At 52.6% G+C, this 461,373-nt stretch carries 382 protein-coding genes, 2 tRNA genes, 5 pseudogenes and 6 riboswitches (2 of these 395 running past the window's edge); of the genes and pseudogenes, 131 read left to right on the forward strand and 258 right to left on the reverse strand.

The features are described from left to right. A protein-coding gene (locus tag MKY96_RS25930) for an MGMT family protein (protein ID WP_340944891.1) crosses the window boundary here: on the forward strand, positions 1–163 show its final stretch. The gene continues 197 nt to the left of window position 1, outside the view; only the last 163 of its 360 coding nucleotides appear in the window; its start codon lies beyond the left edge, outside the window; its stop codon occupies positions 161–163. Here the strand turns inward: MKY96_RS25930 and MKY96_RS25935 are convergent. The 8 genes from MKY96_RS25935 to MKY96_RS25970 all read right to left on the reverse strand — a co-directional run bounded on the left by MKY96_RS25935 (position 160) and on the right by MKY96_RS25970 (position 7,301). Beyond that, a complete protein-coding gene (locus MKY96_RS25935) occupies positions 160–867 on the reverse strand; it encodes a DUF1361 domain-containing protein (protein ID WP_340944893.1) in 708 nt (235 codons plus the stop codon). The genes MKY96_RS25930 and MKY96_RS25935 overlap by 4 nt on opposite strands. Before the next feature lie 398 nt (positions 868–1,265). After that, positions 1,266–3,044 carry a SulP family inorganic anion transporter gene (locus MKY96_RS25940; protein ID WP_340944895.1) on the reverse strand — a complete coding sequence of 593 codons (1,779 nt, stop codon included), beginning with the start codon at positions 3,042–3,044 and terminating at the stop codon, positions 1,266–1,268. 106 nt (positions 3,045–3,150) lie between these two features. Continuing rightward, the gene (locus tag MKY96_RS25945) at positions 3,151–3,477 is read right to left on the reverse strand and encodes an ArsR/SmtB family transcription factor (protein ID WP_036700195.1); all 327 of its coding nucleotides are present in this window, start codon (positions 3,475–3,477) and stop codon (positions 3,151–3,153) included. Between the two features lie 116 nt (positions 3,478–3,593). Then, positions 3,594–3,974 carry a hypothetical protein gene (locus MKY96_RS25950; RefSeq protein WP_340944898.1) on the reverse strand — a complete coding sequence of 127 codons (381 nt, stop codon included), beginning with the start codon at positions 3,972–3,974 and terminating at the stop codon, positions 3,594–3,596. Between the two features lie 67 nt (positions 3,975–4,041). After that, positions 4,042–5,670 (reverse strand): phospholipase D-like domain-containing protein, encoded by a 1,629-nt coding sequence (locus MKY96_RS25955; RefSeq protein ID WP_340944899.1) that lies wholly within the window; start codon positions 5,668–5,670, stop codon positions 4,042–4,044. 200 nt (positions 5,671–5,870) lie between these two features. After that, the gene (locus MKY96_RS25960; RefSeq protein WP_209993686.1) at positions 5,871–6,167 is read right to left on the reverse strand and encodes a putative quinol monooxygenase; all 297 of its coding nucleotides are present in this window, start codon (positions 6,165–6,167) and stop codon (positions 5,871–5,873) included. A gap of 30 nt (positions 6,168–6,197) precedes the next feature. Beyond that, on the reverse strand, positions 6,198–6,833 hold the full coding sequence (locus MKY96_RS25965) for a nitroreductase family protein (protein ID WP_340944900.1): 636 nt from the start codon (positions 6,831–6,833) through the stop codon (positions 6,198–6,200). A gap of 39 nt (positions 6,834–6,872) precedes the next feature. Beyond that, positions 6,873–7,301, reverse strand: a complete 429-nt coding sequence (locus MKY96_RS25970) for a MarR family winged helix-turn-helix transcriptional regulator (protein ID WP_340944901.1) — start codon at positions 7,299–7,301, stop codon at positions 6,873–6,875. 108 nt (positions 7,302–7,409) lie between these two features. On the opposite strand from MKY96_RS25970, the gene MKY96_RS25975 reads away from it, so the two are divergent. Then, a complete protein-coding gene (locus MKY96_RS25975) occupies positions 7,410–8,192 on the forward strand; it encodes a carbon-nitrogen family hydrolase (protein ID WP_340944903.1) in 783 nt (260 codons plus the stop codon). A 180-nt stretch (positions 8,193–8,372) separates the two neighbouring features. Here MKY96_RS25975 and MKY96_RS25980 read toward each other — a convergent pair whose 3' ends face one another. Then, complete coding sequence (locus MKY96_RS25980; protein ID WP_340944905.1) at positions 8,373–9,278, reverse strand: lipoate--protein ligase family protein; 906 nt, start codon at positions 9,276–9,278, stop codon at positions 8,373–8,375. A gap of 222 nt (positions 9,279–9,500) precedes the next feature. Here MKY96_RS25980 and MKY96_RS25985 point away from each other — a divergent pair, with 222 nt between their 5' ends. Then, the gene (locus MKY96_RS25985; protein ID WP_340944907.1) at positions 9,501–10,400 is read left to right on the forward strand and encodes a CHAD domain-containing protein; all 900 of its coding nucleotides are present in this window, start codon (positions 9,501–9,503) and stop codon (positions 10,398–10,400) included. 93 nt (positions 10,401–10,493) lie between these two features. Here the strand turns inward: MKY96_RS25985 and MKY96_RS25990 are convergent, their stop codons facing one another. Both MKY96_RS25990 and MKY96_RS25995 read right to left on the reverse strand, forming a co-directional pair. Then, a complete protein-coding gene (locus tag MKY96_RS25990; protein WP_340944908.1) occupies positions 10,494–11,129 on the reverse strand; it encodes a ThuA domain-containing protein in 636 nt (211 codons plus the stop codon). A gap of 51 nt (positions 11,130–11,180) precedes the next feature. Continuing rightward, a complete protein-coding gene (locus MKY96_RS25995; RefSeq protein ID WP_340944909.1) occupies positions 11,181–11,903 on the reverse strand; it encodes an SDR family NAD(P)-dependent oxidoreductase in 723 nt (240 codons plus the stop codon). Positions 11,904–12,130: 227 nt separating this feature from the next. Here MKY96_RS25995 and ytxJ point away from each other — a divergent pair, with 227 nt between their 5' ends. From ytxJ to MKY96_RS26015, 4 genes are all read left to right on the forward strand, one after another. Further along, positions 12,131–12,457 (forward strand): bacillithiol system redox-active protein YtxJ, encoded by a 327-nt coding sequence (ytxJ, locus tag MKY96_RS26000; protein WP_340944912.1) that lies wholly within the window; start codon positions 12,131–12,133, stop codon positions 12,455–12,457. Further along, positions 12,454–12,696: a glutaredoxin family protein gene (locus MKY96_RS26005; protein WP_036722203.1), complete on the forward strand. Its 243-nt coding sequence runs from the start codon at positions 12,454–12,456 to the stop codon at positions 12,694–12,696. Before ytxJ ends, MKY96_RS26005 begins: the two co-directional genes overlap by 4 nt. Positions 12,697–12,803: 107 nt before the next feature. Further along, positions 12,804–14,135 (forward strand): WD40 repeat domain-containing protein, encoded by a 1,332-nt coding sequence (locus MKY96_RS26010; RefSeq protein ID WP_340944914.1) that lies wholly within the window; start codon positions 12,804–12,806, stop codon positions 14,133–14,135. 240 nt (positions 14,136–14,375) lie between these two features. Beyond that, positions 14,376–14,545, forward strand: a riboswitch (cyclic di-AMP (ydaO/yuaA leader). A gap of 133 nt (positions 14,546–14,678) precedes the next feature. After that, positions 14,679–15,134 carry a hypothetical protein gene (locus tag MKY96_RS26015; protein ID WP_340944915.1) on the forward strand — a complete coding sequence of 152 codons (456 nt, stop codon included), beginning with the start codon at positions 14,679–14,681 and terminating at the stop codon, positions 15,132–15,134. Positions 15,135–15,640: 506 nt separating this feature from the next. On the opposite strand, the gene MKY96_RS26020 is transcribed toward MKY96_RS26015, so the two are convergent. Beyond that, entirely contained in the window at positions 15,641–15,838 is a 198-nt protein-coding gene (locus tag MKY96_RS26020) for a hypothetical protein (RefSeq protein WP_143803861.1), read from the reverse strand. A 450-nt stretch (positions 15,839–16,288) separates the two neighbouring features. Beyond that, positions 16,289–17,947, reverse strand: a complete 1,659-nt coding sequence (locus MKY96_RS26025; protein ID WP_340944916.1) for a family 43 glycosylhydrolase — start codon at positions 17,945–17,947, stop codon at positions 16,289–16,291. A 148-nt stretch (positions 17,948–18,095) separates the two neighbouring features. Here MKY96_RS26025 and MKY96_RS26030 point away from each other — a divergent pair, with 148 nt between their 5' ends. Both MKY96_RS26030 and MKY96_RS26035 read left to right on the forward strand, forming a co-directional pair. Beyond that, entirely contained in the window at positions 18,096–18,980 is an 885-nt protein-coding gene (locus MKY96_RS26030) for a helix-turn-helix domain-containing protein (protein WP_340946757.1), read from the forward strand. Between the two features lie 423 nt (positions 18,981–19,403). After that, positions 19,404–19,622: a hypothetical protein gene (locus tag MKY96_RS26035; protein WP_340944917.1), complete on the forward strand. Its 219-nt coding sequence runs from the start codon at positions 19,404–19,406 to the stop codon at positions 19,620–19,622. Between the two features lie 174 nt (positions 19,623–19,796). Here the strand turns inward: MKY96_RS26035 and MKY96_RS26040 are convergent, their stop codons facing one another. Further along, positions 19,797–21,047: an SEFIR domain-containing protein gene (locus MKY96_RS26040; RefSeq protein WP_340944919.1), complete on the reverse strand. Its 1,251-nt coding sequence runs from the start codon at positions 21,045–21,047 to the stop codon at positions 19,797–19,799. Between the two features lie 645 nt (positions 21,048–21,692). Here MKY96_RS26040 and MKY96_RS26045 point away from each other — a divergent pair. Further along, positions 21,693–22,493, forward strand: coding sequence for a DUF5677 domain-containing protein (locus tag MKY96_RS26045; protein ID WP_340944920.1), 801 nt, complete (start codon positions 21,693–21,695; stop codon positions 22,491–22,493). 465 nt (positions 22,494–22,958) lie between these two features. Here the strand turns inward: MKY96_RS26045 and MKY96_RS26050 are convergent, their stop codons facing one another. From MKY96_RS26050 to MKY96_RS26075, 6 genes and pseudogenes are all read right to left on the reverse strand, one after another. Then, on the reverse strand, positions 22,959–23,612 hold the full coding sequence (locus MKY96_RS26050; RefSeq protein WP_340944922.1) for a 3'-5' exonuclease: 654 nt from the start codon (positions 23,610–23,612) through the stop codon (positions 22,959–22,961). A 71-nt stretch (positions 23,613–23,683) separates the two neighbouring features. Continuing rightward, on the reverse strand, positions 23,684–24,754 hold the full coding sequence (locus MKY96_RS26055; RefSeq protein ID WP_340944924.1) for an ATP-dependent helicase: 1,071 nt from the start codon (positions 24,752–24,754) through the stop codon (positions 23,684–23,686). Further along, a complete protein-coding gene (locus MKY96_RS26060) occupies positions 24,739–26,793 on the reverse strand; it encodes an AAA family ATPase (protein ID WP_340944925.1) in 2,055 nt (684 codons plus the stop codon). The genes MKY96_RS26055 and MKY96_RS26060 overlap by 16 nt, the downstream gene beginning before the upstream one ends. Before the next feature lie 266 nt (positions 26,794–27,059). Then, positions 27,060–27,533, reverse strand: a pseudogene (tnpA, locus tag MKY96_RS26065) (IS200/IS605 family transposase). A gap of 244 nt (positions 27,534–27,777) precedes the next feature. Next, on the reverse strand, positions 27,778–28,041 hold the full coding sequence (locus MKY96_RS26070) for a hypothetical protein (protein ID WP_340944926.1): 264 nt from the start codon (positions 28,039–28,041) through the stop codon (positions 27,778–27,780). Positions 28,042–28,170: 129 nt separating this feature from the next. Further along, positions 28,171–28,455, reverse strand: coding sequence for a hypothetical protein (locus tag MKY96_RS26075; RefSeq protein ID WP_340944927.1), 285 nt, complete (start codon positions 28,453–28,455; stop codon positions 28,171–28,173). A 589-nt stretch (positions 28,456–29,044) separates the two neighbouring features. On the opposite strand from MKY96_RS26075, the gene MKY96_RS26080 reads away from it, so the two are divergent. From MKY96_RS26080 to MKY96_RS26090, 3 genes are all read left to right on the forward strand, one after another. After that, complete coding sequence (locus MKY96_RS26080; protein WP_340944929.1) at positions 29,045–29,614, forward strand: hypothetical protein; 570 nt, start codon at positions 29,045–29,047, stop codon at positions 29,612–29,614. A 543-nt stretch (positions 29,615–30,157) separates the two neighbouring features. Then, complete coding sequence (locus MKY96_RS26085; protein WP_340944931.1) at positions 30,158–32,266, forward strand: hypothetical protein; 2,109 nt, start codon at positions 30,158–30,160, stop codon at positions 32,264–32,266. A 400-nt stretch (positions 32,267–32,666) separates the two neighbouring features. Further along, positions 32,667–33,706 (forward strand): IS630 family transposase gene (locus tag MKY96_RS26090; protein ID WP_340944932.1). Its coding sequence is split into 2 segments (ribosomal slippage): positions 32,667–33,164 and positions 33,167–33,706, totalling 1,038 coding nucleotides; the frame shifts between segments, so codons are not numbered across the junction. A gap of 238 nt (positions 33,707–33,944) precedes the next feature. On the opposite strand, the gene MKY96_RS26095 is transcribed toward MKY96_RS26090, so the two are convergent. The 6 genes from MKY96_RS26095 to MKY96_RS26120 form a co-directional block, all read right to left on the reverse strand. Then, positions 33,945–34,289 (reverse strand): helix-turn-helix domain-containing protein, encoded by a 345-nt coding sequence (locus tag MKY96_RS26095; protein WP_340944933.1) that lies wholly within the window; start codon positions 34,287–34,289, stop codon positions 33,945–33,947. 103 nt (positions 34,290–34,392) lie between these two features. Beyond that, positions 34,393–36,195, reverse strand: a complete 1,803-nt coding sequence (locus MKY96_RS26100) for a TniQ family protein (RefSeq protein WP_340944935.1) — start codon at positions 36,193–36,195, stop codon at positions 34,393–34,395. Between the two features lie 6 nt (positions 36,196–36,201). Beyond that, positions 36,202–38,277 carry a TniQ family protein gene (locus MKY96_RS26105; protein WP_340944937.1) on the reverse strand — a complete coding sequence of 692 codons (2,076 nt, stop codon included), beginning with the start codon at positions 38,275–38,277 and terminating at the stop codon, positions 36,202–36,204. A gap of 10 nt (positions 38,278–38,287) precedes the next feature. Then, positions 38,288–39,190: a TniB family NTP-binding protein gene (locus MKY96_RS26110; protein WP_340944938.1), complete on the reverse strand. Its 903-nt coding sequence runs from the start codon at positions 39,188–39,190 to the stop codon at positions 38,288–38,290. 140 nt (positions 39,191–39,330) lie between these two features. After that, complete coding sequence (locus MKY96_RS26115) at positions 39,331–41,397, reverse strand: hypothetical protein (RefSeq protein ID WP_340944939.1); 2,067 nt, start codon at positions 41,395–41,397, stop codon at positions 39,331–39,333. Between the two features lie 12 nt (positions 41,398–41,409). Beyond that, the gene (locus MKY96_RS26120) at positions 41,410–42,141 is read right to left on the reverse strand and encodes a TnsA endonuclease N-terminal domain-containing protein (protein WP_340944941.1); all 732 of its coding nucleotides are present in this window, start codon (positions 42,139–42,141) and stop codon (positions 41,410–41,412) included. 223 nt (positions 42,142–42,364) lie between these two features. On the opposite strand from MKY96_RS26120, the gene MKY96_RS26125 reads away from it, so the two are divergent. Then, positions 42,365–42,859 carry a helix-turn-helix domain-containing protein gene (locus tag MKY96_RS26125; protein ID WP_340944943.1) on the forward strand — a complete coding sequence of 165 codons (495 nt, stop codon included), beginning with the start codon at positions 42,365–42,367 and terminating at the stop codon, positions 42,857–42,859. 74 nt (positions 42,860–42,933) lie between these two features. Here the strand turns inward: MKY96_RS26125 and MKY96_RS26130 are convergent, their stop codons facing one another. The 4 genes from MKY96_RS26130 to MKY96_RS26145 all read right to left on the reverse strand — a co-directional run bounded on the left by MKY96_RS26130 (position 42,934) and on the right by MKY96_RS26145 (position 45,183). Then, positions 42,934–43,287 carry a hypothetical protein gene (locus MKY96_RS26130; RefSeq protein WP_340944945.1) on the reverse strand — a complete coding sequence of 118 codons (354 nt, stop codon included), beginning with the start codon at positions 43,285–43,287 and terminating at the stop codon, positions 42,934–42,936. Positions 43,288–43,314: 27 nt separating this feature from the next. Beyond that, a complete protein-coding gene (locus MKY96_RS26135; RefSeq protein WP_340944946.1) occupies positions 43,315–43,779 on the reverse strand; it encodes a DUF2971 domain-containing protein in 465 nt (154 codons plus the stop codon). A 74-nt stretch (positions 43,780–43,853) separates the two neighbouring features. Continuing rightward, positions 43,854–44,486 carry a hypothetical protein gene (locus MKY96_RS26140; RefSeq protein ID WP_340944947.1) on the reverse strand — a complete coding sequence of 211 codons (633 nt, stop codon included), beginning with the start codon at positions 44,484–44,486 and terminating at the stop codon, positions 43,854–43,856. A 52-nt stretch (positions 44,487–44,538) separates the two neighbouring features. Then, complete coding sequence (locus MKY96_RS26145) at positions 44,539–45,183, reverse strand: hypothetical protein (RefSeq protein ID WP_340944949.1); 645 nt, start codon at positions 45,181–45,183, stop codon at positions 44,539–44,541. A gap of 1,419 nt (positions 45,184–46,602) precedes the next feature. On the opposite strand from MKY96_RS26145, the gene MKY96_RS26150 reads away from it, so the two are divergent. Together MKY96_RS26150 and MKY96_RS26155 are read left to right on the forward strand one after the other, a co-directional pair. Continuing rightward, on the forward strand, positions 46,603–47,415 hold the full coding sequence (locus MKY96_RS26150) for a hypothetical protein (RefSeq protein WP_340944950.1): 813 nt from the start codon (positions 46,603–46,605) through the stop codon (positions 47,413–47,415). Between the two features lie 46 nt (positions 47,416–47,461). Continuing rightward, positions 47,462–47,932 carry a hypothetical protein gene (locus tag MKY96_RS26155; RefSeq protein WP_340944951.1) on the forward strand — a complete coding sequence of 157 codons (471 nt, stop codon included), beginning with the start codon at positions 47,462–47,464 and terminating at the stop codon, positions 47,930–47,932. Between the two features lie 509 nt (positions 47,933–48,441). Here MKY96_RS26155 and MKY96_RS26160 read toward each other — a convergent pair. The 8 genes from MKY96_RS26160 to MKY96_RS26195 form a co-directional block, all read right to left on the reverse strand. Further along, positions 48,442–49,713: a hypothetical protein gene (locus MKY96_RS26160; RefSeq protein WP_340944953.1), complete on the reverse strand. Its 1,272-nt coding sequence runs from the start codon at positions 49,711–49,713 to the stop codon at positions 48,442–48,444. A 218-nt stretch (positions 49,714–49,931) separates the two neighbouring features. Then, positions 49,932–51,266, reverse strand: a complete 1,335-nt coding sequence (locus MKY96_RS26165; RefSeq protein WP_340944955.1) for a hypothetical protein — start codon at positions 51,264–51,266, stop codon at positions 49,932–49,934. A 782-nt stretch (positions 51,267–52,048) separates the two neighbouring features. After that, complete coding sequence (locus MKY96_RS26170; protein WP_340944958.1) at positions 52,049–53,338, reverse strand: ABC transporter permease; 1,290 nt, start codon at positions 53,336–53,338, stop codon at positions 52,049–52,051. Next, a complete protein-coding gene (locus MKY96_RS26175) occupies positions 53,331–54,233 on the reverse strand; it encodes an ABC transporter ATP-binding protein (RefSeq protein ID WP_340944959.1) in 903 nt (300 codons plus the stop codon). Before MKY96_RS26175 ends, MKY96_RS26170 begins: the two co-directional genes overlap by 8 nt. 2 nt (positions 54,234–54,235) lie before the next feature. Further along, positions 54,236–55,165, reverse strand: coding sequence for an ABC transporter ATP-binding protein (locus MKY96_RS26180; protein ID WP_340944960.1), 930 nt, complete (start codon positions 55,163–55,165; stop codon positions 54,236–54,238). Then, positions 55,165–55,575 carry a GntR family transcriptional regulator gene (locus MKY96_RS26185; protein WP_340944963.1) on the reverse strand — a complete coding sequence of 137 codons (411 nt, stop codon included), beginning with the start codon at positions 55,573–55,575 and terminating at the stop codon, positions 55,165–55,167. Before MKY96_RS26185 ends, MKY96_RS26180 begins: the two co-directional genes overlap by 1 nt. 52 nt (positions 55,576–55,627) lie before the next feature. Beyond that, positions 55,628–56,356, reverse strand: coding sequence for a hypothetical protein (locus MKY96_RS26190; RefSeq protein ID WP_340944965.1), 729 nt, complete (start codon positions 56,354–56,356; stop codon positions 55,628–55,630). 497 nt (positions 56,357–56,853) lie between these two features. After that, positions 56,854–57,813 carry a tyrosine-type recombinase/integrase gene (locus MKY96_RS26195; RefSeq protein ID WP_340944968.1) on the reverse strand — a complete coding sequence of 320 codons (960 nt, stop codon included), beginning with the start codon at positions 57,811–57,813 and terminating at the stop codon, positions 56,854–56,856. 210 nt (positions 57,814–58,023) lie between these two features. Here MKY96_RS26195 and MKY96_RS26200 point away from each other — a divergent pair, with 210 nt between their 5' ends. From MKY96_RS26200 to MKY96_RS26210, 3 genes are read left to right on the forward strand one after another with little or no spacing between them, the layout of a single operon-like run. After that, positions 58,024–58,452, forward strand: a complete 429-nt coding sequence (locus MKY96_RS26200; RefSeq protein ID WP_340944970.1) for a chemotaxis protein CheW — start codon at positions 58,024–58,026, stop codon at positions 58,450–58,452. A 29-nt stretch (positions 58,453–58,481) separates the two neighbouring features. Then, entirely contained in the window at positions 58,482–60,482 is a 2,001-nt protein-coding gene (locus MKY96_RS26205; protein ID WP_340944973.1) for a chemotaxis protein CheA, read from the forward strand. A 29-nt stretch (positions 60,483–60,511) separates the two neighbouring features. Then, a complete protein-coding gene (locus MKY96_RS26210) occupies positions 60,512–62,101 on the forward strand; it encodes a methyl-accepting chemotaxis protein (protein WP_340944974.1) in 1,590 nt (529 codons plus the stop codon). A 12-nt stretch (positions 62,102–62,113) separates the two neighbouring features. Here the strand turns inward: MKY96_RS26210 and MKY96_RS26215 are convergent, their stop codons facing one another. The 8 genes from MKY96_RS26215 to MKY96_RS26250 all read right to left on the reverse strand — a co-directional run bounded on the left by MKY96_RS26215 (position 62,114) and on the right by MKY96_RS26250 (position 68,568). Continuing rightward, entirely contained in the window at positions 62,114–62,443 is a 330-nt protein-coding gene (locus tag MKY96_RS26215; protein WP_340944975.1) for a hypothetical protein, read from the reverse strand. Between the two features lie 92 nt (positions 62,444–62,535). Further along, positions 62,536–63,000, reverse strand: a complete 465-nt coding sequence (locus MKY96_RS26220) for a DUF420 domain-containing protein (RefSeq protein ID WP_340944979.1) — start codon at positions 62,998–63,000, stop codon at positions 62,536–62,538. Between the two features lie 36 nt (positions 63,001–63,036). After that, a complete protein-coding gene (ctaG, locus tag MKY96_RS26225) occupies positions 63,037–63,945 on the reverse strand; it encodes a cytochrome c oxidase assembly factor CtaG (protein WP_340946759.1) in 909 nt (302 codons plus the stop codon). 28 nt (positions 63,946–63,973) lie between these two features. Further along, on the reverse strand, positions 63,974–64,297 hold the full coding sequence (locus tag MKY96_RS26230) for a cytochrome C oxidase subunit IV family protein (protein WP_036722158.1): 324 nt from the start codon (positions 64,295–64,297) through the stop codon (positions 63,974–63,976). A 4-nt stretch (positions 64,298–64,301) separates the two neighbouring features. Then, a complete protein-coding gene (locus tag MKY96_RS26235) occupies positions 64,302–64,928 on the reverse strand; it encodes a cytochrome (ubi)quinol oxidase subunit III (RefSeq protein WP_036722156.1) in 627 nt (208 codons plus the stop codon). A gap of 6 nt (positions 64,929–64,934) precedes the next feature. Beyond that, positions 64,935–66,773, reverse strand: a complete 1,839-nt coding sequence (gene ctaD, locus MKY96_RS26240; RefSeq protein ID WP_340946761.1) for a cytochrome c oxidase subunit I — start codon at positions 66,771–66,773, stop codon at positions 64,935–64,937. A gap of 128 nt (positions 66,774–66,901) precedes the next feature. After that, positions 66,902–67,951, reverse strand: a complete 1,050-nt coding sequence (gene coxB, locus MKY96_RS26245; protein WP_340944983.1) for a cytochrome c oxidase subunit II — start codon at positions 67,949–67,951, stop codon at positions 66,902–66,904. A gap of 428 nt (positions 67,952–68,379) precedes the next feature. Next, the gene (locus MKY96_RS26250) at positions 68,380–68,568 is read right to left on the reverse strand and encodes a hypothetical protein (protein WP_019913840.1); all 189 of its coding nucleotides are present in this window, start codon (positions 68,566–68,568) and stop codon (positions 68,380–68,382) included. A 526-nt stretch (positions 68,569–69,094) separates the two neighbouring features. Here MKY96_RS26250 and MKY96_RS26255 point away from each other — a divergent pair. Then, positions 69,095–69,433: a DUF4870 domain-containing protein gene (locus MKY96_RS26255; protein ID WP_340944984.1), complete on the forward strand. Its 339-nt coding sequence runs from the start codon at positions 69,095–69,097 to the stop codon at positions 69,431–69,433. A 92-nt stretch (positions 69,434–69,525) separates the two neighbouring features. Further along, positions 69,526–70,479: a diacylglycerol/lipid kinase family protein gene (locus tag MKY96_RS26260; protein WP_340944986.1), complete on the forward strand. Its 954-nt coding sequence runs from the start codon at positions 69,526–69,528 to the stop codon at positions 70,477–70,479. 447 nt (positions 70,480–70,926) lie between these two features. Here the strand turns inward: MKY96_RS26260 and MKY96_RS26265 are convergent, their stop codons facing one another. Genes MKY96_RS26265 through MKY96_RS26275 form a run of 3 tightly spaced genes read right to left on the reverse strand, consistent with a single transcriptional unit; the run spans position 70,927 to position 72,967 of the window. Beyond that, complete coding sequence (locus MKY96_RS26265; protein WP_340944987.1) at positions 70,927–71,232, reverse strand: hypothetical protein; 306 nt, start codon at positions 71,230–71,232, stop codon at positions 70,927–70,929. Between the two features lie 49 nt (positions 71,233–71,281). Continuing rightward, positions 71,282–72,100: a TrmB family transcriptional regulator gene (locus MKY96_RS26270; RefSeq protein WP_340944989.1), complete on the reverse strand. Its 819-nt coding sequence runs from the start codon at positions 72,098–72,100 to the stop codon at positions 71,282–71,284. Between the two features lie 36 nt (positions 72,101–72,136). Then, positions 72,137–72,967, reverse strand: a complete 831-nt coding sequence (locus tag MKY96_RS26275) for a zinc ribbon domain-containing protein (protein WP_340944990.1) — start codon at positions 72,965–72,967, stop codon at positions 72,137–72,139. Positions 72,968–73,245: 278 nt separating this feature from the next. Here MKY96_RS26275 and MKY96_RS26280 point away from each other — a divergent pair, with 278 nt between their 5' ends. Both MKY96_RS26280 and MKY96_RS26285 read left to right on the forward strand, forming a co-directional pair. Continuing rightward, entirely contained in the window at positions 73,246–73,620 is a 375-nt protein-coding gene (locus MKY96_RS26280; RefSeq protein WP_340944992.1) for a hypothetical protein, read from the forward strand. 284 nt (positions 73,621–73,904) lie between these two features. Next, positions 73,905–74,570 carry a GTP pyrophosphokinase gene (locus MKY96_RS26285; protein ID WP_340946764.1) on the forward strand — a complete coding sequence of 222 codons (666 nt, stop codon included), beginning with the start codon at positions 73,905–73,907 and terminating at the stop codon, positions 74,568–74,570. A 740-nt stretch (positions 74,571–75,310) separates the two neighbouring features. On the opposite strand, the gene MKY96_RS26290 is transcribed toward MKY96_RS26285, so the two are convergent. The 3 genes from MKY96_RS26290 to MKY96_RS26300 all read right to left on the reverse strand — a co-directional run bounded on the left by MKY96_RS26290 (position 75,311) and on the right by MKY96_RS26300 (position 82,329). After that, positions 75,311–76,105 (reverse strand): hypothetical protein, encoded by a 795-nt coding sequence (locus tag MKY96_RS26290; RefSeq protein ID WP_340944997.1) that lies wholly within the window; start codon positions 76,103–76,105, stop codon positions 75,311–75,313. A gap of 39 nt (positions 76,106–76,144) precedes the next feature. Continuing rightward, positions 76,145–79,237, reverse strand: a complete 3,093-nt coding sequence (locus tag MKY96_RS26295; protein ID WP_340945000.1) for a DEAD/DEAH box helicase — start codon at positions 79,235–79,237, stop codon at positions 76,145–76,147. A gap of 641 nt (positions 79,238–79,878) precedes the next feature. Beyond that, positions 79,879–82,329 carry a glycoside hydrolase family 31 protein gene (locus MKY96_RS26300; RefSeq protein ID WP_340945002.1) on the reverse strand — a complete coding sequence of 817 codons (2,451 nt, stop codon included), beginning with the start codon at positions 82,327–82,329 and terminating at the stop codon, positions 79,879–79,881. A 198-nt stretch (positions 82,330–82,527) separates the two neighbouring features. Here MKY96_RS26300 and MKY96_RS26305 point away from each other — a divergent pair, with 198 nt between their 5' ends. After that, entirely contained in the window at positions 82,528–83,292 is a 765-nt protein-coding gene (locus tag MKY96_RS26305) for a tryptophan-rich sensory protein (RefSeq protein ID WP_076085387.1), read from the forward strand. A 98-nt stretch (positions 83,293–83,390) separates the two neighbouring features. Here the strand turns inward: MKY96_RS26305 and MKY96_RS26310 are convergent, their stop codons facing one another. The 5 genes from MKY96_RS26310 to MKY96_RS26330 all read right to left on the reverse strand — a co-directional run bounded on the left by MKY96_RS26310 (position 83,391) and on the right by MKY96_RS26330 (position 87,765). Then, positions 83,391–83,771, reverse strand: coding sequence for a RidA family protein (locus MKY96_RS26310; RefSeq protein ID WP_339221932.1), 381 nt, complete (start codon positions 83,769–83,771; stop codon positions 83,391–83,393). 109 nt (positions 83,772–83,880) lie between these two features. Then, the gene (locus MKY96_RS26315; protein WP_340945004.1) at positions 83,881–84,543 is read right to left on the reverse strand and encodes an oxidoreductase; all 663 of its coding nucleotides are present in this window, start codon (positions 84,541–84,543) and stop codon (positions 83,881–83,883) included. A gap of 25 nt (positions 84,544–84,568) precedes the next feature. Continuing rightward, complete coding sequence (locus MKY96_RS26320) at positions 84,569–85,843, reverse strand: MFS transporter (protein ID WP_340757401.1); 1,275 nt, start codon at positions 85,841–85,843, stop codon at positions 84,569–84,571. A gap of 101 nt (positions 85,844–85,944) precedes the next feature. Beyond that, complete coding sequence (locus MKY96_RS26325; protein WP_340945005.1) at positions 85,945–87,360, reverse strand: ATP-binding protein; 1,416 nt, start codon at positions 87,358–87,360, stop codon at positions 85,945–85,947. 201 nt (positions 87,361–87,561) lie between these two features. Beyond that, positions 87,562–87,765, reverse strand: a complete 204-nt coding sequence (locus MKY96_RS26330; protein ID WP_036695255.1) for a CsbD family protein — start codon at positions 87,763–87,765, stop codon at positions 87,562–87,564. Positions 87,766–88,247: 482 nt separating this feature from the next. Between MKY96_RS26330 and MKY96_RS26335 the strand changes: the two genes are divergently transcribed. The 4 genes from MKY96_RS26335 to MKY96_RS26350 all read left to right on the forward strand — a co-directional run bounded on the left by MKY96_RS26335 (position 88,248) and on the right by MKY96_RS26350 (position 92,767). Then, positions 88,248–89,153 (forward strand): hypothetical protein, encoded by a 906-nt coding sequence (locus MKY96_RS26335; RefSeq protein ID WP_036722123.1) that lies wholly within the window; start codon positions 88,248–88,250, stop codon positions 89,151–89,153. 49 nt (positions 89,154–89,202) lie between these two features. Beyond that, positions 89,203–91,080: an FAD-dependent oxidoreductase gene (locus MKY96_RS26340; RefSeq protein WP_036722120.1), complete on the forward strand. Its 1,878-nt coding sequence runs from the start codon at positions 89,203–89,205 to the stop codon at positions 91,078–91,080. 238 nt (positions 91,081–91,318) lie between these two features. Then, complete coding sequence (locus tag MKY96_RS26345; RefSeq protein WP_340945007.1) at positions 91,319–91,768, forward strand: hypothetical protein; 450 nt, start codon at positions 91,319–91,321, stop codon at positions 91,766–91,768. An 18-nt stretch (positions 91,769–91,786) separates the two neighbouring features. Further along, positions 91,787–92,767, forward strand: a complete 981-nt coding sequence (locus MKY96_RS26350; protein WP_340945008.1) for a polyprenyl synthetase family protein — start codon at positions 91,787–91,789, stop codon at positions 92,765–92,767. Between the two features lie 188 nt (positions 92,768–92,955). On the opposite strand, the gene MKY96_RS26355 is transcribed toward MKY96_RS26350, so the two are convergent. The 12 genes from MKY96_RS26355 to MKY96_RS26410 all read right to left on the reverse strand — a co-directional run bounded on the left by MKY96_RS26355 (position 92,956) and on the right by MKY96_RS26410 (position 108,985). Next, a complete protein-coding gene (locus tag MKY96_RS26355; protein ID WP_340945010.1) occupies positions 92,956–93,918 on the reverse strand; it encodes a PT domain-containing protein in 963 nt (320 codons plus the stop codon). Between the two features lie 568 nt (positions 93,919–94,486). Beyond that, positions 94,487–95,371 (reverse strand): UbiA-like polyprenyltransferase, encoded by an 885-nt coding sequence (locus MKY96_RS26360; RefSeq protein ID WP_340945012.1) that lies wholly within the window; start codon positions 95,369–95,371, stop codon positions 94,487–94,489. 17 nt (positions 95,372–95,388) lie between these two features. Beyond that, positions 95,389–96,678 (reverse strand): aspartate aminotransferase family protein, encoded by a 1,290-nt coding sequence (locus MKY96_RS26365; protein WP_340945015.1) that lies wholly within the window; start codon positions 96,676–96,678, stop codon positions 95,389–95,391. Positions 96,679–96,804: 126 nt separating this feature from the next. Further along, entirely contained in the window at positions 96,805–98,730 is a 1,926-nt protein-coding gene (locus MKY96_RS26370; protein ID WP_340945017.1) for a peptidase U32 family protein, read from the reverse strand. Positions 98,731–98,751: 21 nt separating this feature from the next. Beyond that, complete coding sequence (locus tag MKY96_RS26375) at positions 98,752–99,549, reverse strand: energy-coupling factor transporter transmembrane component T family protein (protein ID WP_340945019.1); 798 nt, start codon at positions 99,547–99,549, stop codon at positions 98,752–98,754. Further along, complete coding sequence (locus MKY96_RS26380) at positions 99,536–100,438, reverse strand: energy-coupling factor transporter ATPase (RefSeq protein WP_340945020.1); 903 nt, start codon at positions 100,436–100,438, stop codon at positions 99,536–99,538. The genes MKY96_RS26375 and MKY96_RS26380 overlap by 14 nt, the downstream gene beginning before the upstream one ends. After that, positions 100,414–101,280, reverse strand: coding sequence for an ATP-binding cassette domain-containing protein (locus MKY96_RS26385; RefSeq protein ID WP_340945023.1), 867 nt, complete (start codon positions 101,278–101,280; stop codon positions 100,414–100,416). Before MKY96_RS26385 ends, MKY96_RS26380 begins: the two co-directional genes overlap by 25 nt. Before the next feature lie 19 nt (positions 101,281–101,299). Beyond that, positions 101,300–101,863: a Gx transporter family protein gene (locus MKY96_RS26390; RefSeq protein ID WP_036700635.1), complete on the reverse strand. Its 564-nt coding sequence runs from the start codon at positions 101,861–101,863 to the stop codon at positions 101,300–101,302. Continuing rightward, positions 101,847–102,236 (reverse strand): NusG domain II-containing protein, encoded by a 390-nt coding sequence (locus MKY96_RS26395; RefSeq protein WP_036700638.1) that lies wholly within the window; start codon positions 102,234–102,236, stop codon positions 101,847–101,849. Before MKY96_RS26395 ends, MKY96_RS26390 begins: the two co-directional genes overlap by 17 nt. 204 nt (positions 102,237–102,440) lie before the next feature. After that, positions 102,441–103,955: an HD-GYP domain-containing protein gene (locus MKY96_RS26400; protein ID WP_340945025.1), complete on the reverse strand. Its 1,515-nt coding sequence runs from the start codon at positions 103,953–103,955 to the stop codon at positions 102,441–102,443. A gap of 516 nt (positions 103,956–104,471) precedes the next feature. Then, complete coding sequence (locus MKY96_RS26405; protein ID WP_340946765.1) at positions 104,472–105,437, reverse strand: alpha/beta hydrolase; 966 nt, start codon at positions 105,435–105,437, stop codon at positions 104,472–104,474. 524 nt (positions 105,438–105,961) lie between these two features. After that, entirely contained in the window at positions 105,962–108,985 is a 3,024-nt protein-coding gene (locus tag MKY96_RS26410; RefSeq protein ID WP_340945026.1) for a choice-of-anchor A family protein, read from the reverse strand. Between the two features lie 81 nt (positions 108,986–109,066). After that, positions 109,067–109,159: riboswitch (cyclic di-GMP riboswitch) on the reverse strand. Positions 109,160–109,916: 757 nt separating this feature from the next. Between MKY96_RS26410 and MKY96_RS26415 the strand changes: the two genes are divergently transcribed. Next, positions 109,917–110,282: a hypothetical protein gene (locus tag MKY96_RS26415; protein WP_340945028.1), complete on the forward strand. Its 366-nt coding sequence runs from the start codon at positions 109,917–109,919 to the stop codon at positions 110,280–110,282. Positions 110,283–110,645: 363 nt separating this feature from the next. Here MKY96_RS26415 and MKY96_RS26420 read toward each other — a convergent pair whose 3' ends face one another. Continuing rightward, positions 110,646–111,068 carry an ASCH domain-containing protein gene (locus tag MKY96_RS26420; protein WP_340945030.1) on the reverse strand — a complete coding sequence of 141 codons (423 nt, stop codon included), beginning with the start codon at positions 111,066–111,068 and terminating at the stop codon, positions 110,646–110,648. A gap of 97 nt (positions 111,069–111,165) precedes the next feature. Between MKY96_RS26420 and MKY96_RS26425 the strand changes: the two genes are divergently transcribed. After that, positions 111,166–111,918 carry a YukJ family protein gene (locus MKY96_RS26425; RefSeq protein ID WP_340945031.1) on the forward strand — a complete coding sequence of 251 codons (753 nt, stop codon included), beginning with the start codon at positions 111,166–111,168 and terminating at the stop codon, positions 111,916–111,918. Here MKY96_RS26425 and MKY96_RS26430 read toward each other — a convergent pair. The 4 genes and pseudogenes from MKY96_RS26430 to MKY96_RS26445 form a co-directional block, all read right to left on the reverse strand. Beyond that, complete coding sequence (locus MKY96_RS26430; protein ID WP_340945033.1) at positions 111,897–113,000, reverse strand: hypothetical protein; 1,104 nt, start codon at positions 112,998–113,000, stop codon at positions 111,897–111,899. The genes MKY96_RS26425 and MKY96_RS26430 overlap by 22 nt on opposite strands. 193 nt (positions 113,001–113,193) lie before the next feature. Continuing rightward, positions 113,194–113,265 (reverse strand) — tRNA-Thr (locus MKY96_RS26435). An 87-nt stretch (positions 113,266–113,352) separates the two neighbouring features. After that, the gene (locus MKY96_RS26440) at positions 113,353–114,132 is read right to left on the reverse strand and encodes a sugar phosphate isomerase/epimerase family protein (protein WP_340945034.1); all 780 of its coding nucleotides are present in this window, start codon (positions 114,130–114,132) and stop codon (positions 113,353–113,355) included. A 48-nt stretch (positions 114,133–114,180) separates the two neighbouring features. Continuing rightward, positions 114,181–114,488, reverse strand: a pseudogene (locus MKY96_RS26445) (MTH1187 family thiamine-binding protein). A 340-nt stretch (positions 114,489–114,828) separates the two neighbouring features. Further along, positions 114,829–115,059: riboswitch (cobalamin riboswitch) on the forward strand. Positions 115,060–115,368: 309 nt separating this feature from the next. Here MKY96_RS26445 and MKY96_RS26450 point away from each other — a divergent pair. Next, complete coding sequence (locus MKY96_RS26450) at positions 115,369–117,354, forward strand: anaerobic ribonucleoside triphosphate reductase (protein WP_340945035.1); 1,986 nt, start codon at positions 115,369–115,371, stop codon at positions 117,352–117,354. Beyond that, positions 117,351–117,878 (forward strand): anaerobic ribonucleoside-triphosphate reductase activating protein, encoded by a 528-nt coding sequence (gene nrdG / locus MKY96_RS26455; protein WP_340945037.1) that lies wholly within the window; start codon positions 117,351–117,353, stop codon positions 117,876–117,878. Before MKY96_RS26450 ends, nrdG begins: the two co-directional genes overlap by 4 nt. 71 nt (positions 117,879–117,949) lie before the next feature. Here nrdG and ssuE read toward each other — a convergent pair whose 3' ends face one another. Then, positions 117,950–118,504, reverse strand: coding sequence for an NADPH-dependent FMN reductase (ssuE, locus tag MKY96_RS26460; RefSeq protein WP_340945038.1), 555 nt, complete (start codon positions 118,502–118,504; stop codon positions 117,950–117,952). 410 nt (positions 118,505–118,914) lie between these two features. Between ssuE and serS the strand changes: the two genes are divergently transcribed. Together serS and MKY96_RS26470 are read left to right on the forward strand one after the other, a co-directional pair. After that, the gene (gene serS / locus MKY96_RS26465; RefSeq protein WP_340945039.1) at positions 118,915–120,195 is read left to right on the forward strand and encodes a serine--tRNA ligase; all 1,281 of its coding nucleotides are present in this window, start codon (positions 118,915–118,917) and stop codon (positions 120,193–120,195) included. A gap of 704 nt (positions 120,196–120,899) precedes the next feature. Continuing rightward, the gene (locus MKY96_RS26470) at positions 120,900–126,023 is read left to right on the forward strand and encodes an S-layer homology domain-containing protein (protein WP_340945040.1); all 5,124 of its coding nucleotides are present in this window, start codon (positions 120,900–120,902) and stop codon (positions 126,021–126,023) included. A gap of 187 nt (positions 126,024–126,210) precedes the next feature. Here MKY96_RS26470 and MKY96_RS26475 read toward each other — a convergent pair whose 3' ends face one another. Continuing rightward, positions 126,211–127,386: a DUF4179 domain-containing protein gene (locus MKY96_RS26475; RefSeq protein WP_340945043.1), complete on the reverse strand. Its 1,176-nt coding sequence runs from the start codon at positions 127,384–127,386 to the stop codon at positions 126,211–126,213. Then, positions 127,373–127,978, reverse strand: coding sequence for an RNA polymerase sigma factor (locus tag MKY96_RS26480; RefSeq protein WP_340945045.1), 606 nt, complete (start codon positions 127,976–127,978; stop codon positions 127,373–127,375). The genes MKY96_RS26475 and MKY96_RS26480 overlap by 14 nt, the downstream gene beginning before the upstream one ends. Before the next feature lie 169 nt (positions 127,979–128,147). On the opposite strand from MKY96_RS26480, the gene MKY96_RS26485 reads away from it, so the two are divergent. Genes MKY96_RS26485 through MKY96_RS26495 form a run of 3 tightly spaced genes read left to right on the forward strand, consistent with a single transcriptional unit; the run spans position 128,148 to position 130,483 of the window. Next, complete coding sequence (locus MKY96_RS26485) at positions 128,148–129,053, forward strand: ArsR/SmtB family transcription factor (RefSeq protein ID WP_340945046.1); 906 nt, start codon at positions 128,148–128,150, stop codon at positions 129,051–129,053. Continuing rightward, positions 129,050–130,330 (forward strand): MFS transporter, encoded by a 1,281-nt coding sequence (locus MKY96_RS26490; RefSeq protein WP_340945048.1) that lies wholly within the window; start codon positions 129,050–129,052, stop codon positions 130,328–130,330. Before MKY96_RS26485 ends, MKY96_RS26490 begins: the two co-directional genes overlap by 4 nt. Beyond that, positions 130,331–130,483, forward strand: coding sequence for a hypothetical protein (locus tag MKY96_RS26495; protein ID WP_340945051.1), 153 nt, complete (start codon positions 130,331–130,333; stop codon positions 130,481–130,483). It abuts the gene before it with no gap. A gap of 955 nt (positions 130,484–131,438) precedes the next feature. Here the strand turns inward: MKY96_RS26495 and MKY96_RS26500 are convergent. The 13 genes from MKY96_RS26500 to MKY96_RS26560 form a co-directional block, all read right to left on the reverse strand. Next, positions 131,439–132,074, reverse strand: a complete 636-nt coding sequence (locus MKY96_RS26500; RefSeq protein WP_340945053.1) for a histidine phosphatase family protein — start codon at positions 132,072–132,074, stop codon at positions 131,439–131,441. Positions 132,075–132,112: 38 nt separating this feature from the next. Then, positions 132,113–132,916, reverse strand: a complete 804-nt coding sequence (locus tag MKY96_RS26505) for an aminoglycoside N(3)-acetyltransferase (RefSeq protein ID WP_340945054.1) — start codon at positions 132,914–132,916, stop codon at positions 132,113–132,115. A 152-nt stretch (positions 132,917–133,068) separates the two neighbouring features. Further along, entirely contained in the window at positions 133,069–134,652 is a 1,584-nt protein-coding gene (locus MKY96_RS26510) for a response regulator transcription factor (protein ID WP_340945057.1), read from the reverse strand. Further along, the gene (locus MKY96_RS26515) at positions 134,649–136,544 is read right to left on the reverse strand and encodes a cache domain-containing sensor histidine kinase (RefSeq protein WP_340945059.1); all 1,896 of its coding nucleotides are present in this window, start codon (positions 136,542–136,544) and stop codon (positions 134,649–134,651) included. Before MKY96_RS26515 ends, MKY96_RS26510 begins: the two co-directional genes overlap by 4 nt. A 66-nt stretch (positions 136,545–136,610) precedes the next feature. After that, positions 136,611–138,311 carry an extracellular solute-binding protein gene (locus MKY96_RS26520; protein ID WP_340945061.1) on the reverse strand — a complete coding sequence of 567 codons (1,701 nt, stop codon included), beginning with the start codon at positions 138,309–138,311 and terminating at the stop codon, positions 136,611–136,613. Positions 138,312–138,409: 98 nt separating this feature from the next. Beyond that, positions 138,410–139,300, reverse strand: a complete 891-nt coding sequence (locus tag MKY96_RS26525) for a carbohydrate ABC transporter permease (RefSeq protein WP_340945063.1) — start codon at positions 139,298–139,300, stop codon at positions 138,410–138,412. 18 nt (positions 139,301–139,318) lie between these two features. Then, positions 139,319–140,308 carry an ABC transporter permease gene (locus MKY96_RS26530; protein WP_340945064.1) on the reverse strand — a complete coding sequence of 330 codons (990 nt, stop codon included), beginning with the start codon at positions 140,306–140,308 and terminating at the stop codon, positions 139,319–139,321. A gap of 160 nt (positions 140,309–140,468) precedes the next feature. Then, entirely contained in the window at positions 140,469–141,134 is a 666-nt protein-coding gene (locus tag MKY96_RS26535; RefSeq protein WP_340945067.1) for a hypothetical protein, read from the reverse strand. A 137-nt stretch (positions 141,135–141,271) separates the two neighbouring features. Beyond that, complete coding sequence (locus tag MKY96_RS26540) at positions 141,272–141,592, reverse strand: hypothetical protein (protein ID WP_340945069.1); 321 nt, start codon at positions 141,590–141,592, stop codon at positions 141,272–141,274. 133 nt (positions 141,593–141,725) lie between these two features. After that, a complete protein-coding gene (locus tag MKY96_RS26545; RefSeq protein WP_340945072.1) occupies positions 141,726–144,953 on the reverse strand; it encodes a cellobiose phosphorylase in 3,228 nt (1,075 codons plus the stop codon). 483 nt (positions 144,954–145,436) lie between these two features. Then, positions 145,437–146,780: a glycoside hydrolase family 30 protein gene (locus tag MKY96_RS26550; protein ID WP_340945074.1), complete on the reverse strand. Its 1,344-nt coding sequence runs from the start codon at positions 146,778–146,780 to the stop codon at positions 145,437–145,439. Positions 146,781–146,888: 108 nt separating this feature from the next. Then, a complete protein-coding gene (locus MKY96_RS26555; protein WP_340945076.1) occupies positions 146,889–147,902 on the reverse strand; it encodes a LacI family DNA-binding transcriptional regulator in 1,014 nt (337 codons plus the stop codon). 52 nt (positions 147,903–147,954) lie between these two features. Then, positions 147,955–148,437 (reverse strand): hypothetical protein, encoded by a 483-nt coding sequence (locus MKY96_RS26560; RefSeq protein WP_340945078.1) that lies wholly within the window; start codon positions 148,435–148,437, stop codon positions 147,955–147,957. Between the two features lie 300 nt (positions 148,438–148,737). Here MKY96_RS26560 and MKY96_RS26565 point away from each other — a divergent pair, with 300 nt between their 5' ends. Next, positions 148,738–149,553, forward strand: a complete 816-nt coding sequence (locus MKY96_RS26565) for an HNH endonuclease (RefSeq protein WP_340945079.1) — start codon at positions 148,738–148,740, stop codon at positions 149,551–149,553. Here MKY96_RS26565 and MKY96_RS26570 read toward each other — a convergent pair. Then, complete coding sequence (locus tag MKY96_RS26570; RefSeq protein ID WP_340945082.1) at positions 149,540–149,737, reverse strand: YwbE family protein; 198 nt, start codon at positions 149,735–149,737, stop codon at positions 149,540–149,542. The two genes, MKY96_RS26565 and MKY96_RS26570, sit on opposite strands and share 14 nt — an antisense overlap. A 72-nt stretch (positions 149,738–149,809) precedes the next feature. Between MKY96_RS26570 and MKY96_RS26575 the strand changes: the two genes are divergently transcribed. Then, positions 149,810–150,112, forward strand: coding sequence for a hypothetical protein (locus MKY96_RS26575; RefSeq protein WP_209877347.1), 303 nt, complete (start codon positions 149,810–149,812; stop codon positions 150,110–150,112). A gap of 37 nt (positions 150,113–150,149) precedes the next feature. Here MKY96_RS26575 and sdaAA read toward each other — a convergent pair whose 3' ends face one another. The 3 genes from sdaAA to MKY96_RS26590 form a co-directional block, all read right to left on the reverse strand. Beyond that, the gene (gene sdaAA / locus MKY96_RS26580; protein WP_036732726.1) at positions 150,150–151,028 is read right to left on the reverse strand and encodes an L-serine ammonia-lyase, iron-sulfur-dependent, subunit alpha; all 879 of its coding nucleotides are present in this window, start codon (positions 151,026–151,028) and stop codon (positions 150,150–150,152) included. Next, positions 151,025–151,741 carry an L-serine ammonia-lyase, iron-sulfur-dependent subunit beta gene (gene sdaAB / locus MKY96_RS26585; protein WP_340945084.1) on the reverse strand — a complete coding sequence of 239 codons (717 nt, stop codon included), beginning with the start codon at positions 151,739–151,741 and terminating at the stop codon, positions 151,025–151,027. The genes sdaAA and sdaAB overlap by 4 nt, the downstream gene beginning before the upstream one ends. Before the next feature lie 173 nt (positions 151,742–151,914). Further along, positions 151,915–152,325 carry a GNAT family N-acetyltransferase gene (locus tag MKY96_RS26590; RefSeq protein WP_340945086.1) on the reverse strand — a complete coding sequence of 137 codons (411 nt, stop codon included), beginning with the start codon at positions 152,323–152,325 and terminating at the stop codon, positions 151,915–151,917. 102 nt (positions 152,326–152,427) lie between these two features. Between MKY96_RS26590 and MKY96_RS26595 the strand changes: the two are divergent. Continuing rightward, positions 152,428–152,631 (forward strand): annotated as a pseudogene (locus tag MKY96_RS26595) (SDR family oxidoreductase); the annotation flags it as partial. A gap of 66 nt (positions 152,632–152,697) precedes the next feature. Then, entirely contained in the window at positions 152,698–153,153 is a 456-nt protein-coding gene (locus MKY96_RS26600) for a hypothetical protein (RefSeq protein WP_340945088.1), read from the forward strand. Between the two features lie 10 nt (positions 153,154–153,163). Here MKY96_RS26600 and MKY96_RS26605 read toward each other — a convergent pair whose 3' ends face one another. From MKY96_RS26605 to MKY96_RS26620, 4 genes are all read right to left on the reverse strand, one after another. Continuing rightward, complete coding sequence (locus tag MKY96_RS26605; protein WP_340945090.1) at positions 153,164–153,472, reverse strand: hypothetical protein; 309 nt, start codon at positions 153,470–153,472, stop codon at positions 153,164–153,166. A gap of 365 nt (positions 153,473–153,837) precedes the next feature. Next, a complete protein-coding gene (locus MKY96_RS26610) occupies positions 153,838–155,778 on the reverse strand; it encodes an NAD(P)H-hydrate dehydratase (RefSeq protein WP_340945091.1) in 1,941 nt (646 codons plus the stop codon). A gap of 450 nt (positions 155,779–156,228) precedes the next feature. Further along, complete coding sequence (locus MKY96_RS26615) at positions 156,229–156,861, reverse strand: NAD(P)-dependent oxidoreductase (protein WP_340945093.1); 633 nt, start codon at positions 156,859–156,861, stop codon at positions 156,229–156,231. A 60-nt stretch (positions 156,862–156,921) separates the two neighbouring features. Continuing rightward, on the reverse strand, positions 156,922–157,335 hold the full coding sequence (locus MKY96_RS26620) for a GNAT family N-acetyltransferase (RefSeq protein WP_340945095.1): 414 nt from the start codon (positions 157,333–157,335) through the stop codon (positions 156,922–156,924). A gap of 228 nt (positions 157,336–157,563) precedes the next feature. Here MKY96_RS26620 and MKY96_RS26625 point away from each other — a divergent pair, with 228 nt between their 5' ends. Both MKY96_RS26625 and MKY96_RS26630 read left to right on the forward strand, forming a co-directional pair. Then, positions 157,564–157,872: a hypothetical protein gene (locus MKY96_RS26625; protein ID WP_036732747.1), complete on the forward strand. Its 309-nt coding sequence runs from the start codon at positions 157,564–157,566 to the stop codon at positions 157,870–157,872. Positions 157,873–157,915: 43 nt separating this feature from the next. Next, on the forward strand, positions 157,916–158,383 hold the full coding sequence (locus tag MKY96_RS26630; RefSeq protein WP_340945097.1) for a VOC family protein: 468 nt from the start codon (positions 157,916–157,918) through the stop codon (positions 158,381–158,383). Between the two features lie 327 nt (positions 158,384–158,710). Here the strand turns inward: MKY96_RS26630 and MKY96_RS26635 are convergent, their stop codons facing one another. The 4 genes from MKY96_RS26635 to MKY96_RS26650 form a co-directional block, all read right to left on the reverse strand. Further along, a complete protein-coding gene (locus MKY96_RS26635) occupies positions 158,711–158,932 on the reverse strand; it encodes a YezD family protein (RefSeq protein WP_036732753.1) in 222 nt (73 codons plus the stop codon). 100 nt (positions 158,933–159,032) lie between these two features. Then, positions 159,033–159,896, reverse strand: coding sequence for a sulfate ABC transporter permease subunit CysW (cysW, locus tag MKY96_RS26640; protein WP_076083413.1), 864 nt, complete (start codon positions 159,894–159,896; stop codon positions 159,033–159,035). A gap of 238 nt (positions 159,897–160,134) precedes the next feature. Then, entirely contained in the window at positions 160,135–160,998 is an 864-nt protein-coding gene (gene cysT, locus MKY96_RS26645; protein ID WP_340945099.1) for a sulfate ABC transporter permease subunit CysT, read from the reverse strand. 99 nt (positions 160,999–161,097) lie between these two features. After that, positions 161,098–162,219 carry a sulfate ABC transporter substrate-binding protein gene (locus MKY96_RS26650; RefSeq protein ID WP_340945101.1) on the reverse strand — a complete coding sequence of 374 codons (1,122 nt, stop codon included), beginning with the start codon at positions 162,217–162,219 and terminating at the stop codon, positions 161,098–161,100. A gap of 408 nt (positions 162,220–162,627) precedes the next feature. Between MKY96_RS26650 and MKY96_RS26655 the strand changes: the two genes are divergently transcribed. Next, the gene (locus MKY96_RS26655) at positions 162,628–164,955 is read left to right on the forward strand and encodes a poly(ethylene terephthalate) hydrolase family protein (protein ID WP_340945102.1); all 2,328 of its coding nucleotides are present in this window, start codon (positions 162,628–162,630) and stop codon (positions 164,953–164,955) included. Between the two features lie 114 nt (positions 164,956–165,069). Here the strand turns inward: MKY96_RS26655 and MKY96_RS26660 are convergent, their stop codons facing one another. Further along, positions 165,070–166,122: a lactonase family protein gene (locus tag MKY96_RS26660; protein ID WP_340945103.1), complete on the reverse strand. Its 1,053-nt coding sequence runs from the start codon at positions 166,120–166,122 to the stop codon at positions 165,070–165,072. Positions 166,123–166,377: 255 nt separating this feature from the next. Between MKY96_RS26660 and MKY96_RS26665 the strand changes: the two genes are divergently transcribed. From MKY96_RS26665 to MKY96_RS26675, 3 genes are all read left to right on the forward strand, one after another. Beyond that, a complete protein-coding gene (locus MKY96_RS26665) occupies positions 166,378–166,638 on the forward strand; it encodes a GlsB/YeaQ/YmgE family stress response membrane protein (RefSeq protein WP_036732764.1) in 261 nt (86 codons plus the stop codon). 202 nt (positions 166,639–166,840) lie between these two features. Next, positions 166,841–167,347, forward strand: coding sequence for a CcdC family protein (locus tag MKY96_RS26670; RefSeq protein WP_340945105.1), 507 nt, complete (start codon positions 166,841–166,843; stop codon positions 167,345–167,347). Positions 167,348–167,618: 271 nt separating this feature from the next. Continuing rightward, positions 167,619–168,581: an L-lactate dehydrogenase gene (locus MKY96_RS26675; RefSeq protein ID WP_340945108.1), complete on the forward strand. Its 963-nt coding sequence runs from the start codon at positions 167,619–167,621 to the stop codon at positions 168,579–168,581. A gap of 91 nt (positions 168,582–168,672) precedes the next feature. Here the strand turns inward: MKY96_RS26675 and MKY96_RS26680 are convergent, their stop codons facing one another. After that, the gene (locus tag MKY96_RS26680) at positions 168,673–170,667 is read right to left on the reverse strand and encodes a methyl-accepting chemotaxis protein (RefSeq protein WP_340945110.1); all 1,995 of its coding nucleotides are present in this window, start codon (positions 170,665–170,667) and stop codon (positions 168,673–168,675) included. Between the two features lie 217 nt (positions 170,668–170,884). Next, complete coding sequence (locus tag MKY96_RS26685) at positions 170,885–173,212, reverse strand: heavy metal translocating P-type ATPase (protein WP_340945111.1); 2,328 nt, start codon at positions 173,210–173,212, stop codon at positions 170,885–170,887. Positions 173,213–173,427: 215 nt separating this feature from the next. On the opposite strand from MKY96_RS26685, the gene MKY96_RS26690 reads away from it, so the two are divergent. After that, positions 173,428–174,477, forward strand: coding sequence for a cation diffusion facilitator family transporter (locus MKY96_RS26690; RefSeq protein ID WP_340945114.1), 1,050 nt, complete (start codon positions 173,428–173,430; stop codon positions 174,475–174,477). Positions 174,478–174,858: 381 nt separating this feature from the next. On the opposite strand, the gene MKY96_RS26695 is transcribed toward MKY96_RS26690, so the two are convergent. From MKY96_RS26695 to MKY96_RS26730, 8 genes are all read right to left on the reverse strand, one after another. Continuing rightward, complete coding sequence (locus MKY96_RS26695) at positions 174,859–175,224, reverse strand: ArsR/SmtB family transcription factor (protein ID WP_036732785.1); 366 nt, start codon at positions 175,222–175,224, stop codon at positions 174,859–174,861. A 107-nt stretch (positions 175,225–175,331) separates the two neighbouring features. After that, positions 175,332–176,069, reverse strand: coding sequence for an ABC transporter permease (locus MKY96_RS26700; RefSeq protein ID WP_340945116.1), 738 nt, complete (start codon positions 176,067–176,069; stop codon positions 175,332–175,334). A gap of 2 nt (positions 176,070–176,071) precedes the next feature. After that, positions 176,072–176,788 carry an ABC transporter permease gene (locus tag MKY96_RS26705; protein WP_340945119.1) on the reverse strand — a complete coding sequence of 239 codons (717 nt, stop codon included), beginning with the start codon at positions 176,786–176,788 and terminating at the stop codon, positions 176,072–176,074. Then, the gene (locus MKY96_RS26710) at positions 176,785–177,696 is read right to left on the reverse strand and encodes an ABC transporter ATP-binding protein (RefSeq protein WP_340945121.1); all 912 of its coding nucleotides are present in this window, start codon (positions 177,694–177,696) and stop codon (positions 176,785–176,787) included. Before MKY96_RS26710 ends, MKY96_RS26705 begins: the two co-directional genes overlap by 4 nt. Positions 177,697–177,774: 78 nt before the next feature. Further along, a complete protein-coding gene (locus MKY96_RS26715; RefSeq protein ID WP_340945124.1) occupies positions 177,775–179,193 on the reverse strand; it encodes a sensor histidine kinase in 1,419 nt (472 codons plus the stop codon). After that, complete coding sequence (locus MKY96_RS26720) at positions 179,190–179,864, reverse strand: response regulator transcription factor (RefSeq protein WP_340946767.1); 675 nt, start codon at positions 179,862–179,864, stop codon at positions 179,190–179,192. Before MKY96_RS26720 ends, MKY96_RS26715 begins: the two co-directional genes overlap by 4 nt. A gap of 99 nt (positions 179,865–179,963) precedes the next feature. Further along, complete coding sequence (locus MKY96_RS26725) at positions 179,964–180,998, reverse strand: EAL domain-containing protein (protein ID WP_340945126.1); 1,035 nt, start codon at positions 180,996–180,998, stop codon at positions 179,964–179,966. Positions 180,999–181,208: 210 nt separating this feature from the next. Then, positions 181,209–181,628, reverse strand: coding sequence for a pyridoxamine 5'-phosphate oxidase family protein (locus MKY96_RS26730; RefSeq protein ID WP_340945129.1), 420 nt, complete (start codon positions 181,626–181,628; stop codon positions 181,209–181,211). Positions 181,629–181,788: 160 nt separating this feature from the next. Here MKY96_RS26730 and MKY96_RS26735 point away from each other — a divergent pair, with 160 nt between their 5' ends. The 6 genes from MKY96_RS26735 (at position 181,789) to MKY96_RS26760 (ending at position 187,881) form a co-directional block, all read left to right on the forward strand. Beyond that, positions 181,789–182,967, forward strand: a complete 1,179-nt coding sequence (locus MKY96_RS26735) for an MFS transporter (protein WP_340945133.1) — start codon at positions 181,789–181,791, stop codon at positions 182,965–182,967. A 48-nt stretch (positions 182,968–183,015) separates the two neighbouring features. After that, on the forward strand, positions 183,016–184,467 hold the full coding sequence (locus MKY96_RS26740; protein WP_340945136.1) for a hypothetical protein: 1,452 nt from the start codon (positions 183,016–183,018) through the stop codon (positions 184,465–184,467). A gap of 72 nt (positions 184,468–184,539) precedes the next feature. Continuing rightward, positions 184,540–184,650: riboswitch (TPP riboswitch) on the forward strand. A gap of 149 nt (positions 184,651–184,799) precedes the next feature. Continuing rightward, the gene (locus MKY96_RS26745) at positions 184,800–185,873 is read left to right on the forward strand and encodes an ABC transporter substrate-binding protein (protein WP_340945139.1); all 1,074 of its coding nucleotides are present in this window, start codon (positions 184,800–184,802) and stop codon (positions 185,871–185,873) included. 51 nt (positions 185,874–185,924) lie between these two features. Continuing rightward, positions 185,925–186,218 carry a thiamine-binding protein gene (locus MKY96_RS26750; protein ID WP_209994420.1) on the forward strand — a complete coding sequence of 98 codons (294 nt, stop codon included), beginning with the start codon at positions 185,925–185,927 and terminating at the stop codon, positions 186,216–186,218. Further along, a complete protein-coding gene (locus tag MKY96_RS26755; protein ID WP_340945142.1) occupies positions 186,215–186,976 on the forward strand; it encodes an ABC transporter permease in 762 nt (253 codons plus the stop codon). The genes MKY96_RS26750 and MKY96_RS26755 overlap by 4 nt, the downstream gene beginning before the upstream one ends. 80 nt (positions 186,977–187,056) lie before the next feature. Beyond that, the gene (locus MKY96_RS26760) at positions 187,057–187,881 is read left to right on the forward strand and encodes an ABC transporter ATP-binding protein (RefSeq protein WP_340946769.1); all 825 of its coding nucleotides are present in this window, start codon (positions 187,057–187,059) and stop codon (positions 187,879–187,881) included. 308 nt (positions 187,882–188,189) lie between these two features. Here MKY96_RS26760 and MKY96_RS26765 read toward each other — a convergent pair whose 3' ends face one another. The 11 genes from MKY96_RS26765 to MKY96_RS26815 all read right to left on the reverse strand — a co-directional run bounded on the left by MKY96_RS26765 (position 188,190) and on the right by MKY96_RS26815 (position 200,531). Next, positions 188,190–189,596 carry a transposase gene (locus MKY96_RS26765; protein ID WP_340938816.1) on the reverse strand — a complete coding sequence of 469 codons (1,407 nt, stop codon included), beginning with the start codon at positions 189,594–189,596 and terminating at the stop codon, positions 188,190–188,192. Between the two features lie 687 nt (positions 189,597–190,283). Beyond that, positions 190,284–190,886 carry a response regulator transcription factor gene (locus MKY96_RS26770; RefSeq protein ID WP_340945144.1) on the reverse strand — a complete coding sequence of 201 codons (603 nt, stop codon included), beginning with the start codon at positions 190,884–190,886 and terminating at the stop codon, positions 190,284–190,286. Continuing rightward, entirely contained in the window at positions 190,883–192,034 is a 1,152-nt protein-coding gene (locus MKY96_RS26775; RefSeq protein ID WP_340945146.1) for a sensor histidine kinase, read from the reverse strand. The genes MKY96_RS26770 and MKY96_RS26775 overlap by 4 nt, the downstream gene beginning before the upstream one ends. A 6-nt stretch (positions 192,035–192,040) precedes the next feature. Next, a complete protein-coding gene (locus MKY96_RS26780) occupies positions 192,041–192,778 on the reverse strand; it encodes an ABC transporter permease (RefSeq protein WP_340946770.1) in 738 nt (245 codons plus the stop codon). After that, complete coding sequence (locus tag MKY96_RS26785) at positions 192,778–193,704, reverse strand: ABC transporter ATP-binding protein (RefSeq protein WP_340945147.1); 927 nt, start codon at positions 193,702–193,704, stop codon at positions 192,778–192,780. The genes MKY96_RS26780 and MKY96_RS26785 overlap by 1 nt, the downstream gene beginning before the upstream one ends. 273 nt (positions 193,705–193,977) lie before the next feature. Beyond that, positions 193,978–194,565 carry a TetR/AcrR family transcriptional regulator gene (locus MKY96_RS26790; RefSeq protein ID WP_340945148.1) on the reverse strand — a complete coding sequence of 196 codons (588 nt, stop codon included), beginning with the start codon at positions 194,563–194,565 and terminating at the stop codon, positions 193,978–193,980. 93 nt (positions 194,566–194,658) lie between these two features. After that, complete coding sequence (locus tag MKY96_RS26795) at positions 194,659–195,921, reverse strand: alpha/beta hydrolase family protein (RefSeq protein WP_340945150.1); 1,263 nt, start codon at positions 195,919–195,921, stop codon at positions 194,659–194,661. 763 nt (positions 195,922–196,684) lie between these two features. Next, entirely contained in the window at positions 196,685–197,617 is a 933-nt protein-coding gene (locus tag MKY96_RS26800) for an IS3 family transposase (protein ID WP_340940700.1), read from the reverse strand. A 5-nt stretch (positions 197,618–197,622) separates the two neighbouring features. After that, a complete protein-coding gene (locus MKY96_RS26805; RefSeq protein WP_340940699.1) occupies positions 197,623–197,937 on the reverse strand; it encodes a helix-turn-helix domain-containing protein in 315 nt (104 codons plus the stop codon). 369 nt (positions 197,938–198,306) lie between these two features. Further along, positions 198,307–199,059 (reverse strand): oxygen-insensitive NADPH nitroreductase, encoded by a 753-nt coding sequence (gene nfsA / locus MKY96_RS26810; RefSeq protein WP_340945152.1) that lies wholly within the window; start codon positions 199,057–199,059, stop codon positions 198,307–198,309. A gap of 128 nt (positions 199,060–199,187) precedes the next feature. Beyond that, complete coding sequence (locus MKY96_RS26815) at positions 199,188–200,531, reverse strand: aminotransferase-like domain-containing protein (protein WP_340945154.1); 1,344 nt, start codon at positions 200,529–200,531, stop codon at positions 199,188–199,190. Between the two features lie 208 nt (positions 200,532–200,739). On the opposite strand from MKY96_RS26815, the gene MKY96_RS26820 reads away from it, so the two are divergent. Next, positions 200,740–201,678 (forward strand): DMT family transporter, encoded by a 939-nt coding sequence (locus MKY96_RS26820; RefSeq protein WP_340945156.1) that lies wholly within the window; start codon positions 200,740–200,742, stop codon positions 201,676–201,678. A 145-nt stretch (positions 201,679–201,823) separates the two neighbouring features. On the opposite strand, the gene MKY96_RS26825 is transcribed toward MKY96_RS26820, so the two are convergent. From MKY96_RS26825 to MKY96_RS26835, 3 genes are all read right to left on the reverse strand, one after another. Next, positions 201,824–204,277 carry a heavy metal translocating P-type ATPase gene (locus MKY96_RS26825; RefSeq protein WP_340945157.1) on the reverse strand — a complete coding sequence of 818 codons (2,454 nt, stop codon included), beginning with the start codon at positions 204,275–204,277 and terminating at the stop codon, positions 201,824–201,826. A gap of 118 nt (positions 204,278–204,395) precedes the next feature. Continuing rightward, entirely contained in the window at positions 204,396–204,596 is a 201-nt protein-coding gene (locus tag MKY96_RS26830) for a copper ion binding protein (protein WP_036732845.1), read from the reverse strand. Positions 204,597–204,891: 295 nt separating this feature from the next. Next, positions 204,892–205,239, reverse strand: coding sequence for a metal-sensitive transcriptional regulator (locus tag MKY96_RS26835; RefSeq protein ID WP_340945159.1), 348 nt, complete (start codon positions 205,237–205,239; stop codon positions 204,892–204,894). Positions 205,240–205,507: 268 nt separating this feature from the next. On the opposite strand from MKY96_RS26835, the gene MKY96_RS26840 reads away from it, so the two are divergent. The 9 genes from MKY96_RS26840 (at position 205,508) to MKY96_RS26880 (ending at position 213,584) form a co-directional block, all read left to right on the forward strand. Beyond that, positions 205,508–207,028: an MDR family MFS transporter gene (locus MKY96_RS26840; protein WP_340945161.1), complete on the forward strand. Its 1,521-nt coding sequence runs from the start codon at positions 205,508–205,510 to the stop codon at positions 207,026–207,028. Then, on the forward strand, positions 207,006–207,599 hold the full coding sequence (locus MKY96_RS26845; RefSeq protein WP_445671499.1) for a PadR family transcriptional regulator: 594 nt from the start codon (positions 207,006–207,008) through the stop codon (positions 207,597–207,599). The genes MKY96_RS26840 and MKY96_RS26845 overlap by 23 nt, the downstream gene beginning before the upstream one ends. 259 nt (positions 207,600–207,858) lie before the next feature. Beyond that, a complete protein-coding gene (locus tag MKY96_RS26850; protein WP_036699028.1) occupies positions 207,859–208,071 on the forward strand; it encodes a hypothetical protein in 213 nt (70 codons plus the stop codon). Between the two features lie 65 nt (positions 208,072–208,136). Next, positions 208,137–209,114 (forward strand): aldo/keto reductase, encoded by a 978-nt coding sequence (locus MKY96_RS26855; RefSeq protein WP_340945168.1) that lies wholly within the window; start codon positions 208,137–208,139, stop codon positions 209,112–209,114. A gap of 573 nt (positions 209,115–209,687) precedes the next feature. Beyond that, on the forward strand, positions 209,688–211,004 hold the full coding sequence (locus MKY96_RS26860) for a hypothetical protein (protein ID WP_340945171.1): 1,317 nt from the start codon (positions 209,688–209,690) through the stop codon (positions 211,002–211,004). A 1-nt stretch (position 211,005) separates the two neighbouring features. After that, entirely contained in the window at positions 211,006–211,608 is a 603-nt protein-coding gene (gene sipW / locus MKY96_RS26865; RefSeq protein WP_340945173.1) for a signal peptidase I SipW, read from the forward strand. A 99-nt stretch (positions 211,609–211,707) separates the two neighbouring features. Next, entirely contained in the window at positions 211,708–212,304 is a 597-nt protein-coding gene (locus MKY96_RS26870) for a TasA family protein (RefSeq protein WP_340945174.1), read from the forward strand. A gap of 39 nt (positions 212,305–212,343) precedes the next feature. Next, positions 212,344–212,934 (forward strand): TasA family protein, encoded by a 591-nt coding sequence (locus tag MKY96_RS26875; RefSeq protein ID WP_036732873.1) that lies wholly within the window; start codon positions 212,344–212,346, stop codon positions 212,932–212,934. A gap of 317 nt (positions 212,935–213,251) precedes the next feature. Further along, positions 213,252–213,584: a helix-turn-helix domain-containing protein gene (locus tag MKY96_RS26880; RefSeq protein WP_036732876.1), complete on the forward strand. Its 333-nt coding sequence runs from the start codon at positions 213,252–213,254 to the stop codon at positions 213,582–213,584. Between the two features lie 145 nt (positions 213,585–213,729). Here MKY96_RS26880 and MKY96_RS26885 read toward each other — a convergent pair whose 3' ends face one another. After that, positions 213,730–213,873 carry an anti-repressor SinI family protein gene (locus MKY96_RS26885; protein WP_143803895.1) on the reverse strand — a complete coding sequence of 48 codons (144 nt, stop codon included), beginning with the start codon at positions 213,871–213,873 and terminating at the stop codon, positions 213,730–213,732. A gap of 34 nt (positions 213,874–213,907) precedes the next feature. Next, a riboswitch (cyclic di-GMP riboswitch) is annotated at positions 213,908–214,011 on the reverse strand. A 427-nt stretch (positions 214,012–214,438) separates the two neighbouring features. On the opposite strand from MKY96_RS26885, the gene MKY96_RS26890 reads away from it, so the two are divergent. Further along, the gene (locus MKY96_RS26890) at positions 214,439–217,306 is read left to right on the forward strand and encodes a 2-oxoglutarate dehydrogenase E1 component (protein ID WP_340945176.1); all 2,868 of its coding nucleotides are present in this window, start codon (positions 214,439–214,441) and stop codon (positions 217,304–217,306) included. Positions 217,307–217,366: 60 nt separating this feature from the next. Then, positions 217,367–218,680, forward strand: coding sequence for a 2-oxoglutarate dehydrogenase complex dihydrolipoyllysine-residue succinyltransferase (odhB, locus tag MKY96_RS26895; RefSeq protein WP_340945178.1), 1,314 nt, complete (start codon positions 217,367–217,369; stop codon positions 218,678–218,680). 483 nt (positions 218,681–219,163) lie between these two features. On the opposite strand, the gene MKY96_RS26900 is transcribed toward odhB, so the two are convergent. The 3 genes from MKY96_RS26900 to MKY96_RS26910 all read right to left on the reverse strand — a co-directional run bounded on the left by MKY96_RS26900 (position 219,164) and on the right by MKY96_RS26910 (position 222,887). Then, entirely contained in the window at positions 219,164–220,420 is a 1,257-nt protein-coding gene (locus MKY96_RS26900) for an L-lactate MFS transporter (RefSeq protein ID WP_445671506.1), read from the reverse strand. Between the two features lie 134 nt (positions 220,421–220,554). Further along, positions 220,555–221,286, reverse strand: a complete 732-nt coding sequence (locus tag MKY96_RS26905) for a LytR/AlgR family response regulator transcription factor (RefSeq protein ID WP_340945181.1) — start codon at positions 221,284–221,286, stop codon at positions 220,555–220,557. Beyond that, complete coding sequence (locus MKY96_RS26910; RefSeq protein ID WP_445671507.1) at positions 221,283–222,887, reverse strand: LytS/YhcK type 5TM receptor domain-containing protein; 1,605 nt, start codon at positions 222,885–222,887, stop codon at positions 221,283–221,285. Before MKY96_RS26910 ends, MKY96_RS26905 begins: the two co-directional genes overlap by 4 nt. A 506-nt stretch (positions 222,888–223,393) precedes the next feature. On the opposite strand from MKY96_RS26910, the gene MKY96_RS26915 reads away from it, so the two are divergent. Then, entirely contained in the window at positions 223,394–223,882 is a 489-nt protein-coding gene (locus MKY96_RS26915) for a GNAT family N-acetyltransferase (RefSeq protein ID WP_340945186.1), read from the forward strand. 163 nt (positions 223,883–224,045) lie between these two features. Here MKY96_RS26915 and MKY96_RS26920 read toward each other — a convergent pair whose 3' ends face one another. Continuing rightward, positions 224,046–225,563: a methyl-accepting chemotaxis protein gene (locus MKY96_RS26920; protein WP_340945188.1), complete on the reverse strand. Its 1,518-nt coding sequence runs from the start codon at positions 225,561–225,563 to the stop codon at positions 224,046–224,048. Positions 225,564–226,200: 637 nt separating this feature from the next. Beyond that, entirely contained in the window at positions 226,201–227,664 is a 1,464-nt protein-coding gene (locus tag MKY96_RS26925; RefSeq protein ID WP_340945190.1) for an NAD(P)/FAD-dependent oxidoreductase, read from the reverse strand. 137 nt (positions 227,665–227,801) lie between these two features. Further along, a riboswitch (purine riboswitch) is annotated at positions 227,802–227,901 on the reverse strand. A gap of 256 nt (positions 227,902–228,157) precedes the next feature. On the opposite strand from MKY96_RS26925, the gene MKY96_RS26930 reads away from it, so the two are divergent. Continuing rightward, a complete protein-coding gene (locus tag MKY96_RS26930; protein ID WP_340945193.1) occupies positions 228,158–229,222 on the forward strand; it encodes a GGDEF domain-containing protein in 1,065 nt (354 codons plus the stop codon). A 92-nt stretch (positions 229,223–229,314) separates the two neighbouring features. Here MKY96_RS26930 and MKY96_RS26935 read toward each other — a convergent pair whose 3' ends face one another. Then, positions 229,315–232,413 carry an EAL domain-containing protein gene (locus MKY96_RS26935; protein WP_340945196.1) on the reverse strand — a complete coding sequence of 1,033 codons (3,099 nt, stop codon included), beginning with the start codon at positions 232,411–232,413 and terminating at the stop codon, positions 229,315–229,317. Between the two features lie 340 nt (positions 232,414–232,753). On the opposite strand from MKY96_RS26935, the gene MKY96_RS26940 reads away from it, so the two are divergent. Together MKY96_RS26940 and MKY96_RS26945 are read left to right on the forward strand one after the other, a co-directional pair. Beyond that, complete coding sequence (locus MKY96_RS26940) at positions 232,754–232,897, forward strand: hypothetical protein (protein WP_200869518.1); 144 nt, start codon at positions 232,754–232,756, stop codon at positions 232,895–232,897. A gap of 193 nt (positions 232,898–233,090) precedes the next feature. Beyond that, complete coding sequence (locus MKY96_RS26945; protein ID WP_340945200.1) at positions 233,091–235,403, forward strand: TPM domain-containing protein; 2,313 nt, start codon at positions 233,091–233,093, stop codon at positions 235,401–235,403. A gap of 198 nt (positions 235,404–235,601) precedes the next feature. Here the strand turns inward: MKY96_RS26945 and MKY96_RS26950 are convergent, their stop codons facing one another. After that, positions 235,602–236,480: a LysR family transcriptional regulator gene (locus tag MKY96_RS26950; protein WP_340945203.1), complete on the reverse strand. Its 879-nt coding sequence runs from the start codon at positions 236,478–236,480 to the stop codon at positions 235,602–235,604. A gap of 115 nt (positions 236,481–236,595) precedes the next feature. On the opposite strand from MKY96_RS26950, the gene MKY96_RS26955 reads away from it, so the two are divergent. Then, positions 236,596–237,048, forward strand: coding sequence for a rhodanese-like domain-containing protein (locus tag MKY96_RS26955; RefSeq protein ID WP_340945204.1), 453 nt, complete (start codon positions 236,596–236,598; stop codon positions 237,046–237,048). A 94-nt stretch (positions 237,049–237,142) separates the two neighbouring features. Here the strand turns inward: MKY96_RS26955 and MKY96_RS26960 are convergent, their stop codons facing one another. The 23 genes from MKY96_RS26960 to MKY96_RS27070 form a co-directional block, all read right to left on the reverse strand. Next, the gene (locus tag MKY96_RS26960; protein ID WP_036723535.1) at positions 237,143–237,931 is read right to left on the reverse strand and encodes a formate/nitrite transporter family protein; all 789 of its coding nucleotides are present in this window, start codon (positions 237,929–237,931) and stop codon (positions 237,143–237,145) included. A gap of 405 nt (positions 237,932–238,336) precedes the next feature. Continuing rightward, on the reverse strand, positions 238,337–239,431 hold the full coding sequence (locus tag MKY96_RS26965; protein WP_036695607.1) for a toxic anion resistance protein: 1,095 nt from the start codon (positions 239,429–239,431) through the stop codon (positions 238,337–238,339). A 13-nt stretch (positions 239,432–239,444) separates the two neighbouring features. After that, positions 239,445–240,164, reverse strand: coding sequence for a hypothetical protein (locus MKY96_RS26970; protein WP_340945206.1), 720 nt, complete (start codon positions 240,162–240,164; stop codon positions 239,445–239,447). Positions 240,165–240,200: 36 nt separating this feature from the next. Further along, a complete protein-coding gene (locus MKY96_RS26975; RefSeq protein ID WP_340945208.1) occupies positions 240,201–241,256 on the reverse strand; it encodes an ATP-grasp domain-containing protein in 1,056 nt (351 codons plus the stop codon). Then, positions 241,253–242,089 (reverse strand): HAD family hydrolase, encoded by an 837-nt coding sequence (locus MKY96_RS26980; RefSeq protein WP_340945211.1) that lies wholly within the window; start codon positions 242,087–242,089, stop codon positions 241,253–241,255. Before MKY96_RS26980 ends, MKY96_RS26975 begins: the two co-directional genes overlap by 4 nt. Further along, on the reverse strand, positions 242,086–243,240 hold the full coding sequence (locus MKY96_RS26985; protein ID WP_340945213.1) for a cysteine protease StiP family protein: 1,155 nt from the start codon (positions 243,238–243,240) through the stop codon (positions 242,086–242,088). Before MKY96_RS26985 ends, MKY96_RS26980 begins: the two co-directional genes overlap by 4 nt. After that, complete coding sequence (locus MKY96_RS26990; protein WP_340946772.1) at positions 243,237–244,529, reverse strand: phosphoribosyltransferase family protein; 1,293 nt, start codon at positions 244,527–244,529, stop codon at positions 243,237–243,239. The genes MKY96_RS26985 and MKY96_RS26990 overlap by 4 nt, the downstream gene beginning before the upstream one ends. Positions 244,530–244,605: 76 nt before the next feature. After that, positions 244,606–245,814, reverse strand: a complete 1,209-nt coding sequence (locus MKY96_RS26995; protein WP_340945215.1) for an HpcH/HpaI aldolase/citrate lyase family protein — start codon at positions 245,812–245,814, stop codon at positions 244,606–244,608. A 233-nt stretch (positions 245,815–246,047) separates the two neighbouring features. Beyond that, entirely contained in the window at positions 246,048–246,791 is a 744-nt protein-coding gene (locus tag MKY96_RS27000) for a TerC family protein (protein WP_036723548.1), read from the reverse strand. A 27-nt stretch (positions 246,792–246,818) separates the two neighbouring features. After that, positions 246,819–248,144 (reverse strand): TerD family protein, encoded by a 1,326-nt coding sequence (locus tag MKY96_RS27005; protein WP_340945218.1) that lies wholly within the window; start codon positions 248,142–248,144, stop codon positions 246,819–246,821. Positions 248,145–248,238: 94 nt separating this feature from the next. Next, complete coding sequence (locus MKY96_RS27010; RefSeq protein ID WP_036723550.1) at positions 248,239–248,820, reverse strand: TerD family protein; 582 nt, start codon at positions 248,818–248,820, stop codon at positions 248,239–248,241. A 50-nt stretch (positions 248,821–248,870) separates the two neighbouring features. Further along, complete coding sequence (locus MKY96_RS27015) at positions 248,871–249,446, reverse strand: TerD family protein (protein ID WP_076085949.1); 576 nt, start codon at positions 249,444–249,446, stop codon at positions 248,871–248,873. A gap of 29 nt (positions 249,447–249,475) precedes the next feature. After that, positions 249,476–250,072 (reverse strand): TerD family protein, encoded by a 597-nt coding sequence (locus MKY96_RS27020; protein WP_076085946.1) that lies wholly within the window; start codon positions 250,070–250,072, stop codon positions 249,476–249,478. Between the two features lie 111 nt (positions 250,073–250,183). Further along, on the reverse strand, positions 250,184–250,630 hold the full coding sequence (locus tag MKY96_RS27025; protein WP_340945219.1) for a tellurite resistance TerB family protein: 447 nt from the start codon (positions 250,628–250,630) through the stop codon (positions 250,184–250,186). Positions 250,631–250,887: 257 nt separating this feature from the next. Next, the gene (locus tag MKY96_RS27030) at positions 250,888–251,619 is read right to left on the reverse strand and encodes an amino acid ABC transporter ATP-binding protein (RefSeq protein ID WP_340945222.1); all 732 of its coding nucleotides are present in this window, start codon (positions 251,617–251,619) and stop codon (positions 250,888–250,890) included. Between the two features lie 5 nt (positions 251,620–251,624). Continuing rightward, on the reverse strand, positions 251,625–252,272 hold the full coding sequence (locus tag MKY96_RS27035; RefSeq protein ID WP_340945223.1) for an amino acid ABC transporter permease: 648 nt from the start codon (positions 252,270–252,272) through the stop codon (positions 251,625–251,627). A gap of 96 nt (positions 252,273–252,368) precedes the next feature. Next, positions 252,369–253,184, reverse strand: a complete 816-nt coding sequence (locus MKY96_RS27040; RefSeq protein ID WP_445671500.1) for a basic amino acid ABC transporter substrate-binding protein — start codon at positions 253,182–253,184, stop codon at positions 252,369–252,371. Positions 253,185–253,401: 217 nt separating this feature from the next. Continuing rightward, positions 253,402–254,277 carry an N-carbamoylputrescine amidase gene (gene aguB / locus MKY96_RS27045; protein ID WP_036723561.1) on the reverse strand — a complete coding sequence of 292 codons (876 nt, stop codon included), beginning with the start codon at positions 254,275–254,277 and terminating at the stop codon, positions 253,402–253,404. A gap of 200 nt (positions 254,278–254,477) precedes the next feature. Beyond that, complete coding sequence (locus MKY96_RS27050) at positions 254,478–255,512, reverse strand: agmatine deiminase family protein (protein WP_340946777.1); 1,035 nt, start codon at positions 255,510–255,512, stop codon at positions 254,478–254,480. Positions 255,513–255,752: 240 nt separating this feature from the next. Then, positions 255,753–256,304 (reverse strand): phosphodiesterase, encoded by a 552-nt coding sequence (gene yfcE, locus MKY96_RS27055; protein WP_340945226.1) that lies wholly within the window; start codon positions 256,302–256,304, stop codon positions 255,753–255,755. Between the two features lie 221 nt (positions 256,305–256,525). Continuing rightward, positions 256,526–258,010 carry a glutamate synthase subunit beta gene (locus MKY96_RS27060; RefSeq protein ID WP_340945228.1) on the reverse strand — a complete coding sequence of 495 codons (1,485 nt, stop codon included), beginning with the start codon at positions 258,008–258,010 and terminating at the stop codon, positions 256,526–256,528. A gap of 297 nt (positions 258,011–258,307) precedes the next feature. After that, entirely contained in the window at positions 258,308–259,288 is a 981-nt protein-coding gene (locus MKY96_RS27065; protein ID WP_340945231.1) for a permease prefix domain 1-containing protein, read from the reverse strand. A 5-nt stretch (positions 259,289–259,293) separates the two neighbouring features. Beyond that, on the reverse strand, positions 259,294–259,620 hold the full coding sequence (locus MKY96_RS27070) for a PadR family transcriptional regulator (RefSeq protein ID WP_036723569.1): 327 nt from the start codon (positions 259,618–259,620) through the stop codon (positions 259,294–259,296). A gap of 230 nt (positions 259,621–259,850) precedes the next feature. Here MKY96_RS27070 and MKY96_RS27075 point away from each other — a divergent pair, with 230 nt between their 5' ends. Then, a complete protein-coding gene (locus MKY96_RS27075) occupies positions 259,851–260,372 on the forward strand; it encodes a TetR/AcrR family transcriptional regulator (RefSeq protein WP_340945232.1) in 522 nt (173 codons plus the stop codon). A gap of 113 nt (positions 260,373–260,485) precedes the next feature. After that, positions 260,486–261,334 carry a hypothetical protein gene (locus MKY96_RS27080; protein ID WP_340945233.1) on the forward strand — a complete coding sequence of 283 codons (849 nt, stop codon included), beginning with the start codon at positions 260,486–260,488 and terminating at the stop codon, positions 261,332–261,334. A 64-nt stretch (positions 261,335–261,398) separates the two neighbouring features. On the opposite strand, the gene pulA is transcribed toward MKY96_RS27080, so the two are convergent. The 3 genes from pulA to MKY96_RS27095 form a co-directional block, all read right to left on the reverse strand. Beyond that, entirely contained in the window at positions 261,399–263,354 is a 1,956-nt protein-coding gene (pulA, locus tag MKY96_RS27085) for a type I pullulanase (protein ID WP_340945235.1), read from the reverse strand. 194 nt (positions 263,355–263,548) lie between these two features. Then, on the reverse strand, positions 263,549–264,160 hold the full coding sequence (locus MKY96_RS27090) for a C39 family peptidase (protein ID WP_340945236.1): 612 nt from the start codon (positions 264,158–264,160) through the stop codon (positions 263,549–263,551). Then, positions 264,157–267,183, reverse strand: a complete 3,027-nt coding sequence (locus MKY96_RS27095) for a PAS domain-containing protein (RefSeq protein ID WP_340945237.1) — start codon at positions 267,181–267,183, stop codon at positions 264,157–264,159. The genes MKY96_RS27090 and MKY96_RS27095 overlap by 4 nt, the downstream gene beginning before the upstream one ends. A gap of 302 nt (positions 267,184–267,485) precedes the next feature. Here MKY96_RS27095 and MKY96_RS27100 point away from each other — a divergent pair, with 302 nt between their 5' ends. Next, complete coding sequence (locus MKY96_RS27100; RefSeq protein WP_340945238.1) at positions 267,486–268,310, forward strand: hypothetical protein; 825 nt, start codon at positions 267,486–267,488, stop codon at positions 268,308–268,310. Positions 268,311–268,413: 103 nt separating this feature from the next. Further along, positions 268,414–269,520: a glycosyltransferase family 4 protein gene (locus MKY96_RS27105; RefSeq protein ID WP_340945239.1), complete on the forward strand. Its 1,107-nt coding sequence runs from the start codon at positions 268,414–268,416 to the stop codon at positions 269,518–269,520. A gap of 406 nt (positions 269,521–269,926) precedes the next feature. Here the strand turns inward: MKY96_RS27105 and MKY96_RS27110 are convergent, their stop codons facing one another. Further along, positions 269,927–271,168 carry a DUF445 domain-containing protein gene (locus tag MKY96_RS27110; protein WP_340945240.1) on the reverse strand — a complete coding sequence of 414 codons (1,242 nt, stop codon included), beginning with the start codon at positions 271,166–271,168 and terminating at the stop codon, positions 269,927–269,929. Between the two features lie 297 nt (positions 271,169–271,465). Here MKY96_RS27110 and MKY96_RS27115 point away from each other — a divergent pair, with 297 nt between their 5' ends. Next, the gene (locus MKY96_RS27115; RefSeq protein ID WP_340945242.1) at positions 271,466–272,335 is read left to right on the forward strand and encodes a Cof-type HAD-IIB family hydrolase; all 870 of its coding nucleotides are present in this window, start codon (positions 271,466–271,468) and stop codon (positions 272,333–272,335) included. 37 nt (positions 272,336–272,372) lie between these two features. On the opposite strand, the gene MKY96_RS27120 is transcribed toward MKY96_RS27115, so the two are convergent. Beyond that, positions 272,373–272,498, reverse strand: a complete 126-nt coding sequence (locus MKY96_RS27120) for a hypothetical protein (protein WP_340945244.1) — start codon at positions 272,496–272,498, stop codon at positions 272,373–272,375. A gap of 136 nt (positions 272,499–272,634) precedes the next feature. Here MKY96_RS27120 and MKY96_RS27125 point away from each other — a divergent pair, with 136 nt between their 5' ends. Together MKY96_RS27125 and MKY96_RS27130 are read left to right on the forward strand one after the other, a co-directional pair. Then, a complete protein-coding gene (locus MKY96_RS27125) occupies positions 272,635–273,105 on the forward strand; it encodes an Imm30 family immunity protein (RefSeq protein ID WP_340945246.1) in 471 nt (156 codons plus the stop codon). A 93-nt stretch (positions 273,106–273,198) separates the two neighbouring features. Beyond that, positions 273,199–275,532 (forward strand): UvrD-helicase domain-containing protein, encoded by a 2,334-nt coding sequence (locus MKY96_RS27130; protein WP_340945249.1) that lies wholly within the window; start codon positions 273,199–273,201, stop codon positions 275,530–275,532. Positions 275,533–275,707: 175 nt separating this feature from the next. Here MKY96_RS27130 and MKY96_RS27135 read toward each other — a convergent pair whose 3' ends face one another. The 3 genes from MKY96_RS27135 to MKY96_RS27145 are packed head-to-tail and all read right to left on the reverse strand — an operon-like array spanning position 275,708 to position 277,585. Further along, positions 275,708–276,319 (reverse strand): 50S ribosomal protein L25, encoded by a 612-nt coding sequence (locus tag MKY96_RS27135; protein ID WP_340945251.1) that lies wholly within the window; start codon positions 276,317–276,319, stop codon positions 275,708–275,710. Between the two features lie 56 nt (positions 276,320–276,375). After that, complete coding sequence (locus tag MKY96_RS27140; RefSeq protein WP_340945253.1) at positions 276,376–277,323, reverse strand: DUF1861 family protein; 948 nt, start codon at positions 277,321–277,323, stop codon at positions 276,376–276,378. Continuing rightward, entirely contained in the window at positions 277,289–277,585 is a 297-nt protein-coding gene (locus MKY96_RS27145) for a helix-turn-helix domain-containing protein (protein WP_211721882.1), read from the reverse strand. Before MKY96_RS27145 ends, MKY96_RS27140 begins: the two co-directional genes overlap by 35 nt. Before the next feature lie 201 nt (positions 277,586–277,786). Here MKY96_RS27145 and MKY96_RS27150 point away from each other — a divergent pair, with 201 nt between their 5' ends. From MKY96_RS27150 to MKY96_RS27160, 3 genes are read left to right on the forward strand one after another with little or no spacing between them, the layout of a single operon-like run. Then, positions 277,787–278,968: a glycosyltransferase family 4 protein gene (locus MKY96_RS27150; protein ID WP_340945255.1), complete on the forward strand. Its 1,182-nt coding sequence runs from the start codon at positions 277,787–277,789 to the stop codon at positions 278,966–278,968. Continuing rightward, complete coding sequence (locus tag MKY96_RS27155; protein WP_340945258.1) at positions 278,968–280,074, forward strand: glycosyltransferase; 1,107 nt, start codon at positions 278,968–278,970, stop codon at positions 280,072–280,074. The genes MKY96_RS27150 and MKY96_RS27155 overlap by 1 nt, the downstream gene beginning before the upstream one ends. Continuing rightward, entirely contained in the window at positions 280,067–281,149 is a 1,083-nt protein-coding gene (locus MKY96_RS27160) for a mannose-1-phosphate guanylyltransferase (RefSeq protein WP_340945260.1), read from the forward strand. Before MKY96_RS27155 ends, MKY96_RS27160 begins: the two co-directional genes overlap by 8 nt. A 138-nt stretch (positions 281,150–281,287) precedes the next feature. Here the strand turns inward: MKY96_RS27160 and MKY96_RS27165 are convergent, their stop codons facing one another. From MKY96_RS27165 to MKY96_RS27180, 4 genes are all read right to left on the reverse strand, one after another. Beyond that, complete coding sequence (locus MKY96_RS27165) at positions 281,288–281,524, reverse strand: DUF6953 family protein (protein WP_042231904.1); 237 nt, start codon at positions 281,522–281,524, stop codon at positions 281,288–281,290. A 114-nt stretch (positions 281,525–281,638) separates the two neighbouring features. Then, a complete protein-coding gene (locus tag MKY96_RS27170; RefSeq protein WP_340945262.1) occupies positions 281,639–282,760 on the reverse strand; it encodes a TolB family protein in 1,122 nt (373 codons plus the stop codon). Between the two features lie 103 nt (positions 282,761–282,863). Next, positions 282,864–284,336 (reverse strand): sensor histidine kinase, encoded by a 1,473-nt coding sequence (locus tag MKY96_RS27175; RefSeq protein WP_340945264.1) that lies wholly within the window; start codon positions 284,334–284,336, stop codon positions 282,864–282,866. Further along, a complete protein-coding gene (locus MKY96_RS27180) occupies positions 284,333–285,025 on the reverse strand; it encodes a response regulator transcription factor (RefSeq protein ID WP_340945265.1) in 693 nt (230 codons plus the stop codon). The genes MKY96_RS27175 and MKY96_RS27180 overlap by 4 nt, the downstream gene beginning before the upstream one ends. Before the next feature lie 237 nt (positions 285,026–285,262). On the opposite strand from MKY96_RS27180, the gene MKY96_RS27185 reads away from it, so the two are divergent. Beyond that, complete coding sequence (locus MKY96_RS27185) at positions 285,263–285,673, forward strand: hypothetical protein (protein WP_340945269.1); 411 nt, start codon at positions 285,263–285,265, stop codon at positions 285,671–285,673. 108 nt (positions 285,674–285,781) lie between these two features. After that, entirely contained in the window at positions 285,782–286,225 is a 444-nt protein-coding gene (locus tag MKY96_RS27190; protein ID WP_340945271.1) for an SMI1/KNR4 family protein, read from the forward strand. A gap of 15 nt (positions 286,226–286,240) precedes the next feature. Here the strand turns inward: MKY96_RS27190 and MKY96_RS27195 are convergent, their stop codons facing one another. Further along, a complete protein-coding gene (locus MKY96_RS27195) occupies positions 286,241–286,930 on the reverse strand; it encodes an ArsR/SmtB family transcription factor (RefSeq protein ID WP_340945274.1) in 690 nt (229 codons plus the stop codon). A 95-nt stretch (positions 286,931–287,025) separates the two neighbouring features. Here MKY96_RS27195 and MKY96_RS27200 point away from each other — a divergent pair, with 95 nt between their 5' ends. Beyond that, on the forward strand, positions 287,026–287,646 hold the full coding sequence (locus tag MKY96_RS27200; RefSeq protein WP_340945276.1) for a flavin reductase family protein: 621 nt from the start codon (positions 287,026–287,028) through the stop codon (positions 287,644–287,646). Here MKY96_RS27200 and MKY96_RS27205 read toward each other — a convergent pair. The 6 genes from MKY96_RS27205 to MKY96_RS27230 form a co-directional block, all read right to left on the reverse strand. Beyond that, positions 287,643–288,176, reverse strand: a complete 534-nt coding sequence (locus MKY96_RS27205) for a helix-turn-helix transcriptional regulator (RefSeq protein WP_340945280.1) — start codon at positions 288,174–288,176, stop codon at positions 287,643–287,645. The genes MKY96_RS27200 and MKY96_RS27205 overlap by 4 nt on opposite strands. A 186-nt stretch (positions 288,177–288,362) precedes the next feature. Next, on the reverse strand, positions 288,363–291,236 hold the full coding sequence (locus MKY96_RS27210) for an S-layer homology domain-containing protein (RefSeq protein ID WP_340945282.1): 2,874 nt from the start codon (positions 291,234–291,236) through the stop codon (positions 288,363–288,365). Between the two features lie 222 nt (positions 291,237–291,458). After that, entirely contained in the window at positions 291,459–292,022 is a 564-nt protein-coding gene (locus tag MKY96_RS27215; RefSeq protein ID WP_340945284.1) for a hypothetical protein, read from the reverse strand. A 15-nt stretch (positions 292,023–292,037) separates the two neighbouring features. Beyond that, positions 292,038–292,922 (reverse strand): DegV family protein, encoded by an 885-nt coding sequence (locus tag MKY96_RS27220; protein WP_340945287.1) that lies wholly within the window; start codon positions 292,920–292,922, stop codon positions 292,038–292,040. A 250-nt stretch (positions 292,923–293,172) separates the two neighbouring features. Then, on the reverse strand, positions 293,173–294,189 hold the full coding sequence (locus tag MKY96_RS27225) for a S66 family peptidase (RefSeq protein WP_340945289.1): 1,017 nt from the start codon (positions 294,187–294,189) through the stop codon (positions 293,173–293,175). A gap of 119 nt (positions 294,190–294,308) precedes the next feature. Next, a complete protein-coding gene (locus MKY96_RS27230; protein WP_340945291.1) occupies positions 294,309–295,343 on the reverse strand; it encodes an AI-2E family transporter in 1,035 nt (344 codons plus the stop codon). A 235-nt stretch (positions 295,344–295,578) separates the two neighbouring features. On the opposite strand from MKY96_RS27230, the gene MKY96_RS27235 reads away from it, so the two are divergent. Then, positions 295,579–296,418, forward strand: coding sequence for an SDR family oxidoreductase (locus MKY96_RS27235; RefSeq protein WP_340945294.1), 840 nt, complete (start codon positions 295,579–295,581; stop codon positions 296,416–296,418). A 57-nt stretch (positions 296,419–296,475) separates the two neighbouring features. Here MKY96_RS27235 and MKY96_RS27240 read toward each other — a convergent pair whose 3' ends face one another. The 8 genes from MKY96_RS27240 to MKY96_RS27275 form a co-directional block, all read right to left on the reverse strand. Next, entirely contained in the window at positions 296,476–296,922 is a 447-nt protein-coding gene (locus MKY96_RS27240) for a hypothetical protein (RefSeq protein ID WP_340945295.1), read from the reverse strand. Positions 296,923–296,975: 53 nt separating this feature from the next. Beyond that, positions 296,976–297,893, reverse strand: coding sequence for an ABC transporter ATP-binding protein (locus tag MKY96_RS27245; protein ID WP_340945296.1), 918 nt, complete (start codon positions 297,891–297,893; stop codon positions 296,976–296,978). Beyond that, the gene (locus MKY96_RS27250; RefSeq protein WP_036723621.1) at positions 297,890–298,900 is read right to left on the reverse strand and encodes an ABC transporter ATP-binding protein; all 1,011 of its coding nucleotides are present in this window, start codon (positions 298,898–298,900) and stop codon (positions 297,890–297,892) included. Before MKY96_RS27250 ends, MKY96_RS27245 begins: the two co-directional genes overlap by 4 nt. A gap of 14 nt (positions 298,901–298,914) precedes the next feature. Next, positions 298,915–299,760, reverse strand: a complete 846-nt coding sequence (locus MKY96_RS27255; protein WP_340945300.1) for an ABC transporter permease — start codon at positions 299,758–299,760, stop codon at positions 298,915–298,917. A 4-nt stretch (positions 299,761–299,764) separates the two neighbouring features. Then, on the reverse strand, positions 299,765–300,715 hold the full coding sequence (locus tag MKY96_RS27260) for an ABC transporter permease (protein WP_036723626.1): 951 nt from the start codon (positions 300,713–300,715) through the stop codon (positions 299,765–299,767). A gap of 85 nt (positions 300,716–300,800) precedes the next feature. Further along, entirely contained in the window at positions 300,801–302,414 is a 1,614-nt protein-coding gene (locus tag MKY96_RS27265) for an ABC transporter substrate-binding protein (RefSeq protein ID WP_340945301.1), read from the reverse strand. Between the two features lie 96 nt (positions 302,415–302,510). Further along, positions 302,511–302,936 carry a peptidylprolyl isomerase gene (locus tag MKY96_RS27270; protein ID WP_340945302.1) on the reverse strand — a complete coding sequence of 142 codons (426 nt, stop codon included), beginning with the start codon at positions 302,934–302,936 and terminating at the stop codon, positions 302,511–302,513. After that, the gene (locus MKY96_RS27275; protein WP_340945304.1) at positions 302,933–303,151 is read right to left on the reverse strand and encodes a hypothetical protein; all 219 of its coding nucleotides are present in this window, start codon (positions 303,149–303,151) and stop codon (positions 302,933–302,935) included. Before MKY96_RS27275 ends, MKY96_RS27270 begins: the two co-directional genes overlap by 4 nt. A gap of 231 nt (positions 303,152–303,382) precedes the next feature. Here MKY96_RS27275 and MKY96_RS27280 point away from each other — a divergent pair, with 231 nt between their 5' ends. Beyond that, positions 303,383–305,299, forward strand: coding sequence for a glycosyltransferase family 2 protein (locus MKY96_RS27280; RefSeq protein WP_340945305.1), 1,917 nt, complete (start codon positions 303,383–303,385; stop codon positions 305,297–305,299). 224 nt (positions 305,300–305,523) lie between these two features. Here MKY96_RS27280 and MKY96_RS27285 read toward each other — a convergent pair whose 3' ends face one another. The 3 genes from MKY96_RS27285 to MKY96_RS27295 all read right to left on the reverse strand — a co-directional run bounded on the left by MKY96_RS27285 (position 305,524) and on the right by MKY96_RS27295 (position 310,462). Continuing rightward, complete coding sequence (locus MKY96_RS27285; protein WP_340945306.1) at positions 305,524–305,949, reverse strand: hypothetical protein; 426 nt, start codon at positions 305,947–305,949, stop codon at positions 305,524–305,526. A gap of 800 nt (positions 305,950–306,749) precedes the next feature. Next, entirely contained in the window at positions 306,750–309,392 is a 2,643-nt protein-coding gene (gene clpB, locus MKY96_RS27290) for an ATP-dependent chaperone ClpB (protein ID WP_340945309.1), read from the reverse strand. A gap of 74 nt (positions 309,393–309,466) precedes the next feature. Next, positions 309,467–310,462 carry a DnaJ C-terminal domain-containing protein gene (locus MKY96_RS27295; RefSeq protein WP_340945311.1) on the reverse strand — a complete coding sequence of 332 codons (996 nt, stop codon included), beginning with the start codon at positions 310,460–310,462 and terminating at the stop codon, positions 309,467–309,469. An 81-nt stretch (positions 310,463–310,543) separates the two neighbouring features. On the opposite strand from MKY96_RS27295, the gene MKY96_RS27300 reads away from it, so the two are divergent. Then, the gene (locus MKY96_RS27300) at positions 310,544–310,714 is read left to right on the forward strand and encodes a hypothetical protein (RefSeq protein ID WP_340945313.1); all 171 of its coding nucleotides are present in this window, start codon (positions 310,544–310,546) and stop codon (positions 310,712–310,714) included. Here MKY96_RS27300 and MKY96_RS27305 read toward each other — a convergent pair. Then, the gene (locus MKY96_RS27305) at positions 310,708–311,184 is read right to left on the reverse strand and encodes an Hsp20/alpha crystallin family protein (RefSeq protein WP_340945316.1); all 477 of its coding nucleotides are present in this window, start codon (positions 311,182–311,184) and stop codon (positions 310,708–310,710) included. The two genes, MKY96_RS27300 and MKY96_RS27305, sit on opposite strands and share 7 nt — an antisense overlap. 213 nt (positions 311,185–311,397) lie before the next feature. After that, positions 311,398–311,952 (reverse strand): GNAT family N-acetyltransferase, encoded by a 555-nt coding sequence (locus tag MKY96_RS27310; protein WP_340945319.1) that lies wholly within the window; start codon positions 311,950–311,952, stop codon positions 311,398–311,400. Positions 311,953–312,057: 105 nt separating this feature from the next. Here MKY96_RS27310 and pdxR point away from each other — a divergent pair, with 105 nt between their 5' ends. Next, entirely contained in the window at positions 312,058–313,506 is a 1,449-nt protein-coding gene (pdxR, locus tag MKY96_RS27315; protein ID WP_340945320.1) for a MocR-like pyridoxine biosynthesis transcription factor PdxR, read from the forward strand. Positions 313,507–313,823: 317 nt separating this feature from the next. Here pdxR and MKY96_RS27320 read toward each other — a convergent pair whose 3' ends face one another. After that, positions 313,824–315,230 carry a transposase gene (locus MKY96_RS27320; protein ID WP_340940833.1) on the reverse strand — a complete coding sequence of 469 codons (1,407 nt, stop codon included), beginning with the start codon at positions 315,228–315,230 and terminating at the stop codon, positions 313,824–313,826. Between the two features lie 195 nt (positions 315,231–315,425). Beyond that, positions 315,426–316,388 (reverse strand): helix-turn-helix transcriptional regulator, encoded by a 963-nt coding sequence (locus MKY96_RS27325; protein WP_340945321.1) that lies wholly within the window; start codon positions 316,386–316,388, stop codon positions 315,426–315,428. A 115-nt stretch (positions 316,389–316,503) separates the two neighbouring features. On the opposite strand from MKY96_RS27325, the gene MKY96_RS27330 reads away from it, so the two are divergent. Then, entirely contained in the window at positions 316,504–316,929 is a 426-nt protein-coding gene (locus tag MKY96_RS27330) for a VOC family protein (RefSeq protein WP_340945323.1), read from the forward strand. Between the two features lie 40 nt (positions 316,930–316,969). On the opposite strand, the gene MKY96_RS27335 is transcribed toward MKY96_RS27330, so the two are convergent. From MKY96_RS27335 to MKY96_RS27350, 4 genes are all read right to left on the reverse strand, one after another. Continuing rightward, the gene (locus MKY96_RS27335; protein WP_340945325.1) at positions 316,970–317,161 is read right to left on the reverse strand and encodes a hypothetical protein; all 192 of its coding nucleotides are present in this window, start codon (positions 317,159–317,161) and stop codon (positions 316,970–316,972) included. 109 nt (positions 317,162–317,270) lie between these two features. Then, the gene (locus MKY96_RS27340; protein WP_340945328.1) at positions 317,271–318,170 is read right to left on the reverse strand and encodes a DNA-3-methyladenine glycosylase family protein; all 900 of its coding nucleotides are present in this window, start codon (positions 318,168–318,170) and stop codon (positions 317,271–317,273) included. Further along, on the reverse strand, positions 318,151–318,741 hold the full coding sequence (locus MKY96_RS27345; protein ID WP_340945332.1) for a methylated-DNA--[protein]-cysteine S-methyltransferase: 591 nt from the start codon (positions 318,739–318,741) through the stop codon (positions 318,151–318,153). The genes MKY96_RS27340 and MKY96_RS27345 overlap by 20 nt, the downstream gene beginning before the upstream one ends. Continuing rightward, a complete protein-coding gene (locus MKY96_RS27350; RefSeq protein WP_340945335.1) occupies positions 318,716–319,312 on the reverse strand; it encodes a bifunctional transcriptional activator/DNA repair enzyme AdaA in 597 nt (198 codons plus the stop codon). Before MKY96_RS27350 ends, MKY96_RS27345 begins: the two co-directional genes overlap by 26 nt. A gap of 202 nt (positions 319,313–319,514) precedes the next feature. On the opposite strand from MKY96_RS27350, the gene MKY96_RS27355 reads away from it, so the two are divergent. The 3 genes from MKY96_RS27355 to MKY96_RS27365 all read left to right on the forward strand — a co-directional run bounded on the left by MKY96_RS27355 (position 319,515) and on the right by MKY96_RS27365 (position 322,087). Further along, complete coding sequence (locus tag MKY96_RS27355) at positions 319,515–320,414, forward strand: GNAT family N-acetyltransferase (protein ID WP_340945338.1); 900 nt, start codon at positions 319,515–319,517, stop codon at positions 320,412–320,414. A gap of 22 nt (positions 320,415–320,436) precedes the next feature. Continuing rightward, positions 320,437–321,315, forward strand: a complete 879-nt coding sequence (locus MKY96_RS27360; protein ID WP_340945341.1) for an AraC family transcriptional regulator — start codon at positions 320,437–320,439, stop codon at positions 321,313–321,315. Between the two features lie 160 nt (positions 321,316–321,475). Further along, positions 321,476–322,087, forward strand: a complete 612-nt coding sequence (locus tag MKY96_RS27365; protein WP_340945344.1) for a copper amine oxidase N-terminal domain-containing protein — start codon at positions 321,476–321,478, stop codon at positions 322,085–322,087. A gap of 646 nt (positions 322,088–322,733) precedes the next feature. Here the strand turns inward: MKY96_RS27365 and kdgT are convergent. The 3 genes from kdgT to MKY96_RS27380 all read right to left on the reverse strand — a co-directional run bounded on the left by kdgT (position 322,734) and on the right by MKY96_RS27380 (position 327,297). Next, positions 322,734–323,738, reverse strand: a complete 1,005-nt coding sequence (gene kdgT, locus MKY96_RS27370; RefSeq protein ID WP_340945347.1) for a 2-keto-3-deoxygluconate transporter — start codon at positions 323,736–323,738, stop codon at positions 322,734–322,736. A 42-nt stretch (positions 323,739–323,780) separates the two neighbouring features. After that, positions 323,781–324,797, reverse strand: coding sequence for a tripartite tricarboxylate transporter substrate binding protein (locus tag MKY96_RS27375; protein WP_340945349.1), 1,017 nt, complete (start codon positions 324,795–324,797; stop codon positions 323,781–323,783). A gap of 181 nt (positions 324,798–324,978) precedes the next feature. Further along, positions 324,979–327,297 carry a helix-turn-helix domain-containing protein gene (locus MKY96_RS27380; RefSeq protein WP_340945352.1) on the reverse strand — a complete coding sequence of 773 codons (2,319 nt, stop codon included), beginning with the start codon at positions 327,295–327,297 and terminating at the stop codon, positions 324,979–324,981. A 185-nt stretch (positions 327,298–327,482) separates the two neighbouring features. On the opposite strand from MKY96_RS27380, the gene MKY96_RS27385 reads away from it, so the two are divergent. After that, entirely contained in the window at positions 327,483–329,120 is a 1,638-nt protein-coding gene (locus MKY96_RS27385) for an SWIM zinc finger family protein (protein ID WP_340945355.1), read from the forward strand. After that, a complete protein-coding gene (locus tag MKY96_RS27390) occupies positions 329,117–332,158 on the forward strand; it encodes a DEAD/DEAH box helicase (RefSeq protein ID WP_340945359.1) in 3,042 nt (1,013 codons plus the stop codon). The genes MKY96_RS27385 and MKY96_RS27390 overlap by 4 nt, the downstream gene beginning before the upstream one ends. 112 nt (positions 332,159–332,270) lie before the next feature. On the opposite strand, the gene MKY96_RS27395 is transcribed toward MKY96_RS27390, so the two are convergent. Further along, entirely contained in the window at positions 332,271–333,065 is a 795-nt protein-coding gene (locus MKY96_RS27395; RefSeq protein WP_340945362.1) for a hypothetical protein, read from the reverse strand. A gap of 573 nt (positions 333,066–333,638) precedes the next feature. Between MKY96_RS27395 and hflX the strand changes: the two genes are divergently transcribed. After that, positions 333,639–334,910: a GTPase HflX gene (hflX, locus tag MKY96_RS27400; RefSeq protein WP_340945364.1), complete on the forward strand. Its 1,272-nt coding sequence runs from the start codon at positions 333,639–333,641 to the stop codon at positions 334,908–334,910. 716 nt (positions 334,911–335,626) lie between these two features. Here the strand turns inward: hflX and MKY96_RS27405 are convergent. From MKY96_RS27405 to MKY96_RS27445, 9 genes are all read right to left on the reverse strand, one after another. Then, positions 335,627–337,636 carry a hypothetical protein gene (locus MKY96_RS27405; protein WP_340945368.1) on the reverse strand — a complete coding sequence of 670 codons (2,010 nt, stop codon included), beginning with the start codon at positions 337,634–337,636 and terminating at the stop codon, positions 335,627–335,629. Then, entirely contained in the window at positions 337,626–338,774 is a 1,149-nt protein-coding gene (locus MKY96_RS27410; RefSeq protein WP_340945371.1) for a glycoside hydrolase family 88/105 protein, read from the reverse strand. Before MKY96_RS27410 ends, MKY96_RS27405 begins: the two co-directional genes overlap by 11 nt. Further along, a complete protein-coding gene (locus tag MKY96_RS27415; RefSeq protein WP_340945374.1) occupies positions 338,771–340,498 on the reverse strand; it encodes a glycoside hydrolase family 3 protein in 1,728 nt (575 codons plus the stop codon). The genes MKY96_RS27410 and MKY96_RS27415 overlap by 4 nt, the downstream gene beginning before the upstream one ends. A gap of 138 nt (positions 340,499–340,636) precedes the next feature. Further along, on the reverse strand, positions 340,637–344,104 hold the full coding sequence (locus MKY96_RS27420) for a carbohydrate-binding domain-containing protein (RefSeq protein WP_340945376.1): 3,468 nt from the start codon (positions 344,102–344,104) through the stop codon (positions 340,637–340,639). Between the two features lie 135 nt (positions 344,105–344,239). Next, entirely contained in the window at positions 344,240–345,793 is a 1,554-nt protein-coding gene (locus MKY96_RS27425) for an ABC transporter substrate-binding protein (RefSeq protein WP_340945378.1), read from the reverse strand. Between the two features lie 53 nt (positions 345,794–345,846). After that, entirely contained in the window at positions 345,847–346,740 is an 894-nt protein-coding gene (locus MKY96_RS27430; protein ID WP_076077305.1) for a carbohydrate ABC transporter permease, read from the reverse strand. A 45-nt stretch (positions 346,741–346,785) separates the two neighbouring features. Beyond that, complete coding sequence (locus MKY96_RS27435; protein ID WP_340945380.1) at positions 346,786–347,775, reverse strand: ABC transporter permease; 990 nt, start codon at positions 347,773–347,775, stop codon at positions 346,786–346,788. A 1,085-nt stretch (positions 347,776–348,860) separates the two neighbouring features. Continuing rightward, complete coding sequence (locus tag MKY96_RS27440; RefSeq protein ID WP_340945382.1) at positions 348,861–350,768, reverse strand: collagen-like protein; 1,908 nt, start codon at positions 350,766–350,768, stop codon at positions 348,861–348,863. Between the two features lie 250 nt (positions 350,769–351,018). Further along, positions 351,019–352,494, reverse strand: coding sequence for an ABC transporter substrate-binding protein (locus MKY96_RS27445; protein WP_340945385.1), 1,476 nt, complete (start codon positions 352,492–352,494; stop codon positions 351,019–351,021). 81 nt (positions 352,495–352,575) lie between these two features. Between MKY96_RS27445 and MKY96_RS27450 the strand changes: the two genes are divergently transcribed. Both MKY96_RS27450 and MKY96_RS27455 read left to right on the forward strand, forming a co-directional pair. After that, positions 352,576–354,468, forward strand: coding sequence for a cache domain-containing sensor histidine kinase (locus tag MKY96_RS27450; protein WP_340945387.1), 1,893 nt, complete (start codon positions 352,576–352,578; stop codon positions 354,466–354,468). Further along, positions 354,443–356,059, forward strand: coding sequence for a response regulator (locus tag MKY96_RS27455; protein WP_340945390.1), 1,617 nt, complete (start codon positions 354,443–354,445; stop codon positions 356,057–356,059). The genes MKY96_RS27450 and MKY96_RS27455 overlap by 26 nt, the downstream gene beginning before the upstream one ends. 12 nt (positions 356,060–356,071) lie before the next feature. Here MKY96_RS27455 and MKY96_RS27460 read toward each other — a convergent pair whose 3' ends face one another. From MKY96_RS27460 to MKY96_RS27475, 4 genes are all read right to left on the reverse strand, one after another. Further along, positions 356,072–356,800: a protein-glutamine gamma-glutamyltransferase gene (locus MKY96_RS27460; protein ID WP_340945393.1), complete on the reverse strand. Its 729-nt coding sequence runs from the start codon at positions 356,798–356,800 to the stop codon at positions 356,072–356,074. A 172-nt stretch (positions 356,801–356,972) separates the two neighbouring features. Beyond that, positions 356,973–358,673 carry a DUF4127 family protein gene (locus MKY96_RS27465; RefSeq protein WP_340945395.1) on the reverse strand — a complete coding sequence of 567 codons (1,701 nt, stop codon included), beginning with the start codon at positions 358,671–358,673 and terminating at the stop codon, positions 356,973–356,975. A gap of 395 nt (positions 358,674–359,068) precedes the next feature. Next, positions 359,069–359,674 carry a hypothetical protein gene (locus MKY96_RS27470; protein ID WP_445671501.1) on the reverse strand — a complete coding sequence of 202 codons (606 nt, stop codon included), beginning with the start codon at positions 359,672–359,674 and terminating at the stop codon, positions 359,069–359,071. Positions 359,675–359,897: 223 nt separating this feature from the next. Further along, a complete protein-coding gene (locus MKY96_RS27475) occupies positions 359,898–360,380 on the reverse strand; it encodes a copper amine oxidase N-terminal domain-containing protein (protein WP_340945398.1) in 483 nt (160 codons plus the stop codon). 102 nt (positions 360,381–360,482) lie between these two features. Between MKY96_RS27475 and MKY96_RS27480 the strand changes: the two genes are divergently transcribed. Then, entirely contained in the window at positions 360,483–360,881 is a 399-nt protein-coding gene (locus tag MKY96_RS27480) for a GNAT family N-acetyltransferase (protein WP_340945400.1), read from the forward strand. A 1-nt stretch (position 360,882) separates the two neighbouring features. Here MKY96_RS27480 and MKY96_RS27485 read toward each other — a convergent pair whose 3' ends face one another. Together MKY96_RS27485 and ald are read right to left on the reverse strand one after the other, a co-directional pair. Next, positions 360,883–362,151 (reverse strand): PucR family transcriptional regulator, encoded by a 1,269-nt coding sequence (locus MKY96_RS27485; RefSeq protein WP_340945402.1) that lies wholly within the window; start codon positions 362,149–362,151, stop codon positions 360,883–360,885. A gap of 305 nt (positions 362,152–362,456) precedes the next feature. Further along, positions 362,457–363,590, reverse strand: coding sequence for an alanine dehydrogenase (gene ald, locus MKY96_RS27490; RefSeq protein ID WP_340945404.1), 1,134 nt, complete (start codon positions 363,588–363,590; stop codon positions 362,457–362,459). Between the two features lie 311 nt (positions 363,591–363,901). Between ald and MKY96_RS27495 the strand changes: the two genes are divergently transcribed. The 5 genes from MKY96_RS27495 (at position 363,902) to MKY96_RS27515 (ending at position 370,398) form a co-directional block, all read left to right on the forward strand. Continuing rightward, entirely contained in the window at positions 363,902–365,221 is a 1,320-nt protein-coding gene (locus tag MKY96_RS27495; protein ID WP_340945407.1) for an ABC transporter substrate-binding protein, read from the forward strand. A 630-nt stretch (positions 365,222–365,851) separates the two neighbouring features. Then, positions 365,852–367,624 (forward strand): sensor histidine kinase, encoded by a 1,773-nt coding sequence (locus MKY96_RS27500; RefSeq protein WP_340945410.1) that lies wholly within the window; start codon positions 365,852–365,854, stop codon positions 367,622–367,624. A 24-nt stretch (positions 367,625–367,648) separates the two neighbouring features. Continuing rightward, entirely contained in the window at positions 367,649–368,449 is an 801-nt protein-coding gene (locus tag MKY96_RS27505; protein ID WP_340945412.1) for a response regulator, read from the forward strand. A 227-nt stretch (positions 368,450–368,676) separates the two neighbouring features. Continuing rightward, on the forward strand, positions 368,677–369,558 hold the full coding sequence (locus tag MKY96_RS27510; protein ID WP_340945413.1) for a carbohydrate ABC transporter permease: 882 nt from the start codon (positions 368,677–368,679) through the stop codon (positions 369,556–369,558). A gap of 12 nt (positions 369,559–369,570) precedes the next feature. Next, positions 369,571–370,398: a carbohydrate ABC transporter permease gene (locus tag MKY96_RS27515; RefSeq protein WP_339252930.1), complete on the forward strand. Its 828-nt coding sequence runs from the start codon at positions 369,571–369,573 to the stop codon at positions 370,396–370,398. A gap of 541 nt (positions 370,399–370,939) precedes the next feature. On the opposite strand, the gene MKY96_RS27520 is transcribed toward MKY96_RS27515, so the two are convergent. The 8 genes from MKY96_RS27520 to MKY96_RS27555 all read right to left on the reverse strand — a co-directional run bounded on the left by MKY96_RS27520 (position 370,940) and on the right by MKY96_RS27555 (position 381,087). Beyond that, complete coding sequence (locus MKY96_RS27520; protein WP_340945417.1) at positions 370,940–371,743, reverse strand: class I SAM-dependent methyltransferase; 804 nt, start codon at positions 371,741–371,743, stop codon at positions 370,940–370,942. Between the two features lie 100 nt (positions 371,744–371,843). Beyond that, positions 371,844–372,980 (reverse strand): glycoside hydrolase family 88 protein, encoded by a 1,137-nt coding sequence (locus MKY96_RS27525; protein ID WP_340945419.1) that lies wholly within the window; start codon positions 372,978–372,980, stop codon positions 371,844–371,846. A gap of 18 nt (positions 372,981–372,998) precedes the next feature. Next, positions 372,999–375,332 (reverse strand): helix-turn-helix domain-containing protein, encoded by a 2,334-nt coding sequence (locus MKY96_RS27530; protein ID WP_340945421.1) that lies wholly within the window; start codon positions 375,330–375,332, stop codon positions 372,999–373,001. A gap of 53 nt (positions 375,333–375,385) precedes the next feature. Continuing rightward, on the reverse strand, positions 375,386–376,270 hold the full coding sequence (locus MKY96_RS27535) for a carbohydrate ABC transporter permease (protein ID WP_340945424.1): 885 nt from the start codon (positions 376,268–376,270) through the stop codon (positions 375,386–375,388). A 13-nt stretch (positions 376,271–376,283) separates the two neighbouring features. After that, positions 376,284–377,141, reverse strand: coding sequence for an ABC transporter permease (locus tag MKY96_RS27540; protein WP_340946778.1), 858 nt, complete (start codon positions 377,139–377,141; stop codon positions 376,284–376,286). Positions 377,142–377,287: 146 nt separating this feature from the next. Then, positions 377,288–378,874 carry an extracellular solute-binding protein gene (locus MKY96_RS27545; RefSeq protein ID WP_340945426.1) on the reverse strand — a complete coding sequence of 529 codons (1,587 nt, stop codon included), beginning with the start codon at positions 378,872–378,874 and terminating at the stop codon, positions 377,288–377,290. Between the two features lie 436 nt (positions 378,875–379,310). Next, on the reverse strand, positions 379,311–379,670 hold the full coding sequence (locus MKY96_RS27550; protein WP_340945429.1) for a hypothetical protein: 360 nt from the start codon (positions 379,668–379,670) through the stop codon (positions 379,311–379,313). A 187-nt stretch (positions 379,671–379,857) separates the two neighbouring features. Continuing rightward, positions 379,858–381,087 carry a Zn-dependent hydrolase gene (locus MKY96_RS27555; protein ID WP_340945432.1) on the reverse strand — a complete coding sequence of 410 codons (1,230 nt, stop codon included), beginning with the start codon at positions 381,085–381,087 and terminating at the stop codon, positions 379,858–379,860. A 194-nt stretch (positions 381,088–381,281) separates the two neighbouring features. Between MKY96_RS27555 and MKY96_RS27560 the strand changes: the two genes are divergently transcribed. From MKY96_RS27560 to MKY96_RS27575, 4 genes are all read left to right on the forward strand, one after another. Beyond that, positions 381,282–382,157: an aldose 1-epimerase family protein gene (locus MKY96_RS27560; RefSeq protein ID WP_340945435.1), complete on the forward strand. Its 876-nt coding sequence runs from the start codon at positions 381,282–381,284 to the stop codon at positions 382,155–382,157. A gap of 320 nt (positions 382,158–382,477) precedes the next feature. Then, on the forward strand, positions 382,478–383,467 hold the full coding sequence (locus tag MKY96_RS27565) for a glycosyltransferase family 2 protein (protein WP_340945439.1): 990 nt from the start codon (positions 382,478–382,480) through the stop codon (positions 383,465–383,467). Continuing rightward, positions 383,464–384,570: a polysaccharide pyruvyl transferase family protein gene (locus MKY96_RS27570; RefSeq protein WP_340945442.1), complete on the forward strand. Its 1,107-nt coding sequence runs from the start codon at positions 383,464–383,466 to the stop codon at positions 384,568–384,570. The genes MKY96_RS27565 and MKY96_RS27570 overlap by 4 nt, the downstream gene beginning before the upstream one ends. Positions 384,571–384,614: 44 nt before the next feature. Continuing rightward, on the forward strand, positions 384,615–386,129 hold the full coding sequence (locus tag MKY96_RS27575; protein ID WP_340945444.1) for an oligosaccharide flippase family protein: 1,515 nt from the start codon (positions 384,615–384,617) through the stop codon (positions 386,127–386,129). Between the two features lie 132 nt (positions 386,130–386,261). Here MKY96_RS27575 and MKY96_RS27580 read toward each other — a convergent pair whose 3' ends face one another. After that, positions 386,262–387,353, reverse strand: a complete 1,092-nt coding sequence (locus tag MKY96_RS27580; protein WP_340945446.1) for a threonine aldolase family protein — start codon at positions 387,351–387,353, stop codon at positions 386,262–386,264. A gap of 195 nt (positions 387,354–387,548) precedes the next feature. Here MKY96_RS27580 and udk point away from each other — a divergent pair, with 195 nt between their 5' ends. After that, positions 387,549–388,178, forward strand: a complete 630-nt coding sequence (gene udk, locus MKY96_RS27585) for a uridine kinase (protein ID WP_340945448.1) — start codon at positions 387,549–387,551, stop codon at positions 388,176–388,178. Between the two features lie 60 nt (positions 388,179–388,238). Here the strand turns inward: udk and MKY96_RS27590 are convergent, their stop codons facing one another. Further along, on the reverse strand, positions 388,239–388,661 hold the full coding sequence (locus MKY96_RS27590) for a hypothetical protein (protein WP_340945450.1): 423 nt from the start codon (positions 388,659–388,661) through the stop codon (positions 388,239–388,241). A 281-nt stretch (positions 388,662–388,942) separates the two neighbouring features. On the opposite strand from MKY96_RS27590, the gene MKY96_RS27595 reads away from it, so the two are divergent. The 6 genes from MKY96_RS27595 to MKY96_RS27620 all read left to right on the forward strand — a co-directional run bounded on the left by MKY96_RS27595 (position 388,943) and on the right by MKY96_RS27620 (position 395,562). After that, the gene (locus tag MKY96_RS27595; RefSeq protein ID WP_340945453.1) at positions 388,943–389,842 is read left to right on the forward strand and encodes a carbohydrate ABC transporter permease; all 900 of its coding nucleotides are present in this window, start codon (positions 388,943–388,945) and stop codon (positions 389,840–389,842) included. Then, on the forward strand, positions 389,839–390,717 hold the full coding sequence (locus MKY96_RS27600; RefSeq protein WP_340945456.1) for a carbohydrate ABC transporter permease: 879 nt from the start codon (positions 389,839–389,841) through the stop codon (positions 390,715–390,717). Before MKY96_RS27595 ends, MKY96_RS27600 begins: the two co-directional genes overlap by 4 nt. Before the next feature lie 40 nt (positions 390,718–390,757). Then, complete coding sequence (locus MKY96_RS27605) at positions 390,758–392,146, forward strand: ABC transporter substrate-binding protein (protein ID WP_340945460.1); 1,389 nt, start codon at positions 390,758–390,760, stop codon at positions 392,144–392,146. Positions 392,147–392,247: 101 nt separating this feature from the next. After that, positions 392,248–393,240, forward strand: coding sequence for a LacI family DNA-binding transcriptional regulator (locus tag MKY96_RS27610; RefSeq protein WP_340945463.1), 993 nt, complete (start codon positions 392,248–392,250; stop codon positions 393,238–393,240). A gap of 12 nt (positions 393,241–393,252) precedes the next feature. Then, a complete protein-coding gene (locus MKY96_RS27615) occupies positions 393,253–394,248 on the forward strand; it encodes an N-acetylglucosamine kinase (protein WP_340945464.1) in 996 nt (331 codons plus the stop codon). 6 nt (positions 394,249–394,254) lie between these two features. Further along, positions 394,255–395,562 carry a 6-phospho-beta-glucosidase gene (locus MKY96_RS27620; RefSeq protein WP_340945467.1) on the forward strand — a complete coding sequence of 436 codons (1,308 nt, stop codon included), beginning with the start codon at positions 394,255–394,257 and terminating at the stop codon, positions 395,560–395,562. A 70-nt stretch (positions 395,563–395,632) separates the two neighbouring features. On the opposite strand, the gene MKY96_RS27625 is transcribed toward MKY96_RS27620, so the two are convergent. Beyond that, on the reverse strand, positions 395,633–396,352 hold the full coding sequence (locus MKY96_RS27625) for a bZIP transcription factor (protein WP_340945469.1): 720 nt from the start codon (positions 396,350–396,352) through the stop codon (positions 395,633–395,635). Positions 396,353–396,478: 126 nt separating this feature from the next. Further along, positions 396,479–397,294, reverse strand: coding sequence for an AraC family transcriptional regulator (locus tag MKY96_RS27630; protein WP_340945470.1), 816 nt, complete (start codon positions 397,292–397,294; stop codon positions 396,479–396,481). Positions 397,295–397,421: 127 nt separating this feature from the next. On the opposite strand from MKY96_RS27630, the gene MKY96_RS27635 reads away from it, so the two are divergent. Beyond that, positions 397,422–398,708: a Gfo/Idh/MocA family protein gene (locus MKY96_RS27635; RefSeq protein ID WP_340945472.1), complete on the forward strand. Its 1,287-nt coding sequence runs from the start codon at positions 397,422–397,424 to the stop codon at positions 398,706–398,708. Positions 398,709–398,888: 180 nt separating this feature from the next. On the opposite strand, the gene MKY96_RS27640 is transcribed toward MKY96_RS27635, so the two are convergent. Then, positions 398,889–398,972 (reverse strand) — tRNA-Leu (locus MKY96_RS27640). 254 nt (positions 398,973–399,226) lie between these two features. Between MKY96_RS27640 and MKY96_RS27645 the strand changes: the two genes are divergently transcribed. After that, entirely contained in the window at positions 399,227–401,020 is a 1,794-nt protein-coding gene (locus tag MKY96_RS27645) for a helix-turn-helix domain-containing protein (RefSeq protein WP_340945474.1), read from the forward strand. Positions 401,021–401,099: 79 nt separating this feature from the next. Here the strand turns inward: MKY96_RS27645 and MKY96_RS27650 are convergent, their stop codons facing one another. Both MKY96_RS27650 and MKY96_RS27655 read right to left on the reverse strand, forming a co-directional pair. Further along, on the reverse strand, positions 401,100–402,005 hold the full coding sequence (locus MKY96_RS27650; RefSeq protein ID WP_340945477.1) for an AraC family transcriptional regulator: 906 nt from the start codon (positions 402,003–402,005) through the stop codon (positions 401,100–401,102). Positions 402,006–402,139: 134 nt separating this feature from the next. Beyond that, entirely contained in the window at positions 402,140–405,193 is a 3,054-nt protein-coding gene (locus tag MKY96_RS27655) for an S-layer homology domain-containing protein (RefSeq protein ID WP_340945480.1), read from the reverse strand. Positions 405,194–405,483: 290 nt separating this feature from the next. Here MKY96_RS27655 and MKY96_RS27660 point away from each other — a divergent pair, with 290 nt between their 5' ends. After that, the gene (locus MKY96_RS27660) at positions 405,484–405,870 is read left to right on the forward strand and encodes a hypothetical protein (RefSeq protein WP_340945483.1); all 387 of its coding nucleotides are present in this window, start codon (positions 405,484–405,486) and stop codon (positions 405,868–405,870) included. Between the two features lie 101 nt (positions 405,871–405,971). Here the strand turns inward: MKY96_RS27660 and MKY96_RS27665 are convergent, their stop codons facing one another. From MKY96_RS27665 to MKY96_RS27675, 3 genes are all read right to left on the reverse strand, one after another. Beyond that, positions 405,972–407,258: a glycoside hydrolase family 18 protein gene (locus tag MKY96_RS27665; protein ID WP_340945486.1), complete on the reverse strand. Its 1,287-nt coding sequence runs from the start codon at positions 407,256–407,258 to the stop codon at positions 405,972–405,974. 155 nt (positions 407,259–407,413) lie between these two features. Next, positions 407,414–410,200 carry a glycoside hydrolase family 3 C-terminal domain-containing protein gene (locus tag MKY96_RS27670; RefSeq protein WP_340945488.1) on the reverse strand — a complete coding sequence of 929 codons (2,787 nt, stop codon included), beginning with the start codon at positions 410,198–410,200 and terminating at the stop codon, positions 407,414–407,416. 313 nt (positions 410,201–410,513) lie between these two features. Beyond that, the gene (locus MKY96_RS27675) at positions 410,514–410,705 is read right to left on the reverse strand and encodes a hypothetical protein (protein ID WP_036691301.1); all 192 of its coding nucleotides are present in this window, start codon (positions 410,703–410,705) and stop codon (positions 410,514–410,516) included. 193 nt (positions 410,706–410,898) lie between these two features. On the opposite strand from MKY96_RS27675, the gene MKY96_RS27680 reads away from it, so the two are divergent. Further along, the gene (locus MKY96_RS27680; protein WP_340946779.1) at positions 410,899–412,209 is read left to right on the forward strand and encodes a putative DNA modification/repair radical SAM protein; all 1,311 of its coding nucleotides are present in this window, start codon (positions 410,899–410,901) and stop codon (positions 412,207–412,209) included. After that, a complete protein-coding gene (locus MKY96_RS27685; RefSeq protein ID WP_340945491.1) occupies positions 412,209–413,096 on the forward strand; it encodes a TIGR03915 family putative DNA repair protein in 888 nt (295 codons plus the stop codon). Before MKY96_RS27680 ends, MKY96_RS27685 begins: the two co-directional genes overlap by 1 nt. Before the next feature lie 66 nt (positions 413,097–413,162). Here the strand turns inward: MKY96_RS27685 and MKY96_RS27690 are convergent, their stop codons facing one another. The 5 genes from MKY96_RS27690 to MKY96_RS27710 all read right to left on the reverse strand — a co-directional run bounded on the left by MKY96_RS27690 (position 413,163) and on the right by MKY96_RS27710 (position 423,727). Next, positions 413,163–415,547 carry a phosphoketolase family protein gene (locus MKY96_RS27690; protein ID WP_340945493.1) on the reverse strand — a complete coding sequence of 795 codons (2,385 nt, stop codon included), beginning with the start codon at positions 415,545–415,547 and terminating at the stop codon, positions 413,163–413,165. Positions 415,548–415,822: 275 nt separating this feature from the next. Next, positions 415,823–416,545 (reverse strand): GntR family transcriptional regulator, encoded by a 723-nt coding sequence (locus MKY96_RS27695; protein WP_340945495.1) that lies wholly within the window; start codon positions 416,543–416,545, stop codon positions 415,823–415,825. Between the two features lie 93 nt (positions 416,546–416,638). Further along, positions 416,639–417,781, reverse strand: coding sequence for a response regulator (locus MKY96_RS27700; RefSeq protein ID WP_340945498.1), 1,143 nt, complete (start codon positions 417,779–417,781; stop codon positions 416,639–416,641). A 110-nt stretch (positions 417,782–417,891) separates the two neighbouring features. Further along, positions 417,892–422,454, reverse strand: coding sequence for an S-layer homology domain-containing protein (locus MKY96_RS27705; RefSeq protein WP_340945500.1), 4,563 nt, complete (start codon positions 422,452–422,454; stop codon positions 417,892–417,894). Between the two features lie 340 nt (positions 422,455–422,794). Beyond that, positions 422,795–423,727 (reverse strand): GNAT family N-acetyltransferase, encoded by a 933-nt coding sequence (locus tag MKY96_RS27710; protein ID WP_340945502.1) that lies wholly within the window; start codon positions 423,725–423,727, stop codon positions 422,795–422,797. Positions 423,728–423,980: 253 nt separating this feature from the next. Here MKY96_RS27710 and MKY96_RS27715 point away from each other — a divergent pair, with 253 nt between their 5' ends. Further along, positions 423,981–426,362, forward strand: coding sequence for a GH36-type glycosyl hydrolase domain-containing protein (locus MKY96_RS27715; RefSeq protein ID WP_340945503.1), 2,382 nt, complete (start codon positions 423,981–423,983; stop codon positions 426,360–426,362). A 93-nt stretch (positions 426,363–426,455) separates the two neighbouring features. Here MKY96_RS27715 and MKY96_RS27720 read toward each other — a convergent pair whose 3' ends face one another. The 5 genes from MKY96_RS27720 to MKY96_RS27740 all read right to left on the reverse strand — a co-directional run bounded on the left by MKY96_RS27720 (position 426,456) and on the right by MKY96_RS27740 (position 432,366). Further along, positions 426,456–426,866 (reverse strand): hypothetical protein, encoded by a 411-nt coding sequence (locus MKY96_RS27720; RefSeq protein WP_340945505.1) that lies wholly within the window; start codon positions 426,864–426,866, stop codon positions 426,456–426,458. Further along, positions 426,859–427,308, reverse strand: a complete 450-nt coding sequence (locus MKY96_RS27725; protein ID WP_076077197.1) for a LytTR family DNA-binding domain-containing protein — start codon at positions 427,306–427,308, stop codon at positions 426,859–426,861. The genes MKY96_RS27720 and MKY96_RS27725 overlap by 8 nt, the downstream gene beginning before the upstream one ends. A 170-nt stretch (positions 427,309–427,478) precedes the next feature. After that, on the reverse strand, positions 427,479–430,088 hold the full coding sequence (locus tag MKY96_RS27730) for a metallophosphoesterase (protein ID WP_340945507.1): 2,610 nt from the start codon (positions 430,086–430,088) through the stop codon (positions 427,479–427,481). A 3-nt stretch (positions 430,089–430,091) separates the two neighbouring features. Next, complete coding sequence (locus MKY96_RS27735; protein ID WP_340945510.1) at positions 430,092–431,357, reverse strand: class I SAM-dependent methyltransferase; 1,266 nt, start codon at positions 431,355–431,357, stop codon at positions 430,092–430,094. Positions 431,358–431,559: 202 nt separating this feature from the next. After that, positions 431,560–432,366, reverse strand: a complete 807-nt coding sequence (locus tag MKY96_RS27740; RefSeq protein ID WP_340945513.1) for a nucleotidyltransferase domain-containing protein — start codon at positions 432,364–432,366, stop codon at positions 431,560–431,562. A gap of 177 nt (positions 432,367–432,543) precedes the next feature. Here MKY96_RS27740 and MKY96_RS27745 point away from each other — a divergent pair, with 177 nt between their 5' ends. Beyond that, the gene (locus MKY96_RS27745; protein WP_340945515.1) at positions 432,544–433,857 is read left to right on the forward strand and encodes a helix-turn-helix transcriptional regulator; all 1,314 of its coding nucleotides are present in this window, start codon (positions 432,544–432,546) and stop codon (positions 433,855–433,857) included. Continuing rightward, positions 433,844–434,644, forward strand: a complete 801-nt coding sequence (locus MKY96_RS27750) for a WYL domain-containing protein (protein WP_340945517.1) — start codon at positions 433,844–433,846, stop codon at positions 434,642–434,644. The genes MKY96_RS27745 and MKY96_RS27750 overlap by 14 nt, the downstream gene beginning before the upstream one ends. A 38-nt stretch (positions 434,645–434,682) precedes the next feature. Here MKY96_RS27750 and MKY96_RS27755 read toward each other — a convergent pair whose 3' ends face one another. Both MKY96_RS27755 and MKY96_RS27760 read right to left on the reverse strand, forming a co-directional pair. Continuing rightward, a complete protein-coding gene (locus MKY96_RS27755) occupies positions 434,683–437,385 on the reverse strand; it encodes an AAA domain-containing protein (RefSeq protein WP_340945520.1) in 2,703 nt (900 codons plus the stop codon). Between the two features lie 131 nt (positions 437,386–437,516). Next, on the reverse strand, positions 437,517–437,786 hold the full coding sequence (locus MKY96_RS27760; protein ID WP_340945522.1) for a DUF6809 family protein: 270 nt from the start codon (positions 437,784–437,786) through the stop codon (positions 437,517–437,519). Positions 437,787–437,908: 122 nt separating this feature from the next. On the opposite strand from MKY96_RS27760, the gene MKY96_RS27765 reads away from it, so the two are divergent. After that, positions 437,909–438,136, forward strand: a complete 228-nt coding sequence (locus tag MKY96_RS27765; RefSeq protein ID WP_340945524.1) for a helix-turn-helix domain-containing protein — start codon at positions 437,909–437,911, stop codon at positions 438,134–438,136. A gap of 206 nt (positions 438,137–438,342) precedes the next feature. On the opposite strand, the gene MKY96_RS27770 is transcribed toward MKY96_RS27765, so the two are convergent. From MKY96_RS27770 to MKY96_RS27780, 3 genes are all read right to left on the reverse strand, one after another. Continuing rightward, positions 438,343–440,703: a hypothetical protein gene (locus MKY96_RS27770; protein ID WP_340945525.1), complete on the reverse strand. Its 2,361-nt coding sequence runs from the start codon at positions 440,701–440,703 to the stop codon at positions 438,343–438,345. A gap of 302 nt (positions 440,704–441,005) precedes the next feature. Beyond that, positions 441,006–441,131, reverse strand: a complete 126-nt coding sequence (locus MKY96_RS27775) for a hypothetical protein (RefSeq protein ID WP_340945526.1) — start codon at positions 441,129–441,131, stop codon at positions 441,006–441,008. Between the two features lie 132 nt (positions 441,132–441,263). After that, on the reverse strand, positions 441,264–442,274 hold the full coding sequence (locus MKY96_RS27780) for an AAA family ATPase (RefSeq protein ID WP_340945527.1): 1,011 nt from the start codon (positions 442,272–442,274) through the stop codon (positions 441,264–441,266). A gap of 163 nt (positions 442,275–442,437) precedes the next feature. Between MKY96_RS27780 and MKY96_RS27785 the strand changes: the two genes are divergently transcribed. The 3 genes from MKY96_RS27785 to MKY96_RS27795 all read left to right on the forward strand — a co-directional run bounded on the left by MKY96_RS27785 (position 442,438) and on the right by MKY96_RS27795 (position 444,185). Beyond that, positions 442,438–442,635, forward strand: coding sequence for a hypothetical protein (locus tag MKY96_RS27785; protein ID WP_340945531.1), 198 nt, complete (start codon positions 442,438–442,440; stop codon positions 442,633–442,635). A gap of 45 nt (positions 442,636–442,680) precedes the next feature. After that, on the forward strand, positions 442,681–443,001 hold the full coding sequence (locus MKY96_RS27790; RefSeq protein ID WP_340945537.1) for an ArsR/SmtB family transcription factor: 321 nt from the start codon (positions 442,681–442,683) through the stop codon (positions 442,999–443,001). 98 nt (positions 443,002–443,099) lie between these two features. Continuing rightward, entirely contained in the window at positions 443,100–444,185 is a 1,086-nt protein-coding gene (locus MKY96_RS27795) for a saccharopine dehydrogenase (RefSeq protein WP_340945540.1), read from the forward strand. Here MKY96_RS27795 and MKY96_RS27800 read toward each other — a convergent pair. The 4 genes and pseudogenes from MKY96_RS27800 to MKY96_RS27815 all read right to left on the reverse strand — a co-directional run. Beyond that, positions 444,176–444,310: pseudogene (locus MKY96_RS27800) on the reverse strand (YgjP-like metallopeptidase domain-containing protein); the annotation flags it as partial. The gene MKY96_RS27795 and the pseudogene MKY96_RS27800 overlap by 10 nt on opposite strands. Positions 444,311–444,325: 15 nt before the next feature. Further along, positions 444,326–446,467: a pectate lyase family protein gene (locus MKY96_RS27805; protein WP_340945541.1), complete on the reverse strand. Its 2,142-nt coding sequence runs from the start codon at positions 446,465–446,467 to the stop codon at positions 444,326–444,328. 312 nt (positions 446,468–446,779) lie between these two features. Then, positions 446,780–447,169, reverse strand: coding sequence for a DUF948 domain-containing protein (locus MKY96_RS27810; protein WP_340945543.1), 390 nt, complete (start codon positions 447,167–447,169; stop codon positions 446,780–446,782). A gap of 64 nt (positions 447,170–447,233) precedes the next feature. Further along, positions 447,234–447,938 carry a TVP38/TMEM64 family protein gene (locus MKY96_RS27815; RefSeq protein ID WP_340945546.1) on the reverse strand — a complete coding sequence of 235 codons (705 nt, stop codon included), beginning with the start codon at positions 447,936–447,938 and terminating at the stop codon, positions 447,234–447,236. A 177-nt stretch (positions 447,939–448,115) separates the two neighbouring features. On the opposite strand from MKY96_RS27815, the gene MKY96_RS27820 reads away from it, so the two are divergent. From MKY96_RS27820 to MKY96_RS27830, 3 genes and pseudogenes are all read left to right on the forward strand, one after another. After that, positions 448,116–448,820: a response regulator transcription factor gene (locus tag MKY96_RS27820; protein WP_340945549.1), complete on the forward strand. Its 705-nt coding sequence runs from the start codon at positions 448,116–448,118 to the stop codon at positions 448,818–448,820. 409 nt (positions 448,821–449,229) lie between these two features. Further along, positions 449,230–450,111, forward strand: a pseudogene (locus tag MKY96_RS27825) (HAMP domain-containing sensor histidine kinase); the annotation flags it as partial. 46 nt (positions 450,112–450,157) lie between these two features. After that, positions 450,158–450,700: a GNAT family N-acetyltransferase gene (locus MKY96_RS27830; protein ID WP_340945552.1), complete on the forward strand. Its 543-nt coding sequence runs from the start codon at positions 450,158–450,160 to the stop codon at positions 450,698–450,700. 37 nt (positions 450,701–450,737) lie between these two features. Here MKY96_RS27830 and MKY96_RS27835 read toward each other — a convergent pair whose 3' ends face one another. Further along, positions 450,738–451,091 (reverse strand): nitrous oxide-stimulated promoter family protein, encoded by a 354-nt coding sequence (locus MKY96_RS27835; protein WP_340945555.1) that lies wholly within the window; start codon positions 451,089–451,091, stop codon positions 450,738–450,740. Positions 451,092–451,284: 193 nt separating this feature from the next. Between MKY96_RS27835 and MKY96_RS27840 the strand changes: the two genes are divergently transcribed. After that, positions 451,285–451,548 (forward strand): AbrB/MazE/SpoVT family DNA-binding domain-containing protein, encoded by a 264-nt coding sequence (locus MKY96_RS27840; protein WP_340945558.1) that lies wholly within the window; start codon positions 451,285–451,287, stop codon positions 451,546–451,548. Next, complete coding sequence (locus MKY96_RS27845) at positions 451,545–451,949, forward strand: type II toxin-antitoxin system death-on-curing family toxin (RefSeq protein WP_340945560.1); 405 nt, start codon at positions 451,545–451,547, stop codon at positions 451,947–451,949. Before MKY96_RS27840 ends, MKY96_RS27845 begins: the two co-directional genes overlap by 4 nt. Before the next feature lie 101 nt (positions 451,950–452,050). Here MKY96_RS27845 and MKY96_RS27850 read toward each other — a convergent pair whose 3' ends face one another. The 5 genes from MKY96_RS27850 to MKY96_RS27870 form a co-directional block, all read right to left on the reverse strand. Beyond that, the gene (locus tag MKY96_RS27850; RefSeq protein WP_340945563.1) at positions 452,051–453,367 is read right to left on the reverse strand and encodes a BaiN/RdsA family NAD(P)/FAD-dependent oxidoreductase; all 1,317 of its coding nucleotides are present in this window, start codon (positions 453,365–453,367) and stop codon (positions 452,051–452,053) included. 31 nt (positions 453,368–453,398) lie between these two features. Further along, a complete protein-coding gene (locus tag MKY96_RS27855; protein ID WP_340945566.1) occupies positions 453,399–454,706 on the reverse strand; it encodes an aminoacetone oxidase family FAD-binding enzyme in 1,308 nt (435 codons plus the stop codon). Positions 454,707–454,910: 204 nt separating this feature from the next. Then, the gene (locus tag MKY96_RS27860) at positions 454,911–459,395 is read right to left on the reverse strand and encodes a polysaccharide lyase family 8 super-sandwich domain-containing protein (protein ID WP_340945570.1); all 4,485 of its coding nucleotides are present in this window, start codon (positions 459,393–459,395) and stop codon (positions 454,911–454,913) included. A 138-nt stretch (positions 459,396–459,533) separates the two neighbouring features. Then, positions 459,534–460,580, reverse strand: coding sequence for a glycoside hydrolase family 130 protein (locus MKY96_RS27865; RefSeq protein ID WP_340945573.1), 1,047 nt, complete (start codon positions 460,578–460,580; stop codon positions 459,534–459,536). Between the two features lie 30 nt (positions 460,581–460,610). Next, on the reverse strand, positions 460,611–461,373 hold the end of the coding sequence (locus tag MKY96_RS27870; RefSeq protein ID WP_340945577.1) for an ABC transporter substrate-binding protein. 770 nt of this gene lie beyond the right edge of the window; only the last 763 of its 1,533 coding nucleotides appear in the window; its start codon lies off the right edge, out of view — the gene reads right to left on this strand; its stop codon occupies positions 460,611–460,613.

Below are 461,373 nucleotides of genomic sequence, written 5' to 3' on the forward strand. Positions count from 1 at the left end.
CACCGAAGACGAATCCGCCTCCCTACAGCAGCTATATTTAACCGGAGAGGGCGTTATCTTCGATGAACGGGGCGTGGTTGACCTGGAGCGTTACCAGTATGTTCCGGAGCTGGACATGGACCTGGAGCTTCCGCCTGAACCCGGCGATGAGGAGGACACTTAACCTGTCTTCCTCCGGCCCTCGGAATAACTCCTGCGGCCCCCGCCCGCCAGCCCGTTCAGCAGGCAATACATCGTGGCATAAATCACCAGCAGCACAAAGGCGACGAACAGGCTGAAGAACACTGACTGCCGGTTCAGACTGTCCATGACCAGCCGGTAGAGCTGATGGCGGTCCGTCAGCACATCCCAGCTGTTCAGCCGGTAGACTCTGCCGAGCAGGACGCCGTAGCCGCCCATGACACAGGCGAACAGGACGAAGACCCATGAGAGCAGCATGTTGCTTTTCCGGTAGATCACGTGCTGGAACTGGTACAGGGAGAAGAATCCGGTCAGCCAGCCGCTCCAGGTGAACAGGAGGAGGGTGGTCAGATCATACCAGTACCGGTTCTGGATCGTTCCGCCGACGATATACTTGCTTTTGCGGACAGTCAGATGGATCAGATCCGTCATAATATAAGGCGCATTCGGAAAAAACAGCAGCCAGGCTACGCCCAGCGGCAAAATCAGCAGCCCCCCGATCTTCCGCTTATCCAGCTCATGCGCGGCCATGGAGAAGAAGAACGGCACCCAGGCCAGAAACAGATTCCAGAGCAGAAAGGCATAGAACGTATCCGTCTGCAGCGAAACAACGCGGTATACAGCAAGTGTTGCCGCCGTCATAGCAGCCAGAAGGATGAAGACCTTGGTGTAATTCAGTTCTTTCATGAAGGATAATCCCCTTACCTTGATATAGTCCATTTATGTAATTGTACAAATATGGGGCTTGATAGTCCAATATCGGGGGCTGTACCCTCACGCTGCGCATTGTGGTCAGTTTTGGTTTTTCACATACATTTGGCCTATGCGCCACCTCCGCCTAACTCTGCCACTCCTGAGACTTTTCTCTCTCTCTCACCAGCCGCTTGTATGAAGCAGCAATGTTGCACATTATGCAGGATTTATCTATAAATGTTACTGGCCCTTACCCCAAAAATAAAAAAGCAGCGCCACCCCGAAGGGAAACACTGCTTGTGTATGATTTACCCTAGCTGCAACTGCTGCCTGCGGACCGGCAGCCAAGGTTGCCTTGTACCCGCATTGGCCCTGCAGCGCGCAGGTTATACTTATACCCCGCCGCTCAGCTTGCGGGCCACCGCCGGAGTGCGCCCCTTGAAGGCAGCGCTGCGCGATGAGGATTCCTCCAGCCCCGAGAGGGCGCTGCATTCTCTGAAGGCCGCATGTTCGCAGCCCCGGCAACGGCTGGGATTCACGCTTCCCAGCGCATCATTGATCGCTTCGCCGGTATGATCATAGAACTGGGCTGCCCCAATCCGGTCATACAGTCCTGTCTTCTTCAGCAGCTCCAGCGGCTGGCTCTGGATGCCTGAGATCATCAGCCTGCCGCCAGCGTTCTGCAGCTCCTTCACCAGCGCAGCCAGATTGGCCTCGCCTGTCGTATCCATCAGCGGCACCTTGCCCATGCGCAGCAGGATAAGCTTAGGCTGATCCGGGCCGAGCTCGGGCATGGTGTGGTCGAAGCGGTAGGCAGCGCCGAAGAACAGCGGTCCCTCCACATTGTAGATTCCGATCTGCGGACAGTCGTGGCTCTCGGTTACCATATGGGCCTCGACCTTGACGGAAGACGGGTCAGGCAGCACCTTGGAGATTCTATGCACCTCACCCATACGCTTGACGAAGAGGACAACGGCCAGGATCAGCCCCACCTCTACCGCCACGGTCAGATCAGCGAATACCGTCAGCAGGAAGGTAATCGCCAGCACCAGTGAATCCCCGGTCTTCAGCTTCAGCAGGTGGAGAAATTCCTTGCGTTCACTCATATTCCAGGCTACGACCATCAGAATCGGGGCCATCGCTGCCAGCGGAATGCTGGAGGCGTACGGGGCGAACAGCAGCAGGATCAGGAACACCACCACACCGTGAATGATCCCGGAGAGCGGAGAAGCGGCACCGCTGCGGATATTGGTGGCGGTTCTGGCAATCGCACCGGTAGCCGGTATCCCGCCGAAGAGCGGCGCGGCGATATTGGCGACCCCCTGGCCGATCAGCTCACGGTTGCTGTCATGGCGGCTGCCCGACATGCCGTCGGCCACGACTGCGGAGAGCAGCGACTCAATGGCTCCCAGCAGCGCAATGACAAAAGCCGGACGGATCAGCAGCTTGATCTTCTCCCACGTAATGACCGGGAAGTGAAAGCTGGGGAGTGTATTCGGGATATCTCCGTAGGCAGAGCCGATGGTCGTCACCTTGCCGCTGAAGAACAGGGCTGCGATAACCGTGGCACACAACAGTCCAATTAGAGAACCCGGCACCTTCGGGGCAAACCGCAACCCCAGCACCACTACGGCGAGACATACCCCCGCAGTCAGAATACTGTACAGATTGATTGTGGAGAGATGCGCCCCGATCTCCTTCATATTGTCGATGAAGCTCTCATGCCGCTTCATATCCCTCAGGCCAAGGAAGTTCGCAATCTGCCCGCTGAAGATAATAACGGCAATCCCGGCCGTGAAACCAATGGTCACCGGCTTCGGAATGAACTTAATCAATACCCCAAGCCGCAGAACACCCATCAAGACAAGAATCACCCCGGCCATCATTCCGGCAATCAGCAGATTCTCATACCCGTACTGCATGGCAATAGCGAACAAAATAGGAATGAATGCACCCGTAGGCCCGCCAATCTGAAACCTGGACCCGCCAAATAAGGAAATCAGTATGCCGGCCACAATAGTTGTATAGATTCCGTACTCCGGCTTCACACCGGAAGCAATAGCAAATGCCATCCCAAGCGGGATGGCAATAACGCCGACGATTGTCCCTGAAATGATATCCTTGCGCAGCGAAGCAATGTTATAGCCTTTGAAACGGCCCCACCCTGTCATCCTCTAACCTTCTTTTCTCTGAATATCTGATTATTTGAATATAATACCCACATTACTCCTGCCCGCTGCTCTTGTCAACGGGGTAATCCGCCCCCGGAGGCCGGGGTTATTCGCTGCGGATGCCTTCAAGCAGGGAAATGGTACTCACCAGATGATTGTCGAAGATCTGTCTGGCTACAGCCAGAAGCTCCTTAATCAGAGGATCACGGAGGGCATAGATGACAGTGGTCCCTTCCTTGACGCTGGTGACCACATTTTTGGCCCTGAGGACGGCCAGCTGCTGGGATACCGCAGAGCCTTCCGAACCCAGGATCGCCTGCAGCTCGTTCACATTCTTCTCGCCTTCGCTAAGCAGCTCCAGAATCCGAATCCGCATCGGGTGAGCCAGCGCCTTGAAGAATTCCGTCTTAAATTGTTGAATATCGCTGTTCATCAGACTTCTGCTCCTTATGCTGTTACTTGTTTCAATCTATATTATATTAGCTCATTTGCCTGAAGGTGGCTATGCCGGGGCAGGAAATAGTTCGTCCGCCGGGGGCCCTGCGGCCCCTAGAGATTCACCGGATACAGCCTGGCTTCACGGGTCCTCAGCTCGACGAAGCCGCCCAGTGCCATCGGTTCGCCCAGGCATTCGAACATGATCAGGTCGCTACCGATCCGCAGATAACCCGTGCCGTCCTCCTCTATATTTTCCAGCACGCCTGTCAGGATGACCGTATCCCCTTCGATACGCAGGCCAAAGGCACCGCCGGGAGCAGGCACAATATCGACCCAGCTCATGAACAGCGCCGGCAGCTCCCATTCTGCCACCCATTCCTCACCCGGCTGAACAGGCGGTCCGCACCAGATGGCTCTGGCTTCCCCCCATTCCGCTGCCGCGAATCTGATTTCCCCGGTCCGGGGACCTTGTCCAAGAATGTGTATGTTCATCTTCATTAGCTCCATCTTCGTTCATTGGTATAACGTCATTATACATGACCGGGCGCAGGAGAGGATATCAGGTGTAATTCTGTGTTGCTTTGTTCAGATAGGTGCTGGGATGCAGCCAAGGATGCTTGAAGAACTCGTGTTTGCCGGTGATCCGGCGCGATACGCTGAGGTCATAATCAATCATGTGCTTCACTTTCTCGGCGAGGCTTCTGCCCTTCACCAGCAGGCCCAGCTCGTAATCATGGCAGGCACTCCGTTCATTAATATTATAAGAGCCGTGAAATACCGCCTGCGCTCTGTGGTCGTAGATGATTTTCCAGTGGGAGAAGCGTTCAGTCGCACTATAATCATAGAAGGATACGCCGTTACAAAAGGGAACGTACATGTTGCTGCGCACCGCCGCCCGGTTCGTCGGATGATCATTAACCTCCAGCGGATTGCAGATGGTGAGATGGCAGGCGCGCTCCGGCCCCACTTCACCCAGCCGGTCCCAGAAGGCCTGATCGATCAGATACGGATTCACAATAAGGGTCTCATCGGCCGCATAGGTGATCACATCCAGAATATATTGCTGAATCAGATTCACCGGGTTGCCGGGAAAGCTCGCGAAGAGAGTACACTCCTCCTCCCCAAATGCATAGTCCACCGCAGGACGATAGAAGGGTGACGCCAGGTCAAAGTGATCTCCCCCGAGCAGCAGCCACCTGGAGTGAAAAACAGCGTTCAGCGACTGGGCTACAGCCCCCTGAATCCTGAAGCAGCCGTCATGCCATTCCTCTTCCTTGGCGGGGATACCGAGCGGACGTCCATCTACCTGCTGGCCCGGGGCTTCCTGAATGGGGGTGGCAAACGTATACTGGTCCCCGATATTCAGACTGCCGATAATGGAAGTTATTCCGTCTATAATCATGAATTTGCGGTGGTCAATCACATTCAGCCCGGTCACCTCCACATCCTCCTGAACCTTATCCTGCAGAAAAAGGATGCTCTCAGGCACGCCCTGTGACTTCAGCACTTTGCGCTTCGCAGCCCATTCCTCTGCACCGTAATAGGAGTGGAAGGTATCCAGCAGTTTTGCACCTGCCTGCTCCAGACGCCCGGCAATCTTGGAGAATTGCCCCACCTCCAGGTTCTGGCCGTATCCGAGCGCAGTGACCGTATAATTCATCATGATTCTAACCTCTACTCCGCGTTCAAGTGCATGAAGCATCTCATCCGCGATAAGGTTCCCTGAATGGTCATTGAAGAACAGCATCACGGACAGATGAATGTAACGCTCAGCCTTGCCGATCTCGCCGAGCAGCATGTCCAGACATTGTGGTCCGTTCACATAAGGATCTACCCGGTTATGCCGGGTGATCTGCGGGGCCAGAGCTCTGAGCTTACCGGAATCGAGTCCTTCTACTGTATCCGCGAGCTGATTAAGCCATTCCTGGCTTATACCCGGCAGCTGTTCGAGCTGCTGCATATCCGTTATGACGCCCCCGCACTCCTGCCGGTAAGCGCGCGCGGTATCACTTTGCAAAAGAGGGGCAAACGCCGGCTCCGCCTCCTCCGCACCTTCGGTGAGTGACGCCAGGGAGCCGCCCGAAATATGATAATTCACGTAATCTATGAGATCCTGCTGAAGCTGCCCGTCCTGCCCGGCAGCAGCAGGGATTGAGGTTAACCGGTGATTGGTATGTAGATTAGTCATGCTGTCTTCATCTCCTTCGTTCTTCCCCGCCTTGCTTCGTCAGCAAATGACAATCCAAGTAAGGGTAAGGTAAGATACCCGGCTTGTACGTTTTATAAACGGCATGGCGTCTTGCAAAAAAAAGGATGCCACAGCAGTCAATAGACTGCCGGAGCATCCCGGGATTCCAGATCGTATAGGGTGAACCGCTTAATTCGTAATTATTTACTCAATTCCTCAGCGCTATACACCTTAACATCAAGCGGTGCGGTCAGGAACTCTCCCGCTTTGGCGGCGAAGCCGGTGAAGTGAGGGCTTGTGTTATGAGCGGCAACGGCGGCCTGATCACGCCAGGTCTCAACCATGATATAAAGACTTCCGTCTGCTGCATGCTTATACAGCTCGTAGGACAGGTTCCCTTCTTCTTCGTGCGTGGCGGCAATCAGCGGCTTCGCTGTGGCCAGGAACTCTTCCTCCCGTGCAGGATTCACATGAAGCAGCGCATGGATAATTAACATTGGTGTATTCCTCCTAAGTTAGGCTTGGGCTTATTTCCACTGGGCAATCGTGTCGATAGGCAGACGGACGGAGGCGTAACCCTCTTCCAGCGCTTTACCGATCGAGATCAGCATGACCGGAATGTAGCGTTCTTTGTCCATACCGAACAGTTCAGCGATCTGATCCTTTTCAAATCCGCCGATCGGATTGGTGTCATATCCGTGTGCGCGGGCGGACAGCATCAACTGCATGGAGACCAGCCCCGCGTCAATCATCACGGTCTCTCTGTTCACATCTGCGGGCAGCTTGGCGAAGTGGGCGCCCAGGGCGGCCAGCTGTCTTTCTTTCACCTCGGCAGGCATAAGTCCGCGTTCTACAGCCGTTCCGTAGATTTGTTCAGCGTAATCGAAGTTATTCATATCACCGAATACGGCAATCACCGCTGCGGAGGTTTCGACCTGAGTCTGGTTGAACTTGGCAATAGGGGCCAGCTTGGCTTTGGCTTCCGGGCTTTCGATGATCACAAAACGCCAAGGCTGCATATTCACGGATGAAGGTGCCAGCGTAGCTTCTGTAAGAATCTCTGTCATTTCCTCTTTGCTGATTTTGACGGATGAATCATATTTGCGGATCGAGCGGCGTCCTGTAATAATGCTGATGTAATCATTGTTTTTGGTAGTGTTCATATGAATTAGCTCCTTTATGGGTTTGATTATAGGTTACGGCTACAGTACATTGATATTATGCTGGAGCCGGGTAAGCATGTCTGCGAGCACTGTACGCTCCTGTTCATTGAAGCCGGTCAGCAGATCGCTGATGAACTGGGTTTTGTTCTCCCGGTAGGCATCGATATGTTCACGGCCTTGACCAGTCAGGGATACGAGAGTCACGCGATTATCGGCTGGATTATTACGGCGGGCGATCATTCCGGTGTCCTCCAGCCCTCTTAAGTGGCGGGTGACCGCTGCAGCGTCGATATCCACTAGCTTTTGCAGCGAGATTTGGCTGATCTCCGAACTGTGATATAACTCCTGCAGCAATCTGAACCGGGTAGGAGTCACGCCTGCACAACGCTCGAACTTCGGGCCGATGCCTTTGTGCAGAGCTTGCAGCAGTTCAAAAATCTTATGTTCATCGGGCTGAGCTTCCCTCAAAATATACCCCCTAAGGCAAATATATTGTGCAAAACCTTTTCGATAAAATACACTTTACACCGAATTAATTGACCCGTCAACTAATATTATTCAGGAGGAGATTTCCACATGAGAATTGCCTTGATTCAGCTTGATATAGCATTCGGCAAACCCGAGGTGAATTATGCTGCGGCGGAGCGCAAAATACGTGAGGCTGCTGTCGGAAGCCCGGACTGCATTATTCTTCCCGAGCTATGGACAACGGGATATGATCTGAACCGGCTGGGGGAAATTGCCGACCCCGGCGGACATACCACGGGGGCCTTGATGTCGGATCTGGCCCGGGAATACGGCGTGAATATCGTTGCCGGCTCCATTGCCGTCAGGCAGGAGAACGGTGGCGTTACGAACAGTATGTATGTCTTTGACCGCAGCGGGGCGTGCATCGGGGAGTACAGCAAGCTGCATCTGTTCAAGCTGATGGAGGAGCATCTCTACCTCCAGCCCGGCGGGGCCAAAGGACTGTTCACGTTGGACGGCATTCTCTGTGCCGGGCTGATCTGCTACGACATCCGGTTCCCGGAATGGGTCCGGGTCCATATGGCCGGAGGCGCGGAGATCCTGTTCATCAGCGCCGAATGGCCGCTGCCCCGCCTCTCTCACTGGCGCGCGCTATTGATCAGCCGGGCGATTGAGAACCAGTGCTACGTTGTAGCCTGTAACCGGGCAGGGACAGATCCGGCGAATACCTTCGCTGGACATTCCCTGATCATCGATCCTTGGGGCGAGATTGTCAGCGAGGCCTCCGGCGGCGAAGAGATCCTCCGCGGCGAGCTTAACCTCACCCGGGTCCGTGAGGTACGGGGGCAAATCCCGGTCTTCGCGGACCGTCGCCCGGAGTTGTATATGTAGTTGGGGCGGCAGGGGATTGTATGCTGTTTTTCACATACATTTGGGCTGCGCACACCCCAGCCTGCACATTGTATGCTGTTTTTCGCATACATTCGGGCTGCGCACACCCCAGCCTGCACATTGTATGCGGTTATTCGCATACATCCATCCACCCGTTGCTTCCGTCAGTAGCCGCCCGCTTCAGCGGGCGTACCTCTCGCGCAGCATACGCGCTGCTTCAAGCACCTGCGGGTCGCTGTACCGCAGGCTGTAGCCTGTCTCCTGCTGCAGAAGCTCCGCCGGCAGCAGGCGGGTTCCCCGGCCGGCAAGCGCCTGCCGGATACCCGCGGTGAATTCGGCCGCCGAAGACGGGCCGCCAAGCTCCGCGAGCGCAGCGATGGTCTCCGGCCGCACGCGCGGATAGTCAAGGGAGGCATCGCCGTCCGCTGCATCCTGATAGAAGCGGCGGATGCACTCTCCGCGCGCGAGCCCCGAGCCGGACACAATCACGAACGCGTGAACGAAGTACGCGCTGCTCTGTCTGCGCTGGGCGATGCCGCAGAACTTGCGGCCGCCAATCGCCAGGTCGAAGTCACCGGGGCAATACGACCCGGTGACTTCTTCTGCCCGGATCTGCGCCGCTGCCTGCGGATGCCCCGCGGCTACCGCTTCGGTAATCAACGAAGCCAGCAGCCGGAAATCATCGTGGAAGTCCAGCTTGCCCGCAGGCTTCGGCAGCAGCAGGGACACGTTGATCACTCCCGCATCCAGCGGCACCGCAGCGCCGCCCGAATGGCGGACTGCCGTACGGATGCCCTGCCGCTCCAGCGCCTGCATCGCCTCTGCTGCGCGGGGCAGCTTGCTGTCCCGCAGCCCAAGCGCGACTCCGCCGGGGTGGCTCCAGAGATGCAGCACCGGCGGGACCCAACCGACCCCGACATCACGGCACAGCACCTCTTCAAAAGCAAACGGAATCAGCATATCCTCCGCAGATGCCTCTTCCCCTTCTCCCCCGGCTTCACCGCCGGTATGCGTGAAGAGGATCATTTGCTCCGGCAGCCTCCCTGCCGACCCGTTCTCCAGTACATCATAAGGTTCACTCCGCATGCTGATTCCCCTTTCTATCTATAAGGTCTAAGCTAGTCTTAACTCCGTTAACTATTCACATTGTAACCGATCTATCCGCGCACCGTACAACCGGCAGTATGCCCTTACAGATTTGAAATGGTGGAGCGAACCCGTTATCCTTAATGTAGTACAGAAGAATATACCAGCCATAAGATTCGCGCATAAGCTCATGCTATACACAACCTCTAGGAGTGATGCTGCATGACCACCGTACCACAGGCAAAGGACAGGCAACTAAGCAAATCCAGGCAATGGGAACAGGCTATGAGCAAGCTGTATATTAATTTTCAGGACTATAGCAAGGATGCGCGCAAAGGGTTCAACGATGAGGATATTCATCAGGCCAGAGTCAATAGCCGCAAGCTGCTGACCCTGTTGTCCATTCTTGATCCGGGCCATACTGCAACGGCAGACTTGTATGACAGCTTCAAGCAGGCCCAGAAAAAGCTTGGCAGAGTCCGTGACGCAGATGTGCTGATCGGATCGTTTGAGGCCCGGCGTAAGGCAGCGAAGGCGGCGGGCGATAAGAAGACTGCCAAGCTGCTGAAGGCGGTCATTGAACACCAGAAGGACACACGGAAGGACGCCCGCAAGAAGCTGAAGAAGGCACTGCCCAAGCTGTCCGGCCAAGCGCTCGAAGCGCTGTGGACCCCTTTTACCCAGACCCAGTTAGAGCCCTTCGCTGCCAAAAAAGACGCCAATGTAGCCATGCGCGAGCTCGAAGTCGCCTTTGAACAGAAGAAAAAAGCCTGCAAGACCCTGTTCAAGGGTCCATCCGCTGAATCGAAGGAAGCCTTCGAAGCCCTTCATGAGCTGCGGATTGCGGCCAAGGAACTGCGGTATACGGCGAATGCGGCTGCTTTTGCGCTGAATCAGAAATTCCATGCCCATGAAGCCTTCTATAAGGACATCCAGGACCAGCTCGGACTCATTAATGACAAGCGGGTATGGCTTGAGACGCTGCAATCGATTGGACGCGAAGAGCTGGATGTCGGCAAAAAAGTCTGGGCCGCCTTCACCGATACGCTGCGTGCAGAGGTACTGGAAGCTCTTCATCAGAACGAGGTCGTCCCTGTTTCTGGTGCTGAGCCCCAAAAATAGGGCATCATAGCTGATCATCCTATCATTTACACAAAGGCAGGACACCGCATGTTATCCAAGCGGTATCCTGCCTTTTATCATAAGCGTCACGTACTATAGCATTCCGGCAGCCCATAATCCGCCTCTGCGGATCATCCGGCGCAGCGGCTCTGAAGAGAAGGAAGGCAGATGGTGCCCAGGCATCAGATAGACCACCCGGCCTTCGCCGAAGGTATGGCACCATGCCGCCGGTCTCATCGCTCCGTCATGAGGATATTCGGCCAGTACCGTTGTCTCGAAGTGGGGATGCTGCTCGAAATAGTATGGCTCGTCCTCTATCACAAAATCAGAGATCCCCTCCATAATCGGATGCTCCGGCGCAGTCACCTTCATCTGAAGCGTCGTGAACGCCGGATGATGGGTGAACCGGGCACCGAGCATCGCCCCAAGCTCCTGATTACGCTGCAGGGATATGCCGTTGTGCACGACAAGCAGCCCGCCGCCGCCAGCCACATAAGCAAGCAGGGCTCCGCTCTGCGCAGCGGGCAACTGCTCCTCAGAGAATTCCGTATAGGAGATCACCAGCCTGCATTCTGCCAGCTCTGCCTGGTTCATCCGTTCGTAATCCTCCGTAGAGACCACCTGGAGCTCCGGCTCAAGGAGCTGCTCCAGCTCACGGTCTACCCCTTCGAAGGGATGATATTTCACTTCAGTATAGCTGCCGAACGCTAGTGCTTTGTATGAAGACATGATGTACACACCTCTCTTTTGCCAAGTTAGCCTGTCCTGAATGTGTTCGTGTCACCAGGGCCAGAGATTGCCGTCCAGATCGATATAAGCCGGTTCTTCGGCTAGATACATCCTGTGGTTATGAACGATCGTCATAATCTTGCCTGCTGATTCTTCAGGAGTTACAGGCGCCTCTGCATCCTTCTCCCCGTTCATATAAGTCTGCAGCCAGCCGGGATGGAAGACCAGCACTTGTCCGCCCATCGCACGCAGATGATTGTGCAGCAGCGAAGACTGCATATTAAGCGCGGCCTTCGACATACAGTAGCCATACATATTGATCCGCTTGTTCCGCCCGATGCTTCCGGCCTCCGACGAGATATTAACCACCAGACGCTGGCGGCCTTGCAGCAGTAAGCCCATCAGTGCATTGCTCACCCTCAGCGCACCCAGCGTGTTCACGTTATAAATCTCCGCCATAGCTTCATCATCCATATCCACGAGCACCGTTGCATCATCAGACTTGTGGATAATCCCTGCGTTATTGATAATTATATCAAGGTGCCCTGTACTTCCGGCAATACTCCGCGCGGCCTCCTTTACGCTCCCTGCACTGCCGATATCGAGAGGGACCAGCCTCAGGCTATCCGGGTATTGCGCTTTCAAAGCTTCAAGTAGCGCAGGGTCCGGCAAATACTGTCCGGCAAACACCATGTATTTACTCTCTAAAAGAGAGCGAACCAGGTACAATCCGAGTCCACGGTCAGCACCGGTGACACAAGCAACCCTTTTCATAAGCTCCCCCCTCATATCTGCATGATTATGCACTGAGCCTAAGTTCATCCCTCTCACATTAGCATGGCCACCGGCCGTTAACAACGTCCTGCAAGGGAGGGGCAGGCTTAGCTGAACTTTCTTTTGCTTTAATTTTGAACTATGCTACAATCATGATTAATAGTTGTTAACAACACAATTGTTGACAACAGGTTTCATTCACTCTTACACAGGAAGGTGATTCTAAGGTGTCTATTCAACAGATCCATACTAAGGATGAACTACAGCAATATATCGGGCAGCCCGGCAAAAAACTGCTCTTCAAGCACAGCACCACCTGCCCGATCAGCGCCAAGGCCAACGAGGAATTCCAGGCCTATGCACAGCATTCAGATACTCCAGCAGCCGTTGTCCATGTGATCGAAGACCGGTCTGTGTCCAATCAGATTGCTGAGGATTTCGGGATCAAGCATGAATCCCCGCAGATTTTCCTGCTGGAGGACAGCGAGGTCCGCTGGAACACCTCACACTGGAAGATTACCCAAAAAGCGATAAAGGAAGCAGTGGAACAATGAGCGCGAACGTAATTGTCTATTCGACCTCCGGCTGCGGCGAATGCAATCAGGTGAAGCAGCTGCTGGAGAGCAAGGGCATTCCCTTCGAGGTCCGGGATGTGATGACCAGCTCCGTCTACCAGGAGGAAGTGGAGAAGCTGGGCTTCATGGGCATTCCAGTCACCGTATCCGGGGACCGGGCGGTCAAGGGCTTCAATCTCCCTGAGCTTCAGGAGCTTATGGATGCTGCTGTTCTGTAATATACGCAAAGGTGCTGTCCTCTCAACAGGAGCAGCGCCTTTTTTTTGCGATTCATCGATGAAATAACTGTATATTTATATATATCTGGAAAAGGAGGCTTGATCCTTTGAAATGGCTACAGGATGAGCATGCCGCCAAATGGCGTGAAGAAGGAACGCGTTATGCGAGCGACGTCAATCAATTCGTACATAAGGGCCTGACAGAAGGCTGGGACAAAGCGGGAAATGAACCCGCAGAGGATACACGCGGGGCCCTCGCCGCCAAAATCTATAAGATGATTCGAGGAGCTAATGAGCACGGTGAGATTGCTGAGCTGCGGGAGCAACTACCGGCGGCAACGTGGCCGCTCTCCGGGCACTTTCAGAAGGAGATGCAGGCGATTCGCGGTATCCATTTCATAAGTGATGATGCTGTGGTGTTCAGCACCGGCTCACCTTGGGAGAAGAATGCAGTTGTGGCTGTACATAGGGATGTTATTTCCGTATTCGACGAATTTAGCCTGGTTGGGGCATCTCCTGACAATCAGTTCTATGCACTCGCGGGCACGCAAGGGATTACTATTCTGCAATCCATGAACAGCGCATTACAGGGAGAAGTAGTGGCCGAGCTTTCGTGGCGGGAGCTGAATGGAATGATTCAAGCGCTGGACCCGGACTTTACCGTTTTGAACATAGACTGCCTGGATCAGGAGTTACCCTTGGAGCAAGTTATTCCTTTTAACGACGGTCAAGCGTTATTGCTTGTTACAAGTCAGGGGATTATCCTGGTCCAGCAATTGCAGGAGAAGCCATGGGAGGTGAAGCTGCTGCATCCTGACCTCGAAGAATATAAAGCAGATGAGATGGAGCATATTGAGATCGACATGCCGCATGGTGCTGTCTCTCCGGATGGAAGATGGGTTGCCTATGGCAGCCAGGGCAGTGATCATCTTTTATATGACACAGCTTCAGGGCAGGTTCACTTATTCAATCCGGAATCCAGTTACCCGCACTATACTATATTTACGAAGGACCAGCATAGTGTATGGTACAATGCCTGCCACTTCTACAATGGCGTTACTGTTGCCGTGTCCCTTGAAGATCTAGAAGCAGGCAAGCTCCTGCCAGATCAGGAATATCCGGTCGTTAACGGGGAAGCCCGGGTGTATGCGGCGGCAGCGCTGAAGGACGGTGTTGTCATTGGCGATGCCTATGGCTACTTGAGGCTCGTTGATGTAGAGGGGCGGGAGCTGTGGCGTTATTATGCCGGAAGCACCATTTCCGGATTAGCTGTCAATCCGGATGAGACCATGCTGGCCGTGGGGACTTATGGAGGGATGCTGCATTTCCTGGACCTTCATGCCACTGAACGCAGCGACTATGAGATTACAACAGGAACCGTTCGTGAGATGAAGCGGATGATTGCCTGGAAGAATCAGAATGAGCCGCTTTGGTGGTGAGCTGATACATGGGGGAACCCTTCTTCCCCGCCGCCGTCTGCCAAAAATAAAAAACAGCGATTGAGCGAGATAAATGGCAGATAATCTGCTACATATATGAGTTTTCGCTTCCATTTGCATAACCAGTCAGCCATTTGCTGAAAACAAGGCGAATAGCACTCTTTTCCATTTTTACAAACCCCCTCTGAAGAGAGTATGATTCGTGTTGAAAGCAAATGAATGCATTCATGAAAATGAGCATATGCATGCACGCTGAATTTCCGTCATGTGGAAAACGGGGGAACCATCCGGCCGTCAGGCCGACTTGGGGTGAATCCGAAGGAGAATGCCACGCGCAGGTCTCCGGCAGGTAGGGCGACTCTCACCGTCCGAATCCGACAGCTAACCTCGTAAGCGTAAGGAGAGAGCCCTGATCCGCCACGCTTTTGTGCCAGGCTTCTTAAGCCTGTTACCCACAACCGCAGGCAGAGGTCCTCCTCTGCCTGCGGTTTTTTGCGCGCTGGATGAACTGCACAGTATAGATTCAGGAAGGAACGTGACCACATGCCTGACCCCTTATCGCCCAAACTAACAGCCGCTGCCGGATTCAACCCCTACACCCAGCAATATAGCGGTCCCGTCTACGCGCTTAGCTGCCTGCTGCTGGAGCAAGGCGCCCGCGCCGAACAAGCTGCAATCGCCACCTTCGTAGCACTCCATACACTATGGCTGAAGGGCAGCCTCTCAGGCGATGGCGCTGCTGCGGCTGCCTACAGAGAGTGCATCCGCCAGTGTGCCGTGCTCGCCCGGGACCGCAGCCGCTGCGCTTCTGCGCTGCTTAACTGGGACGATCACGTTGCCAGTGCCTTGTGGTATGGCATCCAGCTCCCCCTCCCCGACATCAGCCAGATTCTGGAGTGCAGCATCCCCGAGCTAAAGGCCCAGCTTAGAGGAATACGCGAACAGATGGCAGCCGCACATTCAGCCTTGCCTGCGGTCCACCGCCCTTCAGCGGGGTGAGACTGGGAATAACGCGGGATACGCGGAATATAGGAATGAGTACGGCGGAATGAGTTGGATGTGGCGGAATTAGGGTACGGATGCGACAGAGGGAGATGGGTAGCGGGCCATGCGGACTACAGATCCGCTATTTCAGCAAATGGGACCATTCCGAAGGCCATGCGGACTGAGAGGCGCTTAATTAACCAATTCCGTCTCATTTTGCGCTCCATACAGCCCTTTAGCGTCCTCTCAGTCCGCTCCGGGAAGATAATCAGTCTTTTTCACAAAATAAGGGCCGCTGAGTCCGCAACCCCCCACAAAGTGGGGCTTTAGCGTAGGTGATGACTCAGGTACTTTTGCGGGGACCCCAAAACATATAAATTCTATCAAATAAAGCCGCAGCATCCGCCGCGACTTAATCCTTGACTCTCAGCATCAGCACCCATACAGTGCCTGGCTCACCTTACATAGCTAACCATCCCATGCACTGATCCTGTCTCCGCCGGCCGTTCACTACATAGAACTCAGCTCTTGCCCTTGCCACCCTTGCCGCCCTTGGCAAACCGCCAAAAAGCCATACAGCAGCCGAGCAGTCCGGCTCCCAGCAGAAGGGTCTGTAACGCCCCCAGCCAAGTCGACTGATCCGAGGGGATCAGGCTGCTGACAATAATGAGCAGGATAGAAGCCGCGACCAGCACGGGGGTTTGTCTACTTTTCTTCACAACCATTCACCACTCCTAAAGACTAATACTACTAAGGTACACCATCTCCGGCGTTTTCACCAGTTCAGGGTCCGGGTAAGCAAGACTTCAGGGAATGATCGTCACATGATTTAAAGGATACCTTTAATTGTTTTTTAAAGCCTTAATCTCACTAATAAGATTATCCAGTTTATAGCCGTACTGGCTCCGTAATTAGATCCACGCTGAAATCCGGCATTTGCTGAATGACCTCCGCTATAATAACCGAATCCGTATAATCCAGCACCTGTTTAAATGTCAGATCCTGTAGATCGACATTTTGGGGTGATCCAGTGGAAAATCCTCCTTATAAAATTTAATATTTATTAGTCAAGTCATTAATATCGTGTGCTCTTTCAATTCATTATAAAATGAATAACCCATCCTTAAAAGAATGGGCTTTTCTTACTCAGAAGAGTCTTTTTCGCATGATTAGTAATTCTTCACGCCATAATAGTCAAAATCAGCGAAGGAGTCATGCTGGTGAGCATCCACGGAACCGATGAAATTGAACAAGCCTGTAAACCCGCCAATCTCCCCCGGCTCCCCGTTCACGCCTTCATCCGACAAATAGAGAACATCGATATTCTCTACAAAAGTTTGCCAATCCCCGTTATCCCCGAAGCGGTAAAGGATACTCGCGATGCCTGCATTATAGATAAGCTTCAGCTCCGCTGTGTCTTCAGGGACTGGAATGTAATTGTGGACCAGCTCGATGCGCTCTCCCAGCTTGGCCTGCAGTACATATAGAACGGTGCCCTCTGATTCAGAGTGGGTCAAGTGAACATACAGCCAATTATTAGAATCATAGTATAGCCCCATACCGGCCGTTTCCGAGTAATGATCGGGGTGGAACTCCACCTTGGTTTGCACTTCATAATGAAGGGAGGTTGCACGCGTAGCCATAATCGCCGGATGGATCTGCGAGAAAAAAGAATTCTCTCCATGAATGCGTAAGCAACCCGGACGTTCAACCGTATTCACCCATACAGCTTGCTGTTCCCGGTACGGAGTCAGAAAATGAAGATCATATTTCTCCTGATTAAAATCATCAAATACGTCATGAGAGATTCCATCGGCCTCTAATTCAACACCTGTCATCCCCTCAACTGCCATTTTCGCTACATTCGATCCATCCTTCATTTCCAGCCAGCCATCCTCTGTCCAATGCATTTTTTGAATAGAGGTTTCACGGCCTAATGGATTCATTAGCGTTCCTTCCACAGGGCGTGACATGAGATGAGCAATATACCATTCCCCTGTTTGGGTTTGAACTAATGAGCCGTGACCTGCTTTTTGCATAATTGAACTTGGATTATACATCTCAAAATGCCCGGCATCCGGATTACCAAGTGAAAATAGATGGCGCGGCGAGGAGGTGATGATCGGCTCTCCCGACGGATGCGGTTCATAGGGACCAAAAATATTCTTCGAACGTCCCAGCTCAACACCATGAGCATAACCAGTTCCGCCAGCAGCTAATAAAAGATAATACCTATCTCTATATTTATAGATCTGCGGTGCTTCAGCACAGCCGCGGCTGGTAAAGCCTTGCGTGACCCGGTGCCATGTTCCAACTATCTTGCCCTCGTTCAAATCAAATTCAGCGATCACAATATGTCCAGGGGCTTGGTACCCTTCACGGGTCTCCCATTCAAGGATGGACACATAGTGCTTACCGTCTTCATCATGGAAGAGTGCCGGATCGAAACCAATGGAGGTCAGATAGATGGGGTCCGACCAAGGTCCATGGATATCCTCTGCCCACATGGCATAGGAATCCGAGTTGAATTCACGGCCTGCCATGTTTAACATATGCGAATAAGCTAACCAGTACCGTTTCGCCCTAGGATCGTAGGATAGATGCGGCGCCCAGATCCCGGCCGGAGTATTGGTCCCCCTCAAATTCACTTCACCTTTACTTAATACGGAGGCTGTCAGCGTCCAATGGGCTAAATCGGTTGATTTGAAAATTTGAACGCCGGGATTCCAATGGAACGAGGATGTCGCAATATAATACACATCATCCACTCTAATAATAGATGGATCTGGTGCCATACCAGGGATAATAGGATTGTTAATCTTCATCATTTTTCTGCTTCCCTTCGCTGTTTAGCCATATTATTTACCCTTTTCCTGTTGTCTATGTATATTATAATAACTGCTAGCGTACTTATGCGATGGGATGATTACGGCTACATTTACCCAAATCAAAGGAAGGTGCTGCACATTGGAACATATGAATAGCCAGCTCACAGGCACACAGACGCTGCTGCTGCCGCGCATTGATTGGAATATACGTTTTTTTGGCGCACATACACAGACTGTTCCTGCCGACTGGAGCATGACTACAGAATCCCACCATGCCTTTGAGATTCTAATTGTGCTGGATGGGGCTCAAGAGACAAGGATGGAACATGAACAATTCATTGTGAACAGGGATGATATTCTGCTGATTCCGCCTGGGTTCGAGCATACGAATAAATGCATTTCCGCTACATCGATGACCTACTTTTGTGCTCATTTCGATGTAGACGAGCCCTCCTTGCGGATCAAAATAATGCAAAACTGTGACTGGGTCTATGAGCCCGCCAGTTTGTATCACAGTAGACTGAAACAATGCCTTCAAAAATGGATCGATATTCTGCATGAGCCTGAGTTGCCGTTCACCAAAGCAAAGCTAAAAGCACAAGTGGTCTTGTTCGAGTTATTGGAGGTGCTTGTAGATATCCAGCCGGTACAGACGGAGAAACGTGCTAACCAATCCATGACCACAGCGAAATATGCCAAAGAAATTGCCGAAGCCATCAAAAGGGCTTTTAAGAAAAATTGTATCGAGGGCAATTCAGATTACACCCTCCACATCCAGCCCATCATTGCTTCGCTTGGAATAAGCCCCAACTATGGATTAGAGGTATTTCAAAAAATATACAAGCTGTCGCCCCGCACCTATCTATCTGACTTAAAGCTGCAGGAAGCCAAAATATTACTACAGCAGCCCAAAATATCTTTAAATGAGATTTCAAACCGTTTGGGCTACAAGAACCTCTCTCACTTCAGCAGACAATTCAAAAGATGGACGGGCATTAACCCCTCCGACTATCGTAAAAATAATGGTGTATAGCAAAAAGCCCGTCCATTAAACCAGACGGGCTTTCCTGTGGGTAGCCACTATAGTTTGGACAAAAAGGCGCCGATAAGGGCGCTTTTTTTATGCTCAAATCAGATTATCGACAACTACAAATCAGATAAGGCGTGTCTTTATCATGTATAAAACAGATTTATTCAAAGGACATTTTTCCATGCTTAAAATAAGTAATTGACACCAATAACTAAATATGTTAAACATCACAATTCATTTTCAAACCGCTAACTAAAAACTGAGACGAATTGACTCATAGATAAAACCATTGTTTTAATTTCAAAGGCATCATATAAGAACTTAATTTTTTTTCAAAGTTTTCTTATCTTTAGAAACAAAATACTCTGCACCGAATTAAGCCTTGATGTCTCTAATGATTTAATCGTAAATAGGATTAATAATATAATGGAAAATTATGTTTTTAATTTAATTAAAACGAAGAATACCCAACAAAATGAACAGGTTATATCCGAACTGGTTAATGAAATTCGCACCGCAATTTATGAGACTACTTTGACTACCGACGAAATGGAAATTATATATAAATATCGCGCTTTACCAATCAAAGATAAAAAAGAGATCCAAGCCTTTATAGATCTCAAACAGGAGAGTAGTGCGTTGTAAACAAAAAAAGCGCTAAGAACTTTGATTAAAAGTGATTGAATTTTGTTTTAATCGCGTAGTAAGAAGGATTTAGATTTAGTATTAGACATTTTATACACAATTAGTTTTGCATGTACGAATAAGGCCGAGGAAATTCACCTCGGCCTTATAATAATTTTACTATGCTAAATCACTTCATTGTTTTTTTCTTTTTAAATTCGTTTGCCAGGCATCCCATTCAATGTTCAAGGTACTGGTCAATATCGAATCCAGTTTTCCAAACCATTCCATTAATTCGAATTTACTTAGCGACGGTTTATATTCATCGACGATCTCTTTTATAAATGTGAGTGACGGATTGTCTTTGCCAAGAAATTTTAAAGAATACAAGAATGCTGAATGTCTAATCGGTACTATCATTTTATGAAATTCTTCATCCCCCCGGTGTAATGAAGTTTTTATCAAGGTACGTATTTCTTGTTGAACATCTCTTAGATCACCGGTTTCATAATAAAAACTATATTCATCCGGAACTTGTGGAAGTGGAATTTCATCTCCAGGAGCATAATAATAAACGGGATAATTTATCTGACTAACCTTGTTTTTTATATCAATTGGCTTGCTAACCTCTCTTAATTCTTGCAGTAAGTTTAAAGGAGCTCGGCACCAATTCCAATCAGCTTCAGGGATACTAAGTTTTCTGTACTGTATTTCTATGTCTCTTTCCCAACTGTACCCGTAAGATTCATGATAGTGGGTTCCTTGCTGCCACTCCCCATCATAGTTGTAATAAGTCACAGTACTACTCCAGGATTTACCGGAATTAAAGGTGATATCCTCGTATATAAGGAAGCCACGAGGCAACAACCAGACAACCCTCTCTTCAGCAGTATCTGTTTTCACCACCACTATTTCCTTAGGAGATTCTGTTGTAACAGTCTCATCCTGAAAATTTGGTTTTGATCCACGTACGGGTGGCTTCAATTGTGGTTCTTGCCAAATCAGCCGTACTAACTGATTATAATCACGTTCGAATTGGGCGGCATTTAACATTCCGAGAGCAAAACGAGAGTTAAAATACGTTGGGAGAATATATTCTCCGTTAGAATTTTGGCTAAGTGCGATAGGGATGAATTTCTCTTGTTCCGTGTTTTGATATACATCCGGAGTAATGATTAAAGTTTCAGTCCCCACGCCCCCCTCTCTGTTATCAGCTTTTCGACAGTACATTTCGTCACAGATTACGAGAACTTTGTCAGCTTTTTTAATACTGTTCTCCATAAACTGGAATCTATCATGACCCACGATACCATGCCATCTATCCAGAATTACTTCAACTCCAGATTTCTCCATTAACTGTTCGGCCAGATTCAACACCCACTGCATATGTGTCTCATTTGTCCAGCAATAAGATATAAAGACAACAGGGACTTTCTCTTCGTCCATTTAAGCAACCTCCGTAGACCTGAGTTTCTTCCATTTTCGCATGGCATAAAAAAGGGACCAGACATTTCCACGTCACTAAGATCTGCGGAATATCCATTTTATATGAATGATATCGCTATTTTACAATACATGTAAAACATTCGCTAGGACAAATATTTCTTCATTCGTTAAATTTCCATGTCCATTAATAATTGATTAGTGCTTAGGTTTAGCTAAAATTTTTGTATCCTTGAACTAAGAATCTAACTTCTAGAAATATCATAATTATCTTTCTATACAGGACTTATCGAGGAAGCATCTGTTCTTTTAGATCAACAGCAAGCGTTCTGGAGCCAGTCCTCCCGTTTAAATATCTCAAAGCTTCTTGGGCCGACCAATCTACGGACAGTCTAGAAGTATAGCATTGGTGAAGAAGTTTATTTTTCCTGTTCATATCAACATACAGACTGTCAACCAGGCAAGAATTGCAAATTGCTATACCCCACCGGGTTTAGGGAGAAGAATATCTAGAAGGAGATGATCAGCGAGTACCCCGCATTTTTCGTTTGTAATAGTTTCGCCCTGTTCAAACCTTGAATTTTCGCTAATATTATTTGTGCTACGATCTTACAAGTGGATTAAATTTTCTATAAGGAGTGGATAAGTTTGAGAATTTCAAATATACATGATCTTTTAGAGTACTCCCTTGCGTTCGGTAACACTGAACTTCAAGCTTTTCAAACAGGAAAAGATTTAACTGATACTAACAATCAAGTTATATCTTCGCTCTTTCGGTCAATTATTGAATTGAGTGTTGGCGTGAAAGTCAGCGCTGAAAATGGTTTGCGTGCATCTGCTGAATTAAATTTTCGGAGTTTACTGGAAGCTTATGTGGCATTTAAATATATCCTTATCGACCCACAAAAAACAGTAAAACGGGCATGTGCTTATAAAGTTGGATATCACTTGCAACAGATTGAATCTGCGACTGATGCGATTGATGCAAAAGACGAAATTGGAACAAATATTCAGCGCATGAACGAGGCAATTCGTCAACATACAGATATCATTAATCAATCTGAATTAAAGCCCATGCTGGATGAGTTTGAAAGATTGAAACGTACATACTATCCAAAATGGTATTCTCTATTTGGAGGTCCCTTGTCGCTTAAACAATTAGTACAAAACCTTGGAGAACAAGACTTGGTGTACTCGATATACGGTAGTTTATCCAAAAGCGCGCATAATTACATTGCATTGCGCGCATTAACGCAAAATGGGCTGTTACCGGTACGTTCAGGCTTCAATCCAGATAATGATACATTTAATCTTGGTGTTATTTGTACATTTCTTGTATCCTCCGCTATGCGCTTTACAGAGACGACTTTTCCTGAATATATGAATCATCTTTTACCATTTTTACAGGAATACAAAGCAGCAAAAACAAAACTAGGCGAAATTGACTGAAAAATACAATGAAGCAACTGCTGAGATGCTCCCTAGTAATTCGCTTCTGTTTCTGCTAAGTATGAAGAAGAACGCTGCTACACATTAGTTATTTCCATGAAACAGCGACAACAAAGGACGAGGAATCAGAATCCTTTGCTGTCGCTGTTTAAATTTTTTAGGTCAGTCTAAAAGTTATTTTACAGTATCTGATGGTATGTTAACAAAAAACTTTTAAGTTTTGTTATGTGATGATCTGTCCGAACTATAGTGGCTGTCCACAGTACTATTCACTACATTTATTACTTCAACCGACTACTAAGCTTTTGGAAATTCTATCAGATCGCTTCCGTTAAAATGAAAAGTTAAGCTAAGCTAAACATTCAACATCAGTAGATTCATTTCAGCAATGAATAATTTCTTTTATTTACCTTGTACTGCGCTTCTTAGTTCAACGATTTTAATTGATCTTGCTTGGTGTATATGTCATACATTTATAATTTCAAAAACCTTTTTTAGTTTAGGTAGAAGATTTTCTTCTATCGACGGAACATTTACAAAGATACGTTCTTTTGCCCTACTTAAAGCAACATATTTAACTCTATGTTCTTCTTCATCTTTTAAATCAGGCTTAACAAACATTTTCAAATCAGAAGAAGATTTTAAGACAATCATTACATTATCAAATTCATCTCCTTTTGATTTATGAATAGTTCTATGTTTGCTTCTATCATCTGTAATATTTACACATAGGGCTAATTGCTCATAGGCATAACTTTCGTAAAATGTTCTAGCTGCACCGTTGTTCAACTTAGATATTTCTGTTTTTATAGCATTCTTAATACACAAATAAAATTCATATAAAGACTTATTCTTATAAGAAGAATACTCGTTCATGAGAAAATAAAGCGATTTTAACGCGATCTTCCTTCTCTCTTCTTTATTACTAACATCTCGTTCAATGCTTTCAATTTCTTTTATTGCTTTCTTTATATCTCCATTGCAAGCATATTCTACAGATTTTAAACAACTAACAACTACCCTACTTCTATAACTGTTACTACTAGTTGATTTATCAATTTTTAAGAGCTCATCTATTAACTTCTCATTAAAAGTATATTCGCAAGAAAATCTTCTCATGGCATTTGACGTTGGATTGTCTCGTGATAATGAGTAAAGCTCTTCACCGTCGGGGCAAAATTCCTGTGCCTTTAATAAGGCCTGTTTCTTTCTCCCAACAGAAGTTTAGGCTTATCTCCAACAATATTTCTAAAATATTCCTGCTGAATATCTTTCCGAGTAAAGTTCAACAAATCTATAATGCGGTTAGTACTTCTTCTATTCTTTTTCATAACATATTCTGAAAGATTGGGCAGTGAAAAAGAAGTAAATTGGTCAGGATCAGCCCCTTGAAAACTGTATATTGATTGTGCTGTATCACCAATAATACCAACGATAGTCTCCTTGGCTCCTATAAGTTTCAGAATCTCCATTTGTATGGGATTTGTATCTTGAAATTCATCAATGTACAAATACGGGAATTTTGCTCTTACAACATTCAAAATAAATGGGTTATTTTGAAGAAGTTGATAGCTGAAAAAAAGAACATCTGAATGATCTACGATTCCTTTAGACCAATAAAGTTTTTTGTACTCAAAAAAATCCGTTTCTAGAATACCTAAACAGGCTTTAGTAAGATACTTAAGTACTTCCTTATCACCGATTTTCTCTACTCTATATGCTTTTTTCGGATTTCCAACGAGCATAAGTTCCCCATGCATATTAAATTCATAATTTAAGTGATACAGCCAGTTGATTAGTGGTATTGTATTTTCTTCACGCATAGTTAATTGTTTTACGGAATACGGATGCTCTAATAAATCTACATTGGAATGATTTTCAATCCAATGTTTTACTTTTTTTTGATGTACTACTGTATCATCATGCCCACTCATCTCTTTTACATTCAATTCATAATGACTACCCAGATATAAGGCGTAGGGCTTCAAAATATGTCTGTATAAAAAACTATGTAGCGTAGAAACTTCAACTTGATTACTATTAGTGCCTAAACGCTTTAAAACGGTTTCTACTGCAATATTGGTATAGGTAATACAAGCTATTTTCCGAGACCTTCCTAACCTTTGAGAATGATGCAAAACATTTTTAATTTGTTGTACAAGCCAGTATGTTTTTCCTGCACCAGGTCCCGCTGCTACACGAAAATGATTTTCAAAAGGTACTAAAGCATCGGAGTCAATTTCGATTATTCCACTATCCATGTGATGGCATCCTTAATGTAATTTGGGACATTAATAGTTTGAAAGTCGTCTGTTCCCCTCTTATAAAAATTATCCGTTAGCACAGAAGCTAACTCCAAAGCATTTTCACCCTTGCCAACAGAATTTAGATATCGTGAAGCTATAAGAGCCTTTGACTTCTGATCGCTTTTCCAAGAGGTATTGGATTTTAAACTTTCTATTATTCTATCATTCTCTTCACTTTTCCTTAATGTTTTTTCGTACTCCACAAGTTCTCCCCCCATTTTATATAACTCCATTAACTTTTGAATTTCATCTTGATTTTTCATTGAATTTGTTAGGAATAATTTTAGTGAAGGATTATGTAAAATCAAATCATACTCAAAGGTTTTTCCTTCAGACTCATCCTGAGTAAAAAGTGCAATATTAGAATGTCCATCACGTGGATACAGCATAAAAGAAGGATTTTGCTTGTATTCATACTTATCATTTTGGACACCATATTCATAAGGATAGCATTTGCTATAGTTTTCACCTTTTGTTCCCTTCACTTTTCTCTCAGGATCTCTATCAGTTATACATGCTATCTTTTTATGTATTGCGTAGGGATTTTTCAAATTAAATAAATAAAGAAAATGTTCGAAATATCTTCCACCGACATTAACCACAGCTATATGTTTTTCTTCCAATGAGATACCTAAATATCTCGCGAATATTGGCAACAGCAGTTGTTCGGCTATTCCTTCCACTAAAATAACGTTTTGTGCAAAGAGCATATCTGATTTAGTAGCGTCTAAGAATCGCTGAACATATTTCTTGCTTTTTTCGTTCTCCATGAGTGCTTTCCCCGGATAACCTACACTTGTTTCACCAATCTCATTATGCAAACAAATCATCTCATCTAAAGAGACAGAAGAAGTAATATGAGTTGAGTGGGTGGTCACAAATATTTGTCTTACCTTTTTTTCTTCTTTATTTTTCTGTAAGAATTTTAGAAATTGATATTGCATAGCTGGATGTAAGTGAGCTTCGGGCTCTTCAATGGCTAAGACGGGAAAAACTTTCGCATTACTTCCCAAGTAGTTACCATCTGAATTGACCTGCATTTTAGATAGTAGCAAAGACATAAAAATCAAGTTATTGTAACCTAAACCATTATGAGTTGCTGGTATTTTTATACCTGATTCATACTCCACAATTAGTTTTAACGCAGAAAACAACTCGACATCAGAGATATTCCCCTCAAAATCAGGTTTGGCGTTATTAAATGCTGCACCCGTATCTTTCACATAGGATAATATCTGATTTTTACCTAGCAACATTCTCTTCAGGAGATCTGATATTAGCATGTCAGCACTATCTGAAAACGATTGTTTTTTTAATTTTATTTCCTCTAATTTCTCTGCTTCTGTACGCTGAGGATCAGATTTTATATCATAATCCATAAAGAAATCCAAGACATCTCTAAGCAAAGAATTCCTACCTGAAATCATATCTCTTTCGACATCTCGAATTGCATCTAAAAATTGAAAATCGAATTTTTGTAATGATTCATTGTCGGCGATGGTTTGATTAACGATATTACCTCCCCATATTTTAAAAACATACAGCCTCAAAAACTCATGTTGAATGATTCGCCATGCTTTATCTAAATCTGTTGCCTTCTTAATAGCTGTTTTATATTTTTCAACTTCTTTCTCTGGGAGGAAAAATTCATAGGTGATAGCTGCTTCATATGGCTCATCAAGTTTTGTTAACCATTCAGCTACTGTCACTAGATCATCAGAGAGAAGGTCTTCATTTTCACTTTGTTTTATAGTCACGCTTATAGAAACTTTAGGAGGATTCAGTTTTATTTCATCTAGTATAGCTACCTTATTAAAGTCATATATGTCTAATTTCTTCTTTCCATTCGGATCTAAAATAAGTGATAATGCTTTTATAAGATTCGTCTTCCCTGCATTGTTATGACCGATAACGACATTTATACCATCATTAAAGGTTATAGATGTGTCTTTAAAGTTCCTGTAATTTCTTATACTAACACTAGATATATACATTTTTACTCCCTTCCTAAGAACCAAAATTCTGTAAAGAATAAAGCAAGCATCCGATTTACATTAATAATTCGACAGACAAAACGATCCCCCTTCCATAAGACCCATCATTATCCACAAATATACAAAATCAGGACCACCCGTCCAACGGGTGGTTTGCTCTTGGGGTAAAACCCCCTGTTGCCAAACTGCGCCTAAAGACGCTAGCCTGACCACACATTGTTCAGGCTCAGTGTGATTTGTCATCTTCACTCACCCGTTAAACGGGTTTATTTCTTTTTGTTCCTTTTATCACTGAATGGATCTTCGTATTCTTTTACACTCAATTTATCTATGGCTTGGTCATGTGCTTCTTGTTCACGGATGTATTTGGCTACCGTGGCTTCAATTAAACCCACCGTGCTCACATAGTACCCTTCCGCCCAAAATTTTCGATTCCCATACTTATACTTTAGCCCCGCATGCTTCTCAAAGATCATGAGCGAACTTTTTCCCTTCAGATATCCCATGAACGTGGACACGGCGATCTTCGGCGGTATCGCGACCAACATGTGCACGTGATCCGGCATCATGTGTCCCTCTATGATTTCAACCCCTTTGTATTTACATAAACGCTTAAAGATTTAGATCAAGTCTTTCCTCACTTGATTATAGATTTCTTTCCGTCTATACTTCGGGGTGAACACGATATGGTATTTGCACATCCACTTCGTGTGAGCTAGGCTGTAGCTCTTATTTGCCATCTTTGACCATTCCTTTCGTTTGAGCCTGAACATCTCAAATCTATCGGAATGGTCTTGGTGGTCAAACCCTTGTTCCCTCCACCCGCATAGCGGGTGGTTTTTGGTTTCCCGCGTTTCACGCGCTCAACTGGCTAAAGCCATAATAAAACACGAAGCCAAATGGCATCGCGTTATTGTTTGATTTTTTGTTTGGTATATTCAGTACTATAGTCGTATAGATAATTACAATATGCAAATATTCACTTTATTCATTCATCTTCATTAAATTTTTCATTCGAGAATTCTCCATTGTTAGCAAGAGCAATTTATCAAGCAGTTCTTTGTGATGTCGGCTTAAAGAAGCATTTAAACCATCTTGATATGCTGAGTCATAAGCGCTATTAAGCAATTCACATATTGTCCCAGCGGTATCATCTTCATCAAAGGTGTAGATTAATACTTCTTCAACCCTGTCCGTAAAATATATGGTTTTATCAACCGCATAATAAGGCTTAGTGGGATTATTCAACCTCTCACCTCCTGCCGTTTGTTCTTCTAATATACAATAAATTAAATCATTTGTTTACTTCCTGCCACCATTTATAATCTGTTTTAGCAATAATGAGTATAGCATCAAAGCGAATTGGATGAACTAAATTCATGTTGTCTGGCTTTCTACAAGAGGGTCATTTTCTTCACCTCTGAAGTACGACTCCGAACACCATCTGATTTGTGCTTCTCTACTTTTTTCATAAATTAAAATTAACTGATTCAAAACAAAAATTTTCTGAACAATATCTTTAGCAATATAATATTGTTTTCTGTAATAGTTAATTTCACGCTCATAAGGGCTTGGTGACTTCTTGTTTTTTTCATAGATTGAAAGCAGATGTACGTGAAGGTCAAAAATCTCTTTATATGACAAATCATCAACCCCATCCATATAATATCATTAATTAAACTTCTTAACATTATCCACAGTTGAAAGTAAAAGTATACATGCCTAACAAAAGAGGTTCAAACAGGTTTTTACTTTAAATTTGGCATAAAAACAGACTTTAACTCAAATGAGCACAGCCTGATGCAACTTACACCTCGAGTCCGCATACGGCGGTTCCAAAAGGTTAACAATGCTGCAGATAACGTGAAAGCAAACATTTCAGCCCTGATCGGAGGTCATTGGGCATGAATGTTAATGATTGTGTCCGGGTAAAGTGGCAGCCATTCCCTAAACTAGAGCATAAATAGCGACTGGCGAGATTCTATGCAGGCGTTACTTACTATCGTGCCAAGTCAAGGTTCGTCACAAAAGACACCATTCGAAAAATAGACCCTTTAACCAAAATCATTATTCTTGCCGAGATCCATCACAATACCATTTCGAGAAGTCGAAGATATATAAATCCTTGTTGAAGCGGGAGTTATTACTCAGCAGAAAGTGGGACACGAACCGACTAGAACGGGTTGAATGCTGACCACAGGCGCACCTACATGCTATTCTGGGGAAAACAACAACCAGGAGGTTCATAGAAATGAAGATTCCAAATCAGAAATACCCCGAACTATACCAATGGATAACCGAATTTCAGGAAAAAACAAAATTCAAACGAAAAATCAAACTCATCTACACAAACGACAAAGGGGGATTGGGAAGAGTAACCGCTTTGGGGAATATAAAACTCCAAAAAAAATTTATCGAATGTTTTATGGATTCACAACCGAACGTTGTCAAATTCATTCTCGCTCACGAATTCATTCACTTAATTCAGGAAGAGCTCTTTAGTCTATATCGAGCACTCCTACCAAAATGTTACAAGCCCGTTGTTCTACTTCAAGAATTGCGAGCAAATATTAACGGTGCGGCACTTGCGGGGTTATTGAACGAAGAATTTCGTGAAACCCAGATCCTACTCTGGATATATGAAGGCAACATGCGAAAACAACTCACATATGAACGTGGTTACCCCAGCCGTATGCAAAACATCAAGTTTGCATGTAAATATAATCGTTACAATGATGAAGCAGCATATGAGCTGATAAATGATTATTACGCAGTATCAAGTGGGCCAATGAATTCAGTCGGACCAACGAAGTCCTTCTGAACAATTTCGGAGCAAGGGATCGTCAATGCAGAGATCCAATCATTTGCGGAGTAGCTAAAGAAGGTTCTTATTTGATTTTTCAGAGATAAGGCTATATCGAAGGTTGAGGTTGGAAAATGAAGGGATAATGCGATCTACTTCGCCTAAATGAGCTTAACCCCGATTATCATCAATAAACAGCTTATTTGGGAGTTCCATTGCTATTGTAGGCTTCTTTGACCCTTGATACAATAAAACCAATTAAACGCGCATCAGCGGATAGCATCCGCACCCAGAACATCGTGAATTTCGCACTCACGAATCTTGTTCTGCAAGTCTAATTCCAGACTTTGATGGCCGGACTCAACCTATAGGGAGAGGCATGGTCTAATGGCTATGCTTCTTTCTTTTTGTCTTTGCACCAAGACCAGCCATGGGGTTGCGTTTTAACAAAATAAGTTAAAGGATGGTGGGATTAACTGAGACAAAATAGTTAGAAAACAGTTAGGAAAATGAAGTCGAGTTGTCTAAGAAACAATTGAATATCAAGGGGGTTCCGCAAAGGTGAAAAAATCACTGCAGGATAAACGTAATCGGTTCAAGATGTTAGAGGCAGCTCCATCGATTACTGCATCTGGACCATCAGGTTCCGGTAAATCGCTGATGTTGATGATGATGCAGCCGGCATTTGTTAATCGTTTGTTTTCAGGAAATGTCGGGGATAATCAAACCACTTTAATTAGAACGAGGCTTATGCTTGACGCTACGATGAACGACAATGAAATTCTTGTACGCGTCAAGATAAAACCTTTGGATTATGTCCTTATTCTAACCCATGTGTCAGATGTCATTTTGGAGACTATCTATGAGGCACGAGACGATCTTGAGGAGTTCACAGTGCCTGAAGACACTGAACATAGTTTGTTGAATCCACGAGATCAGGCATACCATTTTGCAGACTACGTTGGGAAGTGTAAGGCAGGTTGTCCGACGAAAGATGAACTCCATGACTTACTGGCAAAGTTAATTGATGCTCTGATTCCAAATCTTCGTGATGCAGTTCGGGAAAAGGAGAAGGAAACAAAAACTGCCTATCCAAAGCCCAAAAAGAAAGAAATATACGAAATGGTCATTCAAGAGCGACTTACAAATTTTGACCTAGCCGCACCTATGAATAATGTCGTTGATTGGTTTGAACGACTTCATAGTTTTATTCAAAATGAGATTATGGAGAATTGCGAGTGGCTTTATGACGACCAGATTTATGCAGTCATTGATGGTATTATTGATGACAATAAAAATGCAACCACAAGTCACGAGATGATTGAGAATCCTATTGAAGCATTGATTCGAAGCACATATGATAAAAAGAGCGCCTATTCTCTCGTGTTGGATGAATTGGCATATTGCGTTCGACCTTCCGCTGCATTTTTATCATCGTTTGAGGCTAACTTCCATCAAGAGGCTAGTTTAGGAAAGGTTCTAAGGTTAAATATTTTGGATACGCCAGGGTTAACCCAAACAGGTGAAAGTCTCGATGTGATGCAGGATACGATGCAGCGTAATCTAGGACTGAAAACTGATGCTTTTCTCTTTCTCTGCGGTGCAGATGCTCGGAAAACAGTTTACGACAATTTCAAGGTACTTCTAAACCAAAAGGAAATTAAGGAAAAAATGAATGGTCTTCCCGTAAAGATTTTGAGGACTAGAGCAGATTTCCGGGTATATTCTAGAATGAAAGAAATCTGTATGGAGGCAGAAGGAGATCTCAGCTTACTAAAAGAGAATGCAGTGAAATACGCAAAAAAAGCGTTTGATGAGCTGGTTAAGGAAAACGAAGAAGATAGTAAAGAATGGACCCATATTCTTGGGATTAATACCCAACTGGAACTTATCTCACTTGATTCAGTGCAACTAGAATCTTTAGTGGGCAATGTCATGAAAGAAATGAAGTTAACGAATAAGTTTTTGTACGATGCCCTATTCGATATTGTGCGACAAGTAAACGAATCTCATATGCCGGATAGTAAAGGACTTCGCTATTTGCAGGTAAAGGATATCGCTAAGCCCGCCTTAACAATTAAGATGAATACCGATGTAGAGGTCATGTTGAATCTGTTTGGTGAGACGATGGTTGCTCTTAATGCCCGAGATTCACAAAATAACTATTTCCAATATGAGTCTAAAAGAAAAACTTACCATGGACGCTCGGTTTATACTCACAAAAGAAAGCTGGAGTATGGAAGTGGACACGAGACGCGAGCTGTTATTTACGAAAATTTCGTTCTGCATCTTCGAAGCATGGTCCAAAAGTGGTTGTCCGTTTTCTTCACTAATCGCGCACTGAATCTTCAAATCTCATTCGATAATATTGCTGATTCCGAATCCAAGCGTCAAGCGGAAAAGGAAGCTGCTGACGTATTGATGGAAGTTTTTTTGAAACATCTACCTCAAATTTACTTCCGGATGGCCAAGTGGTTTACTTATGAAGGAATGAGGACTGAAGTCGAAGATATTTACAAAACTGAATGGGCAGCAGACCCTGCCTTTAGGAAGCACATGAGAATTATTATGACCAAATTCAGCAATCGTGAATATTGGAGTCGAGGTCTGGAGTACCAGATTAAACTGGAGTTGAACCAATTGCTCAACCGTATGTACTTCTTTGAATAAAAAGCTTCTGACTAAAGCAGCGGACTACGATTCCAAAAGATTCGTGGTCCTTTGCTATTTCTAATGAACTCGATATACGAAAGAAGTATGTATTCACGTCTGTGTTCTGGATCCGAAGTTTAACAGACGAAGGAACATAAGCTAACCAACAAACCATCATAAAACAACCAATTCTAAGAGCCATCTATAATATGACCACCATGTATTTAATAAGGATTTCCATTATCTTGTCGTTCTTACTCATACACGTTGTTGCGCTAAACTGCCCGTTCGTATAGTTTAATGAAGCATCGCAGTCTATATAAGTTGAATCAAAGTTCTTAGCAAACCTTGGCAAGGAAAAACGAACCATTTGTCGAATAAGAAACAGATCAATAAAAACGGACAAGTGGGGAACGTCATGGATAAGCAAACGGAACTGGAAAAAGTAACAGAGGCCATGAAACAGGCCAAAGAGCGACGCATGTATGAGCGTTATCAAGCGATCTATTTGCATTTGAAGGGCACATCTATGGTAGAAATCGCTGACATTCTCAATCGAAATCGAATGACGGTGAGTAGCTACATTCACACGTACGAAACCGGTGGATTAACCGCCTTGCAACTGAAGTACTCATCAGGTGCACCCACTCGGCTGACGAAGGAGCAGCAAGCTCAGCTGAAACAGACCATTGCCTATTCGGTTCCGCATGAGGTGGGCTTTGCGGCTAAACACAACTGGACGCTTGAACTCATTGCCGCCTATGTGGAGCGAGAATGGCATCACCGCTATTCGCTCCGAGGGATTTCCAAAGTCATGGAACGCTTAGGGCTCAGCTACACGAAACCCACGTACACGCTTGCAGCAGCAGACCCTGAAAAGCAGCGCCAGTTTGCCGAAACGACCTTTCCCGACTTGAAAAAAAGTTAATGAACGATGAAATCGATCACTTACTCTTTGAAGATGAATCGATGATTCGGGATTATCAAGCCATTCAGAAAACCTGGTTTCTTCGAGGGAAACAGCGAATCATTCCAACCACAGGTAAGCATCGCGGAGTCAAGCTACTCGCTACGGTCGACTATGAGACGGGACAAATCGTTTGGCAAGAAGACGAACAATATACCGCTGAAACGTTTCTTGCCTTCCTCCAGAAAATCCTCTTGGCTTATCCAACGGGAAAACTGGTTCTCGTGTTAGATAATGCTCGAATTCATCATGCCAAGCTGCTTCAACCGTTTCTGGAGGAACAAAACAAACGGCTAACACTTGTGTTTCTGCCACCCTACAGCCCGCAGTTCAATATTGTAGAAGGTCTCTGGAAATGGCTCAAATCCAATGTAATCAATAACGTCTTCTATTCTACCGTTTCCGAAATCCGTCTGCGCGTTGGACCGTTTATGGATGAAATCATGCAAAACCCTTGCGCAATCATTGACCGCCTATGCATACGACTTTGATTGCTAGATTCTTTCGTTCAATTTATATAGTACTTTATTTTCTCAGCTAAAGCTTTATTTTTCGATTCTACCACTTTGTTTTTCAGTCTAATACATAATTTCCCGCTAACAGCAACGCCTCAAAATTGGATTTGAGTACATCAGTTCGTACTTTTTCCTCCGTTTTTTTTCAGATTCCACCTCGCGTTGGATACCCTTGCCCTTGGCTAACGGTAGGCGCTTGCTGGGGACTATCACCCTAGAGATAGATAGCTTCAGTAATGAGGAAGGAAGCTTCCAATTCAACAATTTCATTCTTATCTTTTTCAGAAAGTTCTCTAAACAAGGATGAAAAATTCAACCTTTGTCTTGCAATTGCCATATTAACCCCCATATTTTCACCATTAAAATCTTCGAAAATTAACCACTTAAGATCTACATTAAATACGCTGTTCATAGCAATGATAGTATCGATTGATGACTTGTACTTATCTTTCTCCAACTCACTTAAAGTACCTTGAGACGTAAGAAGATCTCGAGATATATTAACATCAGGACTTTCTGTTTGTGTATGGATATTATATTTCAAAGTACTTTCCGACATTTTCACATCGGAACATAACATTAATGTTCAAAATTTACAGGAATCGGCCGGTCTATAAGTGAGGAACCGCTCAGCAAGACTGTGTCTTTAAAGTTTTCTTAAATCAGGATAAATTGCTTTCTTCTCTGCAACTCCGTATATATTCATTAATCTCTGGAGCTAGGGCACATAAATACGATTGTTTAACGTTTAACTGTTTATAAATATCTTTCGAGAGAATTTTGGTACTAATGTTATTAGCGAATACCTCATCAATCATTTTGTACCATTGATCCTTTCTTTTTTCCAGCCGAAGGATCTTTTGCTTTTCCTTCATTTCTTTAATATAAATAGTATACCCCCATTTCGAAAGGGTTGCTGACGTTATCCCGATTCCCCCAGCTATATTCTCTATTGTAATCGTCACGTCCGTTAACAAAAACTCTTCACAACATTGGATAATTTTCTTCCAGCATTCATGTTTAGACAATCGTTCTATAGCCGGCCTTTTTAGTTGAATTAAGCGTCTCATGATATCCGGATGAAGTCGATGGATTAAATAATGATTTTTACTTTCCCAGCAGGGCCATTTCTGAATATCTGTTAGACGAAAATTATTATTCAGGCCTTCAGCAAAAGTCCCCAATAACTTCTCGTCTACTTTAACTTGATCCAGATTATCATTAAATAAACCACGGGCTTGGAAGTATATATTTATTCTCCAACAAGCATTCAATGTAAATCCAGATGTCCTTTGAAATTCAGCCAGACTTGATGGTTTAACTCCTTGTAAAAAGCGATAGCCCTGAGCATAATAACTTTTTTCTTTTACTTTCCCTTCTCGATCCAGGCCGTATTCACATCCGCAATCCAAACACGCTACATGACCTTTTAGATAGGTACCATCTTCATATACCTTTGATAAGGTTCCTGTTTTTACTATAGACTTGTCTGACATATAGGATATACACCATGGTGCTAAACAAACAATTTCCGCTTTTCTCAACTTGCTCTTTATCACACTGTCTCTAAAAATATCGGGAACAACTATATTAGTAAACTCAGCTAGACTAATGTTTTGATCACATAATATATTCAGTATTTTGTTCAGATGTATTTTACGATGTGGTTTTAATGTCCCACGGATAAACTGAAGGATATAATCTAAGCGAAGATTATACGAGGCTAACGCCCTTTCTAGATCAGTTCGATGATACATCGGCTTCTTATTATTGACAATAAAAAGCAGTCTTAAGCCGATTTCTTTATCTTCCTTTAGTGATAATGAGTGATCTTTAATTAAATTGATCCAGGCTAAAGCTAACCTTTCTTGCTTGATTAGGACACTATCGCTGACATTTTGTTCATAAATACTTTCACTTAAATCCTCATAGCAATGCGGACAAACGCTTGGATCAAATATCTGATCAACACTTACTGCTTGTCCACAATGCTGGCAGCATTCCTGCAAGTAGCAGGAATGTCTTAGACAGCAATTGATTTCATTAATTCTCCATAATAGACGGATATATGAGCTCTCTCTTAGACATTCGGCACAGAAATGAATTTCATCGCGGATCATGCCATTTAGAAACCGAGTTTTCTCTGCAACCTCTTTACAATTAAATAAGCAATACAGATTATTAAAAGTACTATTCAATAATATATCCGACGAAATATTACATAAAAAGGCTAGCCGATCTAAATTCAAAACCGACTTTGGAAGAATATCTATTAAATGCATATCAGCTCTTTGAGTATGAGACATATGTGGCTTCCTACAGTCATTCCAAAGTGTTAATAGCGGTAACCCATTTTCCGCAGAAAGACGAACTAAATAACTTGATAATGCTTCATCCGGTTCTGGGCTAAACTTAACAGTAAACATTCTCATCACCACTACTGTTTTTAATAACAGTATTCCCATTTGGGCTTAAAGAATGCTTTGAAAATCATTATTCCGATTGAAAAAGTCAATTTCTTGTTTGATTATATCCTTTAATTTTTTATATCCTGCTACATGAATATATTGAACTCCTAATCTCCGAGCAACAAGCGATACATTGAGCTTCGAATATTTTTCAACTGTATCCAAAATCAACTCTCTTATTTGCAGCCTTTTGTTATATTCATCACGTTCCATAATATATTGGTCATATTCTTTAATCATTCTAATAATGTAGTTGAGCAACCCAGGAAATCGAAATTCGATGTAATCACGCCTATGTCCTAATACTTGATATACATCTTTAAAAAGAAAAGGAATTTCCAATTCTCTACGTTTGATTAGCTCACAATCAAATAACTGGCGTAGTTCTCTCTCGTGATCATTTAAGTACATAGAAATTTGCTTTTCTTTAGTCTTAATAATAACTTTCTCTTGCCCATGCCTTCTCAACGTATGCTCAGAAACATTTAATGTAGCCGCTACTTGTTGAAAGGAAATATTTATCTCCGATTCCGCAAGCTTCACCAGGTTTTCTTCTACCACTTGTTTAATATTTGCAAACTTCTTCTGTGGCTTTTTAAGCGTAGACGGCTTGCCGGCCAAATATGTTTGTACTGCAGGATCCGCATAATAATAACTGTACGTCAGAAGTGACCATCCATACTTTTCTTTTACAATTTTATATCTAAACTCTGAATATTTGCGCCAATTAATATCAACCGTATTAAAGTAATCAAGTGCTTTTCCATCTATAACCTCGACTTCACCTTCAAACGATAGATTAATTGCATCCGGTAATAGTTTTCTATGCGCTAAGTATCCAAACACTTCACTGATGTAAAATAAATTTTTCCTTAATATGGTGGATATTTGGCTTCTCGTTAACCCCTCAGAAGCCATTTGCAAAATTTTTGAAATCAAAATGATTTGTCCATGAATTTCTTCCCACTGTTTCGTTGCAGGGTGATACGCATACCTCATAAAACAGCTGGAACACGTATAATAATAAGGGTATCTAACCTTTTCCTCACGATTTCTGCTCTCTATCCGTTCTTTACTTAAGTGCATCGGAGTCTTCTTCTTTTGTAAATGACACCATGGGGATAGGCATTCTGCTGGGGGCAAAATCATCTGTTTTTCACAAATGGATCTCGTATAGGTTAGAGGAACTTCTAAACATGCAAACTCTTGAACAGACATGCCGACTGCTCTAGAAACCTTTAAAAGATCTTGAACTCTCACACGCTTTACTTGTTTATTGCTCTTTATTAACATAATCAGTGTTTTGATAGTGGTTATACTTAGATGATTGAATTCTCTTCGGCAGTACTCCTCCTTTTGTCCTTGAGCAATATACAATAACTTTAAAGCTAAGTTCTGCTCCATAGAAAGACCACTTTGTTCGCAGCTGAGCATATTATTACTATAGAGTAGGAAATTCCACTCTTCGAAATATTCTCTTTGTTTGTTATACATATCACTATCCATTATGATTTTTTCATAATCATCCAAAAGGGAGCTGTCACAAGAAAGATTCTGACATTTATGATCTACAAGAAGGTTATCAGAGTAATTGATTTTTTGGCCGCAATAAGAACATTTCGATTTCAACTTCACACTATGTTCCGGACAAAAATCCAGTTCTTTAATTTGCCATATCAATTTAAAAATGTTGTGTTCTTTAACACATAGAGGGCAAATCTTCCGTACATGAGTTTGAAAAATATCACGCAGCATCGTTGCTGCTATCTCAAAATCTTGAAGGGGATCTATAAAAAACTTAGAATAAAGATTTCTACTTGTCATTTTCCCCATGTCTTCTGACGATATGCTAAGCAGATGAGCTAGCATCTCATGATCCACTATGTATAAATCATAATCAAATCTTGATAACTTCATATGACTTTTGGATTCCGCATTACTATAGCTAATTTCTCTCCAGACATCCTCTGCTTCACAGCCGTTTAAATCTGTCATTCTAAAGATAAAAGAAGTCAGAGATTCCTCTGACTTTGGCTGGATGCTATTCTGAAACACTTTTTTTTCTGTATATATATTCAATGTACATACCTCATTTATCTGAAGGGGGTCTTAAGTGATCAGAATCACGGAATAAATTGTAATGTGCCTTAGCTAATATACTCATATTTAGTTCAGCCTTTGAAAAATCACTAAAATCAGCTTCAAATACATCTAATAACCTGTAGGCCTCAATTATCATTGAATGCAAATATCCAATTCTCCCCTGACAACATTCATGAAGATAGGCAGCGGTCTCTGTACTGTTTAAATATATTGGTTTTGGAGGTTGGAGTTGCTCTTCAATTTTTTGCAGGAGTGAAAGGAATGTATCGTCCAATGTTTCAAAACGGCGAACAGTCTCCCACCCAAATCTTCTGATATACTCATCTTCCATTGTTCGCAGCGGCTCAATTTGAGGTGTACCCATGCACACGATACTAAGTTGTCCCTCATTCGTTAGATCTTTAAACATTTCCATTGCTGCTTGATCATCGAAGCGCTTCGTGCGTATAATAAAGTTCATCTCATCAAATATAATCATTTCGGTCCGTTGCTTAATCAGTAAATTCAATGCTTGTTCTTTAACATAATTCACGCGAGCATCAGATCGAGTAATTGGAGCTTTTAGACTCTTAAGTATCCTCTTATAGAAGTCCAACATAGTAAAGGGATAAGGTAACTTGACGTGTATAACTGGCATCGCCGTAATCTTCTTACCATCCTGCATAAATTCGTAACTTGGATTTTTTTTCACATACCTTTTAGCAATCTGAGTTTTCCCAACTCCAGATAAGCCTGTAATTAATAAATGTCTCGGATCTTCATTCTGTTTACCTGCCTTTAAATGAACTCTCATAGAATCAAAACGGTCCCATATACGAACAACTTCTTCGTGACATATAAATAAATCCGCGATGCGTCCTGCAAACTCTGCTGCTTCATTTTTACTCATCGATTATAATTTCTCCTTTAGTCTGATTTAATATATTCTTCTACGTTCTCATTTTTCCGACTTGACCGCCTACAATTCTTTCTTGTAATTAATACAATGTGCTTCTGAAATCAGAATCATTTGATCGATAGAAACACTCATTATTGCGATTTCCTTTTTTCCTCTGCAGCCATTGCATTTTGGAGTAATTCTTCACGCCTTGATATATGTTCCGTTTCTATTCTCTGTTGTTCATTTGAAAACCGTTTAGTTATGCTAAAAGCGCCTTCCATTTTCCGCAATTTTTTCAGTGTCCTCTTCTGTTTCTGCCCCGCCTCCAGCTCTTGTTGTACTTTTGCAAAAGCTGCTCGAACTTGTTTAGGACCTGGAATAGTTTTCATATTACCTTTTTGAGTTTTTCTGTGTTCCTCCATCATCACTTGATAGGTGTATCGGTTTACACCTAGTAACTCCTCATATGGGGGGGACACGCACTTCAACTCTAAAAATTCTTCTCTTTTCGGGTGCAACAGATACATTTTCGAGATATCATCAATATCATATTTCACTACATACTTCACTGTTCTCTTTGCAATCAGATCTTTATCATCCTTGATTTTATACATCTTATTCTCCCAACGGACGCCATCACGAGTATACGGTTTTTTGTCAGTCAATAAGAAGTCGATTTTGTACTTCTCCTCGTCACATTTATCTATCCATTTTGGATAGCCATCCTCTTGAATCCCAGCACGATATTTAAGAAGGGGTGTCGGTGTTATGCTGTCTTTTAAGCCTCCGTGCTTCTCAAACGGATAGATATCTGTTAAATAGATATTAACTATCTTTCGAATTTGATTAAGCGTTAAGCATGCATCTTCTTCGGAATTTATATTTCCTCTCATAGCTGGATTACTTTTCGTAGTTCCTAGTAACATATGAATTATCTTTGTATTAAGTGTTCCGAAGAGCCTTTCAATAACAGCTCCAAAGTGTGGAATCTTTACTGGTCTGTGCATGATTTCGGATTCCAACGTTTCGTCAACCAACCTCTTAATATCTGTCCCTTTAAAATCCAATCCGTTATCAACATAAATAATATTAGGCACCCCAAATGCTTCCCAATCATTTTCTGTTTCATACCAAGCTTTGTTGTCTTTAATAAGAACTCCGTGTTGAATGGCTTTTCTCACTATATCCATTGATGGAGGCTCAAATGAAATATACACACACCATGGCATTCGACTGAATACATCAACCCCCAAAGTGATCCATGGCCGTTCTATTACGCCGGTTACCTCATCAATTACCATTAGGTCTAGACGCGTATGATCGATTTGAACAATATCCAAGCAACCCAAAGCATCCCGATTGGCATATCCCCTTGCAACCTCATCGTATATTCTTTTGGCACTCCTCAAATCTCGAAGAACTGCTTTCGACCTTTCATCAATCCGTTTTATAATATTTCTTATGGTTGAATAACTTATTTCTTCCTCATCATTAATGTCACACTGCCTATTTATTTTGTATTCAATATTTGCAATTGATAGCCGCTGCTTCGTAAGGTATTCATTTTCAATGACTTCTTTTAAGATTCTTATTTGTCCTTCTGTTTTTCGAACATATAAAACATCTAATATTGTCTCAGGATGCTTCGGATCACAAATAACAAGTTCCATGTTATCCTTACGACCGGTATATCCCTTGCCCTTTTTAGAAGCTAAGTTCTCCAAACCACCATTTTCCGAATTATTTTCTCCCACTACGTAAGCCCTTTTATAACTCAACAGTGTTGAACGTACACGGCCATCTTTTTTAATAATTCGGTCCAGTAACGTTTCTTGGGACAGGTTTTGGACAACCTCGCCTGGAATCAAAAAGTGTTCAAACTTATCGTAAAACTTGTTTAACGCGCGAGTGCTCCCCTCTTTTATTTGATCCAGTAAAATGAGTGGTAGAATCACTTCAAACCTTTCACTAACTTCTGCCCTTTTCTTTTCGGTTAGCTTGACTAAAGCCTTGGTTTCAATCTTAATATCCTTTTCTTTTCGCAAACTCTTACTAGGAATATAGGTAGGGTGATTAAGTAAGGTTACTATGTTCATTTTTTGATCCTCACCGTCAGGCCGACGGTACCAAACGTAAGGTGGTTCTAAAGCAAAGACTTTATGAGATTTCCCATACAGTGAGAACTCTGAATACACCTTCAAACTACAGCTTGGCAAAAGAACTCCTCCTTATAAGCTGATCGGTGAAATATATCTACCCTGATTGCATATCACTAATGAATTGGAGGTAATCGGTTGGTTGAAGTCCACGATAAAAACCCCAACTACAATTAGGTAATAAACCAAGGGGATTAACATCAAAGAATCAGTACGATCACTGAACTGTTCTGCTAATCTCCTAATTGAACACGTCCCCAAATAAATCAATCTTTGTATTACCTTCTCTTCCCATTCTGCATAATATTTGCGTCTATGCATAAATCTTTTTAATTGCCTCAGATTCCGTTGATAAACTTCAGGTAACGTTTTGGGGTAGATAACTTCATAGAACCAGCCCTGTGCCTGAGCAAATTCTTCACAATAATGATTAATCAAATGAAAATCCTCGTCCTTTTCCGCCTCCTCTTCACTTTCTTTGATCTGGCAAAGCATTGGGATTGACCCATCTTTAAAAAAAATAACATCAGGTATGTGATTCCACTTCTGACCATTTTCTTTTGTTATAGGAACTTCAATGGGTTGCTCATAATAACGAGCCACATTCCTGTCAATTTCTAAGTAGTAATAAAATAGTCTTTCATTTAATGATTCGTAATGCACAGGCTTTTTAAATCTTGCGCTATAGAAGCTGCCGATAATGTGCGGATAATCGTGACTGTTCCGATTGTTCACCTTCCTTTTCATTTTAAAAATTTCATCCTCTACTTCCCAATTCGTTTTAAGACTCCACCTTTCATCCAAATGGTTTCACCTCCTATATTCCATCCTTCCCATTTCACAATTTTTTTATTATATATATTCCAATAAAAAATAACAATAATTATTGTTATAATCAATAATATTTTATTGATAATAACAATTATTTAATTCACTATTTCACGTCAAAACAAATATGAAATTTCATGTTTTTCTTTTTTTATTTTGAAGTTATAATAAAGAGTAAAGTTTCGAAAGGAGCTCAGACATGGAGATTGGGATGAGAATAAAGCATCTTAGGAATGCTCACTCGATGAGCCAAGCTGCTTTCGCTAACCAGATAGGCATTCTGCAAGGTACATTAAGTGAAATAGAACGGAGTAAGTCCTCCCCCTCAGTAGAAACTATCATTTCAATTAGTAAGGAATTTGGAGTTAAAACCGATTGGATATTACGAGGAGAAAGTTTAGCTTCGGAGTTTAGCAAAGGCCTTGATGTCTCTGATGATTTAATCCTGAATAGGATAAATAATTTAATGCTTATTTTTATGATGAAATTACTTGAAACGAAGGATGCTAATAAAAAAGATCAGGTTATATCTGATATGATTAATGAAATTCGCATCGCAATTTATGAGACTGCTTTAAGTTATGAGGAAATTGAGATTCTAAATAAATATCGTACTTTAACACTGAAAGATCAAAAAGAGATTCTAGCCATTGTGGATCTCAAACAGGAGAGTAGTACGATATTCCTTAATTAATTAAGAAACTGTGAATGCGTAACAAAAAAAGCGCTGAGAGCAGCGCTTTTTTTATTTACCTGTTTGTCTGATTATTAACAAACCTTTACTGGAGTCATTCTAAATTCACTATCTCCCCCCGCAAGTTCCATTTTATAAAGCGGAATATTCAGTTGAAATGCTATATTACACAGCTGCTTGAGGTGTATTGGGGTACATTTTGCTCCTGCATAAATTTCTAATGGAACTGCCTTAATATAGGGCATGCCTATGTTGGTACTACCTGCCGCACATCTATATTCTTTTTCGTACTGCCAGGCACTTTCTTTGATGTTTTGAAGAAACGCAGTTAAATAAACCATTATTAAATCATCAATGATTATTTTTTTTCTTCCTTCACTCATCTGTCTCTGTTTTTCCTTTAAAAACATGTTAATAAAAGAAACCATGATGTCTGTGATATCAATTCGCTTATCTTAATATTGAATTGGTAATGTACATGCGCTCAACTGCATGTTACGCAAATCACCCATGTTATATGAAACACAGAATCCGCGATGATTGTTTGAATAATGTGCCCACATAGGCATAGAATTGAATCCTGTATTTGTAAGAGATGTTGCTCTGGAAGTGAACATTATGTCATCAAATATATGCCCATTAAAGGCACGTAATTCTTCAAACTTTTTCAATTTCTCACTATGATAATAAAACGCTTTATTATCAAAAGGATCGTTAAAGTCTTCACTACTTGCTAGAAAAATCTTTTCATCCGCTAATGTTGTTAGTTTTAATTCATTCAAGTTCTCATCATCATTAAGACTATAGTATTTGTATAGTGTCTTTGGAATATGTAATCTTGTTATTTGATAAATTGTATGGAACACTTCATTTTTATTTGTAGGAGCGTTTAATAATGTAATAGCTTTGATATAGTCCATCGGATTGGATAAACGATATTCTTCGAGTTCAGCCTCATTGGTATCCACTTTTTCACCTCGATTCACAGACTATATTAATCTTTAGGCGCATTAGCATTTATGAAGTCATGATAATTATACGGTCTATTCCCCTTCAAAGGATCAAAAACCAAATTTGGATTATCATGTTTAATAATCTCTTCGGGGGATAATGTGTTTTCTATTTTGAACCCGCAATTCTCTAGATCACCTATTTCCAAATTATCCTTTAAAGATTCAAAATAATATTTAGGTATCTGCTTTATCGGAACATCACAATGAAAAATTGTTGGTTTTCCTTTTCCTTTTAGCATGTCTAGACGATATAATTCCACGGCAACACCACTAATAAACTCACTTCCATAGATTAAATAATGTCCACAAGATTGGATTAATTCTTTCTGAGACACACAAAACCAAACACTTCTATGTACTTGATCAAATTCCTTCCAGTGTTTATCAAACACGCTTAATACAGTATCCACTGAAGTCCAGTCATCTACTAGCTGTTCTAGAGCCTTGCTCTTAGCAAAATCCACCTCAATTGGTACAATTCCATACTTATAGTAACTCTCTACATCGTTAGTTGAGCAACCATGATATGCTCTAATATGAGTGTATTTTCTCTCCAAATCGAGAATAGACTCATTATTTTTTATAAAACCACTGCAGTTTAAAACTTTCTTCACCTTCTAAATTCCCCTTCCTCAAAAGATTTTTTTTAGTACTTTTAACGTATATCTATTTTATAAGCCGTTGCTTCCTCAGTTCATCTCTAATCTTACCATTGCATTCCAACTCATCTTTTTCTCTTCTTTTCTCTTTCAGTGCTTGTTCTATGACATTTTTGACTAATACAATCCAACGAAATCGCCCAAAATAAGTGTAAATTATCAAAATTAAAAAGATAGCTATAATGTAAATATTCATCTGTAGAGCATTGAATGCAGCCTTTGTAACTTTGAAGTATTCCGAAGCCATTTCATTGGTTTGTTTTATTAAGTTTTCTGTCCTTTCATCAGGTTTTAAATTTTCATTTAATTCCTTATTCAACTCTTGATTAGCATTATAGATCCAATCCATTGGTTTCATAGTAAAATTGATTTGTGTATTTATCGAAGTAAATATCATAGTGAAAATTAAAGCGAGGATAGCAATAATTGACGTAAGCTGCTTATAGTGTTCAAATTGAGTATCAATACTAGCCTTAATCGTAATGATTTCTGACTCTGAATGATCATTCACTAAATTACTTTTTAATTTATTTATATCTCCTAGTTTTGGGATACCTACTCCCCAAACACCCAATCTATACTTTTTTCTAATGTATTTACTTGCTGTTTCAATTTCATCAAGTTTAATGATTTTAGGATTCTTCTTATTCAAATGCGATTCCCCTTTTAATCCAATTTATCTAAAAACAATTCAATAAAACTAACTGTATAAAAAATATTGGCCACAATCCATCTCACATTGAGCAGAAATATAAGATTTAAAGATTCATATATTATATACAATCGTAATCCAGTTGTTGGAAAAAGTCAATTTAAAATCACGAAATAATGCTCTTGTTTTAATATATATAGTGTTATTATTATTGATAAAACCTATATATTGTGCCCGATCTCTTTTAGCCGCTTCGGGAACGACAGCCTATATTCTTCCGAATTTTATCCTTCGACTCTGTTCTCGGCAGTCATTTTCAAAAAAACAAAGGCAAACATACGTTCCGTGTCCTCTATTGAATATATGATATACTAATAGTGTGTATAGGAAAACTAATGTTGATGGGGGGCGTGCATCTCGCAATAACATTATCCACTGAAGAACCGCATTTAAGAATACCATGCAAGAATTAGTAAACTCACATTTTAAAAATGTGACATGAGGTGTTTGTCTCTCGGAAAAAGCGTGACAAAAAAGTGAAATTAATCCCCTGATTTTTTTGATCATGCTGTGGATTACTTGTGGATAAATTGTGAATAACTACGTGGAATCCGTGCCTGGTATGAGGTTTGAAAATATGGTTTACAAACACAAAATTATAAGTTACTTTTAATTAATGAGGCGGACATGCAGTACCTTGCTCTGTGTTACGGAGGGAGGGATTGCCTTGATAAATCTTATATATCTGCTTAGTGCAGTTGTTGGGATCACAAATGGCATAATAGAGTTAATTAAATACGTGCATAAGATTTGTTCTCGAATATTTAATTACTTGGACAAACGAAAAAAGCACTAGGCCTCAACAGCAAGTGCTTTTAACGTTGACGAATTGTTTTGCCATCTCAACAGAGTCAAGGCTGCATTTACACTCTAGTAGGCTGCGATCTCGCGAGGATCGCAGTCTTTTTAGTTTATAAATAAACGAGTCACTTGAATGTAGTTGGATGACTTTTTTGCTATTTCATTTTGATTAATAGCAGCCACTATTCTACTTGAAATTATAATAGATATTTCAAAATTATTCTAGACCATTTTTCGTACCAATTTATGTAGCTTTAATGTAGCTTGTATCGAACAATTTATTCACCAGTATTCGAACTAATTTCCGAATCAATTTTTGTTGCATATTTCATTATTATTTTCATTTTAAAACTCTTCATTTTTCGATTCTATTCTTCGAATACAACTTAACCCTTTCCTCTTTTAAATCCCTTGTTTATTCTATGTTTTATTGAACCCAATTATGATTAAACCACACAGAATACGTTAATATTTAATACATTAATACTTAGAAAAGAAACATTCCTTTATTATTTTTTATAATCCACATCGAAATAAAATGCTTATGGAGGAGTACTAGTGAGAGTATCTTTGAGTGTGAAGGATCTTATTCCAAAAGCCGCATTTCTCATATTAAACAGGATTATGAGTCTCCTTTTATTTGATAGATATGCACTAAAAGCTTGGTATCGTGTCATTAAAAAAGTTGCTCATAATAACTCAACTATTGATAATGGTTTTATTGATGAAATCATTATTCATAGTGGCGGAGTTAAACGTATCTTATATAAACAATTCCATTCCTTAGAAAAAGTGACTATCAAGGACATTGTTTTCACACTAGCTATGGAGGCTCTTGAATGTTGGGAATTAAAAAATAATGAAATGCGAATAGTCCAATTTTCCCAAGCTTTATTTACAAATTGGTATGAGGAGATCTTAGATAATTCGATCTTAAAAGGGAAACTTGAAGGTAAAACAGGTAAGACTATACATTCTATGATTGAAGAATATAAAAATGATTTACTAGACTTAGAGAATATTTTATGGATACTAAAATCTCCAAACAATTTAAGAAAAGAATATTTTAAGACGTATTCCACAAATAAAGAATATGATTTAAAAATCCGCATTTATTATCCTAATGAGCAGAATATTTTAGACAAATCAAATACAATTGATATATCAATTGGCCCGTTTGATGTATTTGAACGCGGATTCTTTAAAGAAGGTTACGATTATTGGCTTCTGGATGAAGTGTCAGAAAAGAAAGCACATTTAATATTTGCAACTATATCAAAGGACAGAAAAAAGGAAGTCGCCATTTTCAGTGAAGAATATTGTTTTGGAATACATGACATCAATCATGAAAAAGCAATCTGGCTCAGTTAACTTTACACTTATATCAACTTCAAGGTTGTTTGAAAAGAGGTAGAAAATGCACGATCATAGTCATGAATACGCCGTTAGACAATATAAGGAATGTAACGATTTAGGTATGTACTTTGCTTATATTCGCCATGAATTAATTAGTAGAAAATGGATGGAACAAGCTGGCACTAATGAAATTATAGTGTCTACAAACATCATGAACACATATACTTTTGATCCGGATATATCCAAATACAAAGAAATCGCAAACCTCGACAGCACTATATACAGATTTGTAAACGGAAGTTCAATCGAAATACTTAGAAGCATTGTTGAACTCTACACCCCACTCCTAAACAGTGAATTTTGGGTGGGGTTGACACTTTATATAAATTCTTTACTCGCTCTCCTTACACCAGCATCTAAATTTATTCATCGTCGGCAAATACGAGAGGAACTACACTGTGTTTATAACGATCAATTTAATCGGTTAACGCAACGAATAGGGTCAAAGGAGTTTGCTGTTATCATTTGTTGAAGTCAACGGCAACTTGCAGCTTTTAGAAGTAACGGCAATAACTTTCCTCGCCCCGTAGAAATATTTGCAGCAACACCTATATGGACATTAGGTCAGGCTGAAAACTTTCTTCGTATAATGGATGCCCGAAAAGTTTCAAAAAAACGAGGTGATTGGTCCTCCATGCAAAAACAAGATCTATCTTGATTGCTAGAAGGTACTGTTGCTTTGCTCCAATCCTGAAAAAAATGCAGGGGAGTCATTATATACATGGCTTTGCTAAATAATTATTCTATACCCAAACTCAGTTCTTAACCTTTAACTTTTGAGTAACGGTTTTAGACTGATTTTTGAATTAAAATAGCGGCAGACTAAAACTTGATAATAAAGTCTTAGACTGCCGCTATGTTCGCAATATCGTTTAGGTAGGTAAGAGTCATGCCAACACGCAACTCAAACACATCAGAGACAGCGAGGGAAATTGAAGGGCTATATCTTAAAATTCGATTCGGTCAAGGTTCTTGCATTTCTCAAAACTCATATTTGGGGATAGTAGGGATTTCGTTCATTCCAATTGTAAATTGAGGTGAGTAGCTGATTACATCATCTATATTAATATCAATCCCAGGTTTAATATTAAATATCGCATAGTTGGTATACGATAACTTTTCTCCGTGTACTCCCTCATATTTAATTCCGTGATAGCCGATGTAGCTGCAACAGGTTCCGATGAAATTAGGAAGCAAGTATACTTCTTTGAGGATCTTTGTTTCTTCGTTCATCTCATTAAAAAATCCCCGAAACGTAGGTTCAAATGAGCCTAAATCAAACATGAAAAGCTCATCATTAATAATTTGAAACTCTCCAACGTCGATTATTTCCTCATGGTTTGGATGGACTTCATAAGGAATACCCTCCAGACGATCGGTGACATAAAGGACCGGTACGCCAACACAGTTATATCGACCATGTTGTGGAAGGCCTGCTGGCGGAGCCCACATCTGGTCTTTTGTCAATTGGACTTCATTGTCCCTTTTTCGAGTTCTGCCACGGTATAACTTACTAACACCTTTAGTTAATACGGTATATCTCCTTGCGTCAAAATGTTTTTTCAGCGTTCTATAAATTGCACGGCCTGTTTCGTGCTCCAGCGCAAGCATTGGATAAAAACTTAGATGCTTCCTGAATTCATACAAAGCCTCAACTTCAATTGTTTCCTCATATTGCTGAGTAAATTCACAAAAAGCTTCGTACTGAAATCCCCAATAATCTGCGATGTCGCGCTTTGTATAGATTTCATCGTCCAGCTCGAAAATTCCGCCATGAGGGTCATCCGAGTGCCCCGATTCCCTACCATAGGAACACCCACATTGGATATGGGAGCAAAGCAAGGGATGTAACTCTTCAGGAACCTCTTGATCATAAAGGTATTCACTGACGCTAATGCCTCCAGGCTCTTCCATCCGGGAACTTTTATCGTGTGGATCATTGTTAAAAGCATTGACAAGATTCCAACGCTCTTCCCCTTCGCAATGCTCGCATCCGCCAATATATTCGCCTACCCGATCTGCGATGTCATCAATTATTTCATCTTCTACGGTGAAAAGATAGTAGTCATCTCCCTCTTCAATTTCTTCAATACAGCAGGAACAGCATATAGATTCAATACCATCGTGTTCCTTCTCAAAGCACTCAGGTAACATTTCAACCAATTTATATCCATATTTTTCAAAAAAATCGTTTACAATCTCTCCACAACTGAAACAAAGAATGTTCTCTTGCAACTCTGTTATAACGTGCATATATATCTCTCTCCTTGTTTATTTAAAATCGTTTAATTATTTGCTCCTAAATGAGACAAACAATCACTCAAATCTATAGGACATTTCAAACATATCTTCGGATATAAATATAGATTATTATTCATCTAGCCGTGACGTTCAATGAATTCAACTGAAAGATACAAGCTTGCACATGTTTAGTTTAAACCCGTCAATTTTAACGTCATCTCAAATGGATTTTACGGGAATAATATATTGGGATGTTTTTCATTATATTCGTATTCAGAACCAAGCAGTTCATCAGCTCTTGCTTTAATCGTTTTTATTTCAGATGAAAAATATCTTCTTCTGGTATCATGTACTTGGCGATTAGAATCTATTGCTTCCAATAAGCTAACCATCTGTTTTTCATTAAAATCTGATAAGTACGGGCTTATACAATAATCGTAGTTAATATCTGCTGTTCTATAATTTGTACTATGTTTGTAATGATCGATCATTAGATCATAAAATTCATTTGTATAGCCTTTTGAGTCTCCGAGCTCCTGAAGAAATTTTATTTCACTAGGACTAAAACCATGATGTACCATAATGTACCTTGTTTCGAAAGGAGTATATTCCTCTTCGTGGTATCTATCAGCAAGATATTTAAAATGATCAGGAACTGATGGAGAAAGAAAATATGATTTAACAATTAGAGTCTCATCTTCTCTAATTTTAGCCTTAAGTTTTTCTTTAGCATGAGCTTCGAGAGAATCAAATATTTCCGGGAAATCAACAATAAGGTTCACTAACTTCTTATATATTTGCTTCTTTTCACTTAGCTGGCTAAAAAAACTACTCTGGTCTTTAATTGTAGCCATACGTATAAGGCTATTTCTCTCCAGCATAATATGCAAAACTCTATAGTTAATGTCTCTATTTTCCTCGCACTTAGCATCTTCTACCTTGAAAACTATCCGCCAAAGACTTTTGAACACTTTATCCTGAAGCACAGCGCTCATCGGTCGTAAATATTTTGATTCTAAATATCTCTTTAAGACTTGATTATCAGCTAGATATTCTTTCTCATTTGCGATGTCCTCTACAAGTTGACCAAAGATATCGCCACTGAACAGGGAACCTTTAGATAAGATTCCTTCAACTGTGTTCCGGATATGAGCCAAAGCCGTCTCAGGATTCGGAGAAAACAATATGTCAACTTGGTCCAAAACAGGGTGGGCTGATAAATGCCTATGTTTTCTTAAATGCCTCAAATTTTCTGATTCGTTGTTGTCTAATAGACGTGTGTTATCGCAAACCTCATCGATAAGATAACCTTCCCAACTAGAGTCGGTAGGATGCTCTTCTTGTCTTCTACTAATTTCAGATAATATTTCTGTCGCTCTTGTATCTTGATAAATATCTGCAGCCTCTTTCAATTTATAAATCAAATCGCAAATAGCAACAGAATACAGCATCACAATTGCTGATCGATAGTTTTCATTTTTGAAAGAACTTACAACTTCTCTAAAATACTCTTTTGTCTTTGGGTGGTATACGCTTTCAAAGCATGCATCAATATTAAATTCCATATAAAAATGACTCTCCTTTACGTACGCACTAGATATATTTCAACAGTAAAAACCTTACCTTTATTTTATAATATACCACAGTACTTTTCTGTACTTTCTTTGCATATTTAATCTTAATTTCTTTAACCCGAAGGCAAAAATTATTAAAATATATTAATTAATCCGCACTTTATGCCATTGGAATTAAGCTCCCAACTAACCTAGTGTCTCCACCCCTGAAATAATTAGAAAGCTCATCCTATTTTTCTGAAGGATGAGCTTTCTAATTGTTACTAGCTCATATTACTCGCTACGTTTATTATACCTTCCAATAGTTACGATAGTCACCAGCATACCTGCAATCCCAATACCCGTTAATGACCCTTGTGAAAAATCCATTAGATTGCTTCCATTTAACTGAATGACTTGGCTACAGATGATAGATGAGAAAGAGGCTAAGAAAAGCTACATTTTGTTGTTGTTTTTTATTCATTTCGTCCACTCCATAGATAAGTTATTATCATTAAATCTATATTCATTACTTTGACTTAGCTCTAAAAGTCTTAAAAATAACGATATGTCCGATTTATAAATGCTCGCATTCTTTGTTTCGCCTGATGTTTTTCCTCACAACAATCAGTTTTACATAAGATTATATTTTAAACGAAAAACCCTTGATTTATCTACGTTTCCTTTAAATCAAGGGTTCGATTTATCTCAAACATGTGTTGCAAATCTGTCCGATTTATTATGATAAACAATCCGAACTATAATGGTTACTCACATTTCCTACAAAATATTCCTTAGATTTTATAAGCCTTCATAGCTTTTCTAATCTCCTTGATGCTAGGGCGCTTGCCGTACATCAGGACGCCGGTGCGGTAGATCTTGGCGGCGAGCCAGCCGAAGAGGAAGGTTGTAGCCAGCAGGATCGCCAGCGAGACCATGATCTCCCAGAAGGCCACATGGCCGACCCCGATCCGCAGCAGCAGGCTGAGCGAAGAGGTGAATGGCACGAAGCTGGCGACCTTCACCAGCAGGGTATCCGGGTTCGAGATACTGAACAGCGGCAGATAGAAGCTGACGAAGCCCAGCATCATGACCGGCATCACGGCCTGCCCGAGATCCTCTGTCCGGCTGACAATTGATCCGACAGCGGCATACATCAGCGCGTACAGGAAGTAGCCCAGGATATACAGGATGAAGCCATAGACGATCATGCTGATATTAAGCTGTCCCAGATTCAGATCGAAATCGCTCAGGATCGTGGAATTATGCGGCAGCATCAGGTTGAGCGCGATGGCAGCCGAGATAATGGCGATCTGCATCAGACCGACGAGGAAGATTCCGATGACCTTGCCGAACATTTGGGTGAGTGGCGAGGCGCTGGTGATGAGAATCTCCATAATGCGCGAGCTTTTCTCCGAGGTAATCTCGGCTGAAATCATGTTGCCGGTCATCATCACCGACATGAAGAACAGAATCAGCAGGATATAGACAATGACATAGTTGATAATCGGTTTGTCCTGATCCTGGTCTACGCCACCGGCAGCCCCGTCCGTACTTAGCTGTGCGGTATCAATCGAGACCGGAGCGAAGATCGCCGTCACCTGGCTCTCGGTCAGCTTATCGCCGACAATCAGGCCGGTATTCACCTGCTGCAGAGCGGCTTGCAGATTCGTTCTAAGCTTGCTGCTGATGTCTCCGTCTTTGCTGTGATACGTTACCGGAGGCACCCCTTCACTGCCCTCTGCGGCAAAGGTGAGATATCCCTCGATCTTCTCATCTTCCAGCCCCTGCTTCAGCGCAGCATCCTCTGCGGAAGGATAAGCGGTAAATACGACTTTATCTTCGGCTTCAGCCGGCGGAGTATAAGCGAGCAGCAGCTCGGCAGGCCGGAAGCCCTGCTCGGCAACGACTCCGATCTGTGTCGCGTCCTTGGCCCCGTCTTCTCCGTTGAACACCTTGATTAGATAAGGGATATTCATCCCGATACTAAGCAGAAGCACCAGAATTAAGGTGGTAATCATGAAGGATTTCGTTCTTACCTTATTCTTGAATGTGAAGCCGATAATGGTTGCCATTTTATTCATTGGATTCACCCACCGCTCTGATAAAGATTTGGTTTAGCGTCGGTTCCTTAATCTCGAAATGCTCGACCTCGCCTTGAGCCACAGCCAGTTGAAGAATGCGCTGTGCGGCTCCCAGGTCACTGATAGTTAACACATACCCGCGCTCCTGCCGCTGGACTCCGGTAACTCCGGCAATCCCGGCAAGTCCGTTCACTTCCCCGGCGGTGCGCAGTACAACTTCTTCCCGCGGATACCCCTTCTTGATCTCACGGATATCTCCCTGAACTACGGTGTTCGAGCGGTCAAGAATCGTGATATTCCGGCATAATTCTTCAACATGCTCCATGCGGTGCGTGGAGAACAGAATGCTCGTTCCCAGATCCCGCATCTCTCTGACGGTATCCTTCAGCAGCTCCACATTGACCGGATCGAGACCGCTGAAGGCTTCATCCAGGATCAGAATCTTCGGCTTATGGACCACAGCGGCGACGAAGCCCATCTTTTGCTGATTACCCTTGGACAGCTCTTCAATCTTCTTATTGTAATATTCCGGTACATCGAAGCGCTCCAGCCAGTACTTCAGGCTCTTGTCCGCCTCACTTGCCGACATCCCGCGCAGTCTTGCCAGATAGATGATCTGATCGCTGACCTTGACCTTAGGATACAGTCCCCGTTCTTCCGGCAGATAGCCCATCAGATGCTGAAGCTCCTTACTGTACGGCTTGCCGTTATACAGGATGCTCCCTTCGTCGGGATAGATCAGGCCGAGCACCATGCGCATGGTCGTTGTTTTGCCGGCGCCGTTGGCACCCAGCAGACCGTAAATCTCGCCTTGCTCCACCTTCAGACTAATTCCGTTGACGGCCGTCTTCTCACCGTACTGCTTCACTACCTGCTTCAACTGCAATGCTTCCATTCTTATTCCCCTCTCTTCTGGTCGATCAGAACCGGACGATGTCCCCGGGTCCATAAGCTTAGGATTTCATCCAGCTCCAGGCTGCGGCTCTTGAGTACCTTTACGCCCAAATCGTGAATGCGTTTCTCATACAGATAAATTTGTTGGGTCATAAATGAAGCCACACCCGGCGTCGTAAGCTTCAGCTCCAGCGCTTGCGGCAGCTCGGCTGCCAGCTCCTGCAGCGCCTGCTCTCCCTCAATTTGAACCCATATTTCACTCCATGAACCAAACAGACTATCCTTCTCAGTCATTCCCAGCAGCTGCCCCTGGTGCATCAGCACGATATAATCAGCCAACCGCCGGACCTCTTCAACAATATGGGTCGAGATGATAATCGTCGCCTCATGCTCCTCCATGTAATTCTGCAGCGCTTCAATCATAATCTTCCAGGCAAAAGGGTCGAGGCCCGAGGACGGCTCATCCAGCAGTAGCAGCCGTGGCTTCGCCGCCAGAGCGGCCGCAAGCTCGAACTTGCGGCGCTCGCCCTTGGACATCTTGCCCAGTCTGGCATTCGGCGGCACTTCAAACTTACGGATCAGCTCCTCGAAATAGCCCTGATCCCAGGAAGGATACCAGTGGCTGCGGAACTCTGCAGCTTCAGCGGCTGTCCAGAGGTTCTCCTCGCTCTGTGATACCTCAGGCACATATGCGATTTGCTGGCGGAGCGGCAGCGGCAGCCCGTGCCGGTAAGCTTCACCGAACCAGCGGACCTCACCTTCTCCAGGAAAACTCTGTTGCAGCAGCATGTGCAGCAATGTACTTTTGCCCGAACCGTTCTGGCCTACAAGTGCAGTGATATACCCTTGCGGTACGCTTAGATTAAGCGGTCCTATCGTCTTTTGCCGCCGCTTCTTGCATACATCCCGCAGTTCTATGGCTTGCTGTCCCATCAGCTTCCCCCTCTTTCTGCCTGCTTCCCGTATTTGTTCTTCACGATCTCTGTGAACAGCTCCGTCAGCTCTTCCTCACTGCAATGCACGGACAGCCCCACATCGACGGCACTCTCCAGCGCCTTGCGGACGGTCTCCTGCTTATAGTCCTCCATTGCCCCGGTCCCGATATGGGATACAAAGGTGCCCGTCCCCTGTCTGGTCCGCAGCAAGCCTTCATTCTCCAGATCCTGATAGACTCGTCGGACCGTAATGACACTGCACTTCAGATCACCTGCGAATTCGCGGATGGAAGGAAGCAGCGTGCCTTCCGTTATTGCGCCGGAGATGATCAGCGACCGCAGCTGCGTCTCAATCTGATGGTACAGCGGCTCCGCACTGTTCTCATTAATCTGTATCGGAATCCACATTATTGACACCTGCCTTCCAGGCCCGGCCCCCGGATGAACGCCTTGCCCCGTCTCATACGAGATCACGGCTCTTCAGCCGGTGAAGCGTCCATCTGGAGAACAGCTGAATCGATAACACGCCCAGCACCAGCGTCCCCCACATCAGGGGAGAGAATAGGCCCCACTCCTTGGATACAGCGACCGTTGCCAGCAGTATGCTGCCTCCAGTCAGATACACCATACCGGACACACCCAGTGCCAGCAGCAAGATCACAGAGATAGACCAGAAGTAGATGACACCGCTGACCGAGAACTCAATCATAATATACATGCCTGCGATAATCAGACTGTAACCGATCCAGGTAAAGGCAAAAGCCAGATATGAAGTAAGCGGCAATTCAGCACGTATTCCAGGGTTGAGCGCATAGAGCAGGCTGAAATAGATTGTACTGTTCATGGCAACGGCGAACAGGGTGTCCAGCTTTCTTTTACAGAGAACAGCAGCTAACGGTACCGGCAACGCCCGCATATACGCCAGCATCCGGGTATAGGAATCCTCCGAGATATATTTCATGGTCCGCCGGGAAAAGGTGATCACGAGCATGAGCATCGTCGTCACCATCAGAAAATCACTGAGCAGCTGCTTATCGTGTCCAGTGAGCGTATCGTCGATGACCATTCCCGTAATTGCAGAAAAGTATCCCATGAACACGATGGCAAACAGCAGCGCCCACAGCAGCTTCCAGCGGTCACCGCGGAATTCGCTGCGTACGATGACCCACGCTTGCTTTAATGTTGTCATAACTTCTAACCTCGCTTTATTCGTCTTGAACGGCAGGAGCCGGCAGATCAGCTAACTTCGGTGTGCATCTGTGTGTGCTTACTGTATATATCTATATACACAGTATATGACCTGCACTTTCCACTGTCAACTGATTACCTCTGCTATTTTTATTATTTCGATTTTCATGTACAAAAAAACCCCGCACATAGGCGGAGTCTGGACTTTATTATTGGAGCATGTGCGGGATTTGCGGCACAAGTGCCGGATTTTCGATGCAACAAACCACATGAAGCTAAGTCTGTATGTATACTTTGACGTTTTTTGTCGTACAATATCACTTATGCGACTTTTTTTGAGTAAAACATGATAAATCATGCATACTTGCGCATACTCAAGCAGCAATGCGTTTATTATAGGTCATTTCCTAACTTCTGTATAGAAACTTCGCTGGATCATCCCCTCTGCTTCCACAATTTCGCTTCATTCGTGCCTCTGCAATTTTTGTCGAATCTAATCTATTGAATGAACATGCGCAGGCTGTCCTCTACAAAATCCGGGGCAGCCTTTTGAATCTGCTGAACGGTGTGGAGATAACGCTGGGTGGTGTTGATGTGGGAATGCCCCAGCGATTCCTGAACCTGCTGAAGCGACGCTCCCTGGAGCAAGGCCAGTGTGGCATTCGTATGCCGCAGCCAGTGCGGGGTCAGCTTTTTCTCAATCGTGCTGGCTGCTCCGGCGTTCTTAATAATCCGTTCTACCTGCCGTGAAGATAACGGAAACATTCTCTGCTCCGGGGTGACCTCTTCCTTCCTTGGCAGGGTATCAGACAACTTGGAATACAGCTGCCACAGGGTCGGCGGAACCTTAATTTCTCTGGGCTTGCCCCCCTTGCCGTTCTCCACGGTCAGCCAGACCGAGGTCTCCAGCAGATCATTATGGAAATCCCCCCACTTCATCGCCGTCAGCTCTGACACCCGCAGACCGAGCACTACCAGCGTCAGCCCGATCAGATAATTGCGCAGTCCTTGCTGCTCCAGTACATTCAGTAATTCTCCCACCTCCCGTTTGGTCAGGAAGTTTTTGCGGCTGGTCACGGTTATTTTGGGGATGCGCACCGAGGAGGTCGGATTCACTGCAAAGATCCCGATATGCTGGTCACTCCCCCATTTATAAAAAGACTTCAACGGCGCAAGGAATGCCGCTATGCTTGCCGGTGCCAGCTGCCTCTGATAGCTGTAGCCCCCCTGCGTCAGGAAAATCTTATACGCCTCCATCTCCCTCCAGCTCACTGCCCGCAAGGAGGTGCCTGCAATAAATCTGCGGAAATCGGCAATCGCCCGCTTATAATTCCGACCTGTATTAACATTCGTACAGCAGGTAGCCATAAACATCTGAACAATCTGATCATCGCTTAGGTAGCCCTCTTCCGGGTACACCAAGCTGAGCGCCGTACGGCTAAATTCGGTCTGTCTCATTCTTTTTTCATCACTCCTCAGGATTAGACATGTCGCATAAGTGATATTGTACGACATTCTTGTGGTATTTTGTCCCATTATCTCACAGGAATGGCTAAAGAGCGGAATACACAAGATCAGCAGAAGGTAACGCGAAGAACTCAGGAGGGAGACGGAGACAGAATAGCGGCTGCGGGCCAGCTAAGTACTATGAGAAGCCGGAGGGTAACTATGGAGACCGTTTTGCAGAAACAATATGTTGAATTCGGGATAGATCACGAGCATTATGCGATCCCGATCTCAGATGTCCATGAAATTATAAGAATGCAGGAAATAACGGAAATCCCCAGCAGCCGTCACTATGTGAAGGGCATTATCAACCTCAGGGGTAAAATTGTGCCGGTGCTCAGCCTTAGAGTACTGCTTCAGATGGAGGAAGTGGACCCGACCAAGCACACACGCATTCTGGTGGTCCATCACCAGGAGGAATCCCTGGGCGTCATTGTCGACAACGTGAATAAAGTGACAACCTTCAGCGATATTCAGCCTGCACATGACAGCATCTCCGGAATCAGCAGCTCCTTTTTCAACGGAGTAGGCTTCTCTTCTTCCAAGCTGGTCGGCATTCTGAGGCTGAATGAGATCCTGCTGCGCGACTAAACAAAGGCTACACGGAGAGAAGGCGAACCATGGTTGATTTATCGGAATACCGAGAGATATTTCTGGAGGAACTGGAGGACCAGCTGCAGCTGATCGAGGATGAGGTGCTCAGGCTGGAGCAGGTCGGGGAGACAGAAGACGGAATCCAGCAGTTCTTCCGGGCGGCCCACACCCTTAAGGGCTCCTCGGCCTCTATGGGCTACAACGGGCTGAAGGAAGTCACGCATCATCTGGAGCATCTGCTTCATCAGATGCGGGGAGGGGAACGGACGGTCACGCCGGAGCTGATCCGCCTGTTCTTCGAAGCGCTGGATGGAATGCGCGCGCTGCAGAGCGAGATCGCTGCTACGGATCAGGAGACCACAGATGTGTCCGGTCTGGTGCAGCGGCTGAGTACATTCGCAGCGGAGGAGCTGCAGAAGACGGAGGATAAGGCCCCCGCTGTGCAGACCAGTCAGGCAGAGCTTCCCCTCCAGCTGTTCTGGGTGCATGTGTGGCTCTCTTACGGCTGTGAGATGAAGCTGCCCCGTCTTCACCTGATCGATGCCAAGCTGCGGAGTGTCGCTGCGGTCCTGCGCATGAAGCCGGAGCTGGAAGAGATAGAGGACCACGACAGCCGGATCGACGAGGCCTCCTGGCTGCTGTCGCCTAAGATTGATATCGAGGAGCTCCGTCAGGAGGTCTTATCCATTATGGATGTTGAACGTATATACATAGAAGAAGTGCTTAACGATTCTCCGCGTCCCGGTGAATTCGTGAGACCGCCCCATCCGGAGGTGGGGAGCCGGGAGCTCCCGGAAGTCCCAGAATCCCCGCCGTCTGCCGCTGACAAAACCAAGCCGCAAACGATCCGCGTCCAGGTGGAGCGTTTGGAGAAGCTGATGAACCTGGCGGGTGAGCTGGTCATCGACCAGACCCGGTTCCATCTGCTGAACCGCAGATTCCACCAGCAATACGGAACCAATGATCTGACAGAGGAGCTGGGCCAGCTTGCCGACCATCTGGCTATGATTACTGGGGAACTGCAGGAGAGCATGATTAAGGTGCGGATGCTGCCGATAGAGCAGCTGCTGAGCCGTCTGCCCCGCATGGTCCGGGACTTGTCCGGCTCCCTGAACAAGCAGGTTGAGCTGGTTCTTGAAGGCAAGGAGACGGAGCTGGACCGGACGCTCATTGAGGAGCTGGGCGACCCGCTGATCCATCTGCTGCGCAATGCCGTTGACCACGGCATAGAGACCCCTGAAATCCGCCGCAGCGCCGGCAAAAGCGAGACCGGAACCGTCCGCGTCGCCGCCTCCCATGAGGATAATCAGGTCATCCTGGTCATCGAGGATGACGGGGCCGGGATTGATTCCAGCCTGATTGCAGAGTCTGCTCTGCGGAAGGGCATCATTACGGCTGAAGAGGCCGGCGGGATGACTGAGGATGAGGCGCTGCGGCTTATTTTCCGGCCCGGCTTCTCCACCGCCCCGCACATCAGCGATATTTCCGGCCGCGGGGTCGGGATGGATATCGTCCGCAATGATATTGAACGGATTAACGGCATGATCGATATCGAGACCACACGGGGGCAGGGCACCCGCTTCCGGATTCGCCTGCCCCTGACGCTCGCCATCATCCGGGGGCTTCTCGTTCATGCCGGGGGAGCCACCTTCGTGATTCCCATGAGCAGTGTGGCCGAGATTGTCCGCGCCGCTCCAGAGGAGATCAGCTCTGTCCGGGGGCAGCCTGTCATTACCGCACGGGGCCAGCTCGTACCGGTGGTCTGGCTGCAGGATGTCTTGCGGCTCCCCGCAGGCGCGGGCGGCAGTTCAGCATCCATTCCGCTGATTATCGTGGGGCGGGGAGAGAAACGGCTGGCACTGGCCGTGGATACGCTTATCGGCAATCAGGACATCGTAATCAAATCGCTCGGCGCCTACATGGGCAAGACTGAGAACATATCAGGAGCTACCATCCTGGGAAATGGAAATATCGCTCTGATCATAGATACAGCCAGCTTATTTTTCAATACGGGAGTCTTCGCTTAACAAAATCATCTTTACTGGGGGAAACAGGTATGAAATGGTTCTATAATCTAAAAACTAGCGTGAAATTAATCTCGTCCTTCCTGACCGTCGCTGTCATTCTTTCCTTCGTGGGCCTCTACGGTCTCAGCAACCTCGGCTCGATTAATAAGAGTCTGGATGATATGTATGTGAACAATCTGGTTCCCGTCTCCTCCCTGCAAAGCTCACAGAACAGCTTCTCGGTCATGCGCGTTATCGTCAGGGATCTGTACATTAAGAAGACCCCTGAGGAACGCCAGCAGCGGGTGGACGATTATAAAAAAGAGAAGCAGAACGTACTCGATAACATCGCGGCCTTCCGCAAAACCAAGCTGAGCGCGGAATCGGTTCAAGCCGTTGCCCCTTTTGAAGCCGCATGGAATGACTATCTGTTAACGTACGATTCTCTTGTCAGCCTCTCCCTGACGGGACAGGACGAGAAGCTGCTGGAGATGCTGCGCGGCAGCACGCTTAACAACCAAGGCGATACCTTGAAGAATATTCTGAACGAGCTGATTCTCACCAACACCAGGGAAGCGGATCAGGCCCGGCAGAATGGAGCCGCACTCTATAGCTCTTCGCGTAATATTACCCTCAGTATCATTATCGGTGCAGTCATTCTGTGCATCCTGCTAGGGTATATCATCTCCCGGATTATTTCTAATCCGCTGGCGAAGGTTGTCAAAGTTCTCTCGAAGGTGGCTGACGGCGACCTGCGCAGCCAATCCGATATCGACACCAGAGATGAAATCGGCATCCTGGCTGCCAAGGTGAACGAGATGGTTAGCAACCTCCGCAACACAGTGGGCTCCATCCTGCTGCATTCCCAGAGCCTGTCCGCCGCCGCCGAGGAGATCTCCGCCAGTACGCAAGAGGTGGCAAGCGGCAGCACAACCACAGCGGATGATGCCGGGACCATCAGCGAGTTATTCAAAGAGCTGTCCAGCGCGATCCACTCTGTAGCCCAGAATACCGAGCAGGCCTCGGTGATCTCCGATGAGACCGTTACGATTGCCGAGAACGGGAACAGCATCATTCAGGAGTCGATGGAGAGTATGCAGGCTGTCAGCGGGCAGATGGCTAAGCTTGAGGAGGACTCGCAGAAGGTCGGCGAGATTATCGATGTCATCGAGGATATTGCCGATCAGACCAACCTGCTTGCTCTGAATGCCGCCATTGAAGCCGCCAGAGCGGGGGAACAGGGCCGCGGCTTCGCGGTGGTGGCCGACGAGGTCCGTAAGCTCGCCGAGCGTAGCGGCGAGGCCACGAAGCAGATCACCAGCATCATCAAGGGGATGCAGGTGAATACCCGCTACAGCGTGAGCGCTGTGCAGGAGAGTGCGGAGCTGTCGCAGAAGACCGGCGTTTCGTTCCATCAGATCGTGACGATGGTCAACAACGCCGGCCAGAAAATCTCCGAAATCGCCGCCGCCAGCGAAGAACAAGCAGCCCAGTCCACCAACGTCCTCGCTGCCGTGGAGAGCATCTCCGCCACCACCCAGCAGTCCGCTGCCAGCAGCGAAGAGACCGCCTCTTCCGCCCAGTCCCTGGCCAGCCTGGCCGAGGAGCTGCAGAGCACGGTGTCTTCGTTCCGGTTGTAGCTCTGGATTCATTCAGGTGCCTGCAAGCTCTCTTTCGGAGCTTGCAGGTTTTTTGGATTTTTGGCGGAAGCAGGCGGGCGGGTAGGCTTTCGCCAAGCCAATGTAATCGGTTTTTCGATTACATTTTGCCCATACGCTCGCCGCCAGCCCAATGTAATCGGTTTTTCGATTACATTTCGCACGCACACCCTCCGCCAGCCCAATGTGATCGGTTTTTCGATTACATTGCGCCTGCACGCTCGCCGCCCGCCCAATGTAATCGGTTTTTCGATTACATTTTGCCCATACGCTCTCCGCCAGCTCAATGTAATCGTTTTTTCGATTACATTCGGCCCACTCCAAGCCCCTAATCCCAAAAAAGCCCGCCCCTCCCCCGCAGCAGCGACAGATGGACAGGCTTTTCCCATATCATCCCGGGCTTCTCTTCCCTCGGCTTAAGCGCCCAGGATAATCTCCCAGACCGGCTTCGTATGTCCGCCAGGATAGAAGATATACAGCAGTACATAGACGGCGACTCCCGTAATAGCGGTGATGAACCAGATGACGGAGGTCACTCTGCCCCACTTGCGGTGCTTGGCATACTTGGCCTTGAAGCCGAGTGTCAGCGTGGTGATGCCGAATACGGCAGCGACGGTAGCCAGTATAATGTGGAAGATCAGGAAGACATGGTAGATCGTCGTCAGATGCTCAGGACCACCCCAGGAGGTATTGCCCACGAATATCGTTCTGGACGAATACACCAGGAAGAACAGAATCGCTGCCACCGCAGCCGCAATCATCGTCTTCTTGTGCGCTTCGCGTTTGCCTTGAATGATCTGTCTCCAGCCGATGGCCACCAGCACCGCGCTTATGACGATGAACGATGTACTGATCGTAGGAAACAATGTGAAAATATCCATGAATATCCCCCTCGGTACTTACCAGCTCATTATAGGTCAGACCTCCTCCGCCAGGGCAGAGGATGGCGCGGACACTTCCGTGTCCTCCTGTCCATTCTCTTTTTTATACCAATGATAGAACACATAAGCAAGCATCGAGGCGAAAATAAATTCCTGAATGAACTTCATCACGATGCCGCCGACCTGCTGATCTACCTTGGGGGACAGAGATCCGAAGAAGCCGGGACCGCCAAAAGCCTGCAATAATGCAGCCGGACTCTGCGGTACACAGTAGCCCATCGCCTTCGCCCAGGTGCCCGGGTCGCTATACGTAGCATAGAGGGGGGAGCCCGCAAAAATAATCAGCCCGCAGGCCGGTGTCAGCAGCACCATGTTCAGGAAGATGAAGCCCACCTGTCCCAGACCACTAAGCGCCCGGTATTCCGGCAAGGGGTTGATCAGATTCCACCACATCAGTGCCGAGGTCAGGAACAGGACGCCATAATACAGACGGTGAACGGTGAAATGCAGCATGACATAATCATGGATGGCCGGGATGTGGTAGAGCGAGAACAGGCCATTGAAGAGCAGGGCCGCCACTACCGGCTTAGCGAGAAAAGCCAGTCCCTTCAGCGGATTCACCCGCAGCAGAGCGCGCCAGCACCAGTCGGGGATACCAAGCATAATCAGCGGGACCGCCACCAGATAGGATAAGGCCATACTCACCATATGGAAGGAAAATAAGATATGTCCCAGCAGACTGACAGGTCCTCCCTGCGCAAGATAGAGGGCCAGCATTCCGCATAAGAACAGCCCCCTCCGCCAGAAGGGGACTGCAGTGCTGCCCTCAAAACGGGAGGCCAGCGGACCGATCAGCACAAAATATCCGGCAGTCAGGAGGAGCATCAGGGCCAGAAACAACGGACTCCATAGTTCCGTAAAGCTGAAATATTGCAATCCCGGTATCATCCTCAAGACCTCCCCGGAGATAGAATCAATCCCACCATACCCAATAGAGCGCCATTACAATACAGGTGCCTGCGATAAAAAAGCCGCCCAGCATGAAGATAATCGGGAGCATATGCCCTTTGTCCTTCAGATGCATCCAGAAGCCCATCTGCAGGAACACCTGCAGCACAGCCATTACCAGCAGCAGGATGATCGCAAAGGTAGCATTCACCCCTCCGGCCGCCACCGCAGCAAAGGCGATCAGCGTCAGCACCACCGAGAACACAAACACCACAATATGCCGCTGCGGTCCTTCCGGACGGTGCCGGTGCTTCACCGCAGAATCTGAAGAAGGCTGCTTCGTCGTCATGGCTTCACCCCACCTTTCCGAGCAGGTATACGACTGTGAAGATAAAGACCCACACCACATCAATGAAATGCCAATACATCGCCGAGACATAGATTTTCGGTGCAGTAACGACCGTCAAGCCTTTATGCGCCAATTGTCCAATCAGCACGGAGATCCACAGAATCCCGAAGGCGACATGGGCACCGTGGAACCCGACCAGCGTATAAAAGGCCGAGCTGAACGCACTCGTCGTCATCCCGAATTCCTCATGCCGGATGTATACACTGAACTCGTAGATCTCCAGGATCAGGAAGGCAAGGCCGAGCAGGACAGTCACCACCAGCCAGTTCCGTAGCTGGGCCACATTCCCCCGGTGCATGGCCTGAATGGCGAACACACTGGTCAGACTGCTGACCAGGAGGAGGAAGGTCGCTGCCGCAACCAGCGGCAGATGGAATAGCTCAGCCGCAGAGGGTCCCTCATTCGTCTGATTGCGCAGCGCCAGGAAGGTAGCGAACAGGGTGCCGAAGAGCACCGCCTCCCCTCCGAGGAACAGCCAGAAGGCCAGCACTTTATTGCGTCCTTCCAGGGTCGCTTTCTCGGGTTCATGCGGGAGTGTACCGTCCGCCGCTTCAGCATGTGCCGTTGTCATCTCTGCTCACCTTCCTTCCAGCTCTTCGGGTTCAATATGCCAGCCGTGATCGTCGAACAGCGACCGCATCAGCATCGATCCGAAGGTAATAAGAAGCCCCAGCGCCGTAACAATATAATTATTGAACAGGAAGCTCATGATGCTGCTGCTGAATTCATCACGGCTGAACATAAAGCCAAGGCCCGCAATGAAGATACCGACTGACATCAGGAACGGCAGAATCGTGGCTGACGGCATATGAATCGGACCAACCGGCTCCGCCGGGGTCATCGCCTTATGCCCGGCCATTTTCTCTTTCCAGAAAGCATCCAGGCCCCGCACCAGCGGCGTCTGCTTGAAGTTATATTCCGGCGGCGGCGAAGGAATCGTCCATTCCAGGGTCCGCCCGTCTTCCCACGGGTCTTCCGGCGCATCTGCCGGCCGTCTGGAGGTCAAGAACACATTTACAAGGAAGATAATCATGCCCACTCCCATCAGGAACGCCCCCACCGTACTGACCAGGTTGAGCGTATCGAACTGCTGGTTCGGCAAATAGGTAAATACGCGCCGCTGCATCCCCATCAGTCCCAGGAAATGCTGCACGAAGAACGTTAAGTGGAACCCGATAATGAAGGTCCAGAAGGTCCACTTGCCCAAGGATTCGCTGAGCATCCGCCCGAACATCTTCGGCCACCAGTAGTGCAGACCTGCGAACAGCCCGAGCACCAGACCGCCAACGATTACATAGTGGAAATGCGCCACCACGAAGTACGTATCATGGAACTGGAAGTCTGCCGGCGCGGAGGCCAGCATCACCCCGGTTACCCCGCCCATCGTGAAGGTAGGAATGAACCCGGCCGCGAACAGATTCGGGGTCGTGAACCGCACCTGTCCGCCCCACATGGTGAACAGCCAGTTGAAGATCTTGATCCCTGTCGGGACGGCAATCAGCATGGTAGAGACGGAGAACAAGGCGTTCGCGACCGGACCGAGGCCGGTGGTGAACATATGATGCGCCCAGACCATGAAGCCCAGGAAGGCGATCAGAATTGTCGCGAAGACCATGGAGCTGTACCCGAACAGCCGCTTGCGCGAGAAGGTCGGAATGACCTCGGAGATGATGCCGAAGGCCGGGAGAATCAGAATATACACTTCGGGATGGCCAAAGATCCAGAAGATATGCTGCCACAGCACGGGATTGCCCCCGCCGGCAACATTGAAGAAATTGGCGTCCAGAATCCGGTCGAAGGTAAGCAGGACAAGTCCTACGGTAACCGCAGGGAATGCAAACAGTATAATGGCTGAGGTAATGAAGGTAGCCCAGGCGAACATCGGCATCCGCATGAAGGACATCCCCGGTGCACGCATCGTGATGATGGTAGCCAGGAAGTTAATCCCGCCAATCAGTGTACCGAGGCCGGCAATTTGCAGCCCTATCGTATAAAAGTCCACTCCGTGCGAGGGGCTGTAGCCCGTACTCGATAGCGGGGTATAGGCCGTCCAGCCCGCATCCGGCGCGCCGCCCATCACCCAGCTCAGGTTAAGCAGAAGACCGCCGAACAGGAAGGTCCAGAAGCCCAGCGAGTTGAGAAAAGGAAAGGCGACATCCCGCGCGCCGATCTGCAGCGGAATCACCGCATTCATCAGCGCGAAAATGACCGGCATGACGCCAAGAAAGATCATAGTCGTGCCGTGCATGGTAATCAGCTCGTTGAAGGTCTGGGCATCCAGGAAGGTATTCATCGGCTTGATCAGCTGAATACGGATCAGGATCGCCTCCAGGCCGCCAATGCCGAAGAAAAGGCCGCCGGCCCATAGATACAGGATGGCTATTTTTTTGTGGTCGACGGTGGTAATCCAGTCCATCAGCCCGGTATGCCGCTTGGCACTGTGGCCGGGCTTCAAGGGCTGGGAGGGCTGCAAGGATTGCGCTGCGTGAGCCAAAGAACGTACCCCCTTATCAAATATGCTGCTTCCGCTTCAGTCGTAGTCCCCTAGTCCAGCGTATAACCGGCCAGATATTCGGCAATGCCGTCGATCTCTTCATCACTTAAGCCCATATCCTTCGGGCTCGGCATCTTGTTGCCGGGCTTCACGCTCTGCGGATCATGCAGCCAGGTCTTCAGATTCTCCAGGACCGGGGCCCCGTCTTCGCGGGTGTCATCATTAAGCAGAATCCCGGCAACGGATTCACGGGAGCCGATTCCGGTCAGGCTTGGAGCCACCGGTGATGCAGGCATGCTGCCAATCGCATGGCAGCTCAGGCACTGGGACTTGAACTTCTCAGCCAGCACCGGGTCCTCCGGCATTACAGACTCCGGCGCCTTCATCGAAGCCACCCACTTGTCAAAGGCCTCACCGCTGACCGACTTCACCTTAAACTCCATGAACCCGTGGGAGGGTCCGCACAGCTCCGCGCATTTCCCCCGGTAAACGCCTTCATTCGGCGCACTGAAGCTGAAGCGGTTCACCGTGCCGTCGGGATTGGTGTCCATTTTCCCGGCCAGCGAGGGTACCCAGAAGGAATGCAGCACATCCTTGGTGCTGAGCTCAAAGGCAATGTGCTTACCTGTAGGAATAATCAGATCCTGCGCGGTCGTTATTCCGTAATCCGTATATTCGAACTCCCACCAGTACTGGTGGCCGGTCACCTTGACCTTGATGGCGTCCTTGTCATCCGAATGATCATTGCCGGCAGCGAAGACCACCTTCACTGTAGGAATCGCCAGCACAATGACGAGAATAAGCGGGATGACTGTCCATAGCACCTCCAGCTTGAAGCTCCCCTCCACTTGCTTAGGAATCTCATCCTGATCCTTCTTCCGGCGGAAGCGAATCCATACATAAGCCGCAATGGAGAAGACGATCAGCAGCACCACAATCATGATCGTGATCGACAGCTTCATCAGTCCGTAAGAGCTTTCCGCTACGGGTCCCTGCGGTCTGAGTACCGACAAGTCCTCCCGCCCGCATCCGGCCAGAAGGAGTCCAAGTGCTGCTGTCATGGGAAGAAGCCGCTTACCAGCCTGCCACGTTTTCATCATTGATCTACCCCGCTTTTCCCGAATTCGTAGATTAGAGTATTTTCCTGTCAATTATAACAATCACTATTAATATAAGTTCGGTCTACGGTTTTGTCAATCGTTCACAACAAATTCACATAATCATTTTGGAGTCGCGGAAAGCTTGTCAATACTGATTTTATAAGCGCTTTCAATTTTTCCGGAAAACTGTTAAACTACTTCTGAAGCGTATTCATATGTATTTGTGTCTAAACATTCATTTGACATACGAAGATGATCTGCAAATTGCATACAAAAAAAACCGATTCCAGAAGCAGCACGCTGCCCGGGCACGGTTTATGAGAATCCTCATGGATGCTTCGCTATGGATGTTATCGCTTGAATATAGATTAAATGTAGTTGTCGGCATCAAACAGCAAGAAACAGAATCACTCGCTCTGCCGGCTTCTTCAGGAGACGGAAGAATTCATTCTAACCAGCTCATGCTCCACAACCATGGTCAGCTCTTCCTCATAGCCTCCCGTGATCCGATACTTCCGGACGTACTCTTTCACAAATTTCTTGGGATCTTTGGGCCGGAAAATACGTGTCATTTCCCGCAGACTTTCCTTGACTTCGTTATGACCTTTACTTGCCATGATCAGTTCCCTCCCAAAACATTGAAAATGAATGCTCCGTTGTAGAGAATGCATGATGAAAAGTTCGCCGTAACCTTGAAATGCAAGTAAGAAACCATTACACATACGCGGCTTGCATTACCCGTCCAGACTACCATTCCATGAACTTGGAAATCCGCCTTGCCGGTGAAGCAGGTTCGTCGTGATTTGGGCTGAGAGTAAGGATGTCCCACTGCAAAGACACCTTGACACTTTAATTACCCGAAGAGCCACTTGCTGAATCACTCCTTTCGGGCCTTATCGTTATATTGTATCATATTCCAGATTAACTTCCACCTTTCCATGTAAAAATACAAATGGAAATTTTTTATAGTATATGCTTGCCCAACTGTTTGTGATCCTGACATTAGTATGCCCCTTATCCGCAGAAATTATTGGACAGCATCTCCGCACGGCTCATACTTTGCCTGTACACCTCATAGGCTTGTAGGGAAGAAGCACGAATGTAATTTGCCTTTTCCTCTACATTCCAAGGAGAGTGAGCCCTTTGACGCCTTTCAGATCATCCACCGGACTGCCCGATAACATTGCCGCTGCCTTGTGTTATTTCTTCCCGTTTATCGGGGCAATTATTTTCCTTGCTCTGGAGAAGCGCAGCCGCTTCGTCCTGTTCCACTCGCTTCAATCCCTGATTGCCTTCGGAGCGCTTATGATCGCCCATGTGCTCAGCGGTTTCATTCCGCTTCTCGGTGATGTGGCGGGCGCCCTGATCTCCCTATGCAGCTTCGCAGTCTGGCTGCTGATGATTTACCATGCCCTCGGCAGCAGATGGTTCAAGCTTCCCTGGGTGGGGGAGATCGCCGAAAGCCAGCTGCGGCAGCTGTAGCTGTGTGCAGCAGAAAATAGTTTCCCTTTTGCCTGCCCGCTCCTTACAATGGGATAAGACATGCAGGAATCTACAGGCTGGGGGAAGCATCCATGTATTTGTTCATCATAAATTCCCGCTCCGGCGGCGGGGCGGGGCGGCGGACCTGGCACACCGTACAGGCCTTGCTTGCGGCGCGGGCTGTTCCGTATGAAGCGCTGTTCACCCAGAGCGCTGACAGCGCAGAGGATCAGGTGCTGCAGACGCTTGCCCGCCGCGAGGACTGGCGCGCCGCCATCATTGTCGGCGGCGACGGCACGATCCACAGTGTGCTGGGCGCACTGCGGCGCAGGGGGGTCCCGCTGGGAGTCATCCCGGCGGGTTCGGGCAATGACACTGCGCGCGGGTTCAGCATCCCGCTCGCGCCCGAGGCAGCGCTGGACACCGCGCTGCAGGAACACTGCATCGAAGCCGATCTGCTCAGCGCGGCAGGCCGGCTCACCCTGACGGCGGTGGCCAGCGGCTTCGACGCGCAGGTGGCCGTCAATGTGAACGGCAGCCGCTACAAGCGGCTGTGCAACGCCATTGGCGCCGGGCGCCTAGCCTATATCATCGGCGTGCTGCATACGCTGATGACCTTCAAGCCCTGCCGCGTCAGCGTGACCTGCGACGGGAAGGAGCAAGCCTATGACCAGGCGTGGCTGGTCTCGGTCTGCAACCTGCCCAGCTACGGCGGCGGGCTGCTGATCTGCCCGCAGGCGGAATCAGGCGACGGCCTGCTTGACGTCTGCGTTGTACACGGGGTCAGCCGCGGGCAATTGCTGCGGCTGTTCCCGACGGTGGTGAAGGGCAGGCACACGAAGCTGCCCTATGTCACGATGCTGCGCGGACGCAGCGTAGCCGTGAGCTTCGCGCAGCCGCGCCACGCCATCGGCGACGGCGAAGCGCTCGGCACGGCGCCGCTGGCCGTGGCTTGCGAGCCGGGCGCGCTGCGCGTGCTCTCGCCGCTCGCGGCAGCCGGGGCACCGGGCGAAGCCGGGCCCGGTTCCTGTCACGCCAGCGTCTAGGACAGGCGCGGTGGGGCTGGGCACATATGTGGCTCCGCGTAACGGACTGAGGCGCTCTTATTCTGGATGAAAGTCATAAATCAGGCAAGGAACGGACCACACGGACCTTATTCTCTGAAATACCGCTCTTAAGTATCGTTTTGAGCTACCTTAGAGTCTCCTCGGTCCGTTAAGACACCAAAAGTGGTGTTTTCCAGGGGATAAGGTCTCTCAGGTCCGTTAGGAGCAGATTGGTCTGGCTAATGAAGAAGTTGGAATGATATTTCTCCTAACACAAAGAGCAGGCCCCGGGTATTCCCCTGAGCCTGCTCTTTGTTACGTACTTCACGTTTCCGCCGGGTCCGTTTCCTGCTTGGTGCAGGAAACGACCTTCTTCACAAAGATATCCTCCGCTGGCAGCAATAATTCTGTTGGCGGACAAAAACCGCTGGAACCCCGCTGCCCCGGTTATATCCCGGTTGGCTTCTGGGGCAGCAGGTTGCCGACAATCGACTTCAGCTCGCCCTCCGGCTTGCTGCTCTTCTTGCCGTTGTCAAAGCTGGTAATGCGGATCTCGGAATAACTTTCTCCCGGAGCCACGGGCTTGAAGATCCATTTCTCCCGGTCATCCAGCCGGACGTTGAACTTCATGTCCTTGAACATCTCCACCAGCTCCCGTTCTTCCGGGGTCTTGCCCTCTTCCAGGAACAGCAGTCCGCGCAGCGGCTTGACGCCCTCTGTATGCTGCACCTCAAAATGAACGATACACTCCATGCTTGTCACCTCCCTCGCTTAGTGAACTTGGGCACTTACTATTGCAGCCCTATTCCTCCGGCTCTTCACCCGATTTCTCCTGATCATGCAGCACATATTTGCTGTAGATCCGGCTATAGCGCTCCCCGTAGCGTCGCTGCAGTTCGGGGCCCATATCTTCCTCCAGCTCGAACAATACCAATTCCTGTGTAAAAGATTTGAGCAGCAGCTCCACCAGCACCGGATGCTCGGTAATCACGGCTTGGGCGCTCCCGTCCTCATAACGCATGCCGAGCATGCACCAGCTCCGGTCCACGACGAAGGAGAACTTCCGGCCTCCGCTGCGTTCCGGCTTCCCCGGCAGGGGCGGCCATACCGGATAAGGTGCCGGCACAGCATCACCGCCGTCAAAGGCCCAGAGCAGCTTCACTCCGCGCTTCTCCGCCTGCTCAAGCTCACTGCGCAGCAGCGAGGCTTCCTCCCGCCACACATCCACTACAATCTCCTGAGCGGCAAGATTCAGCTGGCGGACCAGCTCTCCAATGACATTCCGGTCACCCTCCACGTTGTAGAAGGAGGGGCTGACCGGACCTCCGCGCGGCATTTCACTCTCCATATAGGCAAGCGAGGCCTGCACCCGGCCGGATATCATCGTGGCCAGCTCTTCCGGGTCCAGCACACTGTAGCGTGCCGGCTCCCCTTCTCCGCAGCGCACGTAGCCTTGCTGAGTCAGGCGCTGAAGCGCCGCGTATACGTTCGATCTTGATACTCCTAGCTGCTTTGCCACTTCGTAGCCCGAAGCCTGGCCCTTGGTGGCCAGCTCAACCATAATTTTGGATTCCATCTCTGTGAAACCCAAATTGCGCAGATGCAGCAGCAACTGTTCCATCTATGTTGTCCCCCTAAGCTGTCAGTACTACCCTGTCTATATTTGCTCCGAGCCGCAGCGCGGGCACCACATGGAGCCCTTCGGCAGATCGGCGCGGCAGATCTGGCAATTCACGATCTCCCGTGTATCCGCGTCTCCGGCTACCCGCTCTTCGGCTGGCTCACTTGCCTTCCAGTCCCTGATCCGGCGGTCCAGCTCGAGTTGCCGCTCCCGTTCCCGTTCCAGTTCATCTGCCTCCCGGCGGCTCCGGTCAGAACCTGAAGCCATCCGGTCCGCTTCCTCCAGCTCTGCGTCTTCCTCCAGTTCAGGCAGCACCTCCGCATACTGCACACGTGCTTCGGGTCTTCTGGCCAGCTCCCGTTCCGCTTCGGTCAGCTCTTCCTCACCGTAGTACTGGTCTTCTTCATCTTCATGCTCCAGCACCGTATGTACGGTAACCACGGGCGGTGCTGCAGTAGCGGCGGCCGCCGATGACGGCTCTTTACGCAGTGAAATCTCCTTATCTTCCGGCTTGCGTGCTTCCAGCTTACGTCCGCAATGCGGACAGAAATTGGCATCCAGCCCTACGATCTGACCGCAGGCGCACAAGCGTTCATTTCTCAATTCGGCAATTCTTGAGCGTACGTCCTCGATCTGCTCCTGCAGCTTGTTACAGCCCCGCGCAAGCTCGATCATCTGGCCTTCAGCCACCGACATATCCCTTGAACGATATCCCTCGTAGAAGAGCTTCCCCATTTTCAGAAATTCAACCTGCATCTCATGCTCAATATCCGAAATCTGCCCATTCAGCTTGCTCACTTCCACCGAGCTTTGCGCTTTTTCACTCACCCGGCTGGCACCGTCTTTAATGCGTTGCAGTAAATTCATTGTAGTTCCTCCTTCTCCAGAGTGAGAATAGGCTGATTCGCAGCCGCGTATATCCTTACATTCCGATTGCCGCTCCACGCAGCAGCGGAAACGTGATTCTATCATACCAAAAGTCCACGGCAGATTCATTATTTGTCGTCATGTGGTAAATACCAAGTAGAGGCGGCTAGCGTTCTTATTGGAATGAGTATGCTGCGGAAGAAGCAATCATACATATTGCCTTCTGCTGGATCCGTTCCTGCGTACCCGTACATTATCGAATGATGGAGGGATGAATTGTGCCTGACGATAACCTTAACCGATATTTCGTCTCTGTGAATCACGGTCTGATTCAGGAAGAGAGAGGCGACTCCAGTGAGTACGAGGTTCTGCTGTCCAGTGACGGCCTGACTGTGCTTCAGGATCTTCTGGCCGATCTGGCCAGCGGGGATGACTACGCCTTCCGGCGTGCTCTGGTTCCCTACAAGTCAGCCGATCATGATGATGCCGCAGAGCAGTTCGATGAAGCCACCATCCGCCTGTTCCAGTATCTGCACGACCATGGCACTGACGAGACCCGCCTTCAGATCGAAGGCTTGAACGTCCTGCAGAAGCTGGACAACACAGGCTATCAGGATGAAGGCTACGGCACAGGCTCTCCCACCAACAAATAAGGATGAACGGAGCTGCGCCATAAGGACGGCTTAATGCCTATACTGTGCTAATACGCGCCGGAGGGAAGAATGTTTCTCTTCGGTCAGGGTTACGGTTTTATTTTGCTTCCGGGGCTGTACATCGGTTAAAATAGAATCAGAACCGCAGCTAGCGCTGTATAAGATTGCCGTAGTCATCCATTCATGGTCTACAGTCACAAATAACGAAAACCGGGAGAGTTTCAGTGGAAGAATATGATAGTACACAAGTAACATTGAACAAGTTGCAGGTCCATGTGAAGGATATGCAGAAGTGGCAGATTAACGAGGATTTCGCCAAGCAGGTTGAGAATTTCAAGGCTTTGCCGGCGCTGTACCGTCATGCTCTGAATGAGCTTGAGAATAAAATCGATATCATCCGGACCGAGTGGCAGGTGCGTGACGGCTTTAGCCCGATTGAGCATGTGAAATGCCGGATCAAAGAACCGAAGAGCATTGTGCAAAAAATGCAGCGCAAGGGCTATGAGCTTAACCTGGATAATATGGAGCAGCACATCCATGATATTGCGGGGATGCGGATTGTCTGCGCCTTCGTGAAGGATATCTACCGGCTGGTGGACCACCTGTGCGCCCGCGAGGATATCCGTGTGCTTGAGATTAAGGATTATATTGCCCACCCGAAGCCAAACGGCTACCAGAGCCTGCACCTTATCGTGGCTATACCGCTGGTACTGCTTGATGGCACCCGCTGGGTGAAGGCAGAAATGCAGCTGCGTACGTTAGCCATGGATTTCTGGGCCAGCATGGAGCATATTCTCTACTATAAATTCGACAAACAGCTGCCCTCCCATGTGGCCGAGGAGCTGAAGGAAGCCGCCCGTGCTGCCGATGAACTGGACCAGAAGATGCTCCGCCTGCGCCGGGAGATTCTGGAGCTGTCAGAAGGCAAAGGCGGCAACGAACAGACATAATCCTAGGATAAAATGGCCGCAGCCAGGCCGTTATCCGGCTGCAAGAGGGGCACCTTTGTGCTCCTCTTTTGTTTGGCTGGCTTGATGTGGGAGGGCCGCCCTACCATCCAGTTTGGCTAAATCAGGGGCACTTCTGCCCCTCATTCCCGCCTGCTGCCCACTTTCGGCTAATTCAGGTGCACTTCTGCTCCTCATTCCCGCCTGCTGCCCACTTTCGGCTAATTCAGGTGCACTTCTGCTCCTCATTTCCGCCTACAGCCCACTTTCGGCTAATTCAGGTGCACTTCTGCTCCTCATTCCCGCCTGCTGCCCACTTTCAGCTAATTCAGGTGCACTTCTGCTCCTCATTCCCGCCTGCTGCCCACTTTCCGCTAATTCAGGTGCACTTCTGCTCCTCATTCCCGCCTGCTGAATATTAGCTAAATGTCCACACGCCGACTTCTGGCTGATTCAGAGGGATTTATCCCTTTCATTCTCGTGCAGCCAACTAACTCCCGGTGCGCTACTCTCATAACTAATGTTACTTGAAACACTATCTCTTACGTTCGTATCCCGGCCTCCGAATCCAACTCACTCCAGCCGGCCTAGTCTACACTCTACATTACTTAAGAGCAGTTTCAGTCGCCGCAGATAAACAATTCAGACTATAGCTCATTCAATCCTACCCACCTATTGGTGCAATCTACAGACGAACCCATGCACCTACAGCATACTTAGGTCCACCTCACAAAGCCGTGCCGCTACAGCTTATTCAAGCCCGCCGCACGCTTCGCGGCGGCTTCCGAGACCCGGCGCATCAGCAGCGCAAGCCCTTCAAGCGCCTTGGGTGTCTGTGGCAGGAGCACGCTCCAATCCTCCTCCGGCTCCATTACCTCAGGCATAGCCGGAAACGGACGGGAGGAGATCTCGTGAAACAGCGGCCCCGGCTGGTGCAGAGAGCCCTCAGCCGCTGCCTCGGCCAGCCACTCTCCAGAGGATACGGCCGGGCCCTTGCGCTCCAACCGGGCCAGCTCGGACGCGAGAGACACAGACGCAGGCGCGTCGTCTTCAGCGCTCCGCTCGTTCTCCCGCTCCGCCCACAGGGCGAATACGCCGGAGAGCAGCTCTTCCTTGGACAGTCCGCGCAGGGCGAACGCAAGCAGCGGCTCCTGGGTCAGCTGCTGCCGGACCCGCTGCACCAGTTCCTCAGCAGGCAGCAGACCCGTGCCCTGTTCCTCTGCAGCCAGCCTCAGCTCGTCATCTACAGGCAGCAGCTCCAGCGCAGCAAGCCCGCCATTCAGGCTGCCCTGCAGCAGATCATACAATTCGCCCGGATGCGCAGCGAGCTGATGCAGCACTTCATTCTTCCGGGCGGGTGTCCACTGCGGAATACGCAGAGTAACAACCTCCCGCTGGCCCTGTTCCCCTTGCTTCTCTATCTCTGCTCCGGCTTTGCTGCTGCGTCTGTCTGCCCCTTCAGCAGCAGGCCCCACACTCCCGGTGGCCTTAATGACCCCGGGCAGCACCTCCAGCCGCAGCTCCAGCAGCTCATTCATAGATGTTGCCTCCTTCTGCCTTACAATCTATTGCCCTGTTTACATCCAGTCCTGTCCCTGGAGTTCAATCAGCTCTTTGAGCTCATGGTTAGACATCTCGGTTAACCAGTTCTCACCGGAGCCAACGACCTGCTCGGACAGGCTCTTTTTGCGTTCAATCAGCTCGTCGATCCGCTCCTCCAGCGTCCCCTGGCAGATCAGCTTATGCACCTGCACATTCTTGTGCTGTCCAATCCGGAAGGCGCGGTCCGTCGCCTGATTCTCTACAGCCGGGTTCCACCAGCGGTCATAATGCAGCACATGATTCGCCCGTGTCAGATTGAGGCCTACGCCTCCCGCCTTAAGCGACAGAACGAAGAAAGCCGGACCGTCCCCCTCTTGAAAAGCATGCACCATCTCGTCGCGCTCGCGCTTCGAGATGCCGCCATGCAGGAACAGCGGCGTCTGCCCGTATCGTCTGGCCAGCCGGCTGACCAGCAGCTCGCCCATCGCCACATACTGGGTGAAGATCAGCGCCGATTCACCAAGCTCAGAGATGCTGTCGAGCACCTCGAACATGACGTCCATTTTGCCCGAAGGCTCACTGCGCAGGCTCCGCCCCTCGTCCTTGCGGAACAGCTGGGGATGATCGCAGATCTGCTTCAGCTTGGTGAGGGAAGACAGCACCAGCCCCCGCCGGGCCATGCCCGAACGCTCGCCGATGACGCCTAGCATCTCATCCACTACCCCCTGATAGAGCGCGGCCTGTGTCTCCGTAAGCGGACAATAAGACTTCAGCTCAAGCTTCTCCGGCAGATCCTTCGAGATATCCGGGTCGCTCTTCAGACGCCGCAGCAGGAAGGGCGAGACCAGCCGGTGCAGCTCACGCAGCCGTTCGCCGCCCTCTCCCGACACATAACGCTGGCGGAAGGAATGATACGTCCCCAGATAACCGGGGTTGAGAAAATGGAAAATCGACCACAGCTCGCCCAGCCGGTTCTCCACCGGAGTCCCGGTCATTGCGATCCGGTGCGGCGCGCTCAGCTTCATGACGCTCTGCGCCTGCTTGGTGCGGTGATTCTTGATGTACTGCGCTTCATCCAGCACAACGGTAGACCAGCGTACCCCGGCCAGATCCTCGCTGTCCCGGCCCGCCAAATGGTAGGTGGTCAGCACAATCTTATGGCTGGCTGCCAGCTCTCTGAAACCTTCACCGCGCACCCGCCGCCCTCCATGGTGAATATGCAAGCTAAGCGAAGGCGCGAAGCGCTGCAATTCCCGCTGCCAGTTGCCCAGCAGCGAGGTCGGGCAGAGGATCAGCACAGGCTCCTGCTTCTCGCCCGGCGGGGCATTCAGCGCCTGGTCGAGCAGGCAGGTGATGACCTGCACGGTTTTGCCGAGACCCATGTCATCAGCCAGGCAGACGCCGAAGCCGAGATTGCTGAGTGCCGTAAGCCACTGATAACCTCGCTCCTGATAGGGCCGCAACGTTCCGTTCAGATCCTCCGGCACCGGACGCAGCGGCATCCCGCGCAGCACATCGCCGTGCATGAGGGAGGCCAGCAGGCCAGAGGTCTCCATGCCGGTAACCGACATGCCCTTCCACAGCCGCTCTTCACCATCTTCAGCCTCCAGGCGCATCCAGTCGGCTGCGGTCATCTCTCCGCTCTCACCACGCTTAATATATCTCAGGACCTGACGAACTTCCTTCGGGTCCACCTCAATCCATTCTCCCCGGAAGCGCACAAAGGGCACGCCGGCTTCCACCAGGGCATTCAGTTCCTCCTCTGTGATGTCTGAATCTCCCAGAGAGGCTTCAATACGGAAAGAGATCAGCTCTTCCATACCCAGCGCAGACTGCACCAGGCCATCCGCTGCACCCGCCGGGGGCTGCTGCATCTTCATTCTCATGCCGATCCGCCGCCGTCCCTCCTTGCTCCAGCGCGAAGGCATCTGCACGGTAATTCCCCGTTCCCGCAGCTGCTGCACGCTCTCCTTCAGGAAGAAATACAGCCGCTCCGGCGGCAGCTCAATCCCGCGCGGGGCCGGTTCAGCCAGCGAGCGCCGGATGTCCGGCGAAGTCTTCGCCGCCCGTCCCAGCGCAGCCAGCAGCTGCTGTTGAATATTGCGGTAACGCTTGCCCCATAGGGTGAATTCCCGCTCCCGGCTGCTCCACACCGCTTCCGCCGGAATCCAGAATTCCCCCTCCTCCCGGCTCTCCGCCCAGAAGGTCAGCTGCCACAGCTCGCTCTCCTCCGCCGGAGGCTCCAGCCGCAGGCCCAGGCTTAGCTGTCCGCTGCGGGCCTCCTCAGTCTCGAAATGCGGCACCTCATGGCCCGCCGTCTCGTTCACCACGGCCAGCAGCTCCGTCACCTCAGCCGGGGTCCCCTGCACAGGGATATCCCGGCTGCCCGTGAGCAGACTGTTCCACCACAGCTCCGTCAGCGGAGAATAGCCGCGGCGGTAATTGGCCTTATACGGCGACAGCGCGCTCTCATGAGCGGCAACCACATTCTTGATCTCGGCGGTCATGACCGCCTGCAGGAAGGAATACAGCACATACCCGCCCGCTTCCTCCCGCGAGGACAGGTCGCCTTCCTCAGCTACGTGTGTGCCAAGTGCAAGCACCGGCATAGAGGCCGCCATCTGCAGGAAGAACTCCTTATCCGCCTCTTCCCGGAACGCCGGTGACCAGCACACGGCAGCAGCCTGTTCGCCGCCGCGCCGCCGCGAGCCGACCTTGCGCGGCGGCTGGGCGCCGGGCACAATCCCGCCCTTGCCCATCAGCTCCAGCGCGAAGCGGGCGGCTGCCGACCAGTAGCGCAGCTCTCCCCCGGGTTCAATGCCCTGGGCACGGCTGGCCTGCTCATCCCAGGCCAGCAGCAGCTCGAAGGCATCCTTCGGCGACAGCGCCAGCCCTTCCAGCGTGCGTCCGGGCAGTCCGCGCCGCGCCGGTTTGCCTTCCACGGCGGCGGCCGCAGGATACTTCACTTCCGCCAGCCGCAGTGCAGCACCCGCAAAAGGACGCCAGCCACTGCGGAGCTCCAGCCGTTTGATCACGCGTGTCCATGCGTCCACCTTCGGCTCGGAGGTTTCGCCCGAGAAGCAGAATAATACGTCCCCTAACCATATTGCATACAGATGCTTAATCATTGTTGGTTAATCTCCATTCTTGTGAGCAGACAGCAAGAGCCAGCCCTTCCAGACCGAAAGACTGTCCCCTTCTGCGCGAAAAGTATATTATGAGGCTGCACCGGCAGCATGAACTGTACAACCATTCCATGAACGCTCAGGTTATTGCTGCAACTTTTTCTTCATCCCTTCATCTTATACGAAAAACCATATATTTAAAAACCTTTCTATGCTTTTTCTGCGATTTACAGCAGATTTTTGTTCCGAGCGGCCCTTACAGTTCAGTTAGCGTTACTTCCTCAGCAGCAGACGGGCCACAAAAATGATGCAAAGAGCCAAATTGTTGCACAAATATCAACTCCGGCTTATGAATAGTTGGCTTTCAGGGGAAATGTTGCAGGAATGTCAGCAATTCTCTCCCATAGCCGCTTTGGGGAGCAGGATTAATGCATTTCTAGCAACATTTCGGAGTTATGCTCGCAATACTGTAGGGATTGTTGCAATTCGGGCAGGATTATACCTCATTCCTTCCTTGCCGGGCAGCCTTCTCCCCCCAACCACCACAAAGAACCGGCCCGCCCTCTTTCCAGGCGAAGCCGGTCCTAAACTCCCGCCAATCCGTGCTATGCTACACAGCTCTTATGGATTACCTTTACCGCACACTAATCCGTACCTGCCAGAATCCGCAGCTCCCCGCCCACGGCAGCATCTGCTACCTGAACGATGATCGCGCCGTTCTTGCCGTTCCGGGCCCAGCCTAGCGCCCCCTCATTCAGCTGCTCCAGGCTGATCTCCGATAGTCCGTCCACCGCAGCTGCGGTGAAGAACGGATAGCAGAGCGCGAACCGCAGCGTCTCACGGCGCGGCTTATAGTCATGCACCGCATATGCCCACTTCAGCACCAGTGCGCCTTCCTCGCCTTCAGCCTGTACGGTAAGCTCCGTATACTGCCCCTTGCGGTAGCTGAAGCTGTGGCCATCATCCTCATACAGCTTGAAGGACGAAGAGAAGCCCGCAGCCGCTTCCGCCCCGTAGAGGTGGAAGATGATCGTCTCCTCCGTGTCCTCCAGCGCATACTGTCTCAGCGGGCCTTCGGCCACGAAGCTGCCGGCCTTCACATACATCGGCATGATGTGCAGCGGTGCAGCCGCAAGAATGTGACGCCCGCCCTCATGGACCTCCCCGTCCCAATAATCCAGCCAGCAGCCTTCGGGCAGATAGACGGAGCGGTGATCCGTATCCGGGCGGTAGACCGGGGCAATCAGCACATTTTCACCCAGCAGGAACTGGTCGCACAGGTTAGAGACATGCGGATCACGCGGATATTCGAGCACCAGCGGACGGATGACAGGCAGACCGCTCATTTCCGCTTCATGAAAAAGATTATACAAATGCGGCATCCAGCGGTACCTCAGCCCGATGAATTCACGCAGAATCCCTTCCACCTCTTCCCCGAAGGACCACGGCTCCTGGCGCAGCGTCCCGATGGAGGAGTGATTCCGACAGTAGGGGAAAAACACGCCCATCTGCGTCCACCGCACCAGCAGCTGCGCCGACGTATGATGAGCGAACCCGCCGATATCCGGCCCCGAGAAGGCCAGCCCTGACAGCCCCATGTTCAGCACCATCGGCATCGCCATCGCCATATGCTCCCAGAAGCTGCGGTTATCACCTGTCCATACGGCCGCATAGCGCTGGATGCCCGCATACCCGGCACGGGTCAGCACAAAGGGACGCTCGCCCCCCATATGCTCGGCCAGTCCCTCATAGGTCGCTTTGGACATCATCATCCCGTACAGGTTATGGTATTCCTCATGCGTCACCGGCCGCCCGTTGTTGAAATGCATCACATCAAGATCCATTGTCTTGGTCTCATTGAAGACCGCAGGCTCGTTCATATCGTTCCAGATGCCCTGAATGCCAAGCTCTGTGTAGTATTTGTGCAGATCTCCCCACCACTCGGCGGTCCGGCTGTCGCTGAAATCAGGAAAGGCACTGATCCCCGGCCACACCTCACCGAAGAAAATATCGCCCTCCAGGCGGCGGCAGAAATGCTTCTCCAGCACCCCTTGCTTATACACCTCGTATTTGGGGTCTTTTTTGACTCCGGGATCGACAATCGGGACAATGCGCACACCCAGCTCCGCAAGCTCCGAGATCATTGTCTGCGGATCAGGGAAGTTGACAGGGTCGAAGGTGAATACGCGGTACTCGTCCATATAGTGGATATCCAGATAGATCACATCGCATGGGATGTTCTTCTCACGGAAGGTCTTGGCCAGCTGCAGCACCTCCTGCTGATTCATGTAACTGTAGCGGGACTGGTGATAACCGAGCGCCCACTTGGGCGGAAGTGCGATCCGGCCGGTGAGCGTGGTGTATCTTCGGACGACATCCTTCATTTCGGGCCCATTAATGAAATAGATATCGTACGCTCCCGTAGAGCAGCCAATGGTAAAAGCAATGCCGTGCGAGCGCATGTCGAAATCACTCCGGCCCGTATTATCCAGAAACAGCCCGTAGGAGAGGTCACCGTGCATGTGGATAATGAGCGGGATCGACTCATAGAGCGCTTCAATCTCCGGCAGATGCGGGGCGAACACATCGGTGTTCCAGTTCGTATAACGCTCCCCGCGTTTGTCCAGGAAGCTCGATTTCTCACCCAGTCCGTAGAAATGTGAGTCCGGCTGCATGTCATATTCCGCATGGCTTGCGCCGCGCGGGTTCCAGCTCGCCAGATTCTGCTGCATGATCACCTTCCCGGATGTATTCTCCACACGGAGCAGAAACGAGGCCTTCTCAATAATCAGCCGGATAGCGCCTGTAGAGAAAATGAGCTGCTCCTCCGTCTCCTCTACCGGAAACAGATGCGGAATACAGCACTCCTTCAGCACAGCCTCCGAGGTGGTCAGGTCCGGTACCTTGCTATGGAAGACCTTCATCCGGAACATATCATCGCTCAGGAAGATAAAAGCCATCCCGGCGCATTCCCCCCGGACGATGTAGATATTCTCGGAGCGTTCCCAGGACACCACGCTGCCCGGCGTGTTCCAGGTCTCCTTCATCACCATCGGCCCCATCTTCTCGGGGCGTATCGCCTCACTGCTCTCCATGAATCTTCTCTCCCTTCGCTGCTTGCTGATCTACTTCTTGACTACATATTACCCCGGGCCTAAGGAATACTATCCGCGATTCTTATGACCAATTGGTCATTTTTTTTGCCGGATTAGTCTTAATTACCGCCACAGCGGGTATATTCTATATAGGCCAAGGCCAAAACGTAGTTATCAAACAAGTTAGGGAGTGGTCATATGACTAGAACTAATCCTTATAAGTGGGGGAATCTGCTGCTCTTCCTCGGCGTCATTGCCGTCAATACCCTTTCAGTCGTCCTGCCGCTTGGCGGGAACAGCACCGCCGAAATCTCGGACAGGTATCATACGTACCTCACACCGGCCGGATATGCTTTTTCCATCTGGTCCCTGATCTATCTGCTGCTGGCCGGATTCATCATTTATCAGTTCCGCAGCGATACCGGGGGCAGAGATTCCGTCCAGCGGATCGGAATTTGGTTCATGCTCAGCTGTCTCTTCAATATGGGCTGGCTGCTCCTCTGGCATTACCTGTACATTGAGCTGTCGCTGGTGGCGATGGTGCTTCTGCTGCTCTCACTGATCGTCATTTACCGCAAAACCCGCTTCATCGCAGATCCCACGACAGGCGAGAAATGGCTCGTGAAGCTGCCGTTCAGCCTCTACCTCGGCTGGATCTCGGTAGCCACCATCGTCAATGTCAGCGTTGTGCTGGTGAAGAATGACTGGGGAGGCTTCGGACTCAGCGGCCCGTTCTGGGCCGTCATCATGCTCTGCGTCGGTGCTGTGCTCGCTGTGCTGGTAAGCTTCCCGTACCGGGACAGCATCTATCCGCTCGTCTTCGTCTGGGCCTATATCGCCATTGCTATCGAGCATAAGGACACGAATGAGGTGTATTTCACCGGCCTGATTGCAGCAGGACTTCTCTTGCTCTACAGTATTTGGCTGCTGCTGACTCCGCGCCGTTCCCGCAGCAGATACTAGATACGCCTATATATGCACACAAAAAATCCCCCGCACGCCTGCTTCACGTGCGGGGGATTTCCCTGTACCCAACCTCGACCGGATGTATCCGGCCTGGCTTATTTCTTGCGTGCTACCGCTTCGATCTCGACCAGCGCGTCCTTCGGCAGACGGGCTACCTCAACGGCACTGCGGGCCGGGTAAGGCTCGGTGAAGAAGGTGCTGTACACCTCGTTAACCGCCGCGAAATCATTCATATCCTTCAGATACACGGTTGTCTTCACCACCTGATCCATTGATGCTCCGGCCTCTTCCAGGATGGCCTTCACATTGTTAAGCGACTGGCGTGCCTGCTCCTGCACACTGCCCGGCAGTTCCGCTGTCTGCGGGTCCATTCCGAGCTGGCCTGAAGTGTAGACCCAGTTGCCGGCAACAATGGCCTGGCTGTAAGGGCCGATCGCTCCTGGAGCTTTCTTTGTAGCTACTTGTTTTTTGGTCATAGTGAACGCCTCCTGCATGCTGTACGCGGCCTGTAGACCGCTATGTACATTCTAATCGTATGCTCATTGTACGTCCTGGAGTCTGCGGTTGGCAAACCTTACTGCCCGTCTAATGCTTGCCGATCACATGAATAACCTCATTGGTGTAGATATGAACGCCGCCTGTATCGGCCAGGGCAATATTCATCATCGCCCGCGCTACCGTGGCGGCCGGTATGGCCCGGAACTTCGCGGCCTTAAAGGCCATGGCGAAATCCAGCGCCTTCATCAGCACAGCCGCAGCGCGTTCCCCCAGCCTGAATTCTGCCCGGTCACCGAGCAGCAGCGAAGGCCGGAACAGATGCAGGCCGTGGAATCCGGCAGCAATCAGCCCCTCCTCCGTCCGCCCCTTGGTCCGGCTATAGAAGGTGCGCGATTTGGCGCTGGCTCCCATAGAGGACACGGCCAGGAACTGCTTCACGTTATGCTCTTTGGCCAGGGCCGCAGCTGCAAGCGGATACTCCAGGTCCACCCGTTCGAACTGCTCCTGCGAGCCCGCCTGCTTAATCGTCGTTCCCAGGCAGCAGAATACTGCATATACACCGGCGAATTGCTCACTGTAGTGCTCAAGCCGGTCCCAATCCACTTGAATCTGTCTCAGCTTGGGATGCTCAAGCGCAAGCGGACGGCGGACCAGCACACGGACCTCGTCCCAATTCCCGCCCAGCAAGTCCCGGGTCAGCGCACTGCCGACCAGACCTGTAGCTCCCAGTACCAGTGCAATTCTTGTCACCGAAATAGCCTCCTTATATTCCTCCTTATTCATCCCTCAGAATACGGCGGCCCAGCAGCAGTGCCAGCAGAATCATCAGCACGCCTACCACTAACTGCATGCCGTAGATCTGCATCCACTGGGGCCATTCCTTAATCCATTCATAGATACGGCCGCCCAGCAGCGGGCCGAAGAAGGCCGCCAGACCGGTAAGCGCTGCATACATCGCCATATACATCGGCCGTTCCCGCTTCGGCGTATCACCAATAATGAAGTTGAAGGCAAGCTGGTTGAAGCCGCCCACACCCACGCCGAACACAATATGGGCCGCAAATAATACCGGAAGCATCGGCAGCACAGACAAGAGTCCCCAGATCAGGGAAGAGACCGCGATAATCGGCAGCGTCCAGAGCAGCAGCTTCTTGTTGCTGTGCCTGGCGTTCAGATTGCCCCATACATAGAAGCTGGCCATCATGAAGACCGTCTGCGCGACATTCAGCAGGGACAGCTTCTCATAATTGATATTCAGCAGCTGCAGCATGACATAGGAATACAGCGGCACGGTCAGGTTCTGCAGCAGCAGCCAAGCAGACAGGAACAGCGTGGATTTCATGAACAGCTTGTCCTGAAGCGGCTTCCTGAGCATTGGCAGGAAGGCCTTCTCTTCCGATTTCTCAAACGGCACATCCGGGTAGAAGAAGAACACCACAATATTCGAGATCGAGAAAATCCACACTACAATATACAGGATAAGGAATCCGTGTCCGCCCGGATAACGGTCAAGAATAATACCGCCTCCGTACATCACCAGGCTTCCCAGCGCATTAAGGAACGTATTGCGAATACCGAAGTACCGGCCACGGACCCTTGCAGGCACCAGGTCACTGATGACCGAATTCCAGAGCACACCGCCGGCAGTGTTGGCAATGAAGGCAATGGTATACAGTACGATGAAGGCAGTAACCCAGTGCTCTTGCGGAAAAATAAACGGAACCAGGCCCGTAGATCCCCACAACAGCCGGTGTAAGCCAATAAAAGTCACGAGCGCCCACTTGCGGCTCGGCAGCTTCTGAATCAGGAAAGCCACACCGATCTGTGCGACATTCACCAGCGTAGTAAGCGCGAGGACAAATCCGATCTGACTGGAGCTGGCACCCAGGTATAACAAAAATCCTGTAAGAAATTGGCCTTGCAGCAGCACCTGGAATATGGTGGATGGTATCCCCTCAAAGGTAGCGATCTGCAGATTCTTGCGGTGTACGGAGGCCTTGCGCAAATCCTTGGAACGGTTCCGCAGCGGCCGGCTTCTCATGATGTTCATGGGGTGTTGACTCTCCTTTGATGCGGCTTTTGCTTCATTCTACTCAGCACCAGATTCCTGTCAATACACCGAAATCACAAATAAAGTTGGAGCTGCGGGGATTATACGGACGCGCCTGAATGCAGTGGTAAATGTAAGGAGAATATACTGCCCTGGCCTTCGCGGCTATGCAGGGTAATGAAGCCGCCCAGGAGCCTGGCCAGATCATTGCTGATAGACAGGCCCAGCCCCGTACCGCCATACTTGCGGCTGACATTGATATCCGCCTGTTCAAAGGCCTCGAAGATCAGATCATGCTTCTCCGGGGGAATGCCGATTCCGGTATCCTGCACCTCAAAGGCAATCCACTTCTGTGCAGCAGCCCCCTCCTGACGTTCCACTACACGGATATTCATAGTGACCCCGCCAGTCATCGTGAATTTGAACGCATTCGAGAGCAGATTGCGCAGAATCTGCTGTACCCGCTGGGGGTCCGTGTAGATTACCGCAGGCACCCCTTCGTCCAGGGAGACACTGAAGGTGAGCTGCTTCTGTCTGGCTAAGACGCCGAACTGCTGGACGAGCAGATCAGGGACCTCGCTGGTATTTAAATCCTCTATAATAATATCCAGCTTCCCTGCCTCCACCTTGGACAGATCGAGAATATCATTGATGAGCGACAGGAGATCCTCCCCGGAGCGGTGAATGATCCCGCCATATTCAGCAAGCTCCTCCGCACTCAGGGACTCATCGCCTTCTTCAATCATCTGGGACAGATTGATAATGCTGTTCAGCGGGGTTCTTAGTTCATGGGACATGTTCGCCAGGAACTCCGATTTGAACTGTGAGGCGAGCATGAGCTGCTTGGCTCTTTCCTCGAGCACAATTTTATTCTTATGCAGCTCCTCCGTCTGCTCGGACAACAGCTTATTCGCTCTAATGATCTGTCCTGTACGCATCAGGTCCAGATGGAAATCGCGGATAATCAGCGCGAACAACGCACTGAGGACAAGGCCTGCGGGAAAGGTAACCGGCAGAATCTTCGTTATGTAATCATGTGTGGGAATAACCCCAAATACGGCAATGTTCAGCACATTCACTACATTGACTACCAGAATAGCAGCAATCCCCTTGAACATCATAGAGGTGGACGAACGCTTCATCCATACGCTTAGAGCGGCACAGACAAAGCCCAGGATAGTCAGATTCAGCACGCCTACCAGCGCTGCCTCGTTCACTCCAAAGGTCAGGCGCGTAAGCCCGGTTGCGATTCCGATGATAATCAGGACCAAGGGCTGGGGGTAAGCCAGTGTTGAGATGATCAGCGGTACATACCGCAGGTCAAAAATGACATGCTCATGCAGTCTGTAGCCGAAAAAGGTGCTGATCCACCCTGCGAAGACCGCGAGCAGCACCCAGCTTACTCTTTTTACAGGCTCGGATGCGTGGGTTACAGTGTACTTGTATATTAGATTCGCCAGATACGACAGAGTGATTAGTAAAGCTGTATTCACAAAAAAGATTTTGACATATTCCATGGCTTCACTCCTGCAGCGAAAATAAGTTCACAATAATATTTATAGTATCATACTGGAGGAATGAAAAACATGAAGCGTGAGGGCTATTGCATATGTATATGTATGAGAGGGATGGCTTCGGAATGTCCGGGGGACAGCAAAAAAGCGCAAATCAGATACGATTTGCGCTCTTCCCTTGCCCTGCTTATCGTAAACTGCTGATTAGCTGCGGTGGGAGGACTCCCATTTATGGTACTCCGCTTCGGCTTCATCCTTGGAATGGCCGTAACGCTCCTGCAGCTTGCCTACCAGCTTGTCTTTTTCACCATCGATGATATCCAGATCGTCATCTGTCAGCTTGCCCCATTGCTTCTTGGCTTCACCTTTAATCTGCAGCCATTTACCTTTGATCACATTGTTATCCACTACAAGCTCATCTCCTTAGTTGTCTATTTAATGTCTGGCGAAAGCTTATAATTGCTTGTGAACTATTACCCCCATGACTTTTGGCTGAATCTCCTGGCTGTACAGGGGCTGCACCTGCAATTGCATGAAACCATGCAGAATAACTCAACTTTTGTCACATAATAGTCTTTTTAAAAAGCTATTCAACTATCTTAAAATTTGATATACTTCAGAAGTAAATTTATTTATGATTTAAGTGATTATTTTCACATGTTAGTTCCATAGCTTGTGCTAAAATGCCATCGAACAAGAAACGATATGATTAAATTTTTTCTTATTACTTGCCGATATATGTCGTATGCCTGCTACAAAAAGGGACTTAAGACCGAGATGAAAGTGACATTTATCATTTATAAAGTGATTTTTATCACTTCCAGCGCTATTAAAATGTTTTACATTTTAATATATATATTTTAAACTATTTTCTTGGAGGTCATATCAAAATGAAAAAAGCTTCTGTAATCTTGTCGAGCGCTCTGGTATTGGGTACTTTACTCGCAGGTTGTGGCAACAGCAACAAAGCAGAGAACGCTGCTGCAACAACAGCACCTGTGGCAACTGCTACTGCTGCAACTGAAGCAACTACTGCACCTGCAGCCGAAACAGGCAAGTACCAGGACGGAACCTACTACGGTACAGTGGATGCCGATCCAGAGACTGGCTGGCAGACCTTTACACAACTGACTGTAGAAGGCGGCAAAATCACCAAAGCTGACTGGAATGCTTTCAATGTTAAAAAAGCGGGCGATCTGAAGAAAAAAGTATCTGAAGACGGCAACTACGGCCTGGTAAAAATCGGCGGAGCGAAGTCCGAATGGCATGAACAGGCTGCTCTTGCTGAAGCCTACCTGATTGAAAAACAAGATCCTGCTGCTCTCACTGTAAATGCTGAAGGCAAAACAGATGCAATCTCCGGTGTATCCGTACACGTTAGTGATTTCGTTGGCGCGGCTCAGGCTGCACTTGCTGCCGGCCCTGCACAAGCAGGCCCATACAAAGATGGCGGATATACTGCTGAAGGCGAAATGGATGCTAAATCCGGCTGGAAGTCCACAGTAGCTCTCTCTGTTGCTAACGGCAACGTTGTAGCTGTTAATTTCAGCGGCGTGAATGCTGCAGGCGACGATAAGAAACAATATTCTGTAGATGGCAAATACGGCATGAAAGCCGGCGGCGCTGCTGCTGAATGGCATGAAGAAATCGCCCTTGCCGAGAAATACTTCCTTGAGAACAAAGGCGTAGCTCCTACCCTGGATGCTGAAGGTAAAACAGATGCAATCTCCGGCGTATCCATCCACGTTGGTGAATATTTCACACTTGCACAAAAAGCACTGGAAGGCGCGAAATAATTATTCGCCACCCTTTTGCAGCTAATCAGATGAATGAGGTGAGTTTCTCTTGAAGAAAATAGTCATTTTGGGCGGCGGCTACGGCGGCGTACTCACGGCTAAGAAACTGGCAAAGAAATTTAAGAACGACAAAGATGTAGAAATCAAACTGATCGACCGAAATCCATACCACACTCTTTTGACTGAGCTGCATGAGGTTTCTGCGAATCGCGCACCTGAGGATTCGATCAAAATTGACTTGAAGAAAATTTTTGCCGGCCTGAAGGTAGATGTTGTTCTGGATGAAATCAGCAACATTGATTTCAAGAACAAGAAGCTGAAGTCCGACAAAGCCACCTATGCTTATGATTATCTGGTCATCGGCACAGGAAGCAAGCCAACCTTCTTCGGAATCCCCGGAGCAGAAGAGAACACTTTCTCCTTCTGGTCCTACGATGATGCAGTTGCCCTGAAGCGTCAGATCCGCGACATGTACACCAAGGCTGCGAAGGAAAAGAACCCGGCTACACGCCGTGCTATGCTGACCTTCGTAATTATCGGTGCCGGCTTCACCGGCGTTGAGCTTGTAGGTGAAATGGCCGAGCAGCGCGACGAGCTCTGCAGAGAATTCTTCATCGATCCTTCCGAAGTGAGACTGATCGTGGCTGATATGGCTCCGAAGATTCTGCCTATCCTGCCGGATAAGCTGATCCAGAAAGCCGAAGCCCGTCTGCGCAAGCTGAAGGTAGAAATCGTCACCGGCGCCAAAATCACCGAAGTAGGCGCAGGCTCTGTTGCCCTTGGTGAGAAGAACATCGTGGATGCACAGACAATCGTCTGGACAGCCGGTGTTGAAGGCTCCGAAATCGTCGGCAACCTTGATGTTCAGCAGCAAGGCCGCAAACGTATTGTCACCAATGAACACCTTGAAAGTGTTGACCATAAGAATGTGTATGTTGTAGGGGATAATATCTTCTTCATCCCTGAAGGCGAAGAACGTCCAGTTCCGCAAATGGTTGAGAATGCTGAACAAGCGGCTCCGGTTATCGCAGGCAATATCACTGCCGATATCAAGGGTACGCCTAAAAAAGCATACAAACCAGGCTTCCACGGCACTATGGTTTCAATCGGCAGCCGCTACGGTGTAGCGAACGTCGGTCTTCCGGGCAAGTTCTTCATGCTGACCGGCTTCATGGCTATGTTGTCCAAACATTTCATCAATATGTTCTATCTGTCACAGGTTGTAGGCTTCAACAAGGTCTGGACTTACATGATGCACGAGTTCTTCCATGTTGAGAACCGCAAGAGCTTCGTCGGCGGTTACTTCTCCAAGCGCTCGCCGAACTTCTGGCTCGTTCCGCTCCGTATGCTCCTTGGAGGAATGTGGTTATATGAAGGTATAGAGAAAATCCGCAAAATCTGGGTTGATCCGAATAAGATTTTCCTGATTCCTGCGGCTCCTTATGCAGATGCCACATCGGCAGCAAGTCAGGCTGTGGATGCAGTCAAAACTACCGTAGATGCCCAATCAGCCGCTTCCGCAGTATCCACTGCCAAAGAAGCTGTATCGGCTCTTCCGGTTCCAGGCTTCATTTATGATATCTCCAACTGGTTCATGGATCTCATGTTCTATAACCCGGATGGTTCTTACACCTTCCTGGCCAAATGGTTCCAAATTGGTATGGTATGTGCCGAGATCGTCTTCGGTGTAATGCTGATCGTCGGTCTGTTCACAGCGATCTCTGCTATAGCCACGATAGGTATGGCGGTTATGATCTGGACCACCAAGATGGCAGCAACAGAAATGCTCTGGTATGTTGGGGCAGCGATTGCCTGCATCGGCGGTTCCGGTACCGTGTTCAGCCTGGATTACTATGTTCTTCCTTGGCTCAAGAAGCAGTGGAAGAGGATTCCTCTCGTCCGGCGCTGGTATCTGTATACCGACTGATGAACCGGGTAACCGGTGGTTAAGAACTACATTCATTTATAACAGCGGCGCATGCACAGGCTGCGCTGCTGCAAGCTGAATAGGATATTCTTAAGAGTAATGTGTCCCTAGGACACATTACTCTCCTTGTTTAACGAGGTGAAAGTACATTTATATGCGCGTTTTCAACAAAATGGTTTTGTAGGGATAATCAGGATTCGGTTCCATCCGGCAAAACCGACATGAAGGAGAGAAGCTTGTGAACCAAAAAATCATAGAAGATACGTTCCGGTTACTTCAGGCTGAAATGTCTAAGATCGCCGGAATTCAGTTGTCTCTCTCTCCGGCAGAATGTGAGCAAATGCTCTCGGTACTGGAACGCCATGATCTGGAGTATGACCGCAAAACCCATTTGCTAGGCATTTATACCATTCTTACCGTAGCAGCACAGCGCCATATGGAATGTGTCCCACATCATCCTGACCTGACCCGTAACATTTTGGATGGAGATTACCTGTACAGCTTCTATCTGCAGTTTGCAGTGAAATACCGGGAGCTGGATCTGGTGGCCTATATGGCCCCTTCCATCAAAAAAATGCAGATCGAACGTTCAAATGGAGAGTTCACGGAACACAATCCTGCCAGGGACCTGGGTGAATTCCTCATTCAGGAGCGCAGACAACGAAGCCGTACCAGTAAAGCCATTTGACAGGTGGGAACATGAACGATGAAGCTGCATGAAGCCTTGAATATTGATCTGAATGAAATTAACCGTGAAATTAAGAATCTGGTGACCCATGATAAGGATGTTCCCAAAAAGTCGCAGCTGGCGCAGAGCATTCTCGAATTAACAGGCTCCGGCGGTAAACGCCTCCGCCCGCTGATGGTTATTGTCGGCAGCCGGTTTGGCCTGAGACCTGCCGGACGCCGAACTCTGCAATTATCCGCTGCGGCTGAATTTATCCATGTGGCCTCACTGATTCATGACGATATTATTGATAACGCCGAGCTGCGGCGGGGCGTGCCTGCGCTTCATATCAAGACCGGCATTCTATCCGCTGTTCATATCGGTAATTATATGTCTGCCCGCATCATTGAACTGCTCAGCAAGTACACCGGGGATAAGGATCGTTATGTTCACGATCTGTCCTCTGTCGCCACAGCCCAGTTATGTCTTGGTGAATATCAGCAATTGGAGCATGCCTTCGACTATGATCTTACGCTGGAGCAATATCTGGAGAAATCCCGTAACAAAACCGCGCTGCTAATGGCCACCTGCCTGCGGGTAGGCGCACTGTCGGCGGAGAGCAGCGCAGAGACAGCCCAGCTCCTCTATGATTTCGGCGAAGCGCTGGGGATGTCGTTCCAGATCCAGGATGATATTCTGGACTTCACGCAATCGGCGGATATACTCGGCAAGCCGGCCGGCAGCGATCTCCGCCACGGCCAGGTTACCCTTCCGGTGCTCTTCGCCTTAGAGGATGCCGAGCTTGCCCCTGTCATCCGCAGAATAGGCCCTGGCTCTTCTCCTGCGGACATCGAGCAAGTCCTGGAGCTGGTAAGGGGCAGTGATGCCCTGACCCGCTCAGAGGCCGTCAGCCAGGAATACCTGGCCCGGGCTGCTGCGATTGTGGAGCAGCTCTCCAGCTTCCCGGCCCATGCCGACCTGAGAACCCTGCTGCAATACTTCGCCGGGCGTGACCGCTGAACGGGCATCGGCACAACGTATGCTGTTTTTCACATACCTTTAGTTTTTAGTTGTTGCAATTCCCTTGTCCACAAATTTGCACACACCTTTTCCACACCAGCAGGAAACTATAGTTTTTTATATAACAAAAAAGACTGCCGGAACTTTCCCGGCAGCCCGGGCGCCCTTCCACAGGGGCGCCCTTTTGTTTATTTATTTTCAAGCAGCATGGTATCTATTTTTTCCTGAAAATCATCCCGGTACTGACGGAATGCCTCGGTATCAAACTTAGTATTGGGATCTTTGGGCTTGGGCGGACCAGCGAGGAGCTGAGCATACAAACGGTCAGTTTCTTTGGATAGCGGTGCCCATACTTTCTTCACATCGTCATATTCTGCACTCAGGCCTGCGATATAGCTGTCGGATTCTTTCTTGTGGGCCATCGCAACAGCTAATCGCTCCATGGTTGCCTGAATATCCATCTTTTCGCCGACACTGTTCTTCCCGTTCTGGGAATAATAATGGAAATCAGCGAAGCCTTCGTTCCATACATCGACAATCATAAAGTTAACCAATTCATCCAGCACCGTTAGGGGCGGTACCGTCACAGCCGGAACAGGTGCCTTGAACTTGCTGCGGACGTTGTCAAATTCTGCTCTTTCCACTGCTTCCATAGCTCTGAAGATTTTATGGTCTGCAATCAGAACAATAACCTCATTGTTCATATTCGACCGTTTCTCCCCCTGAAGCAGCACCGCATCCACCTTTGTCCCATTGTCATCCTTATACTCTGTAGATTCAATGACCTTGGGCTTAAGCACTTTAAGCTCTGGCTCCGTCTCAGTCAATTGGTCTTCTTTAAATAAAGCCTGCACACCGGGATGGAGATGTTCAGCCACAAACTTCTTTTTCGCCGCCACATCCGAATTGTTCACATATGTAATGATGTAGTCCAGAGCAAGCTTCTCCGCAGCCGTAGGCTCTGCTTCAGGGACTTCGGTAGGCGCCGTTGTCGGAGCAGGAGTAACCTCTGCCGTGGGCTCGGCAGTTGCAGCGACAGTGGGTTCAGCAGCAGCCGTAGTGCTGTCAGGCTTCCCATTATTCGTGTCCGAAGCGCAGCCCGAAAGTACAGCACAAGCCACAATGAGGCTGAGCGCCAGTTTGTTGTTCACTTTGTACTCCTCCTTCAAGAAATTGGATGTTCCAAGACCTATTCTTTCTATACCCACCCAATATGCACTTAAAGCGCATGTTACTTGAAGTTTTGCTGAACAAACAAACGCAGCGCAGCGTACGTGAGTGATGTTTAGCTAGGGAGGTTTGCGGTTTGCGGTTTGCGGTTTGCGGTTTGCGGTTTGCGGTTTGCGGTTTGCGGTTTGCGGTTTGCGGTTTGCGTTTGCGGTTTGCGTTTGCGTTTGCGGTTTGCGTTTGCGGTCTGCGGTGCCGCCCAAAATGAAGAAAAGCGCGAAGCCTAAGCTTATCGCGCTTTTTTGCCCCCCACCCTCTGGGTAGGCCTGTTGTCTTTTTGAAGTTAATCTTGCCTGGGGAGAGGTTAGGACGGAATGGAGAGGAATTTTGGAACTGGAGGAGCGGCAGCGTTCGCCTTTAATTTCGGATTCCTACCGCGTTCAGCGGCTTCAATCAAGGAATCCGAAATTAACAGCGACCGTAAGTCCAAAAATCCGCGCAATGCAGCTTCCCAACCTCCAGCACGCGCCCCACTCCGATGCGCCGCCCCACCTAATTAACGTAAAAATAATCAATCAGCGTACACAGCAATATCACCATACTGATCACCTGATTCAAATTATAAGAAGCCACCTTCATCAGCTTGCGGTTAGCAGGCTTGATAATCTTGTGCTCTGTCATAAGCAGCACCGTAGCGATGCCGATGCCCACCAGATACATCCAGCCGAGATCGCGCCAGAGGTACAGGAACAGCAGCAGCATAACCATAATGAAATGCAGCCCTTTGGAGATCCGCAGCGCGTTCTCCAGGCCGAAGAAGCTCGGGATGGACCATAAGCCGTTCTTGCGGTCGAACTCAATGTCCTGAGTCCCGTAGATGATATCAAACCCGGCAATCCAGAGCATCACCACGGTTCCGATCACGAATGGCGTGAACGCGATATTCCCGGTAACCGCAAACCAGGCGCCAATCGGGGCCGAAGCAATCACGAAGCCCAGATACAGATGGCTGAGGAAGGTGAAGCGCTTCGTATAGGAATAGGATGAGATCAGTACAATGGCTACCGGGGACAGCACCAGACAGAGCAGATTCAGCATCCCGGAGGCCACAATGAACAGGGCATAATTGATGATAATGAACAGAATGACTTCTTTCTCGGCGAGCAGACGCTGCGGCAGATGCCGGTGGGCAGTACGCGGATTGTTGCCGTCGAAGGTACGGTCCACCAGACGATTGAACGCATTTGCCCCGTTGCGCGCCCCGATCAAAGCGATCAGCCCCCATAACATCATATGGCCGGAAGGCCAGCCTCCTGCCGCCCACACCATCGAGATGATGGCAAAAGGCAGTGAGAACAGCGTATGGGAGAACATCACCAGCTCGCTGAACATTTTCATTTTAATCGCCGTATGTTTAAAAGCATTAATGATCACCATAATGTTAGGCCTCTTTCTTAGTGGATCGCTTGCAGTACTTCATGGAGTGCAGCCAGCAGGGCATCAATATTCCCGGAATTCACAACAAGCGGCGGCTGGAAGGCGAGGACGTTGCGGCCTATGCCGTTTTTGCCGATCAGGTATCCGCGGTCCTTCAGCTCTTCCAGCACATAGTCTGTCACAGCAGCGGCATCCTCAGTCTCCGAACCGGCCAGCTCGGCCCCCAGCATAAGGCCGCTGCCCCGTACATCGGTAATCAACGCAGGGTAACGCTTCTGAAGAGCAAGCAACCCTTGCTTCAGCTGGCCGCCCAGTTCAGCCGCACGTTCTGCCAGCCGCTCATCACGGATGTAGTCCAGCACCGCCAGCGCCGTAGCCGCAGAGACCGGATTCCCTCCGAACGTCGAGGCGGAAGGCTTGTTCAGCGATGCCGCTATCTCATCCGTCGTGGAAAAGGCAGCGATCGGCACTCCGTTCCCCAGCGCCTTAGCCATGCTGATAATGTCCGGCACGACGCCGAAATGCTCCATCGCAAACATAGCTCCGCTCCGGCCGTAGCCGGTCTGGATTTCGTCGTCAATCAGCAGTACACCGTACTGCTCAAGCAGCGCCTTCACCTCACGGAAATAGGACAGCACAGGCATGACGATCCCGCCGTTCCCTTGAATCGGCTCCACGATCATGGCGGCAATGGTGTCTCCTTGGGCAGCGAGTACCTCCTTCAGATTCTGGATGGACTGCGCCGCCGCTTCCTCCAGCGTCAATTCCGGATGATACGGGCGCTTAATGAACGTCACATCCTCATCCAGGTAGGCATCGGTTCTCCACATTTGCAGCCCGGTCACACTCATGGTGAGGTTGGTCCGGCCATGCAGGCCGGCTTCCAGGGCAATAAAGCCTTTGCGGCCGGTATGCATCCGCGCCAGCAGCAGCGCTCCTTCATTCGCCTCCGAGCCGCTGTTGACGAAGAATGTCCGGCGCAGCGCGCCCGGCAGCACTTCTTCCAGACGTTCCGCCAAATCTACATTCGGCTGGGTCAGGTAGATGGGCGAAGTGTGCTGCAATTGCTGAAGCTGTGCTATCGTACGGGAAGTAATAGCCGGATTACAGTGGCCGCAGGCAACCACGGAGACTCCCGCGAAGAAGTCGGTGTATTCCTTGCCATTCTCATCGTAGACATACTGCATGCTTCCGCGTACCAATTGCGGGGCATCCCGGTAAAAATGTGCGGTGCACGGGTAGAAATACTGCTTTCTTTTGGCGGCTACCGCTTCTCTTCCAATGAAGTTACTCTGTTCGAATTCCATGAAGCTTCCCTCACTTTCAACTGCTGATGATTCAAGATGATAGTTTGTGAAAAAAGGTACTTATAATCGCGCCATATACCCTTATTATACTCGCCGCAGCGTTATTTTAAAATTGAATTATTAGCATTAGTTAAACTGCAGTGAACCGAGGGTGTACCCCGCATAGACCGGCTTCAGCCCGCCCAGCAGATCATCCTCAGGCTTCGTTCCATCCATCGCAGCCTGATAAGCAGCAATAATGGTGCGCAGCTCCTTGATACTATAGGTCGCGCCTTCTATCCGGAAGCTGGCAATCCCCAGGCCGTTCATTTCACCCAGCATCGGGAGATAACACAGCTCCTTGGCGAACAGCAGATGGCAGCGGCCATATTGGTCACGGTAGACCGGATTCTCGCCCTTGTCGGTCTTAAGCACTAGCACATCATTGCGGACATACTGGTTGTCTTCCTCACCGATCGGCTCCATCACCTCTGTATTCTCGAACAGATCATGCTCCATATACATCAGCGCAGGCGTTCCGTGCACCACAACCTCCAGCGGCAAGTCGCTGCGTGAGGTGAAGGAGGCGAAATGCTCCAGCGTCATCTCCGGCGAAACGGTCAGCTTCGTCAGGCCCAGTCCGGCATACAGTCCGGCTGACAGATGGTTGTAGACATTCAGATTAGCATCACCCATCATCGGGTAACCGGTGCCACGGTAACGGCGGATCGCCCCCAGGTTCGTAATCATCAGTCCGTCAATCGGCAGCCGTTCCCCGTTCAGCAGATGATCATACTGGTCGAAATGCAGCTCGTTCATCATCCGCGGCAGGCCCAGATATAGCTTGGTACGGCCTTTTACCGCTCCAAGCTCCTTAATATCCTGCTTCGTAAAAGGACGGTCCGGCTCAAACACATCACCCGGCAAGTAGAGGCTGTCTACTCCCATCTCCAATACGAGACGCGCCTGCTCCATATTATTCACACGCACTGCCAGCTCAGGCTTGTTAAGGGTATTGCGTCTGTCTTCAGCCATTCGCCCGCGCAGCTCCTTCACCCGCTCGGCAGACAGCTCACGCTCCGCAGTCGGCGTACTGAATACTTTGCCGGTGCTGTAGAACTTGCCCGTTCCCTCATAACGGCGGTTGATATTCGACATTCCCGGTTTGCCAAAAGCATATGCCGTGGAGAAATCACGCTTGCGGTTGTTATACAGCGCCTTGGAATCCTTGGTCCGGTCGAAGCCCAGCGGATCATCGATATAGCGGTCAATCGCATCGCCATAGCTGTTGGACAGCATCACCATGAAGTCTTGGTCGCGCATACGGCCTTCGATTTTGAAGGAAGTAATACCGGATTCAATCAGCTCCGGAAGATGCTCATACATGAACATATCCTTCACTGCCAGCGGATATTCCGCAGGGAAGACGTAGCCGTCACGCTTAATCCGGTAATCCCAGCGGCAAGGCTTCATGCATTTGCCCCGGTTGCTGCTCATCCCGAACACCTGGGAGCTGAAATAACAGTTCGCCCCGTGGACAGAGCACATATCGCCATGGATGAAATACTCCAGCTCCATGCCGCTTCTTGCGCCCAGCAGCTTAGCGGTCTGCAGATCCATCTCGCGCGAGGTAACCACCCGGCTGACGCCCAGCTCCTTCAGTGCGTGGATCATCTCCAGATTATGCACATTCATCATGACAGACGCGTGAACCGGCAGATTCAGCCCCATCTCGCGGATCAATTCCAGCACCGCCATATCCTGCACGATCAGCGCGTCCGGGCGGGCCGTGTCCAGGAAGCGCAGGTACGCTCTGGCCTCCTCCACATCCTCTTCGCTGAACAGATTATTGACCGTGATATATACTTTTTTGTCCATACTATGGGCGATATTCAGGGCTTCGATAATCTCTTCATGACTTAAGTTGTAGCCCTTGCGCATCATTCTCATGTTCAGCACCGGACCGCCGAAATACACCGCATCACACTTCGATTCAATGACCGCCTTGAAGATCTCGAAGGTTCCCGCAGGCGCCAATAACTCTACTTCTTTACCATTAAAATAACGTGCCATTCCCGTATCCCCCTAAATGTCTTACAATAATGCAACTGCAACTCCCAGTACAACGAACATAGCAACAAAAAGCGTATCCGCCGTGCCCCACCTGAGCCGGTGATACCGGCTGCGCGGCGCATCCATGCGGAAGCCCCGGGCTTCCATGGAATAGATCAGGTCCTGGGCGCGCCGGAACGCACTGGCGATAACCGGGACCAGCAGCGAGACAAGCATCCGCGCTTTCTCCTTCAACGGCAGTTCCTTCAGATCGGCTCCGCGCGAGGCCTGCGCCTTCAGAATAATCTGCGCCTCATCCAGAATCGTCGGAATGAAGCGCAGCGCGAGGCTGATCATCAGCGTAATCCGGTCGGGTGACAGCCTGAGCTTCTTAAGCGGGGCAAGCACTCCCTCCAGCCCCTGGTTCAGCTTGGCCGGTGTCGTTGTGAAGGTCAGCAGCGCGGTGAAGGTCAGCAGGAATAACATGCGAATGACAGAAAATGCCCCCATCCGCAGGCCGCCCGCATGCAGCGAGAACGAACCCAGTGACCACAGCACCTCCCCTTCCTTCACGGACAGCGCCTGTACGATGAAGATGAACAACATCAGATAACGCAAAGGCTTCGCAGCCTTGATGAAATATTTCAGTGGAATGCGGGTCGTCGCCATCACCACGATGGAGAAGACCGCGACCAGCCCGATTGATATCCACGAAGTAGACAGCAGGATGATGGCTACATAGAGCAGCATCCCGGTGATTTTGGACCGGGCATCCAGCTTATGGACCCAGGATCCCGTATCAATGCTGCGTCCCAGCAGCAGACGCTCATTCATGGCCATTCCCCATTTCTTCCGTTCCGGCTGTGTGCCGACGCTCTTCGAGCAAGGCCGCAAGCCGCCCCGCGAGGCCCTCTGCCGTAAGGAGCGGCTTCTCACCGCTAAGGCCAAAGCGCTCGGCGGCAGCTTGCCAGTAACGCAGAGACTGCGGAACCCGCAGTCCGCAGCGCGCCAGAATCGCCGGATCGGCGGCCAGCTCAGGCCCGCTGCCCTGGAAGGCGAGTTCCCCATCCTTAAGCAGGACCCAGTTGTCGGCATAAGGCAACAGTTCATCCATCCGGTGCGTTACGATGATGATCGTCCGGCCCTGCTCGCGGCACAGCCGCTCCAAGAGCGCGATCAGCTCGGCGCGGCTTACCGGGTCCAGGTTGGCTGTCGGCTCATCCAGCACCACAATGTCCGGGTTCATCGCCAGCACGGAGGCGATGGCTGCCTTGCGCATCTGTCCTCCGCTGAGCCGGAAGGGATTGCGCTCCAGCAGCGCCAGATCCAGTCCCATATCCGTCATCGACTTGCGCGCCCGCTCCTTGGCCTCCTCCAGGCTGACCCCGAAGTTCAGCGGCCCGAAGCATAGATCCTTCTCCACCGTATCTTCGAACATCTGCTGCTCCGGGAATTGAAAGACGAGGCCTACCCTCCGCCGCAGCGGAAGCAGCCTCGGTGATTTCTCCCCTGCAGTTATCGTTACATCCAGCACCTGCACCGTGCCTTCTGTCGGCTTAAGAATGCCATTGAACAGCTGGAGCAGTGTCGATTTGCCCGAGCCGGTGGCTCCGGCAATTCCGGTCAGCGAACCCTCGGCAATCTCCAGATTAATCCCGTGCAGCGCCGTCTGCTTCCACATACTGCGGTCAGCATACGTGTAGCTTACTTGCTGTAGTTGTATAGCCATAGTGTATCTATAAGCTCCTTTTCGCTGGCGGGTACATCCACCTTAATTCCCCGGCTCTCCAGTTCACGGGCAAGCTGCCAAGTATAAGGCTCCCGCAAATGACACTTCTCCAGCAGCTCTGCATCACGGAACAGCTCCGCAGGTGATACATCCGCCGCGATGCTCCCCCCGTGCAGCGCAAGCACCCGGTCCGAAGCCAGAATCTCATCGGCATCATGGGTAATCAGCACAATGGTGTAACTGCCCTCGGCCTGCATATCCCGCAGAATCCCCATCAGCTCATCGCGGCTGCCTTCGTCCAACATAGAAGAGGCCTCGTCGAAGATGACGATGCCTGGCTTCATGGCGAGAATCGAGGCGATGGCCACCCGCTGCTTCTGCCCGCCCGACAGTTCTCCGGGATGCTTGGACAGCAGATGGCCTATCCCGAGCTTCCCGGTATAGAATTCAAGCCGCTGCTTCATCTCTTCGTACGATAAGCACAGACCCTCCAGGCCGAAGAGAATATCCTCTTCCACCGTCTGCCCGATGAACTGGTTATCAGGGTTCTGAAAGACCATTCCGATGCATTGCCGGATGGACTGGACCGTCTCTTCCTGCAGCGTATGCCCGCAGACTGAGATATGACCGGCGCTCTTCGGAAGCAGCGCATTCAGCAGCTTGACCAGGGTCGATTTGCCGCAGCCGTTAGGCCCGACAATGCTCACCCATTGGCCCTGCGGGACCGTTACGTTGATATCATGAAGAATCGGATGCTCCGGGTCATAGCCGAAGGATACGCCCTCAAGGGCAATCACCGCTGGCTTTTCACCGGCTGTTCTATCGTTGTACGCTTGATTCATGTTACTCATCCTTCCGCAGCTAGTGACCCGGTCCGTTCAGGAACTCTTCAAACAAGGATATTTTGGATAGCGAGTCAACCACATACCGGACGGCGAAGCCGACAGCAATGCCCGTAATAATACCGGTAATCAGCAGAACCGGCAGGTAATAGAAAATACTCGTTGAATTGAATACGAACGAGGCTGCCAGCAGCTGTCCCGTATTATGAGCCAATCCGCCCGCAATGCTGATGCCGATAACACTGAACTTTCTGCGGCCGAGCTTCACCAGCGCAAACATCACAATGAAGCTGAACAGGGAGCCGAACAGACTGAACAGCAGGCTGGACAGCGTACCGAGCAGGAAGGCGGTCAGCAGTGTCTTAAGGATTACCAGAACCAGAACATCGCGTCCGCGCAAAAAGTAAATACAGGTCAAAATCATAATATTGGCGAAGCCCAGCTTCGCCCCGGGCATCAGCCCCACTCCGGCCAGCGGGATCTGTGCCTCCACAATACTCAGCACCACAGCAACGGCAGCGAATATAGCAATAATTACCGTCCGCTTCAGCGCTGTAGCCGATTCACTACTGGACATAGCCATCTACTTCATCCTCCCCGGCCGCACTTGCAATCTCAACCAATACCCGGTGCGGAAGGCAGACAATGGTCTGCTTGGGCAGCGTGATGAATCCGAAGCCGAGGCATACCTTATCGGGACAATCCGCATCAAACATCTCGACCCCGTAATCATGCACCTTCAGAATGTTATAGCCCCGTTCGGTGCGGACCTCAATAGTCTGCTCTTCTTTGGTAAGGGTTATCGTTTTGAATAACTTACCATCTACCGTTATATTGGCCTTGAGTTCTTTGCCTGGCCCACCTTTATCAGCATCGTTAGACAACCATCTTGGCACGAGAAAAGCGAGCGCAGCAATCAGAACGATAGAAATCAGCAGCACATCTGCGCGTTTCATAGAAATCTCCCTTATTTTTTAATTAAAATCCAGACTTAATAATTATAACGGTCCGCCTTCAATCCTTCAATGAATGTAGTCGTTAATTGTCGCATTTCATGGGCAGTTCACAAAATAGGCACGCAAAGCCGAAGCGGAACCCCCATAAACTGGATAGTATCCGCTTCGGCAAGGAATATAAGGATAATGCCTTCAACTAGTGTATTATCCGGCCTGAACAGGCTGAGTACCCTTACGGGCTTCCGGCTTCCGGCCGAAGTACCCCAGGAACAATCCGGCGAATTCAGGGTCCCACTGGCTGCCCCTGCCCTGCTCCAGAATACCCAGCGCCCGTTCGTGGTCCATCCCTTTCCGGTAAGGCCGGTCCGACGTCATCGCATCATAAGCATCCGCTACCGCGATAATCCGGCCGTGCAGCGGGATCTCCCTGCCGGCAAGACCATCAGGGTAGCCCCGGCCGTCATAACGCTCATGATGCGAGCGGACGCCGCCCAGATAGGGTGCCATTTTGTCCGCCGGTTCAATCTGCCGCAGAATATTCTCTCCCAGCACAGTATGACTCTGAATCTGGAGGAATTCCTCATCCGTTAAGGCTTCTTCCTTGAACAGGATGCTGTCTCTCACCCCGATCTTACCAATATCATGCAGCAGCGCTGACTTGCGCAGATCATCCAGCTCCTGCCCCCTCAGTCCGGCCAGCTGTCCGATAATCACCGAATACTCCGCTACACGGAGCGAGTGTCCTGCCGTATAGGAATCGCGGGCGTCCAGCGCCACGGCAAGGGTGGAGAAGTAGCTGTCCAGCAGCTGGCGGCTCTGCTGCTCCCGCGCCTGCAGCCCCCGGACCATCATGTTAAAGCCTGCCACCAGCTTCGAGAACTCATCGGAGTACTCATCCTGCACCTGGACCAGATTCCCGTCCTTTACCTGGTTCATCGCCTGATACAGCTCATGGATCGGATGCTGCACACTGTTCGTCAGCAGCCAGGCCGCAATGGAGGAGAACAGCGTGCCGATCAGCAGCACCATCCCCGCCCAGGCCCAATAGCTCTGAAGTCCGACGACGACTATCGAGTCCCCCTCGCCGTTCATACGGATATGCGTGGCCATAATAAACAGGAACAGCGGAAAGGTACCGATCAGCATACAGCTCACCAGGAATTTGGGGCGTATCGGCACGAACACATGACCCTCCAGAGAAAAATCCACACCGTACTGCTCCAGCGCACGGTTCCTGAATTCCTTGATCAGCGGAATAATGGAGGTGCAGGTCAGGAAGAATTCAATGAGGGAATGCATACAAGCCACAAGCACTGCGCAGCACATCGCCAGAATCAGATAGAAGTACGGAAACGTGACCCAGCCAGAATGGATCATCCACACCGACAGCAGCAGAGCCGGAACGGATAATCCGAGCAGATGCGGGCCCATAATCCGCTGTATAGCCCGTTTGGGCAGCAGGTGCGTGTGCAGATATGCTTCTTCCAGCATCGATAGCGCAGCATTCTCCTGAACGAGCGCAGCCCGTATGGGCCTGATCTGTCTGAGAAAGACAGTAATCTCTATAGACGCCATTATTACAAAAGAACAAACAAGCACCAGTAAGAGGCGGTAATATTCAACCCGGCTGATCTCCAGAGAAGATAGCATAAGCAGACTCCCGACCGCGAGTACCGCTACAGCTGAGCCGAAAATATAGTTCCGGACCTGTTGCTTCAAAAAAATTCTGTATAGTTCCATCTGTCCCCTCATTCCTGTCCTGGCCTCAGCCCAATATACTCTTGCGTATTTATAATCCCCGTGCTATAATAAAATAATATTTGTTTTCGAGTATGTTTATCCCCATCAAGAAGATGTCAGGCCGATGAATCACTTCTCTATATTATCGGCGGTTTGGACACAATATCTTACGTTTTCTTGCAGTACTTATCCCTTTTATGAGATTAAATTCGAACATAGCATTCCGATTCACACTGGCGCGGCCACGGAGCCGCAAGGACAAAAGAGAGGTAGGGCTTTTGTCGTATTGGAAGGATTATTCTCGCCACACGGCTGCTGGAAATAACAAGGAATAACGACACCCGTCTTGCTCACAGACGGCGGGGGATTAATATACCGATAAGACATGGCCCGCTGCTTCTCTGTTCTTCAGGGAAAGGCCCCATGTGTGGAACATAATTAGCGCCCGATAACCGCTGTCAGCGGATATCGGGCGCGTCTACGTTCTATGGACTTTTACCGGACAGATTCAGCGGCAGCAGGGCTGTGTACATAGCGTTCCACGAATTCGCCTACTGTGCGGATGTATGTGTTTTTATCCGTATCATAGGCAAGACCATGCCCCGCTCCATGCACCACCAGCTTCTCCTTCGGACTCTTACAGGCCTCATACAGCTCATTCATCATCGCATAAGGCACGAACTTATCCGCATCCCCGTGGATGAACAGAATTGGCACCTTGGCCTTGCGAACCTGCTTCAGCGCAGACGCCTCCCCGAAGGAATAACCGGCCTTCATCCGGGTCACCAGGCTGGCCACCGGCACAAACGGGAAGCTGGGCAGACGATACATCCGCTTCAGCTGATAGGACAGCTGTGCCTTGACCGAGGTGTAGCCGCAATCGGCGACAATCGCCTTGACCTGCGGAGGAAGCTCCTCGCCGGACGTCATCAGCACTGTGGCTCCGCCCATCGATACGCCATGCAGCACGATCTGCGCGTCCGGGCCGTTCTCCTGCAGAACGAATCCGATCCATTTCAGATAATCCCGGCGCTCCGGCCAGCCAAAGCCGATATAATCTCCTTCACTTTTCCCGTGTCCCCTGGCATCAGGTAACAGCACATTATAACCCAGGTTCTCATAATAGTTCTTGGCGGTCGCTCCCATATCCTTGGCCTTCCCGGAATAACCGTGGGCAACAATGACCGTCCGTCCCGCAGCACGCGCTGACGCCAGATAATAGCCTTGCAGCTTGAGCCCATCCTCAGACACCAGTTCTACCTCACGGAAGGTCTGCCGGGACACCCACTCCGCTCCTTCTCCCCACGAGGCTCCGGCCACCGGCGGCGGATCAATCTTAAGGTCTGGGGTCTTGGCCAGGAATTCCTTAGGGGCCCGCTTAATGGCTACTCCATAAAAATAGAATCCGGCATACCCCACCCCTCCGGCCACCACGATCAGCACCACAAGCAGGTATATCATCCACATCAACGTTCCTCCTTCAGTAAGCAACCATATTAATTTGAGCCTAGTATAGCATGGGAGTACGGCCAACTAAAAATACGGCTGGGGCTACGGTAAGAGATTCAGCATGAATTTCTTTCTCTTCACAAACTTCAAATCCATTGTACTCTGCAAGACTCTTGGAACAAGCAGGTGGACTCTATTTAGCACACTCGCCTTCCCGCAGCAGATTGCATGCATGTATGCTGTTTTCCACATACATTTGGTCCGCTGACTCTCTCATCGGCACATTGTATGCTGTTTTTCGCATACATTTGGTCCGCTGACCCTCTCACCGGCACATTGTATGCTGTTTTCCGCATACATTTGGTCCGCTGACTCTCTCACCGGCACATTGTATGTTGTTTTTCGCATACATTCTGTATCCGGGCACTTATTTCCAACGAAAAAAGAGCTACTTCCAGGAGAACGTCTTCTCCGAAAGCAGCCCTTGTCAAATCACAGGATCATTGTTTGTTTATATAAATCTCAGTTCCGGTCACTCATTTACGTTTGCTGTTTCTGGTGGTTCTTCTAAGAATCAAGCCCAGACCAGCGAGTGCCAAACCGGCAAAATAATAAGGCGCCGGACTGGATTCGCCCGTCTTCGGCAAGGTTCCATCCACAGGCACACCGCCTAGAGGAACTTCATCATCAATAAGGACTACATCGGGTGCCGGTTCTGCTGAAGGCGTTGGCTCCGGTGTTGCTGCTATTGGCGCAACCGCAATAGCCGGTGTCGGCGTTGATGCCGGTACTGTTGTAGCTATCGGAGTTGCTACAGGCCCAAGCGGCAGCGGATCATCAATCACAGCCACATCATTGCTCACGATAAATCCGATAATCGGAGTCGGCGTAGGCACTGGAGGGAAACTGAACGGCGGCGATGTTGGCGCTGGCGTTGTTACTGGTGTTGGATCTGGTGTCGGCGTTGGTGTCGGCGTCGGTGTTGGTGTCGGCGTCGGCGTTGGTGTCGGTGTCGGTGTCGGTGTCGGCGTTGGTGTCGGTGTTGGTGTTGGTGTCGGTGTTGGTGTTGGTGTTGGTGTCGGTGTTGGTGTTGGTGTTGGTGTTGGTGTTGGCTCTGCCGTTGGCGTTGGTGTCGGCTCTACCGTCGGTGTTGATGTTGGCTCTGCCGTTGGCGTTGGTGTCGGTTCTACCGTTGGCGTTGGTGTCGGCTCTGCCGTTGGCGTTGGTGTCGGTTCTACCGTCGGCGTTGGTGTCGGCTCTACCGTTGGCGTTGGTGTCGGTTCTACCGTTGGCGTTGGCGTAGGCACCGCTGTCGGCGTCGGTGTTGGCTCTGCCGTTGGCGTTGGTGTCGGCGTCGGCGTTGGTGTCGGCGTCGGTGTTGGTGTCGGCGTCGGCGTTGGTGTCGGTGTCGGTGTTGGTGTCGGTGTCGGTGTTGGTGTCGGTGTTGGTGTTGGTGTTGGCTCTGCCGTTGGTGTTGGCGTTGGCTCTACCGTTGGTGTCGGTGTCGGTTCTACCGTTGGCGTTGGTGTTGGCTCTGCCGTTGGCGTTGGTGTCGGCTCTGCCGTTGGCGTTGGTGTCGGCTCTGCCGTTGGCGTTGGTGTCGGCTCTGCCGTTGGCGTTGGTGTCGGTTCTGCCGTTGGTGTTGGCGTAGGCACCGCTGTTGGCGTTGGTGTCGGTACCGCTGTTGGCGTTGGTGTCGGTTCTGCCGTTGGTGTTGGTGTCGGTACTGCCGTTGGTGTTGGTGTCGGTACTGCCGTTGGTGTTGGTGTCGGTACTGCTGTTGGCGTTGGTGTCGGTACTGCCGTTGGCGTTGGTGTCGGTGTCGGCTCTACCGTCGGTGTCGGTGTTGGCTCTGCCGTTGGCGTTGGTGTCGGTACTGCTGTCGGCGTCGGTGTTGGCTCTGCCGTTGGCGTTGGTGTCGGTTCTACCGTTGGCGTTGGTGTCGGTACTACTGTTGGCGTTGGTGTCGGTGTTGGCTCTGCTGTCGGCGTCGGTGTCGGTACTGCCGTTGGCGTTGGTGTCGGTGTCGGTACCGCTGTCGGCGTTGGTGTTGGCTTCACGGTCGGTGTTGGCGTCGGCTTCACGGTCGGTGTTGGCGTTGGCTTCACAGTTGGCGTTGGTGTCGGCTTCACGGTCGGCGTTGGCGTCGGCTTCACGGTCGGCGTTGGCGTCGGCTTCACGGTCGGTGTTGGCGTCGGCTTCACGGTCGGCGTTGGCGTCGGCTTCACGGTCGGTGTTGGCGTCGGCTTCACGGTCGGTGTTGGCGTCGGCTTCACGGTCGGTGTTGGCGTCGGCTTCACGGTCGGCGTTGGCTTTGGAGTTGGGGTGCACACAGGTGTCGGGCTAGGTTTTACTGTGGGTGTAGGTTTCACTGTAGGTGTAGGCGTTACCGTTGGTGTTGGTTTTACCGTCGGCGTTGGTGTTACCGTCGGTGTTGGTTTCACTGTAGGTGTTGGTGTTACCGTTGGTGTTGGTTTCACTGTCGGCGTTGGCGTTACCGTTGGTGTTGGTGTCACAGTCGGCGTTGGCGTTACCGTTGGTGTTGGTGTCACAGTCGGCGTTGGCGTTACCGTTGGTGTTGGTGTCACAGTCGGTGTCGGCGTTACCGTTGGTGTTGGTTTTACCGTCGGTGTTGGCGTTACCGTTGGTGTCGGACTAGGTGTCGGTGTTGCGGTCGGCGTCGGACTCGGCGGCGGCCCCTCTCCCTCGTACAATCCCAGGTGCATCTCTACCCCGCCGCTAAAAGATTTTGCAATCAGGGTTCCGTACAGCTCTGCTCGGGCATAATGAACATCCGCTCTGGGTGCGAGAATGCTGCCATAGAAGGAGGTATTAGCGATATTCACCTCAGAAGCTTCGTAAAAGTTGAACAATACTTGACTGGCTCTGCCGTTATTCATTGAAAAGCTCGGCACATTGACTGTAGGCCCGCTTATATTAATAATCAGCGTAGCGTTCTGTGCAATGTTGAATTCGATATAGTTGGTCTTCGCCAGTGTCGAGGCATCCAAATGAACTACATTGAAACGATCCGGTGCACTTATCTTGAGCTGTCCATAATTGTTATTGCCGATCTCATTCGTGTCAGCCAAGGCACCATACTCTGTGGAACGGGAGATCAGAGCCTGCTGCTCGGCTGCAAAATCAATCGGCTTCTCTTTCCTCTTAGCACCTATAATTTTAACCTGGGGCTCATTGACTGTAATGCTGTCCCCGTATACCACATTTCCGTAAATTTCTCCGCTACCCGAATGTTCAAAATTCTTGCCCGCAACCAGCACATCCGTAGGCGAAGCATTCCTGTATGCCCTGGCTACTCCGTAACCTCCGGTGAGGGTAATGTTCCCCGCCGCTGCCAGACGGCCTTCAATCTGATCACCGCCTTGTGTGAAATCCCCAAGAATAAAAGCATTAAAATTCCCTGCGACCCCCAAAACCGGTGTTGGCGTATAAGGAACCCCTGAAGCTGCTCTGACATCCGTGCCCCACGTAAAAGCACTGGATACGGTCAATAAGCCTGCCATAAGGATGGCGGCTGTTTTACGTACTCCTTTTTTCAATAGTCCACACCTCCTAGTTACTATTCTATGAATCTGTCACGCGACTATAACAACAAAAAGACCGCCAAGAAGGGTTAGCTTCACGGCGGCCGGACGACCCTAGTCTCAACTTTAGAGACAGTAGATTCCTGACTTTGCGTCCCGTTCTTTCGATCCGGTTTGCGTTTGTACATGATTTCGGTATGAAATTGGGAGTAACTTATGTAAATTCATCGTTGAGTCTATGACATTTGTTACTTTTGTACTAATTTCAGTTTATCCGCTCCCCCATCCTATTGTCAATCCATTCCCAGTATATTTTTTGAAATTATATTTTTCGATGGTTCCTCATTGATCCCTTGTACCATAAGGGTTAAGGGGCGAGTCTCTTTTTATTTATTGACGAAAAAAGTCGAGAAATCAGAAGATTGGCTGTAGCCGTTTGTCTCTCTTCCCTATAATAATATCAATTTATATTATTTAAATTTGATTCATTTGTCCTATTTTATAGCCCTCAGGCCCCTCGAACTCATTGTCTGCTCCTGTTCAATGCAATTTTACCTATTTACAGGCAGCTCAGCTCAGAAAAAAAGTGCCGCCCATAGGGACGACACCTGCTAATAGACTTCATATATTTTGAATAAAATGTCGCCTAGGCAGACCCGAACAGCTGAACCCAGCCAATCATCGATACCCAGAGCGGAACACTTAGAATGATCCCGAATACCAAACCACGGCGGAGACTTCCTTCATGACTCATTGCCATTCTCCTTTGAGCTGATTTATTTTTCAATCCTTAATCTTTAATATTTCAATTTTAATATAAAATAATTCATCTTATTTTTTTGTGAAATATATCACATTATTTGAGTTAATTTATAAAACCCATTGATTATTTTTTGAAGGATGAGTTACAATGCGAATATACGTTCTCTTCGAGGGGTTGAGAAGGATGCAAAGAGCAGAGAGCCAGGATAACCTGCTGGTCAAATCCTATATTTTGCTGCCGCTTATTCTATCCGCCTTCGAGCGGGATGCTTCTGCTATAGCCTCAGAGCTGCGCACGCCTGCGCCTTATCTGGAGGTAATCCAGTCGGCCGTCCATGCCGCTTCTGCTGATCTGCGGGAGGTCCGTGCCGGGATGCACGCCCGTGGTCTGAAGGTCTATGAGCAGCAGCGGCTGGAGGCGGGTGTTGAAGCCAAATTCGTCTGCAGGGGTTATCACGAGCGGATGCTGCTGCTGGATGATGTGATTGCAGCCCAGGCCACTCTGCATATGCGCAGATACCTGGGTATGGAGAAGATGGAGCAGGGCTAACCAAAGAAGCCTGCCGCAAGCGGCAGACTTCTGCATGAAATGTTCACCCGGATGCGGTTACATTAACAACGTCCAATACCCGAGCGTGCCGCATATCACCACCACAGCTACCGGGTACAGGATTCTCCGGCTTACCTGATCCCTGAACGCAAGAAACAAACAAAGCATACAAAGCCATGCAATTAGAAGGCTTCCCATCTATTATGCATACGCTCCTTCCCGGCATTCCTGCCCCTCTCCAGCGGTAGACCGCCTCAGAGCACAACTATCCTTATATATAGGAAGATTTCCCGCCGAATATCCCAATTATACCAGCTGACAGCCAATCTGGAGCAATTTTTCTTCACATTGCCGTCAAGAAATTCACAATTCCTCTTCCAGCACAGGATATTCCCAGAAACCCAGACGTCCCTTAGCAGGTATGGGATGTACCAGCGGAACAACCTCCTCCAGCTTCCAGGCATACCTTCCTTCGGCATAATTGCCGAATACATATTCATTGCCGCCCGGCCAGCCTTGCTGCGCAAGCTCCGGCGTCACCTCACAGCAATCCGCAATGCGGCTGACTGCAATGATCTTGCCGGTTGGCAGGTTGTCCGCAGTGTAGCCGTAACGTGCCAGCAACGACTGATACGGCTCCGTCCGGCAGATCGCCTTATTCACCTGCATCCCGGCATGGATGGCTAACTCTCCCCGGTGGGCGGTCCGCCAGGTACGGGTTTCGATTTGTTTTTCTCCCAGCGCAATTAATGTTGCCCACGGCTGGCGGATGGTCAGGCATTTCATAATGTAGCTTGCCTCCTCTGATGAACACCTTTTTACTCAGAATTACTATGGCCTTCTACGGGAAACAATAATAGCTAAGAAGGGGGACTGACGGACTATGGGTAACGGATTAGATCAAGGGTACGGGGTATTAAAATGCAAATTATCCAATGAGAATATCATATATAAGCTAGGTGTCAAAAATAATCATATCCAGGTACTGGTTGAGGTTGAAGGTGTTATTCATAAAAAGTACAGGGTGGCTATCAATATCAGATCAAGCGCTAAAGCGGAACATTTACCGGAGGACACTGCAAATCAGGTGCTTTACTATGTGGGCGAAGATTTCAAAGCGGAAGAAACGGCCCGTTGGCTCGCGCTTGAATCAGGCTTCACGAAGATCACCGGGCATAACCGGAGCCTTGCCCTTGATTATATCAGGGGAAACCTGGTGATTCCCAGTAAGATGGTAGCTCTGCCTAATACGAACCAGGATGACAAGGAAGACAATGATCCGCACAACAATCTGTATGATAAAATCACCTCTTATCTCAAGGAGGCACAGGAACAGGATGCAACCCTGTACGTATTCGGCGAGCCTTGGGGACCCGAAGAGGATAAGCCCGATAAATACTTCGGCTTCTCCCCTGGGCAGGGCGTCCATAATATTCATATGAACCAAGGCAATGCGGGCGGGTACGCCAGAGAAAATGGCACATGGCAAGACGGCGGAGTCCTTATTCATTTCGAGAATGAACACAGATGGGTGGCTATCTTCCTGGCCTTCCAGTCCCAATCCTGGTGTACTAACGACCAGGGAGATGCCACCAAGCCGGTTAGTGAATGTAATCATACCAATGCTTTGTCATGAGCCAACACCAACGCATTAACCGCTGATACGGTATCCTTGGCATCCAGCTGTTCATCCAGCTTCAAATGAAGTTGTAAGGTAGCGACTGGTGAATGGTTAGCAGAAACGATGAGCTCAACCTCATGAGAGGAGAGCACCTTCGCTTGCAGGATTTGCAGCCAGGGGATAAGATCCGGTAACGCTTTATCCTCCGAAGGACCGGTCTCCATGCCATCCACCCCAATAGGGGAATGCCCAGCGAAATACTCAATTCTGAGCACAGCATCAGAAGGGGGACTGTTCCTCTTCAAGGTCCTAGCCGCTTCGAGCTGATGACGGGAGGTTCGTTTACGACCGATAATTATATTCCACAAAACGATACACAGAGAGGGGATGAAGAAGCAGAGCACCGCCAACCAACCACTGGAGGTCTTAACATAGACGGTAAAAAAGAGGGCTGCGGATAGAATCGCAAGCAACCAGATGTAGATCTCCTGCCGCCATTTGGACTGGAGCTTCCCGGATGCTGGAGGAATGGACTGTGCTGGCTGAATATCAAGAGCTTTCTCCGGTTGAGCTGCCCTACGTTCTCTCCATGGCAAATGCTCCCCATTCAGCATATAGACGTTATCGGCTGCTCCCTGCCAGACCTTCTCCTGCGAGGGATGCGGCGACTGCCAGAGGGTAACGTATTCTTGAATGTCTTTTAGATACAGGGCGGGATCGCCCGTGAATGAGAAATATTGCGAAAGCTCCAGATGAATAACGGCAGTAGAATAACGCTGTACATGGGTCGATAAGGTTACCAGCCACTCATGTACAGGAGTGGAAAGCGCCGGGAAATGGGCCAGCGTGCCGGGTAAGCTCAGACGCAATTGCTCTGCAGCATCCGCCCATGGAATCTGCCATTGGAAGGCCTCGGAGAAATGCTCCCACTCAGGCAAATCCTCCACATCCGGTTGGTTCATATGGGGTTGAATCTTGCTCCAGGCTTGCATAAGCTGCCTGCTATAGCGCTGGAACTGGTCTTGGCTGACCAGACAAAACCATACTGGAGCGAGAAAATTATTCGTCTCGAAAGCTGTATTCTCATAATCAATCAAATCTGTATCGGCACTGGTAACACTCAGGAATGTCCGGTTTCCCATATAAGATCCTTGCCTCCTAGCATCCAACCCTATGCTCCCCACTTTACTTAACTAAAGGTTAGAAGAATGGTAGATGTTGATGCTTGCATAGAAAAAAGGCGCAGTTCCAAAAAACCGGAAACCCGCGCCACTATCGACTTTGTAAAGATGCTGGTGAAGGGAATTGAACCCCCGGCCTACGCATTACGAGTGCGTTGCTCTACCCCTGAGCTACACCAGCTTACAGACGTTTGCATCTGCCAAACAAAAAATATTATAACTCTTCCAGCGGAAAACGCAACCCCTTTTTCCGCTGGCTGCCGTGTCATCAGCCCTGCATCAGCCCCAGCCCGCGGAAATAATCCAGTGCAAGCTTAGCGCTCTCAAGAGAAGATACCTCATAGGCCTCCTGCTCCACAATATAATAGAGAATTCCGCTCTGCTCCGCGATCTCGAAGACGCTCCGGAAATCGACCTCTCCCTTCCCGAGATCGGTCTCTTCGTTGTCTGCTCCGAAATCCTTAATGTGGACCAGCGGAACACGTCCGGCGTACCGTTGCACATAATCTACGGGCCGGGCTCCGCCCCTGTATACCCACCCCAGATCGAACTCTGCCAGCATCTGCTCCGCAGGAATCCGCTCCAGCCAGATATCGATGACCGCCTTGCCGTCAACTTTTGCGAATTCATAATCATGGTTGTGATAGCCATATTGCATTCCCGCTGCCCGGACCATCTCGGAGGCTTTCTCCAGGAATGGAATGATCCTCGTTACATCCTCTATAGTAGGGTTCGGAGGAAGCGGTGCCGACGGGGTGATTATATATTGCAGTCCGAGCTCTACCGCGTATTCAATCTCTTTGGCTAAGGCCTGTTCCATCTTATCCAGGCTTCTGAAGTCCAGACCTACATGCGCCGAAGGAGCAGCCAGGCCGAGTTCATCCAGCTTACGGCGCAGTTCCCCTGCAGATACACCGAAATAACCGGCGAATTCAACGGCCTGGTATCCCATCTCTGCCACCTTGGCCAGTGTGCCGAGGAAATCGCGCTCCGTCTGGTCGCGCAGTGTATACATTTGAATTCCGATCTGCTGTGCTGCTGTTGTCATGAAGAATCCGCTCCTTATCGTCATTTCTGATTGGATACTATATTCCCGCTACTCCCCCTGTAGCTTGCGCTCCACGGATTCCAGCTTGCTGCGGCTGGTCGAGGTCTTGTCGCGCCGGTCATCGATCTTGAGCGAGGTTGAGACTCTCTGCGCCCCGGCGGTGAACGGCGACTCATGCAGCGCTTCTACCGCAGCCAGAATCCGCGCTACCGGACCCTCAATAATCGTACCATGGAAGTAAGCTCATAGGTAATGCCCTCCACCGTCTCCAGCACGCGCTGCATCTCGGCCACATAGCTGCTGAGACTGGTGCTGCCTGTCCCAACCGGAACAACGGTCACTTCGCCAATTGCCATTGTGAACTGCCTCCTAATGATCTGATGTGCCTGCCTCTAACTTTTCCTCTTTATTGTAACGCTTCGCCAGGCTTGCTACAAATCACCTGCACCCTCTCTATTCTATTAATATCCGTCAAAATGATTACCAGGATTAGACGCACTCTATTTATGGATTCTTTGTGGCGTATTTTCGGAGATTTTATGAAACATTCACGGCAGATTCAGAGGAAAGTTGTGGATTACCTGTGGACTAACTGTGGATCAGCTGTGAGTAAAAGCGCCGAACCCGCTCCCCGTGCGGGATTGCAAAAAAACATTTACAAACACAATATATTGCGGTAGTTTTAATAGATAACAACAAAATATAGTAGAAACGGGTGTTTCACCTCTTGTAATAGAGGTGCGACTTAATAGGGAAGCGCGGTGCAAAACCGCTGCGGTCCCGCCACTGTAACCGGATGCTCCCAGGGTGCGATGCCCAGGGCCGCATTCTCCGGCTAATTGCCACTAAGGGGCGGAATAAGCCCCCCGGGAAGGCGCCGGAGGAGTTGCCGGAAGCCAGGAGACCTGCCTGTTTCGGTGGCACCGCTTAGACTCCTGCGAGGAACAGGGGAGGTGTCCGTATGCGGCCTGCAATAGCAGAGTTAGCCTTCCGTCATTCGGGTCAGAGGCTGCCGATACCTGAGGACGATCGGGGATTATTTTCAGGTATCGGCTCTGCGGAATATACAAGAACGGGCGTAAGCTATCGCCCTTGTGTCTGCTCGTATGTTCCACCCAGACCACAGGCAAATTTCCGTTTCCCGGATCTTTGCATCATGCATTCGGGCATTTCCGGCCTTCCCGGCCGGGGGTGCTTTTTTAACGCTTACAATACCCGAGAGGAGAGAGTTATATAATGACGCTGCTGGAGAAACGTTATAACGAAGGACAAGCTGCACAGGAGGATCTTTTGGAAGAGGTCATTCATCTGGGACGGGATATTATCGACAGCCGGGATCTGGATCTGCTGCGCGAGAACGCCAACCTGAACGGGGAGAGCTTCTCCGGCAAAATGAGCAAGTTCGGCAGTGAATATTCCAAATGGTATGCCCGCAACTTCACCATGCCGCCGCAGCTGGTACAGGCTACCCTGGATAATGTCGTCTATGTACATGACCTGGATCAATACGCCATCGGTACTACCAACTGCATCTTCATCCCGTTCGAACGGCTTCTCCGTGAAGGCTTCAACACCGGCAACGGCAGCGTACGGCCTCCCAACTCGATTATGACGGCGATGTCGCTGGTGGCGATTATTTTCCAGTCGCAGCAGAATGCGCAGTACGGCGGTGTGTCCGCCAACAAGCTGGATTATGATCTGGCCCCTTATGTTACCAAATCCTTCTCCAAGCTCTTCCGCAAAGGTCTGGAGTATTTCGAGGAGAACGCAGAGGGTTCGGAGCTTGGGGAGATTACGATGAGCCGCAGCGATCTGGCTGAGCAGTATCCGCGGGCCTTCCGTTTTGCCCTGAAGGAGACGCAGAGCGAGACCCTGCAGGCCGCAGAGAGTATGGTACATAACCTGAATACGATGTCCAGCCGCTCCGGCGGCCAGATTCCTTTTACCAGCATCAACTACGGCACCTGCACCTCCCCGGAGGGCCAGCTTGTGATCAGCTCGCTGCTGACGGCCACGATGAATGGACTGGGCAGCGGGGAGACGCCGGTGTTCCCGATTCAGATCTTCAAATGCAAGCAAGGTATCAACCAGCAGCCGGGTGACCCTAACTATGAGCTGTTCCTGAAGGCAGCGGAGTGCTCGGCGCGCAGATTGTATCCGAACTTCGCCAATCTGGACGCTCCGCTGAACATGCAGTATTACGATCCGGCCGACCCGGATACCGAGTTCGCTACGATGGGCTGCCGGACCCGTGTGCTCGGCGACCGCTTCGGACGCAACCATTGCTCCGGCAAAGGCAACTTGTCCTTCAACACGCTCAACCTGGTGCGTCTTGGACTGGCCCACGGCACGATAACCGGCCGCCGCCTCGCTGCTGATGAAGAAGGGTTCTTCGACGACCTGAATCACTATATGGATATTGCGCTGGACGGCCTGCTGCACCGCTTCCGTATTCAGGCTTCCCAGAAGGCCAAGGCCTCCGATTTCATGATGCGGGAAGGCGTCTGGGAGGGCGGCGAGCAGCTTGCCCCTGATGACAGCGTAGGCGAACTGTTGAAGCACGGCAGTCTGTCACTGGGCTTCATCGGGATGGCGGAATGCATGAAGGCCATGTACGGCAAGCACCACGGCGAAGATATGGACATCCATGCTAAGGCTGTAGCCATCGTCCGCCACATGCGTGAATATTGCGACCGCAAGAGCGAGGAGCTTAACCTCAACATCACCTTGTTTGCAACACCGGCCGAAGGTCTATCCGGCAAGTTCACGAAGATCGACCGCAAGGTGCTAGGCTCTATCCCTGGGGTAACCGACCGTGAATATTATACGAACTCGTTCCACATTCCGGTCTACCATGAACTGAGCGCAGCCAAGAAGATCAGCCTGGAAGCCCCGTTCCATGAATATTGCAACGCCGGAGCGATCTCCTATGTCGAGCTGAACGGTAATGCCCGGAGCAACCCTGCAGCCTTTGTCAAAATCATCAAATATGCGCTGGAGCAGGATATCAGCTACTTCAGCATTAACCATCCGATTGACCGCTGCTCCGGCTGCGGCTATGAAGGGGTCATCGGCACGAATTGCCCGACCTGCAATGCCCATGAGGATACCACCCATATCCGCCGTCTGCGCCGGGTTACCGGGTATCTGACCGGTGACTATCAGACCCGCTTCAATGCTGCCAAGCAGGCCGAAGTCCGGGACCGTGTTAAGCATCTATGAACATCTGCGGATATTACCCGGAGTCGATCAATGAAGGGGAAGGCCTGCGGGCCGTCCTCTTCTTCAGCGGCTGCCGCCACCGCTGTCCGGGCTGCTTCAACCCGAAGACCTGGAACTTTAACTTCGGGGAAGTCTTCACCCCGGAGCGGCGGCGGGAGATCATAGAAGAGATTGCAGGCAATCCGCTGCTGGACGGCTTGACGCTGGCGGGCGGGGACCCTTTTTTCTCGGCTGAGGAGGCTGCAGACTTCATTCACGAGCTGCGCGCCGAGCTGCCGGGCTTCCCAATCTGGATCTATACCGGCTATACGTACGAGGAGCTTACGGCTTCCCCGGGCTCTGCGGAATGGAACCTGCTGGCCTTGTGCCAGGTCGTGATCGACGGACGGTTTGTCGAAGCGCTCAAAGACCTTACCCTCTCTTACCGGGGAAGCAGCAACCAACGGATCATCGATATTCCTGCGAGTCTGGCGGGAGATAGGGTTGTTCTGTGGGAGCCGGAGCTGAGCTTTCAAGGGGTATAAAAATAACAAAGGCACTAGACTCCCGCTACCGGGTGGTTTAGTGCCTTTTATTGGTTCGGAGCGGGTACGACTTATTGCCCTGCCTTACGTGCCACCTTATGCTCCGTCTCCTCTGCCAGCTCCTCCAGCACGCTGTCCAGACGCAGCTTCAGCTCTTCGGCCAGCTCAACTACGCCCTGGTCGTTACGCACCGCCTGCGAGTCTACGGCGTAGACGCCGCCAAGAATGTAGCGGGCACCCAGCACGGACAGTACCGGCTTCAGCGCATAGTCAATCGCCAGCAGATGCGCGAGGCTTCCGCCCATGAAGAGCGGCAGCACGATTTTGCCGGCCAGCCCTTTTTGCGGCACCAGATCCAGGAAGGTCTTCAGCACTCCCGTGTAAGAAGCCTTATATACCGGACTGACTACGATTACCGCATCAGCTTCCGCTACGAGCCCATTCGCCTTGACAATGGCTTCGCTCTCGAATTTCGTATGGATCAGATCCTCCGCAGGCAGCTCCGCCACATTGATCCGCTCCACTTCAAATCCGCGCTCCCGCAGGTCATTCTCTGCATACTCAATCACGGCATTGATCCGTGAGACCAGCGAGGGTGTTCCGTTAATTACGACTATTTTGGCCATTTCCGCACCTCTTCCGTCCGCATGATTAGGATAAACCGGGCTGCTTCGCCGGGCATCAATACTTTAAATTAGTAATAATCCTAGCAGAGTACAAGGAATATTGTCAAACCCCTCTTATGCTTGCAAACCGCTGCCGCTCTGGTTATAATAAACGGCAAACCTATATCCCGACCAGGCCAACGACCGGCATCCAACCGCGAGGCGTCTGCGACCGGAGCAGCTTCCTGTTCCCTAAGTTTACCGGGTTTCGCCCGTTACCGCGAAGACCAAAGAGGGCCTGATTCCGCGCGCTGCATAGCTGCTGTACGCGAATGAGGTCAACCTGGGTGGCACCGCGAGCTGACGCTCCTCGTCCCATGGATGAGGGCGTTTTTTGCGTTTTTTTACCCACACTTAAGGAGCGGATGCAGATGCTGGATATGAACTGGATCAGGGAGAATGAGGACATTGTACGGAAGACAGCCGAATGGAAAAGATTGAAGTTCCCCCTGGAGGAACTTCTGGAGTGGGATGACCGGCGGCGGCTGGCCCGCCGGGAGACGGAGCAGCGGCGCGCGGAGCGCAACGCGCTGACGAAGGAGGTCGAGCGCCTGCTGCGCGGGGGCGACGTTTCGGGTGGCGAGCTGGCCAAGGAGCAGGTGCGGGTGATCAACGGCCAGCTGACTCTGCTGGAGGCGGAGCTTCTGGATGCGGAGCAGCGCTGCGGCGAGCTGCTGCTGGAAGCGCCGAATCCCGTGTCGGCGGATACGCCGATCGGGCCGGATGAGCGCGCGAATGTGGAGCTGCGGCGGCATGGCGCGCCGCCGGTCTTCGGGTTCCGCGCGCGGGACCATGTCGAGCTCGGAGAGCTGCACGACATCATCGACCTTCCGCGCGGCGTCAAAGCCGGAGGGCCCCGCAGCTATGTGCTGAAGGGGGCCGGGCTGCTGCTGCATCTTGCGGTGCAGCGGCTGGCCCTCGATGTGCTGATGCAGCGCGGCTTCACCGCGCTGGATGTGCCCGTGATCGTCCGGCCGGAGGCGCTGGAGCGGACCGGCTTCTTCCCCGGCGGCATGGATCAGACCTACGAGCTGACGGGCGAGAAGCGCTGGCTGGCCGGGACCTCGGAGGTGTCGCTGGTCTCGCTGTACAGCGATGAGATTCTAGAGCTGGATCAGCCGCTGCGGCTGGCCGGGATGTCGGCCTGCTTCCGCCGCGAGGTCGGCTCGGCCGGGCGCGATGTGCGCGGGCTGTACCGGGTCCACCAGTTCTCGAAGATCGAGCAGGTGGTCATGTGCAAGAACGATCCGGCAGAATCGGAGCAGATGCTCCAGGAGATTCTCGGCAATGCCGAGCATATTCTCCAGCTACTGGAGCTGCCCTACCGGGTAGTCGCCGTCTGTAGCGGAGACATGGCGATGAAGACCCACAAGCAGTATGACATCGAGACCTGGATGCCGGGCAGAGAAGCCTACGGGGAGACCCACTCGGCTTCCAATCTGCTCGACTTCCAGGCCCGCCGCTCGGGCATCCGCTACCGTGATGAAGACGGGCGGCTGCAATACTGCCATACCCTGAACAACACAGCCGTCGCCACGCCGCGCATTCTGATTCCGCTGCTGGAGAATCACCAGCAGGAGGACGGATCGATCTATATCCCGCAGGCACTGCGGCCTTATATGGGCGGGGCGGAGCGGATTGAACTCAAGTAACCTTTCCTTAACCACCACCGGCTACTCATCCGCCCACTTCTGGGGCATTCGGGGGACATTCAGAGCATTCGGGGACATTCAGGGGCAATACTGCCCCTGATTTTTGCCCTTACCTGAGCTTCACCCGTCCTACGCACCCTCCCGCTAACACATTGTAAGTGGTTTTTCGCATACATTCACCCGCTCGCCCCCGCACAGCCCCATTGTATACTGTTTTTCGCATACATTCGCCCGCTCGACCTCGCACAGCTCCGTTGTATACTGTTTTCCGCATACATCCAGTCCGCTCGCCTCCGCACAGCCCCATTGTATACTATTTTTCGCATACATTCGGTCCGATCACCCCCGCACAGGCCCATTGTATATTGTTTTTCACATATATCCGGCCCACTTGCCCCGCACCCTCCCGCCAGCACATTATTATCGGTTTTTAGCGCACCGAAGGCGTTGAGGGGAAAGTGGAACAGCGTTCCCCCACACTCAGGAGAGGAACGCTGTTTTAGCATATAAATAACATGTAGTTTACATGATTTTCAGAAAACATAACGAATTTCGTATAAACATAGTAAAGTTTTATATATTTCATGCATTTCCAACCATGGATTTATGCAAGTTTAACAAATATTGCCGAAAAATTGCGCTAGATTCATATTATCTCTATTATAATAGAGTACGAATGATATTTTATGGGGAGGTATACTCACATGAAACTTTCTTCACAATGCAGGAAGCCGCTCAGTCTATTCCTGGCGGTAGCATTGCTATTAACCGGGATGTTCCCAGCATTATCAGGAGGCTCAGGGACGGCCTCAGCAGAGCCGATTATAGCAGCCGACACTGCTGTAGCGACCCAAGCGCCCCCCGTTACTGCATCTCCCGCTTCGGGTACTAAGATTGGCACAGGCTCAACCATTACCCTAAGCACCCCGGTAACCGCAAGTGTGTATTACAGTGTCTACGCTAACAAGAGTGCTACCCCAGAAGTGGCAGACCAATTGTATACTGCCCCAATCATCGTTCATTCCGGTATTACCTCGCTTAAGATTACAGCCTATGCCTTATTACCCGATTCTGAGAAAGGTCCAACCTCCACTTTTGAATACAGCGTCGCCCCTGCACTGGCAGGTCTGAAGATTAACCAGATTCAGGGCGCTGGACATACCTCCCCTTACGCGGACAAAGTGGTCACCGATATCAAGGGAATTGTTACCTACATCAAGGATGCGGACAGCTTCTACATTCAGTCTGCAGCCGCTGATATGGATACGGATATCAAGACCTCAGAGGCCATCCAAATCTATCAAAAAGGAAAAAGCAGCGCCGTTAAACCAGGCGATGCTGTAACGGTAGACGGAGTAGTCAAGGAATTTGGCCGCTCTGGGCAGCTATCCACTACACAGATCACTGCCACCCAGACAACGGTTATCAGCAGCGGTAATCCGCTTCCGGCCCCAACCCTGCTGGGCACTGGCGGACGCCTCATCCCAACAGCCGTGATCGATGATGATGGTCTGAATCCGGCCAAGTTCGAGCCGGCCACCGATGCCATAGACTTCTATGAGAGTCTGGAAGGCATGCGGCTGGAGATTGCCAAGCCGACCACTGTGGGCCCGGCAGTCTACTATGCTTCCAGCAGTACTTTTGAAATCCCAGTGGTGACCGTCAACGGTACGGGCAACACGACTGAAGTGACTTCCCCTGCCGGCGGGCTGGTACTGACGGGTGCCGACTTTAACCCGCAGCGCCTCATACTCTCTGTGAAGACCGCTCCGGTACTCACTACAGGCCAACAATTCCTGGGCAATGTCACCGGTATTCTGACCTATGATTACGGCAAATTCCTGATTTCTACGGAAACAGACGGCCTGCCGGATGTCTCCCCAAGCAAGCTGAAGAGAGAAGTGACTTCGCTCTCCCCGGGAGATGCGGATAAGCTGAATATCGCTTCTTTTAACATTGAGAACTTCTCCCAGCATAATGATCCCGCCAAAATCGCCAATGTCGCCAAAGATATCGTGGTCAATCTCAAAACACCCGATATTATCGGCCTGACAGAAGTGCAGGATAATGATGGAACCGGCAAAGGCGGAACGGATGCCAGCGAGAGCTACACAGCGCTAATTGCTGCCATTGCAGCTGTTGACGGCGGTGCATCTAACTATGGTTACACGGATATCGCACCGCTGAACAACCAGGATGGCGGCGTTCCGGACGGCAATATCCGCTCCGGCTTCCTGTACAATATGAACCGCGTCTCGCTGAAGCAAGGCACACCTGGTAATGCTACTGACGCTGTAAGCTATACCGCCGGTTCCGGCCTCAGCCTGAATCCGGGCCGCATTGATCCCGGCAATGAAGCCTTCAAGGAGTCGCGCAAGCCGCTGGCTGCCGAGTTCATCTTCGGAGGCAAAGAAATCATCGTGATTGCCAATCACTTCAACTCCAAGAGCAGTGACAACTATCTGTTCGGTTCCGTACAACCTCCGGTCTTCTCGACTGAAGTTCAGCGGGCCAAGATCGCCATGGTGGTAGGCAGCTTCGCTGAGGATGTGCTTCAGAAGAACCCGGCGGCAAATCTTGTCGTGCTCGGTGATCTGAATGACTTCCAGTTCTCAGACACGCTGAATATCCTCAAGGGCAGCGCACTTACGAATCTTGTAAATACCCTGCCGCTGAATGAACGGTATTCCTACAACTTCCAGGGCAACTCCCAGACGCTGGATCATATCCTCGTCAATAACCGGCTGGCTTCTGCCAGCAAGCTTGATATCGTGCATATTAATGCCGATTACGCAGATCCGGGAGATTATCCGCAAGGTACTGTATCTGATGCAGACGGCATCCGGATCAGTGACCATGATCCGCTGCTCGCACAGATTGACTTCGGCGGGGCAGATTTCAATCTGCGCGTCCTGCATACGAACGATACCCATAGCCATCTGGAGAATATCACCAAGCGGACCTCAGCCATCAGCAGCGAACGGACAGGCAATACGGTGCTGCTGGATGCGGGTGACGTCTTCTCCGGAACTCTGTATTTCAACCAGTTCAAGGGTCAGGCAGACATCAAGTTCATGAATCATATCGGTTATGATGCGATGACCTTCGGCAATCATGAGTTTGATATGAATAAGGAGAATCCGGAAATTCTGCGGAATTTCGTGACGGCAGCCAAGTTCCCTTTTGCCAGCTCCAATATTGATTTCACTACGAAGAACAGTGAGCTTGCCGACCTGTATCATGAGGTGACTGGTATTCTGGAGACCGATGAGTCCAAAAGTACCGCCAAAGACGGTCATATCTATCCTTCCGTCATCAAGGACGTATATGGAGAGAAGATCGGAGTCTTCGGCTTGACGACTGAGGATACTGTAGGCCTCGCATCTCCCGGTGACAAGATTATTTTCAAAGATCATATAGAAAGCGCGAAGCGGACCGTCCAGGCGCTTGAAGCCCAGGGTATCAACAAGATTATCGCCGTCACCCATCTGGGGTACACCGTGGATCAGGAGCTGGCCAAGGCCGTTCCGGGGATCGACATCATTGTCGGCGGACATTCCCACACGAAGATCGACAACCCGCCAACTCCTGTGGTGATTGCAGGGACGGACAAGAAGGTCCTGATTGTACAGACCGGCGAGTACAGCCAGTTCCTCGGTGAGCTTGACGTTACCTTCGATAAGAACGGTGAGGTTAAGGCATACCAAGGTAAATTGCTGGATGTTAACCTGTTCGGTGAAGATGCTGCTGCCAAAAAAATTCTTGCCCCATACGATGCCGAACTAGAAACGGTTCGAAGCCAGGTGGTAGGTTACTCGAACGTTGACCTCTACACCAACCGCGACATTGACGGGAAATCCGTCCGCGTAGTGCGTAAGGAAGAGACGCCAATCGGCAACATGATTGCTGACAGTATTGCGGAGAAAGTAACCGAGCTAATGCCTAACTTCGTCTCCAAGGAGGACCAGAGTACGATCAAAGGGGTCGTCGCCATCCAGAACGGCGGAGGCATTCGTGCAGCAATTGACAAGGGCGATATTACGATGGGTGAGGTGTTGACCACACTCCCATTCAATAACAGTCTGGCAGCCCTGAAGGTCACCGGCGCAGAAATTATCTCCTCCCTGGAGAACGCAGTCAGCGGCCTGGAATCCGACCAGGGACGTTTCGCCCATGTCTCGGGGATGAAATACACATATGACTCTACCAAGAAGCCGGAGATTATAGATTCATTAACCGGCAAGGTCACGCAAGCGGGAGAACGCATAATCTCCGTTGAAATCAAACAGGCAGACGGGTCTTACCTGCCGATTGATCCGGCAGGCTATTATATTCTGTCTACGAATTCCTTCATGGCAGGCGGCGGGGATTTCTACCGTGCACTGGCCTCAGCCAAGGCAGACGGACGTTATTACGAGCTGGGTCTTCCCGACTTCGAAGTTCTGCTGGCCTATCTGAAGAAACACCTTCAGGTGACCTCCAGCGTTGAAGGACGGATCACCGATCTGAAGGGTGCCGCTCCAAACCCAAGTCCGACTACAACACCAGCACCAACCACCAATCCGGGCGGATCTAATCCGGGAGGCTCCGGAGGAGTGACGCCTACAGCAACGCCTGCACCAAGTCCGACTCCGGCTTCAAGTGCAGCAGCGCCGCAGATTACCACGTTTACAGCAGCGGTGCTTACCGCTCAGTTTGCAGCCTTGCCTGCCGGTACTAATGAGCTGAAGCTCCCGCTCACGGCTTCAGCAGGCGGCGCCCAGGCTGTGCTGCCAGGCAGCGTGCTAGTGCAGCAGGCGGCGGCACATCCGAACACAGTGTTGACCTTCATCTCTACCGGCGGCGCTTCCTATTCCCTGCCGCTGAGTCTTATTAACGGAACGGCTCTAGCCGCCCAGCTTGGCACCAGTGAATTCACGGTTACCGTCTCTCTGCTTCAGGCGGGTAACGCTATACTTGACAGCCTGAACAAGGCTATCGCAGTGCATGCCGGCAGTGTTACTGTGGCGGCGCCCGTGATTGAATTCAGCATCACTGCCCAGGCCGGCGGCAAGAGCGTACCTCTGAACAGCTTCGGCAGCACTTATGTGAAGCGGACCCTCACGGCCACAGGGGCACTTGATGCCAAGGGTGCGACCGGTGTTGCCTTTGACCCGGCCACAGGCAAGCTGTCCTTCGTGCCTTCGGTCTTTGGTAATCCGGCAGACGGGCATACGGAAGTAACGCTTAAGCGCAACAGCAACAGCTATTATACTGTGGTGAAGTCGTCCAAGACCTTCGGTGACACTACCGGGCACTGGGCACAATCCGCCATTGAACTGCTGGCCTCGAAGCTGGTGATTACCGGCACCAGCGCCGCCGCTTTCTCGCCTGCCCAGTCCATAACACGGGCAGAGTTCGCGGCACTGATTACCCGTTCCCTGGGCCTTGCCCCGGCAGCAACAGGAACGTCCTTCAGTGACGTCCGTGCTGGAGCATGGTACACGGATGCCGTACAGACAGCCTCAGCCGCAGGTCTGATTACCGGATATACGGATGGCAGCTTCAAGCCGGGCAGTCCAATTACCCGGCAGGAGATGGCAGCCGTCCTGTCCAAAGCCATGAAATACACCGGCAAGACCCTGACGGCCGATCCGGCTGTACTGGCTAAATTCCGCGATGCCTCAAGCATCCCGGCCTGGTCCAGAGCAGCGGTAGCAGAGATCGCCGCCGCAGGCATCATCCAGGGTACCCCTGATGGTGCGTTCGCTCCGGCGAAGCTGGCTACCCGTGCGGAAGCGGCTACGATGCTGGAGAAGACCTTGAAGTCGCTGCAATTCATTAACTAACGCACGCACGCTACAGCGTTATACAAGCTTTAAATCAGTAAAGGCGGTTCCCAAGGCGCATGATGCGCTGCGGGAACCGCCTTTTTTGATAGATAAGAATTTTTATATTTTGGGGTTCCCGCAAAGTACCTGAGTCATCTTCGAAGCTGGAACTCCACTTTGTGGGGTTATTTTGTGAAGCATAAGATTACTTCTCCGTTATCGGCAATGGTACTGGTACTGGTACTGGTACTGGTACTGGCACTGATACCGGCACAGTCACTTCGAATTCGGGGATATACTCCTTCTCCCGTACTCCATCCTTGTTGATGGACAGTGTACGGAAGGGCTTGACCGTGAGCCGTCCGCCCGGATGCACCAGCGGTTCGAATAGGGCTGCTGACAGCAGAGCAGTTCCTCCCGAGGCACTCCAGCCGGTACCCCCGTTAATCTCCTGCAATACGTTGCCCTCATCATCTATAAGATCATAGCCCAAGAAGTCCTTCACTGCATCGACGGGCTGCCCCGCAGGCCGTTCAATCCGTGTGGTGAGTCTTGTAGTAATCGGCGTAAGCTCCAGCGTCTCCAGCGTGAAGGTCATGCCGGAGACGCTGCGGACAATGGGCTCCGCAATACTGTTACGATAGGTCTTCTTGACCACAGGCAGCGTGATTTCAAAAGGCTCCGCGATGCCCTGGATATCAACAGCCATCGTCAGATCGAAGGTATCCGGGAAGGCGCGCCCGCCCTGATTCTGCAAATCCGTGAACTGAATGATCCTGGAATCGGCATCCTTCCCGCGCAGCAGGAACGGACCGAAGGAACCGCCGCCGGTGCCGCCAAGCGGACCATAGGTGTTAATATCCTCACCGTCCACCGACAGCTTGATATCTGTCATCAGGTCGCTGATATCGCCCTGCTGCAGCTTCTCTACATCCGTATGGCGCTCTATCCCAAGGGTCACGCGAATTCCGTCGTACATCACCTCAGACACCTTGAGCGTTAACCCGCCGTGGGTATCGCTACGCTCCGGTACTGCTGCGAGCCCCTGCTCATCTGCATTCCGCAGCCCCAGATCCCCGGCAAGCCGGAAGATCGAGTTCATCCCCGGTATTTGCTTAATGGATGCCGCCAGCGTAGGAGAGATCCATTCAGTGCTTGCAATCAGCAGGGTAACCAGGAGGACAGCCGCTGCGATCCCCGCACTTTTCCGCAGCATCCGGCCTGTTCTTCTTAGCCTTCTAGGCTCTGCCTTCACGCCTGACAGTCGCCCGCTAAGCGCCCGGCGCATGATGCGTTCCTCCAGATCAATCTGAACCGGGGTCTCCCGGATCATGCGTCCAATCCGTTCCAGTTCGGCTTCCTCCCGTTTAACTTGGTTCATGGGTGATTCTCCCTCCACTATTCTGACGGCGTCCTAGCTTTTTGCGCAGCCGTTCATATTTTTTGCGGACCGTCCCGGCCTTCATGTCCATCATGATCCCGATCTCTTCGAAGCTATGCTCCTCAAGCGCCCGCAGCAGCAGAATCTGCCGCTCCTCCATATTTAACTTCTCAAGCAGACCGTGGACAATCTCTGTATATCTTGTATCTCCGGCCTGCTCTTCCTCCTGGTGTTGATGTTGCCTGTAGAGACTGAGCAGCTTGAAGCTCTTATTCCTGCGCTTAATCCGGTCGAGACAATGGTTGCGCGCAATGGTGTACAGCCAAGCCGAGAAAGAAACTTCCTCCGAATATTGCTGCAGCCGCGTTAATGCCCTGATAAAAATATCCTGCGCCGCATCCTCAGCCTCTTCCCGGTTTCCCAGTAAGTAGTAGCAGTACAAGTAGATCGGCCGCTGAAAATGTCTAATGATCAGGGTGTATGCCTGTACATCCCCCTGCTGGACTTGCTTTACCGTCTGCTCCACTGCCAGCTTCGGCTCCGCCCCCTGCTCTGTCCGGTTATCCGAACCGCTGATTTCCGCTTTATCCACAGCTTCTCTCTCCTCTCTGCCTGTATAACTGCAAAAGGCTGTGTTTTGTGACAGACCCACCAAAAAGAATCATTTCCCAAACCCAAAAAGTTCGTTTATAATAAAACAAATATAAGTTCTATGTTTATAGAACAATTATCTCAACTACACCAGAAAGCAGGAATTTCTTATGAATTATAAAGTAACCGTGGACTTCGCGCCTGTCTATGAATGCATTACCAGCCTGAACGCTTTTATCGGCAAGCAAAATCATACGGCTATGGATGCCGGGACCTCCTGGGTCCGCCAGGTCCAGACGCAGTTTGCCCCTGTCATGCTCCAGCGCATGAAGGAAGTGCTGAAGCTCACCGATAATTTCAGTCTCTCCCCCTACATCTGGAGCTGTCCCGGAGAGCGTACGGCGGCGGAGTTCCTGCATTGGTTCGAAGCGCTGTCTCCGGGGGAGCTCTACGACATTGCAGGGCAGTTCGGGCAGAGTGTGCCTGCGAATCTTGCCGGGCTGCGTGATGCTGCGGCTGAAGTGATCCGGGTATGGAATGACAGCTATTTCAGCAGCATTGAACCGGCCATTATGGAAGGGCTGCGGCAGGAGGCCGAAGCACGGGCAGCGATGCTGGACGGCACGAATGATATGGCCATCTACGAGGCAGCTACCGAAGGGATGCGGCTCTATCCGTCGGAGACGCTGAAGCAGGTTATTATCACTCCGCAATATCATGCCCGTCCGCTGGTCATCTCCTCTCAATATGATGAGTTTGTGTTCACCAGCTACTCCTGCGATGCACTCCCTCCCGGAGAAGGACGTCCTGCTGCCGCGATCCTGCGGCTTACCCGGGCATTGTCGGATGAGACCCGGCTGTTCATTCTCCGGCAGCTTACCGGACGTCAGATGAATTTCACGGAGATTGTGAAGGCAGTCCAGCTGTCCAAAAGCACGATCCACTACCACCTGATCGCGCTGCGCGCAGCAGGTCTGGTCATCGTTCACACCAGCGGCAAAAGTGTCTCCTACAGCCTGCGGCTGGAGGCGCTGGACGATCTGCCCGGACATATTGAGGACTATCTGAAGGGGTGAGCGGGTTGCAGAAACGGAGCTATTACGGATTGTTATCCACGGTTTCACTCAGCGCCTTCGGCGATGCCTTTGGGCTGCTGGCCATGGAGTGGCTGGTCTATGACCTGACTGGCTCCAAGGTGGCGATGGGGGCGCTTGCACTCAGCTCCATGATTCCCGAGCAGGTGCTGCGCCTGCTCGGCTCGCCGCTATCCGACCGGCTGCCCCGCGTGCGGTTCATGGCCTGCCTCGCCGTGCTTCGGCTGCTGGCGCTCCTGCTTCCGCTCGGCATGGGCCTCGCCGGGCATCTCCAGCTCTGGCAGCTGTTCGCTGCTGCCAGCCTGAGCGGCGCCTGCTCCGCGCTGTTCCTGCCGACGGCCATGGCCGTCATCCCCGGCGTTGCCGGGACCGGCAAGCTGATGCGCGCCTTCGCCATCATTGACGGCTGCAAGGGTGCCGCCGCGCTGCTCGGACCGGCCCTTGCCGGCATCCTGACCGCAGCCAGCGGCGCCTTGCCTGCACTCGGGGTCAACGCCGTCTGTTACATGGCTGCGATTGCCATGCTGCTGTGGCTGCCCCGGATGGGCAAGCCCGCCGGTCCGCCTGCCGCTGCCGCCTCCAGATCCGGCTATCTGCGGGAGGTGGCCGAAGGCTTCTCATTCTACCGGCGGTTCCCCGCCATGCTGACGATCATGATGATGGCTGCCGTCAGTAATCTTAGCTCCACAGCCATATGGACGATGATGGTCCCTTATGTCCGCGAGGTGCTGCACCGCAATGCGGCGGCTGTAGGTACGCTGTCTACAGCTTCTGCGCTTGGGTACCTCGCCGGACTCGGGGTCATCTCCATCATGGGCGAGATTAAGCGGCGGCGCGCTGTCATGCTGGGCAGCCTGGGCTTGTCAGGCATCGTCACCATGCTGTGGGGCTTCATCCCCAGCTATGCCTTCGCCTTGTTCGCCGTATTCGCCGCCGGACTGATGGGGCCGTTCTTCAGTTCCCTAAGCTCCTCCCTGCACGGGCGGCTCGTACCCGGTCAGCTTCAAGGCCGGGTGAATTCGGTCCGCTTCCTGATTGGCGGGAGCCTGTCGCCGATTGGCGCCCTTGCAGCCGGTACGGTCGCCGAGCTGTATGGGGTTCCTGTTCTTTTGCTTGCCGCAGGCCTGCTTCCGGCGCTATACGCCGGAGTGGCCTTGCGCCTGCCCGGCCTGAAAGCGCTGGACGGCGACCTGTCTGTGCTGGAGCAGCGGGCCCGCCAGCGCCAGGAGGCTGCATTGACGGGCAAGATCTCCATGTAGATGGACCTCAAGGAGCTGGCAGCGTTGCATTTCATGCAGGATGTCCGCGCAGGTCGTTCCTATCGAGCCGCAGTGTTGCATTTCGTGCAGCATTTCCGCGCAAGCAGCCCCTATCGAGCTGCATTGTTGCATATTATGCAATATTTTTCCTAATTTGTTACTGTATGTGGCTCAGTGTTGCAACTTTTGCAGGAATTTAGGCGATTCGGGGCGAGTGGGAGCTGGATTGTTGCATTTCGTGCAGGATGTCCGCACAGGTCGTTCCTATCGAGCCGCAGTGTTGCATTTCCGCACACGCCACTCCCAACGAGCCCCAGTGTTGCACATTATGCAGGATTTTTTCTAATTTGTTACTGGCTGTGGCACATTGTTGCAACATTTGCAGGAATTTAGGAGATTCGGGGCTAACGGGAGCTGGATTGTTGCATTTCGTGCAGGATTTCTGCGCAAGCAGCCCCTATCGTGCTCCAGTGTTGCACATTATGCAGGATTTTTTCTAATTTGTTACTGGCTGTGGCGCATTGTTGCAACTTTTGCAGGATTTCCGGCGATTCGGGGCGAGTGGGAGCCGGATTGTTGCATTTCGTGCAGGATTTCCGCGCAAGCAGCCCCTATCGAGCTGCATTGTTGCATATTATGCAGGATTTTTTCTGATTTGTTACTGGCCGTGGCGCATTGTTGCAACTTTTGCAGGATTTCCGGCGATTCGGGGCGAGTGGGAGCTGGATTGTTGCATTTCGTGCAGGATTTCTGCGCAAGCAGCCCCTATCGAGCTGCATTGTTGCATATTATGCAGGATTTTTTCTAATTTGTTACTGGCTATGGCGCATTGTTGCAACTATTGCAGGATTTCCGGCGATTCGGGGCGAGTGGGAGCTGGATTGTTGCATTTCGTGCACGATCTCCACGCAGGAAGCCCCTATCGAGCTCCAGTGTTTCATTTCATGCAGGATTCTCACACACTGCCCCCTAGCGAGCCACAGTGTTGCACAATGTGCAAAATTCCCGCGCACGCCTTACACCGCCCCACGCCAAACAGGCGATGCCACATGCGCATCGCCTGTTTATCGTAACTCTACCTGCTGTGCTGCTATCCAGTAACTGCTGCTCAGGACTCCAGCCCGCCCTCACTGGTCACATAATGACTGGTATCTCCGTGCAGCACAATCTCCGGCACGCCGTCAGTAATATCAATTCTGCATAGGCAGGTAGGGTGAATGTAGGGCAGATCCCATAGCTTGTCCATGGCCCGGTCTTCAAAATAAGCCATCAACACCTTCACTACTACCGTATGGGTGGCAATAAGGATCGTGCCGCCTTCATGCAGGTCTATGAGCTCACGCAGCTTGCTGAGCGCACGCTCCTGCACTGCTGCGAAGGTCTCGCCGCCCTGGATGCTGAACAGCGCCGGGTCCCCCCAAAATAGCTGGTGCTGCTCCGGGTACTGCTCCTCCAGCTCACCGGCCTCCTTGCCTTCCCAGATGCCGAGGTTAATCTCTTTAAATTCATCATAGGCGGTAAGCGGGATCTCCCGCCCGCCCCGGATAATCTCTGCCGTCCGCAGCGCCCGGGGGCTGGAGCTGGCATAGACCGCGTCCAGATGGACCTCCTGCATAGCCTGACTTAACCACTCTGCCTGCTGCACCCCAAGCGGCGTAAGCGGCGAATCCTGATGGCCCTGCATCCGCTTCTGCACATTCCATTCCGTCTGCCCGTGTCTTGTAATATACACCGTAGTAGTCATGAATTCTGATTCCCCTTTACCCAAGTATGTATCGATAATTACCTGCGGCGGCGCTCCAGCCACTTCACCCCATAATCGACAATCTCCCGCTGGGGGACCAGTTGTGCCGCAGAAGCTGCAATGAAGCTCTTGGCAATCCGCCCGGTCTCCTTGTCAAAGTCCGCACCAAGCTCAGCGAAATCATCTGAATTCCAGTTGTAATCACTGAACTCCACCCATTGCCGGACGCCATCCACCAGCATCGGAGCACCTGCGATAACCTCCTGCTTCCCGGCATAATCCGCCCGGTGCTCCGCCAGATGCAGCGAGGTATTGTTCCCATGGTCCACGCCCAGCAGCAGCACGCTTCCTCCCAGCTCATAGATCCGGGCCAGCGGCGACCGCTCTCCGAAGGCATATTCCAGGCCATGGCCGTCAATAATGACATCCCGGTGCTTCCCCCAGGCGGCAAAAGAATCAATCGGATGGCTGCTGCGCCGCACCCCCCGCTGCTTGCGGAAGCAGTCCGGGATAATCCCCATGCCTCTGATAGGAGTGAGGTCAGGGTCGTACGCCGGCATATGCTCACGGATCTCCGGCCACCAGGCCTCCGGCACTGGCGGTCTGCTCCAGCCTGACGGATCGGTCAGATCCGAGGATTGCGTCGGCATCACCAGCGTTCCCTCCTCGCCCAGCACCTGCTCCAGCGCGAGGATCACGGCAACGGGTCCGCCTGCCACCCACTGCCCGAGTGACTTCAAGGAGGAGTGCAGCAGCAGCGTCATCCCCTCCTGCACACCCAGCCGCCGGAAGTCGGCGGCAAGCCTGTCTGCTGTAATCAATGTTCCTTGTACTTCCTCCATTGTAAGTCACCTCCCAGCCGTTCATCTCTCCTATCATAGACCAGAACCGGCGGCCTTGCCACCCGGCCTTATCTTACGCCCGTGGCCACCCTGCACTTGCACCTGCCGCTACTGCACTTACACCTGCTCTTACACCCGCACCTGCTCCCGCCCTAAGACTCCTTATCCTCGGCCTGGCCGGGATAACGCCCCATCAGCAGCTTCGCCCGGAATTCCCCGGGAGAGATGCCCTCCAGCTCCTTGAATACCCGCGCGAACTGCTTGCTGTTCTCGAAGCCGACGGACTCGGAGACGGAGGCCAGCTTGACCCGGTTATCGGCCAGCAGCTCTTTGGCATGGCGGATGCGGACTTTTTTGAGATACAGCACGAAGCTCTCCCCGGTGTAAGCCTTGAACGCTTCACTGAAATATGAATAGTTGAGAGACACATAGTTACTGACCATCGCCATGTTCAGCGGGCGGGCATAATTCGCTTCGATATAAGCCAGCGCTTCCTCCATATCGGCATGCTCCGTGTGGGCGGATTTGATGCCTATAATATAATCGTTAACGCTCAGGAGCAGATGCTCAAGCGCACGGTAATAGTCGTGGAAATGGCGGAAATTATGCAGGTTGCCCACTTGGCGGTAGAGCTTCAGCACCTCCACCGAAGCTTCGCCGTGCGCACGGAACACCTCATCCAGTACGCGTTCATTCATACTCCGCCCTACATTCTCCAGGTAACTCAGATCCAGCCTCAGCAGATGCTCCGTCTGAAAAACAGCGCTAAGCAGCGCCTTAATCTCCTTCTCCCGCCCGGTCCCCAGCATATTAAGCAGCTTGCGCAGCTCCTCCTCCGGGGAAGGGAAGCTCAGCCGTCCGGCCTGAATATCCGCATAGTCCACGAAGCTGGCCTGCGGCGACAGGAAGGTGTATTCCAGCGCCCGGCAAGCCTCCAGATAACAGGCGCGGAACTGCTCGGCGCTGCGGCTCTCCCTGCTGATTCCGAGCAGCAGCCGCGTTAACTCCTTGGCCTCGGCCTTCTTTGCCAGCTCCAGGAAGCTCTCCCCCTCTCCGACCAGCACCAGCTTCCCGTCCCCGTCCGTCAGGATCTCCTTGAATTTATGTTCCAGCGGTCCGCCCAGCTGCTCCAGCAGCCCCTGCACCTCTCCAGGCTTCATACGTGTACCGTCACTGTGATAATAGTTCAGCACCCCTACTGTAAAAGGCAGTGCCAGCCCCGCGAGCTCCTCCTGCTGGGCCGCCGATACCTCGCCCTCCTGCTGCATCAGGAGGCTGCGCAGACGGGCTGCCCTCAGCTCGCGGCGGTAGCCCTCTGCTTCCTGCTGCTGCTTATGGCTGCTGGATTCCCGCTCCGCCCCTTCCTTGGCTATCCGCTCCAGAATCTCGAACAGCTCCTCGCGGCGGATCGGCTTGAGCAGATAATCCTTGACGCGGTAGCGGATTGCGCTTTTGGCATATTCGAAATCATCATGGCCGCTGAGAATAATCACAGCCGGAGCTCCACCCGGCCCTGCTTCCGCAGACAGCCGCGCCAGCAGCGTAATTCCGTCCATGATCGGCATCCGGATATCGGTGATAATCACATCCTGCCGCTCCCGCTTGTACTGCTCCAGTGCCTCTGCGCCGTTCCCCGCCAGCGATATATTGTAGACCGACGGATATTCCCGTTCGATCATCGCCTTCAGACCTTGACGGATCATTCTCTCATCATCCACAATCATCAGATTTGTCATCGCTGATTATCCCCTGTCAATAGAACTTTGGGCAGAGACATGTACACTGCTGTCCACTTCCCTGCTTCGCTCTGCACTTCCAGTCCATAGGCTTCCCCGTAAAAGAGCTGCAGGCGCTGATGCACATTGCGCAGCCCGACGCCTCCAGCCTTATATCCACCGCTGCTGATCCCGGAAGCGTCCGCTCCAGGCTCCTCCTTCGCATAGATCGCCTCATGCAGCGCAAACAGCCGCTCCGGCGTCAGTCCCAGACCATTGTCGCGCACCACAATTAGAATCTCCGTCCCGACCTCCGTCAGATCAATCCGCACCACCCGGTCCGTAAGCTCGACTCCGTCCGCGTTCCAGGCATGCTTCACACTGTTCTCGACAATCGGCTGCAGCGACATCTTAAGCACCTCCACCTCCAGATAAGCGCTATCAATATCCAGCTCTAACCGGATGGTATGCTCGAACCTGATATTCATAACCTCCACATAATTCTCAATATGGCGGATCTCGTCCCTCAGCTTCACGTATTCTCCGCTCCACTTGAAATTATAACGCATCATGCCCCCCAGCCGGGTCAATGCATCCGAGATCGTCCGCTGGTTCTCGATTTCCGCCAGCATTTTGATATTCTCCAGCGTATTATAGAGGAAGTGGGCATCGATCTGATTATGCAGGGTGCGCAGCTCCGCCTCTTTGGATAGCGCCTGCTTATGAACTGCCTGGGCAACCAGCGTATTAATCGTATTCATGAGCTTGGAGAAATGATGCGCCAGCTCCCCGACCTCGCCGCCCCCGCTGATGCGGATGCTGCCATACGGCTCGCCCCGGCGCACTTTCTTCATCGTGTCCGTCAGACGGCGGAGATTCTTCAGAATGAAGGCATTCATCACATACGTAATGACGGTAACCAGGAACAGGAAGCCGATATTCGCCCCTACAATCAGGTTACGGGTATGCGAAATATCCTTCATTAACCCCTTCATCGAGACCACCGTTACCAGCGAGGCGTCAATCTGCTCCAGCGGGGTCTGAATGAGCAGGAAGGAATTGCCGTTCTCCTGGTAATCCATCGCCCATTCCCCGGTCTTACGATAATCGGCCAGCCGTTCCTTTACCGCTTCAGCTAGTCCCGGATTCTCCTGCAAAAAAGAGTGATCCGTCCGGGAGAACAGGTTCAGCTCCTCATCGGCGATCATCATCTGCGATTCATTATCCTGCACAGTGGTGAACGCCTTCGGCGCGAACTTGCTCAGCAGCATATCGACCTGGACCATCCCGACATGGTGCCCGGCAGGAATACTGATCTCCTTCAGCAGCGAGACCTTGGCCGGACCCGCCTCCACTTCCCCCGAGTAGCGCTTCATAAGGTCGGGATCTCTCTTCTGGAAGGACCAATAATAGCCTCCTTCCAACTGCAGCGCCTTCTGAAACCACGGCTCCCTGGATACCCGGTCCTCCCGGAAGATGACCGGCCACAGCTCATGTACATTGCTGCTGCCGGAGAACAGCCGCAGATGCTCGATATTCGGATTGTTAAATTGCATCTGACTCAAGCTCACATAGGTGGTCGTATTGAAATCGATCAGCTCGCCCAGCGGGGGATCGTCCTCGCTGACCAGATAGCTCTCCACCCCTTTATCCGAGGAAGCCATCTGGGCGACCCGTTCCATCGCTTCAATCTGGTTGAGCACATACAGCTTCTCCATCTGAAGGAGATAGCTGTTCTTCTCAATGGAATCACGCTTATAAGTATTATTGATCGCTCTGTACGAATATAGGGACACCAGCAGGCTGGGTCCCAGAATAATGAAGATATATGCAGCAATCAGCCGGCTCTGCAGTGATCTCCGCCCCCACCAATAGCGGAAGGAATTCCATAATGCCCCTGTTCGTTCGCGCATGCTCACCTCTTGAAAATAGCCCAAAAGCCCGCAGTCTGCGGGCCAATGGGTCTTATATTTTAAAACTTACATTCCGAGTTTCTTTTTGTTCTCTTCATATTTCGTCTGGCGGTAGGCATCGAAGGTCGCCTGGCCGTCCTTTTCTTTCTTGGCGAGATAATCGCTCCAGATCTTATCGAAGTCTGCATCGGAATCCGCCATCAGCAGCTTCGGCATGGTTTTGCCGCGAAGCTGTTTCAGCTTGGTCGCGATAATGCCTTCTGGCGAGTTGCCGGTAGGGTCAATCAATTGGAATTCGGAGGTATTGACCGATTTGCCCTTCGTCCAGTCTTCCAGTTGTTTGTATGGCTCTACAGATTCCGGCTTCCATTGATCGGTAATATTCGTGTTCTGCATCATCCAGAAGGTGAAGGATGAACCGTACTGCTTATCGAAGGCTCCGCGGTCGGTGTTCATCAGCTTCAGCGCCTCAGGCAGGAATTGGTCCTTGCCGTCAATTGTATCATAGCTGACCCCTTTTTCGCCCAGATAAAGATCCTTGTTGCCTTCCTCACTGTTCAGATAGCTGAGGAATTTAATCGCACGCGCTTTATCCTTCACATTCTTGGAGATCAGGGTCACCGTCCAGCCGGAGATCCCAGGGCCGTTCAGTGCAGGCGGGTCCATCTTGGTGTTGGCCGGTCCGTCTACTGCAATGTACACTTGATCAGGGTTTTTCTGGAAAATTGTACCGAGCTGCGAAGCAAAATCTGTACGCTGATAGAGCATTGCGAAGTAGCGTCCCTGTACGATTTTTTCTTCCATTTGCGCACGCTTGTCAATGAAGATATCCTTTGCCAAGAGTCCGTCCTGGTTTGCCTGGCGGAGGGTCTTCATCCAGCGGACATACTCAGGATCAGTCTCACGGTCATAGACCTTGCCGTCTTTTTCCCAAGGGATGTTCAGGAAGTTCTGAATGTAGCCTTCCAGCGAGTCGTTGCCGTTCTCGGTGAACTCATGCAGACCGAGCGGAATCAGCGGCTGGCCGTTCACCTGAGGGAATTTCTCCTGCGCCGCTTTCAGCGCGGCGAGGAAGCCTTCAGGTGTACGCATATCCGGGCTGCCGATGGCTTCATAGATGTCCTTGCGGACAGCAAAGGTCTGGTTGGATACATAGGTGTCGCCGTATTGCTTATAATCGGCCGGAGAGGACGAAGAGTTCGGGTAGCCGTAGACATTGCCGTCCGGCTGAGTATACCAGCCCAGCTTATCCTTATCCGATACCTTGTAGAAGTAAGGGTCATATTCATCCGCCAGCTTGTTCAGCGGAAGTACAAGATCGCCTTCCACCATTTTTTTAATCGCATCTTCCCAGTAGCCGAGTGTAATGAAGTCCGGCAGCTTGCCGGAAGCCATCAATGTGTTCAGCTTCTCGTTCTCATTGCCCGCCGGAACGATGAAGTTGATATTTACGCCGGTCTTTTTCGTCACATATTGGGAGGTCGGGTCTACACCCCATTTATTCGGGAACCAGGCAAAGTTCAGATACCAGTCAAAAGTAATCGGTGAAGTATCGCTCTTCCAGCCCGGTTCATCGGCCGAAGCCGCAGGTGCCGGTGTTGCAGCATCTGTTGCAGGTGCAGTTGTAGCCTCCGTGTTCGCCGGCTTATTATTCCCCGTGTTTCCGCCCGCGGCGTTATCCTTGCTGCCACAGCCCGTAACAGAGAAGGCCATCATGAGTCCCAAGAGCAGCAGGACCGTTTTCTTCGGCTTATGTTTCATGCCCATTTGTTTACCCCTTTTCTAGATCATAATATTTATAAGCTCAACCCCGTAGCCCTTCAGACACCCGGGCGTTGGAGGAGTTACCTGTGGCTTGCAGATGCTTAGCCCTTGATCGAACCAATCATCATGCCTTTGACAAAATAACGCTGCAGGAACGGATAGACGAACACGATCGGCAGTGTGGTCACGACCATGGTAGCCAGCTTAATCGACTGTGAGGTGACCGTTCTTGTAGCCGCGCTGCCCTGGACAGCGGTCATCATCGTATTGGAGCTGGACTGGGCCACGACCCGGAACAGATAGGTCTGAATCGGCTGAAGATCCACATTGTTGATATAGATAATGCCTGTAAAATAATCATTCCACTGGTAGACCCCGTGGAACAGGGCGATGGTGGCGATGACCGGCATGGAGACCGGAAGCACAATCCGCAGCAGAATCGACCAGTCGTTAGCCCCGTCAATCCGCGCCGCCTCATCGAGGCCATCCGGAATCTCCCGGAAGAACGTCATGAAGATAATGAGGTCGAAGAAGCTGAACATGACTGGAATGATATACACCAGGAAATTATCGAGCAGATGCAGGTCACGGTTCAGCAGGAAGGTCGGAATCAGCCCGCCGTTGAAGAACAGGGTGATGGTACCGATCAGGATGTAGATTTTGCCGCCGACCAGATCCCTGCGGGATAACGCATACGCCACCATCGCCGTGAAGAATACATGGACGACGACGCCAAGCGCCGTTTTGGCTACGGTAATGGCCATCGCCAGCATAATGCCCGGACTTGCGAAGACCGCCTCGAAGTTCTTCAGTGTAATGATTCGCGGCCACCAGTAGATTCCGCCCAGCATGGCATCATTGCCGTCATTGAAGGCGTTGACCAGCACATACCAGATCGGATAGAGCGTCAGGAAGCAGACGCAGAGCATGACCAGATTATTGATGATGTCGAAGATGACTTCGCCTTTGGTTCTGCGTTTGAGTGCAAACATAGATAGATCCTCCTTGTTCTAGAACAGCGACGTGTCGTTGATTTTTTTGGATACCTGGTTAGCAATCAGCAGCAGAATCAGTGCAATGACCGCCTTAACCAGAGTGACCGCCGCAGAGTAGGAGAAGCGGTTAGAGACAATACCTGTCTGATAAATATAGTAGTCAATGACGTTAGAAGCACTGTCATTCAGCGAGTTGCGCAGCACCAGAATCTGGTCGAAGTTGGAGCTCAGCACCCCGCTGACCGCGAGAATGAATAGAATGCTGATCGTGCCCCGGACGGACGGCAGCGTGACGAACCACATTTTCTGGAACCGCCCGGCTCCGTCAATCGTCGCCGCCTCATACATCTCCGGAGAGACACCGGCGATCGCCGCCAGATAGATAATCGCTGACCACCCCAGCTCTTTCCAGATGTCGGAGCTAATGATAATGGTCCAGAAGTAGCTTGGCTCTGCCAGATACGTAATCGGCTGGTCAATGATATGCAGCGCCATCAGGATGTTATTGACAATCCCTACATCGGCCAGCCAGGTGGCCAGAATCCCGCCAAGCACGACCCAGGAGAGGAAATGCGGCAGATAGGAGATCGTCTGAATCGCCTTCTTATACCGGAGGGAACGGACCTCATTAAGAAATAAAGCGAAGATAATCGGCAGCGGAAATCCGATAATCAGCTTGATCAGACTGATTCCCAGCGTATTGCGTATAACATTGGGCAGCTCGTCGTCGTCGAACAGTTCTCTGAAATGCTGCAGGCCCACCCATGGGGCTTCGGCAATCGACTTGACGATGTTATATTCCTTGAAGGAAATAATCAAGCCATAAATCGGGATGTAGTTGAAGATGATCATCCAGACTACGCCGAGCAGGGCCATGGTCTGCAGATGACGCTGGGCTACAAACTTCCTCCAGAGTGAATGTTTACGACCTGAACCGGTTTCGATTGACGCCGGAATAAGCGGCGCCATGGCCGGATCCGGCTTGGTGTTTCGTTTGTTCTCCATCGTATGGACCTCCAAAATACCTATCTTTATTGTGAAGCGTTTTCATCTCTATGTATGTATTGTATGCGTTTTAGATACCCGGTAAAAGGCCTCATATTTCGTATTTAGGGGCTCATATTTCGGCTTGGAGCGTTCTTCTGGACTCCCCAAGCCGAGCCTGTTACACATGCAGAACCGCATGCTCCTCCGATAGTACGATATAATCACCGATCACGCCGTCCTCAAAGGCAGGCTTGCGCGGCTGGCCGTTTCCGAGCGGCGGCAGATCCTGATGGTATCTGTAGAAAACAAACTGGGACCGCACACCCTCCTGAGTCAGCTCAAGCCGCAGCTCCTCATCAGTCAGATGGACAGCGGACACCACGCTCCCCGTTACTTTTGCCGTCAGCTCATCCCATTGCTCTTCCTCAGGCTCCCCTGCCCAGCTGGATATCCATGGCCGGTGGCTCTGGTTATGCCTCAGATGGCATTCAATCACTCTGCCGTCCAGCAGAATATATTGACCCGATGCCCAGACGGCATAGACCAGATACTGCCTAATGCCTTCCTTCTCCAGCAACAATCCGAAGAACCCGGGGCCGCCCATGCCATAGGTTCCCAGATGGCGGTGAAATCCGGCAACCCGGCTGCCCAGCAGCGAGTCCGTGTCAATTTCTGTCAGGGTCCGGGGTCTGGCGGTCATCATCGCCTCGCCTTCTTCCGCCTCATAGTGGAAATCCCTGAACGCAGGTTCTTCCACCCAGCCCCTCGACTCCCACGCCTCCCGCTGCGCGGCCGGAACAATCATAGAGTATTTCTCAATCAGTCCCATTTTAAGCTCGCTCATTGTTGATGATGCTCCCCTCGTGTTTGGCTGCTCTGCTCTAAGGTAATTCAAACCGAGCTGCTCCAACCCAAGCTAGATTAACCCAATCTGATATATCACCTCAGGCTGTATCCTGTTAACAGATGTATACCTTAGTATTATAAACTAGCTTTTGGACTGGTGAATTTGCGTCTAAGTTGGAGTCTGCGCCAGCCTATTGCGATTGTAATCGGTTTTTCGATTACATTGGGTCCACACACCTTCTGCCCGCCCATTGTAATCGGTTTTTCGATTACATTGGGTCCGCACACCCTCTGCCCGCCCATTGTAATCGGTTTTTCGATTACATTTGGCCCGCACACCCTCTGCCCGCCCATTGTAATCGGTTTTTCGATTACATTGGGTCCGCACACCCTCCGCCTGCCCATTGTAATCGGTTTTTCGATTACATTGGGTCCGCACACCCTCCGCCCGCCCATTGTAATCGGTTTTTCGATTACATTGGGTCCGCACTGTCTTATTCACATCAAAAGTAATCATACTCCCCAGACAATCAGAAAGGAGGCCCCCAAGGACCTCCTCTCCGCCATTATCTACGCACGTTACGTTACGTTATTCCATCTCCGCACGGATCGCGGCGATCTCCCCGCGCCGCAAGGCCTCGGCATCTGCGCCGCGCAGCAAGCCGCCGGATACACTGCGTTCCTCACCGCTGCGGAATTCCAGCTTCATCTGCTGAATAACCGCCTTGCTGTCACCGAAGGTATCCGCATGACGCGGATTCACATACGTTACTTCCGTGCTGCCCAGCAGCTTGAAGGAGACTTCTCCCTGCTCGTCGAACAGCCAGCCGGGAAGGGCCGGATGCAGCGCCAGAGTCAACTCGCCATTCTCAATAGCAAACAGGCTGCTGCCAGCCATCATCGTTCTCCACATGCTCAGGAACTCGGCCGTGGAGCCGCTCAGCCGGGCCACGAATCCCCGTCCGTGTGTATGCGGGTCAGGGTTGCCGCCCGTGGAGATAAACGACGAATTCTCCAGCGTACTGCGTCCATAGACCTCCGGATCAAGGAACGGAATCAGCGACGTTCTCAGCTCACTGTAGAATTCTTCATACAGTCCGGCCTTTAGCAGCTCAAGCAGATACTTATAGGACATGTGCAGGAAGTTCGATTCCCGTTCCTGCCAGCCTGCGGTGAACGCCCGGATGCGTCCGATCTCATGCCCCTCTTCCTCCAGCGATACCGAAGTGCGGTACATTGAGGTGACCGGATCGAACAGCCCGCTCTGCTTCACCCGGCTGTATATATCCTTGGCCGTCTCAAGATCATCTAGAGTTTTGAGCCAGCGGGTTGGACCTTCCAGGAAATACGGCAGCGCCGAAGCCTCGAATTCCTCCACTACTGCCTTAGGCAGTCCATAGCCGCTGATGACCGGCGCTCCGGCAGCATCCGTGACCGGCCGGAAGCGCGTAGCCTCGAAACGGAAATAGGTGGGCACCAGTCCGCCGCCCATCTCCACCGCACGCGCAATCCCCTGATCCACCTTGATGATACACCGGGCCAGCATATCGCGGATCTCGGCAATAGAGTAGTCCGTAGTTTCGCCGGTAATCCCGAAGCGGATGTCTGCCCGGTAAGCCTCACGCGCCGAGGCTACGCGGTCCCAGTACAGGAACGGGTCCAGCGAACCGTCCAGCACTTCAGTGACAGCTTGCCCTACCTGCGTCAGCAGCACCGCGATCTCCGACGGGAGAGCAACTGCGGAAGGAAGCTCCGCACAGTTCTCCAGCGCTTCCGCCATGAAGACCAGCATCCGCTTCAGCTCCAGTGTCTCGCTCATGCCCGAGCCGATCAGGCCCGGCAGCCCGTTCATCGCATCGTTCCAGCCCGGCTTGTTCGCCTCCATCTCCACACCCATACCATACGGGTCAAGCGTGGCGAATTTGTTCAGGGCGAGCGACAGCATTTTCACAAATAGACTGGTCCGGTAGATCTCCCCGTGCCCGCCTTGTGTGCGCAGCCACTCGGTACCGGATGCCTTGCGCTTCAGCTTATGCAGCTTCTCCTCATCCTCCAGCAGAGCTCCGAACTGCCGCACCTTGCCGCCGCTAATCACGTACTTCTCGCTGCGCGGCAGGACATAGGCTGGAGAGTCGTAGAACGCATACGTCTCATCCCCGAACAGCAGCTCCCCAAGGCGCTCAGGATAAATATCCAGATAGCCTTCCACCAGGTCCAGATTATACGTCCAGTGATCCGACCAGAACCCTTCGCCGAAGGCGGCTTCAATGTTCTGCTGCGACAACGCAAGCACCCCGCTGAGGAATTCCTGCTCACTTAGGGTTAACACGATCTGCTGATCGGCAATATAGTTAATCAGACTGCCTGCGGTGAAGCGTCCGGCCAGGAGCTGTGTAAGTCCCGCATGCTGCTCTGCAAGCGCCCCGCCCAGCCATGCCTTAAGCTGCTCTTCCGCACCCGGCAGAATCTCGAAGCTGGTGCCCTGCACACTGAGCGGGTTGTAGCCGTCCGCCTGAATCAGGCTATAGAACATTTTGATATTGAAGCTGCCCACCTTGGGATGGAAAAAGACGTCGCTGCGGCGGTTCTGGTTCATATCGCGGAAATTCCCGTTCCCCTGCGAATAATATTCGGGGGCCAGCGAGAAGAAGTTATAATCCCGTTCCATATCGCCATGCTTGCGGGAGTAGAGATGGACCACGAAGCCCTCTTCCCCATTGTCAAAAATAAACGGATATCCCCCGCGCAGGAAATTGTCGAGATAGGACTGGCGGCAATACGCGTCAAAGATCGGCGAGGACGTCCGGGTGGCGATATCCGCAGTTAACTCCTCGGTAAGCGCGGCAGCTTCAAGGGACTTGGCGGCAAAATACTCCGCACGGCACAGCTCCGCCGTCCGTTCATTAATCCGGGCAATATCATTCACATGCCCGATGATGGTGTTCAGCTTCAGCGAAGCCCCCGGGGCCAGCGTGCGGGCTGTACCGCTGAAGCCGCACGGCACCTTGTTGACCGGATACTGCGCCTGTGCCAGCAGCTCGGCCAGCGGAAGCGCCGCGAAGCGGTCGGGGTAGGCCAGTGAAGTATTCCCGCCAAAAATCACCTCATAGTCTACCAGCGGACGGAGCAATTCCCCTTCCGCCGTGGAGGAGAGATAGAAATGCCCGCTCTCGATCTTGCCGATTTCGGCATCGTCATTCGTGCCGGAGCGCAGCTTGTAGAACGGAATCCCGTGCTCCAGGTTGAACACATCCATCCAGCTGCGGAGCAGGTTCCCCATCTCCTTATAGTTGCTGTTCTCTACCCCGAATGGAAGCACCTCCGGCAGACCGTCCAGCAGTTCCAGCTCAAGCTCAGCCCCGCCGGTATTCTGAATCTCCACCTGGCGGACCAGCGCGGCATAATCATCCCCCGGAAGGTTGAAATAGTGGACCGTAGTCTTCAGTCCATGTCCGGCATGCGATTCCTCAATGGTCAGTCCGTTCGGCAGAATGGTCATGATCCGCTTGGCTGCCGGGTCCGGGCGGGCTGACTGGAACGGTTCATAGATCTCTGCTGCTCCCTTCAGCTTGATGAAGGTACGGAAGCCGGTCGATGTTACGTTCTTGTAGGAAATATTGGCTGGAGAGAACTCCATAATCGGCGAGTTTTTGTCCCGTACGCCGAAGCTGCTGATCCCTTGGCCGCGGTTCACATAGAACGTCCACATCGGTATCCCCTTCAGTCCGGCCAGGCCGGGCAGGAAGCTGGCAAACGGCTTGCCTTCGTGGAACTGCTCGATCACAAATTTTCCTGAATCAAAAGTATAACGGCTCATATTTACTCCTCCTAAAAATATCAATGAATGCTTACGTGCCCCGCTTCAGCTACCGAGCTGCAGCAACCACGCTATTGGCTGAACTTTCCCTTGCGATATAACTTCTGGGTAATTGCGACCCCTGAATGGCTGCTGCCCCGCCCGGGTGAATGCACTTTGTACAATAGAATTTGTTTCATTACGCTCCCGACCAGCCTTCTGTTGTATTTCATACAGTAGAATCCCGGCTTGCTGCCCGAAAAGGCCGCTTCTGCAGGATTCTACTGCACATAGTGCAATAGATCGCAATTTTAGGCGTGAATAACAGGAATCTAGTGTACACAATGCAATCGTCGACGCCCAGATGCCGCCCGGAAAGCTGGAAGAAGGATCGAGCGGTGGGGCTGTACAGTAGCTTGAAAGAGAAATGTGATCCGGTGGGAGCGTACTGGTGTAAGGGCGTGGACGACCGCCCGCCCTCTAACCTTGTTCCACTATGCAGGCCTACCCCTGCGTAATCAGATGTGTCGCGATAGAGTGCGCAGGCAGCGTACATTCGGCGGTCTCACCGCCCAGCCCCAGCGTAAGCGTACGTGCTTCCCCGCCTTCGTTCATCAGCACCACAGCGAGACTGCCGTCCGGATTGCGGAACGCTGCCGACAGCACATCTGCCGCCGCCGAATCCAGGCCGATCCGCACCGCACCCGGAGCGATGAATTTGCTGAAATGCCCGATGTAGTAATACGAGCTGTTGTAGTGGACCTCGTCAGTAGCCGTATCCGCGATCACCGGAGCATCGCAGAGATTGCCCACATGGTTCGGCCCGCCTGTCTCATCCAGCACCAGATTCCAGTCGAGGTAGCCTTCGGTCCAGGCATTCAGATCGCCGATCATATTGCGGCCGTAGCGCTCGCCCGTGAACCATTCTCCCAGACGCACGCCGCCCTCCTGGCAGCCTTCGGTGAACAGCACATGCTTATCCGGGAAAAGCTCATGCACCTGCTCCACATTGCCGAACTCCTCGCCGCCATACCAGTGGATACCGGTCCCCCAGACATACTGTGCAGCTTCCGGGTCCGACAGAATCGGAGTCACACGCTCGACCATAATGTCGCGGTTATGATCCCAGATCACGATGTTCACATCGCCCATTCCGGCTTCGTGCAGCACGGGGCCTAGATGGGTTTTGACAAAATCACGCTCTTCCTCCGCACTGTACACACAGGAATCCCAGGTCTGCACCGCTGCCGGCTCATTCTGTACAGAGACCGCCCAGACCGGAACGCCTTCCTTGCGGTAGGCCTCGATGAATTTGGTATAATACCGCGCCCAGACCGGCGCATACTCCGGCTTCAGCGAGCCGCCGTTGTTCATCTCCCCGTTCGTCTTCATCCAGGCAGGCGGGCTCCACGGGGAGGCCAGCATGGTGAACGGTCCGCCCCGGACCTCCATAGCATCCTTAATCAGCGGCAGAACCCACTTATGGTCACGCGAGATATCGAAGGTCTTAAGCTCCGTATCCCCATCCTCCACATACGTATAATTGCCGAGTGCGAAGTCGCAGCTATGGATATGCACACGGCCCATACTGTAATTCAGCCCGTCTACCGGATCAAAATACCGCCGGATGACCTCTGAGCGCTTCGCAGGACTCATCCGGGACAAGGTATAAGCCGCTGCTTCTGTGAATGCGCCGCCAAAACCAATAATGGTCTGGAACGCCTGCTCCGGGTGCAGCACGATATCTGCTTTTGCCGCTGCGCCCTCTGCGCTGAACTGAATGCCATCCTTGGGACTCAGACGATCTCCTGTATCTTTGGCGGTGACTACGGTTTGAACGGTTGTCATGTCCATCACTCCTTTATTATTTGTGCCAGCGAAACCAGGGACGAAAGAAATCGAAACCGGTTTCGATTTTGCCGAAAAAAAAGGTATTCCTGAATGTACGCACCTTCATCACATGCGCGGCGGTGCGCAGGAATCCCTCACAATAATCTCCACAGGCAGCACAAGTGCTTCCTGTGCCGTACCTGGACCGTTCATAGATGCCAGCAGCAGCTCCGCCGCCCGGGTCCCCAGCATTTCGGTATTCTGTCGTACAGTGGTCAGCGCAGGCGTAACGTATCCGGCAAGCTCAATGTCGTCATAGCCCATCACAGAGACATCCTCCGGCACCGCAAGCCCCTGATCCTTGGCCGCCATTACCGCACCCAGGGCCAGCAAGTCACCCGAAGCAAAAACAGCCGTCGGCCGCTGCGGCAACGCCAGCAGACGCTTCATTGCACCATAACCATTCTCCAGCGCGTAGAAGGCTCCCTCAGCCACATATTCATCCGGCACCTCAAGTCCCTGCTTCTCCATCGCCGTTCTGTACCCCAGCTCCCGCTGCTGTCCCGGATAGGTGTTCCCGCCTCCCGAGATATGGGCAATCCGGCGGTGTCCAAGACTGGCCAGATACTCCACGGCCTGCAGCGCACCCGTCATATTATCCGAGCAGACTGTATGCGACAGCTCCGTCTCGAAATCGAGCACCACGGTCGGAATATCACTCTCCAGCAGCTCCCGGAAATACGGGTCATCATAATCAGAGAGGAACACTACCACCCCGTCGACGCCGCGAATCCGGCAGTTCTCCAGATATCCGCTCTGCTTGCCGCCTACATCCTTCGAGATGAACATGAGGGCATAGCCCTTGGCTACGGCAACCTGCTTGAAGCTCTCAATCACTGCGCTGAAAAAAGGATGGCGGATTCCCGCCCCCGTATTCTCCACAAACAGCACACCGATGGTCCAGGATTTCTTGGTCGTCAGTGTACGTGCATGCGCATTGGGAAGATACCCCATCTCCCGGGCGGTACGCAGAATCTCCTCACGCGTCTTCTCCCGCACATCGGAATAGTTATTGAACGCCTTGGACACTGTGGTTGGTGAGTAGCCGGTCCTTTTGGCAATATCGTATATCGTGGTCATTTCCGGTTCACTCCCGCAGCTCAATGAAAGCCCTTTTATGTTCACTGACATTCTAACTTCTTTCGGCACGGCCGTCCAGCATAAAATATCTTTGAACCCCGGGCAGCAGCGTCACGATCTGAATCAGCATTCCCAGCGACATATAGAACACATGAATCAAGCTGACCATGTTCCACATGTAGGTCTGCACCATAATCCAGATAATCTGGCCGAAGCCGATATAGAGCGAAAAGCTCCAGGCCGCATGCCGCTCCTTGAACGGTGTCAAGGCGTAGCTCCAAGCCCACTGCGGCTGCTTCCAGAGGCCGTACAGCACGAGCAGCGGGAGCATGCCGAATACGAACAGCAGCAGCAGCCCAGGGACGGCAAAGCTGTGAAAGGGCATCCGTGCCATTGCAGTGGCCGGCATACCGAGCAATTCCCCGCTGGGATCCGTTAGCAGCGCCAGCCCGCCTGCGATGGCCCCCAAGCTCAAAAACCCTTGAAGTACCACCAGCACCCTAACAGCACCTGGCATTTTTTTAGCAGCGTTCATCCTCATTCCTCATTTCAGGCACATGTTTTCCGGCTACGGATTAGGGCTATTTCTGGTTAGCGCCTATGCTTTATTGAGATTTTACACATTTCTCCTCAAGATTGCCGGGAAAGAAATCACACTCCGGAAAATTTGCATGATGTGCCTGCTGTGTGAATGTCTGCGGTTTACGCTATACTAGTATCAATTAGGACAACTACTGACATTAAAGCGGACGCATGCAAGCAGATGCAATTATCATTCACAATACAGAAGGGATTGGACGGTTGCGGCTTAAGGCTGCTTCTGCCAAGTACACTTATGACTGAGATTACAACTCTACCTCCATCCAAAAAATGCGCGTACTGCCATCAGCTGAAGCCGCTCTCTGAATTCCGCAGACGCACAGGCAAGCGCGCCAAAGGCATGTCCCGGCGCGGCGCGTGCCGGGAATGCCGCAAGCTCCGCGAGGCCGAAGCTTCCTTGCTGCCAGTGCATTCAAGCGCAGCGCCTGCCTTGCCGGAGCGCCAGGCCGGACCGGCCGGCCCCCTCAAGCGGGACAAGGGGCCGGTCTCTATCTCCGGGGCAGCGGCGCCCGAGAAGGCAAAGCCGCCCATGGCACAGCCCCGTCCAGCCTCCCGGCCGGAGCGTGCCCGGGACGCCAGAGGCAGCGCAGGCACGGCCGGCTTTAAGGGCAAGGCGCGTCCACGGCATGCCGCCGAGACCGGGCGCAGCCTTCCGCAGCAGCGCGGGCCGAAGCCCGATCCGCAGGATGCCTCTGCTCTGATTCCTTCAGCCAAGGGCATGATTCTCATGCGCGGGCACAGCGATAAGGGCCGCCGCTGGCATCAGGAGATCGACCTTGAGCTTGCCGTGACACTGGTCAAGGAGCATGCGGCCATCGTCGTGAACCGGCGGACGATCCGCCGCTTATACAGCAACAAGGACTTCCGCGCCTATATTTTGACGAGGGACAACTATACCTGTTATTTCTGCGGCCAATACGGGGATACCATTGATCATCTGCTCCCCCGCGCCAAGGGCGGGCATACTACGCCGGATAACTGCGTCTGTGCCTGCAATCTATGCAATCAGACGAAGGCCGATCAGTCGGTGGAGCAATTCATGAGCCGGTAATATTCTTGACCCGTCCAACCTGGCCGTCCGAGAGCCGCACCTTGATCCCGTGCGGATGGCGGGGCGAGTTGGTCAGGATGTCTTTCACTGTTCCGCGCGTAAGCTTTCCGGTTGCCTGATCCTGCTTCAGTACGATGTCTACCTGAATGCCGGGGCGGATATCCGCTCTTACTTGTCCGTTCATAATACACTCTCCTTCCGGTAATATTTGCGTTATATATAGTCTACTTACTCTTACAGATAAGGATGAACAGCCATGGCTTTTGGAATCAACCGGGCGGAATTAACCCGCTGGAAACAGGCCGTCTCCGCAGGGGAGATTGCGTTCCTGACCCATTACTGGATAGACAAACGCTACCCGGAGATCACAACCGTCACCAAGGTGGGCTGCAGCGATCTGCCCCGCCTGCGGGAGTGGTGCAGGAAGCATGGTCTCCCCGCGCGGTATATTCATAACCGCCAGCCGTTCCCCCACTTCGACCTCATGGGCCCGAAGCAGGCGGAGATTCTCCGGCAGGAGGGCTTATGGGAGCATCTGGAACGCTTCCGTATGCTCTGATGAACGGCAGACTGCAAGTGTGCCTGTGACCGGGCGGTTATTTCGGGTTCCGCAGATCCTTCATAATCCGGCGGCCGGTCGGGGTCTGGGCCAGCCCGCCCCCGGCCGTCTCCCGGTGCTTCTCGGGCATCGCAGAGCCGACCTCCAGCATGACCTTAATCACTTCATCGGACGGAATCACGCTGCGGACGCCGGCTAGGGCCATATCCGCCGCTGCAAGCGCCGTAACGGCACCGAAGCCGTTGCGGACAATACATGGAATCTCCACAAGTCCGCCCACCGGATCACAGATCAGCCCCAGTGTATTTTTGAGCGCGAGACCCACCGCATGTACAGCCTGTGCCGGAGTCCCGCCGCGCATCTCGGTCAAGGCTCCGGCCGCCATGCCGATCGCTGAACCCACCTCGGCCTGACAGCCGCCTTCCGCACCCGATACAAAAGAATTATTAGCAATAACATACCCTATCGCTCCAGCCGCGAACAGACCGGAGACCATATAATCATCGTCCCAGCCGAAGCGCTCCTGACAGCTCAGAAACACACCGGGAATAATCCCGCAGGAGCCGGCAGTCGGTGTGGCAATAATCCGGCCCATGGAGGCATTCACTTCAGAGACGGCAAGAGCATACGCCATCGCCTGGCCTGCCGGTCCCCCGAGACAAGGCTCATCCGCTGCATTATAGGCAGCCACCCGCTGGGCATCCAGGCCTGTCAAGCCGCTGCGTGAGGTGGTATCTTCGGTCATGCCGCGCTGCACCGCTTCCTTCATTACCCCGTAATACTCACGCATGGTGGCAAATTCCTGCTCCTGGGAACGGCCGGATTCGGCACTCTGCTCCTCAAGCATCAGAGCACCGATTCCAAGCTCCCGCTCCCCGCATAGTACAGCCAGCTGGCTGAGTGTTTGAAAATTCATGTTGTGATGTCCTTCCCCTTCTGTGTCTGTTCTTGTGTATTGCCGTTCAAATCGACAACCTTGACGCTGTTCACTGCCGGAAGCGCCCGCAGCTTCTCCAGCAGCTCCGCCGTGGCTGGCTCATCCAGCTCCAGCACCGTCAAGGCCGCCCCGCTGCGGTTCTTCCGGTCGAGTGACATATGTCCGATATTGAACTGGCCCTCCCGCATGACATCCGTAACACTGGCCAGCACACCCAGATAATCCATATGCTGAATCAGCACCGTCGGGTACATGCCGGTCAGCTTCACGCTGAAGCCGTCAATATCCACAATCTCAATATTGCCGCCGCCGATAGATGTGCCGGTAAGGGTCATTTCCGTCCCGCTCTCCCTGCCTGCAAGGCGCAGACGGACCGTATTGGGATGGGGAAACAGCCCCGTTCCCTGACCGAAGGAGAGGCTCATCCCGGCTTCGGCCGCAAGCTCAATGGAATCCGGCAGCCGGTGGTCGTCCGTGGCGAAGTCAAGCAGACCTCCGGCGATCGCCCGGTCTGTCCCGTGTCCCTGATAAGTCGCGGCAAAAGAACCGAAGAACGTAACCTCGGCCTCTCCCGGCAGCTCACCAAGCACCTGCCTTGCGGCCCGCCCGATCCGCGCGGCTCCCGCTGTATGAGAACTGGAAGGCCCGACCATAGCCGGACCTATAATTGAGAATACATCTTTGAATCTCATAGTTCTGGTCTCCCGCTATCTGAATTCGGCCATGTACAACGAATGATGTAATGATGTACATCCGTTCATTGTGCAGCACCTATACATTATACTGCGTCCGCCCCAAAGCTACACTATTACATGAGTTGTGAGGGAAGTAGAAGGATAATTTATAACGTGAAACCTATACATTCTTATTTTGAGAAAAGCAACAGCCCGTCCCGCTCTTGCCAGCCGATACCGGTCCAGAAGCTGCGGCCAAGGGCATTATCTTCGATCACCATGAGATGGCATTTCGTGATGCCCGCTTCCTGCAGTCCCGCGAGGCAACGCCTCACCAGCTCACGGCCTGCACCGCTTCCCCGGCTGCTGCTGTCAACAGCCACATGATACATATAGCCTCTGCGTCCGTCATGCCCGCACATCGCTGTGCCCATAAGGGTACCGTCCTCCTTCACGCATACCTGGCTGATCCCCGGATTCCGCTCCAGATAACGGATAATATGCTCACGTGAGTCGGCTTCACTGAGGCCCATTCCGTCCGTATTCTCCCATAACCGGTAAGCCGCTTCGTAATCTTCCCCTGTCATTGCTCTATATATCATGCATTCTCCCCATTTCTATGTGTATGACTCCACTTCACGCCGCACGCTTTTCTGGGCGCATGCATACCCATATACGGAAGCCATCTACCAAGGGCGCTATCGTCTCCCGGTCCGGTATGGACGCCGCTGATTCCCGTCAGCTTCTCTGCGGAGGAGGTCAGTGTCATCGGTACTGAGACTCCGTTCAAGCGTGCGGCACAGCCTTACGAACTGGCAGGAGCCTATGTCTACCTGGCCAGCGATGATGCTTCTTATGTAACAGGCACCTGCATTCATGTTAACGGCGGAGACATAGTTACCAGCTGATCCATGTCCAGGCTTCAGCCAGTCACTCCGGCCTTGTTCATTCCCAACCCGAAAGGATGTATAGCGATGAATCAACACAAGGATTTCAACCTGCCTTCTGTCCGCCTGAATGCGGGCATGTATGCTCTAACCAAGCTGTCGGCCGCCGGATTGACCTTCATCCTGATCTCCCTGTTCATGCTGATCCATGGCTATGAGGACGGAATTCCGTCCGGCTGGCCGGTGTCGGTGCCTTATGCCATCTACGCCTACGGCCTACCGGCTGCAATCCTGGCCGATGCGCTGCTGCGCCTGTTGCGCTCCACCTCGCTCAGCCCGGCGCTGGCCCTGTACGCCATTGCCGGCTATGGCGCCGGCCTGTGGCTCGCTGCGGAGCAGGGCGGCGACTCCCTTGTCTCCGGCCTTACCGGACTCGCCATCCTGCTGCTGTTCCGCATCGCCCAGATCGCGGGCGAACGCTTCCCGATCCTGCTTCCCTTCTTCGCTCTGTTCATTCCGCTGGTCTGTCTGATCTTGTTCTGACCTGGCGGGTTCAGACGGGGCGGAGAATGGGGAAGGGCCGGGATGGCGGGTAAGGCTGGATACCGGGCTGGATGGGATCAGTATTCGGAAACCGCAAACCCTTCTCACGGCACATTGTGTTCGGTTTTCCGCATACATTGGGACCACACGCCTCCGTCACGCCCAATGTGGTCGGTTTTTCGATTACATTGGGACCATACGTCTCCGTCACGCCCAATGTGGTCGGTTTTTCGATTACCTTGGGACCACACGCCTCCGTCACGCCCAATGTGGTCGGTTTTTCGATTATATTGGGTCCGATGACCTCGCGCTCACACATTGCGTTAACTCTTATCGTCCGGTGCATCGAGCTCAATAGGATGCCCTAAGCAAACAATTGGAGAAATGTGTCTTATTTCATCCGTTTCTGCCGATTATAGGCAAGCAGGTGGAAAAACTACAACTAATAAAGTTAGTTTTGCCGCCTGGGGTGAAATGTGCCAAATGAAGTGTCGTTTATCCAACTAACATCCCGCCAGCACTCATCCGCTCATCAGCAGGTGGACGAAATCCACCTATTATCCGCTAAAGCAGATAGCAGACTAACATAGACTTGAGCTCGAAGCAGGGCCGTGCGCCAGAGCGAGCAAGAGCTTGAATTTGTTAAAGGAATGTTGGTTGGAGAAATCGAGCCGGTGCCTACACTTACAGCGCTTCGATAATATCCCCGGCGATCAGGGCGGAAGGGTGGTCCCGCTTCCGGGCGGCGCGCTCTCCAGCCAGCCCGTGCAGATAGACTCCGAACGCTGCGGCCTGATCCGCCTCCAGGCCCTGGGCCAGCAGACCGGAGATGATGCCTGTCAGCACATCCCCCGCACCGCCGGTGCCCATACCGGGATGTCCGGTGATATTGATATAGGCCTGCCCTTCGGGCGTTGCTATTACGGTATGTGCTCCTTTGAGCACAAGGATTACCCCATGCTGAACTGCGTAGGACAATGCTATTCCGATCCGGTCCCGCTGCACCTCCGCTGTAGATATCCCCGCCAGACGGGCCATCTCCCCCGGATGCGGGGTCAGAATAACCGGATGGCGGCGGCTCCAGCTCCGGTAACCGGTATCGGCCAGTATATTCAGCGCATCCGCATCGATAACCATAGGACCGTCCGTCTCCTCCCATAGTCTGCGGAGCCACTCCGCGTCTCCTTCGAACCGGCCCAGGCCGGGGCCGATGGCTATACAATCGCGGCTGGCACTCAGCCGCAGCACTTCAGCGGCCGTACCCGCATTCCACTCCCCGTCACCTCCGGTGACCGGGGCCAGCATCAGCTCCGGTACAGATCCGATCACATAGGGCAGCAGCTTCTCCGGCAGCGCCCAGGTTACCAGCCCGCAGCCTGCGCGCAGTGCAGCGCGGGCAGACAACAGGCCTGCACCGCTCATGCGCAGGCTTCCTGCTGCAAGCAGGACATGCCCGTAGGTGCCCTTGTGGCCCTCGGGCGAACGGCGGCGCGCCAGGTCGACCTTCAGGCGCGCCGTCAGTACTTCCGGCGTCAGGAGGCTGACCTGGACGCCTCCCTCTCGGGCAAGGGCAGCGGGTATGCCGATGGAGCGGACCACGACCCGCCCGGCGGCCTGCGCGCCGGGATATTGCAGCAGCCCTCGCTTCAGGAACGCGAGGCAGACGGTCACTGACGCATGAATGCAGGGCTCATGCGTCTCCCCCGTGTCCGCATCCAGCCCGCTGGGGATGTCTGCGGACACAATGGCTCTGCCGCTGGCGTTCGCAGCGGCAATCAGCTCCGCATAGGCACCGCGCGGGGCTCCCGCGCTGCCTGTGCCGAGCAGCGCATCCACGATGCCGCTGCATGCGGCAAGGTCCAGGGCGTCCCTGCCGTAGACTACGGCAGGAATGCCCATGGCTGCAGCAGCATCACGCTGCAGCGCGGCTTCGCCGGCCAGCGACTCCGGCGCGGCCGCGTACACCAGCGTGACGGCGATGCCGGCCTCACGCAAGTGCCGGGCGGCGGCGAGGCCATCGCCGCCGTTGTTGCCCTTGCCGGCGAGGACGAGCCAATGCTCTCCGCCGGCAGCGGGAAGCGTCAGCGCCGCATCTCCGCTGACGGAGAAGCCCGCAGCGTCAGCGCCGAAGCCTGGCGCCCCGCGCCCGCTTAAAGCGCCCGCGCCGCCACTGCCCGCACCAGCTCCAGCCACGCCTGCCCCGTTCCACTGCATCATACCACCCAGCACTCCCGCTTCATTACTCTGCACTCCGCCACCAACCGTGCCGAACCCATCACCGGGTGCACCATTAACGCTCGCTCCCGCTCCAGCTCCAGCCCCAGCCACGCCTGCCCCGTTCCACCGTGCTTCGTCACCTAGCACTCCCGCTTCATCACTCCACACTCCGCCTCCAGCCGTACCCGTTCCATTCCACTTCGCTCCGCCTCCAACCGCTCCAGCTCCAGCCCCCCACGCCCCTCCACCAGGCACACCAGCTACGCTTGCCCGGCGGCGGCACAGGGCGATGACCTCCTCGGCAATAGCCCGTCCGGCATTTTCCATCAGGGCGATGGCCGGGATGCCCAGCCGCTCGATCGTGTCGCGGTCGAATGCCCGCATCTCCTCTGCTGTCACCACATCCATTGCTCCAGACCTCCTTTATAGTTGCTTCGATTGTACTAAGTCCCGTTTCAGCAAGCAAATAACCCAGGTAGCTCATGGCGGCCAACGAGCGACAAGCCCCTCCAACAGCAAAAAGCCCTCCCGCTACGAAGAGGACCTCTATATTAGTTAGTTAAGGATATACAATGATCCCTTAGTCCTGAGGATCAGATAAGCATACTTGCATCCATAGTTGCATTCCATACACCTAAAAACACGCAAAAGCAAAGCCCTCCTCTTCTAACTGTAGTTTGTACAACTATATCTGCCCGAATGAGGAGAATCCCGGCACAGAGGATGTTTTAAATGTACAGACTGCAACTATACGGATAATCGGTGGAAAATCAGGCGTTTTAGTTGTACAGAGTGCGATTAAACCTGCCGCTGCCTCTACCTCTGCCTCTTCACCTTCCGCCTCCGCGTATACCCACATCAATACCCTACAGTAAACCTGGCTCTGCTGAAATTGCCTTCCTCCAGCTCATCGATGACCGCCACGGCGAAATCCTGGATGCTGATGCTGCTCCGGCCGTCTTCGTCTACAATCAGCCGGTCGAGGCCGATACGGAATTGGCCGGTACGGCGCCCGTCTACCAGAGCGGCAGGCGGACTAAGATACGTATAGTCCAGCTCTGACCCTCTATAGATCTCATAAGCATTGGCATGAGCCGAAGCCAGCGCACGGTAGTCCTCCGTGAATCCGGCGGTGTCCATCAGCCATTCTCCCGATTCCGTCTTGAGGCTGCCTGCTCCGCCGACAATGATCAGACGCTCAAGTCCAGCCGCCCGCAGCCCCTCCAGCAGTGAATCCGCCACCCGCAGCAGATCATTCTCATGCCCCGCTGCCGGACCGAACGCACTGATTACCTCTTCATGTCCGCGCACCGCTGCCGTTACCGAGGCCGGGTCCAGCAGATCAGCAGCCGTCACCTGCAGCCGCTCATGCTGAAGGCCGAAGGCTTCCGGTCTGCGTACCGCAGCCGTGACCTCATGTTTTCTTTTTAACGCTTCCTGTACGATGGCACTTCCAACCCTGCCCGATGCTCCAAACACTACAATATCCATTCTACCGTTGCCTCACTTTCCTAATCTGCTATCCTTTAGCATTACACGAATTCACCCTATTTATCGCCGCAGGAACATTCCCTGTGAAGCAGGCATTACCGGCGCGAACCCGTATTTGGCATACAGCTTGGCCGCTTCCCCGTCAGCGATGAGACTGATATACGCCTTCTCCGGCACACTATCCAGGAATGCGCGGATTTCGCGCATGATGGTTTTTCCGAGACCCTGTCCCTGGAAGGAAGGCTTTACTGCGATATCCGTCACTTGAAAAAAACATCCCCCGTCCCCAATAACCCTGCCCATTCCCACCAGCTGCTCGCCCGCATACACAGTAACTGCAAAAGCAGAATTAGGCAGTCCGACTGCCGCCCCCTCTATGCTCATCGGGCTAAGCCCGGCCTCCTGCCGCAGTGCGAGATAATCCTCTACCGAGGGCAGCTCCTGCCGGATCTCCGGCTGTGCTGAATCTGTCATGCCACTCCTCCTATTTACTGCAATCTGCAAGCATAACCCGCCTGCCATACTGATACCAATATATATGTATTTGTTCAAAATTGAAACGCCCCGCCTCCTCCGGCGTACAATAACTCAAAACACAGCACTTGCACTCTGCAGACGGGCAGGTTATTCTTACCCCGTGTCCTTGGGTAAACTGTGGATAGACAAGCAACACTACTATTTCGGAAGGTTGGTGAAGTAATTATGTCTCCTACAGGGAAACTGTTTAAATGGGGAACTTTCGCTTATGAGGCTTTTCTGGCGCTGCCGATTATCGGGGGAAGCTTTGTGGTGGCAAATGCCTGGGCGCCGCTCGGAATCGCTTTTCTGCTGCATGCGGTAGCCATAATCATTCTGCTGAGAGAGCGTGGTCCGATTATCGGAAATGCAGTGGGCGTGGTCACCTCGGTGGTTGCCCTGATTCCTTTTGTCGGCTGGGTGATGCATGCCATTACCGCAATTATTCTGCTCGTAGAAGGGCTGAGCGGATCACGGCGCAATCCACGTTACTGAAATTCAACACACTAATCAGTGAACAAGGAGTACACTACCAGCTATGATTAAAGGATTATACGAAGCCCATTTACCCGTTTCTAATCTGGAAGCATCTATTGAATTCTATAAAAGGCTGGGACTGAAATTCGCCTGGCGCGATGAGGACACCGCGTTCTTCTGGATTACAGAGGGGCGGAGCTGGATCGGATTATGGGAAGGGCCGGAGGTTCAGACCCCTTATCACCCTTCCCTGAGGCATATTGCCTTCGAAGTCACTTATGAGGACCTGAAGCAATCGCTCGCCTGGCTGCGTTCCCTGCGGATTGACCCGGTTCCTTTCGGCAGCAGAAGCACGGTTGAGCCTTTTATCCGCCCCCATCAAGGCAATGCCTCGGTTTACTTTAATGATCCGGACGGCAACTCTCTGGAGCTGATGTGTCATATCGAAGTCCCTCAGGGGTTGAAGACGATCACAAGCAAGCTGTCTTTTGAGGAGTGGGAGGAGCTGTGCAGGAAGTCCAGCGATTAGTTCCAGCAGCCATGCTGAGAGGAACCTACAGGGAAACCGACATGTATACTGTTTTTCGCATACATTCGGGCCTCATGCCTGCGTGCCAGCAACTGTATGCTGTTTTTCGCATACAATCGGGCCACGCGTCTGCATGTGAGCATCATGTATGCTGTTTTCCGCATACATTCGGGCCACGCGTCTGCATGTGAGCACAATGTATACTGTTTTCCGCATACATTCGGGCCTCATGCCTGCGTGCCACTTATTCACAACAGAAGAAAATCATAATTTCCTATACCACAAGAAAGACCTTCCATTAGTTGCCCAATGGAAGGTCTTTCTGTATTATCCTCGTCCCCCTGCACGGGTATCGGTCCGCCGGCTTCCGGTCTCTCCACTACCACGTGAATTTGCTGTGCTGTTCTCGAAACGTTTGCGCTCCGTGCGCTCCATCTGTACGATTTGGCCTTCATGCACTACGATGTGCAAGGAGCCGAATTCCATATCGTCGAGCAGTTCCGTTATCCGCGCAAGCCATACCTCATCCACCTTCAGTGGTTTCGCCATTCGCAAGCCTCCCTTTCCCGGTTAGGGAATAACTCTGCCTAAATCCCGTTATTACCACCTTGTATACTATGAATTAACTTAGCACGGCACCCAATAGCTGTCAATGAGCATTTTTGCGTACAAGCAGGCTTTTTACAACCATCGTCACCAGTGCCAGCAGGAGCAGCAGAGAAGCCACCGCGAAGGATGCCGAGAACTGATATTCGTTGTACAAAATTTCGACATGCAGCGGCAACGTATTCGTCTCCCCGCGAATATGCCCGGACACCACCGAGACGGCCCCGAACTCACCCATGGCCCGTGCATTACAGAGAATGATGCCATAGAGCAGGCCCCACTTGATATTCGGCAGCGTTACGCGCCAGAAGATCTGCCACCCGTGCGCACCGAGTGTAATCGCAGCCTCCTCCTCCTGTGTGCCCTGCTCCTCCATCAGCGGAATCAGCTCTCGGGCTACGAACGGGAACGTGATAAACAGTGTAGCCAGCACAATGCCCGGCAGGGCGAAGACGATTTTGATATCATGGTCGCTTAACCAGGGGCCGAACCAGCCGTGCGAGCCGAACACCAGAATGAAGATCAGCCCGCCAATCACCGGTGATACGGCAAAAGGCAGATCGATCAGCGTCACCAGAAAGCCCTTGCCGCGAAAACGGAACTTGGTCACCGCCCACGCCGCCGTTACCCCAAAGACCGTATTCAGCGGAACCGTAATGGCGGCGACCAGCAGCGTCAGCTTCAGCGCCGAGGCGGCGTCCGGGTCGGTCAATGCGGCCCAGTAGACATCCAGCCCCCGCTTCAGCGACTCCACCAGCACAATGATCAGCGGCAGCGCAATCAGCCAGAGCAGGACCAGTCCGGCCAGGGAGATGAGCACCCATTTCACCGCTTGGGACTCTGTGGTAGAGGGCGATGACGCACCTGTACGCGGCCCGGGGACATGCAAGGGAACCGTACCGGCCATATTTATTCCTCCCAAAGTTTTGTTAGTATATGCATCCTGAATTCGCTCCAGACAAAACTCGCTTCGGAAGCATACGCTTAAGTTTTATGAAGCATACGCTCCCCGATTAACTTCGCAATAAAACTCGCTTCGGAAGCTTAAGCTTAAGTTTTGTTAGTATATGCATCCTGAATCCGCTCCAGACAAAACTCGCTTCCGAAGCATACGCTTAAGTTTTATGAAGCATACCCGTTCTCCCTTACCGCGAGCTCCTCCGCGCCCAATGCTGAAGGCTGTTGATGACCAGCAGCATCAGGAAGGAGAGCAGCAGCAGAATCAGGGCCACGGCGGTCGCTCCGGCGTAATCGAACTGCTCCAGCTTGGACATGATCAGCAGCGGGGCGATCTCTGTGCGCATCGGCATATTGCCGGAGATGAACACGACTGAGCCGTATTCGCCGATGCCCCGGGCGAACGCCAGGGCGAAGCCCGTAAGCAGCGGAGGGAACAGCTCCGGCAGGACAATCCGCAGGAAGGTCCGCCCGCGGCCTGCCCCCAGCGTAGCGGCTGCCTCCTCCATGTCTCTGTCCAGGTCCTCCAGCACCGGCTGTACCGTGCGGACGACAAAGGGAATGCCGATGAACATCAGCGCCAGCGTGATGCCCAGCGGCGTGAAGGCTACCTTAATTCCCAGCGGCGCCAGCAGAGAGCCGATCCAGCCGTTCTGGGAATAGAGAGCGGTCAGCGATACGCCCGCCACGGCTGTAGGGAGCGCGAACGGCAGATCGATCAGGGCGTCGAAGATTCTTTTGCCGGGGAATTCATACCGTACGAGCACCCAGGCCAGCAGCAGTCCCAGACCAACATTGATCAGGGCCGCAGCGCCCGCCGTACTCAGACTGACACGATAGGAGGCCAGGACGCGGGCATCCGTAGCCACATCCCAGAACTTGGCCCAGCTCAGCCCCGTTGAATTGAAGAGCAGCGCGGACAGCGGCAGCAGAACCACAAGACTCAGATACAGCACGCTGAATCCCATCGTAATCCCGAACCCCGGCAGCAGCTTGCGCCGTGACACCGTCCTTACAGCAGCTTTGGTCGTGACATTCATGTGCCCATTCATCCTTTCCTGCCTTCGGCATATGGCCGATCAGCCTCTGGCGGAATTCCGCCTGTCAGTATGGTCTTGCCGCTTCTGCATCATCGTTCACGAACTCCGCTGTCAGCTGCCCGGAACATAGATTGTGTCGAAAATCCCGCCGTCATTGAAGTGCTTCGCCTGCGTCTCCTTCCAGGTTCCGAATTTATCCGCCAGGGTGAACAGCTTGATTTCCGGGAATTGGTCCTTGAACTGTGCCTTCACGCTATCCAGTGTCGGACGGTAATAGTTCTCGGCAGCAATCTTCTGGCCTTCCTCGGTGTAGAGATATTTCAGATAGGCATCTGCTACCTCGCGCGTTCCTCTTTTATCGACGACCTTATCCACCACAGCAACCGGCGGCTCAGCCAGAATACTCTCTGACGGATTCACAATCTCGAATTTGTCCGGACCCAGCTCCTTGATGGACAGATACGCCTCATTCTCCCAGGCGATCAGTACATCCCCGATGCCGCGTTCCACGAAGGTAGTGGTCGAGCCGCGCGCGCCGGTGTCCAGGACCGGTACATTCTTGAACAGCTTTTGCACGAATTCCTGGGCCTTGGCTTCATCATTATTATTGTGGTCCAGCGCATAGCCCCAGGCAGCCAGGTAGTTCCAGCGGGCACCGCCGGAGGTCTTGGGGTTAGGGGTGATGACCTCTACGCCCTCCTTCAGCAGATCCGGCCAATCCTTGATGCCTTTCGGGTTGCCTTTGCGGACCAGAAAGACGATAGTGGAGGTATACGGGGAGCTGTTATGCTCATATTTACTCTGCCAGTCCGCGCCAATCAAGCCAGCTTCCTGAAGCGCATCAATGTCATACCCGAGCGCCAGCGTAACGACATCCGCCTCCAGGCCATCCAGCACCGCCCGGCTCTGCTTGCCCGATCCGCCATGTGATTGCTTGACTGTTACCTTCTGGCCGGTCTCCTGCTCCCAGTAGGCGGCGAAGGCCTTGTTGTAGTTCTCATACAGCTCACGCGTTGGATCGTAGGATACATTCAGCAGCTCGACCGGTTCCTTTGACTGTGTCTGGGCAGCTTCCGTTGCGGCCGGAGAATTTGCAGCCGCTTCTGTGGGGGCCGGGGCCGCTGTTCCGGCACCCGCACTGTTCCCTGTATTGCTGTTCCCGCAAGCCGTAAGCCCTGCCGTCAATATCAATGCAACCCCGGCGAGAAGCCCCTTCTTGATCCCTTTTGTCATCTTAGTCCACTCCCCCATAATAGTCTTGTAACAAGTAATAGACGCAGGAAAGCCCGCTTGCGGCAAGTCAAACCGGTCTTAAAGACACGTATCTGCGAGCCTGAAGCAGGCGTTCCTCCGTCTGTACGGTAAGAACTTATTCGATTATTCCTACCCATTTAGTAGGTTATACAGATATAATACTGAACGCTTCCCGCGCTGTCAAACCTTTTTTTCACTTTGAATGAAAGACGGCGACCGCCGGACCCGGGGCAGGAAGTGGCGCCCGTTCCTGTAAGACCCACTTGTTATTGTTGCCTCAAAGTAATATCATTGCTACATCTTATTGAGCGAAAATAGAGCGAATTCATATAAATAGAAACGGCAGCGCAGTTTCTATTATTGCCGCTTACACCGGGGGAAATAATCATGGGAATGGATTTGGAGTATGGCCCCGCGCCGCAGGGACCGCGGCTGCACAGGCGTGTACTCAGAGAACTGGGCAGACGTATCCTGAAGACGTACAGGTACGATACAACCTTATGGAGGACTGCGCTGAGCGGTCCTTGGATTCTATGTATTCTGGCTTTTACTATAGCTGTCATGGGTATCCCTACCGGCCTAGGGAGCGCAGCAGATATCATGCTGGCAGCCGGTGCAGGAACACTTGTTATGGCACTGTCCAGCAATCTGCTGGCTGTGCTGCTCTCCTTAACCGGACTGCGGCTTCCGCATCTGTTCGCAGGCTCTTTGCTCAGCACCTATGGGGCTGTACTGCTGATCCTGTATTTTTCCGATCTGGAGCTTGGAGCTGCAGCCGTTATCGCCTGTATCGCAGCCTTGGCCTGCGGGATAGGGGGACTTGCAGCCGGTCTGCTGCGGACCCGGAGAATGTTCACCGGTGGTCTGCTGGCAGCGGCACTCTTCCTCTCCCCCTTCGCACTGGCCTATGGCTATGGGACGGGAAGCAGCCCGGTACCTGTACCCTCGCTTCAGAGTCTGGCGGAGGACGGACAGGTGCTTCCCGTAACGGCGGACGATCCCGCCCAGCCGGGCGTCTATGCATTCCACACCTTCACCTATGGCAGCGGCAAGGATCTGCAGCGCAAGGCGTATGGCAAGGATGTCCTGTTAGCCTCTGCTTCCGTGGATGCTACTGAATATATCTCTTCCTGGCCCATGCTGCGGACCCTGTTCTGGGGCTTCGATCCCGCTTCCCTCCCGCTGAATGCCAGAGTATGGATGCCGGATGGGGACGGGCCTTATCCGCTGGTGCTCATGGTCCATGGCAACCATATGATGGAGGACTTCTCCGAGGACGGCTATACCTATCTGGGTGAATTACTGGCCAGCCGGGGCTTCATCGCGGTCACCCTGGATGAGAATTTCCTGAATTATTCGGCCTGGTCGGGTATTCCGGACAACGACTTCAAGGCGCGGACCTGGATGATTCTGAAGCATCTGCAGCAGATCGGCAGCTTCGCGGAGCAGCCTGGCACCCCCTTTTACCAGAAGGTTGATTATGACTCTGTTGCACTGCTTGGCCACAGCCGCGGCGGCCAGGCCGCAGCCATGGCTGCGGATGCATCGCTCTGGTTCAGCAGCGATCCTGTTCTGGACGCTATTCAGCAGTTCCATATTACTTCAGTCATTGCCCTGGCTCCTACGGATAAAATGATCGACAGCAAGCAGGCCCGTCTAACCGATGTGAGCTATCTGACACTCCAGGGCGCCCGTGACGGCGATGTACATGATTTCTACGGGGACCGTCAATATATGCGCTCTTCCTACACCGGCAATACCCCTGGCTTCAAAAGCTCGCTCTATATTGCCGACGCTAATCACAGCCAGTTCAATACGGACTGGGGGCTATATGACCAGACGCTGCCTACCGGCCTGTTCCTGAAGCGCTCCCGGATCATGGATGGGGAGGAGCAGCGGAGAATCGCCAAGGTCTATGTCTCTGCCTTCCTGGAGACCACGCTGCACGGGAGGAGCGAGTACCGGCAATTGTTCCGCGATTACCGCAGCGGCGCCCGGTGGCTGCCGGATACCGCCTACTATAACCGCTTCCAGAGCGGGGCCTATATCACGGTGGCGGACTATGATGAAGACCGCAACCGGGGCGCCGTCCAAGGCGGGACCGTCTCTGCTACAACGGGGCTTCACTGGAGCGAAGAGGCCGCGAAGGACCGCGAACGGAACAACAAGCCCTCTTACGGTATTCTGCTGGAGCGCAGTAGCAGCCCGGATCAGGAGCATACGGATGCCGAAGCCGCTTACAGTATTAGGCTTAGCGACACGCTGACTCAGACGCTTGCGGAATCCCCTGCCGTAGAGGGACTGGCCTTCTCCCTGGCGAACCATAACTCCGATCCTAACCAGGACGGCGATGCTGGGCCGCTGCCGGAAACTGAGCTCTCCCCGGATGTGGAGGTGGAGCTGACTGACAGCAACGACACCGCCGCAAGAATCCCCCTGGACGAGGTGATGGATATTCTGCCGCTGCCGCAGACTGAGTTTACGCTTAGTCCGTGGCTGGAGGAGCGGATCAGTGACGGCAAATTCGGCAACCGCTCGGAAGCCGTCTACCAGACGTACAAGCTGCCCTTCGAGCTGTTCCTTGAGGAAGAGCCCGAGCTTGATCCGGCTAGTCTGACCGATATTACCTTTTATCTGCAAGGGACAGAAGACAAGATTATGCTGGACGACATCGGCTTCTATGAACGGGAGGACCCGCTGACAGGAGTGTATTAACCGGACATCATTCTATTTATAAAATAAATAACAACAGCCCAAATTGCCCCCTGTCCGCCATACTCCGGCTAACAGGGGGCTTTGCTGTTCCTGCATAGGAAATCCTTGTGCAGGTTAATCCAGGGCTACAAGGCAGACAGGTGCCGGCACTTCCAGCTCATTGCCGGTAGGGATCAGCCGTCCGGTCTCACTGTCTATGCGGAAGGAGGCAATATTGCCGCTGTTCTGGTTAGCAGCGAGCAGCATGCCGCCGATCAGAGCGAAGTTACGCGGTGTCCGTCCTCCGGAAGTCACCCAGTCCTCCGCTTCCAGCAGACCCGTAGCCTTATCAATATGGAACAGTGCGATGCTGTCATGCCCGCGGTTGGAAACGTAGAGATAACGTCCGCATGTGGAGACATGGATATCGGCAGCCGTATCATCACTTCCGGCGGTATAATGCTCCGGGAGACTGCTGATACTCTGCAGGAGCTTCAGATTGCCCTGAGGCTCATCATTGGCGAATACGGTGACCGTATTGTTCAGTTCATTAACCAGATAGATCCATTGCCGCGAAGGATGAACCGCCAGATGGCGCGGTCCTGAGCCTGGAGGAAGCTCTACCTCCCGGTGAGTGACCAGCTTCCCGTCCTCCACACGGTAGAACACGATCTGGTCGAGACCGAGATCACAGACCAGCACATGATCACCCGTCTTGTCCGGAATCACGGAATGGGGATGGGGGGCATCCTGACGGTCACTGCGGATTCCCGAGCCCTCATGCTTCACCTGGGAGGACATCTCCTGTAATGACCCGTCCCCGTTCAGCGGGAACACATTGACATTCCCTCCCGTATAGTTAGACACGGCTATGTAATCTCCCTTCGGAGCCACCGAGACATAGCAGGGCGCGCCTCCCCCGGTCGCTCTGCTGCCCAGCGGATGCAGCGCCTTGCTGCCGGGATCAATGGCGTAGGCATGAACCTCACCCTCGTCCTGCTCACTCACTGCATATAATACCGTCTGCGCCGCATTAACCGCCAGATAGGAAGGGTTCCGGGTCCCCCGGGTACCGCCCATAACCCTCATTTCTCCGCTCTCCTTATCCAGCGCACCCAGCAGGATGGCCTCTCTCTCCTCACTGTTGTACGTTCCAATATAGAATAATACTTCATTAGGCTGGTGCATGGCAGCGGCTCCTTTGTTGTATAGATATAAGCTTATATACCCTGTACACCCCTATACTCACTCAGCGGGTGAACCATAATTTCACTATAACATCTTTATGTACCCACTACATTATCAGGGTTAAACAGCATAAATCTGGACAGACTGGAATACTAAATAAATGTGTGCCGGCAAAATTTAACACTGGTTTAAACGCTGTGCATAAGGTTAATAGTAACCATCGAAGACAACAAACACAAAAGGAGCTGAGAGTTAATGAGTTTACTATGGATGTTGATTGTTGGTGGCGTAATTGGTTGGCTGGCTGGATTGATTATGGGTAGAGACATTCCGGGCGGAATTATCGGCAACATTATCGCTGGTATTCTCGGTTCATGGCTTGGCGGCATGCTGCTGGGAAGCTGGGGACCTAAGATCAGCGACTACTATGTCTTCCCTTCACTGATCGGTGCTGTGGTTCTGATCTTTATCGTAAGCCTGATTCTGCGTTCGGTTGGCGGACGTAGCCGCTCTTAAGCCCTATGGCAGCATTCTTTCCTGAAGCTGCTGAACTATACTTAACAAGCAGACCCGCCGGGGTTAGACTCTGGCGGGTTTGCTGTGTGCTTCGGGCAGATCCCCCCGCATGAGGCAGGCTGCGCATCATTAATGAAATCCGTTCATTATCTGCTATAATGAAGTAAATAGTGACCGAAATCACAGAGGAGGAACGTGAATTATGGGTAACATCAACCCCTCACTTCTGCATGTGGGCTCCACGCTGGGGGCCATTTTCATGGCGCTGATGGTGATTTTTATCCGCCTGAAAGCCAGCGCCCGCCCGGTAACCATCCGCAAAATATGGATTCCGCCGCTTGGCATGTCCACCGGCTTCGCCATGTTCGTCGTACCGGAAGTGCGCTTCCCCTGGTGGTGGGCGGTAGCGGCTTTCCTGGTCGGCTGGTTTATTTTTGCCTATCCGCTAATCCGCAGTACGCGGTTCGAAGAACGTGAGGGGCTGATCTATGCCCAGCGCTCCAAGAGCTTCGCCTTCATTCTGCTTGGACTGCTGCTGGTCCGCACCCTGCTCCATGAGTTCATCAACCGGTATGTCTCTGTTCCGCAGTCCGGCGGATTATTCTTCATTCTTGCCTTCGGCATGATCCTCCACTGGAGACTGTTCATGTATAAGCACTATACCGGAATGCTGCCTGCCGAGCCGCAGATTCCGCAGCCCCGGGTCTAGGGCGAAGCAGGGATGGATTATATGATTATGTACAAGGGGGTATCCCCGGCAGCCATAGGGATGACTGCCGGGGATACCTTTTCCTTCTGCCTTCCCAATTGCCCATCCGCTGCATATTATAGTTTATAAGAATTCAGACACTCTAACCTCCCAGGTGAATTGTGGCCAAATAACGGACGGGTGCAGCGGGCATTTTCGGTGCCATGTCAGGTAACTTGCGATGAGATCAGTTAGAATAGTACCATACTTGTAGAGAGTGGGGACTGGGCAATTGAAAAGTAAATCGAGAAAAGTGGCAATCGTCGGCTCCGGCATGGTCGGCTCAAGCGTTGCCTATTCCATGGTGAATCAAGCCGTATGCGATGAGATCATGATGATCGACCGCACCTACGACCGCGCCATGGCACAAGCGCTTGATCTCTCGCACTGCATGGACTTCACCGGAACACGCACCAAGGTCTATGCGGGCACCGCCAGCGACTGTGCGGGGATGGATGTCGTCATACTGACGGCAGGCGCCAATCCCAAGCCCGGGCAGACCCGGCTGGATGTACTGGATGCCGCCGCTGTAATTACCCGGGAGATCATCACCGAGATTATGGCGGGCGGCTTCGATGGGATCTTCGTCGTCGCTGCGAACCCTGTAGATATTGTAACGTATATGGTCTGGCAGATCTCCGGCCTGCCGCGGCACCGGGTGATCGGCACCGGCACCTCCATCGACTCTTCCCGGCTGAAGACACTGCTGTCCGAGGTATTCACGATTGATCCGCGCAGCGTCAACGGCTACGCTCTTGGCGAGCATGGGGAGTCGCAGTTCGTGGCCTGGTCCCATGTGACCATCGGCGGCAAGCCGATTCTGCAGATTATGGAGCAGCACCGCGAGCGCTTCAGCAGCCTGGACCTTGAGGATATTGCACGCAAGACGAAGGATGCAGGCTGGGAGATTTTTACTCGCAAGGGCTCAACTCACTTCGGAATCGGCAGTGCCCTCGCTTATATCACCCGCTCCATTCTGAATGACGAGCACAAAATCATCGCCGTCTCCGCCATCCTGGACGGGGAATACGGACAACGCGGCGTATGCGCCGGAGTCCCGGCCATTATCAGCAGCAGCGGTATTCAGGAATTGCTGGAGCTGAACCTCAGCGATACGGAGATGGCTAAATTCACCGACTCCTGCAGGATCATCCGCACAGGGATTGACAGCCTCACGCTGGAGCAGCAGCACTAAGCTTAACGGCACCGCCTATACCGCAAACACCCCTCTGCTTCACACAGTAACCTGTGCGGCAGAGGGGTGTTTGCGGTTATTTTATCTGATATTATTGAAACTTCTCGATCTCGCTGCGCAATTCGCTCATTAGCTGGTTGAGGGATTCGGCTGAAGTGACAACCTGGCCCATCAGACTCCGCTGCTCGGTGGAGGCCTCAGCCACCATCTCGGCGCTCTCGGCAGAATCTCTGGCAATAATCAGCATATCGGAGATGGAGGCTGTAATCTCCTCTGTCCCGGCGGACATCTGCTCATTGACGGCAGAGACGTCCTGAATTTGAACCGATACCTCACGGATGGACGAGCGGATATGATCGAAGGAGGTGCCTACGTTTTGCATTTTCCCCATCCCGTCTCCGATCTCGGCAATGCTCTTCTCCATAGAGACCTCGGCCGCTCTGGTGGATTCCTGAATCTGACGGATCAGCTCCACAATGTTCACAATGGCACTGTTCGTGCGCTCCGCCAGCTTCTTCACTTCATTCGCCACCACGCCGAACCCGCGCCCGTGCTCGCCTGCTCTCGCCGCTTCAATCGACGCATTGAGGGATAACAGCCCCGTCTGATTGGAGATTTCCGAGATCACATCAACAATCTGCCCAATCTGTTCGGATTGCCCGCTCAGATTGCTGATCAGAGCCGAGGTCTCCTCCGCAGCGCCGCTGATGACAGTCATCTGCTTAAGTGTGGATTGAATCTCCACGTATCCGTTCTCGACCTCCGTGCTGACCGTCTCTGCCTGGTCGGACACATTGACGGAGGATTCCGCAATCCTCTGCAGTCCGATCGCCATCTCCTCCGTAGCTCTGGCCGCCTGCTCCGAGCCCTTGAACTGCTCGCCCATTCCCTGCGCGACCTCCTGGACGACCGTCTCAATCTCTGCCGACGTATTCGAGGTCTGATTGGCATACTTCAGCACACTTTCTGCCGAGACAGCAACCTGCGCCACGGTAGCATCGATTTTGCCGACAATGCCGGACAATGATCCGATCATATCATTAATGCTCTGGCTCATCTGGCCGATCTCATCACCCGAGCGCACGGTTACCCGTTCGCTGAGATAGCCGTCCGCTACTTTCTTCATCACCCCGGAGATTGCCACAATCGGCTTCACAATCAGACGGGTCAGATACAAGGCCAAGGCAATGACCGCCAGAATAATGATTACAATGAACAGTGTGGTTATCCGCTGGGCTGAGGTGACTTTGGCGGTAATCTCGCTTTTGGGAACCGTAATCAGCAGCTTCCAGTCTGTGCCCGGAACGGTACGGAAATAGGTAATCACCTGCTTTCCGTCCTCTCCCTTGTAGGCCTCCGAGCCTGCTTCCTTGCCGAGAATATGCGCTACGGCCTGCTTCATCTCTGTGGTCTTGGCGTAATCCGCGATATTCTTGCCGATCCGCTCGGTCTCGGAGTAGGCGTAATAATCACCCTTGCCAGAGATCACATATCCGTAGCCGGTATCGCCCACGTGAATGTTTTTGCCCATCTCCATCAGAATGTCCGGTGTCACCGAGAAGGCGATACCGCCGCCAAACTGCTTGTCCTTGTCCACGACCGGAACGAATACCGGGATAATATATTTACTGAGCTGTTCCAGATAAGACATCTCCGCTACCGCCGGAGCAAGACTCTCCTTGGCCTGCAGGAAATATGCCGATTGGCCCACATCCGCCGTAAGCTTAAGGGAATTGGCCAGAATGCCCTGCTTGTTAATGACGCTGTAGCCTTCGGACTGAGTATCGCTCTCTTCGAGTACCTTGACCACAGGAAAAATAGTATCCGGTCTTGAGGTATCGAATTCAGGATGCTGCGCAATCAGCTCCTGGACCGCAGATGTCCGCGTATTCAGCCACTCTACGATGCGTGTAGTGTTCATCTCCAGAATATTCTGGGCGAGCTCCTCGCTATCGTCTCTGGTGACACCCCCGAAGTACTGCATGAAAAAAATCGTGACGCCGAGCAGAGGTACAATAGCAATTGCCAAAATAACAAGCGAATACTTGCTTTGCAGCGATAATGATTTTCCGTTCTTTGCATTCATTTTCAATTTTGACCGTACACTTCCCTCATTCACCGCAAAATCCCCCTAGAAACCCATTCTGGTCTTCCATATGCTGTAAATATATATATTGATATATCGGCATAAATAGACAAAAAGCATAATACATACAATAAAAATAAGCCTTAAGACCCAAAAATTAGGATCATTAAGGCTTATACTTTTCATAATTATTTCATTATCGATTCATCTTACACGATTATACCGATTTCGGCGGCTGTAAGGCGCGCATGCTGTTCAGTACAGCGAGTACAGTAACTCCGACATCTGAGAATACGGCCTCCCACATCGTGGCAATTCCGAACGCTCCCAGCAGCAGGAAGACCGCTTTGACTCCCAGCGCAAAAGCAATGTTCTGCCAGACAATGGTCCGCGTCCGTTTGGCGATCCCGATGGCGGAAGCGATTTTGGAAGGCTCATCCGTCATGATTACAATATCCGCTGCCTCAATGGCCGCATCCGAGCCAAGTCCGCCCATGGCAATCCCGACATCCGCTCTGGCCAGCACCGGAGTATCATTAATCCCGTCCCCGACAAAAATGATCTTCTCCTTCGGTCCCTTTTCCCGCTCCAGCTGTTCAATCGCTGCGACCTTATCTCCCGGCAGCAGCTCAGCATGAATCTCCTGAATGCCCAGCTGTCTGCCGACAGACTCGGCTACCGGAGCGGCGTCACCCGTCAGCATAACCGTCTTGCGGATTCCCAATGCATTCAGAGCCTGAATCGCCTTAAGAGAATCATCCTTCACTTCATCTGCAATGACGAGATAGCCTGCGTAGCGCTTATCTACAGCAATATGAACGATCGTCCCGTACTCCTGCGGAGTTACGCTGGCAATCCCTTCACGCTCCATCAGCCGCGCATTCCCGGCCAGCACTGCCTTCCCCTCCACGGTAACTGCGATGCCGTGGCCGGAAATTTCGTTATAGCCGGTAATGGCTTCACCCGGAATAGCTTCGCCATAGGCTGCACGGATGGATTCCGCAATCGGATGGCCGGAGTGGCTCTCCGCATAAGCCGCTACCCGCAGCAGCTCCTGCTCTGTGAAGCCTTCCGCCGGAACATTGCCGGTTACCGTGAACTGGCCTTTGGTCAAGGTTCCTGTCTTATCGAACACAACGATCTTCACATCATTCAAGGCTTCCAGATAGTTGCTGCCCTTCACCAGAATCCCGTTCTTCGATGCGGCACCGATCCCGCCGAAGAACCCGAGGGGAATCGACACGACAAGCGCACAAGGGCAAGAGATAACGAGGAAGACCAGTGCACGGTAGATCCAGTCGGAGAAGGTGGCTCCGCTCAGAATCAGCGGCGGAATCACGGCCAGCAGCAGCGCTGTTATGACTACGACCGGCGTATAGGCACGGGCGAATTTGGTGATGAAATTCTCTGTCTTTGCTTTGTTATTCGTAGCATTCTGGACCAGCTCCAGAATCTGCGAGACTGCCGATTCACCGAAGTCCTTGGTCACTTCAATGGTAATCACACCATTGCGGTTAATGAATCCGCTGAGTACCTCGCTGCCCGGTTGAGTAGAACGGGGAACGGATTCTCCGGTCAGTGCCGAGGTATCCATCATCGCGTTGCCCTCCAGAATAATCCCGTCCAGCGGAACCTTCTCACCGGGCTTAACTACGATGCTGTCTCCTACTCTAACCTCTTCGGGGGACACTTTCCGCAGATTACTGCCTTCCTTCAGATAGGCGAACTCCGGCCGGATATCCATCAGCGCTGTGATCGAACGGCGTGAACGGTTCACCGCCATTCCCTGGAACAGCTCACCTACCTGATAGAAGAGCATAACCGCAACGCCTTCGGGATATTCGCCGATGGCGAAGGCGCCGATGGTCGCAAGGGCCATCAGGAAGTTCTCATCGAACACCTGGCCCCTTACAATATTCCGGGCAGCGGCGAGGACGACCTCTCCGCCGACAATCAGATAAGCTGCCAGGAAGATCAGCAGCTCGGTGATCCCGCTGACCGGCAGGAACATCCCGGCCGCAGCCAGAATGGCACCGCCGCCCAGCCGCATCAGGATGCGGCGCGTATCGCCCTCCCCATGGTCATGGCTGTGTCCGTGGCCATGTGATTCCTCCTGGCTGTGGTTATGCTTAGCAGCATGTGAATGCTGGTGCCCTTCTTCTTGGGAATGCCCTTCTCCGTGGGCATGCTCATGACCTTGCGGTTCGCCGTGGGAATGAACATGCCCCTGTCCTTGAACCGCTACACCGCGCACCTGAGCTGCACCCTCCGCAGACAACGGCTTCTTGACCGCCCGTGAAGCTTGAACTGCCCGCGGCTTCACATGCGGCTCCAGCTTGGTTACCGTATGCTCAGCCTGCTTCGCGATTTCATCCGCAGCAGCAGCTGTTGTCTCCAGTGTCATGGTCTTCGTCGCGAAGTTGACGGAGCAGGAGGACACGCCTTCGATCTTCTTGACCTTATTCTCGATCTTCATAGCGCAATTCGCGCAGTCCAGCCCATCCAGGACCCACTTGCGCTTCACATTGTCTTCTACCGTACTCAAATGACTCATCTCCCTTGATCGTTCCTATATATGAGTATTTGTTCATATGTTAACTTACACTTATTATATTCCCCTGAATCATACAGTGTCAATGCATTCAGCCCACAGATTGTGGCAAAAATAAAAATAACAAAAGCTTGTAATTTGCCTGCTGCCGTCATAATATTAACATATGAGCAATCATTCATATGTTAACTGAAAAGGGGTCCTACCTAATGAACAATTCCAAAATGAACAACGTTAGACCTTCCGGGCAGCACCAGCATGCAGCAAATTCGAACAGACATGGATCGGAGCCCCCCGGTCATGAGAATGCAGAGCATACGCACAACGATTCACATGCTCATTCGCACGCTGGCGGGCATTCGCATTCCCACTCCCACTCCCATTCACATGCACCGGATAATAAGAAAGGCCTGCTGATCGCCTTAATCATCACCGGCGGTATTATGTTTCTTGAATTCTTCGGCGGCCTGCTCACCGGGAGCCTGGCTCTTTTGTCCGACTCGGGGCATATGCTCAGCGACACCGCTTCCCTTGCCCTTAGCCTTGTGGCCATGATTATCGCGGTGAAGCCGGCATCCTCCAAGAACTCTTACGGCTTCCACCGGTTTGAGATTATGGCGGCTTTGTTCAACGGGGTGACCCTGTTTGTAATCTCGGGATTCATTATGTATGAAGCTTTCCAGCGCTTCTCCTCCCCTCCGGTGGTAGCCAGCGGAACAATGATGCTGATTGCCAGTGTCGGACTGCTGGCCAACCTCGTCAGTGCATGGTCGCTGATGCGCAAAAGCGGGGCTAAAGACAACATCAATATCCGCAGCGCTTATCTGCATGTGATCAGCGATGCTCTTGGTTCCGTCGGCGCGCTGGCGGCCGGTCTGATTATGAACCTGTTCTCCTGGTATGTGGCAGACCCTATCATCAGTGTGCTGGTCGCCCTGCTCATCCTGCGCAGCGCCTGGGGTGTCATCAAGCAGGCCTTCCATATCCTTATGGAAGGAACTCCGCTTAGCGTGAATGCTGATGATGTCGAGAAGGCGCTACTGGCAATTGAAGGGGTTCAGGATGTGCATGACCTGCATATCTGGACCATCACCTCCGGCCTGGATGCTCTCAGCGGTCATCTGCTGATCAAGGACGGGGTGAATTCGGAACAGGTACTGCAACTGGCACTTAAAATGGTGGAAGAGAATTTCGGCATCCGGCACACCACACTGCAGATTGAGAATTCCACTGTGAAGCACGGTCACCTTCCGGTCTGAGGAAGAGGTGGTAAGCGGGTAAGGGTGAGGGAGTGTGAGAGTCCAAGCGAGTCCGTGAGAAGCCGAGAAATTTGAGGGAGTACGAGGAAAACCTAACGATTCTGTAGGCCTGCCGATTGTATGCTGTTTTCCACATACATTCGGCCACTTGCCCTCACAACGACCGATTGTATGCTGTTTTCCACATACATTCGGGCCACTTGTCCTCACGACCACCATTTGTATGCTGTTTTCCACATATATTCGAACCACTTGCCCTCACGACCACCGAATGTATGCTGTTTTCCACATACATTTGGTTTATCGCACATCATAATATAAAAGGGGCTGCCCCAAGCCACTACCTGGCTTTGGGACAGCCCCTTTTCCTGTCATAACAATCTATTCATGCCGGATATGCTCATGAGTCTGCAGGAAGATCTGCTCCACATGCGCGTCATTCAGCGAATAATATACGGTCTTGCCTTCCTTGCGGCGCTTCACAATCCGCAGGTTCCGCAGATAGCGGAGCTGATGGGAGACTGCCGACTGTCCCATATCCAGTATGGAGGACAAGTCATGCACACATAGCTCCTGCTGGGATAACGCGTAGATCAGCCGAACTCTTGTCGGATCACCCAGTGCCTTGAACATTTCTGCCATCTTATCTGTGATCTCACGGTCCGGCAGAATCAAGGCCATAGATTCCGGTTCCAGTTCGGAACCATTACAGGTGTTGTCGCATTCTTCAAGTGCCGCTGGTTCCATGCTCCCGCCCTCCTCCATATGCTCATCCGGCATCACCGGCGCTTAATAGTATCTTCTACGATTAATTATAGAAAAAATGGCGTCCAATGTCCATGGAGAAGGGAATCTTATACCGCCTTACGCCAAAAGGCCATCAAGCCAGCACCCAGGAACAGAAGCAGGCTCCCCGCCACGACAATCATCAGGCTCTCCAGCGGCAGGTTGAAGGCGCCGAACCGTTCTTCGCCGAAGGGGGACATGGCCAGCGTCGGCTGCACCCATGGATAATAAGGACCGTAGGTGGAAGAATTGGCAATCAGTATGTTAGGAATGGTGAAGCAGACATTCAGCGCAAGCGGGGCGCCGAAGCTGCTCCAGCCTTGAGATATCGCCAGTTGCAGTGCAGCCAGCGGCAGGCAGGCAAACCAGCCTCCGAACAGGCTGTTCAGCAGCAGCCCCCAGGGAACTCCCCCTTCTGCACCCCGATACCATCCTACTCCCAGAACCCCTGCAAGAAACAGCAGCTGAACCGCACCCAGCAGCGCTACAATTAATGCATATTTGGCAAAATATACGGAGGTCCGTGTAACCGGAAGCGCCAGGAGCTGCTTCCAGCCGCCGTCACTATGCTCATTGCGGCAGATTAAAGCGGCGAAGAGCCCAGAGAGTACCGGAAGAAACAGCAGCGCATGTACCGCTGACATTGTGCTCAGCAGAACCTGCCAGGTTATCATCCTATCCTCTTGCATGTCCGAAAGCGCGCCTATCGGCAGAGAGACCAGCGGACTGAGCAGAATTAACAGCCAGGTGCGGAATCCGGCTATCTTCATGCCCTCCGCAGACAATATTCGCAGGAAAGTCCGCATATTCAGTCCACATCCTTTCGCGCGAAATGTATGGCTCCCGGCAGTAGTACCAGGAGTCCAAGCAACAGACCGGCTCCGCTGAACAGCCAAGGACGCGGATCGCTCCAGGCCAAGGCCGGCCAGGAGAGCGGGACCCATTCCGTGAAGTACACACCGAACGGGCTGACCAGCGAGAGTGTCAATCCCAACGATACCGGAAGGGTCTGGTTCCGGCTGGATAGAGAGAGCCACAGCTGAAGTGCAATGACAGGCATGGCCCCAGCGTAAGCGGCGAAGCCCATCCGCAGGATGTCCGCAAGCGGTATCGGCTGAGCGCCGAAGCCGAGCAGCAGCCCGAGGACGACAGTTCCTGCCGACAGCAACAGGCAGGACACGATAAGCAGCAGCAGGCAGAGCAGCAGCTTCGCCATGAACACAGCCGTACGGGAGACAGGCAGCGCCAGAAGCTGCTTCCATGAGCTGGTCTGATGCTCGACATTCGCAATCAGAGAGCAGATCAGTGTACCGCCCAGATATAGGGCAATCGGCACGAAGGGCACGATCTCACTGAGCAGGCCACCCCACAGGTCCTCCCGGTACTGCCCGCGAAGGTAGTCATAACGGAGGCCGAAATTCAGTCCCTGCATGGCGATGAGGCCCAGCGGGCCAAGGAAGGCGAGGAACCATATACCTTTGCCGCGGATCTTAAGCCAGTCCGCCGACAGCGCACGCCACATCATAGCTCCTCTCCCCCAACCACCTGCAGGAAGAATTCCTCCAGAGATTGCCTGTGCTCTTCTACCCTGTAGATCGCATGGCCCTCCTCGACCAGCTCTTTGACCAGCAGCGATACTCTCGCATCACTCATTCGTGGCAGGACCAGCCGGCCTTCATGCAGCTCGCCGCCGCAGCCGCGCCGCACCGCCGTCATCAGCGCAGTCTCCGGCTCCGATAACGCCAGGCGCAGATAGCCGGCCGCCTGCTGCTGGAGATGGGAAATGGTATCCTGGTAGACCATCTGCCCCTCGCGGATAATGCCGACCGTACCGGCCATTTGCTCAATCTCGCTCAGCAGATGGCTGGATACCAGCACTGTAATGCCTTGCTCTCCAGGCAGCCGCTTGATCAGGGACCGGATCTCCTGTATGCCTGACGGGTCCAGCCCGTTGGTCGGCTCATCGAGAATCAGCAGCTCCGGGCTGCCCAGCAGAGCTGCTGCAATCCCCAGCCGCTGCTTCATGCCCAGCGAGAAGCCCTTGACCGGCCGCGTCTCCTCCCCGGTAAGCGATACGATCTCCAGCACCTCGGCAATACGCACTTTGGGCACACCCAGAATGCGGCGGATCGCCTCCAGGTTGTCCCATGCACTCAGATGCCCGTAGTAGGACGGCGATTCCACCAGCGAGCCTACCTTGCGCAGAATCTGCATCCGGTTCGCACGCAGCTCCTTGCCGAAGATTTCAATGCTGCCGGAGGTCGGCTTGATCAGGCCGAGCAGCATGCGGATGGTTGTTGTCTTGCCGGCACCGTTCGGTCCGAGGAAGCCGTAGATCTCCCCTTTTGTAATATTGAGATTCAGGTTCTTCACTGCCGCACGGCCGCGGTATTCCTTAAGCAGATTTCTTGTCTCTATCACTGTATCCTTCATTCTCTTCACCTCGGTAACAGCATAACGCCCCAAGGTTAAAAGCACAGAAGCAGCCGGTTTAAATTTTGTTTAAATTGTTCAGGCGTCCCGCTTCCAGATCACAACCTCGGTACCCTTCGCTGTACTCTCCATGCTCCACTCCAGGTCCATCCGCTTCAGCAGCAGGTCGACAATGGACAGTCCCAGACCTGCTCCGGCGGAATCCGTGCTCTGCGCAAGGCCGCCGCCGTGATCCGAGATGATAATCACCCGGTTGCCCTCACGGATCTCCGTAAGAATGCCTACATATAATCCGCTGCGCGCATGACGCAGAATGTTCTGAAACAAATTATCCAGCACCCTGCGGAACCAGCTGTCATCGATCTCCCAGTACAGCGGCGCAGCCTCCAGATCAATATCGATCCGGTACCCCTCCTTCTCCCAGACGGGATACCAGGCGGCGGCGCTCTCCCGTACCAGTCTCAGCACATCCCGGCGTTCCAGAGTCAGCGCGATGCGTCCGCTGTTCAGCAGATTGTAGGACAGCAGGTTCTCAATCAGGATGCCCAGGCTCTCGATCCGCTGATCCATCAGCTCAAGGGAGGACTGGCCGTGCGGTGACAACGGCTCCTTGCCCAGTACATGGAGGTGGCTGCGAATGACGGTCAGCGGAGTCCGCAGATCATGCGACAGATCGGCTACCAGCCGCTTGCGCAGCGCCTCTTCTTCCGCCTCTCTGGCACGGCCTGCCTTAAGCTCCGTCACCATGGTATTGAATGCTTCCTCCAGATGCCCGATCTCATCCGGCTTCCCCGGCGGAACAATCTGCGGCAAGCCCTCCTGCCCGGTGAACGCCATAGCGGTCTGCAGCCGCAGCAGCCTTCTGCGGATCATGATGAAGAAGAGCCAGGAGCTGGTGATGAACAGAAGGAAGAACACCAGCATGGCCATCGTATACCATTTATCCAATCCTGCCGCATACTTGCTCTCCGTAATATCCTCAGGAATCTGCATAACCATGAAGCCCTCGGCGGCCTCTGCCCGGTCTCCTATAAATGCGACAATCGCCAGCGGCTTCAGTGCCGCACTGTCCTTCATGAAGGATACCGCTTCAGCAGCGCTCCACCGGCCGGGAACAGCCGGAGCCTCTCCCGTCTGGAGCAGCGGCGGTCCTGAGGGCTCTGTCACCAGCTGTGTTATGCCCGCATGATCGACCCAGAATATTCTCGACAGCGGGTAGGCTTCGCTTAAGGCCGACAGCCGCCGGGTGATATCCGCAGGGGACTGGTCAAGGAGCTTGCGGGCTTCCTCATGCCACATCATCTCCAGCGTATCCACACTGGAATACTGCTTATACTCCCCGGGTGGACTTGTATGAGTAAGCCCCCCGAAGATACTGTACAGAGCAATCGTCAGCGGAATAACAACCGGCACGAACAGCAGTGCAGCTACGATAATGAGCAGATAGCGAAAAAGCAGCGAACGGTGCAGCAGCTGGAAACGCCCTGCCCTCTTCACCCTCTCACCCGGTAGCCGATTCCCCTCACCGTCTCAATAATCTCCGGCGCGGCCGGATCAAGCTCCAGCTTCTCGCGCAGATAACGGATATGTACCATCAGCGTCTTGTCGCCTTCGATGTAGCTCTCCCCCCAGACCGCCTCATAGATCTGCTCCTTGGTCAGAATCTGGCCCAGGTGCCGCAGCAGATAAGAGAAGATCTGAAACTGCTTGCCGGTAAGCATAATCTCCCGTCCGGTCGCGGCTTCCGTGACCACACTGCTCCCCGGTCTGACAACCAGATGCTTAAGGGTCAACTGAGCCGGCGCGGCAGCTCCGCTTCTTCTCAGCAGAACCTCGATTCTCGCCGCCAGCTCATCGGGATGAAACGGCTTGGTCAGATAATCATCGGCGAAGTCCAGCCCCTGAAGCTTATCGTCAATGGAGGTGCGCGCCGAGAGCATCAGAACCGGCAGCTCCGGATAGGCCCGCTTCAGCCGCTGGCCGACGGTGAAGCCGTCCAGCCCCGGCAGCATCACATCCAGAATCGCAAGCTGGCAGCCCTCTGCAGCTTCAAGCGCCCCGTCTCCGCTCTCCAGCCAGCGCACAGCATATTCCCGTTCCCGCAGGTCTGCCGCTACGACACTGCCGATCTCCCGGTCATCTTCTACGTACAATAGGGTTACACTCACGTTGTTCTCCGTCCTTTCTTCCTTCAACTGGCAAAACAAATCCCCGGATACCGGCAGTCTTGAGGTCTGCCGGTATCCGGGGAGAATCATACTTGCTGTTCAGGCCGTAATTCCGAACCTTCCCGGCGGCTTATCCTCCGGCAGCCCGAACAGATAGCCTTGTCCCAGGTCCATACCGAGATCACGGCAGACCAGGAATTCCTCACGGCGTTCAATGCCTTCAGCCAGCAGGCTTGCACCGAATTCGCCAGCCCTGGAGATGATCTCTCTAAGCATCCGCTGCTTCCCCTCATCCCGGTCACAGAAGCTGATCAGGCTACGGTCAACCTTGACATAATCCGGCTGGAGGCTGGACATCAGCTCAACCGTCGAGTAGCCCGCGCCTACATCATCCAGTGCAACCCGCATCCCCTGCTGGCGGTATTCGGCGAAGATGGCGCGCAGATGTGCAATATCGCTGATCTGCTCCGTCTCCACTACTTCAAATACATAATCCTCCGGGTTCTGGTCCAGCCTCCGGATCGCCTCGAAGGTATGAGTCAGACAATACTTGGGATTATAAATAGAAGAGGGCAGGAAGTTAATGAACCGCTTAATGCCCTTGGGCAGCAGCTTACTGCCGGTCTCTATCGCCGAGATCCGGGCGGCCCGGTCAAGGAAGGAATGAAACCCTGTCCGCCGGGCAATCTCAAACAGCTCATAGGGCTGAAAATAACTGCCCTGGGGCAGCGGGCGCAGCAGAAATTCAAAGCCGACAATCTCCTCGCTGAAATTCACAATCGGCTGCATGTGGCTGCAAAAATCATGGCTCATAATGATGGACACCAGATTCTCGTTAGCGAAGCGGACCTTCAGCTGATCGAAGGTCAGCCACCGGTCCGGAGCCGCAGGGGCACCTTTGCTCTTAACGCATACGGATAAGGAGTCCGCTATGTCCTTAGCCGCCACCAGCATTTCTATCAGCTTCAACAGCTCTTCCTTACGATGATATGGAATGATACAGGTCTTGCTTGTCTCAAATGCTTCATAACCGGCATTCCGGATGGCAGCAGCCAGCGGATCAGAGCAGGGGCGGAGCTTCAGCTCCCCTTGATCCTCTATCGGGTCGATGTCAGCACAATCAACACAGTTCATGGCAATCCCCTCCGCCTCATGATGTCGATAACCTGAGGCCATTATAGCATGATTCCTCCGGCACGATCAGGAAAGAAGCCGCAAAAAGAGCCCCTTATGAACCATGAAGGTCCGTAAGAGGCCCGGATTGCCGGGCTATGCAGTACTTAGGCTTAGGCGGGAGATTCACCGGTTCCCGGCCACCACAATCCTTTTACCGGAGACAGCCGATTAAGACTGCCATACCCCGTGCTCACCGTTCTTGCCCATATATTCAATCCGTGAAGGTGACAGCTCAAGAATGACATAATCGGGATCATCCGGTCCCTTGAACCATTTCTCCAGGGACTCATTCCATACCTTAGAGCGCAAGCCGTCATCCTTCGTCACGGCAACCGTAGCTTCAATCTCCAGTACATCCTTGCCGCCGCCCTGTTCATAGCCAAGCAAGAGACAAGCATTAGGATTATCCTGAAGCTCTTCTACCTTATGCGTCTTGCGGTTAGTTGCCAGATAGATGGACAGCCCGTCATGAAATACCGCCATGTAACGCACCTTAGGCTTGTTACCGGCCTCAATCGTGCCGAAGGAACCGAACCTGTTGTCGTCCAGCACCTGTATGATTGTTTTCTCCAGCTCTTTGTTATCCATTGACGTCACAGCTCCCTTCAAAATTCATGTGAATATAAGTTTATATATTCACGTCCTTGGTTTGGATTTATGATTAACCTGTGCCTAATATAGTGTACCCTTCCCGTTCATTCTGAATCCCGCCATCTGTTCATAAATTGATTCATAAGGAGTCTTATTCTTGAAAAAACTAATCTGGATCGGCTGTCTCTCCTATTTCGTAATCGGCCTCGCCCATGTTGTGCTGGGCTCCATTCTGCCAGTGCTGCTCCAGCATTATGACCGCAGCTACAGTGCAGGGGGCGAGCTGATCTTCAGCCAGTTCGCGGGCTTCCTGGCCGGCGTACTGGTCTCGCCGCTGCTGAACCGGCGGTTCGGCAAGCGCGGCGGCATTCTGATTGCCACCGGCCTGCTGCTATGCGCCGAGATTGCCTATGCCTTCCTCCCGCCCTGGGGCTGGATGTACGTAATTGCCGTAGCCGCAGGGTTCGGCTTCGGGATGATCGAAGCCGTCATCGGCACGATTATTATAGCCGCAGTCACCGAAGGAACGGCCGTTGCCATGAGCCGGCTGGAGGTGCTGTTCGGTGTCGGGGCGCTGCTCATGCCGCTGGCGGCCAGTCCGCTGATTGCCGCAGGGCAGTGGAGGCTGGCCTTCCTGATCGTTGCCGCCTGCTCCCTCCTCTCGCTGCTCTTCTGGGCGAAGAGCAGCTTCGGCCCGCTGGACAGCGCGCTGAATGAGCGGCCTGCCCGCCCTGACCGCGCTGCGGCAACGGGAACCACCAGAAGATTGTCCTTGCCCTACAAGGGCAAGCAATGGGTGGTGCTTGGCTTGTTCATTCTGTTCTTCTTTCTTTATGTAGGCACTGAGATGAGCCTGGTGAATTTCATGCCGGCGATCTTCATCGCGAAGCTGGGCATGAGCGAGGCCACGGCTGCACTCACGGTGACCTTCTTCTGGCTCGCCATGTCGGCGGGCAGACTGTTCGCCGGTGTCATCGCCGAGAAAATTTCCTACCGCATCTATGTGCTCGTCAGCTGCTTTGCCGCTTTGCTGCTGCTCGTTATTTTCCCGTTCGCCGGTCACCGGCTTGCCGCTTTTGCGATCATCCTGCTGCTTGGCCTGTTCATGTCCGGCATCTTCTCGATCGCGCTGGTCTTCTCCAGTAAGCTGCTGCCCGGCGCGGAAGAATCGACGCCCAGCATTATGATCGCCTCCGGCGGAATTGGCGGCGCAGTACTGCCGCTACTGACCGGCTGGTCCATGGATCATCTGCAGATCGCCCAGACTTCGGGACTTTTGGCCGCTTTTGCCGCGCTGTTATTCGTGCTGAGCGTAACCGCCTGGAGAATCGGGTAATTGTATACAACAAGGTCCATATTCTGTGAATAAGGATGGAACCCACACATGGCTGAACTGCATTCCGAGCCCACTCTGCATACCGCCTTGCTGCAATTCATTTTCCCCTTTTCGATTAAGGCGGAAGTCGATCAAGAGCTGATTGAGAGTCTTCAGGAGGATGGATTTACGCGTTTTTTTCTTGAGAACAAAGAACTGGAGCATGCCTATTACGGAGAGAATCACTGTGTATCCCATGAGAAAATGGAGCGCAGCTATCTTCCGTTTGCCGCTCATGTCTTGTTTCCGCGTGAGAAGGACAGGGATTCCTTCCGCCGCTTTTCCCGGGCCAATGATCTGCTGTGCGGGCTTCAAATGCCCTTCCAGACGATTCCCTTCCGCGTGCTGTCGACCGATGTGTTCCTCTGCCCGTTCGAGCTGGGCTTCCTGACGGTAAGAGTGGCTATTGAGGAGGAGAATCTCCCCTTCAGCATGGTGCTCGAATTCGCCGACCGGTTCCGCAACCTGGAGGATGTAAGCTTTCAGGATGAGCATACCTTCATCCATTGTCATAAGAAGTCTTTTGCCCGGGTGGAGGACTTCGTGTTCAGGCATCTGGCAGCCGGGCTGGAGCCGTATCTCGATCCTGCAGAGACGAATGGCAATTATTTCGAGACCCTGCCCTTCTTCGTCGATGAACGGATGCTGGTGCAGGCCTTCTACGGCGTTAATCTCCCGGAGGATGAGGAAGAGATCAGTGTCGAGCTGCTCTACCGGGCCTCCCAAGTGGACGGTCTGAGCATCGACGGCACCCCCTATATGAGCGCAAGTGATCCAGACTATATCAAGCAGTATACCCGGGAGCATTGCTATAGCCGCTGGGGGCCGGACACCTACTATATGACCAATGAGCAGACCTTCTGCTGCGTGAGCCGGGCGAAGCCGGAGATTGCCGCCCAGCTGATCAGCCAGATGTACGGCGAGTATTATTACGGAATGCTGCTGAGTATTTTTCATAAAATCGTGCTGCTGAAGCTCGCCAACCTCCACTCCCGGCTGCGCATCAACCACGACAACGACGAGATCGAGAATCTGATCTTCCTGATCAACAAATTCTCGGCCAAATTCTATTTTCTGGAGCTGATCTCGCAGTCGCAGGGGCGGGAGATTTTTTTTCAGCTGCGTAAGGTGTATGGCAATGATGCCTTGTTCGATGAGGTGAAAATGACCCTGAATGACCTGTTCCAGTACCAGGACAAATTCCAGGCCAAACGGCGGGATACGCTCCTGATGGTGCTCACCGTATTTACGGTCATCAGCGGGATATACGGGATGAATCAGGTCATCGAGGATCTGAAGGGCCAGATCGACTGGAGCAAAATGCTGGAGTACTCCGCGTTCGAGTATCTGGCTCTGTTCCTGACCTTCTCGGGGATCACCGTCAGTGTCGGCTTAACGCTGAGAGAGATCTGGAACGGCATCCGCAGCCGCCGCAAGAAGCGGCATTATACGAGGGATTAAGACACAGAGGGTGGACAACGGCAGGACTGCCGTCTATAATACACCGTAAGAACATAGCAATACCCGTGAACTTTATAGAACCAGGGGTGCTGGAATTGGCCGGCTGAGATTGTATCCCACAAGATACTGACCCTTACACCTGATCTGGATAATGCCAGCGTAGGAATCTTCATTCAGCACAGTGCCTTGAGCGGTACTGAAGCTGAAGTCCCCTCACGCAAGTCACTGGCGTCCCGATCATCGGGACGCTTTTTTGATTCTAAGGATGTACAGGAATAAGGTTTCTGTAAGCTCTGAAGACCAGGGGTTGCTGGAAGGAGAGAGAAAGAGAAATGGGAGTCAAAAAAACAGTCACACTACTGCTCAGCTCCATGCTGCTGCTCACCGTAGCGGGATGTGGCGGCGGGAACCACAGCGGCAATGCGGGGGCCAGCGCACCTGCTGCCGGTAACAGCACGGCTGCACCTGATGCAACCGCAGCCGCACCCACGGATGCACCTAAGGCGCTGACCCCGGTCAAGATTGCCCTGGACTGGACGCCGAACACGAATCATACCGGCCTGTATGCTGCCAAGGAGCTGGGCTATTACGCGGAGGAAGGTCTTGATGTGCAGATTGTACAGCCTGGTGCTGCCGGTTCCGACACAATGGTCACTTCTGGTGAAGCCCAGTTCGGCATCAGCGCCCAGGAGGCGCTGACCCTGGCCCGTCTGCAGGATGTGCCGCTGGTATCGATTGCTGCAATCATTCAGCATAATACCTCGGGCTTCGCGGCTCCGAAGGACCGCAATATTAAGACGCCGAAGGATTTTGAAGGCAAAACATACGGAGGCTGGGGCTCCCCTGCGGAGCAGGCTGCCATGAAAGCCATCATGGACCCCGAAGGCGGGGATGTCTCCAAGGTGAAGCTGGTGAATATCGGCGAAGCGGACTTTTTTACAGCCGTGAAGCGGGATATTGACTTCGCCTGGATCTTCTATGCCTGGACCGGCGTGGAAGCGGAGCTGCGCGGGGAGCCGCTGGATATGCTGTATCTGAAGGATTACGCTCCGCAGTTGGACTACTACACACCAGTCCTGACCACCAGTGAGAAGGAGATCGCCGAGCATCCTGAAGTGGTGAAGGCATTCCTGAAGGCTACGTCAAAAGGCTATCAGTACGCCATCGACCACCCGGAAGAAGCCGCGACGGTCTTGTCTGATGCTGTCCCTGATCTGGACCCCAAGCTGGTGCTGGCCAGCCAGAAATGGCTTAGCCCGAAATACAAGGACGACGCCCCGCGCTGGGGTGAGCAGAAGCTTGAGATCTGGAAGAACTACGCCGACTGGATGTACGGCCTGAAGCTGCTGGATAAGCCGCTGGATGCGGAGAGTACGTTTACGAATGAATTTTTGCCGGAATCATAATGAGCCCGCATGGCGGGAATCTTATACCTAACTTGAAAGGAATGATTGATCATGGCTAACACACTGCTCAGCATTCAGGTAATTCCCAAGACACCGAACAACGAGGATTCCATCCCTTACGTGGACAAGGCTATAGAGGTCATTCAAAAGTCAGGCGTGAAGCATCAGGTGAATCCGCTGGAGACTACAATGGAAGGCGAGCTGTCCGAGCTGCTGGATATTGTGCGTGACATGCATGAGGCGCTGATCGCTTCCGGCAGTCCTAGTGTCATCTCACAGATCAAGATCGCCCATAATCCGGGCGGCATCAGCATGGATAAGCTGACGGAGAAATACCGGCCGTGAGAAGCACCTGGAAGCTAGTGTGGCCGCCCTTTGTGGCGGTCCTCTTTTTTGTCGGGATATGGCAGCTATCGGTCATGCTGTTCGACATCCCGGCTTACCAGTTGCCCAGCCCGTCGGATATCGCGCGTGAATCGAAGAACAACGCCTCCGGGATCTGGGAGCACACCGCCGCCACGCTGCGGCTGACCCTGATCGGCTTCCCGGTCGGCACAGGCATCGGCCTGCTCACCGCCTTGCTGCTGCATCTGCTGCCCTGGGTCAAGCGAGCGATCTATCCGCTGCTGATCCTCAGCCAGAATGTGCCCTCCATTGCGCTGGCCCCGCTGCTGATTATCTGGTTCGGGTTCGGCCTGCTGCCCAAAATCATCCTGATCACCCTCGTCTGCTTCTTCCCCGTAGCTGTTGCAGCCATGGGCGGACTGGCCCAAAGCGACCGGGTGATGATGAATTATATGAAGATGGCCGGTGCGGGCAAGTGGCAGATCTTCACCCGGCTGGAGCTTCCCGGCTCCTTGCCCTCCCTGTTCTCCGGGCTCAAAATCTCCGCCACCTATGCGGTGATGGGCGCAGTGGTGGCCGAATGGATCGGCGCCGACAAAGGGATCGGCTACTATATGCTGCTGCAGAAGGCCTCTTACCGGGCGGACCGGATGTTCGTGGCCATCGCCATTATCGTGCTGCTGAGTCTCGTATTATTCGCGCTCATTGCCCTGCTGGAGAGATGGCTGGTGCGCTGGAAGCCGCGCAAGGAAGCTTAACGTGTACGGAAGAATCATCCAAAACAGAAGTAACCATAATGAACTGAAGGAGGCTGGGCGAAGTGTCTGAGCTTACGAGGATTGAACTGGAGAAGGCGGACGTAGATGGACGCCTGGGTACACGGAGTGTGCCGCCTGCGCTCGAAGTCAGCGGCATCAGCAAGTCGTTCCAGCACCGCCGCCGGGAGACGCAGGTGCTGGATCAGGTGTCCCTGACCGTGGAGCCGCAGGAATTCGTCTCCATTGTCGGCCCGTCCGGCTGCGGGAAAAGCACGCTGTTCCATATCATCGGCGGCCTTACGCTGCCGGATACCGGAACGGTGAGCATGAACGGCATCCCGGTGACCGGGCAGCGCGGCAAGATCAGCTATATGCCGCAGCAGCCCGCGCTGTTCCCGTGGCGCAGCACACTGGATAACGTCCTGCTTGGCGGCGAGCTGCAAGGCGCCCCGCAGCGGGAGGCCCGCGAGGCTGCGCGCCACTGGCTGGCGAAGATCGGCCTCGGCGGCTTCGAGCGGGCCTACCCGCACATGCTCTCCGGCGGCATGCAGCAGCGGGCCGCCTTCCTGCGGGCCATGCTCGCGCCGCAGGAGCTGATGCTGCTCGATGAGCCGTTCAGCGCGCTAGATGCGCTGACCCGCGAGCAGATGCAGCGCTGGCTGCTGGAGCTGTGGGAGGAGAACCGCCGCTCCGTACTGTTCATCACCCATAACATCGAAGAGGCGCTGCTGCTCTCCACCCGCATCTACGTCTTCTCCGGGCGTCCCGGCTCCGTCCTCCACACCGTGGAGGTCCCGTTCCCGCGCCCTCGCCGCGAAGAGATCGCCGATTCGCCGGAGTTCCTCCGGATGCGGCGCCAGCTCTCAGAGTGGATGCGCGAGGAGCAGGCGAAGAGCCAGAGCTAAGGGGCAAGCTGCTGCGAAGGTGAAATTGCAGGAACGATCGAGCTCCTCGCTGTGCCTAACAACAGTCTTCGTGACTCGGCACTGCCTTGTCAGTAGCGGTATAACTCTTACTGATTGTATTTACTGCAATAGAATCTGCAATATTCCAGGCGAAATTCACTTCTGCTGTATTTTATACAGCAGATTTTTGTTTGTTTGCCCCAAAACACCACTTTCGCAGATTTCTGCTGTACGAAGGAGTCAATTTCATAATTCAATTTGTTAAATAGCAAGATTAGGCCAAAATCTAAGGTCACATTTTTAAAAAATCAGGCGATTTGCTGGGAATTCCTCAACTGCTGGTTCAATTTGTCTAACGCAAACTTACTCAAATTGTACGCGAGCGTACTGAGCTGGAAATCGACACTTGCCCGGACACCGCGGTGGCGTGTGCGCTTCATCCCGAAATACTCTTTGAGATAGGCAAACACACGCTCCACGGCCGTACGCTTCTTGTACAGTGTTGTAAAACTTTCGCTCCCTCTGGCGGGATAGGTGTGTAAACGCAAATCCGTTTGGATTCGAATTTTAAACACTTTTTGGCATTCGGTACCGGAAAGCGCACAGCCTTTGCATTCACTAGGCCGGGTGTACTTCAGGGTCTCATATTTGGCATCAAAACTGTCGTAACGGTACGCATGCCCTTGAGCGCACACTGGCGTGTAATCGAGATTCATTCCCGCAGGCGGGTCTTTGTGGTGAATCAGGGAAATCGCAGGATAGGCGCCGAGCGAATGAATCAACTGGTAGATCGCCGCGCAATCGTACCCCTTGTCGCCCAAGATATGCTTGACCTTTAGCATCGGAAACTTCAGGAGCAGGCCTTTGAGAAGGACGACCGCCATACGCTGGTCATTCGGATTGGCCGAACTAAAGAGGCCGCTGAGGATATACTGGCTGTCCGTGTCGACCAGCAGATTCGCCTTGAACCCGTAATAGCTGGTCATTCGGCCCTTCGTATTTTTCTTGTCACAACGCGCAGCATGCCGGGGCAACGCGGTCAGTAGTTCATCGTACGGGTACGGCAACATCGCTTCAATGGTTTTCTGGAACGGTCCGAGACTTTGTTCATAGGCTTCCATTTCCTCGCGCCGACGTTCCTTTTCCGCCTGGGATGGACGGCCGGGCTTGCTATATCTGGGTTTCTTCAGCGGCTCGTTCGCCACCTTAGGCTCAGGCTCGGGATGTTCGAGCTGAATTTGCTCGGCCACCGAAGCTTCGCCTTTCTTTTGCCCCCGGCGAGCCGCACGACGCTTGGAGGCCGATTCGCTAAATTGGCAATCCCAAGCCTCGACCATGGATGAATCCACAGCCAGATGGGTTCCGCTCACAAAGCCTTCTTCTAGGGCAGACGTGACTAGGCGATCCTGAAGTTGTTCCAGCATTCCCGTTTGCTCCAGCGCATGAATCAAACGGGAATAGGAGGCCTGACTTGGAATGTTATCCGAGCCGGTGAACCGGCACTGGACTCGAAATTCGTTGCTATGATTCAGTCGCCGGACCAGGGCAGAGACAAACTCGATGTTCTCCATTTTTGCAATCAGCAGCGAGTAGATCATGGCAGGTACATTTAATTTTTCAGGCCGTCCGCGATGGTTCTTTTTCCCTAGTGCGAACAGAACTGGAGCTAAATGTAAGTGTTCAAAGATTTGGCTGTATTTATCTTCTGGACTCATTTGGAGCAATTCCTCGAAGGAAAACAGTTCTTCTTGTCGAATAGAATAGATGGGGATTACCTCTTTTCTTCTCGGGTGTTGGTTTCGTCGCCTATAACTTCGAGAATTTGGGGAGGTACTCCTTTTTCTATGCTCAAAAAAACCAGGTATAGCAAGGGTTTTGAATTATGAAATTGTCTCCGAAGTGCATTAGATTCAAATTCGCGGCATATTTAGGGAGCATCTGTTGTAGAAAATACAATGGGCTAGAACAAACTCAGGTGGTGTAATGTAAGTTGCGAACCACTTCACCCGTGTAGTTGTAGTCTGTGCAATTAAAAACAGTAAAAAGGATCGCTCGTCTCCTATAACTGTAGTCAGTACAACTAAATCTGCCCGAATGAGTGATATCAAGCTATAAAAAGCAGGTTAGTTGTACGAAATGCAGCTATAGGGATCATTAATGATCTATCAGACGATTTAGTTGTATGGAGTGCAATTAAGTATACCGCATGTACTGGTACCCCTTAGGCCCCGCCACTACTCAAACCCGCTCATCCGCACACCCATCTGACCATCCATCATCCATACATACATCTCGCACCCAGTATACTCACCGGCACTTGTTGCACTACTTCACTTACTGCACTCACTACACTACTTGCACTCATGGCACTACCCTCACTTACCTTCACTTACCCGCCCGTCCTACATCCAGCCCTTGTCCTCCGCCAGCCGCACGGCTTCGATCCGGGTCTTGACCGCAAGCTTGCTGAGGATCTCCGAGATGTAGTTGCGGACCGTGCCATAGGAGAGGTGGAGCGCCGCGGCGATCTCTCCGGCGCTGCGACCCGCGGCGGCCAGCTTCAGAATCTCCCGCTCCCGGTCCGAGAGCGGGTTCTCTTCGCGCAGGCTGCCGAACACCAGCTCAGGCGAGACCTCGCGCCCCCCGGCCATCACACGGCGGATGGCATCCGCCAGCTTATCCACCGGCTCATCCTTCAGCAGATATCCCTGGATTCCGGCCTTCACCCCGCGCTCGAAATAGCCGGGACGGGCGAAGGTGGTCAGGATAATAATCCGGGTGGCGCAGCCCCGCGATTTCAGTATCTCAGCCACCTCCAGGCCGCTCATCAGCGGCATCTCAATATCCATTAGACACACATCCGGCTGGACACGTTCGATCAGGGCCAGCGCCTCCGCCCCGTCCCCGGCTTCACCCGCCACCTCAATATCCTCCTCCAGATCAAGCAGCGATGCCATCGCACCGCGCAGCAGCCGCTGATCCTCGGCAATTATGATCCTGATCATGCCGTTTCCCCATCCTTTCCATCCTTAACTACTCTTGGTGTGACCACTCTCAGCATGGTTCCCCCGCCGGGCCTTGGAGCAAGCGTCAGCGAGCCGTCAATCAGGGCCAGCCGCTCGCCCATCCCCTTCATGCCGTTGCCGTCCCGGCGCTCCGTCCCCTCCGAACTGCTGGCATCTACCCCTATGCCGTTATCCTCCAGCGTAATCTGTACCTCCCCGGGTGTCATTACGATGCTAATCCGGCACTGGTCCGCACGGCTATGCTTGACGATATTGGTGATTCCCTCTTTGATGCACAGGCTGAGAATACTCTGCGTCAGACCGGACACGCCCGGCAGCGCCGCATCTCCCTCTACCTCTAGCGCGATCTCCGCACTGCGCAGCATCTCCGCAGCCTCGGCCAGCTCTTCGGCGACTGAGACCGCCCGCATCTCCGAGACCAGCTCGCGGACCTGGCGCAGCGCGGCCCGCGAGGTCCGCTGGATCTCACGGGCCTCCACCTGCGCCCGCTCGGGATTCTTGACGACCAGCCGCTCGACAAGCTGGCTCTTCAGCGTAATCAGCGACAGCGTGTGTCCCATCGTATCATGCAGATCACGGGCGATCCGTACCCGCTCCTCGCGCTTGACCATTTCCTTGATCCGCTCATTGGCCTGGTCCAGCTCCTTCTCCAGCACCCGCCGCCGGTTAATCGAGCGGATGCCGAAGGGAGTCACCAGCATCATCATCAGAAAAGGCAGCATGAACAGAATGTCCATGCTCTGATACTGTACCAGGGACAGCAGGAACATCGAGGCCAGCATCGCCGTAAATATCGTCAAGGCCCGCCCAAAGTTGCGTGAATCGGTATACCAGCCGATGAAGTTGCTGGTGAAGAAAGCCATATATAAGTTGAAGGGGCTATACCCTATAAATAACACCACAATAATCAACATTTGCAGTCCCAGCCAGGCCGAGTAGGGCTTGCCCTCCGTCCAGTAGAGCTGACGGTACGTAACCAGGAACAGCAGGACCAGCGCATAACCCGCCATCAGCCTGAGCCCGCTATACCCCTGAAGGTTAAGAATCGGAAACACCAGATAGATCAGCCAGATATAGGGGAAGAAGCCAAATCTTTTGGGAAAGACCCGGAACTGCTTAAGAGCCATTGTACATTACACCGCTTCCTGTTTTTTTCGGATATAGACCGATAATAACATAAACACGGCCAGGTAACCGAGCAGCAGCAGCACTGCCCTCCACTGCGGGGACTCTCCCGCTACAATCGCCCAGGCTCCATTTCCGTAATTGTAAGACGGCAGCCAGTGCCCGATCTTCTGCATCAGCTTAGGCATAATCTCCAGAGGCATCCACATGCCCCCGGCCACCGCCAGCCCCATATAGAGCACATTGCTCACCCCGCTGGCCGTATCCACCCGCTTCATGGACCCGATAATTGTACCCAGCGCGAGAAAAGGCAGCGAGCCCGCAAGCAGCCACAGTCCGCTAAGCAGCCACTCCGAAGCAGTCAGCGATACCCCGTTAATCAGATATCCGGCTGAGAAAATACACAGAATCGAGAACAGATGCATGATGCTCTGACCGAACATTTTGCCGAAAAAATATACCGAGGACGGCAGCGGAGTAATGCGGATAAACGTATTCCATCCCTGCGTCTGCTCCTGCACCAGCCGGATGCCAAGCGTCATAATCGCCGAGCCCATCACGCTGAAGGCCGCCATCGACATCAGATAATGCGCCTGCCACTGCTTCGTATCGTCCGTCCCCGTATTCACCACCCGCGTGAAGATGAAGTAGAACATAATCGGCATGAGCAGCGACCAGAATACATAATAGGGATTGCGGATAATCCGCAGCAGCTCTGCCTTGCACTGGGCTATCATAGGGTTCATCATACTGCCGCCTCCTCTTGATTCAGGGTCAATTGCTCGAACGCTTCATCCAGCTTCCCCTGGTCGATCCGTACATCCTGCACGGCCAGCCCGTTCACGAAAATAGCCCGCAGCGCCTCATCCGTATTCCCTGTCGTCACATGCAGTCGTCCATCCTTCTCGTAGCAGCCTTCCACGGCTGGCAGCTCCAGCAATTGACTGCGCAGCAGCGCCGGGTCGCCGGACGCCAGGAAGGACAGCGACTTCTTGACCAGTCTCGCCTTAATCTCGTCCGGGCTTCCGTCCGCCGCCAGCACTCCCCGGTTGAACAGCAGAATCCGGTCCGCGATATCCTCCGCCTCCTGCAGATAATGGGTGCTGAACAGAATCGTCTTGCCCTGATCGGCCAGTCCCCGCACCCTCTCCCAGAAATGCCGCCGCGCTGTTGTATCCAACCCCACCGTCGGCTCGTCAAAAAACAGCAGATCCGGGTTGCCCGCCAGCGCCAGCGCGAAGCTGAGGCTGCGCTTTTGCCCGCCGGAGAGCTTCTCCGCATAGCGGTTCAGATCCGCCGCCTGGAGCCCCGCCGCCTGGAGCCCCGTCGCCTGAAGCAGCACCTCCATCTCCATCGGCTGCGGATAATAGCTGCGGATCAGAGCCAGAAGCTCCCGGACCTTCAGCCGGTCCATGACACTGACCTCCTGGAGCATGGCTCCGGTCCGCTGCTTCACCCTGACGTCTGCCGGCTTAAGACCGAACACCTTCACGCTGCCCTCCGAGGGCTCAAGCAAGCCCAGCAGCATCGCCAGTGTGGTGGTTTTGCCAGCTCCGTTAGGGCCAAGCACCGCTGTGATCGAGCCGCGGCTAATCGTGAAGCTCACCTGCTTCACCGCTTGCTTCTCCTGGAAGCTGCGACTGACATTGTTCATTTCAATGACATGTTCCATCGTGTATCCCTCCGTGTCCTTCTGCCTTCTTGGCTATATTGCTATAGTACCGGAGACCGGAGAGAAGCATCAGTATGGACTGTCATCGATTCAAAGTGACAACTGTCACCCGGCAACAAGTGGAAACGGCTTTACCGTCCTTTTAAGGACGGTACCGTTTCAGCGAGAAATAGAAGGATAATTTATCATGTGAAACATATAAGTTCTTATATTTAAATAAAGCGCTCCTGTCCACGATTCCGTTATCGTAGCAGGAGCGCCTCCGTGTGCATATTATTCAAACCTCAATTGCCCAATCGCCTGTTCCAGCATGTCGTTCAGCGTCTGTCCTCCGGGAGTTGCGCTTACCCAATGAAAAACCGCTGTGCGTATCGCTGCCATGAGCAGCGCGGCTAATAAGTCCGGGTAAAGGTCGAGCTTCACATCCTTGTGTGTACGTTCCGCGATCACCCTGGCGAGCTCCCGCTCAATCTCGATCTCCACCTTCCGTGTTGCGCCGAACAATGCCGGATCATCACGGAGAAGGACGATGCGTGCATACCACTGCCGGTCTGTCGTCTCGGCGAATCCCTCAAGCACAGCGGCGCGGATGGAGTCCTGCAGCGGTTCATCTGACGGACGGCTGGCAAGGGTAGCCGCTATCCGCTCGGAACGCTGATAAGCATTGCCAACCATTGCGGCCTCTTTGGAGGCAAAATAGTTATTGAATGTCCGCATGGAAACATTGGCGGCTGCGGCTATATCCTCCACACGGACCTGACTGGCCCCTCTCTCCATGGCTAGACTACACGCTACATCGCTTAGCGTCCGCCTGGTCTCTTCTTTCTTTCGTTCTCTCAAGCCCGGTTTCTCAGTCGTCATGGCACTCTATGGCTCCAATCCTTATATGTAGTCAAAGATCTGCGGTGCTGAAAGGACAGCACCACAGATCCGGCCTTAATCCTGTAAAATCGCTTACTGCGCCGGTTGTAGCTGAATGTTATAATCGAGCACCTCATCCAGCCAGTCAAACATCACCTGGTAGCTGAGCGGCAGATTGTTCAGCTGGCAGTGCAGGTCGGCACCATCCTCTTCCGTCCCCTTAAATATCGCGTTCTTCTCATTCGGAGCCTTTTCGAAAGTGTCTACCGCCTGCCGCTGCATCTCAGGATGCTCCGCTTCCGAATACATGGAGAGCAGGGGACATTTGACGTCCTTCGGATCAACCTCCATCACTTCTCCGGCTGAACCATGCCACCCTGCTATGCTGTCCAAGCCATGGGACCAGGCCAATCCGGCGAACAGGACCTGGCCGGTGTAGGGCATCTTTTTGCTCGCTTCCGCCGCTTCCTCTGCAGTGCCCCGCAGGAATGAAGGCATCCCGCGTTCAATGAAGGTCGCCATGGAGTACACCGGTGAGTTCGGTACTGCCGCTGCGAAGCGGTCATCACAGCTTGCATGCACCATTGTCTTGGCTCCGCCATAGCTCATGCCGCTGACCACCAGCCGCTTAGGGTCTACATCCGGGCGGGCCAGAACGAAATCTGTAGTGGCTCTGTAGACATTATACAGCTCCTCGCGCGGGAAGTTCTTGGCCGTTGCCTCAGGCTCGTAGAACCGGACACATACATCATAAGGAAGATCTACGATCAGCGCGTTATATCCCCGGTCAATAGCCGCTTGCCCTCCGAGAAAATAGGTGTCTTCCTTGTGCGTCTCCCCGCCGTTATGAAAGATAATCGTTGGCTTAGGCGCATTACCGTGCTCCGCCTTCAGAAAGCATCCCGGGAACTTATACCCCTTGTATTCCACCTCGACCCACTCGTGGGGAATCTGCTCAGACTTCGCATCAAGCGCCTTGCGGAAGCATTCCACACTTTTGCCGTGATACCGCGCAAAATCAGGCTCATCCGGAAAAGCCCCGTAGAAGGCTGCCCGGTAATACGAGTGGGCACGGATGAAGGCCTCACCGGCGCTGATGAGATGCCCTTTCTTCAGGCTTCGCTCTGCATTGGCCTCAATTTTAACAGCTTCCTTCTCGAATTCAGTCTTCCAGCTGGTTAAAGAGTTCGGATCGATGTTCCGTGCAAGCTTGAATACTTCCCCCTGTGACACACCGCCGCAGTGTACGAATGACAGCAGCCACTGGAACGTGAATTCAATATCATCGCGCTCGAAGAATACCTTGTGCGTCAATCGTGCAGCCACCTTTGTCTCTTGCCCATCTACCTGTACCATACCATTCTCCTCCTTCTCCGATCTATCCTTTCAAGATCATCCACAGCAGACACAGCCGCGAAGCGGAAGAGGGAATTAGGCTACGGCGCGATTCCGGGCCCGGGTGTTGGCGTCCAGCGAAATCCAACCTCTAACCAGATTTTAGCACTTTCCATATTTATGCGCAACACGCAATATTTCTCGTTAAGCAACATTTCCTTCTCGCGGCTTCGCGCTGGCACATTGCGATTGTATTCGGTTTTCCGCGTACATTTGGTCCACGCGCCTCAGCAGTTGCACATTGTATGTTGTTTTCGGCATACATTCGCCTCGCTCACCCCCGCAGTTGCACATTGTATGTTGTTTTCCACATACATTCGCCTCGCTCATCCCCGCAGTTGCACATTGTATGTTGTTTTCCACATAGCATTCGCCTCGCTCATCCCTACATTTGCACATTATATGTTGTTTTCGGCATACATTCGCCTCGCTCACCCCTGCAGTTGCACATTGTGTGTTGTTATCCACATACATTTACCCCGCTCACCCTTGCAGTTGCACATTGTATGTTGTTTTCGGCATACATTTACCCCGATATCCCCGCATTAGCACATCATGCGACGTTCTGCCTATCTCTGACCACTTTTGATGGTTTTCACTCTCACCAACCGCTTGTCTGGAGCAACATTGTTGCAGTTTTTGCAGGATTTCTCCAGACATGCGGTGCGACCCCCTTATCCCGGAGTCCTCCATATAAAATCAGCACTTGTCGTACATATGCTCTTTATTTCGCTTTTTCTCTCGGCCAGAAGAAGCGGGAGCGGTCTTCTAGAGTCTGGACCCACTCCGCAAAGGTAGCTGGCGGCATGTTCCGAAGGCTCGTATGCATTCTGCGATTGTTGTAAAAGTCCATGTACCGGTCCACTGCTTCATAGGCCTCTTCGAACGTGTCGAAGGCCTCTTTGCGGAACAAATCCCGATCAATATTACTGTGGAACGATTCAATAAAAGCATTGAAATCCGGCGTTCGAGGCGGAATACGTTCATGGGTCATTTCCCAGCTTTCACACATGTCGCCAAACAGGTGGCTGACGAACTGTGGACCGTTGTCGGTGCGGATCACCGGGCGTGCGCTGTCAGGGGCGCAGTGTTGCTCCATGGCGCGTCCCAGCGTCTGGCAGGCGTGCTTGGCCTCACACGACGATCCTCGGTGGTAGCCGACGATAACACGGGTAAACACATCGATAATGCTCAGGACAAAGAAATGCCGGTCACGGCCCGCCACGTACCCGTACTTAATGTCCATCTGCCAGAGCTGGCCCGCCCCGGTAATGACTCGGTTCTCCGGCAGCTTCCGGGGGTGCTTAAAGCGCTTGTGGCGCTGCGGCTGCAGGATATCCAGCGCCTGACACAGCCGATAGCTTTTCTTGTGATTGAGCCTCAGCCCGTGCTGGTTCCATAAGCACTTGGCCAGAAGTTTGTATCCGTACACATGCTCTTCTCCAGTGATTAATTCCAGCAGCCATTCCTGGATTTCCTCGTCGCTAATCTTCTCTCCAGACTCGGTCAGGGAATAGCCGGGTACGGGTCTTCCGCGCCCCTGGGATACGGCCTGTGCAACCTGCTTCTTGCGTTTCTTACGGTCGTAATACGTAGACTCTGCTAGCCCCACGAGACGTAGTACCAACGCTGCGGTATTCCCCTGCTTAATGAACATGTCGGCTACCTCGATTTTTTCGGATAAGCAGGGGTTGGCTTTTTTAGCAGTTCACGTAGAATCTCGATCTCTAACTCCTTTTCGCCGAGGATCTTGACGGCCTTCTCGTATTTCTGCTCCACTTCCAGGAGGCGCTTCAGTTCCTCCACCTGCTCCTGGGGATACGGATGATCTTGTTCCCCATGGGTCTCTCGGTAGTCCCTCACCCACTGATTCACCGTCGATGGGGTCACCCCATACTTTCGGGCAACCACCGCTGCCTTAATGCCTGACAACACCTCTTGCGCAGCCTTCTCTCTTGTTCCTGTTAAGTGTCCCATACCGTTCATCCTCCTCCTATATCTAGTCTACATTTTTGTGGGGGAGGACTCCAACTTCTTTAGGGGGCTGTGGAGCATGTTACTGGCTGCGGCGCAATGTTGCAGGATTTGCAGGAATTTTGGTGTTTTGAGCAAGTTAGCGCTGGCATAGTTGCATTTCGTGCAGGATTTCTGCATAGGCCGCTTATATTGGGCAGCATTGTTGCATTTCTTGCAGGAAATTTCAATATTTGTTACTGGCTGTGGAGTATTGAGCCTGCGTACCCTCGCGCCAGCCTACTGTATTCGGTTATCCGCGTACATTCGGCCCGTGCGCCTCCAATCCAAAAAAAGCCTCCCCCGCGACCACGGGGAAGGCTCACCAAATCTCTACCGCTGCATGAATCCCTTGCTAAGCAGGAATTCCTTCATGTGTAGCCGGGCAGGCTGAGCCAGCCGGCCCGCCATCATCTCCGACCAGGAGGCTGCGCTCTGGCCGCCGGTACGCTCGCGCATATAGTCGCTGGAGATCGCGTCGTACACGCGGACCTGTTCCACTGCGGCTTCGGCATTGTAGCCGTTATGATGTAGCACCGCTGCCTGCGGCAGGCGCGGGCGGATGCCGTTCACGGCGGCCGGATACCCGAGGCACATGCCGAAGACCGGATAGACCAGCTCCGGCAGGCCGAGGAGCTCAGATACCGCGGCGATCTCATTGCGGATGCCGCCGATATAAACAATGCCGAGGCCCAGCGATTCAGCGGCAACCGCCGCATTCTGCGCGGCCAGCGCCACATCGACCGTAGCCACGATCAGATTCTCAGCCGTGTCCTCGTAGGACCGCTTCCCCTGCAAATGCGGAGCAGATGCTTCCCGCAGACGGTACAGGTCCGCACACCAGACCAGGAACACCGGACACTGCTCGATGTACGCCTGATTGCCCGACAGTGCGGACAACCGTGCCTTAAGCGCAGGCTCAGTTACAGCAATAACCGTGTACGCCTGGACATTGCTGGAGGTCGAAGCCATCTGCCCCGCTCCAATCACGGCTGCCAGCAGCTCGTCACTGACCGGCTTGTCCTGGTACTGGCGGACAGAGGTATGACGGTTCAACAGCTCAAGGGTTTCATTCGTGGGTTTCATTATCGTCCCGCCTTTCTTAACTCCTATATAAGCCTATTATGATCCCATTTCGCGGCTCAGACAACAAACGGGGCTTTCCTTTTCCTACTTTTCCTACTCTTCCTACTCTTCCTCCCATTCCTCCCCCTCTACCACCCGTTCCCGCGCTTCACCTCCTGGACAATCGCCCGGATTCCCTCATCAATCTGCGTAAGCCCCGCCCGGGAAATACTGATGCGCAGGAATTTGTCGCGGGTCTGGTAACCCGGCAGATAGAAGCCGTTCCCCGCCACCACGCGGATCTTCCGCCCTGCCAGGCGCTTGACCAGACGCTCCAGGTTGACGGTGAGCGGCAGCTTGAACTGGATATAGATGCCGGAGCTGTCCGCAGAGGCTTCGATGAAGCCGTCCGTATTATGCCGCGCGAGTGCTTCGTATACCGCACGGATTTTTTTGGCGTACATGGCTTTGATCTTGTGCCTGTGATGCCCGTACATCCCGTTCTTGATGTATACCTCAAGCGCAGCCTGCGACAGCAGCGAGGTATCGGTGTAGCCTTTATAGGAGCGGAAGGCCTCCAGCAGCGGCTGCGGCACCACCACCGCACCAAGCCGGAGGCCCGGAAAGATGATTTTGGAGAAGCTTTTGAGATAAATGACATGGGAGGTCTGGTCATACGCATAGATCGGGTCATAACGCCGTCCGATCCCCAGATCCGCCATATAATCATCCTCGGCGATGTAGACATCGTATTTGGCTGCCAGTCCGGCAATGGCCTTGCGCTCCTCTGTGCTGTACGTTGTCCCGAGCGGATTGTGATATCTGGGCATCGTATAAAAAAATTTGAATCGCCCGCTGGCGAACCGCTCCTCCAGCTCCTGCAGGTTAATGCCCGCCGCCGAACGCCCGATTCCGCTCACCGGCAGCCCCTCAGCCTCCAAATACCGCAAAAAAATATCGTACCCCGGCTGTTCCACCAGAATCTCCGTCCTGCCGCTGGGAAAAGGCATTCTGGCCAGTATTTCCAGCGCCTGCTGAATCCCTGAGGTAATCAGGATCGACTCCGCCTTGGCGAACACCTGATACTCTGCCAGATGCGACACCAGGGTGCGCCGCAGCGTCTCCAGCCCCAGGGCATCGCCATAGGTGAACAGATGGTATTTGTACTGGTCAATCGCCTTATTGAGACAATGCTGGAAGTCCAGGTACGGAAAGACGTTCAGATCCGGCGAGGCCGAAGCAAAATCAACCGTCCCTTCACTCTCCGCCGCTGCCGAATCCGCACTCTTGTCTACCATGTAATAGCCGCTCTGCGGAATAGAGTAGATCGTATGCGTCCGCTCCAGCTCCCCGTAAGCCTTCAGAATGGTACTGACGCTACAGCCGTAGATTGCTGAAGCACTGCGCACAGACGGCAGTTTATCCCCCGGGCGGTACTGCCCTTCCTTCATCTGCCGCTCAAGCTCTGTAATCACCTGATGATACTTGTTCATCGCCCGCCTCCGTTCGCCGTCATTACCACGCTATGCTGTGTATTCTATCCTATTATTCTTCCCTTATTATATAGGGATCGCAGCAGACTGTACCGGTACAGTTGAGGAAAGCTTGTGTTGTTGGTGTATGCCTTTTCCTTTAATTTTAAAGTAATAGATCGAATGTTTACAGCATCCAATCTTCACTAACCTACAAGGAGATGTACCCATGCACAAACAAGGACTCAAGCTGGCCTACAGCTTCGCCGTACTCAATGCGGTCATTATCGGCTTCTCCTTCCTGTTCACCAAAGTAGCTCTCGTTCACGCCGGGCCGCTCGACACGCTGACCTTCCGGTTCGCTGCCTCTTTTGCCGTCATGTCGGTTCCGGTCGCCCTCGGCTGGGTCAAGGTATCCTACCGGGGCAAGCCGATGGGCCGGGCACTGCTGCTCGCCGCAATGTATCCGCTCGGCTTCTTCACCCTGCAGGTCTTCGGACTTCAGCGCGCCACCTCAGCCGAGGGAGGCATCCTCTATTCGTTCACTCCGGTGGTGACGATGATCATCGCCGCGATTGTCCTGAAGGAGAAGACCACCCTGCTGCAAAAGCTGTGCATCTTCCTCTCGGTATTCGGCGTGGTATTCATCTTCGTCATGAAGGGAAGCGGCATTCAGCTGTCGAATATGACCGGGATTGTGCTGCTGTTCATGACTTGTCTCGCTTTTGCCGGATACAGCGTGCTGGCCCGCTCCCTCTCCAGCCACTTCAGCCCCGCTGAGCTCAGCTACCTGATGATGGGGGTCGGCTTCGCCACCTTCCTGATCATCTCGCTTACCGGACATACAGTCAGCGGGACGCTTGGGGATTTCCTGAATCCGCTGGGAAGCGCAACGTTTGTCCTGTCCGCCGTATATCTGGGGGTGATCGCCTCGCTGGTCACAACTCTGACTTCAACCTATATTTTATCCAAAATCGAGGCCTCTCTCATGAGTGTGTTCACCAATCTATCCACCATCGTATCTATTGCAGCCGGAGCAATCTTCCTGGGTGAGCAGATCACGGTCTATCACTGGATCGGATCCTTCCTGATCATCGCCGGGGTCATTGGCACGAACCTGCTTGGCCGGAAAAAGACCGCTGCGGCTTCCGCATCAACCGGCGAATAGAGCTGAATTAACAGCATTTGTGTATCGATTCAGCTTCTTCGATAAAAAAAAAGAATCGCCGGCAGATGCACACCGGCGATTCTTTGAGTTGCTGCCTTCGTTCCGTCCGTCCGGATGACTCCGGCTGCGGCAGGCCGCATGATTCTTACAGCTTGACGCGCTGTAACCGCAGCGCGTTCAGTACCACAGATACCGAGCTGAAGGCCATCGCAGCTCCGGCCAGCCAAGGGGCCAGGAAGCCGAGCGCCGCAATCGGGATGCCGAGCGTATTGTAGGCAAGCGCCCAGAACAGATTCTGCCTGATATTGCGCATGGTCTTGCGGCTCATCAGGATCGCATCCGGGATACTCATCAGATCGCCGCGCATCAGCGTAATATCCGCCGCCTCCATCGCCACATCCGTGCCGGTGCCAATCGCCATGCCCGTATCCGCGGTCGCCAGCGCCGGAGCATCGTTGATGCCGTCACCGACCATTGCTACCTTGACTCCACCGCTCTGGAGCCTGCGGATCTCTTCCGCCTTGCCCTCAGGCAGCACCTCCGCCAGCACCGTGCGGATGCCCGCCTGATCCGCAATCGCCTGGGCCGTAAGCTTGTTGTCTCCGGTAATCATGACAACCTCAATGCCCATGGCCTGCAGCCGGGCTACCGCCTCGCGGGAGGTCTCCTTAATCGTGTCAGCCACGGCAATCACTCCCGCTACCGCATCATCGACGGCTACCAGCATCGCTGTTTTGCCTTCCTGCTCCAGCTTGGTCATGATTCCTGTCCACGGTCCGATATCCAGTCCGTTCTCCACCATCATCCGCCGTGTGCCTACGCTTACCTTCTGGCCGTCCACTACCGCCGACACCCCGCGCCCCGGTACCGCCTCGAACTGGCCCGCAGGCGGCAGGTCGATTCCTCTGCCCTGTGCACCAGCCACTATGGCCTCCGCCAGCGGATGCTCCGAGAGCTTCTCCGCAGCCGCTGTAATCGACAGCAGACGATTCTCGGCAAGCACCCTGCCTTGTGTCTCATTTCCGGCAGTCGCTACGATATCGGTCAGCACCGGCTTGCCGTTGGTCACGGTCCCGGTCTTATCCACGACCACTACCTTCACGCCCTGCGCAGCTTCCAGATGCTCCCCGCCCTTGAACAGGATGCCGAACTCGGCGGCCCGGCCGGACCCGGCCATAATCGAGGTTGGTGTCGCCAGTCCCAGAGCGCATGGACAGGCGATGACAAGCACCGCAATGGCTTTTTCCAGGGCCTCCGCGAACTGCCCCGGCGCTCCCCAGATATACCAGACCCCGAAGGTTACAATAGCAATACCGACCACAATCGGCACGAAGATCCCGGAGATGACATCGGCAATCCGCTGGATCGGCGCCTTCGAGCCCTGCGCTTCCTCCACGACTCTGATGATCTGTGCCAGTGCCGTATCACGGCCGACCTTGCGGGCTTTGACCCGCAGCATGCCGTTCTTGTTCAGCGTAGCTCCGATAACGGAATCCCCCGGCTTCTTCTCTACCGGGATACTCTCGCCCGTGAGCATAGATTCATCGACGGAGGACAGCCCCTCCACGACTTCACCGTCTACAGGCACCTTGGTGCCCGGCTTCACCAGCACAATATCGCCGATCACTACATCCTCGACGGGAATACTTAGCTCTGCACCGTCCCGCAGCACCAGTGCAGTCTTGGCCTGCAGCCCCATCAGGCTGCGGATCGCATCCGATGAACGGCCCTTGGCCAGCGCCTCGAACCACTTGCCTACGAGAATTAACGTGATCAGCACCGCACTGGTCTCGAAATACAGCTCCACAGTATGGTGCATCCCGCTCATTTTCAGCGAATCAATCGTCAGATACAAGCTGTAAAAATACGCCGCCGAGGTGCCCAGCACCACCAGCACATCCATGTTGGCACTGCCGTTCTTCAGCGCCTTATAGGCACTGACATAGAACTGCCAGCCGATCACGAACTGAACCGGGGTCGCCAGCACAAGCTGGAACCAGGGATTCATGAATAGCTCAGGCGTCCAGATCCAGGTTGTGAACGAGAAGTGGCCCGCCATAGCCCAGAGCAGCGGTAGGGACAACAACGCGGAGATCATCCACTTATTCCGCTTGCATGTAATCTCTTCACTGCGCTGCTCCGCGATATCCTTCCGGTCCTGCTTAAGCGCCGCCTTATAGCCGATGCTGCTCACCTTATCCATAATCTCGGCTGTACTGACATTGCCCGGCGAATATTCCACATGAGCAGTCTCCAGCGCCAGGTTCACATTCACGGCCGCAATCCCCGGCATCCGTCCCAGCACCTTCTCAATACGAGCCGAGCAGGCAGCACAGGTCATGCCGGTAATATCGAAATCCGCCGACTCCTTCAGCGTATCATAACCCAGAGAGCGGATCTTCTCCTCCATTTGCGCCACATCTGCAACTGCCGGATCGAAGCCCACTGTAGCCTGCTCCAGCGCCAGATTGACATTCGCCCGGGATACCCCCTCCATGCGGGACAAGCCCTTCTCAATCCGCGTCGCACAAGCAGAGCAGGTCATGCCGGTAATTTGCAGCGTGGTCTGCTGCGGGGCGGACTCTGCACTCTTTTCCATTCTTAAGCACCTCCACATACCCCCAAGGGGTATATTTATTTTGAAAAGAAAAGGCATTGGCGCCCGGCCCTGTACCCCAGGGTTCCCTGCTCCAAGCCCTTATATTACAACGATTAGCTTACACTACGTCGTAGCCCTGATCTTCAATAGCAGCCTTGATCTTATCCAGGCTTACCGTATTCTCATCGAATTCAACCGCCACCGTCTTCGCCGGCAGATCCACCTTCGCCGCAGCGCCTACGCCGCTAACAGCCTTCTCTACAGCACTTACACAATGACCGCAGGACATTCCTTCAACATTCAGTGTTACGTTCGACATTTCAATAACCTCCCAATGTTATTTAGCATTTGCTTAATTGAAAGCGAATGCTTGGTCTTTCGGCTCCTCATATGCCTGAAGAGTTTGATCTTGAGAAAATAACAATAGATGATAGTAACGGAGGGGAATTTTGAAACTGCAGGAGCGCCAGCGACCGTCTTTGTCCACGGATTTCTACCGCTACGGCGGTATCAATCATGAAATCTGTGGACAACAGCGGCCGAAAGTTCTAAATTCACCGCAGTTACGGTCCTCATCATTGAATTTAGACATTCAAACTCTCCAGGCCCCATCTTTATTTCATCAGCTTGTTCACCGTGACCAGCAGCTCGTCAATCACCTCATGCTCACCGGCTTCGATCCGTTCGATAATACAGCTCTTCATATGGCCTTCAAGCAGCAGCTTGCCGACACTGTTCAGGGCCGCCTGCACCGCCGCCAGCTGATTCAGCACATCATCGCAGTAGGTATCGCGTTCAATCATGCCTTTCACACCGCGGATCTGCCCTTCAATCCGGTTCAGCCGGGTTGTCAGCCCATTCTTGAATTCCGGCGAGTGATGACTCTTGCGGCCGCCGGAGGCAGAAGAATGGCACGTTTCACCGCGCTCCTGTCCGCCAGGGTCCTTCTCATTTGTAGACACAGGAATCAGCCTCCTTATGTACCAATATAATATACCCCCCATGGGTATGTCAAGACCTTAGCAGACAAGCCCCCTCCGCCCCTCCTTCAGATACTTTGCCCTATTGCAGCTGGAATAAAGGACCGGCCGATAAGGAATACCAAGTACACGCATGCAAGTTCCCAAGCAGCTCCCAACCCGTCTGTCCTCCTGAAAAAAACAATTGCCACCCTATTCAAATTTGAATATAATGAAATTCCATTGAATTTTAAACATAAAGGAGCTTAACATGCACACCAAAGAAAGTAATCTCAAGCTAGTCATTGTCGGACTGCTGCTCGGCATTCTGATGTCGGCCATGGATAATACCATTGTTGCCGCAGCTATGGGCACGATTGTGTCCGATCTTGGAGGACTGGATAAAATCGTCTGGGTCACCTCTGCTTATATGGTCATGGTTATGGCCGGCACCCCGATCTTCGGCAAATTGTCCGATATGTACGGGCGCAAGCGGTTTTTCATCTTCGGGCTTATCGTGTTCCTGATTGGCTCCGCCCTGTGCGGAACATCGGCGAGCATTACCCAGCTCAGTATTTACCGTGCGATTCAAGGGATTGGCGGCGGTGCACTGATGCCGATTGCCTTCACGATTGTCTTCGACATCTTCCCGCCTGAGAAAAGAGGCAAGCTTACCGGACTGTTCGGCGCTGTCTTCGGGATCTCCAGTGTGATTGGGCCTCTGCTTGGTGCTTATATCACCGAATATATGAGCTGGCACTGGATTTTCTATATTAACCTGCCCATCGGGATTGTCTCGTTCTTCCTTATTATGACCTCCTACAAGGAATCCATCTCGCATTCCAAGCAGCGGATTGACTGGGGCGGCGCTTTCACCCTGGTGGCAGGGATTATCTGCCTGATGTTCGCCCTGGAGCTTGGCGGCAACCAGTATGCCTGGGATTCTCTGGTCATTCTCGGCTTGTTCGCTGCGTTCGCCGTGCTTCTGATCGCCTTCATTGTCATTGAAAAATTCGCGGCAGAGCCGGTCATCTCCTTCGCCATGTTCCGGAAGCGCCTGTTCGCAACCAGCAGTATCCTGGGGCTGTTCTATGGTTCGGCATTCATCGTAGCAACGGTATATATCCCGATCTACGTTCAGGGGGTATACGGCGGCTCGGCCACCAACTCCGGCCTGATTCTGATGCCGATGATGATCGGTACCGTAATTGGCAGCCAGTCCGGCGGCCTGCTTACCACTAAAACGAGCTTCCGCAACATCATGCTGCTGTCGGCAGTCTGCTTCGTGGGCGGGATCTACTCCCTCAGCACCTTGACCCCGGAGACCTCCCGGATGGCGCTTAATGCCTTCATGGCCCTGACCGGCTTCGGAGTCGGCTTCTCCTTCTCCGTGCTCAGCCTGTCTTCGATCCAGCATTTCGACATGCGCCAGCGCGGCTCGGCAACGTCCACCAGTACCTTCATGCGCTCGCTCGGGATGACGCTGGGGATAACGATCTTCGGCATCATCCAGCGTAACCACTTCGCCTCTGAGCTTAGTACAGCCTTCGGCGACAGCGGTCAGGCCGCTTCCTTCGGCGACCCGCGTTCCGCGTTGACGCCTGAGGCCAGAGCACAGATTCCGCCGCCTGTCCTGGAGAAGATTACGAATTCACTGTCTTCGTCGATCTCGCATACCTTCTTGTGGGCCATCGTTCCGGCGGTGCTTACGGTGGTCTTCGTCCTGCTGATGCCGAAGGACCGTCTGCTGCCGCAGGGCAGCCAGCACGGTGCAAATCAAGGTCAGCGGTAAGCCCATGCCGATGAAGCTGCTGATTCTGGGACTTCTGCTGGAGCGGGATATGCATCCCTACGAGATTACCCTGGTCATGAAGGAACGCTCCATGGATCAAGTCATCAAGCTGCAGACCGGTTCCTTATATTATGCCGTCGACAAGCTGGCCGCAGGCGGTCATATCGAGGCGGTGGAGATCATTCACAGCCCGGACCGGCCGGATAAGACCATCTACCGCATTACGGATAAAGGCAAGGAATTGATGGAGCAGCTCATTCTCCAGCAGATTAAAAAAAGTGATCCGCCGTATCATCCTCTATATATGGCCCTTGCCCTCGCGCGTCATATCGACCAGGGCAAGGTGGCGAAGCTGCTGGAGGAACGCATCCGGGAGGCGGAGCATCAGGTGAATTATGCCTATCAAGTATACGAGGAGCATATCTCCATCGTGCCCCGCTCAGTGCTGCATATGATGTACGGCAGATATGAGCATAGCCAGACCGAGCTGAAATGGCTAAAGCGCCTGTATGAGGATGTGGCCGCCCGTAGCATGAATGATATCGGAAGACCGATTATCACAGACGAATAGAAGTAGTTAGCCGATGGAATTGTTTAGGGAAGACCATATGTGTTTATTAGCAAGTGGAAACGGCTTTACTGTCCTTTTAAAGGGCGGTACCGTTTCAGCGGGAAATAGAAGGATAAGTTATAGTGTGAAACATAAAAAATTTTATATTTGAAGCAAACCGTTGGCGAGCGGGTTGGGCATCCGGCTGTACTACAGTTTCAATTCGTGCGGTGTGCCGGCCCCGCCTGGCGGATACTCTGGAAAGGGAAGTGAAGCTGCGATGAGCGATGACAAAAAGCCGATCAGAGACGAGCGTGACCACCCGGAGCAATACCCTACGGACAAGCCCAGCCTGTTCGATGTAGATGAGAGCCAGCAGCATGTAGACCCGATACCCGTAGAGGACCTGACACTCGAGAAAGAGGAAGAGAAGGATAAAGAGACCACGAAACACCGCTCCTCCAGCGACAAGAGATACCACACCGGGTTCTGAAGGTGTATGCTTTTCCGGTAACCTAACCGGAGCATGCTCAAGCTGAATATGATGGAGGGATCACATTGCTGAATGCGTTACCCCTTAACCGGCGCGGCATACCTGCCAGCCGTATCGCCCTGGGCTGCATGGGGCTGGGCGGCGGCTGGGACCGTGAACCGGTCACGGCTGCGAATATGAAGCAGGGGCATGAGGCGCTGGATGCGGCGCTGTCTATAGGTATTAATTTTTTTGACCATGCGGATATCTATACCCGGGGCAAGGCAGAGAAGGTGTTCGGGCAGATCTTCAAGGAGCGGCCGGGGCTGCGCGGGGACATCCTGCTCCAGTCGAAATGCGGCATCAAGCTGATGGAGCCAGGCGATATCTCCAATAGCTTCGACCTCTCCAGGGAGCACATTCTGTCCAGCGTCGATGGAACTCTCGCACGGCTGGGCACAGAGTATATTGATATTCTGCTGCTGCACCGCCCCGACCCGTTAATGGACCCTGAAGAAGTGGCGGAAGCACTCCATCAGCTCAAGGCCTCCGGCAAGGTGCGCCACTTCGGCGTCTCCAACATGAGCGCCGCCCAGATCCAGCTGTTACAGACTTATTGCGACGAGCCGTTCATTGTCAACCAGCTGCATATGAGCCTGTCCCGGATCAGTTGGGTTGACGCCGTACTCAGCGTGAACCGCGACCCGTGGAAGGACATTACATTCCCGGAGGGCACCATGGAGTATTGCCGTGCCGGGAACATCCAGCTTCAGGCCTGGGGCCCCCTGGCCCAGGGACTCTTCAGCGGACGGCCGCTTGAAGGCCAGCCGGAGAATGTTGTGAATACAGCAGCCATGGTACAGAGACTTGCTGACGGGAAGGGCACAACGCCCGAGGCTATCGTGCTGGCTTGGCTGATGACCCATCCCGCAGCTATTCAGCCCGTCATCGGCACCGTGAATCCGCAGCGGATCGCCGCCTGTGCGGGCGTAGACCAGCTGGAGCTGTCCCGCAAGGAATGGTATGAGCTGTACGTCACCTCGCGCGGGGAGAAGCTTCCTTAAGGGTGTAGTTTGCTGGAGATCCGGATTATTGGACAGGTACACTGAAATTGAACAGGTGCATCGGAGAGGGTACTATCCTTTTATGGACAGTACCTTCTTTGCCGTGGAATACACTAAACCCCATCGTTTAGCCAACTGGTGCCTATCCCTCACCGTCGGATTGTGTTGCGGCCAACACCTTGTATCCTCTGCTTTCTCCAGATTCAGGAGCATTAGTGCTCCTCATTTTCGCGTATCGCCCGCTTTCGCCAGATTCAGGAGCACTAGTGCTCCTCATTTCCGCGTATCGCCCACTTTCACCGGATTCAGGTGCACTAGTGCTCTTCACTACTCTCCCTACCTCCCCATGCTCACCCCTCTCGCCGTTCTCTATAAAGAACATTTGTGAAAAACAGCGATATCCTCAGGTACAACGAGATATCCCATACATTTCGTACTTTATTGCGAACATTCCGCTGAAAATAACATTTTTCTTTTCTGAGCAGCGCGGTGTATGATTTGCTTACGAAATCGTTCTTTATTAAGAACGAATATAACGAATTATTCATTAGCAACTCGAGAGGGGGCTTAGCTATGTACCCCAGATCTGCCAAGCGGCGCAAACGGAAAACGAAGAAGCTCGGCCTGCGGATTCTGCAATCGGGTATGGCCGTATCTGTGCTCCTGATGTATACCTCAGGCCAGATCGGCAGCACCTACGGAGAGTTCAACACCTCCCAGGAACAGATCAGCTCCATCGGGCTGTGCTCGGTTTTCCCGGGTCAGATTGAGCAGTTGTTGTCGGAATTCAGCGGGCATCTAAACACCGTCATAGAGCTTAAAGCTTCCCTTGGCAGCCATAGCATCAGTGGAGTGTATAACACCTCAGTCGCTGCCGGAGAGCTGTCGCTGGCAGAGCTGGATCAGGCTGCGGACGAACTCTCGTCTGAGCTCACTCAAGCTGGCAGCGAGATCGACCTGCTGGAGAAGCAGCTGAGCTTCAACGGAACGGTCTGGCAACACATTCTGCAGGAAATTGGCAATGCAGCGGCCATTCTGCACAAGCTTGGAGGATATATGGTGAATCTCGACCCTAACTGTCTGGAAATCCGTGACGCCCAGTTCTTCGACAAGCTTCAAGAGAGTCTTCATCAAAGCGGGATTCTGTCGGAATCGCTGGCAGAGACATTAAGCGGAATTGTGCAGTATCTTGGCTCGATTCATGATATCGGCGGATCCTTGCCCACCGGCAATCCGGACCGCGTCTTGCTCCGGCAGGATGACTACAGCTTCCCTGCTGAAGAGCCTATCCTCTCATTCGTAACCAGCGCCTACCAGGCAGATTCGCAGGTATCCCCCGCGCTGCTGGCCACGTATGAGCAGTTGAATACCGAATTAACGGCATCCAAGGATACCCTGTCCTCCACCATCCATACCTTACAGGAGCGGCTCACAGAAATCGCTGAAGCCAAAACAACCCTTGAGGACAAGGCGAAGGCACAGCAAGAGGAAGAGGAACGCCTGGCGCTTGAAAAGGCCGAGAAAGCCAGAACGGAGGAAGCCGAACGGCTCGCCATAGAGAAACAGAAGGCTGCTGACGAAGCGCTGAAGCTGGAGCTTGAACAAGAACCAGCCGGGAACCAGCCGGCCGCAACCAGTCTTCCTGACAAAAGCCAGCCGGCAGAGGAGCCTGCTCCCGCAGCGCCTGTAGGGGACAATCCAGCCCCCACAGCTTCAGCAGCAGCAGAGGTTATTCCCACTGCCACTCCGGCGCCGGGGCTTCTTTTACCGGAAGCAACTCCAGATCTACTACCCGGCAGCGTAATTCCGGGCACTGTAATGGACGGCGCGCAGCCTGCTCCTACAGCTACACCGGCTCCACAATCCGACACCAGCAAAGGCGGCGAATAAGATGCGCATCCGAAAAATAGCCAATACGATAATTTCCACTCTGATTCTTATAGTGTTCCTGGTGCTGATCACAGCCGTTGTCATCTCCAAAGCCTCCGGCGGCGAGCCCTCCTTCTTCGGCTACCAGATCAAGACGGTATTATCCGGCTCCATGGAGCCCGGCATCCAGACCGGTTCCATTGTGGCCATTAAGCCGGGCGGGGACATGACCCGGTTCCAGAAGGGCGATGTGATCACTTTTCTGAATCCCGATAATATCCTGATTACCCACCGCGTGGTCGATGCCGAGCTGAACAGTGCTCTGGGGGAAGCCAGCTACACCACCAAGGGCGACAATAATGATTCTGCCGACACCGCAGCCGTTAGTTCCACAAATGTGGTAGGTGAGTACACCGGCGTAACTATCCCCTATGTGGGCTATGCCATGAGCTTCGCAGTCTCCAAAGCCGGAAGCGTAGTGCTGATGATTATTCCCGGACTACTCCTGCTGCTCTACGCGCTGTATTCTTCCTGGAAGGCCGTTGCGGCACTGGAAAAGAAGAACGTCTCGTCTTCCGCAACCAGCGGCGGCGGGCCGGATACTCTGACTGACCTCGTACAATGATCGATTGTCCTCTCCCGTTTACGAAACGCGGAGCCACAATACAGCTTGCCGGAAGCACCGGCTATGCACAAAGCAGACTCATAAGAGAGGGATGAACAAATGAACGTCAAAAAAACATTAGGTCTCGGCGTTGTATCGGCAGCATTAGGCTTAACCCTGGTCGGCGGAGGCACCTTCGCTTACTTCAGCAGCACTTCTACTTCCTCAGCTTCTTTTAACAACGGAACCCTATCATTACAATCTGATCCCTCCGTCATTGTGAATCTCAGCAATCTCAAGCCGGGCGATACCGTCTTACGGGACTTCAAACTCAAAAATGACGGGACGCTCAATATTCCCAAAGTGGTACTGCGCACCTCATCGGCCATTACAGACGCCCAGGGAGACAACGGTTCCCATAATTTCAAGGATGATATTATTGTGACCTTCCTCGTGAACAAGGATAAGAAGGAATCGCCGCTCCTGGTCATCTCGCTGGCCGATCTGGAGCAGGAGAGTCCCGATCTGGTGGCCCGGGGAATTGTCGGAGCGATCTTAGGCGGAGAGAAGTCCGGCATCAAAGCCGGCACCTCGGATAACCTGACCATCCAGTTCGCCTTCAAGGAGACCCTCCAGCCGCAGAACTATTATCAGGGCGATACGCTTGCACTGACTCTGAATTTCGAAGCCAACCAGGAAAAAGGCACGCTCCAATAATTCCACAACAAAACAAACCATTCGAGGAGGAAATCAATCATGGGTATCAAAAAAACATTGGGTCTTGGCGTAGCATCGGCAGCACTGGGCTTGTCTTTAATCGGCGGGGGCACCTTCGCTTACTTCAGTTCCACAGCTACCAGCACGGCAACCTTCGCAGCGGGTACGCTGAAGCTCGGCTCTTCCTTCAATACTCCGGTAGCGCTGACGAATCTGAAGCCGGGAGATTACACCGTCCGCACCTTCACCTTGTCCAATGACGGCACACTGGATATCAAATTCCTGAAGCTTGCCACCACTTACACCGTGACCGATGCCAAGGGCGATAACGCAGGCCAGGATCTCGGAGACCACTTCAAGGTCAAGCTCCTCGATAATACGTACACCGGCGGTTCACTAAGCGGTCATGTGCTGTCCGAGATCTCTCTGAAGGATCTGAAAAACACCCCCAGCTACGATCTCGTAGCAGCAGGCGTACTGCCAGGCGGGATTGCCGCCGCCGGGTCCAAGACCTTCAAGATCGCCTTCGAATTCGTAGACAACACGCTCGATCAGAACATTTTCCAGGGTGACGGCTTAGCGCTGAACTGGACCTTCGATGCGCTTCAAGGAGTGGGAGAAGCCAAGTAGCTCAGGGGCCAGCCTATACAAATGAACATGACTTTGCCGTCCTTTATTAGGAAGGCAGCGTTTCAGCAATCCATCAAGACGGCATATCCTCCCCCATCCGGGCCGGGTATGCCGTTTCTTTTTTCCCGTTGCCGGGTTCAAGATTTTGTCCGTTTTGCGGATTTTTGTTATACTGACAAGAGAAAACGGCTTGGCCGGCCTTTGAACGGGCGGTACCGTTTCAACGAGAAAGATAAGGAGAATGTATAGCGCGAAGCATATCACTTCTTATCTTTTACCAAAAAAGTACGGAGGGCGTTGTAATCGTGTCAGATACTATGGGAAGCCGCATCCACAAACTCCGGCTGGAGAAGGGCTATTCGTTATCCGAGCTTGCCGATAAGGCTGATGTGGCGAAATCATACCTCAGTAATGTGGAACGGAACATTCAATCCAACCCCTCCATTCAATTCATCGAAAAAATCGCTGACGCGCTTCAGGTATCCATTCATGCACTGCTGTATGGCGGATTGGCAGAGACGGAAGAACAGGCTCTGGACGGGGAATGGTTCCGGCTGGTTCAGGAGGCCATGGCCTCCGGTATAAGCAAACGCGAATTCAAGGAATTCCTCGATTACCAGAAATGGCGCATGGAACAAAAGGACAACTAGACGAGCATTGTATGCCACAGGGAAGACTCCGCACGGCAGGGAGGCCGCCTTCGGCGAAGGCAGCCTTTCAAGCGGCATACAGAAAAGGCACAGCGTACCGGACGCTGTGCCTTTTCTGTATGTATCGCAGCAATGATGACCGCCCTTACATCGCCTGGAGCGCCTTCTCACTTAGAAACCGGCGGATATCCTCCGCCGCGATCCCCGCCTGCTTGGCAGACATCAGCAAGTGCACCCATTCTAAATCCAGATCTACTGCCTGCAGCTCGTCATTCCCCTGGTTGGACATATCCAAGAAATCTCCTCCTAGAATTTTCGCGTCCCCAGGCAGTCCGGCCATCATAGTAGTATTGCTACTTTGTAGTATTTCTACTTTAGATCCGAGACTTTGTGCCCCTGTCTTTCGGCAGGTTTACCTTTTACTGGACCCTTTCCATCATGAAAGGATCTGGCAAGAATCGATGAAACCGTTCTCCGCAATAACATTATACAAGATCATGTGAGATTAGTGTGTCGTTTTCTGGAATTTTTTTATGATAAAATCTGAGGAAACTTAGCTGAAATTGCCAGCGGCTTTTATAAATATTTCCAGTTCCAAGTTCAAACCTTATGTAATAGTTTAATTATACTAAAGGGAACGCTATCCGCTCCGCCTTATTTCTATTTATGATAGTTCCGTATGAATACTGTAATGAATCATGCCAAATTGCGAACGGATTGCGCGAAAGTATGAATTGATTACCCCGCCGGAAAGTAGCACAATAAGGTGAGAATGAAACCGCAAACATTTGCAGCTCCGCCAAGTGGCACACTGGATGCCTCGCGTGGAGTTTATCCGTTAGGAGGACCTATTCATGGCAGTCAAAGAGCCCTATAACGACACAGTATGGAGCAAATACTACGGCCCCAACCTGGGCTACATTCAAGAAAGATATGAGCAATTTGTCAAGGACCCCTCTTCTGTTGAACAGCATTACCGCGATCTCTTCACCGTATCCGGCCCCCCTCCGTTGGCACCCGATGCCGAGAGGGCTCCAAGGCCTGCCGTATCAGCAGATGCCGAGTGGCTCAAGAAGGCTGTCAAGGCCTCGAAGCTGATCGCTAATATTCGAATATATGGCCATATGGCCGCAGACATTGACCCGCTGGAGCGCAGCACGAACCCGATGGCCAAATGGCTGGAGCTGGAGACCTACGAGCTTACCCGCGAGGATCTTAATGCCCTGCCCGCTTCGCTGATCTGGGATAATGCCCCTGCGGATGTGCATACCGCGATGGATGCCGTCCACAGAATGCGCCAGGCCTATACACAGACCATTGCTTATGAATTCGGGCATGTGCATGATGAACGCGAGCTGCGCTGGCTCAACAGCCAGGCGGAATCGATGACCTCCCCTGCCCCGCTGAATAATACAGAACGCAAAGAACTGTTGAAGCGGCTGGTTCAGGTGGAGCATTTCGAGACCTTCCTGCACAAGACCTTCGTCGGCCAAAAGCGCTTCAGCCTGGAGGGCAATGATGCCCTTGTGCCGATGCTGGATGAAATTGTGCGGGCTGCCGCGCATGACGGCGCAGAGCATATCCTGATGGGCATGGCCCACCGCGGAAGACTTAATGTGCTGGCTCATATTCTGGGCAAGCCTTATGATATTATTTTCTCAGAGTTCCATCATTCGCCGAACAAAGAGCTGTTCCCTTCGGAAGGCTCTATGGGCGTGACCTACGGCTGGAGCGGTGATGTGAAGTACCATCTCGGGGCTGACCGTGCCGTCCGCGAAGGCGAGACCGTACGCACCCGGATCACGCTGGCCAATAACCCGAGCCATCTTGAATTCGTCAATCCTGTAGTCGAGGGCTTCACACGCGCCGCACAGGAAGAACGCAACGCTCCGGGACTGCCTAAGCTGAACACAAGCAAGGCTATGGCTGTGCTGATGCACGGCGATGCAGCCTTCCCCGGCGAAGGTATTGTCGCTGAGACGCTTAATATCGGCAAATTGCAGGGTTATCAGAATGGCGGTACCGTGCATATTATCGTCAATAACCGGATCGGCTTCACCACAGAGAGCGAGGATTCCCGCTCCACCCATTATGCCAGCGATCTGGCCAAAGGGTATGAGATTCCGGTCGTGCATGTCAATGCCGATGACCCGGAAGCCTGTATTGCCGCAGTCCGTCTGGCCAGCGCTTACCGCCATATGTTCAAGAAGGACTTCCTGATTGATCTGATCGGCTACCGCCGCCACGGACATAATGAAATGGATGATCCCGAGACGACCCAGCCGATTGTGTACGGCAAAGTGCGGAACCACCCTACTGTGTACCGCGCTTATGCAGAACGCCTGGAGCGCGAGAAGGTAATCACAGCCGATGATCTGAAGAACATGATTGCCGAGGCGGAGAGCGTCCTCCAGCAGGCCTTCGATCAGATGAAGGAAGGCAAGCAGAAGAATGCGGAGTCCAAAGCCGCCGTCGCCCTGGATAACGACAGTCCTAAGCAGCGTCCGACCGCCTTCCCTCTGGCCGGTCTGCAGGAGATTAACCGCGAGCTGCTGCGCGTACCGGCCGGCTTCAAGGTCTATCCGAAGCTGGAACGGATTCTGCAGCGCCGCAAGGATGCGCTGAATGACGGAGAGCGGGTAGACTGGGCGCTGGCAGAGACACTTGCCTTCGCTACCATCCTGAAGGATGGCACGCCGATCCGTCTCAGCGGACAGGATTCACAGCGCGGCACCTTCGCCCACCGCCATCTGGTGCTGCATGACAGCGAGAACGGCGAACTCTATTCTCCGCTGCATCAGCTGAGTGATTCCAGCGCTTCGTTCGGCGTCTATAACAGTCCGCTGTCCGAGGCCTCTGTCCTCGGCTTCGAATATGGTTATAACGTGTTCGCACCGGAGACCTTCGTCATCTGGGAGGCTCAATACGGCGACTTCGCCAATGCCGCTCAGGTTATTATCGACCAGTTCATTTCCGCCGGCCGTGCCAAGTGGACGCAGCGCAGCAATCTGACGATCCTGCTGCCTCACGGCTATGAAGGCCAAGGACCAGAGCACTCCAGCGGCCGGATGGAACGGTTCCTCCAGCTCTCCGCCGAGGAGAACTGGACGGTAGCCAACCTGACCAGCGCTGCGCAGTATTTCCATCTGCTCCGCCGTCAGGCCGCGCTCTGCGGACAGCCGGATGCCCGGCCGCTGGTGATCATGGCGCCGAAGAGCCTGATCCGTAACACGCGCAGCACCTCGGCCGGAGCGGACCTCGCTTCGGGCACCTTCCAGCCGGTTCTTCCCGAGCCGCTGCTCGGCAGTAAGCCGGAAGCCGTGAAGCGCCTCGTGGTCTGCAGTGGCAAGGTGGCCATCGACCTGCAGACGGAGCTGGAGGCCGCGCGCGGACAGGACTTCTCCTGGCTGCACATCTTGCGCATGGAACAGCTCTATCCGTTCCCGGAACGCGAGCTTGGCGCTCACCTTAGCGGCTTCAGCTCTCTGGAGGAGATCGTCTGGGTGCAGGAAGAACCGAAGAATATGGGCGGGTGGACGTATGCCGAATCCCGGCTGCGCGCCATCGCACCGCAGAAGGTCACCGTCCAGTATATCGGCCGTCCGGACCGTTCCAGCCCGGCCAGCGGCTATGCGGATGTTCATAGCTTCGAGCAGCGGCGCATTGTCCGGGAAGCCCTGAAATTGAATGCTGCAGTGCAAGCACCTGTACCGTCTTCCTGAGCACAGCAAGGCGGTCATCCGATATCACGCACACCACTAATATTTGGGGAGGTACGGCCTGTGTCCGAGATAAAAGTACCCGATTTGGGCGAATCGATTTCCGAAGGAACGATCTACAAATGGCTGGTTAAAGAGGGCGACACTGTCGGCCAGGGGGATGTGCTAGCCGAGCTTGAGACCGACAAGGTCAATCTCGAGATCAGTGCGGAGGAGGACGGCGTCATCTCCTCCATCCTGCGCCAGGCGGGCGAGAACGTTGCCGTTGGCGAAGCCATCGGCATCATCGGCAGCGCCGCCGGGGCATCGGCCGCTGGCGGCAGCCAGCCGGAAGCGGCCGCACCGCAGAGCGGCAGCGCGCCTGCTGCTGCCGCAAGTGCAGCAGCGGCTGAACCGGCCGCTGCTGCTGGTGTCGCAGCGGCTGAGCCTGCCGCTGCTGGCACTGCGGCCCTGGCTTCGCCGGGGGCGCGCAAGCTGGCACGGGAGCGGGGCATCGACCTCGGCGAGGTCACTGCCCGCGACCCAATCGGCCGGATCGGCCAGGCCGATGTGGATGGTCATGGCGCAGCCGGGCCGCAGGCCGCTGCGCCAGCAGCTCCGGCGGCTGCCGCGCGGCCGGAGCCGGCGAAGCCCGCGCCGCCGGCAGCGGGCAAGGCGCCGCACGCCGAGGACGGCAAAGCCACCGAGCGCAAGCGCATGTCGCGGCGGCGGCTGACGATTGCCAGCCGCCTGGTCGAAGCGCAGCAGACGGCCGCGATGCTGACCACCTTCAACGAGGTGGACATGACCGCCATTCTCGACATCCGCAAGCGCCGCAAGGATGCCTTCAAGGAGAAGCACGAGGTCGGACTCGGCTTCATGTCCTTCTTCACCAAGGCCGTCATCGGCGCGCTCAAGGCTTACCCGATGCTGAATGCCGAGATCGACGGAGAAGATCTCCTGCTCAAGAAATATTACGACATCGGCATTGCCGTAGCTGCCAAGGAAGGCCTGGTCGTACCAGTCGTCCGCGATGCCGACCGGCTTAGCTTCCCGGAGATCGAGCGGCGGATCGGCGAGCTGGCCTCCAAGGCGCGCGCCAATACGCTCAGCCTGCCGGAGCTTCAGGGCGGTACCTTCACGATCACGAACGGCGGAGTGTTCGGCTCCCTGCTGTCCACACCGATCCTCAACACCCCGCAGGTCGGCATTCTCGGCATGCACAAGATCCAGCTGCGCCCAATCGCGCTGGATGAGGAGCGTACGGCCAACCGTCCGATGATGTACATCGCCTTGTCCTACGATCACCGGATCGTGGACGGATCAGAAGCGGTCAGCTTCCTGGTCAGAGTCAAGGAATTGCTGGAGGACCCTGAGTCGCTGCTGCTGGAAGGCTAATCCTCCGGCCACACAGTTTCTCCATACACTTATCTGATAAACACAAAGGCACCCGGCGGAGCGTAACCCTACGCTTCCCGGATGCCTTTTTTCCATATCCGCTGACTATGCCTCCGCCATACCCGCTCCTACCAACATGGGCCTGTTCTCGGCAGCCCACGCACCTCCAACGTACGCACCCCGTCCAATTGTGATCGGTTTTTCGATTACATTTAGCCGACGCGGTGCATCCGGGCCATTTGGGGTCGGTTTGCTGAATTAGGTAAGCTAAACAGATGAACGGACGACATTCTGTATTAGGCATACTGCTCATTTTCATGCTGGAGTTGTGCCTCGAAAAATATGTTTGTTTTCGACCATGAAAAAAAGACCTCCACCACCCGCTAACGCGGATGTAGGACATCTCTTCTCCGAACTATTCTCTTTGTCTGTAGTACTCTTGTTTGTCTGTACTTTCTCAAGCCGACGTAAATCGATATATGGTTAAGCCGTATGCCGTGAAGGCTTCAGGCTCATTCCCTTGGCCCGGGCCGCTCCGGCTACCGGAGGCTTCAGCGAAACCGCCAGGATACAAGCCAGAATACATAGCAGGCCGATGATGATGAAGGTAGGCTTGAACCCGCCGAGGAAGGCGGCGATGAACGAGCCGGACAGCGCGCCGATCCCGAAGCCCTGGTAGATGATGCCGTAGTTCTTGCTGTGATTCTTCAGGCCGAAGAAGTCACTGACAATCGCCGGGAAGACGGTAATGTTACCGCCGAAGCAGAAGGCGATGGCCGCCACACAGGCGAAGAACAGGCCATAGCTCAGTGTGGCATAGCTAAGGGTAAACATCGCCACAGCCGTTACCGCCAGCGTGATACTAATCAGCTTGGTCCGGCTTACCCGGTCGGATAATGCGCCAAGAATCAGGCGTCCGGCCGTATTGAAGATGGCGATCATCGCTACAGCATTCGCCGCCGTCGCCACATCCATACCCGCCAGCTGCACTCCGATATCCTTCACGATACCGATCAGATAGAGGCCGCTCATGCAGGCGGTGAAGAAAATCACGAACAGCAGGTACGCTTCCTTCGTGCGGAGCATTTCTTTCACGGTATAATCCTTGGGCAGCAGAGCCGCCCCGGAAGCGGACGATGTCCGGTTTCCCGCAGCAGTTACAGCAGGCGCAGCCACCGGAGCCTCCCGGATCAGCAGCGAGCCGAGGAGGATCATCAGCATGACCATCAGGCCCCAGTATAGAAAAGCATTCGACACCCCCGCCGATTCAATCAGGCCGCCGTTGATGTATTTGAAGATCAGACTGCCCGTTCCGTAAGCACCCACGGACACCCCGGAGATCAGTCCCTTATGCTTCGGGAACCACTTCATCAGGTTGGACAGCGAAGTAATATACGCCGTTCCGTCCGCATACCCGACCACTACGCCAGCCAGCAGGTAGAACATCGGCAGGGAACTGGCCTGCGAGCTTAGAATTAGCCCCAGCCCTAGCAGTATACCGGAAGCTGCGGTCAGCCTACGGAGACCGAACCGGTCCTGCAGCTTGCCTGCAAACAGTGTGGCGAAGGCCAACGCAAAGCTGGTAATAGAGAACGTTATCGAAACTGAGCTAAGCTCAAAACCAAATGTACTGACAAGATGTGCATTGAACAAGCTCCAGGTGTAGATGGTACCTAGTCCCATTTGCATAATCACTGTACCTAATACGATGAGCCACCGTTTACTGGCTGTATCCGTTATCATCAGAATTCCCTCTTTCTCTCTGAAGTCGCTGAAGTCGCTTCAAGGCTTACTTGGCCTCTTCATTGTAGCGAAAGGAGCTCTTTCTGAGAGAAATCCGGAATGAGATGACTCTGACGGGGAATGAACTGCCGCTAAAGACGCATAATCTGCCTGAATTCCTTCACTTTGCTGCGGCTGACCGGAACCTCCACATTCAGATCATGCAGCCTAAGCAGATAGGTATTGTTGAACCAGGGGATGATTTCCTTGATTTTGGACAGATTGACGAGATAGGAGCGGTGGCAGCGGAAGAACTGCTCCTGCGGCAGGCGGGTATGAAATTCGCTGATACTTAAGGCCATGCTGTATTCCTCCCCCTTGGTGATCACACTCGTTGTTTTCTCCTGCGCCGAAGCATAATAGATCTCGTCTGCATCGACGACGATAATCTTTTCATTTTTCCACAGATTGACCTTATCGCTTCCCAGCTTCACCGGTCCCTCTTCCCCCTGGCTGCTTCTGGCCGCGATGGCACCCTCCAGCTTCTGCAGCATCGCTCTGATCCGCGTCTCACTGTAAGGCTTCAGAATATAGTCGAATGCTTCAATCTCGAACGCCTCGGCGGCATGCTCCTTATAGGCTGTAATGAACACAATATACGGCTTGACCGCGAACCGGCTGATATTATGGGCCAGCAGCACCCCGTCAATTGAAGGGATATTGATATCCAGGAAAATCACATCCACCGTATCGGTCTGCAGATACTTCAGCGCTTCCAGCCCGTCCTCGAATTCCGCCGCAATCTTGATCCGGCTATGGGTCTGAATCAGATACGCAAGCTCCTGTCTTGCCAGCACTTCATCCTCGACAATGATCGCTCTCATCGCTGCTCCTTCATCACATCAAAATAGATTTCCGTCCCCTTAGCCAGCCGCCGGATGGTCAGACCTGTACCATAGATCAGCTTGATACGCTGGTGCACGTTGTTGAGGCCGATTTTGTTGCCCTCCATGCTTCCGCTGTAGACCTTCGCAATCGTCTCTTCACTGATCCCCGCTCCGGTATCGGCAATTCGCACCCTTACGCTGTCTCCGTGGTCTTTGACCGAGATGTCTACAGTTCCGTTCCCCTTCCCCTTCAAAATCCCGTGGATAATCGCATTCTCCACCAGCGGCTGAATGACCAGACTCGGAATGCGCACCGCTACCTCATCTATATCGTACAGAACGCTCAGGCGGCTGCCGAAGCGGGCCTTCTCAATCTCCACATAATGCTGCACCTGCTGCAGCTCGCGCCGGATATCTATGGACTCATCGGCCAGCTCCAGATTATACCGCATATACCCCGACAGATTGACGATCAGCTCGCGCGCCTTGTCCGGGTCGATCCGTATCGAGGAGATAATCGCATTCAGCGCATTGAACAGAAAATGGGGGTTGATGCTGGTCTGCAGTGCCTTCAGCTCGGCCTTGTTGGCCATCTCCTTGATCCCCTCAACCCGTGACACCTCCATCAGTGTGGAGATGATCTGTGACAGCCCTACAGCCATTGCCTGGAGGGAATAGGTGATTTTATGCGCGTGGGTATAGTAGATCTTGAGTGATCCCGTCACCTCCCCCTTCTCCTTCAACGGGATAATGATTAGCGAGCGGATGTCACGGTTCATGTATTCGGTATCGTCGTCACGGATGGTAATCTCCCCGCTGCGCAGCGTCTGCTTCGTCTCCTCACTGATGATCTCATTAGCTTCGGCATAATATTCTTCCCCGACACCCACGTAGGCCAGAATGACTCGGGTATCAGTAATTGCCACCGCATCCGCCCCGATATCCTCCTGGATGATTCCGCAGATCGTACGCAGCGACTCGGGAGTAATACTGCGGAAATACGGAAGCGTCTTATTGGCAATATCCAGCGCCAGCTTGGACTGCTTCGCGGCAATCCGTTCTTTCTCCCCTTCTACACTCTGCACAAGCGTAACGATCAGCCCGGCACAGATCTGCCCCGTAATCATCGGAAAAGCAATCTTGGACACGATATCCACCCCCAGCGAATGGGGATCAGCCATCACCAGAATCAGCGCCATCGTCAATGCCTCACAGGCCATTCCGGCGGCAATAGCAGCGATCCAGCGGCGTTCAGGCGAAGTACGCCGGTAGATGATCCCGGATACCACACCCGCTGTAATGCTCGTAATCAGACACGGGAGCGAGGTGACCCCGCCGATATCGATCAGGAAGCGGTGTACGCCCGAGATGATCCCGGTAATCAGCCCGACCCAAGGACCGAACAGAATACCTCCGGCTATAATGGCGATAATCCGCACGTTAACCAGAGACCCTTCCACATTAATCCCGCTGTAGGTTCCGAAGATGGCGAACAGGCTGAAGATAACCGTGACAATCGCCAGCTCCTGAGGGGCATGAACCCCTTTGGCAAAAATCTCCTTGAACCGCGGCACCCGGCTCAGGACGAACAGACACATCAGCAGCAGCGCTGCCCGCTCCAACAATTGCAGCAGAATACTCAGATTATATTGCACACTCACGCCTCCATAGGACAAGCTATCGGTCCATTATAAATTGGGATAATGGTTATAGCAATCCGCGCATCCGACTCTAATGGTTGACGTCATAATTGGAGTGCTGCTTGGCATGGCTACTGTGTTTTGTTGTATCATCAGGAGAGAGTTGCGAAAGCAACTCTTTTTTTGTCTGTTCTCTCCCTGGGTATAAAAGCCCTTATATTGCGGAAAATTAACTATTATCGTATTGTTGCTTTAAAGGAGTGATAGCCTGTGCGTATAGCTTTTTGGATTGTATTTGCCTTTGTTGGTATTTTGATCTTTTGGATAGTAGGCGGCTTAATTGGCCGTAAGAAACGAAAGTAATCTATAGGGGCTATAACAGCCCCTCAAAATACCTGCTGCGCCGATTCTTCGAGCTGTTTATCATCTAGCGGAATCAAAATGAGCATAAAGGAGTTAATAAAATGATTACATTTTATGCTGATAGATATAAAGAAGAAGTTATTAAGCTAATATTGCATGTACAAAATGATGAATATGGTGTAGGTATTAGTGTTGAAGAGCAACCAGATATACTAGATATTCAATCGAATTATATTAAAGAGGGCGGTAACTTTTGGGTAGCTTTAAACGAAAACGGTGATGTAGTAGGCTCAATCGGTTTGCAAAAGAAAACTGACGATATTGCTGTACTAAAGAAATTTTTTGTTTATAAAGATTACCGCGGCAAAGAGCTTGCGATAGGAACAGGTCTTTACGAAGCTATGCTTGACTTTGCGCAGAAACATCGGCTTTCTAAGGTGATTTTGGACACACCATCAAAAGCAACTAGGTCACACAGCTTTTACAAAAAAGTTGGTTTTAAAGAAATTACTAAAGGTGATTTGCCAATACAATATGATTATCCTGATAGAGATTCACTTATTTTCATGTTAGACCTGATCAGTCAATAATTTTTGAAGCAACCGTTTTAGATAGCCTTCGTACTAATTGAACCAACATTTGTTAAGGACTTTTTATCAGTTCAAGACAGCTGTTGGTTTTTTATATGTGTGCCTACAAACAAACTCTTTTGAAATTCACTAGTGAGCAGTTTGCGTCCACTGTTCAATGCCTCTAAACTGCCAGATCAATCCCCACCACACCCACAATCTCCCCGTCCCCGTTCGTAATTGCTCTGGAGAGCGTGATGCAGGAACGCTTGGTAATGGCCGAGACATACGGCTTGGAGACGTACTGGCCTTCCGCCATCGCCCCGTTCCACCAGTCGCGGCGCTTCGCATTCAGCAGCCCGGCTGCAGGCTCGGAGTAGATGAAGGTGCCATCCGTCCGGTTGGACCAGATGGCCTGTACATCCGGCACCTTATTCTTACAGGCCGTAAGAACTCTGCCATGGATGTCCGCATCCGCTGCACACATCTCCTGCTTGGCAGCTATCTCCTGAAGCACCGTCTGTATTTCCTCAAGCCGCGCCGTATATTGGCCCAGCTCAATGACTTCGCGTCCGGTAATACCGTTCACCGACTGCTGCAGGGTCTGGGATTCCAGCAGCAGACTCGCGCTGATCTCATTAAGCTGCCCGATCTGTGTCCGCTGGCGGGTTACCTGCTCCAGGGTCAGATCTACGCCTGCAATGGTCTCATTGACAATTCCTACTGCACCGCTCAACTCGCCGGTCACCTCTTCGATCAGCCTGCTCTGCCGCTCTGCCGCAGCCGCTGACTCTGTAACTATGACCCCAACTTCCTCCACCCGGGCCGAGATATCCCCGAGGCGCTGCTTCACCTTCGTCACTTCATTCACTCCATGTGCAACCGCTGTCTGCTCCTTCGTGACCGACTCCAGCACCTGCCGTACGCCATGGTTAAGATCCCGTAGCACCGCCGTTGAGCGCTCCACGGAATCCCGGCTCTGATCGGCCAGCTGCCTGATCCGGCCTGCGACCACAGCGAACCCCCGGCCCGCTTCCCCGGCCCGCGCAGCTTCAATCGAGGCATTCAGCGCCAGCAGCGAGGTCTCATTGCCGATGCCTACGATCAGGGCATTCATCTCCTCCACCAGCGCAATATGTCCGCTTAACACGGTGAATTTGTCCAGCATATCTCCGCTCTGCTCCTGCAATTCCTCCATGACCTCATCTGTATTCTTCAGGGAATCCACCATCTCCGCCATCCCTGTACGTGCTGCCTGCATCGCCGTACTCAGCCGTCCGGTCAGCTCTCCAATCTGCCCGGTAACCGCAGCAACTCCGCCCATCCTGGCAAAAGCCCCCTCAATATTGGCCTTCGCCTCATTGCTGCGGGTCTGCAGCTCCACCTCATAGGCATGTGAATAGTCGGCAGTCTGCTGAAGCCCTTCGGTATGGCGGGTAATCTCCTCCAGAGCACCATGCAGCCGGTCCGAGGTGACAACAATTTCATTGCCAAGCAGCTCCACCTTGCTCCGGGCTTCCGCCAGTTGCCCGGCTCCGAGCACCCCGCCCCGGCGGATATCCAGCACAAGCCCGGCAAGCGCCGCCATCAGCAGCAGATAGACAACCTTATGTACCCAGTACATCTCCATCCATAAGCCATACAACCCCACACCCAACAGCAAAATAATAGCGATAGCGGCCTTGCTCCGGCGAATTCCCATTCTGCACGTTCACTCCACTCTATCATGTTATGTATTCTAACATTATATCAGCAGAGTTAAATTAAGGAAACCACTACTCTATGGATTGCACTTATATTTTTTTCTGTTAGGGGTTTGCCGCGACTCCAGAGAAGTTATGGACTTCCGGCCACACATACATTCGGTCCGTGCGCCAGCTTGCGAGCATAATGTATGCTGTTTTTCACATACATTCGGTCCGTGTGCCTACTTGCGAGCCCAATGTATGCTGTTTTTCACATACATTTGGTCCGTGTGCCTCCTTGCGAGCACAATGTATGCTGTTTTCCACATACATTTGGTCCGCGTGCCTGCTTGCGAGCCAATGTATGCTGTTTTTCACATACATTCGGTCCGTGTGCCTGCTTGTGAGCATAATGCTGTTTTTCACATACATTTGGTCCGTGTGCCTGCTTACGAGCACAATGTATGCTGTTTTCCACATATATTTGGTCCGCGTGCCTGCTTGCGAGCACAATGTATGCTGTTTTCCACATACATTCGGTCCGTGCTCCGCTCTACCAGCCAATTGCCATTGGGTTTTAAGCATACTTAAAAAACAGCCGCACCCCCAGCATCTGAGGATACGGCTGTCTTTCCGGCGTCTTCCGGCCCAGAATTACACTCCCGCCGGTTGGACCCTAGCTTCCTGTGCGTTCTTCGCCATCATGCCGCGGGCAATCCAGACACCAGCCGCTCCGGCCTGGGCCAATCCGCGGGTAATACCTGCCCCGTCGCCGCCGCAGTAGAGGCCGGAGATTTCGGTCTCGAATTCATCCGTCAGCTTCGGACGGGCGGAATAGAACTTCGCTTCCACGCCATAGAACAGCGTATGCTCGGAGGCAATGCCCGGGGTTACCTTTTCCAGGGCCTCCACCATTTCAATCAGGCTCTTCATCGTGATGTACGGCAGCACCAGCCCCAGATCGCCGGGCACCGCTTCCTTCAGCGTCGGCTCCAGGAATCCTTCCTTGATCCGGGTCTCCGTAGACCGGCGGCCCCGCAGGATATCTCCATACTTCTGTACAATGACCCCGCCGCCGGACAGATCATTCGCCCGCTTGCAGATCTCCCGGGCATATTCATTCGGCTTGTCGAACGGCTCGGTGAAGGTATGGGAGACCAGCAGCGCAAAGTTGGTATTCTTCGAGCCCAGCGCAGGGTCCTTATAGGAGTGCCCGTTCGCGGCCATCGCTCCGCTGTGATTCTCCACGACCACATGTCCCGAGGGATTGCTGCAGAAGGTGCGGACGCGTGTACCCACGGAGGTATTGAAGATGAATTTGCCCTCGTACAGATGCTCATTGATCTCCCGCATCACCACATCTGAGGTTTCTACACGTACGCCAACATCTACCTGGTTATTGTACATTTTGAGCCTGCGCTTCTTCAGCACCTCGGTCAGCCAGGCCGAGCCGTCCCGTCCCGGAGCAATCATCACCTGGCCAGCCTCATGACTCTCCCCGTTCTTCAGCCTAATGCCTGTGATGCGGTGTGTTCCGTTCTCTTTGACGGTAACGATATCTTCTACTTCTGTCTTGTATAACATATCAATGCGTGTCCGCAGATATTCATAGATCGATTTCAGAATCTCCAGATTCTGCTCGGTTCCGAGGTGGCGAACCTGCGCCCGCAGCAGCTTCAGCCCGGCGGCATATCCCCGCTGCTCAATGCCGCGGATGCTCTCCGTCGTCGGATCGGTAATGACCGGAGTTGCCCCGTGCTCCAGGTTGATCCCGTCCACATATTCAATCAGCTCCATCACCTTGGAAGGAGGCAGATAATCCGTCATCCAGCCGCCGAATTCGGTGGTAATGTTGAATTTGCCGTCACTGTACGCACCAGCACCGCCGAAGCCTGCAGTAATGGAGCAGGCCGGCAGACAGCCGGCGAATTCCTTGCGGCCGGAGGCGGGCGGACAGAGCTTGATTTTCTCCTCCAGGATCGGGCAGTTGCGGCGGTAGATATCATGTCCCTTGTCCACCAGCAGCACCTTCAGCTCAGGGGCCTTAAGCGTTAATTCATAACAGGCGAATATTCCAGCCGGACCGGCTCCAACAACAATTACATCATATTTACTCATATCTTCTCTGTTCCTCCCAAGGTGAAACGGCTTCGGCCTGCGGTTGACAGGGGCCGCGAAGCGTCTCTGCAGTATATTAGTCCACTTAACCAAGCAGCACACAACAGCACACAAAAATCCCGGCCTCTTCATAGGTATGCAAAATGCACCCTATTCGTAGCCAGGAATTTACGGTCCCCTGTAGAAACCCCCAAACCTTATCATTGAGGATATACGAACAACTTCACCCGTTATTACGGGCCAATTGGAATTTTACCTAACAAATCCGAATGTGTCAATGATGAATAGCATTAATAGTTCGTGTTTACAGCATTACGAAGAATGTAGCGCTTTGACAGCCTACCAAACACCTTACAAACACGAACGTTATCCCAGTCCTATCCCAAGACATAAGACCTAGAAGGAGAAACAAGAACATTGTCGAATATATAAGTACATAGTCACTGGAAAAGAGGAACATCTTATGCAGATCCCACCGCCAACTCCTCGCCAAATGTACTGGAACCGGGTTCTCCTCAATACCTTTTGGCTGGTGCTTTTCGTCTATCTGGCCAGCCAATTATTTGTCTACTTCTCGATGTCGGCGCATCGGCCCGAGTTGTCCGGCAGACAATATACCCTGCTGCATATCTGGATTCCGGATTCTATACTGTTCGTTCTGCTGCTGATACTCGAAGCTGTCCATAGATATAAACCGTTGTTATCTGAACTATTGATCATTCTGACAAGCCATCTGTACGGCATCCTGATCATTACGAATCTCAGTCCGGACTATCATGTGAAGCCGCTGATTATGCTGCTTCCCATGCTGGTATCCATGATCTATCTCAAGGAGAATTATCTGAGGGCCTCTTCACTGATCTGTCTGTTCTACATTGTCATCCTGTTCCTGAACACATCTATTTACGATTTCACTCTGCGCATCCAGAATATCATTATTACCCTGATCTTCGCGGCAGTGTCCCTGACCGGCTTCGCCGTAATTGCGCGGGGCAAGGAGCTGATGCGCTCACTGGAGATTTCGGTGAAGTCAGAGCAGGAGCTGCGCATCCAGAACATCATTATGGACCGGCTGTCCAAGATCGACCCGCTGACCGACTTGTACAACCATAAGACCTTTCATGAGTACCTGGGCTGGCTGATTGACCATCAGCAGAGCAATCCTTTTCCAATGCAGCTGGCTGTTATTGATATCGACAATTTCAAAAAGGTCAATGACCTGTACGGGCACTGGGTCGGAGACATCGTTCTCCGGCAGGTCACCGCTGTCATGCTCCAGCATATCGACTCGGATGACTTCGCAGCGCGGTACGGCGGGGAGGAATTCGTGATTATTCTGACATCCAAGACATTAGAGGATTCGGGCCGCATTATGGAGAATATCCTCGCAGGAATTGCAGGCCTTCCGATCAGCGAAATGGACAATGAATCGGTTACCGTGAGCATCGGAATGCATGAATATAACGGCGGAGATTCCAAGAGCTCTATCTTTCAGCAGGCGGATGACGCCCTGTACGAGGCCAAGAAAACCGGTAAGAACAGAATCGTCATTCTGTAAGGCTCTCCATCCTATATCCCAAACAAGCGGGTCCACCGTGCATAGCAACCTATTCCGGGGACCCGCTTTCCTGTGCACCTGTTCTCTGCGCTCTATTCAAGCTCCTCCGCCCCATACCGTCTCTGCGGAACGAGCAGCTCCATGACCTGGCGCTGCGGCACCGGCCGGCTGATCAGATACCCCTGCACCTTATCGCAGTGAGCCTCCCGGAGGAAAGCCCATTGGCTGGCATCCTCCACACCCTCGGCTACTACATCCAGGCCCATCTTATGGCCCAGGATAATAATCGTCTGCACAAAAGATTCACTAAAGGCCTTATCGGCCAGGGAATCAATGAAGATTTTATCCATCTTAAGGGTAGAGATCGGCAGCTGCTGCAGATAGCTAAGGGAGGAATACCCCGTTCCGAAATCATCCAGGGCAATCCGTATCCCCCGGGACTGCAGGAACTCCAGCTTGCTGACCGTTCTCCCGAATGACTCCATGAAGATCGACTCTGTAATCTCCAGCTCCAGACTCGACGCCGCAAGGCCGCTCTCCTCCAGACTGTCCAGCACAATCTCTACGAAATCATCCTGCAGGAGCTGAATGATGGAGATGTTCACCGATATTTTGTAAGGAATGCCGGTCCGCTGATGGATGCTGTTCATGAACTTGCAGGCCTCCCGCAGCACCCACTCCCCGATATAGATAATCAGCCGGGAATCCTCGGCAATCTTGATGAAGGAGAGCGGGGAGACAAAGCCGAGAACCGGACTGTTCCAGCGGATCAGAGCCTCGAAGCCTGAGATCAGCCCGGTCTCCATCTGTACCTGCGGCTGATAATGCAGCTCAAATTCGTTATTATTCATCGCACTGCGCAGATGCTTCTCAATATTCATCCGGTCATTGAAGGCGGTATGCATCGATTTATCATATACGACGTAGGTGCTTTTCCCCTCTTCCTTGGCCCGGTACATCGCTACATCGGCGTTCTTCAGAATCTCTTCCGTCGTCTCGCCGTCTTCGGGGTAGAAGGAGATTCCGATACTGGAGGACACATACAGATTGCTCTCACCGATAAGAAAAGACTTGCGGAACGCACGCATAATATCCTCGGCCAGATTAAGCACATCCACCCGGCTCTCAATATCCTTGAGGAAAATCACAAATTCATCTCCGCCCAGCCGCGACAGCAGATCCTCCTCGCGCACTACAGACTGGAGACGTTCGCTGGCCTTGCGGATCAGAATATCCCCGGACTTGTGTCCAAGCGTATCATTGATGTATTTGAAATTATCCATATCTACGAAAAGCAGCGCCGCACTGCCTCCCGTCCGGCGGAAATAACTCTCCATCGTCTCCAGCAGACTGAGCCGGTTCGGAAGATTGCTGAGCGAATCCATATACGCCAGGCGATGCATATTCTTCTGATTCTCCAGCAGCATATCATATTGTCCTACAATCTCCTGCTGGGTCGCTGTAAGCTGCTCATAGGTGGCCTCCAGCTCCTGGTAGCTGTTATTTAGCTTGAATTCTGCCTGCTTGCGCTTACTGATGTCGATCAGGGAGCCGAGGAACAGGACAATCTGATCCTTCGGGTCAACGATTGCCTTGCCCCGCACCTCGAACCAGATGTACTCCCCCTGCCCTGTTCTCATCCGGTATTCGGTTTCATAGATCGGGGTCAATCCGGTTAGATGCTCCTGTCTGGCCTTGCGCGCGGATTCCTGGTCATCCGGGTGAATAATGCTGAGCACGCCTCCCTCGAAGGAGTTGATCTCCGCCTCAGTATATCCCATTACCTCGTACCACCGGTCCGAGAGCTTGTAGAAGCCGCTGTCCCAGTCCAGCTCCCACATGTACGCACCAGAGCCTTCCGAGGCCAGGCGGAACCGCCGTTCGCTGACCCCCAGCTTATTGAACTGATCCTGCAGCTCTACCTCTGTGGCCGCCAGCTCCTCATATGTAGACTCCAGCTCCTCGTAGCTAAGCTGCAGCTTAAGCTCATTCTGCTTGCGTTCATCGATATCGATGCCGACCAGCACGAAGATATCCTCCGCCTGCTCATCCATCCCCTTAATGAGGGCTGTGCGGACGGAGAAATAATGCGCACCCGGAGAATGGTCGGGAAGTCTCAGCTCGACATTGGTCACATAATCCCGGGCTGCCGCTCTGGCAAGGAGATCCCTAAGCACAGCGGCTCCGGCCTCCAGGCTTGGCAGCTCATCTATGCTTACGCCCAGCACCTCCTTCTCCTTCAGCCCGGTCATTATCTCGGCATATTTATTGAAGCGCACGCTCCGTTTGTCCCCGTGAACAGCCCATACAATCACCCCGGTATTCTCGATCACATCCTTGAAGAATTCCTGCTCGGAATGAATCGTACGGCGCAGCCGCCGGATATACATCCGGAGCAGGACGGCACCGAATACCAGCAGAAGGGTCCCAATGGAGAATACGGTAAAAATCCGGTTACGCATCTTTTCATTATAATGGTCAGAATGCACGAAGAAATACTGCTGGTACAGCTCTTCGAAGGCACCGGTGCTTACCAGACGCTCTAGCCTTGCATTGACGTAAGACACCAGCTCCGGCTTGGATTTGCTGATGCCGTAGGCCACATCCTGCGGATATAAATTGCTCATTTTGCGGATAATATTACCGGTTAAGCCCTGTTCTACAATCAGATAATCGACAACCCCCTGATTCTCGAACAGCAGGTCGATCTCCCCTTGACGCAGAGCGTCCAGTGCATCTGGTACGGTTGCATATTCTATGTATTCTGATGGCGGGATACCCGCCTCGTTCTGCAGGATGGTCTCTGCATATTGTCCTTTGCCAACACCGATCTTGTACTTACGGAGTGTGCCCAGCGTCACCTCACCCTGGAGTCCCTGGCGCGAATAGACAGAAATATAGCTTTTTAACACGGGCTTTGAGAAAAGAATGTCCTTCTTCCTCTGCTCGCTGACAGCCATTAGCCCGGTAGTATCAATCCTGCCCTCACTTAACCGCCGGTACGTCTGCTCCCAATTCCCGGTGCTGTAGTGGACAAGATATTCGTTCTTCTCAAAGATCATACTTGTCAGATCAATATCGAAGCCCGTCAGATAACCATTCTGTATGTACTTATAAGGTGGATAATCCAGTTCTGCCTGGTACTTAATTTCCTGTCTTTCGGCATAAGCGGCAGCGGGGTGTGCAAGCATGAGCACAATGCTAATTAGAAGCAACAATTTACACCGCTTCATCGCAATTCTCCTTTATCCCAAGTAAGATCGGCTTAACTATGTATACAAGCTTATTCGACAAAATATGGTAGGGTTCCTGCTCCTTTTTTCTCATTTCCGATAAATTGTGCACATCCTGCGGGTTCATATCCTTAACTCTTCAGTGCATCATCTTAGATTTAATCAAAAACTTTAGATTTGTATTGCTTTTTGCGGTTAAAGTGTGGATAATAACAGTAACGGTTGATAATGATTATCATTATTGGATGTGCAACATTCATTATTTTCTATATTTGAGCCAAAAGGAGACTGAACACCCATGAACGCAGCCACTACCCGGACCGCCCTGCAGGTTGACGATTACCTGGACCTGCTCAATCTTGCTGTGAAAGTCGGAGATATGAAATGGCAGAAAGAAATCAAGTCCCGGTTGCAGTATATCCTGTGCCTAGAGACCAGATAGCCCATTTCATACAGAATAGATGAATATAGCTTACTTCTTACACAGCCGCATCCCTTACCGGGGTGCGGTTTTTGTACGTTTATTCCGCCAATTCCGGGGTACCTGCATCTACGGGGCTTAGAATGTGTAATGATATAGTATAATGATCAGCATACTACAATGAACAATAGCCTATAGATCGGAGTGTGTCAGCTTGAGAAAAAACCTCATCCTCGCCTTGGTCCTGATATTATCCCTGCTATGGATTCCGGGGGTCTATGCTGCGAATGTTCCCGCACAGCAGGGAGTGATTACGGATGAAGCCCGGCTGCTGTCTGCCCAAGAAGCAGAGAGCCTTGCCCGGATTGCTACTACAGACGACCGGTACACCTTCCATGTCTTAACCGTTGATTCGGTAGCCGGGAGCGACATGTCCAGTTATGCTGCGGATGTATATGATACCTGGGGGCTGAAGTCCCGGGACATTCTGCTCCTGATCGCTTATGAAGATCAGCTGACTGAGATCAGCTTCATTAACCCCGGGCTGCAGGATGCGCTCGATGCCTGGTCCAGACAACAGGGCGGAGCTGCGGGCAGCGCAGCCATTAACAAGGTGCTGGAGAAATATTTCAATCCTTATGCCAAAAACGGAGATATCCCTGAAGGCATACGTTCTGTGATTCAGCAGCTGCAAGCCATTGGCAGCAGCGGACCGAGCAGTAATACCGGCAGCGGTGCGGCAGGCGGTGCGGATACCGGTACCGCAGGAGCTGGCTCCGGTCCTAAAGGCAGCGGCAGCAGATTCCCTCTTCTGCCGGTCGCAGGCGGTCTTGTCTTGGCCGCGCTGCTGGTATTGCTGCTGTATGTACTAATTACCGGACTGCGCCGCCGCAAGGGACTATCCGCACAGCGTGAGCAGCTCGCTGACCTGCTGGTACGGGCGAACCGCGCCCTGGAGTCCCTTCAGCCTTTCCAGGGGATTGTGCAGGGCAAGACCGGGGAGATGGTCGAGGGCATCTCGAAGCGTCTGACCTCCCGGCTGGTCGAAATCTCTGCATTGCAGACCGCCGGGCAAGCCCCATTGCCGCCGTTCTACCGCTTATCTGCGCTTAAGGCGGCGGCAGAGCAGCTTCAGCAGACAGAGGGGGAATTCCGTGCCTCCCTGGAGGAAGAGGAGAAGAATATCGCAGTCGTCAGCGATGCCGACCGGAACGTCAAGCAGCAGATCACCGAGCTGAAGCAGGCTGCCCCGGAGCTTGAGGAGCAGCGGCAGCAAGCGGCCCTGGGGACGGGCTATACGCTGGAGGAGATTGCCCAAGATCTTCAGGAGCTGGCCGAAGAGACGGCCAAGGCAGATCAACTGGAGCTGTTCGACCCCATTGCTGCCCAGGAGATTACTGCACAAGCGAAGAAGCGGCAGCAGCAGATTGAGCAGGATGTGCAGGATGTGGGGACCTTTGACGACAAGCTGAAAGCCTTCCCCGGTGTCCTTGCGGCTGCACGTAGCCGGATTACCGGGCTGATCGACCAGAACTCTCTGCACAATATGAAGGTTAAGCCTTACGACAGCCTGGACCAGGCCTCCGCTGCCGCCAGTTCCATGGAAGCGCCGCTGCACAGCGGCGATATGGACGAAGTGCGCCGGATTGGCGCTGACATGGATGCCCTTCTGACTGAAGCCGTGGCGATGACGGAACGCCAAGCTATGATCCGGCAGAATAACCTCAGGGATCTGGAGACGGTACGCAGCACATGGGCAACACTAAGCCAGCGGCGGAATGAATTGCAGAGCCGGCTTGCCGGGGCGAAGAACCGGTTCGCCCGGCAGCACCTGGACGCTCTGGAGAAGCTGCTGGAAGAGGCCGGCGGCGCACTACGGCAGGGCGCGGCGGAAGTGCCGCAGCTTGAGACCTGGACCAGCGATGCACGCGGAGAGTATGACAATGCCCGCAGCGGACTGGACCGCCTGCTTGCCTTGCAGGATGAGACGGCAAACAGCATGAATAGCATCAGCAGCAGTCTGGACGCTCTGGAGGAGCGCCTGGACAGCCTGAACAGGCTGTTCACGGAGGGGCAGAGCCGGGTGGATGCCGCCTACAATCTGCTGCACAGCAGAGGAATTGCCTCGCAGAACCGCTTCCAGCTGTCCCTGCTGCCGGAGTATACCGAGCTGGAGCAGCGTCTGGCCTCGGGTCCCTACGATCTGGATCAGCTGGAGGAGACAGGACGCTCCTATGCTTCGCAGATCGCTTCCTTCGTAGAGGAAGCGAACCGGCTCGTCCGCCAGAAGGAAGAGGCCGAACGCGCAGCCAGAATGGCCATGCTGCGGGAGCAGCAGCGCCGGGAACAAGCCCGCAGACGCAATTCCGGCCCGCCAGGCGGAGGATTCGGCGGCGGGCTTGGCGGTGGCGGACGCTCTTCCGGCGGCTCTTCTTGGGGGGGCGGCGGTGGCGGCGGACGTTCCTCCGGCGGCTCTTCGTTTGGCGGCGGCAAATCCGGCCGAAGCTCCGGCGGCTCCAAGTGGTAAGCAGCCGATTGCCGCTACAGCACATACTCACCCTAACAGGTGGGTGATGTAACAACTTATTCTGGTCATCAAGCGAAATCAGGGATGTAAGTGTCCCTGATTTTTGCTGTCTTCGAACTTCAACCGTCCCGCGCATCCTCGCTTCTGCACATTGTATTAGCTTTTCCGCATACATTCGCCCACGCATCCCCGCGCCAACTAATTATATTGCTCCTGCATGAGGGCAATGAAATCCGTGAAGGCTGGGGAGAGCTGCTGCTCCTTGCGGTAGATGAGCTGAATGTAGAAGTTTTCCTTTTGCCCCGCCAATGGAATGCCCGTTAATGCACCCGTCCGCAGTTCCTCCTCCACCGCATAGCGCGGCAGAAAACCCGTCCCCCAGTTATGCTTCACCGCCTGCTTGATACCCTCCAGATTACCGAACTCCATGCCTATATGGGCAGCAACGCCGGATTCTCTGAATACCTGGAGCAGCTGCTTCCGGTATGTGCAGGTATGCTCGGTTAACACCAGCGGCTCTCCTTCCAGTTGCTCTGCAGTAACCTCCGTCCCGGCTGCCAAGAGATGCTCTGGATGGGTAACGACATATAGCGCTTCTTCACGCAACGGCAGAGTGATCAGGTCGCCCGTATGAAAAGGAACGTCGAAGATCAGTCCGAATTGAACGGATTTCTCCAGGACGGCAGCAATAATATCCTCTTCAGAGCCCGGCTGTACCCGCAGCTGCATGCCAGGATAACGCATCCGGTACTGATGAAGCCGATGAGGCAGAAAGTAGGCAGCCAGTGTCTCAATAGCACCAATGTTTAGCGTACCCTGGTCGCCGCCGGTAATTACCTTCTTAGCCTCTTCGCTTAGGACCAGCATCTGCCGGGCATACGGGAGCAAATTACGGCCGGCGAAGGTGGGAATCATCCCTCTACCGGAACGCTCCAGTAAAGTGGCCCCATACATCTCCTCAAGCTTGGCAATCTGTGCGGTTACACTCGGCTGTGCATACCCCAGCACATCTGCCGCCCGCGTATAACTCCCGTGATCCACCACAGCACAAAAGGTCCGTAAGTAAGTCAATTCCATCTGCAGGCCTCCCGAATTATCAAACTTTTGGATAATTGATATCACAGACTATAAATAACTCCAATTATAAGTTCCCAGTATACTTAAACCAACTTATTTTAAGGAGGAATCACGTATGAAAAGACAGACAAAATCTCAAGTCTTGGCTGCACAGGCTGCAGACCCGGCAGATGCCGCAAGGCATTTCACTGCAAAAGCAGCATTCGAGACGGATGTAGCCGATGTTGCTTATGATCTGCGCGAAGGAATTACCGGCTTCCGGCTCATCGATGTCCGTGATGCCCGTTCTTATGCGGAAGCACATCTGCCGGGTGCACTCTCCCTGCCTGGAGGCCGTATACACAGCACTTCCCCGGTGTGGTCCAAGGAGGAGGTTCTGGTGGTCTATTGCTGGGGGCCTGCCTGTAATGGAGCCAGCAAAGCCGCTGCACAACTCGCCGCACAGGGGCACTTGGTGAAAGAAATGCTCGGAGGCATAGAGTATTGGCGCAAGGAAGGGGGGAGTCTGGAAGGAACACTTAAGGAGAATGCACCTCTATACTGGAACGTATCTAACAGCTCACTATAATATTTTCAGACTCCCGAATTCCGTACTATAGACGCACAACAGCGATCCCCCTGTTACCGGAGAATCGCTGTTGTGTTGTCGATTATATTGCTGTTCAGTGGGACTCATCCTCCAGAAACGGCTTGTTCACATAGTAATACATCACGCCCATCAGCACGCCGCCGCCGATAAGATTACCTAATGTGACCGGGACGAGATTATGCACAACGCCTCCCCAGGAAATGGTGCCGGGGTGGTCCAGGACGAGGGCAATGGCGAAGGTACACATGTTAGCAATGCTATGCTCGTACCCGGAGATGAAGAAGCAGAACACGAACAGCACCATGGCGAACATTTTGGCACCGTCGTTCTTCATAGACATCGGGACGAAGAAGGCCAGACAGACGAGCCAGTTACAGAGAATGGCCCGGAAGAACAGCTGCATCGCCGGGGCTTCCATCTTATGGGCCACCACATTCAGCAGGAACCCGTTGACAGAGGAATCATAGAACAGGCCTGTCAGAAAAATAAGCAGTGCAAAGGCCGTAGCCCCAAGAATGTTGCCCAGATAGCTGACAACCCACATCCGTACAACTTCGGTCCATGCCAGCTTGCGCCTCAGTGCCGCATAGGTGTAATAGAAAGTGTCCCCGGTGAACAAATCGCCCCCGCCGTAGGAAATCAGGATGATGGCTGCGCCGAACGTGATCGCAGCCATCGGATAGGTCATCGGCGATTGTTCCATATAGAAGAAGTTGCCGGTCTTAAAGGCTACGATTACGCCGAATCCGATAAACATGCTGGCGAGCATGGCCCTGGCAATGTAACGCCATACGCTTTGCCGGAAGATCTTCTGTTTCTTAAGTGCAAGCTTCTCTACCTGCAGCAGTGCCTCGTTCTCCATTTGACCTCCGTATTCACTTTATATTTTCAGTGGTGCCGGAAGACTGATGTACAGCCTCCAGGCTATTATACCCAATAAACCACTGGAAATTGCTTGAATCACAGAGCATCAATAATTTATGAATCCGCGCACTCCCCGCACCTTTGTTACAGGCCGTTATCCTCCCGATCATTCAGGCTGGCAATCGCCTCCGCCTTCTCACTGCTGGCTACGACGATAAGCACCACGATCAAGCATCCCAGAATCATCCCGCTTATCCCCTCTTTCTCCACAGGTCGCCTTAGTGACAACGTATGTGGGGGGCGAAGACAATATGAATGAGTGCACAACAAAAAAGCCCGCCGAATCCATATCAGCAGGCTTGGTGCATTATTCAAGTTATTCTACAGGCCCAGAATCAAACCCTTAATTCAAAAAGCTGCTCAGCCCGCTCTCCGCCTGCTTCAAAGCCTGCGGCTGTGAACCCTCATTCAGCCCGAGCCGGTTGTTCAGCTGGGTGTTGATGGTGGTCATTTTGGACGTATAATCCTGACAGCTCTCGATGATCCGCCGGTTGGACTGCTCTGAGGTATCCAGGGCGCTGAGCAAGTCGCCAATAGCCTGATTCACGGCTTCCAGCGACATGGACGGCTTGGAGAGCAGCTCCGTTGTCTTCTCGGTCGTCGTGCGCAGCAGCCGTGCATTCTCCTTGAACTGGTCCTCAATGGTCTTGTTGGTGGCTTCGACCGCATTGATGACATTCTCCTGATCGGCCAGGGACATGGCAATCATCGCCGAGACGGTGATCAGATTAGAGGTCTTATCGATCGCGTTGTTTACGGAATCAATCAGCTTGTCATTATTGTCATTGATGATATCCGTTGCCGCAATCGCCTGATTGTAGAGCAGAATCATCTCGGTCATGGACTGAATCCGCACCATGACCTTGCGCAGCCCGCGCTCCAGATACGCTTTGCGGAACTCATTCTCGGGCTTGGCGATCTCCACCTCGAACAGCTCCTTCAGCTTGTTGCCGAAGGCGATCTTGGTCTGGAGGTTATAGATCTCCTCCATAGAGGTGCGCTTCAGCTGGCGCATGTTGACGATGCTCTCCTCCAGCGTATCCCGGCCGTCACGCAGACCGGTGATAATGGCATCAATGTTGGTGCGGACCGACTGATATTTGTAGACATAATTCTTAAGCGGGCTTTTGCGCAGCATTTTGCCGAAGAAGCTGACATTCTTGCTCTGCTGGAGTGTCTCGCACTCACCCCGCAGCTTCATAATCATATTGGGCACTTCCACCCGCTTGCCGCTCATCAGGTCATTAACGGGGCGGTCCAGCAGCTTCAGCGTCTGGCCTGCCTTCTCCTGCGTCTTGACCCCAAGCTTCCCGATATCATCCATCAGGGAATCCAGTGCCACCGTGTCAGTCTTGGCTACCTGCTCAATTAACTGGGAAGCCTCCTGGACTACCTTCTGCTCATCTTCTTTTCTAAGCTCAATTAACTGCGTGGACATGGCTATCCTCCTCCTATAATTCGGAACTGCTGTAGCGCTGATGAATCAGTTCCGCCTTGGTCTGAAGTTCCATCAGGTCTTTGTGCTCGATTGTCGACGCAATATCGGAAATTTTGGCATCGACATCACGCAGACCGTTCAGCAGCATTCTCCGGTTTCTTGTCTTAGCTTCGCCCCCCAGGCGCAGGAACGGATTGATTACTCCATTAAGGTCCTTCAGCACCAGCCTGCGGACGGTATGGTTAATCTCGCCGTTGCCCAGCTCCTGCAGCAGCGGAATGACGCGCTGGAGCCTGGCGAACAGCGCCAGCGACTTCTCGACAATTTCATTGTCCAGCGTATCCTTCTGCCCTTCGGAGATGATCATATCCTCCAGGATGCCCAGATACTCCACCACCGGAGCGAACTCTGCTCCGATCTGTATGTCCTCCCTGTGTCCGGCACCCGAATGGGCCGGGGAGGCCTGTCCCGCAGCAGCAGGAGTCGCAGCAGCGGCAGCAGACGAAGCCTGCGGCGCGGCGGACGATGCCGCCGGAATCACCTTCGGCTCCTGTCCGGCAGGAATCACCTCTACCGGAAGATTCACTCTGGTGCGCCTGAGCTCCGGCACCGCAAGTGCGGCTCCGATTACCGGAAGCAGCAGCGAGACCAGCTCAGGCAGGAAGCCGCTGGTCAGTACGGCTACGACATAACCGGCACCGGCATACGCCAGTACTTTGAATTTAGCTTGCATTCCTTCTCACCTCTTATGAGCGTGAATGCTACACGCTCAATTCACGGAATCCGTAATGACGGATTCTCCGTTTATTTTCATGATCAGCGGCTGCTCGACATGGCTGGCCAGGACATTATGCTCGAACGACGCAGGCAGAACCTCGCCTCCGAGCGCGCTTTTGACAGCCAGATAAGGGAAGTTAATTCCAGACAGACAGGAGATATGCAGGCCGCCGGACATCCGCGGATTGATCTCCAGCAGCTTGGGCACGCCGCCGCTGTATTTCATCTGGATATTGAAATTGAACGGAATCCGGTACGTCTCAGCCACCCTGCGGGCCACCTCCGCAAGCTCCGGGATATATTCCATCAACCGCAGGCGGCCGCCTGCTTTCCGGCGTGGGACTGCGGCCAGCAGCCTGCCCTTCTCATCCGACAGGCAATCAATACTATATTCATATCCCTCCAGCAGCTCCATCACCATCAGGTTAGGGAAGCTCCCGGCTTCAGCAAGGATGCGGTAAGCTTCCTCGAAGGAGATCAGCGGAGTTACGTGGCCGAACAGCTCCTCCACGGGACTGCGGTCATTATCTATAATCCGGAATCCGAGTCCGCCCTCCGTCTCGGTAGGCTTGAAGCAGACCTTATGTCCTTTGGCTGCGAGGTCTTCATAAGCTTCCCTGAACTCCTCTGCATTACTAACCACATGATAATCAGGAATTGTCATAATCCCGGTGGTCTTCACGCTCTCATAGAACTTGCCTTTGTCCATGATCATCTCCAGCAGATCCAGATCACGGCAGACCAGCACCTTCGTCCCGATCTCATCGAACAGCGATGCATGCAGCGCGATATCCAGCATATGCAGCCGGGGGATGAAGATATCAATCTTGTTCCGGCGGCAAAAATCAACACAGAACTGCACGTATTCAATGCCTTCGAGCGCCGGCTCGGTTCCGGCCACATCGGCGCCTTGCAGCGACATATGGTGGATATCCGGGTGGGTGGCGAAGATTTGCACCGGAATCCCGTCTTCATTGCTTCGGATGAGATTCATATAATGATAGGCAACAGAGAACCAGCGGTTGAAATATATATTTACCTTTTTCATGGTGGCGGTCCAACTCCCAATGCTGTCGAATGTGTATAAATCCTGTGAACATACTGCATAATCTCATCCGCGGCAAATACCCCCGGCCGCTCTGTAAACGGATACTCTAAGTGTACTAAACCCGACTGCTGCTCGGCAAATATTTCTCCGTGGCAGGGAGCTATGGCATAGTCGGCGGCGGCGAGCAGGCTCTTGTCCAGAAGGGAATCGCCTGAGGCGACCATCGGCTCCGAATGCACAGTGCGGCGGACATGAAGAATGGCATCGCTTTTGTTCACCGCCTCCGGCACGATATAGAGCTTGCGCCCCTGCAGGGATACTCTCCAGCCAAGCTCGCCCAGCCGTTGAGACATCCGGGCAATCTCCGCAAGCGGCAGCGAATCCCGGTGAACCACGAAGGTATAGAACAGCTCATCGCAATACCGCCGGCTAATGATCCATTCTTCCTGAACAACAGCACGCACGATGCTTTCGGCTTCTTCCGCCGCAGCGGAGCCGCGTTCCACCGCTCTGCCGACAGCCGTCCGCCAATCCTGGTCCACTATCCCGTTCACAAGAATATTGCCGCCATTGCTGGTGATGGCATAATCCGGAATGACCGTCTCCTGGAACAGGTTAATCCGCCGGTACTGGGCAATCGTACGTGTAGTCACCGGCATGAAGACAATCTTCGCCGCCAGCTCTATCAGTGTAGCCAGAGCCTGCTGTGAGATATACGATACCGTTCTGCCGTCAACAACCTCTGCCGGAACCAGACCCGGGGTATCCTCAGGAACGCCTATCGCGCTAAGAGAGTAGATCAGCGTGCGGTCCAGATCGCTGGCGTAGATCATTCACTCTCCCCTTTCAGCGGCTTGATGATGCCGCAGCAGGAGTAGGTCAGCCCGGGATAGACCTCTACCGGCACGCCCCGGTCCTCCGCCAGCAGCAGAATATGCCGCAGGTTGGGATTGTCCAGCCTGTCGACAAGGATTCTCCAGGGCACTCTTCGCAGCAGTACACGTGTCGTCTCCCCCACTCCGGGCTTCACCAGATTGATATTATCTATGCCGAAGGTATCCTGGATACTGCGGATATCCGCCAGCCCCTGCCAGGTAATCTCCGGCGGATGCTCCAGCATCTCCGCAGCCTGCGCAAATGCCTCTGCTGCTACTTCCGCGAAATACGGGGTAATCGCTTCAACGAATACGTTGGACAGATCACTGTCCAGCCATTCCTTGTAGAATTTGGCCCCGTGGAATTCCTCTGGCCCGATCAGATCATCGCGGAGCACCGTACGGCTCATCAGGCCGGATACCGTGGAGTTCAGGCAGGCGCTTGGAATCAGATAATCCTCCCGGGTGCCGTAGGTTCCCGAGCAGTGCCCGGGATCTGCGAGTACCGCCAGATCATCATTTAGCGTAATGCCATATTTCTTATGCATACTCTCACAGGCCTCTATCAGCACCTGCCGGATGGCCCCCTTACCGGTCCAGCCATCGATGAATTGCAGCTCGGCATCCCTTCCATGCTGCTGCAGCATGTAGAGCACCGCATTCTCATCAATCCCCTTGCCGCGGATAATCGAGATGCTGTAATGCGGAAGATCCGCTCCATATTTCTCAAGAATATAACGTTTGATCAATACCCCGATAGGTGTGCCCGCTCTCGCCAGGGAGACCAGCACGGTATTCGCCGTTCCCCGCCGGGCTACAATCATCTCGGACACCACAGCTACAGCCAGCGCCACCTTCTTCGCAGTCTGCTGCAGCGTCTCATGAAACAATTCGATATACTGCTCTGTCGGCTGGTACTCCACCGGAAGCATCTCCGAATAATGCACGCCGGACTGGATCGCTTCCTCCCGCTCGGCCGTTCCCCGCTCCAGGGATACATTGCTTAGATCCTTGAGCAGGAAGGTAACGTCGGAAGCAGGATAGCTGCCCAGTGCCACCGGAGGGGATATTGTTCTATTGTGAATGGCTTCGATATCTATTCCCTTCATAGCCCTGAGCCTCCCGTATCTGGTTCTGGGCTGAGAACAACAAGATGTACCTTATTGCCCGCCAGCCTCTGTAAAATATCCGTCATCGGTGCAATCCGCTGCCAGGGCACCTCGCGTTCCAGCAGGACGAAGATATCGTCATACTGGCCGGGGTCCACATTATAGATGAAATTCTTGATCTCCGTGTCGCCTGCAGACGGATAGGCTGCGGCGCTGTGCACGCCGTAATCCGCACGCCGCTCGGGATGGATCGGACTGCGGGTTGAGGACTGGTACAGCACGCCCTCTCCCATCTCTGCAGCGATCCGCATCGGCAGATACATGAACTCGCCTACGCCCATCACCAGGGTACGTCCGCCTTCCCGCAGCCCCCGGAGCTGCCTGGCCACACGGCTTACACCTGCATCTATCCGCGCATTATCCGCAGACTCCAGGCCGAAGCGGCCGCTGTGCTTCAGATAAGGCGATGGATTGATAACGCCCAGTCCATCCGCCGAGGTTACCGGAAGCCGCTCTAAGCCGTCGAATGCATAAGTAGTTACAAGCTCTGCGCCTGTGGTAGCGGCGGCTCCGTTACCGGCTGCAGGCTGCAGCAGCGGAACCCCCTCAACCTTGATGCTTCCCTGCAGCAGTGATAGAGCTTGTATGCGTATCCCCAGCTCCAGCTCCAGATCACGGTACGCCTGGATATTAGCTTCACTCCGCCAGTCCAAGAGAGAAGCCACTACATACTCCCTGCGCGGGAATTTGGACTGGATGTCCCGGATCGTATTAATCGCCGTATTACCGGTCGTAATCTCGTCATCCACTAATACAATCGGCTCTGTCCCCGATAACAGCCCGGCATTCAGGGCATAGCAGAGATGATCTACGGCGTGGGAATGCTCCTCTTCAAAGGTCACCACCGATTCCAGCTCAGGAATCAGCTCACGCGTGGTATGAATATAGGACGCACCGCCGGCGAATGCATTATACATGCTGTGGCCAAGGGCGGTAGCGGTTTCGGCGAACCCGATAAACAGAACCGGCTCAGGCAGAGCCAGGCGCGCAGCAAGCAGCGCATGATAAGCTTCTTCCGCAACTTCAGGATGGATCAGGCCATGAACGGCCTGGTTCATCAGCGGTTCCATCATCTCCCGGTCAGCGGTATCCGCGCTCATCTCCAGATACAGGAGCAAGGCGAGTGCCGCTCCGCTAAGCAGCGGGGTATAGGGCCCTACGGGAATGTGCTTGCCAAGCACTTTGCTGACGAACAGGAAGGAGCGCTTCTTATTGATTCGTGCAGCCATAGAGAACAAGGACTCCACAGGCATATGAAAAGGATTGGAGGTTTCTGTTACCGTAACCTGCAGATTCTCGACGATATTAAACGTGTGTGTATTCGTTCTCGGGTAGTAATCCGACAAAATGCTGTTGTTCATGTAACACCCCGTATATTTGAGATCGTAATAAAATTCGTCTGGCCCAGTTCAAATGAGGCTTGATTTCATTCATTTTGTTATAGTATTCACTCTTGAACACGCCGCGGCTGCCATCGTTGCTGTCTACAATACTTAAGGCATCCACATACTCTTCATGCATTACGGTATACATCGCCTGCACGGGTCTGAGGTGGGAGGGGTGGATAATGGTTTTGCCCACAATGCCATTCTCCTTGTCCAGAATTACTTCCCGGATCAGCCCGTCCATCGAGCTTGAAATGAAGCTGTTGCGCATCTCGCGGCCATGCTTGCCGTAGGTATCCTCGAAGGGTGTCTCCCGCAGCTGCGGGCGGAGGACCCGGTGTCCTTTGCTGGCAAAATACTCCCACACAGGACCCGAGATCACGTATCCTTCCTCCACACGGCCAAAGACGTTAATGATATCCGACATGCAGTCACGGATCGGCGTCAGGTCATAAATACTGATATCCGGGCTGCGCCGCAGTCCGAACAGACTGGAGAAGTCCGTCGCTCCAATCCGGACATTCAGTACATACTCGCGGTATTGCCCCAGCAGATCGCGGACCCCAAGCAGAGTATCCATCCGGCTCTCCCGGTAGATGATCGGTGCATTCTCCAGAATCGGCATCCCGTACAGCACCGGGGCTGAATAGCTGCGTGTGTCATTGTAATCGGCAATGGCCTCGAAATAATCCGTACCGTTCTCTACGGAGAATTTGGGGAAGACGAAGCCGGTCAGCATGGTGATTAATGATCCCAGCCGAAAGATCAGATCCCGCAGCTGTGCAGGGTTACGCACCCGGATGAACAGCAGCGGAAGACTGCCGCGCTGTTCCGGCTCATTCTCCGCATAAGCGGACAGGAACGCCAGATGCCTGACGATGGATTCTTCGGCATAATCCACTTCACCGTCCCCGATGGCATCCTCCAGATCTATGATTACCGTAATAAGTCCTGAGGCTCTCAGCTTAATAATATCTTCGGCAACACTGGCACGGGTGGCCGGCATATAAAGGGCTGCTCCGACGGCATAAGCCAGTAAATCCTTGCGGGTAGTATGATCAAATGAAACCGGCGGAACATGGAATAATGAGGCTTCCTGTTCTTGTGTGAGGTAATCGAAATATCTCAAGGCCCTTCCCCCTTAATGTTGTGCCAGCACAATACAAATGACCTCTGGCTGCGAGCAGAACCAGCTATGCCGTCCTCTCGGGGACGGTATCCGGCTTGCTTAGAACCCAAGCAAAGGCCATGCTATAAACCTATTACGATTACCCGAAAGGCGTGCCGGAGTCCACCCTTCCCGTGAACCCCGCGCCTTCCTGCACAGCTATAAAGGATAAATAGATAAAGCACGCAGAACCATCAGGCCTTGTGGTTCTCAGCCTTCTTGCGTTTGCTTGCGCTATACACAATAGTACCTGCAAACACCGCAATTAGAATACCGAAGAAAATTACATGCGGCAATTCATAGCCGAAGGCTCCGGCAAGCATTTTACCGGCAATCAGTGCAATAAGCAGGAATGCTGTCTGTTCCAGTTCAGGATATCTGGCAATCAGCTTGAGAAACACCTGTGCCACTCCGCGCATCATCAGTACGCCGAGAATACCGCCCAGGAAGAGTACCCATACTTCACTGCTAAGACCAAACGCAGCTACCACGCTGTCAATACTGAAGGCAATATCCATTAATTCAACGAGGAGTACCGTCTTCCAGAAGGAGGCGCCTTTATTCTTAATCTCTCCCTCTTCTCCGCTGCCCTTGAACAACCCTTTGTAGGCAATGTAGAAGAGATACAAGGCTCCAAGCACCTTCACCAGCGTGAATTTGACGAGATAGGTCCCCAGCCCAATCGCCAGGAATCTGAATACATAAGCACCGATAATACCGTAGAACAACGCCTTACGCTGCTGCTCCTTCGGCAGGTGCTTAACCATGACCGCCAGTACAAGCGCGTTATCAGCGGACAGCAGACCCTCCAGCAGAATCAAGCTTCCGATTATCCCCCAGCTGACAGGGTCGGAGAGCGTTCCTGCAATATCACTCCATGAGAAGAAATGCCCATAATTCTCACCGATACTCCTAAAAAAATCACTGAACCAGTCCATTCCACTTGCGCCTCCGGTAATATCAAATTATTTGCTTCCCGCTACCCAGCGAAGCCCCCAGCCATAAGCCTCATCCATCTCCCTGTGACCGCTGAAATATTGCACGAGCCGTTCAATACTGAAGGTCTCGTTATCCACATTCCGGATCAGCGCGATGGCGCACATGCCTTTACGGTTGTTATGCTCGTCCAGATTAACGATAATATCCGGTCCTCCATCCTGCTTCAGGGTAACCACTCCATCCGCTTCGGACCAGTTGGTAACTCCTTTGTAAATAAAGGCAAACACCAGAATCCGTTCAATCTGGGCGACCTTACTTCCGTTTATACGCAGATTCTCGCCAGATGTTACGGAGCCGGTCCGATCATCTCCATCGAGCATGATGTACGGCGGCTGCTGGAGGTTGCCGAACGCATTGCCCAGTGCCTGCACCACGCCTTTGCTGCCATTCTTCAGCTCATACAGACAGGCCAAGTCGAGATCTACCCCGCCCTTGTTACGGCTGAACAGCCCTCCGCCCTGCTTCTGGTTCCAGTTCAGGTTAATGAGCAGCTCACCCAGACCGGAGGCGGATTTCTTCAGGTTAATCGAATCGCCCTTCTTCTTCAGCTCAATCTTCTTCAGATTGAGATTCAGCGCCGGTGTGGGAGCAGCCTCCTGCTTAGGGGGTGCCGGTGCAGGCGGTGGCGGAATCACAATATTCGGTCTGGATGACTCTGCGCGGGGCGGCGGCACTTGAAGCGGCGGGCGTCCCGGCGGAGGCGTCTGTTCAGGCGGCTTCGGTGCCGGCGCAGGCTCGTCCTCTACTTCTATGCCATAGTTGCCGCAGAGCGCCTTAAGCCCGCCCGAGAAGCCCGCAACAATCGCACTGTATTTCCATTCTTCACCATGTCTATATAATTCTCCAACTACAACAGCCGTTTCCACAGAGAACTGATTTCCAAGGTTACACCGCAGAAGCTGCGCACCTGTCGCCTGATTCACGATCCGGCACTCCGCTTCACTCATTTGTCCGAACATCTGCTTGCGGTTTTCTCCGTCATACAGAGTAAGCGTGAAGGCAATCTTCACTATGTTTGCCGGAATCCGCTCCAGCGAGACCTCGAACTGCTTCAGTCCGCCCGAAGCCGTACCCGGCACATCCTTATAAGTGATATATGGAGTAGACGGGTTATTGTAAAAGATCAGATCGTCGTCACTGCCGACTTTACCGCCAGCTCCAAGCAGGAATGCGGAAGCATCAATATCCATGGAAGACGGAGCTTTCCACCCGATCTCAACCGTAATGCTGCGGAGCCCCGGGTTCCCTTTGGTCAGGTCTGCTTTCTGTCCTTTGACTACTTCTGTATTCATTCTTACGCCACCTTTATACATGGATAAGAGCGCAACTTATCAGATTTTGTGTATAAAAAGGGCAGGATCGATGATGATCCCGCCTTTGAAGCTCTTATTGCGCGTCCAGCCCGTAGTTTTTGCATAACGCGCTTAGTCCGCCGGCGAAGCCGCTGCCGATCGCCTGGAATTTCCAGTCCGCCCCCTGGCGGTAGAATTCACAGAAGACCACAGCCGTCTCGGTGGAGAAATCCTCGCCCAGATCGAACCGCAGAATCTCACGGTCACTGGATGCATCCACTACGCGGACGAAAGCGTTGGAGACTTGTCCGAAGTTCTGTGCCCGGGCCTCATAATCATAGATCGTGACCGTGATCCCGATCCGCTGAATATTGGCAGGCACCAGGCTGAAGTCTACGACGATCTGCTCATCATCCCCGTCGCCTTCCCCTGTACGATTGTCGCCTGTGTGGGTTACAGATCCAGTACCGCCGCTTGGGTTGTTATAGAATACAAAGTCATTTTCGCTTTTGGCTTTGCCGTCCTCATGCAGCAGGAATGCTGATGCATCAAGGTCGAAATCCTTGCCGCCGCTGTACTTGTTTGTATCCCAGCCCAGTCCTACAACTACCTTGGTCAGACCCGGATTAGTCTTGGTAAGATCAATCCGCTGTCCTTTGGAAAGACTGATCGTCACTGTCAAAAACCCTCTTTCCTTACAGATTTAATTCCCGTAATGTCAGAGCCTTATTGCAGACCGTAATCACGGGTCAAGCCGGAGAGACCATCCTTGTAGCCGCTGCCAATCGCATTGAATTTCCATTCTGCGCCGTTACGGTACAATTCGCCTACAACTACGCCTGTTTCAACGGAGAAATCTTCACCCAGGTCAAAACGGATCAGTTCCTCACTGTTCGCATCGTTGACGATACGTACATAAGAACGGGAGACTTGTCCAAAGTTCTGGCTTCTGGATTCTGCTTCATAGATGGTAATGGTGAAGGCAATCTTGTCCACATCTGCAGGAACATTAAGCAAATCGACTTGAACCTGCTCATCATCTCCGTCGCCTTCCCCGGTACGGTTATCGCCGGTGTGTACGACAGAAGCGTTCTCGTTCTGCTTGTTGTTGAAGAAGATGAAGTTGGTTTCTTTATCTACTTTACCGCTGGCATTCGTCAGGAACACGGAAACGTCAAGGTCAAAGTCCTTACCGCCGTCGTATTTATTCGTATCCCATCCTAGGCCGACTGTGATTTTGGACAAGCCTGGATTCGTTTTGGTTAAATCAATTTTTTGTCCCTTGGATAAGTTAATAGCCATGAATAGAGCCCTCTTTTCTCAAATTGGATTTAGATATAGCGTTCTGCCAGCTGATTGATATGCGCGGCGTGGGCCGCTTCACCAATGGCTGCGAATTTCCACTCTTCGCCATGACGGTACAGCTCACCGCAGATCAGTGCCGTGAAGCCTGTATAATTCTCTGTCAGATTAAACTTAACCAATTCTGCATTCCCTGCCGCATTAATAATGCGGATATACGCAGATTTGATCATTCCGAAATCCTGCTTGCGGTTCACCGCATCGTAGATGTTAACCACAACAAGGACCTTATGGACATCGGCAGGAATCTGCTTCAGATTCACCATGATCTGTTCGTCGTCCCCGTCGCCCTCACCCGTCAGATTATCCCCCGAGTGGACTACAGAGTTATTCGCATTCTGTTTGTTGTGAAAGCAGACAAGGTTCAGCTTGTTCGTCAGCTTGCCGTTCTCATTCAGCAGCAGCGCTGAAGCATCGCAGTCCACATTCGCCTGTTTTTTAACCCCAAAGAATCCTCTTGCCGGTTCGGCAGGGTCCCAGCCCAGTCCTACGATTACGTTAGACAGTCCGGCATTGCCTTTGGTTAAATCGATCTTCTGACCTTTTACCAGATTAATTCCAGCCAACTTGAAGTACCTCCGTTTCCAGATAGAAGTATGCTTGCGGGTGTTACATCAGTGATACGGCGATGAATCGCCTAAAGTTTCAGTAATTAGCAAATGAAATCCAGCCTGTAATTACAGGCTGAATTCGCTTGGGCTAAGTCCCAGTACATTGCAGATATTCCGCACAACCGCTTTCTCATGCTCATCGAAGTCACCGTCTGCTGCACCAATCGCCGAGCATACGCCCACGATTAACCGTCCAACCTCCGGTTTGCCGTTAAACTTCCCGATGGCCTTCAGCGCTTCCTGCTTACCGATCTCCGGCGAGAATTCGAAGTTGCTGACATAGTAATTGAACTGGGCAATGACGTCCCTCATGTCAAATACCTTGAGTTCATTGCTGAGATTCATATATCCCGCCATCTTGTTCTTCTCAGCTTCCTCAATCTTGCCGTCAGCAGCAGCAACCAGCGCGCAGCCCGCCACCACCGCGTTCATAAAGTCTTTATTTTTAAATTTCTTCACTTGATCCGTCAGTCCGCTCTTGGTGGTATTCAGCCAATTCTTGAATGTGCTCATCGTATTCTCCTTCTATCATTATGGAATTATGACCAGCAGAAAGCCTATGCCGTCTTATTAAGCACCCTATCCTTTTCTGCCGGAAATATAAGGATCAATCATTATGCAGAACCGCTGACATCCTTATACTTTAAAAAAAGATATCTCCGAGCCTCCTCCCCGCCACCCTGGGCAGCTATTCACGCTTGGACTTATTGCCTATTTCTTACTCTTCTAATATAACCGATTAAATAACAATATTCTACTTTGGGCGATTCTTACAGCACCTTGGACAGAAACTCCCGTGTACGCTCATGCGACGGGCTGCCGAACAACTGCTCCGGCGCACCCTGCTCCACTATGGCCCCTTGCTCCATAAAAAGCACCCGGTCCCCAACTTCACGGGCGAAGCCCATCTCATGGGTCACCACAACCATAGTCATCCCCTCAAGGGCCAGCTCCTTCATTACGGCCAGCACCTCGCCCACCATCTCGGGGTCCAGGGCCGAGGTCGGCTCGTCGAACAGCATGATCTTCGGCTCCATCGCCAGCGCCCGGGCAATCGCCACCCGCTGGGCCTGACCGCCGGAGAGCGAGGCAGGATACATCTCCGCCTTCTCACTGAGGCCCACCTTCTGCAGCAGCTCCACAGCCTTCTGCCTCGCTTGATCCTCCGTCCATTTCCGCACCTTCATCGGGGACAGCATGATGTTCTCGATCACTGTGCGGTGCGGAAACAGATTGAACTGCTGAAAAACCATCCCCACCTCAGTACGGATATCGTTAATCCTTGTGCTCTTGGCCATCAAGGAAGTGCCTTCAATGATAATATCGCCCTTTTGCGGCTGCTCCAGCAGATTAAGGCAGCGCAGAAAGGTCGATTTGCCCGAGCCCGAAGGCCCGATGACGACCACAACCTCCCGGCTGTGAATGTCGACGCTGATATCCGTCAGTACCTGATGGGCACCGAATGATTTGTGCAGATGCTTGACTGAAATTACCGGTTCCATAGGGGTTACACCTTCCGTTCGATATAATTAAGCAGCTTGCTGAGGGAGTAGGTCAGGATGAAATAGATCAGTGCAGCGGTCAGATAAGGCTCCCAGATCCGCAGGTATTGGCCTTTCATGGTATTGCTCCAGTACATAATCTCAGGGGCGGCAATCAGCGCCAGCAGCGAGGAATCCTTAACCAGCACGATGAATTCATTCCCGAAGGCGGGAACCATCCGTTTGATGGCCTGGGGCAGAATAATGAAGCGCATCGCCTGCTGCCGGGTCATTCCGAGGGATAGGGCCGCTTCCCGCTGACCGGGGTCGATGGACTGGATACCGGCGCGGAAGATCTCCGCAGAATAGGCGGCGGAATTGAGCGACAGCGCCACGAATGCGCTCATCAGCGCATAGGTTTTGCCGTAGAACAACGGGATCAGCCCGAAGTGGACGATCAGAATCTGCACATAGAGCGGCGTACCGCGGAAGAGGTTAATATACGCGTGAAACGGCCAGCGGAAATACCATTTGGGTGCCATTTTGCCGAAGCCGATAATCAGCCCCAGCAGGGAGCCGCACAGAATGGAGACCAGCGATACGCCGATGGTGAACAGGGTCCCTTTTAGCAGAACCGGTAAATAATGAACGATGATGTCGAATCTGAAATCCATAGAATTCTTCCCTTCTCTTCTGCTTGTGGCTTGCTCAAAAAAAGAAGCACGCGCAATAGCAATCATTACGCATGCTTAGTTGTGCCGGCCCCTATGCTACTTCGCGTTCATAAGCGCCGCCGTGTCCGGCTCTTCGCCGAACCATTCCTTGTAGATCTCCGCATATTTGCCGTTCTCGATGATCTTCTTGATCGCCGGGTCCAGCTTCTCCTTCCATTCGCTGCCCTTCGGATACAGGATACCGTAGTACTCGGAACCGAAATTCTCCTTGTCGATAATGCCTGTCAGCTTCTCCTTCGGGTTGTTCTTGATGTATTCGTTCACGATGGCGATATCCGCAACCACCGCATCCGCTCCGCCGCCGTTCAGCTCCATCAGCGCTACCGCATTGCTGTCGAACCGCTTCAGATTGCCGTTGTCGACGCCCATAATGCCGCTCATCAGCTCATCTGCTGTCGTGGCTGCCTGAACCGCAACCTTCTTCCCCTTCAGGTCCAGGGCGGATTTGATGTCGCTGCCTTCCTTCACCATGATCATGTTCGTAGATTCGAAATAAGGGATGGAGTAGTCATAGGTCTCCTTGCGCTCATCTGTAATTGATACCGAGGATACACCCGCCTGATATTCAGTGCCCTGCTTCACACTCGTCAGCATGGTATCCCAGCCTGTGTTGGTGACCGTGTAATCGATGCCAGCCTCCGCCATCACCGCCTTAATGAAATCAATGTCAAAGCCCTTGATCGTATCGGTATCCATATACTCCATTGGTGCATAGCTGGCATCGGTAGCGATTTTGAGACTTTTCCCGTCCGCACTGCCGCCTTTCGCCTCATTACCAGAGCTACAACCCGCCATTGCCAAGACCAGGAGTGCTACCATACCTGACATCGCCCACTTTTTCCGGATTCCCATTCTCCAATCCCCCTACTTATTTGTAAAATAACTTAAGGAGATTTTATCAGATTAGAGTAGTGATGACAATTAACTTTATCCTTGCGTGTAATATAATATGACATTATTATCGATATATTGTAACATCTCATGCAAAAAAGCAGCCAAAATGCCCCGGAGAGAGCTCCGGCAGCATTCTGGCTGCTTACTGAATGGTCTATACATATTAGCACATAAGTTAGAAGGTCAAATCGCCGTCATAGGAAGCAATCATCCGGTACAGCTCCGGACGGCGGTCACGGAAGATCCCCCATTCAATCCGGCCGACCTCAAGGGCATCCAGATCAAATTCGCTGACCAGTACCGTCTGCTCATCCCGTCCGGCTTCGACAATCTTGTTGCCCTGCGGACCAGCGATGAACGACGAGCCGTAGAAGTCAATGCTGGAATCCTCGTCAGTCTCCTTGCCGATCCGGTTGGAGGCCACGACAGGAATCAGGTTAGCGGCAGCATGACCCAGCATGCAGGTCTGCCAGTGATCCTTGGAATCAATCGACCCATCCTGCGGCTCCGAGCCGATCGCTGTAGGGTAGAACAGAATCTCCGCACCCATCAGGCTCATCACCCGGGCAGCTTCCGGGTACCATTGGTCCCAGCATACGCCGACTCCGATTTTGGCATAGCGGGTATTCCACACCTTGAAGCCGGTATCGCCCGGGTTGAAGTAGAATTTCTCTTCATAGCCCGGACCGTCAGGAATATGGCTCTTGCGGTATTTGCCCATCACGGTTCCGTCCGCATCAATGACCGCCAGCGAGTTGTACCGCGCATAATTCTTCTTCTCATAAAAGCTGATCGGCAGCACCACCGCAAGCTCCTTGGCAATAGCCTTGAAGTGGTTCACCGCCTTGTTCTGCTCCAGCTCCGTAGCATAGGCATAGTAATCTGACTTCTCCTTCTGGCAGAAATACGGCGTCTCGAACAGCTCCTGCAGCAGAATAATCTGCGCACCCTGGGCGGCTGCCTCTCTTACCAGTGTCTCCGCCTTGCGGATATTCTCATCTATGTCGCCGGAACAGCTCATTTGCGTCGCGGCTACTTTTACTTGTCTCATGGTTGTTCCTCCTTGGTTGAACTTATAACACTTAGAACTCAAAGCTTGGTCGTCGCTGCGGTGAACATTTGGACTTCCGGTCGCTGTTGTCCCCAGATTTCTTGATTTAATCCGCTACTCGCGGTTGAAATCCGGTGACAAAGGCGATCGCTAACGCTCCTACAGTTCCAAATTTCCCCTCCGCTTCTTTTCGCTTTTCGTTAAGCTCCAGCCACCGCAGGCATCTGCTGGGTGGTGCAATGCACGTTGCCGCCTTCGCCGATCACGGCCATTCCGTTCACGGTACGGATACGGCGGCCTGGGAACAGCCCGGCCAGCGTCTCTTCAGCCAGCTTGTCCGTCTCAGCCGCTGTACCGCCGAAGACCGGCAGGATAATTCCGCCGTTCACAAAATAAAAGTTCAGATAGCTCAGCGTCAGGCGGCTGCCCTCGAAGTCCACGCGGGACGGCTGCTGAATGCGGATAATCTCCAGCTTCCGGCCTTTGGCATCAACCGTCTGCTCCAGGATGCGCAGATTCTCCTGCGTAATCGCATAGTTCTCATCCTGCGGGTCCTCGCAGACCTGAATAATCACCTTGCCCGGTGCCGCGAAGCAGGCGATGTTATCGACATGCCCGTCCGTCTCATCCCCGCTGAGGCCGCGCTTCAGCCAGATGATGGACTCGGTCCCGGTATATTGCTTCACATATGCAGCAATCTCCTCGCGGCTTAAGCCCGGATTGCGGTTGGTGTTGAGCAGACATTCCTCGGTGGTCAGCAGCGTGCCTTCACCATCCGTATGAATCGAGCCGCCCTCCATCACCAGCGGAGCATCGAATGCGCTGACTCCCAGGTGCTTCAGAATCTGCGGAGCTACCTCATCATCGAGATCCCAAGGCGAGTATTTGCCGCCCCAGGCATTGAATTTCCAGTTGACCCCGGCCAGCTTCCCGTCAGGACCCGTTAGGAAGGTCGGTCCATTGTCCCGCAGCCAGGCATCGTTGTGCCGGACGGGGAGCAGTGTTACATTCCCGCCGAGCGCCAATTTCTCTACCTGATCCAGCTCCTCTGGATTGACGATAACCGTCACCGGCTCGAATTCGGCAATCGCCCGGATAATCTCGGCATAGCCCGCACTAACCGCTTCATGATTATCAGGGTGTACCATAGAGTCCTTCACCGGCCAGGAAATGAAGGTCCGTTCATGCTTGGCCCATTCGGCAGGCATTGTATAGTGTAAATCACGTGGATGCATCATTTAGTTACCTCTGCTGTTTAGTTTTTGAAGCCGGGGATCTACCCGCAAGCTCCTCACCCATCATACATGAATATGCCGGCAGGCTCAATTGCTGTGCAGCAATAATCCCTCTGGAAATATCCAGAGGGACTGCCATAGAAGCATAATAATCTGCGGTACTGGAATTAGAAAAACTGTGAGACTTCAATCAGAGAGATTGCGGGACTACAATCAGAGATCCTCGGGGATGAATCGATTTTACAGAGTGATGCGCTTGATTATATTGCCCTCAAAATCCTTAATGCTGAACTCACCATTCTCCAGAACGCCATAGGAGTTCGGGTTGTTCTCCTTGGGTAGCGCAATCGATCCGGGGTTGAGCAGGGTAATGCCGTCCTTCACCTCTGCCACCGGCAGATGTGTATGCCCCTGAATGAATATATCCTGCGGGGACAGCGCCGGTAAGTGGTCGATGCTGAAGCCATGCCCGTGCGTAGCGTAGATCTTCCGGCCCTCATGCAGAATCAGCACGTAGTCGCCCATCATCGGGAACTGCAGCAGCATCTGATCCACCTCGGCATCACAGTTACCTCTCACCGCCGCCAGCGATTTGCCCGATTGGCTGTAAGCATTCAGCCTGTCGGCGACCCCCTGCGGATTATACCCCTCCGGCAGCGGATTCCTCGGTCCGTGATACAGGAAATCCCCCAGAATAACCAGCGTGTGCGGCTGCTCCTCCTCCGCCTTCGCCAGCGCCTGTTCCAGCCAGTACAGGGATCCGTGAATATCGGAAATAAACATCAGCTTCATTCGTACGCTTCCTCTCTGTCCATATATCCTGCCCAAAATGCAACATTCCGCTCACCATTCCGGCACGAATCAGCTATTGTTGCACAAAAAGCAGGATTCCTTCTCCTTCAAGCTGAATGCGGGATGATTTCCTGCAATTTGTGCAACATTTCGCCTAAACTCCCATGTATCCATGCACCAAAACTGCAATAGATGCAACAATCGGTCGCATCACAGCCGTCTCAAGGCAGATTGGACGAGCCCATCAAAAAGCGGTCTACCTCGCGGGCGGCCTGGCGGCCCTCGTTAATCGCCCAGACCACCAGACTCTGGCCGCGCCGCATGTCACCGGCCGTGAAGACTCCCTCCACATTCGTTGCCTGCGCTCCGAACTCTGCCTTAACGTTGGAACGCTCATCGCATTCCACACCAAGCTGTCCCAGCACTGTCTCCTCCGGTCCAGTGAAGCCCAAAGCCAGCAGCACCAGCTGCGCCGGAATGACCTCTTCACTGCCCGGTACTTCTACCGGGGCCATCCGCCCGTCTTCTGTACGCTTCCATTCAATACGCACCGTATGCAGCTCCTGCACATGGCCGCCCGCATCGCCGACAAAACGCTTGGTATTCACCACATAGCGGCGCGGATCTTCTTCATACAGAGAAGCCGCCTCCTGCTGTCCGTAGTCCACCTTCAGCACCTTCGGCCATTCCGGCCAAGGATTGCCCGGCTGGCGGGTCAATGGGGACTGCGGCATAATCTCCAGCTGGATTACGCTGCGGCAGCCGTGGCGGATCGAAGTGGCTACACAGTCCGTACCCGTATCTCCGCCGCCGATGACGACCACATCCTTGCCCGCCGCCGACAGATACTCCCCGTCAGCCAGTTCAGAATCCAGCAGGCTCTTCGTATTAAGCGTCAGGAATTCCATCGCCTGATGAATGCCGCGCAACTCCCGGCCTTCCAGCGGCAGGTCCCGCGCCTTAGTCGAGCCGCCGCAGAGGACGACCGCATCATGCTCCTCCTGTAATTGAGCCGCTGCAATATCCCTGCCGATCTCGGTACGGGTGACGAAGGTCACGCCTTCCGCCGCCAGCAGATCCACCCGGCGCTGCACCTTCTTCTTATCCAGCTTCATGTTCGGAATGCCGTAGGTCAGTAGTCCGCCGATCCGGTCAGCCCGCTCATATACCGTTACACTGTGTCCCGCCTTGTTCAGCTGGGCAGCGCAGGCCAGCCCGGCAGGGCCGGAGCCAACAACGGCGACCTTCTTGCCTGTACGAGTAAGCGGCGGCTCAGGAACGATCCAGCCTTCAGCAAACCCTCTCTCTACAATCGCTTTTTCGATCGATTTTATCGTTACCGGATCGCCGTTCTTCCCTACTGTGCAAGCACCTTCACATGGTGCAGGGCAGACGCGTCCTGTAAATTCAGGGAAGTTGTTCGTCTTGTGCAGGCGCTTCAGCGCGACCTGCCAGTTCCCGCGATAGACCATGTCATTCCACTCGGGAATCAGATTATGCAGTGGACAGCCGCTGGCCATCCCTGACAATATACGCCCGACATGACAGAACGGTGTTCCGCAATCCATACAGCGGGCACCCTGCTCACGCAGCTGTTCTTCCTCCATCGGAACCGAGAATTCATTCCAGTTCTTAATCCGCTCCATTGGCTCGCATTCAGCAGGCGTCCGCCGCTGATATTCTATAAATCCGGTTGTTTTACCCATCCCTGTCATCCTCCGAGTCTCTCTGATTGGCCGCCGAAAGGTAATAGACGGCATTCATTCATGCCCACACCCGGCTCCAAAAAGAAACACACTCTTCTGTCACCGTCCGTTATTCTGTCACTGTAAAGCTACGAAGCAAGAGGCTGTAACGGGGCTTCAAATCACCCCGGTACAGGCTCTTGCACGGTTATCATAAGGGGAATAAATGCCTTCATATTACCACCTATCCGCAGGGAGGGAACATGAGCAATGTCACCTTTTGTGTTAACGTTATGTGGCAAATCGTGTATAGCAAACTCAGGCAGCATCTTTTTTCTTGAACATATTGTAGACCGAGCTGAACACCCCGAACAGAATCCCCGTTAACGGGAAGACGATCCAGTTGATCTCCCACTGGTCGAACACGAAACCGCTGACCAGAAAAACACAAGTAACCAGCGGCCAGACCACTGCGGCAACTGCGCCGACAATCCGGCCCTCCTCCTGCTTCGCCTCACTGAAATCGCCTGTCTTCAACAGCTGCTGGTACGCACTCCGGATATTCCCGTAATACACGAAGAGGAACACGGCTACAGCCACCATTATCGGCAGAACGGCCACCCCGTATGAGCTGAATTCATCTCCAAACGCAGAAGTTACAAAGATGGCAATCGGCGACAACACGCATAAACACACCCCCATGATAAGCGATAACGTATACGTGGCGGCAAAAGCGGCCTGTCGCTGCTCAATATACGCCTTCTGAGGATGCGGCAGACTGAACCCGGACTCCATGTATTTGTATTTCTCCATTTTCGTGCCACTGTAGATGAATAACGCAATAGCAGGACCGAGCAGCAGTAACAGGGAGACCAGCCCGATCATACTCATCGCATCTTCAGAGAATACATTTCCCATGACCCCGTTCTCCCCAAGACCCGAGAAAAGGATAAGCAGCGCAGCACCCAGCAAAATCAGCCCTACGCCCCAGCCTACGAGCAGGCCGGATTTTCTTTTGGCAGCAATGAATTCTTCTACAGCAAGCTCATCCAGCATGGGCAGCCGTAGTCCTTCCTCCTTACGATCCTCTCCAAGCCCCAGCTCGCTGACCAGCTCATCAATGTTGCCGAACTCGGAAATAACGATGCCCACCGCCTCATTCTCCGACTTCCCTTCATGCTTCAGTTCATAGTATTTCTCTTCCATGTTGCCAAGCAGCTCCTGCTTCAGCATCGCCATCTGTTCCGTTCTGGGCAGAGATGCGAACATATTGTTCAAGTATCCAATGATGGTATCCAAGTTCCTCACAGCTCCTTTATGAATTTGTTGATAACTTCCTGCGTGATCTGCCATTCCTCACATTTGGCCCGGTAGTAGGCAAGACCCTGGGGAGTGATGCGGTAGTAAGTGCGTCTCTTGCCGAACGTCTCATCCAGATAAAAGGAATCAATATAACCGTTCTTCTCCAGCCGGGTGAATGCCGAATAGAGTGTGGTTTCCTTCATAATGTACTTCTCTTCCGATAGCTTCCGTATATTCTTGGAAATCTCATAGCCGTAAGACTCCCCGTCCAGAAGCATGTAGAGGATCATCGTGTCGTTGTATCCCCTAATCACATCACTGCTGATCAATTGCCTGCCTCCTATACTTCATCTGTCGTAGTAATTAGGTTCATTGTAGCATAATTACTACGACAGATGAAGTAGTGTTTTACGTGGAAATACTATTTATTTTTAAAAGCGGGCTTATGGGCGGTTTCCGTACAGCGAGCTATTAGAAAGAACAGTAATATTGACAGACAAATCATACTTTTATATGATTTATTTATCGTTCAATAAATAAATGATTGGAACTGATCACAATGGCAGCAAAGGAAGATAAAAAGCAAAAAATTATGGAAAGCGCATTAACCTTATTCGCAGAATATGACTACTACAGGACAACAACTGCAATGGTAGCTAAAGCCGCGGGAGTTACACAGCCCTATATTTTTCATTTTTTTGACAACAAAGAAGACTTATATATAGCTGTGTTAAAACGTGCCTACGATCGGATTCATGACACTTTTATGGAAGTCGAGGCACCTGCTGATCAGTTGGTTGGCGCGATGGGCAGCAGCTTTTTCAACTTAATGCAGACACACCGTTCCGAAGTATTGATGGTTATGCAGGCTTATACCATATCGGAGGCTGGGATCAAACAGCATTCTGCTAAGCTTTATAAGACTATTTTTGATGAAGTGACTGGCAAATTCCAGAAGGCCGGGTTACCCGATGCGGAAGAAAATGCAATACGTTATATGAGCATGGGGCTGCTGGTCACGTTATCCGAGGTGCTTGATATACCAGAAATAAAACAGTCCATACAAACGACTAAAGATTAAAGGATGTGCAAGCAGCAAACGGATGAATCTTATCTGTTACTGCTTGCAATTATTTTGCTAATTATTTATTTATCGATAAATAAATTTGAGAGAGTGATCGAATCGTGCCTACTATGTTCAACGAGTTGATGGCATCTGCCGTCTCTATTTTCAAACGTGAAAAAGCGCTCGTTATCCTTGGACTGCTTGGGTTTATTATCGCGGGAAATGCTGCTGTCTATATGTTCTTTCAAGGGGCAGTTGTTCAGCCGGAGGGTAATATTAAAAATGTATTCTCGTTTGCAGCAGCACTAGGAATTTTTCTGTTCTCCATCGCTGCGATTCTACCCTTTGCAGGCTTTACTGTCCGCATGAGAAAAGTGGTTCGCCGGCTTAATATTGCTGCTGCTTCCTACAGCTATGTAATTGAAACTCTGCAGAATTTTCGGGGCTTCAATCCCCGTTTCTCTAAAGCTGGCGGCCTGGTGGACACCCTTGGGGGAGCTTTATTTGGCGTCATTTCTCTTTCTTTTGTGGTCTCAGGTATCCTGCTTATTATTCAATTTTTGAGGATGAAGGCTCCATTGCCTCGCCCTGTACTTATCACCGGTATCCGTTATGCCTTGCTGTCGGTATTCATAGCTAATCTGGCAGGCCTGATCATGATGAGTTTACAAGGCCGTTTTACCGGAGCTGGAGGCAATTATATTGTACTACATGGAATTGGCCTCCATTCGCTCCAAACCCTACTGTTACCCGCCTGGCAGCTGGAACATTCGAATCTACTGCCCGGCAAACAGCGTCTGCTCCTACACACAGGCTGCATAGCTTGGTTGATTGGCATAATGTTTATAGCCGTTCAGACCAGTCTTGGCCATTCTATGTTTGAAGTTAGCTTGTTCCCGATACTTACCATCCTCTGTTTACTGGTTTGGCTGCTTACTGTCATTTCAGCTCTAATGTCTGCCTGTAAAATTCGGTAGGGCAAGAAGCAGACTGCCCCGGCAGCCTGCTTCAGCGTAATACCTATATCACGGTACCTATCCATTAGTTCACAGCGAGTACAATCATTCCAATTCCTGCAGCGGTTAAAATACCGCCCTCCAGTCCGCTGATCTGCTCCCCGCCGAACACCACATTCCATTCGCCCAGCTCAGGTAGCCTCAGGGCTGCACCATCCGGGTTGGCATTGTACAGAACGTACAGATGCTCCGCAGAATCTCCTCCCGCATGATCGCGGAGGGTGAAGGCCACCGCCTGCGCCTGCGCTTCCTCGAAGACCAAATGGTCACGGATCTCCTCGGCGGTACGCAGCCGGAAGGCGGGATGAGCCGCTCGCAGCGCAATCAGCTGCTTCATGTACGCTACTGATTCAGCATGCTCCGCGCAGCGTTCCCAGTCCAGCCAGTTCACTTCCACTGGTGATTTATAGCTGTTCTCCACACCGTCCTTGGTCCGCAGGAACTCCTGCCCGGCATGAATGAACGGTATCCCCTGACTCGTCAGCACGATAGCCGAGGCCAGATGGTGCATAGCGCGGCGCTGCCCGTCTTCTGCTCCTGCCGTAGACAAGACCAGCTTATCCCACAGTGTATGATTGTCATGGCACTCCACGAAGTTCACACTCTGCTGCGGCTCCTGGGCGTATTGCCCAAGGCCGGGCCCGTAGTAGATCGCTCCGGCAATGCCTGCCTTCACATTGCGCTCGAAGCCGAATCCGCCGCTGATGAAGCCCTTCTGGTCATGCAGAAATATATTTCCTTTGACCGCATCGCGGAAGCCGTCATTAAAATGCCCGATGCCTGGCATCTCATTGGCCTGGCGCTGGTTAGCCCGAAGGTCCTCTGGCAGCTCCGTGTCCATCACCCAGCCTTCGCCGATAGTGATCAGAGAGGGGTCCAGCTCATCCAGACGGCGGCGGATCTCGTTCATGGTCCCTGTATCATGCAGTCCCATCAGATCGAAGCGGAAGCCGTCAATATGGTACTCCTTAGCCCAGTACAACACGGACTCTATGATGAAACGGGACATCATCTTGCGCTCAGAAGCAGTGTCGTTCCCGCAGCCGGAGCCGTTCGACAACCGCCCGTCCTGCTTATACCGCAGATAATAGCCAGGGACCAGCTTGGTGAAATTAACCCGGAAGCCGTCATAGACATGATTGTAGACCACATCCATGATGACACGCAGGCCGCGGTCATGAAGTGCCTGAATCATTGTCTTCAGCTCCCGGATGCGCAGGCCCGGAACATACGGATCTGACGCATAAGAGCCTTCAGGAGCATTGTAATTCTTGGGATCATATCCCCAATTATAATGAGGCTCCGTAAGAAGGGTCTCATCCACGCTCTCTGTCGCATAATCATAGATAGGCAGCAGCTGCACATGGGTAACACCGAGACTGGCAATATGATCAAGACCGGTGGCAATGCCCTCGGGACCCCGGGTTCCGGCTTCTGCAAGGCCGAGGTATTGCCCTGTATGCTTAATCCCGCTGGCAGGATGAACCGATAAGTCACGCAGGTGAAGCTCATAGATCACCGCATCCACCGGGTCCTCCAGCGGCGGCTTATCCTGCGTCCAGCGTGCGGGATCGGTCTTGCGCAGATCCAGTATAGCCCCTCTGTCCCCGTTCACCCCGACCGCGCGGGCATACGGGTCCACCGCTTCGTTCCATAGATCACCGATACGCACCTTGTAGGTGTAGAACATTCCGTCCAGATCACCCGGAACGCTGAGTCTCCAGGTTCCCCGGACGTCTCGCACCATGGGTATCTGCCGCTGCGCAGCATCCTTCCAGGATGGATAGAGCACCAGCTCCGCTTCCTGGGCCGTCGGGGCCCACAGACAGAACGCGGAGCCGGACGCCGAATAGGTTAGGCCAAGATCCTCTCCGTCATAGCTGAACAGCTCATCGAAACTCCGGTCGAAGACGGAGATTCCGCTGGTAGCCGCCGGGTCCCCGTAATCAATCGGTTCCTTCATTTCCTTCTGTACTGACAAGGCTTACCGCCTCCTTTACCCTTAACTAAATATACGGCAGGGCTCCTGGGTTTTATACAACTCTTCATTTCTCTAAATGAAATTTTATCCTAACCGCCAACTTTGTGCAAACGTTTGAATCACACTTTGCAAGTGGAAACGGCTTGGCCGTCCTTTTAAAGGACGGGACCGTTTCAGCGAGAATAGGAGGATTATTATTCCGGCAGGTCGAGCGACACCATCGTAAGTATTTTTTTATTGGCTGAATAGGAGATCTGCCGTTCTCTGCCCGGCGTATAACCGCCGCCCGGATGCTGCACCCCGTTGTCATGGACAACCAGCTTGCAGGAGCCGTCCTCCTCATCCTCATAGCCGATTCCCAGCACCCAATGATAGTCATACGCATATCTGCCCCGCCAGCGGAGGCTGAACCACTTGTCGAATTTGAGCGCAACCGGACGCCCGGCATCAATCTCGGCCTGGTAGCGCCCGATATCATTGAACACGGATATCTTAATCAGGTCAGAGCGGTGACTTAAAGGCGGCAGGGCTGCACCGATGTACGCCCGGAGGCCTCTGACAAAGCTGCGTGCGCTCATGCCCCAGGGCGTCCCGCCATGATGGGTGTAGATGTAATTGATGTGCGCGGCCATGGAATCAAAATGACGGATACCCGGAATAAACGTCCGGCCCTTATGCGAATGCCAATATTCCAGGAGGGCAGCCATGGTCGCCGGCCCGCAGGCTGAGGAAGGCGAGGCTACGCCTGTCTCCCACTGTGTATACGCCTTCGCCTTCAATCGCTCACCAGAAGGCCTCCGGCTCATAGGGATACCTTATGGCTGAAATGCTCCAGATCCAGTTCCATATCTACAGGCAGGATAAAATAGAAATCAGATCCTTCCCCGACGACACTCTCGACCGTGATGGCACCGCCCATCAGCTCCACCAGCTTTTTGCAGATGGCCAGTCCCAATCCGGTTCCCCCATACTTGCGGTTAATGGACGGGTGCAGCTGCGAGAAGGACTGGAACAGTAGCGGCTGCTTCTCCGAAGGGATTCCTATCCCTGTATCGGCCACGCTGAATTTAAGCGTCAGCTTCTTGCGATCCCTGCTATATTCTCTGCTGAGCAGAATGGAGACCTGTCCCGTCTCGGTGAATTTCACGGCATTGCTGACGAGATTCACCAGCACCTGGCGCAGCCGGGCCGCATCTCCCATGATCAGCTCCGGCACATCCGCAGCCATGCGGCAGGACAGCTCAATATTCTTTTCACGGGCCTTCGGTATGAACAGTTCCGTGATATTGTCGAGTAATTCCGCCAGACTTACCGGCTCGCGGGTAAGCGTCATTTTACCGGCTTCGATTTTGCTGAAATCCAGAATTTCATTAAGAATATATAACAGGGATGCACTGCTCTCGCTGATAATCTGGGTATACCCCCGCTGTTCTTCCGTCAATTCCGTCTCACTCAGCAGATCGGTCATGCCCATTATTCCGTTCATCGGTGTACGCAGCTCATGGCTCATGACGGCGAGAAATTCCGATTTGGCCTGGTCCGCCTTCTCCGCCAGCTCCTTGGCTCTGATAATCTCCTTCTCCCCGGTAGTGTCACGGAAGACGACAACCGCTCCCTTGCGCTCACCCTTGTCGAACAGCGGGGTAACCTGGTACTCGGCCAGGAAGCTGGAGCCGTCCTTGCGCCACAGCACCGCATCCAGGCTCTGATGGGCTTCTCCTGCCCGGACTGCCCGCATCAGCGGAGACTCCTCCGGCCGATAATGGTTGCCGTCAAGCGCGGTCTGCTGGATGGGGTCCAGGTAAGGATGCCCGGTAATCTCATCACATTCGAAGCCCAGCATATGCGCCCCCGCAGGATTAATAAAGGTGACCCGCCCCTCGTTGTCCAGACCAAATATCCCTTCGGACACGGCATTGAGAATCAGGGTATAATCATTGCTCAGCTTCTCAATCTGCTCCGTGTACCTGATATGATCCGTAATATCGCGGGAGATCCCATATACCCCAACCACCTGATGATCCACAACGATTGGAATATTAATCGTATTGATCTCCACCGGATGCCCGTCTTTGTGGATCAGCGTCAGATCATAGCTCTGCGGCTCCCCCTGGCTGGCCAGGGTGAAATGATGCAGCGTCTTCTGGATATCCTTCTCAGCCACCAGCGGTCCGAAATAATTCCCCAGCAGCTCCTCCAGCGAGTAGCCGGTCAGCTTCTCCAGATTGGCATTTGCCGTCAGGTAATCCCCCTGCAGATTCATGGAATATACCGCCGCAGGATTATACTCGAACAGGGATTTGTAGCGTTGCTCGTTCTCCTGCAGCTTCGATTCGAATTGCTTGCGTTCAGTAATGTCACGGCCTACGGCAATAATCTCCGTCTTCCGGCCCTGCGCGTCAAAAATATACCGGCTGTTCGTCTCAAACCATATATATGTTCCGTTCTTGTGCCGGTAGCGGTAGGAGGCCGGCGGAATCAATCCCGAATCCACGCTCTCCGCCATCTGATTCAGAATCATCTCCAGATCATCAGGATGCAGGTAATCGTAGGCACTGGTGCCGATCATCTCCTCAGGCTCATAACCGAGCAGCGAACGGCTGGCCGGTGAGCAATACAGGAAGATACTGTCCTTAATCGCATGGCGCGAGATCAGGTCAAGGGAGTTCTCCGACATCAGCCGGAAATTCCGTTCACTCTCCCGCAGCTGCTCCTCCATATGCATACGCTCCGTAATATCCTGCATCATGCCGAACAGCTGGGCTGGCTGGCCCTCCGGTCCCAGGATGACATCCCACTGGACATGCACCATCACGACCTCCCCATCCGGCAAAATCATCCGGTAAGCCGTATTCCCCGGCTCCCCTAGTCCCATAGCCCGTTCTACGGCCTCCTGCAGAATCCTGATATCTTCCGGATGGACCAGTGCCAGGAAGGCCTCCTGATTCACTTGGCCTGTCTCCACACTATATTGCAGAATACGCCGCAGTTCGTCGGAGAACGTGATTCTGCCCTTCACCAGATCCCAGCCCCATGAGCCTATTCGCGCCACCCGCTGCGCGGACGCAAGGGCCTCCTCGCTAGCTTTGCGCCGTGTAACATTACGCCCGATCCCCATAATCCGAGTGATTTCACCCTTATCGCCGCGGACCACATGGAAGGATGTCTCGAACCACAGATAATGGCCCTCCTTATGGCGCAGGCGGCGGATGGAGATATTGTTCTTCAGCAGGCTGCCGGAGCTGTTGATGGCTTCAACATCCTCCAGGTGATAGAAATCGGCGCGGTTCCTGCCGACGATCTCCTCCGGATGGTATCCGATCTGGGAATAGGAGGACGGCGATATGAAGGTTATCGTCCCGTCGGGCAGGGAGAAGGAGATCATACTCTGATCGTCTTTTATGAATAAATTGTACAGATCGCGGCTGTCTACGGTCAGCTGGTCAGCAATTTTGCGGTCTGTTACATCCTGTGCATATACAATAACGGTCCGGCTGGAAGGCTCCTCTTCCGCATAGATGAAGGTCAGGGAGAGCCAGGACGGCTTCCCGTCACTGCCGGAGAACCGCTGCTCCACCTGGAGAGGCTGTCCCTGCCGCTGTGCAAGCTCTGTCCCGATTCGCTGAATAGAGAATTCTTCCTGCAGGTCCCGGCCGGCCCCCGATAGAGTCCCTGAGAGAAATTCAGGCTCAGTGCAGCCCAGCATATTGCAAAAAGCAGGATTAATCTTCATCCATCTGCCTCCTTCCGGAGACAATACAGCCATCCCCACCGGAGATAACTGGAAGGCTTGATCGAGAATGCTGTTATTCCTAGCCAGGTTATCCATCACCTAAGGCCTCCTTCATTTTGGGGCTGGCGCTTCTGCTGACCCTCTGTTGTGCTTCCCTTGACGTTCTTCCTTCACAGTATACGATAAGACCGTCACGGAATGAAATGAAGGTCCTCCCCCTTGATTCGCATAAGTTAAAATTGATAATATTGACAAAATTAAGATATTATATCTATAATAAAAAGCAAAACTATCTTCGTGACTCATTACGCCGGAAGCACCCGTAATAGAGGCCTGTTGGCCTTTACTGCGGGTGCTTTCTTTGTGCTGCGGGACATGAAGACAAGCGGAGGAATGTAATGAATAATCTGTACAAGCCCAGTTGTCTGCTGCTATCCCTCTTGATTGCCCTCGCCCTCAGCTTCCCGGCCGGTCCGGCTTCGGCAGCAGCAACGGTGATTACCTCATCGGTTCAGGCTTCCTTTGATCTGACTGCTGCTAAGGCAGACAGCACTGCCCGCGCCCGGATGAAGAGCCAGTTCACTGAGCTGACCGTCCTGTCTGCCGGGTATGACAGCCGGGAGGTGCAGATCAGGACGCTTCATGATCAGAATACAGAGGCGCTGAATGCAGTCCGGGAGTCCATCAAGAATATAGACCAGGCCTCCATCACCAAGCTGAGCACCGCCGTCAGCAGTGCCAAGCAGCGTTATCAGCCGCTGTTCGATCAATACAGCGCGCTGAACAAGCGGATCTCCCTGCTCAAGGGACTGAAGGACAAGACGCTGAACTCCGTCCTGAAGGCCCAGTCGGAAGCCATGAAGCTGCTGGTCCAAATGGCCCGCCAGGAGATCCGCGACAAGGAAGCGCTGCTCAAGGCCGCCAAGGATACCCGTACCCGCCGGATGGCCGCTGCCCGCAAGACCCTGGCGGGCATTGACAGACCGCAAAGCTTAATCAAATCACAGAAAAGCGCAGTCTCTGCACTGAACAAGCGGCTAACGGCAGACTGGAGCGACTTCAAGGCGGCCATCCGCAAGCAGAATCCGGCTCTCACCGGACAATCCTTATCCTCTATGGTCTCCGGGTACAAGCAGATCGCGGCGGGGAAGCTGAAGATCCTGGAGTATGAGCAGACGATTGCCGGAGTTATTGCCGCCACCCTTAGACAGACAGGCAGCTAAGCCGCAGACGACGCCCACTACTTACTCCTGTGTCTTCTGCACGCCTGAACGCATATGTTAGGTTAAGAACCCTATCTACTATGCAACGGGAGGAGCGGCCACAATGCACATCTGCATGATTGCACCGGAGCAGTTCACGGTTCCGGGCGACGGCTCTGTAGAGATTTGCATCTGGAATATCGCCCGGCGGCTGGCCAAGAGACATAAGGTAACCATCGTAAGCCGCAGAGCCGCCGGGCTTCCTGACACGGATGAGCTCGAGCAGGTCCAGTTCATCCGGCTGCCCTCAGGCACCCCTTCCCGGTACCGCAGCTCCGTTCTTATGTTCCTGGAAGCAGCCGAGCCGTTCGATCTCATCCAGATCGATAACCGGCCGCGGCTCGTAGCTGCTGTGAAGCGGCAGCACCCCGGCACTCCGGTGCTGGCATTCCTTCACTCTCTCACGTTCGTGCCGCAGGAGCCCGGTATCGCCCGCAGCCTGGCCATGGCCGATGCCGTCACAGCCAACAGCAGCTCCCTGGAGCAGCGGCTTATCCGGAGGTTCCCAGGCATTCGCAGCAAGCTTCGCGTGGTTCCCCTGGGAGCAGACCTGTCACGCTTCACCCCGGCATCAACACAGGAGAAGATGCGTCTGCGCACGGTGTATGGCCTTGGTCCCGGCTTCACGGTCCTGTTCGTAGGCCGGGTCATTCCGCGCAAGGGGGTTCCCATTCTGCTCCGGGCCATGCACCGCCTGAACCGGCATATGCCTGCCCGGCTGCTGATCGCAGGCAGGGGGAAGCCGCCGTATCTCCGGCAACTGAGAGCCCTTGCCCGGCGGCTGGGTGTACAGGTAGCCTTTCTTGGAAATATCCCCCATAAGGATATCCACAGTCTGTACCAGGCTGCCGACTGCTTGATCTGCCCCTCCCAGCAGCATGAATCCTTCGGGCTGGTGAATGTGGAGGCTATGGCCTCGGGACTGCCGGTGATCGCCTCCAGCAACGGCGGAATCCGGGAGATTATCGATTCGGGTCATAACGGCTATCTGGTGAAGCAGTACAGGAACCCCGCTGCTTTTGCCAGCCGTATGCTGCAGATCGGCCGCAATCCTGAGCTCGCCGCAAGGATCGGACTGCAGGGAAGAAGCGATACGCTGCATATGTATGAATGGCAGCATACCGCAGAGCTGCTGGAGAATATTTATCTGAAGCTGGTGCCTTCACGTTAACCAGGGGGAAGCTTTCTTCTTGAGGGCTCCTCCGGTTAACGAAGGGCACAACGCTTAACCTTGAAATACTTTCCTGGAGGGCGGACAGCACCGGACTGTAAGTCCGGTCAGGATGCGACAATGTGTAATACGGATTTGTGTTGATCCTTCTCGCAGGATGCAGCCGGAGTTTATAATATACTACACGTGTAAGCGTTACCATTAAACAAATGCACTATACAGTAAGCCACCGAGATATTGGCAACCCCCTACAACCTATTATTCGCTGTAGAAAGGGTGCATCGTTATGTTAATGATCAAGACTCTTGCTTATGAAAGAGGCAGCAAAGCCTCCTCCCGGTCTCCGTCTTCACGGACGGCCCGGAGGCTGCCTTGCTGCCTCTATGAATTCCTGGTCTTGCGATGATCAGATCAGCTGGATCACGGTAAGCCCCAGCCCGACCACAAAGCCGCAGACGGCACCGTTGACACGAATCCACTGCAGATCCTTGCCGACCTTCTCCTCCAGCATATTGACCAGAGCGGCATCGTCCATCTGATCCAGGTTCTCCTTGACCAGTTGCCCGATCCGGTAATGATTAGCTTCCACGAAGGAGATTAGCGTACCGCGAATCCGGTCCTCTGATGTCTGAATCCATTCCTTCTCCTGGCTAACCCGCCGGACAAGTAGGGCATATATCGAGAACAGCCTGCGCCCGCCCCGGACCCGGTCCTCTTCCAGCAGCGTAACCGCCTTGCCGCGCAGCCCTTGCAGCTGCTGCAGTACAAATGCGGCGGCCGCTTCCCCTTGAAGCTCATTCAGCGCCCAATTCTTCAGCGAGGCAATCCGTGCTTCATCGCTCAGCAGCTGGAACAGAGCCACCCGGATCTCCCGGATGACTTCCTCCCGGTAGGGGCTATCTTCTTCCTTAAAGTCACGGATCGTAGACTGCACCATACCCTGGAGCATTTCCCCCAGCATATCGGCATCCACGAACCCGACGAAGGCCTGGAAGGCCATTCCCTTCAGTCCGCCAAGCTTGACCTCAGCCAGCTTCTCACTGGCGATCTTGCCCAGCATGGCCCGCGTCTCCGGGCGTCCACTCCAGGCGGAGATCCCCTCCAGCGCAAAATCAAGAGCGGCAATATCCTTGCCCTCATTCATCAGACTGGTGGCAATGGTGTCTGCGGCAACTCCGAGCTTAGCTTCACGCAGGTAGCTTGCCGCTGCCGATTGAATATACGGAACGGCCTGCTCTACCGGAAGCCGCAGTACGAAGCCCTTCAGCTGCTCCAGCACTTCCTGCCGCGCTTTCTTTCTGGAGAAGAACCGGGTCAGTACGGTGGCTCCGAGCGAGATTATATTGAATGTGCGCAGCTTATTCTCAATGCTCTCCTTATTCAGCAGTTCATTCTCCATCGCAGAGATCAGAGACTGGATCAGCTTATCCCGGTTCTTCAGCAGCAGCGAGGTATGCGGAATTCTAAGGCCCAGCGGATGGCGGAACAGCGCCGTCACGGCAAACCAGTCGGCTATTCCTCCGACCAGCCCTGCCTCGAAGCCCCCTCTCAGCAGAATAACTGCCAGATTCTCCGGCAGAAACAACGTGAACAGAAAGCCGCAGGCCATAATGGCCAGAGAGATCGTAGCTAAATTTCTGGATTTCATCAGTATCTTTTCCCCCTTACATAGCGACCCCAAGCCGCTTGCACCCCGGGCATCGTCCCATTCGTATTCAGCAGACGAACCAGGCAGTCACGCTCTAGGTCTGCCTTTCATTGTACCACGTGAGCACACTTTTCTGAAAATCCGTCACGCTGCATGCAGCGGCCAATCTATACTGCAATCTTATAGATGAACACTTTAATTTTTAGTTTCCCGATAAATAATGATAAAATACAGGCAAAGCATACGCAGCCTTGCAGGGGAACCTACAATAAATAGATAGAACAGGAGATCAATCTCATGCTTATTGCACTGGATATGGACGGAACACTGCTCAATGCGGAGGGCGAAATCAGCAGGGAGAACAAAGAGGCTATTCTTCACGCACAGCGTCTGGGGCATATCGTGATTATTGCTACAGGCCGGTCCTATATGGACGCTGAGCGGCAGCTGCGGCTGGCTGATCTGGAGTGCCCTGTGGTGAGTCTTAACGGTGCTGTGATCACGCTTGCTGACCGGACGGTGGCGGCAAGCACTCCGCTGAATAAAGAGGATATTATCCCCGCACTGCGCTGGATGAATGAAGTTCCTGAATTGTACTACGAGGTATACACAGAGGATAACGTATATGTAGAGCTGGACAAGCGGGTACAGCTGGAAAAGCTGGCTACTCATAAGGACACTGAGGTTCCTGAGGAATTGGCTTGGCTGCTACAGGCGATGGTTGATCAGCAGTTCCAGCAGGCAGCGGTAACTTACGTGGAGAAGATGGAGGACGTCTGGAGCAAGGAAGAGAATCTGATCTATAAGACCCTGGTCTTCTCGCTGAACCGTGAGCTGCTGAAGGAAGTCTCTGTGCGGTTCGCCGCCATTCCCGGACTGATTATTACCGCATCGCATGTCAACAATATCGAGATCAATCATAAGGAAGCGAATAAGGGTGCCGGTGTAAGCAGGCTCGCTGCCCACTACGGGATTCCTGCGGAGCAAGTGGCGGTCATGGGCGACAGCTACAATGATCTGCCTATGTTCGAGATGGCAGGGTACAAGATTGCCATGGAGAATGCCGCACCCGTTCTGAAGCAGACCGCCGACTTCATTACATCAAGTAATACGGAGAATGGTGTAGCGGCAGGACTGCGGCATCTTCTGGATAAGGAACAAGCGTAGCGACAGCAAAACAGCCTTCGCATGAAGGCTGTTCCTGTTAGCGGCGGTCGGTTCCCGAGCGCCGAAAGCATAATAATGAGATGGCGCCCAGGTTGACTGCCAGATATAGAATGAGCGTCAACCGTTCGGCATTGGTTAATTCCATCAGAACCGGAATAAACATGATATCCCTCCATACCTCACTTCTACTTGTACATCTGTTATAATCAGCTAGTCCTTTGTCCAATATATTATCCTCATCTGTCAAAAAATGGACTTTATGATAAATGGCGTTATTTCCTGCTGGGAGGAGTTATTCTATGAACCATCTATACCCCGGGATTGCCCGGTTATATGAGAACCGGCTGCTGCGCACCGAGCTGGAATGCGAGCAGTTCGATCTGGCACTGGAGGGTCTGGCCGGTGATACGGAGGATGCCGTCATTCACCAGATTTTCAAAGTATTCGACGATGATACCGAGCAGGAAGAGGTGATGTTCAGCCTTGTTCATTTTGTAGAGAGTGTCCAGATGGAGATGTACCTCACCCAGCTGCTGGAGTCGCTGCCCGAGATGCTGGAGCATGCCCGCAACTGGGCGATTGTGCTGAATCAACGAATTCTCCAGGACGACCGCTACCGCAAGGATTACGCTGAGATCGCTGTGCGCATGCCGCCAAGAATACGGCAGTGTCTGGCCTTCCTGCTGGAGGAGATCAAGGAGGATCAGCCCCGGCTATACGAGCGCAGGGTGAATTCCATTCTCGCCAAGCTGAATGCATCCGGGAGATAGCCCCGTGCAGAAAAGAGTGCGGAATGGTATAGTGTATACTGGCCAAAATTGCATGGCTGATCACGCATTCAGAAACAAACAAAGGTGAACTTAATGAACAAGCTTATATACCATAATATCCCGCTGGGAGCCAGCGGTGAGCATATACCCCAGGCGGAGGTAGCCTCAGCCCGGACAAGCCGGGAGACGGTACAGCCGGGGGACAGCGATGCCGCTTATTTCAGGCGGCTGGAGGCCGGCGGTATTCTGCTCAATCCTCCGCAGATCTCAGCGGTGCGGCATCATCTCGGACCGCTGCTGACGCTGGCGGGAGCGGGCTCCGGCAAAACCTCGGTGCTGATCTGCAGAACCGGGTATTTGCTGTCTGTGCGCGGCATCGCCCCCGGACGCCTGCTGCTGCTAACCTTCTCCAGTAAGGCAGCAGCAGAGATGCGCGGGCGGATCGCCCTGCTGCCTGGGGTGAACGAGGGGGATGCTGCGCGCCTGCAGGCGCGTACGTTCCACTCGTTCTTTCTATATTTCCTGCGGCGGCAAGGGCTGCGGCAGGATATTTTCCACGAGACCCGCCGCCAGCATATTCTGCTGAAGCAGATTATGCGCGAGCTGGGACTGCCGAAGGATGCCTATCCGCCGGAGAATCTGCTCAGTCTGCTCTCCGCCTGCAAGATGAACATGGGCTTGCCCGGGCAGCTGCCGGAGACGACCGAGGCTGAGAAGGAGATGAAGGCCATCCTGGCTCTGTACGAGCAGTGGAAGACCGATCATTTCAAGATCGATTTCGACGATGTCCTGCTGCTCGCCTACCAGATGCTCCGGGAACAGCCGGCGCTGCTGCGGGAGCTGCAGCAGCAGTATCAATATGTGATGGTTGATGAGTTCCAGGATACGAATGCGCTGCAATATGAGCTGGTGAAGATGGTTGCTGCTCCGCAGGATAATCTGATGGTGGTCGGCGACGATGACCAGACGATCTACTCCTTCAACGGTGCCCGCAGCGAGTTCATCCTGGAGTTCGAGAAGCTGTATCCGCAGGCCAAGGTGATCACGCTGGATATCAACTACCGATCCGGTCCGGCGATCATCGGGCTGGGCAACGGCATCATCCGCCATAACTCACGGCGACGCGACAAGACGCTGCAGGCGTTCCGCAGCAACGGTCTGCCGCCCCGTTATCTGCGTCCGCAGACAGCAGATGACGAGGCTGGACAGATTGTGGAGCATATTGAGCGTGAAACTCAGAGCGGAGCCAGGGAATACCGTGATTTCGCCCTGTTATACCGCGCAACAAGCAGCAACCGGGCGGTCCTGGAGCTGCTGCTGCTGCGCGATATTCCTTATATTGATTACGGGGAAGGCCAGCTGCTCTATGAGCATTGGCTGATCTCTCCAGTGCTGGATCACCTGCGCCTGTCGGTTAACCGCAGGGACTTCGCCGCCATGGAGAATATTCTGCCGACGCTGTACATGAGCCGGGACAAGGGTATGGAGCATATCCGGCGCATGGAGGCGGTACAGGCGAAGCAGGGCCCGCTTATTCATCTGCTGTCCATGCCGGGCATGGAGGATTTCAAGGGCGTCAAGCTGCGCGAGCGGCTGGACCTGATCCGCGGCCTGCGGGAGCTGACGCCGGTGCAGGCGATCCGCCAGATCCGCACGGTATTCTATGATTATTTCATTGAAGGCAGCGAGCGCCATCAGGCTACGCTACACCGGGAGACGTTGAAAGAAATGCTGGATGAGCTGGAAGCATCGGCGGAGCGGTTCGCTACAATTCCGCTGTTCCTCGAATTCATCGACAACGTAACGGAGCGTAACGAGCAGAACCGGCAACCGGGGCTGAAGGAGCAAGGCAACCGGGTGGCGCTGATGACCATCCACAAATCCAAAGGGCTGGAGTTCCCCGTCGTCTTCCTGATCGGAGCCTCAGAGGGAATTCTGCCGCATAGCTCCGCGCTGGAGGAGGACCGCGCCAAGGACCGCAAGCCAGCGAAGGCCTCCGTCAAGGTGATCAGCACGGCTGCCGCAAGAGCCGCAGCCGAAGCGGGCATTGCCGCATTGGAGGAGGAGCGCCGGCTCGCCTACGTGGCCGTTACCCGGGCCAAGGAGGAGCTGTTCATCAGCTCGCCTGCAAGACATCGGGGCAAAAAAGCGGAGGTCTCGCGCTTCATGCTCGCGGCCTTCCGTTCGGCAGCCCGCCCGTATACATCAGCTCCGGCGGCCGGAGTCAGAACGCCTGTTACCCGCAGCAGCGCTACGGGTTCATCCGCAGTCAGAACACACACCGTCCCGGTCTGGACATGCACCGGCAAAGCCTGTAAGGGCTGGACCCGGATGAAGGCGGGCGCCGCCGAGGATCACCTGGCCTCGAAGCCCTGTCCGCTCTGCAGCGCCCCGATGAGCCAGAGCAGCCGGGAAGTCCCGGTGTAAGCGAATATTCGGCTGCCGTTTCGGCGAGAAATAGCAGGATAATGTATAGCGTGAAGCATATAAATTCTTATAATTCAACAAAAAGCCCCTTCCAGCAGACGTAACCGGAGTCATGATATCCTCATGAATTCCGAATACGTTCTGCCCGAAGGGGCTATTATTCGTTAATCTGTATTTAAGCCGGAGTAACTACTACCGGTTCTTCAACTTCTTCATGTACAGTCTTGATCTGAATCATGACAGTACTTGGATCGGTCAGCACTTCAATTCCATCCTTGAAGATCAGATCCGACACCAGTAATTGGTCGCCGATGGCCAGGCCGCTGATATCCACTTCCATGGAAGTAGGCAGATCGCCCGGCATACAGCGGACCTCTACTTCATAGATTTCCACCTGCAGTACGCCGCCTTCTTTGACGCCAACAGCTTCGCCTGCAAAATGAATGGTCACCTTGCTGTCCATGCTGATGCTCATGTTCACATGCTGAAAATCGATATGCAGCACTTTACCGGACATCGACTGCTTCTGAATGTGCTGAACCACTACCGGAAGGGTCGTTCCATCTGACAGCTTCGCCTGTAGAATTGCCCGCGGATTCGTTCTCAGCATCTCCAGCAGTTCCTTCTCGTTCACTTCAAGACTGAGTGTATCTTTACCAATCCCGTACAGTACAGCCGGGATGCGGCCCTGCTTTCTTGCCACATTCAGGTTGGACTTTGTTTCCGATGTACGATTGTTTAGTTGAATGAATATACCCATTGCTTGGTTCCCGCTCTCTTTGACCATAAATTCTTGTCAAACAAAGTGTACCATGACCATAGAATCTAGTCAAACCAGTAACATTACACTTCGTATTCGGCAAAAGGATCAGGAAGCTCAATTCTGTAGGCTTCTGCATCGCTGACGCCTACAGACAACACCGCCCGGCCGGCCGTCCCGCGTACCAGTCCGCCGCTGAAGATCACATCCTGCAGATCAGGCCGTTTACCCGGGCCGACCGGAAAATCGCTGCGGGCCGCAATGATTTTGACCGGAGTTGTCTCGAAGGTGTCCGGATTAAGCGAGAAGACCATAGCGTAATAATGCTTCTTCCCCAGAGGGTCGAAGCAGGCAATATGTCCAAGTACCCCCACATGGCCATTCTTAAGCAGATGGGCTTCATTGGCTCCGCCCCACTCTTCCGGCACGAACTGATGCTGCAGAATCTCCGCCTCCAGGAAGGTCTGTTCATGCAGCTCCTCCAGTGAATCAATAATGGTGAAGCCAATCTGTCCTCTGCCGCCCCGGTCTCCCTGCGGTCTGGTCAGTACGCCGATTCTGCCATCCTGAAGCTCAATCAGCCGGATATCCTTCATCAGCTCCGGACCGGAGGAGAAGTGGTGCAGCGAGTCGATCCGGTATCCCCGGTAGAACTGGGTAACCCAGGAGACTATCTTGGGCGGCTTATCCCCAGCCGTAATCACCTCAACTCCGCCGACAATCAATTCTCCTTTGACGCGGGTTACGCAAGGGTCCTGCAGATTATAGGTATGGGTATGCGCACGGGGAACCCATACACCATCCTCGCCGGATGTAAAAAAGAAGACTTGAGAGAACTCGCTATCCCGTTCCTCAACTCTTCCCAAGATCACTTCCTCCCCGTCATGCAGAAACGGAGCCGTTATATTGTAGACATCACGCCCGCCCACACCGGAGAAGACTAGCTTCTCCACGTGCACGGTACGGAGATTGGCATAAAAGGTATCCAGTAGTTCATTACAGGTTGCTGTCTTCGCCGGGCTCCTTGTCATTGCCTTCCTCCTCATATTCATTTGTCTTATCTATGTCCCAGTCATTCTCATCGGATTCCATCCGGATCAATTCTCCGGGCTGAATATTGAAATACGTACACAGCTTCAGCAGCAGATCCCGGGGATACTGTACCATCTCGTCTTTGTACATCCGCCGGACGGAATCGAAATGGTAATTAATGTCCTTCGCTAGCTTGCGAATCGATAATTTCGGGTCATGCTTCTCCATAACCTCACTCAATTTACTGCGTATGACTGGCATCCATACACCTCCTACATCACTATATCCGGTGATTTCAAGGGAGTCAATAAATTGACAAGATTAAATGGTCATGTTATAGTTTGGGCAGGAAATGATTTGCAGAAACAAAATTTTATACCACTCATCTCCGGAAAATAAAGCCCGCTTTATTTTCTTTTTTTGTCCCCAAAAGTTCGATAATCAATAGGGAGGCTTTCTATTATGAACCACAGCAACCGCAATAAAAACATTGTTTTCCTGTCCACCAGCCTGCCTAGAGAATGCGGAATTGCTACCTTCACCCAGGATCTGCTGGATGAATTCACGAAGCTTCAGGGCTTCAACAAACCGCGCATCATCGCCATGAATAACAACGGGAACTACCGTTACACGGATCAGGTCATGCGGGAAATTAACCAACATCAGCTATCCGATTATATAGAATCAGCCAGAGACATCAACCAGTCAGATACCGATTTGCTAGTCATTCAGCATGAATTCGGCATCTATGGCGGAGAGAGCGGCGAATATCTGCTGCAGTTCACAGAAGAGCTTCAGGTCCCTTACGTGGTTATCTTCCACACTGTCTTAACCAAGCCTACTCCCAAGCAGCATGAGATCATCACCCGGCTCGCCGAAGGAAGCGTCAAGGTGGTGACCATGGCCCAGTCCACAGTAGAGGATCTGATCTCTGTCTATCATATTAATGCCGCCAAAATAGCTTTCATTCATCACGGCGTTCCGTTTGTCCAGACCTCCACACGTGCAGAGCTGAAGCTCCAGTACAAGTTCGGCGAACGCAAAATCCTGTCGACCTTTGGCTTCCTGAGTCCCGGCAAGGGCATTGAATATGCCATTGAGGCTATGAGCGGAGTAGTGAAGCAGCATCCGGACGCGCTATATATTATCTGGGGCAAGACCCATCCGGTCGTCAAACAGGAGATAGGTGAAGTATACCGTCAAAAGCTGACCGATCTGGTGCATGAATTAGACCTGGTCAATAATGTGCTGTTCGTCGACAAGCTGCTGACCCAGGAAGAGGTCATCGAGTCCCTGGTGATGTCCGATATTTATATGACTCCTTATCTGGGCAAGGATCAGGCCGTCAGCGGCACGCTTGCTTACGGCGTCGGATATGGCAGAGTGATTATCTCCACTCCTTACCGCTATGCCGAAGAGATGCTTGCCGGAGGCCGCGGCCTGCTGGCGAATTTCCGTGATTCGGCTTCCCTCGAAGCCTGTATTCTGGAGCTGCTGGATGATCCGGCCAAGGTTAAGGATATGGAGCAGCGTACACAGGAGCTTGGCAGTACGATGATGTGGAGTGAGGTTGCGAAGACCTACGCGGCCATCTTTCAGGATCTCCTAGCCCTCCGCGCCCCGGCTGACCGGAGTGTGATTTAATGCAGACACCTATAGCGTCACAGTTCAGAACTGACTATATGCGCCGGATCACCGATGATACAGGAATCTTTCAGCATACAAAGTTCGGCGTGCCCGACCGTGCCAAAGGCTACACCACCGATGACAATGCTCGGGCTTTAATCGCAGCTGTGCTGATGTACAAAAAGACTCAGGACAACGCCTCCCTCGACCTGATCCATACGTACCTCTCTTTCGTCCACCATGCACAGACTGAAGAAGGCAACTTCCGGAATTTCATGGACTATAACCGTTCCTTCCTGGAAGAGCGCGGCTCTGAGGATTGCCAGGGGCGTACCCTCTGGGCGCTGGGCTTCGTACTCGCCTATTCTTCCATTCTGCCGGATAACCTGCTGAATACCTGCCGCTATCTGATCAACCAGGCGCTGCCGCATATCGGCGGAATGCGCTCTCCCCGGGCCTTGGCCTATGCCGTTGTCGGACTTAGCTACCTGCTCAAAACTCCCGGAGCACGCACTTACTCCTTCCCTTATCCGCATACACCAAGCACAGAAGAAGAACAGGCCTTCCTGCCTGAAGCTATCGTTGGCGGGCTGATCGAATCGATCGCCGTCCGGCTGAATGACCAATACAATCTCACCAAGGGCGAAGGCTGGAATTGGTATGAAGACAGCCTTACGTACGGGAACTCGATGCTGCCCTGGGCGCTGCTTAAGGCTTACAAGATTTCCGGCAATCCGGCGCTGAGAATCACGGCTAAGGAAAGCCTCGATTTCCTGATCTCCCGGACCTTCGCGCCGGAAGGCTATTACAAGCCCATTGGCAGCCACGGCTGGCTGCTGCGGGGCGGCAAGCCTGCTCTCTATGACGAGCAGCCGATCGAAGCCTGCGAGATGCTGCTGGCCTGCCGGGAAGCTGCCACGGTGCTTAAGGACCCTGCTTATCTGCATCAGGCAGACTTATGCTATGCCTGGTATACGGGGAATAACTCCTTGCAGCTCAGCCTGATCGATCCCCAGACCGGGGCTTGCTACGACGGGATTCACAGCTCAGGGCTGAACCTCAATCAGGGATCGGAGAGCATTATATCCTTCTCGATTGCCCATCTGGTGACTCATCATGGATAAATACGCAACAATACTTGCAGGGGGTGGCGGCACCCGCTTCTGGCCGCTGTCCAGACAGGAAATTCCCAAGCAGCTGCTGAACATCAGCGGCAACGACATTATGCTGAACGATACTATTGAACGCTTCAAGGGCATTATCCCGCAAGAGAATACCGTGATCGTAACGAACCGCACCCAGGCGGTGCTGTTGGAGAGCATTATGCACAGCAGTGTGCAGAAGAGCAATATTCTGATCGAGCCTGTGGCTAGGAATACTTCAGCAAGCATCCTGTTCGCCGCTTTCTCCATCCAGCAGATGAGTGAAGGGGATTCCTTGATGGTGGTCCTGCCTTCCGACCACTATATTACCGATGAACCGCAGTTCCGGCTTACACTGGATGAGGCCTGCACGGTAGCGATGGAGAGTGATGCCATTGTCACGATCGGGATCAAACCGACCTTCCCGTCCACCGGCTACGGCTACATCGCTTATGACAAAGAGCCCATCGCAGTCAAGCCGGTTGCCGTATACGATGTAGCTGAATTTGTGGAGAAGCCGGATTTCAAGAAGGCACAGGGGTATCTGGCCTCAGGCAATTACCTCTGGAACAGCGGAATCTTCATCTGGAAGACCTCCGTTATTATTGATAACTTCAAGCGCTACCTGCCGCGGCTGTACAATACCATGCTGCCGATCCGCGATGCACTCGGTACAGATCAGGAGCAGGAGACCCTTAACCGGATCTATCCGCTGCTGCAGAACATCTCGATTGACTACGGCATTCTCGAGCGTTCCGACGAGGTAGTGGTCCTGTCCGGCCAGTTCGGCTGGAATGACATCGGCAGCTGGGACGCGCTCGGTTCCATCTTCCCGCCTGACGATGAAGGCAACATCATCAAAGCGAATCATGTCGGCATCGACACCCGCAATTCCATCATCTACGGCAACGGGCGGCTGATCACCACTATCGGCGTAGACGGCTTCATCATCGCTGACACGGGGGATGCAGTTATGATCTGCCCCAAGGATAAAGCACAGTCGGTCAAAGACATTGTGGATCTGCTGAAGGAAAAGGGAATGTTGGAGTACGTATAAGATTTGTTGCCTCTACAATGAAAAACTCTTATTAAGTGCTGCAGACATAAATATTGTACGTCTTTGCATACAAAGGGAGCGCCGCTGTTATCAGCAACGCTCCCTTTGTTATGTTCAGGTCTTATTGTGAGCTCAGCCTCAGGTCCAGGCCCACAAGAATCCGTCGCGATCCCAGGCGATTCTGCCGCCGTGCAGCTTGCGGAAGGCCTTCTTCACTTCCTTGGATAACGAGGCATTGCCGTTCTCATTTACGAATACAAATTCCTCACCGAAATTTGCTTTCACGTATTCAATCGCAGCGGTCTGGTGTAACGTCCCTGTGAACTTGATCTCCTTCACCATCCACTCCGCCACTTCCTGTGCGGTTACTTCCATTGGGGGTACTGCTCCTTCCTGTTCATCCTGCTTGCTCATTCCCCTATTATACCACGAATCCCGCCAGTCGATTCCGCCATTCCAGCGGCCTTTACCTTTTGGCGAATAAGAAAGCTACGACAGGCTAACCACATAGGTCAGAAACTGATAAATATTATCCTTCAGCACTGTAGCTGTAGCCAGCAGCTTCTTGCCGGAAGGACTCCAGTGGAGAGGATCAGCCAGATGAAAATCATTCAGCACAGGCGTCTGCTCTCCGGTCTCCACCTCCGTAATGAACAGGTCCTGCTGGTCATCCGTCGCACCCGCCGCCGTCACTGCATAAGCCAGCAGCTTGCCGTCCGGCGACCAGCTGGTGCCAAAGATCTGCTGCCCCGCAGCTAGCTTAGATTGCTCATTGCCTTCGCTGTCACAGAGCTGCAGGGTCATCTCTCCGCGTCCGATACGCTCGACAATCGCAAGTAAGCTTCCGTCCGGCGAGGGAACCGCCCAGATCACATTTTTACGCAGCACCTTGGTCTGCTTCGTCACCGTGTCATAGGCGCTAAGCTGGCTGTCTTCACCTGTAACATAGAGAATCCGGCTGCCGGTCTGAACCACCTCATGCACATAAGGGATGCCCGTCTTCACGAGGGTCTCCTGCTTGCCGGTCACATCTGCGCTTAGAATATTGCCTTCCATATCGGGAAAAATCACATGCGTGTCATCCGCCCATTTCCCTTCCTCCACCCGAAACTCCGCATCGCTTACCTTCACCAGGGCACCCCCGGACAGATCCATAATATAACCGAAGCCTGTGATGTCATACAGCTCCTTGAAGAATACATGCGTCTTGTCCGGAGATAGCTGCGGCGCGCCATAATTCAGCTCCCCCGTCTGCAGCGGAGCTTCCTCACCTGTGGACAGGGTATGCAGATAGAGATTCAGCGGATACCGTTCCTGCCCTTCAATCACCTGCGAGGGAAGACTGCGGTTCTCCTTGGTCACTACCATGACATCCTCGCCGGCAAAATCCGTCCCCCGCACACCCTCCACCTTCTGTATGCCCGCAAGCTTCAGCTTCGTATAGACCGGTTCGCTTACATTGTCGAGGACTGTAATTTTGCGGCCTGCCTTCTCTACAACCTCACGTGTGTCTGTGTTCTCAGTACTACAGGCAGTAACCGATAGCAGAACAGCTCCGCAGAGCAGAATGCTCCAGATCTTGCCCCAGGCTCTATGGCTCTTATGATTCATTCAGGCTTCCCTCCAGCTCATCGCTCATGTTGCCTCTTCAGCTTACCGGACGCTTATTTCCAAACCGCATCGCAAATATATCTAACTTGTAAACATTATCCCTTCAGGTCACCAGCGGAAAAGACAGCTCAAATGCTGCCCCTTCGCCTGAGCCTTCCAGCAGAACAATGGTGCCGCCCTGCTTCTCCACCAGATTACGGACCAGCGAGAGTCCAAGCCCTGTGCCGCCTGACGCTCTGGAACGGTCACGGTTGACCGTATAGAACGCTTCGAAGATCTTCTCCCTCGACGCCTCTGGAATACCAATGCCGGAATCCTGCACAGTAATCCATACCCGCTGCTCCCTGACCTCGCTGTGCAGATGGATACTCCCCTGCGGGACATTATATTTGATCGCATTGTCCAGCAGATTGATGAAGATATGCATGAAGCTCTCCCGGTCGATCCAGATATGCGCAGGCTGGGCGTCAAGCGTGACTGTCAGGCCGTAGCGCTCTGCCTTGCCTTTCATCCGTCCGCAGATATCGCTGAGGGTACTCTCAACCTCCAGCAGCTCTGCCTGGGATTCAAAATCATACTTCTCCAGCGCCGTCAATTGCAGCACCTTCTCCACCATCTCGTACAGCCGCTCTGTTTCCTTGGCAATACTCAGCTTGGCATCATGCAGCAGCTTGGGGTCATCGTCATACATATTCAGCAGATCGACATACGCCTTAATCGAGGTCAGCGGCGTCTTGAATTCATGGCTGATGTTCCCGATGTACTGCTTCTGCTGCTGCTCCAGCGCCTGAAGCTTCTCCACGGCCAGCTGGAGCTTGCGCCGTTCTTCATCCTTAGCGGCAATGCTGCGCTCGATCTCCCGGCTCATGAAGTAGATGCCCTCGGCCAGCTCCCCCAGCTCATCCTTGCGCCGCACCGGCGGAGCTGTGATATAGTCGGCACCGCGGATATCCTCCGCCGCCTTCTTCAGCCGCCCGATAGCGGCAGCCGCACGGTTGAAATACAGATACCCGAGGATGAAGCTGAACACCAGTACCGCGCCGCCTGTGGTCAGGAACAGATTCAGCAGCGTCTGCTGGAAGCTTCGGGCACCCTCCAGGGAGTACTGCAGCTGCACCACGCCCATCTGCCCCTCCGGTCCCTGCAGCGGGGCCAGGTAGAACAGCTTGTCGCCTTCACTCTGGTAGGCGACCTTGTTATTCAGCGCATAGTCCAGCGCCGTACTGAGATCCGGCTTGCCCGGCCCAAGCCTCGGCTCGCCTTGCGCCGAGGTGCCCGCCTGCTGGCCCTGGCTGTCGTACAGGGTCACCTCCAGGCCGGTGAATCCGGCCAGCTCGGCAGCCAGCGCCTTGCCGCGCTGCTGCATGAAGACCTGCGGCGTAAGGCGCGCACCGGTATAGTATGTCTGCTTCACGCGCAGATTGACCGTGTTAACATGCTGGGCCAGACTGCGTTCCGTCTGGCCCTGCTCGTTGCGCTCCACACCGCGCAGGACGAAGTAGCTTAGCACGCCGACGGCCAGAATCAGCAGCACCGCCAGGAACAGGCTGAACTTCAGCTTGATGCTGATTCTCATGAGTAGCTCCCCGCAGGCACTGCCTTATAGCCTACACCGTAGACGGTTTGCAGGATATTCTGGTAGGGCTCGCCCAGCTTTTTGCGCAGCCGCTGGATATGAATGTCCACGGTGCGCGTTCCTCCGGCATAGTCCATGTCCCAGACCTGCTCCAGCAGCTCCTCGCGCATATACACCCGCTGCGGGTGTGAGAGCAGCAGATGCAGCAGATCGAATTCCTTCGGGGTCAGCTCCAGCGGCTCTCCGCCAAGCTCGGCGCTGCGCCGGTCCGGATGAACCTGCAAGAGGCCGTATTCGATCAGCTCACTGCGGAGCTCGGCCGTATTCTTCTCCAGCCGGCGCAGCAGCGCCTTCACCCGGGCCAGTAGCTCGCGGATCTCGAAGGGCTTAGTCATATAATCGTCTGCACCCAGCTCCAGACCGACAATTTTATCCACAATATCATTCTTGACAGTGAGCAGAATGATTCCAATATCATCCCGGTCCTCCAGCTTGCGGCAGACATCATAACCGCTCAGCTTCGGCATCATTACATCCAGCACCAGCACATTCGGACGGAAGGTATTCGCCTTGCTTAGCGCTTCCTCCCCGTCACCGGCAGTATCGACCTCATAGCCTTCACGCCGCAGCGCGTAGGCAATCGCACTTACAATGGCCGGTTCGTCATCGACGACCAGTATTTTTTTCATAGACGGTTCATCCTTCCGCTCTCGCTTGTTCGGTTCGGCAATGCCCTTCAAGAATAACGCAGATGAAGAAGCCGGAGCAAGGAACCGGCAGCTGGAAGTAAAGTTTAGGTTATCTTTAAGAAGACTTAAGCTTCATTTCAGTATTGTTGGGTAAACTGTATTTAGCTGAACTTCGCTAGCCGCCGTAAATGATGAACCTTGACCCATATAACCAACCACGAAAAGAGGATTATACACATGAATATAAAACATATGAATATTAAGCGTGTAATGATTGTAGGAACCATGATTGTAGCCATGTCGTTCGGAGGAACGGCTTGGGGTAAGCCGGCCTTACATACCCTACCTGTCGCCAAATGGTCCACCTCTGATGTGGCCGATACCGATGAGCTGCTGGACGCCCTGAACCTGAACTCCACCTCTGACGAAGAGCTATACGACGCCTTGTATGAAGGCAAATCCCTGCGGAACATCGCAGAAGAGAATGGCGGCAACGTGACTCAGGTCATCAACCTCCAGGTCAAGCAGCTGACCCAGCAGCTCGAAGCCAGACTCGCCAGCGGCAGCATCACCCCGCAGCAGTTCAACGCACAGAAGGCTGAGCTCAGGGAGATTGTTGCGCAGAGTGTCGAAACTTCGTTTGGGTGAGTGAAGCATTTGAAATAGCGAATATCCACAAGAGCGGCACCCGGGCTATTGACTCGGGTGCCGCTCTTGTTATGATGAATAGATATTCTTAAAAGAGGAGGACTAGCTATGAATGATGCGCTAATGGAACGTTTGCAGCTTTTTTTAACCAAAGAGGGGAATCAGAGTCTGCTCGGTACACCGGCAACAGAGGAACAAATCGCTGAGGCAGAGAAGCAACTGGGTCTGTCGCTGGATCAGGATTATGTTCAATTCATCCGAAGCTTTGGCGGCGCCTATGCCGGATTATCCGTACACGCCTTCAGCAACGGTTCCTCCATCGGACGGGAGAGTGTGACTGAGTTAACGTTGTCCTTCCGCGAGGATTACAAGGATACCCCTATGAGCGGGCTGCTTGCACGAAGTGCAGTCTTTTCCATGGACGGCTCGGGCAACCCAATCCTGCTTGACCCCGAAGGCCGCGTGCTGCTCATCGACCATGATAACGGGGACTGCGAGGTGATCGCGAAATCATTCGCTGGGCTGATTGAAGAGAATTTTATGGAGTGGTAGCTTCATTCCCTGCACCTAATTCAAATCCAACGAGAATACCTCTTCAAAGCCCGCCTTCCCCTCATCGGTGACTTGTACCGCACGTGTACCAGGCAGACGCCGGACCCAGTCCAGCTCCAAGACTCTCTCCAGCAGGGCATTTCCCAGGGCTCCGGCCAGGTGGTGGCGGCGTTCGCTCCAATCCAGGCATTGATGTGAGAATAGACGGCGTTTCGTTGCAGCTTCGTTCAAATCAACGCCAAAATCGGCAAAAAATCGCTCCCCACGCTCCGTCACCGTGTACCTGTCCTCTTCTTCAAGTAAAATACCGCTGCTTAGCAATGCATCAGTTAGTTGCACCCCCACATTCCCGGCGAGATGGTCATAACATGTTCTGGCATAACGCAACGCCTTGTCCTGCGAGGATTGCCTTAAAGACTTAACTGTCACGGGCGGAGCAATAGACAATAAGGATTCCATCACCCGCGCAACCTCTTGATCTCCAATCGCAAAGTAACGATGTCTCCCTTGTTTCAGAGCGGTAACCACGTTAGCATCGATCATTTTCGCTAAATGAAAGCTTGCCGTTTGAGGCTTGATTCTTGCCATATATGCTAACTCGCTCGCCGAATGGAACCTTCCATCCAGTAAAACAGTTAATATTGCCGCCCGTGAAGCTTCACTCACTAGAGCTGCGATTATAGCAACATTCGGATTTGCCTGCATCCTAACCCTCCTTTATGCATTCCATACTTCGATGAGTGTTGAATTATTTATATTATACACTGAAGTAGAATCTACAATAGGGGAGGAGAAATACAATGGACCATACGAAGCAAATGATGAACACTGAAACGATACAACCCAAGATTTTATATTATGGAACCTCTGTCATCTTACTGAACACCTTGAATGAGGATGATACCGTAAATATCAGTCCTATTTCATCCTCCTGGGCCTTGGGAGACTGTATAGTACTAGGGGTTGGTCTTGGAGGAAAAGCCATCGAGAACCTGGAACGGCTCCCCGAATGCGTCATTAACATCCCCGGTCCATCGCTGTGGGAGAATGTGGAGCAGCTTGCTCCCTATACGGGCAAGAATCCAGTCCCTGATTACAAGCAACAACATGGCTACTCCTATCAAAAGGATAAATATGCTGCCAGCGGACTCACACCCGTGGCGTCCAAAACAGTTAAGCCTTCACGAATTATGGAGTGTCCGTTACAAATTGAAGCAAGCATACAAAATATTCGCATACCCGATCATTCGCCTGCCTTTGCAATCATTGAGGCGCAAGCTGTTCATGTACATGCCCACCAGGATATTATTATCGATGACAATCATATCGATCCTCTGAAATGGAGTCCGCTCATCTACAATTTCCGCCATTATTTTGGTCTGGGTCATCAGCTCGGCAAAACCTACCGGGCAGAAACCTAACCCTTACGGTTGGTGTCCCATGCTCCCATAGAGCAGAACTCGACCTTAAGGCTGGATGTGCCTGTAATATCTTCGAGAATCGGTACAATCAAAGTGGAATAGCGCTGATATAACCATTCTGCAGCAAAACGGCTCGGACTGTAGACGCAGTAAGTCTCCCCCAGTTGCTTCCCCTTCGTGCCCTTGAACCAGGTGTTGAAGCTGGGCGGCGAGATGCGGTCTTGGATACGCTCCAAAGCCTCAGTCCAGACCTCATCCGGCAGCCCGATGGGAGGGCTTATAATTGTCTCAGAAGCTGAACCGCCGCTAACGCTCTCCCCTAACAGAAGCTCCTCCACCGACTTCCCGAAGACCCGTCCAAGCTTCAGCAATACCCCGATATCAGGCAGGCAGTCTCCCTGCTCCCATTTGGAAACCGCCTGATGGCTTACGCCCAATATGCTGGCTAGCTCAGTTTGAGTCAGGGATAGCCCCTTTCTTAAGTTCAATATATTCTGCCCGGCTTTATTATTATCTATCAACGTGAACACACCTCCACTCTACTATCACTCAACACAGCCAATAGTAGCATAGAGATGCTGATATCGAAATCGAGCTTAAGTTGAGTATTCTAAATTTCTTTTGCAACTCTGGGTTGCACAAGGCTATATAGTGATCCTGAATGCTCATTCCATAAAAAAACGGCTGGTCAGGTTCCCTGATCCAGCCGTTTACGGTTACTTCAACTTTACATTATCGATCAGTACTGCCGTGTCATAGATGCTGTCACCTTGATCCCATACATGGAACCGGAGGACAATGGAGCCCTTGCCGGCAAATTGGCTCACATCAAATTGGACATGCTTCCAATTCGTCATGTAGGCCGTATCATCCCCGCCGTAGAAATTAACGTCTACTTTATTCGCATCAATCCAATACTCTGTGGATTCATTAATGGATTCCTTACCGACAATCACAGATTCCTGTCCGTAGACACTGGACGTCACCGTAGGCCCGTCATTCAAGTGTGAGGTCACGAGGGAAGCCGGATTGATGTATACACTGGAGGTTACTGTTGCTCTGAAGGTATCGTTATATTTGGAACCAACGTATTCCTTCGGCTCCTCAGAAATGAAATTGTAATCGAACGACAAGGTTGTGGCTCCGGCCGGGACCATGAAGCTCTGCTCGATATAACTATTTGAATTGTAGTCATATCCTCCCTTATCATTGTTTTCAAACCCAAGGCCAGTACTGATAATCGCCATGTAGTTACCCTCTGTAGGCTTAAGCGGCCCCAGCTTTGAGATGACCCGGACATCTCCGTTTCCATTCCAGCCGGTCCATTTTCCGTTCTCAAAGGTTCCGTTGATGATCCCTTCGGTCTTCGTACCAATGCTGCTTCCTTTCATGACGAATGCTGCCAACCCGTCACTGGCTCCGTGAGCAGCCACTGCTGCCTCAAAAGCTTGTCCGGTTGTCATATTCTCATTATTCAAGCCATTGAATACGGATGGAGCAATGGCCTGATCATAAGCAAGCTTCACATAATCGGTGTAACCATAATAAGTGCTGGCCCCATTGTTGAGGAACGCATCCGACATGGAATCGTTGTATGCGCTGCGGCAGCTGCCATTATATACAATAGTACCGGGAAGCATATCATTGTACCGTGTAATGAAGGAAGGCGTAATCGCATAATAGCCCGATATGATAGCCAGTCTGCCCTTTTTCAGATCCAGCTCATAGGTCTTGTTGTTCTCTGCGGTTGCCTTCTCTCCGGTCAGGAATATGGCCTGCGGCCCCGCATATTTGAAATCAACACCGTATTTATCATGGAATGTCTGGAGCACAATCTCATCATAGTACGTATCCCCATGGGAATCTAAGACCACAACACCATACTGATTAAGTCCTTTGAAGAAGTTAACGCCCGCTGCACTGTCCTTTACTCTCTCCACAAGGAAGGGGTAATTCGACTGCTCGAAGCTTTGATATACAGCGTCATACACCGTCGAAGATGGAAGTGTGCTGGAGAACGGAGAAACCACAACAACCTGTTGGCTTCCTATGGTAGCTACGGTTTGTTCCATATCTTGCGTGAGCGCCGTCAGTGCGTTATTGGGAGCGGCCTCCTCTGCAGTGTTGCTTAATCCTTTTGTATTCTCAGGGGCCGAGGAGATTCCGCCCAGAATCCCGTTGTCCAGCAAATACCAGATGCTTCCTCCCTCACCCGATATTCCTGCATGCACTACTTCGTCCTGGGTTTGAAGCCAAGCCACTGTTTCTTCCTTGGCCTTTTGCAAATTACTGCTAGAAGCAGCCAGTTGATCAAGCTTACTCTGTGTATTATTTTCAATCATTTCTGTTTGTGCAAGCTGTTCATCTGTAAGATGCTTCAGTACAGACAGTTTAAAGACTGCACTGCTAGGCACCTCTCCAACAAAGGCCTGCAGATTTATGTAGCCCTCTGTATTTTCAGTTAATGCTGCTTTGCCGCTATAGAGTCCGTCTGCCGCAAGGCTGTCTCCATGAATTTCTAAACCATCATCGTACAGCAGGGTGATCTGTGACATCACTTTGCCGCTGTCATCTATCTGATAGACACTTGCAGTTACTGTCTCTGCCGCATTAAGCGTTGTACGGAAAATAACTTCAGTGGACTCTTCTGCATAAATAGCATCTGTACTCTCCCCCTTCACTACAATCTGGAGAGCATTGGCCGGTACTGGAGTTGGCTCCACTGGTGCCGGTGTTGCGGGTGCTGGAGTCGGCTCCGCTGGTGCCGGTGTTGCAGGTGCAGGTGTTGCCGATGCTGGCGTTCCTGGACCCGGGGCTGCTGGAGCAGTCACAGATGTATCACGGACAGCTTGTGTCGCTGTGGGAGCCGGAGTAACCACCGGAGTCTTAACATTGTTCGTCTCTTCAGCAAGGAGCTGCTTGGACTTCTCAACATATAGTGCCTTATTCGTCTTGAACTCATATGCGAGACGAGCCAGAGCCTGGCGCTCTGCGCGCTCTTTAGGTTTGAATTTCAGCGTGCCGTCAATGCCCTCTACCCCGTTGATGAACCCGTTGTTGAAGGCCAGGGATACTTGAGCTTTTGCCCATTCAGACACCTCTGACATATCCGACAGCTTACTGCCCAGCGGAAGCTTCTTCGCCGTTTCATCTAATTCAAAGGCCCGGATGAAAAATACAACCAGCTCTTCCCGGGTTACACTCGAATCAGGACTGAACGTGCTCGCCGATGTCCCCTCTGTGATGCCTGCCTTCACCAACGCACCTACATAACCGCGATACCAGCTGGTAACGGCAACATCCTTGAATGGTGCGGCCTGATCACCACTTACTTCCAGTCCAAGGGACAGGACTATAATTTTCGCCAGTTCGGCGCGTGACATAGCCTTATTCGGTTTGAAGGTGTTATCTCCATACCCCGAGATAATTCCTGCTTCAGTTAAGGATTGAATCTCCTTCTGGGCATAAGAGCCTGCGATATCTTTCAATTGCGCGGACTCCCCGAACACCAGATGTGGCGTAAGGCTGCTTATTAGCAGGGCAATTACAATCACCAGACTGAGTTTACGACGTACTGCTTGGAATAACAAAATTTCTTCCCCCTCTTTCTTTATAAAAAAATCAAAAAACCATCGCCCTACAGAGTTCCAAGGATGGAATATCGCTCCATAATTCGACAACTTCTTGATTCTACAATAGGACTATGTAAATTTACTATGTATATTGATACTAGGAAATTGTATAAATTGGAATATTAGAGGAAGAAAATCAAAAAAGACCATCAAGCATAAGCTTGATAGCCTAAATTACGATTAAAGCGGATTGAATAAGCTCCGCTCACCAAGATATCGCCTAACCGCCCCATCGCTCCAGACATGCGCTTCGACGTACCGCTCGGGGCCGTATTTTCCGTCATTGTTCCAATGCTGCGGTAACCCGTACTTGTTAATGATGCTCACAATCTCGGGATAGGTATACAGAGTGTGTCTGTACTCTTTGCCATCGTTAATCAGCGGGCTGAAGGTCGGCATGGAGTCCCCATAGGTAAAAGAAATCGTGTTCACATCAAATTCCTCAACCGGGATCTTAAGGAATGCGCCATTCTCGAACCAAGTGCTTAGCCACGGACTGTGTTCAACTACCATATAATGCGGGGAGGACCGCTGGACAAGACCGCCCTTACGTATAAATTCCGCCCGGATGATGCTCTCGCAGTTCCGCCGATTGTCTATATACTTATCGTTTCTTTGGGCGCTCTGAGCCTTGGGCTTGGTCTGCTTAATCGTCTCCAGCACGGCCCTCGCCTGATCGCCCGGCAAATCGGATAGGCTGACAAACGGACCCACAGATGCATCATAGTAATGATATAAGAACATCGTTCCGCTCCTTTTCTAGAGCACAGACTCCAGCACTTCATCCTCAGCATCAATACTATTCAGGGCCGTACGGTTAATCCAAGACAGCGCCAGTGTTCCCTCGCCCATATGAGCACCTACCACCGGGACAAAGGTCATAATCTCTGTACGCACCGAAGGGGACATGGCCTTAATGGCCCACTCCAGGCTCAGTGCCTCTTCTCTATTGTTGGCGTGCATGATACATACATCCTGGAAGCGGCCGATTTCCTCGTGGATGGTCTCCAGCAGCTTTTGCTTTGTCTTCTTGAAGGTGCGGATTTTATCGGCGACGACAATTTTGCCCTCATCGAACCTCAGAAGCAGATGAATCCGCATCAGCTGGCCGAGGAGGAACTGAGATCCGGAGAGCCGTCCGCTGCGGTGCAGCTGGCTCAGGCTGGCAGGGATGATATAGAAGGACATTTCCTCAATGATATTATCAATTCTGTTCTTGATCTCCTGTGCAGAGCAGCCTGCCTGTTGCCAGTGAATACCGCGCAGAAGCATCTCACGGATCGGGTACGCGCCTACTTTGGAATCGATACCAATTACGTTCACTCCAGCGATATCCGCTGCCTGCATCGAGGTGTTGAAGGTCCCGCTAAGCTCGGAGGAACAGTGGATCGCAATAATCTCGTCATACTCTTCCTTCAGACGCTCGTACAATTCCACGAACTCGCCAATCGGCGGCTGGGAGCTGCCTACCTTGTCATGCTGCCGCATTTTCTCATAGAACTGATCGGCGTTAATATCTATATTTTCTTTATAACATTCATTATTGACGATTAGACGGAGGGGAACGATATACACATGGTTATTCTTGGCGAATTCAGAATCAATGGTGCTGGTGCTGTCAGTTACCCAGGCGATGGATTTCATAGTCACTACTCTCTTTCGTGAGGGATTCACTGCTCAGAAATCGGCAGCTATGGCTGTCTGTATATTCATAAATTATACAGGATGCCAAGCCTGCGTAGCGCATTCCTTGAATAATCCCAGCACTTTTTTTCAACTAAATTCGACATAAATTCACATTATATATGACGAATATACCTGTTTAAGAGCGGACTGATTATGGTATGAGAAGAGTGGAAATTAGAGTCAGCACGAGCATCATACTAATGTTTCTCTAATCCCGGAAGTACTGCGTCACCGTTCCCCTGCCCTCTCCAACCTCTACCTCTGCATAGGCCCCGTTGATCAAAGTAACCTGCGGCGGCAGATGTCCGCAGTCGATGTCGTATGTGACCGGCAGGCCCAGCTCATCGGCCAGCTCCTGGTAGACATCCTCTACGGTGTAGTTATCCATAGGGCGGTTAGCCGCGCTCCGGCCGAACATAAGTCCGCTGCAATGCTCGAACCAGCCCGCCAGCTTCATCTGTACCAGGGAGCGGCGCAGGTCGGTCACGGACAGCTCACAGTTCTCTAAGTACCACAGAATCGGCTCATTATGGATATAGTGCTGCTGGAAATGCCGAACCTCTCCATACGGCGTGCCGATCAAATGACGGATGACGTCAATGCAGCCGCCCAGCAGGCGGCCCTGCATGGTGATAGTCTGGTTACCCACCGTCTTCCAGCTCGTCGCTTCCGTAAGATTGAACACATGGGGCGAAGGCTCTCCGCCTCCCCATTCCAGCTGGTATTGCTGTGAGGATTGCTGAATGACAGAACCGCCGCTTGGTGTGGATAATACCTTGTCCCACATGGCGGTTGTCGGGTCTGTCTCTTCTCCCCGCAGATCAATGAAGTTCGTGCCATGGGCAGTGGCAATCCCGGTCTTCAGAGTGACAGCCAGCAGCAGCACACTGATATCTGAATACCCGAGAATCCATTTACACTTCATCTTGCTGAAATCCACCTGCTCCAGCATCTCAATCAGCAGCTCCCCGCCCCAGGGAGGCACGACGAGTCCGATGGACTCATCGGCCATCATCGCGTTGAATTCAGCGGCACGTACAGCAGCCGGGGCCGATTTGGCCTTCTCCTGTGTCCATGCTGTCGGTCCGCATACTACGCCGTACCCTCTTTTTTGCAGCCGTTCTACAGCCAGCTCAAGCAGCTCACGTAGCTCCTCTCCCACTCCTGATGAGGGTGCAGTTACACCAATTACGGCTTCTGCTTCTAACACGGGATATCTGATCATCTTATGTCTCCTCCAATGCTTAATATGAAAATAGGCGATACCCGAACCTTCAGCAGGTTGAATATCGCCTATATACGTGTATACGTTGCTATTGCTTACAGTTTATCCAGCCCGGTCTATCATTCCAGCGAAGGCTTATTGTCCCGGCTGATATCCAGAATATCCAGGAAAAAGACGAAGATTGGAATCCCGAGAATCAGTCCCCATACCCCGATATAATGCTCAGAGAACAACAGCACTACGAGCGTGTAGAACATCGGCAGGTTCATCTTGGAAGACATCAGCTTCGGGTTGAGGAAGTAGCCCTCTATGACATGTAACAGGGCAATCATCACCAGAATGTTGATCGTCAGCATCAGTCCGCCCGTGTTATAGCCGATAATGCACAGCGGAATCAGCGAAATGACAAAGCCGACGACCGGAATCAGGCTGAGCATGAAGATCATAATGGAGAGGGCGAACAGATACGGGAACGGCTCGAAAAAGAAACCAAGCACCCACAGCCCGACCACGGTAAACAGAGTATTGAACAGCGCAATCAGAATCTGTGCTTCAATGACCTTGCCGAAGGAGGAGATGAATTTTCTGCCGAAATACTCCAGCTCCACATAGAACCACGAGATCTTGCTGTCTCTCAGGCGGGAGGTGAAGCTGACGATCCGGTTCTTCTCCAGAATGAAGACAAGGCTTAGAATCGTGGACAGGACGAAGGTGGTGCCCCAGTTGCTGATTTTGAAGACGTATTCGATCCCCTGGTTCAAATAGCTCTGATAGTTGAGCTCCTTGACCTTTCGGAACAAGTATTGCATAATCTCATTCTGCGGGATATCATCGGCGGTCAGCGTGCCGAGAAAAGTGGTTAACTGCTTGATCTGCGAGAATACCTTGGGCATATATTTGACGAGTGCCATGACGATCATGCTGATCAGCGCCACATACAGTATAATGATGATGACCTTGCTGTTTACCTTCACGAATTTGCCGATCCGCTTGCTCAATAGCACCTGAAAGCTGTTCATCACATAAGCGATCAGGAAGGTCAGCAGCACCAGATTCAGCATATCCCTGATACTGTACAGCAGCAGTCCAATCAATCCCAGAATCAAGAAGCGCCGGACTGTTAAATTGGCGACATAACGCTTGAATACTTCCATTGTTCCCTTGTTCCTCTCCATTCGCTGACAGATAAGATTTTTATTATAGTGTACCGTACTGAAAACAATTATAGCAACTTTGGCATCGCCCAATTCCCGCGAAACCACGAACTTTATGTCGATTTACAGGAAGCTCTATTACTATATGCTATAATGTGGGCAAAACTGGAACATTTATACCTTTGTCAACAGGTCCAAATCAATGAAGTTCAAACTAATGGAGGCGAAAGCTGGTATGAACAAAGTAATCTGTATCACCGGAGCATCCTCCGGCATCGGCCTTGCCACTGCACTGAAGTTCGCCCATGAGGGCTGGACGGTCTACGCCGGAACCCGCCATCTGAAGCGTGAACAGGAGCTGTACAAGAACGTGGAGGGTCTGCAGTTCGTAGAGCTGGAGGTAACACAGCCGGAGAGTATTCAGCAGGTTATTGACCGGATAGAAGCGGAGCAAGGCAAGCTGGATCTATTATTCTGCAATGCCGGATTCGGCTACCTGAGAGCGCTTGGACAGGCGCCGTTCCCTGAGATCGAGGATGTCTTCAATACCAACGTGTACGGGGTCATGCATACGATCCGGGCTGCACTGCCGCTGCTGCAAAAGACTGGCTACGCCCATATTGTGGCGACCTCCAGTGTCGGCGGACTGGTCGGGCAACCGATGAACGAGGTGTACTGCGCCAGCAAATTCGCAGTGGAAGGGCTGCTGGAGAGTCTGGCCACCTATTACAAGCCGCAGTTCAATATCGATATCACCCTGCTGGAGCCAGGAGCGATTGCTACGGAGTTCAATTCAACCGTAATGGGGCATGTCGCCAGCACCGGCGGCGTTCTGGAAGACGAGTACAAGCCGATTCTGGATGCTTATAGAGCGGCCTTCCTGGAGCGCAATGTGGAGCCGCAGAGTGCAGAATCCGTAGCGGATGTGATGTGGGAGCTGGTGCAGCTTGAGACCAAGCCGCTGCGCCTGCGCACCTCGGAGCGGGCCGAAGCCTTCGTGGCCCGCAAGGTCAGCACTGACCCTACCGGACTGGAAGGCGTACTAAGCACGCGCAGAATTCAGTTGAATATGTAAATGTAAACAGCCGCTCCCATTCTTGGAGCGGCTGTTGTGGCTTTCCCTTATCAGATTCTAGCGCTGAATCGGCTCGATCCGGTACGTTCCGGTACTGCCGTCCCCGGCAGGCCCGCCTGTGACCGCCCAGCCGTAAGACAACACATCCTCCAGCCGTTCGCGTTCAGCCTCCGTGAATTCCGCTTCCACCGCTTCCTGCCCCTCCGCAAGCTCCAGCTTCGCTTCAATACCCAGCGCAACCTCTATCCAGCTGCGGATGCCGCGGATGGTATTGTATTTAATCTGGTAGCCTTCCAGAACCGCCCGGCGGAATCCCTCCGGCTGTTCCTCTGCAAGGACAGACAACTGCCCGTAATCGAACTCGTATTTACTCTCATCGGCTGGCAGATCCCCTTCGCTCACTCTGCGCAGCAGCTCTTCATCAGATCCGGACAGCGCGCGAAGCGATTCCAGCAGAAGGGCATCCCATTGTGATAATTTGACCTTGCTAGTCGGTATTGTCATTGTATCTCCTCCTTGATTCACAGATGTGTATCTCCTAAGATTCGTTCACAGCATTAGTCTGCATATTCCCCGGCCACATAATGTCCGGGACTCACTTCCCGCAGTGCAGCGGCTTCCTCTGTCCCGCGCATAGCCGGGTAAGCCTCCAGCTGGATTCTGCGGCTGGCCTTCATCGGGTCTGTCTCCAGAATGGAGGAGAGCAGTGCTCTGGTGTATGGATGGAGCGGATGATCATACAGCTCATCGCTTGGAGCCACCTCCACCAGCCGGCCGCCGTACATCACGCCGATCCGGTCGGCAATATGACGGACCATCGACAGATCATGGGCGATGAACAGATAGGTTAGCCCGAACTCGGCTTGCAGATCCTCCAGCATATTAACGACCTGGGCCTGGACAGAGACATCCAGCGCAGAGATGGGCTCATCGCAGACGACGAACTCGGGCCGGACCGACAGCGCCCGTGCAATGGAGATCCGCTGGCGTTGCCCGCCGCTGAATTCATGGGGGAAGCGGTACAGATGCTCCCGCTTCAGCCCCACCTTCTCCAGCAGCTCCGCCACCGCTTCCTTGCGCTCTTCGCCCGGATAGAGACCGTGAATCCGCATCGGCTCACTGATCAGCTCGAGTACATTCAGGCTTGGATTAAGCGAGGAATACGGGTCCTGGAAAATCGATTGAATCCGCCTGCGGAAGGGCTTCAGCCCTTTCTCACCCAGCTTGCCTAGCGGATGCCCGTCGTAGAACACTTCGCCGTCCGTATAATCGTACAGACGGAGCAGACAGCGCCCGACCGTGGACTTGCCGCTCCCGGATTCACCAACCAGTCCAAAGGTCTCGCCCTGACGAACCTGGAAGCTGACCCCATCCACAGCCTTAAGTACACCCTTATCCCGTCCGCGCAGATCCTTGCCCCCCGGGAAATGCTTCTTCAGATTGTTAACCTCTACAAGCACCTTGCGCTCGCTCAAGTGAAATCCCTCCCCGCTGTAACTGCTGTCTTCTCTTCTGTACCTTCGGTCAGCCAGCACATCGAGCGGTGCCCCGGTGCAAACTCGACTACCGGAGGACGTTCACTGCAGCGGGCGAAGGCATGCGGACAACGGTCCATGAACGGACAGCCGGGCGGGGGATTCAGCAAATCGGGCGGTGTGCCCTCGATCGGAATCAGCCGCTCACGTTCACCGCCGCCGCGCTTCGGTATGGAACGCAGCAAGCCCTGCGTATACGGATGCTGAGGCCGGTAGAAGATATCCTGCACCGTCCCCTCCTCCATAACCAGTCCGCCATACATGACAATGACGCGCGTGCAGACCTGGGCTACTACTCCCAGATCATGGGTAATAAGCGCAACAGCTGTATCTCCCCGTTCCTTCAGCTCTTTGAACAGATCGAGGATCTGCGCCTGGATGGTCGCATCCAGCGCGGTGGTAGGCTCATCAGCAATCAGCAGCTCCGGGCGGCAGGAGAGCGCCATCGCGATCATCACCCGCTGGCGCATCCCTCCGCTGAATTCATGCGGATATTGCTTCAGCCGCTGCTCCGGATCACGGATGCCGACCTGGCGGAGAAGCTCCGCCGCTTCGGTATACGCCGCCGCTTTATCCAGTCCCCGGTGTCTGCGGATAACCTCTGTCAATTGCTGGCCGATTCGCTTGACCGGATTCAGCGAGGTCATCGGGTCCTGGAAGACCATCGCAATCCGGTTGCCCCGCAAGGACCGCCACTGCTTCTCCGTAAGCCCCTTCAGGCTCTTGCCGCGGAACTCCAGCTTCCCGGCAGTCATATGCCCCGGCGGTGTGATCAGTGACATGACCGCCTTGGCTGTAACGCTTTTGCCGCTGCCGGATTCCCCGACAATGCCTACGGTCTCACCCGCATCAATATGGAAGCTAACTCCACGGACGGCCTGATTCTCCCCGTCCCGGGTAGCGAAGGAAACCTGTAAATTCTCAACAGTCAGCAGCCGTTCAGTCATGATGTTAAGCCCTCCTATCTTCGGATCAGCTTAGGTTCAAAGCCGACCCGCACAATATCTCCCAGCACATTGAAGCTCAGCACGGTAAACAGGATCATCAGCCCGGGGAACAGCGCCAGATAAGGCGCCTGGGCAATATACCCCTGTGCGCTGTTCAGCATACTTCCCCACGTGGCATTCGGCGGCTGTACCCCGAAGCCGAGGAAGCTGAGCGATGATTCCATCATAATGGCCGAGGCAATATTATTCGTCGCCCCTACAATAATCACCGGTATCAGCCCCGGAAGGATATGCCGCCAGATCATGCCGAAGGCACTCTGTCCCGAGGCTTTGGCATATAACACGTACTCCCTTTCCTTGATCGTCAGGGTCTCCGCGCGGACGACACGGGCCACATTCATCCACATCAAGAGAGCAATAATAATGATCAGATTGCCGATACTCGGCTTCAGATAGACGCTGAGCAGCAGCAGGATCAGGAAGGACGGGATCGACATGATAATATCCAGCATCCGCATCAGCAGATTATCGATCCAGCCGCCGAAATATCCGCTGATTACCCCAACCAGCACGCCCACAAAGGTTGCTACGACCATGGAGGCAAACCCGACCAGCAGCGAGACACGGCCTCCGTATAAGGCTCTGGACAGATAGTCGCGGCCATAATCATCGGTGCCGAACAGATGCGCGGCGCCGGGCTTCGTCAGGCGGGCCATGGCATCCATGGCATTCGGATCATGACCGGACAGGAAGGCAAAGACCGCCCCCAGGGTAAACACCGTCAATATGACAATAGCAGCGACACCCAGACCGTTCGTAAACAGCTCGGACTGCAAGTTTTTCCATTTACTGCGATTCATGAGGTCACCCCTTCAGTTTGATTCTTGGATCGACAACACTGTAAAGAATATCTGCCACCAGATTACCGAAGATCAGCATTAAGGAAGAGAACAGGGTAATTCCCATAATGACAGGATAATCCATCCCCTTTACCGCCGTCATCCCCAGGGAGCCGATCCCCGGCCAGGAGAACACCGTTTCCGTAACAATCGCCCCGGCCACCAGATCTCCCATCGACATACCGATCAGAGTAATCACCGGCAGCAGTACATGCTTCAGCACATGCCGGAACAGAATGGTGGATTTCTTCGAGCCAAAAGCGTACTGGATCTGCACATACTCCTCCTTAAGCTGTCCGATCGTGCTGGAGCGGATATAACGTACATACCCGGACAGGAAACTGAAGGCCAGCACCGTACAAGGCAATATCCCGTGCTTCAGCACATCCAGCGGCGATTCCACACCAATGGTGCGCATCCCCATGCTTGGAAGCAGGTGCAGCTTGATCGCGAACAGATACATCAGCAGGATCGCCAGCCAGAATAAGGGGATAGAGATGCCGATATAAGCGATAAAATTGATTAGCTTGTCTACCCAGCGGTTGCGGTTCGCACCGGCCACGAGGCCCAGCGGAATGGCCAGCAGGACGGCCAGGGCAATGGCGCTGCCCATCAGACCCGCAGTTGCGGGCAGGCGGTCCAGAATCTGATCCAGCACAGGCTGGTGATTGACCAGCGAGTACCCGAAATTGCCCTGGACCATCTCTTTGATCCAGATGAAATATTGGATATAAGCAGGCTTATCCAGCCCCAGATTATGGCGGATGCGCTCAATATCATCAGCGTGCATATTGGGCGTCACGAAAGACAGCACCGGATCTCCCGGAGCCAGCTTAATCATGGTAAAACAGACCACCGATACAAAAAACAGCATCGGCAATGTTTGCAGCAACCTTCGGACGATGAGTTGTCTCATACGCAGCTTCTCCCAGCTCTTAACAGGCAAAAATAAGCTGGGGGAACCAGCTTATTTTTTTGCCTTGCTTATTTTGTGAGGCGAATTATTTCTTGTAAATCTTGGACAGGTCTTCGAAGATGACGACCGGCTTCAGGACAGCCTCATCAACTCCGCCGTAATTCTTAGAGACAGCTACAACAGTCTTCGTATAAGCAATCGGATAGATCGGCGCATCTTCGGCTACCAGTTCTTGTGCTTTCTTGTAGATCTCTGCACGTTTGGCCGGATCTGCTTCGCCTGCCCCGTCATTCATCAGCTTGTCGACTTCACTGTTGGAATAATGCGAGTAATTAGATGAGCTATCGGTGGTGAACAGGATACGGTATGCATCCGGATCATATCCCATGATATAGCCGGTCAGAGCCAGCTCATAGTCGGTCGCCTTCAGATCAATGAATTTCTGTACCCAGGCCGAGGAATCCATGTTCTGCAATTCAACCTCTACACCGATTGCCTTCAGCTTCTGCTGCACATACAGCGAGATGGCTTCCTGCGCCTTGTTACCGCTCTGTACGATATACCGGAGCTTCAGGTTGCTCTCACCGGCAGTGGCCAGCAGTTCCTTCGCCTTGGCAGCATCATTGTCAAAGGTAGGGACATCGTTCGTGAAGTACAGTGCATCCGGAGTCAGGAAGGACTTTGCCGGATCAGCATATTCGCCGGAAGTGTACGCCGTCTGAATCAGCTCGTCGCGGCTGAGGGCCAAAGACAGGGCTTGCCGGACTTCTTTTTTGGTGAGGGCACCGGTATCGCTGTTCGCATTGAACATCAGATAGGCGAGGCGGCCTTCGCTATACGGGAGAATCTCAAAATTATTCGTCGCTTGAATCGTAGGAACATCCTTCGGGTCCAGATACTGTACATTAATCTCGCCGTTCTGCAGAGCCAGATTCGCAGCATTGGTATCCTTGGCAATCCGGTAAGTGACCGAATCCAGATGCGGCTTGCCCCCGAAGTAGTTGTCGAAGCGTTCCAGCGTCAGATACTCGCCGGCCTTGTATTCCTTGAATTTAAAGGGACCGGAGCCGACAGGAGAAGCGTTCTTCGTGCTCTTCTCAATGTTGGTCTCATTCTCGTAAATGTGCTTCGGAATCGGGAATACCTGTACCAGCGTGGCTTCAAAAGCCGGGCTGACCTGCGGCAGCTTGAACTCCACAGTCAGGTCATCGACCTTGACAGCCTTAATCGCTTTGTCGCCAATCAGGAAGTTGGCACGCAGGAAGCTGTTCTGCTTCTCATCAAGAATGCTGTCGATGGTGAATACCACATCATCCGCCGTCAGCTTCTCTCCATCATGCCAAGTCAATCCATCCTTGAGCTTCAATGTATACGTCAGATTATCGCTTGACGGTGTCAGGCTATCGGCCAGGTAGAAGGTCTTCTTGCCGTTGTTCACCTGGAACAGCGGAGCATACAGGGCCTGGTCAATGGTCAGGCTGACACGGTCACCCGCATAGTTCGGATTCAGCACAACCGGATCGGAAGCGACCCCTATAATCAGACTGCCTCCATCCTTCGGTTCGCCGGCGGCTGGCTCTTGTGATGCAGCCGGTGTCTGTGCGCCATTGGTAGATGAAGCGTTATTCCCATTGGAGCATGCACTGATCACCAGTGTTAATAATAGTAGAATAGCAACCCCTGTTATCCCTTTACGCATTGTCTCTTCCTCCATGTCTATGAGCATTCCCACTCGTTGTTGAGTTATTATATATCGGAATACTAGGAATTACAATGTATGAATTTACCATGGGCTTTACCAGACGCTGACCTCCTGCATGACCGCTCCGCGCCGCAGGGCATCGACATGCTCCATGCCTTCCGTAACCCTGCCGAATACCGTATGCCAGCCGTCCAGATAATCGAACGTATCATAACAGATAAAAAACTGGCAGGACCCCGTGCCTGGTCCAAAATGCGCCATAGACAGCGCCCCGCGCACATGCTTATGGGGATTCCCCTGCGTCTCACAGGGAATGGGATCTGTGCCGCCTCTGCCGTTGCCGTCGGGGCAGCCGCCCTGGGCAACAAAGCCGCGAACCACACGCTGAAAGGCCAGACCGTTGTAAAAGCCGCTGTTCGCAAGCTTTTCAAAATTGGCTACGGTTCCCGGCGCTTCCTGATCGAACAGCTCCAGCCGAACCTCCGGCCCCTGCTCCAGACGGATCAAAGCCTGCTTCATGGCGCCTCCTCCTCTACACGGGCTGCAGTGTCTGCCGGTACACGGATATAGACGGCCGTCTTGGCAGCATGCAGCGGCGCATAAATCTCCTCGATATCCTCGTCCACGAGCGGCCTAAGCTCTCCGCCCTCCATATGCAGGAACACCTCAGCGCGCGGATTCATTGCCAGGAGGACATTGATCAATTGCTGTACTTTTAACGTTGGCTTGTCCATCCTCTCACTCCTGCCAGCCCTCTTCCGGGGATTATATATATTAGCGGTATTGTACAATAGCTCAGGGCAAACGGCAATACGGCTCTCTTTTATACATACAGGTGATTATTTCGGGGAAATGGGGAAAGTCCGGTACTTCTCTAAAAATATCGAATACATATAATTTATATCAACTATTTGCGAATCCAAGGGGATGTTCTATCATGTTGACCTTATTCTGGAGTGGCTGCTATGAACCCGAATAGAACCCGGGTGCTGCTGGGCAGCCCGATCCATCAAAAACCGGCGATCCTGGAGCAATTCCTGAACTCTCTGCTGCGTCTGAACCTGAAGGATATCGATCTTGATTTCTATCTGATTGACGATAACCCGGATGAGGCCGCAAGCCAGCTGCTGCAGCAGTTCGCCCGGAACGGCAGATCCGTCTTCCTGCAATCCTCCGGCTACCATGATGACTATATCCGAGATGAGCAGACGCATGTCTGGCATTCCAATCTGGTCTGGAAGGTGGCCGGATTCAAGAATCTGATGATCCGGCGGGCGGAGGCCTTCGGCTATGACTACCTGTTCCTGATTGATTCCGACCTCATTCTGCACCCGGATACGCTGCTGCATCTGATCGGTACAGGCAAGGATATTATCTCCGAGATTTTCTGGACACAGTGGCAGCCGAATACACTGCTGCAGCCGCAGGTATGGATGCATGACGAATACAACCAGTGGGAGATTCATCCGGGAGAGCAACTCTCGCCGGAGGAGATTCAGCGCCGCTTTTATGCTTTTTTGCAGAAGATGCAGCAGCCTGGAATCTATGAGGTTGGCGGACTTGGCGCCTGCACGCTGATCAGCAGCTCAGCCCTCAGCTCCGGGATCAGCTACGACCGGGTCCGTAATATCTCCTACTGGGGAGAGGACCGTCATTTCTGCATCCGTGCAGCGGCCCTCGGCTTTCCGCTCTTCGTGGATACCCACTTCCCTGCGCTGCACCTCTACAGAGACAGTGATCTGGATCTGGTAGCGGAGTTCATCCGGCACACCTCGGGCGCGGAAGCAGCCTCTATAGTAGAAGCGAAGGATGAAGCTGGCAGTCATTCAGGAGCAGCCGGGGCCAGGAGTGAAGCAGAGCCTCACGGCTCAGATGAAGCGCCGACCGTTGAAGACAGCGGCACTGATCTGCACGACCTGGCAGAGACGGCTCTGGCCCCCGCTGACAAAAGAGTACACGAGGCAGCGGAGCAGTGGGATGTGCTGTGGACCGAAGCCGAAGCCCGGCAGCGCTTGTCCAAGGAGTCTCTGTCTGCTGACGCAGCCGAGACGGCAGAAGGAAGCGGAGCGGTGAAGGAGCATCCGGGAGGAGGAGCCAGCACAGGCAGGGACAGAGAAGCAGGTCTGCAGAAGCCTCAAGCCGCCTATGCAGCGTCCCCCGTCGCCCCGGCAGTCCCTGCTTCCCGCCGGCCCAAGCTGACCCTCACGATGATCGTCAAGAATGAAGGCACCAGGTTCCTGCGCCAGGTGCTCGAGGAGCACCGCAAGTATATCGATGAGGCCGTCATTATCGATGACGCAAGCACAGATGATACGGCAGATATCTGCCGAGAGGCTCTTGAGGGGATTCCGCTCCACCTGATACAGAATCCTGTCTCCAAATTCAGCAATGAATCGGAGCTGCGCAAGCAGCAGTGGGAGGCGGTGGTTAAGGCCCGTCCGGAGTGGATTCTCAATCTGGACGGAGATGAACTGTTCGAGTCATGTTTTCCAGAGGAGGTAGACTCCCTGCTGCGGACAGAGGACTGTGACTTATTCTGCTTCCGGCTCTACGACTTCTGGGATGAGGCAAGTTACCGCGAGGATATGTACTGGCAGGCCCACCACAGCTACCGCCCGTTCCTGCTCCGTTACCGGGAAGACTTCACCTATGCCTGGAATGATCTTCCGCAGCACTGCGGGCGGCTTCCGGAGAATATCTTCGAGCTGCCCCATCAGTTAAGCAACCTGCGCCTGAAGCATCTTGGCTGGTCGAAGCCGGAATTCAGGCTGGAGAAGTATCTGCGTTATATGCTGCTGGACCCGGATGCCGAGTACGGCTGGAAGGAGCAGTATCAGTCTATCCTTGACCCGAATCCCCGGCTGGTGAATTGGAGCGAATAAGGCGGAGGGCTGAGTCATAAGAAGAGAGAAAGAAGCTCCCTATCGGAGCTTCTTCTTTTTTTGCCAATAAACTTCAGGAAATATATCACTACAACAGTACTCACAGAATCATGGATATGCCAACATGACTTGGATTACTTCTACTAACACAACAAACGCGGTCAAAGCTTCTTTGAAAACATGAACGCGGTCAAAGGGAAGGATTGGGTTCACTTTTCCCTTATCTAAATCAACGCATCAAAATGGCCCTCTGCGTCTACCGTCGCTGTCCGGGGATCGGTCAGACCGATGCCCTTAAGGCCTCCCTTTCCCTCAGTCCGCCAGGGCGGAGTATGATCCTGAAGCGGGGGAGCAGGTACAAATGAAGCCGAAGCGGTACTCCCGCTTTTCTGCACCAGATGGGCCTCCAGCTGCCGTATTTGCCGCTGCAGCTGCTCCCGCCGATAAGGAGTCTGCATCTCTCCGCCCTGTGCCGCATTCACCTTGTCCAGCTCCATCAGCAGCCGGTTGCGCTGCTTCTCCAGAGAACTGACATCACTCTGTGTGCTGCCGTAAGCTGTAGTGGCCTGTACCGGGCTGATCCCGGATACCGTCTGTGCCGCCATGATCTCTCCCTCCGTTTCCTTGGCTTCTGCTTCAAATCCAGCCATATTCGAAAGTTCTAATCATTTCTATTACCCGGCAGCCCCCTCCATGACAACATTTCAACCACATATTTACAAAAAATCGTCGCATAGTCTCAGTCAGATGCTGGTTGGACTATACCAAAGACCTATTAACCGAGGTGATATGAATCAATAGAAGGCAAATACTTTGCGGAACAAACACAGCTGCTGACTTTCGGTCGTGCAAGTGGAAACGGCTTTGCCGTCCTTTTAAAGGACGGTACCGTTTCAGCGAGAATGCTAATGCCTCTCTCACCGGCCGCTTTTAAGGAGCAGTAATGTTGCTCTTTTTGCAGGATTCCTCTATCCCTTTTACGGGTTGAAGTACATTGTTGCATGATTTGCACAAATTTCGGTGTTTAGAGCAAGTTAGCGCTGAATTTGTTGCATTTTGTGCAGGATTTCAGCATAGAGCGCTTCTTGGGGACAGTAATGTTGCACTTTTGGCAGGATTCCTCTTAAAATGTTACTGCCTGTGATACATGGGGCCCTTCCCTCCGCGCAGCGGCACCCATTGTGTTCGGTTTTTCGTATACAATCAGATTCGTCAAACTTGCTGTGCTTCACTCTCATACGGACGACCTCCAGCTAATTTGATGGTAGATTGTCTAGCCTGAAAGTGTCCAAAGTGATTAGGGGCCTTTAAAGGAATGTTGTATTTCTAGCAGGATTTAAGTCGAATAATAAAAAAGCGCTCCTGCCTCAATAAGGCAGAACGCTTTTTTTGTGGATGCTTTGTAGATTGCCGCTGCCTCCTTAGGGGAGGCGCCGGGGCCCATTACATTTCACATCGATCCTACTGTCTTCGCAGACTCTGATTTCGCTATTGCAACAGTCAGCTCGCCGTCCGCTTCGTCCACCGTCATCACTGAGCCTTCCTCCGCTTCTCCGGCGATCAGCGCACGCGCTACCCGGGTCTCCAGGCTGCGCTGGATGAACCGCTTCAGCGGTCTGGCGCCATAGACGGAATCGAAGCCTTCCTCGGCAATGAAGCGGACCGCCTGGTCGCTGAGGACCAGCCCGATATTCCGCTCGGAGAGGCGCAGACGCAGGCCATCCACCAGCTTCACCACAATTCTCTGGGTCTCGCCCAGTGTCAGCGGCTTGAACATTACAATATCATCTACCCGGTTGAGGAATTCCGGACGGAAATGCCCGCTCAGCTCCTTCATAACCCGGTCCTTAACAGCTTCGGTCAGCTCGCCATTGTCATCCGTGCCCTGAATCAAATGCGGTGAGCCAATATTGGAGGTCATAATGATGATCGTGTTCTTGAAGTCGACCACCCGGCCCTGCGAGTCGGTCAGCCGCCCGTCATCCAGCAGTTGCAGCAGAATGTTGAACACATCCGGGTGCGCCTTCTCTACCTCGTCGAGTAGGACCACCGTATACGGCTGGCGGCGCACTGCTTCCGTCAGCTGGCCGCCTTCTTCATAGCCGACATATCCGGGAGGAGCGCCTACGAGACGGGAGACACTATGCTTCTCCATGTACTCCGACATATCGATACGGATCATGCCGTCCTCGCGGTCGAACAGCGATACCGCCAGTGCTTTGGCCAGCTCCGTCTTCCCGACCCCGGTCGGCCCGAGGAACAGGAACGAGCCGATCGGACGGTTCGGGTCCTTGATGCCGGCTCTGGCCCGGAGGACCGCATCCGCCACCAGCCGGACCGCCTCATCCTGCCCGACTACCCGCTCATGCAGCGTATCTTCCAGCCGCAGCAGCTTATCCCGTTCGCCTTCCACCAGTCTGCTTACGGGAACGCCAGTCCAGCGCGAGACGATGTCAGCAATCTCCTCCTCGGTCACAGCTTCTCGCAGCAGCCGGGTCTCCTGGTCCTGCTGCGCTGCTTCCTCTGCGCCCTTAAGCTGCCGCTCCAGATCAGGAATAATGCCATAGCTTAATTCAGCCGATTTGTTGAGATCATAGATCTCCTGCGCATCGACCAGATCCTTGCGGGCCTGCTCCAGCCGCTTCTTCAGGTCGCGGATGCCCTGAATGGCCGATTTCTCCTTCTCCCAGCGGGCCGTCATCTCCAGATGCTTCTCCTTGAGGTCAGCCAGCTCCCGCTGGAGGTTCTCCAGGCGGCGGGCGCTGGCGTCGTCGGTTTCTTTTTTGAGCGCGGCTTCCTCAATCTCCATCTGCATCAGGCGGCGGGTTACCTCATCCATCTCACCGGGCATGGAGTCAATCTCCGTGCGGATCATCGCGCACGCTTCATCGACCAGGTCAATCGCCTTATCCGGCAGGAAGCGGTCGGTAATGTAACGGTTAGACAGCACACCGGCTGCGACCAGAGCGCTGTCATAGATTTTGACCCCGTGATGCACCTCGAAGCGTTCCTTCAAGCCGCGCAGAATCGAAATGGTATCCTCGACATCCGGCTCGCTGACCAGCACCTGCTGGAAGCGGCGTTCGAGCGCCGGGTCCTTCTCGATATACTTGCGGTACTCATCCAGCGTGGTCGCCCCGATACAGTGCAGCTCACCCCGGGCCAGCATCGGCTTCAGCATGTTGCCCGCATCCATAGCCCCCTCCGTCTTGCCCGCACCGACAATCGTATGCAGCTCGTCAATGAACAGAATAATCCGTCCGTCACTCTCGCGGATCTCCTTCAGCACCGCCTGCAGCCGCTCTTCGAATTCCCCCCGGTATTTCGCACCGGCAATCAGCGCACTCATATCCAGCGAGAAAATCGTCTTGTCCTTCAGTCCCTCCGGTACATCCCGGCGGACAATCCGGTGGGCCAGCCCTTCGACAATCGCAGTCTTGCCGACACCCGGCTCCCCAATCAGCACAGGGTTATTCTTGGTCTTGCGGGAGAGGATGCGGATCACCCGGCGAATCTCGGCATCGCGCCCGATGACCGGATCGATCTTGCCAGCCCGCACCTCAGCCACGAGATCGCGGCCGTACTTCTCCAGCACCTCATAGGTGGCCTCCGGCTCCCGGCTGGTCACCCGCTGGTGTCCGCGAATCTCCGCTAACACTCCAAGCAGCTTCTCCCGGGTAACGCCCCGGCTGGTGAACAGCCCGCGCAGCTCGCGGTTCCCGCTGCCGGTGTCCGATACCATCGCCAGCACGGCATGCTCCACCGCCACGAATTCGTCGTGCATCTTGGCCGCTTCCTGCTCCGCCTGTTCCAGCATGGCAATCAGCGCGGGCGATGCATACCGCCGCATGGTGCCCGCTCCGCTCCCGCTTACGCTGGGTTTGCGCTGAAGCAGCGCCTCGGTTCCCTGCAGCAGTTCGGCTGCGGGAACATTCATCTTCTGCAGCAGCCGGGGCAGCAGGCCCTCATTCTGCTGAAGCAAGGCTTTCAGCAGATGAAGATTGTCAATCTCCTGATGCCCGCCGGAGGCCGCCAGCGACTGCGCCTCTGCCACCGCTTCCTGCAGCTTCTGGGTAAGCTTATTGAAATCCATAGGATCATCGCCTTTCTAATGTATAGGTTAATCAGCCGGATGCCCGGCTGTTATTTACTGAATCAGAATATGCCTTACCGTGTTGCCGCTCTGCGGCGCTGTGCCCCGCCGGAGGTGCGCCGTTTCGCACCTGCCTGGAAGCTGCTGGACTCCGCCAGCTGGCGGTACATCCTCTTCTCTGCCTCCGATGTATCAGACGGAATGACCATCTCCATCCGGAACAGGATGTCACCGTTCGTTCCGTCCGGACGTCTCAGCCCCTTACCGGAGAGACGCAGCGTTCCGCCGCTGGCTATACCGGCAGGGATCTTCAGCTTCACGCTGCTGCCATCCGGGAGCGCTACCTTGGCTTCCCCGCCCAGCACAGCCTGCCAAGGGGCGATCTCAACCGTGCCGAGGAGATCCCCTCCGTCCGGCTCGTAGATCTCATGCGGCAGGAGATGCAGCGAGATCAGCAGATCGCCGCCCTGCCCCGTCCCGCTTCCGCCGCCGGGCACCCGGATGACCGTCCCTTCCGCCGAGCGTGCCGGAATCTGTACGTTCAGGTCCTTGCCGGCCGCCTGAACGCTGATATTGCCGCCTTTGTAGGCCTGCTCCAGCGTAATCTCAAGCTGGGCCTGCATCGTACTGAACTCATCCCCCCACGGGCTTCCGCCTGGACGGGCACCACTGCTGCCCGAGAAGAAGCCGGCACGGTCAGCCGCGCCCCGGCTGCCGAAGAACATCCCGAACAGATCCTCCTCCGGTATACCGCCGGAAGAAGCGGCTCCGCTGCTCCAGCCCGCGCCAAACGGCGATTCCCATGACGCAGAGGAGGCCGATCCGTAGCTGCGCTGACCCCGTGAGCCTGCGGCGGCTCCATAGCGGAGCTCCTCATCATAGATTTTGCGCTTCTCTTCATCGCCCAGCACCTCATATGCCTCGGCTGCTTCCTTGAACTTCGCCTCTGCCTCCGGGGCCTTGTTGACATCGGGATGCCATTTTTTGGCCAGCTTCTGATAGGCCTTCTTGATCTCCTGCTTCGAGGCCTTCTGATCTACCCCAAGACGCTCATAGAAATTTGCCGCCACCGGAACCTCCTCCTTTCGTGTAATGGGAACCTTCTGCCTTCCTCCGGGAAAAGACGCATTATAGCCGGGACCCCCACTACAATGCGTCTAATATTAGTGCTATATGAAAAGTCCGGTGAAATCCTGCTGCCGCCCGGTGAACCGGATAGGCCAGCGGCTACAGCCGCTAAGCCCGGAGTTCCTGCGGAAGCGGCAGCTTCAACCGGACTTGGAGGTCCATCTGCCTCTTCAGGCTGCCCTTCCGCTTACTGAAGCTCTTTCCGGTCTGAAGTATCGTTTCCGCCATCCTGAATTTCGATCCGTTTGCCCTGGGATTTCTGCCGTTTCGGCACCTCCAGGCTCAGCACACCGTCTTTCAGGGAAGCGCGGATGTCTTCCTCAGCAATATCCTGAACGTAGAACCGGCGTACATATTCACCATACCGCCGTTCGCGGCGCACCATTTGATGCTCCTTGCTCTCTTCGTTGCTCTCTTCTCTGCGAACCGCCTTGATCGTCAAGTAAGGGCTGGAGTAATCAATGTCGATTTCTTCTTTGCGGAAGCCAGGGAGCTCGGCCTCGATCAGATATGCCCCTTCACGCTCCCGGATGTCGGTCCGGAAAGACAGCGCGTTACTTGTCAGCGGTGCGAAGAAATCATCATTAAACACTTCGTTCAGCGACTTCGCCAGCACACCAAAAGCATCATCTCTGCGTTTACCAAAAGGAACCAAATCAAACATCTTTCATTCTCCTCTCATTTGACTTTTGATTTTTTGAATTCGGTCTTGCTCAGTCTTTGACTTTGTCTGACCTATGGCTTTATTATAGCCTGCACCCCCGGAGAAAACAAAACCCGTATAAGCCGAAAATCCGGGAAAATCCGGCGTTTCGGCTCGTTTTTTAGTATAAATTTTAACCTTATTAAAGTTTTGACCTTATTTGACCTTCCTGTTCTATTTCAAATAACGCTCCCGGTATTCACTCTCCAGCATGCCCATCATAATTACATCATGATACTCATGGTTATAGAACAGCGTCTGACGCCGCACCCCCTCCTGTACGAACCCGATGGACTCATAGACATGCGCAGCACGGGCATTATAACTGTAGACCTCCAGCTCAATTCTGTGCAGATTCAGAATGCCGAAGCCATAATCCAGCATAAGCAGCAGCGCTTCACGCCCATATCCTTGTCCCTGATGCCGCTCGTCCCCGATGGCGATCCGCAGATTGGCATTCCGGTTATCCCCATCTATATCCTGAATGGCGATGTCGCCGATAACCTCGTCGTTCTCCTTCAGCGCGATGAGCAGCAGCACTGTACTGTCATCCCCGGACTTATGGGCGATATACTGCTCAATCTGCTCTTTGGTGACATGATTCTTGGTTCCGGTCAGCCTGCGGACTTCCGCGCCGTGGAACATCTCATAATACAGCCCGGCGTCCTCCCCGTTCAGAGTGCGCAAATATACCTTATTCCCTGTTAAAAGCCTTGAAGCCCTGTTCATCTCTGTCCACTCCCACTGTCGTAATTGCTCTTATAGTAATATAAATCTGTATACTATAAAATATACAGAAACGTTCGATTTCTAAGGACAGATGGAAGGTGAACTATGCTGCTTGTCCCGGATCTGAATGAACATAGCGAGACCCCTTACTACATACAGCTCTATGATTATCTGGCAAAAGCAATCCTGGGCGGCACCCTGCAGAGCGGGACGCGCCTGCCTTCTATCCGCCGCCTGGCAGCGTTATGCGGGATCAGCGCCACTCCGGTTGAGCTTGCTTACCAGCAGCTTCTGGCAGAGGGCTTCATCGCCAGCAAGCCGCGCAGCGGCTACTATATTCTGCCCGTTCACCGGGAAGGCAGCCCTGCTGCCGCCGGGGAACCGCCAAGTCTGGCCCCCCGCCCGATCACGCCCCGTGATTCACGGCACTACGCGTATGATTTCCATATGTCACGCAATGATTTCTCCCTGTTCCCGCACAAAATATGGCGCAGCCTCTACCAGGAGCAGCTGGCGAATCCAGACCTGCTCCAGTACGGCGATCCCCAGGGTGAGCCGGCCCTCCGCGCAAGCATTGCCGCCCATCTGCGGCAATTCCGCGGGCTGCGCTGCACGGAGAAGCAGATTGTAATCGGCGGCGACCAGTATACGCTGTGTTCTTTGCTGTGTCTGCTGCTGAAGGGAAGGGTGAGCGGACTGGGTATCGAAGATCCGGGGTACCACCTGCTGCCGGCGGCATTCCGGCGCAGCGGATACGGAATCAAGCCGATTCCGCTGGAGGAGGATGGATTGCAGCTAGACAAGCTGCACAGCAGCGGAGCAGATGCTGTGTACATCTCGCCGTCCCACCAGTTTCCCCGGGGGATGACCATGCCAATCACCAAACGTCTTGCCTTGCTGGAGTGGGCCCGGTCCACCGGCGGCTATATCATCGAGGATGATTATGACGGGGAGTTCCGTTATCACGGACGGCCGATCCCCGCGCTGCAAGGGCTTGCTGAGGGCAGTCCGGTGATCTATATGTGCAGCTTCGCACAGTCGGTAACCCCTGCGATATGTATTCACTATATGGTTCTGCCGGATGAGCTGCTGCCGGACTATCACAGCCTGAGAAGCGAGCTGTACCTGGAGCATTCAGCTTCACGGCTTCATCAGATTGCGCTGCATTATTTCATGGAGCGGGGACATTTCGAGAAGCACCTGCGGCGGATGCGTCTGCTCTATCAGCGCAAGCATGACCTGCTGCTGCGCTCAGTCAGGCAGCATTTCGGCGATGCCGCAGTGCTCAGCGGAACGGATGCCGGATTTCATCTGCTGCTGACCTTTAAGCCGCCCGCAGAAGGCAGCGCTAGAGTTAAAGCCAGATTTAGCACCAGCGCCAAGGAGCTTGCTGCGGCAGCGGAAGCTGAAGGCATCCGCGTTACCCCCATGTCCTATACGTGGTGGGCCAAGCCGGATTATGACGAACCCGAATTCATCCTGGGCTTCGGCGGGATCGCCGAGGACTTCATCGATGAAGGCATCCGCAAATTGGCGGAGGCATGGCTGGGCTAATACGTATCAGATTTAAGAGCGCCTCACTCCCGTGCAGTCATTCACATGCTGTAGGCGCTGGAACGGCAGTAACTGTATTTTGTACAATGGAATGAGGTCAAAACAGCTTCAAAATTGGTTCTATTGTATTCTGTACAATTGAATATTGAACAAAGGGCACTTTTCGCCCAAAATGCATCATTCCAATGTACGAAATACAATAGAATATCATTTCACGGTCAGATATACGGTTTCTATTGCAGGAAAGAGTCAATTTCATAATTCAATTTGTTAAATAGCAAGATTAGGCCAAAATCTAAGGTCACATTTTTAAAAAATCAGGCGATTTGCTGGGAATTCCTCAACTGCTGGTTCAATTTGTCTAACGCAAACTTACTCAAATTGTACGCGAGCGTACTGAGCTGGAAATCGACACTTGCCCGGACACCGCGGTGGCGTGTGCGCTTCATCCCGAAATACTCTTTGAGATAGGCAAATACACGCTCCACGGCCGTACGCTTCTTGTACAGTGTTGTAAAACTTTCGCTACCTCTGGCGGGATAGGTGTGTAAACGCAAATCCGTTTGGATTCGAATTTTAAACACTTTTTGGCATTCGGTACCGGAAAGCGCACAGCCTTTGCATTCACTAGGCCGGGTGTACTTCAGGGTCTCATATTTGGCATCAAAACTGTCGTAACGGTACGCATGCCCTTGAGCGCACACCGGCGTGTAATCCAGATTCATTCCCGCAGGCGGGTCTTTGTGGTGAATCAGGGAAATCGCAGGATAGGCGCCGAGCGAATGAATCAGCTGGTAGACCGCCGCGCAATCGTACCCCTTGTCGCCCAAGATATGCTTGACCTTTAGCATCGGAAACTTCAGGAGCAGGCCTTTGAGAAGGACGACCGCCATACGCTGGTCATTCGGATTGGCCGAACTAAAGAGGCCGCTGAGGATATACTGGCTGTCCGTGTCGACCAGCAGATTCGCCTTGAACCCGTAATAGCTGGTCATTCGGCCCTTCGTATTTTTCTTGTCACAACGCGCAGCATGCCGGGGCAACGCGGTCAGTAGTTCATCGTACGGGTACGGCAACATCGCTTCAATGGTTTTCTGGAACGGTCCGAGACTTTGTTCATAGGCTTCCATTTCCTCGCGCCGACGTTCCTTTTCCGCCTGGGATGGACGGCCGGGCTTGCTATATCTGGGTTTCTTCAGCGGCTCGTTCGCCACCTTAGGCTCAGGCTCGGGATGTTCGAGCTGAATTTGCTCGGCCACCGAAGCTTCGCCTTCCTTTTGCCCCCGGCGAGCTGCACGACGCTTGGAGGCCGATTCGCTAAATTGGCAATCCCAAGCCTCGACCATGGAGGAATCCACAGCCAGATGGGTTCCGCTCACAAAGCCTTCTTCTAGGGCAGACGTGACTAGGCGATCCTGAAGTTGTTCCAGCATTCCCGTTTGCTCCAGCGCATGAATCAAACGGGAATAGGAGGCCTGACTTGGAATGTTATCCGAGCCGGTGAACCGGCACTGGACTCGAAATTCGTTGCTATGATTCAGTCGCCGGACCAGGGCAGAGACAAACTCGATGTTCTCCATTTTTGCAATCAGCAGCGAGTAGATCATGGCAGGTACGTTTAATTTTTCAGGCCGTCCGCGATGGTTCTTTTTCCCTAGTGCGAACAGAACTGGAGCTAAATGTAAGTGTTCAAAGATTTGGCTGTATTTATCTTCTGGACTCATTTGGAGCAATTCCTCGAAGGAAAACAGTTCTTCTTGTCGAATAGAATAGATGGGGATTACCTCTTTTCTTCTCGGGTGTTGGTTTCGTCGCCTATAACTTCGAGAATTTGGGGAGGTACTCCTTTTTCTATGCTCAAAAAAACCAGGTATAGCAAGGGTTTTGAATTATGAAATTGTCTCGGAAATACAATCAGATCAACTATACTTCTCCAGCATATCCGCAAGCGTCCGCTTCACCTCGGCCACCAGCTCCGGCGGCTCCTGCACGGTAGCCTCGCTGCACAGGCCAATCACAAACCGCGCGAAGAAGCCCAGATCGCTTCCCGGAACCTCTCCCTCCAGCCAGCCTGTGCCGTCTGCACGAATATGCAGCAGCACCGGGGACCATACCTCCCCTTCGCAGGCCTGAACCCCCTCACTCCCCAGCTCTACGTACAGCCGGATAAGGCTTGGTTCCGCTTGCGGCGGCTGCGGGCTGCCGTATTCCTCTGTATTGTCCAAGTGGATATGACGCAGATCAAGTGCGTCTGGTCCCGCTTCATCATACCCGGCAGACTGAATCCGGTCGCAGCGAAAGATACGGATGCCGCTCCGCAGGAAGCAATACGCCGGACAATACCACAGGCCGTTACTGGCATAGATGCCGACGGGCTGAATCCACCTTTGCTGCCGCCGGCCCTTCGACTCATAATCGATCAGCAGCACTTTTTGCCCGGTAGCCGCTTCCAGCAGTTGGGGCAGATAAGGGAATTCCGCCTGCCGTGCCGGTGTCAGGAAATCAATCCTGTTCTTCATCTCATCAATCCGGTCACGAACATCGCCAGACATGTAGTTATAGAATTTGTGCAGGGCGGATAAGGATTCTTCCTTGAAGGGAAGATATTTATAATGGCGCAGCGCATGGCTGGCAAAAAAAATCGCCACCGCCTCTTCCTCTGTGAACGCAATCGGCGGCAGGATTCTCTCGCTCAGCACCTGATACCCTCCATGTGGTCCCACTTCGGAATAGAGCGGTACGCCCAGCTCCCCCAGCTCCTGCAAATCCCTGAGAATCGTGCGTGAAGAGACATTGAATTCGTCAGCCAGCTCCCTGACGGTGAATTTGCGCTTACGGTTGACGGTCATCATGAGGTCCAGCAGCCTTTTGGATTTCGACACAGGGTTCACTCCATTTATTATTTTAACTATGACAATACCTGTCACTATTATAGTCTACACTATAACCATAGCCGGTTAGTACAGGCAAATACACCTTCCAAGGAGCGAACAAAACATGAAACTGCAAATGAACCCTTATATTCTGGTGGACGGATCTGCCCAAGAGGCGATAGCTTTTTATCAGGAGGCGCTTGGCGCTGTAGTGCTGTTCAAACAAACAATGGGCGAAGGCCCGCAGAACCCGGACGCCCCGATGACGGAGCAGGAGAAGGCGCAGATTGCCCATGCCGTGCTGCTGGCGGGGGAGACGAAGTTTTTTGTGGCGGATTATGAGCCGGGTATGCCGCGCAGCCGGGGCAACAGCATCAACATTTGTCTCACGGTAGAGACCGAGGCTGAAGCACAGCAGCTTTTCAATTCGCTAAAAGCTGGCGGAACTGTCGATATCGAGCTGGCCCCGGCCTATTACAGTCCCGCTTACGGCATGGTGACCGACAAGTTCGGCGTCTGCTTCCAGATTTTCACGATGAAGGGGCGGTGAGGCTGGGGAGACTGAGGTAACCTCGGGCCGATGGGCATTGCTACAAATGCGATAGGCTCCGCAGACCTATGTATCTTCGCGCGGCGTCCAATGTAATCGGTTTTTCGATTACTTTCGGCCCGGCAGTCATCGCGGCATCCAATGTAATCGGTTTTTCGATTACATTCGGCCCGGCAGCCATTGCGGCGTCTAATGTAATCGGTTTTTCGATTACATTCGGTCCGGTAGCCATTGCACAGTCCAATTGTGGTCGGTTTTTCGGCCACATCCGCATTGGGCATCAGCCGCAACAACACAAACAAAGCACAGTCCCTCCATACTTAAGGGGACCGTGCTTTGTTCTAATATAACGCCCGCCACAAGTAAAAGGTGGCGTACGCTTCCCAGCCTTGCCAAGGCTGGGCCAGCTCAAGCAGCTCCGCTGGCGTAGGCTTTCGGTCCATGCCGGTCAGATGCTTGATCACGTTCTGCAGGCCGACATCGCCGACCGGATAAGAGGACGCATCGCGCAGGCAGCGCATCCGCACATATTGCGAGGTCCACGGGCCGATCCCGCGGATCTGCAGCAGCCGCTGCTCGGCGGCAGCCGGGGACGGTAGCGCCAGCAGCTCCTCCCGGCTTAATTCCCCGCTTGTGATCAGCGAGGCTACGGTAAGCACCGTCTGTGCTTTGCTGCGGGTTAGCTGCAAGGCGCACAATTCCTCTACCTGCACCTCTGTGAATACCTCTGGTCCAGGGAAACGGTAGTAGGTCTGCCCCTCCCATTCCAGCGCTTCCCCGTATTCAGCGGTCAGCCGCTGCTTCAGCCTGTAGGCAAAAGCCAGATTCACCTGCTGGCCCAGAATCGCCCAGCATAACGCCTCGAACAGATCCGGGATGCCGATGATCCGCAGCCCCCGGTGCTCGCTGGCCAGCGGCCCGAGCAGCGGGTCCGCTGCCGCCAGCCTGTAGAACGGGGCAAGATCACGATCCAGATCAAACCACTCCATAATGTAGCGGGCCAACACCTCCTGCTCCAATGTACCGGGAATCGCCCCATGCAGCCGGGTTACACTCAGCTTGTGATTCTCGGACACACTGAGCCGTACCAGCAGCGGGCCACCCTCTATCCTGAACATCCGGCTGACGCCTGCTTCATCCGTGCGGAACAGGCATTCCAGCGGCGAACGGTTCATATACTCCAGACAGGCCCCCAGGTCGAAGTCTTCCGGCAGCGGCAGCTCAAAAAGCAAATCGTTCATGACCAGCCGCCCTTACATTGAGAATTCCCTCCAGCTGGAGCAGCTTCTGCTTCATCTGGAGTCCGCCCCGGAAGCCGGTTAAGGTGCCGTTCGCGCCGATAACCCGGTGGCAAGGTACAATGACAGGCACCGGATTCTGCCCGTTGGCCGCACCGACAGCACGAACCGCCAGCGGTCTGCCAATCCGCTCAGCCAATTGCTTGTAGCTGGCCGTCTCCCCATGCGGGATGGTAAGCAGCCCCCGCCACACCTCCTGCTGAAACGGGGTGCCCCACAGATCCAGCTCCACATTGCTGAAATCCACCGGCTCTCCGGCAAAATACCGCTCCAGCAGCGCTATCACCCCAAGCTGCTCAAATCTCCCGGCATTCTCCATGAGCTCATGGGCAGGCGCATACATTTTCAACCAGGAGGCGGGTAATTGCCCTTCGTCCTGCGGGAAGGATACGCGGATCAGGCCTTTATCGCTGGCCCACAGGGTCCACTCCCCGTTCCCGAGGTTCAGGGTATGATGATAAATCGTGATAGTATCTGTACTCCGGCTGTTATTCCGGCTTGGGCTTGGGTTCATGTTGGTTTCCTCCTTCGTTATGCTTGCTATGGTACTCTGTAGGGGACAGCCCCGTCTTCTTCACGAACCAGGCGGCAAAATGAGAGGGCGTACGGAACCCCACCGCCCGGCCGACTTCAGCCATCACTGCTGCGGTCTCCGTCAACAGCCTGCGGGCTTCTTCGGTTCGCAGCGTGTCCAACCTGGCAGCAGGTGACTGGCCGGTTACCCGTTTATAGGTGCGCTGTAAGTGGAACGGGCTAACCTTCAGCTCTTCAGCCATCGACTTCAGGGTCAGCTTGCTGCCGAACCGCCCGTCCATAATGGCATCCGCCTGCGCCGCCAGGACTGCGTCCGGACGGAGGGTGCCGCCTTCCTCGGGACGGCATCTTTTGCAGGGACGGAAGCCTGCCGAAATCGCCTCCTGCAAGGAGCCATAGAATACAACATTCGCTGCCTTCGGCGTTCTCGCCCGGCAGGACGGACGGCAGACAATATGGGTCGTCAGCACCGCCGTATAGTAGATCCCGTCATAGGTCGGCTCACGCCGCACCACCGTTTCATAGATACGCTCGAACATTTGCGGGTCCATCCCCATCACCTCTTACCGCCAGTATAAACGATTCGTTTTGATATATGCAGCCTATTGCAATAGGAAAGCAAGATTACGATAGTGAGGCTGAGGGTTTAGCCGATTCCGAGCAACGTTCGGAAAAAAGTGGAAAAACATCAGCTATTAGTGCTAGAATTGACTGCTTGAATTAACAATCTTTATTCGGAGGACTAAGAACCCAATGAAACGATCAGACATCCGCTGCGAACGCCTAAGCAAGAAGGATTCGCTCGCAGCCGCAAAACTATTAAGCCTGGACACGGATACTGGTCCTGACCTCCTGCGGGTGCTTGAAGAAGAGCCGGAACTGTTTATTGCTGCATATGTGGATGAGACGCTTCTTGCGTTAGTCCAAATGGAAGCGTCCGTACCCCAGTCTCATTTAAATGTATTTGTCGCTCCACAGTATCGCAGACAAGGCATCGGCAGGGCATTGATGCAGATGGCAGAAGCTCAATTACAGGCAGGCGGAACCCGTAAGGTCAGTACTTCTGTCCGGTCCGGGGCATCCTCTTCTCTTGCGTTTGCCCGCAGCCTGGGCTATGCTCCGTACTATTCACTTATTTATATGGAACGAACCGGCGGTTCTTTTCCTCAGGAGACATCCTCTGCAAGGTTGTATAGAGATGAGGACTTTGTGGCTGCCCATTCGCTGTATGCTACTGCTTTTCATGAAATGCGGATGCGCGTTGGCTGCTTCCCCGATTCTGTGCCTGCAGAGCCTAATGAAGGCAGACGAACAGCCTGGGCAGCGGATGCACAGGACAGGCTGGTCTATGAGCTTGACGGGGAAATTGCGGCTTACAGCCACATCCACGGGAATGAAATCAGCAGTGTTAGTGTACGTTCTGACCTTCAGGGACGCGGAATCGGACGAACCTTCGTGAAGTACTTGTGCAATGAGATCCACCGGCGCGGCTATACAAGCGTTACCCTATCCTGCATCGTTGGGAATGAGGCCATACATTTGTATAACAGCCTTGGTTTTCAGGAAACGCATCGAATAGAATATATGATAAAAAATCCGGACAACTCAAAGCATTCCCGGTCAGGCCCCTCCCTGCCCGCTTCTCTACAATGAATAGTGAAAGGAAGGTGAGGAGATGGAGACGATACGGCTGCTTCAGCAGGCGATCGATTACGTAGAGCAGAATCTGCATAACGCCATCGGCGTCGAGGAGATCGCTGGAGCGGCGATGACCTCGAAGTACCATTTTCAGCGGATGTTCCATGCCTTGACAGGGTTCACTGTTACCGAATATGTGCGCAACCGGAGGCTCACACTGGCGGCGGAAGAGCTGGCTGGAACGGACGGCAAGGTAATCGACATTGCGCTGAAGTATGGGTACGAGACACCGGAGTCCTTCGCCAAAGCGTTTCAGCGGGTGCATGGAGTGACGCCCAATATGGCGAAGAAAAAGAACGTGAAGCTCAAATCGTTCTCCCGCCTCTCCTTTCAAATTCAGATCAAAGGAGAAAGCGAAATGAACTACAGGATGGTTGAAGAGAAGGGCTATGGCGTCATGGGTAAGGAGGTTATTATCCACCAGGATGCTTATAGCGAAATCCCTGCATTCGTAGAGAAAATCTGGAACGATGGGACACATGACCGGATTAACGAAATTGCCGGTAGACCTGCGGGCTCGCTGCTTTTTGGCTATTATTATGACTTCCGTGAGGATGGGACCAAGCGGTATCTGATGGGAATGGAACTGCCGGAAGGACAGAAGGTGCCGGAAGATCTGGTGAATCTGACTATACCCGACCAGACCTATGCTGTATTCGATTGCCGGGATAAAGTGCCAAATGACCCGGAGCTGGGGTCAGACATTAAGAATGTGTGGCGGCGGATCTATTCGGAATGGTTCCCGTCGTCAGGCTTTGAACAAGTAGAAGGTCCGTGCATCGAGAAGTACTTCTGGACGAATGATGAGCATGATGAATGTATATGCGAGGTATGGATTCCTGTAACGAAGAAATAAAACATAACATTTCTGATAAGCCCTCTACCAGCCATAACGGCATCTGGAGGGCTTTTTTCCGTGCCAGGGTAACGATTGTTAACCTCTCAATTCTCAAGTTATAATCAATGTATACAAATAACTGGAAGGGATGGATCTTCTATGCTTAAGAAAATTTCAAATGACGCAGGGCCAGCCCATTGCCTATAAAAATGGAAAGCCAATACAGATGGACAGTGAAGCCAATAATTACAACGGACGAATCATGGTTCCCGCAAAGTTTGTCAGTGAGGCATTTGGATACCGTGTGTACTATGAAAAGATAAGGGAGATCATCTTCATTCAATCTCAGAATTTCACTCCTGATGCCCAGGCCATCCATTCAGCAGATGTGAAGCAGGCGCGCCTGGCGGCCCTATCGTTGCCGGTGCGTTACGCTTTTAAACCCGGTACAAGTGTACAAAGTAATCAATCCCATTACTACTCGTATGCCTTTGCCTCAAAGGACGCGACCCGCTATGCCTACAGCAATGGAGAAATAACCACTGTGGTTGAGATTGCAGGCACAGCGGCAACAGCCGTATGGCAAGCTTCTGAGGCCGATATCCCCGGTTATCCTGCGACAACATTCGGCGGTGTGCAGCCAGCGTATATTTCCGATCTGTTTCAGGATTCTTTTAGCTACAACAACGGGGTGTATAGCGGTTATCGCACGCTTAGCGACGGTACTGTAACAACCTTTAAATTCCCCGGCCTCCCTTATACGGATCTGATCCGGGCCATCCCGGAGTAAGGAAACTTATATGCCAAAGTTAGCTCCCGGGAAAAGGGTGTACCGGTCCAGATATTTTGCAGTATCCGGCATCCTTTTCACGGACTTGATTGCCCCCTGCCCAAAAACAAAATTCCACCGTTCCACCTTCACCTTGTACTCATCCTCTGCAGTCACTCTCTGCACAATCCGCACGGTTAAGGTGCTGTCTGCATATCTCTCGCCCGTTCTAAGCGTTTTCTCTCACCGATCGTATGTATGGATCACATTGTTGCACATTTTGCAGGATTGTTCTAAAAAATGTTACGTGCTACGGTACATTGTTGCATCATTTGCAGGAATTCCGGTGATTAAAGCAAGTTAGCGCTGGCTTTGTTGCATTTTATGCAGGATTTCAGCTTCTGGCGCTTCTATGGGGCAGTATTGCTGCACTTCTTGCAGGATTTCTCTACCTGGATTTCTCTACAATGTACGGTCTGCGGAGCATGGGACCCTATCCCTCTTCGCCGTAATACCTCGTATTCGGTTTTTTATATACATTTCATTTACTCTTCATTCAGATGATTCAAAAAAAAGCCCCCGGAGCAGCCCTAACGCTGTCCGGAGGTTCTAAGTAACATAGAATTTAATTGCTCTCATATGTGTTAATTACGTTGTTATCCGCCGTTTAGCTCACTGCCTGCTGAGCTTTAGCATCTATAGGTCCCTCTGCTGCCGGAGGGTTCTTTTTCTTCATGTAGTCGGAATAGTAAGCGGTGATGACCGGGACGAGAATGGAGGTAACGATTACGGATGCGGCTACCAGCGCTGTAGCGGACTGGGCGGCCGGCAGGAATTCGGGCTTCATGTTCGCTACCAGCATAGGGTTGGCGACCGCAGCACCGGCGGTACTGGAGGCGGCCAGTCCGGCAGTTCCGTTACCGCGGCCAATGAACTTGTCGGCCAGGATCAGCGGGACACCGGTAATAATGATAACGACAATACCAAGCAGAATACCGAGCAGGCCGGTGTCAACGATTACGCCAAGGTCGATCGAGCTGCCAAGAGCGAAGCCGAAGAAGGGAATGAGCGTCTGAGTAGCTCGGCCGAAGTAGGCGCGCAGATCATGATCCAGGTTCCCCAGGATGAACCCGACGAGGAACGGCAGGACAGCGCCAACGAAGAGATGCGGTTCAAATACAGCCACACCGGTGCTGCCCAGAATGAGCATGGTTACGAGCGGCCCGGATTCGAGTGACATCAGCACGAAGGCACCGGACTCTTCCTTGGTCCCATACTGCTGCATAATGGAAGCGTACAGCCCGCCGTTGGTCATATCCATAGCGGAGATGATGGCGAGGACCGACAGTCCGGCGAAGAAGCCGGTTTGCACCCCGCCCTCGGGCAGGAACTGGATAGCGATCAGGGCAACAACCCAGGCCACAGCAATCTTGGTCAATACCAGCGTACCGGATTTGCGCAATACGGTTCCGGTAGCTCTGACATCGATCGCGGCTCCCATACAGAAGAACCATACGGCCAGAATCGGCACGGTGCCCGTCATCAGGCCTTTGGTGAACCCTCCGAAATATTCGCCCGCATCAGGAAAAGCAGTGTGAATGATCGCTCCCAGAAATAGTGGAATGAGCATCATTCCGCCGGGAATCCGATCCAGTGTCTTTTTGATTTTCATATGATTACCCTACCCTTCTTACTCGTGATGAGTGTATATTATCTACTTGCGGCTTAGTCCAAGCTCGGGAATCATGGCAGCGAACAGATCATCGCTCTCCTTGAGCTGCTTCGCGAAGGCTTTGCCGTCCTTTACCAGCAGCCCCAGCCCGTTCGAGTTCATATATTCGCGGAATTCCCTGTCTTCGGTCCCTTTGATAAATGCCCCGGCTAATACCTCCGCAATCGCATCCGGCGTATCCTTCGGTACAGCCAGTCCCCTCCATGTTCCCGTGAAGTTCACATGAATGCCGGTCTGCTCTTCCAGGGTCGGCACGTCCGGCAGCGCCTCTGAGCGCTTGTCGGCATTGACTGCCAATATTCGCAGCTTCCCTTCATCCACATATTTCTTCACCTCGGCGGGACTGACTGGTACCGCATCCACGAATCCGTCCAATAAGGCGGAGACGGCCGGCCCTGCACCTTCAAAGGGAATATGCGCGAACTTCACACCGGTCTCCCGTTCCAAGGTTACGGCGGCCAAGTGCCAAATGCTCCCCGTTCCTGCGTTTCCCATTTTCAATTCCTCTGGATGCGCTTTCGCAAAGTCGAGAAATTCATTGACGTCCTGCCATGGCGCGTCCTGTCTTACGGTGATGGCGGAAGGATCAAAATTCGTCTGAGCGATCGGTTTGAATCTCTCATAGGTAATCGGCAATAATCCCAGATGCGGAAGAATGGTCAACTCGGCCGGCAAAAAAGTAACGGTATAGCCGTCTCCCTTGGCATTCGCGCCTTCCATCAGTCCTACGGAGCCTCCACCGCCGGTGCGGTTAACCACAATTACCGGCTGGCCCAGCACCTTCTCTGTCGCGGTGGCGAGTGCTCGCGCGGTGGCGTCCGTTCCTCCTCCTGCGGCATAGGGCACAAGCAGTGTGATTGGCCGTCCGGGATAATCTGTGCCGGCAGTCTCCTGGCCCGGGCCGCCTCCCCCAGGAATCCCGATTCTAAGAATCAACAGGACCAGAGCTGCTACAGCTGCTGTCCAGAGTCCTATTCGAGTGGTCCGTTTCAAATCCATCCCTCTTCTCTAATATAGAAGTAATCGGGCAGCCTGCAGATGCTTGATGCCTATGCCTGGCCTTGCGCCCGTGCCCTCACCCCCGTTTTCTTTGAGTATCAGCAGCCTGCCATGAAGGATGTGAAAGTTTTCTCAAATAGAACTTTATCGCAACCGGGGGTATTCCTTCAATCGCATAATCTTATTCCGAATCCTCAGAAACGCCGGAATGGCGCGGTTTTGGCCGATCTGCATACTCCTTGGAAGATTTGCTGCTCTCCCTGAACTTGCCGGGTGTGGTCGATTTAATCTTGCGGAAGACCCGGATGAAGCTGTTCTCATTCTGATAACCCACCTGCTGGGCAATCTCGGCAACTCTCAGACTGCTGTCCTGCAGCAGCTCGCAGGCTCTATTGATTCTCAAGTTGGTCAGATAGTCATATACCGTGGTTCCGGTCTCTTCCTTGAAGATGGTGCTCACCGAGGATACACCCATGTTCACATGGGAGGCGATATTAGGCAGCCCGATATTGAATTGCAGATTCTCCTTCATATACTCTATAAGATCCTGAACCAGCAGGAACTCCTTCGATTGCCGGTGCGCCCCGAAGGCGTCCGATAGCTGAACCGCTATGCTGCACAGCAGCTGCTCAATCTCATTAAGCTCCATGGTCGTCACCTGATGCCAGGTGTAATCTGCCAGCTCCGCAGGTACCGGGTATCCCCCGGCAGCAGCTATATGCAGAATTTCCTCCAGCAGGTCATTTAGCGAGCGGAATACTTTGTGCGGCTGAATTCCCCGCTTGCGGGTCTCGGCAATCCCTCTGCGGACCCAATCCTGTGCAGCGGCAGCATCGGATGCTCTCAGGGCGTTCAGCATTTCCTGCTTCCAGACCTCATCCGCAGCCCCGATGCTCTCTTCATATTTATTCTCTGCGCGGGAATAGACCCGTACATGGGAGTACCCTTCATATAACCGGTAGGAGAGCGCAGTCTGCGCCTCTGAGTAAGACTGGGCGATATGGGTGATGGAGCCCGCTTGTTCACCGATGCCGACGGACACCGGAATCTTCAGCACTTCGAGCATGGCAGACGCCAGCTTCCGGGCAGCTGCGTACAGCTCCTGTTCTTCCCCGCCTGCCGCCTGTAACAGGATGACAAGACTGTCCTGCTGCGGTGCAGCGACCACGGTCCGCCAGGAAGCTTCGCAGATTTCATAGGCCATGTTAATCATCGCGTATTTGAGCAGCATTTGATCCTCTTCCTTAAAGCCCGCAGACCACTGGGTATGCCGGTCTATGGATAAGACCAGCAGCTCGAACGGACCTTCCTTCCAGCCGTTAAAATAGTGCTCAAACCGCGTATGTGTCTCCTGGGTGCCGATACTCCGCGTGATCAGGTCCTGCAGGAATTTGGAGCGCAGCTCCGGGAGACTCCAGTCCGCTACCAGCGACTTACTGCGGAAATCACCGACCAGCTTGCCGATGACCGGCTCCAGATCGTACAGCCCGCCCTGCCCGGCTGCCTTCTGCTCAGGAAGCAGCAGCTTGTTAATCCGTTTGAGCGGCCGGAAGGCGGCAAAATTGTAATAATACATGGCAGCGAGGCCTACGGCGATAGAGATCAGCGACAGCATCAGCATCATATTGCGTGCAATCTTCACATTCTTCAGCAGCTGTTCCATGGGTACGAGCGAGAGCAGGCGCCAGCCGGTCACATTGGAGAAGGTCTGATTCGCCATATAGGCCTGGCCTCCGATGGTGACATGGGCAAAGGGACTGACATCGATGTCCTCCAGCACCTTCCCCAGCTCCGCCAGCGGGAACGGAAGATTCAGCTTGGGGTAGATCAGCTCTCCTTCCAGGTTATAGACGAGCTGGTAGCTGGAGAGATGGGTGTACATTTTGGAGAACAGCGTATCGTAATCCAGATCAATCAGCACGGCACCGGCCACTTCGCCGTTCACTACCACCGGCCGGGCCAGTGACAGCAGCTCGGTATCACCGGGGCGGGAACCGTTGCCGGTGTAGAGCCTTCTTTTGATCAGAAGCGGCTTCTTCTTAATCTCCCCGATCCAGGCCCCCCATTCATGCTCAGGCGCCTCCCCCCAGGACGGAACATAGCCGTAGCGGCTGGAAAGCACAGACTGGTCCTTGAATTTGACCACGCTGATCGCATGCACATCCGGCTCTGTCGCCAGCGCCTTGAGGTATTCCTGTGCCGCTGCGGCTCGGCCGCGATTATCCGCCTCAGCCGCTTCTATATAGCTCAGCACTGCGGGATGGAAGGACAGATCCACCGCCTTGTTGTCGGATTCCCGGAAGGCCCGGTTCGTAACATCTACGTTAATCTGCAGCAGTTCAATATTCGGTGTATTCAGCTCGGTATCCAGCGCATTGCGGTACTCTCTATAGGAGAATAGACCAATCATAGTAATCAGTAGGGATACCCCGGCTGTCAGCATCAGGATTAGACGGTTCTGTTTGTTGTGCAGCAGGTATTTCATTTTAAATCGCAGCATTGCTTAAGCTTCATCCTTCCAGCGGTTGCTCATAGGTCTAGATTTCAGATTAGCATGTTCCCCTAATATTTCAATATGGGGCATATCATACCTGTTAGGATTTCAGACTTTTCCGGGATACGCTATACAATAATGATATAATGGAACGACGGATTCACCCAATCTGCTACAGGAGAATGATAGCGATGCAGTCAAACTATATCATGGATGCAGCCGGGTGGGATAAGCTCATCTCGGAGGTAGCCCATTCTTTCGATGATCTGACCCTGAAACGGGGATTTCAATATTATAAGCAAACACGCGTGCATGCCTTCAGGATGATGGAAGAACGGAGAATGATGTCCATTGTGGAAGGCCGGGAGGATTATATAGTCTCTATAGATCTGGACCATCTGCAGGAGAGCCATTGTGATTGCCCCGTATCCGGGATGTGTAAGCATATGGCGGCCGTGCTGATGAAATACGCCGAGGAGCAGGACAAGCCTGTGCATTCCATCGCGAACGCCAAGGCCCTGGTCGACCGGCCGACGATTCATTCCGCTGCGGCGCCCGCTGTCCCGGGACGGCGCGGCGAGCAACTGAAGAAGCTGGCCGCCCTGATTCCTGAGGCTACGGTGCAGCAGTGGCGTGAATACATGGCGCTGCTGGTGGAGCCGCTTGCCCATACGGTGCGCAACCCGCAGTATGCCGACCGGGCGCTCGCCGCCATCACCGGGGGCCAGCCCAAGCTGCCTCCCGCTGCTGCCCAACTGTTCAAGTTACACGCTCATCTCTGTGTGCTGGAGAGTATCCTCCGGCCTGGCGGGACTTCCCTCACGGCGAACCCCTTGTCTCTTGGTTATTCCGTGGGCTACTACACCTCTATTGCGATTTCCGAGCTGCAAAAGCATATCACAGACATGATGAAGCGGGGTCTGCCGCTGGCGGAAGCCCCTGAGGAGTGGCCGAGAGTCTACGATACGATTGCCTATCTGCGGACTGAGATGCTGAACGAAACGCGTGAACGCGCCAGAGAACAGCCTTATTTCTCTGCTTGTTACAGCCTGCTGTGGATCAACTGGATTACCCCGAATCTAAGCGGACCGGAGCTGTACACCAAGGAGCTGGCGGAGCTGCAACAGGCCGGTGACAAGCTAAGCGCCGCTGCTCCCCGCCATGCCTTGCTGCTGGCCGAGAGCCGGATGCATGCGCTGCTGCATGAGGATGCGGCCGCTATTGAGAAGCTGAACACAGCGTCCGAACGGCCCGGGCTGCACCCGGAGGAGCTGATGAGCTTCCTGCCTCCGCTGGCCGAAGCCGGGCAGTGGAGACGCCTGGCCCTGTGGCTGGCCGCGCTCGGCCCGCTGCTGAACAGCCGAATGTACAATCTGCTGGATTATGCAGGCTACTGGGATGAGGCAGTGCGTCACCTGCCCGAAGAAGAGCCGCTGATGTGGGATACGCTGTCGGGTATGCTGCCGCTGTCACGCGAGATCTATGAAGTCCAGCTGCTCGCCTACGGCAAATGGCAGGAATGGATGGATATGCAGATCTCCTCCGGCCATCGGCCTTCCGACTTCCGGGTGAGCGACCTGCAGCCGATCGAGAAGAATGCGCCGGAACTGCTTCTGCCGTTCTACCATCAGGCGGTGGAGCGCTTCGTGCTGGAGAAGAACCGGCACAGCTACAAAGCGGCCGTGAAGCTGCTCAAGCGGCTCGCCAAGCTGTACAAAAAACTGAAACGCGAAGCACGCTGGGAAGTGTTCCTGGACGGCTTCACGGATAGGCATAGCCGCCTGCGCGCCCTGCAGGAGGAGCTGCGGAAAGGAAAACTGATCCCATGAATATGAAGATGCGCAATATTACCGTCCAGCTCGCCCTCACCCAGTATGGTGATGCGCTGATCTACGGTGTGGATGACCGGGATGATTATATGCCCGGTGTCCAGCTCAAGCAGATGCTGTTCGCCTGGCATGAGGAATCCTTCTACGGCACGGAGCTTAGCACCTCGAAGGCCGATGAGGTCGAGCTGGTGGTGCTGCCTGCCGAGCAGGTCCTGCCGTTCTTTGCGGACCTGCGGCTGCTCCGGCATGTCGGCTGGAGCTGGCAGGGCGATGCCCAGCTGTTAACCCGGCTGGCCCCGCTGCTGGCCGGAATGCTGGAGGCCCGGCAGTACGCCCCCAGCTTCGCAGCCTACCGTGAAGGCCAGCTCCGCTGGGCCTGGGAGGAGCAAGTGCTGGCGGAAGCCGCTGAGGCGAACTGGGACGATGCGGCCGCGCTGCATCGTCTTCAGGAGCGCAGCGGGTTCGCCGAAGGGCTGCAGGCCGCCTTCTCGGCGGCGGTCTTCCAGCGGCACTACAGCACCGAGGCGCAGGCCGGTGATCTGCGCAGTGAATTCCCGCTGCTGTTCAGCGCAGGCGGGAGAAGCGCAGCCGGTATGGACGAAGACAGCTGGCTGATGTCCATCGGCTGGAAGGCAGACACCGCGCCGTTCCGGCCGGTGCTGCAGCTGCTTGAGCCTGACGATGAGCTGCCCCACTGGCGGCTCCAGCTGCTCCTCCAGGACAAGCGCGACGAGTCCGCGCTTGTGCCGCTGCGACTCACCGGGGACGGCGAGCCGCATGGCACTTGGCCCGCAGCGTGGACAGCGCATGTCCACGAGCGCGCGGGTGGGTGGCTGTCACGGCTGCGTGACAGCCTTCCGGAGCACATCGGGCGCGGCGCCGATGTGCTGGCAGAACCGCTGAGCGACGAGGTCGCGTGGCGGTTCCTTACGGCCGACAGCCGCCTCCTGCTGGAGGCTGGCTGGCAGGTGCTGCTGCCGGCGTGGTGGGAAGCCGCCAGCCGCAGGAAGCCGCGCCTGCGCGCGAAGATCAGCTCCGGCACGGCTGAGGGCAGCCGCGGGCAGTCGCTGTTCGGCCTGGATGCGCTGGTCGATTTCGACTGGCGCATCTCCATCGGCGACGCCGACCTGTCCGAGGCGGAGTTCGCCGACCTCGTAGCGCGCGGGGAGCGACTCGTCCAGTTCCGCGGCAAGTGGATTCCGCTGGACCCTGCGCTGCTGGCGCAGATTCAGCGGGCCATGGCCAGGATGGACAAGTCGCGTGGCTTGTCCTTCCAGGATGTGCTGCAGCTGCACCTGCTGAACGAAGGTGCAGACGGCGATCCGGAGGAAGCGGAAGCGCAGCGTGCCGAGGAGGAAGCGGTCCGCGTCCGGCTGGAGGTCGAGCTGAACGAGCATCTCGTGAAGCTGATCGGCCAGCTGGGGCAGCGCAGCCAGTGGCCGAAGCCGGAGGTGCCGGCCGGTCTGCACGCCGAGCTTCGAAGCTACCAGCATGAGGGCTTCGCCTGGCTTGTCTTCCTCCGCCGCTTCGGGCTGGGCGCTTGCCTGGCCGATGACATGGGGCTTGGCAAGACGGTGCAGCTGATCTCCTACCTGCTCCATCTGAAGGAGCAGGAAGAGGAAGCCGCAGCTTCCGGCGCACCCGCGGCCCGGCGGCAGACCGAACCGGCCGGCTGGCCTTCGCTGATCATCTGCCCGACCTCCGTGCTGGGCAACTGGCAGAAGGAGCTGCAGCGCTTCGCGCCTTCCCTGAACGTGATGCTTCACTATGGAAGCAGACGCCTGGACGCCGGATATTTCTACGGCGCGGCTTCGCAGGCGGATGTCGTGCTCACTTCCTACGCTACCGCTGCACTGGACCAGGAGCTGCTGAAGCAGTTCACCTGGGCAACCGTGTGCCTGGACGAAGCACAGAATATCAAGAACGCCGGAACGAAGCAGTCCGCCGCCGTGCGCAGCTTCCCGGCCTTGCACCGGATCGCCTTGACCGGTACACCGATTGAGAACAGGCTGTCCGAGCTGTGGTCGATCTACGATTTCATTACACCTGGTTATCTGGGCAGCCCGAAAGGGTTCCAGGACCGGTTCGCAAATGCCATTGAGAAGGAGCGCAATGCCGAGCGGACCGCAGATTTGCAGCGGCTGGTCAAGCCGTTCATGCTGCGCCGCAAGAAGAAGGACCCGGCGATCCAGCTTGATCTCCCGGATAAGAATGAGATGAAGACCTACATTAACCTGACGGCCGAGCAGGCCGCACTCTACGATCAGAACGTGAACAGCCTGCTTGAACGGATGCAGAAGCTGGAGGGCATCGAACGCAAGGGGGCCATTCTCGCCGCCTTGACCAGCCTGAAGCAGCTCTGTGACCATCCGATGCTGCTGACCAAGGAGGCACTGCCTGAACCGGAAGACGGCAGCGCTCTGGACACCACCTCCTTGATCGAACGCTCTGCGAAGCTGGAACGGCTGCTCGCCATGGTCCGCGAGCTGCGCGAGGAGAACGAGCGCTGCCTGATCTTCACCCAGTATGTGGGCATGGGCAAGATGCTCCAGGCTGTACTTCAGCAGGAGCTTCAGGAACCAGTGCTGTACCTGAACGGCAGCACGCCGAAGAGCACGCGCGACCGCATGATTGAGCGGTTCCAGACCCCCGCTCAGCCTGCGGGCGAAGCCGCTGCGGATGCAGCCGCCGGTGCACAGCCGTCCGATCAGCCGAATGTATTCATCCTCTCGCTCAAAGCGGGCGGGGTCGGCCTCAACCTGACGGCCGCCAACCATGTGTTCCATTTCGACCGCTGGTGGAATCCGGCGGTGGAGAATCAGGCTACGGACCGCGCCTACCGCATGGGCCAGACCCGGGATGTACAGGTGCATAAGTTCATCTCGCTCGGCACGCTGGAGGAGAAGATTGACGAGATGCTGGAGAGCAAGCAGCAGCTCAGCGACGACGTCATCTCCGGCTCCGAGGGCTGGATCACCGAGCTGTCCACGGACGCGCTGAAGGATCTGTTCACGCTGCGCCGGGAATGGGTGGGATAACCCGCCGCTGTGGATATCCCCTGCTTCGGCTATCTTTTATCTGCTACAGGTCTGTCTTCGGTCTGTTACCAGTCAGCCAGCGTGGCATTACTGGACCTTCACCCTTCGGCCTTCACCATTGCTCAGACATTCTGAAGGTGGCCGCCACATTGTCCTCCCCGGCAAGCGAGCTGATCACCAGCGTGACCGGCACTTGCTGAAGATCATAGGCGAGCCGCTGATTCAGCAGATTCACCGCCACATTCTGGTATGCTCCGGATATGCCGGAGCCGATGCCTTGCGTCAGCACCCGTCCGCCGGTGACTGCTGTACAGGTATAGTTCACCAGCAGCGCTGTTTCAGTGACAGGGATAGCCGTAGTCGGCGTAGGGTAATTCACAAAAGTTCCATTCACGGTCCCCCCGGCTATCACCTTATAGCGGATAGGGGTAGAGGCCAGAATCTCCAGCCCGTCTGGAACGATCTCGGCGGCCACTGCTTCAGGAACGGCGATCGTGGTGCTTCTGCGGAAGCTGATGGCTGCGGTGTCGCTGTTCGTTACGGGGATATTGTTACGGAATTCTGAGGTAATCCGGCTAAGCGCCATGGGCTGCAGGGTAACGGGACTCCAGAGCCCGCTGCTGTCCACAAGGAAGATCCGCACCCGTACCTGCTCCTGGGAGTAGGAGATATTGAATTGGAAAAAATTCTGCGTAATATTATACGTTTTGGTCACAACCTCCCGATAGTTCGACTCGAACAACTCCTGCGCGAACAGCGTTGAGGGACTTACATCGTTGTTGTAACCGGCCAAATAGACCGTTCCCTGGGCTATCCCATTGTTTACTACCTTCACTACTGCCTGACTGATGAGTCCTGCTCCCGGGGTAGGGTTCTTTGTTAACATATTGGTTGTCAGTATAGGCATAGTTATCACCCTCCGTTAGAGCTGTATTCAATAGGATATGCAGATAAAATTGGAAGTTTCTGGTCGGTTGACAGACCATGGCAGTTGTCAATTCACAGACACTGTGCTAAAATCAATGTAACTTTTTTAGAACGGAGGGTTGCGTGTGATAGACTATATCCGGATTCGCACTTTGCGCGGCTAATTATTTTCCCATAGCGCGAAAGCTCTGCCTTGTGCAGAGGACTCAGGATAAGTCTGTCCATAACACGTAACCCATAGCATACACCCGTTAATCCGCAACCCATACACTGATTCCCGGAACCGGTACACTGTGCCCAATAAGGCCTGTATCCGCTCCGCCAGAATCTGTGTTTATCGTGAGGATTAGCTCTATATCTTTTTAAGTTGCCGGGGCCCTTGCCCTTGCCGCTTGAACCTTCATGGTGTCTATGGCAAGCATGGCCGTATAGCTGCTCCCGCGCAGGGGGCTATACCAGACTTTATTCTGTTGTTCCTCCACCTACTGTTAGCACAGGCAGACTGCCTGTGCTTTTTTGATGCCCAAATTACACTATGGAGGTTGATCAATATATGGAACACGTACAACAGAAAGCCATTATCGTCGGCATGCAGCTGCAGAATGACACGAACTTCGCTTATTCAATGGAGGAGCTGCGCAATCTGGCAGCCGCCTGCGAGATTGAGGTCGTGGCTGAGCTTAGCCAGAAATCCAGCCGGGTGAACCCCTCGCATTACATCGGAACCGGCAAAATCCAGGAGCTGGCGCTGCTGATGGAGCAGCATGAAGCACCGATCGTTATTTTCAACGATGAGCTGTCCCCCTCCCAGATCCGCAATCTGGAGTCATCGCTGGACCGCGAGGTCATTGACCGGACCATTCTGATTCTGAATATCTTCGCCTCACGGGCGAAGACCAAGGAAGCCCAGCTGCAGGTAGAGGTCGCACAGCTGCAATATATGCTCCCCCGCCTGAGCGGCTTGCGTGAATCTCTCGGCAGACAGGGCGGCGGGGCCGGCCTGAAGAACCGGGGAGCCGGGGAAACGAAGCTGGAGCTGGACCGCAGACGGATTGAGGAGAGGATCTCCGCATTGCAGTTAGAGCTGCAGACGCAGGTCGCAAGGCGTCAGATCCAGCGTAAGCAGCGGCATAAGAATGAGGTGCCTGTGGTCTGTCTGGTCGGCTACACCAACACCGGCAAGTCCAGCTTAATGAACACCCTGGTAGAGACCTATCATCCCGGTTCGGGCAAAGGCGTGCTTGCCAAGGATATGCTGTTCGCGACGCTGGAGACCTCAGTGCGCAGCATTGCGCTGCCCGATCACAAGACCTTCCTGTTAACCGACACCGTAGGCTTCGTCAGCCAGCTGCCTCATCATCTGGTGAAGGCGTTCCGCTCGACCCTGGAGGAGGTAACGGAAGCCGATCTGTTGATTCATGTCGTCGATATTGCCGATCCGCAGCATGAGCAGCATATGGCGGTAACGAATGAGACCTTGAAGGCGCTAGGCGCTGACGGAATCCCTACCCTGTACGCCTACAACAAAGCTGATCTGAGGGAGGACCCTTACCCGCAGGTGGAGGATAACTCTGTCACCCTGTCTGCCAGGGAAAACCGCGGGATCGCCGAGCTGGTCACTCTGATCCGCAGCCGCATCTTCACCGACTATGTACAGTGTGAGATCCTGGTCCCGTTCGACCGGGGCAGCATTGTCTCCTACTTCAACGAACATGCCGATGTGCAGTCCGTCAGCTACGAAGAACAGGGCACACGCCTGAAGCTGGAATGCCGGGCCGCCGATTACGAGCGGTTTAGAGATGATTTTGTAGAGCTGCCACAATAAAATCGCTGAATGTCACAGGAGCTGGTCCCAGTATCACGGGGCCAGCTCCTTGTGCTGTCTATGAGGTTATAGGATCAAATTACCCTGCGGGTGAACGATGCTCGATGCTGGTGCCTCATCGCTTTCTGGCGACGTACCTCCAGCCCATATGCCTTTTTGGCCACACCCTGTAACCGGTTTTCGCATTCGTTCTGAAGTGCTTCTTCCTTTCCTGGCGGTGCTCCGTCTATCTCTTGCCCATTCTGAGTATTATATCTACCCGACCGCTTGTATGGATCGTATTGTTGCACATTTTGCAGGATTCCTCTAAAAATGTTACCGCCTACGGTACATTGTTGCATCATTTGCAGGAATTCCGGTGTTTATTGCTACTTAGCGCTGGCATTGTTGCATTTCATGCAAGATTTCAGCCTAAGCCGCTTCTATTGGGCAAAATTGCTGCATTTTTTGCAGGATCTATACAATGTTACGGGCTGCGGAGCATGGGGCCCATCCCTCATCGCAGCATCACCGAATGTATTCGGATTTCCGCATACATTTGGTTCAAGTGCAGTGCACTGGTCTATTGTATTCGGTTTTTAGTACACATTTGGTTCTCGGCCGTTGCACCAGCAAATTGTATTCGGTATTTCGCATACATTTGGTCATCAGCCGTTGTACCAGCAAATTACTGTTCGGTATTTCGCATACATTCAGCCTTTGACCGATGTTATCAGCTACTCTCCCGGAGCCGGCCGCAGATTAAGAACGAACCCGCCCGTCATGCTTTTTACGCTTTTTACGATTTTCGCACCCCCATCTCCCTCCTCAGCATTCACTTCATTTGCTTCATTTGCTTCATTTGCTTCATTTGCTTCATTTGCTTCATTCACTTCATTCACTTCATTCACTTCATTCCATTCGTTGACTTTATTCGCTCCCGCCGCTTTCCCTCCTGCAACTCCCTGCGTGCTGCTCTCTTTGTGCTCGACGCCGCCGCTAACCCGCAGCCCGCCCTCATCCGTCAGCTCCAGAAGCGGGGCAGAGTTCGCTCTCCCCTCCTCCCCAGCCGCCAGAGAGAACACCAGCGCAGCTTGCTGCATGGAGGTGAAGTCCAGCATCCTGCGCGGACCGGCGTAGAGAATCATATCGATATTCATCCGGCCGTCTGCCTTATGAAGTTCCCACACCAATCGGTTGCCTGCATCCGCTGGCCCGCTGAATGCCGCGAACCAGGTGGTCAGGCCGAACTCCGTCCCTCCAATGGTGATAGCCGCACCTTCTTCTGTTAATCCGGCTGTAGCTCCCTCCAGAGCGCCCCCAACCTCCAGCCGCAGCCGCAGGTCCGAAGCCGCAATCACACCGCCGGTCCGGTCCAGATTCGGATGGGTGTCCCCGCCATCTGTCATGAAATCGATCCCGAACAGCACATGGCCTGCTTCCTGCAGCGATTGGAAGCGTGCGGAGCAGTAGTCATAGCCGTCATGCAGGCAGCGGAGCCGGAGATATGAGGGCTGTCCGTTATTATTGGCATAGACCAGCAGCGGCCGTCTTTGGTTCCACAAATCACTATAAGTGAAGGAGCCCATGCTCCACTGCGGAGTCATATAAGTGACCGCCCACCTGCCGTTACGACCCTGACCCTGCTCTTGCCCCCGCACTCGCTCTAGTACCTGGTCCCGCTCCTGACCCTGCCCTTGCTCTTGCTCCCACTCCTGCTCCTGCTCTTCCCCCTCCCCTTCCAAGCGTTGCCTTACCTCCTTCGTCTCAGGAACCTTGAAGCCCTCCAAATAGGCAGGGGGACAATGAATGCCGCTCATATACCATTCCTCTTCGTAGGGCAGCTCCTCCCATGGGAAGAACATCACGGCTCCTCCTGTCGCCAGTTGCAGAAACGCCTTGCTCTGGTCCTCCAGCAGCACTCCGTAACAGCGGGAATGCGGGCCGGACCACTGAGCCGTGGCGGGGTGATAATACCCTGACACGGTTCTCCAGGTCAGATCCAGCAGCTCCCCGGTCCATGCCTTAACCCTGCAGTCCGAGGTCTCGGACTGCAGCTTCGACAGCTCCAGAATGGCAATGTAGGTGTAGACCGGGCTGTTATATTCCTGAAAAGCCCCATGCTTCAGGGTATGGGCATGCAGCCTCCTGAGCCGCTCCAGACCATAGTCCGCATAATCCTTCCGCCCCAGCTTCTCCCCGGCAATTCGGGTCACGAACGCGCCAATAATCGCAATATTGGTATAATCCGGTCCGACATTCCGCCGGATAATGGCTTCGCAGGCACACTCTATGGACAAGACTGCCGCTTCCCGCAGATCATCCGGGAAGCGGTGTCCGTGGCGCGAGATGGCCTGCACCAGACGGCTGCCGCAGAAATCAGCCCAGTTCCAGTCCGGTGGAGCCATCTGGTCCAGCGGCTCCTCATAGAACCAGGACCAGATGCCGAAGGTATCACTTGCCGGGTCGGTATCCTGCAAGGAGATGACCTGCCGGATGATATCGAAGGCCCGCTGTTCATACCCGGTCAGCCCCGTGTCAAGCAGCCCAAGCGCATAGCTGAGCGAGTCTCTGGTGGAGTGGATGAACTCCGCCTGCTTCAGCGTCGTATGATACCCCGGACTGCTGAACGGGGAGCGCAGCATACAGATGGACGGATCATAGCGGGATTCCAGCCCCGCCATCTTATGAATCAGCCGTTGCCGCTGATCCAGCCCTCCACCCGCAGCTTCTGCGTTATCCTTCACGGTCATCCTCCTGCCTTCCTTCATCATCTAATGAACCCGTCTCCTCCGATTGCTCAGATTGTTCCTGATGCATCTGCCCCAGATCCAGAGCCTCTGTCAGCAGCTGCATCACCAGCCCTTGCCCATACAGTGCCGGGTATCTCTCAATGGTGTTATAGGCTGCTATCGACGGCATGACCGGGGTGCCTCCCGAGACCCCCTGCACCTCACCGTCTTCACGGATGAGCGGAAGAATCCCCGCAAGTGCCGCCTCCGCGCTCTCCAGATAGGCATCCTCCAGCAGTCCGCTTTTCACCGCCTTCAGGAAGCCGCAGGAAATCCCGGCGCTGGCCGAGGTCTCCTCATAATAATCCGGCTGATCGAGCACCGTATGCCACAAGCCGCTGGCCCCCTGAGCCTGCCGCAGGGCAGAAGCAAGCCTGCGGTACCGGCTGTATAGCTCCTGCGGAACGGCAGTCAGGCTTGCCGTCAGGGCCACAATCTCCGGGACGGCAAGTGCCACCCAGGCATTGGCCCGGGCCCAGCGGGCTGCCGACATATGGCTGCCTGCCCGGCTGTTCCAGCCATGGAACAACAGCCCCGTCGCCGGGTCCTGGAGCAGCCGGAGGTGCAGCAGCGTCTGCTGCACGGCAGCGGCGGCAAGCTCCCGGTCTCCGGTCAGGCCGGCAAGCCGGGCCAGGAACAGCACAGCCATGTACACCGTATCGGCCCATACCTGTTCCGGGAATTTCACCGCCTCTGTCACCGTATGCTCCAGTGCCCCTTCCCGGGTCCGGGGGGCAGTCTCCAGCATCCATGCGGCAACCTCCTGCGCCCGGCTGAGCAACCAAGGGTCCCGGGTCAGCCGGTACAGCTCAGGAAAGAGCGCGTAGGGAGCCAGGGAATTAATAACCCGAACCCCCTCGGCCTGCTGCTTATTCCGGCCCACCCAGTGCAGCAGATAATCCGTCACCTCATCTTTACCAGTCGCTGTACCGTATTCCAGCAATGAGATTACACCCACGCCGGGCACCCAGTCCCAATGATCTATATCCATTCCCCAATGGCCCTGGTGCCGTTCGGAGCGCATGTATTGCCAGATTCGCTCCAGCTTCTGCTCTAATGCCTGCCTGTTCGCTAACTCCCGCTTCGTAGTCAAGACATCTGAAGCCTCCCCGAACCGTAATCGCCCGCTTGAATCTCCGCCTTCACCGGAGAGCTTCCCTGGAACGGAATCTCTCCGAACAGCGCCTTAACCGTCAGCTCTACCGTATCTTCATGCAGAGAATACGCATTCACCAGGGTATCTAAGAAGGGAATGTCCTGCAGCAGATACGGCGTAGCGAACGAAATACCGATCGGCCGGACTGTCTCCGCCTGCTGCATGGCCCAGATGGCTTTAGCCGCTTCACCCACCGGACGGGCGGTATTCATCATTCCGTGCAGCGGAAGGAAATAGGGGGCGAAGGCGGCATCCCAGCGGACCCCGGACAGCTCCCATTGCCGCAGTGTCGTCAGCGGCTCGAATTCATCCAGAATATCGACCGCAAGTCCTCTAGCCTTAAGCTGCTCCACAAAAAGATTCATCCGCTCATATCTGCGCCCCTCCGTCACCTTGTTCATCATGATGACCAGCACCCGGCGGACCTCCTGCGGGTTCAGCGGCAGCTGGCCGGTGCGGTTGCGGACCAGGGTAATGCAGCGCCCGGCCAGCTCGCGGCTGAATTGTCTGACCTGCCGGTCCAGCCCAGGCGGCAGCTTGTCGTCCAGCAGCGGCAGTGCCCTACCATCCGCTCCCCCGGCACGGGCAGCATGTACGCCAAGCCGCGCCTTCAGCTCCAGAATCCGCCGGACGCTGGCCTTCAGCCGTTCCCGGCTGACGCGTCCGTCCTCCACCGCCTGCTCCATCACCGCGAAGTACCGCACCCCCGGCCAGAGCAGCACATCCGTACCGCAATTGAAGCAGTCTATGATGCGCTGCGTGTAGTCTCCCCAGGATAAGAAACCGCCCATATCAAGCGCATCCGACAACACTACTCCATCGAAGCCCAGCCGCTCCCGCAGCAGCCCTGTTGTAATCTGCTCCGAGACGGTTGCCGGGACCGGCTTCGATCCAGCGCCGCCTGCCCCGTCTTCGATCCAGGGAAGGGCAATATGTCCGGTCATATAGGACATGACCCCCTGGCTGATCATCTCCCCGGCCACCTGCCCGTAAGTGGCGAACCACTCCTCCTCGGACAGACTATTAATAGTGGTAATGATATGCTGATCCCTGTAATCGACCCCGTCACCGGGAAAATGCTTGGCGCAGGCCGCAAGGCCGTGCTCCTGCATGCCCCGCATGACAGCGGCGGCCAAACGCGCCGCCCGCCCGGCCTCATCGCCGAGACAACGGGTCGTAATAACTGGATTCATCCAGTTCAGCAGCAGATCGGTGCCCGGGGCCAGCGCCCAGGTGAACCCGGCTGCCCGCCCTTCCAGCGCGGTATATTTGCCGTATTCGTAAGCCAGGTCTTCATCGGCGGCGGCGGCAAGCGCAAGGAGCGGCGGGAAGGCCGTGAGACTTCTCACGGCCGAGCCTGCCCCGAATTCCAGATCACCGGAGAACAGCAGCGGGAACCTGCTGATGCCCTGCAGCATCCCCGCCCAGTCCCGATAATCCTCCGCTTTGCCTGCGGCCTTCTGAATAACCTCCCCGCCGATGAAGAAGCTGCCCACCGGATACTGCTCCAGATACCTGCGGAGACCCGCTTCATCATCTCCCTTGAACGGCAGTCTGCCTGCATGATCCTGCATCGTCTGCCCGATCAGCTCACGGAGGCTCATTGCTTCAAGCGTATCCTCCACCCACTCCTGTTCTTCCTTGCTTAACGGCTTCTGCATAATTCCTACTCCTCCCGGCAGGTCCTCTTCCAGTTCAGTGTACCGGATCGCGAAGCTGCTCTACATACAGCCAGCTATAATATAAGTTCAATATTCTACAAATTGCCTGCGCGGAATGCCCGGCGGCTGATTAGCCCGTCAGGGCAGGCTGATCTGCAGCGTCTGTCCCCGTTTGTTATTCTCCTTGTTCATCTCCGCATACCGCCAGATATCATTCACAAAAAAGCTGACCGTAAACTCGCCGATCGTCGGCACCGTCCACCGGGGGGTTCCCTGCGCGCTGGCATTAGCCGTCAAGGTAATCTCCTCACCCGGCTGAATCACACTGGTATTCGTGTCCGTCCACGAGACCACCCCGCCGTTGACCGAGAAAGCGCCGCCGGTAATCTGTCCGAGTCCGGTCGAGGCATTAAGCGGTGTGGGGCGGACGCCGATGTTCTTCACTTTGGCCCAGAAGATCAGGGAGTCGCCCAGCTGCGGTGTGCTGTGCGCGGAAGGACTGCCGTCGCTGTTCACGATATGCCAGCCGATATCCGTCACCGTCAGATCCGGTCCCGGTGCGGGCAGTACAGACTCGTAGCTCTCATACTCCAGCCCGCTGACCATCACCTTTCCGCCGTTGCCTACAATCTCTATCCGGTGCAGCCCGTAATCCAGTCCCGTAAGCTCGTAGACAATTTTATGATCGCCCTCCAGCCCTGCCTGCGGAATGACTATAGTCTCCTTATACTCGCCATCGACGTAGACATCCGCACTGCCCATATCGCTCTTGATGTCCGATCTCCAGCGGACGCCAATGCCATTGAAGCTGAAGGCGGCTGTGGCATCCTCCTCATAGGTCACATGGGAGACTCCATTGGGCGCAGGGGTGAATCCGGCGTAGTCAATGTAAGGATGATCATGTGCGGCCGGATACCAGTGGGAGAGCGGAACATACAGCCCTTCCTCCAACTTGAAGTAATCGAGATTTGCCCCCTTCCCGGCGGAGGTGAAGCTGATCATGTTATAGCCCGGCTGGAGGGTAATCCCATACTGCCGTGCGGTCAGATTCGCGGTCCAGCTTCCCGTAGAAGGCAGGGTTACTGTGGACTGCTTCACGCCGTTCACGAGAATGTTTTTCTTCGATTCCTCATTGGAAGCGTATACAATTGTTAAGGTATAGCTGCCTCCGTTCACGGAATGGAAGCCTTGGATCGTTAAGCCTCCGCTATGCGTCTGCTCCACGACCTTGCCGCCCGAGGCGCTGCTGTTATTGCCGGTCTTCAGTGGCAAGGCAAATGCAGTAGCTTCAGCCTCGAACTTGGCCGGATCTCCTGCGGCATGCGGTGTAATCGGCATCACCGGTGTAATCGCTGATACGGCTGCGCTAAGAGGCGATGCATTGCCGGAGTCATCTACGGCCTGCACTGTGTAGCTGTAAGTGGTCTGCGGCGCTACGGTATAGTCACTCCAGAAGGTCAGACGTCCCGGAATATTCATCACCGGGGCCGCTCCGCCGTCACGGTATACGTTATAGCTGACGACAGCAGCGTTGTCTGTGGAAGCCGTCCAGGTCAGCCGGATTTGCTCATGGCTTACGGCTGCTGCTGATGGACTTCCCGGTGCGGATGGCGCGGCGGTCTCCTGCTCATCCAGAATATACTGGACCGTCTCCCCGGCACCGAGCTGGACCGTAAGTGTAATGTACGGATCTGCCGCAAGCTCCACTCTGGAGTAGGCGGCGGCGTACGTCTCCCCTGGACCGAACCGTTCCCCGGCATACGCTCCGCTGGACGGCATCTTAACCTTCACCTGCATCGTCACCGGCGACGTCTCAAAGTTGACGAAGTTCAGCAGGATTTTATCGGACGAAGCCCCGATGGCTGTAGTCCCCAGCGCCGAGGTATCCACTGCGCGGAAATACGCCTTCAGCCCGGTCAGTTCAGCTGCATTCAGCACCTCATAGTCCAGCGGACTTCCATGGGTGGCGTAAGCGGCGGCCAATCTGCGGAACGTCTTCAGCCTGGTCTCCCCGGATTCATTTATATTAGCCGGTACCGCCGCTGTGTCCTCATAGCGGTGTGTGTTCCAGTTGATCGCTGAATCGAACAGGCCAAACTCCGTCCCGTCATTGAAGAAGGCGGCATGCTGCATAATATGGTCGGCATACCCGATATTCCCCCGCAGCTCCCGGTCAAAAGCAGAAGCGAACCTGTAAGCATACGTCCCGTATTTCGTATTATCGGAATGATTGTCATTGCTTCCGGTCTCGCTCATGGCCATCTCTTTGCCGAAGCCTTCCTCTGAATCACTGTACACCCGCAGATTCTCATACAGGCTTCCGCCGGGCAAAGGCTGGACGCCGGTCCCGCCATAGCTGTGTCCGTTGGTCACATCCGACAGCGCTTCAATCGGCGCACGCTGGGCAGCATCCCGTTCCCAGCCGTCAGGGGTGCCGTTATACGGCCAGTAGGCCCAGCCGGGAGCAACAATTTTCAGGTAGGGCTGGCTGTTCGTCTGCCTCTCCTCGTCCATCATTTCATGAAGCGCCAGCACCGCCTTCTGTGCCCAGCCGAACAATCCCGGCTCATTTCCCGTCTCGGCATACTGGTACAAATCGCCGAATTTGCTGACAAAGCCGCTGTAATAGCTCCTCAGCGCAGAGCTGATCGTCCCTGCCGCCAGCTCGCTGTTAGTCTTCCAGTTGCCGCCGATGATATTAACCATTGGCGCAAGATTGAGGTCGCGCAGCGTCTCCAGGTACTTGCGGCCCTGCGGGTCCCAGCCTGCGCTGGTATCGGACCAGAAGGAGGTGCGCATCCAGTTGCCGCTGTAGGCAATGCCCAGCCACTTGGCCATCGGGGCCAGATGGCGGATCGCATGCTCGTCGTAGCGGAAGGTCGAGGCGGCAATCGTGCTGCCCAGATGGACATACCTGCCATGGATAGGCTCTGTGGCCCGCTCTTCCAGCGCCGCCAGCCTGAGATAATCCCATTCGAACCACAGATACTTGTCACCGTCATATCCTGGCGACTGCGGATCAGCGTATAGCCCGCGGTCCACGGTCAGCTTCAGCTCATTGCTGCCGGTCTTCAGCTGCTCTGAGGGAATGTAGAGTCTATAGGTTTCTATCCATGTGTTCGTAAGGGGGGTCTCTCCGTCATTCAGCCCGGTAATCTGAATCAGCCCGCTGAAGCTGCCATTGGTGAATACGGCCAGCTGCGGAATAGCGGTGCTTGCATCCAGTACCTTGAAGCTGAACTCTACACCATAGAGGGGGACTTCCGTTAGATTGAAGCTTAGCTCCATCGCCGCGTTGCGGTCCAGCTTCATGCCGCGGGAGATTGTATTCCAGTTCAGGGGATTTACGGGGAGGGTAATATTCTCACTGTACACATCCTGATATACTGTAAATTCTGCGGAGCTGTTATCCTGCTCGCCTATCTGCCAGAGCAGCGGAGACGGCTGGTAGGTATCCTCTGTGACAGTACTGTTATTTACATGTTCTTCCACAACCGCCTGTGCAGGCGGCATTTCGGCGGAGCTGATCTGTGCTGCGGGCAATGATGCGGACATCCATACCATAACTGCAATGAGCAATTTGCCTGTGATTCTCTGAATTCGCATAGTAACACCCTCTCTTGAGATCAGATAGGGGCTCCCCAAGGGCTGGATTAGCGAAAGAGAATACCCGGTACCTGCCGCAGGCGGCCGCTATGGCTGCTTGCGGCAGGGAACCGGGCGTGCTATGGCCTCTACTGCTTATTTGGCGGCCAGAAAAGCGTCGAGCTGACTCTGAATTTCCGTAATCACAGCGTCCAGGCCTGCGGCCTTCAGCTTGCTGTTCATCTCCTTCAGGACCGGCTCAGGGTCCTTTTCCCCGGAGTACAGGGTGTTCTTATACTGCTTCGTGATGTTGATCAGCGCCCCGATCTGTGACTGCACCTTGGTCGAATCGAACACAAACCCGATGACCGGTGAAATATTCGAATTCTTATTCCAGTCCGTATAGAGCTGCACGCGCTTCGGATCTTCATCCTTATTCAGGTAATTCAGCAGCACATTGCCGATCATCCAGGAGGATACGGAGTTGTAGCCGCTGTCCGCAATGAACTCTACAGTATTGTTCTCCAGCTTCTTGTAGTGCTTGCCCTCAATGCCGAAGGTCAGCAGGTTGTAAAGCACCGGATCGGTGTGGATCAGGTTCATGAACATCATGGCCCGCTCGGGGTTCTTCGAGGTTCTGGAGATGGCGAGCATGGAGCCTTGTAGGCTCTTGGTGCTGACCTGAACAGGCAGCAGCGTCTTGATGATCATCGGCTTCTCAGCGAGCCGGGTCCAGTCATTGGTGGAGGTCGGATTCATGTTGCCGTAGACGAACCAGGCTTTGCCGCTTTTGACCGCATCCTTCAGCTCGGTCTTGTCTGTGGCTCCGTTCTTGTTGATATAGCCCGCTTCATACCAGCTGCGGATCAGCTTCAGCCGCTCCGTCATAGCCGGCGTGTCGTATTCGTTGAACACCTTCATGGTCTTGTAATCCAGCAGGGTCGGGATATCATTGCTGCCGTCTAAGTCCTCACTGTCGGGATACGCGGTGAACCAGTGCAGGCTGTCGGTATGGTTCATGAACAGCGGAGAAAGGGCCGGCTCCTTCTCCTTGATTGTCTTCAGCATCGGCTCAATATCCTCCAGCTTCTGAATGCTGTTCACATCGAAGCCGTATTTATCGACAATTCCTTTGTCAAAAGCAAACCCGACCGACTGCCCCAGCTCCTTCTCGGTTGGAACCGCATACAAATGTCCGTTGACGGTGGCTGCCTGCAGGTAAGCGGGATTAATCTGTGCCTTTGTCTCCTTGGCATAGGTGTCCAGCAGCTCCTCCAGCGGCAGATACGCCCCCTTCGCGGCGTTGGTCATGAAGTTCCAGGTATAGACCATGTCGAACACCTCGCCGGACTGGATCATCAGGTTGACCTTGTCGGCCGGCTTATCCCAGCTCAGCTGGTTGATCTTGATCGTGGCGTTGATTTTATCCTTCAGGTAGGCGTTGATCTCCTGCTCTACAGACGCCACATCCTTATCCGGCCCGCCGGGCAGATACAGGGACAGCTCCACCGGCTCAAGCGCACCCGGCGCCTCCGTTCCGCCTGCTTCCGTTCCTGTAGCTTCCTTCGTTGCCGCCGGGGCTGTGGTGCTCTCTCCCGCTTTCTCTGTAGGCGCCGCTGTGTTGCCGTTGTTCCCCGAGCATCCGGCCAGGGTGAACCCGGCTATCAGTACAAGCGACAGCAGCAGACCTGTGACTTTTTTACCTGCCATACTTTTTTCCTCCCCTTGATGGAACAATATATGCTAATCGGTGAATGCCGAGGTTAGCCTTTGATAGAGCCGAGCGTCAGTCCTTTGATGAAATACCGCTGGAAGAACGGATAGGCCAGCACAATCGGCCCAATGCCGATCAGCGCCATCGCCATGCGGATCGTCTCGCCCGGCAATTTGGCTAGCTCGGTGGCCGAGCCTTGAATAAGTGCCCCGTTGCGGCTCAGGTAGTCTGCCTGGGAGATCATTTTGTACATGAGATATTGGAGGGAATAGAGGTCTGTATCGGTAATGAAAATCATGCTGTTAAACCAGTCATTCCAGTAATGCAGCGTGTTAAACAGCCCAATGGTCGCAAACACCGGCAGCGACAGCGGGAACACGATCCGGAAGAACGTCCGCAGCTCCCCCGCCCCGTCAATCGTAGAGGCTTCAATCAGCGCGGGTGGCACGCTCATCTGGAAGTACGTCTTCATAATCAGCACATTGAACGGGGACAGCAGCATCGGCACAACCAGCGCCCAGATGGAGTTCTTGAGGTCGAGCACCTGGGTGTAGACCATATACCACGGTACCAGCCCGCCGCCGAACAGCATGGTGAAGAAGATCAGGAAAGCGAACACTCCCCGGTACCGGAAATCAGCTCGCGAGATCGGATACGCATACAGGGAGGAGATGAACACACTGACCAGCGTTCCGGTAATGGTGACGAAGAACGAGATGCCGTAGGCCCGCAGCACCACGCTGTAATCCTTGAAGATATACGCGTAAGCTTCCAGGCTAAGCTTCTCCGGGATGAATTGATACCCGTTGCGCACGATGTAATCGTAGTCGGTAATGGAGATCATGAAGACGAGTACAATCGGCAGCAGGCAGGCCAGAGACAGGATGATAAAAATAATATGGAGGAGAACGTTAGTGAATCGGGATATTTCGTTATTAGCCACGGATTTCCACTCCTTCTTAGGGTACGTGCACCGCCTGACTTTTATCTAGAAAACCGCCTGATCCTTGTCAACCTTACGCACGATCCAGTTCGAGCCGAGGACCAGGAAAAAGCCGACCACCGATTGGTATAATCCGGCCGCTGCGGACATCCCCAGGTTACCCATATTAATCAGCGCGTTATAGACGTAGGTGTCGATGACCAGTGTGGTCGGGTACAGCGCCCCGGAGTTCAGTGTCGTCTGGTAGAACAGCCCGAAGTCGGAACGGAAGATGCCCCCGATCGCCAGAATCGTTGTAATAATAATGACCGGCCGGATCAGCGGAATGGTGATGTGCAGAATCTGCTTCCACTTGCTGGCACCGTCGATCAGAGCCGCTTCATAGTACTCGTTGTCAATGCCGATAATCGCCGCCAGATAGATGACACAGCCATAGCCCACCCCTTTCCAGAGATTGATCAGCGGCAGAATGAACGGCCAATACTTCGGCTCCGAATACCAGTTCAGCTCATCCAGCCCGAACAGGGCAAAGACCCCTTTATTAATGAAACCGTATTCAACATTCAGAAAAGCGAACACCAGATAGCTCACCACCACCATCGACAGGAAGTAGGGGAAGAACATGATGCTCTGATAGAATTTGGCGGCCAGCTTGTTCCTCAGCTCATTCAGGGCCACCGCGATGGATACGGCGAAGAGCAGATTAAGCACAATGAACACGAAGTTGTAGAGCACCGTATTGCGGGTGATAATCCAGGCATCCGAGGTGGCGAACAGGAATTTGAAGTTATCCAGCCCCACCCACGGACTGCCTAGAATCCCGTCTACATAGTTGATATTCTTGAACGCAATCACAATCCCGAACATCGGCAGATAATTGTTGATCAGTAAAAATACTACGCCCGGCAGCAGCATCAGCAGCAGCACCTTATGCTTCAGCAGATGCTTCAGCATCATGGGCTTCTTCTTCGTGCTCTTGCGTACCGGTAAGCTGCTGCCCGGACCCGCCACACTTCTCTTCCCTTGAGTAATCATTCCTTCCGCCTCCTGATTCCTTCAGCAGTCTCCCTCTTCCCTGACTTAAGTGTAGCCGCAGGAGGCCCCATGCTAAATAAGGCCATCTATAATAAAAGTTCAAAATCCTACGGAGTTTGGAAGGGCCTCGCTTCTGCTTCTGGACATCTGCGAATTCAGGGGCAGTAATGCTCCCCGTGCTCCCTTTTAGGCTGCATCCCGCCCACGCATCTTCGCGGCAACGCATTGTGTTCGGTTTTTCGCATACATTTTGTCCACTCGCCTTCTCGCCGGCCGCTTTTAAGGAGCAGTAATGTTGCACTTTTGGCAGGATTCACCTATACCTTTTACTGGTTGCAAGTACAATGTTGCATGATTTGCACAAATTCCGGTGCTTCGAGCAAGTTAGCGCTGAATTTGTTGCAGTTCGTGCAGGATTTCAGCATTGACCGCTTCTTTGGAGCAGTATTTGTTGCACTTATTGTAGGATTCCTCTTAAAATGTTACTGCCAAAAATCATAATTTCCTAAACAGCAAGTGGAAACGGCTTTGCCGTCCTTTTAAAGGACGGTACCGTTTCAGCGGGAAATAGAAGGATAATTTATCGTGTGCAACATATAAATTCTTATATTTGAACATAATCACCCTGCGGTTAAACAAGATTACCTTCGCGCGAACACAATGTATGCTGTTTTTCACATACATTCAGGTCGTATGCCTGCTTCCGAGTATAATGTATGCTGTTTTTCACATATATTCAGGGCGTGCGCCTGCTTGCGAGCTCAATGTATGCTGTTTTTCACTTACATTGGTTCATATGCCTGCTTGCGAGTATAATGTATGCTGTTTTTCACTTAGATTGGGTCCATATTCCGCTGTAACAGCCAATTGTATTCGGTTGTAAGCATACCCTCAGCCTTCAGTCACATTCAGCATCAAAGCCATTCTACGAATCATTTAAAGAACTCGTATCCACAAATTTACACACCCCTTTTCCACAGCAGAAGGAAACTATAGTTTCCTATACAACAAAAAAGGCGCTCCACAATGATCCCTGTGGAACGCTCTTTTAGCTGAAGCTTATGGGTCTGATCCGCCTGCCGGGATTAAGTCAGTCTGTGAACAGACCATACGACGCCCGACGAGGAGCCGCCAAGATCAAGCGGAATAGTTAATCCGTCTGCTACATAGAACAGTCCGATTACATCGCCTGCCGTTAATTCAAATTCACCCGTCAAGGTTACTGTGCCATTGCCCAGTATCGTCCGCAGGGACAACACAAGCGCAATGTTAACATTCAGCAGAGGGAACAGTCCGGTGACCAGATCTGTCACGGTAGGAGACGTTCTCCGCACCACAAAAGCCGGATCAATTCCCGCACCTATCGCAATGGAGATTGCAGCCGTAGTGCTGTAGTTAATGGTCGCCTCAAACGAATATCGGCCTGTTGCTGGAATGGTATAGTTACCGGTAGTCTCATTAAATGTCGCACTGTCATAGTAAGGCGAAGTCACCGTCCAGCCCGTAAGCTGCGTACTGGTCGTGGCCGAGAACGTCGGCAGCAATGCGGAGAACCCTTCTGATGCAAAATTCGGGCCAGTCGCACCGGTCGCTCCAGTCGCTCCGGTCACCCCCGTAGCTCCTGCTGCTCCCGCCTCTCCTGCCACTCCTGCCACTCCCACTCCCGTTGCGCCTGTCGCACCGGTCGCACCGGTCGCACCTGTCACTCCCGTTGCGCCTGTCGGGCCTGTCACTCCGGTCGCACCCGTTGCACCGGTCACTCCCGCGCCCGTTGCGCCTGTCCCGCCTGTCGGACCCGTCACTCCAGTCGCTCCAGCCCCGGTCGCCCCGGTTACTCCCACGCCCGTTGCGCCCGTTGCGCCTGTCGGGCCTGTCACTCCGGTCGCACCCGTTGCACCGGTCACTCCCGCGCCCGTTGCGCCTGTCGGGCCCGTCACTCCAGTCGCTCCAGCCCCAGTCGCCCCGGTTACTCCCACTCCCGTTGCGCCTGTCGGACCCGTCACTCCGGTCGCTCCAGTCCCGGTCGCCCCGGTCACCCCCGCGCCCGTTGCGCCTGTTGCGCCTGTCGGACCCGTCACCCCGGTCGCCCCGGTCACTCCCACGCCTGTTGCGCCTGTCGGGCCCGTCACGCCGGTCACCCCTGCGCCAGTTGCACCTGTCGGACCTGTCACTCCGGTCGCCCCGGTCGCCCCTGCTCCAGTCGCTCCCGTCACCCCTACGCCAGTTGCGCCTGTCGGGCCTGTGGCTCCGGTCGCCCCCGTCACTCCTGCGCCTGTTGCGCCCGTCGGGCCCGTCGCCCCGGTCACCCCTGCTCCCGTTGCGCCTGTTGCGCCTGTCGGGCCCGTTACTCCGGTCCCACCCGTTGCTCCAGTCGCCCCGGTCACTCCCACACCCGTTGCGCCTGTCCCGCCTGTCGGACCCGTCACTCCGGTCGCACCCGTTGCACCGGTCACTCCCGCGCCCGTTGCGCCTGTTGGACCCGTCACGCCCGTCACGCCCGTTGCGCCTGTCCCGCCTGTCGGGCCCGTCACTCCGGTCGCTCCAGCACCAGTCGCCCCGGTCACTCCTGCGCCCGTTGCGCCTGTCGGGCCTGTCGGGCCCGTTACTCCCGTCGCTCCAGTGGCCCCCGTACCGCCAGTATCGCCCAATAATTCAGCCGAGACCACCCGGTGGGCGGTGACGAGCTGGCCGGTGCTGCTCTTGCCCCATACGGAGATCTGAATCGGGTCATCCCCAGTAGCCGGAGTGACAAACACAAATTCAAAAGCATCCAAATCCGCATAATAAGTAGAAGTAATAGATTCATTGGCAGCTATATTAAGTGGTTGACTGACATACAGTACCCGCATGCCCCCCTGCATGTAATAGCCTTGTACCAATACTGTAGAAGCTGAAACGCTGCTGCGGTTATCTATTCTGACCGTAACCTGTGTGGTGGGTCTTACCCCTCCAACTGCATTGTTTTCCAGTGGTCCTGTAGATAGTAGAGTCATTTCCCAATCTCCTTTAACGACAGATTTGTATTCTACTGCTAGATTGTCCTTTCCTCGCTTAATCTATCTTTTGACTACATAGAAGCTAGCAGCAGAAAGATGGATCAATATAGTAATATTCTGCGATTCCGGCACGGTGTGTGCAGTAGAGCTAGATTCCGGCAGACATCCCATATAAATAGGAGACAACACAAAAGGGACCTCCCGCGAGCCGCAATGGCCGGGAAAGGTCCCTGAATATAAGCCTATTCTATTCCCGTCCGCTGCTCGAACGGTTCTGCAGGCTCTCCCCCAATAACGGGGCGCGGGGATCGAACTGCGGATAGATATATTCCTCACGCCGAAAAGAATACCCGGTAGCTGCAATGTCCAGCATCTGATTCAGCCGCTCACTCTCGCTGCCCAGTCCCTGGTCCAGAGGAATGTCCCCCGCGATGATCCGCAGATACAGCTGCATTCTTGGACGGTCGCCTGAATAACGCGGCTCCATGGATACCGTATTCGGATCATACTGGTCCATGATCTGCGGGGATAGCGGATAGATCGATTCTGCTGCGGTGGGATAGAATTCCCTGAAGTGGCGCAGCCCGCGTGAAGCGCCCGGCTTATCCATAATTCCGTCTGTCACCGGGAGGGCGAGCGCCTGCTGATACAGCATGCCCAGGAACTCCTTCGATTGAAGAAAAGTCCAGACCTTCACCGCAGCCTCCCGGCTCTGCGCCGCACTGTTCACCACCAGCGGAGCTTGGGGGACCATCATCAGGGCCCCGGCCCCGCGCCGTGACAGGTCTGCCGCCGGAGGGAGCGCCACCCCCCAGTCATCCTTAGGCATATACTCCTGCAGCTTGACATAATCTTTGCTGGTAACATACATCATACCGATATTGCCATCCGCGAACTGCCGGAGCGCGCTGCTCAGCTTCAGAAGAGTCTCCCCCGGGTAGAGGCTGCCCTGCTGCTTCATCTCCCGCACCATTTGCAGCCAAGGGGCATACACACTCAGGTCATAACGGCCCGACCGGTAATCATAGAGATAATAACCGCTGAAGGTATTCGATAGCTCCAGCCCGGCCTGGAGACTGGCCCGGCTATCCCCGGCGGGCAACGCGAAGCCGTATTTGTTCACCGGCGCTCCGGCCCGGCTGATCTGCAGGGCCGCCTGCTCCAGTGCGGCGAAGGTAAGCGGAGGCTGCTCCGGGTCAAGTCCGGCGGTCCGGAACAATTGCTTATTATAGATCAGACGCACGGTATCAATACTGGAGGGCATGAAGTAGATTCCGCCCTTGAACAACGAGCCGGACGCGTACTTCCTGGCCCATACCGGAAAACGCAACAGCCATCCGGCATCCAGATCAGCAGACAGATTAGCAAGATACCCCTTGTTGACGTAAGTGGCCAGCCAGGCGTTATCGACACTGAACACATCCGGCCCCTGCCCGGAGGTCATCAGCATATTTAAGGTATCGTCGTAGGCGTCTGTAGCAAGGTTCATCACTACGATCTCAATCTGATCGGGATTCGTTTTATTATAATGGCTGATGGCATTCTTCACTTCCAGGTTCTCCGTCCAGTCAGACAGGGCGACCCTCACCCGGATGGTCTGCGCCGCCGGTAGAGCCTTCTCGCCTTGAGTGAGGTCCGGCAGCAGCGGGCGGTCATAGACAAAAGTATAGATAGCCAGCCCGCATCCTAAGATGGCAATAAGATAGAACAGTAACCTTTTCACACCGCACCTCCTGCGTTGACATCCTGACTTCAAGCGTTTTACAATGTATACCAATTATTGACTTACTGAAGGAGGACTCCGATGAAGAAATATTACGATTCGTTGTCGAAGGCTCTCTTCCTGTATAACTTCAGCATCCGCAGCCGTCTGATCCTCTACTTTCTCTTCCTCGTTCTCCTCCCGACCACGATCATCTCGGTCACCATCTATAACAAATCCGCCGGGATCATTACCCGGAATATGAATACATCGATTGAGAATAACTTCAATCTGGTTCAGGATAATCTGGCCCGGCGGTTCGAAGCCGCCAATCAATCCATGACCGCGCTGTACCTGAATTCTGAATTCGCTGACCTCATCTCCTCCAACCGGCCTGCAGACAGCACCGGAATCATTAATGAGCTGGCCGCCCTTAGCAGAATCCTTGAGGATTTCCCCGCGAACGGGACCTCCGGCAACAGCTTCGTCCCTATGCTCTATATGCTGAACCGGCCGGAATATACCCAATATAATTTCTCACGGCGTGTATTCAATATCGATCTTATTACCTTGAAGCCCTGGTATTTAAGCATTCCGGCCAAAGCCGATTTTGCCGTGGTGGGCCTTAGCTCACTGGATTCCAGATTCACCCTCAAATTCGCGAAGCGTCTGTTCGGTATCCGCCATGCACAACTGCCCTATGTCGGACTGCTCACCCTAGATATCCCGGTAGCCGAATTCAGCACACTCCTGGAGCATTATAAGCCCACGCCCGGCAGTAAGGTCTACATCGCAGACAGAGCTGGAACCATCGCCATCAGCCCCGAGCCGTCCCTCATCGGCCAGAACATCGCCGCTCAGGATTATTACAGCAAGCTTAGCTTGACTATAGGCCCTGCTGACAGTACCAGCAACCCTCTCTCTCCAGACCACTCATCCGCTCTGTATTCCTTCCGCCACTCTATCGGCAGCGAGGAGATGCTCGTCTCGTACAAGACGCTGGAGAATACCGGCTGGACGATCCTGTCCTTCTCGCCTGTCCGCGAGCTTAACGGAGAGCTGGTCTCCTTCCGCCGGGTGATGTATGTCGTAATTGTCATCTGCATGCTCGTCTCCTTCCTGATGGCCCTGCTGCTGTCCGAGAATATCTCCGCCCCGATCCGCAAGTTCATCCAGTCGATGTCGCATGCCGAGAGCGGGAACTTCAATATCCCCATCCGCTACCGGCGCAAGGACGAATTCTCCTATTTATTCAACCGCTACAACAAGCTGCTCCAGCAGATTAAGGCGCTGATCGACAAGCTCTACGTCACCGAGCTGCGCAAAAAGGAAGCCGAGCTGCAAATGCTCCAGGCCCAGATCAATCCGCATTTTCTCTACAATACCCTGGACTCCATTAACTGGATTGCCATTAACCACGATATTCCCGAGATCAGCAGCATGGTCACCTCGCTCTCGGATTTTTTCCGGTACAGCCTGAGCAAGGGCCGCAATATTATCCCGCTCCGCGATGAGCTGCGGCAGGTCGAGAGCTATCTGCAGATTCAGCAGTTCCGCTTCCAGGACCGGCTTCACTATGAGCTGGAGGAGACGGACCGGGCGCTGGCAGAGGAATGTCTGGTGGTGAAGCTTAGTCTCCAGCCGCTGGTGGAGAATGCCCTGATTCACGGCATTCAGCAGCGGCGGGGCACCGGCACAATCCGCATCCGGGTAGAGCAGACGCAGGAGCTGCTTAGCATCTCCGTGTTCGACGATGGAATAGGTGCCGATCCCGCACGGCTGAACCAGCTGCTGGCAGACCCGCAGCCGGGCAGCCAGTCTTACGGCATCCGCAATGTGCATATGCGGATCCGGCAGTTTTTTGGAGAGTCCTACGGCATCCGTTATTACGACAATACCGAAGACGGCTGCGGTCTGCTGGCTGTCATCCGGTTCCCGGTGGTCACTACTTGGAATGAGGTGAATGAAGATGTTAACGATGATCATAGCGGATGACGAGCCGTTTATCCGCAGCAGTCTGATCCGTGTGTTCGATTGGCAGGAAGAGTTCGGGATTGAGATTATCGGGGAAGCCTCAGACGGGCTGGAGGCCTACGAATTATGCCTGAAGCTCAGGCCTGACATCCTATTCACCGACATTATGATGCCGCTAATGGGGGGGCTTGAGGTAGCAGAGAAGCTGCGGGAGGCAGGCTGCAGGGCCCGGATTATTATTATCAGCGGCGCCCAGGACTTCGCCTACGCCCGGGAGGCGCTGAAGGTGAACGCCGAGGGATATATTCTGAAGCCGGTCAAGCTGCCCGAGATCCGCAGTGTCTTCCGCCAGGCGGTGGCCAAGCTGACAGAGGAACGCGAGCAGCAGCTTGATCTGGAGCAGCTTAAGCAGCAGCTGCAAGACAATATGCCGCTGCTGCGGGAGAAATTCCTCCAGAATCTGATCACCGGCCTCTACCGCAGGGAGGAGGAAATCTGGCAGAAGATACAGTATTTCGCCCTGCCCTTCCAGCAGGGGACGCTTCTCAGCGTCTGTGTACTCCAGCTGGATGAATACCGGAGCGCGGTGGATAAATACTCGGAGGAGCATAAGCAGCTGCTTTATTTTTCTATCCAAAATATCATTCAGGAGAGCCTGGACAGCCACCCCTGTGCCATCAGCTTCGTGGCCAGCGAGAACGAATTCATTATGGTGATCTGCACCCCGCAGACACCTCCGTCCCACTCCATCTCCGGGACCTGCGAACACATCATCGCTAATATTCAGAAGTATCTGCGGCTGGATGCCTCCGTCGGCATCGGGCGGGCTTGTCCGCTGGCGGGCCAGCTTGAGGATTCCTATAAGGATGCGCTGGCCGCGCTGGTGTACAAATTCTATACCGGGCCTGCCTCCGTCCTCTACATTAACGATATCCAGCCCGACACAGAGAAGCTGCAGAGCACCTTTATCTATAAACTTCAGGCCCGGCTGATGAATGAATTGAAGGCAGGACATACGGACACCGTCACCCGGCTGCTGGAGCAGCTGTTCGATGGACTGGCCGGTCCCAAGCATAGAATTGAATACGTGCAGAGTATCTGCGCGGAGATGATTTTCACCTCCGCCAGAGCCCTGTATGAGATAGATGAGGATATTGGGCAGGTGCTAAGCGACCGGATTAGCATCATGGATAAGCTGTACCAGCAGACCACGATCACCGGCCTTAAGGCGCATATGCTGTCGCTCCTGCATGACTTAAGCGCTTATGTAGCAGGCAAGAACACCTCCAGGAACAGCCGGATCGTCAGCAGCATCCGCACCATCGTTCAGGAGGGATACGCCTCGGAGCTGTCCGTGTCCAGGATTGCCGAGGAGGTGTTTCTGACACCTAACTACATCAGCCTGCTGTTCAAGAAGGAGACCGGCGGAACCATTACCGACTATATCACCCAGATCCGCATAGGCAAAGCGAAGGAGCTGCTGCTGACCACGGACCTGAAGGTCATGGAGATCTCAGAGCGGGTCGGCTATGAGAATCCCCATTATTTCAGTACTGTGTTCAAAAAAACCACCGGCCTCCACCCGCTCAAGTTCCGTTCGGCCAAGGATTAGACCGCTGCCGCTCTAGCGAACAATATAGGATTTCGTACCTATTCTGGAGAAGATGGACGTTTTTGCATTCACTTTGGCGGAGACCGGCGGGCTCAGTCGTGAGTTGCCAAGAGAAGCAATATAGGCAAAATCCGGGTGAAGCCCCTCATCCGCCAGATAGGCTGAGGTCCGGCTGCCCGGCACCCGCTCCCTGTTAAGCGAGGTTATCATCTGAGTGGCATTCTTAATCCCGAGCCCGTGTCCGTAGTAACTGTCTCTGGACAACATAATCGCGTTCTCCCCCTGCCATTCCGGCTTAGCCGGATCATGGTCGGGATTCTTGAAATAGACCACATCGCCCGGCTGCAGCTCGGCCCGGTTGAACGTGGTAATCAGCTTCAGATTGCTGTCATAGTTCCAGTCCCACAGGTACAGGCCGGTGAAATAACGGTTAAAGGCCGCCTCCCCGATCATGTTAATGGTTGCTCTATATAGAATCATCACCATCGCCATAGCACATTCAAAGGCATACAGCTGTCCATTCACAAAAATATCATTAATCGCTGCCGAAGGCGCGACCCCTGCCTTCAATTCAAAACCGCCGCCCGCTGTACGATTCCAATATCTCGGATTGCAGCGGGAGTTACTGAAGGTCGAGAAATCAGTCCCCCCTACATTCATTGCCCGGGCTGCCGCAATAATCTCCCCCCGCATTCTACTCTCAAAAGCCATATCCGCCGGAGCCGCATATCCATACCCCATTCTGCTTCCCCCTTTCGTCTTCTTGTCATGAAATATAGGTTATTGTACGTGTCGGGCCTCCTATTGGTGCGCAGGAGATGAACTCAGCAACAAATCCCCCTGCAAATACACACTTACAACAAGACAGCCCCCCGTAATCTATCCACGGAGAGCTGCCTATCAGGGACACCTATTATTCTAACGTGACATGAGGATTCAAAGTTATTTCAAAGGCACGGCCCCAAATATAATCGGGATCATCGTATGGAAGTACCGCACTGGCGTATTCGGAGAAAGACCAGCCGTTTCCGCTAACCTGCCGGATACTGCACGCCGGTTCCGCACTGCCGATCAGGAAGGCACATGCTCCGGCCAGGGTAGCTGTGTGTACCTGCATCCGCTCTCTAAGCATGTCCTGCAGATGAGCATAGTCTTCCGGGCTATTAAACAACAGCATATTCTGATCTGTAAACGTTGCAACATTCTCATAGAGCGAATGGGCTCTGGAGTACGTCCGGATTTCGCCAATCGCCAGCCTTTTGTAGAAGTAATCCTTCAGGAAGCGCTTGAACAATAGCGAGCCGTGAGCGTTAACTGCAAGATCCAGCGCCGTTGCATCGGTCTCTGTAACGACATAAGCATACCGGGCCTGGGCCATGCCCAGTGCGAGGCCGATTTTGTTCCCCGGCGTATTCCAGCCGCTATATCCTAATAGCGCGCCAGTATGCCTGCTGCCCAGCAGAGCCTCAGTTATCCTTGCATCTGCTGCACCTGCGCCGACACAGTCAATCACTACCGACGGGACGAGGCGGGAATCGTTATCTTCGATACGGTTAACCGCAGCCAGCACCTGATCCGCTGCAGTAATCGCGATAATCTCCACCTCACGGGCATCACCTACCGCCTCACCCCCTACAATATCCAGATGGCGCAGGATGTTCTGATGCACATCCATATATTCATACGGACTCGTAAGGGTAGAGCCATGCGGTCCGAAATATTCAACGGTATACCTGGTGGCGGCCCCATTCCGGTAGAGCTGATTCGCCATCCGCGCCAGTAACGACTGTCCCAGTCCGTCAGCATCCGGGAGAATGACCGCCCGGTCCGGATTTTGACCATGGGTCCCGCCCAGCCATTCATTAATACCTGCTTCCATATAGTGAATCTCGTTGATCTGCACACCCTGAGTATTGGCATCATCCACACCGACTGCAAGGAAATCAATAGAGCCCTCCTGCACCAGCACCTCCAGAATATAGCGGTTCGTCTTGAATTTATGCGCTCTGGTATTGTAATACTGCTCTTTATCAAAAGTAGACGTACTGCCATAGTCGCCAGTCGGGGACAGGTTATATCCGCTGAGAATATCGTCGAACTGCGTGAAGCTTCTGCGCGGCTGAAGCATGAAATTGCGGGACTCCGTATACGCCGCGAGGTCCAGCCCTTCCGCAAAAGAGGTGGTCGCCAGCCTCATAATCGTATCCATTACATACACCGGCTTGTCCGGGTAGACTTGCTTCACTTCACGGATGACGTCCAGCAGATGTGTAATTGCAGCGTCATACGCCGGGTAGGCACCACCCGCATCCGCCCGGAGACGGCGGCTCCCAATCAATCCCCCGTAGGCAAGCATGTCCGCCGACAGAATAAAACCGTCCACGGACGCCGCATGATCCAGAATCCATTGCCGGATTTTTGCGGTATCTCCATAAGCCGGTGAGGAAGTGGTCAGCAGGGTTGTGCCCGATACTGTCTTTTCCGAATCCAAGCGATTCTTAAGGTCCGTTACATCCGGTGTGATCACATGAATCCCCGCCGATCTGCCCTGCACAATCACATCATCCAGATTTACAGGCCGGTCATCCAATGGTACATATAGCACTTTCTTCATTTCTATCACACTCCTCTAGTTAGCAGATAGGCTCAGAACAGATGCCCTCACTATATAAGGTAATTTACACTGATGGATTACAACCAGAACAATAATTTTTTTTGCCACGCGTCCATAAAAGGGAATTTACATTGACTCTAGTATTTACAGTGTTAAAATATAGGAACATTTGTTCTTATTATTTGGGAAATGGTTGTAAAAAAGGAATCTAATCTCTCTTTATAGTGTAGGAAGGAACTCTTCAAGAGGAAGGGGGCAAATTTATTCTGTAAAGGCATGGGTTATACTCACAAATATCCAGTATATACACTATAGTTTAATCGTTTTACGGCATAAACAAGAAAGGTCAGCTAAAAAGGCTGACCTTTCTTGTTTAAAAACATAACCTTAATTCATTAATCAGTAATTTTTTTAAGCTCAAAAATAGTTGCCTCTGATAACAAGATAAGCCTGTCGTCATTAACAGCTAAAAAGCTTAAACTTACAGGTATGCTCATTTTTGTAGAAGGGTCACTTATATCTATTGCCTGTACCTCATCATTTTCATTTAAGTCTGGAATTTGAATTTTATACAATCTATAAAAAGAGGTAGAGTTATAGCATGTCGCTGTATTCTGATATAATGGATTTTTAAGTTCATATTGATAATTTTTATAGTTTTTGAGTCCTTTTGATGAAAAAAAGTCTTTTTCGATGATAACTTTATCTCCAATAATTTTTTGCCCTGTTGGATATTCGGAAGCATCATTGTATGAATTTGCGAACCCTAGAAGTTTCTCAACTTTCCAAGTTCCATAGAAATTTTGTGCTGTTTCACTATCCAAGCTTATACGGTCTACAGTACAATCTCCAGAACGATCTTTATTCTGTTCCGGTTGAGTTATTACTTGTTTACTGGGCAAATCCCCCGTACCTTTTGTGACTGTTGCGGGCTTATCCCCCCCACACCCTGACAGCAAAATAGTACTCAATAACATCAATAATCCTAGCTCTTTTTTCAACACTCCAATCTCCTTTCACTTACTTAGCAGAAATTATATCAAAGCAAATGAACCCAAGATTGACATAATATTAACATTATTTATGATTAAAGTTAAATTTATGTCAATACTTTCTTTCTTTTTGGTACTATCTACCCGGATACAGTGTTGGATATACCCGTAAGTCTTCTCAACATAAAAAGCCTACCCATTTGAACGGTAGGCTCTTTAAATTCATTCAGTATTATTCAGGAAAATTAATATACACGGAGGCATCATTAGCCGTTTTATTCCAAGTCACCTGTGCACCAAGTGCTTCAGAGATAAATCTTAAATTCACAAAGAATATATTACTATCAGGTTCTAAAGAAGGAGCCTGAGTTAATACCACTTTACTTCCGTTCACAACCCCCTCAAATAAATTATTTGTTAACTTAATTTTAATATCTCCTTTTGTCGCAGTAACTGTTTTAGTAGTGTTATCCCATTCTACTGTCATTCCATAAGCCTCAAATATAGGCCGCATAGGAACAAGAGTTGTCCCTAGAGTTGATACATTAGCGTAGATATCTAATTTTTCATTATTGATAAAAATACTTGGATGTTCTCTGGAAGATGTGACACTAGCTATATTACCAACGGGTGCAGCTGAAGCAAATATACTATTCACTCCAATGCTCATTGAAATCACTGCGACACTGAGAAATACGCTCACTATTTTTCTCATAGAAACCTCCACTTAGTTATAGACGATGCAAGAGTATTCTTTATCCAATGGTGCTCATTTATAGCTTAGAATAATAAAAATGAATGTAAAAGGAGAATCATTATGGCATTAGAATTTAAGGTCAACGAAAAATTGCTGCCTGAACAAATGGCCGAGGTGTTTAGATTATCAGGGCTTAAGCGTCCTCACAATGATTTAGACCGTATGGAGAAAATGATCGATCAAGCCGATATCCTAATTAGCTGCTGGGATGGCGACCGGGTGGTAGGATTGGCACGGGCCATCACCGACTATTGCTACTGCTGTTATCTGTCGGATCTGGCCGTCATTAAGGAGTATCAGAAGCAGAATATAGGCAAAGACCTGGTGCAGCTGCTTCAGGAGACATTAGGAGATCAGGTGTCCATCGTGCTGCTGTCTTCCGAGGAAGCTCTATCGTTCTATCCTCAGATCGGCTTTGAACAGGCTAATAATGCGTTTCGGATCGCCCGGAAACATTAAGCTACACTCCTGACCTGGAAGCCTCCTGGAACCATAGATTTACCTGCGCGGTCTCCTCGGTCAGAAGATCCAGGTAGATGGAGGTACGGTAGTCGGTCTCCTTGAGGCTCCGGCCTGTAATCTCGGCGATCCTGTTGAGGCGGTACATTAAGGTATTGGTATGAATATGCAGAAAAGCGGCCGCTGCCTTCAGATTGCCGTCCAGCGACAGGTATACAGCGAGGGTTCTCAGCAAATCGCTCTTATGCTCACGGTCATGCTCCTTCAAAGGATAGAGCAGCGGGCTCCGGCGGGGGCGGCTCCGTTTCTGTTCCAGAATAGCCGGAAGGTACGCCCAGAACCCGATCTCTTCATAGAGCAGCAGCTCACGCGTATGATAAGGCAGCAGCTTCTTCATCTCCAGAATCTGCAGCGCTTCGCGGTATGCTTCAGCAGCCGAAGTATATTCGCGGTATTCGGGACTGCAGCCTGCTGTAAGCTTGCCGCCTTGGCTCTGGCCCAGCTCCCCTAGCAGCTTGTGCAGGAACGAAGACAGCCGCCCCGTCCCTTCCACCGGAAACATAAAGGAGAAAAGAATAATCAGCCGGTTCTGCTCGGCGGTCTGGAACAGCAGCCGCTGCCCGGTAAAGGTGTCCATTACCCGGCGAAAACGCTGCAGAAAATGCTCATCTACCGGCCTGCTGCTCTCCAGCACCCCAATGTAATAGTTCTCCGGCAGCAGCACCGATCCGGCCTCCGCTTCCTGGCGGATATGCGCTTCGCTGTCATAATGCGAGGTCAGCAGCTTCCAGAAGAAATCCTCCAAGGCCTTCTCCTGCTTCGTCTTCCATCCGCGCTGCTTCAGCAGATACCGCCCGGCAATCCCGGCAGCCTTCTCCACAAGTTCCTCCGCCTGCCCTGCGGCGAGATTCCCCCGGTCCACCACCCAGATATAGCCCAGAATCTCCTGCTGGTACTTGATGCACATGGCAAGTCTGGGACCCAGACCGACCTCCATTACCGCAGGGATGCGGATCGGATGAGTGCTGCTCTCCAGCTCATGCATAACTCCCTTTTTGCGCAGGCCGATAATGACCGTGCTGGGCACCTTTTTGCCAATGATGGTCGAGATTCGTGCCGGATCACTCTCCGTCTGATGGGAGCTGTACCCGATCACATGATGATTGCTGTCCTCAATCGTAACCTGGGACTGGAGCGATTCGCTGAGCGTATCCGCCAGGGACTCCATACTGTCAAAAAAACGGTCAAATGACGGCTCTGATTGTGCCAATGTTCCCACCCCAACCTGAAGAATAGCAGAATAAGTGATTACATTATAGTACGCTGCCTGGCGGTTGCCTATAGGAACAAAACAGATTTCAGTAGAAAACCTGACATATCATGAAGAATTTGCGTCAAAAGCAAAATAACGTGGAGCGATAGCTTACATGGGGCGGGTGTCAGACGCGCTCGACCCCCGCCAGCCCATTGTGTTCGGTTTTCGCCTACATCCGCCTGGTCCACTCGCCAAAAAAAGCCCAGTGATTGCTCACCGGACTCTGACACACATTCTTCTGTTTACTCCCCCGCCGCAAATCAGATCAGCGTGAACTCCTGCTCTACAGCGGCCTCAACCGTGAAGTATTCTTCTCCAAGCGCTTCGGCGACGGCCTGACAGGTGATTTTGCCGTTGGCTACGTTGACGCCGCTCTTTAGACCGGCATCGTCCTCGATCGCCTGGAATACGCCTTTATTGGCAATTTGCAGCGCGTAAGGAACGGTGACGTTGGTTAGGGCGATGGTCGAGGTTTTGGCGACTGCACCTGGCATGTTGGCGACCGAATAGTGCAGGACCCCATGCTTCTCGAAGACAGGGTTGTCATGCGTGGTCACCCGGTCAATCGTCTCCACAATCCCGCCCTGGTCAATCGCCACATCGACAATAACGGAGCCCGGCTTCATCGTCTGCACCATTGCTTCCGTTACCAGCTTAGGTGCCTTCGCGCCTGGAATCAGCACAGCCCCTACCAGCAGATCCGCGTCAGCAACCGCCTTAGCGATGTTATACGGATTAGAGATCAAGGTGCTGATCTGGGCACCGAAAATATCGTCAAGCTGGCGGAGCCGGTCTGCGCTCAGGTCGATAATAGTTACCTCAGCGCCAAGCCCGATGGCCATCTTCGCTGCATTGGTACCGACCACACCGCCGCCGATGATGCTGACCTTACCACGGCTTACGCCGGGAACACCGGAGAGCAGGATGCCCTGTCCGCCGTAGTTCTTTTGCAGGAACTGGGCACCGAGCTGAACTGCCATCCGTCCGGCTACCTCGCTCATCGGAGTGAGCAGCGGCAGGGTGCGGCCATCCACTACAGTCTCATAGCCGATGGCGAATACGCCTTTGTCCTTAAGGGCGGCAGCCAGGGCCGGCTCTGGAGCCAGATGCAGATACGTGAAGAGGATAAGCCCCGGGCGGAAGTAGCCGTATTCACTGCTCAGCGGTTCTTTCACCTTCATTACCATTTCAGCGGCGGCCCACACTGCGGCGGCTTCTGCAACCAATTCCGCACCAGCAGCAGCGTACTCTTCGTCCAGGAAGCCGCTACCCGCACCCGCTCCGGCCTCAACAAGCACCTTATGGCCTTCTGCACTTAGACTTACCACACCCGCAGGGGTAATCGCTACGCGGTTTTCGTTGTTTTTGATCTCTTTCGGTACGCCAATAATCATCTTTCATCGCTCCTGTCAGGTAGGGTTCTCTTATGTAAAGAATCATAACATATGATTTTCAGCTGCATTTTGGGTAAAAAGAAAAACAGGATCTGACATGATTGTGTTTTTACACAATGGGCTTGAAGCGCCGCAACCGCTCCTTTCGGATAGAACGTTTCCCTGCACTATAACCGCTCTGGCCATTATCAGGAAAGAGAATGTAAAGTTATGTTCCATATTCTCCTGTTTTTTGTTCCTTCTGACGCTCCCGGCCATCTGCTATTCTTGAGTTGCAAGCTTATACAGTACACATAGGGAGGTTGTCGCTTTTGAATAAGAGCCGTGTTATCGCCGGAATCACTTCACTCGTTCTGGTCATGGGCCTGGCCGCAGGCTGCGGGAACAGCAGCAATTCGTCTTCAGCGGACAATGGAAGCTCTGCCACAGGTAAAAATACACCGGTAACGCTCAAAATGTGGGGTGGTGTCCCGCCGGAATCCGGTCCGCAGCAGGTCGTGGACAACTGGAACAAGGAGCACCCCGATATTCAGGTGGAATATGTGCGCTATGTCAATGATGATGACGGCAATCTGAAGCTGGACACGGCGATGATTACCGGCCAGGATGTGGATTTGTTCGTGAACTATACGATTTCTCATGCCGCCAAGCGGGTGGAATCGGGACTGGCCTTAGACCTAAGCGGCTTCACCGATTACAACATTGAAGAGAAGATGGGCGCAGACACCGCGAGCTGGAAAATTGACGGCAAGTTCTACGGCGTTCCAACGACCAAAAGCCCGTTCTTCATCGCCCTGAACAAGGACGCCCTCGATAAGGCCAACCTGCCGGTTCCAAAGGAATGGACCTGGAATGAGCTGCGTGAGTATGCGAAGAAGCTGAAGAGCGGCGATTCGTACGGTTTTATTCAAAATATGGAGCCCTTCGTGGATCCCATCGACTCCGTGCTCTCCCAGGAGGGCTACACCAAGCCTGACGGCACCTCCAATCTCGATCATCCGCTGGTCAGACAATGGCTGGAGACGCTGAACGGGATGATGCAGGAGGAGAAGACCACACCGCCGCTCGGCGAGCAATTGACTTCCAAGATGCCGGTGGAGCAGGTCTTCCTCAGCGGAGAGGTGCCGATGCTCAATATCGGGGCGTGGCTGCTGCGCAGCTCGAATAACTTCACCGACTTCCCGCGTGATTTCAAAATCGCTTTCGCTCCGGTACCCCGGCTTGCTGAATCCGCCAGTGATTACGTGACCCGCGGGGGCCTCGGCGATTACATCTCCATCAACGCCAAGTCCAAAAAGCAGGAAGCGGCCTGGGAGTTCCTGAAGTGGTATTCCGATGGCGGCATGTCCCCGATGGCTGCGGGCGGAAGACTCCCGGCCTCCAAGGATGCCAAGCAGGAGGATGCGCTCAAGAGCCTCATCGGCGACAAAAGTGACTCCTACGATCTGGACTCCCTGATGTACGTCATGTTCGACAACAAGACGCCCACCTATGTCCGCAGCCTGCCGCAAGAGGTAATGGACCTGCGTTCACAGGAGTATGAGAAATATTTCCTCGGCTCGCAGTCGCTCGATCAGACTGTGCAGGCCATGGCAGCCCGCCATAATGAGTATTTGAAGCAGAAGAAGTAGCGGCGAAGGTGAGGACAGAGAAGAAATAGAGAGCTATCGTGCATCATACAGGAGGCTTGCCATGGGAATCATGGCGCCTCTCTTTCTTTTGTCTTACCCTATCAGGAACAGACTAAGCCTTGAATGAACGCGGCAAGCTCCAGCCGTGTTCTTGCGGACTGGGATGCGCTTATTTGGGCAAATCCGGCTTTTCTGGAGACTATGCGGACTCAGATGCGCTTAACTACCATTTTCCCCTTCATTTCCGGCTGCCTGGAGTGATTTAAAGGCCTCTGAGTCCGCCTGCCGGCATAAAGTTGGTCTTTTCGGCAAATAAGAGCACCTGAGTCCGTCGGTCCACAAACATAGGGGGTTAGTATCAGTGGGCACGAGGATTTTGGCCGAGAAATACCCCTGCATACTCCATCGGGTCCTTGACCATGCGGGGCGGATAACTATCCATCCGCCTTGTCCCGCTGTCAAGCAGCCCGGATAGAACAATTCTATGCATTTCTTCCCTTCCCCCGTGCCCGCTGGAACAAAACCATGCAATTTGAAATATCGCCAATCCGGCGGAGGGATTATGCTATAATCTAGCATATCAACCGACCCGGAACGGGCAGGTTCAGTCAGGCTTGGAGGTGCTTCCCTGTGTCACAGCTGCTGCGTATGCTGGTTCCCCAGAAGTTGAAATACCGCCTGTTCACCGCCTTTGTGTGCCTAATTCTGCTGCCGTTCGGCGCACTGAATATCTATAACTATCAGCGCATTGAGACGCTGGTCCAGAAGAAAGTCAGCCAGCAGAGCCACTATCAGCTGGAGCAGATGTACCGCACACTGGAGGATCAGATCAGCATCGCCTTCAAAACGCTGCTGTTCCTGAAGCAGGATGACACCGTGAAGTCCGTGCTGCTCCATCCTGAGCAGCGTAATGAGCTGGAGAACAAGCGGCTGATGGAGAATATTTTCAAGAATCTGAACAACAGCTTCTTCCTGTATAATCCTTCGGTCTACTTCATGATTCTGGACTTATCTGAAAGCGCATACACCTCATATCCGCCCAAGGATTCACTGGTATACTCCAAACTGCGGGCAAATCCGGGGTTCGACCGGAAGCAGATGGATAACAACTCCTATCACTGGGTGCCCAATGATGCCAACTACGTTCTGCGTGATGTCTCTACCAGCGCCTATCTGCTGTCCTTATATGCGTACCTTGAGGATGCCCGGAACCAGCCGTACGGCATGGCCCGGATCAGCATTGATTATACGTACTGGCTGCGTTCCATCCACAAGCAGTCCGATCTGGAGCAGCAGTATTTCCTGATTACCCGTTCTGGCGAGGATATCTCCCAGTCGGTTCCGGGCAGCCAATTATCCGAGAAGGTGAAGGAGGGCTTTGCCGGGCAGCCGGGACAGCAGTATTTTATCGACAAAGACTCGAACGCCCTGATTAATTATATCTATGTGGAATCGCTGGACTGGTATATCGTTAACCGGATTCCGCTGTCGGTGCTGTTCGCGGAGATCGAGGGGCTGAAGCAGCAATACTTCCTTACCTTCCTGGTGCTGACGGGCATTTTCCTGATGATGACCTTCGTGATTGCTACGACGATTACAAGGCCCTTGTCCCATCTGCAGAACAAGATGAAGGCGGCGGTGCAGAAAAGCCTGAAGATCCGCCTGCCGGAGCATAAGTTCAGCGGGGAGATCCTTGAGCTGACCCGGACCTTCAATACGATGCTTGACGACACCCATCTGCTGATCCAGAAGCTGAAGGCGGAGGAGCGCCAGAAGGAGGCGGTGCATTTTCAGATGCTGCTGGCCCAGACAAATCCCCACTTCCTGCTCAACACGCTGAATACGATCAAATGGATCGCCATCCGCGAGCAGAATGAAGACATTACCAACATGACCCTGTCGCTCGGCAAGCTGCTGGAGGCCAGTCTGAACACCGATAAGGATCTGATCCATCTCAAAGATGAAATCGAGCTTGTAGAAGCCTATGTCCATATTCAGCAGGTCCGTTATGCGCACAAATTCGACTGTACCTTCACGTATGACGAGGACATTCTGTATGCTCTGGTGCCGAAGCTCAGCCTCCAGCCGCTGGTGGAGAACGCCATTATCCACGGAATCAGCAGGCTGACCGGCCATGGCCTGATTGAGCTGAACGTCCGCCGCGAAGAGCACCGGCTGATGATCGAGATCAGGGACAATGGCGTAGGCATGGAGCAGACCGGAGGCACCAAGGCTCCGCGCAAGCGTCCGGGCATCGGACTGAGTAATATTCAGGAGCGGCTGCGGCTGCTTTTCCGGGAAGAAGGACAGCTTGAAGTGCTCTCAACCAGCGAAGGCGTTACGGTCCGCTTGACCATGCCGCTGTTAATGTCCACACCATACGGCAACGAACATCCGGCTTAAGCATAACTACGGGAGGGATTATACATGTGGAAGGTACTGCTGGTGGAGGATGAGGTATTCGTACGGGAAAGTGTGCGCGAGATTATCGCCTGGGAAGAGCTCGGCTTCATGGTCAGCGGAGAAGCGGGCAACGGGGCAGAAGCGCTGGAGATGATCCGCGAGGATGCGCCAGATCTGGTGATTTCGGATATCGTCATGCCGGAGATGGATGGCGTCGAGCTGCTGCGCAGAACCCGTGAGGAGGGAATTGATTCCCGCTTCGTCATGCTGACCTGCATGAATGACTTCGAGAATGTGCGGCAGGCCATGGAATACGGGGCGTCCAATTATATTCTGAAGCTGTCGATGAGCGTGAATTCCCTCCGGGACACCCTGCGCAAGATCAGCGGCGAGCTGGAGAAGAACCAGGACAACCGCACGGGGAACGCGCTACCATCCGCTGCTGCTTCCCCGCAACCCCCGGCCCATGAGGAGATTACGAGCCACCCGGAGATTCAGAAGATCCTGCACTATCTGCATGAACACTACGCTGAGGATATTACCGTGAAGTCGATGTCCCAGTATGTCATGATGGCCGAGAATTATGTCAGCACCCTCTTCAAAAAGAAAACCGGCCACACCCTCATCCACTATCTGCACCGTGTACGGGTAGACCAGGCGATCCGGCTCCTGACCGGCTCCGACCTGCCGGTCTATGAGATCGGTAACCGGGTCGGCTTCGTGAGCGATAACTACTTCATCAAGATCTTCAAGCGCCTGACCGCGCAGACGCCCAGCCAGTACCGGCACAATTTGCGGGAGAAACCGGACACACTAAGCCTTTAGCCTGCTTATACAGTCTCATAGCCATACCGCTGCAGCGGCGTTCCCTCCGGGAATGCCGCTTTTTGGCCTGAACACGGATAGAACATAACTAAGACCGATACACCCCCCGCTGCTTGCGTAATTGTATATTTCTGTGCCATGAAGTGGGTGGTTTTGTTCCTTATCGCCCGGAAGGGCGCTTGCTATGCTTGTAATGTACTTACAAGACCTAAAGGAGTGGGGCTATTGTGAAGGCAACCTGGATGCGACGTCAGCAGCTGCTGGGCTATCTGTTTATCGGGCCCAATATGATTGGCGTGATACTATTTTTTATCATACCGGCTATGTATTCGTTCTATCTCATGTTTACAGATTACAAGTTTATGAGTCCTAATACCAAGTTCATCGGGCTGGCCAATATCCGGCGGATGCTGGGGGATGAGGTCTTCTATATTGCCATCAAGAACACGCTGCTGTTCCTGCTCTCTGTTCCTGTATCCATTGGGCTGGCATTCCTGGTGGCTGTCATTCTGAACCGTTCTGTCTATCTCAAAAAGCTGCTGCGCGCCCTGTACTTCATGCCCTACATTACCAGCGGCGTAGCCGTAGCCTTCGTCTGGATGCTGCTGTTCCACCCGAATAACGGGCCGATCAACGGCATTCTCCGCTCTATGGGCATCGAGAACCCTCCCGGCTGGCTGTCCACGATGGATACGTCCATGTATGCGATTGATATCATCTGGATCTGGTTCATGCTCGGCTATAACATGATTATCTATCTCGCCGCTTTGCAGGAGGTGTCCGGCGAGCTGCTGGAGGCAGCCACTATCGACGGTGCCCGCACGTGGCAGACGGTCCGCAGCATTCTGTGGCCGCTGGTGAGTCCCACCACTTTTCTGCTGCTGATTACCGGGCTGATCATGTCGATCAAGCAGTTCGGCATCATCCAGGCGATCACACAGGGCGGCCCCGGGAACAGCACCACCGTATTATCCCTGTTCATCTATCAGAATGCCTTCCGCTATTACGAGATGGGCTATGCGTCAGCGGTCTCCTGGGCCCTGTTCCTGATCATTCTGATCTTCACCGTCATTCAATGGCTGGGCCAGAAACGCTGGGTTCACTACTAAGGAGCTGAGAATATGAATAAAGCCATCGTTACCAAAAGCATCACCACCCTGATCATGCTGTTCTTCAGCATCGTCATGATTGTGCCCTTTCTCTGGATGATCAGCACCTCCTTCAAGACCCCGGCAGAGGTATTCCGCTATCCGATCCAGTGGATTCCGGACCACTTCAACTGGAGCCATCATATCAAAGTCTGGTCCGGCCAGGGCAGCTTCGTGCCTTATTATCTGAATTCCCTTAAAGTCGCTGTGCTGAGTACCATCGGTGCGGTCTCCCTGTCCGCCTTGGCGGCCTACGGCTTTGCCCGGATTGAATTCAAGGGGCGTAATACGATGTTCCTGGTCTATCTGTCGATGATGATGGTTCCTCCGCAGGTGCTGTTCGTGCCCAAATTCATCATGTTCGACTGGGCCGGCATCTATAACACCCACTGGGCGCTGATTCTGCCCGGCATGTTCACCATCTTCGGCGTATTCATGATGCGGCAGTTCTTCCTCTCCGTGCCCCATGAAATCTCGGAGGCCGCCTTCATCGACGGCGCAGGCCATTTCCGCATCTTCTCGCGGATCATCCTGCCGATGGCCAAGCCCTCGCTGGCGACACTGGCGATTATCGACTTCTCCTGGCACTGGAACGATTATGAGAACGCGCTCGTCTTCCTGATTGACCAGGATCTGTTCACCGTTCCGCTCGGGCTGCAGAACTTCATCCTGGAGAACAATGTCGATTACAACGGCATGATGGCCGCCGCCACCGCCGGGATCATTCCGATGATTCTCGTCTTCCTGCTCGGCCAGAAATATATCATTGAAGGAGTAGCCAGCTCGGCGGTGAAGGGGTGAAAATTACTTTTAACTCATCGCTTACTGAGGGGTGCTGTGCCCGATCGCACCCGATCCAGGTCCAGGGGATAGGCTCAATTGAGCTTAATTGCAATCTGTACAACTAAATCGACGGATGTGCCGCCCAATCTCTGTTTAGCTGTATTTCGTGCAAGTAAAATGCCTCTATACCTGGATTTTAGCTCATCCGGGCAAATGTAGTTGTACAGAATACAGTTAGAAGAGGAACGCCTTCGGTTGCACTGTTTTTAGTTGCACAGAATACACTTATCTCTGATTAAAAACTGAGCATGAACATCGAGCTGATATTAGGCTGCTACTGTTCCCGCTGCCGACTACTCTTCAATTCAGGTAGCTGATTGTATTTCATGCAATAGAAAACGCATAGCTGACCGTAAAATAAGATTCTATTGTATTTCATACAGTGGAATGCTGCGTTTTAGCTGAAAAATGGCCTTTTTTCAACATTCGATTGTACGGAATACAATAGATTCTATTTCGAAGCCTTTTTTACTGCATTCTATTGTACAAAGTGCAGTTGCTATCGTTCTAGCGCCTTCACCGCCACCCAGCCGTCAATCAGATAAGCGCCGAAGAACCGGGATATGGCCGTGAAGCCGGCCTCCTCCAGCAGCTTCTCCATCTCTGCGGCAGGAAGCGGATGGGAGGTGACTCCGAAAGATTGCTCGAAGGTCTGCCACTCATCCTCTGCGATGCCGTTACCGAGCATATGCAGCCGCCAGCCTGCCATCTGTAGCTCCCATGCAGACGTGCCCGGCACCCCGCAGATGGCGGACAGGCAGATCGGTGCGCCCGGCTGAAGCCGCGCGGCAATGCTGCGGAGCAGCGCCAGCTTGTTCTCCCGCCCCTGCACAAAGTGCAGTACCAGCATACAAGTTGCGGCATCATACAGGACGCAGCTGCGCCACGCCGCAAGCTCGACCGGATATAGCTCTACCCGGTCCATCAGCCCCGCTGCGCCAAGCCGTTGTTCAGCCGTGCGGAGCATGCCCGGCGAGGGCTCCAGCCCGCTGAAGCTCCAGCCGGGATGGCTCAGGCCCAGCTTCAATATCTCCTGTCCCCCGCCTGCTCCCACGACCAACAGCCTTGGCTTTTCCTGCTTTTCCTGCTTTTCCTGCTTTTCCTGCTTTTCCTGCTTGTCCAGCCGCGCGGTCAGCAGCGTATCCATCAAGTCATATTGCAGCGCGTATCCGGGGATTTTGCGGCTGATATTCTGTACATACTGATCACCGTCCGCCTGCTCCCAAGGGCTGGCTGTATTGGCTACATTGCATGTATTGGCTGTATTGGCTGTATTAGATGTATTAGATGTTCTGCTGTTCATTCCATCCCCTCCGAAAATAATAATCGGTACATAACCACAATAGGTCATGTACCGATTATCAAGGCCGGGTGTGGAAACCGCCATCCCACATAGCTGGGATCTATAGCACCGGCCGCTCATACCAATACCCCGGAATCCCCCGTTCCAGCCGCATCAGCGCCTCCAGATAATAATAATCGCCCCAGATCGTGTAATCATCCGGCGAATCCCCGGCTCTGGCGGAATATGCGCCATGCTCCAGCAGACCCTCGGCCTGATCGCTGCCATGGGTCGAATAATGCTCCGCCAGCGCTCTCACCGACGCCTCCCCCGCTTCCTGGAAGAAGCGGCGCTCCGGGTCGCCAGCCTCCAGCTGCGCCGCAATCTCCAGCAGCCCGCAGGCGGCAATGGCCGATGCCGAGCTGTCGCGCTTCGTTCCCGGTTCAACGGGAACGTCGAAGTCCCAATACGCGACCCCATCCTCCGGCAGATGAGCCACGAAGTAGCGGCCCAGCCGCTTCGCTGTCTCCAGCATCTCCGGGCTTTTCAGATACCGGCTGACCAAGGCGAAACCATAGATGCCCCATGCCTGACCGCGCGTCCAGGTGGAACCGTCACTGTAGCCCTGATGGGTCCCGCCGCGGATGGCGTCTCCGGTGGCCGGATCGAAGTAGAAGGTATGATAGCTGGAATCATCCCCGCGCACCAGGAAGCGGCGGGACTTCAGCGCATGAAGCTCGGCTACCCGCCGGTAAGATTCATTGCCGGTCTGCTCATGCGCCCATAGCAATAGCGGCAGATTAAGCAGACAGTCGATAATGATCCGTCCACCGTTAACGGCATCCCCCTCCCGCCCCCAGGCCTGGATCAGGCGGGGCCCTTCGCGCCAGCGCTTCATCAGCATATCCGCCGCCTCCAGCGTAAGCTGTCTGGCGCCTTCATCCCGTTCGATAATCCACTGGGCCTTGGAGGACAAAGAGTACAGGAAGCCAATATCATGATGATCGAAGATGATCTTCTGGTCCATCCGCCGGCGGAAGTTCCGGACGGTGCTTAACGCCTGCTCGCGGTAGACCGGATCTTCACTGTACTCGGAGCAGAGCCAGAGGATGCCGGACCAGAAGCCCGCCGTCCACTCGGTATTGTCATTCAGTGTATAATGCTCATCCCCGGCACTCACATGGGGGAACCGGTCCCCGAATCTTGTAATATTACGTTTCGTTACGCGCAGTGCATCCTCAATCGCTTGTTGCCACATGTCAGTATATCCTCCTTGTTATACATTATCGTTCTGGATCAGCCGATTGGCCTGTTTATACTGGCCCGGAGTGATCCCCTCATATTTCTTGAACACACGGATGAAGGAATTGCTGTTCAGGAAGCCCACACGCTCTGAGACCTCCTGCACATTCAGTTCATCAGCCTCCAGAATCCGCTTGGCCTCTTCAATCCGGTACTGGTTGATATAGTCGATAACATTGGTGCCTGTCTGTTCCTTGAAATACTTCGAGACATACGTAGGATGGAACCGGAAGCGTTCCGAGATATGGGTCAGTCCCAGATTCACATCATTGTAATTCTCATGAATGAATTCCAGGAGCTGCTCCTTCAGCTCGGTGTTATGGGAACGCTTGCGTTCATGCACCATCTGGCAGACCGTCTCCAGAATCTGCAGCAGCTCCGTCTCCATCTCCTCGAAGGTCTCACAGACGAACAGCCGCCGGATCAGCTCGTTGCGCCGGGTCAGTTCCTTCTGGTCATCCGTCTTGATCTGCTCTGTGGCCTTCAGCATGGTCCCGATCAGCTCGAACATCAGACAGCGGGCCAGCTCAACGGATAAGGGCTCCCCGGCAAAATTAGTCATCAGAATTTCATTCATCACCTCGGTGGAGCGGGCATAGTTCCCTGTGGCAATATAATTGACCAGCTGACGCTCCAGATCGAGCGGATAATACAGCTCCTCCTTGGGCTGCCGGATACGTTCCTGGTCAATAATCTGGCCAATGCCGAGAATCAGCCGGTATTCCAGCGCCTCCTCCGACTCCCGGAAGCAGGCGGAGATGTCTGCCAGAGAGGTGTGGACACTGCTCACGCCAACGGAGAAATAGATCAGGAAGCGCGATTGGATGAAATGCTGTGCCTCCCCGGTCACCCGGATCAGCTCCGGCACTGCGTCCGCCGTATTTCCCCGGAGATTGACCAGCAGCGCGATCCGTCCATCCATCTCTGCGGAATAGACCGGACCGGCCGGGCCCAGCAGCTCCTCCAGCACATTGGTCAGGATCAGATGGACGAACTGGCGCTTCCCCTCCTCATCCTCCGGGGCCCGTGTGCGGAACAGACCCTCATAATTCTCTATGTGTACCAGCAGGACCGCAAAGGCATCGCTCTCTAGCGTGAGGCCCAGACGCTCCATCTCCCCGGCAAGACCTTCTCCCGGCTGTACCCGTCCCTTCAGCAGTCTCGCCAGGAAGCTGCTGCGTACCATCGTCTGCTGCTCCTTCAGCCGCGTGGCGAACTGGTCCTGCTCCTCCCAGGCCCGGGTCAGCACCGTCTGCAGGATGCCGAACTCGTCATCCGGCTGCTCCAGCTTCCCCTTAACCTTGTCGGAGATAATACTCATAATCCGGCCAAGCGGCCGGTAATTCCGGCGGGTGAACCACCAGGCAGCGATGCCGCCCAGCAGCAGAACAGCAGCCACACCGGCGAAGGTGATACTGCGGATCACCATCAGCTTCTTGGCATAGATCCGGGTCGGAACGATAGAGACATACTGCCAATCCTCAACACTAGAGGATATTTGTGAGACCGTCACCGATTCCCCGTTCCAGTCGGCCGTGCCGGTCCGCCGTCCGCTATCCTTATTTTGCTGCAAGTATTGATGTATCGTGTAAGGGGTTTCAACGGTGCCTGTGGAGAACAGCGTTCGCCCGTCACGGTCCAGGATGAATACAATACTCTCCGGCTCCAGCCGCACATTGTTGATCGCCTGCTGGAAACGTTCCGGGTCCAGCATCACCACAAAGGTCGCCGGGCTGCTCTGCGACACCTGAACCGGGAACGGCTGCAGATAGACCAGCGTTTCTTCAATGCGGCGGTCTTCGCTGAGGACCTTCATTTTGCGGAAGACACTCTGGTCTGACTCCTGCATCAGCCGGGTCCACTCCGGCCCGCTTACCCCGGTCCCCTCATAGTAAATGTCATACAGCAGCTTCTTGGATACCAGCGAAGAGGAGGACAGCGCCACATCCGAAGACTTCACATAGATGTACAGCTCGCGGATGAGCCCGTTCCCGATCCTGATCGACTTGAGGTTCTTGATCAGCTCCAGCCCCATCAGCCGCCATCTGGCATCCTGCTCGGAGGCGTGGTTGATGAAGCTGCTCAGCTGGGAATCGGCCATGAGCTGGCTGCTGATACTGCTGATATCCTGGGTCTGGCTGTCGATCGTCTCCTGCACCTGGGACAGCAGCACCATGTTGGAACGGTTCACCTCTTCCTTCAGCAGATTGCGGGACTCCGCAAAGACAGCCGCCCCAATGGTGACGGGAATGAGCAGGATGACCAGATAAGAGAGGCTCCAGGACAGCAGGATGCTTTTCTTTTTCATGGCGCTCCTCCTCCTTGTTCATGATGTGGGTACAGTGCTGGTGCGGCTCCGGTCTATTCCTTGATTGCGCCGATCATGACGCCCTTCACAAAATACTTCTGTAAAAACGGATATATAAACAAAATCGGCAGCGTAGCCACCATCACCGTTGCATACTTCACACTTTCTCCGATTGCTTCCTTGTCGCCCATAGCTGCCGAAGTGGTCATCGAATCCGTACTATTCTGGATCAGAATCTCCCTCAGCACCAATTGAAGCGGATACAAATCACGGTCGCGGATATACAGAATGGCGCTGAACCAGGAGTTCCAGTGGCCTACCCCGTAGAACAGAATCATGACCGCAATGACCGGCATCGATAAAGGTACCACAATCCGCCACAGAATGCGCATCTCCCCCGCACCGTCTATTCTGGCCGATTCCAGCAGACTCTCGGATATCCCCTGAAAGGCTGTACGCATAATGATCAGATTATAACTGCTGACCAGCCCGGGTACAATCAGCGCCAGCAGGTTATTGCCGAGGTGGAGCGTATTGTTAATCAGCAGGTAGGTCGGGATAATCCCGCCGTTGAAGAACATGGTGAATACAATGGCCAGCATGATCGGATTGCGCAGCATGAAGCTTTTGCGGGAGAGAGTATAGGCCCCCAGGATGGTAAAAAGCAAATTGAGCGCCGTGCCCAGCACTACGATCACCAGCGTATTCCGGTAGCCGGAGAGAATGCTCGGATTACTGAGCACCAGCTTGTAGCTGTCCAGATTGAAACCGTCCGGGAGCAGCAGCAGCCCGCTATGGGCCATTAGCTGGTTGGAGTCGCTTAACGAGGCATTCAGCACATGCCACAGCGGATACAAGGTGATGATAATAAGCAGAACCATGAGCAGCACATTGAGACTGTCAAACAGTTTTTCGCCTATTGTTCGTTGAATGGTCATGATAATCCCCCGCTTAGAACAGCTTATTGTCAGATACGGCCTTGGAGAGCCGGTTAGCGCCTATGAGCAAAATGAAATTGACCAGCGACTGGAACAGGCCGACCGCCGTAGTGTAGCTGAACTCTGCACTCTCGCTGATCCCCTTGCGGTAGACGAAGGTGGAGATGACATCCGCTGTATCATAGACATTGGGGTTATAGAGCAGGATCACCTTCTCGAAGCCGATCTCCATCAGCCCGCCTATGCGCAGAATCAGCAGAATCACAATCATCGGGATAATGCCCGGCAGCGTAATATGCCATACCCGGCGTATCCGGCTGGCCCCGTCCACCTTCGACGCATCGTAGAGCTCCGGGTTAATTCCGCTGAGCGCTGCCAGATAAATAATGGTCGAGAATCCAAGCTCCTGCCAGATGGAGGAGGCCGTATAGATCGTGCGGAAATTCCCCGGCTCACTCAGCAGCGCGCTGCTCTCCCCGCCGAAGAACGTAATGATCGAATTGAACAGCCCGTCACGGGAAGAGAAATCTACCACCATCCCGCAAATAACCACCAGAGAGATGAAGTGGGGAATATAAGAGACCGTCTGCACCATACGCTTGAATATTTCATGCCTCAGCTCATTGAGCAGCAGCGCCAGCAGGATCGGGGCCGGGAAGCCGAATAATAGCTGGTAGAAGCTGAGGATCAGTGTGTTTTTGAGCACCCGCCAGAAATAATAGCTCTGAAAAAAATCTTGAAAATGCTGCAGCCCCACCCACTCGCTGCCCCAGATGCCCTTGCCGACGGTATATTCCTTGAACGCGATGACCGCACCATACATCGGCAGATACTTGAAGACCAGAAAATACAAAACCACGGGGAGCGCCATCCAATAGATCACTTTATTTCGCTTGTAATTCAGCCATACCAGGGATAACTTCCGGGTCACAAGTCTCCCTCCTTTCTTTTGCAGGACTAGCCTGCGGGGGCGCTAGTAGCTCAATCTGCCGCTCCGCAGGTAGCCTTCATCCTGATTTATCTTGCGTTGTAGCGGTCTACCGCCGCCTGCTGAATATCAATCGCCCGCTTCACATTGAACTTGCCGATCTGGGCTGTGAACTTATCGAAGTTCTCCAGCGGCTCAGCACCGATGACGAACTTAATGAACATTTCATCGCGGTAGGTGGTGATGTCACTCATGATTTTGCTGTACTCACTGGATTCCTCTGTAGTCAGGCTGACCGGAGGAAGACCGACCTTAAGCGTGTTGTCACTGTATTTGGAAAAGAGCGTCACCGCGTCCTTCTGCTGCTGGTACTGGTAATACTGCTGGTTGTAACGGTCGTCATCCTCCCCGACAAACGGGTAGTTGGCAATGAAATGCTTCGCCATCGCCTGAACCACCGACAACCCGTCCGGATTCTTCAGAATCTCATCCGTGTAGGTCGGATACCCGTCCTTCATCGTGTACGTCACGCCTTCTACGCCGAAGTTCTTCAGCATATGGCCTTCTTCACTGAAGAAATAATCCAGCGCCTTCACGGTCTCCTCCGGGTGCTTGTTGCTCTTGGTGATCGTTGCTCCGGCACCGCTCCACTCCCAGGACCGGCCGGTGAACATAGGCTCATCGCCCTTGTTCACTACTGGGAACTGGACAGCCGTAAGATTAGCCTCTGGCTCCTTCTCCTGAAGGGCGGGCAGATAACGCCCGATGCCGCCGCCGATGTAAGTGAAGAAGGCACCGGCCTGGCCGCTCAGAATCTTGGCATCAAAGGTCTTCTGATCGTTGGTAGCGAAGTCAGGATCGATCAGCCCCTCCTGATACCAGCGGTGGAAGGTGGTCAGGAACTCCTTGAATTCCGGCTCGACCGGTCCGAATGCCACCTTGCCGTCCTTGAGGAAGATCGTATTCGTGATGCCGTAAGCTTCCAGGAAATTCGCGGCCGCCGGGCCCATCGTCGTCAGCTTGGGCGGAGCGCCGTACAGGAGCGGAGCGGTGACGCCCTTGTTCTCCTTGAAGGCCTTCAGCACCGTCTCCCACTCGGCAATCGTCTCCGGCTGCGGCAGCTTCAATTCATCCAGCCAGTCCTGGCGGATGAACATGCCGCCGAAGGTCTTGTACTTGCCCAGCCGCAGATGCGGGATGGCATAGATGTCGCCGTTATCCGCTTTCAGCTGCTTTGCCACCTCGGGATTCTCGTCCAGAATCTTCTTCAGGTTAGGCGCGTACTGGTCGATCAGATCATTCAGCTTAATGATGCTGCCATCCGTGAACAGCTTGGAATAATCGCCATAGACGAACATCACATCCGGCAGCTTATTGGAGGCCAGCATGACGTTGAACTGCTCCGTCTCTGCCCCGACCGCCGGATGCTGAAATTCCGTCTTAATGTTGGTCTTCTTCTCCCATTCCTTGATCGCCGTAATCTCACTCATATTCTTCAGCGTAATCGAGACATTCGTGTTCAGCGACGCCCAGATCGAGATCGGTGTCGGCTCATCCGCCGCTGCTCCCTCTGTATTCTTGTTGCCGCCCGCGCCGCCCGAGCAGCCTGCCAGTCCGCCTATGGCCAGCAGCAGGCTGGCACTCAGCAGCATCCGTCTTCTCCAAGATCTCTTCATCCTTCTCATCTCCCCCATATGTTCGTAATTGATATGCAGCTGCCGGAGGTGAACGATTCGGTTCGATTCGATCGCCGTTCTGCTGTGTTCTGCCCTCCCGCCCATCTAACTTAACGTTTCCGCCCCCGCCTTGACTATCTCCCATTCTTGCTGCGATATCGATATCTTGCTTATAGCCTGTCCAGCACAGGAATTGCATACGGATGTTGAGAAATTGGGATTGAATCTGTGTAGAGAGATTGAGCTAAGGAATTTTTGCGTTTTGGGATGAGCCGCGGCTCCAGAGAAGTTTTGGGCTTTCGGCCGCTGCCGCTCCTACAGTTCCTAAATTCCCCTCCGCCACTTTTCCCTTAACTTTTCAACTAATTAACTTAACCTAGGCGGTCAGCCCTGCTAGGGGAGGACCATGTACCGCCCGTATCCGGCGGATTCTAGTTCAGTAGTGCTCCACATTCTCCCTTTGGGCTGCATTCGGCCCGCGCACTTCGCGCCAGCACATTATAATCGGTTTTTCGATTATATTTGGCCTACACGCCGCCACCGGTCCCATTGTAATCGGTTTTTCGATTACATTTGGCCCACGCACCGCTCCCCGTCCCATTGTAATCGGTTTTTCGATTACATTTGACCCACGCACCGCTCCCTGTCCGATTGTAATCGGTTTTTCGATTACATTTGGTCTACATGCCGCCACCGCTCCCATTGTAATCGGTTTTTGACATACAATCGGCCCGGTTGCCTTCGTGAAGCCAAATGTGTTCGGTTTTTGACATACAATCGGCCCGGTTGCCTTCATGAAGCCAAATGTGTTCGGTTTTTGACATACAATCGGCCCGGTTGCCCTCGTGAAGCCAAATGTGTTCGGTTTTTGACATACATTCGGCCCACACACCTTCACCAACACGAAAAAAGACACCGTTAAGTGTCTTCATCGCCAATCTATGGAATTCTCCTAATCCGGCGTAGCTTGCCCTGCCCGCCGCTCAGTCGCGGGACAGCACCGACAGCACCGTCTCCAGCACCACATTCACGCCCATCTCACAATCCTCGTAGGAGGTGAGCTCTTCCTCGCAATGGCTTTTCCCGTTCACACTTGGGACGAAAATCATCGCCGACGGCAGGAACCCGGCCACGAATTGGGCATCGTGCCCGGCTCCGCTGGCCAGCTTCCGGCTGCTGTAACCAAGCTTCTGCGCAGCCTGCTCCACCAGCGCACAGATCTCCGGATCGAACCATACCGTGTCGCGGCCCCACAGCTTCGTCTTCGATACGCTGCATTCCAGCAGCTCCTCCGGCAGACCGTGAATAATCGCCTCAACTTCACGGACCACATCCATGTCCTTATGTCTCGCTTCCACGGTGAAGATCACCTTGTTCGGAATGACGGTATGAATATTAGGCAGCACGTTCATCCGGCCCATCGTGTAGACCAGCTCAGGGTCCAGCACCGCCAGCTTGCGGCGCAGCTCCGTAATAATATCCGTAGCGGCAAACAGCGCATCCCGGCGCATATCCATCGGCGTAGTCCCGGCATGATCCGACTCCCCGGTCACTTCAATCTCATAGCAGACCATGCCCACAACACAGTCAACCAGACCGATCTTAACGTTCTCCTTCTCCAGCACGGGGCCTTGCTCAATATGCAGCTCCAGATAAGCAGCCGCTTCCCTGATCCGGTTCTCCACCTCCCCGGCATAACCGCTGGCCTCCAGCGCCTCGCCGAAGCTGATGCCTTCCACATCCTTCTTCTCCAGCATAGCCGCCTTATCGAACTTGCCGGACAAGACGCCTGATGCCATCATGGACGGCTCGAAGCGGGCACCTTCCTCATTGGTGAAGTTCATCACCGTGACAGGCAACCGGGGCCGAATCCCGTGATCCACCAAGGTTCTCACTACCTCAAGGCCTGCAATCACCCCGAGCACGCCGTCGAATCTGCCGCCCTTCTTGACAGTATCCAGATGTGAGCCCATCACTATGGGCGGCCCCTCTTCACTGCCAGCCAGAGTGGCATACATATTGCCCAGATCATCCACCTTCACGCTCATGCCCAGCTCTTCGCAGCAGGCAGTGAAATAGCCGCGTACCCGCACATCCTGCTCCGACAGCGACAGCCGGGTAACGCCGTTATGGTCTGTCCGCCCGAAATCGGCAAAGGCCTCAATGGTATTCTTCAGCCGCTCACCGTTCACCAAAAGTTGCTTAACCTGCATCGGCTTATCCCCCGTTTCCGCTGATATGGAATGATTGCTATCCTTATATGTTAACGAATTCCACCTGTTTGTCATTGTACATACTGTAAAAATTATAGGCTGGAGAATTTCCGTTATTTGCTGGCACCTGCGGGGAAGTCTGTTAGAATATGAGACATCAGGATTACATATTGCAGGGCGAGAGGGGTAAAAGCATGAACACTATTTTACGCAGCGGATCAGCCGTAGCCGAGATTCATTCACTCGGAGCAGAGCTGGTCAGCTTCAAAAGAACAGATACCGGGACGGAATATATGTGGAGCGGGGATGCCGCTTACTGGACAGGCCGTTCGCCGGTGCTGTTCCCGATTATCGGGGCAGCCATGGGCGGCGAGATCCATGTGGACGGGCAGGCGTACAAGCTTGCCAATCACGGCTTCGCCAGACGCAGTGAATTCACGCTGGTGGAAGCAAGCGAGACGCAGGCAGTCTACCGGCTATCGCACAGCGAGAACACTCTGGCGAGCTATCCCTACCCGTTCAACCTGTTCCTGACCTACACCCTGAGCGGCAATACGCTTGAGATCGGCTACCGTGTGGAGAACCCCGGCGGACAAGAGATCTTCTTCCAGCTCGGCACCCATCCGGCGTTCAACTGCCCGATTGGCGGAGAAGGCAGCTTCACCGACTATTACCTTGAATTCGAACAGCCGGAGCGCCTGGAGCGCTTATTCCTGAACAAGACCGGCCAGATCATCCAAGGTAACAGCGAGACCCTGCTGGAAGACGGAAATACACTTCCGCTGAACCACGAGATGTTCGCGCATGACGCCCTCGTCTTCCGCAATGTCCAGTCCAAATCGGTTGCCCTGAAAAGCAAACAGTCTGACCGGAGCGTAACGGTCGCCTTCACGGGCTTCCCCGATCTCGGCATCTGGCAGCCGAAGAATGCACCGTTTCTGTGCATTGAGCCCTGGCATGGCGTAGCGGACAGCGAAGGCTTCACCGGCGGTATCCAGGAGAAACAAGGCGTGATCTCCCTGCCGCCGGAGGGCCATTTTACCAGCTCGCTGATGATTACCTTTAACTGACCTTGCCTACATCCTATGTTTAGCTGAAGAATTTTTATGTTTCACGCTATACATTATCCTTCTATTTCTCGCTGAAACGGTACCGTCCTTTAAAAGGACGGTACCGTTTCTACTTGCTGCTGTGGAGTACCGTGATCCCTGATTACATACGCCTTACACACCGCTTTAAATGAAGCGCTTTCGCCGTGTTTCCGGCATTTCTGCATACGATAAGTACACTTTAGTAGTATATACAACCTTTTGACCCGGATAGTAAGATTATCACAAATAAAGTGACGCGTAGACCCGAATCAGAACCGGGAAAGGAAGTGACTGCTCGAGTGAAGCCAGAGATAAGTATTATTGTGCCTATCTACAACGTGGAACTGTACCTGAGAAAGTGTGTGGATTCGATATTGGCGCAGACCTTCCGCAGCTTTGAATTGATTCTGGTCAATGACGGATCACCCGATAAGTGCGGCGAGATTTGCGAGTATTACAAGGAGCTGGACCCGCGTGTCGTCGTCATTCATAAGCAGAACGGCGGATTGTCCGATGCCCGCAACTATGGAATTGATGTGGCAGAGGGCCGGTATATCGGGTTCGTCGACAGCGATGACTGGATCGAACCGGACATGTACGAAGCCCTGTACGGACTCATCACCGCCCACAATGCAGATATCGCTGTATGCGGTCATTGCGAGGTGCAGGATGATGTCAAGCTGGAAAAGTCCTTCACGCACCAGGTGCGTGTATACGATAATGCGCATGCCATCGACAAGCTGCTGGAGGATACCGAGATCCAGAACCTTGCCTGGGATAAGCTGTACAAGGCCGAGCTGTTCAGCCAGGTGAGATACCCGGTCGGCCGGTATTTCGAGGACATTTTTACCACCTATAAATTATTCCTCCAGGCGAACAAGACCGTCTCGCTGGATTCCCCCAAATATCTGTATCTGAAGCGAAGCGACAGCATCACCGGAGCGATGAACAACCGGAAATATTACGACCGCTATTGCGCGGCGCTGGAGATCTACGAGACGATTCAGGATAAAAACTATCCGATCGCCAAAGAAATCTCGTTATCCCGGACGGTAACGGAAGGCATTGAGCTGTGCAACTTCCAGCTGATTACCGGCGAGACTGCAGTTAACAAGGAATATCTGGCCGAGCTGGGCGGGTTCCTGAGCAAGCATACCTCCGCGATCCTGCGCAACCGCATTCTCCGCCGGGAGATGAAGACCGCTGCCCTGCTGATTATGACCAGCTCCACGGTATACAAAATGCTGTATTATTCCAAACTCCGTTTGAAGGGAAGTAATATGATATGAGCCAAGCCCTTGAGAAGATCCTGCCGCTGTCTTTCCGCAATTATGTAAGCAATATTCCCGTCTATCAATATTATAAGGGCTATCTGAGCTACCGGAATGCATATAAAGACAAGACAAAAGCCATTTACGTCGTCGGCTCCCCCGAGCATGACAATCTGGGCGATCACGCCATCACTTATGCGCAGATGAATTTTTTGCGGAAAGCTTTTCCCGACTATACGCTCATAGAGATTGTAGCCAACCGGCTGATGCATAACATGAAGTGCCTGGAGGAATTCTGTTCGCCGGAGGATATCTTCGTGCTTCAAGGCGGGGGCAACTTCGGAATCGAGTATTTCCGTGAGGAAGAGGTACGCCGCAAGATTATCTCCGAGTTCCCGAATAACAAAATTATCGTCTTCCCGCAGACCATCTACTTCGGTGATACCGAGCTGGGCCGTGCGGAGTTCAAAAAGACACAGGACCTCTACGGTTCCCATAAGGACCTCACTCTGGTCGCCAGAGAGGCAACGTCGTACGAAATTATGAAAGCAGGTTTCAGAAACAACGCTGTTCTGTTAACGCCGGACATTGTCATGTCCCTGGATATCACTGACCCTCCCAAGGAGCGCCACGGTGCCCTTCTGTGCATTAGAGCCGATAAGGAGAGTATTTTCAGCGACCAGGACAAAAAGATCATCCAGGATTACACCTCCAAGCACTACAGCACCACTACCTTCACGGATACCTGCATCCTCCGCCCTGTCTCCCTAGAAGACCGGGATCACGAGCTGAACACCCTATGGAATCAGTTCAAGGAGGCCGAGGTCGTGATTACGGACCGGCTGCACGGGATGATTTTTGCAGCGATTACGTCCACGCCTTGTATTGCGCTGGGGAATTACAATTATAAGGTCGTAGGCAGCTACGAATGGATCAAGCATCTGGGCTATGTGAAATTCACGAACGATGTGAAGCAAATCCCGGCATTGCTGGAAGAACTGAAGACGCTCGAGCGCCCACGGTACAATAATGAATTCTCGGTCAAGCATTACAACCAAATTATTGAAGCCATGTCGAATAGCAGCGCTGAAGAACCTGCTTCGTCTATCGTTACCGCTTAAGATAAGCACAAGACACTCTCTGTAGCGAGGAAGCGATCCCACCCTTGAAAACAAATATAAAACTTGCTGCAATCATAACCTATGCTTCGGTATTCCTAGGCGTTATTATCTCTCTGGGCTCGACGCCGTTCATTGTGTCGACCCTGGGGAAATCCGAATATGGATTATTCGCGCTGGTGAACTCCATCATCGCCTATATCGTCCTGCTGGATTTGGGCTTCGGCAGCGCGGTCATCCGCTTCAATGCGAAATACATCTCCGAGAATGACTCCGCAGGCCAGCGCAATATTAACGGAATGTTCCTGCTGCTGTTCTCAGCCATCGGACTCCTCTCCTTACTTGCCAGTGTGATTCTGGTGTTTAATTTCGATGCGATCTTCAGCAGCCTTGATGAAGCTGAGCTGGGCATTCTGAAGACCATCTTCATCATTGCCGCCATCAACGTGGCTGTCTCGTTCCCGCTGAATATCTTCAGCTCGATCATTACGGCCTATGAGCGGTTCGTCTATCTCAAAATCATCAATCTGATCCGCGTGGTCCTCTCTCCTGCCATGATGGTGCTGGTCCTGCTGTTCGATTTCAGATCGACAGGGATGGTCACCGTTGCGCTTGTGCTGAACCTGGCGATCGGCGTGATCAACGTGGTCTTTTGCCGCACCAAGCTGAATCTGAGGGTCCGGTTCCACGGCTTCGATACCAAGCTGTTCAAGGAGATCTTCAGCTATTCGTCGTATATCTTATTATCCTCGATTGCCTTTCAGATCTATACGAATGCTGATCCGCTGATCATCGGGATGTTCCTCGGGGCTACGCCCATCGCTATTTTCGCCATCGCTGCCCAGCTCAACACGTATATTCTCAACTTCTCCAATGTGCTGGCCAGCTTCTATCTGCCGAAGCTCACCAAGATGATCGTCAAGGGGGCAGATCAGGCGGCCTTAATGCTGGAGCTGGTCAAAATAGGCAGAATCCAGGCGCTGATCGTAGGCTACATCGTCTCGGGCTTCGTGTTATTCGGACAGAGCTTCATTCTGATCTGGCTCGGCCCGGATTACAAATATGCATACACGGTTGCGCTGATCATCATCATTCCCCAGATCACGTCGATTGTGCAATCGCTGTTCGCCACCATGCTGGAAGCGATGAATATGCACAGGGTGAAGGCCTTTATCTACTTCTCAGTTGCAATTCTGAAGGTGGCCTTAACCTTCTGGTTCATCCGGATCTGGGGGATTACAGGCTGCGCCATTGCTACGGCTATCGGGATGATCATCAATGTATGCCTGAATAATGTGTACTACAAATATAAATTGAAGTTCGATATTCTTCATTTCTGGCTGCAGATCATCCGCGTCTTCATTCCGGTGGTGCTGCTCTCCGGGGTGTGCGGGTTCCTGCTTAGCTTCGTGAGCATCACTTCTTACGTGTACCTGGGCATGTATGTCATCCTGTACTCCCTCATCTATGTGCTTACCATGTGGCTGTTCGGACTGAACGGGGCAGAGAAGCAGATGGTGGCCGGACCGGTTAGAAAAATGGCTCTGCGGAGTCAGGCCTAGGACTCTACGTGAGGCGGGGCTGATTAGCAGGCCGCGCTTAGGTGCTGCCTGCTCCGTGGGGGGCATAAACAAAGAAGCCTGTGCGGACAAGATCCGCAGAGGCTTCTTCTCTTGGCTTGGCAAGCTTGCTGATCAGAGCTGCTTCAGCCGCTCATCCAGCAGCCGGAACATGCTTCTAAGGGCCGTCTGGTCCGCTTCGCCGTAATGATCGCCGATATTGATCTCATAATAGCAGGAAGCCTCGCCGGTTGGCTTGAGCCGTGGTGTCAGGCCAATGCCGGTCTCGTTATAGATCCCAATCAATACAGGGGCAAGCTGCTCCAGAGACAGCGCGAAATGAATGTGGAACATATTCGAGACCGGAACCTCCGGCAGCGTGGATACCTTATGGCAGCTGTTGAATAAGGCTGCCAGCTCCTTGGCCTGCTCATAGTATTCTGACATCCTGCTGATTCGCTGCTGGTAATAATACCGGGCGGGGACAATATAGGGATAGAGACTGATCAGGTCGCCCCCATGGCGGCGCTTCCAGATCTTCGACTCCTCCGTGAAGTCCCGGCTCCCGGCTAAGATCGCTCCGGCAATCCCGCCGATTCCCTTATAGAAGGAGATGTATACGCTGTCGAACAGCCCGCAGACCTCTGCGGCGGTTTTGCCGTAGTATGGCAGTACCTCGAACAGTCTAGCCCCATCCAGGTGGAGCCTGATCCCCTGCTCCCGGCAGTATGCCGATATGGCTTCCAGCTCGGTATATGCCGGCAGCTGGCCGCCGATTTCCCGCTGCGGCAGCTCCAGCAGCAGACAGGCGATGCCCGGTCCCATATTCTTCACATCATCCAGGGTGATCAGTCTGTCTCTGCCTCCCAGCAGCAGCGGCTCCAGATGATGCAGCTCCTTCAGGCCGTCCTGCTCATGAATCTCCAGATGGCACAGCGGGTGATAAGCGACCTTTGGGCTGCCCTCCCGGTCACTCCAGATGCGCAGGGCAATCTGCTGGGCCATCGTGCCGCTGGGGATGAACACGCTGCATTCTTTGCCCAGCGCCTCCGCCATCTCTGCCTGGAACTCCTCAATTACCGTCCCTGTTCCGTACATGTCCGCAGCGAGACTGTCCTCTACAGTGGCCAGCGCCTTCTTAAGTACGGCTGCGTCCCGTCCGCCATGGCCAGCAAGCTGCACCTGCGTCCTGCCGAACGCCTCCATTAAAGCATTCTCCTTGTTCATTTTATTATCCCGGCCCCCTTCTTCGTAGCACCCGATCTGTATGAATCCTTGAAATTATATCATTCCTCCACAAAATAACCGAATTATTAGAATGTTCACATGATATTCCGCTCCAGCAAGGTGAAATAAGTTGACCGCTGTGCTACAATATTGGAATTGCAAAGGCAATTGCTTAGGGAGGTTTATAAATTCACCATGCTTATTATTGGTATCGCCGGCGGGACCGGCTCCGGCAAGACAACGGTAGCGCGCTCCGTGATTGACCGTCTTGGCTCTGACAAAGTAACATTCATATCCCAGGATAACTACTATAAAGACCATTCTTACCTCAGCATGGCTGAACGCGGTGCCATTAACTATGACCACCCGCTGGCCTTTGACACGGAACTGCTGATCGAGCATCTGGATTCTCTCAAAGCGGGACAAGCCGCCTTCGCTCCCGTGTATGACTTCACGGTTCATGCCCGTTCAACCGAGAAGACTGTGGAGCTTGCCCCGAATAATATCGTCATTCTGGAAGGACTGCATGTGCTGTCCGATGAGAAGCTGCGCGAGCAGCTCAACATCAAGGTGTTCGTGGACACCGATCCCGATGTGCGTATCCTGCGCCGGGTGCTGCGGGATATCGAGGAACGCGGGCGGACCATCCGTTCGATCCATACGCAATACCTGACCACGGTGAAGCCGATGCACGAGGCCTTCATCGAGCCCTCCAAGAAATACGCGGATCTGATCATCCCGGAAGGCGGACAGAATCAAGTCGGAATCGAGCTGCTGTCGGTACTGACCGAGAAGTATCTGTCCGGCGATCACCAATGGAATTAAGCCGCGCACCGGCTGATATGGGTGCAGTAGCCGTCCGGCATGCCGGACGGTTTTTTGCTGCTACGGAAAGTATAATGTAGGCGGAAAAACGATTACATCGGGCGGCGCGAGGGCTGACGGGCTGATTGTAATCGGAAAACCGATTACATGGGGCTCCGCGCGGGCTACCGGGCTGATTGTAATCGGAAAACCGATTACATCGGGCAGCTCGAGGGCTGCCAGGCTGATTGTAATCGGAAAACCGATTACATTGGGCGGCGCACGGGCTACCGGGCTGATTGTAATCGGAAAACCGATTACATTGGGCGGCGCGCGGGCTGACGGGCTGATTGTAATCGGAAAACCGATTACATGGGGCTCCGCGAGGGCTACCGAGCCCATTGTATGCGAAAAACCGATTACATTGGACAGCGCGTTGACTGACAGGCACATTGTATGCAAATCTATCGCCCGCAGGTGAGCCGCTCCATAAATCGCGATCATAAGTCATATAACCTGACACAAAATTCTTGTTCACACTAGAATTTTCATCATTTTCAGCAAACCAATTCATTCATTTGTTATATTTTCTGACTGGTAGCGCTTTACTCCCGAAATAAAGGGTTGATTATTTCCGGTTCATCCACTATGATTAGGGAACCAGATAGCATTAAAATTAAAGCGGTTTAACTTGTAATTTGTTCTCCCTAGTTATTATGGCGTATTTCGATTTTTATTTACCGATAAAGTTAAAGCGCTTATACTTTAAGCAAGGAAAGGCTGGTGTGTTCGTGATTAAGAGTGAGAGCCGGCGGCAGACGTTCTATATGTATCTGTTCATTTCCCCCTGGCTGGTCGGCTTCCTGATCTTCGCCCTGTACCCGATCTTGTCTTCGCTGTACTACAGCTTCACCGACTATGACATTATTCATCCGCCCCAATTCATCGGCCTCGCCAACTACACCGAGATGTTCCACAATGAGCTGTTCTGGCGTTCCGTGACAGTCACTCTGCGATACACCTTTATCAGTGTGCCAGTACAGCTGCTGCTTGGTCTGGGGTTCGCTCTGCTGCTGCATCAGACCCTTCCGTGGCGCGGCTTCTTCCGGACCGCGATGTATTTCCCGAGCATGGTCTCCGGCGTTGCGATGTCGCTCCTCTGGTACTGGATCTTCAATCCGCAGATTGGCCTCTTCAATTATATGCTCTCCTGGTTCGGCGTTCACGGCCCGGCTTGGCTGATGAATCCCGATACGGCGCTGTATGCGCTAATCATCATGTCCTTCTGGACAGCAGGTTCGGGCATGATCCTCTTCCTCGCCGGTCTGCAGGGCGTCCCGGCCAGCCTGATCGAAGCCGCCAATCTGGACGGGGCAGGGCGCTTCCGCATTTTCCTGAATATTACACTGCCGATGATCTCGCCAGTCCTGCTGTTCCAGCTGATTATGGGGCTGATCGACTCCTTCCAGGTCTTCACGCAAGCCTTCGTCATGACGCAGGGCGGACCCAATTATTCCACCTGGTTCTACGTCTACAATCTGTATACAAGTGCCTTCAAGGAATACCGTGCCGGGTACTCTTCCGCGCTTGCCTGGGTCCTTCTGATTGTCGTCATGCTGTTCACGGCGGTCATTATGAGGCTCTCGCGCCGTTATGTCCATTATGAAGGAGGCAGCCGCCGATGAGCACCGTTAAGGCCACCCGCCCGCTTGAATCGCCTTCCCGGCTGCGCCGGAGAATCAAGCCTGTTAAGATCGCCAGCTTTGTCACACTGATCATTACCACCTTCCTTATGCTGCTGCCGCTGTTCTTCATGGTCTCCACCTCGCTGAAGTCGAAACGGGAAATGCTGAAGTTCCCGCCGACTTTTCTGCCGGAGAGCTGGACCTGGAGCAATTATACCGATATTTTTGAGACGCTTCAGTTCGGCACACTGTACAAAAACAGCCTGATCATCGCCGGGTTCTCCGTATTCGGCACCCTGCTCTCTTCGGCTCTGGTCGCTTACGGGTTCGCCAGATACCGGGGACGCGGCAACAACTTCTGGTTCATCCTGCTGCTGAGCACGATGATGCTGCCGTATCCGGCCATTATGATTCCGCAGTTCGTGCTGTTCTCCAAAATGCAGTGGATCGACACCTTCCTCCCGCTGATTGTGCCTGCCTTCTTCGGCTCGGCGTATAACATCTTCCTGCTGCGGCAGTTCTTCTCCACGCTGCCCGAGGAACTGTTCGATGCCGGACGGATGGACGGCTGCGGCGAGCTGCGGATGTGGCGGACCATCGCATTGCCGCTGTCTGCACCGGCGCTGGCAACCGTGGCAATTTTCGCTTTTATCTACAGCTGGAATGATCTGTTGACCCCTGTGCTCTACTTAAGCTCGTCGGACAAATTCACGCTTCCCGTCGGCATGGCCTCGCTCACCTCATCGCGCTTCCGCATTCCGCCGTGGCATCTGCTGATGGTCGCTTCCGTCCTGGCGATGGTCCCGATTGTTACCCTATTCGCCATCGCCCAGAAGCAGTTCGTCGAGGGCATCGTACTGACGGGCATCAAGTAATCGCGGGTTATAACACTTGAAATCATGGAGGGATTGGACAATGAACCATATCATGAAAAGCAAGAGGTATGCGCTGCTGCTGGCAGCAGCCCTGACCGCAATGACAATCCTGGCGGGCTGCGGAGGCGGCAAATCGGCAGGCAACGTGGCCGCAGGTGACAGCGGAGCCGGGAATACCGGCAGTTCAGGGGAGCAAGTGACGATATCCCACTATACGATTGATTCCGAGGACCGGACTTTTATCGAGAAGCTGATCCCCGATTTCGAGAAGGAGCATCCGAACATCAAGGTCAAGGTGGAGAAGGCGCCCTATGAGCAGTTCGACAGCAAGCTGCAGACGCTGATTGCCGGCGGTAATTCCCCGGATGTGACAAGCCACTACGGATACGGCGGTTTTGCCGAATACTACAACAAGGGTATGCTGCTGGATCTGACGGACCTCATTAAGGAAGACGGCTTCAAGGCTGAGGACTACCATATCCCTGAGAACCTGATGAAAATCTATACCGTAAACGGTCATACCTACGGCATACCGGTCAATATGTACGTCACCCTGATGCTCTACAACAAAGATATGTTCGATGCCGCAGGCGTCTCCTACCCGCCAAGCGATTACGAGGATACGAGCTGGACGTTTGACCGTATGGTGGAGGATGCCAGGAAGATGACGCTCGTCTCGGACGATATTGCCAAAACACAATACGGCGTGGACTTCACTTGGGCGGAGCGTGATATGCGGCCGCTGTACTTCGGAGCAGAGCCTTACTCTGAAGATACCTGGACTAACGGCGGTGTCCCTTCCGAGACGCACTTCGATTCCCCGGAGGTCATTGCCGCGTACCAGAAGCTGTTCGACCTTGTGTTCAAGGATAAGGTGTCCCCGACTTCCGAGTGGAGCAAAAGCGTGGCCGGACAGAACGGCGACCCGTTCGTCGCCGGCAAGATCGGCATGTCGATCGGCGGCTCCTGGAACCTCGCCGGGGCCAATGACTTCCCGTTTAAGGTCGGCGTAGCCGCCGTGCCATGGGGAGGCAATGACAAGGTGCGCAGCACGCTGTACGTCGATCCGCTGCTGATCCTGAAGGATTCGAAGCATCCGAAGGAGGCTTTTGAATGGATCAAATACCTGGTGACCACCGAAGTCCAGGAGAAGTCCATCGAGCTGAGCGGCGGCAATCCGCCGGTTAATACGGAAGCGGCCGAGGTGTATTACAAGCATTTTGACGGCATTGATCCGGGGGATGTGAAGAAAGTCTATGAGGGCGCGGTCAAATACGGCTATGAATCCTATAACCATCTGATCACCCACTACTCGCAGATCAACGACATGTTCATCAATGAGCTGCAGCCGGTCGAGACCGGTCACAAACCGCTGGAAGAGGTTATGCCGGTGATCCAGAAGAAGGTTATGGAGATCATCAAGAGATAAGGCGGCCCGGCAATGATATACGTTTAGCGGAACTCCGGTGCGACCTGTATACTGGATAATAGAATATAGCACCGGAAAATCCGCCGCAAGGAGCGTTTGAGATGAAAGTGAGTATTTTTGATGTTGCCAAAAAATCAGGACTGTCCGTGGTCACCGTATCGCGGGTATTAAACGGTGCCGGGACTGTGCGGGAGAAGAACCGCCAGAAGGTGCTGGACGCCATCAAGGAGCTGGATTACCGCCCTAATGCAGCGGCCCGCAGTCTGGCCAGCGGCAAGACCGGGATCATCGGCCTGATCGTCACGACACTCCAGGATTCCTTCTTCGATGCCGTAGTCAAGGAGCTGAATGAGACGCTGGCCCTGCACGGATACTATCTGGCCATCTCCGTGTCGGATGGCATCGGCTCCGGCGAGAGCCACTACCTGATTCAGGAGGACAGAATGGACGGACTCATCCTGCTCTCCCCGCTGGAAGAGGACAATTATATTGTCGAGCTGAAGCGGCGGGGCATTCCCTATGTGCTGATCGACAATCAGCTGCCGGAGAATGACACCTACTCGATCACCATCGACAACTTCAAGGGCGGGTATGCCGCAGCCCGCCACCTGCTGGAGCTGGGGCATACCTCCATCGCCCATCTCTGCGGGCAGGAGATGTTCCGCAGTACGCGGGAGAGGCGCGCGGGCTTCCTGCAGGCGCTGGAGGAGCAGGGCCTCGCCCCGTTCGAGATCGTTCCCGGCGAATTCGAGATCGCCATGGGCTATGACACAGCCCAGCGCTGGCTCACGGCGGGCAAGCTGCCGGGGGCGGTATTCGCCGGAGATGACAATATCGCCCTCGGGGTCATTAACGCTCTGATGGAGGCTGGCGTAAAGGTACCCGGGGAGGTTGCAGTAGTCGGCTACGACGACCACTATATCGCCTCCCAGCTCCGCCCGCACCTGACCACCCTGCGCCAGCCGGCGGACAAGATTGGAGTCGCCGCCGCCGACATGCTGCTGCGCCGGATCAGCGGGGAGATGAAGCGCGGCTCCAATATCCGGATCGACCCGGAGCTGATCGTGCGGGAATCGACGAAGATTACACTTTAGGAGTGACAAACTTTGGCTTATTACATGGGAATCGACGGGGGCGGCAGCAAAACTTACGCCCTCATATGCGATGAACAAGGCCGCATCCTCGGCAAAGGCCGGAGCGGCAACGGCAATCACCAGACCAGCGTGACGCAGGCGGAGAATAACATCCGCGAAGCGGCTTCCATGGCGCTGGCCGAAGCCGGGCTCCGACTGGATCAGATCCGGCAGGCCTATCTGGGGCTTGCCGGTGCAGACCGCCAGACGGACTATAACATTCTTCATCCGATGATCCGCCGCATCGGCTTCACGCAGTACACGATCAGCGGCGATACGATGATCGGCCTGCGGGCGGGCACAAACCGCCCCTACGGCGTAGCCCTGATCTGCGGCACCGGCACCAATGCGGCGGGCCGTAGTCCGCAGGGCCGCCACTTCCAGTGCGGCGGCTTCGATTATATGTACGGCGATTTCGGCGGCGGCGGCGCGCTGAACATCGAGGTGTTCCGCACGGTCATCCGGGCCTGGGACGGCCGCGAGGCTCCTACACTGCTGACGGAGCCGCTCCTCAGGCTGCTCGGCTATGAGCGGGTGGAAGACATGTACAATGACTTCCTCGATCACGGGAAGCAGGTGCCGCTGGATGCGGCCCGCCTGCTGTTCCCGGCAGCGGCTGAGGGAGATGCCGCCGCCCTGGCGATCTTGAACCGCCAAGGCGTGGAGCTGGGCAAGGCTGCTGCGGCCGTCATTCATCGGCTCATTATGGAGAACGATGAATTTGATGTGGTCCTGGCCGGAAGCCTGCTAACCCGGGGCGACCGGGGCTGGATTCGCGGACCGATTGAGCAGGCGGTGCGCGAAGCGGCACCGGGGGCGGCGGTGGTCACACTGTCCACCGAGCCCGTGGTCGGCGCTCTCTGGTCGGCGCTGGAGAGTGACGGGATCACCGTCAGCCAGGCTATGTATGAGACGATGCATGCTTACAGGGAGTTCGAGTTTATTCCCACAACCACCAGACAGGAGTGATTCATTGTGACAGCGAAGCAAGGTCTTAAGATTGCCGTCATCGGCGGGGGTTCTTCCTATACCCCTGAGCTGGTAGAAGGCTTCATCCTGCATTATAAGGAGCTTCCGGTCCGGGAACTATGGCTTGTAGATATTGAGGCAGGCTTGCATAAGCTGAACATCGTAGGCGCTCTGGCGAAGCGCATGGTGGAGAAGTCCGGCCTGCCGATCCAGGTCCATCTCACCACCGACCGCCGCGAGGCCATTGCCGGTGCGGACTTCGTCAGCACGCAGATTCGTGTCGGGATGCTGGACGCCCGTGCCCGTGACGAGGCGATTCCGCTGAAATACGGCGTGATCGGCCAGGAGACGACCGGTCCCGGCGGCATGCTGAAGGCGCTGCGCACCATCCCGGTCATTCTCGGCATCTGCCGGGATATTGAGGAGCTGGCACCGGACGCCTGGCTGCTCAACTTCACCAATCCGGCAGGCATGGTCACCGAGGCGGTGCTGCGCTACTCCAAGGTGAAAAGTATCGGCCTTTGCAATGCCCCGATTGGCCTGATCAAGCAGGTATCGGCTAAATATGACGCTGCCCCGGATCGGATCTACGCCGAGTTCGTCGGCCTGAACCACCTGCACTGGATTACCCGCATTGATGTGGAGGGTGAAGACAAGCTGCAAGAGATGCTGGAGGATACCGCAGGCTACAGCGCAAAGAATGTTCCGGCACGCGAATGGAACCCCGAGTTCCTGCAATCGCTGCATGCCTTGCCTTCGTATTATCTGAAGTACTTCTACATGACCGATGCGATGCTCGCGGAGCAGCAGGAAGCCGCCGCACAAGGCGGGAACCGTGCTGAAGTCGTCAAGCGTGTGGAGGAGGAGCTGTTCGCCATCTACAGCAATCTTGCGCTGGATGAGAAGCCGAAGCAGCTGGAGCAGCGCGGCGGAGCCTTTTATTCCGAGGCGGCCGTGAACCTGATGCGCTCGCTCTACAACGGGACCAATGACATTCAGACGCTGAATGTGGCGAACCGGGGCATCCTTGACTTCCTGCCGGACGATGCCAGCATCGAGGTGAACTGCGTCGTCACTAAGACCGGTCCCCTTCCGCTGCCGCTGACCCAGATTCCGCCGATGGCCAAGGGGCTGATCCATGCCGTGAAGACCTATGAGCAGCTCGCCATCGATGCTGCCGTGACCGGCGACCGCAGCCTGGCGATCCAGGCGCTGGCCCATCACCCGCTCGTCCCTTCCGTGGAAGTGGCGATCGCCATGCTGGATGAGATGCTGGAGGCGAACAAGGAGTATCTGCCAGCTTTTTTCGCTTAGGATTAATCCTTTTACATCAATAAAGAGCCTGCTGACCACAGTTCACTCTGCGGCCGCACAGGCTCTTCTCTTATTTCTTTATGATATAACGGTAGGTTTCACCCTCAATCTCGAAATCCGCATATAGCGGCTTGCCGCTCGACTTCACTTCATCAGGAATCTCGGCCAAGAACACCAGCGTGCCGTTCTTCAGCGGTTCAATCCTCGAGATATTGGTATAGGTGAAATCTTCCCCGCCGTTCTTTTCCATGGTATCGAAGGTACTATACTCGTATTTATTGTCGTATTTGACCTCCACATCCGCTACTTCGTCTGCATTCATAGCTTCACCTGCCAGGTTCTTCACTTTCAAAGTGATCGCCAGATAGGTTGTCCCCGGTTCCTTGGCTTCATAGTAGGTGTAGTATGAGCCCGGATTCGACGGATTAACTATTTTGCTGAATGAGGTCTTGGTAATGGTATACTCACCCGTTCCATCGATAACCAGCGGCGTGCCCTTTACGATCAGCTTGTGGTCCTCCCCGGGTTCAGCCGCTGCCGGACTGCTCCCGTTATTTAGAAGTTCAGCCGTACCGCCCTCCTCTTGCGCTGTCACAGGCTTTACCAGGCTCTCCTTTAACATATCATTCTGTTCTTTCAGGAATTTGTTCTCCTTTTGCAGCTCACTAATCTCTGTCTTCAGCTTCTCCATGCTCTCTCTGCCAGCGCCTGCATTGTCCGAGGAACACCCGGTTACGGTTACCGTCAGCATAGCAGCAGCAAGCCAGAGGCCCCCTGATTTCATTTTCATAACACACCCCAATATTTGTATTTAATCCTTCACCATTATAAGGCCAATCCCGTGTCAAAAGATAGAAAAATATGTAACATTTTCGTAGCGATTGTCGAATGTAACAGCGGATGCGAGCCGTAGTCTTCATCCCCTGTGCTGCTTGCGGTACTGAAGAGGGGAACGCCTCGTAATGGCCTTGAATACCCGCCCGAAATGCGCAATGCTCTCAAATCCCGTCTCCGCCGCCACCCGGGTGATCGGCCACTTCGTCTGCGTGAGCAGTACCTTAGCCTCACGGATGCGGACATAGTTCAGGTACTCAATGATGGTGAAGCCTGTCGTCTGCTTGAAAATCCGGCACAGATACGTAGCGCTGATGAAGAACCGCTCGGCAATCCCCCCAAGGCTCAGCCGCTCGCTGTAATGGTTGTCCAGGTATTCGATGATACTGTATACCCGGCGCTGCCCCTCGCTCTGCTCCGGTGAGACCAGGGCGGGCTTCGCCCTCCTGATCCGCTCCAGCGTAATCAGCAGTTGCTGCAGCAGCATCCTTGTATATTCAGTGCTCCAGCGCAGCCCCTCCTTCTGTTCCTCCTGCATCGCCTGGAGCAGATCTGTGATGAGTCCCTGTTCATGCGCCGTAGGCCGCAGCAGGAAGCTCTCCCCTTCGAACACATTCATCCAGTCTGCCCCGGGTGCCACCGGCTCCAGATAGGCATCATTGAAGCTGATCAGCACCCGCTCATGCGGCAGATGGCTTCCGCCGGTTGTGCGGTGCAGATGATTTTTGTTAATAAACACGAGGTCTCCGGCTTCCAGCGCGTACCTTCCGTTACGGATATAATAGTGACGCTGCCCGGACAGCAGATAATATATTTCGTAGAAATCATGGAAATGGTCGGTGTCCATATTGAAATGCCCGATGCGCCTCAGCTGCTCAATCTGAAAAATAGGTTCCACCCTGCACTAAGCCCCCTGAATGGATAAGATAAGCACACTTTTGAGCAAAAATGACTAAATACCGTTCACTTTCTGCATTTTCTATACTATAAAATAGAATCAAATCCAAGTAAATGGAGTGATCCCCTTGTCCAAAAAGAAATATGCACTTGTCGGCACCGGCGGCCGGGCTGAATTTTTCTATGGCGCTCTTGTTACCGCTTACAACGAAACCTCCGAGCTGGTGGCCTTCTGCGATGTCAATCAGACACGGATGAATTTCGCCAATCATATGCTTACGGACAAATACGATTATCATGAGGTTCCTACGTACAAGGCAGAAGACTTCGACCGGATGATCACCGAGACCCGGCCCGACTTCGTGCTGGTGACTACGATTGACCGGACGCATCACAAATATATCATCCGCGCGATGGAGCTGGGCTGTGATGTCATTTCCGAGAAGCCGATGACGGTTGACGAGGAGAAATGCCGGGAGATCTTCGATGCAATTGAGCGCACCGGCAAGAATCTGCGGGTCACCTTCAACTACCGCTATGCGCCGCATAACACGAAGATTCGTGAGGTCATTATGGACGGCGTGCTGGGCGAAATACTGTCCGTGAACTTCGAATGGCTGCTCAATACCCAGCATGGAGCGGACTATTTCCGCAGATGGCACCGCGACAAGCGGAACAGCGGCGGCCTGCTGGTGCATAAATCGACGCATCACTTCGACCTGATGAACTTCTGGCTGGGGTCGCAGCCGGACACGGTTTTCGCCATGGGCGATCTGCGCTTCTACGGGAGAGAGAATGCCGAGAAACGGGGCATCACCGAGTTCTATCAGCGTGCCTACGGCAGCAAGGCTGCCGAGAACGACCCGTTCGCGCTGCACCTGGACCGTAATGAACACCTGAAGAGTATGTACCTGGATGCTGAGCACGAGGACGGGTACCAGCGCGACCAGAGTGTATTCGGGGACAATATCAGCATCGAGGACACCATGAATGTCATGGTCAAGTACAAGAACAAGACCGTCATGAACTATTCGCTTAACGCATATATGCCGTGGGAGGGCTTCATCATCGTGTTCAACGGTACACAGGGCCGGATGGAGGTGCGGATTACCGAGCAGTCCTACGTCAATTCCGGCGGCAAAAAAGAAAACGAAGGCGCGTTGGAAGGCGTCAGCATCATGATCTATCCTCACTTCAAGGAGCCTTACCGCGTGGAGTTCGAGAGCAGCAGTGGCGGACATGGCGGCGGTGATCCGGTGCTGCTGAGCGATATTTTTGACAAAAAGCAGGAGGACCGCTTCAACCGCGCAGCTTCGCACAAGGACGGCGCGATGTCGATTATGACCGGCATTGCCGCCAACCGCTCCATGAAGACCGGCCAGCCGGTGCGGATTGCTGACATCTGGCAGGGGTAATATAGCGCGTGGTATCGCAGTAGAGATGAACCCTGCACGATCATGCAAAAGCCCCCCTTTTATCACGGGTACGTGGTGAAGGGGGGCTGTGTTCGGTTTTTAGCATATATTCTATTCGCAGCAAAAAAAAGACCCTTCATTTAAGAAGGGTCTTCGCTTGCATCACGGTTAAAACCATTATGCGGTCAAGAGGACTCGAACCTCCACGATATTGCTACCACTGGCACCTGAAGCCAGCGCGTCTGCCAATTCCGCCATGACCGCAAAGAAAACATTCAATGCAACGCAAGAAGTAATATATCATGAATTCTTCAAAAGAACAAGTCTTTTTTATTTATCATGGTTAAAGAGGGACACAGCCACATTCAGAAGGGGGTTAGCTGGTGCGTCACAGCTTGCCTCAACTTACGGTTGATTTTGTTATACCGCGTGCCCTACTCCAGTATATGGGTTATTTCGAAAACGGAGATTATAATAGACTTACGACGTCGGAATCCACTATAGGAGTTGTACTGCGCATGATCGTTAGCGAAAAAGTTGGTAAACGAATTGCCACCCTCCGCAAAACAAGAGGCTTGTCCCAGGAACAATTAGCGGAATTGCTCCATGTCAGCGCCCAGGCGGTATCCAAATGGGAGACCGGCAAGTCTCTGCCGGAGACGGCCACCCTTCCTCTGCTATCCGCCGCATTGAATCACTCCATTGACGGCATTTTGCTGCCCCAGGAGCTCGTGGTGCTCTCTGCGATCTATACGGATGGACAGCAGGAGCTGGATGTTACCCAGCTTGTGAACCAGTTCGTAGTCTCAGACCGCTTAAGCTTAATCCCTGGAGAGCATCTTTTTCCCCACTCATGGAATGACGGCCGCCTGAAGCTGCTGCTGGTTACCTATGAGACCCCTGACGGTATGTATTCGACCTTTGTGCTGAAGGACCAGCTGCTTACGATAGATATCCATTCGAACGGGCATGTCTCAAGCAGTAATGAGCTGCAGATTATGGCTGCGCATTATGGGAATGAACAGGCACACCGCAGCGTTGCGGACAAAATGAAGCATTACGAGCATTTCCGCTGGACTCAGTTCACCGCCACACATGAGCTGTTTCCCAGCCTGATCGACTGCGGGGGTCAGGACTACCTGCTGCTGGTCTACCTGAATACCGAAGGTATTCACGCCGTAAGCTGTGCGGAAGGCGAACAGATTCATTACAGCCGGGACCGCAGCCATCTCTATCAGACCCGCTCCTCCCGGGATCAATGCATCATTGAAGGGATTCCGCGGCTGGGCTTCGGACGGGGGCAGGATTGCTCCTGGGCAGGGGCCATGACGCTCACTCTTACCGCCAGAGGCGTAGAGACCACCTATGAGCAGGTGATGGGCTATTCGGGAGCCTGCTGGAGGGTGGCTTTTGAACCGGTATGGGACTACAGCGCTGCAGATGCCCTTGTCGTCTATGACTACTCCATCCCCGCCTGTAAGGCTTATGGACTTAGTGCTCACCGGGCCAACCGGTTAGAGCCGCAGCAGCGCACAGCCGAGAAGCTGGCGATTCTGGAGGATATCCGCCAAGGCAGACTGCCCCTTGCCATTAACCTCAGAGTAGCGCCGGAGTGGGGAGTCATTACAGGATATCTGGCGGAGGGTGATGTGCTGCTGTGCCGCAGTTATTTTGACGATGAGACCTTCAGTGAGCTTGAAGCTGATCCTGAGTTCCAGGCTCATATGAGGGTAAGCCAAGGGTATCTCCATGTGGATCAATGGCCTTACCGGTTGATTCGTCTTGGCGATCAGGCGGAGGCTCCGTCTGCGCTGGAGAATCTGTATGCGTCGCTCCGCGTTAAGCTGGAATCTATGCAGGCTGAGACCCTATCCAACAGCAGCTCTTATGCCGCAGGATACAAGGCGCTGGAGGTATGGAGCGAGGGACTGCTGGACCACCCTTGGTACGCCGCAGCGGACGAAGAAGCCTTCAGCCGCAGATTATCCGTCAATCACTTCTGTATGATGGCCCTGGCAGATGCCCGCCGCTGTGCAGCCGCCTACTTACTCGACTCTCTGCCGCTGGTGCATGACCCGCAACAACAAGCTGCCTTGGAAGAGATGTCGGCAATCTATGTTGAAATGGCTGCCCTGCTGGATAAATACTATAAGGAGATGTCCGGCCCGGCCATACTCCAAACAGCCGGCGCTGCCCCCAGAGCCAGTTGGACGACCCGGCAGCGTGAGCTGCAGGCAGAGCTGCTGGGCAAGGTTGCTTCTCTGGAACATCAGGGAGATACTCTTGCACAAACGGTGCTGAGCCTCGCCTAAGGGAGCGTTGTTGTATAACATGCAGCAGCTTAAGCAGAAGCGCCGAACGCTTTTGCTTAAGCCAGCCTGCTGTCTGAAGTTAGTCTAATTTACGGACCGGCCGCAGCACCGCATAGCCGTAACCCTCCGGGAAATGCCGCTGATAATCCTGCTTCTCCTCTTCATCCCACACATAGCCCATAACCGCAGGATCATAATTCCAAGCCACTTCCTCAACGATACGCATCACCTGCCCATTATCCTGCAAGTAGTCAAAGGGCGGATGAAAAAAGACCAGGTACTCCGATTCCGGGATATCACGGCATTCCATGCCCTCCGGAACCGCCCCGTCGTAATCAGCCGCGACAAGGATACCATACAGATAGCCTTTGCGCCCCTCCTGATAGAACCAGCCTGCCGTCTGGCCCAACTGGCCAGGAAGCGTATGATGCGACATGCTCTCCAGGGTTCCAGAGACCTCATCGCAGTCATGCCCATTCTTCCAGAATCCTCCGTAATTGTTAGAGCCGATATCGCGGATGCCGATAAACTTATGCGCTGGTATCCACTCAAGCTTAATCTCCGCTTCCTGCAAATGCACCTGTCTCATTCTATCCCGCTCCCTGATCAGATAATGATAAGGAGAGAACACCTCGGCACGAATAGCCAGCGGAATCGGCTGTGGAGCCTTGCGGTAAGCATGTGGAGTGAGCTTGAAGGCTCTGAAAAAGGCCCGCGTGAACGCCTCCTGAGAGGAAAAGCCGAACTTTACGGCAATATCGAGAATACGCGCCTCCGTGTCCCTAAGCTCCAGTGCCGCCCGGCCAATCCGGCGCTGCCAGACATAGTCCCGCAGTGTCATTCCGGTCAGCACATGAAATTGCCGGGTGCAGTAATACGGCGAATACCCCAGCTGCTCAGACATCTCCAGCAGCGTAGGCGAAGCCGCAAGATCCTCCTCCACCCAGTCAATCATGCGCTGGACCATCTCATTCCATTCGTACATTGTTGTCCTCCTCCTTCCATTGTTGATTTTAGCAGAGGCCTAGAGTGTAGATATGACTTGAGTTGTGGTGTATTAAACGTCTACCAAAAAGGACACCAGCAGGTGTCCTTTAGATTTTTACTATAATCGCTTCATTATTCGGTGTCTTTGGTTCGGTCTATCACTGTGAAGAAGAAAGGTTCGCTCTCTTTCATTAATGGACCAACAACCGTCACTTGATATTGTGTATTAGGAGCAACTTTAATGTTCCAGAAGTTAACTCGCTCACCGAACGTAAATAGCTCACTAATTAATTTACCATCCTTGGTCTTAAGATAGAAATACGAGGCGTCGAATAGACCAGGAACATAAACTTCTATCTTCGGACTATCACTATAAACCACACCAACTACTGTAGGAGTTGGCGTGGTTGGCCTGCTGGCTACTACAACGGCGACAGGCTCGCTTGTCAGCTTCTCATATCCCTTAGCGGTTATATATAGAGTCTCTCCAGCAACAGGACGCGGATCAAGTTCTACCCATAAATTACCAACGTATTCATAACTGCTGGTCTTTGCCTGCCCCAGAACGGTACCATCCGCACGTTTGACAACAATGGTGGAGTCTCCTTCAGCCGTTCCGTAGATTGTCCAATCATTCTCATAAACGATTCGAGTAACTACGGGTTTCGCTGTTTCGGCCTTAGGTGCTGCGACAGTGATGTAGACAGGCTCACTTTTTCTCTTTCCTTGAGCTTGCGCATAGACCATCAGTTTCTCTCCAACAGATAAAAGCGAGGGATTATACAGGTAGATATCAAACATGCCGTCATAACTACTGGATCTTCCAAATAAAGTTCCATCTTCACGGGTAATTGTAACCTCACTATAAGAATCTTCTATTAATATGCCTCTAATTCTTGTAGTATCTTCGTACACCACGCTCGTCACCACAGGCGCCTTAGTTTGAGGCCGTTCAACTAACTTTATCTCAAACCGTTGACTAGTCCAGCCGCGATCCGTGTATAAGGTCACATATAATTTATCATTTTCCTTCAGTTGCAGTTTCGGATTGTAGTCATATAGATTGATGCCAAATTGTAAATCATATACTCCTGAATAGCTGTTAAGTTCCTTCCCATTTTCAAGCTCAATCTTTACTTTGAAGGGCTCACGCAAATTTAAAACCCTACCATAAATAACAGGCATATCTGTATAAGTAATTTGATCGACATCAGCTTCCGGCAGATTCTCTATGATCGTATGATCGGGCAGAACGAGATCCTTACCTGCTTCCACAGTAAATTCTTGAGTATGGTATCTGTATGGATAAAGAGGCATAAGTACGACATAAGTTCCTGGCACTACATTTACAAAAGAGTAATCTCCACTCTTAGTAACGGTAATAGTATATGTCCCCTTCGCTCCTGTTAAGTAGATATGAAGGTTGAAGGCAGGAACCGGCTTGGTCTCCGTATATGGCTGAATAAACAAACGCCCACTCACAGTCACATTAGCCTTAGGCACAGTAATCGCTCCAGATAATACAGGGCTTCCACCCTTATAAGACACGGAGTATACCGCCAGCTGCTCAGCCTCACTATTCGCTATCGAAGGAATTGTAAGTTGTACTGTTGCTTTATTATCAAGCAGCGTAACCAAAGTTACCTCAACCTTATGAAACTCGCCATGATTAACCTGTTCGAGAATGGCGAAATCAGCAGCATCCGGTATGCTGTCCAGGTTCCGGTTGAATTGGACTTCTACCATACCGTTTGCTGCGGTAATTCCGGTTACAGCCAGCGCCGGTACAGGATTAGACCCGTTCCCCCCGCCTGTACGTGGATCAGGAGATCCACCGCCGCTGCCGCCGCCCGCTCCAGGGTCAGAGGACCCGCCGCCACCGCCAGTTGCAGGTGCAGCAGGTGTTTGTTCTTTTGGCAGCTTAGGGTCCGGTACGCCTTCCGACAATACAATGCCTTTGACTTGGCCCTCGCCGGAGATTGTCAGCTTACTCTTCATTTCCAGCTTTTCGACAACAACATTCTTGCTGAAATTCAGAGTAGGAATCAATAGATTCTCTTGGATGAGCAAATTAGCTACGCTGCCTGAGCGAACATTGAACTCTTTGAGGCTGCCGCCTACAGAAACCTTCTTAAAGTCTCCGGCAAGCACCACTGTGCGCTCTGATGAAGATGTCTGGGCCTCAGGAAGCACGGTTACATTCACAAAACCATCGCCGGTAAGATCCTTCTCTTCAATAACCGCGCTGGATAGAATCTGTACGTCCTGCACAGCGCTTGTACCCTCAGCTACAACTCTCACCGCATGATTCAGCCTGTTCACAGATACTGTGTTTAGTTTGCTGTTCCGGATATGAATACTGTTGCTGCCTCCGCCTTCAATACGGGTTACACCGTCTACTTGAACTTGTTCAAGGTAGGCGTTCCCGTCTGCCACCTCTTTAGCAATGACGAGGTCACCCTGGATATGCATATTGCGGAGCGTGACATTGGAAGCTGTAATTCTCACATTATGCTGTACTGTGCTTACTGCAGAATCTCCAAACGTACTTGCCTGATCATAGACCACTGTACTCAGAGCCAGCGCCTTCTTAATGACCACTACAGTCTCGGCACGGGTCATATTGCGCTGAGGTTGGAAGGTTCCATCCGCATTCTTGCTCATGATCCCCTGATCCAGAAGATACTGGACAGCGGGTTTGCTCCAGGCAGGGATAAGATTCGCGTCCTGTGCAGAGACTGAGGCTGTTGCCCCTTTACTGTCAAAGCCTAATATTCTGGATAGGATCACTGCAGTTTCCTGTCTTGTGATTGGCTTGTCAGGACGGAAGGTATTGTCGCTGAATCCGCTGATATATCCTTGAGCGGTAGCTTTCTGCACTTCTATGTACGCAAAATTCTCTGGCTTCAGATCCTTGAAGCTGATAGCCTTCGTATCCGAATACTTATACGCTCTGTTCACGAGTGCTACGAACTCACCTCTGGATACTTCAGCCCCCGGCCGGAAGGTATGATCGGGATAGCCGGTAATGAGTCCTTGATCCAGCCACTGCTGAATATCGGACTCTGCCCAGTGTCCTTTGATGTCTGCCATTTGCCCGGCACCGGCGTAACTCCGTGTAAAGGGTAAAAGAACAAATAATAAGACGATGAAGCAAGTATTTCTTAAATAACGATGGATAGCCAAGAGATTAGGTCACTCCCCAATAGAATTAGAACCGGGACTAAAGTCATGATTTTTCACTCTAAACCCAGTACTTCAGGGTAATTCTACATGCATATCCGTTTCCCTTTTTTTCACTGTAAAATATTTCACGACAATTAATCTGAATTCACAATTTGTATATTTTTAGAACATCTGCCCCGAAAGACAACCCTGGGTTGTTCAAATATATTCCGCAAAACTCCATACCCGCACAAGCCGCCTCCCAGGTTCTGAGTAAAATAGAGTAAATAGAACAGTGAGGTGAATGACGAATGGCAAATTCAACAAAGCTCCGCAAGCGGGCACAGCAGCTGAAAGGCCAGCCGGTCTGCATCACTTTGCATAATGGGCGTTCCTATGTAGGGTGGATTACAGACCTGAACCAGGAGGCGGTGATTCTGTCCAGACCCGGCACGCGTAAGGGGCCGAAACGGAAATCCTCTTCAGCTGCGCGCAGAGCAGAGGTATCCGGCTTCATGCCTCTACTCGGCTCGCTAATGGGCGGGGGAGGCGGGGCTGCCGGTATCGGCGGAGGGCTGGGACGGTTCATGGGCATGTTCGGAATGGTGCAGAAGGCTATGCCGGTGATGAAGATGGGCTACAACATGATCAAGTCGATCCGGCCTTTTCTGGGCGGGCTCAAGGGCTTAATGGGCTAACATTTATATTTTCAAAAAAACGGATGTGCCGCCATGAAGCATGGGCACATCCGTTTTGGTGTGGGGATTCTTACGCCGCCGCTGGCCGCACGGTCTCCAGTCTATTTTTTGACCACCTTGAAGTTATCCTCAAGCAGCAACCAATTCTGCGGAAAAGGCAGGCCCAGCTTCCAGTAGCTGATGCCCCGCAGGCCCAGCTCCTTGATCAGATCGAACTTGGCCTGAATGGAGCGGGCATCCTCGAACCATACCGTATGCTGCCGCCCTTCGTCATCGGTGTAATTGAAATGCGGCGCCTGGGCTCTATAGTCATATTGAATGGCTGCATTCCTGTTCCTGGCCAGATCAATGGCCGCCTGCGGACTGAGCGCTTTGGCATATTGCCCCCCTGCTACAAAAGGCAGCGTCCAATCATAGCCGTACAGATTCTGGCCCATCATGATTTTACCGGCGGGCATCTCACTTGCTGCATAGGTCAGCACCTGACGGACAGGCCCGATGGGCGAGACAGGCATCGCCGGCCCCCCGCTATAGCCCCATTCATACGTCATAATAATGACGAAGTCGGCCACCTCGCCGTGGACCTTATAGTCATGCGCCGTATACCAGGCCCCAACCTGTGACGCGCTGGTCTTGGGGGCAAGGGCGGTGGACAGCAGGAAGCCCTCCTTATGAATGACCTCTGCCGCTTTCCGCAGAAAAGCATTGTACGCTTCACGGTCCTCCGGCCGGAGAAACTCCAGATCAAAGTGGATATCCCGGAAGTTCAGCCGCTTCGCTTCCGCGATGATGTTCTCAAGCAGCCGGTCCTGAACCTCCTGATCATTCAGAATAATGCGCCCGAGCTCAGAGCTGAACTGGGCATCCTCCAGATTCGTCACGACCATCATCAGCGTCACCTGATGCTCCGCGGCAATGGAGGCGAGGCCGTCCAGGGGCGGCGGGACCAGCGTTCCGTCCCGTTTGATCCGGAAGCTGAACGGTGCGAGATACGTCAGCTCAGGAGCAGCCTCACGCGCAGCATTCTGCAGCGGCTGGGAGACACTCTCCCCCCTTGGCTCCACATACGCGTTCACTTCCGCCTGCCGCCTGGGTCCAGGGGGAATGTACAGACGGAGTCCGACCTGCAGCGGCTGATTCAGCGTCAGCCCGTTCACCTCCGCCAGCTCGCTTGCCTTCAGGCCGAACCGCTTGGCGATGCTGTAGTAGCTGTCGCCCGGCTGCACCCAATAATACTGCCCGGCAATCGGGATTACCAGCGCCTGCCCTGCCACCAGGCTTCCCGGCGCAGAGAGCTGATTCGCCTCAGTTATAGTATCAGTGCTTACTCCGTAGGCCTGTGAAATACCATACAGCGTCTGGCCCGGCTGCACTACATGTATTTGCATACGTTCCTGCCATCCCTTCATAGTAGCCGTTTTATCTCTATTTTATTCGGCGGCCGTGCGGGTATGCGGAATCAGCCGGATCATGTAAATTCAATATTTGCAAAAAAAGACACCCCGGAGGGTGCCTTGCTGCTCATGCTATCAATGATCTGATGCTATACCCGCTTGAATTCAATCCATTCAATCTGCAGGCCGGGCTTGACGAAGTCCAGATTCAGCTCATACCGTCCGGCTTCCAGTTCAACCTTGACCAGCTTCTGTCTGATCCACCGGCCCTCCGTTCCGTTCGTCTGAATGGTGGTTACCGCTTGTCCATTCAGGGTCAGGTTGCAGGCGCTCTGCGCAAGCTCAGGCTCAGGAGACATGATGCTGACAATAATGCGGTACTGGCCCGCCTCGTCAGCCTGAATGTAGGTCGGCCCGGACACAGCAGGCGTTACCTGTTCGTTCTCGCTCAGCACCTGTACCTGCTCAGCCCCGATAGCCGGATCAGCCTTGAACGTATCGACCGCTTCAATAATCTCGTGCTTTCTGGAGAATACCGGCGCCTTCATGATGAACTCACAGATGTTGATCGCTGAGCGCTGAAGCTCCCCGCGGGTAAGCGTACCATTCTCCAGAGATGCGATCGTATTGTCATCGTAAGCGTTAACCTCTGCCCCATAGTTACTAACGACCATGTACAGATCGTTCTGGGCGCGGACCATCCAGTTCGTATTCTTACGGTCTGCCGTTCCTCCGTTCACCACATCGTTCATGATCGCCCACCAGTCGGTCATGACGATGCCCTGGAAGCCCCATTCGCCGCGAAGCAGCGTGGTGTTGAGGTCATAATTCGAAGCCGCCCAATGCCCGTTCACCGGATTGTAGGAGGTCATGATCGAATTGGCCCCGCCCTGCTTGACTGCGATCTCGAAGCCCTTCAGGTAGATCTCACGCAGCGCGCGTTCCGATACGACAGCATCGACTTTACTGCGGTGCTTCTCCTGGTTGTTGCAGGCAAAATGCTTCAGCGTCGCATTAGAGCCGCCTTTCATAATTCCGCGTGTGCATGCGGCAGCGAAGATCCCCGAGATCAGCGGATCTTCGGAGAAATATTCGAAGTTACGCCCGTTGAGCGGGCTGCGCCGGATATTCAGCCCCGGTCCCAGCAGCGCATCCACCTGGTTGCGCAATAATTCCTGGCCTTCCATAACATACAGTTCTTCCACCAGCTCCGCATTCCATGTAGCGGCCAGCAGGGTTCCAATCGATACCTGTGTTGCCTTAGCCCCACTGTCCATACGGATGCCGGAAGGGCCGTCCGCTGTAGCTGCAACCGGAATGCCGTAGCTGAACAGACTGTCGCTCACGCCCCCGAACGCCGATGCCGTACCTGGAGTGACCAGCGGACTGCTCATTCCTTCGCCCCGGACAATCGCCGCCAGATCCTGGTCGCTTAGCTGGGCAATGAAGGTGCTCATGCTAACTTTTCCGTCATGGACATCTCTCAGGGTATATCCCTGATTGCCAGTCTGCGGAAGCTGTTGCGGCAGATTGCGTTCAATCCGCTCCGCCAGATCTACCTTGCGAGTAGGTACTTCAGAGGAGATAAGCTCATACGAACCGTCTGCCTTGCGGGCACCCGGCTTCATCCGCATGAAGCTCTCGGTAGGCGCCATAGCCTCTTGCAGCTGTTCCACGACCTTAAGCTCATCCAGCACATAGCCTTCTTGTCCATCCAGAAGCACTGCTGATACCGCTTTGACGCTGGTTCCTGCATAGAAGCGGTAGGTTCCGGCTTCCAGCACATAAGCGGAAACGTGCCCGGTCACTCCGGCGTCATCATAGGAAGCCATGGAATGGAGCGGGAAGCTCACAGTAATGCGCTGAGACTCACCAGGCTCCAGCAGCTTGGTCTTAGCGAAGGCTGCCAGCGCTTTGGCCGGTTGACCCAGCTGTCCTTGCGGCGCTTCAACATACACCTGCACTACTTCTTTACCGGCATATACGGCTCCCGTATTCGTTACGGTGACGCCGATTTCAATCTGCGGCTCGCCCGCCTGGTTCACCAGCTTCGCTTCCTCCGGCTCCAGCTTGAAGGTCGTGTAAGAGATCCCGTAGCCGAATTCATACTGAACCTTATCGGGACAGAAGGTCTCGAAATAACGGTAGCCCACATAGATATCTTCCTCGTACAGATTCTTGAACTCATTGCCGTAGTTGCGGGTCGACGGGTAATCCTCAATGGAATACGCGATAGTGTCCGTCAGCTTGCCGCTTGGCGTAACCTCTCCGGCCAGAACATCGGCGATCGCGTGGCCACCCTCCATGCCGCCATGCCAGGAATAGATCACTGCAGAGATAGGGTTCACATAAGCGGCGTCATTTACCCAGCTCATATCCATAATGTTGGATACGTTGAGCACCACAATCGTCTGTTCAAAATGAGCCGTAACCGAGACAAGCATCGCCTTCTCATCTTCCGTGAGCCGGTAGCTGCCTGCGGTATCAGCATTATCCTGATCCTCGCCCGCCGTACGTCCAATGACCACAACCGCTTTGGCTGACTGGCTTCTTGCCTGTTTCACCAGCTCGTCCGTAAGCGGCATTTCCTTCTGGTTCCACGGCTCCGCAGCCCATACCTTGCCGCCGTCATCGAACGGGTTAAGCCCGATCCAGGCCTCGTAGGCTGCAGCCAGCTCTTCATTCACGCTAATGTTCTTCTTGCTGCGCAGTCCATCCAGCAGATTCGTCGTATATGCAACGTGAACGCTACCGCCCGATCCTGTACCGCTGCGGTAATAATTCACCTGTATTCTGCCAAAAACAGCGACGCTCTCACCGTCACCCAGCGGAAGCACCTGTCCCTCATTCTTAAGCAGTACCGCACCCTCTGCGGCTACCGTCCGGCTAAATTCTGCAAAACCCTCTAACGGCACTCCAATGTTCTGTGTACTCAATTGGTTTCCTCCTGTATGTTCATTTCCCATGCTGTGGGTTGATTCTATAGATAACGCCCTCCCTGCAGGGAATATATACGTTACCTTGAATCTCTATGGTCCTTCATATAGCATATCCTTCTAAGAATATAAGCTCCAGCCAGATTATTCAAGCACCGCTTGCCGGATCGCCGGGATGCGCACCTGTCTGCATAAATTTTTTTAGTAAAAAAGACAGTTCTAAAATAAAAAGACACCTGTGCGGGCGTCTTTCAAGCCTGTTCCTATGCAATCCGCTCCGCCTGAAGAGATACGGCCGGATCTTCTGTTTATTTTATCTGCGGCGGCGGCCCTTCATCATGCGGTTGTACATAATAAGAGCAGCAACGATCATGCCCAGCATGGCTACACTGCCTGCCGATTCCTGCGACATGCCGAACATCAGGCACACACTTGTCACTAACTGTCTTGTCAGCAGCGCAACCGCAATCAGCATGATGGGCCGCCATATGTTATATCCTCTCACTTCAGCAACACTCCTAACCCGAATTTCAATAACCGTATGATTCCTCATTCCATGAACCATCAGTTTCTATTATAGCACAAGAAGGAATGCGCATACATTTTACAGTCGGCCAAGAAGGGGGAGATACTTTTGACAAGAACGTACGTTCGGTATATAATGCTCACATATGAGGGGGATTGAGACCGTGGATGTAATGGAGAAACTAGAGATTCTGACCGCTTCCGCCAAATACGATGTGGCGTGCACTTCAAGCGGTTCCGACCGCAAGGGCCAGGCCGGGGCGCTCGGCAACACCTCTCCGATGGGCATCTGTCACAGCTTCGCGGCGGACGGGCGCTGTATCTCGCTGCTGAAGGTGCTTATGACCAACGGTTGTGTATATGATTGTGCCTATTGCATCAACCGCAAATCTAACCCCATTCGCCGGGCGGCCTTCACCCCCGAAGAGATCGCAGATATCACCATGCAATTCTACCGCCGCAATTATATAGAAGGACTATTTCTTAGCTCAGGCATTATGCGCAATCCGGACTACACCACAGAGCAGTTAATTGCTGCACTTGAGCTGCTGCGCAATGTCTATCACTTCAACGGTTATATTCATGTAAAAGCCATCCCCGGAGCAGACGAAGCCCTGCTGTCCAGACTTGGTCTGCTTGCCGACCGCATGAGCGTCAACATCGAGCTGCCCTCGCAGGAGAGCCTCGGACGGCTCGCACCTGATAAGAGCAAGGTATCCATCCTGAAGCCGATGGGGCTGATTACCAGCCGGATCAAGGAGAACCGCTCCGATATCGTCAAGTATAACCATGCTCCCCGCTTCGCGCCTGCCGGACAGAGCACCCAGATGATCGTGGGAGCAACGCCAGATACCGATTACCAGATTCTGAATCTGACGGAAGGCTTATACCGCAAATACTCACTTAAGCGCGTATTCTTCTCGGCCTACACCCCGGTGGTGGAGGATTCCCTCCTGCCCGCTCTAGACACCAAGCCGCCGCTGCTGCGGGAACACCGGCTCTATCAAGCCGATTGGCTGCTGCGCTTCTACGGCTTCAAGGCGAATGAATTATTGGATGAGGCCGTGCCGAACTTCAACCCGCTGCTGGACCCCAAGTGCAGCTGGGCCGTTAACCACCGGGAGCAGTTCCCCGTTGAGATCAACCGCGCCCCGTACGAAATGCTGCTGCGTGTACCCGGCATCGGCGTAAGAAGTGCACAGCGGATCGTGAAGGCCAGACGGGCCGGATCGCTCGATTTCCACGCGCTGAAGAAGCTGGGAGTGGTCCTCAAGCGTGCCCAGTTCTTCATCACCTGCAAGGACAAACCGCTGGAAGGGCTGAAGGTAAGCGAGCATACGCTGCTCCGCTCCCTCATGTCCGGGCAGCAGCTGGCTCTCCAGCAGCCGCAGGTGGAACAGCTCACGCTGTTCGATGACTTCAACCTCTCCACCTTGCCCGCCGCCGGGGACTGGAACAGCTTCAACAAGGGGGCGAAGGCCTGATGTTCAAGCCGTCCGCACTGGCGTACACCTATGACGGAAGCTTCGAGGGTCTGCTGTGCTGTGTATTTGAGAGCTATGCCTGGAAGGAGATTCCGCTGGCAATTCATGCTGAAGGCGGAGAAATAGGCCTGCTGCTGGAAGCGAAATGGATTGAGACCGACAAGGAGAAGGCCGCGCGGGTACTGAAGTCCCTGCCGCTGCGGATCAGCCGCGAAGCCGAGGAGCTGGTGCGTCTGGGCTTCTGGAGCTGCGCCCCCGATAAGGAAATGCTGCTGCTGAACTTCCTGTATCTCGGCTTCCGGCATGGCCGCAAGGTGATGAATATGCTGGCTGATGATACTGTTAACAGTCTGATGAAGGCCGTTCAGCAGCTCCGGCATGAAGCGCATCTGTATACAGGCTTCGTCCGCTTCTCTGTATACGGCCCGGTCATGGCCGCAGTCATTGAACCGCAGGGCTATGTGCTGCCTGTAATCCGGGAACACTTCTGCGACCGGTTCCAGGGGGAGAGCTTCATGATCTACGACCAGACGCACGGGGCGGCGCTGATTCATGAGCCCGGACGGGAGGCCATCGTTCCCTTAAGCGGGTGGACTCCACTCGAGCCCGATGAGACCGAGGAAGCGTACCGCCGCTTATGGACCGGCTTCTATCACGCCATCGGCATCAAGGAGCGCAAGAGCGACCGGCTGCGTTCCTCTAAGATGCCGAAGCGCTATTGGAAGCACATGGTGGAGATGAATGGGAGTAATGGTGTCCCTGTACTCACCGCGGCGCAGCGGAAGAAGGTATTGCAGCCGGAGACCTCATCGATCCCGGACAACCCGGAGACCATAATCCAGCTCCAATCATCGGACACAAAAAGCGCCCCGCAGCCATCAACATGACTAACCGGGGCGCTCCTTGATTGAAGCCTACTATATTATTAATGAAATAACACTATCGTCCTAACCTTAGTTCAAAGCCTTCCATACCCAGTTCTCAACCTCTGGGAGGTCGATGCCCTCTTCACGGATGTACGCGTGGTGCTTCTGCACCATAGCATCCATCTCGTCAGCGATAGCCTGGTATTTGCTTGCTTCCGGCAGACTCAGCACCGCTTCCTTCGAGAGGTCGAAGCGGTCCATCTGGTTGAGTACACGCATATCGAACGGTGTCGTGATGTCGCCATTCTCGCGGTAGCCGTGCACATGCAGGTTATGGTTGTGGCGGTCGAAGAACAGGTCTTTGATCAGGCCTTCATAGCCGTGGAAGGCGAAGATGACTGGTTTGTCTTTTGTGAAAAATTGATCAAACTCATCGTCAGACAAGCCGCGCGGATCGAGCTTCTGGCTTCTCAGCTTCAGCAGATCTACCACGTTGATATAGCGGATCTTCAGCTCAGGCAGCTTCTCATGCAGGATCGAGATCGCAGCCAAGGCTTCCATAGTTGGTTCTGTACCGGAAGAAGCAATTACGAGATCCGGCTCTCCGCCTTTGTCTGTGCTGGCCCAGTCAATGATTTTGAGTCCTTTAGTTACCAGCTCCTGAGCTTCATCGGCCGAGAACCACTGTGGACGCGGATGCTTGGAGGATACGATCAGGTTGATCTTCTGACGGTCATTCAGGATCGTGTCGAATACAGCCAGCAGGCTGTTCGCATCGGACGGCAGATACTCACGGATGAATTCAGGCTTCTTGTCAGCCAGATGGCCGAGCAGACCCGGATCTTGGTGGGTATAACCGTTATGGTCTTGCTGGAACACGGTCGATGTAGCGATGACGTTCAGGGATGGAATATCTTCTCTCCAGGTCTGGTCTGTCGCCTTGCGCAGCCACTTGAAGTGCTGGGTGATCATCGAATCGACCACACGCAGGAACGCTTCATAGCTGGCGAAGAATCCGTGGCGGCCGGTCAGTACGTACCCTTCCAGAATCCCCTCTGCCTGATGCTCTGATAACTGGGAGTCAATGACACGGCCATACGGAGCGAGGAATTCATCCTGCGGTTCCTGAATGGCGTCCATCCATTGGCGCTTGGTCACTTCGAATACAGGTCCCAGACGGTTGGACATGGTCTCATCCGGTCCAAAGATCCGGAAGTTGCGGTTCTCTTCGTTGAGCGTAACAACCTCTTTCAGGTATTTCCCCAGCACGGCCATATCCTGCGCAATTACCTGACCCGGAACGGAATTATCCAAGGCGTAGTTGCGGAAATTCGGCTTGTGCAGGTCTTTGATCAGCTTGCCGGCATTGGTGACCGGGTTCATCCCCATACGTCTGTCGCCGGTTGGCAGAATTTCCGCCAGATCCGCGTTCAGACGGCCGTTCGCATCGAACAATTCTTCAGGTCTGTAGCTGTTCAGCCATTCCAGCAGCGCCGGAGCATGCTTCATGTTCTTCTGATCCACAGGAATCGGTACCTGGTGTGCACGGAAAGAGCCTTCGTTCGGCACGCCATCCCACGATTTCGGACCGGTCCAGCCTTTAGGGGAGCGGAAGACCAGCATCGGCCATACCGGACGGGCAGTATCGTTATTTTCACGGGCATTCTTCTGAATCGCGGCAATTCTCTCTACGATCGTATCCAGCACCTTCGCCATTTCCGGGTGCATCAGATCAGGGTTCTCACCTTCCACGAAGAAGGCTTCCCAGCCGTTTCCGGCAAAATAGGCGGTTAATTCTTCTCTGCTCATCCGGGACAGGATGGTCGGGTTACTGATCTTGAAGCCGTTCAAGTGCAGAATCGGTAATACCGCACCGTCTGTAATCGGGTTGATGAACCGGTTGGACAGCCAGGAAGCGGCCAGAGGACCGGTCTCTGCTTCGCCGTCACCTACCACTACTGCGGAGATCAGCTCAGGGTTATCCAGAATTGAGCCCACGCTGTGCGACAGGGAGTAACCCAGCTCGCCGCCTTCATGAATCGATCCGGGTGTTTCAGGAGCCGCATGGGAGGCAACACCACCAGGGAAGGAGAACTGCTTGAACAGCTTTTTCAGACCAGGGATGTCTTGGGTGATCTGCGGATAGATTTCGGTGTAGCTTCCGTCCAGATAAGAGTTCGACACCATCACCTGGCCGCCATGGCCCGGGCCTTCAATATAGAACATGTTGAGATCATATTTAGTGATTACACGGTTCAGGTGCGCATAGATAAAGTTCTGCCCAGGGATGGTCCCCCAGTGTCCGATCGGCTTCACTTTGACATCTGCATCCTTCAGCGGTTCTCTTAACAACGGGTTATCCTTCAAATAAAGCTGGCCTACGGAAATGTAGTTCGTTGCACGCCAGTAAGCATCAAGCTTTGCCAGATACGTTTTCGAGGAATAATCCACCTGTTCGATTGTTAATCCCATGTCTTCCACTCCCTAATCTTTTTCTTTGTAAATTGAATGTATCACTTCTACAGTTACATCATACATCGGCATTTCAGAAATTCAATCTTTTTAGAAATTAATACGGTCCAATATTGTGAAATTTTGAACATAGTATGAAATTCTCTGCAAACCACGCACAAAAAGATGTTTATTTTTATAATTATGGATTAATTTGTTATACTAAAAAACACAAAAAGACCGGGATTCCTCCCGGCCTGCTATACCTCAGTTATGCTATTTACACCGTCCATCCGTTAATGCACAGATACAAACGTGTTAAACTTTAGATACTCATAATGGAAGCGCATATGCGAGAATTCGAACGGCGTGCCGTTATCCAGGAAGAAGATCCCCTCCATAATTCCTACGGGTTCATTCTCCTTCAGATGGAGCAACTCCTGATCATTCGGCAGCGAAGGCTCTGCAAAAATAGACAAAAAGGACTTGGTCACCGCCAGATTGCGCGATTCCTCCAGATAATGAAAAATCGACCCCTCGATAATCGTCTGGTCGAGATTTTGCACAATTTTGATCGGAATATATCCCGTCTCAATCATGAACGGCGCACCTTCAAACAGGCGCAGACGCACGATTTTATACACGAAATCATGGGGCAACAGGAACAAATCCCGCTGAAGCTCCTGCGTGGGCCGGATGACCTCGAAGCTCAGCACCTTGATCTCCGGCTTCTTGCCGTGCATCTGGAAGTTATCCGACACCCCCAGATTAGAGCCCTCGTAATTGAAGATCGAATCGTTCTTGATGTATAACGGATTGATGAAGGTGCCGGAGCCGCGTTTCTTGAAAATAATGCCCGAGCTCTCCATCTTCATCAGCGCACGCTTAATGGTACTGCGGCTAACCTGATACGCCTCGCTGAGACTGCGCTCATCCGGCAGCTTCATATCGGCGTACTGCCCGGCAAAGATCTTCGTTTTGAGGTCAGCAATAATCTGCTTGTAGACAAATTGGGTCATGGGGGGCTCCTTCGTCGGGTCTTTGCAGAACAAGTTCATTCAAGATTAAATATATCATAATTTAGATAGGGCAAAAAGGATGAATCCGAGGATTCACCCTTTCTGACGCTTGTTGTCCCAATCCCTATACCATTTGACAATCTCCCGGCTCGGTTTCTCCGCAACCTCTGCTTCCATGACCGTTTCCAGCAATACATACTGTCTTTGCACCAGAAAATGAAAACCCATTCTATCCGATATTTGCATGTACAATAATTGCGCTTGCTCCTCTAACGGATAGCGGGTGCAGACCTGTTCAATATGCTTGAAGGCCTGTTCATATTCTGCATTCCCCATATACCAGCGGACCAGATTCAGCTTCAGCCGAATCCACTGCAGCTGGAATCTCTGCCGTTCAAGCTCCGCCCACACATAATCGTACCCCTCCAGATATTCGCTCTTGAACAGCTTCAGGATTCGTTCGTATTCGGGCAGGGTGTCATTCGAGAGCTCTAACCCCGCTTGGATAAAGCGGTCAAACTCATCAACGTCCAGGCAGATGCCATTCAGCTTGAGCAGATAGCCGTCCGCCGTATTTTGCAGGAGAATCCGTTCTCTGCTGAAGGGCTCCAGCATCTTGCGGATATGATACACAGCTGTATATAACTGCGGATAGGCCCTGTTCGGATCAAAATCAGCCCACAGCAATTCAATCAGGGTGGCTTTACTGACCACTTTGCCGCGATGATGCAGCAGGTAAAAAAAGATTTCCTGCGCCTTCGCCGTTCTCCATTGCAGTGACGGAAGCTCCTGGCTCCCTTCGTAGATCCGGAAGGCATCGAGCATCAGCATTCTCCAGCTTGTCTGCGCTGACGCTGCCCGGGCTACCAGGCCAGGCTTCTGCTGAGCATTCAATCTCCGAACTGTAAGCTTCAGACGGTCCGTATGAATCGGCTTAAGCAAATAATCCAGGGCATTCAGCTCAAAAGCCTTGATCGCATACTTATCATATGCCGTTACGAATACAACCTGCAGATCAGGTCTCTGTTCAAGCAGCCTTTCCGCCAGCTCAATCCCGCTCAGCTCCGGTAAATGAATATCGAGAAACACAATATCGGTCTCGGTCTCCTCTACCTTTTGCTGCCCTTGCAGCGGATCGGTATATTTGCCGATAATCTCGAAACACCCAAGCGCATGCAATTGGCGTTCCAAAGCCTTTAGTGCCAATTCTTCATCGTCAATCAGGATTGCTTTCATTCGGATCTCCTTCGCAACTGGAAATCGGTACGGTTTTATAACCATTATACTTCAAATTTAATGATTTAGGGGCTGGAGGAGAAATGATCTCTCCTCCAACCCCTATCCATTTATTCTGTAACCCGTTGTTCCTTCTGTTCACTGTCGATCCGGTACTGATGGTCGATGATAGCCTCCTGGATATCCAGATAGGCCCAATGATTCTTGGAGACATCCGGGAATTTCACCGCATCTGCTCCATGGAGCGGGCCGCGGTCAAACATCTGATTAACAATGACTACTGCTTCCGCACGGGTCAGATAAGCATTCGGCTTGAAGCTGCCGTCCGGGTAGCCCTTGAGCAGGCCTGCCGACACGTTGGCTTCAATTACAGCCTGGGCCCAATGTCCAGTTGTATCGCTGAAGCTCGATTTTCCGTCTGCCGGTACGGCAAGCTTCAGGTAGTTGGCAGCAGCAGCGGCCATCTCTGCTCTCGTAATCGGTGCATTGCCCCGGAATTTCCCGGCCGGATCACCCTTCATCACGCCCTGTGCATTCACGAAGGCAATAGCTGCTGCCGCATAATGGCGGACAGCCACATCCGGGAAGGGAGGAGTGCCTACAGCCGCACTAGCATCATAGCCCAGGTTCCGGGCAATCATAAGTGCCATTTGCGAGCGCGTTACCCGATCGTCCGGCTTGAATTGACCATCCGGGAAGCCAACGATATAGGATACATGCGTAGCAGGCGACTGATTATTGAAGTTGATAATCGTAAAGGTACTGAATTTGCTTACCGAGAATTCCAGTCCAAGCAGTCCCTCTTTATAGGTAACCGCTTTGCCTTTGACAACCTCTTTCGTGCCGTCAGTATGTTCAATGAAAATACCGAGCTGTGCGAGGAAGGCATTACGCGCCGCTTCGTTCGCAGGCAGCTTCACATCTTTGAGCGGCAGAATCAGAGTTACCGCCCGGCTGGACAGGTTCGTCTCGATGGTCATCGGTCTGGCGACCACTTCAATTCGATTGTCCTTCGCCACTTCACGGACTACAGCCTCAAGTGTGGCTCTCTTCTCAATCTCATTGCGCTCTGCTGCATTCCTTACCGGTACTAGCCGGAAATAGAAATCCTGCCCGATTCCTTCCAGAGAAGCGTTCGGGATACGGATGATCGCATTCTCCGTGTAGATTTCAAGCACAATGCCATTCTCTTTCAGCAATTTGGCAGTCTCTGCCGGAATCTGGACATTCACTTCGCTGACATTGTCTGCCGGATCCGGAATGACCACACGGGCGATGCTTTGTCCCGTCTCTTTCGCCATCTTCACTGCTTCTTCGGCCTTATCCTTGGTGAAGCGGACCAGATCCGTTATCGTTCCGTTGCTGTGAGTTGTCCGCTGGACCGGCACTTTCGTGATGCCAGCCGCATTGGCTCCGCCGATAGCCACATCTACCTCAATGACTTCGGTTTTGGTGGTATCTGGAGCAGGAGCAGGTGCGGAGCCTCCGCCGCCACTCGAAACAGGCTCTTGTCTGGTAACGATTATCGTATAAGTGTTCGTTTTACCAGCAGAATCCTTGACGGTAACCAGAACTTCATTCTTGCCTACTTTTAGAGGGAGCGCTTTGCTCCATTGACCGTTCGTAACCTCTACCGGAGCTTCACCCGCAATGCTGAGCGTTACTACGGCTCCCGGGTCCAGCGTAAACGGCTTAAGGGAAATTTCATACACACTATTGCTTACAGTTGCTTCATACTTATCAATTTCGGGCTTGAACTCCGGCTGCAAGGTACCGTTGGAAGGCTCAAGTGAAACCAGCTTCCCGCTGGCGCGGATGACCTGAATTTGGTATTGCCCCAGCTTAATGCCTGGGTTCTTCGCATCCACAATATCCACCTGAATGGTATTCAGCCCTTCCTGAAGCGGCAGCTTGCTCCAGTCACCGTCAGGCACCTCTACACCGTTCAGGCTTACCTTGCGCAGCGTATCGTTATCTCCTGCTGGAGCAAGATTCAGGGCGATGGAATCCGTCTCATTAGGCACGGTTGCCAGGTAGCCGCTTGGTACATCCGGCTGGAAGCCCGGATGCAGCGATACCGGCTTATCTCCAACACTTAATCCCAGACCGTTCTCAGGCAGCTTGCCTGCCTCTGAGATATACTTGGAATCCCCGCCAAGATCAATTCCCGGCTGCAGACCCGTAAGCGGGTTATTCTTGTTGCCATTCTCCGTTACGTTGCCAAGCTCTGGATCGTAGCTCAACATGCCGCCGTTATGATCAGCGGGAATCGGAACAATCAGTTCATTGCCGTTAATCTCAAAAGGTGCCTGAAGCGGCACGCCGCCGTAAGTGAATCCGGCCAGATCGGTCAGATCGTTGATCGGCTTGTTGAACACCAGCTTAAGCTTGCCCGCTTCGGGATAGGCGGCAATCAGCTGAAGCGGAATTACATTGTTATCCTTCGTGATGCCTGACTGGTCGCCGGCCTGGATCGGCTTCAATTCGTTCAGGACGTTGCCCTCAGCCGTAACATTACCGGCAGCAGGATCGTACCCTACGACCAATGCATCATTTGGACCAAGCGCTTCCTCCAGAACGACTTCTACTTTATCGCCCTGTACGGACTTCACAGCTATAACCTTCCGTCCATCGACGGTAAGTCCGGTAAGATCAGCCTCGGTCAACATGGAACCTACAGGCTGGTTGAATGTCAATACCGCGTGATCCGGCTGACCTTCGTTGACTGCCACATGGGTCAATTCCAGCTGTGGTACCGTGAACGGCACCAGCTTCGTTTCTGTTCTTACTTCATCGCCGAATGTCTTAGTCGAAGTCACCGCCACATGGTAGGAGCCTGGTGCCAGCGGACCCGGTAGCTTGGTATCCCACTTATAGACATCATCGGTTACAGTAATCCCTACCTCAAGGTCGAACAGATGCGCATTCGGGTGGACATCCACTTTATACACAGCAGCCGTAACCACCGAGTCCAGTGCAGCTTGTCCGGTTACCGGGAGCGGGAAGTCTGCTCCATATACCTCTGTTCCCTTAGCAGGCGTTTCAATTTCCAAGGAATCACCAAACGGTCCGTTCGCAATAAGCGTAAAGTCGGACACTGGCTCCTTCCCCGGTGTCTGAGCCTGGATTGCCGATTGTGCGTCATCGTATTCGATTCTAACCACAGGGTCATTAACCAGCGGGCTGGCCAGAGTCAGAATAATGACACTAGGATCTTCGGACGATACTACAGCATTCGTAACATCAACCAGTTTTCCGTCCAATGTCACTCTGAAGTCGTCTGTAGGGTCCGCATCGTTTCCATTGAATTTGACCGGTTTGTCAAACTTTATGGATACCTGATCGTTTCTTCCGGCTGTATAGCTCGCACTGTCAGCCACAGGCGGCTGCTTCACCAGTCCCTCAACCGCATCCGCCACGCTCTTGCGGGCAGCCTCAACCTCTTCAGGAGAAGCATGTTCATCTTCAAGAACAGCGTTGGCATCATCTACTGCCTTTTTAAGAACGGCCAGAGACTGCTTCGTATAGACCTGCGGAGCGAGGTCGAGAATTCCCTGCGCTTCACCGGCATCCGTTTTCAGCGGTGTTTTATCCACCAGTGTTATGGTTGTGTTAATGCTGGTGTTGGAATCGCCTGGCATGCCGCCGTATTCAACAAGGTAGGCTTTTACCACCTGACCGCTAGTTGGATAATCATTCCATTTACCGTTTGCAAAGATATGCACTACATGTTCGAACGTGGCGTCATTTGGCTCCCCAGCATCCCAGTTATTGTGCATGATATGGTTACTGCCAAGACCATATGTGTCATCCGTCACCTTGGCGGAATCATTCAAGCCGCCTTGAGCGGCATAACCTTTATAGAAGGGAAGGCCCGATTTGCCTTCGTACTCCAACTTTCCTTCCGGTCCGGTCACCCAGCGCCAATCGCCGTAGCCGTTATATTTGTTGCTTTGCAAGGTGAAGACCCGCGTGTTGGCTCTACCGTTCGCATCTTCCGTCCGGGCTATGTCTTTCCCGCCAATCCAGCCAATCCCCTGCGCCTTTTCAGCAATAAAAGCGTTCTCATCCGGGTCGGTAATCGTCACAAGATACCCTTGGCGACCATAATAACTCTTCTTCTCGGCATCTGCCTTGGCTTTCGGCCACGTGATACTGTTTTCTTCTCCCACATACTCATAGAAATGGCCATTTTTATTAAAGGCCGGGACAGGACCAAGGCCGAAGGTCAGACTGCGCTCTCCTGGCGATGTCATGGTAAATTTGGCGTTCTCCAGTACATTCTGATACACTTCGGTCGAAGCCTCGCCTTTTAAGATATAAACACCGTTCCCTGTGACGGAGGTAGCTGTAATTCCTGTACCGGCAGTTACGAACGTAATCTGGTCACCCTGCTTGTACCCGTTAATGACAACCGTAGCCCCCGTCATCATCTCATCAGGATCTGCGGTAATGGAGAGTTCCGGGAAGGTTAGGTTAACAGCTCCGCTATCCGGCTTGGTGAAACTCCGGTACTTCTCTGAAGTGAAAATTTGTTCCGAACCATCATTATCCGCTACAGCCGCATGGGCCACGGGTCCGGCCAGCGCAAAGTTGGCAGCAACCAGCGCAATCGACAACGAGGCTGCCAGAGCGCGGGAACCTCTTTTATTCCATTTCTTCGATGTTGTCATCTTTTTTTTGTTCTCCTCATCTAAAGGGACTTTTATTGGATCAGCCGACACTTCCTATTGTTCATAGACCGCTTGCCTATTACCTGTAAAATCCTCCCTTCCTTTGCAGGCGTTCACCAAATCGTGCGATACGGATACCGACAGGTTGTGTATAATAATCTCTTAGTTTCTAATACTATCCGACAGTCCTCTACATTAACTCTACAAATCCCCTTTTTTGTGACAAAGATCATTGCGTAATTACGAATTCCCTCCCAACCTTGTGTTGCGGTTCATTTGAAAAGTTAAAAAAAGACACCCTAAGGGTGCCCTGGTTGATCCTGCGGATCGCTTATTTCCGTTAATTCACCGGGATATACATCTTCTGAACCTCCTGCACCCCGGGCTTAAACCCGAGATTATAGTACACAGATTCCGCATCATTTCCCTCCATTACATACAATCTCAGCAGCGGATAAGTCCCCTTCAGCATCGTCAGCGCTCTTTGCAGCATCCGTGTAGCCAGTCTTCTCCCACGATAGGGGGGGTTAACGCCGATGCTATAGACTGCCGCCACATGATCTTGCAGACACAGCCGGCAATTGGCAATGAGCTGTCCCGTGGCCTTATCAAATACCAGTGTGGAGGCCTGTGTTAATTTTTCATTAGAGTAACTAGGATCAGTAGGCAGGAAATCTTTCACAGCAGTTTGCTTCCGCCGGGTCGCATCTAAGCCCCCTCTAAAGCTCTCAAAATCACAGCGGGCAATCTCTTCTGCAAGGATGAACCGTTTGCCTCCCTCCTCAGTTACTTCCACTTCAGGACTCTCAATCCGCAGATTGTCCTCCCAGCTGATGTGGAACTCTTCTGTAGGCCGCTGCATCCAGCGGCATCTGAATTCATCCGGCCAGAAGCCTGCCCGCGCGTATAGCTGAACCTGATCCGGCAGAACCTCATAGGTCCGTATCGGTTCCTTCCGGTCAGACCACTGAATCAACAACTTTTTAAGCTGCTTCAATATTCCGAATGAATCGTTAAACGGAGGGATTACAAAGAGATGGTAGATCACATTCGGTGACATCCGGACTCCGCCGATTCTACTCTCCCCCTTGTATATCCAAAAGGCATTCCTGCGCGGATTCGTATAACCTTCTTCTCTAAAAAAGCCGTTATACTGCATGTTATAATAGACGGAGCAATATACTCCCCACTCCTCGGGCTCTGCTCTGCGGATAGACCATTCACCATTTAAATCGTAGGATATCGTATCTTCAGACCATTGCTTTACACTCATCCTGCACTCCTCCTTATACCTCCAGCCATTCGGCTGCACTCACATAGACCTTCCTTTTGATCTTAACAAGGCTATGTGCCCATTCAAATATAGGAAACTGCTATAAAAAGACTCTACTGTTTGTTTTTTTCTCAAATATAGGGTATATTGTCAGACCACAACTGTCTTATAATGGAATTGGGCGGGATTCTTCGGTCATTTATGAACGCGCGTTCATAGCCCTGCCTGTCATCTATCATGAGGAGGAATGGTTATGCAATACGGTCATTTTGACGACAAGAACAAAGAGTACCTGATTACGAAGCCGAATACGCCTGCTCCTTGGGCCAACTATCTCGGTTCGCCGGAATACGGTGCAATTATCTCAGGTAACGCCGGGGGCTACAGCTTCATGAAATCCGGGGCCAACGGACGGCATATCCGCTATCACTTCAACTCCAAGGACGAGCCTGGGCGCTACATTTATGTCAAAGACCTGGAGAACGGGGATTATTGGTCCGGCTCCTGGCAGCCGGTAGGCAAGGATCTGGAGCAATACAAGTCCGTCTGCCATCATGGAACCGGATACACGAACATCGTCTCAGATTATGACAACATTCATACCGAGTCCTTATACTACGTACCGCTGAACAAGACCTATGAAGTATGGCGCATGAAGATCCGCAATGACGGCACTGCGACTCGCAAGCTGGCCCTCTTCGGCTTCGCCGAATTCACCAATGACAACAACTATGAGCAAGATACTGTGAACCTGCAATACACGCTGTTTATTTCCCGGACCTACTTCAAGCACGATAAAATTCTTCAAGTCATCAATGAAAACATCGCGGGAGAGCAAACCTGGAGATTCTTCGGCGCGGCCGGAGCAGAGGTGGCCGGTTATGACGGAGACCGCGATACGTTCCTTGGAGATTACCGCAGCTACGGGAATCCGCTCTCCGTGGAGAACGGTCAATGCTCCAATTCGCTGAACTATAATACCAATGCCTGCGGTGCCTTGCAGCTCAATGTGGAGCTACAGCCGGGGGAAGAGAAGGAAGTCGCCTTCCTGCTGGGACAATATGATGAAGAGGGAGCCTCCGGCATTCTTAGCCACTACCAGGATTTGTCCGTGGTAGACCGGGAGCTTGAAGAGCTGAAGACCTTCTGGCACAGCAAGCTTAACCGCTTCCAGGTGCAGACGCCAAGCAGCAATCTGAACCATATGATCAACACGTGGAATGCTTACCAGTGCTTCATTACCTTCATCTGGTCGCGTGCTGCCTCCTTCCAGTACTCCGGATTGCGCAACGGGCTCGGCTACCGGGATACGGTGCAGGACATCCAGGGCATTATCCATCTGGACCATGAGATGGCTCTTGAACGCCTGCGGCTGATGATCTCTGCCCAGGTATCCAACGGCGGCGGGCTGCCGCTGGTGAAATTCGACCATAATCCGGGTCATGAAGGAACACCGGACGACCCTGAATATGTGCGGGAGACCGGACATCCTCACTACCGGGCCGATGACGCTCTGTGGCTATTCCCGACGGTAATCAAGTATCTGAATGAGAGCGGGAACTGGGACTTCACCGATGAGGTCATTCCTTATTCGGATCAAGGCGAAGCTACGGTATATGAGCACCTGCGGCAGGCACTTCAATTCAGTCTCGACCGGATGGGTGCCCACGGCATGCCGGTTGGACTTCATGCCGACTGGAACGATTGTCTGCGGCTTGGCGCCAAGGGCGAATCGCTGTTCGTGGCCTTCCAGCTGTACATGGGCTTCAAGGTATTCATGGACATCGCGGAGAACAAGAACAAGCCGGAGGATGCTGCGTGGGCACAAGGCCTGCTGGAGGAGTTGGACGGTAATATCCAGAAGTATGCCTGGGAGAAGGATCAGTTCGTCCGCGGCTTCACCGAGGACAACTATACCATCGGCTCCTGGGAGAACGACGAGGGCCGAATCTGGCTGAACCCGCAGAGCTGGTCGGTGCTAAGCGGCGCGGCCCGCCCTGAACAGGCGAAGCTCGCCATGGACAAGGTCTATGACAATCTGCGGACCGATTACGGCACGATGCTGTTCTACCCGCCATTCCGCAAATACGGCTTGCCGGTAGCACTGATGGCGCTGTTCAACGCTTCGACCAAGGAGAACGGCGGCATCTTCAGCCAGCCGCAGGGCTGGCTCATCCTGGCGGAAACGGTGATTGGTAACGGTGAACGCGCGTTCGAGTACTTCCTGAACTGCAGCCCGGCCACAATGAATGAGAATGCGGAGGTCCGCAAGCTGGAGCCTTACGTCCACGGCCAATTCGTGGAGTCCAAGGACAGCCCGTATCAGGGCCGGGCCCATGTGCACTGGCTGACCGGCACAGCCTCCACTGTTATGGTCTCACTGGCAGAGGGCATTATGGGCGTTCAGCCGCAGAAGGACGGCCTACGTCTGGACCCGTGTGTCCCTTCGGACTGGACCGACTTCTCCATGGTGCGCGAATTCCGCGGGAAGAAGCTGAATATCCAGGTGGAGAACAAGCACGGCGTCCAGAAGGGCGTCTCCCGCATCGTCATCAATGGCGAAGAAATCCAGGGCAACCTGATTCCTGTGTCCCGGATGGCGGCAGAGAACGATGTGCTGGTTGTGATGGGTTAACTCCAAGCCGGTCCAAGGAACGGCATAGTGTATATACGAAGAAGGAGAGCAGCCCCGGCGGGTGCTCTCCTTCTTTTGGCATCACGCATCATGTTACTTCAAAATCTTATTCAGCTCTTCTGCCGACTTCCTGCTGTTCGCTCTGGCATAGAAGTAGAACGCGACCGTATGCAGGATCACGGATAACAGCAGCATTCCAGGCCACCAGGCACTGATGGAATCGAACATCTCGACAGAGAACAACCACACCATGCCCATTCCGCCTGCAATACTGAGAATCGATCCAATAAGAATATTCCACAGCGGCTTCAGCGTGAAGTGATTCCACAGCACATTGTACATGACGCCGAATAGCACAGCAGCGATGGCGGCGATGCCCGCCAGACGCCACAGATACAGCATCTCCACTGGCTGATCCCTGAAGAACACCGTTAACAGCAGCGTGACCCAGAGTGACGTAAGGGTAAATACCTGAAAGAATGCTTGCTTGAGCTGATTAGCCATGATAACTCCTCCTGAAATGATTGATATAGTAGCGGCTGACAGTATAAGAACTATCATTCGTCAGCAGGACTTCCACCCGCGCATTAGCGGTTGCCGAGAATTCTTTGATATAGCGGGTATTGATGATGGTCTGGTTGTTGATCTTGATGAACCCGGGCGCATCCAGCGCATCCAGCGCAAACTTCAGCCTCGTGTTCAGCAGGTACATCTCTCCGGTAATGAGCCGCACACTGCACATCCGGCCCTCCGCCTCTATGACTGCAACCTTGCCCGCTTCCAGAGTGACCTGGCGGTTATTGCGGGCATTGATGACGGTGATCCGCTTCTCTGCCGCCTGAAGGGCAGCCTCAAGGCGTTTCCATTGTTCCTGTTCTGCCGGATGCGTAACGACCTTGGCCAATCCCCGGTCCATCCCGCTGTCTGCTTCAAATCTAATCTCCAACTGGCACTGCCTCCTCTCAACACCCATATTATTATCCTAAAAGCGTCTTGACCATCAATCTGCGTTTTCTTGCAGGAATCTGGCGTTTTGTTTCATTTTAGCTCCTTCTGCGGCTAAACAGGTACGCGAACAAGACTGCCGGGAGCTTCCCGGCAGCCTGCCTTGACATTTTATAACCTCGGATCGATCTCCTTCTCCTTCGTCACCTCGAACAACAGGTTCGCGGCAATCTGCTTATAGGCACTGTTGTCGGCCGAGATCTCCTCCAGCTTAATCTCCAGCATTTGCTTACCCAGCCGGTACTCGGCAAGGGATGTCCGCAGCTTGGGCACGATGTTCTTCTGCTTCATCAGCTTGGCATACTTGTGCGGGAATCTGTAATCGTAGCCGTAGATGATCGACAGGTACCCGGGATTGCGGACCTTCAGGTAAGGAACCACTCCAGGCTGCTCTTGCTCCGGCTTGATCACGATCCCCTCCATCTTCTGCTCAACGGTAATGGCAGCGAAATATTCCTCTGCCCGGCTGTAAGCCTCCGGCTCCTGCAGGTCCAGCACCAGGATCTCATCGTCATTCAGGAAGCGGTACTGCTCTGAGGTTACTCCCTCCGGCATCCGTTCCTCCCCGCTCTCCAGCACTTCCTTTAAGATGGCAAACGGCTTATACGCAAGCTCCGCATCCCCCGCATACAGCTCCAGCTGCTGCTTATACACCCGGTACGCTTCGTCCCGCTGGTCAAGCCCCACATAGGCATCCCGGATGCTGCGGACATACTTATACGTCTGGTACACATGAGCGCCGTAGCTGGTGTTAAGCGCCTCTTTGGTCAGATGATGCTGGTCCTGCTCGAACCCGCTGGCTTCATACTCCCGGATCAGCTCGCCGAGCGATTCCTCGAACCCGTGCTCTCTCAGGAACGCAAGCTCGTTCTCCAGTGCCCGCCCAATCGGCTGGAACTGGCGTTCAATCAGCCCTTCCCCCAGCGCCTTCCAGGGCAAAAGCTCCCCGTCCAGCAGCAGCACGCGGATGTCTTGCTCCTCCGTATACGCCCCGAACCGGTCCAGCAGACCTTGATAGACCGGCGTCAGATCTACAGCCTTGACCTTATAACCGTTGCGGCTAACCGCATAGCAATGCTCTACGTCCCGGTACAGATACACTGTGCAGCGCGAGCCCATATACTTGGGCTGAAGGACCACCTCATACACCCCGCGTCCGGCAAAATAATCCAATCCCTTGCGCAGTGACTCCAGCTCGCCTGCTACTTCATCCTTATCCGCAGGCGACATCGTCCCGGAGATGAAGTTGACCTTATTCTGCGAGGAATAGTGCAGTCTGCGCATGGACTCCGCATCCAGCTCCTCCACGGAGACCGTGCTCACTTCGCGGAACAGGACAGGCAAATCTTCCTGCAATAGCTGCTGCCGGGATCTATGGCTTTTGTAGAACGGCTTGAAGGTTATAAGGACAGAAGTCAGCCCGTTCCCATGCACCGCCCCCGTATCCAGATGTAATTTGTTCTTGATCCGGAACGTCTGCTTGGCGGCAATATGTCCGAACAGATGAAACGGATGATTACCCTCCGCCTCCTCCTTCAGGAATTCCAGCTGCTGCTCATACGCAGATTCACGGTCCAGCCTGAAGTTCCGCTGATGGCGCTGCGAATTCGTATCCAGCTTCCCGACATACTTATTGCGGCAAGGGGCATGCGTCACATAGAAGGAAGGCCCCCGATTCCCGATATAACGGTAAAAGGGCTTCGCCCGCTCCACCAGCACGGAGAATTGACGGAACAGCTCCTCGTCCTCCTGTAATACCTGAGTGGAATCGAAATAGGTTCTCAGCAGATCCGGCTCAGTCCCCTTGATCTCCCCCCGCAGGTACTTGTAGATGAAATTCTCATGGTTACCTATTACGAACAGGAAATGCTCCCGATTGCTATACAAGAACTCGATGATCTCCCGGGTCTGCTTGCCCTTATCGATCCAGTCGCCCGCCAGGATGATCCGTGTATTCTTCAGCTTATCCGTAGCACTTAGCTTCCCATCCTCGATCCGGTAGCCGTAGCTGCGCAGCAGCCCTTGCAGCTCTTGAACGCACTCGTGTACGTCCCCGACCACAATGTATTCCTGCTCCTGCGGAAGCACCGCAGCGGCATACGCCTCCCAGTCCTGAATGTGCACCCGGTAATCCGGGTTCGGCCGCTTTTCCCCCGAATCATCAGTACCTTCCAGACCTTCCAGCAGAAAATCCTTCGCCCGCACCTTATGAATACTATGGTAGCCCTCACGGGACAGCACAGGCAGCACTTCGCGGCGCAGCCGGTTCAGGTGGCCCGAGATCAGCTTCTTCGAGCGCTCCGAGGCATAATAATCCTCCCGCTTACGGTAATCGAACAGAATGACCTCCAGATTATACTGGTTCTCCTGGGCAATCGCCCGCACCTTGCTGCGGTAATCCTCGGCGAGACCAATCGTATCCATAATGACAAACTCTGCATTAATCGGCCAGGAGGTGACCCGCTTCAGCCGCTCGAACAACAGCGCGAACGTATGCGAGCTGGCCTCCAGCATCACCTGGTCATATTTATCGTAATCGTAGCCCAAGATCTCCTGACGGATCAGGTCCGAGGAGAGGTACTGCACATTCGTGCGCAGACCTGTAGCGCTGTCCGCAGCCTTAAGCTGCGGAATCAGCACTTCCTTGGCAAAAGTAGACTTCCCGCACTCCGTCGCGCCCACCAGCATGAATATCGTGTGTACCTTCGTCTGAATGTCCATGGTCTAACCCTCCTGTCTGCGCACAATCGCGCTCTGCGTGGTACGAATGTCGCCCACCCGGTCACCCACGAGCGAGAATTCGGCTTCTACGCCCAGCCCTTGCAGTGTGGCCGTCAGCCACTCTTCGAACGCCGCCTGACCCTTTTCCCACTTGTGATCCTCGTGCCGGAAGCCCTCCAGCTCATAATAATGATTGAAATCGGCATTCGGCGTAGTCACAATCAGCTGCCCGAAATCCACATGGCGGATGATCTGCCGGATCAGCGCTGCCGCTTCCGTCTCACTCATATGCTCCACAACCTCAGTCAGTATGATATCCACCTGCTCTCCGTTGTACAGCTCCAGGAAATGCTCCAGCGAGCGGAAGGTTACGATGTTATCGAGCTCCTTGGCCTTTGCCTTCCGGTTCACGACCTCCAGCAGTTCCTCGTTGATGTCCACCGCATAATAAGCGCCCTCGATCTTCCCGGCATACGGAATGGCGTAGAAGCCTTCCCCGCAGCCGATATCCAGAATGGGCTTATCGAACGGAAGCACACCTGAGATGAACGTTCGCCGCTGCATCGCCGTACTGCCATATTCCAGACCGATCGGATACCGCTCCGTTTGCTCGATCGCCACCTTGTACCGCTTGAACTGCTCCCGGGTCTTCAGGAGATTCCGGGCAAACAGGCTGCGGATATAGAAGGGGGCGTCCATTACGTTCAGACTGCGGATATATTTGTCCAGAATCCGGTCCGAAATATCGATATATTCATCCCCGAAGATCGATAAGAATAAGGACAGCACACTGACTACATGCAGGAGGTGGTATAAGCTTAGCTGCGTAGTAATGGTTAGAGAATAGCTCTTATGTGCCTGATGCTCCAGGTTGAACGTGTAATCCTTCAGATGCTGCTCGAAGAACCGGATGTAGTGCAGCCGCTCCACATGAATCATCTGGATGGTAAAAGAGTGCTCATACCCCTCCGCATCCCGCTCATCCCGCGCCTTGAACGGGGTAGAGAAGAACTCATTCACCGCATTCAGCGGGAATAACGGGGTGTTATAGCGGGAGACATTGAGATACTCGAAGCTCTCGCCTTCGTTCTTTTTATAGGAGACCTCATTATCAGCATCCTTGAAATACACATTATAAGTGGCCTCATCCGAATACCAGCCGTAAGCGATACCCTGGCGGACCGGGCGAAGCTGCATGCCGCTCTGCGGATTCTTTTTAATTATGAAACTTAGCTGCGGGTTCGTTGATCTCAGTTGTACAATAGCCATGATTGTCTTCCTCCCAACTTTTTCTGTTTTGGGATTAACCGTGACTCCAGAGAAGTTTTGGACTTCCGGCCGCTGTTATGGTTGGATTTCCTGATTTAGACCGCCAATGGCGGTAGAAATCCAACCATAAAGGCGGTCGCTATCGCTCCTACAGTTCCAAAATTCCCCTCCGTCACTTTTCCCTTAACTTAAATTATTTAGTTCAATCTATATAGTTTAAATTCAACCCCCACACTTCCCGCAAGGCCTCCCGGAACAAGGCATCAAGCTGCCCGTCCCTATTATCCGTCTTAGCACTCAGGTAGGCCGCCGCTGTCTGCTCCAGCGCTTGCAGTTGCTCCTCCAGATACTCGTTAATCACACTCAGCCGCGGTTCCAGGTCCAGCTCCTCACCCGATTTCTTCCGGGCCAGCAGTTGCTGCACAACCTGCCACAGCTCACTGTCCCTTGGAATCAGCCGGTCCACCAGCACTTCGAATGCCATCGGCGGCATCTCCCCGTACCGGCGAATCCACTCGCAGGCCAGCACCGGGCGCAGCACGTAGAAATACTTTTTGATCTTCACCTGCTCTCCCTGGAGATAATCCCGGTAGTTGCCCTTGGCCATGTTCAAGTAATGGTACATACAGGATTGCGGCGAGAAAGTATACGGCGAGATCCCTCTAAGCTGCTCTGCTACACTGAATTTCTCAGCATACTGTATTGGAGATTGCAGCCACTCCAGCAGCGGGGGGTTGGATTTACGGAACAGCTTCAGCGCTTTGCGCAGATCCCAGCCGCTAATATCCAGCATATTGTTAATGGGACGCTCTATGACATCCCGTGTATCCCAGATCGATAGGTACCACTCCGGCCGATGCACATAAATGAACCGCACATCGTAATCGCTGTCCTGCGAGGGGAAGCCCCACGCCCGGCTGCCCGATTCACAGGCATAGAGGATCGTCACTTGCTCCTCTTGTTCAATCTGCTTCAATTGCTCATGGATGAGCGTATTGATAGGGTTCATGCCATCCCTCCGTTCAAAGTCGGCTTCACTGGCCTTATCTTCCCTCATTTTGCCAAGGGTGAACAGGGTGAAAGTATGGCAGCAGGCAAAAAACCTTCCCTTTCAAGCAACTCTGGTGCTTAATAGAGGTATTAACTATTACAACTCATGAACGCGTTACAGGCTGGAGGTATACATATGGCCAAGGAAAGCTTCGATAAAGAAATTCAGTTTCTCCGTATGCTGTCACTAGCCGGGGGAGCTTACAGCAGGCAGCAATTCGCCGAGCGGCTCGGCATTTCCGTACATACCTACGACAAGACGCTGCGCAATCTCAAAGAGATGGTAACCGTCCTGCAGCAGGATCTGACTACAGAACAAAGCACCGAGCTGTCCGAATGGCTCCGCTACAATTACTATGAATCGGCCGATCCGCTGCTCCTGTTCCTGTTCCGGGCGAAATCGCTGAAGGAGACGGAGAGCATCCGGCTGACGCTGCTGTTAACCGCACTTCAGAGCGAAGAACTGACGGCCAAGGAGCTGCATGACGGCTGTTGTGACCAGATGCCTGCCGATTCGCCGCTGCCGGACGAGAAGACCATCCGGGGAGACCTGAAATACCTGGAGGAGGTCGGCGTGATTGTAAGGGTAAATGAGAAGCGTCCCTACCGGTACAAGGCAGCCAACGAACTGCTGGACCAGCTTACGGATGACGAGCTACTCGACCTGTTCGATTATGCAGATGTCATTGCCAATACGCAGATTCCGTCTGTCCAGGGTTACCTCCTGCGTGACACCTTGAAGAAGGCGCTGCGGTTACGGGGCATTCTTCCCGAAGCCACGGAGACCCACCGCTACAAATACCATTACCATTCACGGATTCTGGATGAGGCGCATCTCTATACGATCCACGGGGCGATCCAGCAGCGGCGGAGAATCAAATTCCTCTACCTGTCGCCCAAAAAAGGCATGAACTACACCTCCCAGAACACCAACCCCCTCTTCGAGCGGGAATCGGCAGGGATTACGGATAGCCTTCTTCCACTGCGTGTCGTCTATGATCATCAGTATGGGCGCTGGTATCTAATCGGCTATCACAGCCGGACCGGGATTAAGAAATTACGGATGGATGGCCTGACCCAGGTTGAAGAGGGCGAGCCTGTAGAAGAAGAGGAATTTGCGCAGAGACTTCAGCAGTTGATGCTCCAGATGGAGCACAGCTGGGTGACCGATACCAACCGTGCGGTGAAGGTCGCCGTCCGATTCTATAACCCCAGCCGGTCCGGGGCCAACTTCATCCGCGAGCGGGTCGAGGCTCAGGGCCAGTGGGGCGTGATTACAGAGGAATCCGATACGACCTTCCTGTATGAGATTACGGTGAATGAGATCTTCGAGATCAAGCCGTGGCTGCGGAGCTTCGGCTCCAGCTGCGAGATTCTGGAGCCCCGCTGGCTGCGCAAGCAGTTCATGGAGGAATGGAAGGAGATTAAGCGCTACTATGAATCCCTTTGAGAAAATATTCAACTTCCAGATCATCTCCCGCCTGGAAGAGGCCGGCTCCCTGGCGCTGACCTCGCAGGAGCGTTCCTGGCTGAAGACGATGCTGGGGCATCCGGCGGCGGCTGAAGCTTTTTCAACCGAAACCTTACGTAAACTGAATTCCCTGCTAGAGGCCGAAGCTTCTATTGAAGTAGGAGAGATTATCATCGAGAAGGCCCGCAGCAAGGAGCGTCAGGTCTATCATCCGCTGCTCCGCCCCCTGCGCCGCATCATCATGGAGAATCAGGGAATTCAGCTCACCTATGCGATCAAGCATGGCGGGGAACGGACCGACCCGTCCGGCTTCCCTCACAAGCTGGAATACAATATGTATAAGCGGGAGTGGTACTTACAGTGGTATAGCACCCGGCAGCGCTCGCTCATGTCCACGAAGCTGCGGAACATCGTATCGGTAGAGACTGCTCCGGTCCCCGCCCACCGGATAGACGGGTTGAAGGCCCGGATCGCCCGTCTACTGGACGGTCTGAAGGAATCCGCCTGCATTCAGGTCATTCCTGTCTACAATGCCGAGCTGTCGCGGATCTTGTCCACCTTCTCCTGCTTCGATAAGTCCGTGGCCTTCGATGAAGCTACCGGGATCTACCGCATCACCGTCCACTACATGAGGGACGACAGCGAGTTCCTGCTCTCCCGCATCCGCTTCCTGGGCCTGCGCGTGAAAATCACCCAGGGCGAGCAATTGAAGCAGCGTATGCTGAAGTCGGCGGAGATGGCGGTGGGAAGGTATGGGGAGGAATAATTAAACGAGGAAATAGAAGATCCCGGCAAGATTTATTTTCAACTCGATTGAATGATTTCATCCAGCAGCTTCCGGATCTTCTGCTCCTCTAAGCTTTCATTGGTTGCAAATCTTTTCAGCTTCAGACCGTAGGTTTTAAATATATGATCTTTCATCTTATCCTTTTCTATTTGTTCAGGTTTATTTTCATGAAACGCAAATCCATCCACCTCAATAGCCAGTGCTGCTGTCATATCCAGTTTATGATAAATGACAAAATCAACAGACGCCCGATTTTTGATATACTGCCGTTCCTGATCTGTCAATTTATTTACACTTCTAAGCAAATTCTTAAGAAGAATCTGATTTCCAAGTGTAAATCCGCTATAAGCCGGTTCTTGTAACAGCTCTGTAAGCAATGCCTCCATTAAATTTTCTGATTGGAACCTGGATCTTGTAAAATGTTTAGCTCGTTCTCTAAATGCATGAAGCTTGACTGCGTATTCCGTATACATCAGATCAAATATAGAAACAATTTCGCTCTCAACCACATTCTCATCAAGTGTGCTATATTCCATATACCGCGTGAGGTCGCTGATTTCGTTGCCATATTTCCGAAAAAGAGCATGATCCGTTACAAGAATGAACTTCTGTTGCGCACGAGAGACAGCTACGTTAATCATGCATGGATTATTCACAAATTTCATACCAGTTTTGCCGGAACGGGTCTGATCCAGCACGGTCGACATAATCATAATCGGCTTCTCACGACCTTGATACTTATGTATCGTGTCGCTCTCAATATCATCAGTGAACTGTCCGGCTGCCTTCTCCACCTGTTTCCTGTATGGTGTAACGAAGCCAATATCCGCATGCCCGGCTGCCACTTCCTCCAAACCCGCAAGAATCTCCCTTTCAATGACATCCAGTTCACGTTGGTTGAACTTTCCCTTGCCTTCTCCCCGAGTAACCTCACGCAAGTGATTGCCAGGTGAAGTCCTGTAAATCAGTAATGGCAGATCCGCCTCTTCTTCAGCCGTGAAAGTGATGAGATCACCGTATAGGGCAAGCATAGATGACAGTAGACTATGTTTAAAATAATTAAAAGCTTCGTCCACACCAGCTGATGCTGTATCTCCAACCAATTGCTGAATCTCCATCGTCACAATTTGTGGCAATTGCTTTGTGTCACCCACAATGATTGCCCGCTTACAGCAGGACAGAGCAAGTGCGCCTGTGATCAGATCCACTTGAGAGGCTTCGTCAATGATGACATAGTCGAATAACTCATTCTCTGGAATACAGTTACGTAAAGAATGAGTCGTGCTCAGGATAATGGGATAATAGTTAATGAATGATTTAAATTTCATGCTCTGCCGATAATCGTCTACACCACATTTAACGCCTGGAAGATTAAGATATTTCTTATGCAGTCTATGACGAAAAAGCTGCGCAGAGCACTGCTGATGTTCATCCAACAAGGACACATACATTGCAGCATAAAGCTCTTGTTCGATATGTTTGATACGGTTCGAGAGCTCTTCAATTCGCAGAGAATAGAACTTCCGCTGAACATTCAGGATTACATCCACACCCTGTTCCCGCAAGTATTTGAAGTCGGTAAACCCATGTTTAAAAAACAGCTTAAACCTGTACAGTAAGCCCGCTTCTTTTCCCTTCCTCACTGCAAGATGGCTATCCTTCATGAATTCTAGCATCCGCTCTGGTGTCTCCCGGTAAAATGAAAGTTTATCCAGAGATTCAATCTCCTGATCAGCATAATAATTCTCAAAATGCTTTTGCTCCAGTACATACGCAGATAACTGCTGCCTCAATCTCGCCTTCTCTACATCTAACTCCATCAGTCGGTTAATATGGCCATCCAGCTCTTGCACTCTAGACAGAAGCTCTTTTTCCGGTATCTCACTGTCCCACCCCGCAACCTCCGCAGTAGGCAGATTAGCAAAAAAATGCTTTTTGTTCTTTGTATTCCCCAACGATGCTACCAGAAAAGAGTATCCCGCTGCCTCCAGCTTATCTCGTACATTCTGCACTGCCGCATTATTCCCTGACACCACTGCCACTTTCTTCTGCTGCATGACCGCCAAATTAGCTAATATATTGAGAATCGTCTGGGTTTTGCCTGTACCCGGAGGCCCTTCAATGATACTAATTTTACTGCGTAGCGCTTGGTCTAATGCTGTTTTTTGACTTAGGTTGTAGCGAAAGGGAAAGATCGGCTGCATTTCAGTAGAAACATCAATACTCTCAGGAGAGCCATTAACATAATGGCTCAATACACTCTTTGGATGCACAAAGTTGAGCTTGGCGAACTGCTTTTTCAGAAAATCTTTCGTTTCCGACTGCTCTTCTGAGCTTCTGAGATGAAGCGAGATGGAACGCCAATACTCCATGACTTGTAGTGCATCAGAGGTCTTAACGCCGCTGTTCTCGATTCTGACATTCTGTGATTCATACACCCGTTTGGTTCCATTATTAAAAAAGACGCAGATTCTAAGCCCAAAATCTAGCACTTTCATTACATTATTCAAAGGATTCTCCTGATGAAATATCACCTGCTCTTTAGTAATTGCTATAGCAGCAGGATTACTGAGGATTATTACATCACTTGCAAGAAAGTTATAGAGAGTTGGGTAATTGTGAAACGTCACTTGTATATTGGTACCGCATGGTGAATATGAAGCGATATCTGCAGTGCGATCCTTTTGTCTGACTAATATTAAATATTTATCTTCGTCCATGGCACTTCCTCATAATGGAGTATTTGAGTTTGATATGTAGGAAATTCTTTAGATTGTAACGATATTCCTTCAATGGAATTAAAATAATCGAATAAAACAAAAAAGACACCTTTCACGGTGTCCAAAGAAAACTACCCCTCAACTAAAACCTCGATCATCATCGCCGTCCCGGTCTTGAACCCGGATACAAATGCAGCCGCCATATCCATTCCCTGCACCTGTGAATACAGATCCAATAATGCCTCCAGCTCCGCGAACTCATCCGGTGACAGCCTCCGTCTCCAAGTCTCAAGAGAATCGGTAATCTGCCTGTTGAGAGGGCGGTAGTCAGGGTCTTTGGAGACAATATCCTCATTCGGGAATAAACTTCCATGATAAAGCGATTCTAGAATGTTTGGCATTGGGACTCCTCTCTAAAACATTTAAGGGAATATACGCTTATACGTACCAACCATGAGTTTATTATACGGTACGCTTATGCGTATAGTCAATGCAAATATTTCAGGATAAGTGAGGGATTCCAATGGGAAAGAGAATAGTAGTGAAAATAGCCGAGTTAACCAAAAAGCATAAAATTTCTATGCGGGAGTTGTCCAGACTTTCTGATGTTCGCCATGCCGCCTTAAGCGAGTTAGCCAATGGAAAGAGAGAAAGCATTAGCTTCAGTCATATCGTTAGAATCGCAGATGCTTTGAACATTGAGGATATACGAGAAATAATTGATTTAGCTGATGACTTTGAAAAAGATTGATATATTTCCTGATAGAGCTTCAACCATCTCAGTTGCATACAAAGAATTTTACTTTAATCATCAAAAAGCCCCACCCTGTAACCAAAATGAGGCTAACAAACTAGACTAAGCTTAGGAATAAATAGGGAACCAGTAAGAACGGGTACAGAACCCATATCTATTTTGCGGTATATATAAATATAACCAGATATTAACAATAAATTTATTTAGAATCTTTTCCCCGGGTGCCCTTTCCACACTTCAACATATGGGGATGCTTCGACAATACGAAAACGTATACATTCAGCTGAAGAGCCTATGTGAACGGATGGTACAATAATTAGAAATTGCACATCATTTGGTAATGTGAAAGGAGTGTATTGTCCACTGTTTATTACCTTACATTCTCGTCCTCGATAGTCTAAATAAGTACTAACCTTTCTGTTATATTGATCTAATGACTTACTTTTAAAGTTTGAGATAGATGGGTACAATCCATAAACTTCAAACTTGTTTATAATATCATAGATTGAATCACAACAGGAAACTATCTCTTCAACGCTCGGAAAGTCCACTCTATTGTGCTTTATGCGATTCCTAATGCTAGACACTTGATTTCTTTCAAGTACTGAAGTCGTATCCTTTAGAAGCCTTATAATATCTTGAATATCCTCTGAGTTCATGTTCAGCACATGTATATTGTATTTAAATGGGAATTCTACAAGTTCAGAGTTTCTTGAATAATGCGGAAGTTCTTCTGAAGGCTTAATGTATTTATCTTTTTCTAATGTTACTTTCTCACATAGTTTCGCAAGTATACCGAATCCAGTAATCAAAGGAAACAATGTATTTTTGCCTTTATTATTTAACTCTAATCTTTCATTATCACCAAATATTGATCCATTCAATTGCTTTACCATAACATCTAAACCATCCAAATAACTATAGCAAAATCTAGTTTTAGAAAAATGATCCGAAAATAATATCCATGAAGTAAAAGCAAGAGTATTCTCAAGAACTTCTTCTAAAGAAACAAAAAAATTGACTGCTTCACTACGAATTATTTCTTTATCATTTTCGCTTCTAGCAAAAACACTCGACGCTACTTCTTTAAATTTTTTATATCTTGCCCAGAAAGTTATCTGATTCTTTGGATAAGACATTTGGTTCAATCCAAATTTCCATAGTATTTTCTTAATGATTCTTTCATCTTCATCTTCATTACTTGGGTAATAAAAGTAACCAAATTTAAGGTAGGAAAAACACTTTTGAGTATGCTCCTTTGAGTCTAAAAATAGATCTTTTACTATAAAACTAGGATCTTTTTCAATTAGGTATCTATTAAGTTTAATCTCCAGATTATTTCCCTTAATGCTTCTCAATTTCCACTCAAGTATAGATTGTTCATCTTTATATATATCTTTTATTAAATATCTCATCCTTGAAAAGGCTATCTGGTTTCTATTACTTGTGTCGATAGATCTTATTCCTTTATCAGAGCATTGACATGTTAAATCAAGCCATCCATAAGTTGTTCTTCTAGGAAAAGAATCTCTTATTTCCGTAGGAGGAATAATTATAGCATTATTTTCAATTAAGAACTCAATAGTTTCTGCTACTTCTTTATCCTTTAAAAGTAATATTAACTGTAAACATTCACTTTTGGATAATGTGGATACTATTTTCTCGTTAGAATTACGCCATCTTTCACTAGCTATTTGATTTTTTGACAGCTTATCTCTAATTTTTTTTGAATATTTATTAAATAATTCATTTAAGATTATTTTCAATTCAGTTTCATGAAATGAATTAGCCAGCAGCCATGGTAGGTCTTCAAGGTGCATATCTTCATGGTAACTAATTATTTTTCTAAACAACTTTTTTAAATTACTAGATCTGGATTCTTGAAGTTCCCCCTCCAAACTTATTAATTTTTCATAAAGAAAATCAATTGCCTTCGATAAATAACAAGTACCACTTGATAGTTTTACTACATGAACACTATTACAAGTTGGGTCTGCACAATACCATAATGGAGCAGATATATTCGGAGGAAGGATTCGTTCTTGATCAGAAAACAGGAACCCAAAAGGACCTACCAGAAAATTCTTTATTTGAAAGACACCCATAGAAGTATTTTTCAATAAGTCAAATGTCTCTCTGTAATCTAGCTTTTCAGGTTTATCTGAGTAAGTCTCGTTAAACTTTGAATATAACTCCGTATCAAAAAGCCATGGAAACATCATTTTTCTTTCATAAATATCACTCTCAATAACCCTGAAAATATTATTAATGTTAGTACTATTTAAATCTATTAGAGTACCGTTATGATAACATATTACTAAAAGAGCAAGTTTTATCTCTTCATCTGTTATATCTCGAAATTCATTTGCTATGATGCTTCTCCATTTCTCCCCATATTCTGTTAATGAAACAAATTGATTAATTTCTTTACTTGGTCTGTAATCTTGTAAATAAATACAATTTTTCAAAAAGAGCGACAATGCTTGAAAGTCATCGAAATTTAAATCATTTATAAATAAAATTTCCCCATTCTCATCTTCATCTATTATAGTATCTAGGTTCATATCGGCTACACCCCACTAAAATCTGTTTAAAGATACAATAGCAAATAATGTAAAACAAGTATAGTGCGTTGTCGAATATACTCGATAGTATTTGTAATAAAATCCAACGTCAAGTAGCCCACACACCTTAATAGCAAGATGAGGGCTGTTATTTAAAAGCCATTGTTCGTGTCTATTGCTTCCATAATATTTAGATCAAAGAGTTAAATTCTTGCATGACAGTCGTACGATCCTGTCTCATAAACGAAAGATCCAGAATATTACATAGAATAGAGGTGTCGATAATATGAGCATGCATATGTCTACACCTCCAGCCAACTTAGATCTGTATGATCTTCAGCAGGCTTCTTCAACGCCTTCACTAATTCATCCCTGACAGTCAGATCGCCCAGATTACCTTTTGACAACAGAACCGGTAAGGATTCCATATCAGGCAAGGAATAGAATTTACTTGATCCGTCCTCAGGATCTCTGTAACACAAGACAACCCCGAACAATTCTTCTTTGGACAGAGCATTCAGTAAGGTCGGATTATGTGTTGTAATGATGACATCTGTCTGTCACTCTTTGGTTAATCTCGATATCGTTTGGATCAGGCTCTTCATTCGGCTGGGGTGGATTCCGTTATCCACCTCTTCAATCACAATCATAGTATCAGGGTCCTCTGTGATAAGTGCAGCGAGAATAGCTACATATCTGAGCGTACCGTCCGAGAGACGCTTGGCCTCCACGAATTCCGAGCGTTCACCATACTTCTCCTTCAGACAGAACATCACATCGCCAATGGAAGTCTCTATGAACCCAATATCCAGAATTTCATTCTCCGGCAGATCCTTTAAGGCGTTCAGCAGCTCTTGCTTGACCCCTTTATCCTTGCACAATTCATAAATTACTGAAGAAATATTATCCGCTGTAGGTCTTAGCTCATGGTCACTCATCCTTGAATAATCTCTCATACGGACAGGTACGGGATCTAAGAAAAGGATCTTCCCCAGACGTTCCAGAACCAGGTTTATATAAGACACGTTCTTCTTGTTATTATCCGTAGTTGTAGGCATCTTGGACGATAGCTGCGATAGTACAGAAACAGAACGAATGCAGGTTACCTCGGGATTTCTCCCCTTACGTCCATTGTTATATTCTACGTTAATATCGCTATAATCATCTGGTGTGTCTTTAGTCTGAAAAACGGTCACCGGTTTGGCGCCGCTAGAGGATAGCTTCAACAAATGCTCGGCAAGCACAAAAACACGATTGCTCACTTTGATCGTTATTGAATACTCCAGGTCGTACTCTTCATCAATATCCACCAGACACCCTAGTGTAAATGTATCCGTCCCAATTCTAGGACAGCCTACACTTCCGCCTCTGATTTCGCTATCCACATTCTTAGAGCCATCCAGAATAATGGACAGCTCTCTTCCTGAGGAGATTTCAGAGAGTATCTTCATCCCTTCAATCGCATTGGTTTTACCGCCAGCATTAGTACCTATAATGGAGGTTAATTTCTCAATTTCTAAGATAGATGAATCGAAGCTCTTAAAGCTCTGGAACGAAAAATTCTTCAGCATCTTCACCACTCCTCTCACATGGAGTATTACCCGTATACCTTTCATTATAGCAAATAATGATCATAGTAATACTCACTAGTGAGATGCACAGTGACACCTCTCCCATAGGCCCAAAGGCGAGAGAAAAAAGACGGCCCGTTCCTCTGCTGGTGGAGAGATTGCCTTGAATGGTGAACCTCTGCTCGAAGTCCCGGACGCCATAAAATTGTGGACCGCTGCTCCAGGGGCAGACGTTGCCGTTGGTACAGGCATCATAGAAAATATCGTTATTATGCACCCATTTTATTGTACTCAAAACGTACAAGCGGAACAGCTATTTTCATATGGCATGAATATTAAATTTGATTTAGGTGGCATGTAAGGATATAATACGTTTAAACAATTAAACATTATAACGGAGTGAGCCATGAGCGAGCCGATAGGTAATCAACAAGTCATTGATATTTTCGAGAATCTAAGCCCTTATCTTCAAGGTCTGGGAGATCCCGTTCGCCAGCGAATCATATCGCTGCTCATTGACCGAGACAGCATGAACGTATCACAGATTGCAGAGCATGTTCCCATGTCACGCCCTACAGTCTCTCATCACCTGAAAATATTGCGCCAATCCGGGCTGCTGTCGGTTCAGAAAAAAGGGACTGAGATGTATTACAAACTGGAGTTCAACGATGCTATTGAATTGCTCAAACAGCTCGTTCATCTCGTAGAAGTGGAATGTCAGAGCTAGCGCACGCCGCGCTGGTGAACCGCATTCCTTTTCTTCACAGTATTATGTTCAATAGTTTAAACATATAAGTACATAAACCTATAAACGGAGGTTAACAAATGAATAGAAAAAAGGTTCTCATCGCTGGAGGCTATGGTGCTGTAGGGGTACAGATTGCCCGCATTTTACATGACAGGCACCCTGATCTGGAGTTAGTGCTTGGCGGTCGTTCTGCTGGCAAAGCAGCTCCTTTCCCATCGGACCGGGTGCACACGGTTGTTGTTGATACCCAGGCAGTCGATCCGCTGATTCACGCAGGAGAAAATATAACTTTAATCATTAGTGCGGTGAACGATCTGGATGACCGACTACTGGTATCAGCAGTACGAAGAAAAATTCCACTCATTGATGTCACACGCTGGACAGAAGTTTTTCAGCAAGCGATCCGCACAATAGATCAGGAAGAGCTTCATGCCCCCGTGATTCTCTCTTCCGGATGGATGGCGGGAACGGCCTCCCTGTTTGCAATGATGCTCTCGAAATCGCTTCAGAACGTTGAAGTTAACATCCATGCCTTGTACTCCCTGCGGGATAAGGCCGGCCCGGATTCAGCAGCCTTCATGGACCGGATGAGCATTCCTTTTCATATCACTCAATCCAATACGAGCCGGCTTGTCTATCCCATGACGGACCCGGTGAAAATACAGTTTCCAAATGGATACGCGACGCACTGTTACAGACTGGATACTCCTGATCATGTCACCTTGCCCCGTACCCATCATATCGATTCTGCCAGCTTTCGCATCTCCTTCGATCATAAGGTTTCCACTTATGCACTCGCAGGACTGGTCAAAACCGGAATATGGAAGATGATTAGTGGGGATCGATTCAAGCCTTTCAGACGGAAATTATTGTACAATCCGGGAACCGGGAGCGCTCATCACCTGGTGATTCTATTGAAAGGCATGGATGCGAAGGGTAACGTAGTGGAACGCAGGATGACTGTCTCCGATCCACTCGGTCAGACCCATATGACTGCACTTGGCGCTGCGGTGCAGGCCGAAAATTTACTGCTGATGATGTCTACGGATGAGCCTATGGCTCCAGGCATCTATTATCCTGAGCACTTGTTCGATCACCGCATGGACATGGATGCAGTCACTCACTTTTTCACACAATACGGTGTTCAAGTATCTTATTCCTGATCAAGCACTATACTACCAGTACGCCGCCAGAAAGAACGGTCATGATTCATGCGGTGAATATGGTACAGTTCATGAATCATGACACAATCCATCACTTCCAGTGATGCCATCGCCAAGCGATAATGGGGTTGGTAGTTATATTATTCCACCATCAAATAATACAAATTAGCAGTACTATCCTTCGTAATCGTATGCGTACCTGCCGCAAGGGAGATAGTGGCCACACCGTTCGTTATGGGATAGCTTGTCCCATCGACTTTGATTTTGGTCCCCTCTGAATTGAACACCAGTGTTAGCGTTGAGGCCTTAGCTGCGGTGAACTGGACGCTGGTGGCGCTCTCGATTTTCAGACATTGCGTTAAGGTCAGGCCGTTATAGACTACCGTTCCTTTGCTGGTGGAGAGATTACCCTGAATAGTGAAAAAGCTGCTCGATGTTCCTGACGCTGTAAAATTGTGAACCGCTGCTCCAGGGGCTGGTGTTGACGTAGGTGCTGCTGTCGGCACGGGAGTTGTTGTCGGCACCGGAGTCGCTGTTGGCGCCGGTGTCACTGTCGGCACTGGCGTCGCCGATGGAGCCGGGGTCGGTCCTACGGGGCCGGAATTGCCTCCCACAGATACCAGCCCCGAGGTGTAGCTGCGGATGGCAGACATTAACGGCGCATTGAGGGCATAGGATGCGTCGTCCACGGAGTTGTTGAACGTCCAACTGAAATCGCCGCCCCCTTGGCGTCCGGCTCCCGCTGTAACTTTCTGTTGTACTACGCTTACGTTATCGACAGCTGCTACGCTGACACCTGTATCCACCAGCGTATCGAAGTTGTTATATGCTGTTCCGCCGACAAGTGCTTTGTACGAGCCGGGAACGGCTTCGCTTCTCGATGAGGCCAGGTAAGCATCGTGTGAAGCTGCGTTTGCCGGAGCTGTTCCGCTGCTGGAGTTCGCATAGATCAGACTGGCCGCACCTGTGATACTGTTGTTGTAGGCTTTGATCATCCCGCCGTTCTCCCCGGAGAACGTGCCTTCGCCCAGAGCATCTGTGCCTTGCAGGGAGCTTAGCATCGGGTTCTTGGTATTCCTGAACACATTTCCTTCCACGAAGGCCGAAGCGCCGGTAGTTACGCCCACACCATATTTGGATACGCCGTCATAGAAGTTATTATACACATGGACCGAAGCTACTCTGATCCGCGGGTGACGGGAGTCGGAGTGGTCGAACCAGTTATGATGGAAGGTCACGAAGAATTCTGCGGATTCGCTAAGTCCGACCAGTGATGCTTTTCCGGAATCAAAATAGTGGTTGTACGAGATAGTGATATACGTTGATCCCTTCTTGAGGTCCGTAGAACCGTCCCCCTTGGCCTGGTCGGCATCACTTCCCGCTGATCCATAGAAAATATCGTTATTATGCACCCACACATTCGCGTTGCCTGTATCCATGGAAATGCCGTCATCCGGGAACAACATTACGCCCAGGTTCCTTACCTCTACATTCCCGGTATACCTGAGCAGCATTCCCCAGCCGTAGGCAGTCGCATCTTTCCCTATTCCTTCGAGGGTAATGTTCATTTCCGTATAATTATTTTTGCCTTTGAGCTCAAGATACCCGCTGCTGTTCAGCTGTCCGCTGAGGTCGGCGGCTGTCACCTTTCCGATGAACCGGATGGCAAGCGGGGTGGTATCATAGCCTTTTTGCCGAAGAGTAAGAATGCCGCCAAGACCAACTCCCGTCTGCACTGTACCCGAACTGCTGACAACAACGGGAAGTGTTACGGTCTGCGCATTCTGAGAGGTGACATACAGCACCTGTGCCCCGCTCTTCAGCGTTCCATTGTCATTATAAGCACCAGAGCCTGTACCATAAGGTGAAGCTGTGGAAAAAGCAAACCCTGACCGGTCATAAGGCGCAGCGGCCAGCGTACCCGTCACTGCATTTGCTGTTCCCCCGCCTGACAGCACGGCTTCCACCTTCATCACATAGCTTCCGGCCGCAAGGCCTACGGCATCTGCTCTCCAGTAAGAGGCATATTTGCGGATCAGTTCATTATGAAGCTGCTGATACTGGGAATCTGCGGCGCTTGCCGCTTTGATGAATACCTTATATCCCGATGCATTACTGACAGGTGACCACTCCACGTAGGCAGCTTCATTTCCGCCTCCACTGCCTGTTACCGTAAGCCCTGCAGCATGTACTACTGCAGTCCCCCACCCGCTGAATAACAGAGTGAGTCCAAGAGAAAACAACAATCCTATACTGGTTACCTTCGCAACGATTCTATTCATTGATTTGCCTCCCGATTTAAATTTGTTGCAGAATACAGTTGTAACCGCTTGCAATAACCTGTGGAATTTCGGTGTCTGCCCTCCTCTTGTACCGGGTGATCCGAACCCTTGAAGTAGACGGAAATGAACCTGTCGGATACCCCGAGCATAGCAGAAGCCGAATTAGTGCTGAAACAATCATTTGCTCATATCACCTCCGATTATGCGCTATTATGAGAAAATGATTATTTTGCAGCGAAATGATACCTGCATACAAAAAGACACCCGTCCGGGGTGCCTTGAACTGACGCTTCTTCATCAATAATGGAAAGCTCACTGAAACTTCGTATTGACGCGGATCTGGCCGCTTTTACTTTTGACCGCAGCCTTCTCCGGCTCTGGGCTCAAGCTCTGGCCGATGTCGGTAGCGTTCTTCTTGAAGGTCTCGGTCACCGTCTGAATAACTTCCCCTACATTGTGTGCCGATTCAAAGATCGGATCGATGGTCTTGATCTTCCCCTTCACATCCCGGGTGACCTGATTCGCCGTGTGAATGAGCTGAGTCGCCTCTCCCGTTAATCCATGAATCGCATTCCTCACCTCGCCCAGCGTCCTGTTGGTCTCGCCGAGTGTGGTCATTCCCTTGCGCAGCGTAAGGATGACAAATGCTACCAGACAGACAAAAGCAACCGCAGCCAAAGCAACACTAAGCTGAATTAACATATGCAACGCCTCCTGTAGTACCACTCTATGTCCAACTTACAGACATCATTCCTGCATGTTGCGGCTACAGCCCGCTTTTGCCACCTTTGAAGGAAGATAATTTGTCAATTAGCTTGTCCTTATAGATTAATCCGAAGATAAAGGCCAGGACGGAGATAGCGGAGATGACGATGGTGGGTCCATAATTCTTGTGGTAGATATTAGCCCCAATGCTTACGGAGGCCAGCAGCCACGGAAATCTGGCGATGAGCAGGATCATAAAGAATCTTAGGGGCTTCATCGTCGTCAAACCCGCTGCATAGATGAACATATCCTTGGGAAGTCCGGGAATGATAAAGATAATAAACAGGAAAACCGAGAATTTGTTATTATCCATCATCCCCCGCATCCACTTGAACTTCTCCCTTTGCAGCAAGCCTTCAATGAATGATCCGCCCAGGAATCTGGTGAAGTAAAAAGCGATCATCGCCCCCAGCAGCATTCCCCCGGTAACGAAGACCGCACCTAACGTGGTGCCATAGATGTATCCCCCGGCAATTTGAACGACCTCCCCCGGTATGGGGGCGATCACCGTCTGGAGAATCTGGAAGAGCACCAGCATAACCGGCCCTAACTTCCCCGTAGAGAGGATATAATCGCGGAAGCCGTCCAGCGACATCGTCAGCCGCAGAAGCTGCGGCAGGTATCTGATGAATACGATCGTGGTCACAAGGCCTACGCAAGCGAGGAGAACCTTGCTGACCCGCTTTTTTTGTAATAACCAATCCATTTACGAATCCCTCTCTTCACTGGCTTATGATATCTCCAGCTTAGGTGAATATTCTTAAGATCCGGGCATGGAATTCCTTAAGAATTCTTAAGTCGCCTGTCATCCGGTGGTTTAAGCGCTATGGACAATCTATAATGTAAGCACGACGAGTGCCCGGGAAAGGAGGGGGATGGAGGAATGATGAATCCTGCGAAGACCATACTTATAGCCGACGACAACCACGAGATCCGGGAGATTGTCCGGGTGCTGCTGGAGAGTGAGCAATACCATGTCATTGAAGCTGTTGACGGTGAAGATGCCGTGAATAAAGTAGACGATACCATTGACCTGATCATTCTGGACATGATGATGCCCCGGAAGTCGGGAATTAAGGCCTGCGTGGAGATTCGTGAGCTGACCAGCGCGCCTATCTTATTTTTGACAGCTAAGACCCAGGATTCTGACAAAACCTTGGCCTTCTCGGCCGGAAGTGACGATTACCTGTCCAAGCCCTTCTCCTACACCGAACTGGTGTCGCGGGTGAAAGCCTTACTTAGGCGGTATTATGTATATAAAGGCAAAGAGGATACCTCCGCCCCCTCAGATGTGATTACCTTCAACGGGCTAAGCATTAATCCTGCTGTCAACGAGGTAATGATGAACGGGAAGGAGCTGACCCTGACCGAAATTGAGTACAAGCTGCTGGCGCTGATGGCCGGCAACCGCAATAAAATTTTCTCGGCGCAGAATCTGTATGAGAGTGTGTGGGGCGAGCCTTACTTCTACAGCTGCAACAATACGGTGATGGTTCATATCCGCAACCTGCGGATGAAGCTGGAGAAGGACCCGCAGAATCCCAAGTTCATCAAAACCGTCTGGGGAAAGGGGTACCGGATTGAATAACAAGCTGCGGTGGAGCAGGCTGAAACTGAAATTAATCCTGTGCCTGATCGGTTCTTTCATAGCCTCTGCCATGCTGTTCCTGCTGCTGCAGTCCACAGGCGAAGATCTGCTGGAGCATTACCGGACCAGAAGCTCGTTCATCAACAAGCAAGAAGAGCAAGCCCTTCCGGCACTCCAGGAATATATCTCCGGGCAGCATCTTGCGCTTAAGGATGACGCAAAAATAGCTGAATGGGTCAGGAAAACCAAGTACGTAAATCTCTATCTCTATAAGGACAACCAATTTCTCTACTCTACAGACGGGTACACCATCAAGACCGAGAATACAAGGTTTCTACCGGACCCTAGCATTTTCAGCAAATCCCAATATTCTACGGTTACCTTTGCGGATACGACTGCGAAGGTCTATATGGAGTATTTTTTTGAATACAAGTACTACAACCTCATTACGATTCTGGGTGTGATTCTGTCGTTCTTATTCTTCATCGTCCTGGTCCTGTTCTTCATCAACAAGAAGACCTCTTACATTGGCGTGCTGGAGAAGGAAATTAAAATTCTGGAGGGCGGGAATCTGGATTATCCGATTACGCTGAAAGGGAAGGATGAGCTATCGTCGCTGGCCCAGAGCATTAATGAGATGAGGAAATCGTTCATCGAGCGCCTGGAGAGCGAGGAGCAGGCCAGATTGGCCAACAGCGAGCTGGTCACCGCCATGTCCCACGATCTGCGGACACCGCTCACCGCATTGGTCGGCTACCTGGACATCATCGAATACAAGAAATATCAGGATCAGGAAGCGTTAGCGAAATACATTCATAACAGCAGGGAAAAAGCCTATCAGATCAAGCATCTGTCCGACAAGCTATTCGAATATTTCACCGTGTACAACACAGAGGAGAATGACTTGGAGTTCGAGTCGTACGATGGGATTCAGCTCATGGATCAGTTAATCGATGAGCAGTCGATGTTGCTGGAGAATCACGGCTTCCAGGTAGCCTGGGAGCCGTCCCCTGTCCCTTTCCGCGTGGATCTTCACCTGATCTCCTTCAGGCGGGTATTCGACAACCTGTTCTCCAACATTACGAAGTATGCCGATACGTCTGCTCCCGTCACGATTGCGTATAGGATTGAAGACCGCTGGCTGTTGATAGATATCACGAATGTTATACAAACGGAGGCCCATGAGGTCCATAGCACCGGGATCGGCCTCAAAACCTGCCACAAAATCATCAGCCAGCATAAGGGCGAAATCACATTCACAAGCAATGGGGACACGTATTCCGTCCACATCCGTTTGCCGGTAAATAACACGCTCACTTCATTTAGGGAGGATCATCATGCAAAAATTCACTACCGACCGATTAATCATCAGAAACTTCCGGGAGACGGATGCACCGGGGATGCTAGAGTATTTGGCGAATCCGCGGGTGAACTGCTTCCTGAGCGAACGCCTCTCCACGTTAGAAGAAGCCATCGCCACCGCAATTGAACGAAGTCAGGACGACTCCCACCTGGCCGTCACTCTGAAGGAGACCGGGGCGATTATTGGCGATCTGTTCTGCATGAAGGAGGAGCCCGATACCTACAGCGTAGGCTGGCACTTCAACCCGGCCTACGAGGGCGTCGGCTATGCCAGCGAAAGCGCCCGCGCGCTGCTGCGCTACCTTTTCCTGGAGCAGGAAGCCAGACGCATCTACGCCTACGTCGAGGACGACAACTTCAGATCGCAGAAGCTGGTCGAGAAGCTGGGCATGCGCCGGGAAGGCTGCTTCCTCGAATTCATCTCCTTCACCACGAACGAAGACGGAACGCCGAAGTACGAGAATACCCAGCAATTCGCTATATTGAAGCGGGAGTGGTTGGGGCAAGGGAAGGTTTAGCATCAATCGCCTGGCAACCGTGGGAGGTGGCTGCTGACTATCGGGACAGCGGTCTTTTTAACTTCTCCGGTAGGGGGATATGCTTTATGGACTCTAACGGATGATACAACAACATCCAGGGTCCCGAGAAACGCATAACTCCCTTGATTTTCTGGCGGTAGACGGGTGTATAACAATGAATCGGACACTTCGCACAAGCGGTTTTCTCTTCACCAAATTTGCAGTAGGAGAGTCTTTTCATGACATACTCATTTAAATTCCGGCATTCCTCACAGAGCTCCTTCTTATGATGTTTTTTCTTGCAATAGATACGGATCATTTTTGAAGCAATAACCTTTTCCTTGCGGATTATAGGGCCATCGTTCAGTGGCTTCTCAGCCTCTCTGCTCATATAATAAGGCCTCCTTGGCTTAGTTGAACTTATTCATTTAAATCTAGTCCTATCAACAATTCTTTAGGTCCTTAAAAACCTGTTAACATGGACGATCAGGATAGGCTTGACAGTTGCTTAGCATATTTACGTTAAGCCATCCCTAATGTATAATTGTTATAACAGTTGAACACAATATTGAGGAGGACTTTTAATGAATAGGATGGTTGAAATGGAACGAAAAGTCACTAAATTCGGAAACAGCTTAGGTATAACAATGACTGATGCACTAAAGCAAATAGGGCTGGATCAAGGGGATACCGTTCTTATCGACATAAACCAGTCCACTGGAGAAATTATTATAAAAAAGTCAACAAAGGTATCGCTTCCTCATGGAATTAGTGAAGATTTTATGGATTCTTTGGCAGATGTTATTAATCAATACGATCAGACCTTACATGGTCTCAAAGACAGATGATTCAAACCCGTTTTTTATCCGTCCAAGAAGGCATAGCCATTAATCTCGCAATGATTCAACGCTATAGTCCCGGTGAACAAGTTGGTGTAAAAGAGCCGGGACTGCTCGAATCTGCTGTCCTTTGCCCACAATCTTCAGCTTTTGAAGAAGATGCTTACCCTACCATTTTTGAAAAAGCCGCCGCTTTGTTCGAGTCACTGGGTCAAAACCATCCGTTTCACAATGCAAATAAACGTACTGCTTTCACAGCACTTGTTATTTTCCTAAGCTATAATGACTTGTTCTTTAATATGGATGTCAAAAAAGCAGAAGACTTCACTGTTGATATGGTTAACCATAAATATGAACTTCAAGCATTAACTAAACTTATTAAAGCACACTGTGTCGCTGGAAAAATATAAAAAAGCGAACATTAAAGAATCTTTCGGAGGTCTGAAAATCCAAAAAAAGACACCCTTAAAGGTGCCTTCATTAGTACTGTATTGTCAGCGGCCCTCTACCCTTACGTGATGCGGGCACGCCGGTCCGCAAGCGCCATCGCGGCGACATATCCGGAGCTCCAGGCCCATTGCAGGTTATAGCCGCCGCAATCGCCGTCCACATCCATCACCTCACCGGCCAGATAGAGGCCAGGCACCAGTTTAGATTCCAGCGTTCCTTCAACTAGCTCCGTTGTATCGATGCCACCCGCAGTGGTCTGTGCATTCGTGAAGCTGTTGGTATCGGTGATTTTAAATTCCCAACGCTTCAATAGTTTATAGAATATTTTCTTGGTTTTCCACGATAGATCCTGACACAGCAGATGCAGCTGTTGATCAATTCCAGCCTCCTTCAGCAGCACTGGAATCAGTTTCTTGCTGACGATACCCACGAAGGAATCGGCAACCGTCCGGTGTCCGAAGATCCCCCAGTGGATTTCCAGGAAATCAATTAACTCTTCCTCTGTACGCTCCGGCATCAAATCAACCGACAGGGTCACGGATTCTCCTATGCCGAGATTATACGCAGCCTTTCTGCTTAGCTGAAGGATGGGCGGGCCCGAGATCCCATAGTCCGTAAAAAGAATCTCCCCGGACTCCGTGCGGATAACCTCATGGTTCACGATCACATGGGCCTCTCCCTCAAATTTGATGCCCGACAGTTCCTTCAAATACGGATAATCCAGCTTCAATTGTACAATGCCTGGCACCGGGTGGATCATGGTGTGTCCCAGACGCTGGACAAGTGTATAACCGGAGCCGTCTGTTCCTGTTTTGGGAGCGGTAAGGCCGCCGGTACATAGAAAAAGGTAGTCGCTGGTATACACAACCTGTTCCTCTGTCTCGGTCTGGCAGGTTATCGCGAACCGCGGATGTCCCGCCGAAACGGTCACATCCAATACTTTATGTTTATAATATACGGGGACATTCCGGTCCTCCAGCGCCAGCTTAAACACCCCCGGCACCGAAGCCGCCTGCAGCGACATCGGATACATCCGGCCATTCTCCAAGCTCATAAAAGGAAGCCCGAGCGAGGAGAAAAATTCGATCGTCTGGCGGACACCGAATTGCTGCAATACATGTAGTGGGAATCCTGCCTGATTGCTATGATACTTCACTGATAAAGCAGCTGCTTCATCCGTACCGGTGGCGGTGGATTGGTTCGTAATGTTGCAACGCCCGTTACCTGTCGTTATTATTTTCTTACCGAGCCGGTCATTGCTTTCAATAATGGCTGTATCAATACCTTGATCCCTCGCTGTAACTGCAGCCATTAGACCTGCAGCACCCCCACCGATAATGAACAGCTCGTGGTGCTTAGAAGTCTGATCCTTATACATGTTAATTGATGCATCCCTTTTCCTAATAAATTTATTGAATGGACTTAGCTATCGCCATGGCAGCCACATATCCGGAACTCCAGGCCCATTGCAGGTTATAGCCGCCGAAATCTCCGTCCACATCCATCACCTCGCCAGCCAGATACAGCCCGGGCACCAGCTTGGATTCCAGCGTTCCCCGGATGAGCTCCGACGTATCAATGCCGCCGGCTGTCACCTGCGCATTCGTAAAGCCATTGGTATCCGTCACTTTAAATTCCCAACGCTTCAAGAGCCTATAAAAGTTCTCTTTAGTTTTCTGCGGCAGATTCTGGCAAAGAAGCTGTGGCTGTTGATCTAAGCCCGTCTCCTTAAGCAGGACCGTAACAAGCTTTTTATTGAAGATACCCACGAGGGAATCCGCCACGGTCCGGTGCCCAAAGGTCTCCCAGAGCTTTTCTAGGAACTCCACTAGCTCTTCCTCTGTGCGGCCAGGCATCAGATCCACCGATAATTTCACCTGTTCTCCTCTGGCCAGATGATAGGCAGCCTTCCTGCTTAGCTGGAGAATGGGCGGACCGGTAATCCCATAGTCGGTGAAGGCCAGCTCACCCTGTTCACTGCCGATGACTTTACCCTTAACAATGATATGAGCTTGTCCCTGAGATTTGATACTGGACAGTGCCCTCATATTCGGATATTGCAGCTTCAATTGCACAATGGCCGGAAAAGGCTCAATCACGGTGTGCCCCAGACGCTCGGCAAGGGTATAACCCGGAGGTTCTTTTCCTGCATTGGGACCGGTGTTGCCCCCCGTAGACAGAAGCAGATAGTCGCTAGTATACACAACCTCTTCCTCTGTCTCGGTTAGGCATTTTATCGTGAAGCGAGGATGATCTGCCGAAGCCGTAACATCCACCACTTTATTCTTAAGGTATACGGGAACATTCCGATCCTCTAGCGCCAGCTGGAAAATATCCAGTACCGCCGCTGCCTGCAGCGACATCGGGTACAGCAAGCCCCCCTTGAGTCTTGTCAGCGGCAGCCCGAGAAAGGAGAAAAAATCAATCGTCTGACTGACGCCATACTGCTGCACTACTGCAAGCGGAAATTCGGATTGATTACTGTGATATTTGCGCGATAAAGCAGCTGCTTCATCCGTATCTGTCACAGTGGATTCATTCGTAATGTTGCAGCGGCCATCACCTGTCATTAAGATCTTCTTGCCAATCCGGTCGTTACTCTCCAGAATAGCAGTATCGATTCCCATATCACTCGCAGTAACAGCAGCCATTAGTCCGGCAGCACCTGCGCCGATAATAAAGAGCTTGTGGTGCATAGAAGTCTGATTCTCATACATGGTTGGTCAATGCATCCTTTATCCAATTTTCTCTAAGCTCAAAAACACTTTATTAAATTATAGCATAAGTGTACTGGTTGTCATTGATCTCCTTATGATCATAGCCGATTAGATGGCCAAAAATACAAAGCAGCGATTCCCTAACAACAGGAGAATCGCTGCTTTGCCGTGTTCTAACGTATACAAATGAAAGGTTGGTTATGTTTACTTAGCTGCCAGCATTCTAAGCAGAACTGTGACGGTCTCTGCCCGCGTTGCAGCAGCTTTCGGGAAGAAGCTGTTGTTGCCCTTACCCTGCATCAATCCTGACTTCTTCATCTCGGCTGCTGCTCCAACTGCCCAGGCCGGGATGTCGCGGTCATCCGCGAATCCAGCGGAATGTGCAGCGGGAGCAAGGCGTAATGCTCTTGCCAGCATGACGGCCATTTCCGCTCTGGTTACAGGCGCATCCGGGCGGAAATTGCTGTTGTTATCCCCCTGGATGATTCCCAAGGCTACCGCCTGCGAGATGGCGGTCCGGGCCCACGAACCGATCCGGTCACTGTCCTTGAAGGACAACGCTGCTTCTGTGTTCTGAAGCTTCAGCGCCTTTGCCAGCATCACCGTGAATTCTGCACGGGTCACGGTACGGTCAGGCTGGAACGAACCGTTCGGATACCCTGTAATGATCCCTTGCTTGACGGCTTCGCGGATACTGGCTTCGGCCCAATGTCCGGCAATATCTGTTAAGGATGGACCAGGCACCGGATTAGCGGGGGTTTGCGGGCCCTCGTCTGGCTTACTAGGCGTTCCAACAATAACCGGCGCTACTGGTACTGACGGAGTCACTGGCCCTTCACCTCCCGGATCGCCGCCGTTTCCGCCGCCCGAACGCTCGTTAACCGAAACGTTGATTTTCCCCGTAATGGACGGATACGCACTCAAGACCGCCGTAACCGTCACTTCTCCAGATGTGGACGGTGCCGTAAGGACCGCGCTGAACCGGCCGTTCGCGTCTGTGACGGCATGAGCAGGCTCAAGGCTGCCCGAGGAAGCCGCGAGTGCAACCTCTACGCCGGAGACCGGAAGATTGTCACTACCCGAGACGATCCCTGTGATGGATACTTCATCTCCGGTATTCACAGTAGACGGTGCTGCCTGTAGTTCAATAAGAGCAGGTACCGGTATCGCCTTGCTAACCGAAACGGTAACCGTATTCGTCACGGAAGGATTGCCGGTCAGTACAGCCTTAATTGCGATATCCCCGGCTGCGGATGGTGCCGTAAACACCGTACTGAACCTTCCGTTCTCATCCGTTACGGCAAGTGCAGGCTCGAAACTACCCGAGGCTGCCATGAGACTGACCGCAGCACCGGCTAACGGAAGATCTTCACCGTCATAGACGGTTCCCGTAACGGACACTTTGCCTCCAGCGGATACGGAGGACGGTGTGGCCTGCAGTTCAATCCGGGCGGATACAGGCACAGCCTCTTCTTCAACGGATACGGTAACCGCCCCTGTCACGGATGGACTTGCCGGCAGTACGGCCGAGATGGATACCTTACCGGGAACCGATGCTGCAGTATAGATCGTACTGAACTTGCCGTACACATCTGTAGTTACTTTCGCAGGTTCAAGGCTACCATCGGCTGCTATGAGTTCAACGTCTACACCCGGAACCGGAAGATCGTTGTCCCCATAAACGGCCCCCGTAACGGATACTTTGCCTCCAGGCACCACCGAAGATGGCGCTGCCGCCAGCTCAACCCGGGCCGGAACCCTCTCTGCGTTCTCTGGTCCGAACACTTTGAATTCCCAGAGCGAGTATCCGTACTTGGATGCTCTCTGAGTTCCGTACATCCGGACATATCTGGCATTAACCGAATCGATAGAGATCTCGTCGATATCCCCATCTCCGCTGGATGTACTATATACTGTCTTCCAGTCGTCCAGCGTATCGGAGACATCGATCCGGTATTCCTTTCCATACGAACTTTCCCAGTGCAGCATGACCTTAGCAATAGGCTGACTTGCGCCAAGATCGACATAAATCCACTGCGGATCGGCATAGTTGGACCCCCAGCGGGTCGTCAATGAGCCGTCTACCGCATTCCCCACTGCCACATCGGCGGCTTTGGATGAGCTTGCAATCACGGTTTTGCCTTCCGCAAGGTTCAGGGCAACCGCTTCATACACGTTAAATTCAGCAAGCGAGTAGCCCTCTCCGGTTCCCTGCTGAACGCCCTGCATGCGGACGAATCTGGCACTGGTTTTACCGAAAGAAATGTCGTCGGTTCCCCCATCTCCCATCGAGGTCGCATAAACATCCTTCCAGGTGGCCGCATCATCGGATACTTGGATTTTATAGCTTTTGCCGTAAGCCTTCTCCCAATGCAGTCTAACCTTATTGATCATATATTGATCCTGCAGATCAACGTAAATCCATTCATCGTCCGAAGCGTTAGAACTCCAGCTGGAGGTTCTGTAGAGATCGTTAGCATTGGAAGCAAATTGCTTGCCTACGCTGGAGGAAGCAGCCGCTCCTTTACTGTAAGCGAGATCATACCCGCTGTCGTCGATAGAAGCTCCCTCGCTTAGCGTCTCACTCCGGCCGGTAAACGTATCTTTACCGAGTCTGTACGTGGTTGTAGTCTGGTCCCCGTTCCGGTTCAGCGTTACATTAACGGTAATCCCCGGCGTTTCGGGATTCGCCACCGAGATGCGGACAGGGTCCGCAGATTCATCAACGATCACCATCGACGGTTTATCTACGGTGACAGTCAGTCCTTCTCTTAGCGTCACCGTACCCGGCTGATAGAACAGCAACTCCGCAATGCCAAGCGAACGGTGCCGGACCGCTTGCACGGACGGGGTATTCGCGAGAATACTAATCGGGTTTGCTTCCGCGTAGCTGCCAACCTCCCCGGCGGTTTTACCCGGCAATACGATGTATTGATAGGACGCATTGACCGGCTTCACGCCATGATCCAGCCACATCGAGAACAACGGCTTAGTGATGGGCTCTGTTGAACTGCCAGTAACCACATCGCTCCATTTCCCGGTCTTCGTCTCCTGCTTCACCTGGAAGTCCGTCTTATCCGGGAACACATAACCGGTATGATCGTTATAGGCCCAGCGTCCGTTCACCTGCGACGTTGCCTCTGCAACGGCTTTGCCGTCAACGAGCACATCGCCTACTGCCAGACTCTGGTTCAGCGTGGTATGGACCGGTGCAGCATTCGTCGAAGTGATGCCTGCGCCCAGCGCTACCATTTCATCATCGAAGAAAAAGTAGCCCTTTTTCCCGCTGGTACTCAGCTTGTTGAAATCAAACGCCGTGGCTCCGTACCGCTCATTGGTTACGCCGCCCACAAAGGTCTTCGGGTTGTTGAAGTTATTCTCCTTCGTGAAAACGTAGGGAGCTGTTGTTCCCGGAACATGATTCCAGTCCATCAGCGGGTACACGGTTCTGTACTCATCCCCGGTTCTCTGGATAGCCGTGGCGCCTTGCGGAGTCCAGTAGAGCAGGTTATATCCGCTTGGATTAATGGTTCTCCATTCGCCGCCCTTGACCGTGCTGGAGGACATCTTGACTGTGATTCCGTAATCCTTCCGCATATGAGAGGAGACCAGGGTCTGCCATTGCGTCATATTATTCGCATCCAGTCCATTGCCTGTGACCGTGCCAATACCCCGGATATTATTCAGGAAAACGGCGAACTCATCCGCCCGCTTCGGATTGGCCGCCTGCATCCACTCCAGCGGATCTTCGTAGAAGGTCAGCGCAGAGCTCTCATAATCCGGCCACTCCGGTCCGTTCATCCCCATCCCCAGATCGGCAACATCACCTCTCACCAGATATCTGGTCCCATCCAGCACATAAGAGGACAACGAGTCAATCGCCGCCTGGCTGTAGGCGAAGCTTGTGCCCGAGACGACATAGGCCCAGAAGGACATATCTCTGGCGAAGCTTCTTCCATAGCCCGTGGTATAATTCGTCTTCCCATGCATGAAAAAGGACATGTCAGACTGGATTCCCGTTAGCGTCTCCGTCACCGCCGAGAGCACGTTAAACGCCTCTACAGCGCTGCGGACATTCCGGGCATCCTCCAGCAATAAGCCGCGGATCATATAATTCTGGTTATACCAGGACGAGTTGGCTCCATCGATAGTGTTGGGCTCTTTGTCTAACGTATCGATAATACTCGCAGCCTGCTCCGCAGTCAGATAGCCTTCACACAGCAGCGCGATTTTGCTAAGCCGCAGTTGCTTGCCGATTCCGGTCTCCCACCAATTAGTGGAGGTCGGCTTGACCGTGAACCAGTGATCCAGTGCTTTCTGAATACCGGCTAACAGGGCTTCATCGTGATAGTAAGGCCCCTTCGGGTCTGCAAAAGCCTGAGCCATCGATTGCATCCGGTCCAGCGCAAGGTAAGGCGACCACGCCCGCCCGTTGGCACTGGAAGCCGTACTGGTATAATCTACATCGCCCCAGCTTCCATTCGCCTTTTGACTAGATAAGTAGGTCCCGGCCTGTGATTTGAAGGTCCATTCGACCCGGCCGTTCGTTCCGTCATTGATGATATCTTTGGAGATATAGAAGTCTACCACCCGCTGCTTCATCAGCTTCATTTCAGCCAGCTCTTGCGACGATCCATCTGCCGATACAGGGTAGTGGAACCCGAGGGTCGAGATCATCAAACCAACCATAACGAGACATATCCATCTCTTGATCCTACTTTGCATGTTACCAGTCATGTACACGCTCCTTTGCTATCTGGGCCATTATTTTGACAGCGCTTTCCTTTTAGCGGATGAAAGAAGGCAGCTTGCACTGCCTCCAGCTTTTTACCACAGCGTACTTAATATATCCTCCAGGGGAATGTCCGCCACTGCCATCACTTCGTCCGCAGCTCCGTAATACATACGGACCGTCTGGTCCAGCAGCAGGGCTCCGCATGAGAACACGACCTTGCCGAAGAATCCGTTCACCTCATAGGAAGCTTCCGGCTCCAATACTGGGACACGCGATCTCGCAATGACCCGGGACGGGTCCTCCAGATCCAGCAGCACCGCTCCCATACAATAACGGTGGCTGCTGTCCGCGCCATGATACAGCGCAAGCCAGCCGCGTTCGGTTCGAATCGGAACCGCCCCGCCGCCCATACGGGCCGAGTCCCAGCCCTGCTCGCCGAGTCCCATCAGGAAGCGGTGGTTCCCCCAATGATCCAGATCGGGCGATTCCGCGATCCACATCTCGGGTGCGCCGAATGACTTCGGCACCGGACGATGCAGAGCGTAGTATTTGCCACCAATTTTCTCGGGGAAAATCATGACATCCTTATTCTCGGGAGGCAGCATCATCCCGCGCCGCTTGAACGTCCGGAAGTCGTTGGTCTCCGCCAGCCCGACACCGACACCGCGCGCGGAGGCTGCGCTGTAAGTGATGTAATAGGTGTCCCCGATCCGGGTCACCCGCGGATCTTCGATCCCCCAGGCTTCCAGAGGATGCTCCGGGAACAGGGCCGGTTGCGGCTCCACCTCGAAATGAATGCCATCTCGGCTTCGTGCTACCCGCAGATGGGATAAGGAGGTGAGCATGACCGTCTGTCCGTCCTTGGCTACGAAGCGCGAGTCGGAGAAATCATAGCCCGGATCGCTCTTGTCGTAACGCTCCACCTGCACCTCCGTCCCTGCCTCATTCAGCCGGGGAACGAGCACCTCGTCCGCCTGGTCCGATATCGGCGCTTCGGCAACGCGCAGCAAGAGGATCGTCTCATCCTGTAGCTGCGCCACGCCTGCATTGAAGGCACCCAGCACCCGGAAATCGGGACGGGAGGGGACAACATCCCCGGCTTCAATCAGCGGATTATGCGCGCTGCGTGTTATTTTCATTGGAGTGACCTCTTTCTGTGTGAAGTACGGTTATTTCCCGGAAGTAACGGCATCAATCTGAGCCTGAATTTCATCGATCACTTTTTGCCCGCCGAGACTGGCCATTTTATCCTCCATCGTTTTCTTTCCTTCCTCCGCAGGGATCAGGCCTTGGCTGAGCGGCAGGAAGATCGAATCATGAAGCGGCGTGATTTTGGCATATTCCGTCTTTACCTTCTCGGCGTTGAAGTTGAAGCCTGCAATTGGACTCAGCGTGAAGTTGGATGTCTTGGTCGAGAAATCGAACCACTTCTTGTCATCCGGCATCATGTTGTCAGGTGTACGGTTCAGCGTCGGCCGCCAGGTCAGCACATAACCAGGGAAGGTATACGCGGACAGTACCTTATAGCTCGAATCGCCGACAGGCTCCCAGTCTTTCCCTTGAATGCCGTATTCCATCAGATCATGGTTCTCCTTAATCGACAGCCAGTTCATTACATCCATAACTGTATCCGAATGCTTGGAAGTCGTCGGTATACAGAGGAAGTTCCATTGCTGATAAGCCGTATAAGGCTTGGCCTGCTCCCCGTTCGGAATGAAGATCTCCAGCTTGTCGCTGCCATCCTTCAGCATTTCCGAATATTTCAATCCTTCTACACCATCGGCTGCATAGTAGGTCGCCGCATATTTACCTTGCTTGAACAGCGTCTCCGCATTTTGCTCCTGGGCAATATTCTTGGAGATAATTCCATCCTTATAATATTTGGTGACACGTTCATAGGCATCGGCAATCGTCGGACTCACCCATTGGCCA

The sequence above is a fragment of the Paenibacillus sp. FSL R7-0302 genome (assembly GCF_038006885.1).
Classification (GTDB): domain Bacteria; phylum Bacillota; class Bacilli; order Paenibacillales; family Paenibacillaceae; genus Paenibacillus_AQ.

Bases quoted from the DNA above. Each gene is read 5' to 3' on its own strand.
- MKY96_RS27155 (WP_340945258.1), top strand. From the start codon at position 278,968: ATGCAGACACCTATAGCGTCACAGTTCAGAACTGACTATATGCGCCGG.
- MKY96_RS27265 (WP_340945301.1), bottom strand. From the start codon at position 302,414: ATGCGTAAAGGGATAACAGGGGTTGCTATTCTACTATTATTAACACTG.
- MKY96_RS27145 (WP_211721882.1), bottom strand. From the start codon at position 277,585: ATGCCAGTCATACGCAGTAAATTGAGTGAGGTTATGGAGAAGCATGAC.
- MKY96_RS27310 (WP_340945319.1), bottom strand. From the start codon at position 311,952: ATGAACAGGGCTTCAAGGCTTTTAACAGGGAATAAGGTATATTTGCGC.
- MKY96_RS27395 (WP_340945362.1), bottom strand. From the start codon at position 333,065: ATGCCTATACTGACAACCAATATGTTAACAAAGAACCCTACCCCGGGA.
- MKY96_RS26165 (WP_340944955.1), bottom strand. From the start codon at position 51,266: ATGGAATTTAATATTGATGCATGCTTTGAAAGCGTATACCACCCAAAG.
- MKY96_RS26185 (WP_340944963.1), bottom strand. From the start codon at position 55,575: ATGTGGATTCCGATACAGATTAATGAGAACAGTGCGGAGCCGCTGTAC.
- MKY96_RS25940 (WP_340944895.1), bottom strand. From the start codon at position 3,044: ATGACAGGGTGGGGCCGTTTCAAAGGCTATAACATTGCTTCGCTGCGC.
- MKY96_RS26600 (WP_340945088.1), top strand. From the start codon at position 152,698: ATGAATCAACACAAGGATTTCAACCTGCCTTCTGTCCGCCTGAATGCG.
- MKY96_RS26680 (WP_340945110.1), bottom strand. From the start codon at position 170,667: ATGAATGCAAAGAACGGAAAATCATTATCGCTGCAAAGCAAGTATTCG.
- MKY96_RS26285 (WP_340946764.1), top strand. From the start codon at position 73,905: ATGCAGAAGTGGCAGATTAACGAGGATTTCGCCAAGCAGGTTGAGAAT.
- MKY96_RS26395 (WP_036700638.1), bottom strand. From the start codon at position 102,236: ATGAAACGCGCAGATGTGCTGCTGATTTCTATCGTTCTGATTGCTGCG.
- MKY96_RS25995 (WP_340944909.1), bottom strand. From the start codon at position 11,903: ATGAAAAGGGTTGCTTGTGTCACCGGTGCTGACCGTGGACTCGGATTG.
- MKY96_RS27820 (WP_340945549.1), top strand. From the start codon at position 448,116: ATGATGAATCCTGCGAAGACCATACTTATAGCCGACGACAACCACGAG.
- MKY96_RS27845 (WP_340945560.1), top strand. From the start codon at position 451,545: ATGATTCAAACCCGTTTTTTATCCGTCCAAGAAGGCATAGCCATTAAT.
- MKY96_RS27650 (WP_340945477.1), bottom strand. From the start codon at position 402,005: ATGTACGAATGGAATGAGATGGTCCAGCGCATGATTGACTGGGTGGAG.
- MKY96_RS27605 (WP_340945460.1), top strand. From the start codon at position 390,758: ATGAACCATATCATGAAAAGCAAGAGGTATGCGCTGCTGCTGGCAGCA.
- MKY96_RS26565 (WP_340945079.1), top strand. From the start codon at position 148,738: ATGACTGAGATTACAACTCTACCTCCATCCAAAAAATGCGCGTACTGC.
- serS (WP_340945039.1), top strand. From the start codon at position 118,915: ATGCTGGATATGAACTGGATCAGGGAGAATGAGGACATTGTACGGAAG.
- MKY96_RS27775 (WP_340945526.1), bottom strand. From the start codon at position 441,131: ATGGAATCCTTACCGGTTCTGTTGTCAAAAGGTAATCTGGGCGATCTG.
- MKY96_RS27185 (WP_340945269.1), top strand. From the start codon at position 285,263: ATGAATATAAAACATATGAATATTAAGCGTGTAATGATTGTAGGAACC.
- MKY96_RS27255 (WP_340945300.1), bottom strand. From the start codon at position 299,760: ATGAATCGCAGTAAATGGAAAAACTTGCAGTCCGAGCTGTTTACGAAC.
- MKY96_RS26850 (WP_036699028.1), top strand. From the start codon at position 207,859: ATGAGCGATGACAAAAAGCCGATCAGAGACGAGCGTGACCACCCGGAG.
- MKY96_RS26860 (WP_340945171.1), top strand. From the start codon at position 209,688: ATGTACCCCAGATCTGCCAAGCGGCGCAAACGGAAAACGAAGAAGCTC.
- MKY96_RS26635 (WP_036732753.1), bottom strand. From the start codon at position 158,932: ATGGCGAAACCACTGAAGGTGGATGAGGTATGGCTTGCGCGGATAACG.
- MKY96_RS26910 (WP_445671507.1), bottom strand. From the start codon at position 222,887: ATGTGTCTGTTCGTCCTGAGCCGGGTGCCGCGGTTCAAGGAGATTTTT.
- MKY96_RS26935 (WP_340945196.1), bottom strand. From the start codon at position 232,413: ATGCTTGCACACCCCGCTGCCGCTTATGCCGAAAGACAGGAAATTAAG.
- MKY96_RS26605 (WP_340945090.1), bottom strand. From the start codon at position 153,472: ATGTGTGAGCGCGAGGTCATCGGACCCAATATAATCGAAAAACCGACC.
- MKY96_RS27660 (WP_340945483.1), top strand. From the start codon at position 405,484: ATGGCAAATTCAACAAAGCTCCGCAAGCGGGCACAGCAGCTGAAAGGC.
- MKY96_RS26440 (WP_340945034.1), bottom strand. From the start codon at position 114,132: ATGACAACAGCAGCACAGCAGATCGGAATTCAAATGTATACACTGCGC.
- MKY96_RS27170 (WP_340945262.1), bottom strand. From the start codon at position 282,760: ATGAATCATAAGAGCCATAGAGCCTGGGGCAAGATCTGGAGCATTCTG.
- MKY96_RS27740 (WP_340945513.1), bottom strand. From the start codon at position 432,366: ATGAACCCTATCAATACGCTCATCCATGAGCAATTGAAGCAGATTGAA.
- MKY96_RS27390 (WP_340945359.1), top strand. From the start codon at position 329,117: ATGAATATGAAGATGCGCAATATTACCGTCCAGCTCGCCCTCACCCAG.
- MKY96_RS27745 (WP_340945515.1), top strand. From the start codon at position 432,544: ATGGCCAAGGAAAGCTTCGATAAAGAAATTCAGTTTCTCCGTATGCTG.
- MKY96_RS26220 (WP_340944979.1), bottom strand. From the start codon at position 63,000: ATGGATATTTTCACATTGTTTCCTACGATCAGTACATCGTTCATCGTC.
- MKY96_RS26540 (WP_340945069.1), bottom strand. From the start codon at position 141,592: ATGGGCGGGCGGAGGGTGTGCGGACCCAATGTAATCGAAAAACCGATT.
- MKY96_RS27480 (WP_340945400.1), top strand. From the start codon at position 360,483: ATGGCATTAGAATTTAAGGTCAACGAAAAATTGCTGCCTGAACAAATG.
- MKY96_RS26530 (WP_340945064.1), bottom strand. From the start codon at position 140,308: ATGGAGAACAAACGAAACACCAAGCCGGATCCGGCCATGGCGCCGCTT.
- MKY96_RS26630 (WP_340945097.1), top strand. From the start codon at position 157,916: ATGATTAAAGGATTATACGAAGCCCATTTACCCGTTTCTAATCTGGAA.
- MKY96_RS27770 (WP_340945525.1), bottom strand. From the start codon at position 440,703: ATGAACCTAGATACTATAATAGATGAAGATGAGAATGGGGAAATTTTA.
- MKY96_RS26155 (WP_340944951.1), top strand. From the start codon at position 47,462: ATGCACGATCATAGTCATGAATACGCCGTTAGACAATATAAGGAATGT.
- ssuE (WP_340945038.1), bottom strand. From the start codon at position 118,504: ATGGCCAAAATAGTCGTAATTAACGGAACACCCTCGCTGGTCTCACGG.
- MKY96_RS26625 (WP_036732747.1), top strand. From the start codon at position 157,564: ATGTCTCCTACAGGGAAACTGTTTAAATGGGGAACTTTCGCTTATGAG.
- MKY96_RS27030 (WP_340945222.1), bottom strand. From the start codon at position 251,619: ATGGAACCGGTAATTTCAGTCAAGCATCTGCACAAATCATTCGGTGCC.
- hflX (WP_340945364.1), top strand. From the start codon at position 333,639: ATGGAACACGTACAACAGAAAGCCATTATCGTCGGCATGCAGCTGCAG.
- MKY96_RS27115 (WP_340945242.1), top strand. From the start codon at position 271,466: ATGCTTATTGCACTGGATATGGACGGAACACTGCTCAATGCGGAGGGC.
- pdxR (WP_340945320.1), top strand. From the start codon at position 312,058: ATGCTGCTTGTCCCGGATCTGAATGAACATAGCGAGACCCCTTACTAC.
- MKY96_RS27080 (WP_340945233.1), top strand. From the start codon at position 260,486: ATGTTCAACGAGTTGATGGCATCTGCCGTCTCTATTTTCAAACGTGAA.
- MKY96_RS27440 (WP_340945382.1), bottom strand. From the start codon at position 350,768: ATGACTCTACTATCTACAGGACCACTGGAAAACAATGCAGTTGGAGGG.
- MKY96_RS27690 (WP_340945493.1), bottom strand. From the start codon at position 415,547: ATGGGATTAACAATCGAACAGGTGGATTATTCCTCGAAAACGTATCTG.
- MKY96_RS26270 (WP_340944989.1), bottom strand. From the start codon at position 72,100: ATGGAACAGTTGCTGCTGCATCTGCGCAATTTGGGTTTCACAGAGATG.
- MKY96_RS27535 (WP_340945424.1), bottom strand. From the start codon at position 376,270: ATGACCATTCAACGAACAATAGGCGAAAAACTGTTTGACAGTCTCAAT.
- MKY96_RS27220 (WP_340945287.1), bottom strand. From the start codon at position 292,922: ATGAAATCCATCGCCTGGGTAACTGACAGCACCAGCACCATTGATTCT.
- MKY96_RS26425 (WP_340945031.1), top strand. From the start codon at position 111,166: ATGGGTAACGGATTAGATCAAGGGTACGGGGTATTAAAATGCAAATTA.
- MKY96_RS26160 (WP_340944953.1), bottom strand. From the start codon at position 49,713: ATGCACGTTATAACAGAGTTGCAAGAGAACATTCTTTGTTTCAGTTGT.
- MKY96_RS26170 (WP_340944958.1), bottom strand. From the start codon at position 53,338: ATGAATAAAATGGCAACCATTATCGGCTTCACATTCAAGAATAAGGTA.
- MKY96_RS27715 (WP_340945503.1), top strand. From the start codon at position 423,981: ATGCAATACGGTCATTTTGACGACAAGAACAAAGAGTACCTGATTACG.
- MKY96_RS26560 (WP_340945078.1), bottom strand. From the start codon at position 148,437: ATGAACGCTGCTAAAAAAATGCCAGGTGCTGTTAGGGTGCTGGTGGTA.
- MKY96_RS26125 (WP_340944943.1), top strand. From the start codon at position 42,365: ATGGAGATTGGGATGAGAATAAAGCATCTTAGGAATGCTCACTCGATG.
- MKY96_RS26525 (WP_340945063.1), bottom strand. From the start codon at position 139,300: ATGTTTGCACTCAAACGCAGAACCAAAGGCGAAGTCATCTTCGACATC.
- MKY96_RS26980 (WP_340945211.1), bottom strand. From the start codon at position 242,089: ATGATCTACGCCAGCGATCTGGACCGCACGCTGATCTACTCTCTTAGC.
- MKY96_RS26175 (WP_340944959.1), bottom strand. From the start codon at position 54,233: ATGGAAGCATTGCAGTTGAAGCAGGTAGTGAAGCAGTACGGTGAGAAG.
- MKY96_RS27350 (WP_340945335.1), bottom strand. From the start codon at position 319,312: ATGGACCCGCAAATGTTCGAGCGTATCTATGAAACGGTGGTGCGGCGT.
- MKY96_RS26780 (WP_340946770.1), bottom strand. From the start codon at position 192,778: ATGAACCCTATGATAGCCCAGTGCAAGGCAGAGCTGCTGCGGATTATC.
- aguB (WP_036723561.1), bottom strand. From the start codon at position 254,277: ATGAGACAAGTAAAAGTAGCCGCGACGCAAATGAGCTGTTCCGGCGAC.
- MKY96_RS26135 (WP_340944946.1), bottom strand. From the start codon at position 43,779: ATGGACTATATCAAAGCTATTACATTATTAAACGCTCCTACAAATAAA.
- MKY96_RS26660 (WP_340945103.1), bottom strand. From the start codon at position 166,122: ATGCACCAGCCTAATGAAGTATTATTCTATATTGGAACGTACAACAGT.
- MKY96_RS26300 (WP_340945002.1), bottom strand. From the start codon at position 82,329: ATGGAGAGCAGTGAGGCGATACGCCCCGAGAAGATGGGGCCGATGGTG.
- MKY96_RS27530 (WP_340945421.1), bottom strand. From the start codon at position 375,332: ATGAAAAAGAAAAGCATCCTGCTGTCCTGGAGCCTCTCTTATCTGGTC.
- MKY96_RS27335 (WP_340945325.1), bottom strand. From the start codon at position 317,161: ATGGCTACCGGACCGAATGTAATCGAAAAACCGATTACATTAGACGCC.
- MKY96_RS27730 (WP_340945507.1), bottom strand. From the start codon at position 430,088: ATGGACATTCAGACGAAGGTACACACGATATTCATGCTGGTGGGCGCG.
- MKY96_RS26730 (WP_340945129.1), bottom strand. From the start codon at position 181,628: ATGGATAACAAAGAGCTGGAGAAAACAATCATACAGGTGCTGGACGAC.
- MKY96_RS26610 (WP_340945091.1), bottom strand. From the start codon at position 155,778: ATGGATGTGGTGACAGCAGAGGAGATGCGGGCATTCGACCGCGACACG.
- coxB (WP_340944983.1), bottom strand. From the start codon at position 67,951: ATGATGAAAACGTGGCAGGCTGGTAAGCGGCTTCTTCCCATGACAGCA.
- MKY96_RS26820 (WP_340945156.1), top strand. From the start codon at position 200,740: ATGCACAAACAAGGACTCAAGCTGGCCTACAGCTTCGCCGTACTCAAT.
- MKY96_RS27190 (WP_340945271.1), top strand. From the start codon at position 285,782: ATGAATGATGCGCTAATGGAACGTTTGCAGCTTTTTTTAACCAAAGAG.
- MKY96_RS27230 (WP_340945291.1), bottom strand. From the start codon at position 295,343: ATGGAAGTATTCAAGCGTTATGTCGCCAATTTAACAGTCCGGCGCTTC.
- MKY96_RS26690 (WP_340945114.1), top strand. From the start codon at position 173,428: ATGAACAATTCCAAAATGAACAACGTTAGACCTTCCGGGCAGCACCAG.
- MKY96_RS26750 (WP_209994420.1), top strand. From the start codon at position 185,925: ATGGCTAACACACTGCTCAGCATTCAGGTAATTCCCAAGACACCGAAC.
- MKY96_RS26005 (WP_036722203.1), top strand. From the start codon at position 12,454: ATGAGCGCGAACGTAATTGTCTATTCGACCTCCGGCTGCGGCGAATGC.
- MKY96_RS26985 (WP_340945213.1), bottom strand. From the start codon at position 243,240: ATGAAGGGAATAGATATCGAAGCCATTCACAATAGAACAATATCCCCT.
- MKY96_RS26890 (WP_340945176.1), top strand. From the start codon at position 214,439: ATGGCAGTCAAAGAGCCCTATAACGACACAGTATGGAGCAAATACTAC.
- MKY96_RS27455 (WP_340945390.1), top strand. From the start codon at position 354,443: ATGTTAACGATGATCATAGCGGATGACGAGCCGTTTATCCGCAGCAGT.
- sdaAB (WP_340945084.1), bottom strand. From the start codon at position 151,741: ATGAGATTCAAAGATGTATTCTCAATTATAGGTCCGGCTATGGTCGGG.
- MKY96_RS26405 (WP_340946765.1), bottom strand. From the start codon at position 105,437: ATGATATACCTGCTTGTGGTGCTGATCGTGGTGGCCGGAGGGGTGGGG.
- MKY96_RS26375 (WP_340945019.1), bottom strand. From the start codon at position 99,549: ATGGCCATGAATGAGCGTCTGCTGCTGGGACGCAGCATTGATACGGGA.
- MKY96_RS26920 (WP_340945188.1), bottom strand. From the start codon at position 225,563: ATGGGAATTCGCCGGAGCAAGGCCGCTATCGCTATTATTTTGCTGTTG.
- MKY96_RS27060 (WP_340945228.1), bottom strand. From the start codon at position 258,010: ATGGGTAAAACAACCGGATTTATAGAATATCAGCGGCGGACGCCTGCT.
- MKY96_RS27665 (WP_340945486.1), bottom strand. From the start codon at position 407,258: ATGCAAATACATGTAGTGCAGCCGGGCCAGACGCTGTATGGTATTTCA.
- MKY96_RS26885 (WP_143803895.1), bottom strand. From the start codon at position 213,873: ATGTCCAACCAGGGGAATGACGAGCTGCAGGCAGTAGATCTGGATTTA.
- MKY96_RS26210 (WP_340944974.1), top strand. From the start codon at position 60,512: ATGAAATGGTTCTATAATCTAAAAACTAGCGTGAAATTAATCTCGTCC.
- MKY96_RS26025 (WP_340944916.1), bottom strand. From the start codon at position 17,947: ATGATGAAGATTAACAATCCTATTATCCCTGGTATGGCACCAGATCCA.
- sdaAA (WP_036732726.1), bottom strand. From the start codon at position 151,028: ATGAATTTTCAAACACTCAGCCAGCTGGCTGTACTATGCGGGGAGCGG.
- MKY96_RS27750 (WP_340945517.1), top strand. From the start codon at position 433,844: ATGAATCCCTTTGAGAAAATATTCAACTTCCAGATCATCTCCCGCCTG.
- MKY96_RS26495 (WP_340945051.1), top strand. From the start codon at position 130,331: ATGGACCTCAAGGAGCTGGCAGCGTTGCATTTCATGCAGGATGTCCGC.
- MKY96_RS26700 (WP_340945116.1), bottom strand. From the start codon at position 176,069: ATGCGGACTTTCCTGCGAATATTGTCTGCGGAGGGCATGAAGATAGCC.
- MKY96_RS26765 (WP_340938816.1), bottom strand. From the start codon at position 189,596: ATGAGTCCAGAAGATAAATACAGCCAAATCTTTGAACACTTACATTTA.
- MKY96_RS27110 (WP_340945240.1), bottom strand. From the start codon at position 271,168: ATGAAATCCAGAAATTTAGCTACGATCTCTCTGGCCATTATGGCCTGC.
- MKY96_RS27460 (WP_340945393.1), bottom strand. From the start codon at position 356,800: ATGGGGTATGGATATGCGGCTCCGGCGGATATGGCTTTTGAGAGTAGA.
- MKY96_RS26180 (WP_340944960.1), bottom strand. From the start codon at position 55,165: ATGGGACAGCAAGCCATAGAACTGCGGGATGTATGCAAGAAGCGGCGG.
- MKY96_RS27355 (WP_340945338.1), top strand. From the start codon at position 319,515: ATGAAACGATCAGACATCCGCTGCGAACGCCTAAGCAAGAAGGATTCG.
- MKY96_RS26650 (WP_340945101.1), bottom strand. From the start codon at position 162,219: ATGACAAAAGGGATCAAGAAGGGGCTTCTCGCCGGGGTTGCATTGATA.
- MKY96_RS27150 (WP_340945255.1), top strand. From the start codon at position 277,787: ATGAACCACAGCAACCGCAATAAAAACATTGTTTTCCTGTCCACCAGC.
- MKY96_RS26590 (WP_340945086.1), bottom strand. From the start codon at position 152,325: ATGATATATAGAGCAATGACAGGGGAAGATTACGAAGCGGCTTACCGG.
- MKY96_RS27815 (WP_340945546.1), bottom strand. From the start codon at position 447,938: ATGGATTGGTTATTACAAAAAAAGCGGGTCAGCAAGGTTCTCCTCGCT.
- MKY96_RS27755 (WP_340945520.1), bottom strand. From the start codon at position 437,385: ATGGACGAAGATAAATATTTAATATTAGTCAGACAAAAGGATCGCACT.
- MKY96_RS27140 (WP_340945253.1), bottom strand. From the start codon at position 277,323: ATGACAAGGAGCCCGGCGAAGACAGCAACCTGTAATGAACTACTGGAT.
- MKY96_RS26915 (WP_340945186.1), top strand. From the start codon at position 223,394: ATGATTACATTTTATGCTGATAGATATAAAGAAGAAGTTATTAAGCTA.
- kdgT (WP_340945347.1), bottom strand. From the start codon at position 323,738: ATGAAAATCAAAAAGACACTGGATCGGATTCCCGGCGGAATGATGCTC.
- MKY96_RS26840 (WP_340945161.1), top strand. From the start codon at position 205,508: ATGCACACCAAAGAAAGTAATCTCAAGCTAGTCATTGTCGGACTGCTG.
- MKY96_RS26205 (WP_340944973.1), top strand. From the start codon at position 58,482: ATGGTTGATTTATCGGAATACCGAGAGATATTTCTGGAGGAACTGGAG.
- MKY96_RS27035 (WP_340945223.1), bottom strand. From the start codon at position 252,272: ATGGATTTCAGATTCGACATCATCGTTCATTATTTACCGGTTCTGCTA.
- MKY96_RS27790 (WP_340945537.1), top strand. From the start codon at position 442,681: ATGAGCGAGCCGATAGGTAATCAACAAGTCATTGATATTTTCGAGAAT.
- MKY96_RS26250 (WP_019913840.1), bottom strand. From the start codon at position 68,568: ATGGCAAGTAAAGGTCATAACGAAGTCAAGGAAAGTCTGCGGGAAATG.
- MKY96_RS26785 (WP_340945147.1), bottom strand. From the start codon at position 193,704: ATGGAACATGTCATTGAAATGAACAATGTCAGTCGCAGCTTCCAGGAG.
- MKY96_RS27475 (WP_340945398.1), bottom strand. From the start codon at position 360,380: ATGAGAAAAATAGTGAGCGTATTTCTCAGTGTCGCAGTGATTTCAATG.
- MKY96_RS27590 (WP_340945450.1), bottom strand. From the start codon at position 388,661: ATGATCGCGATTTATGGAGCGGCTCACCTGCGGGCGATAGATTTGCAT.
- MKY96_RS27560 (WP_340945435.1), top strand. From the start codon at position 381,282: ATGAACACTATTTTACGCAGCGGATCAGCCGTAGCCGAGATTCATTCA.
- MKY96_RS26955 (WP_340945204.1), top strand. From the start codon at position 236,596: ATGAAAAGACAGACAAAATCTCAAGTCTTGGCTGCACAGGCTGCAGAC.
- MKY96_RS25985 (WP_340944907.1), top strand. From the start codon at position 9,501: ATGACCACCGTACCACAGGCAAAGGACAGGCAACTAAGCAAATCCAGG.
- MKY96_RS27125 (WP_340945246.1), top strand. From the start codon at position 272,635: ATGAACCATCTATACCCCGGGATTGCCCGGTTATATGAGAACCGGCTG.
- MKY96_RS27545 (WP_340945426.1), bottom strand. From the start codon at position 378,874: ATGAAGAGATCTTGGAGAAGACGGATGCTGCTGAGTGCCAGCCTGCTG.
- MKY96_RS27160 (WP_340945260.1), top strand. From the start codon at position 280,067: ATGGATAAATACGCAACAATACTTGCAGGGGGTGGCGGCACCCGCTTC.
- MKY96_RS27225 (WP_340945289.1), bottom strand. From the start codon at position 294,189: ATGATCAGATATCCCGTGTTAGAAGCAGAAGCCGTAATTGGTGTAACT.
- MKY96_RS26880 (WP_036732876.1), top strand. From the start codon at position 213,252: ATGGGAAGCCGCATCCACAAACTCCGGCTGGAGAAGGGCTATTCGTTA.
- MKY96_RS25935 (WP_340944893.1), bottom strand. From the start codon at position 867: ATGAAAGAACTGAATTACACCAAGGTCTTCATCCTTCTGGCTGCTATG.
- MKY96_RS26040 (WP_340944919.1), bottom strand. From the start codon at position 21,047: ATGGACGAAGAGAAAGTCCCTGTTGTCTTTATATCTTATTGCTGGACA.
- MKY96_RS27090 (WP_340945236.1), bottom strand. From the start codon at position 264,160: ATGAGCCGGAGGCCTTCTGGTGAGCGATTGAAGGCGAAGGCGTATACA.
- MKY96_RS26015 (WP_340944915.1), top strand. From the start codon at position 14,679: ATGCCTGACCCCTTATCGCCCAAACTAACAGCCGCTGCCGGATTCAAC.
- MKY96_RS27360 (WP_340945341.1), top strand. From the start codon at position 320,437: ATGGAGACGATACGGCTGCTTCAGCAGGCGATCGATTACGTAGAGCAG.
- MKY96_RS26550 (WP_340945074.1), bottom strand. From the start codon at position 146,780: ATGACAACCGTTCAAACCGTAGTCACCGCCAAAGATACAGGAGATCGT.
- MKY96_RS26740 (WP_340945136.1), top strand. From the start codon at position 183,016: ATGGCTGAACTGCATTCCGAGCCCACTCTGCATACCGCCTTGCTGCAA.
- MKY96_RS27645 (WP_340945474.1), top strand. From the start codon at position 399,227: ATGATCGTTAGCGAAAAAGTTGGTAAACGAATTGCCACCCTCCGCAAA.
- MKY96_RS26385 (WP_340945023.1), bottom strand. From the start codon at position 101,280: ATGAATCAAGCGTACAACGATAGAACAGCCGGTGAAAAGCCAGCGGTG.
- MKY96_RS27305 (WP_340945316.1), bottom strand. From the start codon at position 311,184: ATGTTTGATTTGGTTCCTTTTGGTAAACGCAGAGATGATGCTTTTGGT.
- MKY96_RS27300 (WP_340945313.1), top strand. From the start codon at position 310,544: ATGCGTCTAATATTAGTGCTATATGAAAAGTCCGGTGAAATCCTGCTG.
- MKY96_RS27340 (WP_340945328.1), bottom strand. From the start codon at position 318,170: ATGAACGATTTGCTTTTTGAGCTGCCGCTGCCGGAAGACTTCGACCTG.
- MKY96_RS27830 (WP_340945552.1), top strand. From the start codon at position 450,158: ATGCAAAAATTCACTACCGACCGATTAATCATCAGAAACTTCCGGGAG.
- MKY96_RS27540 (WP_340946778.1), bottom strand. From the start codon at position 377,141: ATGGCGCTCCCCGTGGTTTTGTATTTTCTGGTCTTCAAGTATCTGCCG.
- MKY96_RS26705 (WP_340945119.1), bottom strand. From the start codon at position 176,788: ATGATGTGGCGTGCGCTGTCGGCGGACTGGCTTAAGATCCGCGGCAAA.
- MKY96_RS26505 (WP_340945054.1), bottom strand. From the start codon at position 132,916: ATGGAGGAAGTACAAGGAACATTGATTACAGCAGACAGGCTTGCCGCC.
- MKY96_RS27765 (WP_340945524.1), top strand. From the start codon at position 437,909: ATGGGAAAGAGAATAGTAGTGAAAATAGCCGAGTTAACCAAAAAGCAT.
- MKY96_RS27425 (WP_340945378.1), bottom strand. From the start codon at position 345,793: ATGGCAGGTAAAAAAGTCACAGGTCTGCTGCTGTCGCTTGTACTGATA.
- MKY96_RS26325 (WP_340945005.1), bottom strand. From the start codon at position 87,360: ATGGAATATGTCAAAATCTTTTTTGTGAATACAGCTTTACTAATCACT.
- MKY96_RS27375 (WP_340945349.1), bottom strand. From the start codon at position 324,797: ATGGATTTGAAACGGACCACTCGAATAGGACTCTGGACAGCAGCTGTA.
- MKY96_RS27850 (WP_340945563.1), bottom strand. From the start codon at position 453,367: ATGTATAAGGATCAGACTTCTAAGCACCACGAGCTGTTCATTATCGGT.
- MKY96_RS25960 (WP_209993686.1), bottom strand. From the start codon at position 6,167: ATGTTAATTATCCATGCGCTGCTTCATGTGAATCCTGCACGGGAGGAA.
- MKY96_RS27700 (WP_340945498.1), bottom strand. From the start codon at position 417,781: ATGAAAGCAATCCTGATTGACGATGAAGAATTGGCACTAAAGGCTTTG.
- MKY96_RS26795 (WP_340945150.1), bottom strand. From the start codon at position 195,921: ATGGTACAGGTAGATGGGCAAGAGACAAAGGTGGCTGCACGATTGACG.
- MKY96_RS26770 (WP_340945144.1), bottom strand. From the start codon at position 190,886: ATGATCAGGATCATAATTGCCGAGGATCAGCGGCTGCTGCGCGGTGCG.
- MKY96_RS26230 (WP_036722158.1), bottom strand. From the start codon at position 64,297: ATGACGACGAAGCAGCCTTCTTCAGATTCTGCGGTGAAGCACCGGCAC.
- MKY96_RS26710 (WP_340945121.1), bottom strand. From the start codon at position 177,696: ATGAAGGATACAGTGATAGAGACAAGAAATCTGCTTAAGGAATACCGC.
- ctaD (WP_340946761.1), bottom strand. From the start codon at position 66,773: ATGGACTGGATTACCACCGTCGACCACAAAAAAATAGCCATCCTGTAT.
- MKY96_RS27710 (WP_340945502.1), bottom strand. From the start codon at position 423,727: ATGAGTGTAAAGCAATGGTCTGAAGATACGATATCCTACGATTTAAAT.
- MKY96_RS26510 (WP_340945057.1), bottom strand. From the start codon at position 134,652: ATGACAAATCTGATGATTGTGGATGATGAGAGAATGATCCGTCAAGGT.
- MKY96_RS27100 (WP_340945238.1), top strand. From the start codon at position 267,486: ATGAATAATCTGTACAAGCCCAGTTGTCTGCTGCTATCCCTCTTGATT.
- MKY96_RS27735 (WP_340945510.1), bottom strand. From the start codon at position 431,357: ATGGCTATTGTACAACTGAGATCAACGAACCCGCAGCTAAGTTTCATA.
- MKY96_RS27105 (WP_340945239.1), top strand. From the start codon at position 268,414: ATGCACATCTGCATGATTGCACCGGAGCAGTTCACGGTTCCGGGCGAC.
- MKY96_RS26470 (WP_340945040.1), top strand. From the start codon at position 120,900: ATGAAACTTTCTTCACAATGCAGGAAGCCGCTCAGTCTATTCCTGGCG.
- MKY96_RS26930 (WP_340945193.1), top strand. From the start codon at position 228,158: ATGTACTGGAACCGGGTTCTCCTCAATACCTTTTGGCTGGTGCTTTTC.
- MKY96_RS27285 (WP_340945306.1), bottom strand. From the start codon at position 305,949: ATGGCTGGATTTGAAGCAGAAGCCAAGGAAACGGAGGGAGAGATCATG.
- MKY96_RS27865 (WP_340945573.1), bottom strand. From the start codon at position 460,580: ATGAAAATAACACGCAGCGCGCATAATCCGCTGATTGAAGCCGGGGAT.
- MKY96_RS27520 (WP_340945417.1), bottom strand. From the start codon at position 371,743: ATGAACAGCAGAACATCTAATACATCTAATACAGCCAATACAGCCAAT.
- MKY96_RS27600 (WP_340945456.1), top strand. From the start codon at position 389,839: ATGAGCACCGTTAAGGCCACCCGCCCGCTTGAATCGCCTTCCCGGCTG.
- MKY96_RS27250 (WP_036723621.1), bottom strand. From the start codon at position 298,900: ATGACTGAACGGCTGCTGACTGTTGAGAATTTACAGGTTTCCTTCGCT.
- MKY96_RS26380 (WP_340945020.1), bottom strand. From the start codon at position 100,438: ATGGCTATACAACTACAGCAAGTAAGCTACACGTATGCTGACCGCAGT.
- MKY96_RS26035 (WP_340944917.1), top strand. From the start codon at position 19,404: ATGGAAAATTATGTTTTTAATTTAATTAAAACGAAGAATACCCAACAA.
- MKY96_RS26950 (WP_340945203.1), bottom strand. From the start codon at position 236,480: ATGGAATTGACTTACTTACGGACCTTTTGTGCTGTGGTGGATCACGGG.
- MKY96_RS27135 (WP_340945251.1), bottom strand. From the start codon at position 276,319: ATGGTCAAAGAGAGCGGGAACCAAGCAATGGGTATATTCATTCAACTA.
- MKY96_RS26965 (WP_036695607.1), bottom strand. From the start codon at position 239,431: ATGTCCACGCAGTTAATTGAGCTTAGAAAAGAAGATGAGCAGAAGGTA.
- MKY96_RS27280 (WP_340945305.1), top strand. From the start codon at position 303,383: ATGAACCCGAATAGAACCCGGGTGCTGCTGGGCAGCCCGATCCATCAA.
- MKY96_RS27550 (WP_340945429.1), bottom strand. From the start codon at position 379,670: ATGAAGGCAACCGGGCCGATTGTATGTCAAAAACCGAACACATTTGGC.
- MKY96_RS26615 (WP_340945093.1), bottom strand. From the start codon at position 156,861: ATGGATATTGTAGTGTTTGGAGCATCGGGCAGGGTTGGAAGTGCCATC.
- MKY96_RS27165 (WP_042231904.1), bottom strand. From the start codon at position 281,524: ATGGAAGTAACCGCACAGGAAGTGGCGGAGTGGATGGTGAAGGAGATC.
- MKY96_RS27780 (WP_340945527.1), bottom strand. From the start codon at position 442,274: ATGCTGAAGAATTTTTCGTTCCAGAGCTTTAAGAGCTTCGATTCATCT.
- nrdG (WP_340945037.1), top strand. From the start codon at position 117,351: ATGAACATCTGCGGATATTACCCGGAGTCGATCAATGAAGGGGAAGGC.
- MKY96_RS26990 (WP_340946772.1), bottom strand. From the start codon at position 244,529: ATGGCTGCACGAATCAATAAGAAGCGCTCCTTCCTGTTCGTCAGCAAA.
- MKY96_RS26335 (WP_036722123.1), top strand. From the start codon at position 88,248: ATGAAAAAAGCTTCTGTAATCTTGTCGAGCGCTCTGGTATTGGGTACT.
- MKY96_RS27465 (WP_340945395.1), bottom strand. From the start codon at position 358,673: ATGAAGAAAGTGCTATATGTACCATTGGATGACCGGCCTGTAAATCTG.
- MKY96_RS27365 (WP_340945344.1), top strand. From the start codon at position 321,476: ATGACGCAGGGCCAGCCCATTGCCTATAAAAATGGAAAGCCAATACAG.
- MKY96_RS27380 (WP_340945352.1), bottom strand. From the start codon at position 327,297: ATGCTGCGATTTAAAATGAAATACCTGCTGCACAACAAACAGAACCGT.
- MKY96_RS27515 (WP_339252930.1), top strand. From the start codon at position 369,571: ATGAATAAAGCCATCGTTACCAAAAGCATCACCACCCTGATCATGCTG.
- MKY96_RS25945 (WP_036700195.1), bottom strand. From the start codon at position 3,477: ATGAACAGCGATATTCAACAATTTAAGACGGAATTCTTCAAGGCGCTG.
- MKY96_RS27040 (WP_445671500.1), bottom strand. From the start codon at position 253,184: ATGGGAATCCGGAAAAAGTGGGCGATGTCAGGTATGGTAGCACTCCTG.
- MKY96_RS26095 (WP_340944933.1), bottom strand. From the start codon at position 34,289: ATGTCGGAAAGTACTTTGAAATATAATATCCATACACAAACAGAAAGT.
- MKY96_RS27610 (WP_340945463.1), top strand. From the start codon at position 392,248: ATGAAAGTGAGTATTTTTGATGTTGCCAAAAAATCAGGACTGTCCGTG.
- MKY96_RS26055 (WP_340944924.1), bottom strand. From the start codon at position 24,754: ATGGATAGTGGAATAATCGAAATTGACTCCGATGCTTTAGTACCTTTT.
- MKY96_RS27860 (WP_340945570.1), bottom strand. From the start codon at position 459,395: ATGGTTGGTTTGATGATCTCGACCCTCGGGTTCCACTACCCTGTATCG.
- MKY96_RS25980 (WP_340944905.1), bottom strand. From the start codon at position 9,278: ATGCGGAGTGAACCTTATGATGTACTGGAGAACGGGTCGGCAGGGAGG.
- MKY96_RS27330 (WP_340945323.1), top strand. From the start codon at position 316,504: ATGAAACTGCAAATGAACCCTTATATTCTGGTGGACGGATCTGCCCAA.
- cysW (WP_076083413.1), bottom strand. From the start codon at position 159,896: ATGGCCGGTACGGTTCCCTTGCATGTCCCCGGGCCGCGTACAGGTGCG.
- MKY96_RS27270 (WP_340945302.1), bottom strand. From the start codon at position 302,936: ATGAAGCAGGCTTTGATCCGTCTGGAGCAGGGGCCGGAGGTTCGGCTG.
- MKY96_RS26925 (WP_340945190.1), bottom strand. From the start codon at position 227,664: ATGAGTAAATATGATGTAATTGTTGTTGGAGCCGGTCCGGCTGGAATA.
- MKY96_RS27050 (WP_340946777.1), bottom strand. From the start codon at position 255,512: ATGCATCCACGTGATTTACACTATACAATGCCTGCCGAATGGGCCAAG.
- MKY96_RS27180 (WP_340945265.1), bottom strand. From the start codon at position 285,025: ATGAAAAAAATACTGGTCGTCGATGACGAACCGGCCATTGTAAGTGCG.
- MKY96_RS26360 (WP_340945012.1), bottom strand. From the start codon at position 95,371: ATGGTGATCATTAATGCTTTTAAACATACGGCGATTAAAATGAAAATG.
- MKY96_RS26075 (WP_340944927.1), bottom strand. From the start codon at position 28,455: ATGGATGGGGTTGATGATTTGTCATATAAAGAGATTTTTGACCTTCAC.
- MKY96_RS26110 (WP_340944938.1), bottom strand. From the start codon at position 39,190: ATGAGTAAAAATGAAGCAGCAGAGTTTGCAGGACGCATCGCGGATTTA.
- MKY96_RS26975 (WP_340945208.1), bottom strand. From the start codon at position 241,256: ATGAAAAAGGTAAATATATATTTCAACCGCTGGTTCTCTGTTGCCTAT.
- MKY96_RS26295 (WP_340945000.1), bottom strand. From the start codon at position 79,237: ATGATTAAGCATCTGTATGCAATATGGTTAGGGGACGTATTATTCTGC.
- MKY96_RS26100 (WP_340944935.1), bottom strand. From the start codon at position 36,195: ATGGGAATACTGTTATTAAAAACAGTAGTGGTGATGAGAATGTTTACT.
- MKY96_RS26500 (WP_340945053.1), bottom strand. From the start codon at position 132,074: ATGACTACTACGGTGTATATTACAAGACACGGGCAGACGGAATGGAAT.
- MKY96_RS26555 (WP_340945076.1), bottom strand. From the start codon at position 147,902: ATGACCACGATATACGATATTGCCAAAAGGACCGGCTACTCACCAACC.
- MKY96_RS27685 (WP_340945491.1), top strand. From the start codon at position 412,209: ATGTTCAAGCCGTCCGCACTGGCGTACACCTATGACGGAAGCTTCGAG.
- MKY96_RS25975 (WP_340944903.1), top strand. From the start codon at position 7,410: ATGAGAATTGCCTTGATTCAGCTTGATATAGCATTCGGCAAACCCGAG.
- MKY96_RS25990 (WP_340944908.1), bottom strand. From the start codon at position 11,129: ATGTCTTCATACAAAGCACTAGCGTTCGGCAGCTATACTGAAGTGAAA.
- MKY96_RS26390 (WP_036700635.1), bottom strand. From the start codon at position 101,863: ATGGCTATGTCCAGTAGTGAATCGGCTACAGCGCTGAAGCGGACGGTA.
- MKY96_RS26745 (WP_340945139.1), top strand. From the start codon at position 184,800: ATGGGAGTCAAAAAAACAGTCACACTACTGCTCAGCTCCATGCTGCTG.
- MKY96_RS26130 (WP_340944945.1), bottom strand. From the start codon at position 43,287: ATGGTTTCTTTTATTAACATGTTTTTAAAGGAAAAACAGAGACAGATG.
- MKY96_RS27805 (WP_340945541.1), bottom strand. From the start codon at position 446,467: ATGAATAGAATCGTTGCGAAGGTAACCAGTATAGGATTGTTGTTTTCT.
- MKY96_RS26080 (WP_340944929.1), top strand. From the start codon at position 29,045: ATGAAGATTCCAAATCAGAAATACCCCGAACTATACCAATGGATAACC.
- udk (WP_340945448.1), top strand. From the start codon at position 387,549: ATGCTTATTATTGGTATCGCCGGCGGGACCGGCTCCGGCAAGACAACG.
- yfcE (WP_340945226.1), bottom strand. From the start codon at position 256,304: ATGAAGCTGATGTTTATTTCCGATATTCACGGATCCCTGTACTGGCTG.
- MKY96_RS27625 (WP_340945469.1), bottom strand. From the start codon at position 396,352: ATGAAAATGAAATCAGGGGGCCTCTGGCTTGCTGCTGCTATGCTGACG.
- MKY96_RS27120 (WP_340945244.1), bottom strand. From the start codon at position 272,498: ATGTTTATTCCGGTTCTGATGGAATTAACCAATGCCGAACGGTTGACG.
- MKY96_RS26060 (WP_340944925.1), bottom strand. From the start codon at position 26,793: ATGTATATATCTAGTGTTAGTATAAGAAATTACAGGAACTTTAAAGAC.
- MKY96_RS26790 (WP_340945148.1), bottom strand. From the start codon at position 194,565: ATGACGACTGAGAAACCGGGCTTGAGAGAACGAAAGAAAGAAGAGACC.
- MKY96_RS26275 (WP_340944990.1), bottom strand. From the start codon at position 72,967: ATGAATTTACTGCAACGCATTAAAGACGGTGCCAGCCGGGTGAGTGAA.
- MKY96_RS26940 (WP_200869518.1), top strand. From the start codon at position 232,754: ATGAACGCAGCCACTACCCGGACCGCCCTGCAGGTTGACGATTACCTG.
- MKY96_RS27505 (WP_340945412.1), top strand. From the start codon at position 367,649: ATGTGGAAGGTACTGCTGGTGGAGGATGAGGTATTCGTACGGGAAAGT.
- MKY96_RS26905 (WP_340945181.1), bottom strand. From the start codon at position 221,286: ATGAGAGCGATCATTGTCGAGGATGAAGTGCTGGCAAGACAGGAGCTT.
- MKY96_RS27215 (WP_340945284.1), bottom strand. From the start codon at position 292,022: ATGTTCTTATATCATTACTATGATGCATCTGTGGGTCCGTTTGTCAGC.
- MKY96_RS26365 (WP_340945015.1), bottom strand. From the start codon at position 96,678: ATGGAATTCGAACAGAGTAACTTCATTGGAAGAGAAGCGGTAGCCGCC.
- MKY96_RS26305 (WP_076085387.1), top strand. From the start codon at position 82,528: ATGACTAGAACTAATCCTTATAAGTGGGGGAATCTGCTGCTCTTCCTC.
- MKY96_RS26235 (WP_036722156.1), bottom strand. From the start codon at position 64,928: ATGACAACGGCACATGCTGAAGCGGCGGACGGTACACTCCCGCATGAA.
- MKY96_RS27840 (WP_340945558.1), top strand. From the start codon at position 451,285: ATGAATAGGATGGTTGAAATGGAACGAAAAGTCACTAAATTCGGAAAC.
- MKY96_RS26830 (WP_036732845.1), bottom strand. From the start codon at position 204,596: ATGTCGAACGTAACACTGAATGTTGAAGGAATGTCCTGCGGTCATTGT.
- nfsA (WP_340945152.1), bottom strand. From the start codon at position 199,059: ATGAAACCCACGAATGAAACCCTTGAGCTGTTGAACCGTCATACCTCT.
- MKY96_RS27420 (WP_340945376.1), bottom strand. From the start codon at position 344,104: ATGCGAATTCAGAGAATCACAGGCAAATTGCTCATTGCAGTTATGGTA.
- MKY96_RS26970 (WP_340945206.1), bottom strand. From the start codon at position 240,164: ATGCAAGCTAAATTCAAAGTACTGGCGTATGCCGGTGCCGGTTATGTC.
- sipW (WP_340945173.1), top strand. From the start codon at position 211,006: ATGCGCATCCGAAAAATAGCCAATACGATAATTTCCACTCTGATTCTT.
- MKY96_RS26815 (WP_340945154.1), bottom strand. From the start codon at position 200,531: ATGAACAAGTATCATCAGGTGATTACAGAGCTTGAGCGGCAGATGAAG.
- MKY96_RS26875 (WP_036732873.1), top strand. From the start codon at position 212,344: ATGGGTATCAAAAAAACATTGGGTCTTGGCGTAGCATCGGCAGCACTG.
- MKY96_RS26620 (WP_340945095.1), bottom strand. From the start codon at position 157,335: ATGACAGATTCAGCACAGCCGGAGATCCGGCAGGAGCTGCCCTCGGTA.
- MKY96_RS26350 (WP_340945008.1), top strand. From the start codon at position 91,787: ATGAAGCTGCATGAAGCCTTGAATATTGATCTGAATGAAATTAACCGT.
- MKY96_RS26485 (WP_340945046.1), top strand. From the start codon at position 128,148: ATGAATTATAAAGTAACCGTGGACTTCGCGCCTGTCTATGAATGCATT.
- MKY96_RS26545 (WP_340945072.1), bottom strand. From the start codon at position 144,953: ATGAGCCGTTATACTTTTGATTCAGGAAAATTTGTGATCGAGCAGTTC.
- ald (WP_340945404.1), bottom strand. From the start codon at position 363,590: ATGATTATTGGCGTACCGAAAGAGATCAAAAACAACGAAAACCGCGTA.
- MKY96_RS26310 (WP_339221932.1), bottom strand. From the start codon at position 83,771: ATGACCAAAAAACAAGTAGCTACAAAGAAAGCTCCAGGAGCGATCGGC.
- MKY96_RS27385 (WP_340945355.1), top strand. From the start codon at position 327,483: ATGCAGTCAAACTATATCATGGATGCAGCCGGGTGGGATAAGCTCATC.
- MKY96_RS27175 (WP_340945264.1), bottom strand. From the start codon at position 284,336: ATGAGAATCAGCATCAAGCTGAAGTTCAGCCTGTTCCTGGCGGTGCTG.
- MKY96_RS27570 (WP_340945442.1), top strand. From the start codon at position 383,464: ATGAGCCAAGCCCTTGAGAAGATCCTGCCGCTGTCTTTCCGCAATTAT.
- MKY96_RS27005 (WP_340945218.1), bottom strand. From the start codon at position 248,144: ATGAATACAGAAGTAGTCAAAGGACAGAAAGCAGACCTGACCAAAGGG.
- MKY96_RS27235 (WP_340945294.1), top strand. From the start codon at position 295,579: ATGAACAAAGTAATCTGTATCACCGGAGCATCCTCCGGCATCGGCCTT.
- MKY96_RS26420 (WP_340945030.1), bottom strand. From the start codon at position 111,068: ATGAAATGCCTGACCATCCGCCAGCCGTGGGCAACATTAATTGCGCTG.
- MKY96_RS26320 (WP_340757401.1), bottom strand. From the start codon at position 85,843: ATGAACATCATGAGAAGCCGGCCGCTGCGGAACCGTTCCAAGGATTTG.
- MKY96_RS26805 (WP_340940699.1), bottom strand. From the start codon at position 197,937: ATGGGACACTTAACAGGAACAAGAGAGAAGGCTGCGCAAGAGGTGTTG.
- MKY96_RS26800 (WP_340940700.1), bottom strand. From the start codon at position 197,617: ATGTTCATTAAGCAGGGGAATACCGCAGCGTTGGTACTACGTCTCGTG.
- MKY96_RS27075 (WP_340945232.1), top strand. From the start codon at position 259,851: ATGGCAGCAAAGGAAGATAAAAAGCAAAAAATTATGGAAAGCGCATTA.
- MKY96_RS27025 (WP_340945219.1), bottom strand. From the start codon at position 250,630: ATGAGCACATTCAAGAATTGGCTGAATACCACCAAGAGCGGACTGACG.
- MKY96_RS26195 (WP_340944968.1), bottom strand. From the start codon at position 57,813: ATGAGACAGACCGAATTTAGCCGTACGGCGCTCAGCTTGGTGTACCCG.
- clpB (WP_340945309.1), bottom strand. From the start codon at position 309,392: ATGGATTTCAATAAGCTTACCCAGAAGCTGCAGGAAGCGGTGGCAGAG.
- MKY96_RS26870 (WP_340945174.1), top strand. From the start codon at position 211,708: ATGAACGTCAAAAAAACATTAGGTCTCGGCGTTGTATCGGCAGCATTA.
- MKY96_RS26665 (WP_036732764.1), top strand. From the start codon at position 166,378: ATGAGTTTACTATGGATGTTGATTGTTGGTGGCGTAATTGGTTGGCTG.
- MKY96_RS27760 (WP_340945522.1), bottom strand. From the start codon at position 437,786: ATGCCAAACATTCTAGAATCGCTTTATCATGGAAGTTTATTCCCGAAT.
- MKY96_RS27810 (WP_340945543.1), bottom strand. From the start codon at position 447,169: ATGTTAATTCAGCTTAGTGTTGCTTTGGCTGCGGTTGCTTTTGTCTGT.
- MKY96_RS26725 (WP_340945126.1), bottom strand. From the start codon at position 180,998: ATGAACTGTGTTGATTGTGCTGACATCGACCCGATAGAGGATCAAGGG.
- MKY96_RS27000 (WP_036723548.1), bottom strand. From the start codon at position 246,791: ATGGACTGGTTCAGTGATTTTTTTAGGAGTATCGGTGAGAATTATGGG.
- MKY96_RS26515 (WP_340945059.1), bottom strand. From the start codon at position 136,544: ATGCGCGAACGAACAGGGGCATTATGGAATTCCTTCCGCTATTGGTGG.
- MKY96_RS27275 (WP_340945304.1), bottom strand. From the start codon at position 303,151: ATGGACAAGCCAACGTTAAAAGTACAGCAATTGATCAATGTCCTCCTG.
- MKY96_RS26265 (WP_340944987.1), bottom strand. From the start codon at position 71,232: ATGGAGTGTATCGTTCATTTTGAGGTGCAGCATACAGAGGGCGTCAAG.
- MKY96_RS26290 (WP_340944997.1), bottom strand. From the start codon at position 76,105: ATGAATGAGCTGCTGGAGCTGCGGCTGGAGGTGCTGCCCGGGGTCATT.
- MKY96_RS26030 (WP_340946757.1), top strand. From the start codon at position 18,096: ATGAATAGCCAGCTCACAGGCACACAGACGCTGCTGCTGCCGCGCATT.
- MKY96_RS26960 (WP_036723535.1), bottom strand. From the start codon at position 237,931: ATGGAGAACGAGGCACTGCTGCAGGTAGAGAAGCTTGCACTTAAGAAA.
- MKY96_RS27095 (WP_340945237.1), bottom strand. From the start codon at position 267,183: ATGGATAACCTGGCTAGGAATAACAGCATTCTCGATCAAGCCTTCCAG.
- MKY96_RS27705 (WP_340945500.1), bottom strand. From the start codon at position 422,454: ATGACAACATCGAAGAAATGGAATAAAAGAGGTTCCCGCGCTCTGGCA.
- MKY96_RS27130 (WP_340945249.1), top strand. From the start codon at position 273,199: ATGAACAAGCTTATATACCATAATATCCCGCTGGGAGCCAGCGGTGAG.
- MKY96_RS27835 (WP_340945555.1), bottom strand. From the start codon at position 451,091: ATGAGCAGAGAGGCTGAGAAGCCACTGAACGATGGCCCTATAATCCGC.
- MKY96_RS26655 (WP_340945102.1), top strand. From the start codon at position 162,628: ATGGGAATGGATTTGGAGTATGGCCCCGCGCCGCAGGGACCGCGGCTG.
- cysT (WP_340945099.1), bottom strand. From the start codon at position 160,998: ATGAATGGGCACATGAATGTCACGACCAAAGCTGCTGTAAGGACGGTG.
- MKY96_RS26775 (WP_340945146.1), bottom strand. From the start codon at position 192,034: ATGGCTCTTAAGCAGTTCCGGGTCTTTCCCAAAAGATTTGGCTTCTTC.
- MKY96_RS26535 (WP_340945067.1), bottom strand. From the start codon at position 141,134: ATGAGCGAGCTTAAAATGGGACTGATTGAGAAATACTCTATGATTGTT.
- MKY96_RS26370 (WP_340945017.1), bottom strand. From the start codon at position 98,730: ATGGCACGTTATTTTAATGGTAAAGAAGTAGAGTTATTGGCGCCTGCG.
- MKY96_RS25965 (WP_340944900.1), bottom strand. From the start codon at position 6,833: ATGAACACTACCAAAAACAATGATTACATCAGCATTATTACAGGACGC.
- MKY96_RS26520 (WP_340945061.1), bottom strand. From the start codon at position 138,311: ATGGGCATGAAACATAAGCCGAAGAAAACGGTCCTGCTGCTCTTGGGA.
- MKY96_RS27720 (WP_340945505.1), bottom strand. From the start codon at position 426,866: ATGGCTAATCAGCTCAAGCAAGCATTCTTTCAGGTATTTACCCTTACG.
- MKY96_RS26200 (WP_340944970.1), top strand. From the start codon at position 58,024: ATGGAGACCGTTTTGCAGAAACAATATGTTGAATTCGGGATAGATCAC.
- MKY96_RS26670 (WP_340945105.1), top strand. From the start codon at position 166,841: ATGGGTAACATCAACCCCTCACTTCTGCATGTGGGCTCCACGCTGGGG.
- MKY96_RS27680 (WP_340946779.1), top strand. From the start codon at position 410,899: ATGGAGAAACTAGAGATTCTGACCGCTTCCGCCAAATACGATGTGGCG.
- MKY96_RS27200 (WP_340945276.1), top strand. From the start codon at position 287,026: ATGGACCATACGAAGCAAATGATGAACACTGAAACGATACAACCCAAG.
- MKY96_RS27555 (WP_340945432.1), bottom strand. From the start codon at position 381,087: ATGCAGGTTAAGCAACTTTTGGTGAACGGTGAGCGGCTGAAGAATACC.
- MKY96_RS27855 (WP_340945566.1), bottom strand. From the start codon at position 454,706: ATGTATGAGAATCAGACTTCTATGCACCACAAGCTCTTTATTATCGGC.
- MKY96_RS27320 (WP_340940833.1), bottom strand. From the start codon at position 315,230: ATGAGTCCAGAAGATAAATACAGCCAAATCTTTGAACACTTACATTTA.
- MKY96_RS27580 (WP_340945446.1), bottom strand. From the start codon at position 387,353: ATGAACAAGGAGAATGCTTTAATGGAGGCGTTCGGCAGGACGCAGGTG.
- MKY96_RS26050 (WP_340944922.1), bottom strand. From the start codon at position 23,612: ATGAGAAGATTTTCTTGCGAATATACTTTTAATGAGAAGTTAATAGAT.
- MKY96_RS27415 (WP_340945374.1), bottom strand. From the start codon at position 340,498: ATGCAGAAGCCGTTAAGCAAGGAAGAACAGGAGTGGGTGGAGGATACG.
- MKY96_RS26825 (WP_340945157.1), bottom strand. From the start codon at position 204,277: ATGGAAAAGAGTGCAGAGTCCGCCCCGCAGCAGACCACGCTGCAAATT.
- MKY96_RS27195 (WP_340945274.1), bottom strand. From the start codon at position 286,930: ATGCAGGCAAATCCGAATGTTGCTATAATCGCAGCTCTAGTGAGTGAA.
- MKY96_RS26415 (WP_340945028.1), top strand. From the start codon at position 109,917: ATGCAAAGAGCAGAGAGCCAGGATAACCTGCTGGTCAAATCCTATATT.
- MKY96_RS27260 (WP_036723626.1), bottom strand. From the start codon at position 300,715: ATGAGACAACTCATCGTCCGAAGGTTGCTGCAAACATTGCCGATGCTG.
- MKY96_RS26570 (WP_340945082.1), bottom strand. From the start codon at position 149,737: ATGAACGGACAAGTAAGAGCGGATATCCGCCCCGGCATTCAGGTAGAC.
- MKY96_RS25955 (WP_340944899.1), bottom strand. From the start codon at position 5,670: ATGACTAATCTACATACCAATCACCGGTTAACCTCAATCCCTGCTGCT.
- MKY96_RS25950 (WP_340944898.1), bottom strand. From the start codon at position 3,974: ATGAACATACACATTCTTGGACAAGGTCCCCGGACCGGGGAAATCAGA.
- MKY96_RS27450 (WP_340945387.1), top strand. From the start codon at position 352,576: ATGAAGAAATATTACGATTCGTTGTCGAAGGCTCTCTTCCTGTATAAC.
- MKY96_RS26575 (WP_209877347.1), top strand. From the start codon at position 149,810: ATGGCTTTTGGAATCAACCGGGCGGAATTAACCCGCTGGAAACAGGCC.
- MKY96_RS27435 (WP_340945380.1), bottom strand. From the start codon at position 347,775: ATGATTACTCAAGGGAAGAGAAGTGTGGCGGGTCCGGGCAGCAGCTTA.
- MKY96_RS27695 (WP_340945495.1), bottom strand. From the start codon at position 416,545: ATGACCCAATTTGTCTACAAGCAGATTATTGCTGACCTCAAAACGAAG.
- MKY96_RS27525 (WP_340945419.1), bottom strand. From the start codon at position 372,980: ATGTGGCAACAAGCGATTGAGGATGCACTGCGCGTAACGAAACGTAAT.
- MKY96_RS27015 (WP_076085949.1), bottom strand. From the start codon at position 249,446: ATGGCTATTAACTTATCCAAGGGACAAAAAATTGATTTAACCAAAACG.
- MKY96_RS26475 (WP_340945043.1), bottom strand. From the start codon at position 127,386: ATGAACCAAGTTAAACGGGAGGAAGCCGAACTGGAACGGATTGGACGC.
- MKY96_RS27795 (WP_340945540.1), top strand. From the start codon at position 443,100: ATGAATAGAAAAAAGGTTCTCATCGCTGGAGGCTATGGTGCTGTAGGG.
- MKY96_RS26190 (WP_340944965.1), bottom strand. From the start codon at position 56,356: ATGACAACATTAAAGCAAGCGTGGGTCATCGTACGCAGCGAATTCCGC.
- MKY96_RS26450 (WP_340945035.1), top strand. From the start codon at position 115,369: ATGACGCTGCTGGAGAAACGTTATAACGAAGGACAAGCTGCACAGGAG.
- MKY96_RS27345 (WP_340945332.1), bottom strand. From the start codon at position 318,741: ATGAACCCAAGCCCAAGCCGGAATAACAGCCGGAGTACAGATACTATC.
- MKY96_RS26695 (WP_036732785.1), bottom strand. From the start codon at position 175,224: ATGGAACCAGCGGCACTTGAAGAATGCGACAACACCTGTAATGGTTCC.
- MKY96_RS26260 (WP_340944986.1), top strand. From the start codon at position 69,526: ATGTATTTGTTCATCATAAATTCCCGCTCCGGCGGCGGGGCGGGGCGG.
- MKY96_RS27240 (WP_340945295.1), bottom strand. From the start codon at position 296,922: ATGACAATACCGACTAGCAAGGTCAAATTATCACAATGGGATGCCCTT.